This is a genomic window from Staphylococcus sp. HL28 (assembly GCF_021117155.1).
GTDB lineage: Bacteria > Bacillota > Bacilli > Staphylococcales > Staphylococcaceae > Staphylococcus > Staphylococcus warneri.
The window spans coordinates 922,744-1,384,116 of sequence record NZ_CP088218.1 but is presented as its reverse complement, the minus strand read 5'-3'; the positions used below and the strand labels follow the sequence as shown (position 1 = coordinate 1,384,116).

Genomic DNA, 461,373 nt, shown 5'->3' with positions numbered 1-461,373 from the left:
CTAAACGCTCCGTTTGTGCTTCCTCTTTCTTTTTAGCCTTATTAAAGAGACCACCTACTTTAAAGTCAGTTGCCTTACTTTCTAGATAAGAACGCAGTTGTTCGCGCATATCATGTGTCATAATATAGGCATTTTCTAATATATCTTTACGTTTTTGTTTAAGATATGCTTTTAATTTGTCTTTATCATTTAGAAGTTGTGCTTCTTCTGAGACAGCTTGTGTTTGTTGGAAATTTAAATAAGCTTGTTCAAACTCATCTTCTTCAATGTTGAGGTATTCAAGTATACTTTGCATTTCATTTTGAATGTATGAAAGTTGCGCATCTGTAATAAAAGATACCGTACGTTCAACATACGCTTCCATTTGCTCTCTATTCTTATCTAAATATAAGAGGTATTCTGACAATTCATCAATTTGGTTTTCAGGATGATCGAATTTTGAGACATAATAAATATGTTGTAAATCGATGTCCCATTCATTTATAGATTTTTCAACTCTAGATTTGAATGTATCAAATGACAGTTCATCATCATTATGTTTATCGATTTGGTTAATGATGAATACAACTGGAATGCCTACTTCATTAATTCTTTTCATAAATTGAAAATTAAGTGCAGATTGCACGTGATTATAGTCAACGGTATAAAATAAAACGTTACTCGTATACATGAATTGTTCAGTTGTTGTTTGGTGTGTTGCGACATTGGAATCGACACCAGGTGTATCCTGGAAGGTAAAACCTTTATCAAATTTATCGGATTGGAAGTTAATCTCTACAGATTCAACATCTATATTTTGACGATTCATTTGTTTAACTTCATCGTATGTTTTTAATTTTGTATATTGTTGGTTTGGTAAGTTTGCGATGATATCTTCTGTATCAGATACTGATACGATTGCTGTATTACTAGTTGTAGGAACTGGAGAGCTTGGTAAAATATCTTGCTCTAATAACAAGTTGATCAGTGTCGATTTACCAGCTGAAAAGTGCCCAACAAATGACATTGTAAATTGGTTTTTATATACCTTTTTAATTACCTGATTAATTGTATTTAGTAAAGCAGTGTTATTAGATTTTTCAACTTCTTTTTTTAATTTATATAAAATGTCTAATTGCTCTGTATGTGTCATGCGTATTAATCCCCTTTAGTTCAGTCAATAAAAAAGAAGAGATTAAGACAATGTGATTTAAAATTCTATACAAAATTTTAATGTAAGTGACGTTGTCATAACCTCTTCTAAATAAGTCAGTTATCATAGATTATGATATTACTTAAAATATTATCATATATATCGCTTAAAACCTATGAATTTTAGACAGGATTATTCAAACCATGAGGGTTTGGTAGCTTCAGTTCCTGGCTTGAATACACCGATATTCTCTTTTGAATGTAATTCTGGGTGCTTCGCAATTTGTACTGCTAAATTAGCGACACTTTTTCTTGATACTTCTGTACCCTCGAAGGCCCCTTCTTTTGTGCTAATTTCATATATATTTTCATTTTTATCTGTTAACCAACCTGGTCTAATAATTGTATAGTCTAGGTCAGATTGCTCGATTGTATCTGCTGCTTGACGGTATAAGTCTAACTTATCTCCAAATTGTTGTTTATTCCATTCATTGAAAGCTTCAGGTAACTCATCATAAATGCCTGGTGCAGCAATTAAAATTAATCTTTTAATACCTTTAGCGTCCATAGCTTTAACTATCGTTTCAGCGTGACGGTTTAATGAACCAGAGGTACCAGTAAAAACAATATCTATATTGTCTAAGGCTTGTTCTAAATCTTGTTGGTTCTTAGCATCACCTTCAAAAACTGTTACTCTGTTTGATGCGTAATCAGGGATACGATGTGCATTTCTTAAGAACAGGTTCACATTAAAGTTTGAATTCTCTAAGAAAATTTTAGTTGCCTCGATAGCCACACGTCCGTTTGCCCCAATAATTAAAACATTCTTCATATTAATTACTCCTCTCAATAATAATGATTATTATATTTATTAATTATAAAAGTAATTTAAATTAAAACACTCTTAATCCAACCTTACTACAGTTGAATTGAGAGTGCTAATGAATTGATTTGATTTTATTAATTATGATTCTTTTTAGTTTGAGGTTTTTTACCCCAATATTGATAGTACGTACATTCGATATAACCATTAAACAATTTACGACGTTTTGTCGCTTTTTTGTTAACTAAATGTTCGTATTCCTTATTACTCGTTAGAATATAAGTTGATAAATAATCGTGTTGTTTCATTAATGTACCAATATATCGGTACATTTCTTCTACTTCATCTCTATCACCAATACGTTCACCATAAGGTGGATTACCGATTAATGCTATTGGTTCATCAGTATCAATTGTTAAAGTATTGACATCTTTTACACTAAATTGAATAATATCTGCTAATCCGACTTCTTCTGCGTTTCGTTTAGCGATTTCAACCATTTCTGGGTCGATATCTGAGGCATATACTTGAATTTCTCTATCATAATTCGCGTGTTTATCAGCTTCGTCTCGCATATCATCATATATATTGGGTGGCATGATATTCCATTCTTCAGATACAAAATCTCTATTGAATCCTGGTGCGATATTTTGTGCGATAAGACATGCTTCAATCGCAATCGTACCTGAACCACAGAAAGGATCGATAAGTGGTGTATCGCCTGTCCAATTGGCTAATTTAATCAAACTAGCAGCTAATGTTTCTTTGATAGGCGCTTCCCCTTGTGCTAAACGATAGCCACGTCGATTTAATCCTGAACCAGATGTATCAATAGTAAGTAAAACCTTGTCTTTTAAAATTGATACTTCTACTGGATATTTTGCCCCTGATTCGTTGAGCCATCCTTTTTCATTATATGCATGTTTAAGACGCTCTACGATTGCTTTTTTAGTTATGGCTTGGCAATCTGGCACACTATATAAAGTAGATTTAACACTGCGACCCTGGACTGGAAAGTTCCCTTGTTGGTCGATAATTGATTCCCATGGTAATGCTTTTGTTTTTTCAAATAATTCATCGAACGTTGTTGCTTTAAATTGTCCCATGACAATCTTGACACGGTCTGCGGTACGTAACCATAAGTTACATTTGACGATGGCGTTTTCGTCACCTTCAAAAAAGATACGCCCATTTTCTACTTGTGTTTCGTAACCTAGTTCTTGAATTTCTTTGGCTACGATTGATTCAAGCCCCATTGGACATACTGCTAATAATTGAAACATGCGTTGTTCTCCTTTTGGATTGATTTCTTTATGTTTATTCTAACAGAGTTAGTTTTAAAATTTAATCATATAGTGTGATTCATTTCTACGTCAGATTAATAATTTATTTAAACAAATAGTGTTTATCGACATTAAAAAAGCTCTCCGTTGTATGGGAGAGCTAAACTAGTGGTGATATTTCTGTAAGCCATGTTCTGTTCCATTGTACTCATCACGTGCACTAGTCACACTGGTACGTTGGTGGTAACCATCTGTCTACACATAACAAATATATGCATGTGTCTCGTTTATACGTTGAATTCCGCTAAACAAGTGCTCCTACCTAATTTGGATTGCTCACTCGAGGGGTTTACCGCGTTCCACCTTTTATATTTCTATAAAAGCTACGTCACTGTGGCACTTTCAAACTATTCTAACCGTATCCTTAGACTTAGGTTATTTCATTGCCGTCAAATTAATGCCTTGATTTATTGTTTCATCAAGCACGAACACTACAGTCATCTCAGACTGTGTGAGCATGGACTTTCCTCTATATCACTATAGCGATCACCCAAAATATCACCTTTGAGAGTATAACATAAAAAAAGGTTGAGACAAAGCTTTTTAAGTATGATGTCAACACCGCTGTTAATAAAAACTACACGTGTCATTATACTTATAAATAAGTTGAACGATATAACTAAATGACTTATATCGCACGGATTGTCTCAACCGATTCATTTATTATTTCCCAAATACTGCTTTTTCTAAATTAGAAATACGTTTTAAAATATCAACATTATTTGATGATGCATTGTTAGAACCATTTGAAGAAAAGTTTTTATTCTCTTGTGGTCTAGTTGTCGCTACGCGTAATCTTAATTCTTCAAGTTCTTTTTTCAGTTTGTGGTTTTCTTCTGAAAGTTTTACAACTTCGTTATTCATGTCTGCCATTTTTTGATAATCTGTAATAATATCATCTAAAAAAGCATCTACTTCTTCTCTTCTATAGCCACGAGCCATAGTTTTTTCAAAATCTTTTTCATAAATATCTTTCGCTGATAATTTTAATGAAACATCTGACATTTTTTTCCACCTCATTCGAAACTTTGATCTTGAGACCACTGCAAGTCGTTGATGAATTCAGTGAGTTCATCAAACGTCACAATATCACAAGTATAGTTTGTTTTTTCCATAAAATCAACTAACATCGATTTGAAGAATTTGGGGCTAGCCTCTTGTTCCTCATCATATATTAATAATGTTAGATCTGTATGGTCTAACATAAATTGGTCAGCCTGTTTGAATTGGAATGGTCCTTGATACTCTGAATGAAATACACTTTCTGTGAAATCTGCATGATTAATAATATTTATGTATTTCGTTTGGTTTTGTTCATTCCATTTTGATGTATGACCTTCAAAGGGTGTAATAACACCCAGTTTGAGCTCAGGATATCTTTCTTTTAATTCAATCACAACTTCTGCTGACCATAATTCAATTCCCATCTGACCTTGAATTAATACCCATTCTAATCCTTCATCTAATAATTGTTCAATTTTATGTTTAATAAATTCTTTTAAATAGTAAACTTCAGGCGCATCATCTTTAAATATATTTAATTCATAAGATTTATACCCTGTGATATAAACAGTTTTAACCATAATTTCCCTCTTTAAACATGTTTATTTAAAATATTGTTCAAATCATATTGTACCGCTTTTATTTTTTCAGTGAAAAGTTTTCTACTTGTCCGCTTAAAATGGCATTCAACGGATAATTCTTCTATATTTTTTATTAACAAATCTAGTTTTGGTTTATTCATATAAGTGGTATCAATGAGTGATTGTTCATAGGGCTTTAATTGTTCTAATAATGAATCTATATGTTGGACATAAGGTTCAACCACTTCGTGAAAGTCATTGTCTTCGTCATATTCTCTAATTTGATCGTAAATGTCGTTCATATAATTCACTTCTTCTATTAACTGTCGAATGGTATCTAGCATCTAGTTGCCTCCTACATTATTAATTTACCATAATGCACTTAATGCGTCATACTTTGCAATATTTAATTAGAAAATGGTTTTTAGCTAATCATTAGTTAAACTATAGGGTTAGTAGATATAGATTCAAGGAATTTAAATAGACACGATTGGAGAAATGTCTCTATATATGAAGATAAATGTGATTGTTTTTATTGTTTATTTGATGAAAGCACGTTAAAATAAGGTTTGATGTATTTTTGGTTAGTTAAATATACATTAATTTTATAAAAGTTTGGTTAATCGTAAATTGTTGTGTATAATAATTGCAGTTTACTACCAAGCTTGTGTGGTGAAATATATGAATTATCCTAATGGTCAACCATACAAAGAAAATAAGTCTTTGGACGGACGCAAATCAACGTCTAACTCAAGTAACATTGAGTATGGCGGACGAGGTATGTCACTTGAAAAAGATATTGAGCATTCTAATGCTTTTTATTTAAAGCGTGGCATCGCAGTCATTCACAAGAAACCTACTCCTGTCCAGATAGTGAATGTTCATTATCCTAAACGGAGTAAAGCTGTGATAAATGAAGCTTATTTTCGTACGCCTTCAACAACTGATTATAATGGCGTATATAATGGCTATTATATTGATTTTGAAGCGAAGGAAACGAAGAATAAAACATCATTTCCTTTGAATAATATCCATGATCATCAAGTGAATCATATGAGAAACACATACCAACAACAAGGTATTGTTTTTTTAATGATCAGATTTAAATCACTTGATGAAGTATATCTATTACCTTATTCTAAATTTGAATTCTTTTGGGATAGATATCAAAAGGATATTAAAAAATCAATAACAGTTGATGAAATACGAAAAAATGGTTACCATATTCCTTATCAGTATCAACCTAGATTGAATTACCTCAAAGCAGTTGATAAGTTGATATTAGATGAAAGTGAGGACCGCGTATGACGGAAAACAAAGGGTCTTCTCAGCCTAAGAATAACGGCAATAATGGGAAGTCCGACGAAAAAAAGAATAGAAATGTGAAGAGAACGATTATTAAGATTATTGGCTTTATGTTTATTGCCTTTATTGTTCTATTGTTGCTCGGTATCTTACTATTTGCATATTATGCATGGAAAGCACCTGCTTTTACTGAATCTAATTTAGAGGATCCAATCCCTGCTAAGATTTATGATAAAAATGGTGATTTAGTTAAGACGTTAGATTATGGTCAACGTCATGAACATGTCAATATCAAAGATGTACCACAAGGTATGAAAGATGCCGTATTAGCCACTGAAGATAATCGCTTCTATGATCATGGTGCTTTAGACTATAAACGTCTATTCGGTGCAGTTGGTAAAAACTTAACTGGTGGATTTGGTGCACAAGGTGCTTCAACCTTAACACAACAAGTTGTTAAAGACTCATTCTTGTCTCAACAAAAATCTATCGGTCGTAAAGCACAAGAAGCTTACCTTTCTTACCGATTAGAGCAAGAGTATAGTAAAGATGAAATCTTCCAAGTTTACTTGAATAAGATTTACTACTCTGATGGTGTAACTGGTGTCAAAGCGGCTGCTAAGTACTACTTTAATAAAGACCTTAAAGACTTAAACTTAGCTGAAGAAGCTTACTTAGCTGGTTTACCACAAGTACCTAATAATTATAATATTTATGATCATCCTAAAGAAGCTGAGAGTCGTAAAGATACAGTGCTATACTTAATGCATATGCATCACAGAATTAGCGACAAAGAATATGCAAAAGCTAAGAAAATCGATCTTAAAGCTAATTTAGTTCAAAGAACTGATAAAGAACGTCAAAATACGACTGAAGATAAAGATCCTGAATTAGCATCTTATGTGAACTTTGTTAAATCAGAATTAATGAATAACAAACATTTCAAAGATGAAAACTTAGGTAACGTTCTTCAAAGTGGTATTAAGATCTATACTAATATGGACAAAGACGTTCAACAAACGCTTCAAGATAAGATTAATAATGGTAGCTTCTACAAAAATGATGACCAACAAGTTGGTGCAACTATCTTAGATAGTAAAACTGGTGGTTTAGTAGCTATTTCTGGTGGACGTAATTATAAAGACGTTGTTGACAGAAACCAAGCTACAGATGCTCACCCTACTGGTTCATCACTAAAACCATTCTTAGCTTATGGTCCAGCAATTGAAAATATGCATTGGGCAACAAACCATGCACTTCAAGATGAATCTTCATATCAAGTAGACGGATCAACATTCCGAAACTATGATACTAAGAGTCATGGTACAGTAAACATCTATGATGCTTTACGTCAAAGTTTCAATATTCCAGCCTTAAAAGCATGGCAACAAACAAAAGAAAGTGCCGGTAATGATGCGCCTAAGAAATTCGCATCTAAAGTTGGTTTAGATTACGATGGTAAAATCGGACCTTCTGAAGTATTAGGTGGTTCTTCATCTGAATTCTCACCTACTCAATTAGCATCAGCATTTGCTGCAATTGCTAATGGCGGTACTTATAACAATGCACATTCAATTCAAAAAGTTGTCACTCATGATGGCGATACGATTGAATATGATCATACAAGCCATAAAGCAATGAAAGATTCTACAGCATACATGTTAGCTGAAATGCTTAAAGGTACTTTCAAAGCTTACGGTTCTGCTTATGGACACGGTGTATCTGGCGTTAATATGGGTGCTAAAACAGGTACAGGTACTTATGGTGCTGAAATCTACAGTCAATATAACTTACCTGATAATGCAGCCAAAGACGTTTGGATTAACGGATTCTCACCTCAATACACTATGTCAGTGTGGATGGGCTTCAACAAAGTTAAAGAATACGGTACAAACTCATTCGTTGGACATTCGGAACAAGAATATCCACAATACCTATTCGAAGACGTTATGTCAGACATTTCTTCTAGAGATGGTAAAGACTTTGAAAAACCAAGCTCAGTTGAAGGTAGCGATCCAGAATCATTATCTGTTAGTGGTCACCCTGACAACAATACTACTAATAAGAGTACACATGGCGACAGTGATTCGTCATCATCTAACAGTAGTAACACAAACGGCTCTAATGGTTCATCAAACAGTTCAAATGGCAGTTCACAACAAGGTAGTAGCTCACAACAAAGTGGCAATGCCTTAACTCGTCTATTCAGTTTCAATGCGATATTTAATAATAAAGCATCATAATTTATAGACGAAAAGCACAAACCTTACTTCAAGGTTTGTGCTTTTTTTATGTACGAATATACAAATAAACTCGCTAATAACAGATATGTCTGATTAGCGAGTATTTTATAAACTATTTCTGATTATTTATTTTCTCTTTTTACGAATTTGATATGAGGCATTCATCTTTATGAGTTCTGATTTTAATGTTTTCATTTGTCTATATCCCATAAAATGATATTTTCGAGCTTGCATATACTGGTAACGCTCTGAGAAGTTCATTGGTACAACTGGATAGTTAGCTAATAAATCTAAGTCAATATCACTAATTTCATTAATTTGTTTAAAATAATCTATAATCATATCAAAATAATGATCAAGTAAAGGTTTAGCTTCTGATGAATTTAACTTTTTTTGGCTTGCTAATGTATCAAGTTGTTGTTCTAAATCCTCAAAATCCTGTTTTTCAATCATTTATTTCACGCTTCTTTCAAACTTGCTTTATATCGTTTCTGACCTTCTCTGCAATCATTGAATAAAGGACAAATATCGCATTTAGGCTTACGAGCTAAGCAATGATATCTTCCGAAGAAAATGAGTTGATGATGACTTTTGTTCCATCGTTCTTTAGGTATAACAGAGCAAAGTCTATCTTCAACTTGTCTCACATTATCTTTCCAACGATTAATACCTAATCGTTTAGATACACGTTCAACATGCGTATCTACAGCGAGTGAAGGCTCATTAAATGCAACACTCATTACAACATTCGCAGTTTTACGACCTACACCTGCTAGACTTTCTAATTCTTGATGTGTTTGTGGAATTTCACCATCAAACTTGTCTAATAATGATTGACATAATTTTTTAATATTTTTAGCTTTATTTCTATATAAGCCTATCGATTTAATATCGCTTTGTAATTCTTCATCACTGACATTCAAATAGTCTTCGGGTGTTTTATATTTGGTAAACAATGATTTGGTTACTTTATTGACTAAAATATCTGTACATTGTGCTGATAAAAGCACAGCAATTGTGAGTTCGAATGCATTGTCATGTCTCAGCTCGCATTCTGCATCTGGGAACATATCTGCTATGACATCAATCATTTCTAAAGCTTTTTTCTTACTTATCATCTGATTTCTCTCCATTTAGCCAATCAAATTTAGGCACCTTTTTAACTGTATGTTTCATCTTAGGTTTATTGAATTGTTTACGAATTTCTTTTGAATCATCGATAGTTTTAACATTGTTTTTCTTCCAATTTAATAATATGCGATCCATATATTTAAAGCTCAACTTGTTCTGACTATTAGCTTCATCTAGAGCTGCTTGAATAATATCAATATCGTGTTGATCAACATCGATCCATTGATTTAATGTTTCAATTTCATAAGGCGATAAAGGTCTGGCAAACGTTTGCTCAATCATTTGGAATAAAGTTTTAAACTTTTCTTTATCACTTTGTACATTGGTATCTATTGTTTCTTTTTTGAGTAATTGACTTAACTTTTCATAAAAAGGATCTAAATTCATATATTCAGTGAAGCGCCCTTCTTCATCTTTATTAACATTCAATTCTAATAGTTCACGTTGAATTAAGTTTTGAATGATAGCTGTTACTTCACGTGGTTGCATATTAGATCCTTTTTGTAATAATTCTATCGATGGTTGCTTGTTTGACGTTTCAGATGCATAGATAAGCTTGATTAATATAATTAAGTCTTGTTCATCTAATCCTAATTCACTGTAATGATCAAGCAATTCACGGCGAATAACGACAGGTCTCGTTTTTAATTGAAATTTATCCATTTTACCCCTCCCATCATTATTTGTACTAAAGAAAACTTTAAGCTATAACTAATATAAAAATCTAGCCTGCGACATGATTCTATGTCCCAGGCTTAGTAAGTGTAGTATCTATCTAAATTGAATTCATTCAATGTTATGGGTATAAACGATTTAATAAACGTGGGAATGGTGATGTTTCACGCACGTGTTCTACACCAGAGATCCATGCAACAGTTCTTTCTAAACCAAGACCAAAACCGCTATGAGGAACGCTACCATAGCGACGTAAATCTAAGTAATAACTATAAGCTTCTGGATCTAATTCGTGTTCATTAATACGTTGTTCTAATAACTCTAAATCATTAATACGTTCAGAACCACCAATAATTTCACCGTAACCTTCAGGTGCGATTAAGTCAGCACATAATACAGTATCTTCATTATCTGGATTTGGTTGCATATAGAACGGTTTAATTTTAGTTGGATAATTTGTAATAAATACAGGTAAATCATAATGGTTTGCGATCGCTGTTTCATGTGGTGCCCCGAAATCTTCGCCCCACTCAATATCATCGAAGCCTTCTTCTTTTAAGAACTTAACAGCATCATCATACGTAATTCTTGGGAATGGTGCTGCTACTTTTTCTAATTTAGATGTGTCACGATCTAACGCTTTAAGCTCTAATTGACAATTTTTTAGAACTGATTGAACAATATGTGCAACATATTGTTCTTGTACTTCTAAGCTTTCTGCGTGTTCAGTAAACGCCATTTCTGGTTCAATCATCCAGAATTCAATTAAATGACGTCTTGTTTTTGATTTTTCAGCACGGAATGTTGGTCCAAATGAAAATACACGTCCATGTGCCATTGCTGCAGCTTCCATATATAATTGACCACTTTGTGATAAGAAGGCATCTTCGTCAAAATATTTTGTATGGAATAATTCACTTGTACCTTCTGGTGCACTTGCTGTTAATATAGGTGGATCAATTTTAGTAAAACCATTTTCATTAAAGAACTCATATGTTGCTCTAATGATTTCATTTCTAATTTTCATGACTGCATGTTGTTTTTTAGAACGTAACCATAGGTGACGATGATCCATTAAGAACTCTGTACCATGGTTCTTTGGTGTGATTGGATAATCATGTGCTTCATGAATGACTTCGATTGATTTAACTTGCATTTCATAACCTAAGTCTGAACGATTATCCTCTGTAATCGTACCTGTAACATATAAAGAAGACTCTTGAGTAATCTCTTTAGATAAGTTAAAAACGTCTTCGTCTACTTCAGATTTAACTACGACACCTTGCATAAATCCAGTTCCATCACGTAATTGTAAAAACGCGATTTTACCACTAGAACGTTTGTTAGTTAACCAAGCACCGATTGTCACTTCTTGGTTAAGATGTTGTTTTGCTTGTTTAATCGTTGTTTTCATAACCAGTCTCCTATTTGTTTATCTTTTTTTCAATACCTGTTTATTTTAACAAAATATGTAGTTAACTTCTAGAACTTGAATTAAAAGTATGTGCATATACTCACGATTTAAATTTGATATGAAATTAAAGAGGTCGGTACAAAAGCGTTTAGGATTTGAGCAGAACCGAACGATGATAAAGAACGACTTCCTTATTCATAGGTTAGTAGTTCTTACAAACTCAATAGTTGAGTTTGTTCATTTGAATTGTTTTCCAAATTTTTCGAATCGTGAGAGTTTGCCCAACTTGCATTGTTTGCAGAAATTGGAATACCAATTTCTCTATGTTGGGTCCCTTCTGCCGAAAATCCTGCTTTTGGGACGCCGTTAATCGGTTTCCCAGAAGCAAAAAACTTAATGTCTCAACCACTTTTATTATTTACTTATATCTTTATCAACTGACTTTTGTATTTGTTTCAATAATTTAGTAAATTGATTCAAATCACCCTTTTTCTGTCGATAATTTTCTAATGTTTGTTCAAAGAAACTTTTATAATTACTATTAACTAAGCGGTCATCAAATGACACAATTAATCCTTTATCATTTTCATGGCGTATTAAACGGCCTAACCCTTGTCTAAATCGGGTAACGGCATCAGGTAATACATAATCTTTGAAAGTAGATTCAAACTCTGAATCCATAAGCCAATATTTTGCATTGTTTTTATTCATAAATGGCAATTTAGCAATCATGACACATTTGATACCATTCGCTTGGAAGTCAAACCCTTCAAAGAACGTAGATGTGCCTAATAAAATAGATTTATCGAAGTGATTAAATTGTTGAACGATTTTGTAATTTTGGTTTTGTTGCTGTGTTAGAATCACATAATCTTCAAATTCTGGTAATTCATTTAACATGTCTTGAACCATATGCATCATTTTATAGCTTGTAAATAATATGAGGCATTTTGATTCAGTACTATTGGTATATTCAATCACATAGTTGACAATGGAAGCGACATAATCATCAATATTTTTATAATTGTATGGGGCTACATCTGAAGGGATAAAAACATTTGTATTTTTTGTGTTTTGAACAGATGTAGTGACCTCGTAAGTATTAAATTGTACATCCTTATTGAACCAGTTTTTAAAGGAATCGAACGAATGATTAAATGTTAATGTACCTGATATAAAGGTTAAAGCATTAAATTTGTCTAAAACCTGTTGTGTTAATATATCTTTAACAGCGTAATCTTTAACAAATAAGCGTATTGTAGACTTCTGACTTAGATTTTTAATAGAAATAAAGCTAGTATGATGATTTTTTAGACTTTGTTCAATTTGTCTAAAGCACTCTTTTAGATATAGTAGCTGTTTACGCATTGTTTTAATAGTCTTATGACTCATACCATTAAAGACTTCTAATGTTTTATTGAGTTTGTTTATTAAAAGATGTAAGTCCTTCAAAATCTGGTCATTTTCAAATTCATAAACATAATGATATTTATGGATATCATCGTCATAAACATCTGAGTTCTGTACGATGTCATAGATATCGTCAAATAATCGTTCATTGAGATCATGTATATCATTAATATTAGATTTCAATCCAAAAACATCGATAGGTGCAATGTCTAGTTTTTCTAAAATACGTTGTTGTTCTAAATGATCGATGGCTTTTAAAAGTTTTTCATTTTCATTTTTACCTATCAAGCCTAACTGATATTTAATATCTGCATAGTTTAACTCATTGGTTACTTGATTAAGTGCATAATCTGGTAATCGATGTGCTTCATCTATAATACAATCATCAAACATTTGATAAATAGAATTTTCAGCATCCGAATGGATTAGATGTGCATGATTGGTGATACCTATTTGGATATTCTGTGCATTACGTTTGAGGTAATTATAGTAATGGATATCATGACGGACCGGCACATAGGTTTCAATCTTCTGATCGAAATACATTTTCTGTCCACCTTTTAAATTCAATTCTTGAATATCACCTGTGTGTGTTTCTGTTATCCATATTAATAATTGCATTTTAAGAATGCTAACCTCGTAATTATTCGTTTCTTCTTTTAAGATTTGGCTAATTAGACCTAAAGAGATATAGTCATTTTTGCTCTTAATTAATGTTGCGTTGACTTTAAAATTAAGTGCTTGATTAAGCGCTGGAATATCTTTTTCTAATAATTGACTTTGTAACAATTTGGTATTAGTTGAAATCATTACATGTCTACCAGTTTCGATATTATACATTAACGCCGCTAATAAATATGCTAATGACTTTCCGCTTCCAAGCGGTGCTTCTATCATCGCTTTTTCACTATGCATGAGTTGTTCTAATATGATTTCTGACAAATAAAGTTGTTGTGGTCGATAGGTTAAACCTAATTGTTTTGTTGCTTTTTTGTATAGTGTTTTTAGCGTTCCATTAAATTCTGTAAATGGTCCTTTTAGATCAACCTGCTTTTTATAGATGATTTGTTCGAATTGGCCATATTGGCTATCTAACGTAGCGTTATCATGTTGGCGCACCATTTCAAACAAAATGTGATATAAATCATATTTTAAGTCCTTACTTAAATAATACAATTGTTTTAAGGTATCTAATGGTAATTGTTCGAACTTTTCAAAAGCTTTTATCATCAAATGTGCTGTTGTGGTCGCATCTTCATCTGCTCTATGTGCATTGTTTAAAGGAATATCATGTGCCTCTGCTAATTCGCTAAGTTGATAGCTTTTATCTGTTGGGAATGCAATTTTAAATAACTCTAACGTATCCATCACACGTTTTGGACGGTATTTGATATTGCAATTTTTAAACGCCTTTTTAATGAAATTCAAATCAAATGCGACATTATGTGCAACAAATACACAATCTTGCAATTGTTGATAGATATCTTGGGCAATCTCTTTGAAATACGGTGCTTGTTCCAGCATTGTCTCTTCTATAGAAGTAAGCGCTTGAATAAACGGTGGTATATCCAAATCAGTTCGAATCATTGAATGATACGTGCCTATTATTTTATTTTGTCGAACGAATGTAATGCCGATTTGGATAATATCATCATAATCAAGTTGATTACCTGTTGTTTCCAAATCAACAACTGCATATGTTGCTATTCCCATAGCTATCTCTCCTAGTTAACTTTGTTATAATTCTATATCTGCACTGATTAACCTTCTAAGTTGCCCTTCATCATCTTTCACCATTAAGAATCCATCATGATCAATATCTATCGCTTCACCAATAAATTGTTTATCATTTTCAGTAAAACGTAATGGTTTATTCCACATATTTGTTGCATCAATATATTCTTCTCTGATCTCTTCAAATGGAACAGTTAAAAATTGTTGATAGCGAGTTTCAATGTTTTGAGTTAAAACATCTAAAAATTCATATCTATTAAAGTCATTTTCAGCATGAATGCGTATACTGGTTGCGCTATGTTGAATCTCTTCATCAAAATCAGATGGATCATGATTCATATTAATACCTATACCACATATAATTGCTTCAATAGCATCATAATTGGCAACCATTTCAGTTAAAAAGCCACACACCTTTTTTCCATCTATGTATATATCGTTTGGCCATTTAATTGTGACATCGTCTTTAGAAAATTGTTGTATTGCATCTCTAATACCTAATGCTATAAATAGATTGAATTTAGGAATCATCGCGTATGGTACATCAGGACGCAAAACTACGGACATCCAAAGTCCTTTTCCTTTAGTAGAACGCCAGTATCTATTAAAACGTCCACGTCCTTTCGTTTGTTCATCGCTTAAAATAATAAATGAATCCTGGTTCCCAACTAGTGCTTGCTTTGCTTTGAGTTGTGTTGAATCAACTGTACTCATAACGTCAACATAGTCAAAAATGTGACGTTGCTCAATAATTGGATTAACAATGCCACTGTACCATTGATCAGGTAATTGTTTTAGTGAATGCCCTTTTTGATTAATCGATTCAATATGACATCCATTCATTTTTAATTGATCAATAACTTTTTTAACTGCTGCTCTTGAAATATTTAATTGATCTGCAATGTATTGACCTGAAATGTATTCAGGTTGATGTTCATATAACATTCTAACGACATCTTGACTATATTTCGACATGATTATCCACCCATTTCATTATTTCATCGTGTGAGTTAATAACTTGTTTTGTTATCACTGCACATTCTATTTGTCGCAAAACATCTTTTACCCAAGGTCCACCCCGTTGATTTAAATATCGCATTAAATCACTACCATTCACTGCAAGTTGTTGTCTTTCATTGATTGGTAATTGATGATAACTTTTCATAATTGTCTGTGGATTGATTATCAATGGATTGGGTGTATCAAAATGATTTTTAGAGAGTAGTGTACTAAGCTCGATTACGGTTAATATATCATTGATATCATAGTCGTATACCATCATTATTAAATCTTTTTTAGTACTAATAGTTGGTAATTGATTAATGATTGTTGTTAGTTGTTTAATATGCGACTTTTCTTTATTACTAATTTTAAGTGGTGATAAAGGTTGTTGTTCATTAAATTTTGAATTAATTAATGCTATCCACGTATCAAAATGTATCGGTTCGTCTATGTTTAATTGATGCATATCAAAATTTTGAAAATAAGGTATATAGTTAAATGCCTTTAATTCATTGAGATGATGATAGCTCATTGCAACATTTTGACCAGAAATTAATTTTTTTAGTTCAACGATGATTCGTTCAATTGATAAATATTTAATATCTTCAATTTGATTTGCCATAGCATTATATGTTTGATGCTCAATTTTGAAATTAAGTTGTGACTGAAACCGCAATCCTCGTAATATGCGTAGTGCATCTTCTTCAAATCGTTCCGTAGGTTGACCGACCGTTCTGATAATGCCATTATTAATATCATCTTCGCCATTAAAATAATCAAATGTTTGATAATCTGTATCCATTGCAATGGCATTAATGGTAAAATCGCGTCGTTGTACATCTTCATATAAATCTCTAACAAAATGCACATCACTAGGTCGGCGATGATCAACATATTCTTCTTCTGCACGAAATGTCGTTACTTCATAATTATCATGGTTGTATACCACATTAATCGTTCCGTGCTCTTTTCCAACAGGAATCGTATGGTCAAAAATTGATTCAATTTCATCTGGCGTAGCACTCGTAGTGATATCTATATCATGGATTGGACGTTGCATTAAGTAATCTCTAACAGAACCACCAACAAAATAAGCTTGATATCCATGTTGTTGAATTTGGTTTAAAATTGGTTTAGCTCTTTCAAATAGTTCATTACTCATGCAAGTCCTCACCTTTATTTAGCATTTTACGATAATAATATTCATATTGATCAGTAATTAGTTCTGAACCAAAACGCTGCTCAATATCTAACAGCATTTGTGACTGAAATTGTTCATAAAGCTTACGATCTTGTAATAGTTTAATGGCATATTGTGTTGCTTGTTCGCTATCTCCTACATCGACAATATAACCTGTTTCACCATGTTTGATAACTTCTTTAATACCGCCGGCGTTTGATCCTATAGGTACGACACCTGTTTTCATTGCTTCTAATAGTGTTAAACCAAAACTTTCTTTTTCGCTTAATAAGAGTACTAAATCTGACAATTGATAAAATGCGCTCACATTATCTTGTTTCCCTAAAAATAGTACATGTTCTTCAACACCTAAATCTCGTGTCTTTTGGCGCATATCGATGAGTTCAGGTCCATCACCCAAAAGAACTAGTTTACTAGGTATTTTTTCATGTACTTTAGCAAATGTTTCGATAATCGTGTCGATACGTTTGACAGATCTAAAATTAGAAACATGTATGAGTACCTTTTCATTAGGCGAAATGCCATAATCTGTTTTAAAGGTTTCATCATGTCGTGTTGGAAATTCATTTTCTCGTACAAAATTATAAATTGGAACTATTTCTTTATCAGTATGAATAATTTCTTTTGTTTGTTCTGCTAAAGAATGACTCACACTTGTAACGATATCACTTTCTTCTATGCCAAATTTAATAGCACCTTTTAACGAATGATCATAGCCGAGTACAGTAATGTCTGTACCATGTAAAGTCGTCATTATTTTAATATTTTTACCTGACATTTGTTTCGCTAAAATACCACAAATTGCATGTGGTACAGCATAGTGCATATGTAGAATGTCTAAATCATATTCTTTAATGACCTCTGAAATTTTTGTACTTAATGTAATGTCATACGGTGGATATTGGAAAACGGCATATTGATTCACTTCGACTTGGTGGAAAATCATATTTGGTAATGGTTTGCGAATTCTAAATGGTATATTGGAAGTGATAAAATGGACTTCATGTCCTCTTTCTGCCATTTTTATGCCTAACTCTGTAGCAATAATGCCTGAACCACCCATGGACGGGTAACATGTAATACCTATTTTCATCAATAACCCATCCTTTCTTTTTTAATTTTAGCGATTTATTTTCTTTCGAATCGATCATGATCTCGAGTATTAAATTTGTCCATTGTTTCATTAAAACTTTCTGTCATATCGATATCTAGAGAATTGGCAATACATAATAATACAAATAAATTATCGCCTAATTCTGCTTTGATTGTATTTTCATCTTCTGTATCTTTCTTTTTCTTTTCACCGTATTGATGATTGATTTCTCTAGACAATTCTCCGACTTCCTCTGTTAGTCTAGCAAGATTAGCTAATGGAGAAAAATAACCTGCTTTAAATTGACTAATATAATCATCTACTTCTTTTTGCATTTGAGTCATTGATTTCAATTAACGTCTCTCCTTTGAATGCATTTCTAATATAGTATATATCAAAATAAAGTGATATGCATTCTTAGTGCAATCAAAGTGAGCGTTTGTTTTAAATAAAAAATGGTTGATATCATCTTCTGGACGATATCAACCATTATGTGTGTCTAAATTTAAGTCTGATAGGATTAATCACTTGATCTAGCGATTAAAATAATACGAGCTAATTCGGCTAATGCTACTGCAGTAGAAGCAACATATGTCATTGCTGCAGCTGATAATACCTTTTTAGCGTGTTTGTACTCTTTCTCATTTACGATATTCAATGCTGTGATTTGTTTCATTGCACGTGAACTGGCGTCGAATTCGACTGGTAACGTCACAATTGAGAATAAAACAGCAAGTGACATTAAACCTGCACCAATCCATAATGCAGTAGATCCGAATGCACTGCCTAATGCAGTTAACACGATACCTAACATAATAACCATATAACTTAGTGAACTACCTAAGTTTGCAACAGGTACCAATGCTGATCTGAATCTTAAGAAAACATAACCTTGTTGGTGTTGTATTGCATGTCCACATTCATGGGCTGCAATAGCTGTACCAGCAACAGAAGGTCTATCGTAGTTTGCAGGAGATAAACAAACAACTTTTTTGTTTGGGTCATAGTGGTCTGTTAAAAAGCCATCACCTTTAACTACATCGACATCGTAAATGCCGTTTGCATGTAAAATCTCTTCAGCTACTTCACGACCAGTTTTACCACTAGTGGATCTAACTTGTGAGTATTTTTCATAATTAGATTTAACTTTATGTTGTGCCCACATAGGGATGACCATTAATATTACAAAATAAATAATCATTGATATTAAAGACAATAAACTCACTCTCCTTTAATTATATTCTACTGTCAAAATGTACTTTAATCAAATGATTTAACTTTAATGATACGTTCTAAATATAAATATAAAAATAGTGAAATGATACTTAGACAAATAGATAATACTCCAATTTCTACAACATGGGAAGCAATAAACTTATAATAAGGAAATTGCATTTTTACGTAATCGATATAATCGTTCACTAACACCCAAATGAATGAGACGATAAAGCCTATTATCGTAATTTTAAAACGAGGATAAAAGTAAAAGGCTTGAAGCGCCATAATTCCATGAGATAACAAGAGCATAAGTCCATTTATAGTTATTTCACCATCAATCATAAACATGATAATGTTCATAATCACTGCCCATACACCATATTTTACGAGTGTGACAAAGGCAAGCGCTTCGATGATCGATGATGAGCGATTGAATAATAATAATCCAATCACAATTGATAAAAATAATGAAGCGGTTGGACTATCTGGCACAAATGGTAAAAAATAAGTTGGAGTGATATAGAGTTGACCGCTATACCAATCGTAGCCATAAATTGTCCCTAATACATTGCATATAAGTAAAAAAATTAAAAATGGACGATAATAGAGTGAAACTTCCCAATATTGTTTAATTGTCATGGTTATAGTCTCCGTTATCGTTTTTAATTTGTTTAGTCTTTAGAACGTTCAGAATTTGTGTTAATTGATAGAACCGTTCTTGTTCTTTCATTTGAAGACTTAAATCAATATTATCTTGCAATCGCTCGATTAATGTTGCTTGTTTACGTTCATTCATCGAAATGGCATATAAATCTTGTACATATGATGAATAATTCGGTGAATGAATTAATTGTGCAAGTATTAAATCATCTAAGCGGCTTTCACGCTGTTGTTTAGGTGAAAAATGTAATTGTATGTCAAATGAAAGGTCGTTATTAGCTATCAATTCGAAAATTGCATTCGTATTAACAAGTTGTTGATGTTCGTCATTAAATTGAATTGCAGAAGCATGTGAATCTACTTCTGCAATCTGTAAAGTTTGATGATATTTGATGCTTTCATCAACAAAATGAATATATTGTAACTTTCTAGGACTCGCCTTCAAATAATTCAATACCCAAACTGAAATGCGAGATTTAAATTCATAATGAAATAAAAGATATTCGATAAAGCTTTGTTTCATTTTAGTTAGGGAGTTATTCATTTATTAGTCACCCTTTTAAGACTGTAATCGCATAGCTTCATCGTGCCATGTTTCATTGCTTGGATCCATTTCTAATAATTGGTCTAAGATTGATTTAGCTTGATCTTTTTGACCAATTTCTAATAAATAGAAGTAGTAGTCACTTAAGAATTCAGATTGTGATTTAAGTGTAGGATAAGCCAGTTCGAAGAAATGTTGTGCTTCTTTGTCTCGTTCCTCTTGTGCATAAGCATAGGCTAAATGCCACATAAATACAGGATCTAGGTCTTCTTCATCTACATAAGTTAATAATTCAATAATAGCTTCGTAGTCCTCTTCACTTCTATATAAATCACTTAAAATAAGTAATGGTTCATGATAAGCATTGTCTACTTCTAATGCTTGTTTTAATAAAGTAACACCTTCATTAGCATCGCCATGTTCAATCTCTAAACTACCAGTTGAAACCATTAGTTCTTTATAAAATTGACTCAGTCGTAATCCCTCTTTACCAATTTCAATGGCATCAGGATAATTCTTCTCATTTTCGTACAATGATTGTAGGTAGAAGTACCCTTGTAAGAAATCAGGATCTTTAGATAATAATGACTTCATAATCTTAATAGCTTCTTGAGTTATATCATTTTTTTCATATGCAATTGCTTTTTTGAAATAATCTTCCGAATTCATCTCAGTTTCATTAATTTCATCATATAAACGAATCGCATCGCTATAGTTCCCACTTTGTAAACTACAATCTGCTTGTCGTGAGAACAGATTGATACCATTGACTTCATATTCACCTGTTTCAAGTACAGTCTCATATTCAGTAGTTGCACGCAGATATTGCCCATCAAAATAAAGTAATTCTGCTAATGCAAAATGTAAAATAGGATCGTTTGGTTCTAATTGAATGGCTGCTTGTATCTTATCGATTGCTACTTCAAGCATGTTTATTTGTTGATATAAGTCTGCTTCAAGCATTAGTTTTTCAGTAGATGCTTCAACTTGACTTAAATATTCTAACGCTTCATCAGTTTGATTCTCTGACATTAATCCTTCAATAAAGTAAATGAGTAATTCACTTTCATCTGGATATCTATGGTATAACGTTCTGAAAACTTCTAAACCTTGAGGTGTTAAGCCAAAATTATATAGCGTTTCACCTAATATGAATAATGCGTCATCGTTATTAGAACTAAGCACTTCATTCACACGTGTATCTAAATTTGTTAGTTTTTGTAAATTGATATCGTCTATTAATTTGTAGATATCTTCCATTACTATTTTCCCTCATTTTCTAAAAGCTTTAGTTTTGGTAAGAAGCCTGGAAATGAAACATTGACAGCATCAAATTGTTCAATCGTTAAAGGTTCAGAACTTAGTAAAGATGCAATAGCTAACATCATTCCGATACGGTGGTCGGTTTGACTATCTACTGTCACACTTGTTTTAAATTCTGACGGATGAATAATAAGTCCATCATTTGTAGGTTGTAATTCGAAACCTAATTGATTTAGCATGTCTGCTGTTGTATCGATACGATTGGTTTCTTTAACCTTTAACTCTTCAGCATCTTTAATAACGCTTGTACCAGATGCTTGTGTACATAATAATGCAATCACTGGTAATTCATCTATGGCTCTTGGTACTAGTTCTCCATGAATTTGTATTGGCTTTAAATTAGGTGTGTATTGAACTCTAATAGATGCTGTTGGTTCAGCCTCTTCAGTCACATTAGTTAATTCGATACGACCACCCATTTGTTGAACGATATCTATGATACCGGAACGCGTTGGGTTAATGCCAACATTATGAATTGTAACATCACTTCCAGGAGTTATTAAGGCTGCAACGATGAAAAAGGCTGCTGAAGAAATATCTCCAGGTACATGGAAGTCATGTGGTTTAATATGTTGTACTGCTAATGGCTCTGTGACAATCGTTTTACCATTTACAGTAATAGGGATATTAAAATGATTAAACATCGTTTCAGTATGGTTACGACTCACATCAATTTCAGTAATACTCGAGGATTCATTTGAAAAAATGCTTGCAAATAAAATAGCACTTTTTACTTGAGCGCTTGCTACTTCCATTGTATAAGTCATCCCTTTGATTTCGGAAGGCTTAATAATGAGTGGCGTATAGTTACCCTCTACGCCACAAATATTTGCATTCATTTGCAATAAAGGATTAAGCACTCTATCCATAGGTCTTTTACCAATAGACACATCACCAGATATTACACTTTCAATACCAATGCCGCTTAGTAGACCGGCTAATAAGCGTGTGGTAGTTCCTGAATTACCTGTATAGAGCACTTGGTGCGGTGTTTTAAAATGTTGGTAGCCAGGTGAATCAACAATTAATCTATCTTCTTCTTCGGTAATTGAAACACCTAAAAGTCTAAAAATATTCATTGTTCGTTTACAATCTTCACCAAGTAAAGGTTTGTAAATTTGTGTTTGTCCAGTGGCTAATGATGCGAGCATAATCGCTCGATGTGTCATTGATTTATCCCCTGGGACTTCTATTTCGCCTTTTAAAGGCCCATTAATTTGAATTGTTTCTGCAGTCGACATCATTTATTCACCTACTTAATTTTTGATTGAAGTTCTTTAAATGCAGCTAGATGTGTAGATTGATCAACATGTTGAACGACTGCATTACCTAAAGATTTTAACAATACCATCTGAATGCCATCTTGATTGTTCTTTTTGTCTAAAAGCATATATTGATAAATGTCATCGAATTGAAGCTCTTTAATGATTTGTATTGGATATGCTAAAGCATCTAAATAATTTAAGTAATGATCAATATCGTAGTTAGTTTTTAATACGTGATTCGCCACAATAAACTGATATACAATACCTATCATTACTGCATGTCCATGTGGAATTTTATATTTATATTCTATAGCATGTCCGAAGGTATGTCCTAAGTTTAAAAATTTACGAACACCTTGCTCTTTTTCATCATTAATTACTATATTGAGTTTCGTTTCTATCCCTTTATAAATATATGTTTCCATATCATTTAATGAGGCTAATGCGTCTTTATTTGAAAAATGCTGTTCTATCTTTCTAGTATCTGCTTCACCATTGAGCAAAGCATGTTTATATACTTCTGCATAACCACTTTGTACTTCACTATAAGGTAATGTTGGTAAAAAGTCTAAATCATATAAAACTGCACTAGGACGATAAAACGCACCTATCAGATTTTTACCATGTTGCGAATTAATACCTACTTTACCTCCAATGCTTGAATCATGAGCTAAAATAGTCGTAGGTACTTGTATAAATGCAACACCTCTTAATAGACTTGATGCAACAAATCCAGCAAAATCTCCTGTTGCACCACCACCAATAGCTACAATTGACGTATTACGTGTAATTTGATGACTGAGTATGGATTCAATGATGTCATGAAAATATGCAAAAGTCTTTGTTTGCTCACCTGGTGGTATGATTATTTTAGTAGCGTGATTAGCTTGGATCAATTGGTCTAATTTGTCTTTAAACAAACGATAAACAGTATCATCAATGATAAAAAATGATTGATCATATGATTTGTTGATATCATTTAATTGATTGATAGCGCCATGTTCTACAATGATAGGATAGTTGTTGTTTGCGTATGTTGTGTTTAACTTCATATTTAATCACCTGAATTATACGAATTAAAATTCGATATTTAATTGTCTGCGTTCTGCTATTTGTGCTTTAAGTTGGTCGATATGATTGGCTTGAAATTCTTCTAGTAGGGCTTTAGCAAGTTCGAATGCAACGACATGTTCACAAACAACACTTGCTGCTGGCACAGCACAACTATCAGATCTTTCAATAGTTGCTTTGAAATCTTCTTTAGTATTGATATCTACAGAGTTTAAAGGTTTATATAAAGTTGGTATTGGCTTCATTACTCCGTTAACAATAATTGGCATTCCATTAGACATGCCACCTTCAAAACCACCTAAATGATTTGATGCTCTATAGTATCCTTGTGTTTCGTTATACATGATTTCATCTTGAATTTCACTACCTGGTTTCTCGGCAGCTTTGAACCCTTCACCGAAACTCACACCTTTAAATGCATTGATACTTACAACACCTTGAGCAATACGGCCATCTAATTTTCTATCGTAATGAACATAACTACCTATACCTACAGGCATATTTTCAGCCATAACTTGAACGACGCCACCAATAGAGTCGCCTTCTTTTTTAGCTTGATCTATTTTATCCCTCATTTGTTGAGCAATATCATCGTTAATAACACGAACGTCGTTTTTATCTACATTTGATTTAAATGTTTCAACATCATATAAACCTTCGTCTTTGATACCACCAATTTCTACTACACGACTATAGATATGGATATCTAATTGGTCTAATAAGATTTTAGACACAGCTCCAACAGCTACTCGAGCAGCTGTTTCTCTAGCTGATGAACGTTCCAAAACATTGCGTAGATCGCGATGGTTGTACTTCATACCACCAATAAGGTCTGCATGACCTGGTCTAGGTTTAGTAATTGTACGTTTCATATTTTCTCTTTCTTCATCACTTATTGGCTCAACACCCATGATTTTTCTCCAATGTGTAAAGTCATCGTTTGTAACGACAAGTGTGATAGGACTACCTAGGGTATAACCGTTTCTTACACCAGAAACAATTTCAATTGCATCTTTTTCAATCTGCATACGACGTCCTCTACCGTAGCCACCTTGTCTCTTAAACATCTCTTTGTTAATGTCTTCAGCTTTAATCTCTAAATTAGCTGGAACACCTTCAATAATTACCGTTAGTTGTGGGCCATGTGATTCACCAGAGGTTAAATATCTCATCAAAGCACACTCCTTTCCCTTGAGTTCGTTTATAAATTATTATATTGGTTTAATCATATCATAATCAATAAATCAATATAAGTTTAGCAAGTGATCACTATTTTTATTGATTTTAAAAAAATGAATTTCTCATAACTATGATTTAGTATATAAATTTGATAATTGTAGTATTTGAGCTAAAAAATCTCAAAGAAAAAAGTGATGTGTCATGGACACATCACTCTGGATAAAATGAATAACGTTTTATGTTTGATATTATTCGTATAACCAAGCGTCTCTAGGAGATTCGTAACTATTGATTTCTTCTTCTTTGAACCATAAGTTAATTTCTCTTTCTGCTGATTCAACAGAGTCAGAACCGTGGATAATATTTCTACCAACTGTTAAACCTAAATCTCCTCTAATTGAACCAGGAGCAGCCTCAGATGGGTTTGTACTTCCAATAATGTGACGAGATACTGCAACAGCATCTTCACCTTCAACAACCATTGCAAAAACTGGTGCTGAAGTAATGAAAGAGATTAAATTATTGTAGAAAGGTTTTCCTTCATGCTCACCATAATGTTTTTCTGCTAATTCTTGTGGTACTTGCATTAACTTACCGCCTACAAGTTTTAATCCTTTGTTTTCAATTCGAGAAATAATTTCTCCAATTAAATTTCTTTGTACTGCATCTGGTTTAATCATTAAAAATGTACGTTCCACTTGCGTAGTCCCCCTGTAATTTAATGTAACAAGTTTCTAGTGTATGTATAATTTGACTTGTCCGGCTATTAATAACCTAGCTAACTATTATCATACCAATTATTTAAAGCGCTTTCAAGTTGATTTACATTCTCTACACATTTCGAGAGCCCATTTTTTTAATTAACTTTTTAAACAAGTTACGTGCTTGATTATCTTCTAATTCATCAATTAAATTTAGTGCTTTATCTAAGTACTTTTCACTGATATCTTTTGATACTTGAATATTATTTGATTGACGAATGATATTGATACACGCTTCAAATTGTTCTTTATCACTATTTGGATTTAGATCTTCAATCATTTGCTTAAATGTTGAATTATCTCTCATTTCAAGTAGTACTGGTAAAGTAATATGTCCATTCATTAGGTCACTACCTACAGGTTTACCTAGTTTCTTTTCAGTGCTTGTAAAATCGAGAATATCATCAACTATTTGGAAACTCATACCAATGTAATGTCCAATCATTTTTAACTTGCGTATTGTTTTAATATCAGAGCCAGCTGTAATTGCACCAACCTCAGTAGCAAGTTGAATTAAAAGTGCTGTTTTACGATTGATTCGTCGTAGATAGTTGGTCATCGTTTGTTGACTATTGAACTGATCCTGAAATTGAAATAGCTCTCCTCGACAGACATCCACAATAGATTCTGATAAAATTTCATGAACACGTTTGTCTTTAATTTCCGATAAATGTTGTAGTCCTAATGCTAGTAAAAAATTGCCTGTAATAATAGCTGTAGTTTGATCCCATTTTTTAGATATAGTTAAACGGCCTCTACGTTTATCACTTTTATCTATGACATCATCATGAACTAATGTTGCCATATGAATAAGTTCTAATGCGACAGCTACTTTGTAAGTATCTTCAGAAACGCCTTCTTCTTTGCCGAATTGACTACTAAGGATAACAAAAGCTGGTCTTACACGCTTTCCCCCTGAAGATAGTAAATGAAAAGCTGCCTCTTCAAGTACCTTATCTTGACTATGGATAGCTTGTTCAAGACGCTTTTCAACTTTTTTTATTTCATTGTTCATGTTTAACTTTGCCACGTTAATCACCTTTGGTCTGATCATTTTTGTTTATAGCCAAGGTGCATTGCAGCAACGCCACCTGTGAAGCTACGTACTTTAATATTACTAAATCCTGCTTGTTCAAATAGTCGTTTTAATTTTTCTTTACCTGGGAAGTCAAAGGTTGATTGTTGTAACCATTCGTATTCTTCTTTAGATTTTGCGAATAACTTACCAAATATAGGCATTACGAATTTGAAATATAAACGATAAACTTGTTTGAATACTGGTAATGTTGGTTGGCTAGTCTCTAGACAGACAATCATGCCACCTGGTTTAAGCACACGTTCCATCTCTTTTAGTGCACCTAAGTAGTCAGGTACATTTCTTAAACCAAAACCAATTGTTACATAATCAAATGACGCATCATCGAAAGGTAAATTCATTGCATCACCATGGACTAAATGTATGTTGTCCATATGAGCGGTCTTTTCTTTTCCAACTTCTAGCATGTTTTCACTAAAATCTAGTCCAGTCACCTCTCCTTGAGGTCCAACTGCTTTACTTAATGCGATTGTCCAATCGGCAGTACCACAACAAACATCTAAAGCTGTACTACCTTTCTTAACTGACATTTCTTTCATAACACGTTTTCTCCAAACTTTGTGTTGTTCGAAGCTAATGATATTATTTAATCTATCGTATTTTTTTGAAATATTTTGAAATACTGTATGAACTTGCTCTTTTTTAGCGTTATTTTCAGCCATCCTAATTACCTCTTCTTTTATCTAGCGTTTGTTTGATGTCTTTCATTATTTGATCAATACGTTCTTTGTTGTAGTTTTTTAAATATGATGGATAGTAATCATGTACATCGTCATATAAAAATTCATATATACGATTCGCATTTTCTTCATCGCAAAAATGTGACAGCGTAATATATGGGAATAATGTTTCAACTTTAAATATGGCGTTACTAGCTTCATCATCAGTTAAAACATGTTGATGAAGTGATGATTTCAACTCACTTACTTCAACAATAGCTTTACTCATTGCAAGCTGATATGTTGGATCATTGATTTCAGCTAGAATAGTATAAAAATGCGCACTAAGTAGATCACCAACTAAAATTGAATGTTTTGATAATCCACCATTAGATATATCATCTAAATGTTTCATTGAAGTGTCAATTGTGAGGCAAGCTAACTTAGCTTTTTCCGGTAAATCATATGAATCTAATAACTCCCCCAATTTCTCATTGATTTGGATAGATTCATAATCAACAATACCCTTAAGTCTTTGTTTGATATCTATATTTAATTTGCTGACAGTAGTTTCCATGTTCACACCTCACGATATTATCACTATTTATATTAACATTATATATCAAAAAATTAAATGTTAGAGTACCTTCTTCTTTCAAAGAAAGAAGTTAGGTACGCTTATGCAAAAGCAAAGTCTTTTGTAATCCGCAGAATCTCTTCTTCTTTCAAAGAAAGAAGTTAGGTACACTTATGCAAAAGCAAAGTCTTTTGTAATCCGCAGAATCCCTTCTTCTTTCAAAGAAAGAAGTTAGGTACACTTATGCAAAAGCAAAGTCTTTTGTAATCCGCAGAATCCCTTCTTCTTTCAAAGAAAGAAGTTAGGTACGCTTATGCAAAAGCAAAGTCTTTTGTAATCCGCCAAACCCCTTTTTCTTTCAAAGAAAGAAGTTAACTACTGCCTAAATATGAATGTAACTTGAAATATATATTTATGTCCCAGCTGTTTATTAATTTTAGTTATAGCATTATGATGCCGTAATATGTATAAAATTTAATCGTATGTATAGTGGTTTCAATTTAAAAAATAAATTTTAGTAGTTTTAATTAACTAGCTTATATATTCGAAATTCATTATAAAAACAAAAAAGCCCCAGAAGGGCTTTTTTAAGTAAAATTATTTTACTGCATCTTTTAATGCTTTACCAGCTTTGAATGCTGGGACTTTACTTGCAGGAATATCAATTTCTTTACCTGTTTGAGGGTTACGGCCTTTACGAGCAGCACGCTCACGTACTTCAAAATTACCGAAACCGATTAATTGTACCTTTTCACCTTTAGCAAGTGAGTTTTGGATAGATTCGAATACAGCGTCTACTGCTGAACCAGCTTCTTTTTTAGTTAAATCAGCTTGCTCTGCTACTGCATTGATTAAATCAGTTTTATTCATTATGAATTCACCTCCTGAGGTTTGATAATGATATCTTTATATCATTATGGTATGACTTTAACACACTGATTACTGTCATCGCAACGATTTATATATTAAAAACGTTGAAATAAAGCGAATAGAATTAATTTTTTTGAAAATCTCATAAATTATGTGTTAAATTACACTATTTATTCAGATTTTTTGTCTCGACCCATTAATTCTTTAATACTTTCTTTAACGGGTACATCTTCAAATAACACTTTATATAGCGCAGTTGTTATGGGCATTTCAACATTAACTTCTTGTGCTAAATAGTATACTGATTTTGTTGTATAGATACCTTCAACTACCATTTTCATTTCTTCAAGTGCTTCATCAGTTGTTTTGCCTTGGCCTAATTTATAACCTAATGTAAAGTTACGTGAATGAGTTGATGTACAAGTTACAATTAAATCGCCAATTCCACCTAATCCTAGGAATGTCATTGGATCTGCACCTAATTTTTCACCTAAACGACTAATTTCGGCTAAACCGCGTGTCATTAGTGCTGCCTTAGCATTATCACCAAAGCCCATTCCTGCTACAATACCACTGGCTACGGCAATGATATTTTTTAATGCCCCACCGAGTTCAACACCAACAAGGTCATTGTTAGTATAAACACGTAAATAGTCATTCATAAATAAATCTTGTATTAATTGACTTACTTTTTCATCTTTTGAAGAGGCAGCAACTGTTGTTGGTTGTTTGATAACCACTTCTTCTGCATGGCTTGGGCCTGATAATACACCAATACCTGCATTATGTTCCGGAGAAATAGAATCTTCTAACATTTCAGAAACGCGTTTGAAAGTACCGTTTTCAATACCTTTTGCTACATGTATAAATGTTTTTTTAGAAGTTAATAAAGCATCAATTTGTGTTGCTACTTCTCTCATCGCTTTTGTAGGTAAAGCCATCAGATAGATATCTGCAAAAGCAACGCCTTCACTTAAATCCGTTGTAGCTTTGATAGTTGGCTCAAGCTTTGCTTCTTTTAAATAGTTTTTATTCATATGATGTGTATTTAATTCATCAACATTTTCACTATTTTTACCCCACATTAATACGTCATGTCCGTTTTGTGCTAAAACATTTGCTAAAGCAGTACCAAAACTTCCCATACCAAATACTGATATTTTAGTCATATTAATATTCCCCTCCGTTTATTAGTTTCTTTTTCTTGGAATGATATGAACAGGTGTACCTTCAAATCCAAATGCATGTCTGATTTGATTTTCTAAATATCGTTTATAAGAGAAATGCATTAATTCAACATCATTTACGAATACTACGAATGTAGGTGGTTCGATAGCCACTTGTGTTGAATAAAAGACATTTAATCTTCTACCTTTATCTGTTGGTGTAGGATTCATAGAAATAGCATCAGTAATAACTTCATTTAAAGTAGAACTTTGAACACGTTTTTTGTGATTTTCACTTGCTTCTTTAATATATGGGAATAGTGTTTTAAGTCTTAATTGTTCTTTAGCTGAAACAAAAGCAATTTGTGCGTAATCTAAGAATTGAAATTCTTTTCTCACATCTTCAGTAAATTTCTTCATTGTTTTGCTATCTTTTTCGACGGTATCCCATTTATTTACTACGATTACAATCGCTTTACCTTCTTCATGTGCATATCCTGCAACACGTTTATCTTGTTCGATAATACCTTGTTCTGCATCGATAACAACTAAAACGACATTTGAACGTTCAATCGCTTTTAATGCTCTAAGTACAGAATACTTTTCAGTTGATTCATAAACTTTACCCTTTTTACGCATTCCAGCTGTGTCGATTAAAACGTAATCTTGTCCATCATATGAATATTCTGTATCTACTGCATCTCTAGTAGTACCTGCTACATTCGATACGATAACACGTTCTTCTCCTAAAATAGCATTAACCAAACTAGATTTACCAACATTTGGTCGTCCTATAATTGATAAACGAATTGTGTCGTCATCATAGGGATCTTCTTCCTCATCACCAAAGTTTTCAACGACGGCATCTAATAAATCACCTAAACCTAGGCCATGTGATCCAGAGATAGGATAAGGTTCGCCGAAACCTAATGAATAGAAATCATAAATATCATTACGCATTTCTACGTTATCAACTTTGTTTACTGCAAGGACAACAGGTTTTTTACTTTTATAAAGCATTTGAGCAACCATTTCATCACTTTGAGTCAATCCTTCTCTAACATTGACCATAAATACAATGACATCTGCTTCTTCAATTGCTATTTCTGCTTGTGCTCTTATTTGTGTTTGGAATGGTGCATCTCCAATTTCAATACCACCTGTGTCAATAATATTGAATTCATGCGTTAACCATTCACCTGATGAATAGATTCGGTCTCTGGTTACACCAGGTGTGTCTTCCACGATGGATACACGTTCGCCGACTACTCTATTAAAAATTGTAGATTTACCTACGTTAGGCTTTCCTACAATTGCAACTATAGGTTTAGTCATTTGTTAACTTCCTCTCTTTCTTAATCTCTATAATTTTATCACATGCAAGCACCGATTCAAAATACGATTATAATAAACAAGGTAATATATTGACTTTAAATTGTCATACATAAAAAACACTCCAATTAAAGTTTAACCTCTAATTGGAGTGTATCTTCATAGCATATTTAACTATTAAAATTTAAGATCTTTAAATTTATCACCGAAGACATCACCTAAAGTAGGATTATCTTCATCAGTGTCATTATTTAAATAAGATTGAGTTGTAGAAGCATCACTTTCAACAACGTCTTCATTTGGTAATGTTGCTTTAATTGATAAAGAAACACGTTCGTTTTCTTCGTCAATGCCTAAGATTTTAACACTTACTTGTTGACCAGGTTCTAATACTTCACCTGGAGTACCAATGTGTTTATGATCAATTTCAGAAATGTGAACTAATCCTTGAACGCCTGGAGCAATTTCAACAAATGCACCGAAGTTAGCTAATCTTACAACTGTACCTTCAATAACATCATTTTCATGGAATTGACCTTTAATTTGAGCAAAAGGTGTTGGTAACGTATCTTTGATTGATAATGAAATACGTTCTGTATCTTTTTCTACTGATTTAACTTTAACATTTACTTTATCTCCAACAGAAACGACTTCTTCAGGAGATTGTACGTGTTGATGTGATAATTCAGAAACGTGAACTAATCCATCTACGCCTCCAATGTCAACAAATGCACCAAAGTTTGTTAAACGTGCTACTGTACCTTCAATAACATCACCGGCATTCAGTGAGTCTAGTAATGAAGCTTTTTTAACTTCATTTTCAGCTTGTTCTACAGCTTTACGGCTTAAAATAACACGATTATTTTCTGGATCTAACTCTTCCACTTTAATTTTAATTGTTTGACCTTCGAAATCAGAGAAGTCTTCAATAAAGTCTGTAGAAATGAGTGATGCTGGAACAAATCCGCGTTGACCAACGTCTACTACTAATCCACCTTTAACAACTTCTGTGACTTTCGCTTCAATCACTTCATTGTTATCAAGTTTTTCTTGTAAATAATCATAAGATTGTTCAGTTTCAAGTTGTCTTTTTGATAAAATATAAGCGCCTGAATCATTTTCTTCATCAAATTCAATTTTCGTTACGTAGGCTTCGATTTCGTCGCCTTCTTTAACTACTTCATTAGGTTTTTCAATATGATGTGTGGATAATTGGCTAATAGGGATTATACCATTGTATTTTCCACCATTAATATGCACAACAACTTGTTTATCTTCAACTTGTTGTACCTCTCCAGTGACTTTGTCACCTTCTTTAATATCATTAATCATTGATTCGTTGAATTCTTCAGTCATCTTGTCTGCCTCCTTATACACTACATAATTATAACATCTTACAAACTGACAGAATTGTCAAGAAATTCCCCTTTTACACTTTAAGAAAAAGAATGATAATTTATTAAAGTTTCTCTTTAAGTACGTTAGGTTTCAATTTTTATTCAAAATTAAGAGGTAAAGATGCATATTTATAGTATATATGATTATTATTTCAGTTTGAAATAACTCATGTTTATTATAAATCACAATAAAAGCTATATAAACGTTTCTGCTTAAGTCGTTTATATAGCTTCTTAATTGATTATTTTATTTGATTAACCATGTCTAAAATTTCATTTGTAACTGTTTCAATTGATTTACCTGTTGTATCTAATGTGATAGCATCATCTGCTTTTCTTAGAGGTGAAATTTCTCTGTTCATATCATATTGATCACGTTTCTCAATCTCAATTTTAAGTTGCTCTAAATTAGATTCAATACCTCGAAGTTCATTTTCTTTTTGACGACGTTCTGCACGTTCTTCAACAGAGGCAATCATATAAACTTTTAGTTCAGCATTTGGAAGTACTACTGTACCAATATCTCTACCGTCCATAACAATGCCTTTTTGAGCTGCTAAATCCTTTTGTTTTTTAACTGCAAATGATCTAACTGGTTCTTTAGAGGCAACATATGAAACATTGTTTGTAACATCATTTTCTCTTAAATAATCAGTGACATCTTCGTTATCTAGTATTACGCGTTGGCCTTTTGTTTCGTCATAAGTTAATTCTAGTGTTGTATCTTTGATTAATGCTTCGAAGTCTTCAGTTTGATTTGTACGTAAATATTTATATGTGATTGCTCTATACATCGCACCAGTATCTACATAAATCATTGATAGTTGGCTAGCAACCTGTTTTGCAATTGTACTTTTACCTGCAGCTGCAGGGCCATCTAAAGCAATATTAATTAAACTCATTATCGAAATACCTACCTTGTTGTTTGATGAATAATATTTTATCATAAATATGTATTTTATTAATAGGAGGAAAACTATGAAACGTCTACTTGTTATACATACAGGTGGCACTATTAGCATGTCACAAGATAGTTCCAATCGAGTCATTACAAATAAAGAAAATCCAATTTCTCAACATCAGGATATCATCAAACAATACGCACAAGTAGATGAAATACATCCTATGAATGTCCCTTCTCCTCATATGTCTATTCAACATGTTAAAGAACTAAGGGATATTATCGTTAATGCAAATCTAAATAATGAAAATACTTATGATGGTTTTGTAATTACACATGGTACAGATACACTTGAAGAAACAGCCTATTTATTAGATTTATTATTAGATATCGAAGAACCTGTAGTGATTACTGGCGCTATGCGTTCATCAAATGAAATTGGTTCAGACGGATTGTACAATTTTATTTCTGCTATAAGAGTGGCTTCATCTAACAATTCATATCATATGGGTGTCATGGTTGTTTTTAATGATGAAATTCATACAGCGCGTAATGTAACTAAAACACATACATCTAATACGAATACTTTTCAAAGTCCGAATCATGGTCCGTTAGGTGTATTAACAAAGGATAATGTGCAATATCATCACCATCCGTTGCATCATACAAGCTATAAAATGATTAATCCAAAGTTAAATGTACCATTAGTAAAATCATACATGGATATGCAGAGTGACTTATTGCATTTTTATGCTGAGAGCGATATTGATGGTTTAATTATAGAAGCTATGGGACAAGGTAATTTGCCACCTACTTGTTTAGAAGGCTTATATGCTTGTATTGATAAACAAATTCCAATTGTCATCGTATCTCGTTCATTTAACGGTATTGTCAGTCCAGTTTATGCATATGAAGGCGGCGGTTATCAACTGGCTGAAAAAGGATTGATATTTTCAAATGGATTAAATGGTCCTAAAGCAAGACTAAAATTACTTGTAAGTTTAAGTAATGAATTGAATCGCGAACAAATCAAACGATATTTTGAAGAATAAACAAGAATTTAAAGAGGCGTAGAAGGAATGATATTTAAACCTTCTACGCCATATTTATTATGATTCAAGTGGCGTTTGCTTTTTAGTAAGAATACTTTGGGTAATCAAGCCACCATGATATTTACCATTTTCAATAAAGATTGTATTAGCATCATTACCAGCAGCAATGACACCAGCAATATAACAATTTTCTACATTTGTTTCGTATGTCTCACGATTATAAACTGGTGCAGTACCATATTCATTTGTATTAATTTCAATACCGATTGATTCTAAGAATTCATAATTTGGATGATAACCAATCATTGCAAAGACATAGTCATTCGGAATTGTAATTGTCTTACCATCTTTTTCGTATGTAACATTATCTTCAGTGATTTGAGTTACATTCGCATTAAATTCCATTGTAATTTTTTCATGATTAACTAAGGATTCAAAATTGGGTAAAATCCATGGTTTAATGGCTTTAGGATAACGATCACCACGATAAATCACTGTAACATTTGCGCCAGCTTTTTCTAATTCTAAAGCGGCATCTACTGCAGAGTTTTTACCACCTATTACGACAACGTTTTGGTCGAAGTACGGATGTGCTTCTTTGAAATAATGAAATACTTTAGATAATTCAGCACCTTCAACTTCTAATGTATTATGTTGACCATAATAACCAGTGGCAACTGTTAAAAACTTACATTCGTATACATCTTTAGTAGTCGTAATTGTAAAACGATTATTCATCTTCTTAACTGTTAAAACTTCTTCAAATGCATGGATATTTAATTGATGATGTTTAACAACTTCTCGATAATATACAAGGGCTTGATTTCGACGTGGTTTACTTTCTTCCACGATAAATGGAATATCACCAATTGATAATTTATCACTAGATGAGAAGAAAGTTTGATGTGTTGGATAATTATAGATAGATTCTACAACATTACCTTTTTCTATTACTAATGTTTCAATACCTTTTTTCTTTTGTTCAATGGCTGCACTTAAGCCACAAGGTCCTCCACCAATGATGATACTTTCTATTTTTTGCATGTAAAACGGCCTCCTTTAATCACCAAATTATTATATCAGTTATATCCTATTTTCGCGAAGTCCTTGTTTTAGAAAAGTTTAAATTATTTATGACTTTTTTGAGTATTCGTCTTGATTTGACGAAAATCTAATAAAAAAACTGTAAGTAATGCGTTAACATTACTTACAGTTAATTTGATGATTGAACAGTACCTATGGGATTACTAATGTTTGACCATTATGGATATTGTTACCATTTAATCCATTAGCTTGTCTAATTTTTTCGACATTAGCAGGTGAACCACTACCGTAATATTGAATGGCAATTCTGTATAGATTTTCTTTACCATTTACAGTATGTGTTTGTTTACCTTGTTGGTTACTATTGCTATTTTGGCTATTGCCTTGTTGGCCATTTTGTTGTGAGCTTTGCCCTTGACCATTTTGGCTATTTCCGCCATTTTGATTTTGATTATTAGTTGCTTGTGAATTAGCACCATTTGCGTTATCACTAGAACTATTTTTATCTGAATTTGAAGCGTCAGATGAATTTGAGTCGTCACTAGATGTTGCTTTATCTTTATCAGAGTCTTTTGATTTATCTTTGTCTTTTGAGCTATCTTTGCTGTCTTTATCTTTGCTAGTGTCATTGTTTTTCTTGCCATCTTTACTATCTTCATTAGCCACTTTGTTATCATCATTACCGCTATTACTATGATTATTTAAGGCCATACCTGCGAAAATAGCGATTGCACCTAAAATTAATACTGCAGCTATAATTGGTAAGATGATTTTCATAAAGCCGCCTTTTTTCTTATCATCATGATTCTTATCATCATGTTTGTTAGTTTCTTTTTTATCATGGTGATGTTTAGCACCTGCAGCACCAGCAACACCTGCAGCGCCTGCACCTACTGCAGCAGCTTTCTTACCTTTATTAGATTTGTGTTTATCTTCATTATCATGTTTGTTGTTTTCATCATGTTTGTCGTTATCTTTGATATCTTTATCACTATGATGACTTTCTTTTTTATCATGATGATTTTTCGCTAAACTAGCAGCACCTGCAGCACCAGCAACACCGGCACCAGTTGCAGCAGCTTTTTTACCTTTTCCTGAGTCGCGGTGTTCTTCATCATGATGATCTTTATTAAGTTCGTCTTGGCGATCTTTAGATGTATCTTGACGACGGTCATCTTTATTAAAGTCATCATGTCGGTCGTTATCTTTGTGATGGTCATGTTCACGTTCACGTACACGATCCTCATGACTATCATTGTCACCATGTTTATGATCACTAGTCACTTTTTTACCAACTGCAGCACCACCTACAGCTGCGCCACCTGCTAGAGCGGCATCTTTACCGCGTCCTTCTTTCTTGTCATGATGATCATCATGTTGTTCATCGTCACTTTTACGACTACGCTTTAAAGGTTCATCGTGATTTAATTCTTGTTCTGACTCACGAGTCGAACGATTTTCAGGATGATGTTCTTGCTTTTGATCTTTATTTACCTCATTGTGATTTGATGCATCATAATTTTTGTTATCTCCATTATGTAATGATGTATCATCATGTCTGTCATCTAATGAACCATCTTGACTAGTATTTGTACGTAAATCTGACTGACGGTTATTATTTGTCGCTATATCTCGACGACGCTTTCTTCTCTGTGCATTTCTCGGTGGGAATTGTTGATTTGCTTTGTCTTCAGTTCTGTCTGTTGCATTTTCTTCTTGTTCTTCATGTGAAGATGTCTGCTCGTTATGATCTTCTGGGTCTATCGCTTGACGATTTTTTTCAAAATCATCTTTGAAGTTATTATTAGACACAATCATCATCCTCTCTGTTTAATTTTATAATGATACATAAACTATACCCATTTATTAAATGATTATGTATAGTAATCAAGAATTTTTTAGGTATTAAGATTTTGTTCATAAGTTAATTATAGCTTGAATAAAGAGTTAAGCAAAATAAAATCTATAGTTCAAATAAATTTTGAAGTTTTTCACTATATGAAAGCTTGCGTTTAACTTTCTTACGATTTATTACTTTCATACTGGGTAACTCTGTATCATTGTCACAACATATATCTGGTAGTTTAGGTTGTTCGTTGAAAAATTCTAACAAGTATTTACGGCGACACTGGTCAAGTTGTGTGTAGCCTAACATTCGACTATAACCTAACTTTTTACGTTGAAATGATTGATTAAATATACGTTGCATTTGATTAATTGAATATTGATTATAAAGTATAGATAATATGGACTCTTTTTCAGGAGGGATAAATTGTCCTAATTCAAATGCATTAATATCTTCAGTTGTGATTCTATCAGCAAATAGTATCGTTTCTAAAATAAAAGCGTCGTCGGGTTGGAATAAACTAATGGCTTGGCTTGCTTCACCGTCTCTACCTGCTCTTCCAATCTCTTGTAAATAATTAGAAGGACTCGATGACAAATGAAAATGAATGACTGTTCGTATATCTTTTTTATTTATTCCCATACCAAATGCACTTGTTGCAACTATGATTGGAATATCATTGTTTAAAAATTGGTGTTGTACCGTCTGCCTTTCTTGATAACTTAAATCGCCGTGATATATCCCTGTTAAAAAACCTGAATCATAAATAAGTTGAGCCAGTGTTAAACATAATTTTTTAGAAGATACATATATAATAGTGGGACCTGTTTCATTAAGTTGTGGTAACATCCATTCAATCTTTTCTTCGTCAGATCCGAAATTGAGATGTTTCAATGAAATATTCATACGATTCATACTTGTTTTAATTGTACTGAAATTAACATTGAGCATTTCTGATAAATCGCTTTCTAAATGAGGTGGTGCTGTTGCAGTTAATGCAAGAATTGTAGCCGACTTAAATGAATTCGTTATTTTTCCAATCAAGGCATAATGTGGTCTGAAATCATATCCCCATTCAGACAAACAATGCGCTTCATCAAGAACAATTAAACCAAAATCTATATTGACGATAAGTTTAAAATTTTGAGGCTGTAATATAAATTCGGGACTTAAATAGATAAATTTACTTTGTCGAATATTACTAAGATTTTGTCGTTTTTCTGTATTGTCCATTCCTGAATGGATACAACAAACTGCGCGCTCACCATTTAATTTCATTTGCATGACTTGATCATCCATAAGAGAAATCAATGGTGAAATGACAAGTGTTGGCTTTTCTATTATATAAGTAGGTAATTGATAACAAAGGCTTTTACCACTACCCGTAGGTAATATGCCAAGCGTGTGCTTTTGTTCTAATACACTGGTAATAATTTCCTCTTGTCCAGGTTTAAAGGAATCAAACCCAAACCAATTTTTAAGTTTCTGTTGAAGCAACTAAGTCACCCCTTTCAATACCGACAATCATCAATTTAATTTGAAAATAAGTTAATGTATCAAATTGTTGTTTGTATTCTCGCAATTTGATTCCTATATGACTTTGGTAAAAGTTGATAAAAGGTTGAATTGTTGTGATGTCTAAATATCTGTCATAGTCATTGATATAGCCTTTGATAAATAACTCTATAAGATGATCCTCAATCGTATTTAATTTAACATTTTGAACAGTCGAAATGTCTTGTATCGAGTGTCCTTCTTCTAATTGATGTAAGGTTAATTTCGTTTTATTAAGTAATGTTGGTCGTATGATTGTTTGATTTAATATAGGATGCACTTGCATATCTTCAATTTCAAACATGAGATCGACCAATTGATTCATTTCGAATTCAAATAATTCTTGTTGAGACTTTGATTCTATTAAACTGACTTGTTGTCTGGTATACATCGCTTCATCATAGCCTTGTAAATAATAATGCAAATAAACGTGTTCATGCTTGCTAGCGATTTTTTCAAATAATTGTTTAATTTCAGTAATAAAATTTGATTCTAATTCGTTAACCTTTATGTGTTGATAAATATCTTTAACACGTTGTTGAATGTATGTTTGTTGAGTAATAGGAACGAATCTAAAATCGTTATGTAGACTTTGTGATACCGTTTGAATGAGAAATTGGATACAGTTGAATGTATTAATAAGACTTTCATATGTACATCTTGGATGCGTTTTGATAATTGTTTTTGGTTCCTCATCATTCAAGTCATTTAAATATCGCTCAAAAGACGGATATTTTAATCTCGGTAAACTATGATATAATGACAAAAGTTGTTGACTACTTGCGTCAAAAAATGTTTGATGGGATTTTTTTCCTGTTAAGATATTATAAATACTTTTATTTGTTTTGTAGTTGAATGCTTGCTGATAAGCATGTTTGATAATTTGATACAAGATAAACCCTCACTCTATAAAACGAATATATTGAAAATCACACTATCGATGTCTACAATAGTAGTATTGTTATTACTAGTGTAGCATTTTTTTCAAAGGAGGCGAATGAAATTGGCTAAATATACAATCGTTGATATGGATACTTGTATAGCATGCGGTGCATGTGGTGCAGCAGCTCCAGATATCTATGATTATGACGACGAAGGTATTGCTTTCGTAATCCTTGATGATAACCAAGGTACTGCAGAGGTGCCAGAAGAGTTATATGAAGATATGGAAGATGCACTAGAAGGTTGTCCAACAGATTCAATCAAAATTGAAGACGAACCATTCGATGGTGACGCACTTAAATTTGAATAATATATAGTATTAAAAGCGCCCTTGCACATCATGTGTAAGGGCATTAGTTATTTATAAGTGAATGTTATTTTTAATTCTATTGAATATAAAGTAAAAGATGATTGAAATGACAATACCTTTAATAATATTAAATGGTATGACACCTGAAACAATAATCACTTTAAGATTATGAACAATGTCACCTAAGTTAAATATCATGCCGTAAAGTGGTAACAATACAAAATAATTTAAAATACTTAATACAATGGTCATAACTACTGTACCTATTACAAGACCTGTTAATAATGACTGCTTACTAAGTTTATTTTTGTAAATGTAGTATGCAGCTAACAAGAAACTTGCAATTGCTAGGAAGTTCGCTACGGGGCCTACAGGATCGCCCATATTGAAAAAGAAATTGAGTAAATTTTTAATAAATGCCACTATAATACCTGCAATTGGTCCTAATAAAAATGTAGCAAGTAATGTAGGTACGTCACTAAAGTCTAACGTTAAGTATGGTGGTAAAAATGGCAATGGAAATTTAATAAATGTAAGTACGAAAGCGACTGCACTTAACATACTTATAAAGATTAAACGTCTATTTTGGTTTTGTTGCATATATGATTTTCTCCTTTCATTCATCTTGCTAGAAAAGGAGGAAATTTGCACAACAAAAAACCTCCATCTTCTCCCATCCAGACTATACTGTCGGCTTCAGAATTTCACTGAATCAGGTAAAATGAAACATTTTACGTCGCAGGCTTAATTTACTGCCGGTTGGGAATTGCACCCGACCCCGAAGATGAATTAACTATAATTTTAATTTAAATATATCATACATGATAACTCTGCTATGTACAATGAGTTTGCTCCGATATATTTATATAGATATAAGTTGTCATTAAAATAATCAAGTTGATGATTAATCTATAGATTTAATAATAAATAAAAAACCTGTTAAAGTATCAATTGACTCTAACAGGTTTTATTATGTTTATTTTGGTAATTTGATGATAAAGGTAGTTCCTTCGCCTACTTGACTTTCAACTTCAATTGTACCGCCATGTTCTTCTATAATCATTTTACAGATGAACAATCCTAATCCAGTACCTTGTTTGCCTCTTTTTCTTGACGCGTCTACTTTATAGAAACGATCGAATACTTGTTGTAAATGTTCAGGTGCGATGCCTGTACCCGTATCTGCTATTCTTAAAATATTATATCTATTATCTTCGTCTGTAGTTACTGAAATCGTATCTCCAGGTTGTGTATATCTTGATGCGTTATCAATTAAATTGGTTAGGACTTGATCCATTCGGTCCATATCATAGTCCCATAACTGTTGATTGTTCACTTCGAATTGCATGTTAAGTTCTAAATCAGTAGCTTGTTGACGATATTTTATTCTCATTTTGTTGAGTAAATCACAAATTGGTTGTGTCTCTTTCTCTACAGATAATCCTTCAGCATCCATACGCGCTACATTTAATAATTCATTTACTAACCGGTTTAGACGTTTAGATTCATCTAAGACAATAGCGAGTGATTCATGTATCTCATCTGGTTCTGTAACAACACCATCTACAATAGATTCTGTATAGCCTTGTAATAATGCTATTGGTGTTCGTAATTCATGAGACACATTTGCGATGAAGTCTTTTTTCATTTGATCAAGGTTATGTTCATTTGTCATATCACGTATAATAGCAACGATACCACTTCTGCCATCATTTTGGATACGGTCAATATAACTCATGATTATCACATAATAACGTGTATTTGCTTCGATTTCTTGGAATTGCGTTTCTTTAGTATTAAAAGTTTGTTCGATTTGTTTTTCTATTAATTCAACCGCTTTGTCATCTAGTGTGTGGAATACTTGGTCTGCCATTTTGTTTGATAAAATAATTTCTTTTTGTTCATTTATACCGATAACACCTTCGACCATTGAGTTAATCAAGCTATCACGTATATTTTTAGATGTTGATAATGCTTCTACGTGTTCTTGAATTTCAAAACTCATATTATTAAATGCACGTGACAGTTCTCCTATTTCATCTTTTGTTGACACTGACGTGATATGTGAATAATCACCTTGTGAAACCTTTTGAGCTTGATTTCTTAACTCTCTTAACGGTTTAGTGATTCTAGATGATAAGAAAAATGCAAAAATAGTACTCACAGCTAAAAATATAATTGCGGTAATTAAGATTATAATTGTAATTGCATTGTTAGTATCTTCGATTGATTTTAAATCTTTAAATATAAAGACACCACTATATTCTGAGTGACTTCCTGGCTCAGCTTTCATTGGATAACCCACTAATATATAGGGATGTGAATTACCCTTTTCTTTAATCGTGACATTACGTGTCATTGACTCACCATGTTTGAAAACACGGTTAAAATCATTATTATCTTTGATTTCTTTTAGCATTGCTTGTTTATCTGTTGAAATTGTTTGTTGATAAGCGGTAGATGAATTTTTCATAATAATCAATCCACCTGGATTATCAATTAATGTTTGGCTATTTTTGATGGCTATATTTTGATTTTTAGAGCTTTCTACCAATGAACTAATACGTTTGGCGTCTTCTTTAATGGAATCTTCCGCTTCTTGTGTATAGTAATATTGAATAAAAGTAATTAACGCAGCACTTAATAAAATTAAAACTGTCGTTACTATAAAAATTATAGTTAACCACAGTTTTATTACTACACTATTTAGCCGGTTCATCGTTTGTATTAACCTCGAATTTATAGCCGACGCCCCAAACAGTTTGTATCATATGAGCTGCATCACTCGATACTTTGTTGAGTTTCTCTCTTAATCTTTTCACGTGCGTATCTACTGTACGTAAATCGCCATAAAATTCATAATGCCAAACTTCTTTTAATAATTGTTCACGATCAAATACTTTATTAGGTGTTTTAGCTAAATAAATTAATAGTTCATATTCTTTTGGTGTTAAATTAACCTGCTCATTATCAGCTAGTACTCTATGTGCATCATTATCGATGACTAAGTGATTGAACTCAATCACGTCTCTTGCATGAGGTTCACTTTGTTCAGGTGTAGTTGATTGCGTTCTTCTTAATAATGCTTTGACTCTTAGGACTACTTCTCTTGGAGAGAATGGTTTAACGATATAGTCATCTGCACCCGATTCAAACCCTTCGACACGATTCGTCTCTTCACCTTTTGCAGTGAGCATGATAATAGGTGTATCTTTATGCTCTCTTAATTGAGTGGCTACTTCGATACCGTCCATCTCTGGCAACATTAAGTCTAAAAGAATGCACGCATAGTCATTTTCCATAGCAAGTTGATATGCTTCTTTACCATCACTTGCTTCATGTGTTTCAAAAGATTCTCTTTCTAGGTATAGTTTAAGTAATCTTCTGATTCTATCTTCGTCATCAACGATAAGTATTTCATTCGTCATAATACTAAATTACCTCCTACACATGCTGTTCATTTCAATAGTTATTATAGCATATGAAATAGTCATTAAGTTAGTGTTAAAGAAATCTTTGTGAAAAAAATCTCAAAGATTTAAAATATCAGTGGTATAGTTTAATCATTTCCATTTTCAGCTAAATGGCGAATTGTTTTAACTTCATGAGGTGTGAGTACTCTACCTTCACCTGCATTTAATCCTTTTAAATCAAGCGGTCCAAATTGGATACGCGTTAATTTACTCACTTGGTGTCCAAAGTGTTCGAACATACGACGCACTTGTCTGTTTCTACCTTCACTAATCGTAATTTCAACGAGAGTCGTATTTTTATCTTTGTCTTGGTTTTTCACTTTAACTTGAGCAGGTTGCGTGAAACCATCTTCAAGTTCGATACCCTTTTCTAAAGCTTTGACTTCTTCTCTCATTAAATAACCTTTTAGTTTAGCAACATATTTCTTTTTAATATGATATCGAGGGTGTGTCATTAAATTCGTGAACTCACCATCGTTCGTTAATAATAATAATCCAGATGTATCATAATCTAATCGACCTACTGGATATATACGTGTTTCGATATCTTTAAAGTAATCAGTTACTACTTTGCGGCCACGATCATCCGATACACTTGTAATTACTTGAGCGGGTTTATTAAATAAAATATAAATCTTATCTTCTTGCTCTAATTTAATGCCTTCAACTTCCACAGTATCTGAGTTTGATACTTTTGTACCTAGTTCAGTGACTACTTGTCCATTAACTTTTACTTTGCCGTCAGTAATTAAAGTTTCAGCTTTACGGCGTGATGTATAACCACTGCTTGCAATTCTTTTTTGTAATCTTTCTAATTCTTTACTCATTTGTATCTCCCTTTTGATTTACCAAGTTACTAAAGAACGCGTCCATTTCTTCTTCATCTTCTTGAGTGGTTGGTAAATCTTCTAATTTTTCTATACCGAATACATTTAAAAATAAGTCTGTCGTAATTAATTGTTGACTACGTGAATTCTGAACTTCTTTTGCTTCTACTAAACCTCTTGCAATGAGTGTTTTAACTGCACCATCAGAATTTATACCCCTAATTAGTTCAATATCACTTCGAGTTAATGGTTGATTATACGCAATAATAGATAATGTTTCCATTGCGGCCTGTGATAATTTCATTTTAGATTTTTGTTCAATTAAGGCTTCGATATAATGTGCAGCGTCCTTTTTAGTTGTTAGAACACATGTTGTTCCAAATTGTTGAATCACAAGACCGTTCGATTCGTATGAGTCGATAAGGTCAGCTAATTCAGCTTCATTGACCTCTAGAATTTCAAGCAGTTGTTTGACTTCAAGACCTTCATCTCCGGATGTGTATAGCAGTGCTTCTAATATACCATGCTTATTCAACGCCGTAATTCACTCCTCTTAATATATTAATGTCATCAAAGTTTTGATGTTGTTCAATATTAATAATCCCTGACTTTGACATTTCTAATATGGCTAAAAAGTGAGTCACCACTTGTTCTATAGGTTCTGTAAATGTAAACAGACTAAAGAAATTGAAGGATGACTTTGTTTTTAATCTGTCTGTGACTTGTGCCGTTGCTTGTTGAATGGTAAATGTTTCTTTCTTGATTTCTACAGAATGAGGTTTGTTGATTTCTACTCGGTTTTTAACACGTTGATAAGCAACAATTAATTCGGTTAAATCGATGGTGTTCGATGGATCCCAAGATTCATCAGTCTCCATATGTGATAAATCAGTTGGATGTTTAGTGTAATAGTGATCACGTTCGGCTTTCATCTCATTTAAAATTTCAGTGTACTCTTTGTAGTTCTGATATTCTATTAATCTACCGACTAAATCTTCACGTGGATCTTCTTCGAGGTCGAGATCATCTTCTGATTGTGGTAACAATAATTTACTTTTAATCATCAGTAATTCTGAAGCCATGACCAAGTATTCACTTGCTACATTGATTTCTAATTGATTCATTGCATGAACATATTGCATATATTGTTCAGTTAATGACTTCATAGGTATATCATAAATGTCTATTTCAAATTTTTGAATTAAATGTAATAACAAATCGAGTGGACCGTTAAATGCATCCAGTTTTACTTCATACATAGTATCTACCTCATGTTGCAACTTATGTGCATATTTCACTAAAATATTATAGCATGAATTTATATAACTTTTAAAATTAAGGTGAAATTCAGATGGAACAAGCATTAATTCAATTTTATTATCACTTTCATACTAGTCAGCACTATTTTTTATGTCATGACATTCTTGAGGAAGCTTGGAAGGAGAATAATAACTTTAGCAAACAAGATGCTGTCGTGAGTTTGATTTTATGTGCTACGGCTTGCTATCACTTTCGACGACGTAATTTAAAAGGTGCTGCAAAGTCTTTTGATAAAGCAAAACAGGTCATCAAAAATGCTAATAAACAAGATCAAATGCAATTACATTTGAATATTCGACGGTATATCACGTTACTGGACGAACAAATGACACGCGTAGCACAACAACAACCCTTTGAACCTATACCATTACCTATTAATGCTGACATGTTGAATCGAATTCAATTACATTATTCAGATTATCATTTTGTTTCATCACCTATTTTAAATGATGAGATTGTTCATCATCATTTATTAAGAGATAGAAGTGATGTTGTTTTAGCACGACAACTCGCATTAAAGGATAAACGGTATCAAAGACTCAAAATTGATAATAATAAAAACCAATGATACTTATTTGATGCTTTAAGTATCATTGGTTTTTAACGTTTATTAAGCTCTAGGGTGATATTGATTATACATTTTTCTAATTTGTGATTTTGAAACGTGTGTATATAATTGTGTTGTTGAAATATCAGAATGTCCTAACATTTCTTGTACTGCACGTAAATCGGCACCATTTTCAAGTAAATGTGTTGCAAATGAGTGTCTCAATGTATGTGGCGTGAGTGTTTTATTAATATTAGCTTTTAGACCATTTTGTTTAATCATTTTCCAGATACCCTGTCTTGATAAAGGTTTACCATGCATATTTAAGAATAAGACATTGGTCACAGTTTGCTTAAGTAATTGTGGCCGTACGGTCTCGATATAGGTAGTTAAATAATCTATAACCGTATCTCCTAACGGCACAATACGTTCTTTGTCTCCTTTACCAAATACGCGAACAAATCCCATCATTAAATTGACGTCTTCAACTTCAATTTGGATCACTTCGGATACACGCATGCCTGTAGCATATAATAACTCAAGCATTGTGCGATCTCGATATCCATTGTTTTTATTTAAATCTGGTGCATTGAGTAATTCAATGACTTCATCTACTTCTAATACATCAGGGAGTTTCTTTTCGTATTTTGGCGTTTCTATTAATACTGTTGGATCTTTAGCTGCATATTTTTCGCGTAACGCAAATTGATGAAAACTACGTATTGTTGAAATAAATCTAGCGATAGATTTAGATGATTGGCCTTGATCGATTAAATAACCTAAACATTCTTGAATCGTTTGACGATCTACAAAATCGATATTTGAAATCTTTTGTAGTGCTAAGTATTCTTTATATTTATTCAAATCTCGACGGTAAGCACCAATTGTATTGACACTTAATCCTTTCTCAATTTGAATAAATTTTAAATATTCTTCTATAATTGTTTCCATTATAAAGCACCTCTTTTGAAGCGGTGGCTTCTTAATATCATATATGTGTGGTGTATTAATCATGCACAAACTTTTGTACATTTATTTAGATAAATTAATTTTATTTATTTTATTTCGCTTTTTTTAGCTTGGCAATTTGAACATACACCATGGAATGTTAATCGGTGGTCTAAAATTTTAAAATTAAATTCTTTTTCGACACGATTTTCAACTTCTGGTAATAAGTCTTCTTCGATTTCTTCTACTTTACCGCATTCCATACATACTAAATGGTGATGGAAATGTTTAGCACCTTCTTTTCTTAAGTCGAAACGAGCAACACCATCACCAAAATTAATTTTATCCAATACTTTTAATTCTGCTAATAATTCTAAAGTACGATAAACGGTAGCTAATCCAATCTCTGGTGATTTGTCTTTAACTTTTAAATATACATCCTCTGCACTTAAATGGTCTTTTTCGTTTTCTATTAGAACTCTTACAGTAGCCTCACGTTGTGGAGTTAACTTATATGAAGACTGTTGTAATTGTTGCTTCACGCGATTTAATCGTTCTTCCACGGAAGCCTCACTCCTCTACTAAGAATTATAATCATTTTAATCTAAAGCATGATTCAATATATAAATTACCAGTATTCTCAATGAAACGCAAGGATATTCACTTATTATTTAGAATGATTATAATTTAATAATAGATATTGAAGTGCTATGATTGTCTTTGCGTCTTCAATTTCTGCATTTTGAAGTGCTTCTTTTACTTCTTCAATTGAGAATTTATGTACTTCTACAAATTCATCGTCATCAAGGTTCATTTCCCCTACTTCTAATTGATCAGCAAAATAAATTGTCAGTTTCTCATTTGAAAAACCTGGAGAACCATACATATGTGTAACAAATTGCAAGTTTTTGGCGATATATCCAGTTTCTTCTTCTAATTCACGTTTAGCTGCTTCTTCTCGTTCCTCATTTTTCTCTAATTTACCAGCAGGAATTTCTAATAATGGTTTTTCCGCAGGTTTTCTAAATTGCTTTACTAATAGTACTTCATTTTCAGGTGTCATAGCACACACTGCTACCGCGCCATTGTGATAAATCAGTTCGCGTTTAGATGTACGTCCATCGGGTAATTCTACATCATGAATTTCTAAATCGATTATTGTTCCATTATAAATTACTGTTCTATCTATCGTTTTTTCGTTAAATTCCATTTATAATCACGTTCCTTTTAAATATTTTAATAAATTGATAAACTGAATGCGTTAGTTAAAGTGTATCGAAAGGAGAAAATACATGCAAAAGAATATCTTGAAAAGTGGTATAGAAATTTCTGAACTAGGATTAGGTTGTATGAGTTTAGGTACAGATTACAATACTGCACAACCGATAATTGAAAGTGCAATTGAAAATGGTATTACTTATTTTGATACAGCTGATATGTATGACCAAGGTATCAATGAAGAAATCGTTGGTAAAGCATTAAAAAAATATCAAAATCGTGATGACATAGTTATAGGGACTAAAGTTGGTAACCGATTAACTGAAGATGGCAATATCACATGGGATCCATCTAAGAAACACATTAAAGAAGGTGTGAAAGGCTCACTACAACGTTTAGGTTTAGATCATATCGATTTATATCAATTACATGGTGGTACCATTGATGATCCATTAGATGAAACAATTAGTGCGTTTGATGAGTTAAGACAAGAAGGTATTATTCGCGCATATGGTATTTCATCTATACGTCCAAATGTGATTGATTATTATTTAAAACATAGTCAAATTGAAACATTAATGTCTCAATTTAACTTAATAGATAATCGCCCTGAAAGCTTATTAGATAATATACATGAAAAACAAGTAAAAGTATTAGCGCGTGGTCCAGTATTTAAAGGTCTATTAACGTCTAATAGTAACGAAGCATTAGATAAAAAATTCGCTGATGGTATATTCGATTACACGCACGATGAATTGGGTGAAACGATTGCTTCTGTTAAAGAAATTGAAAGTAATCTAACGGCGCTTTCATTTAACTATCTCACATCACATGACGCACTAGGTTCTATCATCGTAGGTGCAAGTAGTGTTGAACAACTAGAAGAAAATGTTAAAAATTACTATAAAGATGTAAGCTTAGATCAAATCAAAGCGTCTAGAGAACGCGTCAAAGATTTACAGTATACGCAACATTTAAAATCATAGATATAGCAAAAGCCATTAAATGAAGGTAATTCATTTAGTGGCTTTTTGTAATATATTTTGTTTGCTGATTTTAATGTTTATATAAGTTTAAGGCTTATTTTTGTTATTAAACAAATGAGAAAAATGTTTTTCCAAAAATCTAGGTGCTAATTGATATAATTTTAACATTTGATGCATCCATGTTGGTGCATTGATTTCTTGCTTTTCTTTAATAATACCTTCCACGATATATTGAGCAAGTTGGTTAGATTGAATCATTATTGAACGATATCGGTTGAAATACGATAAAGATGGATCTGCTTTTTGATGAAATGGAGTATCAATCGGTCCTGTATTTACTGACATGACGTGTAATTTTGGTTCCTCTAATCTCAGTGCGTTTAGAACTTGATTAAAAGCAGCTTTAGACGCACCATAGTGAGCAGCGTGCGACTGTGTCACAAATGCAGCTTGACTTGATATACCAATAATATGTGCATGTTCTACTAAATATGGTTTTATCGTTTTGTATAGTAAATTAAAACTAATTAAGTTAACATCATATGTTTCAAGCATCTCTTCTGTTGTATGCGTAGCAATAGATTTAAAATAACCTAATCCTGAACTATATATCACTCCGTTTATAGGTGATTTAATTTGAGATGTAATATTTATAATGTCTTGTCTATTTTGTAAATCGCATTCTATTACATCGACTAATGAGGATTGGCTACCGAAATTAATTTGTTGGAACTTCTTAATGTCACGTGCAAGAATGGTTACATGAGTCCCTCTTTTAATAAGTTCGTGCACAATATCTAATCCCAATCCACTTGTACCACCTGTAACAATATAGTGTTGGCCTATCATGGTATTCACTCTCTTTCTTATATAGAGATATCGCATTTCATATAAAAATGATGATAAATTGTAATCTTAATATTGAATATTTCTAATATATGTTACTATGTAGTTATATTCATAAGGTATCATTATTTTATAACTAAAATGAAGGTGATGTGAAGTATATGAAACTTGTATTTTACGGTGCAGGCAATATGGCACAAGCAATCTTTACAGGCATTATTAATTCTAATAATTTAGATCCTAATGATATTTATTTAACAAACAAATCGAATGAAGCGGCACTCAAAGATTTTGCAGAAAAATTAGGTGTGAATTATAGCTATAATGATGAAGCCTTACTTAAGGATGCTGATTACGTATTCTTAGGTACAAAACCACATGATTTCGAAGCGTTAGCTGATAGAATTAAAGATTCAATCACTGATAGTAACCGTTTCATTTCAATTATGGCTGGTTTATCCATTGATTATATAAGAGAACAATTAAATACCAATAATCCTTTAGCTCGTATTATGCCTAATACTAATGCACAAGTTGGTCATTCTGTAACAGGTATTAGCTTCTCAAATAATTTTGGTCCTAAAGCTAAAGATGAAGTCAATGAATTGATTAACGCATTTGGTTCAGCTATAGAGGTCTCTGAAGATCACTTACATCAAGTAACGGCTATTACAGGAAGCGGGCCTGCATTTTTATACCATGTATTTGAACAATATGTTAAAGCTGGTACGCAGCTAGGTTTAGAAAAAGATCAAGTTGAAGAATCTATTCGTAATTTAATTATTGGTACTAGTAAAATGATTGAACGTTCTGATTTAAGTATGGAACAATTAAGAAAAAATATTACATCTAAAGGTGGTACAACACAAGCTGGTTTAGATGCCCTTTCACAATATGATTTAGTTGCTGTATTTGAAGATTGTTTAAGCGCAGCAGTTAATCGAAGTGTTGAATTATCCAATACAGATGATTAAATAAAAAAATGAACCTGGGACATAAATACCAAAATAAAAGCACAAAGATGAAATGAAATTTCAAATCATCTTTGTGCTTTATTTATATTTAATACTATGTATTGACTGACTTCGCTATGCCCTCGTGGTGCTACATCATATCATCCAAAAATGATGTTGAAAGTTATATTATATGCCTATACATAATCGATATTCTCTGGTCGAAAAATAGAAAAACTCCTTAATGATACCGTTAGAATGATGTGGTTATCACAAAATCAAACACCCTCTTTAAAACTATTAATCGTTTTAGAGTAAACCCCCAAACAGATGCATTAATTGAATCTATATTTGTCCAATTTCATACTCAATGTCTCAAACAGTTTTTTAAATTTTAAAAGAGTCAAAATCATTAACGAAAGTAAAATCTGGTGTATCTGGTAAAACTTTGAGTTCTTGATAAATATTTTCGATTTCTTCTTTAGTATAGCGATTGCTCATATGCGTGATTAAGCTCCGTTTGACATTTGCTTGACGTATTAAATTAAATACATCATCGATATGACTATGATGATAACTATTGGCTAACGTTTTTTCGCCTTCAATATAAGTGGCTTCATGTACCATAATATCAGCTTCATTCGCTATGATGTGTTCATTAGAACATGGCTTTGTATCACCAAATATAGCGACAACTGGTCCCGACTTTGCCTCTCCTTTGAATTCATCAGATTGATAAATTTTCCCGTTAAATTCAAAGGTGTTATTAGTTTTTACTTCTTGATATTTAGGTCCAGGTTCCAGTCCAATTGCTTTTAATGCATCTACATCAATAGTGCCTGGTGTTGTAGGCGTTTCTATACGATAACCATAAGATATAATACCATGATTTAACATTTCAGCTTGTACTGTAAATCCATCATGATGATAATTTAAGGATTCGTCTATCTCTATGTATGTAATTGGATAATTGAGATGTGATTCGGATAAAGTTAATGTTGTTTCAATATATTTTTGAATACCTTTAGGTCCGATGAGTGTGAGAGGTTTGTTTTCTCCACCTTGAAAGGATCTGCTTGTTAGTAATCCCGGAAGTCCAAAAATATGATCACCATGCATATGTGTAATGAAGATATGATCGACTTTACCTAATTTAATCGAATGATGAAGAATTTGATGTTGTGTTCCTTCACCTACATCAAAAAGCCATATTGAATTAGAATAAGGCTCAAGATTTAATGCAATTGCTTGTGTGTTTCTCTCTTTGGTTGGTAGTCCAGCGCTAGTACCGAAAAATGTGACTTCCATGCTCACACCTCCTTCTCTTCGATTTATTTTATCATATATAATGACAATTTTTATAATAAGAAATAAAATGTATATATAACATGAATAATCATGAGAGTAAGTATAAACGCTTATCAGTCATTCTTTAGTTAATTTCTATAGTTGGTAGCGCTATACGTAAGTCGAATAATTTGGTAATTATAGTCAATATCGATTATCATTTAAATAAATCATAGTTACGTTTTATGACTTTTTTCAAAGCATATTATATGACCATAAGTTTTCTTTATCATATAATATAACAATCATATATCTTTTTATAGAATTGAGGTTTTAATCTTGAGTACAAAACAAAAACATATACCTTGTTTAATTACAATTTTCGGAGCAACTGGTGATTTGAGTCATCGTAAATTGTTTCCTTCCATTTTCCACCTTTTTCAACAAGATAATTTAGATGAACATATTGCTATTATTGGTATTGGTCGCCGCGATATTAGTAACGATACATTCCGTGAGCAAGTTAAAGCGTCAATCCAATCACATGTTAAAGAAACACATAAAATTGATGAATTCATGGAACATGTGTTTTACCATAATCATGATGTTAGTGATGAAGAAAGTTATCAATCATTATTAGAGTTTAGTAATCAATTAGATACTCAATTCGGTTTAAAAGGTAATCGTCTGTTTTATCTTGCTATGGCACCACAATTCTTTGGTGTTATCTCAGATTATTTAAAATCATCTGGTTTAACCAACACTTCAGGTTTTAAACGTCTTGTTATAGAGAAGCCATTTGGCAGTGACTTGAAATCAGCTGAATCATTAAACAATCAAATAAGACGTTCATTTAAAGAAGAAGAAATTTATCGTATTGACCATTATTTAGGTAAAGATATGGTTCAAAATATTGAGGTTTTACGTTTTGCTAATGCTATGTTCGAACCACTATGGAATAATAAATATATTTCTAATATCCAAGTAACATCTTCTGAGGTTTTAGGTGTAGAAGATCGTGGTGGATATTACGAATCTAGTGGTGCATTAAAGGATATGGTTCAAAACCATATGTTACAAATGGTTGCCTTATTAGCCATGGAAGCCCCTATCAGTTTAAATAGCGAAGATATCAGAGCTGAAAAAGTAAAAGTATTAAAATCTTTACGTCAATTACGTCCACAAGATGTGAGAAAGAACTTTGTTCGCGGACAATATGACCGAGGTGTCATTGAAGGTCAAGAAGTGAGATCATATCGTGAAGAAGATCGAGTTGCTGAAGATTCTATCACTCCAACGTTTGTGTCTGGTAAATTAACTATTGATAATTTTAGATGGGCAGGCGTACCATTCTATATTCGAACTGGTAAACGAATGAAATCTAAAACTATTCAAGTAGTAGTTGAATTTAAAGAAGTACCTATGAACTTATACTATCAAACAGATAAATTACTAGATTCTAATTTATTAGTCATTAATATTCAACCAAATGAAGGTGTATCACTTCATTTGAATGCTAAGAAAAATATTCAAGGCATCGATACTGAACCAGTACAATTATCTTATGCTATGGGCGCACAAGATAAAATGAATACTGTCGATGCATATGAAAATCTATTATTTGATTGTCTTAAAGGTGACGCAACAAACTTTACACACTGGGAAGAATTAAAATCAACTTGGAAATTTGTTGATGCGATTCAAGAACAATGGAATATGGTAGAACCAGACTTCCCTAACTATACGTCTGGTACAAACGGCCCGTTAGAAAGCGACCTATTATTAAGTAGAGATGGTAATCACTGGTGGGACGATATTCAATAAGAAGATGTAATACAATGTATGATTAAATCAATCAAATAGTGAATGATTATATGGTATGTGAAATGATAATTATATGAGCACCCATCAGCGTGTTCATTACAATAGCATTTAGTACCTGTAGTCGTTCACTTTTTTTAATAAATTCATTTATTGCTATGCTTTCAGGTGTATATTTAGACAAAATAATGTAGAATAAAAGTTAATGATTGAAAATAATTGGAGTGAATATTTTGGACGTTATCAAGCAAATACAACAGGCAATTGTTTATATCGAAGACCGTCTACTTGAGCCGTTTAATTTGCAAGAATTAAGTGATTACGTTGGTCTCTCTCCCTTTCACCTTGAACAGTCATTTAAAATGATTGTAGGTCTTTCACCAGAAGCGTATGCAAGAGCTAGAAAGCTAACACTAGCTGCTATTGACGTCAAACATAGTGCGAGTCGTTTGGTAGACGTTGCTAAAAAGTATCGATATGCAAATTCAAATGATTTTGCAAATGATTTTAGTGATTTTCATGGCATTTCACCAATACAAGCGTCAACTAAAAAAGATGAACTTAAAATGCAAGAGCGTATATACATTAAATTGACAACAACAGAGAGAGCACCTTATCCTTATAGACTAGAAGAAACGGATGATATTTCTTTAGTTGGGTATGCACGATATATCGATGCAAAAGATTTGTCAAACCCTTTTAATGTTCCTGACTTTTTAGAAGATTTGCTATTAGATGGTCATTTAAAAGAGTTACGACGTTATAATGATATAAGTCCATTCGAATTATTTGTTATAAGTTGTCCTTTAGATTCTGGGTTAGAAATTTTCGTAGGTGTACCGAGTGAGCGTTATCCAGCTCAGTTAGAAAGTAGATTTCTACCTGGCAGACACTATGCTAAGTTTAATTTACAAGGGGAAATTGATTATACGGTAAATGAGGCTTGGTATTATATCGAAACAAGTTTACAGTTGACGTTACCATATGAAAGAAATAGTTTATATGTAGAAGTGTATCCTTTAGAGATTTCATTTGATGATCCTTTTACTAAAATTCAATTATGGTTACCTGTTGAGCAAGAACATTATAATAATGAACACTAGACATAAAAAATCATGTCTACAGTATGACATTGAGTCATATTTGTAGACATGATTTTTATTTATTTTAAAGTTTTAATACAAAGGCTTCATAAGGTTCAATTTGATTTAAATTAATATTTTTATCGTAGTTGTGAAGTAATGTTTCCATATGTTTTACATCGATATCAATATTTAATCGACTTACTTTATCAGTTAAATTACCTACGATGAGTACCTTATCATTGTTAAGCGTTCTTGAATAAGCAAATAAATTTGGATTATCAGCATCCACTAAATCAAATTGACCATATGTGTAAATATCAGCTGATTTTTTCAATTGAATGAGAGATTTGTAAAAATTTAATACAGAATGCTCATTTTCTTGTTGATCAGCCACGTTAATCTCTTTATAGTTAGGATTTAGTGGGAACCATGGTTGTCCACCTGTAAAGCCTGCGTTTTCCTCATTATTCCACTGCATTGGTGTACGAGAATTATCTCTATTTTCCATCTTATATTTATCCAATAATTGATTAACGTCGCCACCTTGTTCTTTAACGATTTGATATTCATTTTTTACTGCTACATCATTAAATGTTTCAATACTATCAAATGGATAATTAGTCATTCCAATTTCTTGTCCTTGATAAATAAAAGGTGTACCTTGTTGAAGGAAGTACACAACTGCATGACTAGTAGCTGATTCATACCAGTAATCTGTATCATTTCCCCATGTTGACACGCGTCGTGGTTGGTCATGATTTTCAATAAATAGTGCATTCCAACCTACTCCTTCTAAGCGCTTTTGCCAACGGTTTAGTACATCTTTATATGCACTGACATCAAATTGAGAATCACCTGTACTCCAAAGTCCTAAATGTTCAAATTGAAAAATCATGTTAAATTTACCATTTTTCTCTCCAACCCATTCATCAGCATCGTCTGGAGTTACTCCGTTGGCTTCACCAACAGTCATAATATCATAGTTAGATAATGATTGCTCTTTCATTTCTTGTAACCAATCTTGGATGCCTGGTTGATTCATATCGACGTCAAACGCCGGTGCATATGTTTTACCATTTGGTACAGGTAAATCACCTGCTTCAAATGTTTTCTTAATATGTGTAATCGCATCAACTCTGAATCCATCTATCCCTTTTTCAAACCACCAATTCATCATGTCGAATACTGCTTTTCTTACTTCTTTATTATTCCAATTTAAATCTGGTTGCTTTTTGCTAAACAAATGGAAATAATATTGACCTGTATTGGCATCATATTCCCATGTTGAACCATTAAAAATACTTTCCCAATTATTGGGTTCTGAGCCATCAGGTTTTGGATCTCTCCAAATGTACCAGTCACGTTTAGGATTATCTTTACTTGATTTTGATTCAATAAACCAAGGATGTTCATCAGATGTATGATTTACAACTAAATCTAGTATTAATTTCATTCCTCGTTGATGTACACCTTCTAATAATCGATTAAAATCATCCATTGTGCCAAATTCGTCCATAATTGCCTGATAATCACTAATATCATAGCCATTGTCATCATTTGGCGATTTGTACATAGGGCTTAACCAAATTACATCTATACCTAAATCTTTTAAGTAATCTAATTTGTCTATAACACCAGGCAAATCCCCTATACCATCGTCATTGCTATCATTAAAACTTCTTGGATAAACTTGATATGCAACTGCTTCTTTCCACCAATTTTTAGTCATCATATGTACACCTCTAATATATATTGTTTATAAATGAAACCGGTTTCTTTATTAATCATTTTATCGATAATATATACGAGGGTCAAAATTTTTGATGTAAAATTAAGTAAAGTTTCTAAAAAAACGTCTTACACTTTCGTGTAAGACGTTATATATCAAATCATTGTATGATTAATCTTCAACCCATTGTGTGTGGAATACACCTTCACGGTCTTTACGTTCATAAGTATGTGCACCGAAATAGTCACGTTGTGCTTGGATAAGATTAGCAGGTAAATCTTCAGAACGATAACTATCGTAGTAGTTTACACTAGCAGAGAATCCTGGTGTTGGTACACCATTTTTAACACCTGTTGCTACAACGTCTCTTAATGCATCTTGGTAATCAGTAACAATATTTTTGAAGTATGGATCTAATAATAAGTTTTCAAGTTCAGGATTATTATCGTAAGCATCTTTAATTTTTTGTAAGAATTGTGCACGAATGATACAACCTTCACGCCAAATCATTGCAAGCTCACCTAATTTTAAGTTCCATTCGTGATCTTCGCTCGCTTTTCTCATTTGCGCAAAGCCTTGAGCGTAAGAACAAATCTTACTCATATATAATGCTTTTCTGATTTTTTCTAAGAATTCTTCTTTATTACCATCAAATGAAGCTTGTGGTCCATTTAATGATTTAGACGCATTAACACGTTCTTCTTTAATGGATGAAATGAAACGCGCAAATACTGATTCAGTGATAATTGTTAATGGAATTCCTAATTCTAATGCATTAATAGAAGTCCATTTACCTGTACCTTTTTGACCAGCAGTATCTAATATTTTTTCTACTAATGGTTCATTATTTTCATCTAATTTAGTGAAAATATCGCCAGTAATTTCTATTAAGTAACTTTCAAGTTCTCCAGCGTTCCAGTCTTTGAATGTTTGAGAAATTTCAGTATGACTCATACCTAATAAGTCTTTCATCATTGCATAACTTTCAGCAATTAATTGCATATCTGCATATTCAATACCGTTATGAACCATTTTTACATAATGACCTGCACCATTTGGCCCAATATAAGTTACGCAAGATGCGCCATCTTGCGCTTTTGCTGCAATGGCATCTAAGATATCACTGACTTTATTATAAGCAGCTTCTTGACCACCAGGCATTAATGAAGGGCCAGTTAGAGCACCTACTTCTCCACCTGATACACCCATACCAATGAAATTAACGCCACTTTCAGCTAATGCTTTATTTCGACGAATTGTATCTTGATAGTTTGTATTACCACCATCAATTAAAATATCATCATCATCTAATAAAGGTAATAAACCATCTATTGTTGCATCGGTAGCAGGACCAGCTTTAACCATTAATAAAATTTTACGGGGTTTTTCTAATGAATTTACAAATTCTTCTAAAGAATATGTTGGGTGGATACTTTTACCTTTTGATTCTTCCACCATTTCATCCGTTTTTTGTCTAGAACGATTATAAACAGATACACTATAACCACGTGATTCAATATTCCATGCAAGGTTTTTACCCATTACGGCTAAACCTACTACACCTATTTGTTGTGTCATATTACTTACCTCTCTTATTCGAATATTTCATTCATATTGTATCACAAATTGTGTACATACTTCACTAAATTGACCGTGCTAATCTGCTACGAGCTCAATAATTTTTAGGACTTGGCTAGTTAACATATTAAGGTCTTTAACGGCAATTCTTTCACTTGTAGTATGAATATTTTCATAACCTACGCCTAAAATAACGGATGGAATACCATACGTATTAATGATACTTCCATCTGAACCACCGCCAGAGATTACTGTATTGCCTTTAAGACCTAGTGCAACAGCACTTTCTCTAGCTATTTTGGTAACTAATGCATCATCATCTATCTTAAATCCAGGATAGCTTTTCTCTATATCTACATGAGCTTGGCCACCTAATTCTTTAGCAGTTTGTTCAAAGGTTTCTTTCATATGTTGTACTTGCTTTTCAATACTTTGATCATTATGTGAGCGAGCCTCTGCTTCGATAACTACTTCATCAGCTACAATATTTGTTGCTGAACCACCGTGAAATTTACCTATATTTGCGGTAGTTAATTCGTCAATTTGACCTAGGTGCATTTTGCTAATCGCTTTAGCAGCTATATTTATTGCACTAATTCCTTCATCAGGTGTACTAGCGTGTGCAGTTTTCCCATTAATAGTTGTATTAATCTTCATCTGAGTTGGTGCACCGACAACAGTAGTTCCGACATCAACACTTGCATCAATAGCATATCCAAAGTCAGCATCTAATAAAGATGTATCTAGAGCTTGAGCACCTAATAGTCCTGATTCCTCACCTACTGTAATAACAAATTGAATTTGTCCATGAGTTAAGTGTTGCTCATTAATAGTAGTGATTGCTTCAATGATAGCAGCTAAACCTGCTTTATCATCAGAACCTAAAATGGTTGTACCATCTGAGTATATGTAACCATCTTCTGCAACATGAGGCTTGATATCAAGACCGGGTACTACAGTATCCATATGACTTGTAAAATATAATTTAGGTACATCTTTATTTGAAATATTACTTGGCAACGTACAAACAAGATTATTTGCACCTAAACCATCTGTTTGACTTGCCTGGTCTTCCTCAACTTTTAAGCCGAGTGATTCAAATTTTTGTTTTAAAATTGGTTGAATTTTCTCTTCGTTACCAGTTTCTGAGTTGATTTTTACTAATTCTAAAAATGTATTTAAGAGACGTTCCTTATTCATCATTGTCATTCCCCCTTAATCATATAACTCCAGTTTAACTGAAATCTGAATATATCAAAAATAAATTGATTGCAATTCAGAATTAAATCATATAATGTTAATCTATACTTAGATTTTGTATTTTGAATCATGTCTTAAATACGTTTTATGCAATTGGAGGAACATCATATGACAAATAAAGTATTACGTGTAATCATAGTAGTGATGTTAGTAGCGGTAGTATTAGCCCTACTACTTACTAGTTTAGTCCCAATGTTGAACTAATCTCTAATATATTTAAATAGCCAGAGGCATCTATTATTGATGCCTCTGGCTTTTATATTTTTAAGCATAATTTTTAATTTCACTATGCAATTTTAATGAACCAAATTGAGATTTAATATTTAAATATTCTTCTAATTCATTTAGTAATTGAATTATATTAGCACGTGAATTTAGAGCTTGATGCGAAGTAGGTAATGGTAAATCATCTAAAGATAATCTTATTTCATACAATGAATGTAAACGTAAAGCAGTATAGTCATTGCTATTAACATTACTACCTATTTCAGAGAGTAATTGTGAAATACGATCTAAAATTGGATCTTTAGTTTGTATATTTTCAATTAAAAATTTCATTCGTTTTAATAAATCAAGTTGCTCTTCGCGCATATCGAAATAATGATAATATGAATTCTCATTTCTGACAAAGTGATTCTTTACATCTCTAAAGGCTAATGATTTCGCTTTTCTAATATTTAATGCAAGAGGTTCAAAAGTGATATTAAGCTCATGGTTATCGTTTTTACACGCATTTTCAAAAGCAATAAATACATCAGTAATTTGATGTTCTATATCATTCTTAAAGTGTTTTAAAGTTTTGTCTAAACTTGGCATGATTAAATTCATTATAAAGGCAATGCCAAGTCCAACAATTAACAACATAATTTCATTAAGAATCAGATGTCCATCGATTGTTTTAGCATTGAAAACATGTAGTAATATAACACAGCTTGTAATAACACCTTCTTGCGCATTTAATACAACTGTTAATGGAATAAATAATAATACAATTAATCCTAATACGACGGAATGTTGTCCTAGTATTGAAAATATTGCTGACCCTAAAAATAGGATCAACAAGCATGATACTAAGCGAGAAACAATCGCCGTTAGTGAATGCATTTTAGTATGTTTAATACAAAGTACAACAAGTATTGCACTTGAAGCATAGTTATCGAGGCCCAAAAGCTTACAAATTATAACACCTAATGTCATTCCTACTGCTGTCTTGAGTGTTCTAAATCCAATCTTATAAGGATTTAACTTGAGCATCTGACTATGACCTCTTATCTTTCTTCGCAATATTGATCAAACAAGTTTTGTAATTGATTAATCACATTCATTACATCATGTCCTTCAATTTGATGACGTTCAATCATCTCTGTGATTTTACCATCTTTAATCAGTGCGAATGAAGGACTTGAAGGTGCATAACCTTCAAAATAATCTCTAGCTTGTTGTGTTGCTTCTTTGTCTTGTCCTGCAAATACAGTTACTAATCGATCTGGTAATTTATCATAATGTAGTGCATGTGCAGCTGCTGGACGTGCAATACCTCCTGCACAACCACAAACAGAGTTAACCATAACAAGTGTTGTACCATCTTGTTTTAATACTTTATCAACTTCATCAGCTGATGTTAGTTGCTCATAACCAGCTTCTTCAATTTCGTTTCTTGCTTGGTCTACGATCCCGTTCATATATAAATCAAAGTTTAAATCCATAAATTAGAATCACCTTTCGTTATTAATTTAACTGTCTTTATTTTACTAATTAAACTTCGATACTTCAACATGCATGATTAATGGAATTTAAAATAGACATAAATACTTTCGTAATTGTGAAAGTACTTATGTCTACGAATAAAATAATGACTAATATATATTAGTATTTTCAACTGTATATTGTTCTACGCGTTGTTTAATATGATTCATAAATTGGCCAGTTTGTAAACCATCTAAGATACGGTGATCGATGGATATACAAAGATTAACCATACTTCTAATGGCTATCATATCATCAATGACAACAGGTTTTTTAACGACAGATTCAACTTGTAAAATAGCTGCTTGTGGATGGTTGATTATACCCATTGATGACACAGAACCAAATGAACCTGTATTATTAACAGTAAATGTGCCACCTTGCATATCCTCTTGAGTTAACTGATTGTTTCTTGCTTTTTGAGCTAGTTCATTAATCTCACGAGCGATACCCTTAATTGATTTTTCATCAGCATGTTTAATGACTGGTACATACAATTTATTTTCATGTGCGACCGCAATGGAAATATTGATATCTTTATGAATGACAATTTCATTACCATTCCAACTACTATTTAACATAGGAAAAGCTTTTAATGCTTCTGCTACTGCTTTGACAAAGAAAGCAAAGAATGTAAGGTTGTAGCCTTCATTATTTTTAAAACTATTTTTATGATAATTTCTAGTTTTAACTAAATTAGTAGCATCTGCCTCAATCATCATCCAACCATGTGGTATTTCAGTTGCGCTTGTTACCATGTTATTAGCAATCGCTTTTCTAACACCATTAACAGGTATTGTACTTTGTTCACCGTTCCATTGTTGTGAATCGTTTGCTTCTGTTGTAACTTGAGGTTGTGTGTTAACTGATGATTGTGACGTGTTAGTTAGTGTTGAATGTGAATCTGTTGAATTGATATACGTTAAGATATCTTTTTTGGTAACTCTACCTTCAAAACCAGTTCCCGTTACTTGTGATAAATCAATTTGATTTTCAGACGCTAATTTAAATACTACAGGTGAAAAGCGACCATTATTTTTAGGTTGATTTTCATCTTGATGTTGAGCTGTATGCTGTGGTTTTGTTGCTGTCTCTTCTTTTACGTTATGCGATTGAGATTGAGACGCTTTAGGTTTATCGTTATTTGAGGTTGTTTCAGAAGTATTCTCTTCAGGTGAATCAATTTTACAAATGACTGTATTGATTTCTACAGTTTCCCCTTCACTTACAGTTAATTCAGTTACCGTACCTGAAACTGTAGACGGTACTTCTGCTGTCACTTTATCAGTAATTACTTCACAAAGTGGATCGTATTCATCGACATGATCACCAACAGATACGAGCCATTGCTCAATTGTACCTTCATGAACACTCTCGCCTAATTTTGGCATTTTAATATCCATTGTAAAGCCTCCTTAAAATTCTGCGAGTTCACGCATTTTCGCCTGTATTTTCTCAGGATTCATCATTAATTCATTTTCTAAAACTGGTGAGAATGGCATTGAAGGTACATCAGCACCAGCTAGTCGCATAATAGGTGCATCTAAGTCGAATAAGCAGTTTTCAGCGATAATCGCAGATACCTCTGACATAATACTACCTTCTAAATTATCTTCAGTAACTAATAAAACTTTTCCTGTCTTTTTAGCACGATTAATAATAGTTTCTTTATCTAGTGGATAAACAGTTCTTAAGTCAACTACTTCAACGTTGATACCATCTTCTGCCAGAATATCAGCAACTTGTAGACAATAATTAACCATCAATCCATAACAAAATACTGTTATGTCATCGCCTTGACGTTTGACATCAGCTTTTCCCAATGGGACTGTGTAGTAATCTTCTGGCACTTCTTCCTTTAAGAAGCGATATGCTTTTTTATGTTCAAAGTAAAGTACTGGGTCGTTAGATTCAATTGAAGATAATAGTAATCCTTTAGCGTCATATGGTGATGATGGTATAACAATTGTTAATCCTGGTGTTGAAGCAAAGATACTTTCAATACTTTGTGAATGATATAAACCACCATGCACACCACCACCAAATGGTGCTCTGATTGTAATTGGACATTGCCAATCATTATTAGAACGATAGCGCATTTTTGCTGCTTCACTAATAATTTGATTTGTAGCCGGTAAAATAAAATCTGCAAATTGTATTTCGGCAATAGGACGTTTACCTAACATGGCTGCGCCTATTGCTGTACCAACAATATTTGATTCGGCTAATGGTGTATCAATGACGCGTTCTTTGCCATATTTACTTTGTAATCCCAAAGTAGCACCAAATACGCCACCTTTTTTACCAACATCTTCACCAAGAATAAATGTGTTTTGGTCTTTGTCCATAGCTAAGTCTTGTGCTTGGCGAATTGCATCTAAGTAAGATAGCTTAGTCATGATTGATACTCCCTTCTTCTTCATAAACATAGGCATAAGCTTCTTCAACTGAAGGATATGGTGCTTCTTCTGCAGCTTTTGTCGCATGATTAATGATATCTTTATGTTCTTGTTCTATTTCAGTTAACCAAGCATCATCAATGATTCCTAAATCTAATAAATGATTTTTAAAGCGGATATTACAATCAGCTTCTTTTAATCCATCACGTTCCTCTTGTGTTCTATATTTATCATCATCATCAGATGAATGGGCTGTCATACGAGTTGTGATTGCTTCAATTAAAGTTGCACCCTCACCATTAAGTGCTCGATCTCTTGATTCTTTCATAGCTTTATACATTGCGATTGGATCATTACCATCAACTTGTACACCTTCCATGCCATAACCAATAGCACGATCTGATAAATTTTTAGCAGCATATTGTAAGGAATCAGGTACTGAAATTGCATATTTATTATTTATAATGACACATACAAAAGGTAATTGATGTACGCCAGCAAAGTTCAAGCCTTCATGAAAGTCTCCTTGGTTAGAACTACCTTCACCAACTGTTGCAGTAGCGATATTTGGCTTCTTGTCCATTTTTAGTGCTAATGCTGCACCTACAGAATGCGGAATTTGAGTAGCTACTGGAGAACTTTGAGATAAAATACCTTTTTCTCTATGACTATAGTGAGATGGCATTTGTTTACCACCTGAGTTAATATCGTCTCTTTTGCCGAAAGAAGCTAACATTGTATCGAGTGGCGTCATACCCATGTATGTTACAAAAGCTAAATCTCTATAATATGGAGATGAAATATCGCCTTGTTCCATAGCATACGCCATACCAATTTGAGTTGCTTCTTGTCCTTGACCGCTAACGACGAAAGGAATTTTTCCAGCTCTGTTGAGTAACCAGAGTCTTTCATCTAATTTACGTCCAAGATCCATCCATTTATACATATTTTTTAGGTCTTCTTCTGTAAGGCCTGTTGACTTATAGTCAATCATGTTATTTCCTCCTATTTAAACGTGAATTGCTCGATTTTCAATTTTTAGGCCAAGTTCCATCAATACTTCAGATAGAGATGGATGGGCATGAGTTGTTAAACCTAACTCTAATGATGAGCCATTCATAAATTGTAGTAATGATACTTCATTGATTAATTCTGTTACATGCGGGCCAATCATATTTAGTCCAATTATTTCATCTTGATCTTGGTCAATAATCACTTCACAAAAGCCATTTTGTGGACCTGTAGAGTCTATCATTGCTTTACCAATTGCTTTAAATGAAACTTTGTAATTTTTAGCATTGATATTGGCTTCTTTAGCCTGTTCTAAATTTTTCCCTATTGAAGCTATTTCAGGATAAGTATAAATGCATTTAGGCATTAAATCATAGTTGATAGGTAAAGGTGAATCATCAAACATGTGTTCAACTGCAACGATTCCTTCCTTTGACCCTACATGTGCTAATTGCAATTTACCAATACAATCACCTGCAGCATATATATGCTTATCTTCGGTTTGTTGATATTGATTTGTGAGAATGTGACCTGCTTGAGTCGTTTTCACTTTTGTATTTTGTAATCCGATATCAGAAGTATTTGGTTTACGTCCAACCGATAACAAGACTTTATCTACAGAGATTTGTTGATCATTCATATGAATCGTTGCACTATTGTTATCTTTGTTAATCTCTACACTTTGTTTATCTAAGGCAACATTTTCAAAGAATTTTGCTCCGCGATTTTCTAATTCTCGTTTAATTGTTTTAGCAATTTGAGCACTTTCATTTGGTAAAATGCGTTCATTAGCTTCAATAATTGTCACATCGACACCTAAATCCGTAAGATACGATGCGAATTCTAAACCAATGACACCCCCACCAATAATTGCGATACTATCTGGCAAAATATCCATATTTAAAATATCATCACTCGATAATATTACTTGATGATCAAAGTTTAAGAATGGCAGCGATTGTGGTGAAGACCCAGTAGCTATAAGGACAAATTGATTAGGAATCATTTCATTTTCACCATCTTCAAATTCTACTGATATCGTCCCACTTTGTGGAGAAAATATAGATTCACCTAATATGCGACCAGTGCCATTAAATACATCAATGTGATTCTGTTTCATTAAATGTTGAACGCCTTGGTACATTTGGTTTACGATTTCATCTTTTCTATCTAAAATACGCTCATAATTCAAATGATACTCAGGAACATCAATACCAAATTGTTTCGCATTTTTTATAGTATCGACTACTTCTGCAGATTTTAGTAGTGATTTAGTAGGAATGCATCCTTTATGTAAGCACGTACCTCCTAATAGCGATTTTTCAACAATAGCAACCGTTTTACCTAACTGTGAAGCACGTATTGCTGCTACATAACCTGCAGTGCCACCACCTAATACAACTAAATCATATTGCTTTTCAGACATTTGCTTACTCCTAACTATATGTATAGAGAACATTAATAAAACTATGTTTATTAAAAATTCTCTGATAATTAATGGTTATCTTTCTTTTTATCTTCAAAATTAATCAATACTATAATATTCTACATCAGTTAAAACATTTTCGAAATTCTAAAAACTTCATTTTTTTGTATAAAAAGTGACTAATCAATACTACTAGATCATTTACATATTAACAATACATCAAAGATTAAGGTTACTTTTTAAATTGAAGTTTTACTTACTTAAATCAAAGACATTATTTTCTTTGATTTTGAGCAATCATTTCTTTTGCATTCTCTCTTGTTAAATCTGTAACACTAGCGCCAGAAATCATTCGAGCTACTTCATCAATTCGATCATCATTTTCAAGTTCTTTAACTTGAGTGGTTGTTCGATCTTCAGTTGTATGCTTAGAAATAAGTAAATGATGATCACTCATTGTGGCTACTTGAGGTAAGTGTGAAATACATATTACTTGAATATATTCGGCAATATCACGCATTTTCTCAGCCATTTTTTGAGCTGCTTGACCTGAAACACCAGAATCAACTTCATCGAATAATATAGCGGTTTGTCCTCTTGATTGAACAAATATACTTTTTAATGCGAGCATAATTCTAGAAAGTTCGCCGCCAGAAGCTATTTTATTTAAGCTTTTTAAAGGTTCGCCTTTATTTGGACTAATTAAAAATTCCACAAATTCAATTCCTTCTATATTCGGTTCATCGAGTGGTTTAAATGAAATTTCTAAATTGGCGTCTTTCATTTGTAAATTTTGAATTTCAGATACAATGTGGTCTCTTAATTCTCTTGCAACTTTTCGTCTTTCTGCTGATAATGAATTACCTACTTTAATCACTTGTTTGTATAAGTCGTTAATCTCTTCACGTAGTTGTGATGTGCTTTGTTCATAGTTTTCAATTTTATTGATTTCATTTTCAAGCTTACCTTGATATGCAATCAACTCGGAAACATCCTTACCATATTTGCGTTTTAAGTTATTAAGTAAATTCATACGTGATTCTAGTTCATTAAGGACTTGTTCATCAAATTCAGTATTAGTCATTTCATCATAAAGTTCATGTTTGGCATCTTCTAAGGTATAGTAAAACTGATCGACTTCTTCTTTTAATTTCACATATTTATCTGGGACGATATCATTAATCTCATTTAAGAAATTACTTAGTTCATAAAGTCGGTCAGTAATTGCATTTTCATCTGTTAAAGTCATATGGGCATTATTTAATGCCAAACTTAGTTTTTCTGAATTTTGAATTCTTTTAATATCTGTTTCTAGTTGATCGACTTCTCCTTCTTTTAAAGATGCTTCAGTCAATTCTTCTAATTGAAACTTCATTAAGTCTAATCTTTGTAATAATGCTTGGTCAGCAGATTCTAAATCCTCGAGTTCTTTGCGCTTAGATTTATATTGATTAAAGACGTCATGATATTGTGATAAAAGATCACTATACTGCTCACCAGCGTAATCATCGAGTAATTGTAAATGATATTTTTGTTTAAGCAATGATTGAGTTTCGTGTTGACCGTGAATATCTAAAAGTTCCTGCATCACTTTTCTTAAATCTTGTAACGTAATTGTTTGATTATTAATTCGGCAGATACTTTTGCCAGAACTAAAAATTTCTCTTTTAACTAATAGAAAGTCTTCGTCGATATCAATATTTAAATCTTGTAACACTTGTATCGCATCTTTGCTATTATCGATATCGAATATCCCTTCAATGATTGCTTTTTTCTCGCCATGTCTAACATAATCTGATGACGCTCGCATACCGATCAGTTGTCCAATAGCATCTATAATGATAGATTTACCTGAACCTGTTTCACCACTTAAAACAGTTAAACCATCTGAAAATTGAATTTCTAATTCATCGATGATTGCAAATTGTTTTATTGATAAGGTTTGTAACATAAATTCATCGCATCCTTATAATAAATTGAAAATTCTTGTTTTGATTTCTTCACTCGCTTCATCATTACGGCAAATAATAAGGCAAGTATCATCACCACAAATTGTACCTAGTACTTCTTCCCAATCGATTTGGTCTAATATTGCACCAATGGATTGTGCATTACCTGGTAATGTTTTTAATACTAGTAGATTACCTGTACCTTCTATATTTACAAATGAATCCATTAAATATCTTCCGAGTTTTTCAAGAGGATGATATTTACGATCATTAGGTAAACTATAAACATATTGACCTGATGCAGCTGGTACTTTTATTAGTTGTAATTCTTTAATATCACGGGAGACAGTCGCCTGTGTCACATTTAATTCATATTCATTTAAACGTTTAACTAATTCATCTTGTGTTTCAATTTGTTCATTCGATATTATTTCTCTAATTTTTATATGTCTTACCGATTTTTTTGGCAAAATTAACACCTCTAGTTACGAATATTTATACAGTTATTTTAACATATGCATTTATTAACTACTACTCATCACCCTTTTGAGTAAGGATATAAAACACGTTGGATAACTGTTAATATAGTTTTCTAAGAATAATATAATACATATAAATTAATCGTATATTATATGCATTATGATGATATTGATGAATATTTATTGTATAACCACTTAGATTTTAAGTTTTAATATAAAACGAGGTTAACAAAAATTGATTATAATTTCTGTTAACCTCTATCATATAATTAATATGGAAAAATAAATAAAATTAATGGTCGCGATTGTAGAATAAATCTACAATGTCTCTTAGATTTTTAGTATCATATTGATCACTTATTTTTTCTAAACATTTAAGTGCTTCATTACGATGATAATTTAATTTATCCTCTGCGCCGTCTTTATTCAATAATGAGACATAAGTACTTTTATCATTCTCTAAATCACTACCCACTTTTTTACCTAGCTTTTGTTCATCGCCATATATATCTAATAAATCGTCTTTGATTTGAAACATTAATCCAAGATGATCACTAAATTCATTTAACATTGCAGATGTATGTTTATCAGTGTCGGCAATGTCTACTGCACTCATTATTGCAAAAGTAAGTAGCGCACCTGTTTTTGTTCTATGAATTGATTCTAATGTTGAAATATCTATAGCTTTATCTTCGCTTTGCATATCTAGTGTCTGTCCACCAACCATACCAAGATGTCCACTAGCAAAAGCTAGTCTTTGTAAGACTTTAACTTTTTTAGCATCACTCAATGCTGCATCATATGACACGAGTTCAAAAGCTTTAGTTAAAAGTGCATCGCCGGCTAAAATGGCTTTCCATTCACCATATACTTTGTGATTAGTAAGCTTGCCTCTGCGGTAATCATCATTATCCATTGCCGGAAGATCATCATGAATAAGTGAATATGTATGAATCATTTCTAAGGCTAGAGCGCTTTGCATACCTTGATGATAATCTTCATTTAACATATCTAAAGTAAGTAACAGTAATACTGGTCTGATTCTTTTTCCACCTGCATTAAGAGAATAAAGCATACTTTCTTCTAAATTCGTATTTAGAGTAGACTCTGGTATGGAATTCTTAAGAGCGTCATTAATTTCATTAATTAAATCATTCATTTGTAGTTTCTTCATTATCTTGTTCCTCTGCTTCTTCTTGCATTAATTTATTTACCTTTTTCTCGGCATCTTTTAATGTTGAATCGCATGCTGTAGATAATTTCATTCCTCGTTGATATAAATCTAGAGATTCTTCTAATGATACAGTTTCATTATCTAATTTTTGTACAATGCTCTCAAGTTCTTGCATCATTTCTTCAAAGCTTTGTTTTTCTTTACTCATCATTACACCTTACTTTCTTAACAATGGCATCGATTTGACCATCTTTCATAGTTAAAACAATTTCATCATTTTCCGACATATCTTTGGTACTTGTGACTACGTTATCATCTTTATTTACAATTGCGTATCCACGTAACATTGTATTTGTTGGGCTTAATTGATTCAGTTGTTCAATTTTTGATTTAAGTGCATTTTTATATTGTGATATATCGTTATTTAGCTTTTGAGTTAGTCGTGATTTTAGTTGACTATTTTGTTGTTGATTTCTAATAATAGACGTTTCGAGATGTTTTGGATTAAATCGTTGTTTCAAAATATTTAATTGATGTTGTTGTTGCTCTAACTTACTAGCCAACTTTTGATTTAATTGCTTCTCAAGATCATCTCTTTTTTGAATTTGCTGATCATATAATAGAGACGGCTGTTTAAATTTGTAATACGAGGCTAGATGTTCAAGATGCTTTTTATGTTGTTCCACATATTGTTTAATATGTCTAGTTAGTGTGAATTGATATTGCTTGATTTGTTGCAATAATTCATACTGATCAGGCGTCGCCATAACTGCAGCTTGTGTTGGTGTAGCAGCTCTTACATCAGCCACAAAATCACTTAATGTAAAATCGGTTTCATGTCCAACTGCTGATATAATTGGCGTTTGACATTCAAATATAGCTTTAACAACTTCTTCTTCATTAAAATTCCATAAATCTTCAATTGATCCTCCGCCACGTCCAACAATAATGGTATCTACATCTAATTGATCTGCATACTTGATCTTTTCTATAATGTCGTCTTTGGCTTGTTGCCCTTGTACTAATGTACTAATTTGTACTTGTTCAACAAGTGGATAGCGACTATTGATTGTTGAATGTATATCCCTGATAGCGGCACCTGTACTTGCAGTAAGGACAGCAATTTTTTTGGGAAAACGCGGTATAGTTTTTTTATTACTATTATCAAAATAACCTTCTTTTGAAAGTTTTTTCTTTAGTTCTTCCAATTTTTGATAGAGATTACCAATACCGTCAAGTTGCATCTTATTTACATATATTTGATAGTTGCCTCTACGTTCATAGACAGATACACGTGCTTCTAATAGTACTTCATCACCCTCTTTAGGTTCGAAATTGAGTTTAGAAGCACTACCTTTAAACATCATTGCACTAATAACGCTTTCTTTATCTTTTACATTGAAATATAAATGCCCACTTGAATGTTTTTTAAAGTTTGAAAGCTCTCCTTTTATAAGAACAGACTGTAAATGTGGGTCTTGATCAAATTTATATTTAATATATTTTGTTAATGTCGAAACTGTTAAGTAATCAGTCATATATATCACTCAATTTTATTAGTTTATGTTACTCAATACGCCATTGATAAATTTATAATGATCATCATCACTAAATTGTTTTGCTAACTCAACGGCTTCGTTTATGACTACTTTAGCTGGTGTATCACTGTGTAATATTTCAAAAGTTGCCATGCGTAAGATAATACGATCTGTTTTTAGTAATCTTTCGAGTGACCAATCTTTAAGATAGGGTTTGATTTTTTCATCTAATACGGGTTCATGGTCTTTAACACCAGTCACTAACCAATTAATAAAATCAAAGTCTAAATCTGGATAGTCATCTTTAATAAAGTTAATTGCTTCTTTAATAGTTAAATCAGTATCTTTAATTTCTAATTGAAATAAAGTTTGAAAAGCTTGGACTCTTGATTCTTTACGACTCATAAATAACTCCTTCAAACGTATTTATAAAAGATTAGGTACTATTGAGATATATTCTTATTATGAGGATATCTCTAAACTAGTACCTAACTTAATTTAATATTTATTTTTCTACTACAATTTGTGTAATATGAACGTTAATTTGCTTAGGTTCAATTGCTGCCATTGTAGAAATTTGATTGAAAATAGCAGACTGAATTTGATTAGCTGTTTTAGAAATATTGATGCCATGTTTAAAAGCGCAATAAACATCGATATATATTCCATCTTCTCGAGCTTCTATTTTTAAATCTCTATTTAAATTTTTACGACTAATTTTTTCTAAGTTAGTATTTTTTAATTCTGCAAAATGTCCTGTAATGCCATCTACTTCTGATGTAGCAATACTAGCAATAACAGATAAAACTTCTGGAGCAATTTCGATTTTGCCTAAATTTGTATGAGAATAATCCGCAACATTGACCATTGTTTTAACCTCCTATTGGTTGTCATCAGCCATAATATTATATTTTTCTAAGAATTTAGTATTAAATTCACCACTTCTAAAGATATCATTTGTTAATAATTTTAAATGGAATGGAATCGTAGTATCAATTCCTAAAACTAAATATTCACTTAACGCTCTGATACCTGTCATGATTGCTTCATCTCTTGTCGATTCATGTACGATAAGTTTAGCAACCATCGAATCATAATATGGTGGAATTGTATAATTAGTATAACATGCAGATTCAATTCTGACTCCGAATCCACCTGGTGCTAAATATTGAGTGATTTTACCAGGAGATGGCATGAAATCTTTGTAAGGATTCTCAGCGTTAATTCTAAATTCAATCGCATGACCATTAATTTTGATATCTTTTTGTTTAAATGGTAATGCTTCACCCATCGCCACTTTTAATTGCAGTTTAACTAAGTCTACACCTGTAACCATTTCAGTAACTGGGTGTTCAACTTGAATACGGGTATTCATTTCCATGAAGTAGAACTTATCATCATTTAAGTCATATATAAATTCTATCGTTCCAGCATTTTCATAGTTAACGGCTTTAGCTGCTCTTATAGCAGCATTACCCATTTCTTGACGTGTTTCCTCTGACAAAATTGGTGAAGGTGCTTCTTCTACTAATTTTTGCATACGTCTTTGAATTGTACAGTCACGTTCCCCTAAATGAATCACATTACCATAACGATCACCAATGATTTGTATTTCGATATGACGGAAATTTTCAATGAATTTTTCTAAATATAACCCGCCATTACCAAATGCAGTTTCCGCTTCTTGTTGCGTCATGCGATAGCCTGTTTCTAATTCTTTCTCATCTCGAGCAACACGTATACCTTTACCACCACCACCAGCTGTGGCTTTAATTATGACAGGATAACCAATTTTTTTAGCGACTTTTTTCGCATCGTCAATATTATGAACTAAACCTTCGCTACCTGGAACAACAGGAACATTGGCTTTGATCATTTCAGCTTTAGCTACATCTTTAATACCCATTTTTTGAATAGATTCATGGCTAGGGCCGATAAACTTTAATTGACAAGCTTCACACAATTCAGCAAAATCACCATTTTCAGCTAAAAAGCCGTAACCTGGATGAACACCATCGCATCCTGTTGATGTAGCAATTGATAAGATATTAGGAATATTTAAATATGAATCTTTAGACAGAGTTGGACCAACGCAATATGCTTCATCAGCAATTTGAGTATGTAAAGCGTCTTTGTCTCCTTCTGAATAAATAGCAACTGTTTGAATACCTAGCTCATGGCAAGCTCTGATGATTCTAACTGCGATTTCGCCACGATTAGCGATAAGTACTTTTTTCATTATTTCACCTTAAATAACGGTTGGCCATACTCTACCATTTGTCCGTCTTCTACTAATATTTCAACAATTTCACCTGAGATTTCTGCTTGAATTTCATTAAATAGTTTCATTGCTTCTAAAATACAAACAGTTGTGTCATTTGAGACTTTATCTCCAACTTGTACGTAAGCGCCTTCTTCTGGTGATGGTGATTTATAAAATGTACCAACCATTGGTGCATTAATAGTTTCGTAATTATCTGCCACAGCTTCTTGTGATTGTGTATCTTCACTCACTTGTGGTGCAGATTGAGCAACTTGAGATTGAGCTACAGAGGGTGCTGGTTGTTGTGCCACTTGCGGTGTGATAATTTCAGTTTCTTTTTCTTTTTTTAAATTAACTACGCTACCTTTATTATCTTCAATGTTAATTTCAGTTAAATTTGATTGATCAAGAATCTCTATTAATTCTTTTATTTCTTTAAAGTTCATAATTATTACTGACTCCTTCAGTTTGTTTTCATCTACCCGTCTATTTTACTTGAGACAACCTTTCAATTCAAGCATGATAAGATATCCTATATTATGAAGTGGACTGGATAGCTTAAATTTCAAGTATCAGGAGATAATTCAAATCAAAAGAGGATGGTTAAGATTACTAATTTAAAGTATAAAAAATGTGAGGATATGATAACTAATCATAACCTCACGTTATACTTTATTTATGATTCATTAAATATTTCTTTTAATATACTTACAGCACGATTAATTTCTTGTGAACTAATGGTCAGTGGTGGTAATAATCGTATAACGTTTTGACCTGCAGTTAAAATGATTAAACCATGATGACGTGCTTTGTTTACAAGTTGAGCTAAGTCTAAATCTGTTTCAATACCTATCATTAATCCTTTGCCACGGATATCAATGATATGAGGGTTGTCAAATAAAGCTTTGTTTAATTTAGTAAATAATTCTTCTGATTTTTTTGAAACGTCATTTAAAAAATGTTCTTTACTAATGATTTCTAATGTGGCTTTGGCAGCTATCATTGCAAGTTTGTTTCCACCAAATGTAGACCCATGACTACCATAATCAAAAACATGTGATAAACTTGTCTTACCTAACATAGCGCCTACGGGTACGCCATTAGCAAGCCCTTTAGCAGTAGTAACTATATCAGGTTCAATATCGTAATGCTCAAAAGCGAAACATTTACCCGTTCGTCCGATACCAGTTTGTACCTCATCTACAATTAATAAGATATTATATTCATTACATAATTGGCATAATTGCTTAATAAAGGATGATTTAGCAACGTGAATGCCAGATTCTCCTTGTATAAGTTCTAGTATGATAGCAGCTGTATCTTTAGTGATCAGTGATTTTACGCTATTAATGTCATTAAATTTTGCATAAGAAAAATGTGGAACTACATCTCCAAAACCTGCTTTTATCTTACTTTGTCCTGTAGCAGACATTGCGCCATATGTTCTGCCATGAAATGATTGTTTAAAACTTATGATAGATTGCTTACCTGTATATTTACGAGCTAATTTAATTGCCGCTTCATTTGCTTCGGCACCGCTATTACAGAAATATACACAATAGTTATACTGACGTACTAATAATTGAGCCACATCTTCCTGTAGTGTATTTAAATATAAATTGGGTGTATGCCATATATTAGCAACTTGTTTCTGTAGTTGCTCTTTAACGTATGGATGAAATCCTAAATTTGTTACACCTATACCTGAAGAAAAATCGAGATATTTGTTACCGTTTTTATCAATTAACTCATTGCCTTCTGCTTTAACGAATTCAACACTTGCTCTTTTATAATTTTGAAATAAATAACTCATTTGTTGTTCCCTTCTATGATGGTTCCTGTTAATAAATTATCTCCAATTATGACTTCATTAACTCCCGCCTTAATTGTTGCTACTGCACTTTCAACTTTAGGTATCATGCCACCAGTAATGATATGGTTGTCTATTTTAGATTGCACATGACTAATATTTAACCTTTTTATCAAAGTTCCTTGTTCTATCACACCTTGAACGTCAGTCATTAATATTAATTTTCGTGCTTTCATTGCGATAGCAATTGCCGTAGCTAAATGATCGGCATTGATATTAATTAAATTACCATCTTGATGTGTTCCAATAGAACCAATAACAGGAATTATATTTTGGTTTAAATAATTCTGGATTGCATCTATATGTACGTGTATATTTTTCCCTACTGAACCATAGTAATGATAGTTCAAATAATCAGCTTGAATGATTGATAATTGATCTTCTCTTAACTGCTCCACATTTATGTTCACTGCTTTTAAATTACTTGCTAAACCTTTACCAACATGATTAAACAGGGCATCTTTAATAATTGGTAAATCTTCCTTAGCAGTTACTCTTAATCCATCTTTTTTAATTGTAGGGTGTTTAGCTTTTATCAATAATGATTCTATAATATTACCTCCACCATGGACGATGACTATTTGATAGTTTTGTTTAATCCAATTCTTTATCTGTATAAGAGTATCTTCAGTTAAATGTTTTATAGCTATACCACCCATTTTAATTACTATAATTTGATTCATTTTGTTACCTCTATGTAGTATATAATGCATTAATTTTTACGTAATCATAAGTTAAATCGCAACCCCATGCAGTACTTGAGGTATTACCTTGATGCATATTAATATTGATATGAATATCTTTATTTTTTAATTTATAGTGCATTGTATCAATGTCATAAGCGATGGGGGTTGAACCTTTCATGACGGGGATGTCTTCTATTAAAATATCAACATTATTGGTGTCAAAGTTGGATTGTGTATAACCTATCGCTGCGAATATGCGTCCCCAATTTGGATCTTCTCCATATATAGCTGACTTTACTAAATTGGAACCCACAACTGTCTTGGCTATCATTCTAGCCGATATTTCATCTGGCATTTCATTTACAGTAACTTCAATCAATTTTGTAGCGCCTTCTCCATCTTGGGCAATTTGTATTGCAAGTGACCGCATGACATGTTCTAACATATTGCAAAATATTGTGAATTCTTCAGTGCTAGGTAAAATTTCTTTATTTTTAGCTTTACCATTTGATAAAACTAACACTAAATCATTAGTAGATGTATCACCATCAATAGTAATTTGATTAAACGTTTTATCTATATTTGTTTTTAGTGCAAGTTGTAATGTTGCAGTAGAAATATTAGCATCACATGTAATAAAAGCTAGCATTGTAGCCATATTAGGATGTATCATGCCAGAACCTTTAGCAACACCTGCCATGGTCACAGTTGTTTGGTCAAATGATTCAGTTACGACACATGTTTTAGTTCTTAAATCAGTAGTTAAAATGGCTTTTGCAAAATGGTTAGCATTACCATCTTTATTTAGTTGTTGTATTCCCTTTTTAACTTTAGACATTGGTAACCGTTGACCAATAATTCCTGTAGAAGCAACACAAATTAAACCCTGATTGATATTTAGCATATCTGCAGCTTGCTGTTGCATTGAAATAGCGTCTTCCATTCCCTTCTTTCCTGTACATGCATTGGCTATGCCTGAATTGGCAATGATAGCTTGTATTTTTCCTGTGGATTGTATTGTTCTTTCATTTAAAATTAAAGGTGCTGCTTTGACTTTGTTAGTTGTTTGAACATAAGCGACACTTGATGGGCATTTCGACACAATCCAACCTAAATCAAGTTTTCTCTTTTTTATACCTGTATGAATTCCATCTGCTGAAAAACCTTTTGGACTCGCAATGTTCCCTAAAATTTCTTTCATTTTTAAACTCCTTACTACACTAATGGAGTTACACTGCATAGTCCTTCGGTTTCATCAAAACCATACATAAGGTTGATGTTTTGTAGTGCTTGTCCAGAAGCGCCCTTGATTAAATTATCTAGTACTACTAAAACTGTTAAAATATTTGTTTTATCATTGTATTTAAATCCAATATTCACATAATTTGTTCCGATAACTTCATTTAATTGTGGCAAAGTTCTTAGAATGCGTATAAATGGTTTATCTTTATAAATTGACTCATATGTTGGGGTAATTTGATTAGCGAATGTCGTACGCTTTAATTTACAGTAAATGGTTGCTACGATACCTCTATTAACTGGTATTAATGAGGTAGAAAACTGAATATTCTGTAAATTGTCGTCATAATGTTTTAACATTTGTATTATTTCAGGTATATGTTGATGTTCGTTTAATTTTTAAGTTAAATAATTGTTATTTATATTTACAAAGTGACTGGCTGTTGTAGGATTTTTACCTGCACCTGATAAACCACTTTTAGCATCAATGATAATTGAGTCTAACTGTATTAATTTGTTTTGCAGCAAGGGAATGAGTGCAAGTTCAACTGCAGTTGCATAACAACCAGGGTTTGAAATAAAACGATGGTTCTTAGATGTATAAAACTCTGGCAAACTATATACGAATTGCTTTTGAATATGATAATTAACTGGTTCTTTTTTATACCATAATTTGTATTCATCTGGCGGTAATCTATGATCTCCTGAAATATCTACAACTGGAAATTTCGAATTAACAAATTCTTGTGATAATTGACTAGCAATACCACTAGGAGTTGCGAATACAACTAGATCGCTATGTTTCATAATTTCATTTGCATCAAATGGTTTTACAATTAAATCGCATATACCTTTTAAATGTGGATATAATTCTGAAATTGGATTACCAATTGATTGAGTAGCATGTATAGATGATACCTCAATATGAGGGTGATGATGTATAAGACGTAATAGCTCTAGCCCTGAATATCCTGTGATTCCCACAATACTTATACGCATACTTAAACCTCTTTTCGTATTTTTATACAATTTTATAGTATAAAATATAAAAAATCAAGCGCACAATATAATTATAAGCAAAATGATCTCTGAGTTGTTTGCATAAAAAAGCACATAACCTACAACATTGTAAGTTATGTGCTTAATGTTAAAAATGTTTTCTAGATGATTAACCTCTAGAAATGTAACTTCCGTCACCTGTATTGATAACAAGAATGTCACCTTCATTAACAAATAAAGGTACATTTAATGTATATCCTGTTTCAACAGTAGCTGATTTAGTTGCACCTGTTGCAGTATCCCCTTTGATACCTGGTTCAGTTTCAGTTACTTGTAATTCTACTGTTTTTGGTAATTCTAATCCAATTACTTCACCATCATATGATTGAATTTGAACTTCCATATTAGCTTTTAAGTATTTTAATTCATCTTTTAAATAGTCGCCTGGTAATTCTGTTTGGTCAAATGTTTCGTTATCCATGAACACATGATTATCACCATCAGCGTATAAGTATTGCATACGACGATTTTCAATCATAGCTTGTTCTACTTTTTCACCAGCTCTAAATGTTTTTTCTTGGATAGCACCAGTTCTTAAGTTACGTAATTTTGAACGTACGAAAGCAGATCCTTTACCTGGTTTTACATGTTGGAAATCAATTACTTTCCAAATGCCATTATCTACAGAAATTGTTAAACCTGTTTTAAAATCATTTACTGAAATCATTCAGTTTCCTCCTCAATATACACGCTTATTTTAAAATAATAAGGTCTTTTGTGCATTTAGTAAAGACTTCACAACCATTTTCTGTCATCAAAATATCATCTTCAATTCGAACGCCACCTAAACCATCAACATATATACCTGGTTCGATAGTGACGCAGTTATTAACTTGAAGTTGACCGGATGCATTTTTAGATAGTAATGGTCCTTCGTGTATGTCTAAACCAATACCATGACCTAATGAATGGCCAAATTCCTCACCATATCCATGTGCTTCAATGAAATCTCGGGATAAAGCATCAGCTTCTTTTACAGTCATACCCGGTTTAATTTCATCGAGCGCTTTTTGTTGTGCTTTTAATACTATATCATAAATCTCTTTCATTTTAGGATCTGGTTCACCTATTGCAAAAGTTCTTGTAATATCTGAACAATAACCTTTATAGTATGCACCAAAATCTAATGTAACCATATCACCTTGCTCAATAATTTTATCACTTGCAACACCATGTGGTAAAGCGCCTCGATGGCCAGATGCAACTATTGTATCAAAAGATGGACCATCCGCACCTAAATGTAACATTTTACTTTCAAGTTCAGCTTTTACTTCGCGTTCTGTCATACCTGCTTTAACAATTGTTAAAATATAGTCGTAAGTTTCATCAACAATTTGAGCGGCTTTTTTGATTATTTCAATTTCTGTTTGTGATTTTACCTCTCTGATTTTTTCAATAGCATCAGAAATACTGATTAAAGTTATCATGCCTTTATTTAATTCTATATAAGTATCATAACTTACTTCATGACCTTCAAATCCAACGTTACTTAAGTTCTCATTTTTTAATATTGATTTTATTTCTGAAATTAAATCAGATTTTCTATTTATAATTTCAAATTCTGAAGCTTGATTTTTTGCTTGTTCGATATATCTAAAGTCTGTAACCAAGTATTGATGTTTTGGTGAAATAATTAATGCACCACTTGTACCTGTGAACTCTGATAAATATCTTCTGTTAAAATCTGATAGAATAACAACTGCATCTAGCTTTTTTTGTTCTAAAAGTTGATGTACTTGTTCTAATTTGTTCATAGAATCCCCTCCGAATCTTGTATAACGTTTGTACATTTTATATGAATACATTAAAATGATAGCATAATCAATAAATAATATAATAGTTTTTAGTTTAGGGAGATAATCATGAAGAGATATATAATCGTGATTGGCGCATCTTGTTTATTAGCTGGTTGTGGTAGTCAAAATCTTGCACCACTCGAAGATAAAACTACAAAACTAAGAGATGACAATCATCAATTAAAATTAGATATTCAACAATTAAATCAAGATATTAGTAATCAAAAGTCGACGATTGCAGGATTACAGAAAGATAAAGAGAATGGCAAACAAACAGCAGATAATAAGAAAAAAGAAAAAAATTTAAAAGCGAGTTCTACGTATTATGACAAAGTAGCAAGTGCGGTTGATAAGTATAATGACATTAAACCTGATGTAACTAAAAATAAAGGTAGTCAATCAATACAAAAGAAATTATCCACGATATCATCGGATTTAGAAGATGCGTATAATACGTATAATTCTGATATTGATGAAGATTCGATGTCTAGTAAAGATAAACAAACTAAAAAAAATATTAGCAGTTTAAATAAAGATATTACTTCTGCCTTTGATAAAATTGAAACAGGATATCAAGAAAAAGATAAAAAGAAAATAAATAAAGGGCAACAAAAATTATCTGCTATACAAACAGATGCAAATTAGAATTAGGTGAATTTCAATGAAAAATATTTGGTTTTATATTGTACTAGCTATTGCAGCATTTGGTTTAATTATGAATTTAGATGTATTTCTATTTTCAATTGTTAGGATGTTGATTAGCTTTGCAATTTTAGTTTTAGTGATATATCTTATATATTATTTCTTCTTCTTAACAGAAGAACAGCGAAAGTATAAAAGAGCTCAACGTAAGTATCGTAAACGTAAATAATGAACATATTAAAATAAAGCAGTAGTCATCGTTATCAAATAGATTCGATTGACTACTGCTTTTTGTATTGCTTCAATTTTTATTTTCTATAGGTCCAATCGTCTGAACGGAATTTTTCTTCCAATGCTTTTACTTCTTCTAACTGTGCATCAGTTAATGTTAGTGGTTTAAACTCAATCTGTAATCCCTTTTTGAAGCCATCTTCAAATGCTTTTTCCATTTCATTTAAAGTAATATGTTGTTCGGATATGTCGTTGATAGCCACTGCTTTGTCTACAAATGCTTCTTTCATTTTTGCTTTTAAACGATCATGTTTGAAAATGAACAAATCAAAAAGTTCATCGATATCTATATCTTGTAAAATAGATCCATGTTGAAGAATGACACCTTTTTGACGTGTTTGAGCACTACCTGCTATTTTTCGACCTTCTACTACTAGCTCATACCAACTTGGCGCATCAAAGCATACAGAGCTACGAGGTTGCTTTAATTTCTCTCGTTCTTCTTTAGAACGAGGAACAGCAAAATAAGTATCGAAACCTAAGTTTTTGAATCCTTCTAATAATCCTTGTGAAATTACTCTATACGCTTCTGTTATCGTCGATGGCATTTTAGGATGCGATTCAGGTACTATAACACTATAAGTTAACTCTTTATCATGCAATACGCCTCTACCACCTGTTTGACGTCTTACAAGTCCATAGCCCTTTTCTTTCACTTTTTCAATATCAATTTCTTTAGTTAATCGTTGGAAGTAGCCAATTGATAATGTGGCTGGATCCCAAGTATAGAAACGAATGACAGGATCAATTTCACCCCTAGATACGAAATTAAGTAATGCTTCATCCATTGCCATATTATAATATGGATCGTGACTACCAGTATTAATAAAGTTCCATGTTTCTGTCATGATTAAAATCCCCCATTAATGAATGCTTAGTAACAAAATTTGCTATTTTGCTTATTAATTTTGAATAAATTATTAAAACATCTGTGATATCATAAAAATATTTTGATAATTTGTTCTAACAGTCTTATAATTATAATATCGGTAAATTAGGGAGGATGCAACATGAGTATCTCTTTGTATATTGCAATTATTATATTAGTTATAATAATTGGTTATATGGTCGTTCAACAAATTCTTAATAAACGAGCTGTTAAAGAATTAGACCAAAATGATTTTCATAAAGGCTTACGTAAAGCACAAGTAGTTGATGTGAGAGAAAAAGTTGATTATGATTATGGTCATATCAATGGCGCTCGAAATATTCCAATAACTATGTTTAAACAAAGATTTCAAGGTCTAAGAAAAGACCAACCTATTTATCTTTGTGATGCAAATGGTATTGCTAGTTATCGTGCTGCTCGTATGTTAAGAAAAAACGGCTATACAGATCTTTATATGCTTAAAGGCGGCTATAAAAAATGGACTGGTAAAATCAAGTCCAAAAAATAGTTAGGTTCGTTCTAGATTATTATTTATGTATTATGAGTGAAATGTATAAGGCAAATTAAAGCCTTGTACGTATCACTCATTTTTTTATTCAAAAAAACCATTCCTCTATAGTTAAGTAGGTAAAGGAATGGTTTTGATGTATTATATATTATTTTTCAGCGTGTAAGTTTTCAAATTTAAGAATAGGTTTTCTCGCTGCAGTTGTTTCATCTAATCTATCGATAATTGTAGTATGAGGTGCTTCAAGTACTTTATCTGGATCTTCTTTCGCCTCTTTAGCAATTTGAATTAACGTATCAGCAAAATGATCTAAAGTTTCTTTAGATTCTGTTTCAGTAGGCTCAATCATCATTCCTTCCTCAACATTTAATGGGAAGTAGATTGTAGGTGGATGTACACCAAAGTCCAATAATCGTTTGGCCATATCTAAAGTTCTAACACCATATTGTTTTTGTTTAATTCCACTTAATACAAATTCATGCTTACAGTATTGTTTATATGGAATTTCAAAATAATCAGTTAATCGTGCTTTAAGGTAATTAGCATTTAATACTGCCGCTTCAGAAACTTCTTTTAATCCTTGAGCGCCCATTGTTCTAATATAAGTATATGCTCTTAAATAGATCCCAAAGTTACCGTAAAATGGTTTTACTCGTCCAATTGAGTTTTTTATATCATTATCATATTTAAAATAATCATTTTCTTTTATAACCATTGGTTTAGGTAAGTAACTAGCTAATTCTTTAACGACACCAACTGGGCCTGAACCAGGGCCGCCACCGCCATGAGGACCTGTAAATGTTTTATGGAGATTTAAATGTACAGCATCAAAGCCCATATCACCAGGACGTACTTTATCCATGATGGCATTTAGGTTGGCACCATCATAGTATAATAATCCTCCTGCTTCATGGACAATTTCTCTAATTTCCATAATATTTTTTTCAAAAATACCTAAAGTATTTGGATTTGTTAACATGATGGCTGCAGTGTTTTCATTAACAACACGTTTTAAGTCCTCAATGTCTACTTCGCCACGTTCATTTGATTTAACGGTTACTGATTTAAAACCTGCAAATGATGCTGAAGCAGGGTTAGTACCGTGAGCTGAGTCAGGTACAATAACTTCATCACGATGTCCTTCTCCGTTATTTTGATGATACGCTTTAAATATCATTAGTGCAGTCCATTCACCGTGTGCACCAGCAGCTGGTTGAAGCGTCACTTCATCCATACCTGTAATTTCTTTAAGCTCTTCTTGTAAATTATAAATAATTTCAAGAGAACCTTGAATTTGATTTTCATCTTGTAATGGATGTGCTTCACTAAAACCAGGAATTCTAGCTACTTTTTCATTTACTTTAGGATTGTATTTCATAGTACATGATCCTAAAGGATAGAATCCTGAGTCTACACCAAAGTTTTTATTAGATAATTCTGTATAGTGACGTACTAAGTCTAATTCTGCTACTTCAGGAAATTCTGCTTTTTCTTTTCTAATAAATTTATCATCTAAAATTGATTCAAATGATTTATTGTTAATATCGCTTTGCGGTAAAGAATAGGCATATCTTCCTTCTTTAGATCTTTCAAAAATAAGTGGACTTGATTTACTTACCATTAATTTCACCAGCTTCCTTAACAAATGTATCAATCTCATCTTTTGTTCTTAATTCAGTAACAGCTATTAGCATATGATTTTCAAACTTATTAGAAACAACACTTAGATCGAAGCCTCCAATAATCTCTTCTTCTGCTAATGCTTTATTAACTTCAGTGATTGATTTATTAAATTCGACAACAAATTCATTAAATGAAGTACCTTCTAAGACATTAAATCCAGCTTCTTTAAATGCTTGCTTAGCATAATTGGCATGTTCAAAGTTCTGCACAGCAATATCATAAATACCTTGTTTACCTAATGCAGACATTGCGATTGACGAAGCTAATGCATTTAATGCTTGGTTAGAACAAATATTTGATGTCGCTTTATCACGACGGATATGTTGTTCACGAGCTTGTAAAGTGAGAACGAAACCTCTATTTCCTTCGTCATCTTGTGTTTGACCCACGAGTCTACCTGGTACTTTACGCATTAATTTTTTTGTAGTTGCAAAATAACCACAATGTGGTCCACCAAATTGTGCAGGGATTCCAAATGGTTGTGTGTCACCTACAACAATATCAGCACCGAATGAACCTGGTGGTGTTAATAAACCTAATGCTAATGGATTTGCATACACGATAAATAATGCTTTTTTACCTTCAATAAAGCTTTGAATTTTTTCAAGATCTTCAATTGAACCAAAGAAATTAGGATATTGAACGGCCACTGCAGCAGTATTATCATCTACAGCTTGTTCTAATTTTTCTAAATCAGTAATCGTACCATCTAAATCAATTTCTACAACTTCGAATTCTTCACGAGTTTTAGCGTATGTGTTTAAAACTTGTAATGCTTGATAATGTAATCCTTTTGATACGACAATTTTATTTTTCTTAGTATGGCTGTAAGCTAAAATACATGCTTCTGCAAAACTAGTCATACCATCATACATTGATGAATTTGCTACATCCATATTAGTTAATTCACAAATTAATGTTTGGAATTCAAAAATAGCTTGCAATTCTCCTTGAGAAATCTCAGGTTGATATGGTGTATAAGCAGTATAAAATTCAGATCTAGAAATCATTGCATCTACAACTGATGGTGCATAATGGTCATAAACACCTGCGCCAAGGAAAGAAGTATGTGTTTCTTTAGTAATATTTTTACTTGCAACTTTGTTTAGTCGTTTAAGTAAAGTAGTTTCTGCTTCTCCACTAGCGATACCTAAATCTCTATTTAATAAAATGTCAGAAGGCACATCTCCAAATAATTCATTAATAGATTTCGCACCAATAGTGTCTAACATATCTTGCTTATCTTGATCAGTTAACGGAATATAACGATGACTCAACTTGTCCACCCCTTTGTTCTATTTTTCGATTTGATTTTTCTTAACGATTTTAGCTTTTACCTGTCTTTTTCTAACTTGTACTAATAACTCTCGACCCATTTCAAATGCATCTCTATTAATAATAGCTAATGCAATTGATTTATCAGATGAAGGAGATTTTGTTCCTGAAGTGACTTCTCCAATTTGATTACCATCTAAGTCTAATACCTCATAGCCAGTTCTAGCGATACCTTTATCTAAAAGTTCTAAACCGACTGTTCTTCTAGATGATCCATTTTCTTTTTGATCTTTTAAAACAGATTTTCCAATAAAGTCATCTTCAATTAATGGTTTAGCAGCAAATGCGATACCACCTTCATATGGTGTAATTGATTCTGTTAAATCTTGACCATGTAATGGAAGTCCTGCTTCTAATCTAAGAGTATCTCTGGCTCCTAGACCACATGGTGTTACATCATATTCAAGTAAACCTTCCCAGATTGTTACTGTATCATTGGCATCACAATATATCTCAAAGCCATCTTCACCAGTATAGCCAGATTGTGAAAGAATCACATTTTTATCGAATAATTGTACATCTTTTTTAAATTCAAACATTCCCATTTCAGAAATATCAATATCTACTAATTTTTGCATTAAGTCTCTTGCTTTAGGACCTTGAAGTGCTAATTGGCCATATTGTTCAGATACGTTTTTAACTTCAACCTCAAAAGATTTAGCATGTTTTTCAATCCATTTGAAGTCTTTATCAGTATTGGCAGCATTAACCACTAGTAAATAGTTATCATCTGCTAGTTTATATGTAACCAAGTCGTCAATAATGCCACCTTCTTCATTACATAATGCAGTATATAGTGCTTTAGAATCTGTTAGATTATTAGTGTCATTGGACAAAATATATTGTACGAAGGATTTAGCATCATTTCCTTGAATTTGAATTTCTCCCATATGACTCACATCGAAAAGTCCGATTTCATATCTAACTGCGTTGTGTTCTTCCTTGATACTTGAGAATTGAACAGGCATTGCCCATCCACCAAATTCTACTATTTTAGCACCACTGTCTACGTAATTTTGATATAATGGCGTCTTTTTTAACTCACTTGTCATTTGAAAACCCCCTATATTTATTTAAAAACAGGATAGCAAAATTTTGCTACCCTGTTTAAATATTTTTTCCAGGAACGCGTTACAGTATTATCCTTTTGCCTGAGAGTTTCGTAATAAATTTACTTGCACCTTCGGCGATAAAAAGATATCTTTTTATGCTCTCTAATACTGATCAATCGCTACTTAATAAAGTTGTTATTTCTTGATAAATTTTAGATATATTTTGATTACTATTCACTTTCATGAATGCGATTTCATTATATCTTGAAACTCTTGATAAATACAAGTTTTTTAGTTGTTGTAGGGACTTATTATTCGCATTTGGACGATGAGGATCATTTACTATTCTATTAAAGGCAATCTTTACATCACAATCTAACCAAATGACTTGTTTCTGTGATTTTAAAAGATCCAATGAAGCAGAATTTTCTATTATTCCTCCACCAGTAGATATGATATCAAATTGATTGATACATTCACTCAAATATTTAAATTCTAATTTTCTAAAGTAAGATTCTCCTTTTTCATCAAATATTTGAGGAATAGTTATATTTTCTCGTTCTTCAATATATTCATCTAAATCTACATAACTTAGATGTAATTGATTCATCAAATATTGACCGACTGTTGTTTTACCGGTTCCCATGAATCCTATTAGAATGATTGGTAATTCTAGATTTTCCAACAACATCAACCTCTATAAGCTTATTAACGATAACTTCTTTATATATTTTTTCTAAGTTATGTGTTGTCTTTAATTTTAAACTATATTGAGTTATATAAAAAGATATAACTGTTAAATATAAAGAAAAAATAATCATCAAAAATGGGCTGATAAATGCTTTTTGTTTATAAGTATAATGTTTTGTATAGTTTATAATTCGGATTACCTACCTTCAAAATTATTTTTGTGGTATTATTGTTCGTTTTTATGATTTTAACTATGGCTACAAGATTCAACATTGTAATATTGCCTTTACCATTGATTTGTTTATATATTTTATTGTTTTTGAAAATATATTCTATATTCTTTTCTTTATTGATTAAGTGTAAAGTGTGATTATCTTTAATAACCGGTTTAATTGCGCCCTTTTTTTGTTCTTTTAGAATATCACTATGAAAAAATTCATATTCTATTGAACTATTTTCTATAGCGATTTGTTTATATTGATTGATAATTTTGATAGTCAAAGGTATAGAAGATAGTATGACTATAGTGATCAATAATGAAAAAATCATTTCAATAAATGTAAAACTTGCTAGTTTATTTTTTAATACAATAGTGTTTTTTATTTTGATTGTTTGTTGCACAAACTTCCTCATTAGACAATTTAATTGTAAAATCATCTATATTAACCCCTTGTTTTATCTGTTTTAAATCAAATTTATTTATGCTTACAATTATTATCTTTTGCATCTCGATATTATCTATTTGATTTTGATAATTAATCAATAAATGAGTTATCATTTCAATAAATGTTAAGGTGATTATGCTCATGATAAAAAATGCAAATAAGCTATCCAGCATAAAACTGCCCTTTACCTTATAATTTGGTATACCTTATTCGTCCTTTCTCAATATGAAATATAACCTTATATATTGAATCTTTCATTTTTATATCTAAAGAACCAAAATGATTAATATTTCCATTTTTATCAAAAGTAAGTAATTTGATTTTCGTTATCTTTACTATTTTTCCATCCTTTATTTTTAATTGATATTTTTTACCGTGTTCTTCTTTAACATTTATATTAGAGGATTGATTATAAAACATTAAAGTGATAGATTGTTTTTCGCTAATTGCTTTTGATTTTACATAATTCAATTGAGTAATTAGTTGATTGATATTCATTTCATCATTTGACTTTGATAGTGTTAATAGATTTTTACTACTTATAGTGCACGCCAATAATATTGACATAATAAATAATACCATTAACATTTCAATGTAATTATACGCTTTAATTTGCAATCGCTTCGCCATTACTAATTGAAATAGTTTCACCTGTTTTACAACTTTTTTGATTCTCTTTAATATATCCTTCCGTAATTAAATCCTGTATCGTATTTGGGTTTCTATTATGTTTTAAAGAATAGGCTTCAATTTGACTATTAATCATTTTAACTTGTGCGTCGCAGCCTGTTGATTGTATATTAGCCGTTTGTTTGGCGACATTAGGTATAATTAAAATGAGTAATAAACTAATTATTAATAATACTAAAAGCATTTCGATTAAGGTGAAAGCTTTAGTTTTAAATGAGTGATTGGGTTTTATCATTTTATGACACCTCTAATTAATTGATTGCAACATATCAAACATTGGTAACATGATAGATAAATATAAAGTAACAATAAATATACCTAGAATTAGAAATATGACTGGTTGGATGAATTTGATATGTTTCTTTGCCAATTTTTCAAATTGATGTACTAGTATTTGACTATATAATGTTAATTCAATATCAAGTTTTCCACTCTTTTCACCTTGTTCTATGAATTTGATCAAATCACTTTCGTAGCACTTTAATTGCTTTAAAATATTAGGGAGTTTTTCACCTTGATTGGATTGTATTAAAATCATTTCTCCTAAATATTGGTGGAATTGATTACTATTAGATTGCTGAAATATTTCTACGATAAGTTGAAGATTTATCCCATTTCGATAAAAATGAGCAAGTTCATTAGATAATTGATATGTTTTTAAAATTTTATAGTAGCTTTTTATGATAGGTAGATTGCTCATTAAATGTATTTGTTTTATTGTTGGCATATTTCTATAACTAGTATGAAAGAGGATAACAGTAACTAAAATAATAAAAGTGAGTAATATAATGAAAAATGGTAGTCCAGAAATAAAGGAGGAAAGTACTAATTGGAGTGGTGATAATTCAATATTCATCGATTGGTATAGTTCTTTGAATTGGGGTATAACTGTAAAATTTAAAAGCATCAAGATAAGAAAAAATATAAACATTAATACAACAGGGTATTGAATCGTTTTAATAACACTTTGTTTAACTTGAATTTGCTTTTTTAAAAAAAGTATTGATTCATGTAAAGTAGCCTCCAGATTTCCAAATCTTTCAGCTAGGTATATTTGAGTAATGATATCATTGGAATAGTCTAAATATTGAAAGACTTCATAGCAATGAGCACCATTTTTTATTTTATCCATAAGTTCCATTTGAGTTTTGTTGCCTTTATATTTAAAATGCAAGTTCAAAAATTTAAAGGATTCGTATAATGTGAATCCATTTGTCAATAATTGAAGTAATCGTTGCATCAAATCTAACTGTTCGACTTTAGTTAAACATTTTCGTTTAGATATATTAAATATATTTATCAGCAATTGATTCACATATAATTCCTTCTTTAGTCATATCATCTAGTTTTGAAGATAATCGCTTAAATGATCTAGGCATTGTTTGGTTATGTTCAAAAAAATAATTGATTTGATTTTTGAACATAAGTTCACAAACTAATTGGCGTTGTTGGCTAGATGTGGTAATTAAACGTTGATTAGATATTAAATTTATGGCTTGTGATAGTTCTTGAATCGTAATACCCATCTCTAATAACCTTAGCAATGCTCCTTTACAATCATTAGCATGTAATGTACTTAGTACTAAATGGCCACTTAAACTCGCTTGAAACACATATTTTGCTATTTCAGCGTCTCTGATTTCCCCAATCAAAATAACATCTGGATCGCAGCGAAGTATTGCTTTAAATGAACTTGCATAAGTAATACCAGCCTTAGTATTTACTGAGATTTGAGTAATCCCTTTTAAAATTTGTTCTACGGGGTCTTCGATAGATATGACATTGAGATTCAATTCTTTTTGAGCATACATAACCATTTGGTACATGAGTGTGCTTTTTCCTGAACCAGTAGGTCCTGTAAAAAGCAGTAATCCTTGTTTCTTATTCATTAAATGTTTAAAATCGTTAAATTCATATGTCTCCTTTTTATTTTGAAAATATTGAGGCACTATACGAATTACACAACTTTCACTACCGATTGATAACGGGAGCGTTGAAATACGTAAGTAATAAACTGACCTTAATTTATATGTGTAACGGCCACTTTGAGCGATTTGCTGTGTCGACACATCCAATCCTGCTTGAAATTTCATAAAAACGAGTAATTTACGATAAATCCCTATATCTAGTGTTTCGTATGACATTAAAGTATCATTCACTCTAAATTTTATATGAACATAATGTTCCATTGGGATAAAATGTACGTCGCTTGCTTTATATGCTATGGCTTTATTAATGATTTCTTGAAATAATATCTTCAAAGAAACACCTCCTACATTTATTAACGTAGGAGGTGTTAAATTTACTTTAACCATTTAAAAATGGATTCAATTGTTCATCGTCAACTGTAGTATATGGTCCATGTCCAGGGAATAATGGTAAATCGCCATCTAATTCAAATAATTTATCTTTAATAGAATCAACTAGTGTTTCATAATCACCTTTATATAAATCAGTTCTACCAATACCGTTATTAAATAATGTATCGCCTACAACTGCAAATTCATCAAATACAAATGATAAACTTCCTGGTGAATGTCCTGGTGTATGCAATACATTAAAAGTGAAATCCCCTATTTGTGCTGGGCCTTCATCAAGTGATTCAGGTTTAGCCTGACTAATGACTTGTGGCATACCGTATTGCTTAAATTTTGATGCACCATTTTTTTCTGGATCGTTTAAGAAGTCAAACTCGTATTTATGCATATATACTGGTACACTGTATTTATTTATAATGTCGTCTAATGCTCCGATATGGTCATAATGTGCATGCGTAAGTATTATTGCTTCTAAAGGTTTGTTAATTTGATTTAACTTTTTAATAATTTTATCTGTTTCACTAGATGGATCCACCAGTAATACTTTTTTATCATTTTCAATAAAGTACGTATTTGTATCTACTAACCCCAAAGTTAAACTAGAGATTCTCATGATTTACTCCCCACCATTATCTAAATGTTTTTGTACGGATTTTAACTTATCATTCATTTTTCTTGATTTATCTCGACGATCATCAATTCTGATGTTCGTACAAACTCTATCTAAACCTTTATCAAATGGTAATTCATGAATCGCTTGTACTACTTCAAATAAATCTTTTAAATCACCTTCGATAAGTGTGTTCATAGGCGTCAATTGATAGTCAATCTTACCTTGTTCTTTATATTCTTTTAATTTTGTTTGAATCTCAGCAATGTACTTACTAACACTTGGACCTTCAGTACCTACTGGAATAACTACAACGTCTACAATTGCCATTATTTCACACCCTCTTTATCTAAAATGTATGTTTTAATTAAGCCAGCTGCGCCAGTTATACCTGCATCATTTCCTAACTCTGCTTGTACAATTTCAGTATCTTGTTGTGCAGGTGTAAATGTTAAGTTTCGATATTCAGTTTTAATATTTTCTACTAAGATTAACCCTGCTGTAGACATGCCTCCACCTAAAACAATGTATTTAGGATTGCTTGTCACACTTAAAATACTACATAAGTAAGCAATGTAATTAGCGACTTTTTCAGTAATAAAAATACAGAATTGGTCTCCTTCTTTAGCTGCATCAAATACTGCCTTAGCTGTTACTTTATTATCTTTAATGAGTTGTAGGATTGATGATTTAAATGTTAATTTTGGATAATAGAAATTAACTAAATTAACAACACCAGTAGCGGAAGCAACGGTTTCTATACAACCGGATTTACCACAATTGCACTTGAATCGTTGATCAAAGTCAGCTCTAAAGTGACCTATTTCAGCACCAGAACCATTATGGCCATGTACCAACTCACCATTAGAAATAATACCGCCGCCAAGGCCTGTTCCTAAAGTGATTGTAACAACATCATCAGCGCCTTTACCAGCACCCTTATGTTTTTCACCTAACGCTGCAACGTTCGCATCGTTATCAACATAAACTGGGCAATCTATAAAACTTTGATAAATTTCAGTAACGTTAACACTATCTTCCCAGTGTAAATTGACTGCACCGTTGACCACACCAGTTTCAAATTCTACAGGTCCAGGGACACCGATTCCCACACCGATAACATTTGACATTTCATAACCTAGTTCAGCAACTTTTTCTTCGAATGATTCATGTATATTTTTTAAAAGTAATTTTCCTGTATGATCAGTTGTATCTGTATGGATTGACCATTTTTCAATACGGTCTAGATTAGTATTAAAAATACCTAATTTACAAGTAGTCCCACCAATATCTGCAGCTAAAATAATTTTCGTCATTTATGTTCATTCCTTCTTTGGTTTATTATCATTATACATTTAAGATATTCATCTTTTGTTAATAACTCAAAATGGTATAAAGATTTGATTTCTTGTAACATCATTTCATACATATCTTGCGGATCTTTGAAATAGATGATGTATCCATATTTTTTTAATAACTGTAAAACATCATAAAAATTATTAAGTTTACGAGTCACTTTTTTCACTCAACTCTTTTTCTAAATTTTTATATTGAGAATTTTTAGGATTAGCTTTTACTGCTTTTTTTATATATTTCAAAGCTTTATCATTATCTTTTAGTGAACGATTGGCTATTGCCATTTCATAATTTAATGTAGCCGAATTGGGAAAGTATCTTAATCCGCGTTCCCAATCTGCCATAGCTTCTGCTTTAGAACTTTTAGTAGCAGTAATCAATCCACTTAAATAATATGTTTGATCATCTGCATAATCTTTTTTAATAGATTGATTAACAATTTTTTTGGCTTCATCATAATGACCCATTAACATTTGATCACGTATTAATTTGTCATAAATATTATCTTCTTTAATACTAAATATTCTAATTTGCATGGCCACAAAAAGAACAAGTAAGACAATCAATAATATCCAAAAAATATTACGGTTTACATTAAAATAATAGCCAATTAAGGTGATTAGTAGTCCACCAATAAATCCACCTAAGTGAGCCATTACATTAATATTGGACATGAATAAGGATAGACCAATTAAAATGACCAATGCAATTAATAATTGACCAATTACTCTTTTATCAAATGTTTTACTTAAATACAAAATGGCAAAAATTGAACCTATTAGGCCGAAAATAGCACCACTAGCACCAACTGAAATCGTAGTGGTGTTAAAAGATAATGATACGAAATTACCGAAAATGCCAGCAAATAAATATATTGCCAACATCTTCCAGGATCCTAACACTGATTCTACTATTTTACCAAAAATGTAAAGTGATAACATATTCATCAGAATATGTTCAAAATTAAAGTGTAGAAACATTGATGTTACTAAACGATACCACTCACCATGCACTACATTAAAATGTACTAACCCACCTACATCAAGTAATTTTATATCAGAAAAGCGGTTGAAATAAAGTATCATACATAACCATAAGATAACATTCGATATAATTAATATATATGTAACAGGTGAAAAACGTTGCATATGTTGATCTAAGATATTGTTTGATAGTACCTTATTTCTATATGAGGCCGATGTTTTTTTAGAATCATCACGCTTAAATAATTTAGTTAATAAAACATTAGGCATTACGCGTTCTAAATCTCTATCTTCTTTAATGATTTTAAATTTCAATTTTAAAGGATATGTTTCGTCTAAAGCATCTGTTGTTATAGCTTTGTCTGTAAAATAATAAAATTGAATTGATGAAGGTGTGTATCCAACAATAGACTCAATTTGGTCTTGGTTTTCAATTATTTTACTTTTATCGAAACGTATTTCTTGTGTTGTAGTCACATAACTTGAAAATATGACTATACTTTTTTTCTTTTTATTACTTAACCATATTTCTTGGTCATCTTTTTCTCTCCTTATAACATCATAATTTAAATATCTAATCCAGTAATATATGGTTTTCCAAAATTGCTTTTTTATATTCATTTTTGCCTCCATTTGTGGCTTTTATATATAATCAACTCGTCTACAGGTTGATCGTGTTTATCGGGTTTAAAATCAATTAATTGAAAATCATATAACAAGCTAATTGTTTTCGGCTTAAAATTTGAAATAAAACGATCATAAAAGCCACCCCCATAGCCTATTCTATATCCATCACATTTAAATCCGACACCAGGAACGACAACTAAATCTAATTGATTTGAGGTTTCAGTATTAGATATGGAATGATAGATACCTTTTGCATCACGTTCTATATCATTCAAATCTAATAATTGTTTAAAAGTCATCATTTTGGATTTGTAGTCTACTTCAGGAACAAATATTTTTTTATGATCTTTCAGTGATTGTTGAATAATTTTATATGTATTAACTTCATGTGGTAAGGATAGAACAATACCAATTGATGTTGCCTCTTGATATGATTGAGAATTAAAAAACTGATTGGCTAACCAATCATCAGCAATATTTTTTTCAGTATTAGAATGTTTTTTCATTGAGTTTAAAATAGACAATCTTATATCTTTTTTATTCATTTTTTCACCTGCTTTTACTATCCCATATTATAACGTTTATATAATTTTATGTCATTAAGTTGAATCGTATATTAGTGATTACAATCGATATAGTGAAACTATTGTTCAAAATTCTGTAGAATGATTGTCAAAATTATATTTTGTTAAGTATCTATAAAAAAATAAAAGACGGAATCTAAATTTAGATTTCCGCCTTTTGTATTGAATATTGTTTAGTTAAATAAATTAATTATTTAGTTTCACGGTGTAAAGTTTGTTTATTATCACGTGCACAGTATTTTTTCATTTCAATACGTTCTGGGTTTGTTCTTTTGTTTTTTGTAGAGATGTAGTTTCTTTCACCACATTCTGTACAAGCTAATGTAACGTTAACGCGCATGATTATTCCTCCTTACCTTTTCTAAATACGACCTTTACATTATACCAATTAGTTTATTAAATGCAAAGTAAATTTTAAGAATCAATAGTAATACTTTTGAAAATAATACTAAATAGAATTAAATGAATCGACTATTTTTCTGTACTATCCCCATTTTTATCTTTATCTTTAAAGTAATAATTAATGACGTCTCTTCCTAAATCTCCACCATTTAACCAAGGTGGTGGTACAGGTTGATTCGTATAAACAATTGAGAAGGACAGTTTTGGATCTTTAATTGGTGCATAACCAATGTATGTTGAATTTACTCTTGGTTCTCCATCTTGGAATACCTCTGCTGTTCCTGTCTTACCTGCTGAAGGTACTACTGTATCTTTGAAACTAGCATATCCTGTTCCATCTTTTTCGTTAAATGCCATTTTAAAGCCATCTTTCACTTCATCAATTTCTTTTTGAGAATTATTAACTTTATTTAATACATTTCCTTTAACTTTTCTTTTTACTGGTCCTAATTCATCTTTATTTGTTGCATCATGAATTGAAAGTCCAATATGTGGTTGAATTCTATATCCATTATTAGCAATAGTTGAAACATATTGTGACAGTTGTAAAGGTGTATACGTATCATACTGACCAATTGATAAATCTAAATAATTACCCGGATTGTTTGTTAATGGTTCAATTTGACCATTTGTTTCATTTGGTAAATCAATACCTGTTTTAACACCTAAACCAACTTGATTTAGGCCCTTACGAAGTTTTTGACCTGCAATTGAGATATCATTTGGTAATGGCATGCCTGAATAATATGGATCTCCAGCTAATTTCAAGGCTGTTTTAAACATATAAACGTTAGATGAATGCATTAACGCTTCTTTATCATTAATAGTTACACGTCCATCTTTATTAAAGTAAGAGCGTTTTGTTAATCCGCCTTGGAATTTTAATGGTTCATCGACCATTTGTTCTCCAACTTTAATAGCTTTATTTTGATATCCGGCAAGTAACGTACCACCTTTAACAGAAGAACCTACAGCAAATTGTGCGGTAAAGTTTCCGATATCATAATCAGTTAATTTACCGTTTTTACTAATTTGTTTGCCTGCCATAGCTAATATATCGCCATTTTTAGGGTCTTGGACAACAATCATTGCATTGTCCATGTCTTTGGCACCCTGACTACGTAGTTTAGCAATTTGTTTATCTAAAAGAGACTCTACTTTTTTCTGTAAATCAATATCAATTGTTAACTGTAAATCATGTCCTCTTGAACCGGGATTAACGACTTCAGAATTGATGACTTTACCAGATTTATCAGTTGTATACTTCATTTGTTTCTTTTTACCACGAAGTACATCTTCATATTGATATTCTAAGTAAGATTTCCCTACTCGATCATTTCGTGAATAACCTTTAGATAAATATTGCTCTGTTAGCTCTTTTGGTAAACCTTCCGTTGACGTAGATACATCACCAAAAATACCTCTTAGCGTATCTTTATAAGGATATTTTCTATCCCAATCCATAGATGTATTAACACCTGGCAGTTTAGATAATTGTTGCGATACTGCTGCATATTCTTTTTCTGTAACATCTTCATTTTTAATTGTTTGAGGGTCTAAGGTACTACCCGCATTCATTTCACGATAAATAGCTAATATTTGTAAATCTTTTTTAGATAATTCACTTAATTGCTTTTTACCGATTTTTTTACGCTGTTGTTCATCATATTGTTCTTGAGAGATGCTACCATCTTCTAACATAGACTGCTCTTTTTTCATTAAGTCTTTGGCCTTTTGGGGATGTAAAGTGACCCAAAAATCTTTTTTATCTCTATCAGTAATTTTGTCTGTGTCCATCTTAATTAATGATGATAACTTTTTAGCTGTTTCGAGCATCTCTTTTTGCGATGTTTTACGCCCTCTTGTATATGTAATAGCCATCTTTGAGGCATTGTCTACTAAGACCTTACCATTACGGTCTACAATGCGTCCTCTTGGTACAGATTCATTCACAGTTATATTTTCATCATTTTTAATTAATTGTTTATAATGTGAACCTTGTGCAATCTGTAAATAACCAAGCCTTAATACCATAATTGCAAAAATAAACACAACTAATCCAAAGATAAAATTTATTCTTCGATTCATGGTGTTTCTTACTTTTTCATCATTTGATTTTTCCTTTAATCTTTTAAGCAAAACAACCTACCTCTATTCAAAGTATCTCTTTAAAATGATATATGAAAATCAAAAATTTTTCTATCATTTTGATAAAAAAAGAGTCTGGAAAACTATTAAAGTTCCAGACTCTAGTAAATACTGTTAAATTATTTTGCAGCGTTGTATAATTCGTCAACTTTTTCCCAATTAACAACATTCCAGAAAACACTGATATAATCTGGACGTTTGTTTTGATATTTAAGGTAATAAGCATGTTCCCAAACATCTAAGCCTAGGATAGGTGTTTTACCTTCAGTTAATGGATTATCTTGGTTTGGAGTTGTTACGATTTCTAATTGACCGTTATTAACAACTAACCAAGCCCAACCTGAACCAAAGCGAGCTGCAGCTTTGTCAGCGAATTCTTTTTTAAATTCATCTAAAGAACCCCATTGTTCTTTAATTTTATCTACTACTTCACCTTTTTCTTCTGAATTAGGTGTTAATAATTCCCAGAATAATGAGTGGTTTAAGTGTCCGCCACCATTGTTTCTTACTGCAGTTTGAATATCTGAAGGCACGCTATCTAAATTAGCTACAATTTCTTCAATTGATTTAGCTTCTAAGTCAGTACCTTCTACTGCAGCGTTTAATTTTGTTACATAAGTGTTGTGGTGTTTATCATGGTGAATCTCCATAGTTTCTTTATCGATGTGTGGTTCTAATGCGTCAAATGCATATGGTAATTTTGGTAATTCAAATGCCATAAATAATCATCCTCCTAAAATGTCTATAATTTCATCATAACAAGCAGTCACATTTTCGACAATTAATGTGCTTACTTATGTGCTACTAATTATCGTTACAGTCATTATATATCTCAAAATGTCTTAATTTAAACATTAAAACATAATAAAAATACATATTAATCGATTTCATACTAATGGAGTATACATATTGAGACTATTTGTGTACTTTCACATTAAATAAAAAGAAGGAATCGGTTAGACTTATTGCAAAAGTCTAATTGTGATTCCATCTTAAGATTAATGTTTCATTTAATTATTTTGCTACCTTTTGACATTTTTCACAAATACCATATACTTCAAGTTTATGGGTATGGATATCGACATTTGGTAAATATTGTTTTACTTGATCTATTGGACAAAAATCGATAACTTTTGTATCACCACATTTTTCACAAATAAAGTGATGATGGTGATGATTTGTACAAGCAATTCTGAATTTCATTTCGCCATCTAATTCAGTACTTTCGATAATGGCTAAATCTTTAAATAGATGAAGATTTCGATATATAGTATCAAATGAAATACCTGGATAATCTTTATCCATTACTTGTTGAATATATTTAGCATTAATATATTTATCTTCCTTAACAAAAATATTAAGCATATCATTACGTTTATCTGTGTACTTCAAACCGTTATCTTTTAAAATTTTAATTGCATCACTAGTATTCATATTTTCAATCTCCCTTTTGTGACTTCGTTTTTAATTTTTGATAAGTCATCGTTATCATTAGCATAATGACTAATAGTACTACAATCACGCCACCAGGTGAAATATTGATATAGAAAGCTACAATAAGTCCTAATATAACTGAAAGTTCACCAATAATAATACTCATCACAATTAACTGTTTAAATCCTTTCGTCCAACGCATAGCAATTGCTACAGGTAATGTGATTAAAGCACTTACTAATAATATTCCAACTACTCTCATTGATGCAGAAATAACCATTGCAACCACGACAATAAATAAAAACTGAATCCATTTTGGAATACCTATCACTTTACTATATTCTTCGTCGAAAGATAATATAAACAGTTCTTTGTAAAATAATGTAATAAATAATAATACTAATATAGTAATGAAAATGATAGTTGTTAAATCACTTAAATTTACTGCGCTGATAGAACCAAATAACAAGCCAACTATTTCTTGATTAAATCCATCTGCCAATGAAATAAAAATAGCACTTAACGCTATACCCGCACTCATAATAATTGGAATTGCGATTTCTTGATAATTTGTATAAGATGTACGTAATTTTTCTATTAGTAATGCACCAATAATAGCAAATAATATACCGAACCACATTGGGTTAATTAAAGTTAATGCAGGTATGACTGTAATCACAAACATGCCAAATGATATTCCACCTAAAGTAACATGGCTCAATGCATCAGCAATAAGTGAAAGCCTTCGTACTACTATAAAAGCACCAATTAAAGGTGCAATAAAACCTATTAAGATACCACTAATTAAGGAGTATCTCATAAAATCAAAATTTAATAATGCATCTATCATGAGTTACACTCCTCAAAAATATTTCTAATAAGATATATAAACATTAATAATAATGTTAGTTACAGCATTCTCTGTTGTGTTGATGATCAACAAATTGAATAGGATGACCATATATTTTCGAAATTTCCACTTCGTCAAGAGATTTAAAATCTTCTGTTGTACCATGAAAATGTAAATGTTTATTTAAACATGCAACTTCTGTAGCTGTATCAGCAACTACACCAATATCATGTGTAACTAAAATAATAGTTATGCCTTCTTTTTTTAAGCGATCTAGAGTTTCATAAAACTCATTGACATGTTTAGCATCAATTCCATTAGTTGGTTCATCTAAAACCAAAACACTCGGGTTAGAAATTAAAGCACGGGCAATAAGAACACGTTGTTGTTGACCACCTGAAAGCTCCGCTATATTTTTATGAATTAAATTTGAGATATTCAATCGTTCTAATACATGTTCAACTTGCTTCACATCATTTTGATTAAAACGTTGGAAGAGTTTTTTCGTCTTAGTTAGTCCACTAAGAACTACTTCTTTAACACTTGCTGGGAAACCGGCAGTAAATGAAGAGGCCTTTTGTGAAACATAACTTATTTTCAACGAAGATTTATTATTTTTTATTGGATGACCATCTATAAAAATTTCTCCAGATTGTAAAGGTAATAAACCTAAAATGATTTTTAAAAGAGTTGATTTTCCAGCACCATTAGGGCCTACTATTGCTAAAAATTCCCCTTTATTAATTTTAATATTTATATTTTCGAGTACTTGTTTATGATCAAAATAATAATCAATGTTTTTGAGTTCAAATACTGGTGTTGACATTTTTTCACCTCAATTTATACTATACATCTAGATATTCATAATGTAAATAGTAATGTTTACGACTAAAATAGCGTTACAGAATAATCTGTAACGCCAGTTTACTTAATTATTGATTTAAAATTTTCTCTTTTAAATTTGGATCAAATGTTTGTGATTTCAACATTTCAATTTCAAGTTTATAAGGAGGCTTTTTATTTTTTTTATCTTCTCCAACATATGGTGTTTCTAAAATTTTAGGTATATCTTTAAATGTATCATGATGTACTACATAATTAAGTGCATCAAAGCCGATATGACCAAATCCAATATTCTCATGTCTATCTTTATGAGCACCCTGTTCGTTTTTACTATCATTGACATGAACGACTTTAATTCTATCTACACCAATAATCTTATCAAATTCGTTTAATACCCCATCAAAATCATCTTTTATGTTGTAACCAGCATCATGTGTATGGCAAGTATCAAAGCATATTGATAAACGTTCATTATGTGTTACACCATCAATAATTTGTGCAATTTCTTCGAATGTACGACCTACTTCTGATCCTTTTCCAGCCATTGTTTCTAATGCAATTCTGACATTGTTATCGTTGGTTAATACTTCATTTAATCCATCGATTATCTTTTTAATACCTACTTCTGCACCGGCTCCAACATGTGATCCTGGGTGTAAGACGATATCTTTAGCTCCAATGGCTTGAGTACGTTCAATTTCATTTTGTAAAAAGTTAACGCCTAATTCGAAAACTTCTGGTTTAGTAGTATTTGCAATGTTTATAATATAAGGCGCATGTACGACGATATTAGATAAGCCATATTTTTCCATTGCTTCATGCCCTTTTGTGATATTTAAATCTTCAATACTTTTTCGACGTGTATTTTGAGGTGCACCTGTATAAATCATAAATGTAGATTCACCGAATTTATGTGCTTCTTCTGCAGATCCCTCTAACATTTTTTTACCACTCATTGATACATGTGATCCAAGTAACATTTACTCCACCTATCCTTTTCTACTCTTTCTATTTTGACGGTTTTGACGTTTACTAAATTGTTTACGTTCTTGTCGCTTCATTCTTTCAACTTCTTGTTTAAATTTCTTTTTATAACCTGGTTTAACTTTACGTTTTGTTTTACTACGTACTTTATTTTTAACTTCATTAGTTAGATGGTCATCTTTTCGTTGTCTAGTGCGTCTAGTATTATGCGCTTTGATTGGCGTAAGTTCATCGTTTTTAATATCCACATTTTCAAAGACATAACCTCTATCTTCAATTGCAGAAATATTTTCCTCTTCATCTGGACTATATAAGGTAATTGCTACACCACGATAGTTGCCTCGTCCAGTACGTCCCACTCTATGCGTAAAGAAATCAATATCATTTGGTACATCGAAATTGATGACGTGGCTTACACCCTCAATATCAATACCTCTTGATGCTAAATCACTTGCAATCACAAATTGGAAATCTAGATTTCTAATACGTTTCATTTGTTGTTTACGTTCACGCGGTGTTAGTCCACCATGAATCATACCTACTTTAACACCAGCTTCATTGAGTGTTCGTGCTAATTCATCGGCACTGTCTCTACTATTACAGAAAATAATACATAAATAAGGGTTTAGTATATCAATTAATTTTAGTGTTTTTTCAACTTTTGCAGTTCCTTTAGTAGGAATTAAATAAAATTCAATATTCTTTTTATTTTGTGATTGGCTATCAACTTCTACAAAATCAGGTTGTTCTAAATATTTATTTAAAAATGGCTGTAATGATTTTGGGATTGTTGCACTGAATACAGCAATATTTGAATGTTCTTCTAAACGTGAAGCGATAAAGTCTACATCTTCAATCAAACCTAAATCTATCATTAAATCAGCTTCATCTATGATTAAATATGAGGCTAAATGTGTGTGTAAATGACCACTTTTAGCTAAATCATTAATTCTTGTTGGTGTACCAATGACTAGTTGTGGTTGTTGGTTACAACGTTGTCTATCTTTCTCAATATCTGTACCGCCGATAAATAGTTTAGCATTGACGCCTTCTTTAAAACTGCTTAAATGGTTAGCTGCTTGATAAAGTTGTTGTGCTAATTCTCTAGTAGGTGCAACAACGATTGCTTGAGGTTCATGAATGTCCGTATCAATTTCATTAACTAATGGTAATAAAAATGAATGGGATTTACCTGTACCTGTCTGTGATTGTCCAATGATGTTGGTACCTTTTAATATTCTCGGAATAATTCTATTTTGAATTTCAGTAGGTTTCTCAAATTTTAAATCTTTTACAGCTTCGATCATACTTGAGTTTAAACCGAAGTGTTCAAATGGATGTTTTGCCATTGTATGGCCTCCTTATAAGTTCATCTTTACTATTATAAAGTAATTGATGGTGTTTTTAAATATAATTCATCTTTGATATCGGTTATAATTATTTAATTAATGATTATCAGATGTATAACTATATTTTAAATATATGTGAATGGATCTGTGTCTATATTTGACGCTACTAATTTTATGTCATTTTCATTTTCTTCAACTAACCATTCTTCTAGTAATTGTTTTAATCCTTCTTTCATCACATATTCACTATAATGATTGATATCTAATAAGTTGACACCAGCAATTTTGGCATCAAGTGCATCATGATGTTTGATATCGCCCGTGATAAATATGTCTGCACCTAATTGTGAAGCTTCGTATTCAAACCCAATACCAGAACCACCAATCATAGCTACTTTATTAACCGTTGTATTTGAACTACCGACGTAACGGACACTAGGAATTTGTAGTCGAGATTTTACTAACGAAACAAAATCCCCTATGTTCATTGGTTCATTTAATTCTCCAATAATGCCCAAACCATACGAACCTTCTTTTGTTAATTCAATAAAATCATAAACTGGAGTTTCATATGGATGATATTGGTGAATCGCTTTTTCAGTTAATTGTCGTTGTTGATATGAAATCATAAATTCTAATTTCACTTCATCAACATATTCAATTTCCCCAATTTCACCTAAATAAGGATTGGCATCATCTACAGGTTTAAATTGACCCTTACCTTTACTTTCAAAGAAGCAATATTCATAATTACCTTCTTTAGCTAAACCAATATCATTAAGTTGTTGTTTAAATGTTTCGATATGGCTTTCGGGAATGAAAGTTTGAACTTTGAAGTATCGTTCAGGTTCTTTATTAATTAAGCTAGTATTTTTCAGACCAATCTTAGAAGCAAGCATAGCATTGACACCTCTAGGGTTGACGTCTAGATTAGTATGCATTGCTATTAAATTAATATTATTTTGTATTAGTAATCTTATTATTTCACCATAGCCTTGATTAGTAATGGATTGGATCCCTTTAAAAATTAATGGATGATGACTAATAATAGTATTGATATTTTCTTCTATTGCTTGTTCTACAATTTCTAACGTACAATCTAACGCAGTTAAAATCCCATTAACTTCTTGTGATTCATCACCTATAAGTAGTCCAACATTATCCCATGATTCTGCAGTGTTAAAAGGCACATGTTCATCTAACATAACCATTAATTCATTAATTTTCATTTGTAAGCACCTCTTTGATCATTTCTATTTCTGTCTCAATTTCTTGATATCGATGTTGATGAATGTCTGGATTAAGTTGTTGTTTTATCTTTTCTAATGCATGTAATTCTCTTTCCCACTTATTATAAAAACATTCATTTTTGTTTTCTAGTAAAACTGGGCCGAATTTCAGTTCAAATTCATTATATTTGAACATTTTGGGTTGATGCTCAGCTACTACAATTTCATATATATGTCCTTTCTCTTCCATAATTCTTTCATCAATGATTTGATATTGAATCTCTTGTAATAACGTTCTTAAATTTTGTGTTTGTATATTACTTTGGAGGATAAGTCTAGGATGTGATTGAAGTTTTTGTTGTCCTTCTTTTAATATTTTTGCTATTAAAGGACCTCCCATACCACAAATTGTGATATTGTCTAACAGTTCATTATGTTTTATTACCTCTAAACCATCGCCAAGTCGCACATCTATTTGGTTACTTAGCGCGTATTCTTGAACATTCTTTTTTGCAGCTTCGAAAGGCCCTTTTATAACTTCACCAGCAATTGCTTGAGAAATTAAATTTGTTTGAATTGCGTAAATAGGTAAATAAGCATGATCTGAACCAATATCAGCAAGTTTACCAGGTTTAATAAATTCTGATACCGTTCGTAATCTATGATTTATCGTAATCATTAAGATGGTCTCCTTTTTACATGTATTAAAATGTATATGATTGTATGTATGTTATATCACTTATAAATGAAATAAAGGCTGGGACAACCATTATGCCCCAGCCTAAATATATTAATCCATAAAGTCTTTTAGACGTTTACTTCTACTTGGATGTCTTAACTTTCTTAATGCTTTTGCTTCGATTTGACGAATACGTTCTCTAGTCACACCAAATACCTTACCAACTTCTTCTAATGTTCTAGTTCTTCCATCATCTAGACCAAATCTTAAACGAAGAACGTTCTCTTCACGGTCTGTTAATGTATCTAAAACATCTTCAAGTTGTTCTTTTAGCAATTCATAGGCAGCATTATCTGAAGGACTTTGAGCTTCTTGGTCTTCAATGAAGTCACCTAAGTGACTGTCGTCTTCTTCACCTATTGGTGTTTCTAATGACACAGGTTCTTGTGCAATTTTAAGAATTTCTCTTACTTTTTCAGGTGGTAAGTCCATTTCTTCACCAATTTCTTCAGGTGCCGGATCACGACCTAAATCTTGTAATAACTGACGCTGAACACGAATTAATTTGTTAATAGTTTCAACCATGTGTACTGGTATACGAATTGTACGTGCTTGGTCAGCAATTGCACGAGTAATTGCTTGACGTATCCACCACGTTGCGTAAGTAGAAAATTTAAAACCTTTATTGAAATCGAATTTTTCTACAGCTTTAATAAGACCCATATTACCTTCTTGAATTAAATCAAGGAATAACATACCTCTTCCGACATATCTTTTAGCGATACTTACTACCAAACGTAAATTGGCTTCTGCTAGTCTTGATTTGGCGATTTCATCACCCTGCTCAATTCTTTTAGCTAGTTCAATTTCTTCTTGTGCACTTAATAAGTCAACGCGACCAATTTCTTTTAAGTACATACGCACAGGGTCATTAATTTTAACTCCTGGAGGTGCACTTAAATCATTAGGATTTAATTTAGCATCTGTATCTGAATGGTCTTTTTCATTTACTAACGTGATATCATTATCATTTAATTGATCGAAGAAATCATCCATCATATCAGAATCCATTTCGAAGTTCTGTAATTTTTCTGCAATTTCTTCGTGACTTAAGTGACCTTCCTTTTTCCCTTTTTCAATTAATTGTTTTTTAACATCTTCCAATGTTAAAGTCGGATCAATTGTTTGCTTTTTAATTTTAACTTTATCAGACATGAAAAGGCCTCCTGGTATTAATATAAACTTTCAATTTATTCATATAATTATTTGTAATTACTTCATTTAATTTGATGATGCGTTTAATTATTGAAAACGCAATATAATATTTTTAGTAAAATAACACGTTCATCGTAACTTATTGTATGAGATGTGGCCTAATTAATTTTTAATTCAAAACCAATCAAATAAGTTTCTATTCTAAACTCCCTAATAATTTAATGGTTAGGTCATATTATGACAATATTCGATATTACATATTTACCCAATGTATGAGCGTAATAACCATTATTCAATACCTAAAGTATAACAATACCATAAATTTTTATAATATTACATTCTACTTTTGTTTTTATTTACTATTAATTGCAAGTAATATTTTTGAAGTTCAATATCCCCTATTCTCGTTGCTTCACGTAGTTTATGGTTTAAGACTTCTAATGAATCTTCATTTTTATTCTCATTTAATATATTGATATAATCTTCTAATTCATGTTCAAATGGTTCTTCATTTAAAACATATGAGTCTAAAGAAATTAACGCTTCTCTCAAATCATCAGAATCTATATATTGAATCATAGAACTGAGCTGATACGTATCGTTTTTAGAATAATAATCATGCAAAATATTAAATATACGCTTGAAATAGGCATTTGTAAAGTCATCAACCTCTATCTGTTGATGATAGTTTAGAAACGTATCTTTATCTTGCAAGAAATGTTTTAAAAGTGCTCGTTCAGCTTTTTCATGACGAGTGAGTTGGTTAAATTGAATCACTTGTTGATGTTGTGCTTCATATGGGTATGCATTATCTGGATACGAAGATACATTTCCGTGAGATTGCTGATATAATCCTACTTCATAGTCTAGAGTCTCAAAACTTACTTTAAACAATTCTGCAACGTCTTGCAATACTTTTTTCTGAAGTATAGGTGAAGTCATATTCGCAATATCTTGTGTTACTTCTTTTAGATATTTTTCATATGCTAGATCATTATTTTGAATTTCATCTTTATGTGTATTGACTTTAAACATTACAAATGATTTTTTATCTTTTTGTACAAAATCTAGAAATGGATCATTACCATACTTTCTAATATATTCATCAGGGTCCATATCTGATGGTAATTGTACAACGAACACATTTAATCCTTGTTCTAATAATGCTTGACCAGTTTTTAAGGTTGCCTCCCTACCTGCAAAGTCACCATCAAACATTAATGTAATATTAGAAGTTAACTTTTTTATAAAAGTAACATGTTCATTTGAAAGTTGTGTTCCCATACTAGCAACGACTGTTTTTAAACCTGCATGATCTGATTTTATAACATCCATAAAACCTTCAAGTAATATGATTTCATCATTTATTCTGATGCTTTTACGTGCTTTATCGAGATTATATAACAATTTTCTTTTTTGGAATATTGGTGTTTCCGGGCTGTTGAGATACTTAGGTTCTTGGTTAGTATACGTTCTTGCAGAATAACCAACAATACGACCTTGAGCATTTTTTAATGGAAACATAATTCTGTCTCTAAAACGATCGTAATAACTAAAATTCTCTTCGTTTCTAGATAAAAGCCCAGCTTCATATGCTAATTCAATATCGTATCCTTTTTTTTCTAAGAAATCATGACAGAAATGTGATGAATTAGGTGCATAACCTATACCTCTTTCTTTGATCAGCTGTTCTGGAAAATCTCTTTCTTTTAAATAGGAAAGTGCCTTTTCGCCTTCAACTGTTTTCATAAGTGCATAGTGATAATATTCTTGCATTAGCTCATGCATTTCTATCATTTGCAAATCTTCTGAAGCAATTTGAGTATTAGCATTCTGATACTCGTTATTTCCAACATCGACCGTAATATTAACACGGTCACCAAGTTCTTTTACTGCTTCTGTAAACGAAATATCTTTTATTTCTTGAGTAAATTGAAATACATTACCACCTTTTTTACATCCAAAGCAATGGCAGATTTGTTTGTCTTCAGAAACTGTGAATGAAGGTGTTTTTTCATCATGAAAAGGACACAAACCTATATAATTGCGCCCTCTCTTTTCTAACTTTACATATTCACTTACCAAATCAAGTATATCTGTCTTATCTTTAATTTCATTTATAACTGATTGTTCTATACGCAAATTAAATCACCTATGACATATTAGTCTCAATATTATACCTTTTTTATGCATTAATTGAAATTATTTTGTTTTATTGTTTTCGATAAAATAAATGATATCATTTGCTGTCTCTTCTATTGCTTTATCAGTTACATCGATAACTGGACACCCTACTTTTTCTACTAATGATTCAAAGTATTCTAATTCCTCTTTAATTCTAGTTTCTGTAGCATATCTAGCAGAGTCACCTAATCCAAGTTGTTTGAGTCTTTCTTTACGAATACGATTTAACTTTTCTTCACTAATTTTTAAAGCGATACATTTTGAAGGATCAATATCAAATAATGCATCTGGTGGTGTTACTTCCGGAACAATCGGTATATTCATCACTTTATAACTTTTATGTGCTAAGTATTGTGATAAAGGTGTTTTAGACGTTCTTGAAATACCTAATAGAACAATATCAGCTTTGGGTAAACCTTTAGGGTCTTTACCGTCATCATATTTAACAGCAAACTCTATAGCATCTATTTTTTTAAAATAAGCGTCATCTAATCTATGTACAATACCAGGTTCATAGTACGGCGTTTCTTCTATGGAACCAGATAATAAGTCCATAAGTGGTCCCATAATATCAACTGACTTTAATTGATGCTCCTTAACTTTAGCAACCATGTACTTTTTGATTTCCGGTTTGACTAAAGTATATACAATAATTGCGTCTGTATCTTCAGCAACTTGAATCACTTCATCGACATTTTCGAAGGATTCTATGTATGGGTAACGTAAAAATTCATGTTTACATTGCTTAGGATTAAATTGAGAAACACCAGCCCTCGCTACTAATTCTGCTGTTTCCCCGATTGAATCAGAAGCAACAATAATATTTATATTATCCATCTATTAACCACCTATTCTTTAAATAATGATACAAATAATTTTGTAATTGTTGTTTTAGATATTCTACCAACTACTTCAAATTTTTGGTTATCTTTAGATCTAACGATGGGGATTGCATCTATTTCCTTATCTATCATTTGATTTGCCGCATAAATAATTAGTTCACTTTCTTCAAGATATGTTAAATTTGGCATACGAGTCATATTGACGCTTATAGGCATTGTATGAATATCATTTCCAATCATTGATGCTCTTAATAGATCTTTACGAGAACAAACACCGATAAAATCATTATCGTCATTTGTGATAAATAATGTTCCGGCATCTTCTAAAAATATAGTACAAATTGCGTCATAGACTGACATATCTTCTTTTACCACAACGGGTTGAGACATATAATCTTTTACAACATATTGTCTTAATTGTTCATGTATAATTTTATTTTTCGATTTACCTGAATAGTAATAACCTACTCTTGGACGTGCTTCTAAAAAACCAGACATAGTTAAAATAGCTAAATCAGGTCGTAATGTAGCACGTGTTAAATTTAATTGATCAGCGATATGCTCACCTGTTATTGGTCCATGTTGCTTAACGATTTCAATAATTTGTTCTTGTCTTTGATTTAATTCTATAGGTCCTCACCCCTTTTATATACATTACATATTATAACTGTTATTTTTATTTGCCACAAACACATATAAACGCTTGCTATTAAATATTTAATCAATTAGAATAATTATAAAGCGAGCTAAGGGTGGTGTGAGCTTAGCATATAAATTTTGGCATAAAAAATTTAATTAATTTTAAAGTGAGTGGCTACACTAATTTGGGTGGAACCGCGGGTTAAATGATATTTTAATGTATATGATTTATACTAAATAAAAAATGATTAACTCGTCCCAAGATAATAAAGTATATTTATGATGCTTTGTTGTCTTGGGGCGTTTTTATGTGTAAGGAGAGAAAAATTATGGCAAATGATATGGAACAAATTGTACAATTAGCAAAACACAGAGGTTTTGTATTCCCAGGTAGTGACATTTATGGTGGTTTATCTAATACATGGGATTATGGTCCACTTGGTGTTGAATTAAAAAATAATGTCAAAAAAGCATGGTGGCAAAAATTTATTACGCAATCACCTTATAACGTAGGTCTAGATGCTGCGATTTTAATGAACCCAAAAACTTGGGAAGCTTCTGGACACTTAGGTAACTTTAATGATCCAATGATCGATAACAAAGATAGTAAGATTCGTTATCGTGCTGACAAATTAATTGAAGATTACATGCAACATGAAAAAGGAGACGAAAACTTCATTGCTGATGGTTTAAGCTTTGATGAAATGAAAAAAATTATTGATGATGAAGGTATTGTTTGTCCTGTAAGTGGTACTGCTAATTGGACTGATATTCGTCAATTCAATTTAATGTTCAAAACATTCCAAGGTGTAACTGAAGATTCAACAAATGAACTTTTCTTACGTCCAGAAACAGCTCAAGGTATTTTTGTAAACTACAAAAACGTTCAACGATCAATGCGTAAAAAATTACCATTTGGTATTGGACAAGTTGGTAAATCATTCCGTAATGAGATTACGCCAGGTAACTTCATCTTCAGAACACGTGAATTCGAACAAATGGAACTTGAATTTTTCTGTAAACCAGGTGAAGAAATTGAATGGCAAAACTACTGGAAGACATTTGCAAGCCAATGGTTAAAAGACTTAAATATTAGTGAAGAAAACATGCGTTTACGAGACCATGATGCTGATGAATTATCCCATTATTCAAATGCTACAACTGATATCGAATATAAATTCCCATTTGGTTGGGGCGAACTATGGGGTATCGCAAGTCGTACTGACTTTGACTTGAAAAAACATAGTGAACATTCTGGTGAAGACTTCAAATATCACGATCCTGAAACAAATGAAAAATATATCCCGTATTGTATTGAACCTTCATTAGGTGCCGATCGTGTGACATTAGCATTCTTATGTGATGCGTATTCACAAGAAGGTGTTGAAGGAAGTAAGGATGAACGTACTGTACTTAAATTCCACCCTGCTTTAGCACCATATAAAGCGGCTATCTTACCATTAAGTAAAAAATTATCAAGTGAAGCAATTAAAATCTTTGAACAATTAAGTCAAAGCTTCTCAATAGATTTTGATGAATCACAATCTATCGGTAAACGTTATCGTAGACAAGATGAAATTGGTACGCCTTATTGTATTACATTCGACTTTGATTCTTTAGAAGATAATCAAGTTACTGTACGTGACAGAGATTCAATGGAACAAGTTCGTATGCCAATATCAGAATTAGAAGCATTCTTAGCTGAAAAAGTTAAATTCTAATACATCTATGATATATAATCTATAAAAAGACCGAATCACATGTAAATGTGGTTCGGTTTTTTGTGTTAGTTAAAGTTTAGTCTTTCATTTCTAACCTCTTCAACTGGTTGATTAACTTTTGACTTTTAAAGAACATACCTGCATATTCTCTATAGAGCATAATCATCAATTCTGACATTTCGTCTAAAATATCTTGATGAATATTTAATTCATTCATTTTGTCTATGGGGAGTTTATAAAGCACATCTAATAAATACAATGTTTTATTGGATAATTGCAATGCGTGGGGATCTTGGTAAGCTACAGATTGAGAAATTGCACCATCAAATTTGAAACTATATCCAACTAATTTTGACTGATCAGTGTTCCCGCTTATGACACATTTATTAAATAAAGCGGAAAAACCGAATTTATTCATACATTTGAGTAATACAATAATAGACATTAATTGTGCGGACTGACCAGATGATATCTTGGTTAGAACAAAGTTTAATAAATCGTAATTATATTTCGATATTTCATTTTCTTCCATCGAACGATCAATCGTTTCAGCGCATAAAGTAGCAAAACTACTTTCATACAAATCTAGTTGTAATTCATAATGTTGGTCAATCACATCTACAGAATTAAGCGTACCCATACCTCGCCATTTATTATAAATAAATAAGCCATACACAAACATTTGTGTATGCGCTTGTAAACCTGATTTTATTTTCTTGGCTCTTCTAGCCATCAACGGCACTTTGCTACCAAATTCATTTAAAATTGTAATAATTTTATCTGATTCGCCGTACTCCACTGATTTAATAATGATACCTTTTTGCTTCATTAGCATACTAACTCACCATCTCTCTGAGTTAATCTTGGTCTTCGATATAACCGATTTGACGAATAAAGTTAACTTTATTTCTCCAATCCTTTTGCACTTTGACCCATAGTTCAAGATATACTTTTGAACCTAGGAGCATCTCTATATCATGTCTTGCCCTTTTACCAACTTCTTTAAGTTTCTTACCACCTTTACCAATGACGATTCCTTTTTGAGAATCACGTTCTACATATATCGTAGCTTCGATTCGAACTCTATCCTCATCTTCTTTAATCATACGGTCAACGTTAACTCCAATAGCATGAGGAATTTCTTCGCTTGTTAAGTGTAATATTTTTTCACGAATAATTTCACCAACCACAAATTGTTCAGGATGGTCCGAAATTTGATCATCTGGGTAATATTTTGGACCCTCAGGTAAGTATGACTTTAATACATCGATAAAATGGTCTACATTCAAACCTTCAAGTGCAGAAATAGGTACGATTTCAGTAAAGTTCATATATTCTTGATACTTTTCTATTTTAGGCATTAATGCATCAGGATGAACTAAATCGATTTTATTTAATACTAAAAATACTGGCGTTTTTAAATCTTTTAACATATCCATAATATATTCATCGCCACGACCTATATCTTCATTAACGTTAACCATAAACATAATCGCGTCTATTTCAGAAAGTGTATTTGTGGCTACTTTCATCATGTAGTCTCCAAGCTTATGTTTCGGTTTATGGATACCAGGTGTATCAATAAATATAATTTGAGCATCATCTCTAGTCATAACGCCTTGTATTTTATTACGCGTTGTTTGTGCTTTATCAGACATTATCGCAATTTTATGTCCGATAACTCTATTTACAAATGTAGATTTACCTACATTAGGTCTTCCTATAATTGAAACAAATCCTGATTTATGTTCTGTCATTTATTTAAATCCTTTCCAGAAAATCCATATGGTAGTAATTCTTTCACTGTTGATTCGATCATATCCCCTTTATGATTAGTCATATAGACAGGCATATCATCGTCACATAATTCTTTTAATACTTGTCGACATTCACCACATGGTGATGATGGTACTTCAGCATCTACTGTAACTGTAATAGACTCAAAATCTCCAGGCTGATATCCAGCTGATATCGCAGCTACTAAGCTTGCGCGTTCAGCACATATACTCATTGAATATGCAGCATTTTCTACATTGGTTCCATAAAATGTTCGTCCATCTTTAGCTTTCAAATAGGCGCCAACTTTAAAGTTACTATATGGTGAATATGATCTTCGTTGTGCTTCTCTAACTTCTTTAAAATAATGAGATTGATAACTCATTTATTCGCCCTCCTATATTAAATTAATTAAATGTGGTATGAAGACGATTAAGCCAATGATTAATGCTAAGATGGAAACAATCATCACACTAAAAGCAGCAATATCTTTCGCATATTTAGCGTAATCATGATACTCAGTAGTAACTAAGTCAACCACATATTCAACTGCTGTATTTATTGCTTCAAATGCTAAAACTAAACTAATTGCTAATAATATAAATATCCACTCAGAACGATTAATATGAAGTAAAAATCCAAAAACAATTGCTATGATACTAGCATAAATATGAAGTGAGAATTTTTGGTCTTTTATTAAAAGCGTTTTCAAACCATTTAGTGCATATTTAAAACGACTCATCACTAGTCTCTCGTCAATCCATATGCATTTAATATGGCATCTTGACGACCAAACATTTCTTTCTCATCTTCCTCATTCATATGATCATAGCCTAGTAAGTGAAGAAAGCCATGTAATGCTAAAAATCCAAGCTCTCTTTCAAAAGAATGACCATACGATTCTGATTGTTCTTGAGCGACATCAGTACAAATAATGATGTCTCCTAATACTCTAGGTATATCAAATTCACTCATATCAATGTCTGGCTCATCTTCTTCAAGTGCAAAAGAAATAACATCCGTAACTTTGTCTTTGTCTCTATACATCTTATTAATCTCTTGAATTTCAGATTTATCTACGAAGGTAATAGATAATTCAGCATCTTCGTTTATTTGTTCTTCCTGCTTAGCAAAATTAAGTAGCTTTTCAATTTGTTCATACCATTCGTCTTTAACTAACTCAGTATGATCACTAAAATCTATAGTAAACATTTAGTCCTCTCCCTCGTATCTATCGATAATTTTACTTACAAGTGGATGTCTCACTACATCATCTTGATCAAGTTTCATAATATTAATACCTTTAACACCATGTAACTTTTTAACTGCTTCTTTCAAACCACTTTTAACACCTTTTGGTAAGTCGATTTGTGTTTGGTCACCTGTAACTACCATCTTAGAACCAAATCCTAAACGAGTTAAAAACATTTTCATTTGAGCATGAGTTGTATTTTGTGCTTCGTCTAAAATAACAAAAGCATCGTCTAACGTACGTCCACGCATGTATGCTAATGGTGCAATTTCTATAATACCACGTTCTATAAATCGTGCGGTTTGTTCTCTACCTAGCACGGTATTTAATCCATCATATAATGGTCTTAAATACGGATCAACTTTCTCTTTTAAATCACCAGGTAAAAATCCTAATGATTCACCCGCTTCAACTGCTGGACGTGTTAATACGATACGTTTAACGTTTCCTTTACGTAATTGTTTAGCAGCATAGACCACTGCTAAAAATGTTTTACCCGTTCCTGCAGGACCTATACCAAAGACTAAATCATTTCGATACATAGCATTTACGTACATTCGCTGACCCATCGTTTTAGCGCGGATGGTTTTGCCAAAAGCATCTTTAGTAATTTCTTCATCATATAAGTCTAAAAGTTGTTGAATCGTTCCATTTTCCGCCATTTTTATAGCAGCTTCTACATCTTTTAGCGTTACATTATTTCCCAATTCAATCACTTTCAATAAATTGGTAAGCACTAATTCGGCTTTTTCTACATGCTCAATTTTCTCACCTTTAACCGCAATTTCTTGACCACGAGCATGTATTACGACATCAAAACTATCTTCTATAGCTTTTAAATGTTCATCATTGTTACCTATTAAAGCTTGGGATTGATTAATGTCGTCGATTTGAATTATACCAGGCATAAACGCGCTCCTTTTCAAAATACATATTTATAATTCACTATACCCACATATGGGTTAATATACTTATATTATACCATTGTTAAACTTACATTGATTCTATTTCGTTTTATTTTAAAAAATTCAATCAAGTCAGTTTATACGGTAGATTTTATTTGATTCAATCATTCTTAACTAAATATTACTAAATTCTTTAAAGTGACTCAAATCATAGTTTAATCAATATTACATTCGAAATTTAAAATAAAAAACCTATTGGAAAGAATCCAATAGGTTGATCATTAAAGTTGTTTAGGTTTGGCCAAAATTTCCGACCAGATGATACCATTAACGACTTCATCATTGTCGAATTGAAATGCTGATTTTGACATATTACGTTCTATGTTTTGAGAATTAAGTAATTGTTTTAATCTAACTCGTTTAGTGCGTTCAGATAAATATTTATCATTGATAATATCCTGCGCTTTTTGTTCGATAAGAGCAAGTTGCTTTTCTTTCTCTCTATCAATTTCACTTCTAACATTTTTAAGATCTTGATGAAGATTTTTTTCTAATGCTTTACGTAAGTTCTCAGAATTTTCATCTCTTGATGAAGATTGTTTAACTGGCTCACGTATGTCTTTTTCATTATGATATGGTGTCGGATCTGGTTTAGGTATTGAATCATCATAATCTGTTGGCCTTCTATGCATCTCTTCTGTTGTCTGTTCGGTTTTATCTAATTCTTGATTAATGGGTGGCAATGTATCTTCGTATTTCTTTTTCTTTTCAGTAGTTGTTGTATCTCCATTAATCTCATCATTTATTTCTTTGAATGTTTTTTCAATTTCTTCAAAGAAACCACCTGTCTTTGGTTGTGGATTATTTTTAGGTGATTGTGGTGGTTTTTGATTCTGTCTTTCTTTATGACTATTATCACGTATGGTACTAATGATTGTCGCTATCACAGATATGACAAAAATAATTACCCCAATACTCATTTAATCACCCCACAGTTATTGTTCTGGTGATTCGTCATCATTTTGATCAGTACGCTTATTAATAGCATTTCTCATACCAGTATCAGCTTCTATATTTTTTAGATTATAGTAATCTTTTACGCCAATATTTCCTGATCGTAAGGCTTCTGCCATTGCTAAAGGTACTTCTGATTCAGCTTCAACAACTTTAGCACGCATTTCTTGTACTCGTGCTTTCATTTCTTGTTCAGAAGCTACAGCCATTGCACGACGTTCTTCTGCTTTAGCCTGTGCAATATTTTTATCGGCAAGTGCTTGTTCAGTTTGTAAATCTGCACCAATATTTTTACTAATATCTACATCGGCAATATCAATTGAAAGTATTTCAAATGCAGTCCCTGAGTCTAATCCTTTACTTAACACTGTTTTAGAAATATTGTCAGGATTTTCAAGCACTTCTGTATGATGTTTACTTGAACCAATTGTAGATACGATTCCTTCACCTACACGAGCGATGATTGTTTCTTCACCAGCACCACCTACTAAACGAGCAATATTAGCACGAACAGTAATGCGGGCTTTCGCTTTAACTTCGATACCGTTCATAGCTACACCGGCAATAAATGGTGTTTCAATAACTTTAGGGTTAACTGACATTTGAACTGCTTCTAATACATCTCTACCTGCTAAATCTATTGCTGCGCCTCGTTCGAATGGTAAATCTATATCTGCACGTTGCGCAGCGATATTAGCGTCTACAACTCTATCTACATTACCTCCAGCAAGATAGTGTGATTCAAGTTGATTTGTTTTTAAATTCAATCCTGCTTTGTGTGCTTTAATTAATGGTCCAATTACTTTTCTAGGTGATACTCTTCTTAAACGCATACCTACTAATGTACCAATACCAACATGTACACCAGCAGCTAATGCAGAAATCCAAAGACCTACTGGTACAAATGAGAAAAGTATTAATAAGGCTACAATAATTACTACTGCAATTATAATAAATCCTATACTAAACATTGTATCTCTCCTTTTATTTTATTCTATTTCTCTTACAACAACTCGTGTACCTTCAACCTCTAGTATTTTGACTTGTCTATTTCTTAAAATAAACGTACCATCAGAAACTGCATCGATACGATCATCATCACAAGATATGATACCAGCTGGTCTTAAATCGGTAATAGTGCGAGCTGTTTTACCAACTAAATGAGAGCGATCATCATGTGACGTATATCCTGATTCAGCATTTGTTGAATCTTTTAAAATAACCTTTTCCAAAAATGGAATTTTTCTGTTGAATAATTTAACTAAAATCACCCATTCAATGATTGATAATATTAAGGCCACGATGACATTACCTAGCATGAGTAACAAGTTATTTCCTAACATGACTATGCTTATTGTTATTAAAATCATACCAATCATACCAATGACTGCTCCAACGACAAATAATTCAATTATGACGAAAATAACACCCACTGCAAATAATATGACTGACAAAATATTGACATCACCTTGCATTAGAAAGCCTAAAAACATGATTAATAGGGCTAATGAAGCGATAATACCAATAAAATTGATTCTTTTAGAATACAATTGATATAAAAAGCCTAAAAATATAATACATGTAAGAATAAGTGATACCAATGGATGAACAATGATATTAGCAATGTCATTGACCCAATTATTCTCTGATGAAAATTGTGTTAAGAGTAACGTATGTATTTCATTTAGATATCCCATTCTTTCACCTCGCTCTCAAAATAATTATACATGAAAACGCAGTCATATTATAGTGATTCACTAATATATAAAAAAAATAATTTGTCTAAAATAATAGTAATTACAGAAAAATTAGTTATAAACAATGAATTTAATTCACTATAACAAGCAAACAAAAAACACCTCAGATTACAACCTGAGGTGTTTCATATTTATAATTAACATTCTTGTTGAGGGAGTCAACAGAGTTATTAATTATTTGAATTTACGTTTACGTGCAGCTTCTGATTTCTTTTTACGTTTAACACTAGGTTTTTCGTAAAATTCACGTTTACGTACTTCTTGGATAGTACCACTTTTTGAAACTGAACGCTTAAATCGACGTAAAGCATCTTCAAGTGATTCATTTTTACGTACTACTGTTTTAGACATCTGTATTTCCCTCCCTCCAAATATCAACGGAAATTTATATATTCAAGTGCATAGGTAAAACTATGCTTTAATTAGTATAATATATCTCCAATATCCGGTCAATTACTAAAATTTATATTTTTAAAATAATTAAACTAGTACTTCATGTTCTGATTTATTTGTTGCATGTTCTACGATACGGATAGCTTTCCCGTAGTTTAATGGATAATCAGCTTTTTGAATTTTCACTTTAATAATTTGACCAATTAAATCTTCAGAACCTTCAAATTCTACTTTCATGTAATTATCTGCATATCCGACTAAAGTATTTGGTTTTTCGCCATTTTCTTCAGGAATAACTTCTAGTACTTCATCTTCAAATTTTGAAGCGTACTCTTTTGCAAGTTGATCACTTAATGCAATTAATTTGTGGACACGTTCATTTTTAATTTCTTCATCAATTTGGTCATCCATTCTTGCTGCTGGTGTTCCAATTCTAGATGAATATGGGAAAACGTGTAATTCAGAGAATTTATGTTTAACAATAAAGTCATATGTTTCTTGGAATTCTTCTTCAGTTTCGCCAGGGAAACCTACAATAACATCGCTTGTTATTGCAACATCTGGTAATGCTTCATGTAGTTTAGTAATTCTTTCAGAGAAATGTGCCATAGTATATTTACGTCTCATACGTTTAAGAACTGTATCTGAACCAGATTGTAAAGGCACATGTAAATGTCTTACGATTTTGTTTGAACCTTCTAAGACATCAATAACTTCATCAGTTAATTGACTTGCTTCAATAGAAGAAATACGAATACGTTCTAAACCATCCACTTGATCTAAATCTCTTAATAATTGCGCTAAGTTGTAATTCTTAAGATCTTGACCATAACCACCTGTATGGATACCAGTTAAAACAATTTCTTTATAACCCGCATTAACTAAAGTTGTAGCTTGTTCTACAACTTTTTCAGGGTCTCTTGATCTCATTAAACCACGTGCCCATGGAATAATGCAGAATGTACAAAAGTTGTTACAACCTTCTTGTATTTTTAATGATGCTCTTGTTCTATCAGTGAAGTATGGTACATCTAATTCTTCATATTTACGGTTTTTCATGATGTTACCTACACCATTAATTGGTTGACGTTCTTTTTGGAACTCATCTATATAATCTAGTAATTTATGTCTATTTTGTGTTCCTACTACGACATCTACGCCAGGAATTTCCATAATTTCTGCTGAAGATGTTTGTGCATAACAACCAGTAACACAAACGACAGCATCTGGATTTTTTCTGATTGCTCTTCTAATGATTTGTCTACTTTTTTTATCGCCTGTATTAGTTACAGTACAAGTATTGATAACAAATACATCTGCATTTGTTTCAAAATCAACTCGTTCGTAATCTGCTTCCTTAAATAATTGCCAAATTGCTTCTGTTTCATAGTGGTTAACTTTACAACCTAAAGTGTGAAACGCAACTGTGGACATATTGTTCACCCCATTAATTCTTTTTCATAACTTAATGCGCCTAATGTATATAATGGCGCTGTTTCTGCCCGTAAAATTCTTGGCCCTAAACCAACTAACTGTGAATGAGACTTTAACATTGACACTTCTTCATCAGATAGTCCACCTTCAGGTCCAAATATAAGTAATACACGATCTTGTGGCTTAAATTGCTTTAACATATGTTTAAAATGACTAATTTCACCATGTTTAGCTTCTTCTTCATAAGCAACAAGGACATAATCATACTGATTTATAATATCACAAATTGACTTTGAATTCGATAGGTAACTGATGTGAGGAATAGTTAATCGATAACTTTGTTCAGCCGCTTCTTTAATAATTTTTTGCCATCTTTCAAGCTTTTTTGACACCTTTGAATGATTTAATTTAACTATAGAACGTTGCATTTCAACAGCAATAAATTCACTAGCACCTAGTTCAGTTGCCTTTTGAATCATCCATTCATATTTATCTGCTTTAATTAACCCGCTACATATCGTAATATGTTGCGGTAACTCAGTATCAATATCTTGCTTTTCTGTTAATTCAACTTCTATTTCTTGATCTGCTATATGAATGATTTTACATATATAGACATTTTGATCATTAAATGTGATGACTATCTGTTGGCCTTCACTATGTCTCATCACGTTCTTAATATGATGTATATCTTCTTTATTTGTAATAAAAAAACGCTGACTTTCATCAGCGTTTTGATTGATAAAATATCTTTGCAACTTAGTCACTCACTTTCTGACCAACGATACAAACCCAACCGTTGTCATGTTGAACTGAAATAATTTTAAAACCTACACGTTTCATGTGTGATTCAATATCTTTGTATTTTTCTTCAATAATACCTGAAGTTATAAAATAACCATCTTCATTGACTGTATTATAAGCGTCTTCTATCATTTCATCAATAATATGAGCTAAAATATTTGCAATAACAATATCAAAATGTTCTTTTTCATCTTTTAACAAATTACCAGGAACTGCTTCAATCGCGTTTAAACAATGATTCTTTTCAAAATTCTCTTTGGCTACATTGACAGCCATTTCATCGATATCTAAAGCTTTAATTCTTTTAACACCAATCAAGTGACTTGCAATACTTAAAATACCTGAACCTGTACCTACATCGATCACGGAATGTTGAGGTTTCACAAAGTTCTCAATTGCTTTTAAACACATGCTTGTTGTGGGGTGATCTCCTGTCCCAAAAGCCATTCCAGGGTCTAATTCTATACAAAGCTCATTTGCTGATTCTTTAGTATAGGTTTCCCAACTAGGAACAATCATAAATGTTTGAGATGCCCTGAATGTATGAAAATAATTTTTCCATTCATTTTCCCAATCCGCTTCTGCAATTGTTTGATGTGAAATATTTAAAATATCTTGGTCGATATCTTGTAGCGATAAAATGTCCTTCTCTATGTTAGATAGCAAAGTATCATCAAAGGTCATTTCATTAAAGTAAGCTTTTAATCTAACACCTTCTGATGGATAATCTTCGCTATTTAATTCGTAAATTTCACCAAATTTATCTTCTGGCGGATTGATTAAGTCATTGGAATCTTCTATAACTACTCCATTTGATCCATAATTTTCTAGTATATCTGTTATCAAATATTCGACATCATGGTTTACTACGATTGATAGTTCCGTCCAATTCATTATTTTTTATTCTCCTTTAAAGAATCTTTTTGCTTTATCTTTAAAATTAGATGGTTGCTCAGTTAATTCTTCACCATTTATATCTGCAAATTCTTTCATTAATTCTTTTTGACGTTCTGTCATTTTAGTTGGTGTTAGCACCTTAATATTAACAAATAAGTCACCATGTCCATATCCGTGTACATTTTTGATACCTTTGTCTTTTAGGCGAAATTGTTTTCCAGTTTGTGTACCTGCAGGAATTGTTAATACTACATTACTGTTTAAAGTAGGGATTTTTACTTCATCACCTAATGCGGCTTGAGGGAAACTAATATTTAAATCATAATAAATATCATCGCCATCTCGTTTAAATACTTCAGAAGGTTTAACTCTGAATACAACATATAGGTCACCGCTTGGACCACCGTTAACACCTGGAGAACCTTCGCCAGCAAGACGAATTTGTTGTTCATTATCAACACCTTCAGGGATAGTTACTTCTAATTTAACTGTTTTATTTTCAGTTCCTTTACCATGACATGTTGGACATGGCTCTTCAAACTCTTGACCGCTACCTTCACATTTAGGACAAACTTGTTCTGTTCTAACTCTACCTAGAATCGTATTTTGTTCTACTGAAACTGATCCTGCTCCGTTACAATAACTACATGTTTTCTTATTAGTTCCAGGTTTTGCACCTTCACCATCACATGTATGACATGTGACATCTTTTCGAATTGAAATTTCTTTTTTACCACCAAATACTGCTTCGTCAAAAGTGATAGTCATTGTATATTGTAGGTCATCACCTTTACGTGGTGCATTAGGATCACGTTGTCTTGAGGCACCGCCGAAGAATGAACTGAAAATATCTTCGAAGCCACCTCCACTAAATCCGCCAAAGTCGCCACCACCAAAGCCTTGACTACCGAAACCGCCTTGAGCGCCAGCATGTCCGAATTGATCATAATTTGCTCTCTTATTATCATCACTTAACACTTCATATGCTTCAGATATTTCTTTAAATTTTTCATCTGCGCCTTCTTCTTTATTGATGTCGGGATGATATTTTTTCGATAATTTTCTGTAAGCTTTTTTAATTTCGTCTTTAGAAGCACCTTTACTTACTCCTAAGACCTCATAATAATCTCTTTTGGCCACAGTAACCTCTCCTTTTTATACTAACAAGATTAGTTTAACTAATTCATATTAACTATCCAAATAAAAAGCCAAAGCCAATGTGCAATTGACTTTGACTTTTTTAATAGCTTTGCAAGAAGTTAATTCAATTGAATTAGATATTATTTTTTATCTTCGTCATCTTTAACTTCTTTAAATTCTGCATCTTCTACAGTGCTATCTTGGTTTTGTTCACCAGTTGCACCTTGAGCTTGTTGTTGCGCTTGTTGCGCTTGTTGCGCTTGTTGATATACTTTAGCTGATAAATCTTGAACAACTTTTTCAAGCTCTTCTTTTTTAGCTTTAATATCGTCGATATCTTCACCTTCAAGTGCTGATTTTAATGCTTCTTTTTTGTCTTCAGCATTTTTCTTATCATCTTCACCGATATTTTCGCCTAAATCATTAATTGTTTTTTCTACTTGGAATACTAAGCTATCTGCTTCGTTTCTTAAGTCTACTTCTTCACGACGTTTTTTATCTGCTTCAGCATTTTCTTCTGCGTCTTTAACCATGCGATCGATTTCGTCGTCTGATAATGAAGAACTTGATTGGATTGTAATATTTTGTTCTTTATTAGTACCTAAGTCTTTAGCTGTTACGTTAACAATACCGTTTTTATCGATATCGAAAGTTACTTCGATTTGAGGTACACCACGTGGAGCTGGTGGAATATCAGTTAATTGGAATCTACCAAGTGTTTTATTGTCTGACGCCATTGGACGTTCACCTTGTAATACATGGATATCTACTGCTGGTTGATTATCAGCTGCTGTAGAATATACTTGTGATTTTGAAGTTGGGATCGTTGTATTACGTTCAATTAACGTATTCATACGACCACCCATGATTTCGATACCTAATGATAATGGCGTTACGTCTAATAATACTACGTCTTTAACATCGCCAGTGATTACGCCACCTTGAATTGCTGCACCCATTGCAACTACTTCGTCAGGGTTAACACCTTTGTGTGGATCTTTACCAATTTCTTTTTTAACTGCATCTTGAACTGCAGGAATACGAGTTGAACCACCAACTAAAATTACTTCGTCGATATCAGAATTTGATAATCCAGCATCTTTCATAGCTTGACGAGTTGGTTCCATTGTACGTTTAATTAATGAATCTGCTAATTCTTCAAATTTTGAACGAGTTAAGTTAATTTCTAAGTGTAATGGACCACTTTCTCCTGCTGAGATGAATGGTAATGAAATTTGTGTTTGAGATACGCCTGATAAGTCTTTTTTAGCTTTTTCTGCTGCATCTTTAAGACGTTGTAATGCCATTTTATCTTGTGATAAATCTACGCCGTTTTCTTTTTTGAATTCAGAAACTAAATAGTCGATGATAACTTGGTCAAAGTCATCCCCACCTAGTTTATTATCACCAGCAGTTGAAAGTACTTCGAATACACCGTCACCTAATTCTAGGATTGAAACGTCGAAAGTACCGCCACCTAAGTCAAATACTAAGACTTTTTGATCTTGTTCAGTTTTATCTAAACCATATGCTAATGCAGCTGCAGTAGGTTCATTAATAATACGTTCTACTTCTAATCCAGCAATTTTACCCGCATCTTTTGTTGCTTGACGTTCAGCATCATTGAAGTAAGCAGGTACTGTGATGACAGCTTTTTCAACTTTATCGCCTAAATAACTTTCCGCAGTATTTTTTAAGTTTTGTAAAATCATTGCTGAAATTTCTTGAGGGGTATATGATTTACCTTCAATATCTACTTTATAGTCTGTACCCATATGACGTTTGATTGACTGTACAGTATTTGGGTTAGTGATTGCTTGTCTTTTAGCTACTTCACCAACTTGAGTTTCACCATTTTTAAATGCAACTACTGATGGTGTTGTACGTGCACCCTCAGGGTTTTGAATTACTTTTGGTTCGTCTCCTTCTAATACTGATACACAAGAGTTTGTTGTTCCTAAGTCTATACCGATTACTTTACTCATAATAAAATTCCTCCATTTTGATTAATCATTTTGTTCAATGTTTTTTCGCCAATTTTTATTGGTTTACTTTAACCATTGATGGTCTTAATACTCTATCTTTTAATTTGTACCCTTTTTGTAATTCTTGTGTGATAACACCTGATTCATATTCAGGATTATCATCTTGAACTACAGCTTGATGTACATTGGGATCAAAAGATTGACCTTCAGATTCAATTTCTTCAAGACCATTATCTTTCAAAGCTCTCAATAGGCTTTCATGTACCATTTGAACACCTTTTTGAAGTGATTTAAATGAATCATCATCTCCTTCAATTTGAAGTGCGCGTTCAATATTATCAATTGTTGGTAAAATGTCAGTTAAGACGCCTTGAGCTTGATAAGTTTTATTGATTTTGTTTTCATTTTGAATTCGACGTTTATAATTTTCGAATTCAGCATATAATCTTAAATATTTTTCTTCATTTTCATTTGCTAATTGTTGCAAACGTTCAATTTCTTGATCTTTTGGATCTACATTTTCATCATCTTCATTTGAAGCATCCTTATTTGTCGCTTCTTCATTTGTTTCAACATCTTGCGAATTATTAGATTCAGTGTTTTCTACTGAATTAGATGTTTCTTCAGAGTTGTTTTCTGTTGTTTCTTCTGTTTGTGATTCAGCATTTTGTTTCACTGATTCGTCTTTTTCTGTCATTTTCTGCCCTCCAATACAATTCTAATTACATTACCAAATTTGGTTAAGTAATTGAATCACATTTTGATAATGCATCGCAGTTGGTCCAATAACCGCAATTTGACCTTTGAGTTTCTCATCAAAGTGATACTGAGTTGTTACGATAGATATATCGCTTAAATTTTCATCAATCTCTTTACCAATTTTTACATTGATATGAGATGTAGATATATCATCTAATAGCTCTACAATTCGATTTGATTCGATATATTGTAGGATGGGTTGGATTGAAGATACATTAGATTCATTCAATGCATCAATCAGTTTAACCTTTCCACCCATGTAAATGCTATTACTTTGATTGGAAATGTGTAAATTCATCATTTTAATTAATTGTTTAATAAAATGAGCTTCATTTTGATTTTGTGCAAATCTATCTATCTCTTCAATCTGACCTTTAACTAACTCATCATATTGTTGTGATAAGAAGTTTGATATTTTATTTAATTCATCATTGGTTAAAGGTAGTTCAGAAGTTAGATGCACATTTTCAACATGACCTGATGAAAATACGATAACCATAATCACTAAATGTGTATTAGCACGAATCAAATGAATATTATTTATAATATCTTGATTATGATTAGGACGAACAACCAACGTTGCATATTGAGACATCATTGATAATTCATTTGCGAAGTATGTCAACGCAGATGATGTATCATAATGATTCTCAACCATTAATTGATTTAAACGTTGAATTTTGTTTGAATTTTGATGAGATGTTTGTTCTAATAATTGATTAACATAATATCTAAAACCTAATTCAGATGGTGAACGTCCTGAGGATGTATGGACTTTCTCAATGAAATTCATATCCTCAAGTTGTTTCATTTCGTTACGTATCGTCGCAGGACTTACATTTAAGTTGTGACGATCGATTAGTGTTTTAGAACCAATGGGTTGTCCATAATCAACATAATCTTCAACAATTGCATTTAAAATGCTTAATTGTCTATCTGTTATCATGTTTTCACCTCATTAGCACTCTTTTCTCTCAAGTGCTAATTATAATTTATCAAATTGGTCAAAGTAAGTCAATGTTAAAGCTCTAGAATTTTAAATTTATTTTAACTATTTAATAAAAATGCTTCAAAAACCTCATTACCAATGACTTTTCCTCTTTCGGTTAGATAAATATAATCTTGAGTTTCTTCAATTAACTTTCTATTTTTCAAACTAATAATAGTTTGACCAAATATTTGGTCGATGGTTGTATTAAATTTTTCATTGAATTTATTTTTGTTAACGCCGCAATTTAACCTTAATCCTAAAAACATTTCTTCTTCCATTTGTTCGTTTGTAGTTGGACGTGTTTCTGTTAATATGGGGTCTTCTTGATTAGTAATAGCTTTTATATAATGATTGACAGGATTCACATTTGTATAGCGTACGCCATTTGTATAACCACTCGCTCCTGCTCCGAAACCATAGTATTCTTCATTTAACCAATACACCTTATTATGCTCTGATTCATGACCATCTATAGCAAAATTTGAAATTTCATATTGATGGAATCTTGAGTCCTCAATTTTATGCATTAAAGTCTGATACATTTCTGCGCCTAAATCTTCATTAGGCAATTTTAAATGTCCTTTTCTATACATGTTATAGAATTGAGTTTTGGGCTCTAGAATTAATCCATAACTTGAAATATGATCAATATCCATTTCCATAGCTAAATTCAAACTTTTTTCAAAATCCTCTAAGGTTTGTTGAGGTAGATGATACATTAAGTCCAAACTAATAGATTCAATCCCTACATCTCTAGCATTTCTTACAGCATCATATATATCTTCTGTTTTGTGTGTTCTTCCAAGAATTTCTAACAATTCAGGTTTAAATGTTTGTACTCCCATGGATATTCGATTCACACCAAATGCTTTAAGTAATTTTACTTTTTCGAATGTTAATTCATCAGGGTTCGCTTCAAAACTAAATTCACCTTCAATAGTGAAAATTCTATTAATTGCTGTTAAGAGTTTATTTAATTGCTCTATATTTAAAGCTGTTGGAGTACCTCCGCCTACATACATTGTTTTTAATTTCGTATTAGCATTTTGGGTACGTCGTTCCATTTCTAAAATTAATGCATCTAAATATTCATCAACTGGTTGCTTATCGATAAAATACTTGTTGAAGTCACAGTAAGTACATATGCGAACGCAAAAAGGTATATGAATATATGCGCTTTGTATTGACACTTTAACTCCTCCAAAATTATGGTTTAAAATTATAAAAAATTAGAGGCGGGATAGAATTAGTTTCAGAAACATCATTCTTTTCCCACCTCAGTTCAAATGCTTAGCTATTTTATACCTAACACAAATTAAATAAGTGTTTACAATTTAAAGTTTATTCTTCGTCCATTTTTAGTACTGCAAGGAATGCATCTTGTGGAATTTCTACATTACCAACAGCTTTCATTTTAGCTTTACCAGCTTTTTGTTTTTCTAATAATTTACGTTTTCGGCTAATGTCTCCGCCGTAACATTTAGAAAGTACATTTTTGCCCATAGATTTAATGTTTGTTCGTGCAACAATTTTTTGACCAATGGCTGCTTGTACTGGAACTTCAAATTGTTGTCTTGGGATTAATGTTTTTAGTTTTTCAACTAGTGCTTTTCCTCGATCGTAAGCAAATTCTTTATGCACGATAAAGCTTAATGCATCGACTTTTTCACCGTTAAGCAATATGTCCATTTTAACTAGGTCACTTTCTTTATTTTCGATGAATTCATAGTCAAACGAAGCATATCCTTTTGTATTGGATTTAAGTTGATCAAAGAAATCAAATACTACTTCAGATAATGGAATTTCATAGACAATGTTAACTCGAATGTCATCTAAATAGTCCATATTAACGAATTGTCCACGCTTACGTTGACATAGCTCCATAACTGCACCAACATAATCATTCGGCACCATCATAGTTGCACGAACGTATGGTTCGTATATCTTTTCTATTCTATCACGTTCAGGCATTTGCGCTGGGTTATCTACTGTAACTTCTGAACCATCTTTTAAGATACATTGGTAAATTACAGATGGTGCTGTCGCAATCAATTCAATTCCAAATTCTCGTTCGATTCTTTCTTGAATGATTTCCATGTGTAACATACCTAAAAATCCAGTTCTATAACCAAACCCAAGTGCTTGAGATGACTCAGGTTCGAATTCTAATGAAGCATCGTTTAATTGTAGTTTTTCAAGTGATTCACGCAAATCATTATAATTTTTATTATCGATTGGGAAGAGTCCACAATAAACCATTGGATTCATTTTCTTATACCCTTGTAATGGTTGTTCAGCAGGTCGGTTTGCAAGCGTAATTGTATCACCAACACGTGAATCATCAACATTTTTAATACTAGCAATAATATAGCCAACATCACCAACAGTTAATTCGTCGACTGGTAATTGCTTAGGTGTATTAATTCCAACCTCAGTAACTTCGAATTCTTTACCGGTAGCCATCATTTTAATTTTGTCCCCTGCTTTGACTACCCCATCTATTACACGAATAGATGAAATAACACCTCTATAAGGATCATATTCAGAGTCAAAAATCAAAGCTTTCAATGGTGCATCTGGATCACCATCTGGTGCTGGTACAACCTCAACAATCTTTTCTAAAATTTCTTCAATACCGATATTAGATTTGGCACTAGCTAAAACAACATCATCTTGATCTAAACCAATCACATCTTCTAACTCTTGTTTAACTCTGTCCGGTTCAGCTGCTGGTAAGTCAATTTTATTAACTACAGGTAATAACTCTAAATTATTATCTAAAGCTAAATAAACATTTGCTAAAGTTTGTGCTTCTATACCTTGAGCGGCATCTACAACTAAAATAGCCCCTTCACATGCTGCTAATGAACGAGATACTTCATATGTAAAATCGACGTGTCCTGGTGTATCAATTAAATGGAATGTATATGTTTCTCCATCTTTAGCTTCGTATTTTAAACGTACAGCATTTAATTTAATTGTAATTCCACGTTCTCTTTCTAAATCCATTGAATCTAACAATTGATCTTGCATATCTCTTGTTTCAACTGATTTTGTATTTTCAAGGATTCTATCTGCTAGAGTAGATTTACCGTGGTCTATATGAGCAATAATGGAGAAATTTCTAATTTTCTCTCTTCTATTAAAACGTTCTTGCTTATCCATTGTATCCTTCTCACTTTCATATTAGTAACCCGTATTTGTATATCTTTGATATGATAACGTTTTTAATTTGCAAATGCAAACTTCTAATTAAACGTTTAAATAAATCAATTACTTTGATAAACTAATACTTATATTGGTTTAAGTATTATTAATGCATACTTTATTATAAAGTGTTACGAACTTAATTCCAATACTATAATGTGATATTCGTTCATTAAGATACGCATTAAATAAATGATTGCACAAAGGTAGTACATTTGATAAAATATTTCTTGTTGTAATCAAATATAATTAAATTTGATAAGTTAGTTCACTTTTAGGAGGTGACAGTAATGCCAAACATTAAATCTGCAGTTAAACGTGTTAAAACAACTCAAACAGCTGAAGAGCGTAATATTTCTAAGAAAAATACTATGCGTACAGCAGTTAAACGTGCGAAATCAGCTATTGAGACAAATGCCGATAACAAAAATGAATTAGTAAGCTTTGCAATTAAGCAATTAGATAAAGCTGCTCAAAGCAACTTAATCCACTCAAACAAAGCTGACCGCGTAAAATCACAATTGATGAGCGCTAACAAATAATAATTAATAAAAGCTAGTTCACCTATTTGGTTGAACTAGCTTTTATTTGTATTTTAGTATTTACACTTGAAGTTATAATGATAAAATAAACAATTCTAATATAAGGTGTTTATCCATATATGATGATTTCAATTTATAATCTGTTTCAGCACAAGAATTAATGATATTCAATAAGTCTTCCAACTGATAATGACGGACTTGGCCTAAAGCCAATTTAACTCTATAAGGATGAACATTAACTGTTTTTGCGATTTGTTGTCCACTATAGCCTTTTTGACTTAAAATCTTGCATTGATAATATAATCTATAATTACTTGTAATAAGAGCAAGTAATTTTATTGGTTCTTCCTTCATGTTTATTAAATCTTTAACTAATTGAATGGCTTTGTTTTTTTGACGTTTTTGAATATACTCAGTCAACAGAAACACGTTTTGTTCTAAACTACGATTAATAATTTGATGAACATCATCTTTGTTGATTGTAGGTCTATCTCCTAGAAACAGCATGAGTTTATCTAGTTCTTGAGAAACGATATTAAAATTAACACCGGTTAATTCAATAAACATATTAAGTGCATCTTGTTTAATATCTTTAAAATTCTCGTTCAGCTTAGATTGTATCCATTTTTTAATTTCTTCTTCAGACATTTGCTCTACTTTTTTAAGTTGACCATTTTTTTTAAGTGTTTTAGTTAGTTTCTTTCGCTCATCTAATTTATTTTGGTAAACTTCAAATATTATAAGGTTATCTCCGTCATATTTTTCTAGGAATTCTATTAATTGATCAGTATTTTGACTTAATTCCTTAGTTACTTTTTCACCAGTAAATACATAAGCGTTCTTAACTAAAATAACCTTTTTGTCTGAAAAAAACGGCATAGTCAAAGTTTCTTCAATGATTGGTGTAATTTCTGTTTCGTATAAATTAAACTTAATGAAATTAAAGTCATCTTTCTCTGTCTGTAAGTATTTATTGATCATTTCAGAACTTTTTTTCTCCACTAGGTCTGGCACTTCTCCATATACCGTTACGATATTATCAGACATATATTACACCCTTTCAAATTAGTTCACATTATAAAATTATATCATGATACATTCATCAACCTCTAGTCATTTAATTACTTTGTTTTGTAGTAATAGTTAAAATCGAATTTAGCTTAACGGTTATTTCTCCATTCATTTGAGTATCATATACTTTGCTACCATTTTCGTATAGTCTTTGAATCACTTCTTGATTAGGTAATTGATATTTATTTCCTCTACCACTAGATATGAGACTGATTTCCGGCTTGATTAACTGAAGTAAATTCGATGAACTACTCGTTTTACTACCATGGTGTGCTACTTTTAAAATATCTATTTTAGGTAATTGATAACGTTGTAGAAGCAACGCCTCATTTTGAATAGTCATATCACCTGTTAACAATATATTTTTATGTTTATATGATAAAAGGATAACAATGGAATGTTCATTTTTATCATCACTATCTTTTATATACGTATCCAAAAAGCGAAGTGTTGTATCTTTTAAATTTAGTGTATGTAAATGATTAGCATCTAATAATTTGATATGATTGGCTTCGCAAATTTTCTCTACATTATACAAGTCTGATTGAGAAAAACTATCTTTTAATAAGATTATGTTCTTAATATTAATGTGTGATGCTAAATAAGGTAATTCCCCCATATGGTCGAGATGAGGATGGGAAATTATAAGATAATCTATTTTAGAAATACCTTTTGATTTTAAACTCGGCATTGTTTTGTATTTCGATATATTGAAGTTAGGTTGCTTATGATTTTCTGATCGTTTTCCTCCAGTATCAATCATAATATTTTGTTTACTCTCAGTTTGAAATAATATACTGTCTCCTTGTCCAACATCTAACATAGTTAATTGCCCTTCGGTACCACTAGAGTAATATATGATAAGAGAAATACCCATACATATAATAAATATAGCTTTAAAAAAATACTTTTTAACAAATAAAAACAAAGATAGAAATGTGAATATCATAATCAATATCAAGCTAATTGTACTGAGGTCTGGTACAAAAACTCTTAAATACTTTAACTTTAAAAATATAGAGACTAAACAATCATGTAATTTAAAAATAACGCTAATATTAGCATTTAAAATACTTAAATGAATAGTAAAATGTGAAAGAACATAGAAAAGAATAGCTAATGGAAATATAAAGAAACTATAAAAAGGTACAAAAACTAAGTTAGAAATTAAGCCAATCCATTGTATTTGATTAAAATGATAGATGCTAATGAGTAAGGCACCAAGTTGTGCAATAAATGTAACTGCAACTATCAGTTTTAATCCGGATAATTGTTTTAATAATGGTGAGGATATCATTAGAAATAATGAAATGAGGAATGAAAATTGAAATCCAATATCATAGACTATTTGTGGATTAATAAAAAACATTAAAATAAAAACGATAGACAACAATTCAAGTGGATTTATTTTTAAAGATTTAGGGAGTAAAAGTAAAATAATAGCAGCTAAAATAGCCCTAACCGCACTTGGGGCAAAATCTGTATATAAAGCATAAAGTGGTAAAAGTATAAGAAGTATTGATTTGATGATAATAATGGGCGTATTGAATCTAACAAATATCTGATATATCAAATATATTATTGCAGCTACATGTGAACCACTTACTGCAAGTAAATGATAAATACCTATTTCTTTTACATCTTCTATAAACATTGGATTTAATGAACTAGTATCTCCGGATATTAAGCCTAATATTCTATCAAAATAAATACTATGAGACTGTTGCATTTGATCATGAATATAACTTTGATACTTATTTATAAAAGAAAGACTCTTGTTGGATTGACAACTGCTTAAATCGACTTGCCTAATAAATATAAATGGTTGAGAAGTATTGTTTAGTGAGAATTCACCTTTTATCAAACACGTTTGATTTTCAATATTTATGGATTTATTTATATCTTTGGTTTTATATATATACTTATATTTGTTTCCCTTCCAACTAAGAATTCCCTTATATGATTCCAATTCTTTATTCCACTTAATAATAGACACATTATCGATTATGTTTCTATTATTAAATAGATTTTGTTCTTCTTGATACTTTTTATCATTAGAGGTGTTTAATGTGACCATACTTATAAAAATGAAAATAAATACGGCTAAAACGTATCTTTTTAATAATTTCTTGCGCATTAGTATAAATAAAAGACAACATAATATAAAAGTAGAGAGTACACGGTTAGATAACCATAGAATCCCTACTAAAAAAGATAATGCAATATAAAACAATGACTTAGCCTTGTGTTAAATATTGAGCTACATAATCAGGTGAGAATGGTATTTTTTTGTACTCTATACCAGATTGATCTAATAACTGCATAGCATATTCATGATTATGATAATCTTCAGCATAGTAAATAGTTTTAATTCCAGCTTGAATAATAGATTTAGTGCAATTCAAACAAGGGAAATGTGTAACATAAATTGTTGCACCTTCTGTAGAAACACCTTGTTTTGCACATTGTAACAATGCATTCATTTCAGCATGAATAGTGCGAATACAATGTCCATCTTCAATTAAACACCCTTCATCTATACAATGAACTTCACCAGCAACTGAACCATTGTATCCGCCAGCGATAATGCGATTATCCTTCACAATTGTGGCACCAACTGATAATCTTTGACAAGTTGATCTTAATGCTAACAAGTGGCTTTGTGCCATAAAGTATTCTTCCCATTTGATTCTCTCCATGATGTTCTAAGCCTCCATCGTACATAATTAAAATAATAATTATAGCTTAATCATTTTAAACCGATATTGCAAATGCAATTATGATTAAACAGTAAAATATTCTTTAAGTTTTTCGAATGTTTTTGGACCGAAACCTTTGATGTTTTTCAAGTCATTTATACTATTAAATGATCCATTTTGGTTTTTATATTCGATGATTTTTTTTGCTTTAGAAGGGCCAATACCTGGAACTTTCACTAATTGTTCTTCAGTGGCTAAATTTAAATTAATAGGTGTTTTTGCTCCATCTTCAATAGACTGATGAGTTTGACTTTGTACTTGTTGAGCAATTGTTTCACCTTTTTCAGGTACGTATATTAACTTTTGATCTATAAGTTTTTCTGAAAAATTGAGTTGCTTAGTATCGGCATTCTTTAATAATTGAGCTTTATTCAGAATATCAATCATTCTATCCGAACTATTCATTTTATATACATTAGGATGCTTCACTGCACCTTTTATATCTACATATATAACTTGATTATCTTTCTTTCCTTCCTCTTTATTAGTCGATTTTGCCATATTTGATTTTTTTACATTTTCATTGTCTTTATCGACATAACTGTGAGTTGTAGATTCTATATAAGCTGATTTATCTTCCAATTGAGTTGAATTCATAATATAAAGTATCAACAACAATATTATCAGTGCACCAATGATAATATACATTTTGTTGTCACCTATGTAAGTTTTAACTTGATTTAATTTAGATAACAAAAAATCACCCTTTCATACTAACTAACGCATGCCAGAGTGATTTTACTTTATTTAAATTTATTTTTCGGCTACAAAAAATAAGCGATCTGCCTGTTCATTATCAGAATTCATATCAAAATCGGTAAATGTTTTAATAATTTTGAAATTACATTGTTCCAATAATTTTAAATAGACCGATTTTTCAAATGTTCTTTGGTAGTGTTCTTCATCAAATCGCTGATATAAACCATTATCATGTTCAATAAAGAAGGACATTTGATGATATACGCTCAAAGGTTCTTCACCTCTAATTGCATCCCAACCTAAATACAAACCATCATTTTCGTCGATATAACTTTGATTATTAAATAGTGTGTTCATTTTTTCTACAGTATGAACATCAAAAATCAATAATCCTCCCTCTTTTAAATGAGAATAGACATGTATAAATGTTTTTTCTACATCTTCAATAGTAGGTAAATAGTTTAAAGAGTCGCAAAATATAGTTATGATATCAAATTGATGATCTAACTCAAAGCGTGTCATATCGCCCTCTAACCAATTTATTTGATTAGTCTTTTGAGAAGCAATTGCCAACATATCAGAACTAATATCCATACCATTAATGTTACCTAATTCATTTAACATGCATGTAAGTGTACCCGTGCCACATCCAATATCAAGTATATCGGGATGATTGTGTGCATAATATTGAACTATATCGAACCATAAATGGTAAGGTTGATCTTGAGTTAGCTGATCATATACCAAACTCATTTCTTTATATTGAGACATAATTAGTGAACAACCTGTCCATATGATTCAATTGGTGCGTCTTGATATAATTTCTCGATATTATAGTAAGGTCTTTCGTCTTTATGGAAAATATGAACAACCACATTGGCTAAGTCAATAAGTATCCATCTTGCATCTTGATAGCCTTCCATACGTTTCACATCAATATCTTGTTCATGAACTGCTTCTTTTACCGCCCTAGCAATGGATTGTACTTGACGTTCATTGTTTCCGTGACAAACTACAAAGTAATCTGTCATATCACTAATTCCTTGCATATTAAGAGAAATAATATCTTCTGCTTTTTTGTTTTCTGCTGCATCTACAGCAATATTTAACAATTTGTCTGAGTTCATTTAATCATCCTTTATTCTTTCATCACTATAATTATAATAATTTAAACAAGCAATCGTAGCGCCATAAACCGTAATATCTTTTTGAATTAAAAACAACACTGTACGCTTAGAAATTTCATAAATTGTTTTATCTAAGCTACCTTGATTGTATGCCATATCTCTTATTTCTTCAACTCCTGGGGTCTTTCTTCCAGGTTCTATATAGTCAGCTATAAACACTAATTTCTCAGTTTTAGTCATTTGTTGACGACCAGTTGTATGATATTTGATTGCTAAAAGAACTTCCTCATCTTTAACATCAAAATCATTTTCCATTATTGCAGAACAAACAGGTCCATGTAGTATTTCGCCACCATAGCTTAATAAATCAGATTCTAATTCATATTGTCTAACCACTTGATACATTGTACTTAAATCATCGTATTTACAGTAGTCATGTAAGACACCAGCTAACTCAGCCTTATCTTTATCTCCATCATAAATCTCTGCTAATTTTACTGCAGTCTCTGCTACTCTTAATGAATGTTTATATCGTTTTTCAGGTAATTTTGCTTTTACTAATTCTTTAGCATTTTCAATTTTCATATAATCCTTCCTCTCGAATATAATGTTCAACACTTTGAGGAACTAATATTTGAATAGATTGTTTAGCTTTAATACGTTCTCGTATCATAGAGGAACTAATATCCATACGCGGAATTGCAATAGATATCATATTATTCTCAACTTGTTGTACTTCTTTTTCTCTATTAACAACAATAAATGTAATCAATTGTTTTAGTTCGTCGATGTTATACCACCGATCCAATTGATTATATTGGTCGGTACCTATTATGAAATAAAAATCTGAATTGGGTTGTGAATGTGTTAGAGATAAAAGTGTATCATACGTATAACTTTGTCCTTTTCTTTCTAACTCTTCATAACTAATTTTACCAAACCCTAGTGTATCAATGGCTAGTTCAATCATTTTAATTCGTTGGGGTGCGTCCAAGAAATCTTTGTGATCTTTTAAAGGTGCCATATAACTAGGTAAAAAATAAAATTCATCCGGTTGAATTTTATGAAATACTTCACTTGCTACCATCATATGTGCAGTATGAATCGGGTTGAATTGTCCACCGTACAAAACTACTTTTTTTGGCATTATGGTAAAGTGATTTCTTTATTTTCTTGAGATTCTCTATACAAGACAATCATAGACCCGATTACTTGAACGATTTCACTATTTGTAGCTTCACTTAATGTAGTTGCAAGTTCATTTTTATCATCAAAATTATTTTGTAAAATATGGATTTTAATTAGCTCACGTTTTTCTAGTGTTTCATCAATTTGATTTATCATATTTTCATTAATACCGCCTTTACCAATTTGGAAAGTGGGATCAGTATTGTGTGCTAAACTACGTAAATATCTTTTCTGTTTTCCTGTTAACATTATTTAACTCCTTTTAGTTTGTTTAAAACTGAATTTTTCATTGTCTTTATATCTGCTTGTAATCCAGTCCAAATTTTAAAACTTTCAGCCCCTTGATATACAAACATATCTAATCCATTATATATTGGATTACCTTTGTTCTCTGCTGCTATTAAAATAGGCGTTTTATATGGTATATATACAATATCACTTACTAAAGTCTCTGGGTTTAAGTTTTTTAAATCAATAGGTATGTCTTGATTATCATCCATTCCTGCAGGTGTTGTATTGATGATAATATCAAACTCATCTAAATGTGATTCCGCTTGTGCTAGTGTAATTTGATTGACCTCTAAATCCCATGTCTCAAAGCGTTTCATCGTACGGTTAGCAACGGTTAATTTGGTATTAACAAACTTAATTAGTTCGTTGGCTATTCCCTTACTAGCACCGCCAGCACCCAATATTAAAATATAAGCATTTTCTAAATCATTATATACTTGTCTTAAGCCTGTAACATAACCTATCCCATCTGTATTATAACCAATCCATTTTCCATCACGAATTAATACAGTATTAACTGCACCAACTGAAGATGACTGCGCATCAATTTCATCTAAATAAGGTATAATTCTTTCTTTATGAGGTATAGTGATATTGAAACCATTTAAATTTTTTTCTTCAATAATTTCTTTGATATATTTAAAATTTTCAATTGGAACATTAACTGCTTCATACGTATGTTTTAAATCTAACGACTCAAAATTTTTATTATGCATTAGTGGTGATAAGGAATGAGAAATTGGATCTCCAATAACTGCAAATTTCACGTTTATCCCTCCTATAATATTGAATTTCTTAAGATGACATCTACATTTTTAGGGACTCTAACAATCACTTTTGCACCAGAATCTATCGTTATAAAACCTAAACCAGAAATCATTACATCTCTTTTCTCTTTACCTGTTTCCAAACGAACTGCTTTCATGTCACTCATATTAAATTGGCTAGGATCATGAGGGGGTGTTAATAAATCGCCAATATGATTCTTCCATAATTCATTTGCTTTTTCAGTTTTTGTTCGGTGTATGTTTAATTCATTTGAGAAGAAGCATACTAAAGGTCTTTTTCCGCCTGAGACATAATCAATTCGGGCTAAACCACCAAAGAACAGTGATTGGCCTTCGTTTAATTGATATACACGTTGTTTTATTTCTTTTTTAGGCATAATTAATTTTAATTCTTTTTCAGTTACGAAATGAGTCATTTGATGAGATTGTATTATTCCTGGCGTATCAAACATAAAGGACTTTTCATCTAAAGGTATATCAATCATATCCAAAGTTGTACCTGGGAATCTTGATGTAGTAACCACATCTTTTTCACCTACACTTAATTCGATAAGTTTATTAATTAATGTTGATTTGCCTACATTAGTCGTACCGACAATATAAACATCCTCTTGGTCACGATACTTATTGATTGAATATAATAAGTCTTCGATGCCTTGCCCTTTTTCGGCAGAAATAAGTACAACATCTTCTGCTTCAAGCCCATATTTTTTAGCAGCACGTTTCAACCATTCTTTTACGCGACGATGATTAATTTGTTTTGGAAGTAAATCCATTTTATTAGCGACTAAGATAATTTTTTTATTACCTACAATTCGCTTAATCGCATTGATAAATGAACCTTCAAAATCAAAAACGTCTACAACATTTACTATAATACCATTTTTATCAGACAATCCTGTTAGTAAATTAAGGAAATCATCGCTGTCCATGCCCACATCTTGAACTTCATTATAGTTTTTTAGACGAAAACATCTTTTACAAATAACATCTTCTCTAAATAAATTGTGTTCTGGAACATATCCAGGAGCATTCTTATCCTCTGATTGCAAAGGTGCTCCACAACCTATACATTTTAATTCTTCACTCAATCAATTTTCCTCCCACTTGATATAACCTTTTTTTCTAAAGTGATTTAATAATCTTCTTTCAATGAGTCGATTAAATTTAGTGATAAATCCATCTGTTCTTTTAACAGGTACTACCATAATTGTATATAAACCATTACGATTACCACCAAAAACGTCAGTTAGCATTTGATCGCCAATGACAACTGTTTCATTTGGTTTTATATTCATTTGACTAATTGCTTTTTTAAATGCTCTACCCATTGGTTTTCTGGCTTTACATATAAAATCCACATTTAAATCTTTTGAAAATTCGCCGACACGTTGTTCATTATTATTTGAAACGATTGTAATTTGAATCCCTTTTTCTCTTGCTTCTTTGAACCATTGCTTTATTTGTTCAGTAGGCGCCACAACATCCCAACCTACTAACGTGTTATCTAAATCTGTAATAATACCTTTTACACCTGTGTCTGCTAATTTATCTATATTTATTTCGAATACTGATTTAACATATGCATTAGGCATAAAATAATTTTTAATAATACCCATTAATCTGTCACCTTTACTCATTTATTATAATTTTTTTACTAATAATTCTACCATTTCACTTGAAGAAACTGCAGCCTTACCTAAAAATTCCTCAAACGTCATATCCGCTTCACCGTTTGCTAAATCAGATACTGCTCTTGTGATTATAAAAGGAACTTTAAATTGATAACATACTTGTGCAATTGCTGTTGCTTCCATTTCAACTGCCATAGCGTCTGTAAATCGTGATTTTATTAATTTACGTTGTTCCGCACTACCTATAAAACTGTCGCCACTCACTATCAAACCTGTTTTAGCATTTAAATGTTGTTGTTGAACCGCTTCAACAGTTTCACTTAATAATTGTTCATTAGCTTCATATTTTTCAGGCATTTGTGGAATTTGTCCTAAAGCATATCCAAATGCAGTAGCGTCAGCATCATGATAGGTCACATCATTGCTGATCAATACATCACCAATTTCTAGACTTTCATCTAATGCACCTGCAGAACCCGTGTTGATAATGTATTTAGGATTAAATTTTTCGATGAGTAATGTTGTTGAAATTGCAGCATTGACCTTACCTATACCGCTTTGAGTAATGACAACTTCTTTATGATTAAGTTCACCTGTATAAAATTTAACATGTGCAACTGTAATTTCACTTAAATTCACTAATTTATCTTTTAAAATGGCAACTTCTTCTTCCATTGCACCAATAATACCAATCATTATTGTCCCACCTTACTTATATTATACTAGCATTTGTTATTCTATCACATTTTCATAATTTCAACGATACTACTCGTATTAAAAACATTACCTATATACTACAAAAATAAAGCGCTAATACTATGAGGGAATATGACAAAGTAATTAATCGTTCGAACTGAGACAAAACATCTCTCCGAAAGTAGGATTGTTTAATAGGTTAACTATACCAAGTCAAAGTTTTAACATTTGGCTTCTTAATCATCTATAATCCTATTTACCTTTATCAGGACCTCATTGTATTAGCGCCCTTTAATAATTATGTTATTAAATTAAACCTGCTATTTAACCTTTCCATAAACTTGCTAAATCTTGTAATGAAAAGATTCCGGTTAAAATTGTAACTATAACAGCTACAATACCGAATACTAACATCCATGTAGGGTGTTTATAATCACCAACAATCGATTTCTTTCTACTTGCAATTAAAATGACAGATAGTGTGATTGGTAAGATCCAACCGTTAATCACGCCTGCAATAATAAGTAAACTTACAGGTTTACCGACGAATAAGAAAATAATTGTTGAAATAACTATAAATGTAATAACAATTAAATTATTCTTATTGAAGAATGATTTGTGCATTGTTTTTAAGAACGTAGCACTAGTATAAGCTGATCCGATTACCGAAGACATTGCTGCCGCAAAAATAACAACACCAAATATATTTTTCCCAATAGGTCCTATAGCATGTTCGAACACTGACGCTGGTGGGTTTTCAGAATTAAGAGTAACACCAGTTACAACAACACCTAATACTGCTAGGAATAATAATGTACGCATAACACCCGTAGTTAAAATACCTGCAATAGCTGAATGGTTAACAAATGGTAAAAATTCTTTACCTTTGATACCAGAGTCCAAAATTCTGTGTGCTCCAGCAAATGTAATATAACCACCAACTGTTCCACCCACTAATGTAATTATAGGTAAAATTAATTTGATTGGATGTTCAGGTGCGAAAGTATGTACCAAGGCATCTCCATAGGGTGGATTAGATACAACCATGACATAAGCTACAATTAATATCATAACGACACCTAAAATCATAGATACTACATCCATGATTTTTTGACCACTTTTACTAACAAAAATCAAAATTGAAAAGATAGCAGTAATCGCTGCACCCCATTTTACATCTAAGCCAAACATGGCGTTTAGTCCTAGACCTGCACCGGCAATATTACCAATATTAAAGGCTAATCCACCGAATGCAATTAAAACAGAGATAACCGTTCCAAGACCAGGAACAATTTTATTGGATACCTCTTGTCCTCTTAAGCCAGTAACAACAAGAACTCGCCAGATATTAATTTGTGCACCTATATCTATTAATATTGAAATTAATATCGCGAACGCGAAACTAGCATAAAATTGTGCTGTAAATACCGCTGTTTGAGTTAAAAAGGCAGGACCAATAGCTGAGGTTGCCATTAAAAAGACTGATCCTAGCAATAATCTTTTATGATTTCTAGTAAATGTTGCTTTCCCATTATTGTTTGATGATAATTTTTCTCCCATATTAGAACCCCCTATAAGGACTGAATATCAATGCCTTCTTTCGTTAATTTTTCCCTGATTTTAGTTACAAATTCTAATGCATGCGCGCCATCACCGTGAACGCATATCGTATCTGCTTGAAGTGTGATTTCTTTATTATTTTTAGATATAACTTTATTTTCTGTTACCATTTTAACGACTTGATTTAATGCTTCTTCTGAGTCGGAAATGACAGCATCTGGTTCTTTACGACTAACAAGTTGGCCATCATCTTCATATCGACGATCGGCAAAAACCTCGGATGCAGTTTTTAAGCCTATTTTTTTAGCTTCTGATATGAGTAATGTATTAGCTAAACCAACAAATATCAATGTTTTATCAAAGTCATACACTGCTTGTGCAATCGCACTTGCAATGGACTTATCTTTGGCACCCATTTGATACAGTGCTCCATGTGGCTTTACTTGATTCATTTTCGCATCATGAATTTGACAAAAGCCGTTAAGCGCCCCAAGTTGATAAACTACGATGTTATATATTTCTTCTGGTGTCATATCTAATTTACGGCGACCAAAGCCTTGCAGATCAGGTAATCCTGGATGTGCCCCAATGCCAATATTATTTTTCTTCGCTAATTGTATCGTTTCATTCATCACATTAGCGTCTCCAGCATGGAATCCACAAGCGATATTTGCAGAAGTGATTAATGGGATTATGTCTTTATCTCCACCAAAAGAATAGTTACCAAATGCTTCTCCTAAGTCACAATTTAAATCTATTTGCATTATAAAGTCACCCCTTTAATAATTTGATGTTTTTCTAGGAATTTTATATCTACATTCTTAGCATCTCCATCTGCATATGCAGGATAATTGAGTACTGCATATAAGAAATCCGCTGTCGTTGTAAAGCCGTCAATGACCATTTCATCCAACGTCACTTTTAATTTTTGGATTGCACTACTTCTATCTGCACCTTTAACAATTACTTTGGCTACTAATGAATCATAGTAAGGAGAAACCTTGTAACCTGGATAAAGAATAGAGTCTACTCTGACGTTAAAACCTTGTGGTAAATGCAAGGCGTTAACTTTACCCGGTGTCGGTTGGAATTGTTTTTCCGGATTTTCAGCATTTATTCTAGCTTCAATGACGTGACCGTTAAATCGGATATCTTCTTGTTTAAACGGTAACTTATCATGTTGTAATAAATAAAGCTGTGCGACTAATAAATCTCTATCCGCACGCATTTCAGTTACCGTATGTTCTACTTGAATTCTCGCATTCATTTCAATGAAATAATGTGCATCTTCAGTAACTAAAAATTCAATTGTTCCTGCACTTCTATATTTTGATGCTTTTGCTACTTTAACCGCATCTTCACAAATTCGTTCTCGTCTTTCTTCTGTAAGTGCAGCACATGGAGATTCTTCTATTAATTTTTGATTCTTTCTTTGTACTGAACAGTCGCGTTCACCTAAATGCACAAAGTTATCTTTACCATCACCAATAATTTGTACTTCAACATGTTTGGCAACTGGTATAAATGCTTCGACATATACACGATCATCGTTGAAATATTTTTGTCCTTCATTTTTGGCTTCTTTGAACGCCTTAGCTAATTGTTCACGCTCTTTAACAATTCGTATACCTTTACCACCGCCACCACTAGCGGCTTTTAAAACAACAGGATAACCAATATCTTTAGCAAGTTCTTCAATTTCTTCTACTGATTTTACTTCGTCGGTAGATCCAGGTATCACTGGCACGCCAGCGCCATCTACTGTTTGTCTAGCGGTGATCTTATCTCCCATCATTTCCATAGTAGTTTTAGTAGGTCCTATAAAATGAATATTATTATCTTCAACTGCTTCAGCAAATGAAGTTGATTCTGATAAAAAGCCATAACCTGGGTGTATTGCATTTGCACCACTTACCTCAGCGGCTCCAATTATTCTTGGAATATTTAAATAGCTATCAAGAGGGTTGGCTTCACCAATACAAATAGCTTGATCTGCTAACCCTACATGGAGACTATCTTCATCTCCTTTAGCATAAATTGCTACGGTTTCGATACCCATTTCTCTACAGGCACGAATAATCCTTACAGCAATTTCCCCTCTGTTTGCAATTAAACATCGATACATCATGTAAGCCTCCTTACTTCAAAGTCACTAATATTTGGTCATATTCAACATTTGTACCATGTTCTACAGCAATATTAGCTACTTCTCCAGCAATATCACTCGTCACTTCATTCATTACTTTCATAGCCTCAATAAAACCTATCACGTCACCTTTTTCAATTTTGTCTCCAACTTTAATTTGTGGTTCAGTTAATTCTTTACTATCTTGTAAAAAGAATGTTCCCACCATAGGTGATTTTATAGCATTTTCTTCAGTTTGAATATCTGTACTCTGTGTATCTTGTTGAGTATTTTGATTTGAAGTACTGCTTGGGTCTTGTGAAACGGAAGGTGCTTGAGATATAACTTGACCTTCTGTGAAATCTAACTCTATTTCATTTTCAAAATCTTTATATTTAAATTTTTTAACATCATTTGCTTTTACTAATTTAATAATCTCTTCTATTTTTTTGGTATTCATTTGTTAAAATTCTCCTTTCATCAGATTCGCTAATTTTCTAGATGTTCTTCTCATACTTTTCATGTCATATAGCGGCTGACTATTTAATTTCATTAATTCTTCATTAAAATGTGTATTAAATTGATTTGTTTCATTAATAGCATCTTCTACAGATACCCATTTAAAGCGAATCGACTCACCTGGTTGAAATTGAACTAACTGACTTAAACCTAATTGTGTTACTGTAGCAATTTTTGTATAACCACCAACAGTCTGTTTATCATTCAGTAAAATGATAGGATTACCATCATTAGGTACTTGAATACTACCTAATGCTACAGGCTCAGAAATAATATCTGCACTTTCTTTAGGTGCAATATTTTCTCCTTTAAGACGAAAACCCATGCGATCTGACATCTCTGAAATAACATATTCGTTTTCAGTTAATTTTGTTTTTGCTTCCTCAGAAAATGATTCAATTTGTGGTCCTTCAATGATGTGTATCACATTATCTTTATTATCAAGATTAATTTGAGATGCACGTCCAATGTTTTTCTTAAAAGAAGGATGATCAATCGTTTGAATAACATCATCTTTCTTTAAAGCTCGTCCTTTGTATCCACCCATCTTACTTCTTGTGTGTGTCGAATAACTGTCAGCAATTAACGGTATATCAAGTGGTTGTCCAAACGTAATATACCCTCTAGCACCTGTTATCGCATTACCAATTTCTAATATATCACCTGGTTTTACACCATATATAATTTGAGATTCGATTGCTTCACCATTGAGCGTTGCATTGAAACGACCACCTGCAATTGTAAATGAATTCTCTTTTAAAAACTGTATCGTTGGGCCAATAATTGTAAACTCCAATGCTGGACCATTATTGCCAATAAGATGAGATGCAATTTGATAATGATGCTGATCAAGGGCACCTGCTTCTGAAAACCCAACGTTCATATAACCTTTACGACCAATGTCTTGAACAGTAGTAAATAAACCTGGTTTCAAAATTTTAATACTCATTTTCGTACGTCACCCACTTATCTATTTCAAAATGTTCATCTTTAATATCTGATACAATTTGGTCGTATTCACTTTGTGTAATTGCCTTAAATTGAATGTAATCGCCAGCTTCATAAATCGTCAATGGATCTCTATTTAAATCAAAAACTTTTAATGGTGTACGTCCAATGATTTGCCAACCTCCCGGTGAATCTAGTGGATATAACCCCGTTTGGTTATTTGCAATACCTACTGAACCAGTGTCAATTTTGACTCTTGGTTCAGAACGACGTGGTGTATGAATACGCTTATCTAATCCGCCTAAATACGGAAACCCTGGCATAAAGCCTAGCATATAGATCAAATAAGCTTGTTGCGTGTGTATATCTATCACTTCTTCATTCGTCAAATTATTGTAAGACGCAACTTCATCTAAATCTGGACCAAATTCTCCACCATATACAACGGGTACGGTAATAATCTTACGTTGATTCTGATTATTTAGCTTTGTGTCCGAAATTTGACTAAGTTCTAAATTTTCAATTAATTTAGTGCCATCGATATTCATATTATCGAATGTTATTAAAATAGCTCTGTAAGATGGGACAATATCAATAATATCCTTGTGCTTTTGATTTTGAATATATTGTACTGTCTTATTTACCTTTTCATATGTATTTTCACTAATTTCATTTTCAAAATAAATCATTAGTGATTGTTCATTAATCAATCTTGTTTCCAACTTACCAATTCCTCCCCTTTATATAGGACTTAGTTGTTGTACCATTCTATTGTATCATTTTCATTGTATATATGTTTAATAAGTAATTCGAATTATTGTTAATAACCAATTTGTCCCTGTAAACAAAAATTTGCTCATATCAATAATAAAACTATTTATACTAAATTTTCTATATTCTATTTAATCATAATCTTTTGCTTTTGTCGCTATTAATTGTGTCATTTTCTATTGCTCATACTAAAATTGAAATATAGATTAATAATTTTTCCTAATAAAAAAAGCAAGCATTGTAAAATAACAATGCTTGCCATGTTTATAGCTATTTTAACTATTTAATATCAACAATTTTAACATTCATTTCTCCGCCATTTGGTAATGGTACGCGGACTTCATCATCTAATGATTTACCGATTAATGCTGATGCCATTGGAGATTCATTTGAAATTTTACCTTTGAAAGCATCTGCTTCAGCAGAACCCACAATCTGATAACTTTCTTCTTCATCACCAGGTAACTCTACAAAAGTCACAGTTTTACCAATTTGAACTGTATTATTGTCGCCAGTATCTTCGATGATTAAAGCATTTCTAATCATATGTTCAATACGTTGAATATCTTGCTCAATAAATCCTTGTTCATCTTTAGCTGCATCATATTCGGAGTTCTCAGATAAGTCACCAAATGAACGTGCAACTTTAATTTTTTCTACGACTTCTGGTCTTTTAACCGTTTTTAATTCTTCTAATTCTTGTTCTAGCTTTTCAAATCCTTCTTGTGTCATTGGATACTGTTTTTGATTTTCCATTATGTCATCTTCCTTTACTTTTAATACTATTGTTTACTAACTAAAGATTGAATCTTAGTAGTCATGATATCAATGGCTACCTTGTTACTGCCACCTTCTGGAATAATGATGTCAGCATGTTTCTTAGTTGGTTCAATAAATTGTTCGTGCATAGGGCGCACCACATTTAAGTATTGATTGATAACTGAATCCATAGATCGTCCACGCTCATGAGTGTCTCTTTTTAGGCGACGTAATATTCTTAAATCTGCATCCGTATCGACATATATTTTAACATCCATCATATCACGTAACGTCTTGTTTTCTAAAGCGAAGATACCTTCTACGATGATAACATCTTTAGGTTCAAATGCAATTGTTCGTTCACTTCTAGTATGACTAGCATAATCATAAGTTGGTACTTCAACAGCTTTACCATTTCTTAAATCTTTAAGATTTTGAATTAACAAATCGTTATCAAATGCAAATGGATGATCATAGTTTGTCTCCAAACGCTCTTCAAAAGTTAAATGTGATTGGTCTTTATAATAATAGTCTTGCGCTAATAATGCAATACTATGACCTTCTAGATTTTTCATAATTTCATTTGTAACTGTTGTTTTACCAGAACCAGAGCCTCCAGCAATACCTATAATCGTCGTTTGTGTCATTACCCGATTTCCTTTCTCATCATGTTGTTCGCAAAGATTGGACGATCGACTTTAATTTGTACAATTTGCAATGGATGACGTGCGGCATCAAGCTGATTGCCTTCTTCATCATAAATTGTATCTACAATTTGTTTAAAGCTTTCTATTTCAGGCCCAAAGAATTCAATTTCTTGTCCTGGTTTAAAATTATTTCTTTGTTGGATAGTAGCAATTTGTGTTGCTTCGTCGTAGTCTAATACTAAGCCACAAAAATCATATGGTGATTTTTTAGATTGTTGTTCTCCAAACATTTGCTCTTCATAACCTGGTGTACCTTCAAAAAAGGCCGGTGCTGTATCTCTATTGGCACATTTATCTAATTCGATTAACCATTCTGGATTAATTGTGAAATGTTCTGGGTCTTCAGCATAAGCATCAATGACCTTACGATAAACAGAGACAACAGTTGCAATATAATGAATTGATTTCATTCGTCCTTCTATTTTTAATGAATCGACACCTAAATCCATCATTTGTGGAATAGATTCGATTAGTTTTAAATCTTTAGGGCTCATTGCAAATGGAACTACTTCACCATCTTCATAAAATAGATCTAATTCTCCATCATCGTCTACTTGTAATAAATCATAGTCCCAACGGCAACTTTGACAACATCCACCTCTGTTAGAATCACGTGCAGTCATATGATTACTTAATGTACATCGTCCTGAGTACGCAATACACATAGCTCCATGAATAAAGGCTTCAATCTCAATATCTACTTTCTCTTTCATCTCTTTCATTTCCATCGCACCAGTCTCACGTGCTAAAACAACTCGGTCAAGACCTTCTTCTTTCCAAAATTCAACCGCTTTATAATTAGATAGTGATTGTTGCGTAGATAAGTGGATTTCTAATTTTGGCGCTACTTTTTTGCATGTTTCGATAATAAGTGGATCAGCAACAATAATTCCTGTAGCTCCTGTAGCTTCAAGGTTCATTAAATAGTCATCTAAGCCTTCCATATTATCATCATGTGCAATTATATTCGTAGTAACATATATTTTTGCGCCATATCGATTTGCAAATTCTACGCCTTCAGCGATTTCATCCATAGTAAAATTATCAGCATTTGATCTTAAGCCATATTCTTGTCCGCCTAAAAATACTGCATCTGCACCATAATGTACTGCAATTTTTAATTTTTCTAAGTTACCAGCTGGAGCAAGTAATTCTGGCTTCTTCATTTTAGTTTTTGAAGCACCTTTAATGTCTTCTAATGTTTTCATGATTCAGCCTCCTAATATACTGTATGCTTAAATAAGAAACCTTCATCAAATGGACGATATTCTGGTTGAATCTCTTCGATTGGGTCTACAAGCATAAATTTTTCATCTTCATATGTCTCAGGGTCTTCATAATAAAGATCAATTGCTTCACGATATTGTTGCGTAACAACGTTTATATATTCTTCAGTTTGTAAAATACCATCTATTTTAAATGCATCAATGCCTGCTTCAAAAAATGGTTCTAATTCCTCTATAAGGCATATGTCATTTGGAGACATAATATGCGTGCCATTGTAATCTTCAAATACCGGGTATTTATTTTCACGTTCTTCATCATAAAGTAATAAATCATTTTGATTATCACTGCGTTGAATTTTCATTTGTCTATCTTGGAATGTGTAATAATTACCTAATAACATTCTTTTTGATTGAAACATGCAAGTCATACCGTGCACTTGGACTTCGATTTCAACGTCGGCATGCGCTTTAATATTGAGAATTTCTTCAAGACTTAATTCTCTTGCTAAGACGGCTCTAGATGCACCCTTTTTCCCCCAATAATTACATTGGAAATAATTAGTAACTAATGTCTCAGCATCCCAATGTAATGGTATTGGATTGGACTGTTGTTTTACATACATCACAACTGCTGGATCACCAAATATAATTCTATCTACACGTATTTCATGTAAAAATTGAATATAATCTTCTAAAGCAGCTAAATGATAATTATGGAATAAACCATTAACTGCGGCATACACTTTTTTATTATTATTGTGTGCTATTGTCACAGCTTTTGTCATATTTTCACGATTAAATTCTCCTGGAAGTCGTAAACCAAATTTTTGTTCACCAATAACAAATGCATCCGCACCTATGTCTATTAGTGTTTCCATATGTGTTAGTGACTTAGGAGTAACTAGTAATTCTGGCATAGTCATTCTCCTTTTATTGAAATTGCTAATCCATCATCCATATTTAAAAAGTTTGTTGTATAGCCGTCTTGTTGCATTAACCACTCATTAAATTGTTGAACTTTTTTTACCATTTGTCGTACGTTTCTTGATCTTACAATATCTATGTCTGAAACAAAGCCATGGTAAAGTACATTATCAGTAATAACAATACCACCTTCTCTCAGTAAGGGAGTGTATAACTCAAAAAATTTCTTTGATTGCGCTTTTGCTGCATCGATAAATAACATATCAAATGTTTGATCTTTAATTTTATCGAATTGTTCTAAAGCATCTCCTTCAATAAGACGTATTCGATTAGAATAATGGTTATCTGAAATATTTGATTTAGCTTGATGAATCATTTCTGAGTTTCTTTCGATTGTAGTTACTTGAATATCGTCCGATACTGAAGCAAATTGCATAGCACTATATCCAATTGCTGTACCGATTTCAAGAATACGGGTTGTATGGTTTATACGAATGATTTGTTTAATCATTTCCAGTGTATTACGGTCGACGATAGGCACTTGATGATTAACTGCATATTCTCGTAAGGCTTCTATATGATTGTCATTTGTTTTATGTAAATTGAGAATATATGAATGATTTGTATCCATTATAAAACGACTTCCTTTGTGTAAAATAACTACAAATTTATAAGGCAATAAAATAAATCAGTCTATGTATTGATTTAATGTATAAATCAATGAATTTGACTGATTACAACAACGCACAAATATATAATCGTTGTATATTAAAACGATGCGTATAATATTTAACTCTAAATATTTTACCATAATTTCATCGTGATTATAAGTATAAATCTTAATGGTACGACTCAAAGTTAAAATTTCAGAATAAGTTTATTAATGATTAAAAAAGCCTTATGCTCTGACATGTTGATGTCTTCACATAAGGCGTATTTTTTACTTTATTACTCTAGTACTTATTCATCAATTTCAGTATTAACTACTTCTTCAATCATGTCCCATTCTTCGTCTGTTTCGATTGGAACTAATTTACCACCATCACCTGATTCATCAGGTTCATTAATCATTGGAACTAATTCAATCATATCATCTTCATCTGTTTGTGCGCCTTCTTCAGCTAACACAACATATTCTTTTTTAAATTCAGGGTGATAGAATTCTAACATCTTACGATAAAGTACTTCATTTCCTTCTTCATCATATAATGTTAAAAGTTCCTCTTCATTATTAATATTTAATTCTGTATCGTGATTATGTTCAGTCATTTTATTTCTCCTTTATGAAATAGAATCTAAATAGCCTTGCAATATAAATACTGCGGCCATTTTATCTATTACTTTTTTTCTTTTTTGCCTTGAAACATCTGCTTCAAGTAATGACTTTTCAGCAGCCATTGTACTTAATCGCTCGTCCCACATAATAATTTCTATAAATGGTAACGCTTCTTGTAGTTTCTCTTTGTATTGTAACGAAGCTTCTCCACGAAATCCAATAGAATTGTTCATGTTTTTAGGTAATCCGATAACTACTGTACCAACACCATGTTTCTTAATGATATCTACGAGTTGCTCGATACCTAATTCATTATTATTTTCATCGATACGGAGTGTGTCTAAACCTTGAGCAGTCCAACCCATTAAATCACTAATCGCAATACCTACAGTTTTGCTACCTACGTCTAATCCGAGTATTTTATGTTTTAACATATATAATTATTCTTTAGACTCAGATAAATAATTTGAAACAAGTTCTTCCATAATCACATCTCTGTCAATGTGACGTATTTGATTTCTAGCTTCATTTTGACGTGGAATATAGGCCGGATCGCCTGATAGTAGATATCCTACGATTTGATTGACGGCATTATAGCCTCTTTCTTCTAAAGTTCGGTGGACATTTTCTAATACTGATTTGACATCTTCTTCTGGAATATCTTCATATTTGAATTTCATTGTTTTATCAAAGTTTTCCATCTCGTCACTCCTTCAATTCATAAATTGATTCTATTTTATTCTACACGAAGTTCAGATTAAATTATATATTTTTAATGTAATCTTTAATAAAGCGTAATGATTCTGTGATGTTCTCTGGTTGTGTTCCGCCACCTTGAGCCATATCTGGACGGCCACCACCTTTACCACCTAAAATTGGTGCCATATTTTTAATAATGTCACCAGCTTTAATTTTGTCTGTTTGATCTTTTGGCACAGTAGCGATGATAGATACTTTGCCATCTACATTACTTGCGAGAATAATCACTGTATCTTGTAATTTAGACTTAAAGTCATCCATTGTTGAGCGAATTGCTTTAGCATTTGGCACATCTACTTCTGTGGCTAAAACTTTTAATCCATTAATAGTTTCAACTTGATCTTCGATATTGCCCATTTTAAGTGATGTGATTTCTTTATCTCTTTGCTCTAATTGCTTAATTAATGATTTTTCTTCATCTTGAATTTGTGTAATCTTATCTACAACTTGATCATCAGTTTTGACTTTAACTAATTCTTTAACTAAATTAAATTGTTCTTGAATATGTTCTAGATATAAGAATGCCGCTTTACCAGTTAAGGCTTCTATACGTCTTACACCAGCACCAGTACCAGATTCACTTACTATTTTGAATAACCCTATTTCTGCTGTATTCTCTACGTGAATACCACCACATAATTCAATAGAAAATGGAGCCATATTTACTACTCTTACAACATCACCGTATTTTTCACCGAATAAAGCCATCGCACCCATTGCTTTTGCTTCATCAATATTCATTTCTTGAATTCGAACGTCAATACCTCTCCAAATCTCTTCATTAACACGTCTTTCAACTTGGTTGATTTCATCTTGAGTCATTTGTCCAAAGTGTGAGAAGTCAAATCTCAAACGATTAGGTTCAACTAATGAGCCTGCTTGATTAACATGATCGCCTAAAACTTCTTTTAATGCTGCATGTAATAAATGTGTCGCACTATGATTTTTTTGAATAGAACGACGCTCGTCTTTATTGACACTAGCATCTACTTCAGATCCTTTAGTAACTTGCCCAAATTGTATTGTACCTTTATGTAGGTTTTGACCATTTGGTGCTTTAGTTACCTCAGTTACAGCGATTTCAAAATGATCATTGCTTACGGTACCTTTATCTGCAACTTGTCCACCACTTACTGCATAAAACGGTGTATCCTTTAGCATAAAGTAAATCGTTTCTCCACTATCTGCTTTATCAACTTCTTCTCCATTTTGAATTAAATGAATCAATTCTGTTTGATAGTCTGTTGTATCATAACCAACAAAATGACTTTCTGTGGTAATGTTCTTTAATACTTCACTTTGAACTTGCATTGATTGTGAATTTTGACGTGCTTGACGTGCTCTATCTCGTTGTTGTTGCATCTCCGATTCAAAAGTTGTCATATCAACTGTTAAACCTTCTTGAGTTGCTAATTCTTCAGTAAGTTCAATTGGGAAACCATAAGTATCATAAAGTTTAAATGCGTCTTTACCATTGATTTCTTGGTTACCTTCTTTAGCTTGGCTAATGAAGCCATTTAAAATTGATAAGCCTTCTTCAAGTGTTTCATGGAATCTTTCTTCTTCAGACTTGATTACACGCTTAATGAATTCACTTTTCTCTTTAACGTTTGGATAATACGGTTCCATAATTTCAGCAACAATATCAACTAATTTATACATAAATGGTTCATTAATACCCAATGTTTGACTGAAACGAACGGCTCTTCTTAATAATCGACGTAATACGTATCCACGACCTTCATTAGCAGGTAAAGCACCATCCGCAATCGCAAATGAAATTGTTCTTATGTGATCCGCAATAACTTTAAATGCTACATCTTGATCCGTATTTTGTAGGTATTTTTTACCAGAAACTTGTTCAACCTCATTAATAATTGGCATAAATAAATCTGTTTCATAGTTAGTACGTACATTTTGTGAGATAGACGTCATACGTTCTAATCCCATGCCAGTATCAATATTTTTATTAGGCAATGGTGTATATGAGTGGTCTTTATTATGATTAAATTCACTGAAAACTAAATTCCAAACTTCTAAGTAGCGTTCATTCTCACCGCCAGGATACATTTCTTCTTCTGGATCATCTTTACCGAAGTCTTCACCACGATCATAGAATATTTCTGTATTTGGTCCTGAAGGTCCTTCACCGATATCCCAGAAATTACCTTCTATTCTTATAATACGACTTTCTTCTAAGCCGATTTTCTCATTCCAAATTTTATAGGCTTCTATATCTTCTGGATGAATCGTTACATATAATTTTTCCGGTTCCATACCCATCCATTTTTCACTAGTTAAGAATTCCCATGCAAATTCTATCGCTTCGTTTTTAAAATAGTCACCAATTGAGAAATTACCTAACATTTCAAAGAAAGTATGGTGTCTTGCTGTAAAACCAACATTTTCGATATCATTTGTACGAATAGCTTTTTGTGAGTTAACAATTCTTGGTTTTTTTGGTGTTTCTCTACCATCAAAATATTTTTTTAAAGTAGCTACACCTGAGTTTATCCATAGTAAACTATCATCATCGATAGGTACTAATGGTGCTGATGGTTCAACCATATGCCCTTTTTCAACGAAGAAATCTAAATACTTTTGTCTAATTTCACTTGCTTTTAAGTTTTTCATCCACTTACACTCCCTGAATTTAATTTATGAGCTAATGCAATTAATGTATAACTGTTCTATTGTTTAAATGTAAACAAAAAACGTTCATCCTCAAAAAGGGACGAACGTTGTCGCGGTACCACCCTAGTTATAAGATGTTGGGTTAGTAACAATGCTGCTTTTATAGAAAATAGCAATTTGTTAATCCAGAGTACAGGATTATATTATGCTAACCGTTTCTTATCACTTTAGTCTCATGATTAAATTGACACAAAGTAGCGTTCAACAATTTTAATTGTACTTTTCACCAACCAGTACATCTCTTAATATTAAAAATTGTCTACTCATCTTTATGCGAACTTAAGTTTATTTTAATTTTATTGGTTTCAATTGTCAACGTTTAGCAAAGTCATATGGGGACATTTCTCCCATATTTATCATAGGATCAATTTGATAAATTGTGTCTTCAGATAATTCAATACTCATTGATGTATCGGATGTAGTTTGATCTTTTACGTTACTTTGCTCATCTTCAAAGTGTATAACTTGAGTATCTTGATGTTGGTCTTTAAGATTTGCATTTTCATTGTCTTCAATTTTACTTTCTTTAAAGTATTGGCTTAGTAAATCGTATAGTTGTGTTAATCTTTTTTGTCCATTTGTATTTAAACCAATATCAAACGCCTGTGGATCGCCTAATAGCACTAAAGATTGTTTCGCACGTGTTAATCCTGTATATAAAATAGGACGTTGCAACATTCTAAAATATTGTTTAACTATTGGCATAATCACAATCGGAAACTCTGAACCTTGTGATTTATGAATAGAAGTACAATATGCATGTGTCAATTCAAGTAAATCTTGGCGCGTAAATGTAATTTCATTCCCTTCAAAATCAACTACTAGGACATCTTTATTTAACGCATTTTCCTTAGCCCAAAATATACCAACAATTACACCAATATCGCCGTTAAATATATTATCATTCGGACGGTTAACTAACTGTAATACTTTATCGCCTTTTCTAAATACGACATCACCAAACTCAATTTCTCTTGTATCTTTTTCTTTTGGATTTAAAATGGTTTGTAATATTTGGTTTAATCGTTTAATACCAGCATTACCTTTATACATGGGTGCTAGTACTTGGATATCACTCATATCATAGCCTTTATTTACGGCACTATTAACTACTTTCTCAACCACTGTTGGAATTTGATCTGTACCACAATTGATAAAACTTCGATCATGAAATCGTTGTGTAATATCAATAGGTTGACCAAGTTTCATTCGATGAGCTATTTCAATAATACTAGATCCATCTTGTTGGCGATAAACTTCTGTTAAATTGACTCTTGGTATTGTTTTAGAATCGATTAAATCTTTAAACACCTGACCAGGACCTACTGAAGGTAATTGGTCTTCATCACCCACTAGAATAATTTGAGCATCTAATGGTACGGCACTAAGAAATTGGTGAAATAGCCAAGTATCTACCATAGACATCTCATCAATAATGATGAGACGTGCATTAATTTCATTATCCAGTATATCTTCTGGTTGTGTGTCTTGATTCCAACCAATCAGTCGATGTATCGTCATAGCCTCTAATCCAGTTGACTCTTGTAATCTTTTCGATGCACGACCGGTTGGTGCTGCTAAAACTACAGGATAATCGTCTTCCTGATAATCATCATAATCTAAAGAAATTCCATGAACTTCTGCATACAATTCAACTATCCCTTTGATCACAGTGGTTTTACCTGTACCAGGACCACCTGTCAATAACATTACTTTAGAATTTATAGCTGTCTGTAAAGCTTCCTTTTGTGATTCTGCATAACTTACTTCATTACTCGTTTCTATTTCACCAATATGAATTTGTAAATCAGATTGTTCTATTTCTTTCAACTTGTTAGTATGCGTTTTGATTCGGTATAAATTTTGAACACTTTTCAATTCTGAATAATATAAACTTGGTATAGATACTTTTTCATTATCAACTATGATTCTTTTCTCTTCATTTAGCTCTAATAACATTGGCTGAATGTGTTCTTGTTTTATTTGATTATCATCATGATTACTATTTTGGGTTAATACGTTGTATGTTGCTTCAATAATTTGATCATGAGGCATATATGTATGACCTTGTTTAATACATTCTTCTTCTAATGTAAATAACAAGCCTGCCTTTATTCGCTCAGGGGCATCAAATTGAATACCTATTTTTTGTGCTAGTTGGTCTGCTTTATTAAAGCCAATCCCTTTGATGTCATACACAAGTTGATAAGGATTTTTATCCAGAACATTTAATGTTTCTGCACCATAATATTGATAAATTGAACTTGCTAATTTAGGACCGAAACCTAAATCATGTAATCGAATCATTACTTTCTCTGATTCTTGATTAGAAGCGATTTGTTCAGCAATTTGTTTTTGTTTCTTCTTAGGTAAACTTGGAACTTTTTCAAGTACACTGGCATCATTCAAAATATCGTTTATCGCATTTTCTCCTAAAGTATTCACTATATTTTGCGCAGTTTTTTTACCGATACCCTTAAATAAATCACTGGATAAATAACTGATGATCGCATCTTTAGTCTGTGGTAATTCTTTTTCAAATGTTTCTGCTTTAAGTTGTTTCCCATAACGAGGATGTTCTACTGTTTGACCCTTAAACGTATAAACGTCCCCTTCGACAACATTTGGAAGAAACCCTACTACTGTTGGCATCGTATCAAATGATTCATTAGTCTCAATCGTATCCACTTTTAAAACAGTATAAAAATTATCACTATTTTGAAATAAAATAGCTTCGACAGTGCCTTTAATCATTGAATAATCAAATAGTGTAGGGTCAGTCATAGTATTACTCCTCTTCTTTAATTGCTGTAAACGTTTTTAATGCGTGTTGACTCAATAAGTGACCAGAATCAATATCAATCGCTTGGTTGAAATATTCGATTGCTTCATCTACGTCCTCATTTTTCATATATGTAGCAAGTCCTAAGTTATATATGGCGTCAACATGATTTGAATCGATAGATAGTACTATTTTTAATTGTTTAATAGCTTGATCAAACATTTCTAATTGACATAATACCAATCCGTATTGAAACTGTACTTCTGTATCTTGTTGGTGATCTTTTTCTGCAGCGGTCATTAAAAATGGTAATGCTTCTTTATGTGCATTTAATTGGTTAAAAGACATGCCTATCATGTAGTTGCAATCAACTGGTTCTATGTTGTACTTCATGGCTTGTTGATATAATTTAACCGCTTCTTTAAATCGATCTTGATTATAATAGACATTTCCTAAATTATAATAAATGGCGCCATTTTCAGGGTCAATTGTTATCGCTTTTTGGAAAAAGCGTTCAGATTTTTCAATTTCACCTGCATCAGCTAATACTATTCCAGCATTAATATAATTTTCTGTGACTGTTGGATCTTCTTCAATATTATCAAATAAAGCCTTTAACGCTTCCTCTAACTGACCCTCTTTGATAAATTGGTATATCGTTTTTTGATCAATCATACTTAATGAGACAACTCCTTATACCATTGTTGAATAACTATTGATACTTTCTTAGTTAAAATTGATGATTACCGTTCAAAATTAGTTTGAATATATTTTATCATGTTATGTATGAATTTTTAAAAGTATACTAAGTAACGTACATACTATTCTTTTAAAGATATATAATAAAAAAATTGCCGTTAATCCTAAAACCATGTCCATGAATTAACGGCAAAACTTTATACTACATAGCTTAATTGACCAGAATTTTTATAAACGTCATCAATAGTTGCGCCACCAAGACATACCTCATCATTATAAAACACAACTGCTTGACCAGGTGTAATCGCTCTAACTGGTTCATCAAATGTGACTCTGATTGCTTCATTATTCTCTCTTTGAACAAAAACTTTAGTATCTTTTTGGCGATATCTAAATTTAGCAGTACAATAGAAGCCCTTCTCTAAATCAACATCTTGTTCATTTACAAATGATACATCTGAGGCAATTAAATAATCACTATATAATGCGTCATGATGGAATCCTTGTTCAACATATAACACATTATCTTCTAAATTTTTACCTACTACAAACCATGGATCTCCATCTCCACCAATACCTAAACCATGTCTTTGGCCGATTGTGTAATACATTAAGCCACTATGCACACCCATTTTTTTACCATCAAGTGTGACCATATCACCTGATTGTGCTGGGAGATATTGTGATAAAAACGTCTTAAAGTTTCTTTCTCCAATAAAGCAAATACCTGTTGAATCTTTTTTCTTAGCTGTAGCTAAATCCTGTTCTTCAGCAATTTGACGAACACGTTTTTTGTCAATATCACCAATTGGGAACATGACTTTAGAAAGTTGCTGTTGTGAAAGTTGATTTAAAAAATACGTTTGGTCTTTATTGTTATCAATACCTCTCAACATTTCAACATGACCGTCTTCATGTCTTCTGATACGTGCATAATGTCCTGTTGCTACGTAATCAGCACCTAATTTTAAAGCATGTTCTAAAAATGCTTTAAATTTAATTTCTTTATTACACATGACGTCTGGATTTGGTGTACGACCTTTTTTATATTCGTCTAGAAAGTAAGTAAATACCTTATCCCAATATTCTTGTTCGAAGTTAACTGCGTAATATGGAATACCGATTTGGTTACAAACAGCTATAACATCATTATAATCTTCTGTAGCTGTACAAACGCCGTTTTCATCCGTATCATCCCAATTTTTCATGAAAATGCCAATCACATCATAGCCTTGCTCTTTTAATAGATGGGCTGTTACTGAACTATCGACACCACCTGACATACCTACGACTACACGCGTATCTTGATTTGTCACGACTATTCCTCCTTAAATTTATGATATATTTTATGAATTTCTGCAACTATATATTTAACTTCTTGTTCTGTAGTCATTTCATTAAAACTAAATCTCACTGAATGTTTAGCTCTTTCTTCATCTTCATACATAGCTGCTAACACATGTGAAGGTGTCGTTGACCCCGCTGTACAAGCAGAACCAGAAGATACATAGATTTGACTTAAATCGAGCAGTGTTAACATTGTTTCCACATCAATAAATGGAAAATATAAATTAATGATATGACCTGTTGTATCAACCATTGAACCATTAAGCTCAAATGGAATGGCACGTTCTTGCAAACTCACTAAAAATAATTCTTTTAAATTCATTAAATGTATATTATTTTCATCCCTATGTTGTTGAGCTAATTCAATCGCCTTAGCAAAGCCAACAATCTGGGCTAAGTTTTCTGTTCCTGCACGACGTTTTGTTTCTTGTTCACCACCAAGTTGAGTAAATTGGATTGGTGTGTTTTCTCTTACCAGTAAGGCACCAACACCCTTAGGACCGCCAAATTTATGACCAGTGACGCTCATTGTGTCAAATTTAAAATCATCAAAATCTATATCTAAATGACCAATGGCTTGCACTGCATCAACATGGAATAATGCATTCGTTGAGGTAACAATATCTTCAATATCATACATTTGTTGAACCGTTCCGACCTCATTGTTCACAAACATGATAGAAACAAGAATCGTTTTATCTGTAATAACTTCTTCTAATTGATCTAAATCAATAGCACCCGTATCATCTACATCTAGGTATGTTACATCATAACCTTCACGTTCTAATTGCTCAAACACATGCAATACAGAATGGTGTTCTATTTTAGTAGTGATTAAATGATTTCCAATATGTTCATTAGCTTTAACCAAACCTTTTATGGCAGTGTTATTAGATTCAGTAGCACCACTGGTAAAGATGACTTCTGATGGTTTAGCTCCTAAACATTTAGCCACAGTTCTACGAGATTCATCTAAATATTTACGTGCATCTCTTCCAATTGAATGGATTGAAGATGGGTTACCATAATGAGATTGATATATATCCATCATCGCCTCTACAACCTCAGCTTTAACTGGGGTTGTGGCAGCATAATCTGCATAAACTTCCATGTTTGACACTCCTCACAAAATTATCAATGTTCCTATAATAGCACCTAGAAACGTATTTTTCTACCTATCTGTTTGACAAATATAGTTAGTATAATTTTAACATTTTATTCTTATAGTTGATAATATGTATTAGTCTAAATCTTGAATTATAAACTTAACTAGCATTTTGTCATAATTTGAATAGTAGTATTGTTATGTGTAATGAGCAATTTAATATTTTATTGTGGAAATCATTGTTATACTTCATATACTATTTTTACTATGGAGGAAATTTTGCTATGAATAAACTAAAAGTATCAGCATTAAATTTAGTACCTATTAGAGAAGGACAAGATGATAGCGACGCTTTAAATGACATGATTGATTTAGCACAACATTTAGAACAAGTAGGTTATGAAAGATATTGGATTGCCGAGCACCATAATGCACCTAATTTAGTAAGTTCTGCGACTGCATTATTAATTCAACACACTCTAGAACATACAAAAACGATTAAAGTCGGTTCTGGTGGAATAATGTTGCCAAATCACGCGCCACTTATAGTAGCAGAACAATTTGGTACAATGGCTACTTTATTTCCTAACCGAGTAGATTTAGGTTTAGGTAGAGCACCAGGTACAGATATGATGACTGCAAGTGCATTGCGTAGAGACCAACACAATGGTGTTTATCAATTTCCAGATGAAGTAGATCAATTACAACAGTATTTCGGACCAGCAAACCAACAAAGTTATGTACGTGCCTATCCAGCTGTAGATAAACAAGTTCCATTATATATATTAGGTTCTTCAACTGATTCAGCACATGTGGCTGCTAGAAGAGGTTTACCATATGTTTTTGCTGGACATTTTGCACCACAACAAATGAAGGAAGCTATACAAATTTATAAAGAGTTATTTGAACCTTCAGATGTATTAAGTGAACCTTATGTTATTATAGGCTTAAATGTTATCGTTGCAGACACAGATGAAGAAGCAGAATATTTAGCTAGTTCAATGGCCCAAGTAATGGTAAGTATTACAAGAGGCAAAATGCAACCCGTACAGCCGCCAACAGATAAATTAGATCAAGTGTTAACGCCTAGGGAATTGGAGATGGCGAAGCAACGCATCAACACATCAATGATTGGTTCTGAAAGTACAGTTAAGCAAAAAATTAAAGATTTTATTGATTATTATGGAGATATCGATGAAATCATGGGTGTAAGCTATATTTATGATCAACAAAAGCAACATGAGTCATATCAAAAATTCAAACATATTATCGATACACTATAATTTATTTAATTCAATCATACTGAAACGTGATATTGGCGTTTCAGTATTTTTAATATAAAAAAGAGGTAGCGCTATTGCACTACCTCTTTACTTATAAGCAAACGATTATTTATCGTCTTTATCTTCTTTTTTATCTTTGTCACCTTTACCAGTATCAGTATACTCGTTAATTGTATCTTTAGCTTTGTTTACTTGCTCATTATCACTGTTTTTGAATTTTTCTGCTGCGTCTTTTGCTTTATCCATGAATCCCATAAATATAAGCTCCTTTCAGATTTAGAAATAATTTGTATTTGTTAAAACTTTAATTTTAACTTTATCACATCAATTACTTTGTGAATAAGATTAATTCAACAATTGTTATGATGTATATTCTATTCATACCACTTGGTTAAGGAAATAAACATATGTATCAAATAAAATTTAGAAACTTTATACTAAAAGCAATTTAGGATTTACGTATAGCACTATTCAAACGCTTGATAGCAGTGTTTGAGTAGGTAATCTAATCAATCTATTAAATTAAAAAAATATGGAAATTAATCCATACTTTTTCATAAAATATATATTCATTTTGTGTAAAACCTTATTCGAAAGGGACCTGCCCAACTTGCATTGCTTGTTGAAATTGGATTTACCAATTCCTCTTTGTTGGGGCCCTTGCCCTTCCTGCATTGCTTGCAGGTTTTCTTTTCGAAAACCTCAATGAAGGATCCCTTGCCCAACTTGCATTGCTTGTTGAAATTGGATTTACCAATTCCTCTTTGTTGGGGCCCTTGCCCTTCCTGCATTGCTTGCAGGTTTTCTTTTCGAAAACCTCAATGAAGGGTCCTTTGCCCAACTTGCATTGCTTGTTGAAATTGGATTTACCAATTCCTCTTTGTTGGGGCCCTTGCCCTTCTTGCATTGCTTGTAGGTTTTCTTTTCGAAAACCTCTATGAAGGGTCCCTATATATAAAACATGTATCCGTCTAGGTTTTGGTCTGTTTCTTTGTATTCTGCTAGGTATTGTAGTGTTGTGTTGTCGAGTACGTCTCTGACTGCGTCTCTCATTCTTAACCATAATTGTTTTTGAGCAGGTGGTTCGGACTCGATACTTTCTACGAAGGTAATGGGTCCTTCTAATAATCTGATAATATCACCAGCTGTAATTTCTTCAGCAGGTAATCTTAATTGGTACCCACCTTTTGCGCCACGAACGCTTCGAATTAATCCAGCATTTCTTAAGGGTCCAACAAGTTGTTCTAAATATAAATCACTTAAATTATTTTCTTCAGCTATTGTTTTTAATGAAACGCAACCCTGGCCTTCTCTTTTAGCAAGAGAAATCATTAAAGTTAAGCCATATCTCCCTTTTGTTGATATTTTCATTGTATAACCTCACTTAATTCGAATTATATATTCCCATTCTATCATTTTTTACGTTAAGATAATATAAGAAAGGTGTGACAAATGTGAATACTGAACCTTTAGCGTCTAGGATGAGACCAATAAATATAGATGAAATCATTTCACAACAACATTTGGTTGGTCCGACAGGTATTATTAGAAGAATGGTAGAAACTAAAAGACTTTCCTCTATGATATTTTATGGGCCACCTGGTATAGGTAAAACAAGTATTGCTAAAGCCATTGCAGGTAGTACTCAATATAAATTTAGACAACTCAATGCGGTAACGAATACTAAAAAAGATATGCAAATGGTAGTCGATGAAGCAAAAATGTCTGGACAAGTGATTTTGTTATTAGATGAAATTCACCGATTAGATAAAGCGAAACAAGACTTTTTATTACCCCATTTAGAAAATGGGAAAATTGTCTTAATTGGTGCAACAACTTCTAATCCTTATCATGCAATTAACCCAGCAATTCGCTCAAGAGCTCAAATCTTTGAGTTGTTCCCTTTAGATAATGACGATATTAGGTTAGCGCTAAATCGTGCTTTAGAAGACGAAGATCGTGGTCTTAATGCATATTCACCTAAAGTTGATGATGATGCTATGACTTATTTCTCAACTCAGAGTCAAGGTGATGTTAGAAGTGCTTTAAATGCTTTAGAACTTGCAGTTTTAAGTGCATCTGAAGAAAATGGACAACGTCACATTACATTGCAAGATGCTAAAGATTGCTTGCAAAAAGGGGCATTCGTTAGTGATAAAGATGGAGATATGCACTATGATGTCATGAGTGCTTTTCAAAAGTCTATTCGTGGCAGTGATGTCAATGCAGCACTGCATTATCTAGCTAGATTGATAGAAGCTGGTGATTTACCAACGATAGTCAGACGGTTACTCGTAATTAGTTATGAAGATGTAGGTTTAGCTTCACCAAATGCAGGACAACGTACTTTAGCTGCAATTCAATCTGCTGAAAGATTAGGTTTTCCTGAAGCAAGAATCCCATTAAGTCAAGCAGTTATTGAATTATGTTTATCACCTAAATCGAATTCAGGTATGTCAGCTATCGATAAAGCATTAAGTGACATAAGACAAGGAAAAGTAGGACAAATACCTGACTATTTAAAAGATGGTCATTATGCTGGAGCTAAAGAATTAGGTCGTGCTATTGGTTATAAATATCCACACAATTATGACAATGGTCATGTAGTTCAACAATATTTGCCTGATATACTTAAAAATCGAATTTATTATGAACCAAAAACGACGTCTAAAAGCGAACAACAATTTAAAACTATTTATGAAAATCTATTGAATAAGTCTAAATAAAAAAAAGATAGCTTGCCTATATGTAGCAATTACATTATAGACAAACTATCTTTTTTGTTTACAACTTAATTATTGACCTTTATCTTTAATACGACGAATCGGAATGTCTTTCAGAATATCGTTGATGACGTAACTTGAACAAATTAATCCAACCACACTTGGTACATATGCATTGGAAGATGGTGGCATTTGTCCTTTTCTATTAATAGCATTTTTGTCACCTACTGTTTCTTTTACATCTTCTCTAATTACAATTGGACTTTCATCTGAAAATACAACTTTAACCCCTTTTCGAATACCTACACGTTTTAATCTATTACGAATGACCTTAGCCATTGGATCAGTATGCGTTTTTGAGATATCTGCAATTTGGAATCGAGTAGGATCTATTTTGTTAGCTGCACCCATACTGGAAATCATATCGATACCACGTTCTAAGCATTCTTTCATTAAATGTACTTTATAAATAATGGTATCACTCGCATCTATAAAATAATCAATATCATAGTTATTAAATATCTCTTCGTATGTCTCTTCTGTATAAAACATATGTAAAGGCGTTACTTTACAGTCTGGATTAATTTGTTTAATTCTCTCTTCCATTAACGTCACTTTACTTTGTCCGATAGTAGAAGTTAAGGCATGTATTTGACGGTTAACATTTGTAATATCAACATCGTCTTTATCTATTAAAATGATATGACCTATATTCGTTCTAGCTAATGCTTCAGCAGCAAAAGATCCAACGCCACCGACACCTAACACAGCTACAGTTTTATTTTTTAATAAATCAAGTCCCTCTTGTCCGATTGCTAACTCATTTCTAGAAAATTGATGTTTCATTTTAATCTCCTTTAACTAAACAATCCAAATCAATATGTATTTTAAGTATAATTTTAATTTAAAAATAAAAATACGCAAGACCTAAGTCTTGCGTACCGATAGAGTCCGTAGATGCCGTAGTTATAAATAGCTTGATCATTCGGCCTGCTATATACAGGTGGGTGCCCTGTTTCATGTTTTGCAAGTCCTCCTATTGAGGCGTGTGCGCTGCATGAAAACCTATTGGGCTCCCTGATCAAAGAGTGTTAGGCCCAAATAAAAAGCAAACATACGAACATCACAGATGACTATCTTATGTCATTATAATACCATAAACTTCGAAAGAAAGGAATTAAACAACTTTGTATATTTTAATTCCTTTTTATTCAGACAATATTTAGACATAATCACAAGAAATTAGAGTTATTAGTAATTAATGTCTAATTCTTAACGATAATTCTTCTAATTGTTTTTCAGAAACTTCACCTGGCGCATCAGTTAATAAACAAGTAGCTGAAGCAGTTTTAGGGAATGCAATTGTATCTCTTAAGTTTGTACGGTTAGTTAATAACATCACTAATCTGTCTAATCCTAGTGCGATACCGCCATGTGGTGGTGCACCATATTTGAATGCATCTAATAAGAAACCAAATTGTTCTTGTGCTTGTTCTTTCGTAAATTCAAGTACTTCAAACATTTTTTCTTGTAATTCACCATTATGAATTCTGATTGAGCCCCCACCTAATTCATAACCATTTAATACGATATCATAGGCATTGGCTTGTGCATTTTCAGGCTCTGAATCTAATTTATCAATATCTTCTTTTTTAGGTGATGTGAATGGATGATGTGCAGCTACATAGCGTTTACTTTCGTCATCATATTCTAATAATGGCCAATCTGTTACCCATAAGAAGTTTAATTTAGATTCATCAATTAAGCCTAATTCTTTAGCTAGTTTAATACGTAATGCGCCTAAACTTTGTGCTACGACTTCTGGTTTATCAGCAACAAACATTACTAAATCACCAGCTGATGCCTCTGTTAATGTTTTTAATTGTTCAACATCTTTATCTTCAAAGAAGCGAGCAATTGGACCAGTTAAACCTTCATCAGTAACCTTAACCCACGCTAAACCTTTAGCTCCATATATATTTACAAATTCAGTTAACGCGTCCATGTCTTTACGTGTATATTGATCTGCTGCACCTTTAGCTATGATTGCTTTAATTTCTCCATTATTTTCAACTGTATCTTTGAATACTTTAAAGTCCATGTCATGACCTAATTGAGATACGTTTATTAATTCCATGTCAAAACGTGTATCAGGTTTGTCAGAACCATAACGACTCATTGCTTCAGCATAAGTCATTCGTGGGAATGGACCAGGTACATCAATACCTTTTACATCTTTAACAACTTTACGTAACATTTCTTCACCCATAGCCATAACATCTTCTTGGTCTACAAAGCTCATTTCAATATCGACTTGAGTAAATTCTGGTTGACGATCAGCACGTAAGTCTTCATCACGGAAACATTTAACGATTTGATAGTATTTATCAAATCCACTAATCATTAGCAATTGTTTAAATAATTGTGGTGATTGAGGCAATGCATAAAATTCACCATCATGAACACGTGAAGGTACTAAATAGTCTCTGGCCCCTTCAGGTGTTGATTTAGTTAATACTGGCGTTTCAATATCATAAAATCCATTATCATCTAAATATTGACGAATTGAACGTGTCGTTTGATGTCTCATTTTAAATGTTTGCGCCAGTTCTTGACGACGTAAATCTAAATATCTATATTTTAATCTTATATTTTCATCTACATTTGTATTTTCTTCATTTATTGAAAATGGTGGTGTTTCTGATTTATTGATAATTTCAATATTTGAAACTTGCACTTCTACTTGCCCTGTTTTAATTTTAGGATTAACCGTTTCAGCATCACGTTTAGTGACTACACCTTGAACTTCAACAATATATTCAGATCTTACAGTTTCAGCAATATTTAATGCTTCTTGTGAAAAATCTGGATTAAAAACAATTTGTACAATACCTTCTCTATCTCTTAAATCGATGAAAATTAATCCACCTAAGTCACGTCTGTTGTGTACCCAACCTTTTAACGTTACTTTTTCATTTAATAAATCTTCTGTAACTAAACCACAGTATGTCGTTCTTTTACTCATTTCAAAACTTCCTCTCTATTTGTGAAAATAATCAACTATTTGATTTAATTGAATTGATTCAGATTCACCAGTTTCCATATTTTTAATATCAATTTGATTGTTTTCTAATTCTTGATCACCAATTACGATAGTGTAGTTTGCATTTAGGCGATCTGCTTGTTTCATTTGACCTTTAATTTTTCTATTTAGATAATCTTTATCAGCTTTCACACCATTTTTACGTAATTCGTTAAGTAGTTTAACTGCATAACGATCTGCTTTTTCTCCCATAGTAACGATAAATAGGTCAAAATCATTTTTAATATCTAATTCAATACCTTCTTCTTCTAATGCTAACAATAATCTTTCGATGCTTAGTGCAAAGCCAATACCTGTTTGGCTAGGTCCATCTAACAATTCAAGTAAACCATTATAACGACCCCCACCACACAAGGTTGTTATTGCACCATCGTAATTTGGATTATCCATCATTAATTCAAATGCTGTATGTGTATAATAATCTAAACCACGAACAAGATTAGGATCTTCTACATAAGGAATTTCTAAATCATCTAAGTGTTTTTTCACCTGTTCGTAGTATGCTTTAGAATCTTCGTTTAAGAAATCTGTGATACGTGGTGCATTTTTGACAGCTTCTTTGTCTCTATCGACTTTGCAATCTAAAATTCTCATCGGATTAGTGTGTAGTCTAGATTGACAATCTTGGCAGAACTCATCAATCACTGGTTCAAAGTGTTTAACCAATGCTTCATTGTATTCTTTACGAGAATCACTATCTCCAATACTATTAATCACTAATTTTAAGTGTTTTAGCCCAAATGATTGATAGATATGCATTACCATCGCTAATACTTCAGCATCAATGCTTGGGTTTTCAGAACCAATAGCTTCAACACCAAATTGATTAAATTGACGATATCTACCTTTTTGTTTACGTTCATATCTAAACATTGGTCCATTATAATATAACTTTACTGGTTGATTTGGATTTCCTTGCATTTTATGTTCGATATATGATCGAACTACACCAGCAGTTCCTTCTGGTCTTAATGTAAGACTACGATCACCTTTATCTTTAAATGTATACATTTCCTTTTGAACTACATCTGTAGAATCACCAACACCTCTAGCAAAAAGTTCAGTACTCTCAAAAATAGGTGTTCGTATTTCTTGATAATTGTAAATTTCCATTAATTGATCTAATTTATTTTCAATGTATCGCCACTTGATTGAATCTTCTGGTAATATATCTTGCGTTCCTCTTGGAATTTTTATCATATTTTATCTCCTTTACTAATACTCAAGGCTTTTCATTTTTTATATTAAAAATGTGAATAAAAAAGCCCTTGCATAGCATTAAATGCTATACAAGGGACGAAAATCCGTGTTGCCACCCTAATTGATTTGGACATTATTAACATCACAAATCCACTCAAAACGTTTAACGTACGTTAGCCGGCTTTACTTTTGAATAAAGCACCTCTTCTTGTGTTCAAAGTAATAAACTACTCAGCGTAATCTTTCAGCCTCATGGATTACATTTCTACGTATATAAAAATATACTACCTCTTTCGTTTATTCTTTCAAGAATACAATCGGTTTACTATTTATAATTCACTTACAATGATAACGAGTTTTCATTTGATTTGCAAGTTCTATGATGAGAAATATTGTTTTAAGCCATCAACGATAGCTTCCTCCACAACTTGTCTATGTAGTTGGTCTCGTACCATCACTTCATCTGTAGGATTACTAATATAACCTAGTTCTAATAACACAGCTGGTATATTCGTTTGTCTCAAGACTTGATAATTTTGTTGTCTGGCTTCTTTATTTGTTAGGAGGGATTTCTTTTGGATGCTACTGCTTAGTGTTTGTGCTAATGCTTCTTGATTATCTTGTAACCAATACACTGTTACACCATTCGCATTTGGGGAATCTAGTGAGTCATTATGTATGCTTATAAAAGCGTCTCCTTTGATATTCCTATCATCCAAAGACACATATGTATCATGAGAACGCGTCATTTTAACATGAGCACCTTCTTTTTCAAGTAAAGTCTTTAATTCTTTTGCAGTTTTTAATGTATATACTTTTTCTAAACTCTTTGAGGACGTATTACTTGAAGCACCCTGATCACGTCCACCGTGACCAGGATCAAGTACAATTGTTTTACCTTTTAAAGGAGCGGATTTTTTAGAATTATCAGCATGGATATTTAAGTTAGTGTGCCATCCGGCAACCCAACCTTTTTCATCTCCAGCTTTATTCTTTACTTCAATCCACTTACCAGATTTATCAATCTTCTCGAAGGTATCTCCCTTTTCAATCTTATAAATAACTGGATAAGCTGCATTAGGTCCGGTTCTCAACTCAGCATTTTCAGTTATAGTGATTGTTCCATTATCTTCATCATTATAATTCAAAAACATAAATAATAAGATAAGAAATAGTACAAAACAAATAACTACGATTAATGTAAGTCGATTCATCAGACCATGTTTGGTTAACCATGTATTTATTTTATTCATATCATTTTGCCATCCTGACTCTCATAAATGATTGTTACAGGACCATCATTATGAATATCTACATTCATATGTGTACCAAATTCACCTGTTTTAACATTCAAACCATATGATCGAAGAGCTTCGTTAAAGGATTCATATAATTCATTAGCTGCCTCAGGTGGCATTGAATCAGAAAAACCAGGGCGATTACCTTTTTTCACATCAGCGTACAATGTAAATTGAGAAATTGATAGTATTTCTCCTTCAATTTGTTGAATATTATAATTCAATTTGTCATTTTCGTCTTCAAATAATCTTGCATTCGCGATTTTTTTAGCTATTGTTTGTACATCTGCTTCTGTAGAAGTTTTACCGATACCTACTAATAAACAATAGCCTTTTTGAATAGCATTATGAATGTTGTTATTTGAAACAGAAGCTTCTGAAACTCTTTGTACAACTACTCTCATTTTTCTTTGCACCTCTTAAGTTCTAGTTCCAAACTCTTGTAACAGTATATACATCACCTAACTGTTTGATTTTTTCAACCACACGGTATACATCGTTTACATTTTTTACCATGACACTAATATTAATGACAGCATTTTTATCGATATCGGATCGTCCTGATACTTTAATCAGACTTCCTGCTGTTGAATTTACAGCTTGTAGGACTTCGTTTAATAGTCCATTACGATCATATGCAGTGACTTCTAAATCTACTTGATAACGTTGTGTTGAGTCTTTAGATTTCACCCATTCAACCGATATTAAGCGTTCTGTCTCATTTTTTATATTAGGACAATCGGTTCTATGTACTTTTATACCATGACCTTTGGTGATATAACCTACAATATCATCACCGGGTATAGGATTACAACATTTTGATAGTTTAATCAGTACATTTTCTAAACCTTCTACGTATACACCACTATCAGTAATTATATCTTCTTTGATTGGAACTGATTTTGTCACTTCCTGCGCTTCATTTAAAGCTTTTTGCTTATCCAAAATTCTTTGGCGTTCAGTTAATTTATTAACGATTTGAATAGCAGTAACGCCACCGAAACCAACTGCAGCATATAAATCATCTTCGTTAGCAAAATGATATTTTTCATTAACGACATCAATATTTTTTTCAGTAAGTATATCGTCTACTCTGAAACCTTGTTCTTTAATTTCAGCTTCAACCATAAATTTACCTTTTTCAATATTTGAAGATCGATCTTGTTTTTTAAAGAAACTTTTAATTTTACTTTTCGCACTAGATGATTTAACGATTTTTAACCAATCTCTACTTGGTCCGTATGAATGTTTGCTCGTTCTTATTTCAATGATATCACCAGTTTGTAGAATATAATCAATAGGCACAATTTTACCGTTGACTTTAGCTCCTATCATCTTGTTACCAACTTCACTATGGATAGCATATGCAAAATCAATAGGTACAGCACCATATGGTAGCTCTATTACATCACTCGCTGGTGTAAATGCATATACTTTATCACTTTGTAAATCATACTTAAGTGATTCCATAAATTCTTGGGCATCTGAGGATGTATGGTCTGTTTCAGCTAAATCTTTTAACCAATTTAATTTATTTTGGAAATCTTGTGTTTTTTCGTTTACAGTTTTGCCTTCTTTATATGCCCAATGCGCAGCAACACCATGTTCTGCAATTTCATGCATTTCATACGTACGTATTTGAATTTCAAGTGGATCCCCGTTAGGGCCTACAACTGTTGTATGTAGTGATTGATACATATTTTGTTTCGGCATTGCAATATAGTCTTTAAAGCGGCCTGGCATCGGTTTCCATAATGTATGCACCAAACCTAATATCGCATAACAATCATTAATTGTATTAACGATGATTCTGATAGCAAGTAAATCAAATATTTGATCAAATTGCTTTTTCTGTTTCATCATCTTTCTATAAATACTATAGATGTGTTTTGGTCGACCATTTATTTCGCCAACAATATTCATTTTATCCATTTCTGTTTCTATCTGGCCAATAGCATTGTCAATATAAGCTTCACGTTCACTTCTTTTTTTCTTCATTAAATTGACAATACGGAAATATTGTACACTATCAATATATCTTAGTGCCGTGTCTTCTAATTCCCATTTTATAGTGTTGATACCAAGTCTATGTGCTAAAGGTGCATATATTTCTAACGTTTCTTTAGAAATACGTATTTGTTTCTCTCTAGGCATAGCTTTTAGTGTTCTCATATTATGTAATCGGTCAGCTAATTTAACTAAAATAACACGGACATCTTTAGCAATAGCAATAAATAATTTACGATGATTTTCAGCTTGTTGTTCTTCTTTCGAACGATACTTCACTTTTTTAAGTTTAGTAACACCGTCTACAATTCTTGCTACTTCTTCGTTAAACATATCTTTAACGTCATCAAATGTATATGCGGTATCTTCTATGACATCATGTAAAAAGCCTGCAACGATTGTGGGACCGTCTAAACGCATCTCAGTTAGAATGCCAGCTACTTGAATTGGATGCATAATATATGGCAAACCATTCTTCCTAAATTGTCCTTGGTGCGCTTCATATGCAATATGATAACTCTTTAAAACATATTGATATTCACTTTCACTTAAATAGGACTTTGCTTTGTAAAGCACCTCGTCAGCACTATAAGGATACTCGTTGTTCAATATATGACACCCCACTCATTGATTATACTTACATGTTTCAATTTATTTACATCTGTTATGTATTATTACCCAATATTTTAGAAGGTTTATAGACACTTTATAGTATTTTATTAGCTTATATACTCTATGCTATTTCAAAAATTTATAGATGTTTCAATGTGAAACCAATTTTAATTGTATTTAGTTTATCAAATTTTAATGACTCTGATAAGCTAGCTTTGATGAATTAAAATTAAATATTAGTTACATGATACTACAATTTTTGGAATAAATAAATGAATCACAATTAGATTGTAACTCTATCTATACTATTTTTTGTAAATAAAAACTAGTTCTCTATTTAAACTACATTAACACCATTATTGTTAATCAGTTTTGAGAACTAGCCCATATTGTCTTATTTTTTATTAGTTAAGTTTATTTGGAATACTATTCATCATAAGAAATTAAACTCATCACATCATAGTCTTTTATCTTTTCAATACCATTTAAATATTTTAATTCAATAATAAAAGCAATCCCTACAACGATACCGCCTAACTTTTCAACAAGTTTAATAGCCGCTTCAATTGTACCACCTGTCGCTAATAAATCGTCCGTGATTAATACACGTTGACCAGGTTTAATAGCATCTTTATGCATTGTTAAAACATTAGTGCCATATTCTAAATTATACTCGTATCTAATAACTTCACGAGGTAATTTACCTTCTTTACGTACAGGTGCAAACCCTATACCCATAGAATAAGCTACTGGGCAACCAATAATAAATCCTCGTGCTTCTGGTCCTACAACCACGTCGACATCTTTTTCTCTTGCATATTCAACAATTTGGTCTGTAGCATAGCCGTATGCTTCACCATTGTCCATAATTGTAGTGATATCTTTGAAGCTAACCCCTGGTTTTGGCCAGTCTTGTACCTCAGAAACGTATTGTTTTAAATCCATCTTATTATTTCCTCCTAATTACTATATCCCAATTGAGTTTTAATCCATAATTTTAAATGATTGAAATCATCATATAATAAAAGTTTTTCGACCTCTATTCTGGACAACCTAGCCTGATACAATTGACTTGTTTCAATATCTTGTTTACTTGGTTGACTCGCAATCGTTATTATACCATCATCTTCGTTAATAAATCCTAATTCTAAAAATACTTTTAGCATAAATTTTAATGAATTAGCTTTAATATTGAGAAAGTCACACAACATCATACCTTCAGTAGCTAAATTCATTTCCTTTTTATTAATTAATGCTTTATAACATTGTTTAAATAAATTGATACTTGGCATTCCTTCAAAATATATAGACATTTTATGTTGAAACACAAGATAAATTTGAGATATTTCTGTTTGTTGTAATGTACTTTTTAATTCATCAAGTGTATTCGGTAAATCTCTAAAAACAATTTTATCATATTCAGCAGGTATAACTTCTCCATAGTAGAACTCGTTTTCATTTGATTTTTGAACTTTAGAATGAATGACAAAAGCTGTTGTATGGTCATTATTTAAGAAATGTGTATTCTTACTTTTACTTCGATAATCTAATATCTGCATTGTATCCATAGCTATATCTTGAACAATGAACTGAGGTGTTTGATTGCCATTCCATTCATTTATTTGCAAGTTACCTATTAAGTTGACCGGTTGACCGTTATCTAATTGTGTTGCATATGCACCATTTTGCCAAAATAAAGCTGGTAAATTAGAATCACCTAATGTCATCTTCAAATGATTTTGTTCTTTACCTATGGCCTTTAATGAATTAATAGTCATATTTTGAATTTCGAATAATGGTGAATTAAAATCTGTGCCGAATGGTCGTAATTTATGAATATCTTTAATATTTTTAATCGTAATATCAGCTTCATTCAATAACACATCTATTTTTTTACTAGGATCAAGTGAGGTCGTTTCACTTAGTCTTGCCATCCATTCATTTAATCCATCTCGTAATGCCTCAACATTATCAATATCCATAGTCATTCCAGCTGCCATATGGTGCCCACCGAATTTACTAATTAAATCTTGATGTGCATTTAAAATTTCAAACATAGAAACTTGTTCAATTGATCTAGCAGAACCTTTAGCATGATTTTGTTCATAATCAATATTTAAAATTAATGTTGGTAAACTATATGTCTCCACGATTTTCGATGCTACAATTCCCAATACTCCTTCATGCCAATCTTCTTTGGCTAATAATAGAAATTGATGTCCTTGAGAAACATAATCCTCAGCCATTGCTAATGCTTCTTCTGTAATTTGAGCTACGATATCTTTACGCTCTTGGTTGAAATGCCCAACCTGTTCTGCTAAAAATTCAGCTTCATCTACACTATCAGACATTAATAATTCAGCAGCTAAAGATGCATCTTCTAATCGTCCAACTGCATTTAATCTAGGACCTATAATAAAACCTATTGTTTCTTCAGTAATTTCATCGTTATAACTAGCTTGATTTAGTAAAGCTTTAACGGCAACTGGACAACTGTCATTCATGACTTTTAAACCTTGTTGTACAATTGAACGATTTTCATCAGTTAAAGATACTAAGTCTGCAATCGTTCCTATAGCTGCATATGCTTTAAAATAATTTGGCACATTTTCTAATAATGCTTGCGCTAATTTATAGGCTACACCAGCACCACATAAATATTTAAAAGGATAATCAAATTCTGGATGCATGGGGTGTACAATTGCATACGCTTCAGGTAACGTTCTGCCAATTTCGTGGTGATCAGTGACAATAACATCTACACCTAAATCTTGAGCCATTTTAATTTCAGCATGCCCTTGTATACCATTATCTACAGTAATGATTAATGAAATTTCTTCATCATAAGCATTTTGAAATGCCAATTCATTCGGCCCATACCCTTCTGTAAAACGGTTCGGTATATACCATCCAACTTGAGCCCCTAATTTTTGTAAAGTATGTACTAATATTGTCGTTGATGTCACACCATCAGCATCGTAATCACCATATACTAATATACGTTCGTTTTTATCTATAGCTTGATTTATACGTTCTATCGTCTTATCAATGTCGCTAAGTAAAGAACAATCATGATTGATATCAACGCCATTTAAAATACGTTGTATGTCTTCTTCTTCAATAATATGTTTACTTTCTAATATCTTTTTGATGATAGGAGATAGTTTTAAGCGTTGAGCTATACTATCTGATATATATTCAGTTGGGTTATTTAAATTCCAATTATATTTAGATTTAATCATAAGTAACCTTCCTCATTTCCAAATGCCATTATATCGAAAATCGAAAAAAATAAAAAGGTTGAGCACTTTGTTGCAAAATCTTTTAAAGATATTACAACATCAATGCTCAACCTTATATTGATTAAACTACGATTTTTTCGTCATTTGATTTTTTCTCTTTGAATACAACTAATTTATGATTAGATGATTTTTTCAATTGACGTTTCTTCATAATTCCCCATAATGGGACGGCTATAAAGACTGAAGAGAACACGCCTGAAATTAATCCGATTAATAAAGCTAATGAGAAGTTGAAAATTGTTGGTGCACCAAATAATAGGATTGCAACAACTACGACAACAACTGTTAAAACTGTATTAATAGAACGTGTCATTGTTTGTCTAATTGATCTGTTAACGATGTCATCAATTTGTTCAGTTGATGTAATCACTTTAATCTTATGCAAGTTTTCTCGAACACGGTCAAATGTAACGATGGTATCGTTAATAGAATAACCAACAATCGTTAAGATTGCAGCGATAAATGTTAAATCAACTTCTAAACGAAGTAAACTGAACACAGCGACTATAATGAATACGTCGTGTAATAAAGCTAAGACAGAGGATAATCCCATTCTCCATTCGAAACGTAATGATACGTAGATAATAATACCTAATGCTGCATATACTAACGCAAGCATTGCGTTTTTAGCTAATTCTTGTCCAATTAATGGTGAAACTGTATTAATTTGTGGTGAGTTACCAAATTCAGATTTCATTTTATCACTTAGTTGATTATCTTTAGCTTGTGATAAATCTTGTTTAAATTGAACAGTAGCGTTTTTATTACCTGAACCATTTATTTGAATTTGATCTGGTTCTAATCCAACATCTTTCACTACTTTTTCAACTTTAGATTGAGAAAGTGCTTCTTTAGATTGTAAGTCTACTCGCGTACCAGCAGAGAAATCTATACCTAAATTCAATTTGAAAATGTAAAGAATGACTAGTCCTACTACAACAATTAAAATACTCAATGAAATTAATGGTTTAGCTAATTTAACGAAATTCCATTTTTCAAATGATGTTTTTAAGTCATGGACGTCCTTACCTTCGCTAATATCATGTCTATCTGCTTTTTTAACACCAAATAACCAATATTTTTTCTTAAATAAATTAGAATAAACTAGTAATGATAATAATAATCTAGATAAGAACACTGCAGTTACAAATATCATTAAAATACCTAATAACAACATTGTTGCGAAACCTTTTACTGAGCTTTCACCAAAGAAGAACAGTACTGCAGCAGCGATCACGGTTGTTAAGTTGGAGTCAAAGATTGTTAAGAATGAACTTTTATTGGCTTTAGAATAAGCCTGTTTAAGCGTCCTACCAATTCTCAACTCATCTTTAATCCGTTCATACATTATGATGTTGGCATCTACTGCCATACCTACACCTAATACTAAGGCAGCTAAACCAGGTAATGTAAGTACACCTGAAATAAAGTTAAAGGCTACAAGCGTTATATATATATATGTTGTTAATGCGATGATGGCTACAAGTCCTGGTAATCTGTAGAAACCTAACATAAATAGATAGATTACAGCTACACCTAGAACTGATGCAAAGATTGTTTTATCTAGTGCATCTTGACCAAATTCAGCACCAACTGAGTTTGAATAAATTTCTTTAAGATCTACCGGTAAAGAACCAGCGTTTAATAATTCAGCAATTTGTTTTGCTTTTTTAACGCCTTCTTGACCATGGAATCCACCAGAAATTTCTACACTATCTGAATTGATTGGTTGATCAACGTTTGCTGCAGAAACGAACTTAGGATCTTTTTTGTTTGCTTCTTTCTTATAGCTGTCGCCTTTTTTGAAATCTAACCAAACAACCATTACGTTATTTTGCTTTTTAGATATTTCTTCAGTTACTTTTTTAAATTTATTTTTATCTTTTACTTTAAATGTAACTGTTGGATCATTCGTATTTTGTTTAAATTCTTGCTTCGCTGATCCTTGTTTAATATCTGCACCACTTAATTTAACTTTGTCGTCCGCATCACGAATAGTTAAATTAGCTTGTGATGATAAAATCTTTCTTGCCTCTTTCTGATCTTTAACACCAGCAAGTTGAACCCTAATTCTATTTGGATCTTCAACTTGTATTTTAGGTTCAGAAACACCTAATACGTTAACACGATTTTCTAGTGTTTGCGCTGTAGATTGCAACGCATTTTTATCAATTTTATCACCTTTATGTAATGGGTCAACTTGATAAAGCACTTCGAATCCGCCCTGTAAATCAAGGCCTAAGTTAACATTCTTAATCACATTCTTATATGTAAGACCCATACCTGCGAACAGAAGGATCACCAGTAGTAAGAATGCAATCAATCTACTACTTTTCTTCACATGAACACCTCATTATTTACTTATGATACTAGAATACTCGATTAATCCTTATATTTGCAAGTCAGAGTAAAATGAATAACTCCTACGACCTATCTATATTAACATACTACACTTTATAGTGAAATTATTGAAAACTTTTTTCAATTAAATTAATGCATATCCATAACTAAAAATAGTGATATTAAGTCATCTCTAGCATCATTTATTTATATAAAACGGTCTTTATAATGATAAAGAACATAAAATTAAACTTAAAGTCAAATAGTCACGTGAATTAATCTTCATGTAAATATAAATGAAGCCTGAGACATTAATGCCCCAGGCTTCAATAACATACTATTATGAAGGATCTACTTGTTTAATAGCTGGTTTTTCAAAAGTCATTTCTGTACCGTGTCCATTAACAGTCACAACTACTGTTGTTTCATCAACGGCTTTAACTGTACCTTTAATACCACCAATTGTAGTAATTTTTTGTCCAGCTTCTACACGACTTATCATTTCACGATGCTCTTTGGCACGTTTTTGTTGTGGTCTAATTAAGAAGAAATACATTAGAACCAACAATAAGATCGGTAATATCAATGATGTAAATTGCATGTTACATTCTCCTCTTTAAAAGTTTTTAGGGTTATCTACATTTAATCCATACTGTTCGAAGAATTCAGCTTTAAAATCTAAAAGTCTATCTTCTCGAATGGCTTGTCTAATATCTTCCATTAATTTTAGCAGAAAATGTAAATTATGAATAGTAGTAAGACGGATACCAAAGGTTTCTTCTGCTTTGATCAAGTGTCTAATGTATGCTCTAGAATAATTTTTACATGTATAGCAATCACAATTTTCATCTAATGGTCTTAAATCATCAGCGAACTTGGCGTTTTTGATTACTAAACGTCCATTAGAAGTCATACATGTACCATTTCTAGCAATACGAGTAGGTAATACACAATCAAACATATCCATACCTCGGATGCTACATTCGATTAATGCATCAGGAGATCCAACACCCATTAAATATCTAGGTTTATCTTTCGGCATAAATTGTTCTGTATGTTCTACCATTTCGTACATTACCGGTTTAGGCTCTCCTACTGAAAGTCCACCAATTGCATATCCAGGAAAATCTAATTCAACAAGCTCTTTCGCACTTTGTTCACGTAAATCTTTATATTCGCCACCTTGAATAATACCAAACAACGCTTGATCTTCAGGACGGGCATGTGCTTTTAAACATCTTTCTGCCCAACGAGTTGTTCTATCAATTGAATCTTTGACATACTTATATTCAGAAGGCATAGGTGGACATTCATCAAATGCCATCATAATGTCTGAACCTAAATCATTTTGTATTTCCATTGATTTCTCTGGACTCAAAAATAATTTTGAACCATTCGTATGATGTCTAAATTCGACACCTTCTTCTGAGATTTTACGTAGATTACTTAAACTAAAAACTTGGAACCCTCCTGAATCGGTAAGAATAGGTCCGTTCCAATTCATGAATTTATGCAGTCCCCCAGCGTGTTTGATAATATCATTTCCAGGTTGTAACCACAAATGATACGTATTTCCCAAAATGATCTTAGCCTCAATCTGACGCAATTCTTCAGGACTCATTGTTTTAACTGTTGCTTTAGTTCCAACTGGCATAAACATTGGTGTTTCAAATGAACCATGTGGTGTATGTACAATTCCTAAACGTGCACCTGATTGTTTACAAGTTTTAATATGTTCATATGTTACTGCAGGCATATTTAAAATCCTCACATTCTTTTATATAATTAACATCGCATCTCCAAAACTAAAGAATCTATACTCCATTTCAACAGCTTTTTGATATGCATTTAAAATATATTCTCTACTACTAAACGCTGACACTAACATTACTAAGGTTGATTTAGGAAGATGGAAGTTAGTAATCAAACCATCGATAGCTTTATATTCAAAACCTGGATAGATAAAGATATCTGTCCATCCACTTTTCTCAACAAATTCAGAATGATCTCTGCGTATTGTTTCAAGTGTTCTAGTTGATGTCGTACCCACTGAAATAATTCGATGACCTTTTTTTCTAGTTTCATTTAATAAATCTGCAGTTTCTTGCGTCATCTGATAGTATTCACTATGCATCTCATGATCATCAATATTATCTACACTTACTGGTCTAAATGTACCAAGACCAACATGCAATGTAATAAAGGCGATATTCACACCTTTAGCTTTAATTGACTCTAGAAGTTCATCTGTAAAATGTAGTCCTGCAGTTGGTGCGGCAGCAGATCCGCTTTCTTTAGCATAAACAGTTTGATAACGATCAGGGTCATCTAGTCTTTCTTTAATATATGGTGGTAACGGCATCTCACCTAGTTCATCAAGACGTTCTTGGAGTATACCCTCATAGTGCAAGCGCATAATTCTACCGCCTTGATCTAACTCCTCAATACATTCAGCGATTATTTTTCCATCACCGAAATTCAATTGATTCCCTACTTTAATACGTTTAGCCGGCTTTAACAATACTTCCCAGTCATTGCCTTCAATTTGAGTCAACATAAGCATCTCAACTTTAGCACCAGTTTCTTCTTTTAATCCAAAAAGTCTTGCTGGCATTACTCTAGTATCGTTTAAAACTAACGTATCACCAGGATTAAAATAATTAATAACATCTTTAAAATGTAGATGTTCCATATTTCCGTTTTTTCTATTTAATACTAACAATCTACTTTGGTCTCTATTTTTTAAAGGTGTTTGAGCTATTAGAGATTCAGGTAAATCATAGTCAAAATCTTCAATATTCAACTTACTCCCTCATTTCATTAGAATTGCTAAAATGTTTATGCGCTAATGGTGTTGCTTTTCTACCTCTAGGTGTACGTTCTAAGAAACCTTTTTGAATCAAGAAGGGTTCGTAAACGTCTTCAATAGTTATACGTTCTTCACCAATAGACACCGCAATTGTATCAAGCCCAACAGGTCCACCTTTATATTGATTCAATATACAATTCATCATTTTATGATCAATATAATCTAAACCATAATCGTCAACTTGTAATAGTTTTAATGCACGTTTCGTAGTTTCAATATAGATTTGATCATCTTCATTAACTTGTTGAAAATCTCTCACTCTCTTTAATAAACGATTCGCAACACGCGGCGTTCCTCTAGAACGTTTTGCTAATTCTATAGCACTTTCTTCATCTATATCTGTTCCTAGTACTTCCGCAGTTCTTATTATAATTTCTTTTAAATCTGCTTCATTATAATATTCAAGTCGCAAGTGGACGCCAAATCGATCTCTTAAAGGGCCAGTTAAACTACCTGCACGTGTTGTAGCACCAACAAGTGTAAAAGGTGGTAAATCAATACGAATGCTTCGTGCTTCATCACCTTTACCTATAATGATATCTAAGAAAAAATCTTCCATCGCAGGATATAATACTTCTTCAACAACACTACTTAAACGATGTATTTCATCAATAAACAACACATCTCCTGGTTGTAATCCTGATAAAATGGCTGCTAAATCTCCAGGGCGCTCTAATGAAGGTCCAGATACTGTTCTAATATTAACATCCATTTCATTAGCTATAATATTAGACAAAGTTGTTTTACCTAATCCAGGGGGACCATATAAGAGAACGTGATCTAAAGGTTCTTCTCTTAATTTAGCTGCTTTAATGAATACTTCTAAATTGCTTTTAATGGAAGATTGACCAATGTACTGTTTTAATTTAGTAGGTCGTAATGATAATTCGAAGTCAGATTCTTCATTATGTGCAGATTGATCTACCATTCTTTCATCCATAATATCTCCCCCTTTCATTTTGATGTTAGGTTATTATGACACTAATGTTTGTAATCCAATTTTAACAGCTTCATCAACTGATTCCATATTGGATTGTTTTAGAACCTTTTCAACTTTAGATAACTCCCGTTTTGAATAACCTAATGCTTCTAAAGCTAACATGGCTTCCTTAATCATAGATTCATTAGCATTTGAGTCAGTCATAACATTTAAAAGTGTGTCACTATTTTCTTCCGTAATTTGAACTTTGCCTTTTAAATCCAACACTATTTGTCGTGCAGTTTTCTTACCGATACCTGGGAATTTAGTGAGATAAGTATCGTTTTCATTTTCAATGGCTTGTTTTACTTCATTTGGTGTACTTGTTGCAAGTATAGCCAATGCTGACTTTGGTCCTATTCCCGTCACTTTAATTAAACTTAAAAACATATCTTTTTCTTCTTCATTTATAAAACCATAGAGTAGTTGCGCATCTTCTCTAACAATTAATGAAGTAAATATTTGAACTTCTTTATCCAAGTACTTTTGAAAACGATATGAATTAGGTGTTTGAATTTCGTAACCAACACCATTAACATCTACCACTACGTGTGTAGGAAACAATTGTGTTAGCTGACCTTTAATATACGCGTACATTTTAGCACATCCTCATTTACATACTCATGCTTATTAACTCTACTTTAGACACATGTTCAATTTCTCTTAAGGCAATTACTATATCATCTATCATTAAATCAGAAGATGATGCATTTAACGATAAAGTAATCGTTGCCTTATCATTCATCGGTACACTTTGATGTATAGTAAGTACAGACAACTGTAATTGAGAAATTGTATTTAATACTTGAGCCAACATACCTACAATATCATTGACATATAGAATTAAAGTGAATTCACGATGGTCTAATAGTTTTTCATCTACCGGAAATATAGTTTCTCTATATTTATAAAAAGCGCTTCGTGATAAACCGTATTGTTTTACAGCATCATAGATGGACAACTCAGAATTGTTTTTTAATGCATCTTTTATTTTTAATGTTTTAATTACAGATTCAGGTAAAACATCTTCGCGTATAAGATAAAACTTCTTATATTCTTTATTGTCCATCTTTCACACTCCTATTCTATAAATTCGAATTCTCCACCAAGAATTCTTACGATATCTCCGTTGCTACAGCCTCTAGCTCTTAAGGCATCATCAATACCCATTGAACGCATTTGTCTTGCGAATCGACGTACTGCTGGATCACTATTAAAATCTGTCATCTTGAATGTTCTTTCGATTGCATTACCACTTACAACATATGCACCATCATCATCTCTTGTAATCTTGAATGTATCTTGAGATGGTGTATGTTTGTATACAACACGGTTAACACCAACATTTTCATCTTCTTCAACAGAGAAATCAATGTCTTTTACTTTTTCAAGTTGATCAGCAATTGTATATAATAATTGATCAATATTATCTCTTGACACTGCAGATAACGGAATAATAATATGGTCGTCACCGATTTCTTCCTTGAATAATTCTAAATTATCTTTAGCATCTGGCATATCCATTTTATTTGCTACTATAATTTGTGGACGATCTTCTAAACGTTGCTTATATGCCACTAATTCTTTATTAATGACGTGATAATCATCGATAGGATCACGCCCTTCTGAGCCACTCATATCAATCATATGTACAATTACTTTTGTACGTTCAACATGTCGTAAAAATTGATGTCCTAAACCTACGCCGTCTGAAGCACCTTCAATTAATCCTGGTAAGTCAGCCATAACAAAACTTCTATAATCAGGTGTAGAAACTACTCCTAAGTTTGGTTTAATTGTTGTAAAATGATAAGCTCCAATTTTAGGCTTAGCTTTAGAAACGATTGATAATAAAGTGGATTTACCTACACTAGGAAAACCTACTAAACCTACATCCGCTAACAATTTTAATTCAAGCGTTACATCAATTTCTTCACCTGGTTCACCATTTTCACTGAAGTCTGGTGCAGGGTTTCTAGGTGTCGCAAAACGTGAGTTCCCACGTCCTCCACGACCACCTTTAGCTACTACAGCACGTTGGCCATCTTCAACTAAGTCTGCAAGGACTTCTTCAGTTTCAACACTTTTAACAATTGTGCCAGGTGGTACTTTTAATACCAAGTCTTCTGCATTTCTTCCATGCATGTTACTGCTTTGACCGTTTTCGCCTTTTTTAGCTTTAAAGTGCGTTTGATATCTAAAATCTAATAATGTACGTAGACCTTCATCTACTTCAAATATCACTGATGCACCTTTACCACCATCGCCACCAGCTGGTCCACCGAATGGTACATATTTTTCTCTTCTGTATGCGGTAATACCATTACCACCATCTCCTGCTTTAAGAGATATTTTCACTTGATCGACAAACATATATCTCACCTCTTTTACTCATTTTTGTATTCATGATCTGTTTAATTATATCATTAAGTTTATTTGTAGAAAAATTTTAATTCTTAAATTTAATCTTAAGGTATCAACTTGATCTTATGTGATAACTTGTTTCCTTTAGAATAAGATTTTAAACAAAAGAAAACACCAGAAGCCTTCACTTCTGGTGTTAACTAGACAAAATTATTCAGCTACTGCATATACAGAAACTTGTTTTTTGTCGCGACCTTTGCGTTCAAATTTAACAACGCCGTCGATTTTAGCGAATAATGTATCATCGCCACCACGACCTACATTTTCACCAGGGTAAATTTTAGTACCACGTTGGCGATAAAGAATTGAACCACCTGTTACGTATTGACCGTCAGCACGTTTAGCACCTAAACGTTTAGATTCAGAGTCACGTCCGTTTTTTGTAGAACTTACCCCTTTTTTAGATGCGAAGAACTGTAAGTTTAATTTTAACATCGGGATACACCTCACTTATAATTTAATCTGATATTTTCATTATATTCTTCTTCAATCGTTTGTAAAGATACAAGCATTGCTTTCAGAATTAATTGAGCTTCATCGTTATTTGTATCAACACTTCTTATATGAAAATGACCTCCGTCATCGCTATAATCGATGTCCGGCTTTTCTGACGTCAATCCCATAATCGCATTAACACTACCAAATAATACGGCTGAGGCACCAGCACAGACTATGTCATGACCATATTCACCGTGATTAGCATGACCATCCATAACGACATCTGTTACTTTACCTTCGTCATTAACTGTAATATCAACAGTAATCATTATTACGCGTTAATTTTATCGATAGTTAATTTTGTGTATGGTTGACGATGGCCTTTTTTACGTTTTGAGTCTTTACGACGTTTGTATGTGAATACAGTGATTTTTTTACCACGACCGTTTTTATTAACAGTTGCAGTAACAGTAGCACCTTCAACTGTTGGCGCACCAACTTTAACTGAATCTCCACCTACAAATAATACTTTATCAAATGTGAAAGAATCACCTTCATTTACGTCTAATTTTTCAACGTAAATTTCTTGTCCTTCTTCTACTTTGATTTGTTTTCCACCTGTTTCAATAATAGCAAACATACTTTGCACCTCCTATATAATAAGTCACGCCATATATAGGTGACATTGTCATTATTAATAATACAATTTGTACTTTAACCTATATTTGAGCGGTTGTATGTAGCCTGAAACTACTCAACTACTGCATCTTACCATTACTTATATCCTACTGTCAATCTTGATTTGTATTTTCCTTAAAAATTTTAACATGAAAGGATATAGAATCGTTAACAGTATTAAATTGAGTATAAACGTTGGTAATAATCTAAGTAATAAGAATTCAATTAGATTAAATTGTATAAATCCAATCAATCCATAAATCAATGCTACGTATATTTCTATTAAGATCGTACTCATCAAAATAATAATATATATCATAACTTGATCTTTATAGAATATTTTAAAGAATCTATCCATAACCACTACAGCTAAGATATAACCAAACATGTATAGACCATAAATGCTTCCATAATATAAATCAGTTATTAAACCAAAAAATATTGCTAATACTAAAGCCACACCAAAACTACGATAGATGGTTAAAATTAATAAATACATTAAAGTTAAGTGTGGTACAAAAATGATATCGATTTTACCAAAGTGCATAGGAATGACTAAACCAATAATAGTATCAATATAAAAAAGTAGAATACCAATCAAGAAATAATATATTCCTCGCATTAGTTATCCCCACTTTCATCTTTTGGAAGTGAGGAAGCGTCTCGCTTAGCAACATATACATGATTTAAATCTGATAAATCTGCACCTGTTTTCACTCTTACTTCCTTAGCTAGTCCATATTGATCATTCTCTACACTTGTCACTTCACCTATGTATAAACTACTTGGCAATTGATCTGCCAAACCACTTGTTACAACTTTATCGCCTTTAGAAATACTATCTTTATTATTGATATCGCTAATAACTAATTCTTCATTTTTCGCATCATAATGATCTATTAATCCAAATACATTTTTAGATTTATGCTGTATATTAACTGATAGTTTACCTGCTCTTGTATTCGTTGAAATTAAATCCACCTGTGAAGAAAATTGATTTACTTTAGTAGTTCTTCCAATTAACCCTTCAGATGTCATGACTGCCATGTTATTTTTGATACCAGCTTTAGAACCTTTATCAATGACTATAGTATTCATCCATTGATCTGGATTTCTTGCTATAACAGTTGTAGAAATAGGATCATATTTAGATATATCTTTCATATCTAATTCCTTTTTATACTTCTTGTTTTCAGCCTCTAAACGTTGATTTTTAGCTTCTAATTGTTTGACTTTGCTTTTAGCTTCTTTCGATTCACCCATATTAAAAATATTACCAATTGCTCCAGTAACAAAATTTACAGGATAACTCATCACTCGTTGACCAAATGAAACAGAATCTCCTACATATTGCTCGGGAGGTGATTGAGATTGAGAGCGAATAGACAAACCAATTAATGCAATAAAAACAATAATTGCACATAAAACAACAATGAGTTTGTTATTTTTGAAAAATTTAAGCACCCAGAACACCTCTTATAAAACTTTAAAATTTATTCTTCCTCACTATTCTATATTACTGCTTAAATGAAATAAAGCACTAACGCTTAATAAAATCATTTTATATCATTATCACCCACTATAGAAGAAGACAACCTGCAATTTAACAATTTTAATAAGTTAATTGAGTGCTCATATTTTTAAGGAAAAGTAAAAAACTACCAACTTGCCATAAGTTAGTAGTTTTAAATGTATCACGCTATTTATTCTCTTTTTGTTGTTTTTCTTGTTTTTTTCTTTCTTTTTTCTCATCTTCGCTATAAAGCGTCTCTTCTTTTCTCCAACGTGCAAATAGATTTTGAGCTTTAGCTTGTTCGTTGGCACGCTTTTCTTTTGATTTTTCAACCATTGTCCACACCAACCTTTATCTTTTTACTCTCTATATAAAGGCTAACTTATTTGAATAAGGATTTCAAACATGTGAAACTAATTATTTTCAAATGCCTGTTCATTTTTTAATTCAATATTTTGTCCCAACTCATGTAAATCTTGCTGCATTTCAAACTCATTATTATATACTCGGATTGAATCAGAACCGAATTTATAAATAATAAATTCATCGCCTCTTTGACCGGCTAAATACTCATCATTATATCCCATTCTTCCGATTCCTGATACTGACATAAATTCTTTTTTATTGATCATATTAAATACATTTTTGATTTGACTTGTAGGTACATTCTTGATTATATCATTGTCTTCTATTGAATATCTTTTACCATGTTGCGGTTGTTTTGTATTATTATTTGGGTTATCCATATTTTGCTCAGTCTGATTTGGAGGATTACTAATTGGATTCCACTCTTGATCCCTTAGAAAAGGCGCATACTTTAACGCGATATAGATAATGATTAAAATAGCTATAACTGCTATAATATTTTTTATTATACTGAATATGAACCTCATAATATATCCTCCTTTACCATTTAAGTAATTATATTAAATTATTAGTGAAAAATATATAGGTCTAAGGAAGTATCCTAGATGTACCTATAGACGGATGTATTTAACTATCAATTTGAGTATAATATTAATATGAGTTTCGTGTCGTTAGGAGGTTTTCCATAATGAGTTTATTATCGATTATATTAATTGTATTACTTGTTATTTTATTGTTTAGAGTAGGTATATCAATCATCCGCTTTTTAATATCTGCAGGTATAATACTATTATGTATTTATCTTGCTTATCAAGGCATTATTTGGCTAATGGAAAATTATGATAAATTAATCGCATATATTCAATAATTTAAAAGCTATGAGAATCAATACAAAACAATGTATTAATTTCTCATAGCTTTTTTAAGTAAAATTACTTTTTAAATGTCGTAGATAAAAATCTAAAGAAAATATAACTTAAACCTAATAAAATACCCCAAATGCCACCTACAATAATTGAACCTAATACGACTAAACCAATCGATGAATGAGAATGAGCTACTATTGTCCCGATAACAGTAGTCACTACAATCCCTAATATTGATAATCCTATTGTGTATAAAAATAGCTTGATCGTCATTTTTTGATTTTTAGCATTTAAACGCATGATAAAAACAATTGGAATTAGTACGCCAATAATAAGAAATATAGTCAATTTAATGACCTCCTGCTGTCTCTTTTTATCTATTATACTATTCCAATTCTATTTATTCTAGATTCAAACTATTCATTATCAAAGTAACCACACTCTACTAAACTCGTAAACTGATTATCTCCAATAATAATATGGTCCAATACATTAATACCTAATATCATTCCACAATCTCTTAATCTAATTGTCGTATTAATATCTTCTTCCGAAGGCGTAACATCACCGGATGGATGATTATGAACGACTATCATTGAATTACATGATTCTTTAATTGCAACATTAAAAATTTCTCTAGGATGGATAATAGAACTATTCAATGTTCCTACAAAAACACATTTTTGTTTAATAACAATATTTTTGGAATTCAATAAAAGTACATAAAAATGTTCTTGTTGTAAATCTTTAAGCTTCGACATCATTAAATCTGCAACGTCTGCAGGACAAGTAATTTTAATTACTTCCTGTTGAGATACACTATTTATTCGCTCTCCTATTTCAAATGCAGCTTTTAAAGTTATAGCCTTATGATAACCTATACCTTTGACTTTGATTAAATCGTTAATTGAGAACTTTTTCAATTCTTTTAACGTATTTATACCACTTAATAATTCATTTGCAATTTCGATGCTAGAACACCCCTTTCTACCTGTGTTAATAAGTATTGCTAACAATTCTGAGTTGGATAGTGATGCAGCACCATTAGATACTAATCGCTCACGCGGCTTCTCAGAATTAGCCATTTCTTTGATTCTCAAAAAGGAACACCTCCAAATAATTCAATTAAAAAAGGATAAAAACTAGACACAAAAATAAAAGATAAAAAGATAAATGGAATAAGAGGGACGTATTTAATATTGTGGTTAAAAAAGGTTTTAATGATAATAGTTATCAAACCACCTATCATAAATGTGAAAAGAAAAAGGTAAAACATGAAGTTCATTGATAAGAATAAAGACAGAATGTTAAAAAGAAGGATATCTCCATAGCCGATATAACGATACATAAACATAAAGAATACGTGACTAATTATAAATGTAAGGAGAAATGTATTTAGATAGATTTGCGTTGTAAATAATAAAATTGTAGTGAAGATAATTAAAAAATATAAATTAATAGAATAATCTTCAATATCATTGATTGACATGACTAATAAAAACAAAAATGCAGTTAAATAGAGTTGAGGATTAATACTGATTAGTTGATAATAAATAAACAATATTGGTAGTAATGCAAGTAACTCACCTATCAAGTAACTATAGTTTAATGGTTGCTTACAACACCTCGACTTACCTTTTAAAATAAGGAAACTAAAAATTGGGATTAAATCAAAATATTGTAATTTACTTTGACAAAAATCACATTTGGATCTTAATTTTAAGTAATGTTTATTAAAATCATCATTAGTTGAAAGCTGATATAAGAAGCTAAATAGTACAGAGGATACATATGTGTAAATCAACATGGCTACTCCTTTCAAAAAGATTATAACATAATAATAAAACATATACATATTATCATTTTTTTATAAAAATAGTTGTATCTCACTCTAAAATTAATAAAGAAGCCAAGATTTCTAAAATATTTAGAAACCTTGGCTTTATTTTTTTGAAAATTATATTCTATCAAAATTTGTTTTAGATTTAACTTCGCTTATAAAATATAAGCTACCTGTAATAATTAGACCTTTTCCATCATAATTCTCTAAAAATTCTACGTAATCATCTATTAGCTCAATATTTTCTTTATTGATATTTTCAGCAATTTCTTCTTTTGATAATGCCTTTGGAAAATCAAAATCGGTAATATAAAATTGAGATGCAATGTCTTCTAATTTGTTTAACATATCACAAATTGGTTTTCCTTTAATTGCTGAGAATAAAATATCAATTTGATCACGACCATAGTATTGTTTAATCGTATCAATCAATGCATCTACACTTTCATTATTATGCGCACCATCAACTATCATTAATGGATGTTCTTTAACTTGTTCAATTCTACCTATCCAATTAACTGACTCAATACCATCAATCATTTTATTGAAATCAAGTTCTATGATTCCTGCTTCATTTAGTTCGATTAATGCAGTTATTGCTAATGATGCATTTTCTTTTTGATGTTCACCCAACATATTTAAAATAATTGTTTCAAGTTCGTAATCTTTATATCTATAAGTAAATTCATCATCTTGAGAAACTACAATAATTTCTCTATCTAACTCAATAGGTGTTGCATTTTGTTCTACTGCATAGTCTCTTATATATTTTAATGCATCTTCATTTTTCACAGAATAAATTACTGGTGTATTAAGTTTAATGATATCTCCCTTGTCTTTGGCTATATCTAAATAAGTGTTGCCTAAGATGTCAGTATGATCTAAACCTATACTCGTTAAAATAGACATAATTGGATTAAATACATTGGTTGAATCGTTTTTAATACCTAAACCGGCTTCAACAATAACAAAATCAACAGGGTGTATTTCACCAAAGTATAAAAACATCATTGTAGTAATAATTTCAAATTCTGTGGCATTGCCTAACTCTGTCTCTATTTCTAATGCTTCACTTATTGGTTTAACACGAGAAACTAATTCAACAATTTCATCATTTGAAATGGGATATCCATTTAAACTTATACGTTCATTAAAAGTTTCAATAAATGGAGATGTAAAAGTACCAACTTGATAGTTATTTTCAACCAATGCCGCTCTTAAATATGCTACTGTCGATCCTTTTCCATTTGTACCGCCTACGTGTATGCCTTTAATACGGTGTTGTGGGTTATTTAGTTTTTCTAGCATCCATTCCACACGTTTAACGCCTGGTTTGATGCCAAACTTAGTTCTTTCATGTATCCAATACAAGCTATCTAGGTAATTCATGATACATACTCCTATGCTTTTAATTGTTCAATTCTTGCTTTAACACCATCATATTTTTCTTGGTAATGCTTTTGCTTTTCTTTTTCTTCATTAATAATTTTTTCCGGTGCTTTATTGACAAAGTTTTCATTGGCCAATTTCTTATCGACGCGATCTAATTCACTTTGTAGTTTATCTAATTCTTTTTCTAAACGTGCAATCTCTTTATCCATATCAATTAAACCTTCTAAAGGTAAGATGACTTTACCCGCTAATACAACAGACGTCATTGCTTTCTCTGGGATATCGATATCAACATCGACTGTCAATTCACTTGGATGGCAGAATCTTTCTATATAATCAGCATTTTCTGTTAATGTAGATTGAATATTACTATCTTTAGCCTGAATCATAATTGGAATAGCTTTAGATAATGGCGTATTTACTTCTAATCGAGATTGTCTTATTGATTTGATAATTTCAACTAATTGTTGCATTGTTTGCTTACTATCATCAAACATTAGTTCCTCATTTACAGTTGGCCAAGATGCTTGAACAATTGTTTCTCCTTCATGAGGTAAACTTTGCCAAATTTTCTCTGTAACAAATGGCATAAATGGATGTAACATTCTCATAATACGATCTAATACATAACTTAATACAGAACGTGTCGTTTGTTTTTGGTCTTCGTCTTCACCATTCATAGGTATCTTGCTCATTTCAATATACCAATCGCAGAATTCATCCCAAATAAAGTTATATAAAGCTCGACCAACTTCACCAAACTCATATTTATCACTTAAATCTGTAACTGTAGCGATTGTTTCATTTAGACGTGTTAATATCCATTTGTCTGCTAAAGATAAGTCTCCTGATAAATCAATATCTTCAACTTTAAAGTCTTCACCAATATTCATTAAACTAAATCTTGCTGCATTCCATATTTTATTAATGAAATTCCATACTGATTCAACCTTTTCAGTTGAATAACGTAAATCCTGACCTGGAGCAGAACCTGTGGCAAGGAAGTATCTTAAACTATCAGCACCATATTCATCAATGACATCCATAGGATCTACACCGTTACCTAATGATTTACTCATTTTTCTACCATCTTCTGCTCTAACTAATCCGTGTAACAATACATCATTAAATGGTCTACGATCAGTGAACTCTAACCCTTGGAAAATCATACGTGCTACCCAGAAGAAAATAATATCATAACCTGTTACTAACGCATTAGTTGGGAAGTAACGTTTGAAATCTTCAGCTTCAACATCTGGCCAACCTAAAGTTGAGAATGGCCATAATGCACTAGAAAACCAAGTATCTAAAACATCTTCGTCTTGAGTCCAATTTTCAATATCTTCTGGTGCATTTTCTCCTACATAAATTTCACCAGTTTCATTATGATACCATGCAGGAATTTGATGGCCCCACCAAAGTTGTCTTGAAATTGTCCAGTCTCTGATTTCTTCCATCCAACGGTTAAATGTATTTTCAAATCTAGGTGGATAAAAATCAATACGATCATCTGTTTTTTGATTATCTAACGCACGTTGTGCTAAAGGTTTCATTTTAACAAACCATTGTGTAGATAAATATGGTTCTACTACAGCACCAGAACGTTCAGAGTGACCAACAGAGTGCATATGTTCCTCAATCTTAATGACTAAATCTTGTTCTTTTAAGTCTTCAACTAATTGTTTACGGCATTCAAAGCGCTCAAGACCTTCATATTTACCAGCATGGTGATTCATATGACCTTTTTCGTCCATTACAATAATATTTTCTAATTGATGACGTTGACCAATTTCAAAGTCATTAGGGTCATGAGCTGGTGTTACTTTCATAGCACCAGAACCAAATTCGATATCTACGTATTCGTCTGCTAATATTGGTAATTCTCTACCAACTATAGGTAATATAACTTTTTTGCCAATAACGTCTTTATATCTCTCGTCATTAGGGTTAACAACGATAGCCGTATCGCCTAACATCGTTTCTGGACGTGTTGTAGCGATTTCAATATATCCATCTCCATCAGCATATGGGTATTTGAAATGATAAAATGCACCTTGTACATCCTCATGTATCACTTCAATATCAGATAAAGCCGTACGAGCTTGAGGATCCCAGTTGATTATACGTTCGCCTCTATAAATAATGCCTTTGTTATAAAGATCAACAAACACTTTTTTAACAGCTTTACTTAAACCGTCATCCAAAGTAAAACGTTCTCTACTATAATCTAATCCTAATCCTAATTTAGCCCATTGTTTACGGATGAAGCTTGCATATTCTTCTTTCCAATCCCAAGCTTGTTCTAAGAATTTTTCACGACCAATATCATGACGTGAAATACCTTGTTCATTTAGTTTAGCTTCTACTTTAGCTTGTGTAGCAATACCAGCATGGTCCATACCAGGTAGATATAAAGTGTCATAACCTTGCATACGTTTCATACGTGTAATAATATCTTGTAATGTTGTATCCCAAGCATGACCTAAATGTAATTTTCCTGTTACATTTGGTGGTGGAATAACGATTGTATATGTTTCTTTATTAGTATCTTCTGATGGTTTGAAATAACCATTTTTTACCCATTCATCATATCTTCCCGCTTCTACTTCGCGTGGATTATATTTCGGTTTCATTTCCATAAAGTAAATCCTCCTCAAAAAATAAAAAACACCCATCCTATATAAATAGGACGGATGTTCCGTGGTACCACCTATATTCAAGAAAGTAGTTAGCTTGCAAATAAATTTTCAATCTTCTACTTTCGAGCACTCTAGAATTTGATTAACGCTCAAACACGCTTCTGCCTACTCTTTACTTCGTTCTTTCAGCAAAAGGACTAAGTGGGCTACCTTCAGTAGTAATTACTATGTATTTTCACCAACCATACACTCTCTAGAAAGTAATTAAAACATACTCTTCCCAAATATTATATTCATTTACTTAATTATAGTATAATGGAAATTCACATAAGTCAATCTATTAGGAGGAATTTTATGAACCCTTGTGCCTTTGGAACAAAAGATCCAATTTACATAGAATATCACGATCATGTTTGGGGGCAACCGATGTATGATAGTAAAGATTTATTTAAACTATTGGCTTTAGAATCTCAACATGCTGGTCTATCTTGGCTTACGATACTTAAGAAGAAATCCGCTTATGAAGAGGCATTTTGTCAATTCGATCCAAACAAGGTAGCGGCAATGACTGAGCAAGATGTCGACAACTTAATGACATTTCCGAATATTGTTCATCATAGAAAGAAATTAGAAGCTATTATTGCACAAGCAAAAGGTTATTTAGAAATTGAGAAAGAATACGGTAGTTTCAGTAAGTTTTTATGGTCTTATGTTGATGGTAAACCTATCGACATGGGTTATGTAGAGCCTGAAGATCGTATTACGGTAGATGACCGTGCTAAAGCTTTGTCCAAAGATTTAAAAAAATATGGGTTTAAATTCTTAGGACCAGTTACTGTATTTTCATTCCTAGAGGCAGCTGGATTATATGATTCACATTTAAAGAATTGTCCTCAAAAACCTAAACATGAATAAACTTAAAAGACGTATATCACAGCTTTGCAAAAAAGCTTTTGATATACGCCTTTTTATTAATTCTATTAATAATTTCATGAACGTTTTGATCTATATTTCAAGAAGTAATTGATTAATGGTGCGATTAAAAACAAGATAAAGAAGATTCTAAATATGTGATAACTAGATATCATAGCCACATCTGCACCTGTTTCAATTGCAACTAAAACTATTTGGCTCATACCTCCTGGTGCAGCACCTAAAAACAATTCATTGATTGAATCATGTGTGAAGAAATGTAAAATGCAAACCATTAGGAAAGCACTTAATATAAGCATAATATTTTGAAACGCAATCGCTATAGCTATTCTGCCTTTTAAGTCTGATAGTAAACGAGCAATCTGTAACCCTATTCGAATCATATACACCACTTGTGCTGATGCAAGTAACCAATTATCCAATGCAAACGTCACATCCGTCGTAATATTCCATACGATTAAGACCACAATAGGTGCCAATAATTGTTTTGTAGGAAAATTTATCTTAGCCATAATCCAATAAACTACAACGATTGCCAATACAATAAATATAAATTGCCATATATTTAAAACATCAGTTAAAGGTTTAGCTTTTACTATAGTTTCTCCACTACTTTGATCATTTTGAAAAAAATATGAAATTAAAGGCACTAAAATCACAACGAATATAATTCTAGATGTTTGTGTTAAACTCACAACTAAAATATTTGCATTTTTATCTTCCTCTGCCATGACTAACATTTGACTTAATGCACCTGGAATTACACTTAGAATGGCTGTTTCGGTATTTACGTCTGCAATTTTCTTAAATAATAATGCGATTAAAAGTGCTAATATGAGCAAAAGAATTGATACGAGAATAATTGTTAACCAACTTGCCTGAATATCTTTTATTACTGTTCTAGTAAATGTAGTTCCTATTTGAACACCTAAACAAATCAGACCAATTTGGCTAACCCAAAACGGCCATTTAATATCTAACTTAAATACTTTTATACATAAAATAGCCGCTATAATAGGACCAAACATAAAAGGTAATAATATATGGGATACCTTTAATAACAAACTTATCATAATGGATAATGCTAATATAATTAGGTTATTTCTATTTACTATCTTCATACGCACACTACCTTTTATAAATGTGTAAAATGGTATAAAATCCACTTATTTCAAACATACTCATTCATATTATCTCGTTTTATATAAATTAAGAGCCTGGGTATAAAGTATTATCCCAGGCTAAAAATATAATTAATTTTGTTTTTATTTTACTATACGACTTAATGAATTATCAAATGCTTGAATTGTTTTTTCAATATCTTCTTTAGTATGTGCTGTTGATAAGAAAGTCCCTTCAAATTGAGATGGTGGTAAGAATACACCTTCTTTTGCCATTTCTCTATACATCTCACTAAATAATTTCAAATCACTTTTATTGGCTTGTTCAAAGTTAGTAACAGGTCCTTCATTTAAGAAATAACCTATCATTGATCCAGCTCTGTTTACTGTTATAGGTACCTGATGCTTAGCAAAGACTTCTTTGAGTCCTTTTTCAAGTAAATCTCCTAATTCATTAAAATATTCATATGATTCAGGTGTTAATTGACTTAGTGTTTCATAACCACTTGTCATTGCTAACGGATTACCTGATAAAGTACCTGCTTGATAAATATTTCCTACTGGTGCGATGTGGTCCATGATTTCTTTTTTACCACCAAACGCTCCGACAGGTAAGCCTCCACCTATAACTTTACCTAAGCAAGTTAAATCTGGTGTCACTCCAAAGTAACCTTGCGCACAGTTGTAACCAACTCTAAAACCGGTCATAACTTCATCAAATATTAACAATGAACCATAATCATTAGTAATGTCTCTTAATCCTTGTAAAAAGCCTTCTACAGGAGGAACTACACCCATATTACCAGCGACTGGTTCAACTATCACTCCAGCGATATCATCACCATATTTTTCAAAAGCTAAACGTAATGAATCTAAATCGTTATAAGGCACAGTAATTGTATTTTTAGCAATACCTTCTGGTACACCTGGTGAATCAGGTAAGCCTAATGTTGCTACACCTGAGCCTGCTTTAATTAATAATGAGTCACTATGACCGTGATAACAACCTTCAAATTTAACAATTTTATTGCGTCCAGTATAACCACGCGCTAATCTTAATGTGTCTAATGTAGCTTCTGTACCTGAAGATACCATTCTAACTTTCTCAATTGAAGGTACTCTATCAATAACCAATTGTGCTAATTTATTTTCTTGTAGTGTAGAAGCACCAAAACTAGTGCCATTATCTACTGCTTTATGAAGATTTTCGATAACTTGTTTATTTTTATGGCCTAAAATAAGCGGTCCCCAACTTAACACATAATCAATGTATTCATTACCATCAATATCATATATTTTCGAACCTTCTGCATGATCCATAAAAATTGCAGGGGTATCTACTGATTTAAAAGCACGCACTGGACTATTTACACCGCCAGGCATTAAATCTTCAGCAATTTCCATTGCTTTTATTGATTTTTCATATCCCATAAATGTTGCCTCCTCTTTATTATTATCTTTGTTATTTATCTAGATATTGACAAATGTCTTTAGCAAAATAAGTAATAATCATATCTGCACCTGCACGTTTCATTGAAACCATTTGTTCCATAACAATCTTTTCTTCATCAATCCATCCATTTAAGGCAGCAGCTTTTGTCATACTATATTCACCACTTACATTGTATGCTACAACAGGCACATTAGTATGGTTTTTAACATCTCTAACTATATCTAAATAACTTAAAGCAGGTTTAACAATCATCATATCACATCCCTCTTTAAAGTCACTTTCAAGTTCTCTCAATGCCTCTAAACGATTGGCAGGATCCATTTGATATGTTTTACGGTCGCCAAATGAAGGTGCTGAATCAGCAGCATCTCTGAATGGTCCAAAGAAACTTGATGCATATTTAATACCATAACTCATAATCGGTATATTTTGATATCCGGCATCATCAAGTCCTTGTCTAATTTCAGCAACAAATCCATCCATCATATTACTTGGCGCAATAATATCTGCACCTGCTTCAACTTGAGAAATTGCGGTTTTAACAAGTAGTGGTAATGATTTATCATTATCTACATCATGTGTGTGGTCATCAATTACACCACAGTGCCCGTGGTCTGTATATTCACATAGACATGTATCTGCAACAATTAATAAGTCACTATACATTTTTTTAGCAATACGTGTTGCTTCTTGTACAACACCATTATGGTCGTATGCACCAGAGCCAACGTCATCTTTTTCATTTGGTACACCAAAGAACATAATTGCTCTAATACCTAAGTCATAAGCCTCTTTAATTTCTTCGTGTAATAAATTTAAGCTAATTTGATATACTCCTGGTAATGATTTAATTTCAGTTTTAATATCATCTTTTTCAACTACAAAAATTGGGTAAATTAAATCTTCTTTTCTTACATGTGTTTCACGAACCATATCTCTCATTGTTTGAGAAGAACGAAGTCTTCTATGTCTATCAAATTTCATTTTAGTCCCTACTTTCTACTACTTTATCTATCAATGACTCTAAAGTTTGTTTATTTGCGACAACAACTGGTTGGTTATATGAATGTAACGTATTCGCCGTTTGCTTGCCTATTGCAAAATAGTGATCAAACTTAGGTATTGGGTCTTCACTAAAATAATAACGTACTGAAGATGAACTTGAAAATGTTAAAGCATCAATTTTGTGGTTAAAAATTAATGATTTAACTTCTTTTATATGTTGGTAATGTGGTACCGGCTCGTACAAATCAATTTTTACAACATCATTATTAAGTCCTAATGTCTCTTTTAATAATGGTCGAGCTTGTTTACTAGAAGGTATGAGTATACTTTGGTTATAGTATTGAAATTCACTAATTAACCCTTCTTGTGAGTAATCCTGTGGAATTAAATCTACAGGAATTTTTAATTCACGACAATATTGAGCAGTTTTTTCACCAACAACTGCAATTTTTTTATAATTAACAAAATGTAAATACGGCCAAAAATATTTAACCGCATTTTTAGACGAAAAAATAAGCCAGTCATAGTTATCTTTTAACAAACGCGAATCGAATTCAAGTGGATTGATATCTATAAATGGTTTGTGAATAATCGTAACCAAATCACTTTGAATTTCACTTGTTTGTGTCATAACTACAACTGGTTTCATTTTAAAAAGTCACCTCGAAGATTATTATTCTTCATTTAATTTTCTAATAATTTCATAAGCGCCTTGTTCTTTTAGCACACGACTTACTTCTTTACCTAATTCTGTTGGAGAATCGCCAATAGCTGTATGTTCATATCGTTCTGTACCGTCTGGTGTCATAATTAGCCCTGTAAATTCTATTTGTTGTTGACTATTAATAGTTGCATATCCACCAATTGGGACTTGACAACTTCCATCCATTTCGGCTAAGAATGTTCTTTCTGCAGTAACGCATTTTTCAACATCTTTATTATGAACTTCTTGCAATAGATCTAATAATTCTTCATCATCACTTCTGCACTCAATGCCAAGCGCACCTTGGCCGATAGCTGGAAGTAAAATATCTTTATCTAAATAAGTTGTTACAATATCGTCTGACCAACCCATTCGTCTTAAACCAGCTGCTGCTAAGATAATGGCATCATAGTCTTCAGTTTCAAGCTTTTGTATTCTCGTATCAATATTACCTCGTATCCATTTGATTTCTAAATGGGGATACTTAGATAAAATTTGAGCTCCTCTTCTTAGAGAGCTAGTTCCAATAATACTGCCTTCAGGTAATTCTCTTAAAGGGATATGATTTTTGGAGATATAAGCATCAAAAGGGACCTCTCTATCAGGAATACAACCCAATGTTAGTCCTTCAGGAATCACACTGGGTACATCTTTTAATGAATGAATAGCCATATCAATTTGTTTTTCAAACAATTCGTTTTGAATTTCTTTAACAAATAAACCTTTACCACCGACTTTAGACAATTGCTTACCTACTATTCGATCCCCTTTAGTAACTATTTCTTTAATCTCAATATCCAAGTCTGGACGTACCTGCTTCAATTTATCAATAAATTGCTGGCTCTGAGTTAAAGCTAATTTACTTCTTCTTGATCCAACTACTAACTTGCGCATGTTTTGCTGCCTCCTAGAAAAACACTCGTTCTCTTTTCCACTCTATAAATAATCACTACAACCAATTTATGAAAAATGTGTAGTGAAAAATAGGTTGAACATACATAAACAGAATAAAATAATATTAAAATATATAAGGTTCTTTTGATTGATAATCTTTTTCACTCTAAATATTAAATAAATACCATACAATAGCGTAATGAAAGTAGAAAAAATAACTTTAGGATCAATAAATATTCGCTGACCTACTGAAAATACACCCCATTGTGCACCTAAAATAATACTAAAAATAAGTACAATCCATCCTGCCAAAGTGGTAAAAAAGACAATAGACTCTAAAGTAGCTACACTACCTATTCTAAAATATTTCTGATCAAAATTCTTTTCTTTTAAATTACGGTATTGAATGATATAAAGTAAACAATTTACGAATGCTAGAGCAAAAAATGCATAGCTTAAAATCGCTAAACCAATGTGGACAAGTAACAATTCATTTATAACTGCCACTTGTTGTACTTGGCTATGATAATGGTCAGGTTGAAATGTATTCATTGCCATTAGTACAAAACCAATTAAATTTAAAAAGAACACAGAAAAATTCAATGTTTTTATCACATTCAAAATAAGTGATAAAGATATAATAATCCATGTAAGTGAGAAAAACACATCAAACAGTGACGCTAATGGTACATGTTTTGTTTGTATAATAAAAACAGTTAAAGAGATTGTTTGTAAAACCCAAACAATCCCCAATGTATATATACCAAAAACTCTAATTTGATGACTTTTTCTCACAAAATCTAGAAAATAGCAAACAATACTAATTAAATAAATGATTAATATTATTTCATGAAATCGAATAAACAGGTTTTCTTGCATATCATCACCATATTAATATGCTTATTCAAAACTAAAAATTCGACGTGCTGAAATTTCCTTAGCTTTATTTTCTTTATGTTGTCTCGCCTGTTCATAAGGGTTATCAGCTTCTATGTCAAAAATGCTTTGAAAGAGCTCTAATTTTTCGTTACTTTTCTTATCACTACTTAATTCTTTAGCCTGCTTAATAGGGTCTTTTAACATTTGATTGATAATACTTTTAGTATGTTTAGAGATTATCTTTCTTTCTCTTTCTGATAAATCTGGTAATTTTCTATCTATACTATCCATTGTTTCAGATTGAATGTTCATTGCTTTTTCACGTAAAGCTCTAATAACTGGTACCACACCTAGCATATTTACCCATTCATTATGAGTATCTATTTCACTAGGTATTTGATCAGCTATTGTTTGTGCTGCTAATTGACGCTCCCTTAAGTTCGCATCAACCAATCCTTTCAAGTCATCAACGTCGTAATTAAATATATTGTTAATTGCATCAATACCAGGCTCAATATCTCTTGGAACTGCAATATCAACTAATAATAAAGCGTCCAATTTTCGTTGATCGGCAATAGATTCAATTAAATCATTAGTAATGATATACGACTCTGAACTCGTAGAACTGATTACAATATCTGCTTGTTGTAATAAATTAGGTAATGCATCTAATGAATCAAATTTAACTTGATGCTTATTAGCTAACGCTTTTGCTTTACCCACAGTTCTATTAACAATAGTTATGTTTGTAATACCTGACCCTAACAGATTTAAGAGTGATAATTCACTCATTTCCCCTGCACCAATAATGACAGCTTGTTTATATTTTAGTTTTCCGAATACCTTTTTAGCTAATTCAACTGCAGCATATGAAACACTAACTGCATTATCTGCAATATCTGTTTCACTATGTGCTCTTTTAGCAAAAGTAATTGCCTGTTTAAATAAATGATTAAAGATTGTACCAGTTGTACCTGTTTCTTGGGCTAGGAAAAATGCATCGCGCATTTGTCCTAGTATTTGTGTTTCACCAAGTACTATGGAATCTAAGCCAGAAGTGACACGCAATAGATGTTCTACAGCTTCGTCCCCCACTTTAACTTCTGACATGTCTTTAATGTCATCTACTTCAAATCCAAATTTACGTGCTAAAAATCTTTGAACGTAATAACGTCCGGTATGAATTTGATCAACAACGGCGTATACTTCGGTACGATTACATGTAGATAAGATGACGTTTTCTAAGATGGCTTTGGTTTCATATAAATCTTCATGGGCTAATCGTAAGGCATCATCTCTAAAAGCAACTTGCTCTCTTAGTGCTACATTAGCAGTTCGATGATTTATGCTTATTGCAATAAAATGCATTTATAACGCCCTCCATATACTTACAATAACCTAAGTATAACACATTTGTAATTATTATTAAGTCCATTGCTCAAATAAATTAGAAAGATTCTAATCTAACTTCATTTTTTTGTCAAATTTGTTAAATTTAATTTTATATTCGAAGATTTAGTCTAGAATCTCAAAAAATGATTATGAATAATTAAAATGATTATAAATAAGATTCAATCATATCCCATATTTGTTGTTGCTTATTATTTTTTATAGAAGAATAGCTAACTATAGTATCTCCTTCTTCTAAATCTAATTTGTTTTTGATGTTATTTAAATGTTTTTGTACTTTCCCTTTCGGAATTTTATCTTCTTTGGTACATATGATTAAAGTTGGAATATCAAAATGTTTTAAATAATTATACATAAGTACATCATCTTCAGTTGGATTATGTCTCAAATCAACCAGTTGGATGACCAATTGTAATTTTTGACGTGTTGTTAAATACTCTTCGATCATTTTGCCAAACTTTTCCCGTTGAACTTTACTTACTTTAGCATAACCATAACCTGGCACATCTACAAATACTAATTGGTCGTCAATATTAAAGAAATTCAACGTCTGTGTTTTACCCGGTTGTTGTGAAGTACGAGCCATGTTTTTTCGCCCAATCATACTATTGATAAATGATGATTTACCAACATTTGAACGTCCACTTAATGCTACTTCAGGTACATCTGTTTCTGGATATTGTGCTTCTTGTACAGCACTTATAATTAAATCTATATTATTAGGATTAATTTTCATTGGTGATCCTCACTTTTCTTATTTCTCACATTAACACTTTACCATTACTTTTATCCCTATGTCATCCTAGTTTTAAGAAATACAAATATTGAATAATTATTACATAAAAAAAGAGCCACAATAACATGTGGCTCTGTACCATAAATATAAAATTATGCAGATGTTTTACTGTTGTTGATTAAATTACCTTCTGAATCATATAATTCAGGCTCAACTTCATCATTGATTGTTTGTTCTGTAATAATCACCTTAGATACATCTTCTGATGAAGGCACATCATACATTATATCAATTAACGCTTCTTCGATAATAGAACGAAGTCCTCTAGCACCTGTCTTACGTGCAATTGCTTTTTCACTAATAGCAGACAATGCTTCTTCGCTAAATACTAATTCGACGTTATCTAGTTCTAACATTTTAGTATATTGCTTAACTAGTGCATTTTTAGGTTGCGTTAAAATATTTTTAAGTGCATCTACATCTAAAGTTTCTAAATTAGCTACGATTGGTACACGACCAATAAATTCAGGAATCAAACCGTAAGATTGTAAATCTTCTGGTCTAATTTGCTCTAATAATGCTTCTTCATCATATTTATCAGCTTCATTACTAGCGAAACCAATGACTTTTTCACCTAAACGACGTTTGATGACTTCATCAATTCCATCAAAGGCACCACCAAGAATGAATAAAATATTTGTTGTATCAATTTGTATCAATTCTTGGTTTGGATGTTTACGTCCACCTTGAGGAGGCACGCTCGCAGTAGTACCTTCTAAAATTTTAAGTAATGCTTGTTGCACACCTTCACCTGAAACATCACGTGTAATAGATGTATTTTCAGATTTTCTTGCAATCTTATCAATTTCATCTACGTAAATAATACCTTTTTCGGCTTTATCGATATCAAAATCAGCCGCTTGAATCAAACGTAATAAGATATTCTCTACGTCATCACCAACATAGCCAGCTTCTGTTAAACTTGTAGCATCTGCGATTGCAAATGGCACGTTTAATGTTTTAGCTAATGTTTGTGCTAATAATGTTTTACCACTACCTGTTGGTCCGATTAATGCAATGTTACTTTTTTGTAATTCTACATCATCTTCATTAGGACCTAATTGTTGAATACGTTTGTAATGATTATAAACAGCTACAGATAAAGCTTTTTTAGCTTTTTCTTGTCCGATCACATATTCATTCAAATGATCCATAATTTCTTTAGGAGTTGGTAATTCTGTTAATTCCTCTGAAGAATTTTGTGCTAATTCTTCTTCAACGATTTCTGAGCATAATTCAATACACTCATTACAAATATATACGCCACTTCCTGCAACTAATTTCTTAACTTGGTCTTGATCTTTACCACAGAAAGAGCATTTTAAATTTTCTTCATCTTCATTGAATTTGAACATTCTTTTTTACACCCCTATTCCATAAAGACTATACTAGATAGCATTCTATAATGCAACATAATAACATTTCAATTGATTTGCTTGAAAATAGGAAGGAGTGGGACTGAATTCAAACTATAACAGATTGAACTCATGGCCCCACCCCACAAGATAATATATCTTATTTATCCTACCTATCAATATTATTAAAACAATACAATGTTAAATTGATAATCGCTTTAATAGAACAGTCATTAGTCTTCTTTGCTTCCTTCTACTAATTTAGCATTGTCTTTTAATAAATCGATAACTTTTTGGATGCGAACATCATTTTTAACAATATCAGTATTACCTAATGTGTTTTTGATATCTTCAACTGAAATGTTGAATTGTTCACTCATTTTTTCTAGTTCTTTATCAATATCTTCGTCTGAAACTTCAATATTTTCAGCATCAGCAATTGCAGTTAATGTTAAGTTTGTTTTAACACGTTGTTCTGCATCGTCTTTCATTTGCTCTCTTAATTGAGACTCATCTTGTCCAGAGATTTGGAAATATGTTTGTAAATCTAATCCTTGTTGTTGGATTCTTTGACCAAATTCTTGAACCATACGATCTAATTCAGTGTCGATCATTGCTTGAGGAATGTCGATTGTAGCATTGTCTGTTGCTTTTTTAATTGCTTCTTCTTTTTCAGTGTTTTCAGCTTCAGTAGCTTTTTGTTCAGCAAGACGTTTACGTAAGTTTTCTTTGTATTCATCAACTGAATTAGCTTCTGCATCTAACTCATTAGCAATTTCATCATTTAATTCTGGAACATCTTTATATTTGATTTCATTTACTTTTGTTTTGAATGTAGCTTCTTTTCCAGCTAATTCTTCAGCATGATATTCTTCTGGGAATGTAACAACTACGTCTTTTTCTTCACCAGTTTTCATGCCTTCTAATTGTTCTTCGAAACCTGGGATGAATGAACCTGAACCAACTTCTAAGTCGTAACCTTCAGCTTGTCCACCTTCGAATTCTTCACCATCAACTGAACCACTGAAGTCAATATTAACTGTGTCGCCATTTTCAACAGCTCCGTCTTCTTTGACTACCATTTCAGCCATGTGACCTAGACTATGGTTAATTGATTCTTCTAATTCTTCATCTGTTAGTTCAGAATCTTGTTTTTCAATTTCTAAACCTTTGTAGTCACCTAATTTAACTTCTGGTTCAACAGTTACAGTAGCTTCAAAAATGAAATCTTTACCTTTTTCAATTTGAGTTACGTTAACTTCTGGTTGAGCAACTGGATTAATACCAGTTTCATCAATAGCTTCACCGTAAGCTTCTGGTAATAAAATGTCTACTGCATCTTGATATAATGCTTCAACACCAAAGCGTTGTTCAAAAATTGGACGAGGCACTTTACCTTTACGGAATCCAGGTACATTAATTTGTTTAACTACTTTTTTAAATGCTTGATCTAATGCTTTATCTACTTTTTCTGATGGAACAGTAACAGTTAATAATCCTTCGTTACCTTCCTTTTTTTCCCAAGTTGCTGTCATGTATAAATACCTCCATGAATAACTATTTTATTTTTTCAACTTCCCTATTATAGCATAGGTCATTTGTGTACACAAACATTGAAATTGCAACGTTTGTGAAATTATTTATTACTTATTTCAATTAAAATTTACGTTAAACGATTTATGCATTATTTGCAAGAAATAGCGTTTATCATTGTTTATCTAATTGAAAGATATATGATAGAACTTCTTGTTTCGCAACACTATCATCTATACCTAACATCGATTTAAAATAAACATCATATGCGACAATCCAATCTTCTATTGGAAATAGTGCTTCGATATTTAGTGGATATAACAATATAGAATGATTATTCATGACATGGCTCGCTTCATCAACTATATGTATGGCACCATTTTCAAGGTTCTCAATCACTTTTGGTAAGACAACTGATTTTAAAGTCGTGTGTTCTAGGCCATTCAAATCTTTAGGAATAATGTCAACTGTTGTACCATATTTGGTAATTGAGATGCTAGTTTCAGACTGTGCAAATCTTAAGTATTCTAACATCAAACTGATAATACTATTTTCAAAAGTTGAATGACTTAACAAATAATGGATTGTTTCTTTGAAATCATAATGCCCATTATCGATGAGTTGAAGTAGAACGTGCGTTTGTTCTCTTGTATTTAACTGATGGAATTGAGCTAATGAATGAGTCAATTGTTCTCGATTTGAATCTAACTTAGATTGCGCATATTCTTTTAATGGGAATAATTCCATTCTGGTCTTATGATCTCGGACTTCATCAATAATTTGATTAATCACTTCTACTGATTCATAGTATTGTTCTAAGCCGTTCAAACTTTTAACATAATATATCATTAACTCATCATACTTGTTTAAACCTTGTTTAAGTAAAATGATAGCTTCTTCTCTTAATTCCAAAAATGCACCCATTTGATAAAGTAAATCGCACTTTTTAATTGCTAGTGTTTCATCTAACTCAAACTGGCTTTCATATTGTTCAAATAATTCATACATTCTATCAAAGTCTTGTTTTAATTCTGCTTTTTTAATATCTTCTTTTAGCTTTTTCTCTGATAGTGGGAATGGGATGATATCTGACATTCAATTTGCACCTCAATTATTATAAATCTTGAAGAATTAATGCACTCCATGTCTCAAAGTCATCGTATGATTCTATTTTCCCTTTTTCAATCCATTTGATTCTAAGTGTATCTGTTTCTTTAGCTTCTACATCATTTGAATTGACTGTTATTTTAAATACAACACCCATGTGAACTTTGCCTACTTCATTGTTGTCATCATTGATAAAGCCTAGGTATTCCATATTTTGAGAATCTTCAGTAGGTAAACCTACTTCTTCTTCTAATTCTCTTTGGGCATTTACTCTTAGTACTTCATTAATTGAATCTGCCCCTACTACATCATTCATATGACCACCGACACCAATTGAAGATTGCCCATGCAATCTTTCTTCACCGCCGCCAGAAAGACGTTCATACACCAAAATTTCACCATTTTGATTTTCTAATAAACAATACGAAATAAGTTGTTTAAACGTTGGATCCTCTTCCATGTCTCCTCTACGTTTCACATCGTACTGACTTAATGAATTAAAAATATTACTACCTTTTTCATCATTTTTTGATAAAAAACCATTAAAAGCATTCTTTTCATTATCGAAAAGCGTTGCTCTTGGCACTACTATAATTTGCTCATCAAATTTAGACATATTAAACTCCTTTATGTTTTCTTTTATAATATTATTCTATCAAACTTGTTTTTGATTCGCGATTGTTATCGTATCTTCTTAATTTATATCAAAGGTTAAACAATTTTATATTTAAATAGAAAGAGATATAAATAAAAGCTGGGACATCATATAAATGTCTCAGCTTTTATGAGTTATGTTTATTTTAAAGCGTCTTTTGCTTTTGATACTAATTCACCGAATGCTTTATCGTCTGAAATAGCAATTTCAGATAACATTTTACGGTTGATATCGATGTCAGCTTTTTTCAATCCGTTCATTAAACGTGAATAGCTAATATCATGTTTACGTGCTGCTGCATTAATACGTGTAATCCATAATTTACGGAAATCACGTTTACGTTGACGACGGTCACGGAATGCGTATTGACCTGATTTCATTACTTGTTGTTTTGCTACTTTATATAATGTATGTTTTGAACCGAAGTAACCTTTAGCTAATTTAATCGTTTTTTTACGACGTGCTCTTGTTACTGTTCCACCTTTTACTCGTGGCATATTAAATTCCTCCTTAGATACTATCTACGTAATTATTCTATATTCGTTAGTCGTATTATTTTTTATAAGATAATAATTGTTTTACACGTTTCATATCGCTTTTAGAAACTAATCTACTTTTACGTAATTGACGTTTTTGTTTAGTGTTTTTATTTGCAAATAAGTGAGATGTGAAAGCTCTTGAACGTTTTAATTGACCTGAACCAGTTCTTTTAACACGTTTCGCTGCTCCACGGTGAGTTTTCATTTTAGGCATGATTCATTTCCTCCTAGAAATTATTATTAATTATTTTTCATTAATTGGTGATAACATAAGGAACATTTGACGGCCTTCCATTTTAGGCTTTTGTTCGATTGTTGCAAGGTCTTTACATTCTTCAGCAAATTTTTCTAACTGGCGTTGACCAATTTCTTTGTGAGTAATGGCACGACCTCTGAAACGAATTGAAACTTTACATTTATCGCCTTTAGAAAGGAATTTACGTCCGTTTTTCAATTTTGTTTGGAAATCATGTTCCTCAATTGTTGGACTTAAACGTATTTCTTTAACGTTAATTGTTTTTTGTTTCTTCTTCATTTCTTTTTCTTTTTTCTGTTGTTCGAATTTGAATTTACCGTAATCCATAATTCTTGCAACAGGCGGCTTAGCATTTGGTGCTACGATTACTAAATCTAAATCAACACGTTCAGCCATTTCTAATGCTTCTTGTTTTGATTTAACACCAATTTGTTCACCATCTTGACCTACTAAACGAAGTTCTTTTGCACGAATTTTCTCATTAATTTGAGTCTGATCTTTTGCTATGGTTGACACCTCCCAGAATTTTACGAAATTGTCCCAAGCAAAAAAGAAGAGCGAGTATCACTACCCGCTCTTCTTCACACATTAATTGTGTAACATGATTAACCTGCCAACTGCTTGTTGCGTCGCTACAGGTGAGAAGCGGGAGCTTCTACTTGGTTCGTTTCGTATTCAACGTTATCAATCATATCAACAATAAATGTATTCGTCAACTACTTTTTTTATTAATCGTGATGTCTTATTTCTTCCATTGACACATCTTGACGTAAATCTACTTGTTCTAATGGGATTTTCTTCGTTTTATATCTTACTTTATGATAAATAAAGAATGCTAAGAATACTGGAATACCCATATAAGTAATAATAAATCTATTTAAATCAAAGTCTCCTGTTTTAATAAAATCGACATCTTGACCTAATATTACGATAACACATAAGAACCCAGCAAATATCGGACCAAATGGGAATAATTTAGCCGTATATTTTAATTTAGATTTATCATAATTTTGCTTATCAAAGGCACGTCTGAATCTATAATGACTCACGGCTATACCGACCCAAGCAATGAAGCCTGTCATACCACTAGCAGCAACGATATATTCATATGCATCACCACTAAAATGTTGGACTGCAAAAATCACTACAACAATAATTCCAGTTACAATTAAAGAAATGTGTGGCACACCATTTTTATTCGTTTTCGAAAATGAATTAAACGCGAGTTTATCTTTACTCATTGAATATAACATTCTAGTAGATGCATACATTCCTGAATTCCCTGCAGATAATACTGATGTTAAAATAACTGCATTCATAAATGATGCTGCAAATGCAAGCCCTGCATTTTTAAATACTAAAGTAAATGGTGATGTAGAAATACTATTTTCTCCACCCATAAGCGCACTACTATCGTAAGGTATTAACATACCAATGATGAATATTGCTAATATATAAAATAATAATATTCTCCAGAATACTTGTTTAATTGCTTTTGGAACGGCTCTTTCAGGATTTTCAGATTCACCTGCTGTTATCCCTATTAATTCAGTACCTTGGAATGAGAAACCAGCAACTAGGAACACGCCCAATATTGAAAGTAAGCTACCACCTAAGTTACCACCAAGGATTGGGCCGCTTCCTTTAGTAAACGTTTCAAAACCAACGAATTTACCACCCATAATACCTACAATAGTTAATAAACCTATCACAATAAATATGATGACAGTAACAACTTTTATTAGTGCAAACCAATATTCACTCTCACCATACACTCGAACTGACAACGAGTTAAGTGCAAAGATAATTACTAAAAATATACAACTCCAGACCCAAGCTGGCACACTTTGCATTGGGGACCAATATTGTATGACTTGCGCGGCAATGGTTACATCTGCAGCTACAGTAATAACCCAGTTAAACCAATAATTCCATCCTAATGCAAATCCAAGTGATGGATCTACAAATCGTGTGGCGTAAGTACTAAATGATCCTGAAACTGGTAAATATGTGGCCATTTCGCCAAGTGATGTCATTAAGAAGAACACCATTGCTCCGATAATCGCATATGCAATCAAAGCACCTAATGCTCCAGCACTGTGAATGGCTCCACCCGAAGTCATAAATAGACCTGTACCAATACAACCACCAATGGCTATCATAGATATATGGCGGTCTTTTAAACCTCTTTGTATCCCTTCGTTTTGACTTTTGTTTTTACTCATAGAAGATTCCTTTCTTTGTATTTAGAGGCAGTTATGATTTTGTTTTATCATTTATTAAAGAAACAACACGTTAAGTTCTATATCTTCATTTATATGACTACACAATACCTCACTTAATCATGTTACTTTTATTTATAAATCTAAAACAAAAAAGTGGCTACATACCTTTAAGATATGCAACCACTTTGCTTTTATCTATATAAGGTAGCACATCACATTCTGTGACAGTACAGTTTCTTTCGACAACTGTCCCAACAAATCATAATTATGGTTATCATTTGTTTCGGCAATATTACCTTTAACTTGTTCAACATACGTCCCATAAGACTTCTGACAAGCGACTCTTTAATATTGCAACCTCTAACTCAACTTTTTTTTAACTAACTTGTAATATACATGAACTCCATTTAAATTTCAAGCTTATCTATGCTTTTTCAAACGGATTTCATCTACTAAATTCCAGATAAATTCATCTTTTTCTAATGTCTCTTGGTCTTGTGAACCATATTTACGTACATTTACTTCACTGTTTTCTACTTCTTTATCTCCTACCACTATTTGGTATGGGATTTTTTGCATTTGAGCTTCACGGATTTTATAACCCATTTTTTCATTACGATCATCGATTTCAACACGTACGCCTTGAGATTTTAATTCATCTTGTATTGATTTTGCATAATCATAATGTAAATCTAAATTAACTGGAATAATTTCAACTTGTTTTGGTGCTAACCAAGTTGGGAATGCACCTTTAGTTTCTTCAGTCAAGAATGCCACAAATCGTTCCATTGTAGATACAACTCCACGGTGTATCACTACTGGTCTATGTTGCTCACCATCTTGACCGATATACGTTAATTCAAATCGCTCTGGTAATAAGAAGTCTAATTGTGCTGTAGATAATGTTTCTTCTTTACCCATAGCTGTTTTAACTTGAACATCTAATTTAGGACCGTAAAATGCTGCTTCACCGATAGCTTCTTCGTATGATAATCCTAATTCATCTGCCGCTTCTTTAATCATGTTCTCAGCTTTATTCCACATTTCATCATCATCAAAATACTTTTCTTTATCTTCTGGATCTCTATAACTTAATCTGAAGCGATAGTCTTCGAATCCGAAATCTTTATATACATCTTGAATCATATTAACTACACGTTTGAATTCTTCTTTAATTTGATCAGGTCTAACAAAGATATGTGAGTCATTTAAAGTCATACCTCTTACACGTTGTAGTCCGGATACAGCCCCACTAGCTTCATATCTGTGCATAGTACCTAATTCGGCAATACGTATTGGTAATTCTCTATAAGAATGAGGCTTATTGTTATAAACCATCATATGGTGCGGACAGTTCATTGGACGTAATACCATTTCTTCTGTCTCATCTAATTTCATAGTCGGGAACATGTCCTCTTGATAGTGATCCCAATGACCTGATGTTTTATATAAATCAACATTCGCTAAAACTGGTGTATAAACGTGGTCATAACCCATACTTACTTCTTTATCCACAATATAACGTTCAATTTCACGACGAATAGTAGCACCATTAGGTAACCATAAAGGTAAACCAGCACCAACAAGTTGACTATTAGCAAACAACTCTAAATCTTTACCGATTTTACGGTGATCACGTTCTTTACGTTCTTCCAACATTTCTAAATGCGCTTTTAAATCTTTTTTATCAAAGAATGCAGTACCGTATATACGTTGTAACATCTTATTATTACTATCTCCACGCCAGTATGCACCAGCTGTTGATAATAATTTAAATTCTTTTATTTTGGACGTAGATGGTACATGAACACCTCTACATAAATCAGTGAATTCCCCTTGTGAATATAAAGTCACATTTTCATCTTCAGGTATTGCATCAATTAATTCTAATTTGTATGGATCATCTTTGAAGAATGCTTTAGCTTCATCCCTAGTAACTACTTTTCTTTCGATTTTATGATTCTCATCAACAATTTTTTTCATTGTTTTTTCAATTTTTTCAAAGTCATCTGATGAAATTTTCTCTTCAGCATCAAAATCATAGTAGAAGCCGCCTTCAATGACAGGACCCACACCAAATTTAACATCCCCGTATAAACGTTTTAATGCTTGAGCCATCAAATGCGCAGTTGAATGACGTAATACTTCTAATGCCTCATCACTACCTGGTGTAACGATTTCAATATCACCATCTTCTTCTAATGGTCGTGTTAGATCTACCATTTGTCCGTTAAATTTACCTGCTACGGCTTTTTTACGTAGCCCTGGACTAATTGATTGTGCTATATCTTCAGTAGTAGTGCCTTTATCAAATGCCTTTGAATTACCATCTGGAAATTGAATATTAATTTGATCCATACTATAACCTCCTAAATTATAAAAATCATATCGTTGACTTATTGAATAAAAATCAATGTAAAAGTGTAGAGAAAATAAAAAAATCCCGCCCCTAAATCAGGGACGAGATTGTCGCGGTACCACCCTAGTTAAGCGTTAAAACCTTACTCATTTATAAAAATAAGCTATTTTAACGACTTCTCTACATAAGATAACGGTCTTGAGCCGAGTATTCATTACAAATACCATGCATTAAAGTAGTAATAATTTAATTTATTAACCGTATTCTCATCAATCAACGGCTTTCTGTGTAACAGTGATTAAATTATCATGTCTTCAACAGTTTCAACGATTTAGATTTGATTCTATTATACAACATTTTATGAAAATATCAATTATTTCTAAAGTTTTCACCTTTCAAGTAATAAGGTGTGGATAATGTTTTAATACGTTCAATAATTCGAGCCGCTTTTGTTTTTTCAGCGCCTTCACGTGTCATTGATAAATGATGTTCTAATTCATCATAACTTAAATTTGAAGTAAAGAAAGTGGGTAATTCATGAACCATTCTGTAATGCAATAATGGCCCAATAACTTCATCCCTAACCCACGGTGTTACTTCTTCTGCACCAATATCATCTAACATTAATATATTGGCTTCTCGAATTCTTTGTAATTTTCTTTCATAACTACCATCTTTAAACCCACCTTTAAGTGTGCGAATATATTCGGGAAGATAAACTATTGTAGATGGCACTTTCTTAGCTTTAAGTTGATTTGCTATAGCACCTAAAATAAAGGACTTTCCAGTGCCAAAAGGTCCATGAAGATATAACCCTTTGACATTTTCACCATTAATTAACTTTTTGCATATATCATTAACTTGCATTGCAATATCCAAACGGTTTCGTCCAGTAGTATAAATATCTTTAATTTTTGCATTTAAAGTATCTCTCTGCATATGATGCGATGTAATCAATTGAGAATTAAGTCTTTCTTCATCATATTTTACTTTACACGGACACGGTAAATAGCGAATTTTAATGCGATCATTTTCAATATATAATTCTGGCACATGACCTTTAACAAAATTAGGACACTCATTAAAATTATGCCCATCATAGTGCTTTTGTTGATCTTTATATTCTTGAAGGACGTTTAAGTCTTCATCAATCATGGCATTAGTTAGTTCTGATTGGTGTTCATTTAAAAATTGTTTCACATCAGGGTCATTAATAACCTGCTGACGTATTTTGGCAATTCTCTTTTCGAAATCTTTATTTGAACCTACAATATTCTTAAAGCTTTCCATCTAATCCTCCTCCCAATCTTTATTTAATTGTTCTAAGAATGCTTGTCTATCCCTTTCAAATTGCTCGTCTTTTTCATCTTTTGAAAGGTCTGTAGCATTTGGATTATCTCTTTCTTCTAACCATTTGGGCGTTTTTTCCCTAGAAACCAATTTACTTTTACGGTTATAACCTTGATATGATTGCGATTTATGTTCATATGATGGTTTAGGTTGATTAACTTTCAAAGCATATTCATAAGCCTGCTTAGCTGTTGTTATACCTTTCTTTTTCCAATTCGAAGCAATTTCAAAAATATAAGACTTCGGTAATTTCATATCTTCTTTGAGCATAACAAATTGTAATAAAATATTAATAACCCCGAAGTTCATTTTTTCTCTATGAATTAATTCTTCAATCATATTCTTTTGAGATAAAGTTGGTTCTGACTCAGACCATGATGCTAACATATCAATCGGACTCGTCTGTTCCAACAATTGAAGCCACTGTTCCGTGTCATTTTCAGGATCAGGAATTTCATTATTCTGGGTCGAAATGTCACTTGGTTTAATGTTTTTATTCAATTCTAACTTAGGTAATTGATTTTCATGTTCTATTAAATAATAAGAACGTGCCTGTTTACGCATCTCTTCAAAAGATAATTGCTGCGCACTTGTAATTGAATTCAATATAATATGTTTCATCGCATCAGCCGTTAAACCATATAAAGTTGCGAGTTGAACAATTAGACTTTTAGCATCCTTTGTCACTATTTCATTTGAGATGAAATGGTTATGTAACATCTGTTTCAACATATCAAAATCAAAAGATTCATTAGATAAATCCAATCCTTGATAGTCACTCGCTTTAGGTATATTTTGTGTATCGATATCTAAAATTCTATTAGGTACTTTAAAGACATCTGTAAACTTTCTGGTTGTTTGTTGATATTGCGATAAGTCTCTAACAGTTTGTTCAAAATGTTTCTTTAGAACCTGATATCTTTTTTTATCAACTTCACTATATAAAAATACAGATAACATAGGATCATTGAAAAATTGGGATGGTGACGGAGGCTGAATCAATTGATATATAAAATGTGTTTGTTGTTCGTCATGTTTTACAAATGATTTCATCAAACCAATAGCTTCTAATAAATCCATTTGATTTCTAAAGTCGATTAAATTTTCTTTAAGTTCATTCATAATGACATAATGGGTTAGTGGTTGCTCAATATCATTAGAAAATTGGTGCATAAAATGATATAAACCAATTGCTTGAGTCCCAATTAAAGGTGTAAACAGTCGATTTAGTATTTCAAGATGCTGTGAATTTAAATGAAAATCTTGAATCACTTCAAAACTATCTTGTGGTCTTAAACCTAATTCAAAGGAATTTAACCCCATTTATAAATCACTCCGTTTATTATCATTCAGAATACCTTGCATTGAGGCTAACAGCTGATCAATATCTTTAAACTCTTTATATACTGAGGCAAAGCGAACATAAGAAACTTGGTCTACATGCATTAATAAGTTCATCACATGTTCTCCAATTTCTCTAGATGAGATTTCAGTATGCCCCTCATCTCTTAATTGCCACTCCACTTTATTTGTTATATCCTCTAGTTGTTGATATCTTACCGGACGTTTTTCACATGATCTAACTAGTCCATTCAAGATTTTTTCTCTTAAAAATTGTTCTCTAGTTCCATCTTTTTTCACTACTATTAATGGACTCACTTCTATATGTTCAAATGTTGTAAATCTAGTACCACAATTTTCACATTCTCTTCTTCGACGAATCGCGTTCGCATCTTCTGCATGACGTGAATCTACTACTCTTGAATGTGTTGAATTACATTTTGGGCATTTCATGATTGTCACCCTTTTCTATTTAGATTATGCTCAATTATACTATAAATTCACACGTTACAAAAGAAAGCGCCTTTTAAATTATATGTCTAAAAGTGTAAACTATTTTATATCATTAAATATAACAACCTAAATAAAAAATGTGACATTTTCAAAAATGATGCTTAAATCAAATTTTTTCTTCATTTTATTTCTATTTAAATTTGACATTTTCACTTATATTGAACAAAGAAAAACTGCCAATCTAATCTTTTACAATAAAGATTAGACTGACAGTCACTTAAAAGTTATTTTTACACAGCTTCTACTGCTTTATGAGATTCTATCAACTTGCCAATTTGTTCTGCTACTTCGACAACTCTATTTGAATATCCCCATTCATTATCATACCAAGCGATAACTTTAACTTTATTATCACCCATAACCATTGTAGATTGTGCATCAATTACCGCAGAATTAGGATTTGTATTAAAATCTACTGAAACAAGTGGTTCACTTTCTACATCCAATACACCATCTAAATTTGCATTTTTGAATGCATCATTAATTTGATCAACTGTTACATTTTGTTCTAAATCTACAACTAAGTCTACAAGTGAAACGTTTTTAGTTGGTACTCTTAGTGCCATTCCATGTAATTTACCCTCTACTTCAGGTAGCACTTCTTTTAATGCTTTAGCTGCACCTGTAGATGTCGGTATAATACTTTCGTTACATGAACGTGCTCTACGTAAATCTTTATGTGGGTTATCAATATTCTTTTGGTCATTTGTAATTGCGTGTACTGTAGTCATTAGACCGTTCACGATTCCAAATTCGTCATTTAATACTTTAGCAACTGGGCCAATACAGTTAGTTGTACATGATGCATTACTGAAAATATCGAATTCATTAACATCTAATTTATCATCATTGACACCTTTCACAATCATTTGAACATGGCCACCTTTAGATGGACCTGTTAATAATACTTTTTTTGCACCTGCGTTGATATGTGCAATAGCTTTATCACCATGATTGAATTTACCAGTTGCTTCGATGACAACATCTATATCAAGTTCTTTCCAAGGTAAGTTTTCAGGATTTCTATCAGAAACTAATTTGATATCTTGGTTTTTATAACGAATGCCATTTTCAATAGCTTCTACTTTTTCATCGTACTTACCATGAGTTGTATCATAATTAATAAGATGCGCAATTGTTTCTGGAGGGTAACTTGCATTAATTGCCTTTACATTTAAGTTTTCATTTTTCAAAGCAATTCTTAATACCATTCTACCTATTCTACCCATACCGTTAATTGCTATATTCGTTGTCATTTAAAGCACCCCTTGACCATTTATTTATATGTTATACTTTATGGCATTAGTATAACATAATAAATTACTTTTGAAAGCGTTTACCAAAACTTTACAAATACAAATTTTAATCAAACTTAATAAGTATTAGTTATTAAATAACAATGAACTAAAGATTATCGAAATTATAAATTTGAAATGGTTCTTAAGCAGTTAGGTATATATATGACAAAAAACCTGAGGCATTCAACAATGTCTCAGGTTTAATAAAAATTCTCTTTTTGAATTATTTCTCGATAAAACCTTTTTCACTAAGCAACCTTTCTAAATTTTGCTTTAGTTCTAGTTTATCACCGAGATTATCAATCACATGGTCTGCCATTCTACTTTTCTTATCAATAGATATTTGGCTATAAACTCTTGCTTTCGCTTCTTCTTGAGTTAAATCATTTCTTTCCATTAAACGATCGATTTGAATACTTTCTGATGTGTAAACAAGCCATACTTCATCAACAGTATCCTGCAATTCATTTTCAAATAAAAGTGGTATATCCATAATCACGTTATGGCCTTCATTTAAAAATTGTTGCTTCTTTTGTTCCATTATTTCTCTAACTATTGGATGGACAATTTCATTTAACTTAATACGTTCACCTGGATTATTAAATACTAATTCACCCATATATTTTCTGTCCATCTCGCCATTTTCATCTATAGCTTCATCGCCAAAAACTTCTCTTACTTTCTCTATACCTGGTGTTCCTTTAGCAACTGCATCTCTTGCAGCTGTATCAGCATCTACTACTTTAAAACCAAATGCAGTTAATAATTCAGATACAGTTGATTTACCTGATGCGATACCACCAGTAAGTCCTATTACTTTTGACATATTTTCACGCTTCCTTTATTTCTGACAAGTCGGGCAATAGTGACTATTTCTAGATGCGATGACTTGAGTTTCAATTGAATGCCCACATACCTTGCAATATTTTTGTTTATATACATTCAGATGTAACTGCATTTCACCTGTTTTGCCATCAGCATGACGATAATCGGAAATGCTCGTTCCTCCGTATTTAATACCCTCATTTAATACAGATCGAACATGATAAAATACCATTTCTTTTTCTTGATGTGATAAATCTTGTGTTAGTCGACTGGGTAAAATACCGGCTCTAAATAGCGCTTCACATGCATAAATGTTTCCACAGCCAGATATAACTTTATGATCTAAAATCACTTGTTTAATCGGTTTTTTAGCATAATTCTTTTTATTCGTACAATCTAAAAAATGTTGCAGTGCTTCTTCGTCAAAGGGTTCCGGAGCTATGCTCAAAAATGAAGGATATGAGTCAAAGCTACTCACATTTCTAATTTCCCCAAAGCGACGAATATCTGAATAAATTAATTTTTTACCATTGTCTAATTCAAAAATAACTTGCCAATGCTTACGATAATTAGGCACATTAATTTGTTCTAAATGGTCAACTACGAAGAAACCACCTGCCATACCTAGATGACTAATTAAAATACGTTGTTCTTCATCACGATTAATATAAAATACAATATATTTACTTCTTCGCTCAATTTTGGTAATTGTATAACCTTCTGTTAGGCGTTGAAAACTTTCGAGTGTCATTCCTTTGATAATCGTCTCTCGTCCATCTTCTTTACCTTTTTTTACATTTTCAGAAAAAGTTATTTTATTAATCGTAGTATTTACGGCATATGGTTCAATTCCTCTTTTAACATGTTCTACTTCTGGTAATTCCGGCATATTCAAACCTTCCTTTATTTTGCATCATACCACGTCGCACCGTAACTTGAGTCAACTTTTAGTGGCACATCTAATGCTAGTGCAGACTCCATAATTTCTTCTACAAACTTACTAAACGCTTCTACTTCATCTTTTGGAACTTCAAAGATTAATTCATCGTGAACTTGCAATAATAGTTTCGCGTGATATTCAGTATGTTGTACTTCTTCATTGAATTGCACCATAGCCAATTTGATAATATCTGCCGCACTACCTTGAATTGGCGTATTCATTGCTGTTCTTTCTGCAAAACTTCTTAAATTAAAATTACGACTTGTAATATCTGGAATATATCTACGACGATGTAATAATGTTTCTACAAAACCTTGTGCTTTAGCATCTTTCACAATATCTGACATATATTGTTTGACGCCTGGAAAACTATCTAAATAATCATCAATAAATGCTTTCGCCTTTTTACGTGTAATTCCTAAACTTTGGCTCAATCCATAATCACTTATGCCATACACAATTCCAAAGTTAACTGCTTTCGCTTGTCTACGCATTAAACTATCAACTTCGTCCGCTTCTACATCGAAAACCTTCATTGCAGTCGCTGTGTGAATATCATGCCCATTAATAAATGCTTCTTTCATACTTTCATCTTGAGTAATATGAGCTAAAACTCTTAATTCAATTTGAGAATAATCGGCACTTAAAATAACACTATCAGATGATGTCGGTTTAAATGCTTTTCTAATTTTCCTACCTTCTTCTAGACGAATAGGTATATTTTGTAAATTAGGATCAATACTTGATAAGCGACCAGTTTGCGCTAATGTTTGATTAAAACGTGTATGAATACGATGATCATCACTAATTACTTTTTGTAATCCTTCTACATAAGTAGATTGTAATTTTGATAATTGGCGATATTCTAAAATATAATCAATAATTGGGTGTTGGCCTTGTAACTGTTCCAATACATCAACAGCAGTAGAATAGCCCGTTTTTGTTTTTTTAATTACAGGTAATTCTAGTGTTTCAAACAACACTACGCCAAGTTGTTTTGGAGAATTGATGTTAAATTCTTCACCGGCAGCTTCGTGAATATTTTTAATTAAAACATCTAGCTTTTCTTGAATCTCTTTCTCCATTTGTTGTAAATCTTTAACATCAGTATAGATTCCAATTTCTTCCATCTCACTTAATATTTCAGCTAACGGTAGTTCTAAATCTGCTAATAATGATTCTTGGTTATATTCTTTCAACTGTTTTTGCATTTCAGCTTTTGATTGACTTACCGCTTCAATTATTGATGCAACATGCTTATTTAGGATCCCATCTTCTGGCACATGATGCTTTTTACCCTTACCATAAATAGCCACGTTATCTTGCACATAATGTTGTCCATATAAAGAAACAACTGAATTCACATCGTCAATCGTTCTTGATGGATCGATAATATAACTAGACAACATCACATCAAACTGGATGTTTTGAATATCGATATCAAGTCTATGTGCAACAACATAAGTTTTCTTAGCATCATAAACAGTTTTCGCTGTATCTGGGTTTTCTAACCAATAGACTAAATCTGAAAATTGCTTAATCTCATCTGTATTAATTACAACATGATGTTCGCCAGTATATAGTCCAAACTTTAAAATATTGTCTTTTAAATAATTACTATCTTCTAGTTCAAAATGAATGGTTGCCTCATCTAAATCAGAAAAATTAATGTGATTAAAATTCGACTCAATTTCAAAAGTCTTATCTTTTTGTTCTTGGGTTGCCTCTACTGAATCTATTTCTGCTAATAATTGATTAAACTCTAATTTTTTAAAGAGCTCAATTTTTTCAGTTTCATCTAAATGCTCATCCATTTTAGTATCTTCTAATTTAACTTCTATTGGACTTTCAACATTAATAGTAGCTAAATCTTTACTCATTAAAGCATCATCTTTACTATTTTCAAGCTTTTCTTTAAGTTTTTTACCTGAAACACTATCTATATTGTCATAAACGCCTTCTACAGTATTGAATTGATTTAGTAATTTAATCGCTGTTTTTTCACCTACGCCAGCTACGCCAGGTATATTATCTGATGTGTCGCCCATTAACCCTTTCATATCAATAATTTGATTTGGTGTTAATCCATTATATTTTTCTGCGATAAAGTCAGGTGTATAATGATCTACATCTGTTACACCTTTTTTAGTATAGTAAATTGTGACATGATCAGTTGCAAGTTGCGTTAAATCTCTATCACCTGTAATAATGATAGTTTCAAATCCTGCTTTGTCAGCTTCTCTACTCAAAGTACCAATAATATCATCTGCTTCATAATTTTCTAATTCATATCTTTTTATGTGATATGCATCTAATAATTGACGAATATATGGAAATTGTTCACTTAACTCTGGCGGTGTCTTTTGTCTCCCACCTTTATATTCACTATATTTAGAATGTCTGAAAGTTGTTTTACCTGCATCAAACGCCACTAAAAAGTGATTAGGTTGTTCTTCTTTAAGAATTTTCTCTAGTAACATTGCAAAGCCATATACTGCATTTGTATGTATGCCTGCCTTATTTGAAAGTAATGGCAAAGCATAGAATGCTCTAAAACTTAAACTATTACCATCAATTAATACTAATTTATTCACGTTATAAACCTCCAGCACATATTTAAATATATTTTAGCATAAACAGTGTATGCTCATTAAACATTAAGTACCATTGTCTCATAATTCATATAACTAAAATAAGAACCACATACCTATGTGAATTCAATCATTATAGGGTGTGGTTCTTAATATTTTTAATCTTCATCGATAAACGTCACTTTAAAGGTCGAACCTTCATTTAAACGACTATCTACGCTAATTCTTCCATTATGTGCTTCAACAATGTGCTTAGTAATCGATAATCCTAATCCAGTACCGCCGGAATCTCTACTTCGTGCTTTATCAACTCGATAAAATCTTTCAAAAATATGTTTCTGTTCCTCAGCACTAATTCCTATACCAAAGTCTTGAATTTCTAAGTTTACTTTTTTACCTTGGCGATACACACTTACTATGACTTTATTATCATTAGTCGAATAATTAATAGCATTGGATAATAAATTCGTAATAACTTGAGCAATTTTATCTTCATTTGCTTTGAAAATAACGTCCCGTTCAATTTTAGATTCAATTGTTATATTTTTATTCTGAGCTTGATTTTGTAAATTATCTATTGTTGTATAAGCTAATTCAGATAAATTCATATAACTTGTTGCAATTTCGTTTTGTTGTTCAATATGCGATAAATCAAGTAAGTCCATCACAAGTGATTCGATTCTGTTTGATTCTTTCAGAATAATATTTAAGAACATATTAAGTGATTCTTCATCATTTTTTGCACCTTCAATCAATGTTTCCGCGAATCCTTTAATTGATGTAATTGGTGTTTTAAGTTCATGAGATACGTTTGCTACAAATTCTCGACGTAGATTTTCTAATTTTTGCAAATTAGTAATATCATGTAGTACGACAACCATACCTTGTAGCTTTTTCTTCGATTTAGAAAGAATCGGTACACATGATACATCAAAATATTTTGTGTGAACATTATTAATATCCACTTCAATCTGTTCATAAATCACTTTCTCAGTTCTAAAACTTTCCATGATTAATTTTTCAATTTTATCATTTATAAAACCAATATAACTTTTATTTTCTACACTTTGGTCAGGACTAAATACTTCGTAATATGCCGAGTTTGCCACGACAATTTCACCATGCTTATCAATCATTAGTACTGAACTTGGTATATTTTCCAATGTCGTTTTTAATCTATTGGATTGGATTTTTTGTCTGTTATTTAATTTTTGTAAACGTCTTGCAAGCTCATTTGTCGTTACAAACAAAGCCTTAGTTTCTTTGACATTACTTTCAGGTACACGAACATGATAATACCCATCTGCCAGTAACGACGTAGCATATGTCACTTCATTTATAGGTCTAATATATGTACGATTGATACTTCTACTAGCTAGGTAAACTGTAATTAATACAATCACACCTACAATTGATAGGTACTTCCACATTTCTTTTTGCAAGTCTAATATTTCATCATTAATGCCACTTATGTATACCGTTTTATCATCAATTTGACTTTTGAACGTATACTTCAAACCAAGTTTTGTATTTTTATGAATTAATTGTGAAGGATTAGCTTCATTATCTATGCGTTTATCTATTTTTTCTTCTTTATTTGTCGTATATATCAATTTATCATTTTTCTTGATAACGATGATATTTTCTTGATTATTTGCAATATTTTTAATTTCACTTTTTTTATTATCGTTATATAAACTAACATAATTGCGTGCTTCTTTTTCGAGTTCTTTAGTTTGATTTTGTGTTAATGTTTGATAAATCATGTTGTGGACAATAGCACCTAAACCTATAAAACTAATAATCGTAATGGTACTAATTAATATTAAAAGACGATGATGAAATTTCAACATTAACTTTTAGGACGCTCCAATTTATAGCCTAATCCTCTTACAGTTTTAATCAATTTAGGTTGTTTAGGGTTTTCTTCTAATTTGTCTCTCAAATGACTAATATGGACATCAACGATACGAGAATCACCAGCGAACTCATAATTCCATACAGAATTTAACATATGTTCTCTTGTAATGACACGACCTTGTCGTTCAATAAGATAAAGTAATAATTCAAATTCTTTTGGTGTGAGTTCTAATAACTCATCATCTTTATATACTTCGAAAAATTCAGGACGAATACGAATTGAATCAATAATAATATCCTCATCATCCGTCTCATTTTGCTCAACTTCATTTACAAATTGTGAACGTCTTAATATTGCTTTTACTCTTGCCACGACTTCTCTAGGTGAGAAAGGTTTAGTCATATAGTCATCAGCACCCAGTTCCAAACCTAATACCCTATCAAATTCATCATCCTTAGCTGTTAGCATAAGAATAGGTACTAAATTTTTATCAGATCTAATTGTTTTACAAACCTCAATACCATCTTTTTTTGGTAACATGACGTCTAATACAATTAAATCTGGTTGAGACGATTCAACCTTTTGTAGTGCTTCTTCACCGTCATAGGCTACTTCTACTATGTATCCAGCTGTTTCTAAATTATATTTAAGTAACGTAACGATCGATTGTTCATCGTCAACGACTAATACTTTTTGTGACATGATGTGCCTCCCCCATTTAGATTACATGTTTATTATAACTGATGTTTAAATACAAATAACATACCTACACATCAAATTTACATAAACTTAACAATCCATTTAATATGCTACTTATATTAAGCTAACATTGGATTAATATTGTCATTTCATTAATTAAACTATCATTTTTTTATAAAAAATGATATTAAAAGACTAGGAATTTACAAAATCTTAATAAAAAAAACGGATTGGTTTCCCAATCCGTTTCATTCAATATCATCTTTTATTTTAAGTTTTTGATTAATTCGTCAGCAAATTCAGAAGTTGATACTTCAGTCGCACCATCCATTAAACGAGCGAAGTCATAAGTAACAATTTTAGAAGCGATTGTTGCTTCAATAGAGTCTGTAATTTTATCAGCAGCTTCTTGCCAACCTAAATGTTCTAACATTAATACTGAACTTAATAGTTCAGAAGATGGGTTTACTTTGTTTAAACCAGCATATTTAGGCGCTGTTCCGTGAGTAGCTTCAAAGATAGCATGACCTGTTTCATAGTTGATATTTGCGCCTGGTGCAATACCAATTCCACCAACTTGGGCAGCTAATGCATCTGAAATATAGTCACCATTTAAGTTCATTGTAGCAACAACTTCATGTTCAGATGGACGAGTTAAAATTTGTTGTAAGAAGATATCAGCGATTGAGTCTTTAACAATAATTTTACCTTCTTGCTCAGCTTTTGATTGCGCTTCATTCGCAGCATCTTTACCTTCTTTTTCTACAATTTCATCATATTGTTGCCAAGTGAATACTTGATCAGCAAATTCATTATGAGCTAAATCGTAACCCCATTGTTTAAATGAACCTTCAGTGAATTTCATAATGTTACCTTTATGAACTAAAGTTACTGCTTTACGGTTATTATCGATTGCATATTGGATAGCAGCTCTAACCAATCTTTCTGTACCTTCTTTAGAAACTGGTTTAATACCGATACCTGAAGTTTCAGGGAATCGGATATTTGTTGCTCCCATTTCATCTTGTAAGAAGTCTATCACTTTCTTAACTTCTGGTGTACCTTCTTTGAATTCAATACCTGCATAGATATCTTCAGTATTTTCACGGAAAATAACCATATCTACGTCTTGAGGGCGTTTAACTGGTGATGGTACACCTTGGAACCAACGTACAGGACGTAAGCAAGTGAATAAGTCTAATTCTTGTCTTAAAGCTACGTTTAATGAACGAATACCACCACCGATTGGTGTAGTTAATGGACCTTTAACAGCAATTAAATATTCTTTAATTGTGTCTAAAGTTTCTTGTGGTAACCATTCACCAGTATTGTCATATGCTTTTTGTCCAGCTAAAACTTCTTTCCATTCGATTCGTTTTTCACCATTATAAGCTTTTTCTACTGCAGCATCGATAACACGACTAGCTGCTTTCCAGATATCTGGTCCAATTCCGTCACCGATAATGAAAGGAATGATTGGTTCGTTTGGTACATTTAATCCATCTTTAGTTTGAGTAATTTTTTCTGCTGTCATAAAATTTGACCTCCAAGTAATTTGTTTGAATTCACCTAATACTATAGATGATTTGATTATCTTTCTTCAATAGGAACATATTTACGATTCGTTTCACCAATGTAATTTGCTCTTGGACGCATGATTCTATTATCTCTGTATTGCTCAAGAATATGTGCAATCCAACCAGATGTACGACTGACTGCAAAGATTGGTGTAAATAAATCATGTGGAATGTCCATACTATGATAAACAGTCGCACTAAAGAAATCGACGTTAGGAATTAAACCTTTTTCTTCTTTCATACGTTTTTCTATAGCTAATGACATTTCATATAATTCGCTTTGTCCTGTTTCTTCAGTAATCTTTCTACTCATTTCACGTAAGTATTTAGCACGAGGGTCGCCTTCTTTATATACACGATGACCGAAGCCCATAATTTTTTCTTTATTTGCAATTTTTTCATCTAAATAGTTATCTACATTATCTAATGAACCTACTTCAGATAACATAGCCATAACGCGTTCATTAGCGCCACCATGTAAAGGTCCTTTTAATGAACCAACAGCAGCTACAATACCTGAATACATATCAGATAAAGAAGATACTGCACAACGAGCAGTGAACGCTGATGCATTTAATTCGTGATCTGCATGTAAGATTAATGCTTTGTTAAATGCTTCTTCTTCAATATCAGTAGGTAATTCACCTTTTAACATATATAAGAAGTTTCCAGCGTAGCTTAAATCTGAATTTGGTTTTAATGGTTCTTTACCTTCACGTACACGTGAAAATGCTGTTACTAATGATGCAATTTTAGCCTGAATACGAATTGCTCTTTCATATTTCTTTTCATCAGCTTCATCTTCTGCATCTGGATCAAAATGAGCAATGTATGATACTGATGTACGTAATGCTGTCATTGGATGTACTTTATCAGTTACATACTCTTCAAAATGTTTATACACTCTAGGATTAAGTGTCATATACTCATATAATTTTGATTTAAGTTCTTGTAATTCTTCTTTAGTTGGCAATCTATAATTCCATAATAAAAAGATGATTTCTTCAAATTGGGCATTTTCTGCAAGATCGTCAATATCATATCCTGCGTATGTTAATTGACTATCGATGATTGAGCTGATTTTAGTTTCAGCTGCAATTACCCCTTCCAAACCTCTTTGTAATTCTGCCATGATAAATTTCCCCTTTACTATTTCTTTATGAAATGGCTTTCAACTAGTATTATAGCTAATTATTAAGTTTTTGTGAAACAAAATAAATTACTATATATATGTAAGTTTGGTATTGATTCATATATTACTTAAATGTTAAAAATGTTCTAAGTACCATGAAACCAACATTTTGGCCTTTTAAATTATTTTGAAAATTAAATTGAATACAAAGTTTTCATTTGGTTATCATGTTTGATTATAAATTACTAATTATCTCGGAGTGTATTTTAACACTTTTTTAATAAATAAATTGTATAAAAAGCAATTTAAGTGCATAATATAATTATCTAAAAGTAAGGGAGAGGTCTTATGGCTGATAATCTACAAAGAGAATTGAGCAATCGCCATGTGCAATTAATTGCCATTGGAGGCGCTATTGGGACAGGATTATTCCTGGGTGCTGGACAAACGATTGCCATGACGGGTCCCTCAATACTACTCACGTACATCTTTATTGGATTCATGCTATTTATGTTTATGCGTGGATTAGGCGAAATTATTATTCAAAACACAAATTTCAAATCATTTGCGGACGTAACTAATACATATATAGGTCCATTTGCAGGATTTGTTACTGGTTGGACATATTGGTTGTGTTGGATTATTACTGGTATGGCAGAAGTTACTGCAGTTGCTAAATATGTTAGTTTCTGGTTCCCACATATACCTAACTGGATTAGCGCATTATTCTGTGTACTTATTTTAATGTCATTTAACTTATTAAGTGCTAAGTTATTTGGAGAATTAGAATTTTGGTTCTCGATTGTTAAAATTGTAACCATTATAGGTTTAATTGTCGTCGGCGCTATTATGATTTTATTTGCATACAAAACACAATTTGGACATGCAAGTTTAACTAATTTATACAATCACGGTATTTTCCCTAAAGGTGCGTCAGGTTTCTTCATGTCATTCCAAATGGCAGTGTTCTCGTTCGTCGGTATTGAAATGATTGGTGTAACAGCTGGCGAAACGAAAGATCCTGAATCAACTATACCTAAAGCAATCAATAGCGTACCGATTCGTATATTAATCTTTTACGTCGGTGCCCTAGCAGTAATTATGTCTATCATTCCTTGGGATAAAGTCGACCCAGATAATAGTCCGTTTGTAAAATTATTTACACTTATTGGTATTCCATTTGCAGCTGGTTTAATCAACTTCGTTGTATTAACTGCTGCAGCATCATCATGTAATAGTGGTATTTTCTCAAACAGTAGAATGTTGTTCGGATTATCTGATAATAAACAGGCACCACCTGCATTTAGCAAGACAAACAAAAACGGTGTGCCACATGTAGCAATTATTGGATCTTCTGCATTACTATTAATTGCAGCATTATTGAATTACATTTTCCCAGATGCAACATTGGTGTTCACATATGTAACAACATTATCTACTGTATTGTTCCTAATCGTATGGGCATTAATTATCATAGCTTATATTAATTACAGTAGTAAAAATCCAGAATTACACAAGGCGTCTACATATAAATTACCTGGTGGTAAATATATGGGCTACGTCATCTTATTATTCTTTATCTTAGTATTTGGTTTACTATTTGTTAATGAAACAACTAGACGCGCAATTTATTTAACACCTTTATGGTTTGTGTTACTAGGATTTATGTATTGGAGATATAAAAAAGCAAGTACAGAATCTAAATAACCTTTAACTAAAAATAAGTAAATAATTAGCCAGTAAATGATTTATCATCAAATCATTTACTGGCTTTTATTTTTTTATCAAACTTACTTGCTATTCATATTTCTAACTTAGCCTCACAAAATATTTATCATAATACGTTAACTGAACGCACAACAAATTAGTGAAATAGCAAAATCACCACTTCCAAACAATTATATTTGGAAGTGGTGACTCTAATTTCATCATCAATCTATTTAATTAATATGTTATTGATTAAAGTACGTTAGCATATCCTTCGAATACTTTACCATTTGCTGCATCTACAGTTACTAACATATCATCTTTGATTTCTTTAGTAGCATTTTCAACACCAACAACTGTTGGAATACCTTTTTCTAAACCAACAATAGCACTTGGTGATGTAATACCATTTTCTTCAGTAATTAAACCAATAGCTTGATCTACGTAAGGTACTAATGTTTCATCTACTGAGTTAGTAACGATGATTTTATCACTTAGGTCAACGCCTTCTAAATCACTCGCAGAATGAGCGACAACAGCAGTACCTACTACTGAACCACGACCTACACCTTGACCTTTAGCAATTTCGTCCCCAACTAAGTGGATTTTCATCATATTTGTTGTACCTTTTTCACCTGTTGGTACACCTGCAGTAATGATAATTAAATCACCATTTTGAACTCTTTCAGTTTCAACTGCAGTTGCTACTGCATTATTTAATAATGCATCAGTGTTTTTACGTCCTTCTTTAACTACTGGATAAACACCCCAAACAATAGCACATTGACGTGCAGTTTTTTCACTTGGTGTTACAGCAATAATGTCTGAATGTGGACGATATTTAGAAATTGTACGTGCTGTTGAACCACTTTCTGTTGCTGCTACAATAGCTTTAACATTTAAGTTTAGAGCAGTATGTGCCACTGAGATACCAATAGCATTCACTAAAGATGTTTCAACTAATTTAGTTCTGTCAGATAATAATTTTTTATAATCTTGAGCTGCTTCAGCAGATACTGCAATATTTCTCATTGTTTTAACTGCTTCTTCAGGATATAAACCAGCAGCTGTTTCACCAGATAACATTACTGCATCTGTACCATCATAGATTGCGTTCGCCACGTCGCTCGCTTCTGCACGAGTTGCACGTGGATTACGTTGCATAGAATCAAGCATTTGTGTAGCTGTGATAACTGGTTTACCTAATTTATTACATTTTCTAATTAAGTCTTTTTGAACCATTGGCACTTTTTCTGGTGGGATTTCAACACCCATATCACCACGTGCTACCATTAAGCCATCAGATACTTCAAGAATTTCTTCGATATTATCGATACCTTCTTGGTTTTCAATTTTAGGGAAGATAGTAATATTTGCTTTTTCTTGTTCTAAGATTTCACGAATATCTAAAACGTCACTTGGACGACGAACGAAGCTTGCTGCGATGAAATCTACATCTTCTTTGATACCAAATCTAATGTCGTCTGCATCTTTGTCAGTGATACCTGGTAAGTTTACTTTTACGCCTGGTAAGTTAACACCTTTTTTATTTTTTAATTCACCACTATTTAAGATGTCACATTTAACTTCACCTTTATCATGGTCAATGTCTTTAACTTGTAATTCAACTAAACCATCATCTAATAAAATATATGAACCTACTTGAACATCGTTAATTAAGTTGTCGTAAGTTACAGAGAATTTCTCTGGAGTACCTTCAACTTCTGTCATGCTTACAATAACTTCATTACCTTTTTCTAATTCGATAATGCCATCTTTCATGTTATGTGTACGAATTTCTGGTCCTTTTGTATCTAAAAGGATCGCTACTGTTTTATTTAAACGTTTAGCAACTTTACGAATTGTATCAATTCTACCTTTATGTTCTTCATGACTTCCGTGTGAAAAGTTCAAACGTGCCACGTTCATACCAGCATTCATTAATTTTTCAAGCATTTCTTCTGATTCTGAAGCTGGTCCAATAGTACATACAATTTTAGTCTTTCTCATTTTAAAATCCTCCTGAAATTTATATAGATAACTCTTTAGCTAGTTGATAAATTTGTTGATCAAACTTATGACTTGAATGACCAAATATTTCATCGAATGGTGTCGCTGTTAACTGGTTGTGTTTAATACCAACACCTTTGGCAGTTTCACCTTTCTTTAATAATTCAACGGCATGACCACCTAATCTTGAAGCTAAAACACGGTCAGCTCCTGAAGGGCTACCTCCACGTTGAATGTGTCCTAATACTGATACTCTTGTATCAATATTAATATATTTACTTAATTCATCAGCACATTCTTGACCGCTCATACATCCTTCAGCAACCATAACGATTGAATGTTTTTTACCACGTTTGATACCTTGCTCAATTTTTTCAGCTACTTCTTTGATATCTGTATCAACTTCTGGTACGACAATCGTTTCAGCACCTACAGATAAGCCTGCCCATAGTGCTAAGTCACCACAGTCACGACCCATTACTTCAACGATAAATGTTCTTGCATGACTTGATGCTGTATCACGAATTTTATCGACTGAATCAATAATCGTATTAAGTGCTGTGTCGAATCCAATCGTAAAGTCAGTACCGTTAATATCATTATCAATTGTACCAGGGATACCTATGGTTTGTATTTCTTTACACTCTTCACTTATACGTTGAGCGCCACGGTAACTGCCATCCCCGCCAATTACTACTAATCCCTCAATTTCTCTTTTACGTAGATTGTTAATAGCAACTTTACGTACTTCTTCTTCTTTAAATTCAGGACATCTTGCTGAGAATAAGAATGTCCCACCACGTTGGATAGTATCTCCAACTGATCCTAATTCAAGTTTATGAATATCATCTTCTACTAATCCTTGATAACCGTGATATACACCATAAACTTCAATATTATTGTAAATTGCTGTACGTACAACTGCTCTAACGGCAGCATTCATCCCCGGTGAATCTCCACCGCTAGTCAAAACTGCAATTTTCTTCATGACGACATACCTTTCTATAACTAGATTTATCTTCAACTCTAAATTACCACAAATTTTTTACTACTTCCATCAAAAGAAAGGACTTATATTGATGTAAACGTTTTTAATTATGACTTTTATTTTAACGATAATAAAAATAGAGTAATAGTCTATAAAATGACTACTACTCTATACCTCTTTATTCTACAAAAGAGCCAATATTTCTAAATTTATTAAAGCGATCTTCAGCTAATTGTTCTTTATCAAGTTGTTCTAATTCATTTAAATGAGAAACAAACGCATCTTTAATTGATTGTGCTTGCACTTCCATTTCTTTATGTGCACCGCCAAGTGGCTCATTAATCACATCATCTATTACATTTAATTCATGTAAGTCGTGCGCTGTGATTTTCATTGTTTCTGCAGCAATTTTAGCTAAATTACTATCTTTCCACAATAATGCTGCTGCACCTTCTGGAGAAATAACAGAATATGTACTGTTTTCAAGCATTAATACTCTGTTAGCAATACCGATACCAAGGGCACCACCACTACCACCTTCACCAATAACGACTGCAATGACAGGCACTTTTAATGAAGCCATTTCTATTAAATTAGTAGCTATAGATTCACTTTGACCTCTTTCTTCTGCTGCTTTGCCAGGGTATGCACCTTTCGTATCAATAAATGTGAATATTGGTCGATTAAACTTTTCGGCCTGTTTCATTAGTCTTAAAGCTTTTCGGTATCCTTCTGGATGAGCCATACCAAAATTGCGATATATATTGTCTTTAGTATCTTTACCACGTTGTTGTCCAACAACAGTAACTGCTTTACCGTTTAAATAACCAATACCACCAATCATAGCTGGATCATCTCTAAAGTTACGGTCTCCATGTAATTCTATAAACGAATCAAATATCATAGGAATATAATCTAATGATGTTGGTCTTTCTGGTAATCTGGCTATTTGTACTCTATCCCACGGTTTTAAATTTGTATAAACTTTTTTTGTTTCACGTTCTAAAGAAGCTTCAAGCATATCGATTTCTTCTTGTAAATCAACATCATTCTTTTCTTGAGATTCTTTTAACGAATCAATTTTCTTTCTAATTTCAAAAAGTGGCTTTTCAAAATCAAGCATTAGCTTTTCACCTCTTGATGTAGATTTAGTATATTGGCAAGTGTTGTTCTCATATCTTTACGATGTATCACTTTATCGAGTTGACCATGTTCTAATAAAAATTCAGCAGTTTGGAAATCCTCTGGTAATTTTTCATTAATAGTTTGTTCAATGACACGTCGTCCAGCAAAACCAATTAATGCTTTGGGTTCACTTAAATTAATATCACCAACTGATGCAAAACTTGCAGACACGCCACCAGTTGTGGGATTCGTGATATATGAAATATATAATAATCCTGCGTCAGAATGTCTTTTTAATGACACACTTGTTTTACCCATTTGCATTAATGAAATAATACCTTCTTGCATACGAGCGCCACCACTAGCAGAGAATAAAATAAACGGCAAACGATGCTCAGTACAATAATCAATAATACGACAAATTTTTTCACCGACAACTGATCCCATACTACCCATTCTAAATCGTGCATCCATTACTGCTACACCGTATTCAATACCTTCTAATTTAGCAGTGCCAGTCACAACTGCTTCATTTAGATCTGTCTTTTTCTGATCCTTTTCAATCTTTTCAATGTATCCAGGAAAATCTAAAGGATTAGCAGATGTCATGCCTTTATCAAATTCATTAAATGTACCTTCATCAGAAATCGCTTCGATTCTTTTATACGCAGATAATGAAATATGATGGTCACAATTAAAGCATACATTTAGGTTCTCATCTAATTCTTTGGTATACATGATCTTTTTGCATTTAGGGCATTTAGTCATGATTCCTGCTGGTACATCGTTTTGTTTAGAATCTTGAACTGTTAGATATTTCTTTTTCTTTGTTCGATTAAAAAAATCTTTAAACATAGGGAAACCTCCAAAAACCTCTGACCTTAATAAGGATTAAATTTATACTCATGAAGCATTTATAATTATGTATAGTGATAAAGTACTATAACGACATTTGTAACCTACACGTTATAAATGTCGTTATATTTAAACTTCATCCAAATATAATATTCTATATCAATATATTTATCAATATTATTTTAAGTCTGTTAATTTCATTGTTTTATCATACACATCTTGTGGATCTACTTCAATTCGAGCTACACCTGATTCCATAGCTGCTTTAGCAACTTCACGAGCTACTGATGGTGCAACACGTTTATCAAATGGTCCAGGGATACAATAATTCGGCTCTAATTCTTTACTATCGATTAAGTCTGCAATCGCTTCTACTGCAGCTTTTTTCATTTCTTCATTAATATGGGTTGCTTCAGTATCCAATGCACCTCTAAATATACCTGGGAAAGCTAGTACATTATTAATTTGGTTTGGATAATCCGAGCGTCCAGTTCCAACAACTTTAGCACCAGCGTCTTTAGCATCGTTCGGATTGATTTCAGGATTAGGATTCGCCATTGCAAAAATAATTGGATCTTTGGCCATGCTCTCTACCATTTCTTTAGAAAGTAAGTCTGCAATAGATACACCTATAAATACGTCAGCATCTTTAATGACTTCGCTAAGCTCGCCTTCAGTTTTATTTTTGTTTGTCCATTTAGCGACATATTCTTTCGTATCATTCATGCCATAGCTTCTGCCTTCAAATATAGCACCTCTTGAATCACACATAACCATATTTCTAACACCATAAGAATATAGTAATTTCACAATAGCTATTCCTGCTGCACCTGCACCATTTAGAACAACTTTGATATCTGATAAATCTTTATCAACGATTCTAAGTGCATTGATTAATCCTGCCATTGTTACTATTGCTGTTCCATGTTGATCATCATGGAAAACCGGAATATTTGTTTCTTTTTTCAATCGTTCTTCTATTTCAAAACAACGTGGTGCTGAGATATCCTCTAAGTTTATACCGCCGTAATTTGGTTGGATTAATTTAACTGTTTTAATAATTTCCTCAGTATCTGTTGTATCAAGTGCAATAGGCACACCATTCACACCAGCAAAACTTTTGAATAATACGGCTTTACCTTCCATAACAGGAATACTAGCTTCTGGACCAATGTTCCCTAAACCTAATACTGCTGTTCCATCAGTAACTACCGCAACTGTATTACCTTTAATTGTATAGTCATATACTTTTCTTTCATCTTCATGAATTTCTTTACACGGTTCAGCAACACCTGGTGAATAGGCTAAGCTTAATTCTTCTTTGTTAGTAACTTTAACATTAGGTGTTACTTCTAATTTACCTTGGTTTTCTTTATGCATTTCTAGTGCTTCGTCTCTTAAAGACATCAAAAATCAACCCCTATTTATTTAGTTATAAGAATTAGATGATGCTAGTTTTCATTCGGTTATTATTATAATACGTTTTCACATTCAAATAATAATGAATTGCTTACCTATAGGTTGTAGAGTGAATTAAAACTAGCAATGATTTAATTATCAGTCACTACTTTTATAATTATTTTTTCTGCTGATCATTCATATTTTATCATTAATCGATGAATAAGATAATGCCATTTACAAACAAATAGAACAAAAAACAATTATAAAAATAAACTGATGATTAATATATAAATCATCAGTTTACTATATCACAATTCAATACTAGATAAAAGTTATACAAAACGGATATCACTTGGTTTAAATAACTTAACTAAATCAGATAAAAAAGATGAATTTTTCTTAATGTAACCTAATTTTGACATCTCTTTTGTTTGCTCATTGAATGATAAAACTTCAATGGATTGATTTGTATTTTCCTGATCTAAATATTGATAGAACCCTTCAACTTGATCAACTTTTCTAACAATAATTTGTTTAGTTTGGTTCAATTTCAAAGATTCAAATGCTTCTTCTGTATAAATATCATTGATAATCAACTGCGTTTTTCCATTTCGTTTATCAAATTTTCCTTGAACAACATAAATTTGTTCTTCAGATATATCAAGTTCATATTTTTTAAATTGATTTGGAAATATGACGCCATCCAGTAAATGTATACCATCATTCAAGGTTACGAATGCCATATTTTGACCATTTTTAGTTCTAATTCGTTTAATTTGATCAAACTGGACTAAGATAGGCTGATAGTTTTTAGCATTACTCAATTTGTATATCGTTAAATATTGTTTCTTGTTAAATTCTTTCTCTACGGGGTGCTTAGAGATATAAAATCCTAAGTATTCTTTTTCATATTCACTTATTAATTGGTCAGGTAATTCTTCTTTTTCTTCATAAGATTGTTTTGGTGTGAAGAAATCGAATAACATATCATCTTGTTCTATATCAGTTACTTGATCAATCACTTGGTCAATTGAATGCAATAAAGTAGCTCGATTTTTACCTAATATATCAAAGGCACCTACTAAAATTAATGATTCTAATAATTTTCGAGTTTTTACTCTTTTAGGTAAACGTCTTGCAAAATCAAAGAAATCTTTAAAGTCACCATTTTGATATCTCTCGTCTACAATTAGTTTCACACTTTGATATCCCACACCTTTAATAGCACCTAATGATAAATAGATACCATCGTTAGTTGCTTTATAGAACCAATGACTTTCGTTTATGTTTGGTGGAAGTATCGTGATGCTCTGATGTTTTGCCTCATCAATCATCGCAGCCGTTTTTTTCTCACTACCAATAACATTACTTAATATATTAGCGTAAAAATAATTAGGATAATGAACTTTTAAATAACTCATGATATAAGCGATTTTTGAATAACTAACTGCATGTGCTCTAGGAAAACCATAGTCAGCAAATTTTAATATTAAATCAAAAATTTGTTTACTCATATATTCGTCGTAACCATTTTGTTTAGCACCATCAACAAAGTGCTGTCTTTCACTTTCAAGTACAGCCCTATTCTTTTTACTCATTGCACGTCTTAATATATCTGCCTCCCCATAACTAAAGTTAGCGAATTGACTAGCGATTTGCATAATTTGCTCTTGATAAATAATAACGCCATAGGTATTTTTCAATATAGGAGCTAAGTCTTTATGTAGATATTCTACTTTAGATGGGTCATGTCTACGTGTAATATAGGTTGGAATTTCTTCCATAGGCCCAGGTCGATATAACGAAGTAACAGCAACGATGTCTTCAAAATGTTCAGGCTTTAACTTTTTCAATACACTGCGTACGCCATCTGACTCTAATTGGAAAATACCAGTCGTATCTCCTTGAGACAACAATTCAAAAACTTTTGGATCGTCAAAAGGTATACGTTCTATTTCAATGTTGATATTCAAATCCTTTTTAACTTGATTGATAATTTGATGAATGATGGATAGATTTCTTAAACCTAAAAAGTCAATTTTTAATAAACCAATGCGTTCAGCTTCAGTCATTGTCCATTGTGTTAGCAATCCTGTATCTCCTAAAGTCAAAGGTGCATATTCATATAAAGCATGATCATTAATAATAATACCCGCAGCGTGCGTTGACGTGTGTCTAGGTAGCCCTTCTAACTTTTTACATATTTCAAACCATCGTTCATGACGATAATTGCGATGGACAAATTGTTTAAAATCATCATTCTGATAAGCTTCTTCTAAAGTGATTCCTAATTTATGTGGGATTAATTTAGAAATTTCATTTAGCGTTATTTCATCAAATCCCATAATGCGTCCCACATCACGTGCAACAGCTCTTGCAAGTAAATGACCAAACGTTACAATTCCTGAAACATGTAATTGACCATATTTTTCTTGAACATATTGAATCACTTTTTCACGTCGTGTATCTTCAAAATCAATATCGATATCAGGCATTGTTACTCGTTCGGGATTTAAAAAACGTTCGAAAAGTAAATTAAATCTTATAGGATCTATTGTTGTAATGCCAAGTAGATAACTTACCAGTGATCCTGCCGAAGATCCACGTCCAGGTCCAACCATCACATCATGTGTTTTAGCATAATGAATTAAATCACTTACGATTAAGAAATAATCTTCAAATCCCATATTTGTGATAATGTCATACTCATGTTTTAATCTTTCCCAATATTCTGTTTGATTCAAATTTAAATGGTTTAACTGATCTTCAAGTTTTTGCCATAAGTATATTTTAGAAGTTTCACCATTAGGCGTTTGGAACTGAGGTAATAAGGATTGATGATAATTTAACTCTGCGGTACATATTTGTGCAATTTTGTCAGTATTAAATATTAATTCGTCACTACATTCCAAATTCCGAAGTTCACTTTTATTAAATACATGTTCATGGTAATCTTCTTGTTCAGCTACTAGATCCAATTTACTATTTTCCTTAATGGCTTGAAGTGCTGAAATCGTATCGGCATCTTCATTATTTAAGTACCGCATGGTGTTCAACCAAACAAACGCTCTTTGATTAACTGCTATACAATCCTGGTTAAGATAGACATGTTCTTTATCATTAAAAGCATCAATAAATTGTAAATGATGTTCTTCGGCACTTTTAAATATGATGACGAGATGATTTGCATAACGTTTCAACCACTCAATTGAAATGTCTTCTTTTTCTTTCATTTTAATCGCTGATGATAATTGATATAAATCTTTTAAGCCCTCATTATTTTGTGCCAATAGGACAGTCTCCAATTGATACAACCCATCAGTTAAATAGACAGTCATACCAAAAACGGGGTGTATCCCCGCTTCTAAACATGCATCATAAAATTTGGGATAGCCATACAAAACATTTGTATCTGTGATTGCAAGGTGTTCAATGCCTTCGTTCTTAGCTTTTTTAACGACATCCGATATTCTTAAACTTGAATTTAATAAATCGTATGACGTATGAATATTTAAATATGCAACCATGTTTGTATGACTCCTTTCTGTCTTTTATTTATTGAAGTTTTTGACGTAAAGCTTGTGCTAATGAATCAAATTCTTCCCAACTATATACTGAGACACCTGATGCATTAGGATGACCGCCACCACCAAAATCATTTGCTATATCATTAATGATATATTGCCCTTTAGATCGTAAACGGCAACGAATTTGATCCCCTTCGTCTACACCAAACATCCAGATTTTAAGTCCTTGAATATCTGCTACCGTATTTACAAATTGAGACGCTTCATTTGCTTTAATTTTGTATTGCTCTAATACGTCTTTAGTAATTTTGACTTGGCAGTAACCATCATTATGCAATTCGAAATTTTGTAATACATAACCTTGAAATGGCATTAATCGAGGGTCCTTTTCGGACATTTTATTGAGCTCAGCATTATGATTAAATGGGAAACCAAGTAATTTTCCTGCAATTTCCATTGTATGTTGTGTTGTATTACCGAATAAGAAGCGGCCAGTATCTCCTACAATACCTAAATATAGTACACGTGCGACATCTTCATTAATGATACTTTCATCATTGAAATGTGAAATCATATCATAAATGATCTCACTGGTAGATGAAGCATCTGTATTAACTAAATTAATGTCACCGTATTGATCTACTGCTGGGTGATGGTCAATCTTCAATACTTTCTTTCCTAAAGTGAACCTTTGGTCATCCACACGCGGCGCATTCGCAGTATCACATACAATTACAAGTGCTTCTTTATAAACATTGTCTTCAACGTGGTCAAGTGTCCCTATAAAATTAAGAGACGCTTCTTCATCCCCCACTGCATATATATGTTTATCAGGAAATTTAAGTTGTAAATAGTATTTCAATCCTAATTGTGACCCATATGCATCTGGGTCTGGTCTTACATGTCGATGAATAATTATTGTTTCATTTGATTCAATCTCTTTCATTATATCGTTCATTAGTGTTTCCATTTTATTAACTCCTCTAGTTTTTCTTTAATTAGTATCCCTCAAACATTTGACATATAACTGATGCAATCGCTACTTTTTCATTCTGACAGTACATCGTCACTTCTAATTTCGCAAAGTATCTCCCTACATCGAGCATTTCATATTTAACATCAATACCCGTTTCAATCGGCACTGTTTTCAAGTAAATGATATTTAAGCTTTCTATCATCACATTACCCTTTTTATATTTTCTCATCTCATGGCGTAAAGTTTCTTCAATGATTCCTACAAATACTGCTTTACTTAAAGTACCATAATGATTCGTTAATAATGGAGATACATCAGTTTGAATACCATCATGATTAATAGTTATATGTTTGGCAATTTGATCATTAATCGTTTCACCAATTTGTGGTTGTCTCCCTAGTAATTGCATAGATTTCAATACATCTTGTCTATTGATAACACCGACTGCTTTTTTATTATTATCGGTAACTGGTAGTAGTTCAATACCTTCCCAAATTAATAAATGTGCACAACTTGCGACAGTGTTTGACAATTTAACACTAATTGGATGTTTAGTCATAACATCTTCAATCATATCATTGTCGTTCATATTAATAATTTCTCTACTGGTTACTATACCTACTAACTTGTAATCTTTATTCACAACAGGAAAACGTGTATGACCCGTTTCATTCGCGATTTGTTTATAATCATCCAAAGTCATCGTGTTTAATAATACAGAAAGTTCGTTTATTGGTTTGACAATATCTTCTACAACTAAAATTTCTTTGCGGATTTTTTGATTGAACATGGCACGGTTAATGATATTTGCAACTAAGAACGTATCATAGCTAGATGACAATACTGGTAAGTCATGATCATCAGCATACTGAATGACTTCTTTTGTCGGTTGAAACCCACCTGTAATTAAAATGGCTGTACCACGTTTCAATACTTCGAGTTGTACATTTCTTCTATTTCCTATAATTAATAAAGTTTGTGGTCCAATATATCTTAAGATATCACTTAATTCCATAGCACCAATGGCAAAGTTTGATACTGTTTTATTGACGCCATTCTTTCCGGCAATAATTTGGCCTTCAACAATATTGGCAATTTCATTAAATGTTAAATTATCTATTTCATCTCGATTTCGTTTTTCAATCCTAACGGTTCCCACTCTATCAATGGTTGTAACTAATCCAAGCTGCCCCGCATCCTTAATTGCTCTATAAGCTGTACCTTCAGAAACAGCTAAATCTTTGGCGATTTTTCTAACTGAAATTTTTGAACCAATTGCTAATGATTCAATATGTTTTAAAATTTGTTCATGTTTAGTCATTACGTTACCTCTTCTTAGAACAATGTTATGCCTATTATAACTTTTTAATGAAAAAAAATCATTGACGCACACTCCTAAATAATGAAAAGCCTTATATTAAATTTACAACTTTTGTAAAATGATAATTTTATTAAAAAACCTTTTAATTTAAATGGAAATATCCATCTTTTTTTATTAGAATGGAAGTGAGGAGGGGTGGACTTATGTATAAAAAGATTTTACTAGGTGTAGACACTCAATTAAAAAATGAAAAAGCTTTAGAAGAAGTATCTAAACTTGCTGCAGATGACGCGGTAGTCACTATTTTAAATGCCATAAATGAACAAGATGCTCAAGCGTCTATCAAAGCTGGTGTTCATTTAGACAAAATTACCGAAGAACGTGGTAAACGTTTAGAAAAAACACGTAACATTTTAGAAAGCTATGGTATTGATTACGATCAAATTATCGTTCGCGGTAATGCTAAAGAAGAATTACTCAAACATGCGAATAGCGGTAAATACGAAATCGTAGTTTTAAGTAACCGCAAAGCTGAAGAAAAGAAAAAATTCGTTCTTGGTAGCGTAAGTCACAAAGTTGCTAAACGAGCAACTATCCCTGTGCTTATCGTAAAATAACCTCTTTCTTAACTCATTTACACTAGTTATCTATAAAGACTTACACGTCTTTAATGGATAATTAGTGTTTTTTTATTTGCTGAAAAATAAGAGCGAGACCGGAAATAACATTTAACTAAAATTTATTTCCGTCCCGCTCCAACAAGATTGACTAGAATTGAACCTCTTGTCCTGGCTCTAATATTTGAACTTCCCCTACTTTAACTGCATCTTTAAATTGCTCTGGATCTTGTTCAATTAATGGGAAAGTATTGTAATGAACTGGTACTGAAATACTAGGCTTGATGAATTCATTTATAGCATAAGCTGCATCATCTATGCCCATTGTGAAATTATCACCAATTGGGATAAAACATACATCTACAGGATGTCGTTTAGCTATTAATTCCATATCGCTAAATAAACCTGTATCTCCTGTATGATAAATTGTTTTACCTTCTGCTTCAATTACCACACCCATTGGCATACCTAAATATACAGGAATACCATTTTCATGTGTATAACTTGAACTATGGAAACCTTGTACGTATTTAACACTACCGAAATCTAATTCAGCTTTACCACCAATGTTCATACCTCTAACGTTTTCTACACCATGATAAGTGCTTAAATATCCAGCAATTTCTGCACTACCGATTACTGTAGCGTGATTTCTATTGGCTAGTTCTACTACATCGCCAAAGTGGTCCTCATGACCATGAGTTAAAATAATATAATCTACATCTAATCTTTGTTCATCTAAATCACATTTATCATTTCCTGAAATAAATGGATCTACAATGACTTTTTTACCGTTTCCTTCAAAATAAATGGTTGATTGACCATGAAATGAAAGTTTCATTATCTTAGCCCTCCTAATCGTTTATATGGATATTATACCCTAGCAACTACATTTTATAACACGGAAGTAATGGAATGATTCAAACTTTGAAATATGTTGTTTTTTAGCATAAAATTAAGTTAATCATATAAAGGAGGAAAAACTTCATGACAAAAATCAATGAAATTATTAATTATCTACAAAAAGAAAATGTTGATGCTGCTTGGATTACTACACCCTTAAACATATATTACTTTACTGGCTATCGTAGCGAACCACACGAAAGATTATTTGCATTATTAATTCAAGCTAGTGGTGAAACAGTTTTATTCTGCCCTAAAATGGAAGTTGAAGAAGTTAAAGCGTCTCCTTTTGACGGTCAAATTATAGGTTATTTAGACACTGAAAATCCTTTCGAATTATATCAACAATCATTTCGACATATGCTTATCGAAAGTGAGCATTTAACAGTTAAACGCCAACGTGAAATAACACAAGCATTTCATGTTGAACAATATGGTGATATCGACCAAACGATTAAAAACTTAAGAAATATCAAGTCAATTGATGAAATTGAAAAAATTAAACATGCTGCTCATTTAGCAGATAAATGTATTGAAATCGGTGTGAACTATTTAAAAGAAGGAATCAGTGAACGTGAAGTTGTAAATCATATTGAAAATGAAATTAAGAAATATGGTGTGAATGAAATGAGCTTTGACACTATGGTATTATTTGGAGATCACGCTGCTTCACCACATGGTGTTCCTGGTAATCGTAAATTACAAAATAATGAGCTAGTTCTCTTTGATTTAGGTGTCATCTATAACCACTATTGTAGTGACATGACTAGAACAATTCAATTTGGTACACCTAGCAAAGAAGCTTTAGATATATATAATATTGTTCTTGATGCTGAAAAATCAGCAATTGATGCTATTCGTCCAGGTGTTAAATTAAAAGAAATAGATAAAATAGCGAGAGATATTATTGATCAAGCAGGCTATGGCAACTACTTCCCTCATCGTCTTGGTCATGGTTTAGGTCTAGAAGAACATGAATACCAAGATGTTTCTAGCACAAACGATAATGTTTTAGAAGCGGGAATGGTCATTACCATTGAACCAGGCATCTACGTTCCAGGTGTTGCTGGTGTTCGTATTGAAGATGATATCTTAGTTACAGATAGTGGTTGTGAAATCTTAACGCATTATGAAAAATAATTCTATCTTTAACATTATTAACGCCCTCAAATGAGTAAGATTCATTTGAGGGCGTTATTTATATTTTGAAGATTTTGGCTTATTTTAATGCATCTTCAACAGATGTGTATTTCATATTGAATGCTTCTGCAACACCTTGATGTGTTACATGACCTTTGTACGTATTTAAACCTAAAGATAAAGCATGGTTTGATTTAAATGCCTCTCTATAGCCTTTGTTTGCTAAAATTTGAGCAAAAGGTAATGTAGCGTTATTTAATGCTAATGTAGATGTACGTGGTACTGCGCCAGGCATATTAGCAACTGCATAATGAACAACGCCATGTTTGATGTATGTTGGATCATCATGTGTTGAAATTTTATCTGTTGTTTCAAAAATGCCACCTTGGTCAATTGCGATATCTACAATCACAGAACCATTTTTCATTTGTTTAATCATATCTTCTGTTACAAGATTTGGTGCTTTAGCGCCAGGAATTAATACTGCTCCGATTACTAAATCACTATCTTTTACATACATTTCAATATTTAATGGGTTTGACATAATGGTATGCACTCTACCATTAAATAGATCATCTAACTCTTGTAAACGTTTAGGATTGACGTCTAATACAGTTACATCGGCACCTAAACCTAATGCAATTTTAGCTGCATTTGTACCTGCTTGACCGCCGCCTATAATTGTGACTTTACCTTTAGGCACACCTGGTACTCCACCAAGTAAGATACCCATTCCACCATTAAATTTTTGTAAAAATTCAGCACCGATTTGTGTTGCCATTCTACCAGCTACTTCACTCATCGGACTTAACAATGGTAATGATCGATCCGGTAATTGCACAGTTTCATATGCAATACCAATCACTTTGTTATCTACAAGTGCTTGTGTTAGTTTTTCTTCATTTGCTAAATGTAAATAAGTGAATAGAATTAAACCTTCTTTGAAATATTGATATTCTTCTTCTAATGGTTCTTTAACTTTAACAACCATATCAACATCCCAAACTTGTGATGCTTCTGAAACAATGTCTGCTCCTGCTTCTTTATAATCTATATCTTCAAAGTATGAGCCCATTCCAGCATTAGTTTCAACTAAAACAGTGTGTCCTTGTTCAACCAAGGCATGTACACCGCTTGGTGATAGACTTACTCTGTTTTCATTGTTTTTTATCTCTTTAGGAATACCTATTTTCATTCCACACACCTCCTCTATTATAGTAACGCGAAAACCTACTAAAATACAAATGAAAGCGCCTACAAAAATACACAAAAATGTTAATTTTTAGAGTAATATTTTCTGAAAAATGTGGTAATATATAAGTAAGAAAAGACGAAAGGGGTACTTACGATGATTACTTACAAAAATATTTTAATCGCAGTCGACGGTTCACACGAAGCAGAATGGGCATTTAATAAAGCAGTTGGCGTAGCAAAACGTAATGATGCCAAATTAACAATCGTGAATGTCATTGATTCAAGAACTTATTCTTCTTATGAGGTATATGATGCTCAATTTACTGAAAAATCAAAACACTTCTCTGAAGAATTATTAAACGGTTATAAAGAAGTTGCTACAAATGCTGGTGTTACAAACGTTGAAACGCGTTTAGAATTTGGTTCACCAAAAGCAATTATCCCTAAAAAAATCGCACCTGAAGTTGGTGCAGACTTAATTATGAGTGGTACTTCAGGTCTTAATGCTGTTGAGCGTTTTATCGTTGGCTCTGTTTCTGAAGCCATCGTTAGACACGCGCCATGTGACGTACTAGTAGTAAGAACAGAAGAAATGCCAAATGATTTCCAACCTCAAGTTGCTACACCACAATTACGTGAAAGATATTCAAATTAATTGATAATAAAAATAGTGATTGAATGAATCATCATTATTGCGCCAGTAAATGAACTCATTTACTGGCTTTTTTATATGCTATTTAAGTTTGCTACTATATTTCGTAATAACTAATTTAAATTAACTGTTTTTACACTATACGAAATCAGATTATCTATTCAAACTAAAAAAGGAACGACAACGTCGCTCCTTTTCCACAATACTTATTTTGATTCAACATTTTCTTCTGAAGATGTTTCTTCAGTTTCTAAACCACCATATTTAATAACATCTCTAGATATCATTACTTCTTCATCTGTAGGTACTACAAGTACTTTAACAGGTGAATGTGGATAGTTAATATCTCCTTCTTCACCATGGAGATTTTCATTTTTCTTAGGATCCCAATAAACGCCCATAAATTCTAAGCCTTCTAATACTTTACCACGAATAATATGAGAGTTTTCACCTATTCCTGCTGTAAATACAATGACATCTACACCGTGCATTCTTGCCGCATACGAACCGATGTATTTATGAATTTTAGAAGCAAATAAATCAAGTGCTACACGTGCTCTATGGCGACCATGTTTTGCTTCTTCAGTTAAATCACGTAAGTCACTTGAAGTTCCAGTAATACCTAATAAACCAGATTCTTTATTTAAGATATTAAGTACTTCATCAGCATTTTTACCAGTTTTTTCCATAATATATGGAATTAAAGCTGGATCTAAATTACCCGAACGTGTACCCATAGTAACACCTGCTAATGGAGTGAATCCCATTGATGTATCGATTGATTCTCCGCCATCAATAGCAGCGATTGAAGCACCATTACCAATATGACACGAAATAATACGTAAATCTTCAATTGGTTTGCCTAATATTTCTGCAGCACGTCGTGATACATATTTATGACTAGTACCATGGAATCCATATTTACGGATACCATAATCTTCATAATAACGATATGGTAAACTATATAAATATGCTTGTTCAGGCATAGTTTGGTGGAAAGATGTATCAAAAACAGCAACGTGTGGGATATCAGGTAATAACTTTCTAAATGCTCTAATACCCATTAAGTTGGCAGGGTTATGCAATGGTGCTAGTTCACTTAGTGCCTCAATCTGCTGTTCAACTTCATCAGTCACAACTACTGATTTAGGGAATGTTTCACCACCGTGTACTACTCGGTGACCTGTACCTTGTATCTCATTGATATCTTCGATAATATGATGTTCTTTAAATTTCTCTAACATCAAGTTAACTGCTTCTTCATGATCTTTAATATCTCTGACTTCAGTTAATTTTTCCCCTTCAACAAGAATTGTAAAAATAGAATCGTCCATACCGATTCTTTCTACTACGCCTTTTGTTACTGTTTTTTCTTCAGGCATTCTAATAAGCTGGAATTTCAAAGATGAACTACCAGCATTAATCGCCAAAATTAATTTTGACATAAGATTTTGTCCTCCATCATTTGTTTAGTTATATTTTTCACATTTTATTTTATCATTAATACAGTTTTAATTCTATACTGTTACAGATTATTTTTTTGTATGATTTGTGTCCATCCATTGATTTAATTCAGTAATAAAACCTTGAAATTGTTGTGGATTTTTAAAATCAGGTATATTCGCTAAGAATACTTCAACAGGTTTTGTTACTTCTGCTTTTTTCTTCTGTAATATAAGTATAGATTTACGTGCTTTTTCATTTTTAAATAACGTAGATGGTAAATTTAAAAATGCTTGCATTTCAGTTTCTGTAGTAATGAATTTTTCTAACTGTTTCACATGTTCTCCTGAGAATAACTCACTTGGAACTACTAAAAATGCATATCCTGCCCCTTTTAATGCATTAACAGCTTGTTCAATAAGTAAGTAGTGGGAGTAACTATGCCCCTCTTCGAAACCTAATTTCATTTCCTTACTACGTTCATCTACTGGATAATAGCCAATTGGCAAATCACCGATGACAATATCTGCTTCTTCTAATGGTAGTGGCATAATTGCATCTTGTGGATATACATCGAAAGGTATTTCCAGATAATTTGCAAGGTGGACACTCACTCTTGAAAGCACTGGATCCACTTCAATAAGATGATGCATAATTGTTGTATCAGTTAATACTTCTTTAACAGCGGCACTTAAATGGCCTGCACCACTTGCTATATCAACTACATGCAATTCATCTTTATCATGTGTAAATCGTTGTACTAAGAAACCTAAAATTAAACCGATTGAATCTGGTGTGATTTGATGATTAGCCTGTATATTTTCCTCTTGCATTAAACTTAAATATGCAAATTGGAATGCTTTTCTTCTATCTTGAAGTGTAGCTTGTTCTAACATTTCTCTTTGATTAGTATAGATATCTTCCATTGCTAGTCCTAGATTTTCTATAAAACTTTGTCCATTTTCTTGATTTAAAGTTTTCGCTTTTTCATCTAAGTGATGGAATAATCTTTCCATAATCGTATTTTCTTCTGCCATTTAAATCCCTCTCTATAAAAAGCATCCATCGCTTTCATAGTGAAATCAGTTGATGTCATATTATCACTTGTAAAAAACAATGGATGCTTATTTCTCACACTATTATCTAAATGAATCCACCTTTAGACAAATAGTAATAAATCTCAATTTATAAATTTTTATATGCTTCTAAAGCTTTTTCGAAATCTGGGAAGTTTGTACCTTCACTTACAATTTCTTTATATACCACTTTGTTATCTTGATCTAACACGAAAACGGAGCGCGCTAATAATCGCATTCCTTCCATTACTACACCAAAATTTTCACCAAATGATAAATCTCTATGATCACTTAATGTCACTACATTATCTAAGCCATTAGATGCACACCATCTTTTTTGTGCAAATGGTAGGTCAACTGAAATTGTTAATACAACACCATCTTCTTGTGATGCTTCCTCATTAAACTTACGTGTTTGTTGATCACATACACCAGTATCAATTGATGGAACAACACTAATCAATTTTTTCTTATTAGCATAGTCATCTAAAGATTTTTGATTTAAATCGTTATCTAGTACTGTGAAATTTGGAGCAACATCTCCCTCATTCACTTGTTGGCCTGATAATGTTACCGGGTTATTTTTAAATGTAATTTCAGTCATAAATTTGACCTCCTATTTATATTTTTCATCCATTAATATCATACGACAACAATATGACCAAATTCAATTTTAAACTTTTATATCTTAAAAATTTATTGTATAAATTGATCAATGTTTTTTGACTAATAACTTACGGATTGTTAATAAAAAAGCAAACCTTTTTATGAATTGATTGTTCTAGCCTCTAAGTACATCAACCTCATTAAAGATTTGCTTTTATTTTAATTATATTAATTTGTGAAAATAGCTAATAAGTAGTCATATGCATTTTTCAATATCAATACTGCAGTGACGGTTATAAATAGCAATTTAACATACCCTACACCTTTGCTTATAGCGAATTGTGCACCAACGTATGAACCAATAATCATGCTGACTGCCATAATTAGTCCATAAAAATAATCAACTTGTCCTAATATCATAAATAATATTAAAGCCCCTACATTTGATGCAAAATTAAGCACTTTAGCATTGCCTGCTGCACTTAAAAAATCAAAACCAAACATGAGTAATACAAATAACATAAATGACCCTGTACCACCGCCTATAAATCCATCATAGAAACCGATAATAAGATATGCTGTGAAAAACATCACGGCTTTCATTGGTGTAAAGGTAGTGAACGTTCGTATTGAACCCCAATCCTTTTTTACTAGCGTATAAATAAATACTAATGACAACGCTACAATAATTAATGGTTTTAAAAGGTGTGCCGGTAATATCGTTGCTAAATAAGCACCACCTGAAGATGCTATTAGGACAAATGGAAACAATTTTGACACTATTTTTAAATCAACATTACCTGATCTAATAAACTTAATGGTACTAGTCAGTGTTCCAAATGAACTTGCTAATTTATTTGTTCCTAATGCAACAGCAGGTGGGAGACCTATTGCTAGTAGTGCTGGAGTAGAAATTAATCCTCCACCACCAACGACTGAATCTATAAATGATGCTAAAAATCCAAACAAAACAATAATCAATATGACATATATATCCCAATCCATGTCATGACCCCTTTTGCAATTATTTATTAGAATAAATCTTCCATTAAAGCATCTGTTGATTTATCTTTTTCAGATTTATAATTTTTATCTACTACAATTGTTTCTATATTTTCAACTGCATCATCTACCATACTATCAAAGTTAAATACACTTTCGTATTCTACAACTTTATCGAAGTCTGGTTCTGTTACTGGGTTTTTAGGTGTGAAAATAGTACAACAATCTTCATAAGGTTGAATAGAAACTTCAAATGTACCAATTTCTTTAGCTTTCTTTACAATATCTTCCTTATCAAGTGTTAATAAAGGACGTAACACTGGTGTTGATGTAACATGATTAATCGCATACATACTATTTAGTGTTTGACTTGCTACTTGTCCAAGGTTTTCACCGTTGACGATACCTAAAGCTCCAATTTTATGAACCAATTGATCAGCGACTCTCATCATTAATCGACGAGTTGATGTCATCGTATATCTTGGATGAACTGACTTATTGATTTGTTTTTGTAAATCTGTAAAAGGCACAATGTGCAATTTAATTGGACCAACACGTTCAGACATAATACGTGTTAATTCTATTACCTTCTCTTTAGCTTTTTCACTCGTAAATGGAGGACTATGGAAATGTATCGCTTCAATCGTCACGCCGCGTTTCATTACTTCCATACCTGCAACTGGTGAATCTATACCGCCAGATAACATTAATAGGGTCTTGCCGCCTGTACCTACTGGTAGACCTCCAGATCCTTGAATGACTTCCACATATATATAGATTGCATCTAGACGCACTTCTACACGAATTTCATGTTGTGGTTGTCTCACATCTACGGTTAAGCCTTCCACATTTTTTAATACCGCTCCACCGATTTCTCGTTGTAGCTCATAAGTATCCTTAGGATAAGACTTATCTGATCGCTTAACATCGATCTTAAATGTTGAACCATTATCAAATGATTGCGCTAATTGCACAGCGACATCAGCCATGGCTTGATCATTCTTTTCTGTTTTCAATACTGGACTTATTGATTTGATACCATAGACTTTGGATAATCGATGAATGATTTCATCAATGTCCGCTTCTTCGAATAACTCAATGTACATACGATCTCTTTTACCTTTAATATGGAATCCTTCTAAAGGCTTTAAAGCTCGTGTCACATTGGTTTTTAATTGGTTCACAAATTTTTTACGGTTTGAACCTTTAAGTGTTAACTCACCATATCTAACTATTAAGTGGTCATATTTCATTACTTCAACAACTCCTTCACTTCTTCATATATCATTTCAAATTTATCTTTAAAGCTATCGATATCTTTTTGTGTAGTCATTTGACCCATTGATATTCTAATGCTTCCTTCAATTTGTCGTTCTGAAATACCCATTGCAAGTAATACTTCATTAAGTTTACCTCTTTTTGAAGAGCACGCGCTCGTAGTAGATACCATAATATCTTGTTTAGAGAATGCATTGACTAACACTTCGCCTTTGACACCAGGAAATCCTAAATTGATGATTTGTGGAGCAGCATCTTCAGGTGAGTTTATTTTAACACCAGGGTAAGATTGAACCATTTCTCTAATTTGTTGTTGATAAGACGACAACTTTTGATGCAATTCATCCGTCTGTTTCACTGCATTATTAATAGCTTTTACCATAGATACTGCCATAGGTAAATTAACTGTACCACTGCGCACACCAAATTCTTGTCCTCCACCATGTATAATGGGTTCGATATTATGCGCTGTTCTAGTGATTAAAAGTCCTTGTCCTTTTAAACCATTAAATTTATGACCACTTAAACTTAAACTATCAATACCTTCTAAATCTAATGGTATTTTACCTAAAGCTTGAACTGCATCTACGTGAAAATGCACTTTAGGGTAATCTTTTAGCACATCGACAATTTGTTGTATTGGTTGTATTTGACCCATAATATTATTGACATACATACATGTTACAAGTCCTACACGTTCATTCATGATGGACTTCAAATGTTCAATATCTATCTGACCATTTGATTTAACATTGACATATTTTAATACGAAACCTTCTTTTTCAGCTAAATATCTTACTACTTCTAATACTGAAGGATGTTCTAATACTGATGTAATGATTTCATTGGCTGTATCTTTTTTGCGATAGGCTATTCCTTTTAGCGCCATATTATTAGATTCTGTAGCACCACTTGTAAAAATAATATCATAAGCGTTTTTTAATCTAAGTGCTTGATTAATTTGTTCTTTCGCTTGTTGCAATAATCTTTCTGCTTGTAAGCCAGCTTGATGAGGACTATTAGGATTATAATAAAGTGTTTCATTTACCTTTACAAAAGAATTCAAAACACTTGGATCTACTTTAGTTGTCGCTGCATTATCTAAATAAATCACTGATAACACTTCACTTTCTACATTTTTTACTTTGCTAATTCTATATACTGTTTCCAATTATTCTTAATATCGTTTGTTTACATACTTAAGAATGCAATGAGGAATTATTTGTTCAGTTTAACTATGTTTTATCACTATTTAACTATTTAAAAGCTTTTCTAAATAAGCATACTCATGCATTATACTATTTTTTTGTAAAAATAAAAGACATGACTTCCAATAAAATGGAAACCATGTCTTGATATCAATTCAAATCGTTATGATTTAATTACTTGCTCTTCAATATGTTTCGTAATACCCGGTTCTACACTTTCAAGTGCTTGTTCTGAAATTTCAATAGAACGCTTATAACGATTGTTTTTAAATAAACGTTCTGCTTCATTTAAGCTTTTATCAACACTTTGGTGATCTTTACGGTATCTGTTACCATATTGAATTAATTTTTCAGCATAAACTGCGTTAATTAATACATCGTTCGCCTCATCTTCAAATGTATTCATTTGAATGACGATTTTAGCTACTTTATCTTTTAATTGTTTGACGTGAATTGGTCTTTGACTAAATTGTTCATCAACTTCACGGACTTCATAATCGATTTCATTCTTCATGATAATGAATCGTTCTGGGACACTTGTTAAGTTAGAAGCCAATAAGCGTCGATAAACCTCTTCTTTTTTAGATTGTACGCGCAGTAAGTTATCTTCAGCTTCTGCTTCGTCTTCACGTAATTGGATTAAATGATTTTGTAATTTATCTTGCTTTTCATTAATTACGCTTACATGATCTTCTAAATATTGTAAATTATCTTGTACTTCACTGTATCTAACAGCGGACTTAGACATTTCTTTAAGAATTTCATCATATACTGAGATAAGATTTTGAATTTCATTTTCAAACTGTCTTACGCTTTGAACATCTGATTCATTAATATAGTAATTCTCACGAACATATTCAATTTCTGTTTTTAATGTATAATTCATATCTTTGGCTTTGAATAAGTCATCAGTGATAACATCTTTAGTTTCTTCAACTTCATTCTTTGCCTTAACTTCATGTTCGATTAAGTCATACATTTCATCTAACTTATCATTGATATATTCAAGTTTATCGTTCGCTTCATTTAATTCCAATCTACTAATCATTGGTTCTACGAAACTCAATTCTGTTTTAAGGCTTTGAACAGTACCATCCACTTTAACATGATCTAAATCATAACCTTCAACTTTTAAATCTCTGCAACCATATTTTAAATCTTGGAATTGACCAGGAAGTTCTTTTTGTGCTTCACGAATTAATTCAGGTATTTCTTCCATATATTCTTTTAATTGTTGCATTTCTTCATGTAACGCTGAAATATGGTTATGTGCTTGAACATAATTACCGTCTGCTTTTAAAACTTCATATTGAGATAACTTTGGTTCAAAGTTCTCAATTTCAGATTCTAATGGACCAGCAGCTTCACCGTATTGGTGACGATTAGCTAAAATATCTCGTTTCATTTCACGATGATCTACTTTACATTTTTCATATAATGATTCGTTATCTTTATGTAATGCAACTATTTCATCAACTTGTGAAACTTGATTATTGTAACTTGCTTCATATTGATCCATTAACTCATGCGCATCATCAATTTCTGCTTGAGCACCTGAAAAGTTAAACTTATCTAAAAGTTCTTCAGCATTGTGAATTTTTTCCTCAACAGGAGCTAAGTATTGATTAGTATTTTCTAAGTTGTCTTTCTTCATTGCATCGTACTTCGTTTTAGTTTCACCTTTTAGGTTTAAACTAGATAATTTTTTAATATTTTGATCAAAAGGTAACTTTTCAATATCTAATTTACGTTCTTCAGCTTTTTCAACGAGCTGTCGTTTATTCGATCGCAAATAAAACATGATACCCACAGCAATCAATATAATAACTATTATTGCTAAAATGATATATAACACCATATATACTTCTCCTCCTATGTTATCACTCTATATTATAACGTAATTTGCCTTCTCATTAAATCAGAAAATGTATTTATTGCTAGAATATTTTAAACACCTTATACTTAAATAAAAAAATGGTTAAGGGGAGACATTATGTCAGACATCAAAAACACAAATTATGACTTACTACAAAAACAACTCATTAGCTTAATAGAGGATGAATCAAATTTAATAGCGATATTGAGTAATACATCTGCACTTATCAATGATCACTTAGACCAAGTTAATTGGGTTGGTTTTTACTTAATTGAAAATAACGAACTGATCTTAGGTCCTTTCCAAGGTCACCCCGCTTGTGTACATATCCAAATTGGAAAAGGTGTTTGTGGTACAGCAGTCTCTAATAATGAAACACAAGTTGTTAAAGATGTCCACCAATTTCCTGGACACATTGCCTGCGATGCAAATAGTAATTCTGAAATTGTCATTCCAATACATAAGGACAATGAAATTATAGGTGTTTTAGATATTGATGCGCCAATAAAAAGCAGATTTAATGAAGAAGACCGTATAGAATTAGAAAAAGTGGTTTCAATCATAGAAAACCAAATTAAATAGTTTAATTAAAAGTATTGACTCTTACGCATAAACTGTTACAATGAAGTTTGTGTGAATTAACGAAAATAGCAGTTGTATATTATTGAGCTCTATGTTGTTCCCAATGCGGACGTGCCGTGTAACTGTCGCTATAAGGTGAAGACACATAAAACAACATATCTTAATAAGCATATAACACTCTTTTTTGTTTATTCATAACAACAAAAAAGAAAAAGGAGGAGTCTTATTATGGCTCGATTCAGAGGTTCAAACTGGAAAAAATCTCGTCGCTTAGGTATTTCATTAAGCGGTACAGGTAAAGAATTAGAAAAACGTCCTTACGCACCAGGACAACATGGTCCAAACCAACGTAAAAAATTATCAGAATATGGTTTACAATTACGTGAAAAACAAAAATTACGTTACTTATATGGAATGACAGAACGTCAATTCCGTAACACATTTGACATCGCTGCTAAACAATACGGTGTACATGGTGAAAACTTCATGATCTTACTTGCTAGTCGTTTAGACGCAGTAGTTTACTCATTAGGTTTAGCACGTACTCGTCGTCAAGCACGTCAATTAGTTAACCATGGTCACATCGAAGTTGATGGCCGTCGTGTAGACATCCCATCATATTCATTAAAACCTGGTCAAGAAATCGCTGTTCGTGAAAAATCTCAAAAATTAAATATCATTACTGAATCTGTTGAAATCAACAACTTTGTTCCTGAATATTTAAACTTTGATGCAGACAGCTTAAAAGGAACTTTCGTTCGTTTCCCTGAACGTAGCGAGTTACCAGCTGAAATCAATGAACAATTAATCGTTGAGTACTACTCAAGATAATATGTTTATATTCTTCACCCTTTCTCTTTGGAGATTGGGTGTTTTTTTATTCCCATAAATAATTACAAGCTAGGACATAGATATATATACTTCAAGTTACATTTATGTTTAGACAGTAGTTGACTGTAAAGTCATTCTTTTTCTTATAGAAATTAGAATAACTTACACATGCGTATTGACTCATGTGTTCAAATTAAGCTTTAGAGGTATACATGAACTAAAATTTATGCATAAGACCGTCTAAGTAATCAATTACAAAGACGGTCTTATGTTCCAAGCTTTTTCATTTCTAGCTAAGCTTGCCAGGGGGATGGGCCCCAAACATAGAGAATTTCGAAAAGAAAATCTACAGACAATGCAAGTTGGGGATGGACAACGATAAAGAAATACTTTTTCTTCAGAAATTAGTATTTCTTATGCATGAGTTTCACTCATGTATTCCCATTTTAAAGTACACATTAGCTGTGGCTAATGCGTAAGAACCACTACATCATAAATGATTAGTGGTTCTTTATTATTTCTGTCCCTCTCCCCTCTCTGCATATTGACTTTTCCTTATAACCGATCAGGTATATCAGTAATTATGCCATCAACATGTAAATCTAAGAGTTTCTTTGCTTCTTTAGAATCATTAACAGTATATGGCATCACTTTTAAATGCTCAGCATGTGCTTTTTCCATAAAATGTTTATTAACAATGGAGTAATTAGGATTAATATAGTTAGCAATTTCTGCAATTGCTTTAAAATCAGGTGATTTATACCAATATTTTTTCTTACTAATTAAAACACCAAGTTCATACGGAACATTCATATGTGCTAATTTATTTATACTTTCAAAATCAAAAGATTGTAATATAACTTTAGACGATGGAACGTGAGCATCTTTAAGTTTATCTACAATCATTTTTTCAATTCCTGGATATTGGCTTGGCTTTTTAATTTCAATCAGCAACTTTTTAGAACTTTTAGAATGTAAATCTAATACCTCATCGAATGTCGGTATTTGTTCGTCTTCTGAATGTTTCTCATGATAAGAACCAAAATCAAAATTTTTTAATTCTTCTAATGTATAATCTTTAATTTTACCTTTTCCATTAGATGTACGATCAATCGTGTCATCATGAATGACAACTAATTGTTTATCCTTAGTATAATGCAAGTCAATTTCTAACATATCAATAGGTAATGCTAACGCGTGTTGGTACCCTATTAATGTATTCTCAGGATAGTCTTGGGGTAATCCACGATGAGCAATTAACTGATATGATTGATTTGAACGTTCATTCGACATGAAAGTCACCTTTCTTTTAATCTGTTTAATAATGTTCTAAACTTAAATTACCATAATGACACAGGAGGTCAATCTAAATGGTTCAACATGACTTTAAAGTTCAAACCACTTGGCAAGGCGGTAGAAATGAAGTAGGAGAAGTAATTGGTGATGTAATTAATGAACAAATATCTATTCCATCATCGTTAGAAGGTACTGGTATAGGTACCAATCCTGATGAACTGTTAGTTAGTGCAGCATCATCCTGCTATATTATTTCCTTAGCAGCGACACTTGAAAGAGCCGGCTATAAAGACATTTCTATTACACAGCAATCTATCGGCAATGCTATATTTGAAAATGCAAAATTCAAAATGACATCCATCACACATTATCCAGAAATCAAAGTAGCAGACAATGATAAAGACAATTTAGAAAAGCGATTACCAAAATTATTGAAAATTGCTGATAATAATTGCATGATTTCTAACTCAATAAAAAACAATGTTATCGTCACCATTGAACCCACTATAAAATAACTTTCTAGCTATCAGAAATAAGGTAATGATTTTTAAACTCTGATAGCTATTGATTTCACCTTTTAAATTTTCTGAATATTTGTTAAAATGGTTGAATATTACACTTGGAGGAATGACTTATGCATTATTATCAACCCCTTTTACTTACACCTGGACCAACCCCAGTTCCAGATGAAATTATGTCTCAAATTCAATTACCTATGGTAGGTCATCGTTCTTCAGATTTTGAAACCATTGCTGAAGATGCATACAGTGGCTTAAAACCAATATTCGGTGCTCAAAATGATGTCTTAATATTAACATCGAGTGGCACAAGTGTATTAGAAGCAAGTATGTTAAACATTGCTAACCCTGATGATCATATTGTCATTATTGTTTCAGGCGCTTTTGGTAATCGTTTCAAACAAATAGCTGAAACATATTATAAAAATGTCCATATCTATGATGTTACTTGGGGCGAATCCGTTGACACTAATTCTTTCTTAGATTTTCTTAAAAGTTTAAATGTCAAAGTCACTGCTATTTTCACACAATTTTGTGAAACTTCAACTGGTGTATTACACCCTGTTCATGAACTTGGACTGACAATTAAATCTTATGATTCAGAGATCTATTTTGTAGTCGATGGCGTGAGTTGTATTGGTGCTGTTGATGTCGACTTGGTCAAAGACCATATCGACGTTTTGGTGTCAGGTAGTCAAAAAGCAATAATGTTACCACCAGGTTTAGCTTTTGTCGCTTATAACAACAGAGCAAAATCAAGATTTAAGGAAGTGACTACACCAAGATTTTATCTTGATTTAAACAAATATGTAGATGCATCGACGAAACACTCTACGCCTTTTACACCTAATGTATCGTTATTTAGAGGGGTAAATGCTTACGTCGATTTAGTAAAACATGAAGGTTTGAACCATGTCATTCAGCGTCATTATATGATTCGTGACGCACTACGTGTTGCACTTAAAGCACTTGACCTAAAATTATTAGTTAAAGATGATGTAGCTTCCCCCACTGTTACAGCATTTATTCCAAATTCCAAAGATGAATTGGCATTGATTAAAAATCAACTTAAATCTAGATTTAATATTACTATTGCTGGTGGTCAAGGACACCTTAAAGGTGAAATACTTAGAATTGGGCATATGGGAAAAGTCTCACCATTCGATATTCTATCCGTTGTTTCTGCATTAGAACTTATTCTTACTGAATATAGAAACGTAAATTATATTGGTAAAGGTGTAACAAAATTTATGGAGGTAATTCAGCATGAGTCATAAAATTTTAGTTTCTGATCCAATTTCAGATGAAGGTATTAAAAGCTTATTAGAACATCCTGATTTTGACGTCGATATTTATACTGATTTAACTGATGAAACATTAATTAAAATAATCCCGCAATATGATGGATTAATAGTGAGAAGCCAAACGCAAGTCACAGATCAACTCATTACAGCTGCATCAAATTTAAAGGTAATTGCTAGAGCAGGTGTCGGTGTCGATAATATTAATATAGAGGCTGCAACATTAAAAGGCATTCTTGTCATCAATGCACCTGATGGCAATACTATCTCAGCAACTGAACACTCCATTGCAATGATTTTGGCTATGGCTCGTAATATACCACAAGCACATCAATCTCTTAAATCTGGAAAATGGGATAGAAAAACATTCCGTGGTACAGAATTATATAAGAAAACATTAGGTATTATAGGTGCTGGTCGTATTGGGTTAGGCGTCGCAAAACGTGCACAAAGTTTTGGAATGCAAATATTAGCCTTCGACCCCTATTTAACAGAAGATAAGGCCAAATCATTAGATATTCAACTAGCTACTGTAGAAGAGATTGCCTCAAAGTCAGATTTTGTAACCGTTCATACGCCATTAACCCCTAAAACAAAAGGTATTGTTGGCGAAAACTTCTTTAATCATGCTAAACCTAATTTACAAATTATTAATGTTGCACGTGGTGGCATTATTGATGAAGGTGCACTTATCAATGCTTTAGATCAATCTCAAATTTCAAGAGCTGCCATAGATGTATTTGAGCATGAGCCGCCTACAGATTCACCATTAATTAAACATGATAAAATTATAGTGACACCGCACTTAGGTGCATCTACTGTTGAAGCGCAAGAAAAAGTAGCTGTCTCTGTTTCAAATGAAATTATTGATATTTTAACAAAAGGTACAGTTGAACATGCGGTCAACGCCCCTAAAATGGACATGAGTGAGGTTGACCAAAACGTTAAAGACTACTTATCATTAGCCACTACAATTGGGGAATTTGGTATTCAACTCTTAGAAGGAGCGCCTAGTGAAGTAACGATTACTTACGGTGGAGATGTAGCAAAAATAGATACAAGTCTCATCTCAAGAACTATAGTAACGCATATTTTGAAAGAAGATTTTGCAGATGAAGTCAATATTATCAATGCTTTAGCTTTATTAAATCAGCAAGATGTAACCTATCATATTGAAAAAAATAAAAACGAATCAGGTTTTAGTAACTATATAGAATTGTCATTATCAAATGATAAAGACACAATTAAAATCGGTGGTACGGTTTTATCAGGTTTTGGCCCTAGAATTGTTAGAATCAATAATTTTTCATTGGATTTCAAACCTAATCAATATCAAATTGTTACTTGTCACAATGACCAACCAGGCATAGTTGGTAAAACAGGCAATTTATTAGGAGATAAAGGTATTAATATTGGTTCAATGACATTAGGTAGAACGAATGAAGGCGGCCAGGCACTAATGATATTATCTATTGACCAACCAGCCTCACAAACGCTAGTTACTGAACTTAACAATGCGATTCCATTTAATAAGATTATAAGCACTAAATTAACACTGTAACATCATGAAAGCTACAAAATATATGAGTGATATCAATCCATCATCCATCTCTTATATATTCTGTAGCTTTATTATTATAATAATATGTCTCTTATATTTCCAACATGCTTAACAATATAATCGGCATCGTTATTTTCTAATTCTGTCTTGGCATGTTCACCTTTTAATCCAGTTAATGTACCTATAAATGTAGCGCCAATTTTCTTCGCACTTAATAAATCTGCAAGTGAATCACCTACAATAAATACTTCTCCTTTTTTAACTATCTTATTTTGATCCGTTATATATTTGAAGTAATCCTCTTCCTTATTTCCATTTAACGTTGCTATATAACTGAATGGATTCGGCTTCCCTAAAGGTTTGTATTCAGGAAACATAGTTTCGGCTTTTAATACTTCACTTGCTGTTACAATATTCATTTCGTCAAAATATGATAGTAAATTCAGTGATTCAAATGGCACGACTGTTTCCGTTCTTGGTCTACCTGTAGCAATTGCAATTTGATAGCCACTATCTTTCAAATCATTTAATAGATGTTGAATTTCTTTAATAGGACGTAATAAAATTTCTTGATGAATAAAACCACTTTTATTTTCTTTGTATGGTTCAAAACCTTCAACATCTTTAAACAATGCTGAGCCTAAATACCATTCTTGGTATATAGATTGTGTTAAATGCCAAAGTGGACTTTTAACATCAAAGAATGAAACTTTATTAGTATTTAATTCCTTTCTCGCATAATCTTGTAAACGACTGAAAATATTAGACTTCCCGCTCTCCACATGTTCTAAAAATTTAAGTGGCAATTGGTAATCAATCTGGCCATCGAACTTTATCGATTGGCCTATTTGTTGCAATAGATTACCACTAACCTGTTGACGCTGAAGTATCTTTTCAACTTCGTGATATGATAATTCTTTTAATATTTGAATAAAATGTAAACTAAATACAATATATAGCATATCCCAATTTGAGTTTAAACCAAGCGACTTCAACTTTTTTAAAACTTCATCGCTGACAAATATATTCGATCTAATTCGAGCAATATCTGCATTTTCAAGTAGACTTAAATCTATATCAGGTTTTAAACCTAAATACATTTGATCCATAAGTAACTCATAGACTGTTAAAGCTGATACATCAAAGCAACGTTCTTCACTTAAAAACACACCATCCACATCAAACAATACTGATTTCATCTACAAACTCCCTTTCAGAAAATTCTGATACTATATAATATACATGTTGAAAATAAATAGAGCAAATTCATCTTTTGAATTTGCCCTACTTTATTAAAAAATATTATGATTCCATTTGTTTTTCTATTTCGTCTGCAACTTGTTGCACATGAGTACCAATGATGACTTGAGTAGAATGTTTACCACTCTTCGTCACTCCTACAGCACCTGCGTTTTTAATTTTTTGTTCATCGATGATAGCATTGTCTTCAAGCTCTAATCTGAGTCTTGTCGCACAATTTGTCAAAGTTGTAATATTTTGAGCGCCACCCAAACCATCAAGAATTTGTGCCGCTGATTTACTATATTTACTTCCACTACTTTGTTTAGTATCAGCATTTTCTTTTTCAATAGCATCCTCATCAGTTGGATCGACTAATTCATTGTCACCTCGTCCAATTGTATTTAAATTAAAGACCTGTATTACAAATCTAAAGATGACATAATATAAAATGAAGAATACAACACCCTGAACTAATAACATTAAAGGATGATTGGCTACAGGATTAATTAGAGATAGGATATAATCAATGAGTCCTGCACTAAATGAAAAGCCTGCTGTCCAGTGGAAAGTAGCAGCAATAAATAATGATAATCCAGTTAACAATGCATGAATAACATATAATATAGGTGCAACAAACATAAATGCAAATTCAATTGGTTCTGTAACGCCTACGAAGAAGGCAGCAATCGCACTTCCTAAGAACCAACCATATACTTGCTTTTGTTGAGATGTTTTAGCTGTATGATACATAGCTAGTGCTGCAGCAGGCATACCAAACATCATAATTGGGAAGAACCCTGCTTGATAACGACCAGTAATACCATGTACAGCATCTTTACCTGTTTGGAACTTACCAATATCATTGATTCCAATTGTATCAAACCAAAATACTGTGTTTAATGCATGATGTAAACCCGTTGGAATTAATAAACGGTTGGCAACACCATAAATAAATGCACCAAATGGTCCCATACCTACAATCCAAGTACCAAATGTCACAATAGCATTATAAACAACTGGCCATACAAATAATAAAATAACTGCTATAAATGTACAGAAAAATGCGGTTAGTATAGGTACTAGACGTTTACCACTAAAAAATGATAATGCTAATGGTAATTCTGTCTCACTAAATCGATTATAAGTATACGCTGCAACAAGGCCAATAATGATACCTACAAATACATTGCCGTTATCCATCTTATCAAATGCTTCACCTAATGAAGATGGCTTAACATGCAATATTGGTGCTAATTTATCTGGTGATAACACTTTGGTTACTACGAAGAATCCTAATGCTGCAGCTAATGCGACTGCGCCATCATTCTTCTTAGCCATACCTATTGCAACACCTATAGCAAATAATATACCTAGTTGCTCAAGAATAGTAGTACCTACTGCAACAAAGAATTGAGCCACTTGAGGTAAGGCATGTAAAGCATTTAGTGCGTTACCAATACCAACAATAATAGCCGCAGCTGGTAATACAGCAACTGGTAACATGAGTGAACGACCTAAATTCTGAAAAAATTTAAACATGTAACAATCCCCCTTTATTTTTGTTGAATGATTAAATAACAATTTTTAACTTCTCATCTTTATCATCCAATTGGTAAATTTATATGTATGAAAAATGATGTAAATCACTGTCATATCAACTTATATCCTTACATATTGTATCAGAATCAATAGATAATTAAAATTGCATTTTCATGCTAATTATGAACTTTTCAAGTTTTTTGTTTTTCCAAATTTGATAATTAACACATGTATTAAAACTCGAATTGAAATAAAAGTAATTATGATATTTTATACTAATCTATTTATAACAAATTAAGCAAAATATGTTATACACAACTTTTTGATTTTTTGATAAAATGAGGCCAATCAATAAGGAGGTTGAGCTATATGAAAAAGATTTTAGTATTAATTTCAATTTTAAGTGTATTATTAGTAGCATGTTCAAGTAGCCCTACTAAAAAGGCTGAAGGTAAATGGCAAAATGAGAATGGTGATATAATCACTATTAAAGGTGAATCCCTTAAAGTCACAACTGACGGCGATACTGCAGAAGGGTCAATAAAAGATGATAAGGACCATAAAGGCCTTGCAAAAATTAATTTGGGCGGTTCAACTGGTTATTTAAAAGTTGGTAAAAAGGCGATTTATGCGTTAGAAAAACCGGATGAAAAACCCGATGATAGTGAGAGAAAATTCGAGAAAATCAAACAATAAAATTAATGCCCGTAAAAATCAAATCATGATTTTTACGGGCGTTATATATAATTATTATTTTACTTTTTTTGCTTTGACAACTTCTTCATCAGAACCAGCCTTTAACTTTAATTCTAATGTATCATCTTCTAGCTTATAGTCCATTTTCATTGGATGATTTCCATAATATACAGTTATGATTTGATCATCTTTATTAATTTTACCATGCAAGACGCCTTTTTCATTTTCATTAGAAACCTCAACCTTATCGTTTTTCTTAATTTCTATCGTCCCACCGTTGTCTTTCACCTTATATTTACCATAGATTTGATTACTACAAGCTGTTAATAAAAATAGCATCGTAAGTGTAACTGCTATTAATTTCTTCATATTGTTAGCACCTTTCAGTTTACAATTCAGTGAAATTCTTTTTCTACTATAAAAATTAAATTACTCCTTTTTCAATTCAATTTTTTCATCATCTTTATCTGGATTAATTAATATGAGTTTATCCCCTTTAACTTTATAATCAAATTTCATGGTTTCACCCTGAACATCAAATGACATTGTTTTTTTATCTTTATCAATTCGCCCTTCAACATTTCCATCATTCTTTTCTACACCGAACATTCCACCGTCATTTTCTAGTGATTTTAGATGTAAAGTTGCACGATCACTATCTTTACTTGCTTTAATGCTCATCTCATCATTTTTATATGTACCATCTACTTCACTACCGCATGCTGCTAACAAAATAAGCATGCCTAAACATAATACAATTATTCTTTTCATTTAAAATGTCCCCCTAAAATTTAAAATGTTTTGTACATCATAACAATGATGGCGGACACATATTGTCTATTTACTTATACATTAAAAAACATATTAAAAAGGTTGGATATGATTCAAAATATTTCATTGAATCCCTATCCAACCTTAATGTTTAATTATAAATTTTTAGCTAATTCATTTAATTCTTTTTGCAATGCTGTTGTTTGACGTTCGATTTCTTTTGTTAAATAATCTACTTTTTCATTTCTTTTTAAGTCTTTTGGTAAATTACTTGTATCAATAGGTTCACCAAACTTTATCAAAGCTTGCCCAGTTACGAGTCCATGTAATTTTTTCGGACCTACATATGCTGCAGGTAATATAGGTGCTTTACCTAACATGGCTATTGTTGCCGCACCACGTTTTAATGGTGCACCTTCTGCAGATGTTCTATGACCAGTTGGGAATATACCAACTGTTTTGTTTTCTTTTAATAATTTAATCGGTCTTTTTAATGTACTTGGCCCTGGATTTTCTCTATCAACCGGAAATGCATTTAATGCAGTTAAAAATTTACCGCCCCATTTATTACTAAACAATTCTTTTTTAGCCATATAATGGATTTGGTTTGGATAAATAGCCATACCTAACATAATCACTTCGTTATAACTTTCATGCGTACAAGTCACAACATATTGATTGTCTTTTGGTACATTTTCTTTACCAATAACAAATAAAGATTTACCTAACTTCACTAAAATAAAATACAAGATACTACTAATCACTCTATACATAGTTACACCTACTCTTATTGTTTTCTATTTAACATTTAGATTTTATCATTTACATACTTGTTGAACAAGATAAGCATGAAATAAGTCTAAAGTCTGATTGCAGAAAACTAGCGTTTTTGTGAAAAAAATTACATAATTATATTGTGAGAATAATTAAATTGGAGGTCAAATATGTCAGATTATACACAAATGAATCAATCCATTGATTCTAACAATCAGCCATCTCGATATAATAAACCTAAGTTTCCATGGTTTAAAACTATACTCGTTGCATTAATTGCAGGTATCATAGGTGCATTACTTGTATTGGGTATTGGCAAACTACTAGATCATACTATTTTCAATCAAAATGGTGCCACTGTTAATGAAGCTTCTAATAGTAAAGGTGGTAACCAATTGGACGGTAAAAGTGATAAATATAGTTCAGTTCATGAGATGATTAAAGATGTATCACCAGCAATTGTCGGTGTTATAAATATGCAAAAGTCAACGAACCTGGATGATCTATTGAATGGTAAGACATCTAAGCCGGAAGAAGCAGGTATTGGGTCAGGTGTTATCTATCAAATAAGTGATGGTTCAGCATATATCGTTACCAATAATCACGTTATCGATGGTGCTTCTGAGATTAAGGTTCAGTTACACAATTCTAAACAAGTTAAAGCAAAATTAGTTGGTAAAGACGCAGTCACTGATATTGCTGTATTAAAAATTAATAATACTAAAGGTATCAAAGCTATAGACTTTGCTAATTCATCTAAAGTCCAGACAGGTGATAGCGTATTTGCTATGGGTAACCCTCTAGGCCTAGAATTTGCTAATTCAGTTACTTCAGGTATTATTTCAGCAAATGAACGTACTATTGATGCAAATACCACTGGTGGAAATACAAAAGTGAATGTCCTTCAAACTGATGCAGCAATTAATCCTGGTAACTCTGGTGGTGCCTTAGTAGATATCAACGGTAATCTGGTTGGGATAAACTCTATGAAAATAGCCTCTGAACAAGTTGAAGGAATTGGATTCGCTATACCAAGTAACGAGGTCAAAGTTACCATTGAACAATTAGTTAAACACGGTAAAATTGAACGTCCTTCTATAGGTATCGGCTTAATTAATTTAAGCGATATTCCAGATTCATATAAAAAAGAATTAAATACGGATAATCAATCAGGTGTTTATGTAGCCAAAGTTGATCACGATAGTGACTTGAAAAAAGGAGATATTATTACTAAGGTAGACGGAAAATCAGTAAAAGAAGACACAGATTTACGAACATACCTATATGAAAATAAGAAACCAGGTGAACATGTTAAGTTGACGATTATTCGAGATGGTAAAACTGAAACAATTGATGTAAAACTAAAGAAACAAGTTCAGTCAACTAGCCAGTCTTCTTCAGAAAAACAAGGCCAATTTGCAGAATAAATAACAGGTATGGATGAAATTAGTTTTCATCCATACCTGTTTTATTTTTACCTAAGTAATAAGTTGGAATTAAAATAAGTATAATCGCAACCATTGAAACTAGAAAACCTTCATGAAAGCCCACAATTGAATGACTCATTTCATGATGACTATGTCTCATGGATAAATTAGAAGCTACAACGGTTGCTATGATTGCAGTACCAAAACTTGCGCCGATATTTTCAATCATGTTAATTCCTACCCCAGCTTCAGATAACTGATTCTGAGAAACACCCTTATAGGCATCGGCCATTAAACCTAAATTGATGCCACCAACACTACATCCACGAATAAACAAAATGAACGACAACCATACAATAGATGATTCATTATTAACAAACATCAATGGAATTGTACCAAGAATAGCAATCACGATACTAATAGATATAACCTTTTTTGCCCCTATTCGATCAATATATGTTCCGATATATGGTCGTGTAATTAACATACCTATACCTTGAGGAATTAGCGCTAGTGCTGCACCAACAGCGGAGTAACCTTTAAATTCTTGAAAGTATAAAGGTAGAATAACCATCGGCCCCATAATACCTACATTTGCTAATAATAATCCTGTCATTGAAGCTGAATACGTTTTACTTTTAAATAAATTTAAAGGTAGTACCGTATCAAAATGGCGTTGTTTGTTATAAAAAATATAAACAACAATAGCAGCCACTCCAATTAATATGAATGTCATTACTTTACTATCTATAAATGAACCTATAGTCCCAGCTTGACTTATACCATATATTAATGTAGCACTCGTAATGCTTAATAAAAGGATTCCCCATATATCTAATTTTTTATGTTTATCAAATGGTTTGAATGATGGTACATATTTCATCATTAGCGGTACAGAAACGAGTGAAACGACTATGTTAATAAAAAACATCCAACGCCATGATGCAAAATGAATAATAAATCCACCTAATGTTGGTCCAAGTATTGGTCCAAAAATCATAGGTGTACTGACTATAGCCATAACCTTCCCTATATGATCTTGTCCAGCAGTCTTTACAAGTAAGGTAAACATAAGTGATGTAATAACACCTGCACTAAATCCTTGAAAGATTCTAAACAAAATAAATATACCCACTGACTGACTGATACCTACAAATAATGAAGTAATACCGAAAACCATCATAGCTATAATAAAAGTATATTTACTATTAAAATGATTCATTAACCACCCAGAAAAAGGAATAGCTATAGCAAGTGCTAAAATATATCCTGTAATACCCCATTGAACGATATCTATATTAGTATGAAATGTTTGATTAAGCTGTTGAATACCAATATTAATCATAGTTGAATCTAGCATAGGAGCAATGGCTCCAATCGCAATTGCCCATGCCGCATTCATTGTTTCTTTTGGTATTTGATGTTGTGTAGTTTGCTTTGACATATAACGTCTCCTTTTTGTTTCTTCGTCAACAAACTTACACCTTTTTAGTTTCCTTGTCAACAAAATTCCGATAAAAAAGAAGTGGGACAGAAATAATAAAGAACCACTAATCATTTATGATGTAGTGGTTCTTACGCATTAGCCACAGCTAATGTGAGCTATAAAATAGGAATACATGAGTGAAACTCATGCATAAGAAATACTAATTTCTAAAGAAAAAGTATTTCTTTATCGTTGTCCATCCCCAACTTGCATTGTTTGTAGATTTTCTTTTCGAAATTCTCTATGTTTGGGGACCGTCCCCCCGCAAGGTTGACTAGAAATGAATGTAACTTGAAATATATATTAATGTCCCAGTCTTTAGCCGAAATATCATACTTAATGTTGTAGTCTTTTATTTTTAATTTCTTTATCCAAATGTTGATTATACTTTTCTATAAAATGTTGAATACTTTCAAACTCTTGTTGTGTTAAACTTTCAAAAACATCTTGATCTCGCGCATCAAATTTTGCATGAAGTTGTTGATGTGTGTGATAAACTTGTTGGCCTTTAGGCGTAAGTCGAAAATAAATTTCTTTTTTATTATGCTCACTTTGATAACTTTCAATTAACTTTTTAGATTGTAATCGTTTTGTTAATTTACTAATTGCACCTCTAGTCATAAATAGCTGCTCCGTTAAACTTCTAACGTTTGGATTGTCTAATTCATGTATCGCTTCAATGCAATGCACTTCACTAGACTTATAATCCTTTAATGCCTCTTGCATTTCACTTTTATTTAGCCATGCTATTTTATTAAACACGTTACGTAATCCTGTCATGATGACTTCTTCTTTATTCACGCTTTACCTCCTAGACACAACATATTGCAACTACTATTTATAGTTAACCATGAAGTATTTCTTTTTACCTCTACGAATAATCGTAAATGCACCTTCGATTTTATCTTCATCAGTTAATGCATAATTAACATCTTGTTGACGTTCACCATTAATATAAATCGCACCATTATTAACATCTTCACGAGCTTGACGTTTAGATGATCCAATCCCTGTTTCAATCAATGCATCAATAATATTAGTTGTATCCTTAGATAATTCAACTTGAGGTACGTCTTTAAAACCTTCTTTTAATTCTTTTGCTGATAAAGATTTTAAATCACCGCTAAATAATGCTTGTGAAATTCTAATCGCATCATTTAAGGCGTCTTCACCATGGATAAAGCGTGTCACATTTTCAGCTAAAGCTTTTTGAGCTTCACGTTTGTGAGGTGCTGCTTCTTTAGACTGTTCTAACTGATCGATTTCTTCTTTACTCAAGAATGTAAAGTATTTTAAGAACTTGATGACATCTTCATCTGATTGATTAATCCAGAATTGATAAAATTCGTATGGGCTTGTTTTATCAGCATCTAGCCAAACAGCACCTGATTCTGATTTACCAAATTTCTTACCATCCGATTTTGTTACTAAAGGAATTGTTAATCCATAAGCTTCAGTTTGACCATACATACGTCTCATCAATTCGATACCGCTTGTAATGTTACCCCATTGGTCTGAACCACCGACTTGAATTTTACAATTTAATTCACGATTCAAGTGTCCGAAATCGATAGCCTGTAAAATAGTATACGTAAATTCAGTATATGAAATACCATGTTCTAAACGAGTTTGAATAGAATCTTTACCTAACATGTAATTGACACCGACATGCTTACCATAATCACGTAAAAAACTAATTAATGAAATTTGACCTAACCAGTCTTTATTATTTACTAAAACTGCTCCTTTATCGGTACCAAATTCAAATAATTTATGCATTTGATTACTAATACCTTGGACATTAGCTTCTACTTGTTCTTCTGTTTGTAACACACGTTCTTCTGATTTACCTGATGGATCTCCAATCATACCTGTACCGCCACCGATTAGAACAATTGGACGATGTCCGTGTTCTTGGAAACGTCTTAATGTTAAGAACGGAAGTAGATGACCAATATGTAAACTATCTGCTGTTGGGTCTGCACCACAATATAGCGTTACTTGCTCTTTATTTAATAATTCCTCTATTCCCGCTTCATCTGTTTGCTGATAAATCAGGCCACGCCACTTTAAATCTTCAATTAATGCATTTGTCATATTTCTCTTCCTCCTATATATCTGTATTTTTCATAAGTTTAGATGAACGTAAAACTTAGAATTAAAGACCGATTCTAAATATTTGAACAACTATTTAAGTATGATTTATAGATTTATTTAATCAACAAAAAAGCACCCTTACATCTTATTTACATGTAAGGGCGCAATTGCACGGTACCACCATACTTGAATTAAAGGTATATTTAGATTTAATCATAAAATCCATATACACTCTCTTTTCTCTTTACTAATGATACGTTCATTAATCAAACGTCAGACTGTTATATAAGGTGTATTCACTAGATAGATCATGTTAGTTCTCAGCAACCACTAACTCTCTTGAAATCTCTAAAAAGCTACTTGTCCTTCATCTGAAACTTATGTATTTGCCATTAATTATAGTTAACATTATTTTAAAAGTCAACTTTACGACTATGTTATAATAAGTCTAAATAAAGGAGGTTTGCTATGGATAATATGATGAAACAACAACAACAAGATAAAATGTTTCGATTTGAAAAGAAATATAAGCAACTCAAACATATCATCGTTTCTATTTTTTTAATTGGTTTGATGTTTACGATTATTATCCTGTTAGCAGCCGTCATATACTTTCATCAATTGACCAAAGAAGCTTCATCGATAAGTGATAACGCACTTAAACATAAGGTGATTCACTTTGCTGGAGATGACCTAATTAATTATAAAAATAATGACATTTTAGATGAATATGATCATTCTTTAAATTCATTAATAGTTGGTCCAAAACATGTTAGTCCAGAGGTCATTAAAGCATTAACCTCTTCAGAAGATACTTTATTCTTTCAACATAATGGTATTTTACCTAAGGCTATTATTCGAGCAATGTTTCAAGATATAATGCAAAATGAGCAAAGTTCAGGTGGGAGCACGATAACGCAGCAATTGATTAAAAACCAAGTACTTTCTAATGAAAAAACTTATAGTCGAAAAGCTAATGAAATTATTTTGGCGCAAAGACTTGAACGTATATTATCTAAAAAAGAAATTATTTATACGTATTTAAATATTGTACCTTTTGGTAGAGATTATAACGGTGCCAATATAACAGGTATCTCCTCTGCTTCCTATAGTTTATTTGGAATTCCACCTAAAGATTTAAATATTGCACAATCAGCTTATTTAATCGGCTTATTACAAAGCCCTTATGGTTATACACCCTATGATGAAAATGGTGATTTAAAACCAAATCATCAAATAGACTATAGTATTCAAAGACAACATTACGTACTAAAACGTATGTTAGTAGAAGAAAAAATATCTAAAAATGAATATAAAGAAGCATTAAAATATCGTATTAAATCACATTTACTTACAAAACCTAATAAAAATGCGAGTTAAATAACAAAACCCGGTAATGATCATTACATTACCGGGTTTCTTAAGTATATTTAGAATAAACCTACCGCATGTCCATCATCTGTAACATCCATATTTAATGCAGCTGGTTTTTTAGGTAAGCCAGGCATTGTCATAATTGCACCTGTTAATGCAACAATAAATCCTGCACCTGTTTTCGCTTCTAATTCACGAATTGTAATTTCAAAATCACTAGGTGCTCCTAAAGCTGTTTGATCATCACTAAATGAGTATTGCGTTTTAGCCATACAGATTGGATAATGATCCCACCCATTGTCTTTAAATTGTTTTAATTGTTTTTGAGCTTTACTTGAGAATGTTACTTTTGAACCACCGTAGATTTCTTTAACGATTGTTTCAATTTTATCTTCTAAAGGTTGATTCAATTCGTAAAGTGGTTTGAAGTTTTGAGGTTGATCAATTACTTCTAATACTTCGTTAGCAAGATCAACGCCACCTTTACCACCTTTTTCCCAAACTTCGGTCAATGCGATTCTTACGCCATTTTCTTTAGCCCATGATTTAACAAATTCAATTTCTGCATCTGTATCATGGATAAATGCATTGATAGCTACCACTGGTTCCACACCAAACTTCTTAATATTATTTACATGACGTTCTAAGTTAACGATACCTGCTTTAACAGCATCTACATTCTCTTCTTTTAAATTATCTTTCGCAACGCCACCATGCATTTTTAAAGCACGTACAGTTGCTACTACAACAACAGCTGATGGTTCGAAACCTGCTTCACGTGCTTTGATATCCATGAATTTCTCAGCACCTAAATCAGAACCAAATCCTGCTTCAGTAACTACAATATCAGCTAATTCACGTGCAGTTTCTGTCGCTAAAATAGAGTTACATCCATGTGCGATATTAGCGAATGGTCCACCGTGTACAAGTGCAGGTGTTCCCTCAATTGATTGTACTAAGTTAGGTTTAATTGCATCTTTTAAAATCATCGCTAAAGCACCTTCAACTTTTAAATCAGCAACAGTCACAGGCTTACGATCACGTGTATAACCAATTGTGATTTTACTAATTTTTTCTCTTAAGTCTTTAATGCTTCGGCTAAGACATAAAATAGCCATAATTTCAGATGCGACTGTAATATTAAAGCCGTCTTCACGTGGTACTCCATTTGTTGGACCACCTAGTCCAACATTAACATGACGTAAAGCTCGATCATTCATATCTAATACACGTTTCCATTCAATGCGACGTTGATCGATACCTAATTCATTACCTTGATGTAAGTGGTTATCAATAAATGCTGATAATGCATTATTCGCTGTAGTAATCGCATGGAAGTCACCATTAAAGTGTAAATTGATATCTTCCATTGGTAATACTTGTGCGTATCCACCACCAGTAGCGCCACCTTTGATACCAAATGTTGGTCCTAATGCTGGCTCACGTAATGCTACCATGACTTTCTTTTTTAATTCATGAAATGCATCTGATAGACCAACTGTAACTGTCGATTTACCTTCTCCAGCTGGTGTTGGACTCATTGCTGTTACTAATACAACTTTACCCTTATTATCTTTAGGTTTTATTTGGTTAATATCAATTTTAGCCTTGTAATGTCCATATTGCTCTAAGGCTTCTGATGGAATCCCTGCCTCTTTAGCTATTTCACTAATAGGTCTAATTTTTGATTGATTCGCAATTTCTAAATCTGATAAATGTGCCAACTTATTTCAACCCCTTGTAAATAATATAAATAGAAAAATAAGTGTAAGAATGTTTGATATGTAATGACTCTCATTCTCTTACAACTTTAATAATAACCGACTCAATCAATGATGTCGAATATTTGATAGCGTTTACATTACTATTATTAGAAATATTCAAAAAATATGATTGAGTCTAGAAAAACTAAACTCAATCATATTTATCTTAATCGTTAATGTATGGAAATAGTTATTTTGCTAACACTACTTAGTCAATCATCTAATCTTCCATTGTACTTAAGTCACCAGCATCTAAATCTAATTCCCAAGCTTTTAATACACGGCGCATAATTTTACCAGAGCGTGTTTTAGGTAATTTGTCTTTAAATTCAATTTCGCGAGGTGCTGAATGTGCTGATAATCCTTCTTTAACAAATTGTTTAATACTTTGTTTTAATTCATCTGATGGTTCATAACCTTCTCTTAAAGCTACAAACGCTTTAATGATTTCACCTCGTACTGGATCAGGTTTACCGATAACACCTGCTTCAGCTACTGCCTCATGTTCTACTAATTTTGATTCTACTTCGAATGGGCCGACACGTTCACCAGCAGTCATAATGACATCATCAACTCTACCTTGGAACCAGTAGTAACCATCTTCATCTTTATAAGCAGAGTCTCCTGAAACATACCAATCACCAATAAAATATGAATCATATTTTTCTGGATTTTTCCAGATTGCATGCATCATTGAAGGCCACCCTTTTTTAATGGCTAGATTACCCATACGATTTGGAGGTAACTCATTACCTTCATCATCAACAATTGCCGCTTCAATACCTGGTAATGGTTTACCCATTGATCCTAATTTAATATCCATTGCTGGATAGTTCACAATCATGTGTCCGCCTGTTTCTGTCATCCACCAAGTATCTAACACACGTTTATGGAATACATCTTTAGACCATTTAATTACTTCAGGATTTAACGGTTCACCAACAGATAAAATTGAACGTAGTGAAGATAAATCATATTTATCTACGACATCGTCACCGGCACTCATTAACATTCTTAAGGCAGTTGGCGCAGTATACCACACTGTCACTTTAAAGTCTTGAATCATTTTATACCACTGTTCAGGAGAGAAACGTCCGCCAACAATACAATTTGTCACACCATTTAACCAAGGTGCAAAAACACCATATGACGTACCAGTTACCCAACCAGGATCTGCTGTACACCAATATACATCATCATCTTGTAAGTCTAGGACGTATTTACCTGAAATGTAATGTACCAACATTGCTTTTTGGACATGTAATACACCTTTAGGTTGTCCTGTAGAACCAGATGTATAATGTAAGATGAGACCATCATCTTCATTTAACCATTCAATATCGAAATCTTCGCTTGCTTCTTTAAAAGAATGGTTAAAATCTACATAGCCTTCTTCAACATCATCATCGACAACAACAATTTTTTCTAAATGTGGTAATTTATCTTTTGGGATTCTAGGCAACAATGCTTTATTTGTAATGATTACTTTTGCTTCACTATTTTCTAAACGATCTGTAACAGCTTTTTCCATAAATGCTTCAAATAATGGTCCAACGATTGCACCAATTTTCAAAATTCCTAAGAAAGCGAAATACAATTCTGGCGTTCTTGACATAAAGATAAATACTCTATCCCCTTTTTTAACATCAGCTTCATTTTTTAATACATTTGCTGCCTTATTTGAGTATTTTTTCATATCTTCAAACGTATAAGATTCATGACGTCGCTCGTCTTTATAATTGAGCGCTATTTTGTCTCCCTTACCCTCATCAACATGTCTATCGATACATTCGTATGCCATATTGATTTTTCCTGTTTTACTCCAAGAAAAGGCTTGTTCAACATTCTTCCAATCAAAATCTTTGTATGTTTGCTCATAATCTTGCATGTTATAATTTCCAGGTTCGCTTTGATAAACTTCAACTTTCATAAGAAAATCCCCCCTTCAACTTTATGTAATCGCTTTCTTTAAAATGAATTATACATATAATTGTCACATTATTCAAAACATTTATTTATTAATCACAACATTTTTGTTATATTACAAGAAAATAAGTATAATTATAGTAAGGATTTGAGGCAATTTGATGAGGATGTGAAAAAAATGAAACACATTAAAACTTATGTTACTGATAATATTGAAATTGATAATGTCAAATACAAAATTGAAGGCCCTGTTTCACACTCTTTTTTGAAAACGCTTACTTTTGATGAAGGACTTAATGCATTTCGTTCTTCTAAAGAACAATTTGAAGCATTGTTAGAAATTACTACATTGCCAGAAGGTAGAGTATATATTATACGACTAGAGCAACATATTATCGGTTACGTCACCTATCATTATCCAGATGAACTTGAAAGATGGTCTACTGGTCATCTCCCTTATTTATTAGAACTCGGTGCAATTGAATTAAGTAAATCATATCGCCATCTACATCTAGGTGGTCGATTAATTCAACTTAGTCTTTCTGGAGATGAATTTGAAGACTTTATTGTACTTACTACTGAATATTATTGGCATTGGGATTTGAAGTATGCACAATTAGACGTATTCGAATATAAACGGTTGATGCAGAAGTTAATGCAAAAAGGTGGTCTAGAAGTATTTGCAACTGATGACCCTGAAATTACCAGTCACCCGGCTAATTGTTTAATGGCCAGAATTGGTAAACGTATCACTTTAGATCAACAACATGCATTTGATGATATTAGATTTCAAAATCGCTTCTTTTATTAGTTGTTTGAAAGGGATGATCTTATGAGCACTAAAAATAAAACAGGTTATGTTTATTCAGATGATATTTTAAAATATAGATTTAATAACGAGCATCCTTTCAATCAAATGCGTTTAAAATTAACGACTGAGTTGTTGTTAGATGCACAATTTTTAACAAAAGAAAATATATTAGAACCAAGAATTGCAACTGATGATGAAATTGGGTTGATTCATAAATATGATTATATACAAGCCATCAAACATGCATCTCATGGTATTTTAAGTGCTGAAGAAGCTAAAAAATATGGCTTTAATGAAGATACAGTACCTTTTAGACACATGCATCAACATTGTGCGCGAATTGTAGGTGGCGCGCTTAATTTAGCTGATAAAATTATGGATGGTACCTATACAAATGGTTGCCATTTAGGTGGAGGCTTACATCATGCCTTAGCGGGTCGAGCAAATGGCTTTTGTATTTATAACGATGTTGCAATTACTGCCCAATATTTAGTTAATCACTATAATCAACGCGTTATGATTATAGATACAGATGCACACCATGGAGATGGAACGCAATGGAGTTTTTATACTAGTAATGAAGTTTTAACTTACTCTATCCATGAAACAGGTAAGTTTTTATTCCCAGGATCAGGTCATTATACGGAACGTGGTGAAGATATCGGATATGGTTATACTGTGAATGTGCCTTTGGAACCCTATACGGAAGATGAATCATTTTTAGAATCTTTCAAATCAACAGTTGAACCTGTTATTGCTGCATTCAAACCCGATATTATCCTAAGTGTTAATGGTGTGGATATCCATTATAGAGACCCATTAACTCACATGAGTTGTACGTTAAGTTCACTATATCAACTACCATATATTATTAAAGATTTGGCTGAAAAGTATACAGATAATAGAATAATTATGTTTGGTGGCGGCGGCTATAATTTGTGGCGTGTTGTTCCACGTGCATGGAGCCATCTATATTTAAGTTTAATTAATGAACCGATTCAACAAGGCTACTTACCTCTTAATTGGATTAATAAATGGAAGCATTATAGCTCAGTAACACTACCTAAAAGATGGGAAGACCGTTTGAATGACTATACTTTTATTCCACGCACTGCTGAAATTTCAGAAAAAAATGCACGTATATCAAACTTAATTGCCAGTTGGTATGACCTTTCAAATTAAAACAGGCTGGGACATAAATATATATTTCAAGTTACATTCATATATAGTCAACCTTCGCGGGGGGACGGGCCCCAAACATAGAGAATTTCGAAAAGAAAATCTACAGACATTGCAAGTTGGGGATGGACAACGATAAAGAAATACTTTTTCTTTAGATATTAGTATTTCTTATGCATGAGTTTCACTCATGTATTCCTATTTTAAAGTACACATTAGCTGAGGCTAATGCGTAAGAACCACTACATCATAAATGGTTAGTGGTTCTTTATTCTTTCTGTCCCACTCTCTATAACTATAAAAAATAGCTATGATGAAATCTATCGTCATAGATTTCTTCATAGCTAATCTTAGTATGTTTATTTTAACTATTTAGTTGTTCCTCTATATTCAATTCTATGTGGTAAAATCACGTTTGGTTCATCAATTTCTTCTTCATTCATGTATTTCGTTAGTAATCTCATTCCGACAGCGCCGATGTCATATAATGGCTGAATCACACTAGATAATTGTGGTCGAACCATTTCAACTAAGCGCGTATTATTGAAACTTACAATTTGTAATTCTTCAGGTACTTTAATACCTGCATCTAATGCACCATGTAAAATACCGATAGCTTGTTCATCACTAATAGATAAAACTGCATCAGGTAAATGATCTTTAATTTTATCAAAGACTTTCATACCTTCTTTGTAGCTTTCAGCACCTGATAAATGAAGTGAATTATCTAATTGTAATTGATTTTCAGATAATACTTTATTTAAGCCTGAAAGTACATCTTCTTGTGCTTTCTTAGAATAATCCCCACCTACTAATGCAAATGACTTAGCACCTTGTTCAATAAGTTGTTGTGTTACCTCTTCAGCTGCTTTTTCAAAGTCAATATTTACAGACGCAACATGGTCATCCTTACCGTTTGTACCTGATACAACAACCGGAACTGAAGATTGATTAATAAGTTCTTTGATTTCTTCTGAAATAGTGCCACCTAAGAAAATAATACCATCAACTTGTTTGCTTAAAAGATTATTAAAAATCTCTTTTTCTTTTTCTGAATCATTATCAGAATTTGAAATTATTGAATGATATTTATACATCGTTGCAATGTCTTCTAAACCACGTGCAAGTTGAGAATAATACACATTAGAAATATCAGGGATAATTACACCTACAGTCGTTGTGCGTTTACTTGCAAGTCCACGTGCAACAGCATTAGGTCGATAGTTTAATTTTTTAATAACTTCATTTACTTTATTTCTAGTTTCTGGTTTAACATTTTGATTTCCATTAACTACACGAGAGACCGTTGCCATCGACACTCTAGCTTCTCTAGCTACATCATATATTGTTACAGTCATAGTTTCCTCCTTGAAAGCGCTTCATACGCTTTAGTATCATGTTTTCATATTATTTTCAAAGTTTACCATATTTAGAGATTCAGTGAAATAAATTTGTTTTGACGTTCACATTTCTGTCAGATTTTCAGTATCATTACTCATTTATAAAAATACTTCACTAGAAGTGATAGTAATAATGAAACCACTCAATATAGAGCCAAATTATTTTTAATAAAAACTATTATAATACCTCTTTAATGATGATATTTGTCATAATAAAGAAACCTAGAACATTTTATGTTCTAGGCTAATGTTTTATTTAAGCTTTTTATCATTATACATATCTGCTAAAGGTTTTAATTCTTTATAGAATTCATTGAATTCATTTAAATCCATTTGTTGACCTGCATCACTTAAGGCAACTGAAGGATCCGGATGAACCTCAGCCATAACACCATCAGCACCAACTGCTAATGCAGCTTTTGCTGTTGGTAACATAATATCTTTACGACCTGTACTGTGTGTTACATCAACCATTACAGGTAAGTGTGTCCCTTGTTTTAAAATAGGCACTGCAGAAATATCTAAAGTATTTCTAGTCGCTTTTTCATATGTTCTAATACCACGTTCACATAGAATGATATTTCTATTACCTTGAGAAGCAATATATTCAGCTGCATATGTGAATTCTTCTATCGTTGCTGATAATCCACGTTTTAAAAGGATTGGTTTATTAGTACGTCCTGCTTCTTTTAATAATTCAAAGTTTTGCATGTTACGTGCACCAATTTGGAAAACATCAAGATATTCGTCAGCAATTTCAAAGTCATTTGGGTTCACGATTTCACTAATAACATTTAAATTATATTTATCTTTAACATTTTTTAAAATCTTAAGTCCTTCAACACCTAAACCTTGGAAATCGTATGGAGATGTACGTGGTTTAAATGCCCCGCCACGAATGAACTTTTCACCTTTTGCTTGTAAATCTGCTGCTACAGCATCTACTTGCTCTTGTGATTCAACTGAGCATGGGCCGAATACGAAAGATTTATGTCCTTCACCGAACATGCCACCATTGTCAAAATGAACAATCGTATCTTCTGGTTTTAATTTACGAGATACGTATAAATGCTTTTCATTTTCGGATTTTTGTAAGTCTGTAGAGGCTTTAAAAATTTCTTTAAATAATTGTTTAATGACATTGTCGTTAAATGGTCCTTTATTTTTATCTAAAAGGTCATTGATCATTTCTTTTTCACGTTGTGGGTCATATACACGTGTTCCTTGCTTGATTTTTTCTTCCCCAATTTTTTGTGCTAATTCACCTCGACGGGATAGCAATTCTAAAATCTGATCGTTAAGCGAAACAATTTCTTGTCTGTACGTTTCTAATTTATTACTCATAGTTACTTCACCTCTATCATATAGTTGCACATTTATATGTATCACTTTAAAGCGATAAATTAAATGTATTTACGAATCATTCTAACAATTAACATTTTATAGTTCAAGTTCTAATTGTTAGAATTGATTAAATTTTCTAAAAATATACTCATATTCTTAATCAATATGACAACTCTTTTTTTCGAAAATAAAAAGAGCAGAACGTCATCTATCCTGTTAATGAATAAATGATGGGTTCCACTCTAAAATGATACATTTAATTTCATTGTAAAAATCAAATATTAATCAATGAGTGCTTATATTAATATCATAATATTAACTCATATTAAATACAAACTAATTAGTCATTGAATGTACGTTTTTCAATTTTACTAGTTGTTTTTTCAACCTTTTGTTGCGTTGGTTGTTGTTTACCTTGTTGCTTTTGGTTTTTATTTTGACTTGGTGTTTTTGTTGATTTTTTCGACGTTTTTGATTGAGGCTTATTTTTGTTATTTGATTTTGTTGATGGGTTATTTTGTCGTGTTACAACACCTTTGTCAAATTGTGCTTTATTCTGTTTTTTTGAAGGTTGATTTTTAGTTGTTTGACTAGTTTTACTATCTTTAATCTCATTAGATGAAGATTTAGTTACTAAGTTAGGTACTTTAGTCATTTTTGATTTTGCAATAGGTGCCTCTGCTAATAAAGCATTTGTTAATTGTGACTCTTTAGAACCTTTAGTTAACTTCGCTTGTTTATCTTTAGCTGCTGTTGCTAATCTATTAGCAAATGAGCCATCATTTGCTTTTGAAGTATTTTGATTTGTTTGACTGACTAAATTTGGCGTAGATTGTTTGTTATTTTTAGCTACATCTTGTTCTTTAGTTAATGCGTTAGTGTCTGCCAATACTTGTGAATCATTGTTCATTTTTTGTTTCTTTGTATGAGCCGCACTAGCTAATTTATCTGCATTAGATTTTTGTGATGATTGATCTTTAGTTTGGGATGGATCTGATAAAGATGATTCTTCTTTAATAGCAGATTGTGCCATTGCAATTTCTTTGTCAGATACATGCTTATTGTTATCAATATTAGATTCTGCTTGCTTATTTTTTGCATCAGCTTTTGCTTCTTGGATTTCTCTTGCTTGTGGTGATTGGTCTGCTAATGTATCATGATTAGATTCTGCTTGAATCGCATTTTGTTGTGTTGCAAGTTCTTTTGATGAAGGTGTTGCAGTTTGTTGATCATTACGCTTAGCTTCAACTTTTGCATCTTGAATTTCACGTGCTTGTGGTGATTGATCTGCTAATTGGTCATGATTTGTTTCAGATTTAATTGCATTTTGTTGTGCTGCTAATTCAGTCGCACTCGCACCAACTTCTAAATGATTATCAGCTTCTAATTTTGCTTCTTGGATTTCTCTTGCTTCTGGAGATTGGTCTGCTAAATTATGATCATTCACTTCTCTTTGAATCGCTACTTTTTGAGCTGACAATTCATCTGAAGATACACCATTATTAGATTTATTTCTAAAGTTTTCTACTCGTGTTTTAACAGTTTCAATATGTTGTTCAGCTTGTGATTTATAATTTAACGCTTTTTCACGTAATTCTTTTTCTTTTGCAATGGCTTGATCTGCTTTTTCAAAGACTTTCATCTTATAGTATAAACCTAACGCAGACCCTACAATTGCACCTGTAATAAAGCTAACTACGAAATCTTTACGTTGAGGTGTTTGATTATTTATACGAGTATGACGGCTGTATAAATCATTTCCAGTATTATTTCTTTCAAAATCATCACGATTATAGTGTTCCATGATTTATTCCTCCCTATAACAAATGCACTTAAACAAGTAACAACCTCATTTAAGTGCATTTAGTTCATTCTTATTAATTATTTATCAACACGAGTAGTGTAACTATGATCTGTATCATTTGCTACTGTGTTTGCTTTGTAATTTGCACTTCCTCGACGGTAGTGTCTATTTTGCCATTTGTCAGCAATTTCCATTGCTACATTTGACCATTGTACTACTTGAGAAATTTTATCTTCGTTTTGAGAAACATTGTGCGTAATTGAGTTAGTTACACGGTCAACTGAACCGTTTAATGTTTGAACTGAGTCACCGATACCTTTAACAGCATCTACTACAGAATTCAAACGATCAACTTTACCTTGAATGTCTTCAGTTAAACGGTTTACTTTATGAAGTAAGTCCGTAGATTCTCTTGTAATACCTTGTACTTGACCTTCAACACCATCAAGTGTTTTAGCCACGTAATCTAAATTTTTCTTAACAGAAATTAACACGACAACGATACCGATACATAAAATTAAAAACGCTATCGCAGCGATAATTCCGGCAATTGGTAAAATCCAATCCATTAAAAACGCCTCCTAAATACCTAATTATAAAATTCATTAATATTTAATACCCTTGAGAAATCATTATAAACATATTAGAAATCTTTTTTTACACCAATTTTATTTAAATACGCTTTTTGCATTTTTTGAATGTCACCAGCGCCCATAAATAAGATAACTGCATTATCAAATTTTTCTAATACATCTATACCACTTTCATCAATTAAGGCTGAACCATCAATACGGTTAATTAAATCTTGAATAGTTAATTCACCAGTATTTTCTCTTATAGAACCAAAAATTTCACATAAGAATACATGGTCAGCTGCACTTAAACTCGTTGCAAATTCTTCTAAAAATGCTTGAGTTCGTGAAAATGTATGTGGTTGGAATACTGCAATAACTTCTTTTTGTGGATATTTTTTTCGAGCTGTTTCAATTGTAGCATTAATTTCTCTTGGATGGTGAGCATAATCGTCTACTAATACTTGATTTGATACTTTTGTTTCATTAAAACGACGTTTTACACCACCAAATGTTTCTAATGCCTCTTTAATATTATCAACATTCATTTTCTCAAGATAACTAATTGTAACAACAGCTAGTGTATTTAAGATATTATGGTCTCCATATTGTGGCGAAAGGAATTGACCATAGAATTCACCATTGATGTAAACGTCAAATTGAGAACCTTGTTCTGTAATTTGAATATTTTTAGCGTATACATCATCAGTTTCATTAAATCCATAATAATAAATGGGTACATCCGCTTCTAATTTTCTAAGGTATTCATCGTCACCCCAAGCAATAATTGCTTTTTTAACATTATGCGCCATCTCTTGGAAAGCATCAAATACGTCATCAACATCTTTGAAATAGTCTGGATGGTCGAAATCAATGTTCGTCATAATTGCATAGTCAGGGTTATAGCTTAAGAAATGTCTACGGTACTCACATGCTTCAAATGCAAAATAATCACTGCCAGGTAACCCCATTCCAGTACCATCACCAATTAAAAATGATGTCTTTTTGTCGCCATTCATCACATGTGATAGTAAACCTGTTGTAGAAGTTTTACCGTGTGCACCTGTAACAGCAACAGATGTGTATTGATTAATTACATGTCCAAGAAAATCATGATATCTAATCACATCTAATTTAAGTTGATGTGCTTTAACAATTTCTTCATGACTATCAGGAAAGGCATTCCCTTGAATAATCACCATATCTTCTTTTATATTATTCGCATCGAACGGTAGAATTGTTATGCCTTTATTTCTTAGAGCAACTTCAGTGAATACATAAGTTTCTATATCTGAGCCTTGCACCTCATGTCCAAGATCATGCATAATTTGTGCTAATGAACTCATGCCGGAACCCTTAATACCGACAAAATGATAGTGTGTCATTATAAAACTCCTTACTAAATTTTAATCTTGATTTAAATCCGCCTCAGTAATATAAACATCTCTAGGTTTAGAACCGTTAGCGCCAGAGATATATCCCAATTGTTCTAACTGATCTATGATTCTCGCTGCTCTATTATACCCAATTTGGAAATGTCTTTGTACTAATGAAGTAGATATATGTCCTTCATTAATCATGAACTCACACACATCATCAAATAAATCGTCTTGTGCTTGAGTTTGTGTTTTCTTTAATAATTCTTTTTCCTCAAATAAATATTCAGGTTCACGTTGTTGTTTAATGAAATCTACAACGTCATCTATTTCTTCATCTGAGACAAATGTACCTTGAACACGGATTGGTTTATTCATTCCGCCACCTAGGTAAAGCATATCACCATAACCAAGTAGACGTTCTGCACCACCGCTATCAAGTATAGTTCTAGAATCTACACTCGATGATACCATAAATGCAATTCTAGTTGGAATATTAGCTTTTATTAATCCTGTAATGACATTAACGGATGGACGTTGAGTAGCTACTAACATGTGAATACCACATGCACGTGCTTTCTGAGCAATTCGTGCTATAGATTGTTCAACTTCTTGTGGCGCCATCATCATTAAGTCGGCTAATTCATCTATTACTATAACAATTTTAGGCATTCTTTGTTCATATGATGCTTTTTTGTTAAATGCAGTAATATTTCTCACATGATATTGTGCAAATAATTTATATCTGCGTTCCATTTCTTCAACTGCCCATTTTAAACTTTGAGTAGCAGCTTTAACATCAGTAATAACTGGTGATACGAGATGCGGTAAATCATTATATGGTGCTAATTCCACCATTTTTGGATCAATTAATAATAATCTTAGTTCTTCAGGATGATTTTTATACAGTAAAGACATCAAAATACTATTAATACATACTGATTTACCTGAACCAGTCGCACCTGCAATCAGAGCATGTGGCGTTTTAGCTATATCCATTAATAACGGTTCATTGTTAATACGATATCCCATTGCAACTGTTAATTTTGATTCCGCATTTTTAAATGGTTCTGAATCTACAATTGATCTCAAATTCACTTTAGCTGGATTTTGATTAGGTACTTCAATACCTACAAGACTAGTTCCTGGTATTGGTGCTTCAATACGAATATCTTTAGCAGCTAATGCCATCTTAATATCATCTTGTAATGCGGTAATTCTTGATACTTTTACCCCTTTTTCAACTGACAATTCAAAGCGTGTCACACTTGGGCCTTCAGTGACATTTTGTACTTCAGCTGGCACATTGAAGTAATACAATGCATCATTTAATTCCTGTTTCTTATCATCGATCCATTCTTCATTCACTTCATGTGGCTCAGGTTCTTCAAGCAAATCATAACTTGGTAATTTTATATTTGGCCCTTTTCGAATTGTAGGTTTTTGTACTTGAGGTTCTTCTGAATTACCTGACGTTTCTTGCTCATTAAGATGATTGATTCCAACTTGACTATCATCTTGATGATGATTTAACTCATTGTCATTATCATGTGATGAACTATTTTGTTTATTTACTACAGAGTGATTATCATCAACATGAATTGATTCTGTAGACGTTGTATCCACAGTTTCCGAATGAGTGCTTGGTGTTGAAAGATCCAATTGTTCATTTTCCTGAGAATGATTAGTCTCGTGAACTGAAGATGACTCTGATGTACTAGTACTAGTTGTAGATGATATAGAATTAACATTCTCGCTAGAACGCGATGCTTGTGTCTTATCTTCTGGTGTTAATTCAGGAACATTAACTTTTTTACCTTTATTCTTATCCATCATCCGCTTTTTATCTGATGGTGTCATAACGACATTAAATGGTTTACCACCAGTAACACGTTTCTTAGGTGTACTAGAATGTTGCGTTTGTTGCGAGTTTGATTGTCCATCAGAACTACTTGTATTTTCAGAATTTGATTCAAATTGTTCTTTAGTACTAGAATGTATTGATTCAGATGATGAATAGTTTGAACTATTATCTCGTTGACTCTTATCATCTTTTGATGGCATTGACTCATATTGACGTTCGGAAGTACTTACCGTATTCATTGTTTTAGCTGATGACGTACTTATATCATTATTAGATGTCTTATAATTGTTTTCAGTTGAGTCACTTTGATTTTCAATAGTGCTCTCTGATTGCGATGATGTTGCTACACTAGCTACATCGTTTTGACGTCTGCGTTTCTTAGCATATTCTATTTCGTGATCAACACTTTGCGTAACAGCATTATGCCCTCTTCTTTGTTGCGATTGCTGCTCACTAGATTTTTGTTGAAATTCGCTCGTTTTTTGTGACGTTGATATTGGCTCAGAAGTTACATGATTAGCTGAAGAGTTACTTTCATTGATTTCACGATATTCTGCATCATCAACGTTGTTAGATAATTCAGGTTCATCATGAGCCCTGTCACCATTGTCATAACTTTGCGTTTTATCCTCAGAATCTTGTTGTACGATTTCATCTTCAGTTGTGTTTTCTATTGAATGATACTCAAATTGATCCTGTACAGAATCATTATCATGATCATGATTGACTGCGTCAGATACAGTAACATCATCATCATTTACTTCGTGTCTTTGAGTGATATCATTTAAATCTATTTCTTCGTAATTATAGTGATGCCCAGATTTTTCTTGGTTATCTGCGTCTAATCCATTGGCGTCATCTAATTTATCCTCTTCTATATTACTATTGCTATTAACAACGCTATCATTAAGATCTTCTTGATCTTCAATGTCTAATGAACTATCGCCTACATATTGTTGTGCTTGTTTAGCATACATTTCATCTATTGCTTTTTGGATACTATCCTCATTAGATTCTTGATTTTGTTGTCTTTTTTCTTGTAATGCTTTTTTAAATCGACGTTTCTGAAGGACTTTACGTTCACGTTCTCTTCTAATTTCTTCGACGATTTGTGATGCATAAATATTATTAATATTTATCGTATTATCCTTTTTAGAATGATTTGGTGTAGTAGGCGTTTTTACATATTCATTGTCTGTAGATAATTCTTCATTATTAGTATTATGGTTTGATTGTTGTGAATCTTGTTGTTGCGGTTGAGCGTGTGTCTTTGAATCAGATGAAAACGCTCTTGAATTATTATTTACATAGTCTCTATCATTTCGTTTTTCTTCAGCTATGTGTGTGCTATCATTTTCACCATCTTTGGGCGGTATTACACCGTTTTCAATTGGACGTCTTTGTTTAGTGCCGAAAATGGCAGACGGCACCTCTGACGCTTTAAAATCACTTTTGTGATATGTATATTCAGATTGAGTTTTATAATTAGATTTAAAGCGTTCTGATTGTAATTTCATTCTAGGTTGCGTATTGGATGTTGTTTTATGATTTTTCGTACTCGAACTTCCAAGTGAAGTAGGAGAAATTTGACGGTGTGTTGATGTCGTTGCATAAGGATTTGGATCTTTTTTCTTTCTAGATTGATAACCTTTAGATTGATAACTAGAATCGAAACTACCATCTTCATTGTCATGATTTCTTCTACGACGATGTCTTTTATTGTCTTGAGTACGAAATTCCTCTATATCATGATTGACATTGGACTGGTGCACATCTTGAGTAGTTGTGTTTTCAGACTCCGCATTTCCTGATTCAAAACCTTCCATAGGAAAGCGAAACTTCCCTTTTGGACGATGATAGATATCATTATTTTGTGGCAGTAATGAGTCATGATGAGTATCATTCGATTGATTTGCCTGGCGTCTTTTATTTTTATTGCGCAATATATCTTCATTTGAATCATTATCTTCGCCAAATAATTTATCAAACCAGCTCATTCTTTCACTACCTTCCTTTTTTATTCAAAAAATGCTTGTCCAATTTCATAACTATCATCTAATACCATGATGCCTTTTTCTTTAGGAGCATTTGGTAAATTTAGCTCTTTCATAGAACAAATCATTCCACTAGATGCAACACCTCTAAGTTCAGCATCTTTAATGACCATACCACTTGGCATAACTGCGCCAACTTTTGCAACAACCACTTTTTGTCCTTGGTCAACATTCGGTGCACCACAAACAATTTGTAATGTGTCATTACCAACGTTTACATTAAGAACACTTAATTTGTCTGCATCTGGGTGCTTTTCTTTAGTTTCAACATATCCAACAACAAATTTAGGTGATAAATCTGCATTTAACTCATAAGTGAAACCATTATTTTTTATCATTTGCTGTAATTGTTCAACAATGTCTTCTGTTAATTTGATATGACCATTGCCCTCAATTTGAATGTGATTCGAAATGTTAAAGAAATTATATCCAACTACTTGATTATTATCTTCTTTAGTAATTTCAACAACATCATTATTTTTTCTATAATTAAATTCACCTTCTGCAGGTTCAATTTGTAAGAAAGCAACGTCTCCTACACCATTGGGATTATAAAATAAATTCATACTTTTTCTCCTTTTTATTTATTTTTTATCATTAAATTTTTTACGATTTGCTTCTAATCTCTGAATCACGTTTGGGTCTCTTTTTTGTTTATTGTTTTTACCTAAAATGAATATTGGTTCAAGATGACCTTTATCATAACCAAATGATAGTGACGTGATAGGTACAAGACCTTTAGTGAAAAATTCCATAGTTAAATGCGCCATAACATCATAGCCTGTTTTATTACGAATGTCCGCAATAACTAATACATCTTGATGTGGCACTGCTACTAACATTTCACCTTCACATTGATCTTGAATATCATTTAAAAATGATGTATTTAAAATACGACTTGCATCATAGCCATCATTAGAATTAATAAAATAAAAGATATTTCCTTTAACTTCATCTGTACTATATTGATTATTTAATTTTCTAACATTAAATAAAGACATTTCTTTAACTTGTTGTTGTGTCATATTTAACGTTTCTAACATGCTCTCGTCTATGAGTCGATAAGATTTACCTAAATCTAATGCATAGTAAATATTTGTTTCTGCGGTGTGATTTTCATAAATAAAGGCATTACCTTCTTTAGTCTTCTTATCAAAACTCGTAGCACGGATTACTGGCATAATTTGAATATCTTTAAGTTGTTCAAGTCCCTGATCTGCCATTTGTGCAATTGCTTCGTCTATATAATAAATAATTTCATCAACTATTTTTTCTTCTTTTTCTTCATATTTTGCGACAATAGCATTTAATTTTATTGTGACACCTTTATGATTGTCTTTTCTATAAATTCTTAATGTTTCGTCTTCACGATCAAATTTATAATTGACGTCTAAATGGTTTAAACGTTGTTTAATTTTATCTCTCATTTGAAAGACATTCATCTTTAACACTCCTATTTCGCACCTCTTAATAGTTTACAATAAAACAATAGATAGTAACAGAAAAAAACAGGTTTTTAAATATATTTTTCAACTATTCAATTAAATATATTGTGATAAAAATGTATCGATTTGTTCGATGGATTTTCTTTCTTTACCAATATAACTTCCTAACAACTTACCATTTTGATAAACTAAGAAACTCGGAATCCCCATAATACCATTATCAATACAAATATCTATAAATTGGTCTCGATCTACTGAGACAAATTTAAACGATGGATATTTCTCTTCTAACTGGGGTAAATCCGGTTCAATAACTTTACAATCTGGGCACCAATCAGCTGTAAATTCAAACACCGTATTGTCTTGTTTTAATTCTTCAAATTGTTGTTCTGATTCAAGTTTTATCATGATCTTCACTCCTATAAACTAATGATATTGTAACGTTTCAATTTGTATTTCGTTTAAATTTACAATTGCTTTATTTAATAATTGTCTAGCTGCATAATAATCTCTAATATCAAATACAGCATCCGTACTATGAATATAACGTGCACATACACCTATAACAGCTGTAGGAATTCCTTCATTTGCTTTATGAATCTCTCCTCCATCAGTTCCACCCGGGGACATATAATATTGATGAGGAATATCATACTGATTGACTAAATGAAGTAAGTAATCTCTGAACGAAGGTCTTAGAATCATTGTTCCATCTTTGATACGAATCAATGTCCCCTCCCCTAGCGCACCGGATAACTGATTAGGACCTTTAATATCATTTGCTGGAGAACAATCCACTACAAATGCAACATCAGGTTTAATAAGTTCAGCTGATGCTTTAGCACCTCTTAGGCCAACTTCTTCTTGCACATTTGCGCCTACATATAAATCTACATCTAACTCGATATCTTTCAATAATTCTAATATCTCTATCGCGATGAGACAACCATATCGATTATCCCATGCTTTAGCACTAAATCGATACTTCGATAATTGTGTAAATGGTGTGTCTGGAACTATTGTATCGCCTATTTCAATACCTCTTTGTCTAACCTCATTAGCCGACGTAGCACCAATATCTAACATTAAATCACTAATTTGAGGTACGCCTTCATTTCCACTTCTAAAGTGTTTAGGTATATTAGATACAATACCTGTAATTTCTTCATTATTACGACTTTTCACTTTGAGTCTTTGACCTTGCCAAATGTCATTAGCAACGCCCCCAAGGTTTGTAAATTGAATCATACCATTATCGGTAATATGTGTAATCATAAATCCAATTTCATCCATATGAGCGGTTATCATCACACGTTTTGCATTCGATTTGGCAGATTTTTTCACTCCAAAAAAGCCACCCATTCGGTTATCAATAAACTCATCCACAAAAGGCGTCATTTGTTCTTTCATATATGCTTTAACATCATCTTCAAAACCTGGCGCACCATGTAATTCAGTAAGATGTTTTATTCTATCTAGTGTTATACTTTCATTAATAGTCATTTAAAGCTTCACTCCTTATAACTTATTATATCATCTTCATTATGGTAAACTAATAATATGAATTATGAATAAGGGAGATACAATGATGAAGTGTTTAAATTGTAAAAATATATCTATCATAGGTGCTTGTATGGTTGTAATCATATCAGCTGGTGTCGTTGCATACCTAGCTAAGAAAAAATATTATAATCCCGATAAATTATTAAATGAAGTTAAAACTTATTTTATGGACGTTAAAGGTTCTTATATCGTACATCAACCACTTAACGATCCTAACATTAATGCTAATAGACCAGTTTATCTTGGAGGCATAACTGCAACTAAAAATGGACAACTTGTTGATTATGATTTTTATGCAGATGCCTATTCAGGTGAAGTATTAAATATTATAGAATTATAAATTACACATATATAAATTAAAGGTTATAGATTGTTCACTCAAAAATAATGAGATTCTTGAACAAAACTATAACCTTTTTCATTGTTTTAATATTGTCTATATTCACGTTTAACTATCTCTTTAATATTGTGCTTATCAGATTCAAATTTAAGCGCAAAGTAGTTCTCATCATGATAAAACAAGAACCAATAATCATTAAAAATATAATAAGGAATACATCTTTCTTTTTCTTGAATAGATGTCATAGGATAATCATCATATGCTGTAACCCATAATGGGTTGCGATGTGCTATGGTTGGGAAAATGTCAGCCATATGTACTGCTTTTTGCCCTTCGCTTTCGATAGTAATGATACTATGACCATAACTATGTCCACCCGTATGAATCATTTTAATACCTGGAACTGGTTCGATTTCATCCTTAAATAAAATAACTCTTTCAGCGTAGTCGCCTTGATTTTCCTTCCAATATGTCGCCTGACTACGTATATTAGGTGCTAGAAACTCATGCCATTCATCTTGCTGAATATAATGTATAGCATTTTCAAACAGAGCGTGCCCATTTTCATCTGTAAGTCCCGCAGCATGGTCAAAATGTAAATGAGTCATTAAAACTATATCTATATCATCTGGTGTAAGTCCAAAATACGCTAATTCTTCTTTAATAAAACTTTCTTGTGTAACACCACTATTTCTTTTTTGCTTGTCAGTTAACTTATTATTTCCAATGCCGGTATCTATTAAAATATTATATTCTGGGTGTCGAATAAGAATTGGATGCGTTGGCGTATGAACTTGATTCTTGTCATTTACTTTATATTTTCTTGTCCAAAGAGGTTTAGGGACCACTCCAAACATTGCACCTCCATCTATATGTGTGTTCCCGCCATTTATATCATCAATTGTTAATGCACCTAACTTCATCATATCACTTCCCAATTTTAGTCTTTATACTTTTAAACTTAATTATAATCTATAATATTTAAAGCACATTCGCAATAAATGAGTTAGCGCTATTATGGATTGACTCCATGGCTATTCAGAACATACTTTAATGACAAAAAAGACAAATCCCGGTTAAGAAACTTGTCTTTTTATTATATATTTTTATGAAATTTAGCTTCCATTCGATAAATTCTAGAACCCTTTTCAGAAAACTTCTGTTCATATTCTGTTAATATATTATCTTCGTCGTCTTCATCATGTAAATTTAAATTCATCTTTGTAAAGTACATACCAAATTGAGACATACTTTCTAAGCTGAACGCAAAAAGACCTCTATTATCTGTTTTAAAATGGATTTCGCCGTCTTCAACTAAAATTTGTTTATATAGTGCTAAATATGTATGATATGTGAGCCTTCTTTTAGCATGGCGTTTTTTAGGCCATGGATCAGAAAAATTAAGATAAATCCTAGAAACTTCACCATTTTTAAAGTACTCATTAAGTTCAATCGCATCATTACAAATCATTTTAAGATTTGATAAATTTTGCTCTTTCACTTTATCTAAGACCTTATACATGACGCTTTTTTCACGTTCCATTGAGACAAAATTAATTTCTGGATGCTGTGCGGCAAGTGTTGTAATAAATTGCCCCATTCCAGATCCAATCTCAATATAAATAGGTTGTTTTTTATCAAACCATTCATCTATATGTCCAGCATGTGAACCATCCATATCAACTAAATCTGGATGGTCTTTCAAATAATCTTCCGCCCAAGGTTTGTAGCGAACTCTCATACTCAATTTCTCCTTATATAAATAAGTTGCTATTCATCACTTCATTTAAAAATTCAAGCCAAGTATTCATATCTTTAAAACGCTTTTGTTCTTCATACCATTGAACCATACCAATAGATTGAATAACCGTATACCACTTCATACGTTTATTTAAATTCAGACTTTCTTGAACGCCATATGTTTCAAACCATTTAGACCATTTATTTTCAGGAACGTAGTTGTAAAGCAGCATACCTATATCAATTGCAGGATCCGCAATCATAGCACCTTCCCAATCTACTAAAAATAGCTCATCACGATCCGATAAAAGCCAGTTATTATGATTAACGTCTCCGTGTACTACAGTGAAAAATCTTGAATCTAAATTAGGTATATGGTCTTCTAAATACGTTAATGCTTTTCTAACAACATGGTGTGTTAAAACTTCTCTTGATAGAGATGCATTGATTTTATTTAACATAATTTCTGGTGTAATGGGTTCCATTTCCATTCTTTTTAACATTGTTAATAATGGCTTGGAATTATGAATTTTTTTCAATATTTTAGCTACTCTAGGCTGCTGCATTTCGTTCGCTGTCAATTCGCGACCGTTTTTCCAATGTTGCGCCGTTACTACTTCACCAGTTTCAATTCTTTTCGTCCAAACTAACTTAGGTACAATACCCTCTGCAGATAAAGCTGCAATAAAAGGATTAGTATTTCGTTTTAAAAACAACTTCTGTCCATCTTGTTCAGCCATATAAGCTTCACCAGAAGCACCGCCAGCTGAATCTAATGTCCACCCTAACTGATAAAACTGCTCCAACACGTTCACCTCACTTTCAATTAGAAAATGGCTCCAGAAATATGTTTTCAAGAGCCATATATTCTAATTTATAGAAACCGTATAGTCATATCTACACGCTCGTTTAAATTAATTTTACAGTTTTGTGAGTTGGCTAATTTTTATATTTTTGTCCCTAAAAATATGCTTTAAAATTGCGTCCTCATTTTTTATCACTCATAGAAGATTTTATAATTTTTATCATTATATTTCAACTAAAAATGAGAAACTAAAAGACACATTTTACTAGTCCGCTCGTTTAAAAATTATAAAACTACTTTGACTTAGATTATAACATATTTAGAGTGAGATAGTTGGAGAAATTTTGATAATTATTTAACTTATAAACTATGTGTTTTGATATATTCATTAAATCCATCTTGAAGTTGTCTCGTAATGTCTCCTACATTACCACTTCCTACATCTTCCCCATCGATCTTAACTACAGGCATGACCTCAGCTGAAGTACTAGAAATGATCACTTCATCTGCATTTTTTAAAAAATCAACAGTAAACGTTTCTTCAATAAATGGAATATTTTTATCTTCAGAAATCCATTTAATAACTTTTCTTGTAATACCATTTAAAATAAAGTTATTCACAGGATGCGTATACACTTTTCCATCTTTGATCGCATAGACATTACTTGAAGCACCTTCCGTAACTGTTTCGGCACGATGCTGAATTGCTTCGCTCGCATTATATTTCACAGCAAACTCTTTAGCTAATACGTTTCCTAGAAGATTTAAACTTTTAATGTCGCAACGTAACCAACGAATATCTTCAGTTGTTACTGCATAAATACCTTTTTCTAAATCTTCAAACGGTCTATCATAACTCTTAGTAAATGCCATCAACACAGGTTTTACAGGTGGTGTAGGGAAAGAATGTTCTCGTGGTGCTGCACCACGTGTAGCTTGAATATAAATCCCTCCATTTTTAACACCGTTAACATCCAATAATTTACGCACTAATTCAATTAATTCATCGACTGTATAATTAAGGTCTAATCCAATTTCATTAGCACTTCTTAAAAATCTCTCAAAATGTTCTTTAACTGTAAATAACTTTCCATCGTATGTACGAATATATTCATAGATACCGTCTCCAAATACGTAACCTCTATCATCATAAGAGACCTTTGCTTCTTCATGTTCTAAAAATTCACCGTTAATAAAAACTTTTGTCATAAATTATCCCTCCACACATAATGAGTATATCGCCTCGAGATAAATACTCGTTGCATTAAATAGTTGCTTTTTCGTGATGTATTCGTTTTTCTGATGCATTAAGTCTTCGGAGTCGCTAAACATTGCACCAAATGCGACACCTTTATCTAAGTTTCTAGCATAGGTACCGCCACCAATTGTATATGGTTCCATCATATCTCCAGTTTGATTTCTGTATGCAGTTACTAGTTTTTGAACAAATGGATCATTTTTATCCACATAATGTGGTTTTTGTACTTTACCCATTTCTATTCTAAATCCTAATGTTTCAATTTCTTTTGAGAAACGATCAATAGCTTCTTCAAATTCAAAGCTTTGAGGATATCTCAAGTTCACACCAAAACGTCCAGCCTTTTCATTATCATAAGTCATCACACCAATATTTGTAGTTACATCACCCATAATATCAGTATGGAATTTCATACCCATTTTTTCTCCAAAATGAGACTCGTGTAAATATTGGTTACTAAAGTTCACAAAATCTTTAGCACTTTTATTTAAATTTAACGTAGCTAAGAATTCTAAAAGATATAGGCCGGCGTTAATTCCTAATGAAGGATCCATACCATGAACAGCTTTACCTTCAACAGTTAAAATAAGAATGCCACTATCTACAGTACTTTCACCTTGTAGGTGGTGTGTTTCTAAAAAGTATTCAAAGTTTTGAATCACATCAGTCATGTGTTCTTTAACTAATACCTTAGCTTCTGCATGATCTGGCACCATGTTATAACGTTGACCAGAATTAAACGCTAGTAATTCATAGTCTGGTTCATCTACATCTTCAGCCATTTCATTTTGCACTAAGTCAAAAGTAGTAATACCTTTTTCACCATGAATCGCAGGAAATTCAGCATCTGGCGCAAATCCCAATGCAGGCATTTCTTCCGTTTGGAAATAACGATCGGTACATTTCCAATCAGATTCTTCATCAGTACCAATAATAATATGAATGCGTTTCTTCCAATCTACTTTCATATCATTCAATATCTTCACTGCATAGTAAGCCGCGATTGTAGGACCTTTATCATCTAATGTACCTCTAGCAATGATAGCATTGTCAGTCACTACGGGTTCGAATGGTTTTGAATCCCATCCATCGCCAGCTGGTACAACATCAACATGACAAAGAATACCTAATACATCGTCACCTTTACCCGCTTCAATTCTACCAGCGATATGATCAACATCATGTGTAGAAAAGCCGTCTCTTTCGGCAATTTGATACATATAATTTAATGCTTCTTTGGGACCCGGACCTACTGGCGCATCGTCGTTTGCTTTACTGTCATCTCTTACACTTTCTATTGACAATAATCCTTTCAGATCTTCAATGATTTGGTTTTCGTATTCTTGAACTTTTTCTTTCCACATTCGAATTCGACTTCCTTTTTTAATAAGTTATTTTCCATTTTACATGAAGTTACAGTGAAACTACAGTAAGATGTTAGAAAAATTACTAAATTTTCTAAATTTTTATTACAAAAAAATGCCTATACACAGTTTCAATAAGAATTGTGTATAGGCATTTAAATGAATTACAATTATTTTTTATCTTCTAAGGCATTTTTATTACTTTTTAAATCTTCTTCTGAAACGACGCGTAAATTATTATTAGCTGTAGCGCCACCTTCATCATCAAACTTGCCTTCTTCTAAATCATCAGCTTTATTTTCATCTAAGTTTGTGAATCTAGTTTTTTCTTCTTCAAAGAATGCTTTTGGATCATTTTTAATTCTTTCTACGTACCCTTTTGGATTACTTTTAACATCTTGAATTGTTTCGTTAGCTTTAGAACTAATTTGGTTTGCTAAATCTTTAGCATTTGCTTTATATGATTCTGGATTTTCTTTGTATTGATTATATTGATCTTTTAATTTATCTCTACTTTCTTTACGAGATAATAGAACTGCCGCTGCAGCACCACCTAAACCTAATACTACTCTAAATAAATTTGTACCTTTTGCCATATTCAAACACCTTCTCTTTCTTTAGTTTAAAAGTAATTTAAAATCTTCTTCAGTTAATAAACGAAATTCTCCTAATTTAAGTGATGTATCCAACTCTAAATTAGCAATTTTAATACGTTTTAATTGTAATACCTCATTTTCTATCTCATGAAACATTCTTTTAACTTGATGATATTTACCTTCGTATATCGTAACACGTGATTGTCGTTTTTCAATGATTTCTAATTGTGCTGGTTTCACTTTACCATCGGACAGTTCTATACCTTTCCTAAAACATTCAATATCACTTTCGGTTACATCATACTTTGATAATACTTCATATGTTTTAGGCACGTGTTTATTGGGACTCATCAGGTCATGATTAAATTGACCATCATTAGTGACTAGTAATAAGCCTTCCGTATCTTTATCTAACCTACCTACAGGGAAAATCCCCAAGTGTTTATACTCAGGGATTAAATCTATTACAGTTTGATGTTTATCATCTTCAGTCGCTGATACTACTCCAGATGGCTTATTTAACATGATATACACTTTATCAATATATATAATTTTTTCACCATTAACTGTAATGATATCTTCATCAGGATTAATTTGCGTTTTAGGCGACTTAATCACGTTATCGTTCACTATAACGTGGCCTTTTTTTAAACTTTGCTTTACTTCATTTCGTGTACCTACACCCATATTTGCTAAAAACTTATCTAATCTCATCTTAAGAAACCAACTTTACGTCTGATTTTTTCAGGAATATCCCCTAAAAACTCATCTGCAAATTTAGTCTTAATTGTAATACCACCATATATAGCTGCACCTACAACAACGCCTACAGCAATAATAATTAAATAACCTAATTTGCTAGGTGCTAGGAATAATTTTCCAATAAAGAATACTAATTCTACACCTAACATCATAATAAACGAATATAAAAAGATTTTACCGAAGTGAATCCAACTATAACTAAACTTGAACTGTGCATATTTCTTTAAGATGTAGAAGTTACAACCAATTGCAAAGAGTAATGCAATTGACGTACTTAGTACGGCACCCGGTGTATGCAATAACATAATAAGTGGATAGTTAAGGATTAATTTAATAGCAACAGCACCTAAAATAACATAAACGGTTAATTTTTGTTTATCGATACCTTGTAACATAGATGCAGTCACACTTAATAGTGAAATTAGAATTGCAACTGGTGCATAGATAAACAGTAATCTACTACCATCAAAGTTAGGATCATGACCTTGAACTATTGGATCATATCCATAAAAGACTGTAAATAACGGCTGTGCTAATGCCATAATACCAATACTTGCTGGGACTGTAATAAACATCAGTACACCAATTGACGTTCTGATTTGTCTATGCATTTCTTCAAAACGACCTTCTTCATACGTTTTGGTAATGTATGGAATTAAACTTACTGCAAAACCAGCACTTAACGATGTAGGAATCATAACAATTTTATTTGTCGACATATTTAACATATTAAAGAAAATGTCTTGTAATTGTGATGATACACCTACCACAGATAATGCGCCATTATGTGTAAATTGATCGACTAAATTAAATAATGGGAAATTTAAACTTACTATTACAAACGGAATACTATATTTTATGATTTCTTTATACATATTGCCGTATGAAACATTGATATCGGTATAATCTGATAATACCATTTTATCAATATTTTTCTTACGTTTTCTCCAGTAATACCATAATGTAAGGATACCTGCTATAGCGCCAATAGCTGCAGCAAATGTTGCTATACCATTCGCCATTAGTACTGTGCCATCAAATACATTTAATACTAAGTAACTGCCTACTAAGATAAAAATCACTCGCGCTATTTGCTCAGTTACTTCAGATACTGCAGTAGGTCCCATTGATTTATAACCTTGGAAGATACCTCTCCAAGTTGCTAATACAGGGATGAAGATAACTACCATACTTATAATTCTAATAATCCAAGTGATATCTGCCACAGACCATCCATTTTTATCTGACGCATTACGAGATAAAGTTAATTCTGAAATAAATGGTGCTAGGAAATATAGAATTAAAAATCCTAGTACACCAGTGATACTCATGACAATAAAACTTGATTTATAAAATTTCTGACTGACTTTATATGCACCTAATGCATTATATTTAGCTACATATTTTGAGGCTGCAAGTGGCACTCCTGCTGTAGCTACAGCTATCGCAATATTATACGGTGCATAGGCATACGTGAACGGTGCCATATTTTCTTGTCCGCCTATTAAATGGTTAAATGGAATAATAAATAGTACACCGAGAACTTTCGTAATTAGAATACTTAGTGTAATTAAAAAGGTCCCTCGAACCATTTCTTTACTTTCGCTCATTAACTATCTTCCTATCTTTAAAAAGTTTATTAAACCTAGTTGAACTCATGTTGTGTTCGCTATCATTAGCTTACATTATTATAAAATATATCACAAAAAGACTAACATGGGGATTGATTTTATAATAATTTTTAAACGATTAGATGATAAAAACGAATTAATCCTTACTTATCCTTTAAAAATGGATTATGTATATAATAATACTTCAAGTTTTCTATTATAGTTATTATTTTATGCATTGTCATCTAATTATACAACTTCTGTAGCATATATTTATTGATTCATTTACAATAGTGATGAATATTCATTGGAGGAAGTTAATATGTATCAAACAATCATCATCGGTGGTGGCCCAAGTGGTTTAATGGCTGCTGTAGCTGCTAGTTCTAATATTAGTCAAGTTCTTATATTAGAAAAGAAAAAAGGTCTTGGTAGAAAATTAAAAATTTCAGGTGGTGGTCGTTGTAATGTTACCAACCGCTTACCCTATGCAGAAATAATTAAAAACATACCAGGTAACGGTAAGTTTTTATATAGCCCTTTTTCAATATTTGATAATGAATCCATTATTGAATTCTTTGAAAATCGCGGCGTTAAATTAAAAGAAGAAGATCACGGGAGAATGTTCCCTGTTTCAAACAAGGCCCAAGATGTCGTTGACACGTTAGTAAAAACTATTAATGAACAACAAGTCACTGTTAAAGAAGAAACTGCTGTAACTCATCTATCTGTAAATGAAGATGGTATTTTCAAAGTAGAAACATCGCAACAAATATATGAAGCGAAGAGTGTGATTATAGCAACAGGTGGTACGAGTGTTCCACAAACAGGTTCGACAGGAGACGGTTATCAATTCGCTAAATCTTTGGGGCATTCCATAACTGAGTTATTCCCTACTGAAGTGCCAATTACATCACCTGAGCGCTTTATTAAAGATAAAACGTTAAAAGGATTAAGTTTGAAAGATGTAGAACTATCTGTATTAAAGAAAAATGGTAAAAAACGAATCAGTCATCAAATGGATATGATTTTCACGCATTTTGGTGTCAGTGGTCCTGCTGCATTAAGATGTAGTCAATTTGTATATAAAGAACAAAAAAATCAAAAGAAAAACGAAATTTTAATGTCTCTTGACGCTTTTCCAGAGTTAAATCAAGAAGAACTTACGCAACAAATTAAACGTAAGCTAAAAGATGAACCAGATAAATTCATTAAAAATAGTTTACATGGTCTGATTGAAGAACGCTATTTATTATTTATATTAGAACAAGCTAATATCGATAACGAAACAACATCACACCATTTATCAAATCAACAATTGAATACAATTGTTAATTTATTAAAAGGTTTTACATTTAAAGTTAATGGTACCTTACCTATTGATAAAGCTTTTGTTACTGGTGGAGGCGTTTCATTAAAAGAAATTGAACCTAAAACGATGATGTCTAAATTAGTTTCTGGTCTATTTTTATGTGGTGAAGTATTAGATATCCATGGCTATACTGGCGGTTATAATATAACAAGCGCATTAGTCACTGGTCACGTAGCGGGTTTAAATGCCGGTAAACATCATGCTATAAAGAATAATTAATAAAATCAAAAAAGCAGAGTCTAGATTTTTCTAGACTCTGTTTATATATAATCTTACTTTAATTTGTCTTTCTTTTGAACCATTCTTCTACTTACTAAGGCAGCACCTGCAGCAAATGTGATACCAGCTAATGGTAATTCATTATCTTGTTTTCCTGTTTCTGGTAATGTTTCTGATCTATCTTGTTTATCAACTTCTGAGTCTGCTTCAATAGTTTCTTCAGACTCAACTTTAGTTAATTCTCTTGTTGTTTCAGAGTCATCATTACCTTCGTCATTTCCATTTGCTTTTTTGTTAGGTACAAAGTCTACACCAGATTTTTTAGGACTTTGTTGTTCTGTTTCTGGAAGAATCGCTTCAATTTGTTCAATAGCTTCTTCTTTCACTTTCATAACTGCTTCATTTGTATCAGCAGCTTCTAGTTGATCAGCGATAAGTGAAGCAAGACGATCTAATTGGTTTAATGCTTTATCTTTTTGTCTTTGAGATACATCTGCATTATTGATTTTCTCTTTTTGGAGAGTGATATGTTTATTGATTTCTTTTTCTATGTCATCTTTGATTGACGCTTGAGCTTCGATTTGTGAAATCTGTTGTTCAGCGTCTTTGACTATTGCCTTCACTTCAGAATCAGATGGTGTTGCTTTAATAAGTTCAATAGCATTTTGTTCGATTGGATTAAGTTGTTCAATCGCTGCTTCTTTTTCTTCTTTAGTTGCTTTTGGTGTTTGATTAATTTTATCTATTTGTTTTTGAACGAGATTTGCTATTGTCGTTCTTGCTTCTGGTTTAACCACCGCAACGACATTAATTGCTTTAAGTTGTTCTAAAGCATTTTCTTTAACTTTAGCAATGTCATTGTTTGTATCTTTAGCATCAATATCAGTTAGACCTTGTTCTAAAATATCATTTAGTTGTTCTTCAGCTGCTAATTTTTCAGTTTCTGTAGCGTCATCATTTGAATCAATCATATCTTGAACCTTATCTGCTTGTTCTTTAAGTGCATTAGCAGCAATCGCTTTTTGTTCAACATTTACTACTACTGCATTTAAATCGTTCATTGCATTGGCTTTGAGTTGCGCAATATCAATATCAGAAGTTGCATTGGCAATTTCAGTTTTAGCAGATTGTACAATTTGATCGACTTGTTGATTAGCTTCATTTAATTCATCAACTGTTGCACCAGGTGTATTTGCAAATGTTTCTTTTAATTGAGTTGCTAAATTATCAATTGAATTAATTGCGTTAGGTCTAGTTACAACATCTGGATTAATATCATTTATTGCATTTTCACCAATCTCTACAGCTTCATTAACATCATATTTTGTAACACCATTATTAATATTGATTTCAGCAATTTCTAATTGTTCTTTAACATTTTGAATTGCCGCTTCTTTTTCTTGTGCTGTAGCTGTAGTATTTGCATTAATTTCATTTTCTTTAGCTGTAGCAACTTGATTAATATAAGCGATTGCTGATGGTTTTTTAGTGAATGTTACATCAAATTGATTCACATTTTCTATAGCATGTTCTTTTGCAGCAGTTAATCTAGCTACATTAATAGCTTGATTAATAGATGCTTCAGCTTGAGTTTTAATTGCTTCTAAATCAGTAATTGCAGCTTTCACTTCTTCTCGTGTTCCATCAATATCCGCTTCTATTTCACTCACTTTATCGTTATAGACATCTGTAAATTCTTCTAATGCAGCTTGTCTAAGAGTTCCAATTGGTTGGATAGCTTTAATTTCAGATACACCATTCGCCTTAGCGTTATCTACATCTTGATCGGTTTGAGATTGAGTAACTTGTTCTTTTGCTGTTGTTAATGCTTTTTGAACTGCTTGTTTTGCTTCGGCGATATCATCTTGTGTTGCATTAGGTGTTTTATCCAATTCCTCTTGTTTTAAATCAGCAGCATTATCAAGTTCTTGTGTTGCGTTTGACTTTTTAACAATAGATGGTACAAATTGATTGATTTGAGTTGTTCCTTCATTTTTAGCTTGGTTTACATCATTGCTTGTATTTGCTTGTTCAATATTACCTGTTACTTGATTTGCAATATCATCTAATTTGTTTGAAGCTAATTGCTTTTCTTCATTTGTAGCTTCAGGATTTTGATTTACAGCCTCTTTTTGTTGATTAATGCTATTTTGAATTGCTTGTTTTGCATTGTCTTTAATCGCTGTTTCTGGTTGAACAGATTGAATAGCTTGATCAGTTGACTTAACTGCACTGTTAACATCAACGATACTTTGAGCATTAGTTACCGCTGTTAAACCTTGTTGTAATGCATCATCCACTTTTGAATTTGCCGCTTGTTTTTCCTCTTCAGTAGAACCATTATTATTAGCTATTTCTTGTTTTTTGTCGTTAGCTTGATTTTGTAAATCTGCTTTAACGGCTGTTTTGATTGCTGTATCAGCATTTATTTGACCAATACTATTAATACCTTCATTCTTTTTAGTCTCAACATCTGCAGCATTTTCTGCATTTACAATAGCTTGATTAGCATTATTTTGTGTACGTGCTACTAATTGCTTAGCTGCATCTTTTTCTTCTGTTGTTGCATCTTGATTTTGATCAATAGCATTATTTTGATTTGCTGCTGCTTGATCAACTTCATTTTTAGCGTTTGTTTTAGTTTGTGTTTGAGGCGTAACATTACTAATATTAGTTTCACCATTTTGCACTGCAGTTTCAACTTGTGCATTTGTAGTTGCACCATTAATTTCATTATTAGCTGTTGTCACTGCTTGAGTTAATGCTTGTAATGCCGCTTCTTTTTCTTCTGTTGTTGCATTAGGTTCATTGTTTATAATATATGTTTGTTGGTCTTGTTTCGTTTTAATATTAGCTAATGCTGTTTCTTTTTTAGTATTCGCAGGTGTAACTTGATTGATTTCTTGAATCGTTTGCTCTTTAATTTGATTTACAGCTGCGTCAGTTTTAGCTTGATTAATTTGTTCATTTGAAGCTGCAACGATAGCGTCCACGTTGTTTGATGCTTCTTCTTTTTCTTCTGTTGTTGCATTATTATCATTAGGGAATGTAGCTTTACGTTGATCTGCAGCTTGAGTAATTTCATTTCTAGCATTTGCTTTAGTTGTTACAAATGCTTGAACTTGATTAATGGTATTTATGCCATCATTTTTATTATTATCAACACTTTGTTTGTTCGCAGCTTGATAAACGTTGGCACTACCTTGTCCTAACATACGATCTACTGAATCAATAGCATAATCATGTTCTTCTTTAGTCATATCTGGATCTTGAGTTAAATCATGTTTACGTTGATTTGCTACGTTTTCTAATTCAGCTATAGCATTATTTTTATAATCTTTAGATGGCGTAATTGCTTCAATTTTTGCAATTTGTTCATTCTTCACATTTTCAACATCAGCATTTGATTGGGCAGCATCAATAGCTTGATCTGCTTGTGTTTTTGCATTCTGTAATGCTTGTAGAGCTTCATTTTGCTCTTCTGTAGTTGTACCGCGAGTATTTTGAATAACGCCTTCTTGATCAGTGACTTTTTGAGCAATTTCTGCTTTTGCAGCCGGTTTAACTTGTGCTTCTTGTTGAATTTGATTGATATCTGTTTGATTTGTAGTCACTGCATTATCAACATCAGCATTACTTGCTGCTTGATCAATATCATTGTTAGCTTTAGTAACGGCAGCATCTACATTTGCATTAGCTACATTATGTTCTTCAATTGTAGAATTTGTATCTTGATTAATTAATTGCTTTTTATTTTCTGCATCTTGCGCAATTGTTGATTTAGCTTGTTGTTTCTTGTCAGTTGAAGGCGTTACATCATTAATTTGATTAATACCGTTAGTAACTGCATTAGAAACCTCATCATTTGTTAATGCTTGATCAATATTATTATCCGCTTCATTTTTTCTAGGAATTAATACATTGATAGCATCATTTTTTTCTTCAGTTGTTGATTGATTCGAATCATTAATTGCTTGTTTCTTTTGTTCAAAAGCTTGATTGATTTCATTTCTAGCAGCTGGTTTTTTGACAACATCTGGAGCTACATTTTGTAATTCTTGAATACCGTGATCTCTTGCTTCATTAACCTCATTTGTTGTATTTGCTGCACCTATTGCAGTATTACCTTGGTTTACAATTTGATCAACCTGGTTATTAGCTGCGTTTATCTCTTCTGTAGTTGCATCTAAGTAATTATTTGTATTATTATTTCTAATTTGTTCCGCTGATTGATTTAATTCATTTTTGGCATCATCTTTAACCGTTGTAGCAGGTGTAACTGCATTAATTTGATTAATACCTAATTCTTTGGCTTGAGTTACATCTTGATTATTTGTTGCATCGTTAATATTAGTAGTTGTATTTTTAGCTAAACCATCAACTTGTTCTTTGGCAACAGCTTTTTCTTCATTTGTTGCATTTTGATTTGCATCAATCTCATCATTATGATTAGCTGCAGTTTGATTTACTTCTGCAATTGCATTTGGTTTGCTAATGATGCAGGTACAACGTTACCAATCGTATTCACATTTTGTGTTTGAATACCGTTAATTTCATTTTCAGTATTAGCAGCATTTATATCTTTTAAAGCTTGTTGTTCTGTTTGATGTACTTGGTTTACTGCTTCTTGTTTTTCTTCATCCGTTGCATCTGGATTATTATTAATCGTTAAAATTTGATCTGCAACTTTTTGCACTACTGCATTTCTAGCTGCGTCTCTTGTACGTGCTTGTACATTTACAGCATCAATGGCTGCAATACCATTATTTTTAGCTGTTGTTAAGTCATCCGTAGTGTTTGCCTGATTGATATTATTATTAGCATTAAATTGTTGATGTGCTACATCGTTTAATGCTAGTTGTTTTTCTTCTTGCGTAGCTTCTGTTGTATTTTCTATTGCTTGATTTTTATCAGTAGCTTTTTGATTAATCTCATTTGTTGCACCTTGTTTAGCATTTTCTAATGCTTCATCTTGAGTATTAGCAGGTTGGTTTTGATTAGGTGCTACGTTATTACCATTTTGATCATCACCCACATCACGTTTATTACGTTTTTTAGGTGTTTGATTATTTTCAACTGTAGCAACTGGTTTGTTTTGTTTGTTTAATCCTTCATTAGTTTCAACTGGTGCTTCTTTATCTTGTTTTTCTTTTGGTGTTTCTTGAGCTTTCTCTTGATTAGCCTGTGGTTGAACTTGCTCTTGATTCTCTTCATTTACTGGATTATCAGTAACAGCGTTGGTTTGAGTTGCTTCATTATTAACTTCTGTTGCTTCTTGATTAGTGATTGGCGCATTATTTGTTTCAACCGCATTTTGATTATCATTTTGTTGTTGATTTTGTTCTAGAGATGCAGTATTTTGTGGTGATACTTGATCAGTTGTATGGTCAACAATTCCAGCTTGATTTTCATTTGGTGTTGGCTGATCAGTTGGCTGACCTTGATTAACGGCATTTTCAGTCATTTGACTACCGACATTGACATTATCTTGTTCATCAGCATCTGCACTATTAGGATTAACGCCTAAAAATGCTATCGTTGCTATTAATGCTGAAAAAATACCAACATTAAACTTACGAATACTAAATTTTTGTTGCTTAAATAAATTCATAATGACTATCCTCCTAGGTGTATAAATCGTGATGTTGAGTATTAGAAATTTATTTCTATAACAAATAGGTTGTACGCATAATATAAATTTGTACAACCTATTTATTTATTATCGATTTTATCATCAATATAATTTTAAATCTAGTCCATTAAATAACAAATTTATTTCAAAGTTGTTACTATTGTTTTAATAATCATAATAACTATAATCTTAACAACTCATTCATGTATTATTTATTTCACTTCGACATTTAATTATCTTTTTTTCTGCGTTTTAGACTGCTTGCAAATATTGCTATTCCAAATGTAAACATAATAGGAACTATTGGATGTTGATAATTAGTTAGACCTGTATTAGGCAACTCTTGAGTCGATGCTTCTTTCAATATACAACTATCCTTTGTTTCTTTTTCAATAACAACAGTTTTATCTCTAGTTACACAAACTAAAGCTGGTTCATTTTCTTTTTCTACAATTTTTTCTACTTGAGTTTCCTCTGTAGGTAATTGAATTGCTTTTAGTTTTTCAATTGTTTCTTTAACAATTTGTGCTACTTCAGCATTTGTTTTTGCTTCTTTGATAAACGTATTAGCTTCGTTTAAAATATCCTCTATTCTATCTAAAGCATTTTTTATTGCTATAGGATTAACATTTTTAAGTTGATTTATTTTTTCTTTGACTTCATTTGCAACAAGATTGATGTCATCTTTTGCAGTAGGTTTTACTTCTATTACTGGTTGAATATGTTCAATGAGTTGCACTTCTTTAAGTTTAACTTGCGCCACTTCTGCATTTGTTAATGCTTTCATTACTAATATTTTGGCTATTTCCAATTCTTTATGCACCTTCGCAATGGCTTCATCTTTCTCTTCTTGCGTAGCTTCAGATATACGTTCAAAATCTTGAATAACTTGTTGAGCTATTGAAGCTAAGGCTTCGTTTGCTTCTGGTTTCACTTTAATAAGTGGCTTAAAACTTTTGATTAAAGTTTCCCATTCTATTTTAGCTTTAGCGACTTCTGCATTAGTTAATGATTGGTCTACAGTATTAATGCTATTTTTTAACGCTTCTTCCAATTGATTGATAGCTTCATCTTTTTCTTCTTGAGTTGCCTCATTAGTCTCATTAATTTGAGTCTTAATTTGACTTGATAATTCTTGTAATGCGTCTATCGCAGCAGGTTTCACTTCTATATTAGGCATAATCTGTTCAATTTCTTTTAATGCTTTTGATAGTACATCTGCAACATTTTGGTTTGTTTGTGCATTAGATACTTCTTTAGTGTATTGATTTACAGCTTCTTTTAATTGCTGTAATGCTATTTCTTTTTCTTCAATTGTTGCTTCATTTGTTATATTAATCACTTGGTCTTGTTTTGTAGAAGCTTGGTTAATTGCATTTATAGCTTCGGGTTTTTTTACAATATTAAGTTTTACTTTATTTATTTCGTCAATTGATTGAGTTTCAGTTTGATCAACTTGTTGGTTAGTTTGATCTGACTGTAAAGCTTTTAATGCATTTTGAAGTATTGTCTTTAATTGTTGAATCGCTGCATCTTTTTCTTCAGTTGTTGCTTCACCATTATTATTAAACAACTGGCTTTTATTTGCTTCAGCGCTAGTGATTGATCTTCTTGCATCATTCTTTTTAACTACATTAACCTGAACATCATTAATTGCTTTAACACCTTGTTGTTCTGTTAGATTCACTTGATTCGTAGTTTTATCTTCATTAATTTGAGTCAAAGCTTGATTTAATAATTTTTCAACTAACGATTTAGCCACATTGATTTCCTCATTGGTAGCATCAGGCGTTAACGATAAATCTTTCAATTTTGCTTCTGTTGTTTGATTTAAGGATCCTCTAGCATCTGTTTTTACTTTAGTAGAAGGTAAAATTTGTTCAATATCATTAATTGCTTTATTTTTAGTATTTTCTACTTCAGTATCATCTGTTAATCGATTAATATCATTTTTAGCTTTATTAGCAATAATATTTACTTCTTTAACAGCTGTATCCTTTTCCTCAACTGTTGCATCAGCAACGCCATTAATTACCTTATCTTGATTACCTACGGTTTGATTTATCATTGTTCTTGCATTTTCTTTAACAACTATATGAGGTAATATGTTAGGAATCAACGCATCGCTTTTTGTTTGAATTTGATTTACTTGTGCATTCGTAGTTGCGTTATTAATATCTGCTAATAATTGATTTGCAGCATTTTGCAATCTATCTAATGCTTTATTTTTCTCTTCATTAGTAGCATCGTTAGCTTGATTAATTAAGTCTTGTTGATGTTCTAAAAGTTTTTGTATAGCATCTCTAGCATTTTGTTTAACAGTCGGCTTGAACACTATCTGATTAATGTTTTCTAATCCATTGTCTTTTGTAGTTGCAACTTCTTGATTGGTATTATCAGCTGTTATTTGTTTATTTAAATCATTTAATTCATTGTTTAAATTATTAATAAAAATATCTTTTTCATCTTGAGTTGCTTCTTTATTTTCAATTGCCTCTTGTTTTTTATTATTTATAGCATTAAGTAACGTTTCTCTTGCAGTTGTTTTAACAATCGTCTCTGGAACAATTTGTTGAATTTCTTGATTTCCATTTGCTTCAGCATTATTAACTTCTTGATTAGTTTGTGCTTGAGCAATATTCTTTAGCGCTTCATTTTTAGCTTGATCAACCAATTGTTTTGCAACATCTTTTTCCTCAACTGTCGATTCAATATTATTATCGATTATATTATCGCGTTGCTTAGCATCTGTTTCTATATTATTTCTAGCAGTATTTTTAATGATTGTTTCAGGTAAAGTCGCATTGATTTGGTCAATTGCTTGTTGACGTACTTCTTCTACCTTTTGATTAGTTTGTGCTTGGTTGATTGAAGCATTTGCTTGATTAAATATTTGTTCCAACTTTTGTAAAGCTTCATTTTTTTCTTCTACTGTAGCATCTTGTGTAGCATTAATGACACGTTCTTGATCAGTTTTAGCATCTATTAAGGCTTGTCTTGCGTCAGGCTTAGTTACGACATTTACTTGAATTGCATCTATATTTTGAATAGCTTGGTCTTTAGCTTGATCAACTTCTTGATTAGTTTGTGCTTGTTTGATCGCTTCCAATGCTTGTTGCTTATTTTGATCTAATTGTTGAATAGCAGTATTTTTCTCTTCAATTGTTGCGTCAGGTGTCTGATTAATTTGAGCTAATTTATTATTATATTGATGATTGACGTCATTTAGTGCTTCAGTTTTTTTTACAAAATGCACTTGTATTTGATTAATATTATTATCACCATTTTGTTGTGCTTGATCTACTTGAGCATTAGTATCAGCTTGGTTCACCTGTTCAATAGCTTGATTAAGTGCTTGATTCACTTGTGTAATGGCCGCCTCTTTTTCTTCTGTTGTCGCATCAGGTGTTTGATTTATATTTTGTTTTTTAGTTGTAGCATTATTATTTAATATGCCAATAGCTTCTTGCTTTTTCGTTACAGTTGGTTGTACATTACCGATATCATTAAGTGCTGTATTTTTTATTGCTTCTACCATTGCTGTTGTATTAACAGTATTAATATCATTCAAAGCGCGATTCAATAAATTATTAACTCTATCAACTACCTCTTGTTTTTCCTCTCTAGTAGCACCAGGTGTTGCATTAATATTAGTAATAGCTTCATTCGCTTTATTGGTAACCGCATTTCTAGCATCCGTTTTAACTTGTGTTGACGGTTGGACATTACCAATTTCTTGCAGCCCATTATTTTTAGCATCTGATACTTGTTGATTGGTATCCGCATTATTAATATTTTGTATTGCCGTGTTTAATGTTTGATCCAATATAAGTTGAGCTGCTTGTTGTTCTTCTACAGTGGCCTCATTGTTAGTAAAAATAATATTGTGTTGTTCTTGTGCTTTTTGATTTAATGCATTTTTAGCGTTTGTTTTAACGATAGTAGCAGGTGTAATCGCTTGTATTTGATTTAATGCATTATTCTTAACTACATCAACATCGTTATTAGTATTAGCTTTTAATATATTATCATTTGCTGTCGTAACTGCTTGATTCACTGACTGAATAGCTGCTTCTCGTTCCTCAAAAGTCGCTTCATGATTCGTATTTATATCTGCAATTTTTTGTTGCGCATTATTAGCGACTGCCTCTCTCGCTGCTTGTTTTACAATTGTGGCAGGTGCAATGTCTAAAATGGCATCAATACCTTTTTCTTTAGCATCATCGACGTCACTATTTGATATGCCTTTATTTATATTTTGAATCGCTTGCTCAGATGCTTGGTTAAGTTCATTAAGTGCATTGTCGCGTTCTTCTTGAGTTGCTTCATGATTTTGATTGATTTGCTCACGTTGCTTGACTACTGCTTGATTAATAGCTGCTATTGCGTTTGCACGATACGTATTGGCAGGTACATCAGAATTAATTTCGTTTATACCATTACTTTTAGCTTCGTTTACAGCATCATTTGTATGTGCCTGATTAATGTTATTCATTGCATTTGCAACATGATTATCTACTTGTGCATTAGCTGCTTCTTTTTCTTCTTTTGTTGCTATAGGGTCTTGTTGAATTCTTTGTCTTTGCTCATTTGCTTTGTCATTTATAGCTTGTCTCGCATTAGGTTTTATTACAGGAACTATATTGACTTGATCAATCTTGTTAATTCCCGCTTCTTTCTCTCTTGTTACACCATCGTCCGTAGTTTGATCATCTATATGGTTTAATACATCATTTTTTAAATTAGTAATTTGCCCTCTATAAGCATCGTTTTCATCGTCTGTTAAATCATTAACAGTATCTACTTCATCAGATCTATCATCTGCTTTTTGTCCAAGTTCACGTGCAGCGTCTACACGAGAAATAAGCGTATGTTGCATTTGATGTAATAAATCATCAATTGTAGCTTGTGAGACTTGTTGATTCAAAGGGACATTGTTACGATCTTCATTTAATATCGTTTGCGCTTGTTGTTTTAGACGATTATATTCTTGGTATGAGGCATACGTATAATCTGATGGTACTACGCCCCAATTATATTGTGCTTGTAAATCATCTTTGTTCATGACTATATTCACTTGATATGGAACACCATTCACTGTGCTTTGTGGTGGTTCTCCATTCAAATAAGTTTGTGTATAAGTCTTAGATTTAATTGCATCTGAAAAAGTCACTTGTTTTGGAGTAGCTACGTTATTAACTCTTAAATTAAATGTTACATTTAATGTCTTATTGGCTAATAAGCTTGTAGGTTCTCCTTGAGTAGGTGTCGCAGATGTAATTCCATTACTAGTAAAGGTAAGAGTTCGAGTACCTTGGTCATAGTTCTCTGTCAAAGGATTCATCACATCGTTAGGACCGTTTCCATCAGGAAAACTTGTTGTTATGGAATTAGGTACATATTCAATACCTTCAGGTAACTGCATAGAATATTCAAATGCACCTGGCAACATAGAAGCGCCAGACTTACCATTATTCGTAATTTGTGTTGTTACAGTAAAGTTTGTATTATTTTTAACACTATTTTCTTTATTTCTTCCACTTATAAATAAATGTGACCCTGAACGAATACCTACATTATCGATAAAATCATAATATCTGTATCCATCTTGGTTTTTTTCGAGTCTTCTTACATTACCCATTATATCGTTATTAGGTATTAATTGAATTTTGATGTTCGAAACGTTATCAGGCACTTTAAATAAGCGAAGCATATCTCCAGCTTGAATGTCACCATTTCCAATGACAGTGTTAGTGTTCGTGTCCTTAATTACTAAATTGGTACCACCTTTACCGTTACCGGCTGCCATAGTATTAAAATCAAAAATAATTTCTGAATTAGGATTTACAGTCACATCTTTTTCAATACCATTGAAGTCACCATGATTGTTGGGATCATTACCTTCTATTCTTCCTAATGCAAGAACCGTACCTTGCGCTTGTTTATTATTTCTATCACCGGGATGGAATACTTGTGTTCTTTCTAAAACAGCATTAAGCACCCCTACTTTGCCACCATCAATCAAATTAAATCCAGGTAAACTATTCAATACAATCACTTGTGGATTATTTCGATTCTCACTTGGTTTAACACCTACATCTTCAAATGTAAAACGATAATTTAATGTATTGTTTCCAGTATTATTTATATTTGGGTCAATCGTCGCATTATCTATAGAATATTCACCATTCGTATTTTGAGGTGTTCCATTTTGTGGACCAGTGCCACCTGCTACTGTAGGTGTATTACCTACATCACGACGATGTCTTTTCTTAGGTTTAGTTGCGGGTTCCATTACCGCATTCATATTTTGAATTTTTTCTTCAGCCTGTTGTTTAGGTTTAACCGACAAATGTTCAGCCACAGGTTTCACATGATTGTCTGTCGCACTATTATTAATAGGAGTTGTTCCTTCATTCATTGTATTTGATTCATTATTCGATGATTGAGTTTCATTGATAATTGAATTATTTGTATTTTCATTTGTATCTAATTGAGTCTGTTGATTATTTGCGTTTACAGAATCATTATTGGGATTAACTTGGTTCGACACATCCGAAACACCCGATTCAGATATTGTTTCTTGATTATTTTTAAGTTCTTCATTGTTATCCAATGGTCCATTACTAGTTGTTTCTTGTAGTTTTTGCACTTCATTAACTGGTTGTGAGTTTGTTTCATCAGCCTGCGCTAAATGGGTATGAGTTGATGACAAAAAAGCTACAGTAGCAATTAACGTAGAAAATATACCAACTTTAAATTTTCTAATACTAAAGGTTTCTTTTCTAAATAAATTCATTAATTGTTCCTCCTTGTTGCACTTCTTGTTGTTTATAATTAATGAACATTTTTAATGTTTGTATCTTAAATGAATTAAATCGCTATTTAAACCATTCGCTCAATTAATTAATAGTTATTTTGATTTTAACACCAATATTATTCTAAAGCTAGTACACAATATTATTCTAAAGCTAGTACAAAATATTAAAATAAAATAGTGTACGTTTTTATTCATAAACAACTATATTAAAAGAGATTGAACTTGAAATTATCTTTTTAAATAAAAAAGCTAGATTAAAGTGCTATTGCTACATAGCATTTAATCTAGCTCTATTGATAGATCTTACTTAAATATTATTAATTTCTAATCCTTCTGTGCCCCACTCATTCATACCGCCTTCTACATTAACAGCATGAATATTTGAGCCTTCTAAATATTGGACGACTCTTGCACTTCTAGCACCAGCAGCACAAATAATATAATAAGTTTGATTAGAATCAAATTCATTTAAATGGTCAGGAATTTCATTCATTGGAATTGTTTTCGCACCTGGAATAATTCCCATAGCTGTTTCATCATTATTTCGTACGTCTACAATATTAATTGGATTTGAGTCCAAAATTTTCTCTTTTAGTTGATCTATTGTAATTGATTCCATTTGTAAAACTCCTTTAATATTATCTATTTAGCAACGATATTAACAAGTTTTTGCGGTACAGCAATTACTTTTTTAATTTCTTTACCTTCAATACTCATCTTAACATTATCATTTGCTAATGCTAAATCTTGCATTTCTTCTTTAGATAAATCTTTTGGTATTTTAATTTTAGCTCTTAATTTACCATTAACTTGAACAACGATTTCAACTTCATCATCAACTAATAATGATTCATTATAAGTTGGCCAAGGTTGGTACGTAATGGTATCAGAATGGCCTAATCTATCCCATAATTCTTCACCAATATGAGGTGCAATTGGTGCTAACATTGTTACAAAACCTTCAATATATGGTTTATAAATCTCATCCGATTTATAGCAGTCATTAATAAATACCATCAATTGACTGATTGCTGTATTGAAACCTAATGTATCAAAATCTTCGGTTACCTTTTTAACAGTTTGGTTATATGTTTTATCTAATGATTTATTATTAGTTTCAACTATCTTATCTGATAATGAGCCATCTTCTTTTACAATTAATCGCCACACTCGGTCTAAGAAACGGCGTGATCCATCAAGCCCTTTATCACTCCATGCAATTGCTGCATCTAATGGTCCCATAAACATTTCATATAAACGAAGTGTATCAGCACCATGTGAATTTACAATATCATCTGGATTGATTACATTTCCTTTAGATTTACTCATTTTTTCATTTCCTTCACCAAGAATCATACCTTGATTGTATAATTTTTGGAAAGGTTCTTTTGTTGGCACTACACCTAAATCATACAATACTTTGTGCCAGAAACGAGCATATAAAAGGTGAAGGACAGCGTGTTCTACGCCGCCAATATATAAATCTACTGGTAACCAATGTTTTAATTTTTCTGGATCTGCAATCATTTTATCATTATCAGGATCAATGTATCTTAAATAATACCAACAACTACCTGCCCACTGTGGCATCGTATTTGTTTCGCGACGGCCTTTCATGCCCGTCTTTTCATCTGTGACATTAACAAAATCTTCAATATTAGCAAGTGGTGATTCACCCGTACCAGATGGTTTAATTTCATCTGTTTCAGGTAGTAATAATGGTAATTCTGACTCAGGTACCGTTGTCATAGATCCATCTTCCCAATGAATAATTGGAATTGGTTCTCCCCAATAACGTTGTCTACTGAATAACCAATCACGTAATTTGTAATTTACTTTTTTCTCACCAGCTTGTTTTGCTTCTAATAACTCAATTGCTTTTGAAATGGCTTCTTCATTATATAAACCGTTTAATTCACCTGAATTCACATGTGGTCCATTACCAGTGTACGCTTCTGTTTGTACATCCCCACCTTCAATAACTTCAATTATAGGAAGCTCAAATTTTTCTGCAAATTCATGATCACGTTCATCATGTCCAGGTACTGCCATAACTGCTCCTGTGCCATATGTTGAAAGCACATAATCTGCAATCCAAATTGGAAGTTGTTCACCTGAAACAGGATTGATTGCATAAGCACCTGTGAAGACACCCGTTTTACCTTTAGCTAAATCTGTTCGTTCTAAGTCAGATTTTTTAGATGCTTCTGTTTGATATGCTTTTACCTCATCTAATTTATCATCACTTGTAATTTGATTGACCAATGTATGTTCTGGACTTAATACTAAGAATGATGTACCAAAAATGGTATCAGGTCTTGTAGTAAAGACTTCTACTTTTTCATCTGTATCTTTAACATTAAATGAAACTCTAGCACCTTCTGAACGACCAATCCAATTTCGTTGCATATCTTTAATTGATTCAGGCCAATCTAAATCCTCTAAATCTTCTAATAATCGGTCTGCATATTCTGTAATTTTAAGTACCCACTGTTTCATTGGTTTTCTATATACTGGATGGCCCCCACGTTCTGAAACACCATCAACAACTTCTTCATTTGAGAGTACTGTACCAAGTGCTGGACACCAGTTTACTGCTACTTCATCTACATAAGCTAATCCTTTATTATAAAGTTGAATAAAAATCCATTGTGTCCATTTATAATAGTTAGGATCTGTTGTATTAACTTCTCTATCCCAATCATAACTAAATCCTAATTCTTGAATTTGACGTTTGAATGTTTGAATATTTTTTTGAGTAAATTCACGTGGGTCATTCCCAGTGTCTAGGGCATATTGCTCTGCAGGCAAACCGAATGCATCCCATCCCATTGGATGAAGCACATTGTAACCTTGCATACGTTTATAACGTGAAATAATATCTGTTGCAGTATAACCTTCTGGATGTCCTACATGTAGACCTGCCCCAGATGGATATGGAAACATATCTAATGCGTAAAATTTCTTTTGACCTAAATTATCTTGCGTCTTAAATGTTTTGTTGTCTTCCCAATACTTTTGCCACTTCTTCTCGATTTCGTTATGATTGTAATTCAATACGTTTCCTCCTATTCAATAAAAAGACACCCCTCACTAGTGATTAAGGGACGACCATAGCCGCGTTACCACCCTTATTCGCATTTTCTGCGCACTTCATTCATTAGTAAGAGATGTCATCATTAAATTCGTTATATGTTTGATAATGTTATTTATAGTCCTTAACACTAGTTCTCACCATACTAGTTCTCTGTAGAAAAGCGTCTAATAACATGTTATTACAAATTAATAGTATTTGATTATGCGTGTGATTGCAAGAGGTTAATATCAATTTTTCATTATTCTAATTTGTTCGATGGTCTAAATACTTTTTAGCTGCCTTACTTTTCGCAAAAAGGCTTAAAATGATAATAGCTAATCCTAATATTATAATCATGGTTAAAAACATCATTCGCATATTAAATAAATCTACAAGTAAACCACCAAACAATGGCCCTAGGGCTTTTCCAACTGTCGATGCTGAATTTACAATACCTTGGTATTGTCCAACTTTCCCTTTAGGTGCTAATTGATTGGCTATGGTTGGTACTGCTGGCCAAACAAACATTTCACCAAATGTTAATATCACCATACCGATAACAAACATTGAAAATTGATGCGCAAAGCTAGTTACTAAAAATGAGCCCATAAATATTAATATTCCTACAAACATTTGCTTTTTCAAATTCCCTTTTAAAAGGATTATAATAGGTCTTATTAAAGGTTGTGCTACTAAAATCATAATTCCATTAATCGTCCACAATACACTATACTGAGACATTGAAATATGAATAGATTGCGTAAATGAAGCGATTGTTGTCTCCCACTGAATGTAACCAATCCAACAAATAGCAAATACGACACAAACTAATAATAATGAGATAAATCTACTAATATTCTCTTGATTATTTAAATCGATATTATCTTGTCTTTTAACTTTTGCGTTAATTTCTAAATTAAATTGCGTGATTGCCACTATGGCGAAAAGTACATACATTACCAGATTCGCTATAAATATATAATTAAAACTTAACTCTGCAACAAATCCACCTAATGCTGCTCCTAAAGCAACACCAATATTTTGAGCTAAATAGATGGCATTAAATGTTTGTCTGCCCCCATTCGGCCAAACTGCTCCAGCCATAGCATAAATTGCAGGGATAATCATACCGCCACCAAATCCTAATAGTACAAGCCAAACAGCATACCATGGCCAACCGTGAAATAAATTTAGTAGTGTCGTACTAAATAAACAAGTAAATGTGCCGATAAGTATGGTTTTATAACCACCAAGTTTATCGAATAATACACCGCCAAGTAAATTGCCTACAACCATACCTAAAGAATTAATTAATAAAACAACACCAGCAATTGTTAAACTTTTATTAAGTTCTTCTTTCATGTAAATCGTATTTAATGGCCACAAAAAGCTGGCACCCGTAATATTTAAAGCCATACCTATTACAAGCCACCATACTGATTTTGGTATATTCATTTCATGAGTTCTCCTCTTTATATTTTTCTCAATCTATAATAGACACTATAACATTAAAGTATGTTAAAATCTTTATTTAGATACAAAACAGAAAGGAAAATGTCTTATGGGTAATTTCTTCCCGTATGCTTTTGAAGATAAAAGATACCACACTTGGAATTATCATTTAAAAAATAAATTTGGTCGAAAAATATTTAAAGTTGCCTTAGATGGAGGTTTCGACTGTCCAAATAGAGATGGTACTGTAGCACATGGTGGTTGTACATTTTGTTCAGCAGCTGGCAGTGGTGATTTTGCAGGAAATCGTGCTGATCCTATTGAAGTTCAATTCCAACAAATTAAAGAAAGAATGCATGAAAAATGGAGTGAAGGTCAGTATATCGCCTACTTTCAAGCCTTTACAAACACACATGCTCCTGTAGAAGTATTAAAAGAAAAATATGAACCCGTCTTGAAAGAGGAAGGTGTGGTGGGGTTATCCATTGCTACACGTCCTGACTGTTTACCTGATGATGTCGTTGAATATTTAGCAGAATTAAATCAAAGAACTTATTTATGGGTAGAGCTTGGATTACAAACTGTACACCAAACGACTTCGGATTTAATTAATCGTGCACATGATATGCAAACGTATTATGAAGGTGTCGCTAAATTACGTAAACATAATATTAACGTATGTACACATATCATTAATGGGTTACCAGGTGAAGATTATAACATGATGATGGAAACTGCACGTGAAGTTGCTCAAATGGATGTCCAAGGCATTAAGATTCATTTATTACATCTATTAAAAGGAACGCCAATGGTGAAACAATATGAAAAAGGCATGTTAGAATTCATGTCACAAGAGGATTATACAAACCTCGTATGTGATCAACTTGAAATTCTTCCACCTGAAATGATTATTCACCGTATTACAGGCGATGGTCCAATTGACTTAATGGTTGGCCCTATGTGGAGTGTAAATAAATGGGAAGTGCTAAATGAGATAGACAATGAATTAGCACGTCGAGAGTCATATCAAGGTAAAAAGTTTGAACATAAGGTGAAATCATGAAACTTGAACGGATACTCCCCTTTTCAAAGAGTCTGATTCAAAGTCATATTACTGAATCTAGTATCGTGATTGACGCTACTTGTGGTAATGGAAACGATACTTTATTCTTGGCACAACAAGTGCCTCATGGATTTGTATATGGCTTTGATATTCAACAATTGGCTATCGACAACACAAAAATGAAGGTATCTACCTATTCAAATGTAAAACTGATTAAAGATGGTCATGAAAATGTAAAACAATATATTACTAAAGACCACATTGGTAAAGTTGATGCCGCTATATTTAATCTTGGTTATTTACCTAAAGGTGATAAATCTATCGTGACTACACCTCAAACGACTATTAGCGCTATCAAAAATATTTTTGATATATTGAATGAAGAAGGTATCATTATTTTAGTGATCTACCATGGACATGATGAAGGTAAAGTTGAACGCGATGCATTAATGGATTATTTAACCCATTTAGATCAAAATCAAGCACATGTCTTACAGTATCAATTTATTAATCAAAAAAATAACGCGCCATTCATATGTGCTATCGAAAAAAGAAATTAGATTGGTTAACGCGAAAAAGAAGGGACCGAAAAAGGCCCCTTCTTTTTTGATATTAAACAGCTAAGATTGATTTTAAGCTTGCCTGCATAGGTTCTGATTTCGATGTAATTGTTTCCCCAATGAAATCAAGTAAACCATCTTTTTGTTTTGCTAATTTTTCATTAAAATGAATAATAACAGTACGTTCATCATCTTGTGGACGCTCTTTGTATATCCACTCTAAATTAACTAAATTATTGTAAGTTCTTGTTCGCTTATACGGCTTAATTTCAACAAACTCGTCCATTTCTTTTAATGTCATTGAACCTTTTTCCCATAGGTTTAATAAAATTAAAATTTCTTCTTTAGACATGTCGTATTCGTTTTGAATTGTTTCAAAAATAGAATTAACATCAGCTAACAATTTGTCTAACTGTAAAATACCGTAAACTCTTTCATTTTCATTTTGATTCATAGTTAACATCTCCCAAAATAACAAGTTAATTTTATCATTTTCTAAAATAACCGACTCCCAGATTTCTATCATCGGTTAATTGAAAAATTGTCAATATTGCTTGTTCATATTAACAGAACATTTGATAAATGAAATGCTTAGTTAAGACTTGTGTATTTTACTATAAATGTAACATGTAAAAATATAATTTTATAAAATGGTTCGATTTCAATACACGAAGTCTTATTACATATTAAAATTATATTTTTAATCCAAACAAAATATATCAATATTACATTAAAATTGCAACTATAAATTAAAAAAGATTTTACGTATTTATCTCTATTAACCTTATAAAAAAGATTTTACGTATTTATCTCTATTAACCTTATAAAAAAGATTAATAGTTTTCTACTACATTTTCATAACAAAAACCAGGTTGTTTAAACAACCTGGTTGGCATCAAACTTCTTCAATTTCATCTTCTTCAACAATAAATCCCATTGTATTCACACTATTATTAAGGAAAGTCAGTACATAACGCATTACTTGGTCTCGTTCTGGTTCATTATGAATCTCATGGTATAAACCATTCCATACTTTATAATATAATTCATTTGTTACTAGTTTATCTTTAAATGTTTCAGTTGCATTGATTTCTGAAATGATATCTTCACTACCTGTCATAATTAAAGTTGGTAATGGTTTTATATCTTTGATGTGTTCCATTGTCTCTTTCATCATTTCATTTACAAGGTTATACCAATGATAAGTCACTTTTTTCAACATTAATCCATCATTGACTGTATCTTCAATAACTTCATCATTACGTGTTAGGTCTTGAGCTGTGATACCAATTTTAAATCGAGTATCTTTCGATACTTTACCTACATTAGAGAGTAATTTATTCTTTCTATCCTTACCTGATTGTTTAAATTCTAATAAAGGCGAAATAAGCATTAAACCTTCAACGGGTAATTCAATTCGCTCTAATAAGTTAATTAATATCAAACCACCTAAACCTACACCAAGTACAAATGTTGGTATCTTATACTCATTAGCAATTTTAATCCATTCTAATATATTCTCATGATATTCATTAAAATCTTCAATTTGTCCTTTATTAGTTCTTGACGTTTGGCCTTGTCCAGGTAGATCACCCATTATGACATGATAACCATTTCTTCTTAACATCGTAATAACATAGGCATAACGCCCAGTATGTTCTAATATATTATGAGCAATGACAACAACGCCTTTTGCGTCATTTTCAGTTTCCCACTTCCACATTCTTAAATTGCCCCTTTTTCAATAATCTTCAATAGCATAATTATAGCAAAACATTACAATTGATTGCCATTTTAATCTATTAACTTATACACACTGAGTTATATTATTTTTACACTGTGTAATATTACTAAAAACATTATTAAATTCTTTATGTAAACGCTTTCTCAAAAATATGTTTCATGATACACTATTTTAAAAGTACCAATGATATTTGGTTATGGAGGTATGTACGATGGGAGTTTTCAAAAATGTATTTATAGCTTTGTCTAATAACAGTTATTTAAATAATGCTGCTAAACAAGTTGGTCCAAGACTTGGTGCCAACAAAGTAGTAGCTGGTAACACAATTCCTCAATTGATAGAAACAATTGAGTATTTAAACGAAAACAAAATTTCTGTTACCGTTGATAACTTAGGGGAATTTGTGACGACAGAGCAAGAAAGTCAACAAGCTAAGCAAGAAATACTAGATATTATGGAAGCCATAAACCAATACCATGTTGATGCACATATGTCAGTCAAATTAAGTTTATTAGGTAGTGAATTTGACTTAGAACTTGCATATCAAAATTTGAGAGAAATTTTGCTTAAAGCTAATGAATATGGCAATATGCATATCAATATAGATACTGAAAAGTATGATAGTTTACAACAAATTATTGAAGTTTTAGATAGATTAAAGGGAGAATTCAAAAATGTTGGTACAGTGATTCAAGCTTACCTTTATGATGCTGAAAAGCTGATTGATAAATATCCTGAGTTACGATTAAGACTCGTTAAAGGTGCATATAAAGAAGATGCCTCTATTGCATACCAAACTAAAGAAGAGATTGACGCAAATTATATTAAAATAATTGAAAAAAGACTTTTAAACGCGCGTAATTTCACTTCAGTTGCAACACATGATCATAATATTATTAACCATGTGAAACAATTTATGAAAGAAAATCATATCGAAAAAGATCAAATGGAGTTCCAAATGCTATATGGTTTTCGTTCAGAGTTAGCTCAATCAATTGCCAATGAGGGCTATCATTTCACAGTATATGTCCCTTATGGTGATGATTGGTTTGCTTACTTTATGAGAAGATTAGCAGAACGCCCACAAAATTTATCATTAGCAGTTAAAGAATTTACAACACCAGAGACATTGAAAAAAGTTGGCGTTTTATCAGCTATTGGTATATGTGTTGCTTCTCTTGTAGGGTTAACTACTAAGTACTTACGTAAATAAAATGATATAAAAAACTGCCCACAAAATATTAATTTTGTTGACAGTCTGTACAGGCTGAGAAATAAATATATATTTCAAGTTACATTTATATTTAGGCAGTCGTTGACTATGAAGTCATTCTTTTTCTTATAGACATTAGAATGACTTACACATGCGTATGGACTCATGTGTTCAAATTAAGCTTTAGAGGTATACATGAACTAAAATTCATACATAAAACCGTCTAAGTAATCAATTACAAAGACGGTCTAATGTATCAAGCTTTTTCATTTCTAGTCAACCTTGCCCGGTGGGACGGGCCCCAAACATAGAGAATTTCGAAAAGAAAATCTACAGGCTATGCAAGTTGGGGATGGACAACGATAAAGAAATACTTTTTCTTTAGAAATTAGTATTTCTTATGCATGAGTTTCACTCATGTATTCCTATTTTAAAGTACACATTAGCTGTGGCTAATGCGTAAGAACCACTACATCATAAATGATTAGTGGTTCTTTATTATTTCTGTCCCACTCCCTTCTTGTTTAAAATTGTTTCATTAAATTAGCCATTTCAATTGCACTTACTGCCGCTTCAGAACCTTTATTACCTGCCTTAGTTCCTGCACGTTCAACTGCTTGTTCAATACTTTCCGTAGTCAATATACCAAATATAACAGGAACATCAGTTGATTCATTAGCTTTTGACACACCTTTTGCAACTTCATTACAAACATAATCATAATGAGATGTCGCGCCTCTTATGACGCATCCTAATGTGACTACTGCATCATATTTACCTGTTTGAGCTAACTTTCTAGCAACCATAGGAATTTCAAAAGCACCTGAAACATAAGCGACATCAATATTATTTTCGTCAACATCGTGACGAATAAAAGTATCCTTAGCACCCTCTAGCAAACGTCCTGTAATAAAATTATTAAATCTACTCACTACAATAGCAACTTTTAAATCTTTACCTACTAATTTTCCTTCAAAATTCATTTTATGATCCTCCTAAATTAAATGTCCCATTTTTTCTTTTTTAGTTGTCATATAGTCATGATTATATTGTGTTTCTGGTACAATCACTTCTATACGTTGTTGAATATTAATGCCATATTCTTTTAATCCTTCAAATTTCTTTGGATTATTACTTAATAAATTTACTTTTTCTATTTCAAAATATTTAAGAATCTGTGCAGCTATATTATAATCTCGTAAATCTTCATCGAATCCTAATGCTAAATTAGCTGTAACAGTATCATAACCTTTTTCAATTAATTCATAGGCACGCAATTTATTCATAAGTCCAATGCCACGACCTTCTTGAGGTAAATAGATAATCATACCACCGTGTTGCTCAATATAATTCATCGAAGCTTCTAATTGAGCGCCACAATCACATCGCTGGCTATGGAAAATATCACCCGTAAGGCATGCAGAATGGATACGTACATTTTCATGTGATCTAATATCTCCTTTAGTTATAACGACGATTTCTTCTTCACTATAATCGGTTGTAAAACCATACATATCAAATGTCCCAAAATCGGTTGGCATTTTTACTTTCGCATTGAGTTTTACATGTGATTCATTAACTTGACGATATTCTATTAAACTTTCAATCGTAATCATAACTAATTGATGTTTCTCTTTAAATGCTTGGAGATCTTCACCCTTAGCCATAGACCCATCATCATTCATAATTTCACAAATCACACCTGCAGGTTTAGCACCTGTTAATTTAGCAAGATCTACTGCCGCCTCTGTATGCCCATTTCTTTCTAACACACCATTATCTTTAGCAATTAAAGGAAATAAATGACCCGGACGGTTAAAATCTGAAGCTTTTGCATGCTCATCGATTAGCGCTCTTGCAGTTAGTGTTCTCTCATTCGCACTGATACCTGTTGTTGTATTCTTATGATCGATACTTACAGTAAAATTAGTCCCAAACACGTCTGAGTTATTTGATTCCATCGGATGGAGATCTAAATGTTCACTAATACTTGAACTGATAGGTGTACAAATTAACCCACGACCTTCTCTAGCCATGAAATTAATTGTATCGTCTTTCATCCATTCAGTTATTGCTATTAAGTCGCCTTCATTTTCTCGATCTTCATCATCAACTACAATAATACTTTCACCTTGTTTTAAAGCTTCTAAGGCTAATTCAATACTGTCGAACTTCATGTTTATTGCCTCCCCTAAAAACCAAACGCTTTTAGTTTTTCTTCTGTTAAACTTGATTGATTATGATTTAAAATATTTTCAACATATTTGAATAACACATCTGATTCTAGATGTACGTTATCTCCCACTTTTTTACTAGATAAGATTGTGGAACGTCTTGTTTCAGGAATCAAATGAATATCAAAAGCATCCGAATGAAGATCGAAAATCGTTAAACTTGTACCATCAACTGTTATCGATCCTTGCTTAACCATTTGATTAAGTATGGATTTAGATGCTTTAATTTGGATAATCATTGAATTAGCAGATTCATTAATTTTAGAAATCGTTCCTAAATCATCGACATGACCTAACACAAAGTGACCACCAAATCTGCCGTTTCCACTCATCGCTCTTTCTAAATTAACTTTCGTATGACGTTGCACATTAGAGAGGTAGGTTTTATTTTCAGTACCTTTAATCACTTGAACTGAAAATGTTTGATCATCAAAATCAATGACAGTCAAACACGCACCGTTCACACTAATTGAATCACCAACATGCATGTCTTCTAGTATTTTTTCGGCAGTAATTACTAATGTTCGAACTGAATTTTGATTACGAACTTCCTGTACCGTTCCTATTTCTTCAATGATGCCTGTAAACATTTGTAGTCACTTCTTTCTCAAAACTAATTTAATATTTTGATGTATTAACATGGAATTAACAATTTCAAATTGAGTTGTATCTGGTAATGATATAATTTGGTCCGTTTGGAAAAATTGATACTTACCAGAACCACCTATTATTTTCGGGGCAAAATAAAGTACAAGGTGATCTAAATGATCTGATTGGAGAAATTCTGAAGTAATTTCGGGACCTGCTTCGACTAACAGTTTCCCGACACCTTTCTGATATAAATCTTTTAAAATAGATTTAATCTCGCATTGCTCCATATATATAATAGTTACATTACTATTGTCTACTGTTAAATTTTTATTTTCTGTATAAATCCAAATGGGAGAAGCGTTGTCATGGAATAGTTGTTGACCAAAGTCTAATTTGCCACTTTTACTAAGTATGACACGAATTGGATGTTTACCGTCAGCTATCCTTGTCGTGTACAAAGGATCGTCAGCTTCTATCGTTTTACGTCCAGTTAACACTGCATCGTGACTATGACGTAATTGATAAACATCTTTTTTTACATCCTTATTAGTAATCCACTTACTCTCGCCATCATCGGTAGCTTGTTTACCATCTAGACTAGCTGAAACTTTAACTGTTAATTCGGGAATACAATTCCTCTTAGCAGTGAAGAAATCTTGATAAAGTTGTGCTGCAACGGCATTATATTGAAATTCAACTTCAATGCCTGCATTTTTCAATATGTCATCACCTTTTGAAATAAGCGTAGTATCTTTAACAGCATAAATGACTTTTTGAATACCCGCTTCGATGATTTTATCTACACATGGTGGCGTTGAACCATGATGTGTGCATGGTTCTAATGATACATAAATTGTCGCACCTTTTGCTTCTGATTGTGCCATGTCTAAAGCTTGAACTTCAGCATGTTTATCACCTTTTCGTAAGTGTGCACCAATACCAACTATTCTACCGTCTTTGACGACAACTGAACCTACAGGAGGATTAACACCTGTTTGTCCATCAACCATTTGTGCAAGTTGAATAGCATAATTCATAAATTTACTCAAAATATCACCTCTAAAATTAAAAAGCCTTACACCAATGAAATGATACATTTCAAGGCATAAGGCAGAATCATATATCTTTAAACAAGCATATTTATATCTAAAAAATATAAACATACTTCTTCATACACATACTTATACAAATATATGTTAATGTCGATAAACGTTATTCTTTCTCCCATCCAGACTTTAACTGTCGGCTCTAGAATTTCACTAGATCAGCCACTAACAATTGTTAGCAGGTCGCAGGCTCATATCACTGCCGGTTGGGAATTTCACCCTGCCCCGAAAGAATTTTATATGAAATTGTTAAAGGTTAATTGAGTATTGTAGTATGATTTACTACAATTCAAATCATACTATACCTTTTTCAAAAATACAATTACTATACATTGTACTTAATTAAAGTAATACTTTTAAATTAAATCATCGGATTTTGTTTCTCTTTTTAATAAAATATGGATCTAAAAATAACCGAATATCATTAATAAACGCTAATTGCTTTCTTCATTTATATTTTCAAAGTCTTGTTGAGTGTCATATAATCTATCAACAGCATTAGCCACTTGATTAACAATCATTTTGACACCGTTTCTAAGTTTATTTACGCCATTTGTCATTTGTCCTATCGCAATGACATTGGTTAAAGTTCCAAATCTAGGACTAATAACTTGGTTCGTTTCAGGAATAATCTGTATACCACCCATGGGATGAGATTGTACAATTTGTCTATTTTCTAAATTACGAATTAATTGATCATCTTCATCTAACTCAGACAAATGATTTTTAGATCCAGTTGCATTAATAACTACATTAAAATCTTCAATGTCATTCTCATTTTCATATTGTAAATGGAATAATCCGTCCTCATGATAAACATTTTTTAAATTTTTACGGATAATCAAAGCCTCTTTTTCTAATAACTCAATAAGTAATTTCGCAGTTCTAGGAGGCATTGGATTAGAATTGAGTTGAATCATTTTCGTATATTTCTCTTGGAATTTTTGTTGATCTTCAAAACTTAAACTATTCCAAATCCAATTTAAATTTTCCTTTAAGTATTCAATGATACTTTGGAATATTCCCATTTCTTTTTCATGTTCTAAATCAAACTTTAAATCATTAATATGATTTCCAGTTCTTCTATTGATTAATTTTTCAAAATTTATACCATAGTCGCTACATTCTTTTAAAAATAAATCTACTGCTATATCTAAAGGGACATTCCCATAATTCTGTGCTTGCAAATCATTAAACTTTTGTTTTGTTAAATGTGTAAATTCTATATCTACCATTTGACCTCTTACACTCGGTAAATTGGCAGATCGACTTGTCATTAATATAGGCAATCTAGGGTGGTGTGCAGTAACATATCGAATAACATCTAGACTTGCGAGACCAGTCCCAAGAATTGCAATTCTATCATCTTCATTTACATCATCTAATGAATTGTATGTAGGATAAGGCGTGGGTTTAAAGCCTTTTATACCTTTTAAATGATATGGATCGTGATATGCAAATGTACCAAAGGTTAAGAATAAGTAATCGTATTCTCGCCATTCTTTCATATCATCTGAGGTACATACGTAATATTTAAGATTTGTTTCGTCTACTTTTGAAGTCGTAAATATTTCACTTACTTTATGATTGATAATTGTTATATTTTCATATTGCTCATCAAATTTGGATAAATATGATTTCATATAATGTCCAAATACAAAACGTGGTAAATACGTAGGATTATCGAATTCAAATTCCTGCTGTTGTTGATACCATTTCCAAAACTCTTCATCATCATCTAAATTTAAACTCATTTTTTTAGATGGCATATTAATAAGTAATTCACTGCTATCATTTTGAAAAGGAACACCCTGTCCCATATTATTGCGGTCATCATACACATCTACTTTTAGTTTTTCAAAATGGTCATGTTTGACAAGTTGACGTAAAACACTGACACCAGCTGTGCCCATTCCTATTATAGCTACTCGCATTGTTATATCATCCTTTTTCTATGATCTATTTCTGTGATGAACTTTCTTAATGAGTCTTTTCAAGTTCACGCATTATCAAAGATTAGATTTTCATATTTACTCTTATATATCCTAAACTTCAATAATTTAATCCTTTTCAATTTATGCTAAAATCTTTCTAAGAGGTGATGAAATGAAATTAATTTCTAAAATCATAGCACTCACTATTATAATATTCTTATGGATGACACGTCATAATAAAGCTAAATAATAAAGTTAACGTATACAAAAATGCCTACAACAGTTATTACCGTTGCAGGCATTTTTCAATATTAGGTTAATTATTTCTTCAAATGATCTTTATCATCTTTATAAACATATAATTTGAAATATTTACCTTCAGTTTTCATATCTTTATAAAAGTCCGCGATGATACTGGCATTACTTTCAGCCCATTTAATGTCAGTTGCATATTGATGTTCACCAGGATTCTTAGGATTCCATCTCATACTGTATAACGTGTCTTGATCTTCATGTTTTAAGAAATGATTATGAATGAAATCAGCACCACCATAAATGGCTTTTTGAGGTGTGTCCCAACCATGTTTTTTTGCATATTCAGCACCTGTCTTAACAGGATCTTTATCTAATGCCCCTACACCATAAAAGTTGTAGTATTTCTTACCATCAATTTCGACACCTTTAGATAATTCACTTTTAGCAGCACCAGTTTCTAATAACGCATGTGAAATTAAATATACTTCATTTACGTGTTTATCTTTCGCTGCTTTTGTAAAGTCATCAGTATGTTTCAATAAAGTTGGTCGATCAACTAACATACGCTTAATTCTTTTTTCATCAATACCTTGATATTTAGATAAATCTAAAAACTGATATTTTTGTACGTCACTATCGATAAATTGACTACTATCCATAGCTGATTTTATTTCAGTTGATGATGCATCTCTCCACGCATCATTGTTTTTATTCGATACTTGTTGACTCGTATAGTTATCTATTTGTTTCTTTGCAGCTTTATCTAAAGTTACATCTAATTTCTCAATCTTTTGTTCTTCTTTTACGTGTTTAAAGAAGATTTGGTCAGAAACCATTGAGAAAAAGATAATTGCGCCAACTACAAAGATAATCAGCAATCCTAAAATTGCAACAATAGATCCCTTTTTGTGCTTCGTCATATTCACACCTCTTAGGTCAATGTTGTTATACTTTTTCAATTGTATTACGATAATAAAGTTTAACATTATTAATTCTGATTCACAATTTAATATATACTTTGTTACAAATTCATAAATAAAAAGTAATAAAAATGAAACTTTTGAGATGAAAAAGATTTAGACAACAATATTGACACTATCTTAAGGAAAATGATGCACGGATTATAAACATGCAAATTACATATGATAGTGTCAATTCAATTTCTATGTCTAAACCCTTACTATTATTTATTATGATTTTTATATTCCATCATGATAAAACTTGCAGCTTGTGATCTATTTTTATAAAAATATTGATTTAAATCAATTGTGCCTTCAATTTCACCGTCTCTATATTTCATTTCATTAGTAAAATTATTAATCATCACAAAATCCGAACGATCTTTAATACGATCTAAATCATCATTGCGTGCGAAAAAATGTTCTAAATTTAAGTGTGCGTAATCCATACGTACCTCCTATCAAATTTTGCTCTATTTAAACAATAAGACAATATAATTGTAAAATTTAAACACCTAGTTATTTTCTATGCTTACTATTTAACACCTATTTTTACAATTAAGCAAATGAAAATTTTTATTAAATATTTTAAATTCATTTTATCCGGAAAAACGCTTTATGTACATAAATAGGAGTAAACTTTGGAATTCAATATTATCTATCAAGAATACAACAAAATCATACATTATTTGTTAAAAAGATATCAAATCACGTATAATTATGACGAGTTTTATCAATTACTGTTAATCCAATTATGGCACTTAACTCATAATTATCAACCCTCAAAATCTAACAAATTATCCTCTTATCTATTTATTAGGTTAAACTATTACCTTATCGATATATTTCGCAAAGAAAACCACAAATTATCTACTATAAATATCGATACAACAATCTACTCAAAAAATGAACCCATACAATTTTTAAATGAAGATGCATTACTTTTGCAAGATATTTATTATCTATTAAATAATCAAGAAAAACAATGGTTAGATTTAAAATTATTGGGTTATAAACAATACGAAATCGCAAATATAATGCATCTTTCTATATCGACTATTAAGAAAATCAAAAAAATAGCACAATCCAAAATCATGCAACATTTACAATACAACCTAGAAAAGGAATGACCACATGAATCAAATTACAACATCTCAATTATTATATATTCAAACAGAAATAGGTCCAAAAAGTGTTACTCGATGTCATTATCAACAATATGCCATTTCGCTCCCGCTTACTATCAATAATACGTTAATATATCTATTAGAGTTACATCAAAAATCATTACCACTTCAAAAGAAACTTGCTAAACGACTACTTCAAATTAATAAAAAGATACCTCTTTTCGTTAATGAGACACTCATCTTGTTCCCTCTTAAAAATCATCGATCGCCCATTCAAATATACATTAATGCATACTATATAATAGGAATTCAATCAAAAAGCGATGCCACACTCATACAGTTTTCTAATTCTAAATCTCTAGTAGTAGATGAACCTTACACTTCTATAATAAAAAAATGGCAAGAAAGCTTACTTCTTTGCCATTTGATTACACATTCGTATTCTGCTTATTAAATTTATATTCTAATAACTTTTTAGTAAAAAATGCAGTTACCTTCTTAATTAAGAACAGAGAAACAATCATCAATAGAATCGCACCTACGATAATTAATATCACTGTTACTGTTGATAAAGTGACTTGTGGATTAATAAAATAATTAACAGCTGTGAGACTTGTAATTAACCCAAAAAGAAAGCCACCTAGTAATATCACATATGTAAAAACGATTCCCATCAATAAGAGAATTAGACTGAACGAACTTATATTTTTTTGACTAAATACTTGAGTTCTTAAAAATTGATTTGAAAATTTGACAGGTTTATTTAAAACATCGGTCTCATGTTCATTCAATTGGTTCAATTCCTGATTAAGTTGTTCTTTTTCTTTATTATTTAAGAACCATAATTGCTTTTTTACTCTAGCACTAAATGTCTTTTTATCCATAGCTAGAATTGCACCTCTACTCTAATTGGTTATTTATATATCATAGATGACTCTGAACAATCATTCAATTCTAAATTAAAAATCTTAATAAGAAAAGCCAATCTAACGTACATTGTTTACTTAAAGTAAAAAGTTGAAAATATGTACGTGCGATTGGCTACTATTATGACTTAAACTTCATCTTCTATCAATTAAATGATTATTTATAAAATTGATAACCCTGAACTTTGAATATCTTTAGCAAAGCCTTTGACTGTATCAATAGATAGTTCTTCTACATCTCTACCTAAATTATTATTGACCTTCTTAACAACATCCGCAGGACATGTAATGATATCAGCACCAATTTCATCAGCTTGAATGACATTAAATAATTCACGGCAACTAGCCCATAATAATTTAACGCCTTTTTTACTATGTGTAATTTCAACAGCTTCTTTCATTAATGGTAATGGATCTACACCAGTGTCAGCGATACGACCAGCAAATACTGATACATATGTTGGTACACCTTCAGTTACAGCTTCAGTAATTTCTTTAACTTGTTCAATCGTATAAACAGCAGTTACATTCAGTCTTACTTGTTTAGCTGATAAAGCTTTAATTAATGGAATGGTAGAAGTACCATCCGTTGTAACAATAGGAATTTTAACAAATACATTGTCCCCATATTGTTTTAAGATTTCCGCTTCTTTCTCCATTGTTTCTAAATCATCTGCGAATACTTCAAATGAAATTGACGCATCCGGAATTTCTCTCACCGCTTCTTCAGCAAATGCTTTGTAATCTGTTACACCAGCTTTTGCCATTAAACTAGGATTAGTTGTAAATCCATCAACCTGTTTGTTTTTGTATGCTGCCTTCATTTCTTCGATATCTGCACCATCTGCAAATACCTCTACATTTAATTGTCTCATTATGAATTCCTCCTTGTTCGATAACATTGATTTAATGTTATTGATTACTATGGTTAAGTATGTAAACTCTTTTATTTAACATAACTTCATTAATTATTTATAAATAATTTATAACATGCTTTTGAAATGTAAGCGAATTATTTGCCTGTATTATAGGATTTCAAATTTCAACATATTTTTTACATTAATTTATACTATTCTCATATCCTAAAAAATGGTAGTATATTGTAATGATAACCATCTAGGAGGATGCGCATGTCAAAATCTAAAATCTACTTTTATATTACATTAATCTTATTAGCGATAAGCTTTTTCTTTAATACAAATAATCCTTTTTTGAATAGTGTTTTAGGTTCATTCGTTAAGCTGATCATTGCATGTAGTGTGATCAATGTCATTATATTGATTGCTTCAGTGATATTTGCAGATAAATCTATCAAACACGCACGTGAAAAGCAAGATTGGATAAGAATTGGCAGTAAATTTTTACCTATTCTTATTTTTATCGTAATTATTATTCATATTTTATCCTCACTAAATACATATGGTTTCCTTTTTTAATGTATTTTGTAGTTAGGATATATTCAAGTCAACCTTTTCTATAAGAATTGGTTGATTTAGCTTTATATATGGCATTCAACTATTCAAGATATATAATCTAATTTTTAAAAACAGACCAAATTGAAGGGACTTTTGAAAATGCAATATTTATATATTTTTATCGGTGGTGCCTTTGGTGCATTATTGAGGTATCTGTTTTCTTTCCTTAATCATGGGCATGACTTACCTATTGGCACACTTAGCGCCAATTTAATAGGTGGATTTTTCATGGGATTTTTGTCTGCTTTAACGCTTAAGCTATTTGACAACAATCCATTATTTAAAAAAGCTATCACTACAGGTTTCATGGGTGCATTGACTACATTTTCTACATTTCAATTCGAACTCGTACAGATGTTTAATCAGCAACAATGGTTGAATTTAATGATTTATGCTGTAATTAGTTACATCCTTTGCATTCTTTTATGTTTACTAGGTAAGAAATTAGGTGAGCAGTTATGATAATGACAATAATATTAGTTATGGTTGGCGGCGGTATCGGTGCGATGATCCGCGCGATAATATCAAATTATTTCAATCAATTTATTACCAAATTACCTGTTGGTACATTGATAGTTAATATTATTGGATGTATGTTAATTGGCATCATATCTGGTTTATCACTTCACATCAATTGGGTAAATCCATTTTTTGTGACAGGTGTTTTAGGCGGATTAACGACATTTTCAACGTTATCTAATGAACTTGTGGGCATGATATCACCTAAATTTAAGCCAATACCTTTTATCATTTATACACTCTTACAATTTGTAGGTGCTTTTTTAAGTTGTTATTGGGCTTATTATTTATTTCAATAGTTGATGATATATTAAAACCACGTCCCCTTTTTATTTTGAGGACGTGGTTTTGTCTTTTTTATTGGCCATTAAATTCTGATGGATCAGGTCCAATTCTTTTATTTTGATTAAGGTCATCTAATTTTTTTATTTGGTCATCATTTAATTCAAAATCTAATATATTTAGATTTTCATCTATACGGTGTGGTGTCACTGATTTAGGAATAGTTACTACTTGATGTTGATAGTTCCATCTAATAATTACTTGTGCTGGCGTTTGCCCAACTTCTTGTGCTACCTGATTTACTATTTCATCATCCAATATTTGTGCATTCATTAATGGCGACCAAGATTCCATCACGATATTTTGAACATCTAAATATTGTCTTAACTCTTTTTGGGTTAAGTATGGATGAAACTCAACTTGATTGATGACTGGTTTAATAGATACTTGAGCTAGTAATGCTTCAAAATGATCTACATTAAAGTTACTCACTCCAATGTTTTTAACTCGCTCTTGTTTATATAAATCTTCCATACCTTGCCAAGTATCTATCATTAGTGCTTCATTCGTACCAGGCCAATGCATTAAATATAAATCTAGATAATCTAAATCTAATCTTTTTAAACTATTTTCATAAGCTTGTTCAACATTTTCTCTACCAAAATCTTCTAACCATAATTTTGAAGTAATAAATAAATCCTCACGTTTTAAACCAGTGGATTCAAGTCCTTCTTTAATACCTTGGCCTACTTTTTCTTCATTACCATATACCTTTGCTGTATCGATACTTCTATATCCATTTTCAATTGCGTATTTAACAGCATTTGTACAATCATCATTATTTTCTACTCTAAATGTACCTAGACCAACTTTCGGCATTGTGTGGCCATTATAAAATTTTATATTATCCATACATTCCCACTCCTTAAATACAATTTCAATATTTCTATACCCTATGAAAGTAAATCAAACTCAGATTAAACATAAGTCATATAAAATTCAATTTCTGTGCTCAAAACTAAAAAAGCTAGTAGAGTGAAAAACCTCTACTAGCTTAGTTGATATTTAATTAAAGGATTCAATTTGTTCCATGATTTGTTGTAAATCATCGACATTATACTGAATACGTCCATGGAATACAAATTTGTTAAAGAATTCATCAAGTTGTTCTGGCCCAACTAATACTTTGACATTACTATTTTGAGCATAGTTAGAAATAGTAACATCCCCTTCATTTTTAGGGTTAAAGTAAAGAATGGATGTTGGTGTATACTTGGTATTCAATTTACTTTGTAAATCACCTGCTACATTCTGTATTTGTTGAATTTCGTCCGAATAGTTTATAAATGATAATGATTTTTGGTCATTATTTTGATCAAGTACTAATGTTTGTGGAGTTGATTGATCTAATTCCAACGTATTAAATACTTGTTCCATTGTTGGTAACTCAGAAAATTGAGCACCGCTAATACCATTGTATACATGACCTTTTAGTAATTGAGAGTCAATAATATATAAACCAGTACGAGTAAGAACGAGATGACTAATTCTTTCAATTTTATTTAATTCATTAGTTGGAAGGAAAATATTAGCCATGATATGCATATCTTCAGGACGAATACGTTTTTCATTGACTAAACGCTCACGAATACCAATTAATCGCATATCAGTTATATATTCACTATGATTTTTAGAGAATAGCTTTAATGCATCAATTTCTCTTTCTTTACTATTTACTGTAGCTTCATAATCTTCTTTTTGTTTTGTAACTGTCTTTTTATTCTCAATACGTTCTTTTTCTAAAGCTTCTTCATGAGATGCCTTTATACTTTGTTCTTTTTGTTGGTATTCTTCTTCTGTTTGTTGCTTAATCTTTTTCTTACTATTTAAAGCAATTAAAAATAGTACAAAAAAGATAAATGCAATGACTACTGCAACAATTAACCCTATACCAATAGGTGAAGATAAACTCATCACATCAACGCTCCTTTTATATGATCAATACAATTAATTATAAAACATAATGATGACATTTTCGACATCTAGTCGCAATTTATCTTATTTATATTTCAAACATCCCATAACTTATTTCGTTTAAGCTTTGTTAATCGTATCTTTTAAAACGTTGACTTTATCTAATTTTTCCCATGGTAATAATACGTCAGTACGTCCAAAATGTCCGTATGCAGCTGTTTGTTTATATATAGGTTGTTTTAAATCTAACATTTTAATAATACCAGCTGGTCTTAAATCAAAGTTTGCTCTAACCGCTTCTACTAAATCAGTCTCTGACACTTTACCTGTTCCGAACGTATCAATCGCTATAGATACTGGTTCAGCTACACCAATTGCATATGCAAGTTGGACTTCACATTGTTCAGCTAATTCTGCAGCAACAATATTCTTCGCTACATATCTAGCAGCATAAGCAGCAGAACGGTCTACTTTAGTTGGATCCTTACCACTGAAGCAACCACCACCGTGGCGTGCATAACCACCATACGTATCTACGATAATTTTACGTCCTGTTAATCCAGCATCCCCTTGTGGTCCACCAATTACAAAACGTCCTGTAGGATTAATATAGAATTTTGTCTTATCATCCATTAATGATTCCGGAACAGTTGGATAAATAACATGTTTTTTAATATCTTCTTGAATTTCTTCTAAAGATTTATCTTCAGCGTGTTGCGTTGACACAACAATAGTATCAATACGTTTAGGTTTATCATTTTCATCATATTCTACAGTGACCTGAACCTTACCATCCGGACGTAAATAGTCTATAATGTCATCTTTACGTACATCTGATAGACGTTTCGCTAATTGATGAGATAAGAAAATAGGTAACGGCATATAAGTATCTGTTTCATTTGTGGCATAACCAAACATTAATCCTTGGTCACCTGCACCAGTTGCTTCAATTTCTTCTTCTGAAATATCATCACGATATTCTAATGCTGTATCAACACCTTGAGCGATATCTGGTGATTGTTCATCAATTGCAGTTAATACCGCCATCGTTTGTGAATCGTAACCATATTTGGCACGCGTATAACCAATGTCTTTAATTGTCTCTCTTACAACTTTCGGAATATCTACATATGTTGTTGTTGAGATTTCACCTGAAATTAATGCCATTCCAGTTGTTACTGTTGTCTCACAAGCCACACGTGCATTAGGGTCGTCTTTAAGAATTTCGTCTAAGATTGCATCAGAAACCTGATCAGCAATTTTATCTGGGTGTCCTTCAGTTACTGATTCTGAAGTAAATAATCGTTTATTGTTAGTCATGTTTTGCTCCTTTTAAAATATATTACGATAATTCTCTTTTATTTGAGCTAAATAAAAGAGCCTTCTACTACTACCTAGATAGAGTGAAGGCTCTTATACGTCCATTCGCTCTTATCGTTCAGACATTATAGGTCTGCAAACGGTTTGGCACCTTTCTTTTTATATGTAAAAAGAGGTTGCTGGGTTTCATTGGGTCCATATCCCTCCACCACTCAGGATAAGAGAATCCGTTAAAATTAATACTACCTAATTAGAGAATTAATGTCAATTTATGATTTAAGTTATTTTAGTAACAATTTACGGTGGATTAATTAAATTGATATGTTATACTATTGAAATGTAAAGGCTTACATTATAACTATCTGGAGGGATTAAGTATGTCGATCGATACATACTCTGAAACGACTAAAATTAAACAATTATTAGAAAAACCATCAACAAAGTTTCAACTATCAACAACTCAACTTTACAATAAAATATTAGATAATAATGAAGGTGAACTTACTGAATTAGGTGCTATTAATGCCAGCACTGGTAAATACACTGGCCGCTCACCTAAGGATAAGTTTATCGTTACTGAACCTTCATATAGAGATAATGTAGATTGGGGAGACGTCAATCAACCTATCGATGAAGAAACATTTTTAAAGCTTTACAATAAAGTATTAGACTACTTAGGCAAGAAAGACGAACTATATGTATTTAATGGTTACGCAGGTAGTGATAAAGATTCACGTTTGAAATTAACTGTCATTAACGAATTAGCATGGCATAATTTATTTGCACATAACATGTTCATTCGTCCTGAATCTAAAGAAGAAGCAAAATCAATCAAACCTAACTTTACAATTGTATCTGCACCACACTTCAAAGCTGACCCTGAAGTTGATGGCACGAAAACTGAAACGTTTGTTATTGTGTCATTTAAACATAAAGTGATTTTAATCGGTGGTACAGAATATGCAGGAGAAATGAAAAAAGGTATCTTTTCAGTAATGAATTACCTATTACCTATGCAAGATATTATGAGTATGCATTGCTCTGCTAACGTGGGAGAAAAAGGCGATGTAGCATTATTTTTCGGTTTATCAGGTACAGGTAAAACAACATTATCCGCTGATCCTGAAAGAAAATTAATCGGTGATGATGAACATGGTTGGAATAAAAATGGCGTATTCAACATTGAAGGTGGTTGTTACGCAAAAGCAATCAATCTTTCGAAAGAAAAAGAACCACAAATTTATGATGCCATTGAATACGGTACTATCTTAGAAAACACAGTCGTTAAAGAAGACGGTACTGTGGATTTCGATGACAATAAATTCACAGAAAATACAAGAGCAGCATATCCTATTCATCATATTGATAATATTGTATTACCTTCAAAAGCTGCACATCCTAATACGATTATCTTTTTAACTGCAGATGCATTTGGAGTGATTCCTCCAATTTCAAAATTAAATAAAGATCAAGCAATGTATCATTTCTTAAGTGGTTTCACGTCTAAATTAGCAGGTACTGAACGCGGTGTAACAGAACCTGAACCATCATTCTCTACTTGTTTCGGCGCACCTTTCTTACCACTTCATCCTACAGTTTATGCAGACCTTTTAGGTGAATTAATTGATAAACATGAAGTTGATGTTTATTTAGTTAACACTGGATGGACTGGCGGAAAATATGGTGTTGGTAGAAGAATTAGTTTACACTATACGCGTCAAATGGTTAACCAAGCTATCTCAGGTAAATTAAAAGATGCAGAGTTTACAAAAGACTCAACATTTGGTTTAAATATTCCTGTTGAAATCGAAGATGTACCAAAAACAATCTTAAATCCTATCAATGCGTGGAGCGACGCTGAAAAATATAAAGCACAAGCAAATGACCTTATCCAAAGATTTGAAGATAACTTCAAAAAATTCGGCCCTGAAGTCGAACACATTTCTGATAAAGGTGCTTTCAATAAATAAAAGTAAAAGCGCGGCAGATATAAATCTGCTGCGCTATTTTTCGTTTATTTCTATTTGAATCATCCATTTATGTATGTACTTTAAAGTTTCTTGTAAAGCAAATGGTCGAGGTACATGCCCTTCTTCCATTTGATAAAGTGTATCATAATATACACCAATATCTTTCAATCGTCGTTCTAGGTAATATGCTTGATGAATACCTACTTGTTTATCTTTACCACCATGTACAATTAAAATCGGTGGACTTTGTGGTGTAATATATTGTATCGCTTCTCTAACTTCATATGCTTCATGATCTTTTTTAGGATGCCCAACCATTCTTCTCAACATCCCTCTTAAATCCACACGCTCTTCATACATTAAATGTATATCAGAAACACCACCCCAAATGATATAACTATCAACTGGTAAATCTTGAAATGTTAGCAAGCCTTGCAACCCTCCACGCGAAAAGCCAATCATATGTATAAATGCACTAGGATATTTTGAATGTAATATACGTATAAGTTCAGTGACATCATTTAAATCTCCTCGATAAAACTCGTCTTTACCTTCACTACCATTATTCCCTCTATAATAAGGACCCACAACAAGTGTGTGTTCATTAGCAAATTGCATTAATCGAGCTGCTCGCACACGACCTACTTGTCCTTTTCCACCTCTTAAATAAACTACAATTCGATTGACTTTATTATATGGTGTCATCATTAGTGCTTTCACTTTCAGATGATCAACATCATAAGTGATTTCATCAAACTGGTGCGTAGCTATTTCAATCGGCATTTTCTTCATTTTAATAAAGTCCAAGTGAAATCACCCTTTCAAAACAGTGTAAAATAGCGTCGTCTTGCAGCAAGAAACTACGTTCACTATATGGTATATCTTTAATAGAAGTAAAAAGACAGGGGCCATCTGTTTCTAAATAATCAGTTCGTTTAGCTAAAGATGATACTTGAATAAAATAAACATCTTTGACAAACCTTGATGCATCGTTAGTTTTCACAGTATATTGTGCAATGTATTGCATTGCATCTATATATGCACCAGTTTCTTCATATAATTCACGTTGTATAGCATCATTGCTTGATTCCCCATGTTCCCTTTTGCCGCCTGGAAATTCAATACCTCTGTTTTTGTGGCGAGTAAATAATAACTTCCCTTGGTATACTGGTATTGCAAGAACGTGATTACCTGTTGGATTATCTTTATTCGTTTTATAAGTTAACTGCACTTCTCTTTGGTCTTTATCTAAAAACTTCAAGTACATCACATTCCTTTATAATATGTTAAAATAACTATATTCAAAATTCTGGTTGGAGGCTTTTTTATGAAAAAAATATTCCTAGCCTTGATACATTTTTATCAACGCTATATTTCTCCATTAACACCACCTACATGTCGCTTTTATCCTACATGTTCTGAATATACACGTGAAGCGATTCAATATCATGGTGCTTTCAAAGGATTATATTTAGGCATTCGACGCATACTCAAATGCCATCCACTACATAAAGGTGGCTATGACCCAGTACCACTTGCTAAAAATAAGTCTAAACATCATCATTAAAATATTCTAATTTACTTCTATCTACTACAGGGGGAATGAATTCAATCATTCCCTCTTTTAAAATACCTTCATTTTCCACAAAGTCATTTTCAAAATAATAGCCTGCTGGCGTCACATCACCAGGATAATCACCATATTGAGATAACATTGCAGTAAAATAACGACTCAATCCGTATTCATACATACCACCTACAACAATATTAATACCCCTATTTTTTAGATAATCAATGGTTTCTATAACACGGTCAATACCACCTAATCTAAACGGCTTTAGTACAACAGTATCAATTGGATAATGCGAAACAATAAACTGAATATCATCAATTGATGTTGCCTTTTCATCAATTGCAATAGGTAATTGGGGTTCATTATCAAATTGATTTAAAGTATTAATATTAGCAAACGGTTCTTCTATATATAATATATTTTGATTCATATCTTTATTTATTTCTTGGTATTGATTGATATCGAGTGACTCATTTGCATCGATGACAATATCAAATGGAAATTCTAATGAATTTAATTTATTAATATCAGAAATTAATTGATTTGAATATTTCACTTTTATACGTTTAGGTTGCGTTTGTTTTAACGTCGCAAATTGGGCATCACTCCATCCACTGATGGTAGCACCATATTCAACCTTAAATGCTTTAAGTTTATAATACATTTGATATAACGCCATGACAACTGTACTGCGGGCTGCCGGACAATGATTTAATGTATTCAATAATGCCTGCCATTCTTCAAACGAATGTACATCCTTATTCTTAATTGATACAAACCACTGTTCAATCTGTTGTTTAACAGAAGCTATGGTTTCCTTATCGTACCATGATGTTTTAAAGGCGTTGCACTCACCAAAATACGTATCACCTGTATCAGTAATCAGTTCGATGACTAAACATTCTCTTTTGTCTAATGACACTTTAGGTGTCACAATAGGCGATTTAAATGCCTGACTATATAAGTAAAACCTCAACTCATTAATCTTCATTTTTAGATTCCTTTGACATCACTTTATTTCTTTGTAGTTTACCTGTTGAAGTATATGGTAATTCATTTACCTCATAAAAGGCTTTAGGTATTTTATATTTAGCTAAATGTGTGGAGAAATGTTGCTGTAAATCATTTTTATCAACATAGTCTTGGGCGATATAATATAGTACCGGTACTTGACCCCAAGTGTCGTCATTTTGACCGATACATACGGCGTCTTCAATTTCAGGAAAATATTTAGCTACAGATTCAATTTGGTATGGATAGATATTTTCTCCACCACTAATGATTAAGTCTTTACGACGATCATAAATCATAACGAAGCCATCATCGTCAATTTCAGCAATATCACCTGTTTTAAAAAAGCCATCTTCAAAGGTATCTGTTAAATTAGAAGGATATAAATAACCATTCATTACATTTTTCCCTTTTATGAGTAATTCACCGTGACCATTTTGATCAGCATCTTTAATTTTAACTTTGACATTATCACTCGGTTTACCAACTGTATCATATCGTTGAGCCAACATATCTGGTGTCGCAGTTAAAAATTGTGAACATGTTTCAGTCATTCCAAACGAATTATAAATAGGCAAGCAATAATCTAAAGCTTGTTGAATTAAATTAGAAGAAAGCTTTGCTCCACCCAACAGAATCTTTTCTAATTGATAAGGCTTTTCTAAACCTGTATCCATTAACCATTTTAATGTTTGTGGCACAAGTGACACATGAGTAATATCTTCATTTTTAATAATATCAAGCATATCTTCTGTATTATATTTCTCTAATAGTCTGACAGTAAATCCTTCTATCATACTACGTAATATCACACTCAAACCTGAAATATGATAAATCGGGAGTACAGATAGCCATTTAGATTGTTGACTATAACCTAAGCTTGTTTTACATCCTTCTGCACTTGCTAGATGATTCTTAAACGTTTGAGGCACAGCCTTTTGTGGACCTGTCGTACCCGATGTAAACATGATTGAAGCGATATTTTCTAATTTAAAAGTATTCATTTGATCTTCTATTAGATTTAAAAGCTGAATTCCCTCAATATTATATATATTAAAACCATCTAATTCTAAAGATGTCGTTGTGATAATTGTTTTAACATCTATCGAATTCATTTGAGCAATCATTTCATTTGTCGTTAACCGAGTATTAATCATCGCAATTTCAATATTTGCAAGCCAACATGCATGTATTAAAATCAATGACTCAATTCGATTATTAATGTGTAAACCAATTCTTGACTGAGATAATTGTTTTAAATGTTGTGAAAGTTCATGCGCTTCATCATATAAAGCTTTGAATGTAAGCGAGCGTTGTCCATCAGTCACAGCTATTTTATTTTTATTCTTGATAGATTGTTCTTTTAACCAATAGTCCACGAGTCATTCCTCCATTTATCGTTACATATTTAATTATAACGATTTTATTTGAATCTATCAGTGGTCAAATCTTAAATTTCTAAATAAAGTATGTAGAATTAAATGTATATCTACACCCTTGCATTCAAGAATGTCCTTTTAAAAGATAAAAACTACACCTTGGGAAAAACGTTTATAAAATAAGAAAAAAATCCCTAAAAAGATTAAAAAATATTTATATTAAAGATACAAATTATAGGAGGTGAATCACAATGCAATTTATCACAGATCTTATCAAAAAAGCAGTAGATTTCTTCAAAGGTTTATTTGGTAACAAATAATCTGCATCATGATCATCTTGGAACTCAAGTTCCATAATCCTATGGCCCTAAAGCATACCCTAACGTATCGCTTTAGGGTTTTTCTTATATATTTGATATGCTATATGTGGGTTTTGTTTTATTTAATTAGTGGACAAAGTTTGAATGAAAAAGATTATATCTTATAAATATTACTGTTACTAAGATACTCAGATATGCTTTCATCTATGACTTTGAAATTATAAACAGACATAAAATAATAGCAATGTTTTCAAAATCAATTGTAAAATTTCTGATAAACTAAACTCCTTCTATTTTTATAAACCCAAATCTGTTGATTACTAACAATTATTATATTGTTAAACAGTGACTCATAATCATATTGACTTATCTTATAACTTTCATTTGATTTTATCCATAAAGAAAAATAGAGATTGAAATAGTAATACTTCAATCTCTATAATATAATTTTTTGTTTAATTGTATAAATTCTCATGATGTACCTCTTTAAAATAAAAAAGCAGGATAAGTATAAAACTCAATCCTGCATAATACTATGATATTCAATTATCGCCTAGCCTCATAGTTGGCTGGCTACTGTGTTCAATGTATTTCGTTTTAATAGTCCACGCACTGTCGTTGACTTATATATATTATAACATTTTTATTTTATTTCTCAAGATATAATGCTAATGTTTTATTTCTTTTTTTAACGTTGTGTGGTTGTCTTTCTTTATGGTCTTCAATTTTTGATTGGGCAACTTTACTCACTTTTATTAGAATTTAGACTTTCATTTAAATTCTTTTATCCTCAAATTAATGCCTAATTTAAAAGAAAACAAAAATAAGCCTAGAATGGATTAAAACCATTCTAGGCGTTTTTACGGAGAGTGAGGGATTCGAACCCTCGAGACGCTTGTTGGCGCCTACACACTTTCCAGGCGTGCTCCTTCGGCCAGCTCGGACAACTCTCCATCATAATATGATAAATAAAAAAACAGAAGCGATATTTCACTTCTGTTTGTATGACTCCTACGGGACTCGAACCCGTGTTACCGCCGTGAAAGGGCGGTGTCTTAACCGCTTGACCAAGGAGCCATGGCTCCACAGGTAGGACTCGAACCTACGACCGATCGGTTAACAGCCGATAGCTCTACCACTGAGCTACTGTGGAATAATAATGGAGCGGGTGATGGGAATCGAACCCACAACATCAGCTTGGAAGGCTGAGGTTTTGCCATTAAACTACACCCGCATGTGAAATGTAATACGATTATGGGGCGGTTGAAGGGAATCGAACCCTCGAATGTCGGAACCACAATCCGATGCGTTAACCACTTCGCCACAACCGCCAAAAATGACGAATGGTTCAGGACAGAGTCGAACTGCCGACACATGGAGCTTCAATCCATTGCTCTACCAACTGAGCTACTGAACCATAATATTAATAATGGCGGTCTCGACGGGAATCGAACCCGCGATCTCCTGCGTGACAGGCAGGCGTGTTAACCGCTACACTACGAGACCTATTAAAACTATGTATTGCGGGAGGCGGATTTGAACCACCGACCTTCGGGTTATGAGCCCGACGAGCTACCGAACTGCTCCATCCCGCGATAATATTATTTTTGACTACTTAATTATTGTACCATCATTAGCTTAATAAAGTCAACACTTTTTTAAAACTAAATTTACATTGTTTGAATTAGTAAAACAATCGATACGTTCAAGTTGCTTTAATACGCCCTCGCTTAACACTTTATTAGTATATTAGGTTTGTTACTATTAGTCAATATTAATTCCAAATTAAAATGTGTAAAAATTACTACTTGATTTCATTTTATAACAAAAGTGTCTAAATGGCCTCCTATTTTATTAACTTTCATCCAATATTGTTACCTTTTCTATAAAATGATCATCTTCTATTATTCATATTTTCTGTTTTTCGACCATTACTACTACTAAAAGAACAATATTATCAAATGACTAACGCCATACTTATCTATTTCAAATAAGTATGGCGCATATTTTAAATTATATTATTAATTTTCCCTACCCTATTGCGTCATAAATCCTTGCATACGATTTTGTAGTGATGTGAATGTAGTAAAACCATCCTCTTCCATAAAATGGCCACCATCTTCAACAACTCTCATACGTCCATCTAAGGTATCCATGAGTCGCTTCGTTTCTTTATATGAAACATGTGTATCATTTTTAGAACTCAAACCATAAAAATGATCTACTTTATTTTTAACTTGTTCATAATTAATCGTTACTCCATGTAAATCAATATTTTCATCTATGTCTACTGCATCATCTTTAAAACCAGCAATACTGAATAGCCCTTCAACATTTTGTTCTAATGTTTCTATAAATTTCAAAGTCGCTATCGTTCCAAATCCATGTGTTACAAAATATGTATCTTTCTTTCTTACATTTAATTGTTGTTGCATTTGTTTAACCCACATATCAATTTTAGCAGGAGTATTAGCTTCTAAATTAAAAAGAGAGACTTTATATCCTTCTAACGTTAAATTGTGACCTAACCATTCATACCAATGATTATGTGCATTTCCTACACTTGAATGCACAATGATGACATCTGTCATTTTTATCAACCTCACTTCTAGATTAAGTAGCAGTCTTTATCATGAACTTATTTATCTTTATTCTATATCAAAAGCACTTTAAAAAGACATTATTATCCTTTTAAAGTGCTTTAATTAAATTATAAAACGTATTAACGTAATTCCTCTAGCATATCATCAACTGCATTATGACCTTGTTGGATACAATCAGGTAGGCCAACCGCTTCAAAAGGCGCACCTGTAATTTTTAATCGTGGATATGTTCGTTTAATATGTTCTTGAATTTTTCTAATTTGTTTAATGTGACCTACATGGTATTGAGGCATACTTTTCGGTAATCGATTAACTATTGTGAATTCAGGATCACCTTTAAATGTCATCATTTGTTTTAAATCGCGACGTACTATAGATACAATTTCTTCATCTGTATGATCATCCACAACAGTATCACCTGGTTTACCAACATAAGCTCTAATTAAAACTTTACCTTCTGGTGTTGTAAATGGCCATTTTTTAGATGTCCATGTACATGCCGTAATATCTGTATTACTTGTTCTAGCAATTACAAAACCAGTACCATCATAAGTATTTTCAATATCTTTTTCATCAAATGCTAGGACAACTGTTGCAACTGTTGTTGAATCCATCGTATTGAAATAATCAAATGCTGGATCGTGATTGAACCATTGCATAAATACTTGTTGAGGTGTCGTGACTAATACACCGTCATAAACTTCATTTTTGCCATCAACAACCACTTGATAGTCTCTTTGAGATACAATAATATCTTCAACTTTAGTATTATATTGAATGTCTACACCTTGGTTTTTAACAGCTTTTTCAAGTGCTTCGATAAATGAGCTTAAACCATGCTTGAACTGTTTAAATTGGCCTTTAGGTGCACCTGGATATAATTGACGTTGTTTAATACGTTGTTCTTTTTCATCTTTCATACCTTTAATTAAGCTACCAAAGGCTTCTTCTTTTTCTTTAAAGTTGGGAAATGTACTCATTAAACTTAAGTCATCTATATTTGTACCATAGATACCACCCATCAGTGGTTCAATTAAATTCTCAAGTACTTCATCACCTAAACGCTGTCTAAAGAAATCACCTACTGATATGTCATCTTCTATCTCGATAGGCTTTTTAAATAAATCTAATCCAGCTCTTAGTTTACCTAATGGTGAAATTAATTTAGTTTTGATAAAAGGTTTTATATCCGTTGGTATGCCCATAATAGACCCACCTGGTATCGGATATAATTTATTTTTAGCATAAATGTATGATTGACCTGTCGTATTGGTAATTAAATCATTACCTAATCCAATTTCATTAGCTATATCAGTCATTATCGTTTTTCTACCTAAATAAGACTCTGGTCCTAATTCGATCGTATAGCCATCTTTGCGATATGTTTGGATTTTTCCACCTGGTCGATTGGTTGCCTCATAAATGGTTACATTTAACTGAGGATTTTGTTTTTTCATATAGTAAGCACTTGTTAAACCGGTTATGCCTGCACCGATGATTGCTACATTCTTACTCAAAATCATTCACGCTTCCTTCTATTAAAATACTGATTTAATTTCATCTACTATTGCACCGATAAATAATGGATGCGTATTAGGCATTTCTGGACGATAATAATTTGCACCGATGTCGTCACAAACAACTTTACATTCATAGTCATTATCATATAAAACTTCTAAATGTTCGCATACAAATCCTACTGGTGTATAGATAAAGTTTTTATAACCATGTGCTTCAAATAAATCTCGTGTTAAATCTTGTACATCAGGCCCTAACCAAGGTGTACCAGTATTACCTTCTGATTGCCAACCTTCAGCAACATGGATAATATTTGATTTAGCTTTTAATTGTTCTGCCGTGTCATGTAGTTCATTAGGATATGGATCATTGTTTCTTTCAATTAATCCTTTAGGTAAACTATGTGCAGATACAACTAATACAGTATCGTCATGTTCTTCAGATGGAATCTGTTTTAAAGTATCATTAATTTGATTAGTCCAAAACTCTAGGAATTTCGGTTGGTGATAATAATGTTTAACATGATGTAATTGAATGCCAAATTTTTCAGCCTCTTGTTCTGCGCGTTCATCATAAGATCCTACTGAAAAGCTTGAATAATGTGGTGCTAAAACTACAGTTACAGCTTCAGTTATTCCATCGTTATTCATAGACTCAACCGCTTCTTCTATATACGGTGAAATGTGTTTTAGACCTAAATACAACTTAAATTCAACATCGTCATATGCGTCATTTAAGGCATCTTTTAATGCTTCTGCTTGTCTGTCAGTTGTACCTGCTAATGGTGACAATCCACCTATAAATTCATAGCGATTTTTTAAATCTTGTAGTTCTTCTTCTGTTGGTTTTTTACCGTGTCTGATATCAGTATAATAAGGTTCGATGTCACTTTCTTTGTAAGGTGTACCATAAGCCATTACTAATAATCCTATTGTTTTACTCATTTATAAAACCATCCTTTAATCTAATCATATTACTTACATTATTCACTTTGAATTAAGAGAACTACTGTTGAGTATAATCATGTACAAATTGACTTACTTTACGAAGTGTTTCTGGTTGAACTTCTGGGAATACACCATGACCAAGATTAAAGATATGTTTACCTCTAGACATACCTTGATCTAAAATGTCTTTTAATCTTTCTTCTATTACTTCCCATGGCGCTAATAACAATGATGGATCTAAATTGCCTTGTAATGTTTTGTTTACGCCCATTTGTTGAGCTTGATCAATAGATGTTCTCCAATCTAGACCTAGCACATCAATTGGTAAATCATTCCATTCGTTAATTAAATGACTTGCTCCAACACCAAACAATATAACTGGAACTTGATGTTGACGTTTAATACCATTTACTAATTTATCCATGCCTGGCTTAATATATTTTCTATAATCTTGAACATTTAAAGCGCCTACCCATGAATCGAAGATTTGAATCAACTCGGCACCTGCTTCTATTTGTGCATTAACGTAATCTATGGAAATAGCAACTAAATGATCCATTAAAGCAAACCAAGTAGCTTCATCACGATACATCATTGCTTTGGTTAGATTGTAATTTTTAGAAGGTCCACCCTCTATCATATATGAAGCTAAAGTGAATGGAGCACCAGTAAAACCAATTAACGGTACATTTAATTTTTCTTCAGTTAATATTTTTATCGTATCTAAAACATATGGTACATCTCGTTTTGGATCAATTTGAGAAAGTTTTTCAACATCTTGTACTGTCTTAATTGGATTTTGTATCACTGGTCCGATTCCAGATTTAATTTCAACATCTACACCAATAGGTTTTAACGGTGTCATAATATCTTTATATAAAATCGCGGCATCTGTATTGTAATTATCAACTGGTAAGTGTGTGACATATGCACATAATTCAGGTTGATGCGTAATATCGAATAATGAATATTTCTCTTTTAATTTACGGTATTCTGGTTGTGATCTCCCTGCCTGACGCATAAACCAGACTGGTGTATGGGATGTCTTTTCACCTTTTATCATTTTTAAAATCGTATCATTCTTGGTATGCACCATTTAGTCCCCCTAAATTAAAATCATTCTTATCTATAATATCATATTGTATGTTCGTTCGTATTTTATTGTGCTTAAATGTCATAAAAAAGACATAGTAAAATTATTTGGAAATATGAACTACTTACAAATTGTCATAATTTTTTATTTAGATAATGAATTTCAATATAATAACTCATCATTTTATATCAAGGATATATTATAATTTCAATTAATTTCAGTTTAATTTGTAATAAATCAATACATTCTTATACATTTATTTTAAAAACCAGACTTTTAAGGTAGAAAATAAAAAATGATAATCGTATAATTAATAAAAACAAGGGAGGTAACTGTCATGAATTTATATACATCTTATGGGACTTATGGATTTTTAAATCAAATTCAACTTAATAATCCAGACCATGATTTATTCCAATATTCAGCATCAGATACTTCAGTTATATTAGAAGAAACTGAAGGAAAATCTGTACTAAAACATCCAAGTGCATATGAAGTATTATATAGCGTGGGCGAATTTAATGAAGAACATTTTTACTGCGCTCTATTCATTCCTTCATCTGAAGATCATAAAAATCAATTAGAAAAACAATTACTTCATTTTGGTGCACCTTTTGACAATTTCGGCGGGTTCAAAAGTTATCGATTATTACGACCATTAGAAGGCAATACATATAAATTGTATTTTGGTTTTGCTAATCGTAGTGCATATGAAGACTTTAAGTCATCTGACTTATTCCAAGATCATTTTTCTAAAGCAGCATTAAATCAATTCTTTGGATATAGTGGACAACATTCAAGTTACTTTGAACGTTACTTATATCCAGTAGATCATAATTAAGAAATAAAAAAGTTGTCCTATTGCAAAGATATTGCTTTCGCTATTAGGACAACTTTTTATTTAATCTCTTAATAATGTTTCTTGATATTTTAATTTTTTAATCGTACTTCTAATCGTTAAATAACCAACTAAAAAGAATACGATTGAAAAGAAAAATAATGTTGGATTCATAATTGAAAATGTAATTGTAAATATTAAACCAATAATAATCATAAGTCTATATAAAAACTTCTCATAACCTTTGATAACAATTGTATCAGGTACAGGCCAAACTTGTGGCCATAGACCATAGGCTTGTTGAGTATAGAACTGAGACATTTGTAATAAAGTGATATACATAAATAAACTACCTATTAATATGGACACTACCGGATTTGAAAGCCATAACATTAATATCACTGCTATAAGTGTCAATCTTAATATGATACTAAAAGCATCTCTACCCCTTACAAAACTTCGTACAAATAAATATAAATACATTTGATTAGCATTAAATTTCCTACCTTTTGGTACAGGCAAGATAAAATCTAAATAACTACGTCTAACTGCAGACTCTCTCAAGTGTTTGACATCGGTAAACATATTTACAAATTTATAATAATTTGTATGGTGTCTATGTTCTACCCCAATCATTCTATCCCATGGATATAGTTGTTTGTCTGCTTTAGATTTTAAAGTAGCAATCAATACTATAACTAGTAAAGTGATAATCAATGCAAGATACGTTTGCAATCCGAGGATTAAATAATAATTCATACTTAAAATAATAAAAAAGTTTACATTCATTAACCAAGTTGATACACCTAATTGATACCCAATCCATCTTAGGCATAACACTAGATAAGGTAGTATGAGTGCGATTACTACAAAAACAATATAGTATTGCAAATGGTGATGATTCAATTTATAAAATAATGGAAATGGTACGATGAGTAATAACAATTGAGTTAATATTCTTGCAAAGTAACTATATTGTATACTTAATGACATGTAGCGTTTCATGTATTTTTCAAACGGTAATAAAAAGATTTGATCTGCTTCTTTTAATAATGTTCTTAATGGAAATAATGAAGCAATCGCCATAATGATACTAGTTATAAGTGCATAATCAATATGCTTGGGTATATGTTTTAACCACTCTCCATATCCCATGATAAAAGCACCAAATAAGATTAAAAGAAAGACTGTAAAATGACCATTAAAAATAAATTTATTGTAGTAATTTTTTTCTTTACGTATCGCCTTTTGACGCTTTCTAAATAATGTTGTTGCCTGATTATTCATTGGCATGGCCACCTTGAGTAACATGTATATAAATATCATCCAGTGTATGATCGTTTAGCCCAGTTTGTGCTCTTAATTCATCTAAATTACCAAAAGCAACAACTTCACCTTTATCTAAAATGATAAAACGATCACAATAGCGTTCAGCAGTGGCTAAAATGTGTGTACTCATCAACACTGTACGGCCTTCATTTTTCTTTTCTACCATTAAATCAAGCATGGACTGTATACCTAATGGATCTAAACCTAAAAATGGTTCGTCAATAATATACAATTCAGGATTAACAATAAACGCACATATAATCATCACTTTTTGTTTCATACCTTTTGAAAAATGACTTGGAAAAACCTTTAATTCATCTTGTAATCTAAATATTTTTAATAACGGTTCTGCCCTTTTCATTGCTTCTTCTTGTGATAGTCCATATGCCATTGCAGTCATTTCAATATGTTCTTGTAACGTTAATTCTTCATAAATAACTGGTGACTCTGGAATATATGATAATTTTCGACGGTATGTTTCAATATCGTCAGTTATATTAGTGTTAGAAATTGATAATGATCCTGATGTAGGAGTTAAAAGTCCTAACATATGTTTGATAGTCGTACTTTTACCAGCACCATTTAGACCAATTAATCCAACGATTTCGCCTTCTCTTAATTCAAAATTGATATCTTTAATTACAGGTCGTTTACCGTAACCACCTGTTAGATGTTCTACTTTTACTGTCATAAGGCACCTCCACGAGACCTATTGTATCAAAAATAATGAATTACACCTAAAATTAGCTATGATGAATGACGAATTTTTGTTAGTAATGCTATAATATATTTTAAGATTAAGAGAAGAGGAGTGTAATCAACATGTCTGAAACGATTTTCAGTAAAATTATTACTGGTGAAATTCCTAGCTTTAAAATTTATGAAAATGATTATGTCTATGCCTTTTTAGATATTTCTCAAGTAACGAAAGGTCATACACTTTTAATTCCTAAAAAAGCTTCAGCAAATATATTTGAAACAGATGAAGAAACAATGAAACATATTGGTGTTGCCCTTCCTAAAGTAGCTAATGCAATTAAAAAAGCATTTAATCCTGATGGTTTAAACATTATACAAAATAATGGTGAATTCGCGGATCAATCAGTTTTCCATTTACATTTCCATTTAATTCCAAGATATGAAAATGACATTGATGGTTTTGGTTATAAGTGGGAAACACATGAAGAAGCATTAAATGATGAAGCTAAAAAAGAAATTGCTGCTCAAATTCAAGCTCAATTTGAATAATCATGCTTAATTTGTATTAAAATGGGTATAAGATGAATAATACAATTATCCGAAATATAAAAGTGAGGAGATTTATAATGAAAGTAACACGCGTATTGTTTGGTATTGGCGTAGGTGTTGCCGCAGGTTTCGCAGTATCATTGCGTAATCGTGATGACCAAAGCGTTAAGAATAACACTATTGATGGCGGACAGCCAACTGGCGCTCAATCAGAGTTACAACGTGAACTAGAAACAATGAAACAATCATTTAATGATATATTAAATTATAGTTCACAAATTAAAAATGAAGGAACAGAGTTTGGTAGTTCAATCGGTGATGAAATTAAAACATTAATCGGTAACTTCAAGTCTGATATTAACCCTAATATTGAAAAGCTACAATCTCACATTGAGAATTTACAAAACCGTGGCGAAGAAATTAGTAATACATTTTCTAAAGAAAAATAAATTATGTATGGTATTCCCTATTCAAAAATGTAATCATTGATTGCAAATATTGGATAGGGTTTTCTAATATATTGGCGCACCTATTAAATAACATCGTTTGACTGTTTTATATAGAAAACCTATTGACTTCATCCATAATTCAATAGATAATACCATACATATATTGACTAAGAAATGAGGCATGTTGCATGTTTTTATGTACAAGACAAATTGATATTCATGAAAGATTTGGTATCCCTAGAATTGCATTCATGAGTATTGTTGGTACCATTATAATGTTTTTGTTTAGTTATGAAGTCATGTACTTTTTTAGTAACACGCCATTATCTGATAAACATTTTTTAATTGTGCTTGTACTTATATTTTTTATGTATCCATTACATAAAGGGGTTCATTTATTATTTTTCCTACCCTTTTACAAATCATTTCGAATTCATAAATTAACACGAAAGAAATGGATTCCATATTTTAATACTTATGTAAATACACCCATCCATAAAGTTTATTTTTGTATCAACTTGATATTACCTTTTATATTAATATCAACATTATTTATTTTTTTATGTATGTATTTTCCGCAATATGGACATTATTGTATGTTTCTATTAGCACTTAATTTTGGGTTTTCTGTACTTGATTTACTTTATTTAAAAATTTTAGTGTTTTCAAATTATGGAAATTATATTGAAGAACATCAATCTGGCATACACATTTTGAAGAAAGAAAAATTTATAGCTTCTTTATAGGTTTAAATATAAACTGTCAGTCAACTTATTATCTTGACTGACAGTTTTTTTATGGTAATTATTTTTAATCTCTAAATTCCCTAGTACTATAGTCCTAAAGAGAGGGTTTTGAATTGGTACCTTCCCTTATATATGTTATATTTACGTTGATTATATACATAAAGGAGCTAACAACATATGAAAGCATTTAACAAAATCATGATACCAGTAACAGCAAGTGCCCTTTTACTAGGTGCATGTGGATCAGATGCGACAGATTCAAAAGAAAATACGCTCATATCATCTAAAGCTGGAGATGTGAAAGTTGAGGATGTTATGAAGAAAATTGGTAAAGATCAAATTGCTAGTAAATCATTCAGTATCGCTCTAGATAAAATTCTCGCTGATAAATATAAAGATAAAGTAGATACTAAAGATATTGATAAAGATATTAAAAAAGAAGAAAAGCAATATGGTGGTAAGGAACAATTTGAAAGTGTCTTAAAACAACAAGGTATGTCAATGGATGATTACAAAGATCAAAAACGTTTATCCGCATATCAGAAAGAATTATTAAATGATAAGATAAAAGTTTCTGACAAAGAAATCAAAGATAACACTAAAAAAGCCTCTCATATCTTAATCAAAGTAAAATCTAAAGACAGTGATAAAGAAGGCTTATCAGATAAAAAAGCAAAACAAAAAGCTGAAGAAATTCAAAAAGAAGTTTCTAAAGATCCAAGTAAATTTGGAGAAATCGCTAAAAAAGAATCTATGGATAAATCTAGTGCTAAAAAAGATGGTTCCCTTGGTTATGTAACAAAAGGACAAATGATGGAAAGCTTCGACAAAGCCCTATTTAAACTAAAAGAAGGCGAAGTTTCTAAAGTTGTCAAAACCGATTATGGTTACCATATTATTAAAGCTGACAAAGAAACTGACTTTAACTCAGAAAAATCAAATCTGAAATCTAAAATTTTAGAACAAAAAATTCAAAAAGATCCTAAATTATTAACTGATGCTTATAAAGAAATCCTAGATGAATATAAAGTAGATTATAAAGATAGAGATATTAAAAAAGCTGTTGATGATACAATTTTAGATCCAGACAAGATTAAACAACAAGAACAACAATCATCACAAGGTGGCGCTAGCATGCAACAAGGTGCTCCAGGAATGACAGGCTCATAATTCGTAATTAGCATTGTTGCTAGTAACATTTTGCAATCTTAAATACACATGTTATAATATATGTAACAAAGATTTCAGTATGGAAACACCAATCCCCTCACTATTTGCGGTAGTGAGGGGATTTTTTAGTGTAGCTACATATGTCGCCTATTTACTTGTCGTTACGATGGCGTAGCCAATGCGCAAATAATGTAACGATACAACCACTTATAACAGTAGTTGCGATATGAACAAAGATTTCAGTCATGGAAGTAACACCCCCTCTCATCGTCTTAATGACGCCTGAGAGATAGGCGACGATATTATTATATCATCTCTACTCACTTTTGAAATACGTGGATAATAGAATAAATTAAAAGGGAGAGGTACAGAAATAATAAAGAACCACTAATCATTTATGATGTAGTGGTTCTTACGCATTAGCCACAGCTAATGTGTGCTTTAAAATAGGAATACATGAGTGAAACGCATGCATAAGAAATACTAATTTCTAAAGAAAAAGTATTTCTTTATCGTTGTCCATCCCCAACTTGCATTGTCTGTAGATTTTCTTTTCGAAATTCTATATGTTTGGGGCCCGTCCCACCGGGCAAGGATGACTAGAAATGAAAAGCTTGATACATTAGACCGTCTTTGTAATTGATTACTTAGACGGTTTTATGCATGAACTTTAGTTCATGTATACCTCTAAAGCTTAATTTGAACACATGAGTCAATACACATGTGTAAGTCATTCTAATTTCTATAAGAAAAAGAATGACTTTACAGTCAACTACAGACTAAACATGGATGTAACTTGAAATATATTTATGTCCTAACCTGTTTTTCAAATTAATCTAATTGTATAGGATTGTAGAATTGTCTATTTTCAAGACCAAAAATTCGCTCTGTAAATTGACCTTTATCCGTTTTCTTAAATGCTTTTTCAAACATGTTCATTTTAGCATCTATATTATCTATAAAAAATAGAATCTCGGCTTCTTTTAAATGTGGCATTTTTGGTGAACCAAACTCTAACTTACCGTGATGAGCTAAGATCATATGTCTTAATAACATGACCTCTTCACCATCAATGCCAAGTTCTTTTGCAGCTTCAGCCACTTCATCGCTTGCAATAGAAATATGCCCTAATAAATTACCCTCCACAGTATACGTCGTAGCCACAGGACCACTTAACTCTTTTACTTTTCCTAGATCATGTAAAATGATGGCACTATATAAGAGACTTCTATTTAATAGTGGATATATATCACAAATAGATTTAGCAACTTTTAACATCGTTAAAACATGATAGCTTAAACCACTAGCAAAGTTATGATGATGTGAACTAGCAGCTGGAAATGTAAAGAAGCTTTCTTGATACTTTTTAATTAAATGTCTTGTAATACGTTGTAAATTAGCATTCTCAATATCTAACATATAATGTGAAAGTGCTTCTTGTATTTCAGTTGGAGACATAGGTGCACCATCTACAAAATCTTGTGTATTCATATTATCTTCAGGTGTCGCTAATCGAATTTGATTCACTTTCATTTGTTTACGTCCGCGATAGTTAATGACATCACCTTTCACATGTACGATTTCTTCTGGCTTTAATGTCTGCATATCTTCCTTCGTAGCAGTCCATAATTTAGCTTCGATATCTCCACTTTTGTCTTGTAAATATAGTGTCATGTAGTCTTTACCTTGAGCTGTCACACCTTGTGTTGCTCTGTGGATTAAAAAGAAGTGATTAACTGAATCACCGGGATTTAATTTTTCTACATTTCTCATTATTTCCCGCCTTTCTCTAATTTATTTAATGTAATCATTTCTTTAGTTGGAACAATATTATCATTAGTACATGTAAAGTATAGTACTTGATGATCCGTTGATAATGTTCTTAAATAATTTAACATTCTTTCTTTACGATCCTTATCAAAGTGTACAAACGCATCATCCACAATAATTGGGAATGGATAATAAGGTTTTAATACTTTGATCAAGCTCAATCTAAGTGCAACATATAATAACTCTTTCGTAGATTGACTTAACTCTACAGGTTGGTACATTTGACCATTTTCATGTTTAACTTGAATGGCTTCTTCTGAATAATAAATATTAGTATAAGCACCATTAGTAAGATTTGTGAATATAAGAATAGCTTCATTAATCACCTGTGGTAAACGTTTATCTTTGATTTGTTTGATATGTTCATCTACTAAACTTTGTAAGTAACTTAAACTTGCCCAATCTTTAGCTATACTATTCATTCTATTTTTTAAACTATGATACTCATGACGTAATTGTGTTAATGTCGTATCTGTTTCCATGTGATTAATTTGAGCATTGAGATCACTAACTTCAGCTTGCATATCAAGATATTGTTCATTATATTGATCAACTTGCTGTGCTAATAATTGATTTTCTTCATTTAACTGTGCTGTCGTTTTATCACTCAATTGTGAACTAGCATCATATGAGTAATTTTGATTTTCAAGATATTTTGTTAAATCATTGAAACGCGTCAATTGATTTGTATATGTTTGATACTTTTCATGATGTTGATAATATTCTTCTTCAGTTGAGACGCCGATATGATTAAATAATTCGTTAATCGTTTGATTATTGTCGTCTAAGTGTCTTCGTAACTGTGATAACTCATCATTTAATAATTTACTTTGTTCAGTATTTTTATGCCATTTTTCATTACTATCCTCAGCATTCTTAAGCCATTGTTTCACATCATGGAAGAACGACATTTTGTTAAAATAAGTAAATTGTGATTGTGTCACTGCTTCTGCATGATTATAAAACGCGTCTAAATCTTTTACTATTTGATGACGTTTAGCGTTTAATTCATCAATATACTGGTCGTTTGATTTGATTTGTCCCATTGTGCCAATACTTTCAACAATAAGGCTATCTGCTATTTTAGGTGAAAGATGTAACTCTTGTTTCGCAACTTCTAAATTATGATTGATATCATTTAAACGTTGTTCTGCCTTAGATAATGCATTGTTCATGTAAATTGATTTTTCATCTAGAACGTCTTTATTTTTTAATGCATGTTGCCAATGATCACGAGTACGTTGTTGTTCGTCTAAATCAAAGTCTAAATCATATTGACTTTCTAAAACTTCTAATTGGTTTTCTAAATCGTCAATTTCTTGTGTGATTGTTTCACTATAATCTACTTCCTTAGATTTCACTAAGAATATGCCGATGACAAACACAACTGTTAATACTGCAAATATAATTCCAAAAATCATGTTTTGCGTTAAAAATGCAAAAACGGTCAACGCTGCGCCAACTATTGCTAGTAAAATAAATACCATACGCAACATTTTTTGGCGTTTGTTTTTACGCTCTTGTTCAATTTCAAATGTTTCTTTTAATTTTTCATATAGGTTTTCTTTCTCGTTTAATTCAACAATTTGTTGTTTGTGCTCTTTTTTCTTTTCAAACGTTTCTTCTGGAACAAGTAGATTTTCTAATTGATCTAATTCATTGCTATTTGCGTTTTGTTCAATTTTATTATCTTCAATGCTACGTTCTAATTGTTGAATATAAGCCACTTGTTCTTGCTTGTTTTTAATTTGATCACTAATATGACTCTTCATTGCTTCTGAACTATCAACATCATGATAAGTTTCATTCCAGCCGATATTCGATTGCATACTTTCTTTATCACGTTGTTTATCAGAAATTTCTTTTTCTATAGATCGTAATTCATACTCTTTTTGTTTAATCTCATTTTCTTGTTGATATAAACTATTAAAAGCATCGATATCAGACTGCTTAGCAGGTTCTACAGATTCATTATCTTGTTTGATGTGAGACAATTGCTGTTCTCTTAAACTGATGTCTCTGATCAATGATTGTCTTTGTGCATTTGCAGCTTCATAACGATCAATCCCTTTTTCAGGGAAATGTAATGGTTCAACATTGAGCGCATGTTCTAATTGTTTCCACTCTTGTGTTTGATCATGTAAAGCTACTTCTTTTTGTTTTTCTTCATGCATTTTAGAAAGTTGGTTCAAGTTTTGTTTAATATTATCAAGGCGTCGTGAAGATTTATCCTTTTCATCAACCAATCTATGATAAGTATCAAGTTTTGCTTCTTCCTCACGAATTTGTGCTTCTAATTGTTTTAACTGATCAACTTGTTGATTAATGATTGGATTTTTACCCGACTTTTTATACAATTCGTCCTTTTTCTGACTAATCGTATCTCTCATGCTTGTAAATTCAGTAGATCCTAAAGCGCCCGCTTCGAGCAAATAGTCTTGTAACTGTTTTTCGTCTAAATTACGATGAATATCTTGCAAGCCTAAGACGTCAAAAGAAAATATACCTTGGTATGTTTTTTTAGATATATAATTCAATTTCTTTTGTAACCATTCTTCATCTCGAACGCTGCCATCTTCTAGGTATACTTTAACATCACCTTGGGCACTACCTTTAATACGTTCAACTTCAACGACATTTCCATCGTCTAATTGAAGTGTCAATTTACCACCATATTGATTACCTAATCTTGGTTCTAAACGCGGCTCTTTAGACTTCTTAGTTGGAAATCCAAACAATATAGAATGGATGAAAGCCTGGATCGTTGATTTCCCAGCTTCATTTTCACCAAAAATTTCAGTAAATGATTGGTTAAACTCAATATTTCGTTGAACAAATTGTCCATAGCCATATATCTCAAGTGATTTAATTATCATTTTGTTCACCTCTCATGTCTGCCTTTAATAAGTCTTCAGCATGATTGACTAGATCTGTTTTATCAAATGTTGTATAGTCATCTAAATATTTAGAAGCGCGTGGATTTAAATATAAATCTGACATTGCTTTATCGAAGACTGTTCTATCATTTAATAAATCATTTGAAAATTCATTTACTAAAGGCGACTCGTCATTCGTTTTATATTGTAAATTTAAATCCTCAATAAATACAAAATCCTTTTCATTTTCTTCATAGTCAGTAATCATTTCTTCGACTTGTAATATATCTTGAGGTGACATCGTTGCTTCACTATCGATAATGACATTTAATCGGTAAAATGCTTTTCCTTCTTCTCGTACTTTATCTTTAAATGACTGAATGGCTTCATACAAGCCTTGTTTAGTCGTTTCTGAAGTTTCAATTGTCGCTTCTTCAAATTTAATAGATTGTGTCGGATAGAATTGCGTAGTTAGTTTTAAATTATCCCCTTGGATCAGTAAACAACCTTTTTCACCTTTTTCGTTAAAGTGTCGCCCTTGAATATTACCAGCATAATTAATAACAGGTAAGTCACTTAATTGTTGTCTTTCATGTATGTGACCCAAAGCCCAATAATGATACAATTTACTATTTAAATCTTCTAGTCTAAATTCAGTATATCTATCTTTAACAGATGACTTACTATAAGTACCATGTAACACACCTATATGTATACCTTGTTGCCCTTGACTAGATGGAAAGCTATCAATTTTATTCTCATAACTCGCATCATTTTGGTAACTAAATCCATGTATAAAAATGGTTTCTCCATCTTTAGTTATTGCTTGATACGTTTCTACTTGATTTGAAAATACAGAAACATTTTTAGGCCAATTTGAAGATATCTTTGTAGATAACGGATCATGATTACCATGACAAATGTATACGAAAATTTGTTCTTTTTCTAATCGTTCGAATTGCTCTTTTAAAAACACCTCAGCTCTTAACGTTCGATTTTCTTTATCGAATAAATCACCAGCAATGATGATAAAATCTACTTCTTTTTCTAATGCTAAATCAACAATATGTTGAAAACTTTCATATGCACTTTTTTGAACATCCTCAAATATGTTGGGACTCAAATGACTTTTAGATTTAAAAGGACTGTCTAAATGTAAATCCGCACAATGTATAAATTTAACCATAAGCTCTATTCTCCTTATTAAAGACACTTTATGACTGTAGACAATTAAAATGTATTTAACATAATAAAGATACATTTCTTATTCTAATTATCGAATAAAAATTCAGTCACAATATTCCTTTATATCTAATCATTTTACCATATGTGAAACATAAGAGTCGATGTTGAACATAGTTATTCATCAATAACATAAAAAAGCTACAGCACTTAAATAAGTACTGTAGCTTTGAAAAAATGACTAACTCTTAGTCAGCATAAATTTCATCTAAAGGTTTAACGATGATTTGGTTAATTTCTTGGAATACTTGGCTCATTTTTTGTTCAGCTTGCATTAATGAAGAGATGTTTTCATCTTTTTCAATTGCTTGTGCTTGTTCTTGAGCTTTTTGTAAGTCTTCCTCAGGAATTTCTTCACCTTGCATTTGTTTTTGTTGGAAATTCATTTGAGTTTCACGGAATTCATCAAATAATTTTTTTGATTCTTCGTTATCTTTTACTTTAGCATAAGCATCTTTAATAGCTTTGTATTCATCACTATCTCTTAATGCTTGCTCTAATTGATTTGCATAATCATATAAATTTACTGCCATTGTTCACTGCACTCCTTTGAGTTAATTTGTGTTTCAACACTCTTAATAAATGTAACACATATCATTTAGTTAGACAAAGATTGCGACTATACCTTGGAAAATTCCTATAATACCACCAAGTATAAAACCTAAAGACATGATTAATTTTAATTCTTTATTAGCAATATCGATAATGATTTTTTCAATATAGTCTAAATCAAAGGTATTGATTTGATCTTCAACAAGTTGTCTTAAATTAATTTTATGCATGATCATTGTTAAGTTACTAGATAATTGATGAATAATGATGTTGGTCAGTTTGTCAGATAACTCATTTTCTAAGTAATAAATAAACTTAGGTGACAATTCATTAATAGGTTTTCTAATTTGATCATGTAAATTAAATTGCGTAATCATTAATGACGTTGCAGTTGTAGCAATGTTTTCAAACTGTTCATCTGATACTAATTCACCTAGTTGCTTATTTTTGAATGTTTCAAATTCATTTTGTATGACTTGATCAATAATTGATTTGGCTTTGGGATGATTTGTTAAACGAATTAATTCTTGTTGTATTCGATCAGCAATACTCTCTCGTGTCATGAACATTTGTAATAAACCTACAATTTTCCCCTTTTCATAAAAGAATGTTTCTAACATATCATTAATGTCTTGTGTTCCTTTTGGAGAAGATAAATATACTCGTGCACGTTCACAAATCAAATCACCAACATCATTGAGTCTATCTTGAATTAGCTCAATCAATTCTTGTGGTAATACATTATTAACTGCAGATTGTTGATGCGCTCTATAATAATTCATTAAAATCGATTCTACTTCTTCATGAAGTTGGTGTTCTATAAAATAATCGATATTAACATTTACTTTTTCTGCAATATGGTGAATAGTCATATCATCTGATTTCAGTTGTTGTATCTGTTTTAAAATAATATCGTTAATCGCACCTTTAGCTTTTCCATCATTTAATTTTTGTCTCATGAGCTCTTCTGTAAGTAAATGTTCTTCTATAACTTGACCAATCTTATTTGCAATTTCATCTCTTCTTTTCGGAATTAAACCAGGTGTGAATGGAATTCTTATCTTAAAAATATAATATGGATTGAATGGGTGAAATAACATTTTGATAGCTATGACGTTAGTTACCCCACCAATAACGGCGCCAACCACCATCATAAACAAAATGATTAACAAAGCGTGCATGACATAGACTCCCTTCAAAATATAAAAATCATGATTTATTATAGCATTTAATTTCGCTAAGTTTCGTTAGTTTAAACTTATAAAACTTTTTCATATATCTTTCAACTTAAAATACCTCTTTAAATAACCCATAATAAAATAAAAGCCTAAGTCATCATTTGTAGACGGCCTAGGCTAATATGTATAGTTAATAACTAAAACATCTTCTATGTTAATAAAAATAAGTGATTAAATCATTTTACGATTCTACTATCACTTATTTGAGAAAAAATTAAATATGAACTAATTCTTCTTTCGCATTTCTATTGAAATAAGTTTCTGCTTCTCTCATTTTAGAAGTACCGAAAATAGGTTGTTTTTCAGGATTTAATACACGGTAAATATTGCTAACTTTATTACTTTGTAAAATATAACCGCTTCTAGTTTCAATTGTATTCCAATAAATATCACTAGTTGTTGAGTGATTTGGATATGCACAATGATTTCTAGAAATAGTTTGGACGATTTCTAATGGATCACAACCAAACGTGCTATTTAAAACATCTGAATCTCTAAATAATGCACAAATTGAAACACATGTTGTCCAATTTGGTAATACACGTTCTTTTTCAATTTGAACTAACGTTTTCTTTGAAAGCCCAATAGTTTGAGCCATAGTATCTTGTGTATATCCTGCTTCTATACGAACCATTTTAAATTTTGTTTGAATTAAATCTGTAAAACTCTGTCTATCCATTCTATTATCTACCTTTCTTGAAGAGAATTTATATCCGGACACAAGAAATTGCAATTATACACATTTCTTGAAACACAAATTACATCTTAATATATTTTTAATGAAAATAAAAGAGTCAATTTCGTTTTAAGCTCATTTTTATTAAAGGCAAAATTATCAAAATACTTAAATTTTTAACATTATTTGTAAATATTTAGTTATTTTACCATCATAAATTGAGCGTAATTATTACTTTAGTTAGCTTTTTTAATTATATCAGTTTATTTTCCATAGCATAAATTGCAGCTTGTGTACGATCACTCACCTGCAATTTACTGAATATATGACTCACGTGTGTTTTAATAGTTTTTTCAGATACAAATAATGTATTAGCAATTTCTTTATTAGTTTTTCCTTTGACCATTTCTTTAAGTACTTCTGTTTCTCTTTTAGATAATTTATTTGTAAAATGTGGTTTTGAACTCATAGAATCTATAACGTGTTTTGCGTCGGGATGTATAATTTTCTTCCCATCAATTACATTATGAATCGTTTCAATCAGTTTCTGTGGTTCTACGTCTTTCATTTCATAGCCATCAGCACCTTTTTCTATAGCAGAAATGACATGTTCATCATCAACATAACTTGTTAATACCAGAATTTTAATGTCAGGATAGTTATTTTTTAAATACTCCGTTATTTCAATACCATTCATATCTGGCATAACTAAATCCAATAACACGATATCTGGTTGTTCATTATCTTCAAGGTAATCTAAAAACAATTTACCTTCAGCAAACCCCTGTACAACCTCAATATCTTCTACAGTAGATAATAAAAATTCTAAGCCTTGTCTGACAATATGATGATCATCGACTAATATGATTTTCTTCATCGCTATACTCCTTTAAATAATCAGTTCAATGGTATTTCTATTTCAATACGAGTACCTTTTGATGGCTTTGAATAGATACGTAATTGTCCTTTTAATATATCAGTGCGTTGTTGTAAGTGTTTTAAACCATTCGCCGTATCGGACATTTTCTTTTCATTGTCAAATCCTTTTCCCTCGTCTTGAACAATCACATAAAGTTTTTCATTTGTTTGTTTTAAAGTTAAAGTTACTTCATTCGTTTGCGCATGCTTTCTAACATTGTTCAGACATTCTTGAACCATACGATATACATTTTCTTCTATGACATTTGTTACATCAATCAATCCATCCACATGAACGTTTAAATTTAACTGTAACAATTCACTATAATGGTTTAACGCATGTAACATACCTTGCTCTAATCCAACAGGTTTTAATTGCCATATAAGTGCACGCATTTCATTAACTGCATTTTGACTTGTTTCCTCTATAGTTTTAAAGGCCTTTTTTGACATCTCTTCGTTTGAAATACCGTAGGCAGCATGTGCAGTTAATTTTAATGAAAATAACATTTGGTTTACCGAATCATGTAAATCTCTAGCTAACCTGTTTCTTTCATTAATTCGTGCATTTTCCTTTTCTTTATCGGTTAACATGATTCGCTTGATTGCTGAACCAATTTGAAAGGCCACTGATTCTAACAATGCCAAATCTTCCTGGCTATAATGACTTTTGTTTGGTGTTGCAACATTTAATAATCCAAATTGTTCTTCACCAGATCTCAGTGGCACTGTTGCGTGATGTGTAATACCGTCTGTTTCCTCATGATGCGCTCGATTTGCCAAATTAATTCTTGAACAATTAATGATATTAGAGGCTTTCGTCAGTTTTTCATTTTGATAAGCACGTACACACCAACAAGACCCATCAGTCATATAGTGACATTGATTTTTAGATAGTGCTCCTGGTAAGTTCACACTAGAGACTAATTCGTGGTTTCCAGATTGATTGATAAAGAAAATCCAACCCGTTGTAAAGTCACTTCCTTCAATCAAATATTGAATTGCTCCTTGCATCATACTGTAAATTTCTGTTTCTTCATTCAAAAATTCTGCAATTTCTTTAAGGAGAGCGATACGTGTTGGTTTTTCCATAATTACCTCCAAAAATATTTCGAATATCTATTCTATTATACCGTTTCATGTAATATAAAAAAACCGCTCAATGCCATAATGTACAATGACGGCGATTCAAAGGCTGCTAATTATTTTAATTTTATATTGCAATAATATATTTTGTGATATGATTAAAAGTAACTATAGGAGGATTTTATGAAATTTACAATACCTGAAAATTATGATCAATATACATTGAGAGAGATTTTCCAAGATTTAAAGTTACCTAAAAAAGACTTACACTTATTAAATATGTCTAAGGATATTACTATTAATAAACAAACAAGTCGTTTATCTGATAAGGTAAATACTGGCGATGAAGTATTTATACCTACACCGGAAGAAAAAAGTAATTACTTACCAAGTTATCGTTATGCACAAGTTTATTATGAAAATGATGACTTTGCGATTGTTTTAAAACCTAAAGGTGTCAAAACACATCCAAATGATTTAAAAGAAAGTAATACGCTAATGAATCATCTTATTTACACTATTGATAGCGATTATGTAGAACCCATACATCGATTAGACCAAGAAACTGTAGGTTTATTAATTGTGGCAAAAAATCCATTAATGAAAAAGATATTAGATAGAATGCTAGAAGAAAATGATATCACCCGTATCTATAAAGCACATGTTAAAGCTTTATTACCAATCAAACCACAAACAATTGATAAACCAATTGGTAAAGATAAGTTTCATCCAAATAAAAAACGTATATCTAATACAGGTCAACGTGCGATCACACATATTCTATCGTCAAATATGATTAAAGAAAATGTATGTGAGTTAGAAATAAAATTAGATACTGGACGCACACACCAAATTCGTGTACATCTAGCAGAAATCGGACACCCTGTAATTGGTGATCCATTATATGGAGATTCAACATTAAGACAATTAGAATTGCACAGTTATAAAATCGAATTAGAACATCCATTAACTAAAGAATGGATATCAGTTAGTTTAGATGATGATATTTCATAAAAAAGCTAGGAAGATTAATACAATTTAATCTTCCTAGCTTTTAATTATTATATTGTTTCTAATGAGGATCTACCATATCTTCTGGCTTAATCCATTCTTCAAATTGTTCTTCAGTTACATAACCAGATTGAATAGCTGATTCTTTAAGAGTTAAGCCTTCTTTATGCGCCTTTTTAGCTATTTGTGCTGCTTTCTCATATCCAATATGAGGATTTAAAGCAGTAACAAGCATTAATGATTGATTTAAGTAATTATCAATATTTTCCTCAATAGGTTCAATACCTACAGCACAGTTTTTATTAAATGTTTCCATACCATCTGCTAATAAGTATATAGATTGTAATGTATTGTGTAAAATAACTGGTTTAAATACATTTAATTCAAAGTTACCTTGTGAACTTGCGATACCTACTGCAGTGTCATTACCCATCACTTGCACTGCTACCATTGTTAACATTTCACATTGTGTTGGATTAACTTTACCTGGCATAATTGAAGAACCCGGTTCATTTTCAGGAATCGAGATTTCAGCTAAACCTGCTCTTGGACCAGAAGCTAACCATCTTACATCATTAGCAATTTTCATTAAATCGCCAGCTAGTGCTTTTAATGTACCATGCAATTGAACAACTTCATCATGTGCAGTTAATGCATGGAATTTGTTTTCTGATGATACAAACGCATAACCTGTATTTTCTGAGATAAATTTAGCAACTTTGTCACCAAACTCTGGATGGGCATTGATTCCTGTACCTACTGCAGTACCACCAATCGCTAAGTTGAGAATATGCTTTTTAGACTCATTTAATAATGTTTCACATCTATCTAACATATAACGCCAACCACTAATTTCTTGGCCTAATTTAATTGGTGTAGCATCTTGTAAATGTGTACGACCAATTTTGATAATAGATTCAAATTCATCCTCTTTTTGTTTAAAAGTTTGGCGTAAATGTTTTAACGCTGGTTCTAATTTAGTTTCAACTTCGTGATATAGTGCAACGTGCATCGCTGTTGGAAATGTGTCATTAGAACTTTGAGATTTATTTACATCATCATTTGGATGGATTGACTCATCACTTTTTTGTTCTTTTAAATATTCATTTGCTACATAACTAACCACTTCATTCACGTTCATATTACTTTGTGTACCGCTTCCTGTTTGCCATACAACTAGTGGGAAATGTTCATCCAATTCACCATTTAAAATTTTATCACAAGCATATACGATAGCATCTTTTTTAGCATCGCTTAATTTTCCTAATTCGTTATTAGCTAATGCAGCACCTCTTTTAAGTTGTGCGAATCCATATACGACTTCAATAGGCATTTTCTCTTTACCTACTGGGAAGTTTCTTTTACTTCTTTCTGTTTGAGCACCCCAATATTTATCTGCAGGTACTTCAATTTCTCCAAATGTATCATGTTCAATACGTACTGACATTTTATTCTCCCCTTATTATCATTGTTTAATCCTAGTATATCACTATTCAATTTGTCATATCAATTTAGAAGTAAAACGTTTACATATATTTTTGTATAAAAAAACTCTAGTTACTAATATAAATTCAGTAGAAAACTAGAGTTTAATTATATATTATTGAAATTTATGTTTTGTTGCTTGAACAGTTGCGATTGCTGTTAAAATATATAAAATCGCACTAATTACAATCGTAAATGGACTTATTTTAATTAATATACTTAAAATACCTGTTAAGCTATTATAAAACCCATCTAATGTATACATTAAAATACCTGTTATAGCTAAACAGCAAATAACGCTGATAATAATGCCTGATTGATTACTTTTTATAAATGTTTGAGCACTGACATCATCAATTAAACCATTAGAAAGATTTAACTGTAATTGTACTATTTTAAATAAAACTGGCAAGTATAGTGCGCCTAGTGCTAATGGAAATGCCTTGATTGAAATTAAACTTACAATAACAGTTGCGATCATTAAATATTTCCAATACTTCCCTAGCATATGTAATCTCCTTTTAAACATGATTCTTCAATATCATACCATAATGCAAGAATTGATGGATTACTTCCATTAAAAAATTATTTTGCTTTCTCTATATAAAAATACTCTTGCAATAGTACTTTTACTATTACAAGAGCAAATATTTAATCTTGATCTAAATCAGAACGAACATCTGAATCATGAGATTGATTTAATTTTTCTTCATCATTTTCTTCAGAAATTTGTTCCATTTCTTTTCCTAAGTCTTTTAAATCATCTAAATCGGTTACCATTGCATTTTCTTCTTCATGGTAATTTGTTTTAGAATCTTTATTTTGAGTCATATAGATAACCTCTTTCTCACTTATTCTTTATGCAAAGCGAGCTGTGAAGTATTCTTTCACGTCTTCAGGTAATCCAGCTGCTGCTTCTTTATCTAAAATAACGTTAACCATACGGTGCGCTTTTAAGTCTGCAGGTTCAAAGTTAGATTTTCCATTTTCGTTATATAATTTTTCGACTACTTCACGTTTATTACTACCAGTAACAACTAAGAAGATTTCGCGTGCTTCTAGTAAACCTTGTCTTACACTTACATCTAAATGACCATTTTCATCAATTGAAACTACTTGTAATACTAATTTACCTTTATTTTCTTTCGTTTTAATTTTATCTGAAATAAAGTCATTAGCATCTTGGTTATATGATAATGAATAAATTTGGCTTTGTGGTACACCTAACGCTTCATAATATGATTGATTTTTATCATAATCTAAAATATTAATTTGACTGAAATCAACTGCATGTAAATCAACATTCTTTTTTAATTCATCTAATACAGGTGCATGATCTTTTGTTAAATGAACACCTGCGATAGTCATTGGGTTGTTATTAAATTGTTTTCTCAAAATGTCTGCTGTATATTCAGCTACTCTTTGTTTATCTTCAAATACTTTAAAGTTCATTGCCATTTTAAAATACACTCCTCTTAGTTTGCTTACATAGAATAGTATGGTTAATATTAATTCATTTATACCCTAATTATTTATCGTTCAAACTAACCTATGATTATAGAATACTATTTTCTTATCAATTAATATAACATGTAGCCAACTTTTTGTTCATCTACTTTGAATTTCAAACATTTTTCTTATGATAGACCTGAAAATGATTGTTGTCTTAAAGCTTCGTAAATCAATAACGCTGCAGTATTAGAAAGATTTAATGAACGAATTTTATCACTCATTGGAATTCTTAATGCAGTATCTTGATACTTATCTTTGACCCAATCTGGTAATCCAGTTGTTTCTCTACCAAAAATAAAATAATGATTATTGTTCGTATCAGAAAAATCAAAATCACTATATATTTGCTTACCAAATTTTGTTAACAAATAGTATTCGCCTTCTGTAGATTCAAAAAATGATTCTATATCTTCGTGATATGTAATATTAACATGTTCCCAGTAATCTAATCCTGCTCTTTTTAACATCTTATCATCTGTACTAAATCCAAGTGGTTTAATCAAATGTAAGTGCGTATTGGTACCAGCACAAGTTCTAGCTATATTACCAGTATTTGCAGGGATTTCAGGTTGAAATAATACAATATGGTTTGTCATTTACTTTCTCTCCTCATCTCCAAGCCTTTTAACATTTCAACTTGGACTTCTTCAATTTCATTTTCATAATGTGTATGAATAAAATCACGTGCATTCTCACCTTCAATTTGACCAATTGCCCAATATGCAGTCCCTCTTATCATAGGTCTAGGGTCATTTAATGCAACATCTTTTAAATCAGGTATAGCACTTGTTTCATTAAAATGTGCTAAAGCTAATATGGCATTACGTTGTATAGGTTTTTTACCTCTCCACGCACCTGCTAAATGACCATATGTATTTTTAAATTCTTTATTACTCATTTGTAATAATGGGACTAATCTAGGTTTCAAAATTTCAGGTTCTAAAATAATGTCATCATGTTCTGTATTGATGCCTTTATTTTTAGGACAAACTTGTTGGCAAGTGTCACAACCATATAGTCGATTGCCGATTTTATATCTGTATTCATCATCTAAATAACCTTTAGTTTGAGTTAAAAAGCTAATACATTTTTGACTATTTAATTGGCCGTTGCCAACTAAAGCACCTGTAGGACATCTATCAACGCAAATGGTACAATCTCCACAACTATCTAAAATAGGATCATCTGGTTCAAATGGTATACTAACAAGCATTTCACCTAGATAGGTCCATGTGCCTAAATCAGGATTAATAATAAAACCATTTCGTCCTGCAAAACCGAGCCCTGCACGTTCAGCTACCGCTCTATCTGATAATACTCCAGTGTCAACCATCGACTTAATTTCAACATCAGGTACTTTTGATTGGATATATGTACCCAATTGATCCAACCGTTTTCTCATAATTGTATGATAATCTTGCCCCCATGACGCACGTGCAAACATTCCACGCCTATCTCCACGTACACTTTTAGGAGCCCCTTTGAGTTTATTGGGATAGCCAACTGCTATCGCAATTATAGATCTCGCTGTCGGTAAGCTTAATTTAGGTTCCGTTCTCAATGCTATATCAGATTCTTCAAACCCTGATGCATATCCTTTTGAATGATAATCTTCTAGCTTTTGTTTCAATTCATCAAATGGATCGGCAGTTGTAAAACCAATACTGTCAATACCAATTGTATGTGCGTAATCAATGATATCTTTTTTTAACTGCTTTACATCCAAGATTCTGCCCCCACATTATAAAAATATACTCTTGTTATTTTAACATATGAATAAATAGTGATGTATGATTATTGATTAAAAGTATGTAAGACATAGACTTTACTACGTCATTTAATATTTATTCAATTTAATCAATTTATTCTTACAACGTTAACCATTAAATACAGGTAACAATTGACTGTTAGTATATCAAAAATGAAAGCCTGAGAAATTAACATCCTCAGACTTTCACAATTTAATTTTAATTTTTTATATTTATAATACTCTAGATAAGAAATTTTTAGTTCTTTCATGTTGTGGTTTTTCAAATATTTCCTGTGGTGTACCTGCTTCAACAACAACGCCATCTGCCATAAATATTACTTTATCACTGACATCTTTTGCGAATCCCATTTCATGTGTAACGACCACCATCGTCATTCCTTCTTTTGCTAAATCCTTCATAACTTTTAAAACATCCCCAACTACTTCAGGATCAAGTGCCGATGTCGGTTCATCAAATAAAATAACATCTGGGTGCATAGCTAATGCTCTTGCTATCGCAACTCTTTGCTTTTGTCCACCGGAAAGTTGATTAGGATAAACATCTGCTTTATCTTTTAATCCTACCTTATCTAGTAATTCAATCGCTTGCTCATTTAGAGTTGAATTATCATTCTTTTTTAACAATTTTGGCGCTAACATAATATTTTCCTTAACCTTTTTATGAGGAAATAAATTAAAGTTTTGAAACACCATGCCCATTTTTTGTCTTAATTGCTCTAATTGAACACCTTTTTTTGTTAGATCGTTTCCTTCAAATATGACATGACCTTTAGTGGGTGTTTCTAATAAATTCATACATCTTAATAAAGTACTTTTCCCACTACCTGATGGGCCAATGATAGCTACGACTTCACCTTTTTTAATATCTAAATTAATGTCTTTTAATACTTCATTGTTACCAAATTTTTTATTTAAATTTTGAATTTTAATCACTGGCTTTCATTCTCCCTTCTATAAAGTTCATGATGCGTGATAATGCAAAGGTTAGAATAAAGTACATTCCTGCTGCCACCAATAATGGTGTAAAAGGATCAAATGAAATACCCTGAACCACTTGTGCATTAAATATAATTTCTCCAACACCTATTGTTGATACAATTGATGATTCTTTAATCAACGTAACAAATTCATTACCTAATGCTGGTAAAATATTCTTAATAGCTTGTGGCATAATAACTGATTTCATCGTTTGGTTGTAACTCAAACCTAAACTGCGTGCAGCTTCTGTTTGTCCTTTATCGATGGAATTAATACCCGCACGAAATATCTCTGCAATATATGCTGATGAGTTTATAACTAACGCAATTGTTCCACAAATTAAAGCAGAAATATCTAGTCCAAGTGCTGCAGTAGTACCAAAAAATACTATGAAAACTTGTACTAATAATGGTGTACCTCTTAAGAATTCTATATATATTGAAGCAATCCAAGATAATGGTTTAAATTTACTTAATTTCATTAGTGCGATAAACGCGCCTAAAATAGCTCCTAATACTACACCAATAAATGAAATTAAAATTGTATTTTCTAATCCTTTTATAAAGAAACTTTTATATTTTGTGTAAAAATTGCCATCATCTTGCATATCATTCGCTGCTTTAGTCATATACTTATCAATTAAATTTTTATCATTAACTTCATTGATTGTCTGATTTAATTTTTTTAATAGAATTGGTGAATTTTTAGGTACTGCAATACAAGTTGGTTTCTTTTCTTCATTAAACTTCACATCTGAAAATGCAAGTTCAGGGTTTTGTTTTATGTATGCTTCTGCTACAGGCTTTTCAAGAATAGCTCCTATAGCTTTACCACTTTTCACAGATAAGATAGCTTCTGGTAATTTATTTAATGAAGTAATATCTGCATTTTCAATTTCTGTCTTAGCTATTTTTTCTTGATCTGTGCCTTTTTGAACTGCAATTTTTTTATCTTTAAAATCACTAATAGATTTTAAGTGATTTTTTTCATTTTTCTTTACTAACATAATATTATTAGTCATCATATACGGTTTAGTAAAGCTTACCTCTTTTTCACGTTCAGGTGTCGTTGTCATTCCAGAAATAATAATATCAATTTTTCCAGTTTTAAGCGCACCTAGTAAACTATCAAATTGCATATTAATAATTTTCAGTTTGAGATGATTATCTTTAGCTATTTTCTTAGCTAACTCTATATCGACACCAGCATATTCAGTTTTTCCATTTGCATTCTTTTCAAATTCCATCGGTGCATAATCAGCTGATAAGCCAACACGAAGTTCTCCACTCTCTTTAATTTTTTGCCAATTTGTATCATTTTCTTCAGCATTAATATTGGGTTGTTTCATTGTTAATGTTGAACCTACTATGATTAAAAATACCAAAAATACTTTAATAAAATATTTCATTAAAGCAACCCTCCTTTATAATATTCATTATTATACAAATTATTACATTAATATGCAATATTTATTTTTAAATACCATAAAAAAAGTGTAGCCGTAACGACTACACTGAGAATTTGTTTAATCTTTAGGAATTTCAAATTTATATATTTCATCATTATATGAATGTATAAACTTTTTACATAACTCATGTACTATAAATCCACTGATAAATGGAATAATAAAGTACCCTACAAATAGCATGATAATATTTGTCATTTGATCTCCAGGCATGCGATTTAAAGCGTTTATAGGTCCAACAAGTCCAGTATATCCAAAACCTGCAGATAGAGGTGTACCTTTGATACCTATGAAATAAGCAATGATACCAGTAACAATACCATTAATGATTAACGGAATGGCTATTATTAAATGTTTTAAATAAACAGGTATCATCATTTTTGCTGCACCAATAAGCAATACCAAATTGACTCCAATAGAATTAACTCTTAAAGATCCAAATAAAAATGTAACACATGCAGCAACAATACCCATATTGGCCGCACCACTACCTAATCCAGTTAAACCTATCGCAGTAGCAATGGCTACCAATGAAATTGGTGTAACCATAAGTAAAGAGAAAGTCACACTTATTAGAATTGACATCGTTAATGGATTAAGGTCAGTAAATGAATTAATCAATTTACCAATTGTATGTGTAACGACTTGAACATATGGTAAGGTCATCATACCAATAGTTCCACTAACAACTGGAATTAAAACTGGTAAAATGATCATTTCAAATGAACCGAGTTTCCCTTGGAATAATAAATATAAAAAACAGGCAACAATCACAACTAAAATAATATTGATGATATCCCCGACACCTTTAATCATAATACCTTGATTATTAAATACAATTGCGCCGGAACCTAACATTGCAGAAGTACCAACAATAGCAGCACCTGAACCATTGAATTTAAATTGATGAGCTGCTAAAACACCTACTATAAATGCCATAAAAGACTGTATAACTGTAACGAGGCGAAAAATAGTTTCTAAGAGCTCATTACCATCTTTAAAAAATTTAAGTAATTCACCTAATAAAGCATTTGGTAATAAGGCAATGACAACACCTGCACCTACTGCATTTAGAATATTACTAAAGAATACTTTACCACCCATTTTAGTACTAATTTTACTCATAATGAACCTCCAAGCATAATAAAATTATCATTTATCATATTACAAAATGATACAAACTAAATATGATAAAGATACTTTTAACTCTATAACAGAACTATATTGATATAAAAAAAGTGGTAAATGTGTTTACACAAATACCACTTTTCCTTAGACTTTATCTATTTTATACCGGCGGTCGGGATCGAACCGACACTCCAAAAAGGAACGGGATTTTGAGTCCCGCGCGTCTGCCAATTCCGCCACGCCGGCTCAATATAAAGAAAAAACTTCCACTTGGAAGTAATATTGGAGCGGAAGATAGGACTTACACCTATACCTCGTTCCGGGAAGGAACGTGTTCTAAGAGTTGAACTACTCCCGCTTAATATAAAATTGGAGCGGAAGATAGGACTTACACCTATACCTCGTTCCGGGAAGGAACGTGTTCTGAGAGTTGAACTACTCCCGCTTAATATAAAATTGGAGCGGAAGATAGGACTTGCACCTATACCTCGTTCCGGGAAGGAACGTGTTCTGAGAGTTGAACTACTCCCGCTTAATATAAAATATGGAGCGGAAGATAGGACTTGCACCTATACCTCGTTCCGGGAAGGAACGTGTTCTAAGAGTTGAACTACTCCCGCTTAATATAAACCTGGAGGCGGCAACCGGATTTGAACCGGTGATAAAGGTTTTGCAGACCTCTGCCTTACCACTTGGCTATGCCGCCAATAACTGGGCTAGCTGGATTCGAACCAGCGCGTGACGGAGTCAAAGTCCGTTGCCTTACCGCTTGGCTATAGCCCATTAATAATAAGGGCGGTTGAAGGGAATCGAACCCTCGAGTGTCGGAACCACAATCCGATGCGTTAACCACTTCGCCACAACCGCCATGGCAGGGGCAGTAGGAATCGAACCCACATCAAAGGTTTTGGAGACCTCTATTCTACCGTTGAACTATGCCCCTATTTAGATGGTGGAGGGGGGCAGATTCGAACTGCCGAACCCGAAGGAGCGGATTTACAGTCCGCCGCGTTTAGCCACTTCGCTACCCCTCCAAGAGATGGTGCCGGCCAGAGGACTTGAACCCCCAACCTACTGATTACAAGTCAGTTGCTCTACCAATTGAGCTAGGCCGGCTTGTGAAATGGTTCAGGACAGAGTCGAACTGCCGACACATGGAGCTTCAATCCATTGCTCTACCAACTGAGCTACTGAACCATAATAAAATGTAATGGCGGTCTCGACGGGAATCGAACCCGCGATCTCCTGCGTGACAGGCAGGCGTGTTAACCGCTACACTACGAGACCAAAATATGTATTGCGGGAGGCGGATTTGAACCACCGACCTTCGGGTTATGAGCCCGACGAGCTACCGAACTGCTCCATCCCGCGATAATAATAAATAATAAAAACGGAGGAAGAGGGATTCGAACCCCCGCGGCCCGTTAAGGCCCTGTCGGTTTTCAAGACCGATCCCTTCAGCCGGACTTGGGTATTCCTCCATGATTATAGGTAAATTGCTATTAAATTAAAATGGCGGTCTCGACGGGAATCGAACCCGCGATCTCCTGCGTGACAGGCAGGCGTGTTAACCGCTACACTACGAGACCAAATATAAAACGGAGGAAGAGGGATTCGAACCCCCGCGGCCCGTTAAGGCCCTGTCGGTTTTCAAGACCGATCCCTTCAGCCGGACTTGGGTATTCCTCCAAAATTATATGGACCTTGCAGGACTCGAACCTGCGACCGAACGGTTATGAGCCGTTAGCTCTAACCAACTGAGCTAAAGGTCCTAAATATAATCTTACAACTAATAGTAGTGGCGGTGGAGGGGATCGAACCCCCGACCTCACGGGTATGAACCGTACGCTCTAGCCAGCTGAGCTACACCGCCGTTATCTAGTTTGTAAATTTAATATGGTGGAGACTAGCGGGATCGAACCGCTGACCTCCTGCGTGCAAAGCAGGCGCTCTCCCAGCTGAGCTAAGCCCCCATATATATAATAATTGTTGCTATCGGGAAGACAGGATTCGAACCTACGACCCCTTGGTCCCAAACCAAGTGCTCTACCAAGCTGAGCTACTTCCCGTAGAATAAGCGCGCCCGATAGGAGTCGAACCCATAACCTCTTGATCCGTAGTCAAACGCTCTATCCAATTGAGCTACGGGCGCATATTAAAATTAGATGGTGCCGAGGACCGGAATCGAACCGGTACGGTGATCTCTCACCGCAGGATTTTAAGTCCTGTGCGTCTGCCAGTTCCGCCACCCCGGCACTAATAATGGAGCAGAAGACGGGATTCGAACCCGCGACCCCAACCTTGGCAAGGTTGTATTCTACCGCTGAACTACTTCTGCATATGCGGGTGAAGGGAGTCGAACCCCCACGCCGTAAGGCGCTAGATCCTAAGTCTAGTGCGTCTGCCAATTCCGCCACACCCGCTATTAAAATGGTGAGCCATAGAGGATTCGAACCTCTGACCCTCTGATTAAAAGTCAGATGCTCTACCAACTGAGCTAATGGCTCTAAAGATGGTGCCGGCCAGAGGACTTGAACCCCCAACCTACTGATTACAAGTCAGTTGCTCTACCAATTGAGCTAGGCCGGCTATAAATGGTGGAGAATGACGGGTTCGAACCGCCGACCCTCTGCTTGTAAGGCAGATGCTCTCCCAGCTGAGCTAATTCTCCAGTATATTTGCCTGGCAACGTCCTACTCTAGCGGAACGTTAGTCCGACTACCATCGGCGCTAAGGAGCTTAACTTCTGTGTTCGGCATGGGAACAGGTGTGACCTCCTTGCCATTGTCACCAGACAAATGGAATGTGTTATGCATTCAAAACTAGATAGTAAGTAAAATGATTTTGCGTCGCAAAACATAAATTTTGATTAAGTCTTCGATCGATTAGTATTCGTCAGCTCCACGTGTCACCACGCTTCCACCTCGAACCTATTAACCTCATCATCTTTGAGGGATCTTATAACCGAAGTTGGGAAATCTCATCTTGAGGGGGGCTTCATGCTTAGATGCTTTCAGCACTTATCCCGTCCATACATAGCTACCCAGCTATGCCGTTGGCACGACAACTGGTACACCAGAGGTATGTCCATCCCGGTCCTCTCGTACTAAGGACAGCTCCTCTCAAATTTCCTACGCCCACGACGGATAGGGACCGAACTGTCTCACGACGTTCTGAACCCAGCTCGCGTACCGCTTTAATGGGCGAACAGCCCAACCCTTGGGACCGACTACAGCCCCAGGATGCGATGAGCCGACATCGAGGTGCCAAACCTCCCCGTCGATGTGAACTCTTGGGGGAGATAAGCCTGTTATCCCCGGGGTAGCTTTTATCCGTTGAGCGATGGCCCTTCCATGCGGAACCACCGGATCACTAAGTCCGTCTTTCGACCCTGCTCGACTTGTAAGTCTCGCAGTCAAGCTCCCTTATGCCTTTACACTCTATGAATGATTTCCAACCATTCTGAGGGAACCTTTGAGCGCCTCCGTTACCTTTTAGGAGGCGACCGCCCCAGTCAAACTGCCCACCTGACACTGTCTCCCACCACGATAAGTGGTGCGGGTTAGAAAGCCAACACAGCTAGGGTAGTATCCCACCAATGCCTCCACGTAAGCTAGCGCTCACGTTTCAAAGGCTCCTACCTATCCTGTACAAGCTGTGCCGAATTTCAATATCAGGCTACAGTAAAGCTCCACGGGGTCTTTCCGTCCTGTCGCGGGTAACCTGCATCTTCACAGGTACTATGATTTCACCGAGTCTCTCGTTGAGACAGTGCCCAAATCGTTACGCCTTTCGTGCGGGTCGGAACTTACCCGACAAGGAATTTCGCTACCTTAGGACCGTTATAGTTACGGCCGCCGTTTACTGGGGCTTCGATTCGTAGCTTCGCAGAAGCTAACTACTCCTCTTAACCTTCCAGCACCGGGCAGGCGTCAGCCCCTATACATCACCTTACGGTTTAGCAGAGACCTGTGTTTTTGATAAACAGTCGCTTGGGCCTATTCACTGCGGCTCTTCTGGGCGTTAACCCTAAAGAGCACCCCTTCTCCCGAAGTTACGGGGTCATTTTGCCGAGTTCCTTAACGAGAGTTCGCTCGCTCACCTTAGAATTCTCATCTTGACTACCTGTGTCGGTTTGCGGTACGGGCACCTGTTATCTATCTAGAGGCTTTTCTTGGCAGTGTGAAATCAACGACTCGAGGAAACAATTTCCTCTCCCCATCACAGCTTGACCTTATGAGTGCCGGATTTGCCTAACACTCAGTCTTACTGCTTGGACGTGCAATCCAATAGCACGCTTCGCCTATCCTACTGCGTCCCCCCATCGATTAAAACGATACTAGGTGGTACAGGAATATCAACCTGTTATCCATCGCCTACGCCTGTCGGCCTCAGCTTAGGACCCGACTAACCCAGAGCGGACGAGCCTTCCTCTGGAAACCTTAGTCAATCGGTGGACGGGATTCTCACCCGTCTTTCGCTACTCACACCGGCATTCTCACTTCTAAGCGCTCCACATGTCCTTGCGATCATGCTTCGACGCCCTTAGAACGCTCTCCTACCATTGTCCTACGGACAATCCACAGCTTCGGTAATATGTTTAGCCCCGGTACATTTTCGGCGCAGTGTCACTCGACTAGTGAGCTATTACGCACTCTTTAAATGATGGCTGCTTCTAAGCCAACATCCTAGTTGTCTGGGCAACGCCACATCCTTTTCCACTTAACATATATTTTGGGACCTTAGCTGGTGGTCTGGGCTGTTTCCCTTTCGAACACGGACCTTATCACCCATGTTCTGACTCCCAAGTTAAATTGATTGGCATTCGGAGTTTGTCTGAATTCGGTAACCCGAGAAGGGCCCCTCGTCCAAACAGTGCTCTACCTCCAATAATCATCACTTGAGGCTAGCCCTAAAGCTATTTCGGAGAGAACCAGCTATCTCCAAGTTCGATTGGAATTTCTCCGCTACCCTCAGTTCATCCGCTCACTTTTCAACGTAAGTCGGTTCGGTCCTCCATTCAGTGTTACCTGAACTTCAACCTGACCAAGGGTAGATCACCTGGTTTCGGGTCTACGACCAAATACTAAACGCCCTATTCAGACTCGCTTTCGCTACGGCTCCACATTAGCTGCTTAACCTTGCATCAAATCGTAACTCGCCGGTTCATTCTACAAAAGGCACGCCATCACCCATTAACGGGCTCTGACTACTTGTAAGCACACGGTTTCAAGTTCTCTTTCACTCCCCTTCCGGGGTACTTTTCACCTTTCCCTCACGGTACTGGTTCACTATCGGTCACTAGAGAGTATTTAGCCTTAGGAGATGGTCCTCCCAGATTCCGACGGAATTTCACGTGCTCCGTCGTACTCAGGATCCACTCAAGAGAGTATATATTTTCGACTACAGGATTATTACCTTCTTTGATTCAACTTTCCAGATGATTCGTCTAATATATACTTTTGTAACTCCGTATAGAGTGTCCTACAACCCCAACAAGCAAGCTTGTTGGTTTGGGCTCTTCCCGTTTCGCTCGCCGCTACTCAGGGAATCGATTTTTCTTTCTCTTCCTCCGGGTACTAAGATGTTTCAGTTCTCCGGGTCTGCCTTCTGATATGCTATGTATTCACATATCGATAACATGACATAACTCATGCTGGGTTTCCCCATTCGGAAATCTCTGGATCAACGCTTACTTACAGCTCCCCAAAGCATATCGTCGTTAGTAACGTCCTTCATCGGCTTCTAGTGCCAAGGCATCCACCGTGCGCCCTTAATAACTTAATCTATGTTTCCATCCTACAGGAAACGCGTTATTAATCTTGTGAGTGTTCTTTCGAACACTAGCGATTATTTCTTATGAATTCAAGCTTTAAAACTCTAATTCACTCGGTTTTGCTTGGTAAAATCTATTTTACTTACTTATCTAGTTTTCAATGTACAATTATAATGGTGGAGACTAGCGGGATCGAACCGCTGACCTCCTGCGTGCAAAGCAGGCGCTCTCCCAGCTGAGCTAAGCCCCCATATAACTATTAATTAATGGTGGGCCTAAGTGGACTCGAACCACCGACCTCACGCTTATCAGGCGTGCGCTCTAACCAGCTGAGCTATAGGCCCATTAATTATTTGTAAAACAAACAATCAAAACTGAATACAATATGTCAATGTTATTCCTTCATCTTCTACGAAGATGTTCCGAATATATCCTTAGAAAGGAGGTGATCCAGCCGCACCTTCCGATACGGCTACCTTGTTACGACTTCACCCCAATCATTTGTCCCACCTTCGACGGCTAGCTCCATAAATGGTTACTCCACCGGCTTCGGGTGTTACAAACTCTCGTGGTGTGACGGGCGGTGTGTACAAGACCCGGGAACGTATTCACCGTAGCATGCTGATCTACGATTACTAGCGATTCCAGCTTCATGTAGTCGAGTTGCAGACTACAATCCGAACTGAGAACAACTTTATGGGATTTGCTTGACCTCACGGTTTAGCTGCCCTTTGTATTGTCCATTGTAGCACGTGTGTAGCCCAAATCATAAGGGGCATGATGATTTGACGTCATCCCCACCTTCCTCCGGTTTGTCACCGGCAGTCAACTTAGAGTGCCCAACTTAATGATGGCAACTAAGCTTAAGGGTTGCGCTCGTTGCGGGACTTAACCCAACATCTCACGACACGAGCTGACGACAACCATGCACCACCTGTCACTTTGTCCCCCGAAGGGGAAGACTCTATCTCTAGAGCGGTCAAAGGATGTCAAGATTTGGTAAGGTTCTTCGCGTTGCTTCGAATTAAACCACATGCTCCACCGCTTGTGCGGGTCCCCGTCAATTCCTTTGAGTTTCAACCTTGCGGTCGTACTCCCCAGGCGGAGTGCTTAATGCGTTAGCTGCAGCACTAAGGGGCGGAAACCCCCTAACACTTAGCACTCATCGTTTACGGCGTGGACTACCAGGGTATCTAATCCTGTTTGATCCCCACGCTTTCGCACATCAGCGTCAGTTACAGACCAGAAAGTCGCCTTCGCCACTGGTGTTCCTCCATATCTCTGCGCATTTCACCGCTACACATGGAATTCCACTTTCCTCTTCTGCACTCAAGTTTTCCAGTTTCCAATGACCCTCCACGGTTGAGCCGTGGGCTTTCACATCAGACTTAAAAAACCGCCTACGCGCGCTTTACGCCCAATAATTCCGGATAACGCTTGCCACCTACGTATTACCGCGGCTGCTGGCACGTAGTTAGCCGTGGCTTTCTGATCAGGTACCGTCAAGATGTGCACAGTTACTTACACATTTGTTCTTCCCTGATAACAGAGTTTTACGATCCGAAGACCTTCATCACTCACGCGGCGTTGCTCCGTCAGGCTTTCGCCCATTGCGGAAGATTCCCTACTGCTGCCTCCCGTAGGAGTCTGGACCGTGTCTCAGTTCCAGTGTGGCCGATCACCCTCTCAGGTCGGCTACGTATCGTTGCCTTGGTAAGCCGTTACCTTACCAACTAGCTAATACGGCGCGGATCCATCTATAAGTGACAGCAAAGCCGCCTTTCACTATTGAACCATGCGGTTCAATATGTTATCCGGTATTAGCTCCGGTTTCCCGAAGTTATCCCAGTCTTATAGGTAGGTTATCCACGTGTTACTCACCCGTCCGCCGCTAACGTCAAAGGAGCAAGCTCCTTATCTGTTCGCTCGACTTGCATGTATTAGGCACGCCGCCAGCGTTCATCCTGAGCCAGGATCAAACTCTCCATAAAAAATTATGATGTTTGATTAGCTCATAAAACTAAATTAATTGTTGCAACTTTCGTTACATTATTGGAATTAACGTTGACATATTGTCATTCAGTTTTCAATGTTCGTTTTTTCACTTACAATGTCTTATTATATCGTGTTTGTTTTATGAAGTCAACAATAAATTTAAATTCTTTTTTAAGAACTTTGTTATTAATGACTCAACAAAATCTATAATATAATGTTTGAATTGAAAGTTCAATAGTCAAAATTACACTTTATCAACATTTACTTTAAAAAGTTAATGAAATCTTTTCAAATAGTTAATATCGTTTTGACGACTTTTATATATTACCAAGTAATTATATTAACGTCAACGCATTTCAACTATTTAATTTGTAAAAATTTACTCGAAGTATACCTAATTTTTATTTAAAGTGAATTATATGTTTTTAAAGTGTAATCCTTATTGCATACTATCCGTTCTTCCGTATCTAACTTAACTTTTCTAAGAGCATTGTATATATACATGTATTCATATAAAAACAATTACTTCACTTTTCTTCTTTTTAAAGTAATAAAAACCATGTTTGACTATTATCGAATCAAACATGGTTTTATACTTATTATTTACTTTTGATTTATCTTCATGAATAAACGATGCCTATTTTTCTTTATCTTTGCATTCTTTACATATTCCATAAATTTCCATTCGATGATGTGTTACGTCAAATTCAGTAACATGTTGTGCTAGCTGTTCCACTTCGTCTAATTGTGGATAATGGAAGTCAACTATTTTACCGCATTTTTCACAAATAATATGGTAATGATTGTGAGTATTGAAATCAAAACGACTTGACGCATCACCGTATGTGAGCTCTTTTACAATGCCTATATCTTTGAATACTCTTAAATTATTATATATTGTCGCAACACTTATATTAGGAAAATCTGGTGAAAGTGCTTGATAAATTTCGTCGGCACTAGGATGTGTTTTTGAAGAAATCATGAATTTCAAAATTGCTTGTCTTTGAGGTGTTATACAAATACCAGCTTTTCTTAAAGACGCAATTGATTCTTCAAGTTCATGTTCTATTGATTCTAATTCCGCGCTCATTTTTTTCACCATCTTTCTAGTTAATAATGATTATTACTTAATACTAATATAACTGTTACAATTTACAAATGTCAATAAAACAGTTGTATTTTCATTAATATCCTTTTTCTAGATCCACTTCATTCTCAATTACGTTATTATAATTGAGAAAATGCTCCAAGTTTTTAATAAATATTTTTGTAACGTCCTCATTAATACTATAATCATTTCCAGTAATATGCGCAGTAATAGTTACGTTATCTAGATCATATAATGTGTTATCTGGTGTTAATGGCTCTTTTTCAAATACATCTAAGTAAGCATGTCTGATTTCATTATTACTTAATGCTTTAATCAATGTATCTTCCTCAACTATTGTACCTCTACCGACATTAATAAACATTGCACTTGCTTTCATTTTTTCAAAGTCTTCATATTTTAATAGATGAATCGTTTCATTTGTTTCTGGCAAACTATTGATTACTATATCGCCTTTTTCTAATAAGTCACTTAGATATTCAATTTTGTGTACTTCATCAAACCATTTTTTCTGTTCCCCTGATTTACTTACACCTATAACCTTCATATCAAAAGCTTTCGCTAACTTTGCTGTTCGTTGTGCGATTGCTCCTGTGCCTAAAAACAATATACAATCACCATTTAATCTTCTGCCTGTCATTTTCGAATCATATATTTTGTTTTGTTGATTAATATAAGATGTTCTCATTTTCTTATAATCATCTAATATAAATGCAATGATAAATTCAGATAGTTGTTTTGCTTGTACTCCCCTACTATTAGTTAACTTAATATTATGTTCCTTAATATATGTTAATGGTAAAGCATTAACACCAGTAGCATACCAAGCAATCCACTTAAGATTTGGGCAATCCTTTAAAAATGTTTCATCTAAATTTCCATCATATCCAATTAAAATATCGAGTGATTGTCTGTCTTCATTTGGTATATTTTTAGCTTTCTTAATAAATTTAAATTCTACCTGTGGAAATGTTTCTATTAATTTATCTTCTAACTCTCCTAATCTAAACAGACTAACTACTTTCATCTATATCACTCCAAAATGTTTTTTAGCGCTTCAATTTGGGTCTTAACTTTTACTTTTTCAATAACATCTTTCACTATGCCTTGCTCATCTATAACAAACGTTGTTCGAACTATACCCATACTTTCTTTACCGAATGATTTTTTTAATTGATATACACCGACTTCATTTGAAAGTTGATAATCTTGGTCAACGAGTAAATCAAAGTTAAGCTTATGTTTCTCTATAAAATTTTGATGCTTTTTCTTAGAATCACCGCTCACACCATAGATATTCACATTCAAATCATTAAACATTTCAATATTATCTCGAAAATCACAAGCTTCTGTAGTACAAGTTGGCGTATTATCTCTAGGATAGAAATATAATATTGTCACTTGGCCTTTTATCGTTTCATTAGTAATGCGTTCTCCATTTTGATTTTCTAATGAAAATTCTGGAAATTGATCTCCTTTTTTTAACATTTAATCACCTGTTTCTTCATTAAGTTAATTTTATGATACGATAATAAACGACAATATTAAATTAAAAGAGGTTGATAATATGAACTTTACTGAAAGTGAACGACTTCAGGAATTATCGAATGAATATATTTTAGGTGGCGTAAACTCTCCATCCCGTTCTTATAAAGCAGTTGGTGGTGGTGCACCAGTAGTTATGAAAGAAGGTAAAGGGGCTTATTTATATGATGTAGATGGCAACAAATTTATAGACTATTTACAAGCATATGGCCCAATCATTACTGGTCACGCCCATCCTCATATTACAAAAGCAATCCAAGAGCAAGCTGCTAAAGGTGTATTATATGGAACACCTACTGAATTAGAAATTGATTTTAGTAAGAAATTGCGAGAAGCCATTCCTTCTCTTGAAAAAATTAGATTTGTAAACTCTGGTACTGAAGCTGTCATGACTACTATAAGAGTTGCACGTGCCTATACTAAGCGAAATAAAATCATTAAATTTGCCGGTTCATATCATGGTCATTCAGATTTAGTACTAGTTGCCGCTGGTAGTGGTCCTTCACAACTTGGTTCTCCTGATTCTGCAGGGGTCCCAGAAAGCGTTGCTAAAGAAGTGATTACTGTACCATTTAACGATATTGAATCATACAAAGAAGCAATTAATCACTGGGGTGACGACGTTGCTGCCGTTTTAGTAGAGCCAATAGTAGGTAACTTTGGTATGGTAATGCCGGAACCAGGCTTTTTAGAAGAAGTTAACCGTATTACTCACGAAAACAATAGTTTAGTCATTTATGATGAAGTCATTACAGCGTTCAGATTTCATTATGGTGCTGCTCAAGACTTACTTGGTGTCATCCCTGATTTAACTGCTTTTGGTAAAATTGTAGGTGGTGGCTTACCAATCGGTGGTTATGGTGGCCGACAAGATATAATGGAACATGTAGCGCCACTTGGTCCAGCCTATCAAGCAGGTACTATGGCTGGTAACCCATTATCGATGAAAGCAGGTATTGCATTACTTGAAGTTTTAGAACAAAAAGGTGTTTACGAGAAGTTAGATAAGTTAGGCAAACGATTAGAAGACGGTCTATTACAATTAATTGAAAAACATCAAATCACTGCAACAATAAATCGTATATATGGTTCTCTCACATTGTACTTTACTGATGAAAAGATTACGCATTACGAACAAGTAGAAAATTCAGATGGTGAGGCTTTTGCTAAATTCTTTAAATTAATGCTTAACCAAGGTATTAATTTAGCTCCTTCTAAATTCGAAGCTTGGTTCTTAACTACAGAACATACTGAAGAAGACATTGATCAAACACTTAAAGCAGCTGATTATGCGTTTAGTCAAATGAAATAATTTTTGGTTATTATTCAAGAGGCTATGACAAATGGGTCTCTACCTATAATCCTGCTTTTGAGACGCCTTTTATTAATCCAAGACATAACCTTTGTCTTGGATTTTATTTATATTATTCAATATATTTTCGGTTTATCAGACTATGCCTAATTGAAAATAAATTATCTTTTGTACATATGAAATTGTACATTTATAGCATATTAAGTACTGGCTGTCTTACTTCTTATAATTTAGCTGCTTTCATTATTAAAATTAACGCCATTGTTAATGCAATTTAATTGTCATGAGTAATGCTGATATTCACTTGAAATTTATTGTCTGTCAGTGTATAACAATAATGAATACGAATTTATTATTATATTCAATAAAACTTAAAAGGAGCGCTATTTTTGAGACTTGGAGCTCGGATTTTAAAAACTGGTATAGCAATAATTTTAGCTATGTCTATCGCTTCTTTACTACCTGATAATATTGGTCTTAAATCATTAGCCGGCGTCAGTGCTGTTGTTGCTATGCAACCCAGTGTCTATAAGTCGATAAAAACAGTTTCAGACCAAGCTATAGGTAACATAATTGGTGCGTTATTGGCTGTCACTATGGTGACTATCTTTAGTGATAATTTCATTATTATGGGTGTAACAGTTATATTATTAATCGCAATATTATTTAGATTTAACTTAGCCCATGTTGCTACATTAGCAAGTGTAACTGCATTAATCATTATGGGACAACATACTGGGTCTTTCTATGTTGCCGCTTTCTTTAGATTTGTTTTAGTCATGATTGGTGTACTAAGTTCTTCGATTGTGAACTTGTTATTCTTGCCTCCTAAATTCGAAACGAAAATCTATTATAATTCTGCTAACATTTCATCTGATATATTTGTATGGTTTAAGCTCGTATTAAATGATACGTCTGAATTTCATAATATTAAACAAGATGGCGATCAGCTCAATACAAGAATCAATAAATTAGAGCAGATTTATAATTTTTATCACGAAGAAAGACCACTATTTAAAAAGCATATCCACGCACAATATCGAAAGAAAATTTTATTCAAAGAAGTAGTAAGAACGACTAGATTAGCTTATGAAGTGTTAAATAGAATGTCACGTTATCAAAATGACTTACATCAACTAAATAATCAATTATTATTACAGATTAAATTAGAATTGGATTCACTTATTGCTTTCCATGAACAAATTTTAAAAAGTTTATCTAAAAAAGCAAAATATAATGTGGCTCAATTTCAATATGAAGTTGATAACCCTCAAAAGAAAGATTTAATGGATGCCTTTCAAAATGAATTAATCCACAATCCATATCAAACGCATTATTCATATGCTAATATTATGCAAATCATCGCAGCTATTGAAGAGTATCGATATCATCTAGAACATTTAGATCGTTTACGTATAAGTTTCTTCACATATCACCGTTCTGATTCTGATATTGATATCGCTGATGAAGATTTTGATTTATAATTCACAAAGATGGTTAGCAATAAATATCCAATCCAAACAGAAAGAAGAGCTTAAAGCACTAAAATGCTTTAAGCTCTTCTTTGTCATATTTATAAATTTTGAATACTGTATAAGTGTTCGTATGCACCTTTTTTATCAATTAATTCTTGATGTGTGCCCGTTTCGACAATTTGTCCATTTTGCATCACTACAATCTTATCTGCATGTGTGATTGTTGATAATCGGTGTGCCACGATTAACGTAGTACGGTCCTTACTTAACACATCAAGCGCTTCTTGAATAATTGCTTCACTTTCTAAGTCTAATGCACTTGTTGCTTCATCTAATATAAGTATTGGTGGATTATTTAAGAAAATTCGCGCTATTGATAGTCTTTGTTTTTGACCACCTGATAATTTGACACCGCGTTCCCCTACTTCAGTGTCATATCCATCTTGTAAATTCATAATAAAATCATGAGCATTTGCCATTTTAGCCGCTTCAACAACTTCATCATCTGTCGCATCAGGTCGACCTAATAAAATATTTTCTTTCACAGTATCAGAAAATAATATATTATCTTGTTGAACTAAACCGATTTGATTTCTAAGGATACCTGTTAAGAAGTCTTTAATATTATGTTGGTCAACTAGTATTTCACCATCAGTAACGTCATAAAATCGTGGTATTAGGTTGATTAAGGTAGATTTACCGCCACCACTCATACCTACAAAAGCAACTGTTTCTCCTTTATTTATTGTAAGATTAATATCTTTTAAAACTTCTTGTTCATTTTCATTATATTTGAAACTTACATGTTTTAATTCAATTTGACCCTGTTTAATCTCAATAGGTTGTGCACCTACACCATTCTTAATGTCATAATCTTCATCAATTAATTGAAATACACGATCCATTGAAGCGAAACTTTGTGTAAGGGTAGTAAATGATGAAACTAAACGTCTTAAAGGTCCAAACAATTGTTCAAGATATCCAACAAATGCGGCTAAAGTACCTACTGTAATAGATCCACTTATGGCTAAATATGCACCTACACCAATTACTATAATTGGACCAATATCAGTTACAGTGTTAATTGCTGCAAATGAATATGCATTCCATCTTGTATGTTTGAAAGCTTTTTGTAAAAAGTTTTGATTTCGATTATCAAAATTTTGTGCTTCATTATCTTCAATAGCGAAGCTTTTGATAACAGACATACCTTGAACACGTTCATGTAAAAAGCCTTGCACTTCTGCTAATGCTTGAGATCTAACTCTAGTTAACTTTCTTAATCTTCCAAAGAAGAAATATACAGTTAAAATATAAAATGGGAATATAAATATTGCTGCAAATGTTAATTTAACATCAAGGAAGAACATTATCGTTAAAGCAATAATAATTGTAATACAATCTAACCAAATGTTCATAAGACCTGTTAAGATAAAATCTTTAGTTTGTTCCACGTCATTAATTACTCGTGATATTACTTGTCCAACTTGATTGTTGGCATAAAATCGAGCACTTAATGCTTGTAAATGATTATATAACTGTTTACGAATATCATATAAAATTTTATTACTTGTCCATTGTGCTAAATATTGTCTTATAAATTCAATTGGTGGTCTTACAATTAAAAAGATAAATAAAGCTATACCAATGGCAATTGCTAAATGTGAATATTTTTCACTAGCGCTTAGGGAGTGATTGTTAATAACACCATCAATCGCATATTTTATAAGTAATGGAATTAACATCGGTATACCGAATTTAATAATACCAACAATTATTGTAGCAATGATTCGATATTTGTATGGTTTTACAAATTCTAAATATCGTCTAATCATTTTTGGTAATCCCCCCACTTTTTATTTAATTTTGATTTATTTAAAATTGAACAGAGGTTGGATACGGTAAATACCTTTTGAATAACAATTCATCACAACTATCTCTTTTAATTAGAAAAAAGTTAATGGATGTTATTCTACGGTAATTTACATACATATCTCAACCTCTGAATGATATGATTATCAAGTTTAGCTATGTTGATAGAGATTGGTTCATATCAAATTATCTTTTTTAAATAATCCAATGCAATATTGAATAATATAAACCATCTCTATATGTTTTACACCTTATTTGCTTAATAATCTCTAATTTTCTTATATCGCTCTTTCCATACTTTAATAAAGTCTGGTGCGAACGGTCCTTTTTTCTGTTCAATCCATTGTTGTAAAATATCCACACTACGTCTCAATATAACATCTATATCATGAGGGTAGTTCATCTGATTCATATGTTGTTCATACTCATCTTCATCTAATAAATGATATTTACCATTAGGATAAACTTTAATATCAAGATCATAGTCTATATATTTTAAAGCTTCCTCATCACATACAAACGGTGAAGACAAGTTACAATAGTAGTAGACGCCGTCTTCACGGAACATACAAATGACATTAAACCAGTATTCTGAATGAAAGTATACAATCGCTGGTTCTCTAGTAATCCATGTACGTCCATCACTTTCTGTTACTAGTGTATGATCGTTACCACCGATAATAACATGATCAGTACCTTTTAAAATAGTTGTTTCAGACCATACACGATGGATATTACCATCATGCTTATAACTTTGTATCTTTATATCTTGTCCTTCTTTAGGTATGGATTCTTTTACCATACTCCACACCACCTTTATACTTTTTAACCATTTAGATTATATCATATTTATAAAGTACTTCTGAACTTTGATGCAATTAAATTTATGCTTTAAATTCATTTATTTTCTGATAGTTACCCTACAATGAATTGATAAATCTTAGCCATAGGTACTGGGAAAGTAAATTGGTCGCGTTGTTCTAAATCAAACCATATCATATTAACTGGTAAAGATGCTGCTTCAATCTCAAGTTCTTCTGGTACGCTATAAACCTTAATTTGCCATGTTAAATGTGTAAATTGATGTTTCAATTTAAAAATAGGTTCAGATATAGGCTCAATCTGGTGGTTTAATTGCTTTGATATTTGGTCAATCGCATGAGATGTTTCAAACATTGGGAATTCCCACATACCATTTAATAATCTTTCTTGTCTTTTTTCTAATAAATATTCACCACGACTATTACGAATTAGAAAAACACTTTGATCAATCGTTTTCTTTTTAACATTCTTAGTTTTAACTGGTAAATCTAATACGGTTCCTTTATCGTATGCCTCACAGTTTTCTTGTACAGGACAAAACATGCAAAGCGGATTTTTAGGTGTACAAATTAAAGCGCCTAGTTCCATCATAGATTGGTTAAACGTGCCAGCTTCTTCTTGCACATATGGTAATAATTCTTCTTCATATGCTTTACGTGTAGATGGCAGTTTTATATCTCTACTATCATTATTAAGTCTAGACCAAACTCTAAATACATTCCCATCAACTGTAGGGAGTGGATGGTCAAATGCTATACTCATAACCGCTGCTTGTGTATAGGGACCAACGCCTTTTAAAGATTTAAAATGTTCAGGATCCGATGGCACAATACCTTGATAATCATGTTGAACTTCTTTGATTGCATGATGAAAGTTACGCGCACGACTATAATATCCTAATCCTTCCCAATATTTGAGAACTTCATCTTCATGTGCCTCACTTAAATCAGCAATAGTAGGGAAGCGTTGTATAAATCTATCATAATAATCAATAACTGTTTTAACTTGAGTTTGTTGCAACATGACTTCACTTAACCATATATAATATGGATTCGTCGTTTCACGCCAAGGCATAGAGCGTTGATTTTGATTAAACCATTGCATCATATTCGTTTTAAAATTGTCTACTAAATACATATATTTCCTTTCCTACAACGTGTTTTGATGTTTTGAATTAAGCACAAAGGCTATTTTACATACATGTTATATAAATTAATGTGAGTTGATTTTGTTATTCCAACTTTTAGATTATAATATATTATAAATTAAGACGAAATGAGTGAACATATATGGATACAGCCACGCATATCGTGATTGGTGTTGGTCTTACAGCACTTGCAACACAAGATCCTGCTATGTCAGATACATTTGTGGCAACCGCTACAACATTAATCGCAGGATCACTTATACCTGATGGAGATACAGTATTAAAACTAAAAGATAATTCAACTTATATTTCACATCATAGAGGTATTACACACTCTATTCCATTTACAATCTTATGGCCTATTTTAATCACATTTTTAATTTTTGTCATATTCAACCATACTAATCCTTTACATGTATGGATGTGGGCTCAATTAGCTGTGTTCTTGCATGTATTTGTTGATATCTTTAACTCCTATGGTACACAAGCCTTAAGACCTATTACAAATAAGTGGATTCAACTTGGTGTAATTAATACTTTCGATCCAATAATATTTATTATTTTATGTATTGGCGTGGCATTATGGGCATTTGGTGTGCATCCATACTTAGCCTTTTTCCCAATTATCGGAGTACTCGTTATATACTACATTTTACGCTTTAAAATGCAATCATTCTTGAGAAAACAAGCATTAAAGCAAATAAAACATGAACATAATCCTGTTAAAGTTTTCGTTATTCCTACATTGAAATTCATGGAATGGCGTATAGCAATTCAAACAGATGAACATGATTATGTAGGTAGATCCTATGGTAGAAATATTGTTTTTAGTGATAAGGTCAAACGTCAACATTTATCTATTGATTCTTTATTATGGAAAGTTAAAAACAACAAAGACATTAGAACATTTTTAAATTTCTCATCTATTTATCGTTGGCAAACAACACCATTAGAAGATGGTACTACTGAAATTAGATTAATGGATTTGAGATATTTAAATAACGATCATTACGCTTTTGTTGCCATCGCCCATTTAACTCAACAAGATGAAATCGATCACTCATACATTGGATGGGTATTTAGCGAAGATAAACTTCAACGTAAATTATACGCCAAATAAAAATAGCCAAGGCACTTGGATGACTTCAATCTCCAAGTCCTTGGCTATTTTTCTTGTTATTTCTTTTGATTGGTTTCTACTTTTTCATTTTTACTTTTTTCATTTAAGCTTTCTTTCTCATCTATAGATTGAACTGCTTTTTGTAATTTTATATTTTGATTTCTATATTTTGCATGCGCTACATAACGTGACAATGCAAAATTAATAATGGAAATTATAGCAATAAAACATAACATGTATACGTGATAAGGAAGATTTGCTACGCTCACATTTCCAAATAACACCGATTGTGCTAATCCATTAACTACATAATATAAAGGGTTTAGCATTAATAGATGTTCAACTATAGACAAGTGTGTCTTTGGCATATAAATAATAGGTAATATAAAAAATTCTACTACACAAAAGATATAGAAATATTTATCAATTTTATAATTAAGTATTTTCAAAAGACCAAATGTCACTGACACTAAACTTACAAGCACTATAGCAACAATTAAAAAGAATATCGTAGCCATTAATGAACTTTCATAATTGATAGGTTTCAATAATGCTATGATAGTCATTAGAATAAATATAACTACACTTCCAACAATAGCGGTAATTACAGTAGGTGTTACTGGCGTAATATGAAAAGATTTCGTAATTAAATAGTCTTTAGCGTATAATCTATAACAACCATATAAAGTGAGCATGATAAAGAAAAATGCAAATAGTGTTAATAGTCTATATAACCAAATGCCATGGCTAACTTCTGTAGCATTTGTAAATTTAAAAAATAGTTCTGCTATTAAAATAAACACTAAGCCAACTATTAAACTTAAGGTAAACCACTTCCATAAACTTTTAATCCTTTTTATGGTGTATGTTAAAAGATGTGGCAAGTTTTTAAAATATAATATTATATTATCAATCATGTTTACACCTACAATTCAATATATATCCATTTATTATCTTTTAAATCAGCAATAAAATAACCATCTCCTGATTTACAAATCCAAATATCCTTTTTGATATTAAACTTATCTTTGAGCTCACTTTTATCTACAATCGGCATGACAAAACCATTTAATTGATTCTCATCATTAAATATCATTTTAATCGGTTGTGATGTAATATCAGCCACAAAACGATTATCCTCTTCAGGTACTAGTGATTTTTTCACAGAATCATGTTCTTTATGTAAATGGCTATTAAAATAATCAACATATTTACTGTAATTGGATTTAATAAATGGAGACAGTGTTTTAAAACTATGTTTTTCATATAAACCTGCTGGATTAAAGTATTCTAATTGATTCTTGGCTATAGTATAACGTTTACCACTTACAACAACACGATAATTTTTACTGTTTTCACCATCAATAGTCACGACACTGTATTTTGGCAAATTTAAATGACTTGAACCTGAAAGTTTACTACTGCCCTTTAATGCAATTCCGTAAGCCAATTTATCTTCATATGTATCTTTTGATTGTGTTTGAAGTGTAGCTTGGTTATTTTCAGGAACGTTAACTATGCCTAGATTATTAAATATAAAAATACCCATCAATGCTAAACCTAAAATAAAGCTAACCATTAATGTCCAAAATCTTACCAAGAATACCGGTGGTTTAGCATGATTATATCGTTCAATTCGTTTAAAATTATAAGTCATTTCTGGTATTCTTGTTCTACTTTTTTTCCAATCGAGGTCAAAGGATGCAAGTTCTTCTTTAGATTCAATACTTTTTCTATCTTTTTCATGTTCTTTAAAAGTAGGAATAACTTGATTAACAGAGCCCTCCATACGTATTTGACCATGAGAAACCCATGTAATATAGTTACTTACTTGTTCTATTTTATCAATGTCATCATCAATAAAGACCATTGTTTGATTATTATCTATGTACTCATAAGATAGTTCAACTGCTCTATCCATAAATGTTTCATCTAAATATTGAAGCACATGATTTAAAATGATGATATTAGATTTACTTGATCTAGCTATACTTAATAACAATTGTGCAAATTCTTGTTTTGACAATTTAGAAATAAATTGTTGCTCATCTACATGAGCGTATTGTATAACTTGATCTGCTTTATGATTTGATATTTGATAAGGAAATAGTTCAACGATATGAGTAACATAATCCTTAACAGTTTGATGAATCATACGTCTATCTTCAATATCTCCATAATAAATATGATCCAATTGGACTAATTTACCTTTGTCAGGTTCGATAGATCCTGATAATAATCTTCCAATTAGTCTTTTTGATGAGCCTGGTTCTCCAATAACCCCTAAAGATTCTCCTTGATATATATGTAGTGAGATATTATTTAAATCGATGTCATCTGCGTCGTAACCAAAAGGTAAGTACCATTTTTTAGTTTTTTTGTTTCTATAATAATGAGTGACTTTCAGTAACTTTAAAACGATTGAACTTCCCATTTTATTTCATCCTTCTACAATTTTAATAATGCAATTGGTAATCCTTCTTCGGGTTCACTACTTTTAATTCGAAATCCCCAAGCAAATATACCTTTCAGTCTTTCTACTTTAAAATATTGATCACTACCATCATTTAATTGATAGATACGGCCTAATTCAATTTGATTACGATCAACAAGGTAGCTTTCTGCTACAATGACTTTACTTTGATAAACGTCATATTCATTTAAAATACCGTTCATTTCTGCTTTTCTCATTTTTTCTTTATATGTTTGAATTTCATGTCTTAATTCTTGTTCAGACATCTCACTCAATTTCTTCTGTTCCATTTTCGATACCACTTTCTTCTAATTTAGATTTAATTTTATCATATTTATAGCCTTTTCTCATAAGTGTTTCTATCGTTTTTCTTATAACTTGTTGACCTTCATATTTTCTTTGTTGCTTGTTATAAACTTTTTCTAAATCCGTTTGTAACATATGGTCCAGTTGGTCTTCGTCTTCTGAGAAATCTAATTCATCCATAGCCTCTTTAATACTTTCCATCGTATATCCTTTTTGCATCAATGATTGCATGACTTTTTGTTTTACCTTAGACGTCGGACCTTTCTTAGTTTTAATTACTTTCTGTGCAACTTTAACTATATCCTCTAGTGGTTGTTGCTCTAAATATAATTCTGTATATTGGTCGATAATATTAGGCTCTACGCCAGCTTGGTACAACTTTTGTTTATATATTTCAGGACCTTTATCAGTTGTATTAATCATTGTATTTTTTAAACTTTCTGCATAGTCATCATGGTCTATTAATTTTTCTTGATAACAATAATCTATAACTTGTTGAATTGCCCATTCAGAAACTTCATTTTTTAGTAAATGCTGTCTAACTTCTTTTTCAGTACGCTTTCGATATGACAAAAATTGAATTGCATCATTTAAACCTCTTCGATAGTGATCATGCTTTTGTATTTGTTCCATATCTGAAGCCTCTAATATTTGATCTTTCTTTAAGTTAAATTTAACTAAAGTATCAATATCAATTCCCATTTCAAACTCGTTATCAAGATATAGATTAAATCGTTCTTTATTTTTCTTTTGAACTTCTAATTTAGTGATTTTAGGCATAATACACCTCCACTTGCGTATTGTATATTACTTATTATGACATAGTTTAATGATTATCTAAAAACCATTGCTTTACAAAAATAAATACCCTATCAGCTATACAATATTAGGACATCATTTACACATTACTGTACTTGAGTCATTTCATATTGCATATGATAGGGTACTTTTTAGTTACCTAATTGTGCCATTGCTTCTTTGTATTGTTCATCAGAAATATAATGAAGTTGTTTCATCTTTTCTAAGTTTGTTTTAACTCTATTTATAAAATTTTCAGACATATCTTCAATATTATAAACACTTGGTGCATTGACTTTACTAGCTAATATTGCACTTTGCAAAACACTAATTTGCTTTAAGTTTTGATTATTTTTATTAGTAGTTGCACCGAAATAATGATTGGCTGCACCTTCAACCGTATATTGATTATCACCAAAATATATATTGTTCAGATAAAAACTTAGTATTTGGTTTTTATCATATTGTTTCTCAACTTTGTGTGCTACAAATAATTCTTTTAATTTTCTTGTAAATGAGCGTTCATTATCATAATAATAATTTTTAACAACTTGTTGTGTAATCGTGCTACCACCTTGAACATCATGATCACTTAATGTTGAAAATAATGCACGAGATGTACCCTTAAAATCAAATCCATGGTGTTTATAAAATCGTTCATCTTCTAACGAAATAAATGCACCTCTTACATATTCAGGCATTTGATCAGCAGCAACGTAATCATTTTTATTTTCTATCGATTTTAAATCATCCACATTAGCTCTAGAAGACATAAAATACATTAATCCTAAAAATAGAACTATGATGATTGTTAATATAATTAAAATTCTCAAAAAAATACGTTTACTTTTTTTCTTTTTAGGTGGTTTTCCTACTGGTTGATAATAAGTATTATAGTGAGGTTCACGCATATCTTGTTGATACGTATCATTCGATTGTGCAAATCTGTCGCTTCTTTTCATGCATTTGCTCCTTTACTTAAACTCACTGTTATAATGTGAGTTTACCAGTAGTTACGCGGATTAGCTATAGTTTATCTTAAAAATCAGTCCCAGGGAGTACATGATTCTAACCGCAGTTATCTAAATGTTGTCAAAAATTATTGTAACTACTAATTATTAATGCTTAAATACCATATAAAAAAAGCCTGTTGAAATGAATCAACAGGCACTATATAAGTTCTTGTTAAACGCTTAAATTAGTCTTCTAATTGTTTAACAATTTCTCTATTAAAGTCATCTAAATCGTCTGGTGTACGACTAGTTACAATGTTGTTTTCTACAACTACTGATTCGTCAACAACATGAGCACCAGCATTAGATAAGTCTTTTCGTACATTTAATACTGCTGTTAATGTTCTACCATTTAAATCGTCAGTATCAATTAATACTTGAGGACCATGGCAAATTGCAAAAGCAGGTACATTATTTGTTGTGAAGTATTTAGCGAAAGTACCATATCTACCTTCTGCATCACCACGTAAATGGTCTGGTGCAAATCCTCCTGGTATTAGTAAACCATCGTAATCTTCTGGTTTAGCGTCAGCAATACTTACTTGAACTGTTGCTTTTTCACCATGTTTACCTACAACCTCTTGGTTTTCGTTATCTCCAACAATAACCGTTTCAATGCCAGCATTTTCTAATGCTTCTTTAGGGCTTGTTAATTCTATATCTTCAAATTCATCTGCTAAAATAATAGCTACTTTTTTACTCATAATATGATCACCTTTCTATTGTACGATTATATTTATTACTTTCACTCTTTTACATGATTTTAAACATCATCCAACAAATGAAAAATAATCGTCACTAAAGTGTCACTAATAATGATTACCTAATTATTATTTTGAAACTTGTTTCACTTTTTCCTCTAATTGGTCTAGTAATCCAATCCACTCATCAATGTCTTCAACACGTACTTCATCAGGGTTTACGTGATCAATATCTTCAATAAATTTGTTTAATCTTGTTTTAATTTGGTCAATCGTTTGTTGTTCACTCATATTAAATAAGCGCTCCTTTAGTTTGTTTTTTGATAATTTCATCCTAACAGAATTTGACAAAAAGAGATATAATCTTAATAATGTTTACTGTACTTTTTACAAAATTTAAAGAGACAGACTAAGTAAAAGTTAGATATACATATATTTTGTTATGAATAAATAGATACTAATGATTCTCTTCATTTCACATCTAATTTTATACTAATGTCCCCTCTTTTAGGAGTAATTATCATGTTAACAACTAATAAAAAACCTATTTCAATAAATAATGACCCTTGGGAAGCCTATAATGATGTCATTGATAATGGTCAACTTACTTTAAGTAATATAGAGTTTACAACTACTAATTTATGTAATATGAGATGTAGTCATTGTGCAGTTGGTTATACTCTCCAAACTCAAGACCCCGAACCATTACCCATGGATATTATTTACCGTAGATTAGATGAAATACCAAATTTACGTACGTTATCAATTACGGGTGGCGAACCCATGTTTTCAAAAAAATCTATCAAGAATGTTGTTAAACCATTATTAAAGTATGCACATCAACGTGGTATTTATGTTCAAATGAATTCTAATTTAACATTGCCACAAGATAGATATCTAGATATCGCTGAGTATATCGATGTAATGCATATTTCTCATAACTGGGGTACTATCCAAGAATTTACAGATGTGGGCTTTGGTGCAATGAAAAAGCAACCACCTTTGAAAGCAAAGCTCAAATTATATGAACAAATGCTTGATAACGCGAGTACTCTTTCTGACCAAGGTATGTTCGTTTCTGCAGAAACAATGTTGAATCAAAGTACTTTACCCTATTTAAATAAAATCCATCAAGAAATAGTGAATGATATGAAATGTAGTCGCCATGAAGTACATCCGATGTACCCAGCTGATTTTGCTAGTTCATTAAATGTATTGTCATTAAAAGAAATGAAAGAAGCTATACATCATTTATTAGACATTAGAGACGAAGATACATGGATGCTTTTTGGTACTTTACCTATATATCCTTGTATTAATGACGAAAATGACCAACATTTATTACAACGTTTAAGAAGTGCTAAAAATGTTACGATGCGAAATGATCCAGATGGTCGCAGTCGTTTAAATGTAAATGTATTTACAGGTAATGTCATTGTAACTGATTTTGGTGATGAAAATGGCACTATCTCTAATATTCAAAAAGATAGACTGACAGATGTTTTTAATCAATGGCTTAATTCTGATTTAGCACAATCTCTCAACTGTCATTGTGCAGAATATCAGTGCTTAGGACCAAATGTTTTAGTAAAAAATATGTACTATCCTAATACAAATTTCAGAGAAAATGAAAAAGTAATGCATGCTAAACGTATTTTCTCGTAAAGTCTTTATTACGCACTATTTTAATTTAAATGCTAATTTAATACAGATTAACATAAATTACCCCTATATCAATGATTTTTATGCATCGATATAGGGGTACGTTTATTATGAAATAAGTGACGTATTATCTTTCAATATGTTGGATTTTTGATAAATATTCGATTGTATTTTTGCTTTCGTCACGACGTTCTTTGCGACGAGCAACACGTTGTGGCGCAGTTTCATGGAACCATTTTTCAACTTTATCTTCTGGATAGACTTGAGGTACTTGAGTTGGTTTACCACTTTGATCTAATGCAACGAAAGTTAAAAAGCTCAGGGCTGCTAATTTTCGTTCACCTTCGAATACATCTTCAATAATTATTTGTACACATACCTCCATAGAACTACTACCTGTATACGAAACCATCGCTTCATATGATAAAATATCTCCATTTTTAATTGGTAATAAAAAATCAACAGAATCTGTTGATGCTGTAACAACTGAGTTGCCAGCATGTTTCATAGCAGTAATAGCTGCAATTTCATCAACATTAGCCATTAAAGTACCACCAAACATTGTATGATGATGATTTGTATCTTGTGGATAGACTTGTCTTGACTTCACACTTTTTGATTCGGACATTGCTTTTTTAGTCACTTGTTGTTTTGCCATTCATATCTTCCTATCTCTTAATTAATTTTGACTCCTTAAATTTTATAGAACATGGTGTTTAGTTTGCCCAATTACCATTTTCAAATACGAGTTCTTTTGAACCATCTTCTAATATGCCATAAATAGTTAAATCTGCACTTCCGATCATAAAGTCTTCATGCACATTTGAATCATTTAAACCACTTGCAATTTTTTCTTCGGTAGTCATTTCTGTCCCACCTTCAATATTGAACCCATATGCTGAACCTAATGCAAGATGACAAGATGCATTTTCATCAAATAACGTATTATAAAAGATTGTATTACGATTAGAAATTGGTGAATCATCTGGTACTAACGCAACCTCACCTAATCGTTTAGCACCTTCATCTGTATCCAATAAATCTCTTAACACATCTTCACCTTTATCAGCTTTAAAATCAATAACTTCACCATCTTTGAATGTTAAAGTAAAACCATCAATAATATTGCCATTAAAACTTAAAGGTAATTTATTTGTTACATATCCATTAACATTGTTTCTATCTGGTGCAGTGAAAACTTCTTCAGTAGGTATATTAGCGATAAATGCTTGTTGATTACCATTGACATAACTTGTTGCATCTTCCCAAATATGTCCTTTAGGTAAGCCAACAACTAAGTCAGTGCCTTCAGATAGATAGTGTAATGCTTTATATTGTTTTTTCTGCAATTTATCAGCATGCACACTTAAATTCTTCACATGAGATTTCCAATTTTGAATTGGATCATTACCATCAACTCGTACAATATCAAATACTTCATCAACAAAAGTTGAATACGCATCCTCTACTGATTTATTAGGGTAAACGCGTTGCGCCCAAGCTTTAGAAGGAAATGCTGCTACGACCCATGGAAATTGATTCTTTTGACTCGCTTCCATATAACCTTTATATGCTTTTGAATATTGTAATTGATAAGCTTTTAATTTACTTGCATCGATGCCACTTAATAAATCTGGATCTTCAGTTAAAATTGCAAGGTTTGCAGCTCCTCTATTTACAAAATCCATTCTAGCTTCTACATCGTAAGACTTAACGTCGTTATTTTCAAAGTGGTCTAATGATTCATGTTCGAATTTTAATCGTTTTAAACGCGGATCAGCATATTCAACTCTTACATCTGAAGCACCGGCAATGTATGCTTCTTCAACAACTAAATGAGTGAGTTCCAATGCTTCAACTGATGATCGAATAAATACAGGTTGCTTATCTTGGACATTCATTCCTACTCTAACTAATAGTTGTGCATATTGTCTTAATTTGTCTTGATAGTTACTCATTTAGGTTCCCCCTTATTGTCGTAATTGTCCTAGTGCATCTGCAATTGCAGTGACTTCGCTAGGTGAAAATGAATCTTTTGAAGTTACAAATTGGTGAATTTCTTTAATTTCATCAGAATTTGCCTCTTTAAATTTATTTGGGTCGATAAGTGCTTTATTGACGATATTTAATTTTTGTCTTATCTCAGTAATCATCTCTTCATTAGATAATGCCAAACGTCTCACCTCTTTAACTTAGTAATCATATTCTATCAAACTAACATACTTTATGGAACTTTAATAGAAATTGAAAAAATTTGCTTTCTAATTGTTTGAAGAACCATTAAAATGGGGATATAATTACATAGTTTGGAGGAATCTATATGATAGACGTTGCTTTTGTATGTCTTGGAAATATTTGCCGTTCTCCAATGGCTGAAGCTATCATGAGACAAAGACTTCAAGAAAGAGGCATTAACGATGTTCAAGTATACTCTCGTGGTACTGGAAAATGGAATTTAGGAGAACCTCCACATGAAGGTACTCAAAAGATTCTTAATGAACATCAAATTCCTTTTGATGGTATGATTAGTGAGCTATTTGAACCAACTGATGATTTTGACTATATTATCGCAATGGATCAAAGTAATATAGAAAATATCAAAGCAATTAATCCTAACATTCAAGGACAATTGTTCAAACTGTTAGAATTTAGTAATATGGAAGAAAGTGATGTACCAGATCCATACTACACAAACAATTTTGAAGGTGTATATAAAATGGTACAATCATCTTGTGATCATTTAATTGACTACATCGTAAAAGATGCAAATTTGAAAGAGGGGTAAAAAATTATGGAAAACAAATTCATTCCTGGTGTATTATTAGGCGCTGTTATCGGTGGCGCAGCAACATTAGCTGATAAATCAACTCGTAATTCATTAAAACAATCATTCTCTAATGTTAAAGAAGGCAAAAAATCTCAAAAACCTTCTAAAGTGAGCAGCATTAAAGATGAAGTAATGTACTGGAAAGATGTTATCGAAGAAATTCGTCGTAACAATCCAGAATTAGAACGTTCTATTAAAGATGCTAAAGACACATTTGTTAATAGAAAAAATGAACGTATTGGTAAGTAATGGAATACCAAATGGGCAATTTAATCGAATGTTGGCACTATAGCCAATGAGTAATTTAGCTATTTAAATTTAGTGAAATACTTCTAATATAATTGTCCCACTCCATTAATACGGGGGTGAGTTTAAGAATTCATTTCCAAATGAGTTCTTTCTCACTCCCTTTCTTTACAAATAAAAATAATAAATTGCATATAAAATTCGATGTCAAAGGACTAAAGGAGATTGTTATGTCAAAGAAAGAAAAAACAAGTTCCAAATTCCTTAACTCTGCAAAAGAATACGAAGAGCATAAGGATGACAAAAATAGTGATAATAAAATTAAAGTAGACCGTACATATATTGAACCTCAAGAATTTCAATCTAAGGAACCTAAGAAAGACAATCAAGTTTTCTTCTTATCGAGATTGAACAAACCTGCCAAATATACAAAGGATTCAAATTTCTTTTCATATTTAGTTTATAGAATTGGTAAAGATGACGCTTCAGGGTTAGCAGCACAAATGACGTATCATTTCGTTCTTGCGATGTTCCCTATGCTAATTTTCTTATTAACATTGTTACCATTCTTTAATATTGACCAAAGTCAAATTACAAGCATGTTAAGCAGTGCTCCATCTGAAACATCATCAATCATAAAAGGTGTTATTGGCGATGTAACGAAGAACTCAAGTGGTGGCTTACTATCTGTCGGGTTGATCTTAGCAATTTGGTCAGCTTCAAACGGTATGACCGCAATTATGAACTCGTTCAACGTTGCGTACGATGTTGAGGATAGTCGTAATGGCATTTTACTAAAACTTCTAAGTGTTGTATTTACAGTTGTAATGGGCGTTGTATTTGCTGTCGCAATGGCTCTACCAACATTAGGTTCTGCAATAAGTCATTACTTATTTGGACCATTAGGCTTAGATTCAGAAGTGAAATGGATATTCAATTTAATAAGAGTGGTATTACCACTTATCATCATTTTAGTTTTATTTATCGTACTCTATTCAGTAGCACCTAATGTAAAAACAAAAATTCTATCTGTATTGCCAGGTGCTATTTTTACTTCTATCATTTGGTTATTAGGATCATTTGCATTTGGTTGGTATATTTCTAACTTTGGTAATTATTCTAAAACGTATGGTAGTATCGCAGGTATCATTATTTTATTAATTTGGTTATACTTAACAAGTTTTATCATTATTATAGGCGCAGAAATTAATGCGATTATTCACCAACGTCATGTGATTAAAGGTGAAACACCAGAAGAAGCTGCATTGAAACATGATGATAATAACCAAAACCATTACAACGAAGATACAACATATGAATATAATGATCATCGTGAAATTGGTAAAGATGAAGATTATAATATTGATAAAGATGCTAAAGACAAGTATCAAGAAGATCAAAGTACGATAAAAGATAAAATCGTTAATAAAATTAAAAATAATGATTCTGAAGATAAACATTCTTAATCATTAAATTAAAGGCCAAGTGGAATTGATAAACATCATCCACCTGGCCTTTTTATAATTATTGAATTAAGTTATGTTGGAAAGCATAAATGACTGCTTGTGTTCTATCTTGAACTTCCAATTTACTTAGAATATTACTTACATGTGTTTTGACTGTTTTTATTGTGATATGAGATGCACTAGCGATCTCTTGATTGGAATAGCCTTTAGCAATTAACAATAAAATCTCCATTTCTCTTTCTGTTAGCATTTCGTATAGCTCAGCGCGTTTTTTCATTCTGTTACGCATTTTAACCAGTACCTCTGGTTCAAACACCGATTCACCATTATATGTTTTACGAACCGCTTCTGCAATATCACTAGCACTTGTAGTCTTTAATATATAACTATCTACACCAGCATCTAGAGCTCGATACACTTCTTTATCTTCAATGAAACTTGTAAGCATCACTACTTTGATGTGAGGTAAATCCTTTTTTATTTCTGTTGTCGCTTCTACCCCATCCATATCATCCATCAGTAAGTCCATTAGAATTAAATCTGGTTGTAACTCATGTGCCTTAGCAATTGCATCTTTCCCAGACTCTCCTTCTCCCACTACTTCAATGTCAGATTGAGTTGATAAGTAACTTGATATACCTATTCTAACCATCTCATGGTCATCTACAAATAATACTTTAATCGCCATACGAATCCTCCTTGTTTAATGGTGCTTTAACTTCAATACGTGTACCAGAGTCTGGTAATGATACGATATGGAATGTGGCACCAATTTCTAGTGCACGTTCACGCATATTCTTTAATCCATAGCTTTGTTCAAGTTTCTCATCTACATTAAAACCTTTACCATTATCTTGTATACGTAAAAGTAGATAATCTTGCTTATTAAATAATTCAACCGTTACTCTTGTACCATTAGAATGTCTCAAAGTATTTGAAATTGCTTCTTGTGTGATTCTGAATAAATGATCTTCTATTCCTTTTGGTACTTTAAATTCTTGGATTTCATGGACTACTTTCATTGGTACTTTCTTTTGAAGGTCAATGACTAAATCTTTAATACCTTCACCTAATGATTTATCTTTTAATCCTAGTGGTCTTAAATGAAGTAACAATGCTCTCATTTCAAGTTGTGAATCTTGAATCATTTTTTCAAGAACGGGTATTTGTTGATCTAATGGTGGTTCTAACTGTGTTTCTTTTATTGCTGATAACATCATACTTGCTGCAAATAATTGTTGGCTTACAGAATCATGCAATTCCCTAGCTAAGCGTTGTCGCTCATCTTCAATAATTTTTTTAACTTTAACATCATTCATATTATAATTTTCGTTAGTTAAATTTTGTGTTTTCATTCTTAATCGATGTAACTCTTGATTTAATGGAACGAGTGTGTGATATATTTCCAACGTCTCGCTATACAATTCAATATTTTGGTCATTAATTCCAACAGTTTCCCCTTCAATTGATCGCTCAATTTGAGTTTTAATCCAATCATTCTGTTGATTAATTTTATATGCTAAAACTGACCCTACTATAATACATAATAATATAACTATAATATTTAAAAATAAGAACACTGGAATACCGAAAATTTGTGTATAAAACATGCCTTGAAAGTAAATGATGTTGACAAAAACTTTATCAATAAATAAGAACGCCGTTAACATACTATATATCAATATCAGCATAGACCCAATAGCTCTTATATAGTGGTTCATCTATATATCACCTCTACGTCGCCAATAAATGTTGATACATAGACATTAACAGTATAATTTTCTTCTTTTGTCTTTTCTTCAACATGAATATTATTATTCTCTATCTTATATGATTTTTCATTAATATTGGCTGAACCATAAAATGCAGTAGCATGGATATTAATATTATAATTTAATGGCACAATCACTTGAACTTTACCTAATATATGTCTAACAACAATTGTATTGTTATCTTTAATATTCGCGGCTTTAGTTAAATCAATATGAATATCCCCAATTCCATGTTGTATTTGAACATCTTCCCACTTATATACGTATACGGGTGTACGTTGCTCACCAAACCATTTCTGTTTAATAAATGCTGGCGACGTAACTTCTTCTTCAGTTGCTGTTACTTTTAAAGGTTTAAATTTATAAATTAAGTACCTTACTATTAATATCAATAAAAATATAAACAATATGATAATCGTATATTTATTAGATAATAAAGTGAAGGCAATTAATAAAGTACCAATCCAAAAGGATAACAACCCTCGTACTTTATGAAAATAAATATATCCTACATAGACAAGTACGCATCCTAAAAGTAAAACGAGTAAAAAACCTATTTTTTCGAAGAATATATAATAAAAATTAGCAATAATCATTAATGCTGTAAAAACTATCAACAATTCTGTTGATATATATTTATGTGTCATGATTCGCCACCTTTCTATGCCACAGCACTCATATAATGAATTAAATGACATTCTTTTTCGATCGTCATTTTTTCTTTTGCTTGTTCACTTATTTTGGTCTCAATTTGAGCACAATATGCTTCAATTTGATTTAAATTATTTCTTAATGACGCAATTTCATTATCATGTACCTCTTCTGCACATCGAATATTATATAAATCTGCGATATCTATATATTTATTTTCTAATGCTAAAGAAATACTGTCAATTAACTTTTTAAGTTGCATTCGCTTTTCGTTTAAATAAGCTATATAATCTTCAATATCTTTCAATCTTTTGTCTAATTTCATTTTATAATCATCAATATTGTATCGTAATGATGTTTTAAATATTTTATTTAAGTAAATCTCCATGTAATTCATAGAACCACCTCACCCTTGATTAGGTTCTATTATAAAACAATTCCGAAACCATCTGTAATAGGCTCCGGAACCATATCTTGTTAGTCCTTTAGTCCTAGTCTAAGTAAAATGAATATCTTTACTATCTAAAGGATGAATATTCTTTAATCTTCAATTTTAGTTGTTAATAAAGGACCATCTTTGGTAACAATAACAGTATGTTCTATTTGCGCAACATAGCTTTTATCTCTTGTTTCAAATGCCCATTCATTTTTACCTTCAGTCACAAATGTTGCTTTAGATGAAATAAATGGTTCTACTGCAATAACAAGTCCTTCTTTTAGAAGTGTTTTATCTTTAGGATCATAGTAGTTCATGACATGATTAGGTGCTTCATGTAATGATTGACCAACCCCATGACCTGTTAGATTTTTAATAACTGTTAAATCATTTTGACGTGCTGTTGCGTGTACAGCTTTACCAATATTACTCAATTTTGTACCTGGTTTTACTTTAGCCATTGCATTTTCAAATGCCATCGTCGCAACATCACAAACTTTTTGCTTCATTGGATCACTTGCTTCTCCTACCACAAATGAAATGCCTGTATCTGCATAATAACCATTTTTCAATGCAGAAACGTCAATATTAACTAAATCACCTTCACGAATCACACGTTTTCCAGGTATGCCATGTGCTACTTCTTCATTGACACTAATACATGTCTGACCTGGAAAATTCTCATCATGAATGGGTGCTGAAATCGCATCATGTTCTTCGAATAAGACTTTAGCAATATTGTCTAACTCTTTTGTCGTAATTCCTGGTTTAGTCTCAGCTTGCATTGTGTCTCTTACTTTTGCACAAATATAGCCAATTTCTTTTAAAGCTTGTAATTCATCATCTGTTTTTACAATCATTTTTATCCCGTTCCTTTTTATTTATTATTCTATCTTATTATAGCAAAAAATTTTTGATATACTAAATATGAATGCATTGAAATGACTTTATTTTGTTTGATTAAGAAAGAGAATTTGTAAAACCGTAACTCGTTTTAAAAATTCCCTTTTCAAGGGGGACAACATTTTGAATGAAAAATGGTATAAAAATCTTATTGGTGCACGCACTATCAAGACAGGTTTAGCTACATTCTTTACGACTGTCTTTTGTATGCTATTAAATCTCACACCAATATTTGCCATATTAACTGCTATAGTAACAATAGAACCTACTGCTAAAGCCTCAATCAAAAAAGGCTATCGCCGTTTACCTGCTACAGTTATTGGTGCATTATTTGCAGTTGTATTTACATATATATTTGGCGACCAATCACCATTTGCTTATGCATTGAGTGCAACATTGACGATTTTAGCTTGTACTAAACTCAATTTGCAAGTAGGTACAACAGTGGCAGTATTAACGTCAGTTGCGATGATACCAGGTATACATGAAGCGTATGTATTTAACTTCTTTTCACGTTTATTAACTGCCTTAATTGGATTAGTTACAGCAGGTCTAGTCAATTTTATGATATTACCACCTAAATATTATAATCAGTTAGAAGATCATCTTTATGACTCTGAAGAAAAAATGTACGCCTTATTTAATCAACGGTGTCATGAATTGTTACTTGGTCGATTTCAGTCTGATAAAAGTAATAAAAAGATTATTCAAATCAGTAATTTAAACCAGAAAATCGATATGCTAACTGGCTATCAACGTGATGAGCTCACTTATCATCAGAACAAGGCTGATGATTGGAAAAAGCTAAATAAATTAACGAATAGAGCTTATACTAATCGTTTACTGATGACCCATTTAGCGAACATTATTTATTTACCTAAAGATGCACATGTATTCTTTACACCTGAAGAAAAAATGGCAATTCTAAAAATCAGTACAAGTATTAGCCAAATTCTATGTGATGGTACATTTAAACGTGAACGAAAATCCGCTTCAACACTAAAATCATCAGTGAAGCAGCTAGAAGAATTTGATCAAAATCAAATTAAAAGTCACCTTATTTATGAAATATTGTTAATCTATAAAATATTAGATCATCGTTATGCTTAAGTATTGTCAAATATAAGAAAGAAGAGGTTGCGACTCGTTATAAAAGTCGCAACCTCTTCTTTTAAATTATTTACTTTTATTTGCACGATCTATTAAAACTTGTTTGGCTGCTTCTTCTTCAGTATTATCTAATTCTTTTGGTTCAAATGGGATGCCTTTTCTTTCGCAAGCTTTCTCCAATAAATAATCAGTTACTTCATGGTTTTTAGGTAAAATTGGACCATGTAAATAAGTTCCTAGTAAATTCTTATAGTGGATCCCCTCTTTACGATCCGTATCATTATTACCATAGCCATGTGTCACTCGACCTAGGGTACCAAATTGGTGATAAGTTCTTCCCCCGTGATTTTCAAAACCAACAATTGTCCCGAACGTATCACTTTCGATAATGATATCACCAGTTAATCGGTCTTCTCTTGATTCAGTATAGAAATCTAAAATACCTAACCCATCTAACTCTGTACCATCTGGTGTAATATATTTAGTTCCTAGAAATTGATATCCGCCACAAATAGTTAATCCAGGCATTCCATCCTCGATAGCTTCTTTTAAAGGCGTTTTAATTTTACTTAATTGTTTTGTAGCAAGTGATTGTTCACGGTCACTACCACCGCCAATAAAGAAGATGTCACAATCATCAAATGTTACACCCTCTGTTTCATTAATTTCTACCACATTCACTTTAATGTTTCTTTTTTTAGCTCTTATTTTTAAGGCGATAATATTGCCAATATCACTATATAAATTTAATTTATCGGACATAAAATGATAAATCGTTAATTCGTGCTTCATTATGATTGTCCTCCTTCAAAAGAACGATTCAATTGTTCGAGCATCGGTGATAATGAAGTATAGTTTGGAATCGCTACTGTAAACCCTGTAAAGTCCATTGTTTTAGCAGTTGCTTTATATATATCTCTTTCGAGGATTACAGGTACATCCACTTCAGCTAATTTTAATCTTAGTTGTAATTCTTCAGCACGATTACCTGTAACAATAATAGCTTCAATATCTTGATTACTCAATTTTTCAAAGTCCGCATCATAGATCCATGACGTATCTCTACCATCTGCAGCATTGTCATTTAAACTAATAACATATACTTTACGTCCTTCTAATTGTTCACCTACTGATAAACTTGCATTCATCCCAGCTGGGTTTTTAGCTAAATTAATCATCGCTTCTTTTTGATTTAATGAAAAATATTGCATACGGCCATTGTCAGATGTATAAGTTTCAAATCCTTTTTGAATAGAAGCATCATTTAATCCTAATTCTCTTAATACTGTATAGGCTGCAAGTGCGTTGTATGCATTAAAATCACCAGCAATTTTCATATTAAATGTGGCATCTCCTATATTTAATTTAAGGAATGGTGATGTTTCGAAGGAAGATACTTCATATTTAGGTTGTTCACGTTTGAAGCCACATTCACAATGATAATGTCCAATTTGATTATAATGTATGTAATCATATTTAAGTAAACGGCCACAATTTGGACAATATCTACTTTCATTCATTGTACTTTGTTCAAATTCATGAGCATGTGCTTTCATGCCATAGTAAATACGAGTCTCACTTGCTATTTTAAGTCGACTTACAAACGGATCATCCGCGTTTAATAATAATTTTATACCTTTATCACTAATTGATTTAGCAATATTATTTACCATAATATCAATTTCACCAAAACGGTCCATTTGATCTCTAAAGAAGTTGGTAAATACCATCATAGATGGCGTTACTTCTTTAAGTACTCTCGGTATAGAGCCTTCGTCTATTTCAATAATGGCGATTTTAGTTTGCTTTGTTGTTTGCATAATAAAGGCAGACGTAATACCTGCTGCCATATTAGCACCTTCATTATTATGAATAATATCAATTTGATTAGCCTTTAATGTATGTCCAATTAAGTTAGATGTTGTTGTTTTCCCGTTTGTACCACTTATGAAGACAATATCATCAACTTGTTCTGATAATTTTCTTAATATATTTTGATCCACTCTACGTGCGATTTGACCTGGTAAGTCAGTTCCATTTTTACCCACGGCTCTACTTGCCTTGCGCGCTAACTTCGCTAAATGGGTTGCAGTCCATTGTCTCATTTGTTTCCTCCCTATTACTATTCACTCGCATAATTATAACATGCAGAGGGTATAACTAAAAAGATTCTCAATTAAAAAGATAAAAATGCACTCCAGATTATAATAATTATTATTTACGAATGAGAATAAATTTGTTATACTCAATTTAGTCAACAGAGAAAGAAAATGAAAATTTTCATATGAGGTGAATATTATGTTAAACAAAGAATTATTAGAAGCATTAAATGAACAAATGAATCACGAGTATTTTGCTGCTCACACATATATGGCTATGGCATCTTATTGCGATTCTCAATCTTACGAAGGATTTGCAAACTTCTACATTCAACAAGCTAAAGAAGAAAGATTCCATGGTAAAAAAATCTATGATTATATAAATGATCGTGGGGGTCATGCAAAATTCACTGCATTACCAGCACCTAAAGTAGACTTCAGTTCTATATTAGAAACATTTAAAGATGGTCTAGCTCAAGAACAAGATGTTACAAAACGTTTCTACAATTTATCAGAAATTGCACATAAAGATAAAGATTATGCGACAATTTCATTCTTAAACTGGTTCTTAGACGAACAAGTTGAGGAAGAATCAATGTTCGAAACTCATATTGATTACTTAAATCGTATTGGTGACGACTGTAACACTTTATATTTATATGAAAAAGAATTAGCTTCTCGTACATTTGACGAAGAATAATTCAAAATAACTCGTTAGATCACTGATCATCGACAGATGGACTGTCAATTAACCTAAAAAGGTAATTGATAGTCTTTTTTGTTGATTTTCAAACATATTTTTTCCATACACATTTCCAAATAAGAAAGGTTATAAGTGTTAACCCTTTCCCTTTTACTATCCATTATCGCTTTGATATATTAAAATATATTTTATGATCATAGATAGAAAGGAGCGATACAATGAGTGAGAATGCATTTGTTGCATTAGACTTTGAAACTGCTAATGGAAAACGTACTAGCATCTGTTCAGTAGGTATGGTTAAAGTCATTGATAATCAAATTACAGAATCTTTTCATACGCTAGTGAATCCAAATGATTATTTTTCTGAACAAAATATTAATGTACATGGTATACACCCAGAAGATGTAGTATCTGCTCCCAATTTTTCATATGTATATCCTTATATGATGCAGTTTATTGATCAACTTCCAGTCGTTGCGCATAATGCTGCATTTGATATGAATGTACTCCACCAAAGTATTCAAGACATTGGGCTTGAAACACCTCATCTTACTTATTTTTGTTCATATCAATTAGCTAAACGAACTGTACAATCACATCGATATGGCTTAAAACACATGATGGACTATTATCAGCTAGATTTCCATGGACATCATGACGCGTTGAATGATGCGAAAGCTTGTGCAATGATCACATATAGATTATTAAAACATTACGATGATTTACCAAGCATGCTCAATATCTATGGTAAAGATTTAAAAGATAAAGGCTAATAATGTAGTTATTATCTAACATTACTAGCCTTATATAAAATCATATATAGTCATATTGCGATAAGCTGATTGTTCTAGGTTACCTACTGTAACACCTATTAATCGTATCGGTACATCAGGATCTTTCAAATCAGTATAAAGTGAATAGGCAAGATTATAAATATCTGTTTCTGAATTAACTGGATCCCTTAAACTGGTTTGCTTTGATAATGTCTCAAATTGATAGGTTTTAATTTTAACCGTAACGGTTTTACCTGATTTTTGTAATTTATTTAATCTTTCCGCCGTTTTTCCGGATAATTCCCAAACCTTTCTTAAAATCTCATCATCATCATTAACATCTGTCGCAAAAGTACGTTCTGTTCCAACAGATTTTCGTATACGGGTCGATTTCACCTCATTATGGTCAATACCTCTTGCTTTATTGTATAAACCCCTACCTCTTTTTCCAAATAAACGTATTAATTCAAATTCATCCTTATTATATAAATCTTGGCCATTAAAAATTTGATTATCATGCATGACCTTTTCAGATGCTTTTCCAACACCTGGAAATTCACCAATATCCAAATTCATTAAAATATCATGTACATTATTATAATCTATCACTGTAAGGCCATTAGGTTTATTCATACCACTTGCCAATTTCGCTAAAAATTTATTATAAGATACTCCCGCTGACGCTGTTAATTCAGTTTGTTCTAATATATCTCTTCGTATAAAATTAGCTATTTTAGAAGCTGGTAAATCAGGTCTCACTAGATGTGTAATGTCTAAATAAGCTTCGTCTAAAGATAATGGTTCTACAATTTCAGTATAGCTGCGAAATATGTCCATAATTTTCTTAGAAGCTTCTCTATAAGCATCAAAGCGGCTCGTTACATAATAACCATTAGGACATAGTTTATGTGCTTGTGACATAGGCATGGCCGAATGTACACCATATTTTCTAGCTTCATAAGATGCTGTAGAAACGACACCCCTGTTACTTGCCTTTCCTCCAACAATAACCGGCTTCCCTTTTAGTTTCGGATTATCTCTCATTTCAACCTGCGCAAAAAAGTAATCCATGTCGATGTGAATAATTCTTCTCTCTTCCATTGTTTCACCACACTTTCATTTTTTAGTTTTATCTTACTTTTATTATGAACTACATCGTTACTAAAGTAACGAGTTTCTAGGAACACTCATGACTTGATTTACTTATTTCAAAGTAAACCAGTGGTCTAAGCTATTTGACTAAGGCTTGTCCCAAGCCTACATTTCTTATATTTTTCGCTGCGTTAATATCTCTATCATGCAAAGTATGACATGATGGGCAACGCCATTGGCGTATATCTAATGTCTTTTTACCACTATCATGACCACAATTAGAACAAAATTGTGACGTTTTATAAGGATTGACACAATGTAACTGTTTGCCGTATCGTTCACACTTATATTTTAATATTGTTTTAAATTGATGCCATGATTGTGAGGCAATACTGCGTGCTAAGTGATGATTTTTTAACAGATTAAATGTTTTCAAATCTTCAATGACAATCACATCATAAGTTTCAACTAAATCTGTTGTGATTTTATGAATATAGTCTTTCCGTGTATGAGCTATTTTTTCATGAATACGTGCTACTTGTTGGCGTGCTTTTTGATAGTTTTTTGCTTCTGACAGTGATTTACCTTCAGCTTTCGCTTTCATTCGGCGTCTAGCCACACATTTTTCCCAAACATGTAACTGTTTTTGGTATTTTAAGTGTAATTTTTGTGATCGATACTTGTGACCATCAGATGTAATCGCAAAATCAGAGACACCTAAATCAATACCAACGGTTTGATTCGTTTTAGGTAAAGTTTGATTTTCACTTGTGACTAAAACAGACATTATATATTTACCGCTCGGTTTTTGTTTAATAGTAACTGATTTGATACGTTCATTTTCAATATGAGGTACACTGATTTTACACTTGACCCAACCTAATTTAGGGAGTTTCACATAACGTTGATTGTGGTTGAATCGAATATTATTCCCTCTTATTGTACTTAAATAAGATTGTGATGTTTGTTTTCTTGATTTAAATTTAGGATAACGACAAAGCCCTTTAAAAAAACGATCAAACGTTTCAGATAATGTTTTAACTGAACATTGAATCGCTACACTGTCTACATCTTTTAACCAAGGATATTCCCGTTTTAACTGAGGGATTAAGGAAGATAGTTTTGAATAAGATAACATTTTAAGGTTAGGATTATTTTGATATCGTTCTTTTAACATACCTAACATTTGATTCCAAATGAATCGTGTATGACCAAAAGTCATTTGTATCAGTTCAGCTTGTTTTTGATTTGGATAGATTTTACATTCGATTCCTTTATACATATGTATCACCTCCATTTATACTTATATGATAACACACATATGACTTTGTTTAAAATGATGTTAAGTGTTATTATTAAAGTGTTAAAGGAGGTTACATATGATTGTAAAGACAAGAACGAATGTGTATGATTTTAATTTTCATCTTGTATGGGTGACTAAGTATCGTGCTTCAGTTTTTGATACGGATTTAAAGCGTAATGAGATGAAACGTATACTTCAAAATATATCCAATCGTTACGATATCACTATTCAAGAAATCGAAGTGATGCCAGATCATATTCATATGTTATTAAGTTTCAATCCCAAACATGCTCCAAGTTCAATTGTTAAGACGCTCAAAGGACGCTCTGCAAGAGAATGGTTTCAACAATTTCCCGAAACGAAACAACAACTATGGAATGGTCATTTATGGTCACCTAGTTTTTTCATGTCGACACTTGGCAACATGTCTAAAGATGTTGTCGCACAATACATTCAAAATCAATTGACAGAGTTTAATGCAGGTCGCCCAAGACAATGATTCATCTCGGTACTCAAGTACCGAGTTTTCTCATTTGGCGACCACTAATAAAATGTATGACGTTGATTCACGAATTTCATGCTCTTAAATTTAGGCATTAAAAGAAGCCACCTTCTCTTTTAAAGAAAGATGACTTATTATGATTGATTATTCTTGATTCATTTGACTTGGTTTATGTTGATATAGATATAATCCTTCATCATATTTTTGAATATATTTAAAATTACTAGCAAGTGCTAACGACACTAATAAAACATCAAGCACGCAATAGCCAATATGAATACTAAACATAAATATCAACGAGGAATATGCATATGTCTTAATTAGTACAAGTAAAAGTGAACTTATTAATACAAGAGGCGCTAACATGATTGTGCTAAATTGCCATCTGTTAAAGCAAGTTTCAGTAAATTGTAGTAACATTGTTCCCTTTTTATATTTCATTTTAGGCTTTTCACCTTTAGAAAATAAAATAAATAATACACGATGTATCATCTCATGTATGATTAATAAAACTAAAAAGCCAGCGAAACCATAAACTAAGTTCATAATAATATTTTGTTCTATAATATGTGTCACAGTATAAGCCCATTTATATGTAAATAATATGACAAACATAATTAAAACAATTTGCATTAATACAAAGCGACGAATATTAATTTTATGTGGAAACAAATCAATTTTATGCACAACCAACCCTCCATTTATCTCTAAAATCAACTTCAGTATACATTGTTTATGATTGATACTAAAGGTATTTTCAAGAAAGTAAGTTGCTTGTAATATAATTTTAATAATCGTCTTGTTTTAGCAATCAACTTCTTCAAATATCTCGGCAAACGATATTATTTTCTTTCAAATAATGCCACTGTTTCAATATGCGTTGTTTGCGGGAACATATCAACAGGTGTTATTTCTTTTAAATCATATTGATGATTAAGTATGTGTGCATCACGTTGTTGCGTAGACGGATTACATGATATATATACAATTCGTTTAGGATTAAGTTCTAATAATGTTTCTAAGAACGTTTCATCGCAACCCTTTCTTGGTGGATCGACCATAACAACATCTGGTCTTATTCCTTCTGCTTTCCATTTTAAAATAACTTCTTCAGCTTTCCCACAGACAAAAGTTGTATTTTCTAATTGGTTTATAGTCGCATTTCGATTTGCATCTTTAATCGCAGATGATACCACTTCGACACCATAAACGTGTTTAGCATTTCTAGCCATGTACAAACCAATTGTTCCGATACCACAGTATGTATCAAGAACAATTTCATTACCTGTTAATTGGGCATAATCTAATGCTTGTTGATATAATTTTTCTGTTTGATGTGAATTTATTTGATAGAATGATTGATCACTAATATTGAAAGTGATTTCGCTTAATTGATCTTCGATTTCTTCTTCACCATAAATCGTCATGGAGTGACGTCCCATGATCACATTTGAATGCGCATCATTAATATTTTGTTTAATACTTGTGATATTGGGATATTTTCGAACTAGTGCATCTACCATAGATTCAGCTTGTTTGAATGCCTTACCATTAGTCACTAATATAATCATTAATTGATTCGTATAATGTCCTGTTCTCACTACTAAATGACGAAGTAATCCTTTTTTAGTCTTTTCATTATAAATACTTATATTTAAATCCGATATAAGTTGTTTAACATCGTTCATCACTTGTTGATGTTGTTGATCTTGAATTAAACAACTATCCATATCAATGATGTCATGACTTCGTTGACGATAAAACCCCATTATGGGTAACTGATCCTTACTTAAACCAACTGGAATTTGGGATTTATTTCTATATCGCCAAGGGTCTTCCATGCCAACAACATCTTTGATAACTGTATTTGTAAATTTTGCTTTTCTATGGAATAAATTAACTACCTGTTCTTTTTTCATATTGAGTTGTGCTTGATAAGACATATGCTGAAGTTGGCATCCCCCGCACTTATAATAATATATACATGGCGGCTCTACTCTAGCATCACTTTCAGTAATCACTTTTATTAATTTTCCAATTGCAAAGTTTTTCTTTACTTTAATCACTTTATATTCGATCGTCTCGTCTATTAACGTATTTGGGATAAATATCGGATATCTATCAATTTTTACAACGCCATGGCCTTCATGTGTTAAATCTACAACCTGGCCTGTTAGTACATCATTTTTCTTCAATGTTTCCACTTTATTTCCCCCACATATAAAAAGGTTAGGACATATCATCTAGCCTATCCTAACCTTGTGTTATTTAAATATTTATTATACTTAGTCTTCTGAATTTTGTTGATAATCCTCAGCCTTCATCTGTGGTGTCACTGTTGGTTGATCAAGTAATTCTTCATTATGAATATCATGAGGTGTAAATACATCGATATGTCTTTCTAAATTTAAGAAATTAGCTGGTAATTTGCCGCCATATTCACCATCAACATTTAATTGCATTTCAGTATATGATGAAATATTAATAGATTTTGCTTTTTCATATATCACTTTAGGATGCTTAGTATGTTCGCCTCTTGAAGCTAATGTCATGATGTGACCTAATTCTGCTAAGTTAGCCTTTTCTACTATTATTAATGTATAGTAACCATCATCTAACTTTGCGTCAGGTACTAATTTTTCAAAACCTGCCATTGAATTAGTTAATCCTAGTAAGAATAGCAATGCCTCTCCTTGAAAGACTTTATCGTCATATTCAATTCTTAAATCTACAGCCTTCATTTGTGGCAACATTTCAAATCCTTTAATGTAATAAGCAAATGACCCGACAATTGATTTTAATTTGCTTGGTGTTTCGTATGAGACTTGTGTTAATTGACCGCCCGCTGCTAAGTTAATGAAGTAACGACTGTTCATTTTACCTATATCAACTTTAGTACTGTGTCCTTCAATAATCACATCAAGCGCACCCATTATATCGTTTGGCAAATGCAACGCTCGTCCAAAGTCATTAACTGTGCCCATAGGTATAACACCTAATTTCGGTCTGTTAGGTTGCTCAGCGATTCCATTGACTACTTCATTTAACGTACCGTCGCCACCCGCTACTATTAAAATATCATATTGTTGTTTAAGTGCTCGCTCTGCTTCTAAAGTAGCATCACCTTCGCGCTCTGTAGCATAAGCACTTGTTTCATATCCAGCTTTTTCCAGTTTAATTAAAACATCAGGTAGCATTCGTTTAAATAGCTCTTTACCAGATGTCGGGTTATAAATAATTCTTGCTCGTTTTCTCATATCATATCCCTCGACTTCATATACTCATATTTAATATTAAATGATTTACACTCGAGTTGAAAGTATTTTTTAGAACTTGTTAGTAATTTATTGGTTAGAATTGTTCATGCATTAGTACAACTAAAGCATACACATATAACCTTATTAAAGTATTTAATTTAACTTATGCATTAATAGTAATTCATACATTTTGTTTTATAACTAATTCTTTCAACCTTAGTTAAGGTCTACTTTTTTCTCCATCAAAAAAATGACATTCAAAAAACTCCTACAACGAATAGTTTACACTAAACGTTATAGGAGTGAAAATCAAACTATTTATCTTTTATCTAGCTCTTGTTTAAGTAATTGGTTTACTTTTTGAGGGTTTGCTTGTCCTTTAGAAGCTTTCATAATTTGACCAACTAAGAAGCCCATTGCTTTACCTTTACCATTTTTATAATCTTCAACTGATTGAGGATTATTATCTAATGCTTCATTTACAAATTTTAATAAAGTAGCTTCGTCTGAAATTTGAACTAAGCCTTTATCTTCCATAATTTGTTTCGCATCTCCACCATTTTCTGCTAATTCAGGGAAGACTTTTTTGGCAATCTTACTGCTCATTGTGCCGTCTTCGATTAATTTAATCATACCTGCTAAGTTTTCTGGTGTTAATTTAGTATCTTGTAATTCTACTTGATTTTTATTCAAGTATTCATTTACGCCACCCATTAACCAGTTAGAAGTTAATTTCACGTCTGCTCCATGTTCTATAGCACCTTCAAAGAAATCAGACATTTCTTTAGTAAGTGTTAAAACATGCGCATCGTATTCAGGTAATCCTAAATCATTAACATATTTCGCTTTACGTTCATCTGGTAATTCTGGAATAGTTTGACGAACACGCTCTTTCCATTCGTCATCTACATATAATGGTACGATATCTGGCTCAGGGAAATAACGATAATCGTCAGATCCTTCTTTAACACGCATTAAAATAGTTTTACCTGTTGATTCATCAAAACGACGCGTTTCTTGACCAATCTCTCCACCATTTAATAATTCTTCTTCTTGGCGTTTTTCTTCGTATTCTAATCCTTTACGAACATAGTTAAATGAGTTTAAGTTTTTCAATTCAGCTTTTGTACCGAATTCTTCTTGGCCATATGGACGTAATGAAATATTGGCATCACAACGTAATGAGCCTTCTTCCATTTTACAATCAGATACACCTGTATATTGAATGATTGAGCGTAACTTTTCTAAATAAGCATACGCTTCTTGTGGTGAACGAATATCTGGTTCAGATACGATTTCGATTAGTGGTGTACCTTGACGGTTTAAATCAACTAAAGAATATCCATCTTTATGTGTTGATTTACCAGCATCTTCTTCCATGTGTAAACGAGTAATACCAATACGTTTTGTTTTACCGTCTACTTCGATATCGATATATCCATTTTCACCGATTGGTTCATCAAATTGAGAAATTTGATAAGCTTTTGGATTATCAGGATAAAAGTAGTTTTTACGGTCAAATTTAGAATTTGTAGCGATATCCATATTTAAAGCCATTGACGCACGCATTGCCCAGTCTACTGCTCTCTTATTAACAACAGGTAGAACACCAGGATATGCAAGGTCAATTACGTTTGTATTTGAGTTAGGTTCTGCTCCAAAATGTGCAGGTGATGGAGAGAACATTTTTGAGTCTGTTTTTAGCTCAACATGAACTTCAAGTCCGATAACTGTTTCAAAATGCATTATTTCCACTCCTTATAATTTTTCATAAGCGTCATGTAGGTTGAATTGTGTTTCATATTGATATGCAACACGATATAACGTCTTTTCATCGAACGGTTTACCAATAAATTGTAATCCAATTGGGCGTCCGTTTGATTGTCCACAAGGAACAGAAATACCTGGTAAACCTGCTAAGTTAACTGGTGTAGTTAATAAATCATTGGCGTACATAGTCAATGGATCATCAATCTCGTCACCTAGATCAAATGCTGTTGTTGGTGCAGTTGGACCTACAACAACGTCATATTTTTCAAATACTTTATCAAAGTCATTTTTGATTAAAGTTCTTACTTTTTGTGATTTTTTATAATAAGCATCATAATAACCTGAACTTAAAGCGAATGTTCCTAAGAAGATACGGCGTTTAACTTCATCACCGAAGCCTTCTGATCTAGACATTTTATAAAGTTCTTCAAGTGATTGCGCTTCTTTGGAGTGGTAACCATAACGGATACCATCAAAGCGAGCTAAGTTTGCTGATGCTTCTGATGATGCAATAACATAATATGATGGAATACCATACTTCGTATTAGGAAGTGATACCTCTTCTACCTCTGCCCCTAATGATTTCAATGTTTCTACTGCATTTTTTACTGATGCTTTAACATCTTCGCTAACACCTTCGCCTAAATATTCTTTAGGAAGTGCTACTTTTAAACCTTTAATATCTTTTCCAATTTCAGAAGTAAAGTCAACATCATCAACTGGCGCACTTGTTGAATCATTAGCATCTAAACCAGAAATAGCTTCTAACACTAATGCATTATCTTTAACGTTACGAGTTAATGGTCCAATTTGGTCTAATGACGAAGCGAATGCTACTAAACCGAAACGTGACACACGTCCATATGTTGGTTTCATACCCACGATACCGCAATACGATGCAGGTTGACGGATAGAGCCACCAGTATCTGACCCTAGACTAAAAGGTACTAGACCTGCTGCTACAGCCGCAGCTGAACCACCTGAAGAACCACCTGGTACAGCAGAATGATCAAATGGATTCACTGTTTTCTTAAAGTAAGATGTTTCAGTAGAACCACCCATTGCAAATTCGTCCATGTTTAATTTACCAATTAAAACTGCATTTTCATTATGCAATTTATTCATAACAGTTGATTCGTAGATAGGTACGAAACCTTCCAACATTTTACTTGCACATGTTGTTTCTAAATCTTTTGTAATGATATTGTCTTTAATTCCCATTGGAATACCAAATAATTTACCTTCCATTTGGTCTTTGGCTTGTAATTCATCTAATTCTTGCGCTTTTTTCATCGCATTTTCTTTATCTAAAGCTAAGAAAGATTTGATTGTAGAATCAGTTTCTTCAATAGCATCATAAATATCACTTACAATTTGTGATGGTTTAATTTCTTTATTTTTAATTAAAGTTAATAAATTCTCAACAGACTCATAGCGAATACTCATCTTAAGCGTCCTCCTCATTCATGATGGCTGGAACTTTAAATTGTCCATTTTCAGTTTCTTTTGCATTTTTTAATGCTAATTCTTGAGGAATGCCCTCGATAGCTTTATCTTCACGTAAAACATTTTGTAAATCTAATACGTGATATGTTGGTTCAACACCTTCAGTGTCTGCACTATCATTTTGTTTAGCAAAATCTAAAATACTTTCTAACGTATTGGCCATTTCATCCGTTTCTTCAGGAGAAATTTGAAGTCTGGCTAAATTAGCTATATGTTCAACTTCTTCGCGTGTTACTTTAGTCATTAAATAAAAGCCTCCTTATTACTCATTCATCACTAAATTGTATCAAATATTCATTTAAAAATCTAAGTATTTATTAAGTGAGGCCAATTTAAATCACTGTCCGTACTTTTTTGAACATATTTTTAGCAATACCAATTACGAAAATCTATTATAAATAAGCCATCCCCTTGGTGTTACTTATTTATATGTTTTTATCATATAATCCTATCAAAAACTGAAATATTATATTAATTATTTATGATTATGCAATTTTTATTAGTAATAACTTGAATGACACTTTAAAATGTAAGCGCTATATCACTGTTTTATCAGTTTTTTAAAAATAAAATTTTATTTTTTCACTTTTCTAAACATTTAACTATACTGTATAATATTACATGTGACACAAATCTATAAAATTATACAAGGGAGTGGTTAATATGCTATATCTTGGGACTGCATTAAATCAACAAGTTGATGCAAATTGGCAAACTTACATCATGATTGCCATTTACTTTATTATTCTGCTTATTATAGGCTTTTATGGCTATAAACAAGCAACCGGTAATTTAAGTGAATTCATGTTGGGTGGTCGTAATATAGGTCCGTACATTACCGCACTATCCGCTGGTGCTTCCGATATGAGTGGTTGGATGATTATGGGACTACCAGGTTCTGTTTATAGTACTGGTTTATCAGCCATTTGGATAACTATCGGTCTTACACTAGGTGCTTATATTAATTACTGGGTTGTGGCGCCAAGGCTCAGAGTTTATACAGAAATTGCAGGAGATGCCATTACACTCCCTGATTTCTTTAAGAACAGATTAAATGACCAACAAAATATAATTAAAATCATTTCAGGATTAATTATTGTTATATTCTTTACTTTATATACACATTCTGGTTTTGTTTCAGGCGGTAAATTATTTGAAAGTGCCTTTGGATTAAATTATCATTTTGGATTAATTCTCGTCGCTGTTATAGTTATCTTTTATACATTTTTCGGTGGTTATTTAGCTGTATCTATTACAGACTTTTTCCAAGGCGTCATTATGCTAATCGCTATGGTTATGGTACCTATTGTAGCTATGATGCAGTTAAATGGTTTTGATACTTTTAGTAAAGTGGCAGCAATGAAACCAACAAATATGGATTTATTTAGAGGCACGACATTAATTGGTATCATTTCTCTATTTTCTTGGGGATTAGGATATTTCGGTCAACCTCATATCATTGTTAGATTTATGTCTATTAAATCTCATAAATTATTGCCAAAAGCGAGACGTTTAGGAATCAGTTGGATGACGATAGGCTTACTTGGTGCGGTTTGCGTAGGATTAACAGGTATTGCCTTTATATCTGAACGTCATATTAAAATGGAAGATCCAGAAACATTATTTATAATTATGAGTCAAATACTATTCCACCCACTTGTTGGCGGATTTTTACTTGCAGCGATTCTAGCTGCTATTATGAGCACCATTTCATCTCAACTATTGGTTACTTCAAGCTCATTGACTGAAGATTTTTATAAATTAATTCGTGGGGAAGAAAAAGCATCAACACATCAAAAAGAATTTGTTATGGTAGGACGATTATCTGTATTAATTGTAGCTATCGTAGCTATCGCGATTGCTTGGCATCCAAATGATACGATTCTTAATTTAGTTGGTAATGCTTGGGCAGGTTTTGGTGCCTCTTTTAGCCCATTAGTATTGTTCTCCTTATATTGGAAAGGTTTGACTAGAGCTGGTGCTATTAGCGGTATGATCAGTGGTGCTTTAGTCGTAATTATATGGATAGCATGGATTAAACCACTAGCTTCTATTAATGAATTATTTGGTATGTATGAAATCATTCCAGGTTTTCTAGTAAGTGTCATCGTGACATATATTGTAAGTAAATTAACGTCTTCACCTGAAGAATTTGTAAACCAAGACTTAGCTAAAGTAAAACAAATTGTTAAAGAAAAATAAAAAATACGCGTAGAAAAGGTTAATCTTTTTCTACGCGCTTTTTATTTTTGAAGATTAATTATGATAAATGTGAACCTGTGGTTCTTTATCATCTTTATTTTTACTAATTAATGCTCTTGGATTGTTACCATCTTTAATTCTAATTTCATACTCGTCAATATCATCAAAGTATTTATTAGCTTGTTCAGTCACATATTGTGTGATACCAATTGTTTCAGCCTGACCATAATAATCAATTGGTAAATCCACTGTTAATTGTTTTGCTTTTTTATCTACAAATTTCACTTTACCTACTGCTTGTGTAAAGTTAGAGAAATAAGATTGTAGGTTATCATTAAATTGTTTAAAGTTATTATTTAATGATTCGTCATATTTACCTGCTGTAGAGGAAGGTAATAAGGCAGTTGTCTCATTAATTGTTTTCCAATCATTGATTTTCGTTTGACCATCATCAGCAGTTGCTCCTGCCATAAATTCACCTGGTGTAATAGACTCTTGGCTACTTTGTTTATATATAGCAAAGTGAATTGGAATATCTTTTAAGTCACTATTTTCTCTTAATCTAGATAATATTTCACTCGCCATTGCTTTACCCTGCTTCTCTATTTCTTTGTCATCTAACTTCTTACTATACGTTTCGCCATCTTTCTCTTTCTGGTAATAATATTCACTATTCATAGCTAAACCAATGGTCATACCTTTAATATTTTTACCTTTAGTATCACTATTACCATAGAAATCCTGTTCTAAAATATTAGATAAATAGGCAGGCGATTTTTCAGCTATTTTAGTAGGATTTGTTTCGCCTTGATGAGAAGGATTAAGGCCTAAATTTTCATTAGCCTTTTTATCTTTCTTATCTTTTTCACTCATTTTTTCTATTTCTTTTTTAGTATATTTAGGGTCAAGATAAGCATTGATTGTCTTTTTATCTAAAAATTGTCCATCTTGATATAAGTATTTGTCAGTTGGAAAGACTTCTTTACTTAGTTCTAATAGACCACTTTCAAAGCCTTCGCTATTATAGCTATTTGCCATATTATCTTGTAATAGTCCGCGTGATTGACTTTCTTTAAAAGGTAAAATCGTACGATAATTATCGCCTTGTACGTTTTTATCTGTAGCCACTTGTTTGACCTGAGACGAATGACTTCCTTTAGTATGATCTGCTTCTTGGTCAGATGATTTATCTTTATCGTTACTGCATGCGGTTAAAATAAAAATTGTCGAGATAAGTAAAATTATTGTTCGCTTCATCGACGTACCTCACTCATTATTTATTTCATTTTGTTTTGTTGCAAATTCTTCTTCAGTCCATATTTCCGTTCCAAACTTTTCTGCTTTAGTTAATTTAGAACCTGCATCAGCTCCAGCAATTAATATGTCTGTACTCTTAGTGACACTGTTCGTCACTTTTGCACCTTGCATTTGTAACCACTGGGAAGCTTCATTACGTGTCATTTGCTCTAATTTACCAGTTAATACAATTGTCTTACCACTAAAATCTGGATGTCCTTCAATTTCAGTAGTTTTAACACCTTTATATGTCATATTAACATCTTTATCTTTTAATTTTTGAATTAATACACGAATGTCATCATTTTCTAAATAAGTGACTACTGATTGAGCTAATTTACCACCAATATCATGAATAGCGATTAATTCTTCTTCAGTTACTGTCAAAAGACGATCCATAGTTTCATATTTTTCCGCTAGAACACGACTTGCTTTTACACCTAAATGACGAATGCCTAAACCAAATAATAAATGTTCTAAAGATTGTGATTTAGCTTGTTGTATAGCTTCTAATAAGTTTTCAACTTTTTTACTTCCCATACGTTCAAGAGGTAATAAATCTTCTTCTTCCAAATAAAAGATATCAGCAACATCTTTGATCAAATCATTTTCATATAACTGTTGAATAATTTTGGTACCTAAACCATCAATATTCATAGCTTGACGTGAAACAAAGTGAATAAGGCCTTCGATTAACTGAGCTTGGCATTTAGGATTAATACATCGTAAAGCCACTTCGCCTTCTATTCTTACTAACTCATGACCACAACTTGGACAATGGGTCGGCATATGATAAGTTTCAGCATCTTCTGGTCGACGGTCAATAATACTTTTCACAACTTCTGGTATAATATCGCCTGCTTTTTTGACAACAACACTATCACCAATTCTGATATCTCTTTCGTGTATTAAATCCTCATTATGTAATGAAGCTCTTGATACAGTCGTACCTGCTACTCTCACTGGTTCGAGGATTGCCGTAGGTGTAACCACACCTGTACGTCCTATACTTAATTCAATGTCTAATAACTCTGTAACAACCTCTTCAGCAGGAAACTTATAAGCAATTGCCCATCGAGGTGATTTTTGAGTGAATCCCATTTCATCTTGTTGTTCCAAATCGTTAACTTTGATAACTATACCATCTATATCATAAGGTAATGTTTCTCTTTCAGCTGTCCATTTTTCAATATATTTAAGAACGTCGTCTATATCAGATACTCTCTCACGTTCGTGATTTGTCTTAAACCCTAATTGATCCAATTCATCTAATGCACCACTTTGTGTCGTAGCTTCAAAGTCAGTAAAATCGTTAATACTATATAAGAAAACACTTAACTTTCTTTTAGCCGCTAGCTTAGAGTCTAGTTGGCGTAATGACCCTGCTGCTGCATTACGAGGATTTGCAAAAGGTTGCTCGCCCGTCTTTTCCTTTTCTTCATTTAAATTCATAAATGATTTTCTAGGCATATATGCTTCTCCACGAACTTCAAAATTAAGTGGTTCTTTAATTTTTAATGGAATGGCATGAATCGTTCTTAAATTTTCGGTTATATCTTCACCTGTCGTACCATCACCACGAGTTAATCCTTGTACAAAACGGCCATTTTCATATTTTAAAGAGACAGCTAAGCCATCTATTTTAAGTTCACACATATATTCTACTTTACCAATATTTTCTCGTATACGTTGATCAAACTTTCTTAAATCTTCCTCGTTAAATGCATTACCTAAACTAAGCATAGGTGTATCATGATTCACTTTTTCAAAAGATGATTGCGCTTCACCACCTACTCGAACTGTAGGTGAATCTGGTGTCTTAAATTCAGGATGTTCTTCTTCAATATGAATGAGCTCATGTAATAATTTATCATATTCACTATCCGGCACTGATGGATTATCTTGAACATAGTATTCATAACTATATTGGTTTAATAAATCATGTAATTCATCTACACGATTTTGTAATTCACTCATCCACTAGTCCTCCTTTTTCTCAATTGGTGCAAATTGTGCAAGTAATCGTTTAGGTCCTTCTGATTTAAAAATAATGTCTAATTCAACAGAACCATTCTTTTCGTTAACGTTACTAACCATTCCTTCTCCCCATGCTTTATGTGTCACTTTGTCTCCAACCTTCCAATCTGAAGATGTGACTTGCTTTTTAGATGACGTTGTACGCTTACTAAACCCACGTTTTTGAGCTGGTTTTGCTTTAGGTTGAATCGTTTGTCGTTTACTTCCAGAATGACTTTCCATTAAATCTTCAGGTATTTCTTTTAAGAAACGTGACGGCATATTTGATTGAGAACGACCAAATAACATACGCGTTGTTGCATTAGTAATATATAACGTTTCCTCAGCTCGTGTGATTGCCACGTAACAGATACGTCGTTCTTCCTCCATTTCGTGATCATCGTCACTTTTTATTGCTCTTATATGAGGGAATAATGACTCTTCCATACCCATGATAAACACAATCGGAAACTCTAATCCCTTGGCGGAGTGCATAGTCATTAATGTAACACCCGATTCTGTATCCGCTTCGTCAATATCAGCAACCAGTGATAAATCCGTTAAAAAGTTAATTAATGATTGTTCTTCTAATGGCGTATTCTCTTCATAGTCTTTTGGAACTGACATAAATTCATCCAAGTTTTCTAAACGACTACGTGATTCTAAAGTTTGTTCTCTATCAAGCATGTCTCTATATCCAGATTTAACCAGTACTTCTTCTACGATTTCGCTAATTTCAAGAAACTCTTGCTCTTTAATAAGATTTTGAATCATTTCATAAAAAGCGATACATTCTTGAGTTACTTTTTTAGATAATCCAATAAAATCAACTTCACCTAATGCATCAAACATACTAATATTATTTTGAACTGCATAAGTTTGAATTTTTTCAACAGAAGAAGGGCCTACGCCTCGTTTAGGCACATTAATAATGCGTTGTAAACTGATATCATCGTTACTATTAGCAATGACTCTTAAGTAACTTAATAAATCTTTTATTTCTTTACGATCATAGAACTTTTGTCCGCCAATCATTGTATAAGGTATGTTCGATTTCATAAATGTTTCTTCAAGTACACGTGATTGTGCATTGGTTCTATATAATATAGCCATATCGCTATATTTCTTACCGTTACGTTGATGCTTCATAATTTCACGAACAACATATTCTGCCTCATCACGTTCAGTTGTTGCTTCATAATAATTTATTTTATCTCCGCCTGTATTAGCAGTCCATAACCCTTTAGGCTTTCTTTCAGTATTGTTTTTAATGACTTCATTAGCAGCATTTAAAATCGTTTTAGTTGAACGATAATTTTGTTCCAAGAAAATTGTTTTCGCGTCTGGGTAATCTTCTTCGAATGACAAGATGTTTTGAATATCAGCACCACGCCAACCATAGATAGATTGGTCTGAATCACCTACAACACATAAATTTTTAAACTTGTTCGCTAGTAATTTAATTAGCGTATATTGTGCTTTGTTTGTATCTTGATACTCATCCACATGAATATATTGGAATTTGTTTTGATAATATTCTAAAGCTTCTGGTACTCTTTCAAACAAATTAATCGTTGTCATAATTAAATCATCAAAGTCCAATGCTTCATTTCTTGAAAGTTGACGTTGATAGCCTTTATACACAGTAGCAACCATTTGTGAATGAAAATCATTAGCTTCTTTTTGAGCATCTTCTGGCGTTTTTAATTCATTCTTTAAATTGCTAATCGCACCAATAAACATACGTGGTTCAAAACGTTTACTATCGATATTTTCATTTTTTAAAACGTCTTTTATCACAGATTTTTGGTCAGTTGGATCAATAATTGTGAAATTACGTTCTATGCCGATACGGTCTGCATCTCGACGTAATATACGTACACACATAGAGTGGAAGGTAGACATCCATATTACTTGTGCTTCTTCGCCTACTAATTGTTCAACTCTTGCTTTCATTTCTTTAGCAGCTTTATTCGTAAATGTTATAGCTAAAATATTGTATGGTGATACATCTTTCTCGTCTAATAAATAAGCGATTCTATGTGTTAACACACGTGTTTTACCAGATCCTGCACCTGCCATAATTAATAGTGGTCCTTCTGTTGTTCTGACAGCTTCACTTTGCTCTGTATTCATATTCTTTACTAATGAATTCATTTACTAGACTCCTTTATCTTAACTGTTTTTAATGCTTTCTTTATATCTTGATATACAATATCACCAACGACGATTGTATCAGCAAACTCAGCCATTTCTTTCGCTTGTGATAACGATGTTATTCCACCACCATAAAATAATTGTGTTGTCGTTAGTGTATTTGCTACTGACTTAACTTTCTCTACATCCCCGTATTCACCACTATATTCGAGGTACAATATTGGGAAACGATATAATTCATTGGCCATTAATGCATATGAATCTATATCATCTATATCTAATTGCGTCTTTGCTTCTGTTTTTTGCGCAACTTTACTATTTTCATTCAATACTAAGTAACCTTCAAAGACAACTTCTTCAAAGTTAATTACGTGACCAAATTCCTTTAAAGCTTCTAATAGCATTCCATTATGATACTTTACATTGTTACTATTTAAAACAGTAGGTACAAAGTAAAAATCAAAACCTGGCATAACACTCTCTAGGTTAGAAATTTCAAGAACAAGTGGTAATGGATAACGTCGTACTCTACTCATTAAATGAATGACGTTATCTTCAGTTACGTTATCAGTACCCCCGATAATGATTGCATCTGTGTTTGACATACCAATCGCATCTAAATCATCGTCTGAAATAGACTTAGCAGGGTCTAATTTAAATACATGACGCCATTGTTTAATATCATACATTACGTGAAACTCCTTTTTTTAACATACCTTAAATTATATCATTTTTAACATGCTAGTTCTAAATAGATAACGTGAAATTGTATAACTTATTTTTCACTTTTGACACTAAAAAAGAAACGATCGTTAACCTATTATAGTTGTTAAACTTTAATAGTTCCGATCGTTTCGCATTATTTTTATTCTTTTGTATCGATATTGAGGCGATCTAATATCATTGTGTAAGCATCATTGCCCCATTGCAAAGAACGCTTCACTCGAGAAATTGTTGCCGTTGAGGCACCTGATTCTTGCTCAATTGTTGCATATGTGTATCCTTGTTTAATCATTTTAGCAACTTGAAGTCGTTGAGAAAGTGATTGAATTTCGTTCACTGTGCATAAATCATCGAAAAACTGATAACATTCTTCTCTATTCTCTAATGTAAGGATTGCATCAAACAATTCATTTAACGCATCCCCACGTAATTTTTCAATTTGCATCATAACAGCTCCTATATGCATATTCTTTTTACTATTTTAACTTACTAACAAGTTAAAGTGTAGTAGTTTTAGTTGAATTTGTATAGGATTTCACTTTTATTTCTAGTGTTATTCTAGGCCAGCTCTTTTAAAAATAGTGTCGACTTGGTTTAAATGATGTTTTGGATTGAAACATTCATCTAATTCTTCTTTAGATAAAACATCTGTTATCTTACTATCTTGTTCTATTAATTCTCTGAAAGGTGTTTTCGTTTCCCAAGATTTCATAGCTTTTGGTTGTACTGTATCATACGCTTCTTCACGAACCATACCTTTATTTATTAGAGACAGTAATACACGTTGAGAATAAATTAAACCAAATGTTTTATCAATATTCGCTTGCATATTATCTTCATATACTGTTAAACGATCTACGATATTTGTAAATCTATTTAATGCATAATCTAAGGCAATTGTTACATCTGGTAACATGATACGTTCTGCAGATGAATGAGAAATATCTCGTTCATGCCATAACGGTACATTTTCATATGCGGTAGTGATATAACCACGAATCACACGAGAAATACCTGTAATATTTTCAGAACCAATTGGATTACGTTTATGTGGCATTGCTGAAGATCCTTTTTGACCTTTAGCAAACGCTTCTTCAACTTCACGTGTTTCAGTCTTTTGTAAGTTTCTAATTTCAACTGCAAATTTTTCTAATGAAGTCGCAATAAGTGCTAATGTTGCGATATAGTATGCATGACGGTCACGTTGTAAAGTTTGAGTTGAAACAGGTGCTGCACCTAAGCCTAAATGTTTACAAACATAGCTTTCAATTTCTGGCGGAATATTTGCAAACGTACCTACTGCACCACTCATTTTTCCTACTTCTATTTCTTCACGTACATCTTTAAAACGTTTTAAATTACGTTTCATTTCTGTATACCATAATGCCATTTTGACACCGAACGTCGTAGGTTCAGCATGTACACCATGTGTTCTACCCATCATTAATGTATATTTATAATTTTTAGCTTTTTCTTCTAAAACTTTGATAAATCTTTCTAAGTCTTTTTCAATAATATCATTTGCTTGTTTAATGACATAACTAAGTGCTGTATCAACAACATCAGTAGAAGTTAAACCATAATGAACCCATTTTCTTTCGTCACCTAATGTTTCTGAAACCTGTCTAGTAAATGCTACGACATCATGTCTTGTTTCTAATTCTATTTCTTTAGCACGTTCCACATCAACTTTTGCATTTTGGCGAATCTTTTGAACATCTTCTTTAGGAATATATCCTAGTTCACTCCATGCTTCAGATGCTAAAATTTCTACTTCAAGCCAAGCTTCATAGCGGTTTTGGTCTGTCCAAATAGACGACATTTCTTCTCTAGAATAACGTTCAATCATTTTTCAAACTCCTATCATATGTATATTCATATTTTAAATCCCAAAATCTGTACATTAAAAGTAAAATAAACAACAAAGTTCGTCTTTGACGATTTACTTTAATTCTAACAGAATAACTATCGATTGTATAATTCTAATTACCTTACATTCCTATTCTATTTCATATTTTTGTCAAACACAATTCCAAAATCAAAACCACTCAAAACAACTTATTGAGTGGTCTCTGTCATGTGTTATTCAGTTATTTTCTTACCTATAAAAATAATGTCTTGTTTTAAAACTTCTAAACTTCCATCATTATTTTCTTTATAAATTGGTTTTTCAATGCGTCTTGTTGGCATATAACCATCGTCTTTCATTCTTTGTAGGCAATCAGCAATCGTCTCATTATCATTTACTTTATACTTCATGCTCAACAACACTTTCTATTTCTTCAGGTTCGTAAGCTTTAAGTTTACGTTTACGTACACCTTTAACCCAGAAACCACCGTGAATATTTCTTGGCTCGTAAGCAATGATGAAGGCTTTAGGATCCAAGTTTTTAATTGTATCCATTAACTTTAATTCATATTTTCTTGGTGTTAATATTTGCATTACCATTCGACTTCCATCTCGTCCAAACGCTTCATAGTGTGTAACACCATACCCTAAGTTACGGAGTTCATTAGGTAAATCTAGCTCGTATTCAGAAGATGTCACATTAACTACAGTGTAACCGAGTGCCAATTTTTCTTCTATTTTCATACCTACAATGATACCGATTGAAAAACCAAATGCATAAGCGACAATATTTTGAATTTGGTCTAAACTGGACATAACCAATCCTAGACCTACGACATAAATTAATACTTCAACAAAACTTACAATCGCAGCCACATAACGGTAACCTTTTAAAGTTAAAATGGTTCTCATTGTTAAACATGTGACGTAACACACATTGATTACAAAAATAGCAAACACCATTAACCATGGGTTTTGAGCAATCGCTGACATATTATTCCTCTTTTCTTACATGAAATTCAAATTATTTTAACAGTCATTTTAAGCTTTGTCACGTCAAATTTAACTTTAACATTATAAAATGATTAATAGCGTTAGTTATTATTAAAATGATTAAAAAAGTAAGTACTACACTTGGTTTAGTTTACTTTCTAATTTTGGGCCAACTATAACGTGTATAAGCGAGTTCACGTTTATGTGCATTTTTAACATAGTGATTTTCAATCGTTTCTTTCGCTTCACTAGAAACCTCTTTGCCTTCTAAATAGTCATCTATATCGTTATATGTTACACCTAAGGCTTCTTCATCAGGCAATTGAGGTTTGTCTTCCTCTAAATCTGCTGTAGGTGTTTTTTCATATAAATGAGCTGGCGCACCTAAATATTTAAGTAATGATCGACCTTGACGCTTGTTCAGACCAAATAGTGGCGCGATATCAGCTGCGCCATCACCATATTTAGTATAAAAACCAGTGATATTTTCTGCAGAATGATCAGTTCCCACAACAATACCTGATTGATTTGAAGCAATTGAAAATTGTACTTTCATTCGTTCTCTTGCTTTTTCATTACCTTTTTGGAAATCTGTTAATTGAATCCCTGCTTCTTGTAATGATTTTACACTTGTATCGACTGCAGGTTTAATATTAACGGTAATTGTTTGGTCAGGATTAATAAAGGTTAACGCGTCTTCTACTTCATCTGCGTCTGATTGCACGCCATAAGGCAGTTTAACTGCTATAAATTGGCATTCTCTACCTTCTTCACGTAATTCGTTAACTGCCAATTGGACAAGGCGACCAGCTAATGTTGAATCTTGCCCACCAGAAATACCTAGCACTAATGATTTGATAAATGAATGAGATTGTACGTAACTCTTAACAAACTGTTTAATCTCTTGTACTTCTTTTTCAACATCAATTTGAGGTTTTACTTTCATCTCTTTTACTACAATATCTTGTAAATTACTCATGGTCTTCCTCCATTTCTTTTACATGTTCAGCCACTTCAAAGATGCGTTTATGTTTATTTTCCCAACAAGCTGTACTTAAATCAACTGGATACTCTTGAGGATTCAAGTAACGTTTGTTTTCATCCCAAAATGTTTTAAGGCCTTCAGTTAAGTAATCTTGGGCATCATGAACACTTGGTAAATCATAAACGAGTTGACCATTTTCAAAAATAGCATGATGTAAATCAATCGCTTCAAATGATTTTATAAATTTCATTTTAAATGTATGTACAGGATGGAATAATTTTAAAGGCTTTTCTTTAGTTGGATCTTCTCCGTGTAAAGTAATATAGTCCCCTTCTGCTTTACCTGTTTTCTTATTAATGATTCGATATACATTTTTCTTACCAGGAGTCGTAACTTTTTCTGCATTATTAGATAATTTGATACGATCACTGTATTCTCCATCACTATTTTCAATAGCAACTAATTTGTATACTGCGCCTAATGCTGGTTGGTCAAATCCAGTAATAAGTTTCGTACCTACACCCCATGAATCTACTTTAGCACCTTGTGCTTTTAGACTTGTTATTGTTTCTTCATCTAAATCATTAGAGGCTATTATTTTGGCATCTTTAAATCCTGCTTCATCTAGCATACGACGTGCTTCTTTAGAAAGATATGCGATATCTCCTGAATCCAAACGTATACCAATAAAATTGATTTTATCACCTAATTCTTTAGCAACTTTAATAGCTGTAGGTACACCAGATTTTAAAGTATGGAAGGTATCTACTAAAAATACACAGTCTTTATGACGTTCGGCATATTTTTTAAATGCAATGTATTCATCACCGTAAGTTTGTACTAGTGCATGTGCATGAGTACCCGATACAGGAATGCCAAATAATTTTCCTGCTCGTACATTACTTGTTGAATTAAAACCACCAATATAAGCAGCTCTAGCGCCCCATAATGCTGCATCTAACTCTTGACCACGACGTGTTCCAAATTCCATAAGAATATCATCATTCGCTATTTGACGAATGCGACTTGCTTTCGTAGCAATGAGCGTGTGGAAGTTAATAATATTTAATAATACTGTTTCCAGTAATTGTGCCTGAATTAAAGGCGCTTCTACTCTCATCAACGGTTCGTTGCCAAAACATATTTCTCCTTCTTGCATTGAATGGATATGTCCTGTAAATTTTAAATTTTTCAGATAATCTAAAAAATCATCCTGATAACCAATTGATCTTAAATATTCAATATCTGTTTCTGAAAAACCAAAATTATCCATAAAATCTATAACACGTTTAAGTCCATTAAAAACAGCATAACCACCATTAAATGGCATACTTCTAAAATACAGATCAAATACAGCCATTCTTTCATGAATACCATCATTCCAATAACTTTCAGCCATATTAATTTGATATAAATCATTTTGTAACATCAAACTATCGTCTTCAAATTGGTACACTCGTATCTCTCCATTTCGACCATTCTTTTATCATTATTTTATCATAATTCAATTTAACTAGGTAACAACTGAATTGCTTTTACTACCTACATATAAATAAATGATATCCAAATTTACTTTCAAGCATTTTATGACTTTGACCTATATCTTTGGCCTTGCGACAAATTCGTGACAATTATCATTATTGAATGTGTAAATCAATCGTGTCGATTATAATACTTATGAGGTGTTTGAAATGTTAATAGATAAAGCAACGACATTTATCCAAACGATGTATTCTGAATTAAATTATACGCAAGATGAAATTGATAAGAGACTTAAAGACATTAATCAAGAGATTGAAAAAACTGGTACCTACACACATACATTAGAAGAATTAACTTATGGTACTAAAATGGCTTGGAGACATTCAAATCGCTGTATCGGTAGATTTTTTTGGGAGTCACTCAATGTCAAAGATGCTAGAGATGTAAATAATGAAGCACATTTTTTAGAAGCTATTGAAGACCATATTATCAAGGGAACTAACGATGGAAAGATCAAACCTTATATAACGATTTTCAGTCCTGACGAACCTCCTAAGATTTACAATAATCAATTAATACGTTATGCAGGTTATGATAATTATGGCGACCCATCTGAACGTGATGTAACACGATTAGCACAACATTTAGGATGGCAAGGAAAAGGTTGCGACTTCGACGTGTTACCCCTTATTTATCAAATCAATGATGGTCCAATTAAATATTATGAATATCCTAAATCCATCATTAAAGAAGTTTCAATCGAGCATGAACGTTATCCTAAATTGAAAGATTTAAATTTAAAATGGTATGCAGTACCTATTATTTCGAATATGGACTTACAAATTGGTGGCATTACCTATCCTACTGCCCCATTTAATGGTTGGTATATGGTTACTGAAATCGCAGTAAGGAATTTTACTGATAGTTATCGTTATGATTTATTAGAAAAGGTTGCAGAAGCGTTCGAGTTTGATACACTTAAAAATAATTCTTTTAATAAGGATAGAGCACTTATCGAACTTAATTACGCAGTTTATCATTCATTCAAATCACAGGGTGTGTCCATTGTGGATCATTTGACAGCTTCTAAACAATTTGAAATGTTTGAAAAGAACGAAGCAAAGCATCAGAGAGAAGTAACAGGTAAATGGTCATGGTTAGCACCACCTATTTCCCCGACACTAACTAATAATTATCATCATGGTTATAATAATACGATGCGTGATCCAAACTTTTTCTATAAACAATCAAGTGAGACAAAGTGCCCTTTCCATTAAAACATCATTAGAGGTGAAGGCATGCAAATATATTATTTAGGTCCAAAAGGTACATTTTCCTATTTAGCTTCTAAGAAGTTTGTTAATCAAAAGCGAATACAACATTATGACTTTGTACCAAAAGCTAATTTATATGAAGTAATCAAATATGTTTCTCAAGATAACGCATCAATAGGAATTGTACCAATTGAAAATTCAATTGAAGGAACAATTAATATCGTTGCTGATTCACTTGCACAACAAAATGTATATGCGCATGGCGAATTACATTTAGATATAGATTTTGCTTTATATGGTAAAGCCGGTAGTCAAATAAGTGATATCAAGAAAGTTTATTCGATAGCTCCAGCCATTAGTCAAACCTCAAATTATATTATGAAACATCAATTTGACTATGATTATGTTGATAGTACTGTTAAAGGATTTGATATGATTAATAACCATACTGGGGCTATCGCTCCACTAGCTAACGAGAATGATTATGATTTTGAAATTTTAGATACACATATCCAAGATTTTGCTCATAATGCGACACGATTTTTAATCATTAAAAACCATGCTAATTTCGATAGTAATACGAATACGTCAATGTTTTTAATCACACCAAAATACGATAAACCTGGCCTTTTAGCGAGTATTTTAAATACTTTCGCTTTATTTAATATCAATTTATCATGGATTGAATCACGGCCTCTTAAGACTAAGCTAGGCCAATATCACTTTTTTGTTCAAGCAGATGCACCTGTATCACAAGATATCGAAAAAGTGATGACTATCCTCAATACACTTGATTTTCAAACCAAACTTGTTGGTTCATTTTATAAATAAGATAATAAAGAACGCTTCTCCCATACTTTAAGAACTAGGGAAAAGCGTTTTTTGTATTATTTTATGTTTTCTACATTCTTTTTTTCTATAGATACTAAATGATCGTCTTGATTTAATGTTAAATCATCGATATCTTCGAGATGTATTTTTTGAGATTTATCATTAAATGTATTGCCTGCAATAAATATTTGCGTATGTTTTACATTATTATAACTTCTAATGTGTATAGCATCCTTTTCCATTTTTCCAATAAATTCGTTGCCAATCACATTAAAATTAGAACCTGCTTGTGCCCCCATGTCTTTTCCAGTATAAGGATCCGCTGCGTTTTTGCCATCTTTGACACCTAAAAAGCGTATGCCCCCTACACAATTTATAAACCTGTTTTTAGATATAAATGTATTTTGAGATTTTAGCGGCGTTAATGCATATTCTTGAATTTGATCAAACACATTGTCTCTGATATGAATATTTTCATAATAGCGATGATATCTACTTGCATGTGACCCGATTGCCCTATTCCAAGGTTTCATTTTTGGGTCATCTGAAGGTCCAAAATAACAATTTTCTATAATGGCATTTTTAGTTATTGTCCCATCGGTTGTACCAAATTTTGGAAAAGCTCCAGGCACTTGGATATCCAATTGAATCGCTTCAGAAAAGAATCTATCACCATCAATGTCTAAGAAACCTTCAAAAGAACAATTCGCTATCCTTAATCCATTTAAACCACATGCATCAATGGCATGCCCACCTACAATGTTTTTAAAAGTTACACCAATAAATTGAATGTCTTCTGCATGTCCCATACATATAGCTGTATTGTTATATGGAAAATTAGAGCCATTCATATCAAATGTGCCACCCTTAATATGTATGTGACTATTTCCTGAGTAACCATGATAGAAAATATATGGCTTCCCATTCTTTAATAGTGCATCTTTGCTGTATCTCAATAATACTGTTTCATCATCTAAAAGTAGTGTTGTAGAGCCATAAATCACTAACGCTTTGCCAATATGATAAGTCCCCTTTGGAATATACACAGTATGTTCACCATTTTTTGCTCTATTCAATGCTTTTTGAATTGCTTTAGTATCTTTTACTTTATTATGACCTTCTGCACCAAAATCCTTCACATTTATGAACATCTAATATCTCCTTCGTTTCATATTTAATTGTAGTCCTCTTGATAAATATATATACTATGATTAATCTTACAAAACATTTTTTAAGCAATTAGATGAAATTTTTAATTAACTTAATAAAATTGAATGACATGAGTAAAGACAATGATTATTTTTATTTTGGGAAGGATGTTATTAAATGGAGAAAAAAGCTTTAATTGTAGTAGATTACTCAGTAGACTTTATTGCAACTGACGGAAAGTTAACTTGCGGTGAACCTGGACAAAAATTAGAAACATTTATTACAAATCGCATTCATCACTATATTAAAAATAATGAAGATATTTTCTTTATGATGGATTTACATTATGAAAATGATAATTATCACCCAGAATCTAAACTATTTCCACCACATAATATCGAAGGTACTCCAGGACGACAACTCTATGGTGAAGTTGGAAAAATTTATGAAACGAATAAACACCAAAGTAATATTCATTCCTTGGATAAAACTCGTTATGATTCATTTTATGGTACACCTTTAGATAGTTTATTACGCGAAAGAACCATTACCACAGTAGAAATCGTTGGTGTTTGCACTGACATATGCGTATTACACACCGCTATTTCCGCATACAATTTAGGTTATAAGATTCGTATACCAAAGAATGGCGTCGCTTCCTTTAATTCATCTGGTCATGAATGGGCATTAAATCATTTTCAAAACTCATTGGGCGCAGAGGTAGAAGAATAAGCTATAGTCATGCTAAAATAACTATATAATATCAATAAAATAACTAATGAATAAGGGAGACATATATCCATGGCAAACACTTACATTTTTGGACACAAAAACCCAGATACTGACGCAATATCTTCAGCAATCATCATGGCTGACTTTGAACAATTAACAGGAAATGCAGGCGCGAAAGCTTATCGCCTAGGTGAAGTTGGAGCTGAAACTCAATATGCATTAGATCACTTCAATGTAGATGCACCAGCGTTATTAGAAGATAATTTAGACGGTCAAGATGTTATTTTAGTTGACCATAACGAATTCCAACAAAGTGCTGATACAATTGCTGATGCTACAATTAAGCACGTTGTAGATCATCACAGAATAGCAAACTTTGAAACAGCTAGCCCTCTTTATTACAGAGCCGAGCCAGTAGGTTGTACAGCCACAATTCTTTACAAAATGTACAAAGAACGTGGATTTGAAATTAAACCTGAAATTGCAGGACTTATGATTTCTGCAATTATTTCAGATAGTTTATTATTTAAATCTCCTACTTGCACTGATGAAGATGTCAATGCAGCTAAAGCTTTAAAAGATATCGCAGATGTCGACTTAGATGCATATGGTTTAGATATGCTTAAAGCAGGTGCTTCTACTACTGATAAATCTGCTGATGTATTATTAGATATGGATGCTAAATCATTTACTATGGGAGATTACGTAACACGTATTGCTCAAATTAACACAGTTGATATTGATGAAGTATTAGATCGTAAAGAAGAATTAGAAAAATCTATGCTAGAAGCAAGTGCTGAAGAAAAATATGATTTATTCGTTTTAGTTGTAACTGATATCATCAATAGCGATTCTAAAATTTTAGTTGTAGGTGCTGAAAAAGATAAAGTTGGCGAAGCATTCAACGTTAAATTAGAAGACGATATGGCATTCTTAACAGGTGTTGTATCTCGTAAAAAACAAGTTGTGCCTCAAATTACTGAAGCATTAACTAAATAATTTTTATTAGTAATATAGAAATAATTTTGACTTTACCAAACCTGGGACATTATGTGATGTCTCAGGTTAGTTTTTTATATTAGACTTAATTATTTTTGTGAGAATCGGGTATAGATATGTTAAGCATTTTTACTTGAGGATATTCTTAACTCAAATCTAACTTAAGGAGGCTCAACTTTTGAATTCAATAGATCAACTATTTGAAAATAGCAAAGCATTTTTCAAAACACACCAAACAAAAGATATTAAATTTAGAAAGCAACAATTAAAGTTGTTAAGCAAGAGTATTAAACATCACGAAAATGAGATACTTGAAGCTTTACAAAAAGATTTAGGTAAAAGTAATGTTGAAGCATATGCTACTGAAATTGGTATTTTGTTAAAAAGCATTAAATTAGCCCGTAAAGAGCTTAAAAATTGGTCTAAAACAAAACAGGTAGATACACCACTTTATCTTTTCCCTACTAAAAGTTATATCAAGAAAGATCCATATGGTACTGTACTTATTATCGGTCCCTTTAATTATCCAGTGCAATTAACATTTGAACCGTTAATCGGTGCGATTGCAGCTGGTAACACAGCGATTATTAAACCATCAGAACTAACACCTCATGTATCTTCAGTCATACGTAAAATTGTTGAAGATGTTTATAAACCTGACTATATTGCTGTGGTTGAAGGTGGTATTGAAGAAACAGATCGCCTCATCCACTTACCGTTCGATTATATGTTCTTCACTGGAAGCGACAAAGTAGGTAAAATTGTTTATCAAGCTGCAAGCGAAAATCTCGTTCCTGTGACACTTGAATTAGGCGGTAAATCTCCTGTTATTATCGATGAGACAGCTAACTTAAAAGTAGCTAGTGAGAGAATTGCTTTTGGTAAATTTACAAACGCAGGTCAAACTTGTGTTGCTCCAGATTATATTTTAGTAGACCGAAAAGTAAAAGATGATTTTATCAAAGCATTAAAACAAACCCTAAATGAATTTTATGGTAAGACCATTCAATCTAGTCCTGACTATGGAAGAATTGTAAATCATAAGCATTTTAATCGCTTGAATGATTTACTACAAGATCATAAAAGCAATATCATTTTTGGTGGTCATAGTGATGAATCCGATTTATTCATCGAACCCACTATCCTTGATAATATACAAACTTCAGATTTAGTTATGCAAGAAGAAATCTTTGGTCCATTATTACCAATCATTAGTTATGATCAATTTGATGAAGCTTTCGAGATAATCCAGTCTCGTCCTAAACCTTTAAGCCTTTATTTATTTAGTGAAGATGAAAATTCAACACATCGTGTGCTTAATGAACTTGCCTTTGGTGGCGGTGCAATTAACGATACATTGATGCACTTAGCGAACCCCAATTTACCTTTTGGCGGCGTAGGTCTCTCAGGCATCGGTAACTATCACGGCAAATACTCATTCGATACATTTTCACATGATAAATCATATACTTTTAAATCAACGCGTTTAGAGTCGAGCTTATTTTTCCCACCTTATAAAGGTAAATTTAAGTATATTAAAGCATTTTTCAAAAATTAAAAAATAAAGATCCCTAAAGCGATATCACTTTAGGGATCTATTTTTTAGAACATGACACAAACACCTTCTGGTGCCTGGGTTGATTGATCTTTTAACTTTAATGTACCTTTTTCTTTATCTCTTTCAAATACCGTTAATTTAGAATGGCCCTCTTGATGGGCGCAAACTAAGTAATCATCTGATTCTGTGATATTAAAATCTCGTGGGAATTCGTCACCACTTTTGACAATATCAACTAATTCAAGTTTAGCTCCATTTTCTAACACTTTGTAAATTGCAATGCTATCGTGACCACGGTTACTTACATATAAAAACTGTTGGTCACGAGATAAATGTACTGCTGCAAGTTTAGTTGCACCATCAAAATGTTCTGGAATTGTTAAATGACGTTCTAATTCATCGAAACGACCATCTTCATATTTAGTTACGCTTACAATATTTGATAATTCATGTACGACATATGCATATTTTCCATTGTTATGAAATGCAATATGACGCGTACCATCAGCTGCATTAAATTCTGAAACTGCGTGTTCTTTCAAACCATTTTCACTAAATGTATATGACACAAGTCGATCTGTACCTAAATCAGCTGCTACTACATAATGACCATCTGGTGTCTCGTTTAAAAAATGCACATGCGGATGTTCTTGCCTTTCATGTGGTCCAAGTGGATAGTCATGTGCTAGCTCCTGAATCAATTTCTCAATTTCACCAGTAGTCGGATTTAATTTATAAATTCGAGCTAATCCAGCACCATAAACTGCTTCAAATAGAAACTCACCATTTGTCGACACTTGAACATAACATCCTGTGCCGTTTTGAGAAGCCAAACATTTATTGATTAATGTTAATTCACCATATTCTGCTATTTTAAAACTTGCGACACCACAATTGTCCCCTTCTTTTGTAATAGCATATAGAAAATGATTATTTCTTGTTACATATGTTGATGCTTCTAGTTGGTAACCGGTCGCCACTTCAACTATTTGTCCCTTTTGTTCATCTAAATCAAATTGATAAATTCCTTGTCCATTCTTCTTTGTATACGAACCAATATAACCTTTAGTCATTTATTCAACGCCTCCTTATCACTTACCTCTATTCTATTAAATTTATATATATAAAGACAAACGTTTGAGTATGATTTTAGTCATAAAACTCTATGCTTAAATTTTTATTTATTGATAACCACAAATAATTCTATCGAAAAACCACTTGCAAAATAGAACATATGTTCGTATAATAAATGTATAAATATTGAGGTGATTGAAAGATGATTAAGGGTTTAAATAATAATCAGTTGGACTATCGAAATATTCCGCGCAATCAATTGAATAGAAATATTCCAAAAGGACGTGGCATGGTTAAATGGGCGCCATTTGCTACCTTACCTGAACAATTTGAAACGATTCATCAATATATCATCGATCAAAATAAGGTTGATCGTCCTGTACTTTCTGACGATCAATTATCTGAGTTGAATTTTCGTTTACATCAGTCCTTGCAGTTAAACCAGCCAGTAGTTGTACATTATTATGATGATGGATACTTTAAATCTATCGAACTTAATATTGAACGTATTGATGCCATAACTTTTGAAGTTGAAGGATATCCATCTCATTCTTCTGATAAATTCAAACTTTCTTTATTAGACATTGTGCGTATTTCCCCTACTTAATTCCTTTTCAAGCAAATAAAAAAGCCACTGATGACGATTTCATCAGTGACGCTTTCATTAATTTAAACTTCAAATTAATTATTATTTTCGATATCTGAAACGATTTCTTTAGTTTTTCTTTCGATATCTTCAAAGTCTTTTTTGAAAATATAAGCAAATGCAACTACACCTACACCTACAACAACTGTAGTGATAGCTACTAAACTAAATACAAATTTAAATAAACCTTTAATAAAGTTCCACATTAAAATTCACCTCTATATTTTATATGCATATCTACAATACATTATGATAGCATATTTATCGTTATCAATAAATACATACCCTTTTTACTATCTTTATAAGCTCACTTTATAAAAATTTTTATGATAAGATGTAACTATAAAAAGACGACTGATTTATTCATCAGTCGTCTTAGCAAAAATTATAATTATTTATTCCACCAAGCAGAAATCGCATGTTTTACATTTTCATATGCATTACTCATGATATCACCCCAAATAAATGATTTCTCAATGCTATCAGTAACTAATTACAATTTTATTATATATATAATTACATAAAATAACAATTAATGTAACATTAACTTTATATTACAAAGTGTAAATTTTTCTTAAGGAGTTCTTTCAAATGCAAAACGTTAAATCTGAAATTATGACCTGTAGAGGTTCACATTATGACTTAGGCGTACAAACTGCAAATTGGTTAAAACAAACTGACCTCTTAAAAAATAGAGAAAAAGAATGGAAAAAGCGAATTCCTAGATTTGATATAGATGTTAACGAAACACATACTATTTTTCAAACGTATGCTCCTAAAATTTGGGAAGAACTCATGGGTATGCAAGATGTATTAAAGTTACCAACTCGTCAAATGATTTTAAACTTCGCACATTATCGATTTACTGATTTAAAAGAAAGTGGTTGTACCGTATTTAACGGAACGGATTATTTAGTAAGAAATTATGATTACCATCCTGCTACTTATGATGGCAGATATTTATTATACCAACCTAATGATGGCGGATTAGCACAAATTGGCCCAACATCAAGAGTCACTGGACGAATGGACGGTATGAATGAAGCTGGTTTAGTAATGGCATATAATTTTATGCATCGTAAAAAGCCAGCAAATGGATTCGTTTGTTATATGGTTGGAAGATTAATATTAGAACTCTGTAATAATGTTGAAGAAGCGATTCAACTGTTAAAAGAGATACCGCACCGTAGTTCATTTAGTTATATTTTAATGGATCAATCTTTAAATCATGCCATCGTAGAAATTACACCACGAGATATCAATGTCAGATATGATACTATTTGTACAAATCATTTTGAATTACTGACGCATGAAAATAGAAATTATACTAAAGAGTCCAAAGAACGATTAGCACGTGTCATTAATCAAACCCATACACAACTTGATAAACATCAAGCATTCAAATTATTTAACGATCCGCAATATGACATATATAGTAAACTTTTCAATAGTTGGTCTGGTACTATTCATACATCGATGTACGAACCACAATCACTTACAGCATGGATGACTTTAGGTGAGAATCAAACACCTTCAAGTATAGATTTTAATGCTTGGCTTAAGGGCGAAGAGCTCACACAACGTTCATTTGAAGGCGTTATCGATACGGATTTAACTTTTGCCACACATTAAAAAAGTACAAAACGAGAACAATTAGACCTGTCTCGTTTTGTACTTTATCTTCTTTTATTTTATGACTATATCTCCATCAACAGTATAAAATTCAAGTATATTGTCACTCTTTCCTACTTTACTTTCATGAAAATATTTATTCTCAATTATAGACTTTCCTTTACCTGGTTGTAATTTCAACAAAGTATTTTCAGGTTTATCTTTATAAGTGTAATGAATATCACCTTTTTTAGTTGAAGCCTTGATATCATTTCTAGGTGACATTTTATTGAAACTAATATTACCATTTCCTAACAAGAAAATAGAATTACTAATATCACTTTTGTTCACAACAATAAAGCCTTTCTCTAAGTTAAAATTGGCATTTTTAAGAATTGAATTATTAATATTAAAATGTGTGGCATTAGACTTAACATCTGAATTTTCTACGTTAACACTATTTAAAATTATTGGATTACTAGAGTTTATCAAGTTCATATTTTTAGAATTGATATTTTTTATATAATAACTACTGTTTTGAGAATATCCTTTAAGTTCACTTAATTTTTTATTTGGCACCTCAATAACAATCTGATTGTCATCTTTTCTAAACGGATTCAAATTAATAGCATATCCTCTATCAACATTTTTCACTTCTGAAATTTTCAGTGTCTTATTCTTTTTATATAAGTTTACTTTATTATCCCCATTATATTTCACTTTAAATTTGGGTCCTCTAATCACTTTAACATTAGCATATTCCGTGTTTATTGATATATTTTTAAAATTAGATTTAGGATATGATTTATTAATTTTCGTTTCTTCATAATTCTGTTTTTCAAAGGTAAACCAGCAAACTGTAGCACCTATAAAGAAAACAAGAAAAATGATAAGACCTGAAAACATTATCTTTCTCATCTTTGAACGCTTCCTTTAACTGTTTTAATATACCATCTTAAATATTTTAGAATGAGTCTATATATCGTTTCTAATACTTTAAATGTTATAACAATCAACATTAATCCGAGACCTGTGTATGCTATTGAAAAAAGAATATTACTCACTGAATCATGTATCCCTTTATAGAAAGACGATAAGACTAAAATTAAAGGAGCACAAATTAATAGCACGGAAACAATAAACAAAATAACGAATATCAAACATATGAAGAACACTGGAATTAAAACTAAAAATACTGATAGCAAACCTAAGCTTAATGAAGCAGTAACAGCTCTTAACGTATTATGAAATGTCGGTTTATATTCAGCATATTCAATCGCGCTATGCGCTTTTACCTGTTTTGCTATATCATTAGGCTCTTTTAACTCTTTAACTATTTCCGCTTCAGATTTACCTTTCAGTTCTTCTTCATAAAAGTAATGTTCATAATCATACATTTTTTTATCTTTTTCTTTTCTAGGTAGTTCGTCTAACGAGACTTCTAGTTCATTCAAAAATGTAATTTTATCCATAGTATTGTCACTCTCTCTATCTATTTTTCTATTAGTTGCAATACTAATGTTCAACTATTTAGTTACTTACTAAAGAATTCAATACGCTTTACTATATCATCTTTATATAAAATATTTAATTTCATATGATGTTCACGATCTCGATAAGTCATTGATTGATAGTTCTTACCTATTTTATTTTTTTGATAATTACTACCTAAATTGTTAATTACTTCATCAATATGACTACCAATTCTAACACCAAAATTTGTATCTATCTCTTTATCTTTAACAAGTACGATGCCTTTAACAACGTGTTTCTTTTTATGTACTTTAACTGTTAAATCATCATGCTTTTTATGATTATAAAATGTGTACCGATCTACTTTAATATTTTTATTTACATTAAATTCCTTTTTGTGAAATTGTTCATTTAAATGTATCCCATTTATTGATGCACTTGATAAATCAACAGTTTTTATATTTTTATAAAATGAAAGACCTATCAGAAGTATAATGGCTAATATTAAGAATAGCGTACTAATTATCCATCGATTCTGTATGCGCAAAGACGTTCACCACTTTCAACTTATTATAATAAATATAGCATAAGCCGTATTTACTTTCATCTCACGGTAGGTATTTACTAAAATGAGAGAATTTTTAAAATATTTTAATTTATTTACATTATGAAAATTGGTATAATATATAAAATGATTAAAGGAGGTTTTTTCGATGACCAATTTAGAAACATATTTTAAAAACAGTCAAGACATCGGACCTTATATTGAACAGATGCAAGACAATAAAGACAATCTCGTTTCAATTTATGATTCCTTTAAGTTACCCGAAGATGATGAAAGATTAGAGAAATTAAAATCATCTAACTATTCTAAAGTATTGGTAATTACTGAAGATTGGTGTGGTGATGCCATGATGAATCTTCCTATTCTTAAACATATTTCTGAAGCCCTCGAATTAGAAGTCAAGGTGTTCCACAGAGATGATGATACACATCTTATAGACCAATATTTAACAAATGGAAAATCACGTTCAATCCCTATTTTTGTATTCTTAAATGATAATTATGAACAGGAAACAGTTTGGGGTCCACGTGCTAAAGAAGTTCAATCATTTGTTACGAATTTACGTGAAGATACTTTACCAAGTAAAGATCATCCAGATTATGACGATAAAGTTAAAGAAACACATTTAATTATTTCAAATCGATATAAAACAGATTCCACATTCTGGAAAGCAGTTTACAACTCAATTATTGATCAAATGCTTTATAAATAATTCCTATATATAACGAAGCTATTTCAGTAAGGTAGCTTCGTTTTCTTTTGGAATCTCCCGTTTAAATAACTTATTCTCTCGCAAATTAAAACATTAAAAACCGGGGCAATAAAACCCCGGTAATCACTTTTTCTAAATATCCCTTTTAGCAGCATATAATACATTAACAATAAATAGCACTACGATGGATGCTATAGAAATAAACCATTGCCAATGTGTAAATGAAACATCAGACTCAGTCATTTTTTGAGTTAAATACGTGAATGGAATGTACTTAAATGACTTATGAATGTCATCACCGATGTTTGGAATTAAACCTACAAGTGGTTGGATAAATGGCACGATTAATAATAAGAAAATGCCTAACGTAAAGATAACAGCTGGTTTTTCAACTGCTAATGTAATTAAGAATAAAAATAATCCAAAGAAAAGGAAAAAGATAAGATAGAACCAAATGTTAGTTAAAAAGTTATCTCCATCAATACTTTTACCTTTTGTTGTAGCTTCAATTACAATTATCACTATATATTGAACGAGTGTAAATAAAAATGAAATTAAAATCATCGAAATCGTTTTAGCAACAATATAACCAATTCTACTACTCATCTTATTCATATATAATTGAATCGTACCTTGTGAGTAATCTCGTGTAATTGTTTTGATAATAAATAATAAACCTGCAAATAAGAATAACCAATTGGCCATGATAAATACCATTGTATAGTCCACTTTGTGTCCAGGACTATAATTTGCCATCATTACGGCTTGAAAGACAGTTAAGCCAATGACAAGTATAAACGCGATGTATGTGAGCGGACTTTTAAAAATACTTATTAAATCATGTTTTACTAATTGTAAAGATCTCATTATTTATCACCTCTTTGATTAATATTAAAGTAAGTATCACGTAATGAACTTTTACGTGTTTCAATATATTTAGGATAAATATTGAGTTGAGCTAACGCTTTTAGCACATCTTTATAATTGTTTTGTGCTTTAATGATGATTTCTCCATTTTCTTTATTAGACTGTTGAACATGGAATTTTTCTGTCAACATTTCTAATGCATTTTGATAGTCTTCTGTATCGATTGAAATTATCGTACTATCTTTTGGTCCACCATCTTTCATATTGACATCTTGTACAAATGTACCATCTCTTAAGAATACAGCTCTATCACAAATGAGTTCAATATCCTCTAATTTATGACTAGAAATCAATATCTTCATTTCTAACTGTTTAACCAATGATTGAATCGTCTTCAATACATCAATTGAACCATCTGGATCCATACCATTTGTTGGTTCGTCTAAAATTAAGTATTTAGGTTTATTCATTAATGAAACTGCTATAGCTAATTTTTGTTTCATACCCATTGAATATTTTTTCACTTTTTTCTTGATATAAGGTCTCATACCAAATGCGTCAATAATGTGATCTGCATATTCTTTGTCGAATCCTTTACCTAATACTTGTGCAAATAATTTTAAATTATATAATCCTGTTTTATTATCATATAGTTTAGGGTGCTCGATTAAATAACCGACATTTTCATTATTTGGTAAATTAACTTTCCCCTCATAATTGATAATATTCCCATTCATTACTTTCATTAGCGTTGTTTTACCTACACCATTTTTACCGATTAATCCTACGATTTGACTGTTTCCAAAATCAAAATCTATATGATCTATAACTGTATTTTGGCCATATTTTTTTGTTATTTGTTCTAACTTCATCGTAGACCTCCTTTAAAGTGTATATTTCTTAATTTTATTTAGTTGTAAAACGTAATTAATGATTAAAACTATAATACTTAATAGAACAAATCCATAATTTAAAAAATAAGAGTAAAATTGTGGAATTTGACTATGATTTAAAAATATATAATTAATTAAAATCAAAGTGACGGATAATAGAAACGGTAATGCGAACATAATTAAAATGATATAAGCAATATATGATACTCTCTCAGTTTTATATTCTGTGCTTTTTCTAAAAGCGATTGGTATAGATAAGAAGTTCGCTACAATATAGGCATATGTAGTTGAGAAATATATTGCATTAGTTTGAATAGAATCTGATTCATAGCCATATAATGTAATCACAACTGCACCAAATAAAGTAAAAAAGATACATGTTAAATAGTTAGCGTTTAACATATCTTTCTTAGAAACTGGTAAACTTCCGAAAAATAAGTTTGCCCGATTCCCACCTAATCGTCGATGAAATCTAAACAAATGACCTGCATCGAGAATAGAAATAACCATTAAAATTAATCCAAGTGGTATTGCCATAATAGAATTCATGAGCGGATTAGGTTTCATTAAGAAACTATATATTGGATAAAATCCAATCAAAACTATATACAAAATGAGCGTCCAATATCTTAATTTAATATTTCTAATTAACAAGTGCTTCATTTCTTATCCTCACTTTCTAAAGTAAGGGGTTTCGATGATTTACTTTTATATTTTTCTAAATAAATCATTAATTCTTCAATACTAGGATTTTGAACTTCAATATCGTTTCCGAATATTTCTTTAAATGTTTGTGCATGTTGTGTTAAAGCTGTATATCCAGTTTGCCTAGTTTCTCTGTAGATTAATAATTCTTCCAGTTCTTCATCTAAATCATTATGATTACCTTTAATAATTTGAAATTTGCTCATTAACGATTCAATTGAATCATTTAATATAATTTCACCGTCGCTGATATATACTAAATAATCAGCAATCTTTTCCAAATCTGAAATAATATGTGTTGAAATGAAAATCGTCTTATCTTCATCAATTAGTTCTTGTTGAATAATTTCTAATACTTCATTTCTTACAATTGGGTCCAAACCTGAAGTAGGCTCATCCAAAATAAATAACTCAGCATGATGACTAAATGCAATAGCCAGTGACAGTTTCATTTTCATGCCAGTAGAAAATTGATTGATTTTCTGATTATATGGTAAATCAAATCTACTTAAATAATTATTAAACAAATGACTATCCCAATCTTTATAAAAAGGTGAAATGATATTTTCTAACTTTTTAATAGTCCATTTTTCGTTGAAGTATGTTTCTGAATAAACAAATCCTATTTTATTTTTTATCTTAATAGGATTCGTTAACATACTGTCACCTAAAATTGAAATGGTTCCACCATCGTATTGTAATAAATCCATTATTAATCGTATGACTGTCGTTTTCCCTGCACCATTTGCACCAATAAACCCTGTTACAAATCCTTGAGGCACATTGAATGATACGTCCTTTAATTTAAATTTCTGACTAGAATAATTAACATGGTTCAATTCAATAGCATTCATTATTCTTCCTCCTCATAAATTAAAGAAAGAATTTCTTGCAGTTCTTCTAAAGACATTCCAATTGTCTTTGCTTCTTTCGTCATTGATTTTGCTAAATTTTCAATCACAAAGAACTGTTTTTCCTTTAGAATTGAATTATCCTGTTCTTTAACAAACGTTCCCTTACCTCTAATCGTAGTAACAAAACCATCTTTTTCCAAATCTTCATATGCACGCTTGGTCGTAATTAAACTAACTTGTAAGTCCTTTGCTAGTTCACGCATAGATGGTAAATGTTCTCCTGCAGAAACGTATCCTTTCAAAATGTTCTCTTTAATTTGTTGTTTAATTTGTTCATAAATGGGATATTCACTGGTGTTCTTCAAAATAATTTTCATTGATGTCCCCCTTTTCTTCTGTATATACTAAATATACACACTATACACAAATTTGTAAAGTGTATATAACAATTCTCCTTATATATAGCAATACAATATCAAATTATGTATAAACAATATATACAGATAAAAAACAGCATGTAAACTACACACTGTTTTCCAACAATTTATTTCTAAATTGATTACTTTTTATGATTATGTTTTCGTCGATCATTATTTCTACTTATAAATGCGCATATCATGAACATAATAGCAGCAAGTAATAATTTTATTCCAGACGATTCATTTCCTGTAGCTTGCAAATAATAACCTATAATGAATAATATGATTGCTAACACTACAAATATTTTAGTCATATGCTTCATTGTATTCACCTCATTATTCCAAATTATATCAAACTATCAGTTTTTCCTAAAATCTATTCAAATGTTATATTGATTGCGATATATTTATCGCGATGTTACTATATTATTGTATCCACAAATTATACTACACAACCCCAAGTCTGGTACCAGCAGGCTTGGGGTATTTTGTGTATGGTCATCTATTTATCTTTCCAATTGATTTCTAACCAAATTCGAAAGATAACAAGTAGGCCACCTGTTAATAAAGTTATAATTCCATCTTGCCACCACGTCATTATACTACACCTCCCAAATGCAAAGTGTCATAAATGTCGATGACCTATACTTATCTTAACATAAAATAGAACGTAGGTTCGTATATTTTGCCGAATAATTATTATTAGTTAATTCTTTAATAACAATACTTTATCTTTGGACAATTTCAAGATACTATAAAGGTAATGACTTTAATTTAAAAAAGAGAGGTTATTCAATATGAACCCATTAGCCCAAAGTTTAAATGAACAACTAAAACAATCAAATCCTGAAATCTTTTCTATGCTTTCAGATTTAGGGCAAAATATGTTTTATCCAAAAGGTATACTTTCTCAATCTGCTGAAGCTAAGAGCACTAAGTATAATGCAACAATTGGTATGGCAACCAATGACAAAGGTAAAATGTATGCCAATGCTCTAAATCAAATGTTTAATGAACTTTCACCAGATGAAATCTTTCCATATGCGCCACCTCAAGGGATTGAAGAATTGCGCGATTTATGGCAGGAAAAAATGTTAAAAGATAATCCTGATTTAACCAAAGAAGTTATGACAAGACCAATTGTAACTAATGCACTTACTCATGGTCTTTCACTTGTAGCTGACCTATTCATCAATTCAGGAGATACAATTTTATTACCAGAACACAACTGGGGAAACTATAAATTAGTATTTAACACACGACACAATGCAAATATTGATACTTATCCAATATTTGATAAAAATGGTCACTATACTACAGAATCTTTAGTTAAATCTTTAGAATCTTATAAAAAAGATAAAGTTGTAATGATCCTTAATTATCCAAATAATCCTACTGGGTATACACCTAATCATGAGGAAGTACAAACAATTGTCAAAGCAATCGAATCATTAGCAGCAAAAGGAACACAAGTTGTAGCAGTTATTGACGATGCTTACTATGGATTATTTTACGAAGATGTCTACACTCAATCTCTTTTCACTGCTCTAACAAATATTGACTCTAAAAATGTACTTCCAGTGAGATTAGATGGGGCAACTAAAGAATTCTTTGCATGGGGATTCCGTGTAGGTTTTATCACATTCGGTGTTGAGGACACATCTACTAAAGATGTTTTAGAAGCAAAAACTAAAGGATTAATACGAAGTAATATTTCAAGCGGTCCACTACCATCTCAAAGTGCAGTTAAACACGTCCTAAAAAATAATGATCAATTTAATAAAGAAATTGAACAAAATATAACTACATTACGAGAACGATATGAAATAACAAAATCAGTCGTATATGCGGAACAATATCAATCTCATTGGCAAGCTTATGATTTTAATTCTGGTTATTTTATGGCAATTAAAGTTAAAGATGTAAATCCTGAAACATTACGTCAACATTTAATCGAGAAATATTCGATTGGAATCATCGCGTTAAATGAAACTGATATAAGAATCGCGTTTAGTTGTGTGGAAAAAGATGATATTCCACATGTTTTTGATTCAATTGCTAAAGCAATTGATGATTTAAGATAATATAACAAAAAGGTTAGACCAACTTAATTTGTGGTCTAACCTTTTTTCAATCTATTTATTTAATGTACTCTAGATAAAAATTAATAAAATAAATCCTATAATTGCTAATGAAAATGGTCCATAAGCTTTTAAGTTATCTTTAATTTTTAACCCTATAAAACCATCTATTAATTGAACTAAAGCCATTAAAAATGTCATAGCAAATAAAAACTGATGATTTATAAAGAATAGTGTTGTGACGCATAATAATGCTATTGAAAAACTTCTAGCAAACGCATAAAGCGCATTTACTTGTTTAGTTTTAATGCATGCATCGATTGCATAAAATAAACTTACTAACGAACTAATACTAGTAAAGATTGCGATAATAAAATACATAATAACTCCTTAAATCTCTATTTATAGTCAACATATTATTAATATATTTTATACTCTTTTATACTATAAGTCTTTTCTTTTCAATTTTAATTTACAAAGTATTAACCCAAAAAGTAATAAAACAATACTAGCGTTTCCTTTTTCCTTCGTTTGTTTCTTTCCAGTATTCGGCAATTCTATTTTGCTTGCTTTCACCTGTTTCTTAATTACAGATTGTTTTTTAATATTTTCATTTTCAAATTCATAAACTGAATTTTCTTGTTTGTTGTAATTATTTAGGTCATAAACCAAACCTTTAAATTTCGGAATTATAAAATGAATAATTTCACTTTCATCGCTATTCCCGAATGTACTACTTACTAGTAATTCTTTGAAATTTTGGGACATTTGATAATCAATTGTAACTGTACCAGTTTTACGATCTATTTGAATTCCATTCATTTTCTTATTAAGTTTCCACTGATTATCAACTTTTGTCGCAATAAGTTCTTTATCAGCATTATTAGCCGAACTTATAATTTGTATTTTCATCTTATCTATTTTCCCATTTGGTTTAATAGAAACTGATTTTTTATCTCTATCCCATGTGATTATTGGCGGCATAGGTTTACTTTGTTTCACAGGAACATTAGCAACTATTTTTTCACTTGGATCACTATTGCCATGGGTTTCACTCGCACCTACTTCACTTCTTTTTTGGACGCCTAGATAATTAACTGTTACTGCTCCACTCGCATTATCAATACTTATTCCTGTTGGTGTATCATTTAATGTCCATTGGTTGCCTACTTTAGTTGCGATAACCTCTTTTGGATCGCCGTTTGGTGAGACGTAGTGAATTATCATCTTATCCGCATCACTTTGAGGTGTAATTGTTACACTCGCACTCGCTTCATCAGATATGATCGTTGGTGCTTTTGGTGTTGCTTCTTTTAATGGTACATTTGCATGTGCTTCAGTGCTAGCGTCACTATTACCATGTGTTTCGCTTGCACTTACTTCGCTACCGTTTTGGATACCTTGATAACCTACTGTTATCGCACCGTTCGAATTGTTGATACTAATTCCTGTTGGAACTTCATTTAATGTCCATTGGTTGCCTACTTTGGTTGCGACAACTTCTTTTGGATCGCCATTTGGTGCCACATAATGTACGGTCATCTTATCCGCATCACCTTGCGGTACTACCGTTACACTCGCGTTCGTTTCATCAGATATGATCGTTGGTGCTTTTGGTGTTGCTTCTTTCACTGGTACATTCGCTCTCGCTTCTGGACTTGCATCACTGTTACCGTGGGTTTCACTCGCGCTTACTTCGCTACCATTTTGAACTCCTTGGTAATTCACTGTCACTGCGCCATTCATGTTATCGATACTAATTCCTGTTGGAACTTCATTTAATGTCCATTGATTGTCTACTTTGGTTGCCACAACTTCTTTTGGATCGCCGTTTGGCGCAATATACTGTACTGTCATCTTATCTGAATCACCTTGCGGTATTACCGTTACACTCGCATTTGCTTCGTCTTGGGTAACAACTGGCGCCATCGGCGTTGCTTCTTTCACTGGAACATTCGCTCTCGCTTCTGGACTCGCATCACTATTACCATGTGTTTCGCTTGCACTGACTTCGCTATTGTTTTGTACGCCTTGATAACCTACTGTTACTGCTCCACTTGTATTATCAATACTTATTCCAGTCGGTGTCTCATTTAATGTCCATTGGTTACCTGTTTTTGTTGCGATTACTTCCTTCGTATCTCCATTTGGCGCTACATAATGAATTGTCATTTTATCTGCATCAGCTTGTGGTGTGACTGTTACACTTGCACTCGCTTCATCTGGTGTTATCACTGGCGCCGTTGGCGTTGCTTCTTTCAATGGTACATTCGCTCTCGCTTCTGGACTTGCGTCACTATTGCCGCGGGTTTCGCTTGCACTTACTTCACTACCATTTTGGACGCCTTGGTAATTCACTGTCACTGCACCGCTCGCATTATCAATACTTATTCCAGTCGGTGTCTCATTTAATGTCCATTGATTACCTACTTTAGTTGCGATAACTTCTTTCGCATCTCCATTTGGCGTAATATAGTGCACTGTCATCTTATCTGAATCACCTTGTGGTGTAACTGTTACACTCGCATTTGCTTCATCCGGTGTTATCACTGGCGCCGTCGGCGTTGCTTCTTTTAATGGCACATTCGCTCGTGCTTCTGGACTTGCATCACTATTACCATGTGTTTCGCTTGCACTTACTTCACTACCATTTTGAATACCTTGATATCCTACTGTTACTGCACCGCTCGCATTATCGATACTGATTCCTGTTGGCGTCTCATTTAATTTCCACTGATTGCCTACTTTTGTTGCGATTACTTCTTTTGGATCGCCGTTTGGCGCAATATAGTGCACCGTCATTTTATCTGCATCACCTTGTGGTATGACTGTTACACTCGCATTCACTTCATCTTGGGTAACAACAGGCGCCGTCGGCGTTGCTTCTTTCACTGGTACATTCGCTCGTACTTCTGGACTCGCATCACTATTACCATGTGTTTCGCTTGCACTTACTTCGCTACCGTTTTGGATACCTTGATAACCTACTGTTATCGCACCGTTCGAATTGTTGATACTAATTCCTGTTGGAACTTCATTTAATGTCCATTGGTTGCCTACTTTGGTTGCGACAACTTCTTTTGGATCGCCATTTGGTGCCACATAATGTACGGTCATCTTATCCGCATCACCTTGCGGTACTACCGTTACACTCGCGTTCGTTTCATCAGATATGATCGTTGGTGCTTTTGGTGTTGCTTCTTTCACTGGTACATTTGCTCTCGCTTCTGGACTTGCGTCACTATTGCCATGACTCTCATTAGCTGTGACTTCACTTCCGTTTTGGATACCTTGATATCCTACTGTTACTGCACCGCTCGCATTATCGATACTGATTCCTGTTGGCGTCTCATTTAATATCCACTGATTGCCTACTTTTGTTGCGATTACTTCTTTTGGATCGCCGTTTGGCGCAATATAGTGCACCGTCATTTTATCTGCATCACCTTGTGGTATGACTGTTACACTCGCATTCACTTCATCTTGGGTAACAACAGGCGCCATTGGCGTTGCTTCTTTCACTGGTACATTCGCTCTCGCTTCTGGACTTGCGTCACTGTTACCATGACTCTCATTGGCTGTGACTTCACTTCCATTTTGGACGCCTTGATAGCCTACTGTTACTGCTCCGCTCGTATTATCGATACTAATTCCTGTTGGTATCTCATTTAATGTCCACTGATTGCCTACTTTAGTTGCGATAACTTCTTTCGCATCTCCATTTGGCGCAACATAGTACACTGTCATCTTATCCGCATCACCTTGCGGTACTACCGTTACACTCGCATTCGCTTCATCAGATATGATTGTTGGCGCCATTGGCGTTGCTTCTTTCACTGGTACATTCGCTCTCGCTTCTGGACTTGCGTCACTGTTACCATGACTCTCATTGGCTGTGACTTCACTTCCATTTTGGACGCCTTGATAGCCTACTGTTACTGCGCCACTTGTATTATCAATACTTATTCCAGTCGGTGTCTCATTTAATGTCCATTGATTACCTACTTTAGTTGCGATTACTTCTTTTGGATCGCCATTCGGTGCCACATAATGAATTGTCATCTTATCTGAATCAACTTGTGGTGTAACAGTTACACTCGCATTTGCTTCGTCTGGTGTAATTGTTGGCGCCGTTGGCGTTGCTTCTTTTATCGGTACATTCGCTCTCGCTTCTGGACTTGCGTCACTGTTACCGTGGATTTCGCTTGCACTCACTTCGCTACCATTTTGAACGCCTTGGTAATTCACTGTCACTGCGCCATTCGTGTTATCGATACTTATTCCAGTCGGTGTCTCATTTAACGTCCACTGATTACCTGTTTTTCTTGCGACAACCTCCTTCGCATCGCCATTCGGTGCCACATAATGGACTGTCATCTTATCCGCATCACCTTGCGGTATTACCGTTACACTCGCATTCGCTTCATCAGATATGATTGTTGGTGCTTTTGGTGTCGCTTCTTTTACTGGCACGTTCGCTCGTACTTCTGGACTCGCATCACTATTGCCATGACTCTCATTAGCTGTGACTTCACTTCCGTTTTGGATACCTT

The 461,373-nt window shown here is 32.3% G+C and carries 428 protein-coding genes, 38 tRNA genes, 3 rRNA genes, 2 other RNA genes, 3 pseudogenes, 5 riboswitches and 3 other annotated features (2 of these 482 cut by a window edge); of the genes and pseudogenes, 73 read left to right on the top strand and 401 right to left on the bottom strand.

Going from position 1 to position 461,373, the window contains the following annotated elements; genetic code table 11:
- The 7 genes from LPC11_RS06800 to LPC11_RS06770 form a co-directional block, all read right to left on the bottom strand.
- Positions 1-1,132, bottom strand: partial view of a dynamin family protein gene (locus LPC11_RS06800; RefSeq protein ID WP_023372505.1) — the 5' portion only. It extends 2,315 nt beyond the left edge of the window; only the first 1,132 of its 3,447 coding nucleotides appear in the window; its start codon is at positions 1,130-1,132; its stop codon lies off the left edge, out of view.
- 192 nt (positions 1,133-1,324) lie between these two features.
- A complete protein-coding gene (locus LPC11_RS06795; RefSeq protein WP_023372507.1) occupies positions 1,325-1,963 on the bottom strand; it encodes an SDR family oxidoreductase in 639 nt (212 codons plus the stop codon).
- A gap of 128 nt (positions 1,964-2,091) precedes the next feature.
- Complete coding sequence (locus tag LPC11_RS06790; protein WP_023372509.1) at positions 2,092-3,237, bottom strand: THUMP domain-containing class I SAM-dependent RNA methyltransferase; 1,146 nt, start codon at positions 3,235-3,237, stop codon at positions 2,092-2,094.
- A 178-nt stretch (positions 3,238-3,415) separates the two neighbouring features.
- Positions 3,416-3,795, bottom strand: an RNA gene (gene rnpB / locus LPC11_RS06785) — RNase P RNA component class B.
- A 165-nt stretch (positions 3,796-3,960) separates the two neighbouring features.
- A complete protein-coding gene (gene gpsB / locus LPC11_RS06780) occupies positions 3,961-4,302 on the bottom strand; it encodes a cell division regulator GpsB (RefSeq protein ID WP_002451159.1) in 342 nt (113 codons plus the stop codon).
- An 11-nt stretch (positions 4,303-4,313) separates the two neighbouring features.
- On the bottom strand, positions 4,314-4,880 hold the full coding sequence (locus LPC11_RS06775; RefSeq protein ID WP_023372511.1) for an SLOG family protein: 567 nt from the start codon (positions 4,878-4,880) through the stop codon (positions 4,314-4,316).
- Positions 4,881-4,891: 11 nt separating this feature from the next.
- Entirely contained in the window at positions 4,892-5,224 is a 333-nt protein-coding gene (locus LPC11_RS06770) for a DUF1798 family protein (RefSeq protein ID WP_023372513.1), read from the bottom strand.
- A gap of 337 nt (positions 5,225-5,561) precedes the next feature.
- On the opposite strand from LPC11_RS06770, the gene recU reads away from it, so the two are divergent.
- Both recU and LPC11_RS06760 read left to right on the top strand, forming a co-directional pair.
- On the top strand, positions 5,562-6,188 hold the full coding sequence (gene recU, locus LPC11_RS06765; protein WP_023372515.1) for a Holliday junction resolvase RecU: 627 nt from the start codon (positions 5,562-5,564) through the stop codon (positions 6,186-6,188).
- Positions 6,185-8,428 (top strand): transglycosylase domain-containing protein, encoded by a 2,244-nt coding sequence (locus LPC11_RS06760; RefSeq protein WP_231307189.1) that lies wholly within the window; start codon positions 6,185-6,187, stop codon positions 8,426-8,428. Before recU ends, LPC11_RS06760 begins: the two co-directional genes overlap by 4 nt.
- Positions 8,429-8,554: 126 nt before the next feature.
- Here the strand turns inward: LPC11_RS06760 and LPC11_RS06755 are convergent, their stop codons facing one another.
- The 25 genes from LPC11_RS06755 to cmk all read right to left on the bottom strand — a co-directional run bounded on the left by LPC11_RS06755 (position 8,555) and on the right by cmk (position 34,108).
- Entirely contained in the window at positions 8,555-8,881 is a 327-nt protein-coding gene (locus LPC11_RS06755) for a YpoC family protein (protein WP_023372519.1), read from the bottom strand.
- Positions 8,882-8,886: 5 nt separating this feature from the next.
- A complete protein-coding gene (gene nth / locus LPC11_RS06750) occupies positions 8,887-9,546 on the bottom strand; it encodes an endonuclease III (RefSeq protein WP_023372521.1) in 660 nt (219 codons plus the stop codon).
- Complete coding sequence (locus LPC11_RS06745) at positions 9,536-10,222, bottom strand: DnaD domain-containing protein (protein ID WP_023372523.1); 687 nt, start codon at positions 10,220-10,222, stop codon at positions 9,536-9,538. The genes nth and LPC11_RS06745 overlap by 11 nt, the downstream gene beginning before the upstream one ends.
- Before the next feature lie 133 nt (positions 10,223-10,355).
- Positions 10,356-11,648: an asparagine--tRNA ligase gene (asnS, locus tag LPC11_RS06740; protein ID WP_019235913.1), complete on the bottom strand. Its 1,293-nt coding sequence runs from the start codon at positions 11,646-11,648 to the stop codon at positions 10,356-10,358.
- 414 nt (positions 11,649-12,062) lie between these two features.
- The gene (locus LPC11_RS06735) at positions 12,063-14,771 is read right to left on the bottom strand and encodes a helicase C-terminal domain-containing protein (RefSeq protein ID WP_023372525.1); all 2,709 of its coding nucleotides are present in this window, start codon (positions 14,769-14,771) and stop codon (positions 12,063-12,065) included.
- Between the two features lie 24 nt (positions 14,772-14,795).
- Positions 14,796-15,767: a biotin--[acetyl-CoA-carboxylase] ligase gene (locus tag LPC11_RS06730; protein WP_023372527.1), complete on the bottom strand. Its 972-nt coding sequence runs from the start codon at positions 15,765-15,767 to the stop codon at positions 14,796-14,798.
- Positions 15,754-16,956 carry a CCA tRNA nucleotidyltransferase gene (locus LPC11_RS06725; protein ID WP_023372529.1) on the bottom strand — a complete coding sequence of 401 codons (1,203 nt, stop codon included), beginning with the start codon at positions 16,954-16,956 and terminating at the stop codon, positions 15,754-15,756. The genes LPC11_RS06730 and LPC11_RS06725 overlap by 14 nt, the downstream gene beginning before the upstream one ends.
- The gene (gene bshA / locus LPC11_RS06720; protein ID WP_023372531.1) at positions 16,949-18,088 is read right to left on the bottom strand and encodes an N-acetyl-alpha-D-glucosaminyl L-malate synthase BshA; all 1,140 of its coding nucleotides are present in this window, start codon (positions 18,086-18,088) and stop codon (positions 16,949-16,951) included. The genes LPC11_RS06725 and bshA overlap by 8 nt, the downstream gene beginning before the upstream one ends.
- Before the next feature lie 35 nt (positions 18,089-18,123).
- Positions 18,124-18,441: a nucleotide pyrophosphohydrolase gene (locus LPC11_RS06715; RefSeq protein ID WP_041613554.1), complete on the bottom strand. Its 318-nt coding sequence runs from the start codon at positions 18,439-18,441 to the stop codon at positions 18,124-18,126.
- A gap of 167 nt (positions 18,442-18,608) precedes the next feature.
- On the bottom strand, positions 18,609-19,304 hold the full coding sequence (locus tag LPC11_RS06710; RefSeq protein WP_002451145.1) for a zinc metallopeptidase: 696 nt from the start codon (positions 19,302-19,304) through the stop codon (positions 18,609-18,611).
- Between the two features lie 44 nt (positions 19,305-19,348).
- Positions 19,349-19,945 (bottom strand): DUF1405 domain-containing protein, encoded by a 597-nt coding sequence (locus LPC11_RS06705; RefSeq protein WP_023372537.1) that lies wholly within the window; start codon positions 19,943-19,945, stop codon positions 19,349-19,351.
- Positions 19,935-20,510: a YpiB family protein gene (locus LPC11_RS06700; RefSeq protein WP_023372539.1), complete on the bottom strand. Its 576-nt coding sequence runs from the start codon at positions 20,508-20,510 to the stop codon at positions 19,935-19,937. The genes LPC11_RS06705 and LPC11_RS06700 overlap by 11 nt, the downstream gene beginning before the upstream one ends.
- A 15-nt stretch (positions 20,511-20,525) precedes the next feature.
- Positions 20,526-21,770, bottom strand: a complete 1,245-nt coding sequence (locus tag LPC11_RS06695) for a tetratricopeptide repeat protein (protein WP_023372541.1) — start codon at positions 21,768-21,770, stop codon at positions 20,526-20,528.
- Between the two features lie 2 nt (positions 21,771-21,772).
- Complete coding sequence (gene aroA, locus LPC11_RS06690) at positions 21,773-23,074, bottom strand: 3-phosphoshikimate 1-carboxyvinyltransferase (RefSeq protein ID WP_231307188.1); 1,302 nt, start codon at positions 23,072-23,074, stop codon at positions 21,773-21,775.
- 11 nt (positions 23,075-23,085) lie between these two features.
- Positions 23,086-24,150 carry a 3-dehydroquinate synthase gene (gene aroB / locus LPC11_RS06685; protein ID WP_023372545.1) on the bottom strand — a complete coding sequence of 355 codons (1,065 nt, stop codon included), beginning with the start codon at positions 24,148-24,150 and terminating at the stop codon, positions 23,086-23,088.
- Positions 24,151-24,174: 24 nt separating this feature from the next.
- The gene (aroC, locus tag LPC11_RS06680; protein ID WP_023372547.1) at positions 24,175-25,341 is read right to left on the bottom strand and encodes a chorismate synthase; all 1,167 of its coding nucleotides are present in this window, start codon (positions 25,339-25,341) and stop codon (positions 24,175-24,177) included.
- Between the two features lie 255 nt (positions 25,342-25,596).
- Positions 25,597-26,046: a nucleoside-diphosphate kinase gene (gene ndk, locus LPC11_RS06675; protein WP_041613555.1), complete on the bottom strand. Its 450-nt coding sequence runs from the start codon at positions 26,044-26,046 to the stop codon at positions 25,597-25,599.
- Positions 26,047-26,179: 133 nt separating this feature from the next.
- Positions 26,180-27,139, bottom strand: a complete 960-nt coding sequence (locus LPC11_RS06670; protein ID WP_041614013.1) for a polyprenyl synthetase family protein — start codon at positions 27,137-27,139, stop codon at positions 26,180-26,182.
- 20 nt (positions 27,140-27,159) lie between these two features.
- Entirely contained in the window at positions 27,160-27,867 is a 708-nt protein-coding gene (locus LPC11_RS06665; RefSeq protein ID WP_002465741.1) for a demethylmenaquinone methyltransferase, read from the bottom strand.
- A gap of 1 nt (position 27,868) precedes the next feature.
- On the bottom strand, positions 27,869-28,441 hold the full coding sequence (locus tag LPC11_RS06660) for a hypothetical protein (RefSeq protein ID WP_023372555.1): 573 nt from the start codon (positions 28,439-28,441) through the stop codon (positions 27,869-27,871).
- Between the two features lie 597 nt (positions 28,442-29,038).
- Positions 29,039-29,311 carry an HU family DNA-binding protein gene (locus LPC11_RS06655; RefSeq protein ID WP_001043863.1) on the bottom strand — a complete coding sequence of 91 codons (273 nt, stop codon included), beginning with the start codon at positions 29,309-29,311 and terminating at the stop codon, positions 29,039-29,041.
- Between the two features lie 170 nt (positions 29,312-29,481).
- Positions 29,482-30,480: an NAD(P)H-dependent glycerol-3-phosphate dehydrogenase gene (locus LPC11_RS06650; RefSeq protein ID WP_114599435.1), complete on the bottom strand. Its 999-nt coding sequence runs from the start codon at positions 30,478-30,480 to the stop codon at positions 29,482-29,484.
- Between the two features lie 21 nt (positions 30,481-30,501).
- Positions 30,502-31,812: a ribosome biogenesis GTPase Der gene (gene der / locus LPC11_RS06645; RefSeq protein WP_023372559.1), complete on the bottom strand. Its 1,311-nt coding sequence runs from the start codon at positions 31,810-31,812 to the stop codon at positions 30,502-30,504.
- A gap of 174 nt (positions 31,813-31,986) precedes the next feature.
- The gene (gene rpsA, locus LPC11_RS06640) at positions 31,987-33,165 is read right to left on the bottom strand and encodes a 30S ribosomal protein S1 (RefSeq protein WP_002465798.1); all 1,179 of its coding nucleotides are present in this window, start codon (positions 33,163-33,165) and stop codon (positions 31,987-31,989) included.
- A 283-nt stretch (positions 33,166-33,448) separates the two neighbouring features.
- A complete protein-coding gene (gene cmk / locus LPC11_RS06635; RefSeq protein WP_023372561.1) occupies positions 33,449-34,108 on the bottom strand; it encodes a (d)CMP kinase in 660 nt (219 codons plus the stop codon).
- A gap of 76 nt (positions 34,109-34,184) precedes the next feature.
- Between cmk and LPC11_RS06630 the strand changes: the two genes are divergently transcribed.
- On the top strand, positions 34,185-35,159 hold the full coding sequence (locus LPC11_RS06630) for an asparaginase (protein ID WP_023372563.1): 975 nt from the start codon (positions 34,185-34,187) through the stop codon (positions 35,157-35,159).
- A gap of 57 nt (positions 35,160-35,216) precedes the next feature.
- Here LPC11_RS06630 and ypdA read toward each other — a convergent pair whose 3' ends face one another.
- The 4 genes from ypdA to LPC11_RS06610 form a co-directional block, all read right to left on the bottom strand.
- Complete coding sequence (gene ypdA, locus LPC11_RS06625) at positions 35,217-36,203, bottom strand: bacillithiol disulfide reductase YpdA (RefSeq protein ID WP_023372566.1); 987 nt, start codon at positions 36,201-36,203, stop codon at positions 35,217-35,219.
- 192 nt (positions 36,204-36,395) lie between these two features.
- Positions 36,396-38,021, bottom strand: a complete 1,626-nt coding sequence (gene ebpS, locus LPC11_RS06620; protein ID WP_023372568.1) for an elastin-binding protein EbpS — start codon at positions 38,019-38,021, stop codon at positions 36,396-36,398.
- 145 nt (positions 38,022-38,166) lie between these two features.
- Positions 38,167-39,546, bottom strand: coding sequence for a RecQ family ATP-dependent DNA helicase (locus tag LPC11_RS06615; protein WP_106913133.1), 1,380 nt, complete (start codon positions 39,544-39,546; stop codon positions 38,167-38,169).
- On the bottom strand, positions 39,527-40,495 hold the full coding sequence (locus tag LPC11_RS06610) for a helix-turn-helix domain-containing protein (protein WP_041613558.1): 969 nt from the start codon (positions 40,493-40,495) through the stop codon (positions 39,527-39,529). The genes LPC11_RS06615 and LPC11_RS06610 overlap by 20 nt, the downstream gene beginning before the upstream one ends.
- Before the next feature lie 111 nt (positions 40,496-40,606).
- On the opposite strand from LPC11_RS06610, the gene LPC11_RS06605 reads away from it, so the two are divergent.
- The gene (locus tag LPC11_RS06605) at positions 40,607-40,855 is read left to right on the top strand and encodes a ferredoxin (RefSeq protein ID WP_002433578.1); all 249 of its coding nucleotides are present in this window, start codon (positions 40,607-40,609) and stop codon (positions 40,853-40,855) included.
- 51 nt (positions 40,856-40,906) lie between these two features.
- Here the strand turns inward: LPC11_RS06605 and LPC11_RS06600 are convergent, their stop codons facing one another.
- From LPC11_RS06600 to LPC11_RS06575, 6 genes are all read right to left on the bottom strand, one after another.
- Positions 40,907-41,455 carry an ECF transporter S component gene (locus LPC11_RS06600; protein WP_023372574.1) on the bottom strand — a complete coding sequence of 183 codons (549 nt, stop codon included), beginning with the start codon at positions 41,453-41,455 and terminating at the stop codon, positions 40,907-40,909.
- 61 nt (positions 41,456-41,516) lie between these two features.
- Positions 41,517-41,645: riboswitch (FMN riboswitch) on the bottom strand.
- A 186-nt stretch (positions 41,646-41,831) separates the two neighbouring features.
- Complete coding sequence (locus LPC11_RS06595; RefSeq protein WP_023372576.1) at positions 41,832-43,574, bottom strand: ATP-binding protein; 1,743 nt, start codon at positions 43,572-43,574, stop codon at positions 41,832-41,834.
- Complete coding sequence (locus tag LPC11_RS06590) at positions 43,558-44,283, bottom strand: response regulator transcription factor (RefSeq protein WP_002465735.1); 726 nt, start codon at positions 44,281-44,283, stop codon at positions 43,558-43,560. Before LPC11_RS06590 ends, LPC11_RS06595 begins: the two co-directional genes overlap by 17 nt.
- A 131-nt stretch (positions 44,284-44,414) precedes the next feature.
- Positions 44,415-45,155: a pseudouridine synthase gene (locus LPC11_RS06585; protein WP_023372578.1), complete on the bottom strand. Its 741-nt coding sequence runs from the start codon at positions 45,153-45,155 to the stop codon at positions 44,415-44,417.
- Positions 45,148-45,690, bottom strand: coding sequence for an SMC-Scp complex subunit ScpB (gene scpB / locus LPC11_RS06580; RefSeq protein WP_107566407.1), 543 nt, complete (start codon positions 45,688-45,690; stop codon positions 45,148-45,150). The genes LPC11_RS06585 and scpB overlap by 8 nt, the downstream gene beginning before the upstream one ends.
- Entirely contained in the window at positions 45,683-46,414 is a 732-nt protein-coding gene (locus LPC11_RS06575) for a segregation and condensation protein A (protein WP_164967146.1), read from the bottom strand. The genes scpB and LPC11_RS06575 overlap by 8 nt, the downstream gene beginning before the upstream one ends.
- Before the next feature lie 92 nt (positions 46,415-46,506).
- Between LPC11_RS06575 and LPC11_RS06570 the strand changes: the two genes are divergently transcribed.
- Positions 46,507-47,043 (top strand): DUF309 domain-containing protein, encoded by a 537-nt coding sequence (locus LPC11_RS06570; protein ID WP_023372584.1) that lies wholly within the window; start codon positions 46,507-46,509, stop codon positions 47,041-47,043.
- Between the two features lie 42 nt (positions 47,044-47,085).
- On the opposite strand, the gene xerD is transcribed toward LPC11_RS06570, so the two are convergent.
- From xerD to LPC11_RS06555, 3 genes are all read right to left on the bottom strand, one after another.
- The gene (gene xerD, locus LPC11_RS06565) at positions 47,086-47,973 is read right to left on the bottom strand and encodes a site-specific tyrosine recombinase XerD (protein WP_023372586.1); all 888 of its coding nucleotides are present in this window, start codon (positions 47,971-47,973) and stop codon (positions 47,086-47,088) included.
- Between the two features lie 104 nt (positions 47,974-48,077).
- Entirely contained in the window at positions 48,078-48,533 is a 456-nt protein-coding gene (gene fur, locus LPC11_RS06560) for a ferric iron uptake transcriptional regulator (protein ID WP_023372588.1), read from the bottom strand.
- A gap of 104 nt (positions 48,534-48,637) precedes the next feature.
- A complete protein-coding gene (locus LPC11_RS06555) occupies positions 48,638-49,180 on the bottom strand; it encodes an NUDIX domain-containing protein (RefSeq protein WP_023372590.1) in 543 nt (180 codons plus the stop codon).
- A gap of 82 nt (positions 49,181-49,262) precedes the next feature.
- On the opposite strand from LPC11_RS06555, the gene LPC11_RS06550 reads away from it, so the two are divergent.
- Positions 49,263-50,174 (top strand): aldo/keto reductase, encoded by a 912-nt coding sequence (locus LPC11_RS06550; protein ID WP_023372592.1) that lies wholly within the window; start codon positions 49,263-49,265, stop codon positions 50,172-50,174.
- 87 nt (positions 50,175-50,261) lie between these two features.
- Here LPC11_RS06550 and LPC11_RS06545 read toward each other — a convergent pair whose 3' ends face one another.
- Positions 50,262-51,023, bottom strand: a complete 762-nt coding sequence (locus LPC11_RS06545; RefSeq protein ID WP_023372594.1) for an SDR family NAD(P)-dependent oxidoreductase — start codon at positions 51,021-51,023, stop codon at positions 50,262-50,264.
- A 158-nt stretch (positions 51,024-51,181) separates the two neighbouring features.
- Here LPC11_RS06545 and proC point away from each other — a divergent pair, with 158 nt between their 5' ends.
- Together proC and LPC11_RS06535 are read left to right on the top strand one after the other, a co-directional pair.
- Positions 51,182-51,994, top strand: a complete 813-nt coding sequence (gene proC / locus LPC11_RS06540) for a pyrroline-5-carboxylate reductase (protein WP_023372596.1) — start codon at positions 51,182-51,184, stop codon at positions 51,992-51,994.
- A 123-nt stretch (positions 51,995-52,117) separates the two neighbouring features.
- Positions 52,118-52,356 (top strand): annotated as a pseudogene (locus tag LPC11_RS06535) (transposase); the annotation flags it as partial.
- Positions 52,357-52,360: 4 nt separating this feature from the next.
- On the opposite strand, the gene rnz reads toward LPC11_RS06535, so the two are convergent.
- Entirely contained in the window at positions 52,361-53,281 is a 921-nt protein-coding gene (rnz, locus tag LPC11_RS06530; RefSeq protein WP_023372598.1) for a ribonuclease Z, read from the bottom strand.
- Between the two features lie 318 nt (positions 53,282-53,599).
- Here rnz and zwf point away from each other — a divergent pair, with 318 nt between their 5' ends.
- Entirely contained in the window at positions 53,600-55,084 is a 1,485-nt protein-coding gene (gene zwf, locus LPC11_RS06525) for a glucose-6-phosphate dehydrogenase (protein ID WP_041613561.1), read from the top strand.
- 230 nt (positions 55,085-55,314) lie between these two features.
- Positions 55,315-56,184, top strand: a complete 870-nt coding sequence (locus LPC11_RS06520; protein WP_041613562.1) for an AraC family transcriptional regulator — start codon at positions 55,315-55,317, stop codon at positions 56,182-56,184.
- Positions 56,185-56,248: 64 nt separating this feature from the next.
- Here the strand turns inward: LPC11_RS06520 and LPC11_RS06515 are convergent, their stop codons facing one another.
- From LPC11_RS06515 to LPC11_RS06400, 24 genes and pseudogenes are all read right to left on the bottom strand, one after another.
- Positions 56,249-57,895 (bottom strand): glycoside hydrolase family 13 protein, encoded by a 1,647-nt coding sequence (locus tag LPC11_RS06515; protein WP_231307187.1) that lies wholly within the window; start codon positions 57,893-57,895, stop codon positions 56,249-56,251.
- A 171-nt stretch (positions 57,896-58,066) separates the two neighbouring features.
- Positions 58,067-59,473: an NADP-dependent phosphogluconate dehydrogenase gene (gene gndA, locus LPC11_RS06510; protein WP_002465778.1), complete on the bottom strand. Its 1,407-nt coding sequence runs from the start codon at positions 59,471-59,473 to the stop codon at positions 58,067-58,069.
- Positions 59,474-59,551: 78 nt separating this feature from the next.
- A complete protein-coding gene (locus tag LPC11_RS06505) occupies positions 59,552-60,676 on the bottom strand; it encodes a M20/M25/M40 family metallo-hydrolase (protein WP_023372606.1) in 1,125 nt (374 codons plus the stop codon).
- Positions 60,677-60,997: 321 nt separating this feature from the next.
- Complete coding sequence (locus tag LPC11_RS06500) at positions 60,998-61,987, bottom strand: aromatic acid exporter family protein (protein WP_231307186.1); 990 nt, start codon at positions 61,985-61,987, stop codon at positions 60,998-61,000.
- 14 nt (positions 61,988-62,001) lie between these two features.
- Entirely contained in the window at positions 62,002-62,439 is a 438-nt protein-coding gene (gene brxB, locus LPC11_RS06495) for a bacilliredoxin BrxB (protein ID WP_023372610.1), read from the bottom strand.
- A 150-nt stretch (positions 62,440-62,589) separates the two neighbouring features.
- Complete coding sequence (locus LPC11_RS06490) at positions 62,590-63,882, bottom strand: dihydrolipoamide acetyltransferase family protein (RefSeq protein ID WP_023372612.1); 1,293 nt, start codon at positions 63,880-63,882, stop codon at positions 62,590-62,592.
- A gap of 12 nt (positions 63,883-63,894) precedes the next feature.
- Positions 63,895-64,878, bottom strand: coding sequence for an alpha-ketoacid dehydrogenase subunit beta (locus tag LPC11_RS06485; RefSeq protein WP_023372614.1), 984 nt, complete (start codon positions 64,876-64,878; stop codon positions 63,895-63,897).
- A complete protein-coding gene (locus LPC11_RS06480) occupies positions 64,871-65,872 on the bottom strand; it encodes a thiamine pyrophosphate-dependent dehydrogenase E1 component subunit alpha (protein WP_023372616.1) in 1,002 nt (333 codons plus the stop codon). Before LPC11_RS06480 ends, LPC11_RS06485 begins: the two co-directional genes overlap by 8 nt.
- A gap of 15 nt (positions 65,873-65,887) precedes the next feature.
- The gene (lpdA, locus tag LPC11_RS06475; protein WP_023372618.1) at positions 65,888-67,315 is read right to left on the bottom strand and encodes a dihydrolipoyl dehydrogenase; all 1,428 of its coding nucleotides are present in this window, start codon (positions 67,313-67,315) and stop codon (positions 65,888-65,890) included.
- 274 nt (positions 67,316-67,589) lie between these two features.
- Positions 67,590-69,266, bottom strand: a complete 1,677-nt coding sequence (gene recN / locus LPC11_RS06470) for a DNA repair protein RecN (protein WP_023372620.1) — start codon at positions 69,264-69,266, stop codon at positions 67,590-67,592.
- Between the two features lie 15 nt (positions 69,267-69,281).
- Entirely contained in the window at positions 69,282-69,734 is a 453-nt protein-coding gene (gene ahrC, locus LPC11_RS06465) for a transcriptional regulator AhrC/ArgR (protein WP_002451915.1), read from the bottom strand.
- 301 nt (positions 69,735-70,035) lie between these two features.
- Positions 70,036-70,917 (bottom strand): polyprenyl synthetase family protein, encoded by an 882-nt coding sequence (locus tag LPC11_RS06460; RefSeq protein ID WP_023372622.1) that lies wholly within the window; start codon positions 70,915-70,917, stop codon positions 70,036-70,038.
- Positions 70,895-71,125, bottom strand: a complete 231-nt coding sequence (locus tag LPC11_RS06455; protein ID WP_002465761.1) for an exodeoxyribonuclease VII small subunit — start codon at positions 71,123-71,125, stop codon at positions 70,895-70,897. Before LPC11_RS06455 ends, LPC11_RS06460 begins: the two co-directional genes overlap by 23 nt.
- Entirely contained in the window at positions 71,118-72,455 is a 1,338-nt protein-coding gene (gene xseA, locus LPC11_RS06450; RefSeq protein ID WP_023372624.1) for an exodeoxyribonuclease VII large subunit, read from the bottom strand. Before xseA ends, LPC11_RS06455 begins: the two co-directional genes overlap by 8 nt.
- 18 nt (positions 72,456-72,473) lie before the next feature.
- Positions 72,474-72,860: a transcription antitermination factor NusB gene (nusB, locus tag LPC11_RS06445; protein ID WP_002465725.1), complete on the bottom strand. Its 387-nt coding sequence runs from the start codon at positions 72,858-72,860 to the stop codon at positions 72,474-72,476.
- 100 nt (positions 72,861-72,960) lie between these two features.
- Positions 72,961-73,323, bottom strand: a complete 363-nt coding sequence (locus LPC11_RS06440; RefSeq protein ID WP_002465721.1) for an Asp23/Gls24 family envelope stress response protein — start codon at positions 73,321-73,323, stop codon at positions 72,961-72,963.
- 12 nt (positions 73,324-73,335) lie between these two features.
- Positions 73,336-74,694, bottom strand: coding sequence for an acetyl-CoA carboxylase biotin carboxylase subunit (gene accC, locus LPC11_RS06435; RefSeq protein WP_023372628.1), 1,359 nt, complete (start codon positions 74,692-74,694; stop codon positions 73,336-73,338).
- Positions 74,694-75,164 (bottom strand): acetyl-CoA carboxylase biotin carboxyl carrier protein, encoded by a 471-nt coding sequence (accB, locus tag LPC11_RS06430; protein WP_023372630.1) that lies wholly within the window; start codon positions 75,162-75,164, stop codon positions 74,694-74,696. The genes accC and accB overlap by 1 nt, the downstream gene beginning before the upstream one ends.
- Before the next feature lie 230 nt (positions 75,165-75,394).
- Positions 75,395-76,531: an acetylornithine transaminase gene (locus LPC11_RS06425; protein WP_023372632.1), complete on the bottom strand. Its 1,137-nt coding sequence runs from the start codon at positions 76,529-76,531 to the stop codon at positions 75,395-75,397.
- Entirely contained in the window at positions 76,528-77,271 is a 744-nt protein-coding gene (gene argB, locus LPC11_RS06420) for an acetylglutamate kinase (RefSeq protein ID WP_023372634.1), read from the bottom strand. The genes LPC11_RS06425 and argB overlap by 4 nt, the downstream gene beginning before the upstream one ends.
- Positions 77,272-77,281: 10 nt before the next feature.
- Positions 77,282-78,475, bottom strand: a complete 1,194-nt coding sequence (gene argJ / locus LPC11_RS06415; protein WP_104681459.1) for a bifunctional glutamate N-acetyltransferase/amino-acid acetyltransferase ArgJ — start codon at positions 78,473-78,475, stop codon at positions 77,282-77,284.
- Positions 78,476-78,489: 14 nt separating this feature from the next.
- A pseudogene (argC, locus tag LPC11_RS06410) lies at positions 78,490-79,512 on the bottom strand (N-acetyl-gamma-glutamyl-phosphate reductase).
- Positions 79,513-79,681: 169 nt separating this feature from the next.
- Positions 79,682-80,239 (bottom strand): elongation factor P, encoded by a 558-nt coding sequence (efp, locus tag LPC11_RS06405; RefSeq protein WP_231307185.1) that lies wholly within the window; start codon positions 80,237-80,239, stop codon positions 79,682-79,684.
- A gap of 25 nt (positions 80,240-80,264) precedes the next feature.
- Positions 80,265-81,326 (bottom strand): M24 family metallopeptidase, encoded by a 1,062-nt coding sequence (locus tag LPC11_RS06400; RefSeq protein WP_023372642.1) that lies wholly within the window; start codon positions 81,324-81,326, stop codon positions 80,265-80,267.
- Between the two features lie 108 nt (positions 81,327-81,434).
- Here LPC11_RS06400 and LPC11_RS06395 point away from each other — a divergent pair, with 108 nt between their 5' ends.
- Together LPC11_RS06395 and LPC11_RS06390 are read left to right on the top strand one after the other, a co-directional pair.
- Positions 81,435-82,013, top strand: coding sequence for a hypothetical protein (locus LPC11_RS06395; RefSeq protein WP_023372644.1), 579 nt, complete (start codon positions 81,435-81,437; stop codon positions 82,011-82,013).
- A 16-nt stretch (positions 82,014-82,029) separates the two neighbouring features.
- Positions 82,030-82,239 carry an SA1362 family protein gene (locus LPC11_RS06390; RefSeq protein ID WP_002465740.1) on the top strand — a complete coding sequence of 70 codons (210 nt, stop codon included), beginning with the start codon at positions 82,030-82,032 and terminating at the stop codon, positions 82,237-82,239.
- A gap of 79 nt (positions 82,240-82,318) precedes the next feature.
- Here LPC11_RS06390 and LPC11_RS06385 read toward each other — a convergent pair whose 3' ends face one another.
- Positions 82,319-83,149, bottom strand: a complete 831-nt coding sequence (locus tag LPC11_RS06385) for a lipoate--protein ligase family protein (protein ID WP_002451899.1) — start codon at positions 83,147-83,149, stop codon at positions 82,319-82,321.
- Between the two features lie 162 nt (positions 83,150-83,311).
- Here LPC11_RS06385 and LPC11_RS06380 point away from each other — a divergent pair, with 162 nt between their 5' ends.
- Complete coding sequence (locus LPC11_RS06380; RefSeq protein ID WP_002465797.1) at positions 83,312-83,698, top strand: rhodanese-like domain-containing protein; 387 nt, start codon at positions 83,312-83,314, stop codon at positions 83,696-83,698.
- A gap of 148 nt (positions 83,699-83,846) precedes the next feature.
- Here LPC11_RS06380 and gcvPB read toward each other — a convergent pair whose 3' ends face one another.
- The 29 genes from gcvPB to LPC11_RS06235 all read right to left on the bottom strand — a co-directional run bounded on the left by gcvPB (position 83,847) and on the right by LPC11_RS06235 (position 111,080).
- Positions 83,847-85,319: an aminomethyl-transferring glycine dehydrogenase subunit GcvPB gene (gene gcvPB / locus LPC11_RS06375; protein WP_023372646.1), complete on the bottom strand. Its 1,473-nt coding sequence runs from the start codon at positions 85,317-85,319 to the stop codon at positions 83,847-83,849.
- Positions 85,309-86,658, bottom strand: a complete 1,350-nt coding sequence (gene gcvPA / locus LPC11_RS06370; protein ID WP_041613564.1) for an aminomethyl-transferring glycine dehydrogenase subunit GcvPA — start codon at positions 86,656-86,658, stop codon at positions 85,309-85,311. The genes gcvPB and gcvPA overlap by 11 nt, the downstream gene beginning before the upstream one ends.
- Positions 86,659-86,676: 18 nt before the next feature.
- Positions 86,677-87,768, bottom strand: coding sequence for a glycine cleavage system aminomethyltransferase GcvT (gene gcvT, locus LPC11_RS06365; RefSeq protein ID WP_023372650.1), 1,092 nt, complete (start codon positions 87,766-87,768; stop codon positions 86,677-86,679).
- A 77-nt stretch (positions 87,769-87,845) separates the two neighbouring features.
- A riboswitch (glycine riboswitch) is annotated at positions 87,846-87,944 on the bottom strand.
- Positions 87,941-88,459, bottom strand: a complete 519-nt coding sequence (locus tag LPC11_RS06360; protein ID WP_023372652.1) for a shikimate kinase — start codon at positions 88,457-88,459, stop codon at positions 87,941-87,943. It overlaps the preceding riboswitch by 4 nt.
- Positions 88,460-88,617: 158 nt before the next feature.
- Positions 88,618-89,079: a hypothetical protein gene (locus LPC11_RS06355; RefSeq protein ID WP_231307184.1), complete on the bottom strand. Its 462-nt coding sequence runs from the start codon at positions 89,077-89,079 to the stop codon at positions 88,618-88,620.
- 233 nt (positions 89,080-89,312) lie between these two features.
- Positions 89,313-89,753: a competence type IV pilus minor pilin ComGD gene (gene comGD, locus LPC11_RS06350; RefSeq protein WP_041613568.1), complete on the bottom strand. Its 441-nt coding sequence runs from the start codon at positions 89,751-89,753 to the stop codon at positions 89,313-89,315.
- On the bottom strand, positions 89,731-90,048 hold the full coding sequence (gene comGC, locus LPC11_RS06345; protein WP_023372658.1) for a competence type IV pilus major pilin ComGC: 318 nt from the start codon (positions 90,046-90,048) through the stop codon (positions 89,731-89,733). Before comGC ends, comGD begins: the two co-directional genes overlap by 23 nt.
- A gap of 12 nt (positions 90,049-90,060) precedes the next feature.
- Entirely contained in the window at positions 90,061-91,128 is a 1,068-nt protein-coding gene (gene comGB / locus LPC11_RS06340) for a competence type IV pilus assembly protein ComGB (protein WP_023372659.1), read from the bottom strand.
- Complete coding sequence (comGA, locus tag LPC11_RS06335; protein ID WP_023372661.1) at positions 91,100-92,074, bottom strand: competence type IV pilus ATPase ComGA; 975 nt, start codon at positions 92,072-92,074, stop codon at positions 91,100-91,102. Before comGA ends, comGB begins: the two co-directional genes overlap by 29 nt.
- Before the next feature lie 46 nt (positions 92,075-92,120).
- Entirely contained in the window at positions 92,121-92,744 is a 624-nt protein-coding gene (locus LPC11_RS06330) for an MBL fold metallo-hydrolase (protein ID WP_023372663.1), read from the bottom strand.
- Between the two features lie 3 nt (positions 92,745-92,747).
- On the bottom strand, positions 92,748-93,071 hold the full coding sequence (locus tag LPC11_RS06325; protein WP_002451887.1) for an MTH1187 family thiamine-binding protein: 324 nt from the start codon (positions 93,069-93,071) through the stop codon (positions 92,748-92,750).
- On the bottom strand, positions 93,071-94,057 hold the full coding sequence (locus tag LPC11_RS06320; protein ID WP_023372667.1) for an ROK family glucokinase: 987 nt from the start codon (positions 94,055-94,057) through the stop codon (positions 93,071-93,073). The genes LPC11_RS06325 and LPC11_RS06320 overlap by 1 nt, the downstream gene beginning before the upstream one ends.
- Entirely contained in the window at positions 94,054-94,257 is a 204-nt protein-coding gene (locus LPC11_RS06315) for a YqgQ family protein (RefSeq protein ID WP_002451885.1), read from the bottom strand. The genes LPC11_RS06320 and LPC11_RS06315 overlap by 4 nt, the downstream gene beginning before the upstream one ends.
- Positions 94,247-95,701, bottom strand: coding sequence for a rhomboid family protein (locus LPC11_RS06310; protein ID WP_023372669.1), 1,455 nt, complete (start codon positions 95,699-95,701; stop codon positions 94,247-94,249). The genes LPC11_RS06315 and LPC11_RS06310 overlap by 11 nt, the downstream gene beginning before the upstream one ends.
- On the bottom strand, positions 95,698-96,252 hold the full coding sequence (locus tag LPC11_RS06305) for a 5-formyltetrahydrofolate cyclo-ligase (RefSeq protein ID WP_023372671.1): 555 nt from the start codon (positions 96,250-96,252) through the stop codon (positions 95,698-95,700). The genes LPC11_RS06310 and LPC11_RS06305 overlap by 4 nt, the downstream gene beginning before the upstream one ends.
- A gap of 229 nt (positions 96,253-96,481) precedes the next feature.
- A complete protein-coding gene (gene rpmG, locus LPC11_RS06300) occupies positions 96,482-96,631 on the bottom strand; it encodes a 50S ribosomal protein L33 (RefSeq protein WP_002451882.1) in 150 nt (49 codons plus the stop codon).
- Between the two features lie 131 nt (positions 96,632-96,762).
- Positions 96,763-98,832 carry a peptidoglycan D,D-transpeptidase FtsI family protein gene (locus LPC11_RS06295; RefSeq protein ID WP_041613570.1) on the bottom strand — a complete coding sequence of 690 codons (2,070 nt, stop codon included), beginning with the start codon at positions 98,830-98,832 and terminating at the stop codon, positions 96,763-96,765.
- A 128-nt stretch (positions 98,833-98,960) separates the two neighbouring features.
- On the bottom strand, positions 98,961-99,560 hold the full coding sequence (locus LPC11_RS06290; protein WP_231307183.1) for a superoxide dismutase: 600 nt from the start codon (positions 99,558-99,560) through the stop codon (positions 98,961-98,963).
- Positions 99,561-99,855: 295 nt separating this feature from the next.
- Complete coding sequence (locus tag LPC11_RS06285) at positions 99,856-100,275, bottom strand: Fur family transcriptional regulator (protein ID WP_023372675.1); 420 nt, start codon at positions 100,273-100,275, stop codon at positions 99,856-99,858.
- 4 nt (positions 100,276-100,279) lie between these two features.
- On the bottom strand, positions 100,280-101,125 hold the full coding sequence (locus tag LPC11_RS06280; RefSeq protein ID WP_023372677.1) for a metal ABC transporter permease: 846 nt from the start codon (positions 101,123-101,125) through the stop codon (positions 100,280-100,282).
- A 55-nt stretch (positions 101,126-101,180) separates the two neighbouring features.
- On the bottom strand, positions 101,181-101,951 hold the full coding sequence (locus LPC11_RS06275; RefSeq protein WP_023372679.1) for a metal ABC transporter ATP-binding protein: 771 nt from the start codon (positions 101,949-101,951) through the stop codon (positions 101,181-101,183).
- A gap of 106 nt (positions 101,952-102,057) precedes the next feature.
- The gene (locus tag LPC11_RS06270; protein WP_023372681.1) at positions 102,058-102,948 is read right to left on the bottom strand and encodes a deoxyribonuclease IV; all 891 of its coding nucleotides are present in this window, start codon (positions 102,946-102,948) and stop codon (positions 102,058-102,060) included.
- A gap of 9 nt (positions 102,949-102,957) precedes the next feature.
- Positions 102,958-104,301, bottom strand: a complete 1,344-nt coding sequence (locus tag LPC11_RS06265) for a DEAD/DEAH box helicase (protein WP_023372683.1) — start codon at positions 104,299-104,301, stop codon at positions 102,958-102,960.
- Positions 104,302-104,426: 125 nt separating this feature from the next.
- Entirely contained in the window at positions 104,427-105,530 is a 1,104-nt protein-coding gene (locus LPC11_RS06260; protein WP_023372685.1) for a Nif3-like dinuclear metal center hexameric protein, read from the bottom strand.
- Positions 105,520-106,209, bottom strand: coding sequence for a tRNA (adenine(22)-N(1))-methyltransferase (locus LPC11_RS06255; RefSeq protein ID WP_023372687.1), 690 nt, complete (start codon positions 106,207-106,209; stop codon positions 105,520-105,522). The genes LPC11_RS06260 and LPC11_RS06255 overlap by 11 nt, the downstream gene beginning before the upstream one ends.
- Before the next feature lie 111 nt (positions 106,210-106,320).
- The gene (gene rpoD / locus LPC11_RS06250; protein WP_231307182.1) at positions 106,321-107,424 is read right to left on the bottom strand and encodes an RNA polymerase sigma factor RpoD; all 1,104 of its coding nucleotides are present in this window, start codon (positions 107,422-107,424) and stop codon (positions 106,321-106,323) included.
- Between the two features lie 333 nt (positions 107,425-107,757).
- Positions 107,758-109,566 (bottom strand): DNA primase, encoded by a 1,809-nt coding sequence (gene dnaG, locus LPC11_RS06245; RefSeq protein ID WP_023372689.1) that lies wholly within the window; start codon positions 109,564-109,566, stop codon positions 107,758-107,760.
- 60 nt (positions 109,567-109,626) lie between these two features.
- On the bottom strand, positions 109,627-110,445 hold the full coding sequence (locus tag LPC11_RS06240) for a pyruvate, water dikinase regulatory protein (RefSeq protein WP_002465670.1): 819 nt from the start codon (positions 110,443-110,445) through the stop codon (positions 109,627-109,629).
- Between the two features lie 11 nt (positions 110,446-110,456).
- Entirely contained in the window at positions 110,457-111,080 is a 624-nt protein-coding gene (locus tag LPC11_RS06235; RefSeq protein WP_071561241.1) for a transcriptional regulator CcpN, read from the bottom strand.
- Between the two features lie 338 nt (positions 111,081-111,418).
- On the opposite strand from LPC11_RS06235, the gene LPC11_RS06230 reads away from it, so the two are divergent.
- Positions 111,419-112,810, top strand: a complete 1,392-nt coding sequence (locus LPC11_RS06230; protein ID WP_002465672.1) for a glycine--tRNA ligase — start codon at positions 111,419-111,421, stop codon at positions 112,808-112,810.
- A 76-nt stretch (positions 112,811-112,886) separates the two neighbouring features.
- Here the strand turns inward: LPC11_RS06230 and recO are convergent, their stop codons facing one another.
- The 19 genes from recO to lepA all read right to left on the bottom strand — a co-directional run bounded on the left by recO (position 112,887) and on the right by lepA (position 131,082).
- Positions 112,887-113,639: a DNA repair protein RecO gene (recO, locus tag LPC11_RS06225; protein WP_167321435.1), complete on the bottom strand. Its 753-nt coding sequence runs from the start codon at positions 113,637-113,639 to the stop codon at positions 112,887-112,889.
- Positions 113,640-113,667: 28 nt separating this feature from the next.
- Complete coding sequence (gene era, locus LPC11_RS06220) at positions 113,668-114,567, bottom strand: GTPase Era (protein ID WP_015364958.1); 900 nt, start codon at positions 114,565-114,567, stop codon at positions 113,668-113,670.
- Complete coding sequence (cdd, locus tag LPC11_RS06215) at positions 114,564-114,971, bottom strand: cytidine deaminase (protein WP_023372694.1); 408 nt, start codon at positions 114,969-114,971, stop codon at positions 114,564-114,566. The genes era and cdd overlap by 4 nt, the downstream gene beginning before the upstream one ends.
- Before the next feature lie 12 nt (positions 114,972-114,983).
- Positions 114,984-115,328: a diacylglycerol kinase family protein gene (locus LPC11_RS06210; protein ID WP_023372696.1), complete on the bottom strand. Its 345-nt coding sequence runs from the start codon at positions 115,326-115,328 to the stop codon at positions 114,984-114,986.
- 2 nt (positions 115,329-115,330) lie between these two features.
- Positions 115,331-115,798: an rRNA maturation RNase YbeY gene (gene ybeY, locus LPC11_RS06205; protein WP_023372698.1), complete on the bottom strand. Its 468-nt coding sequence runs from the start codon at positions 115,796-115,798 to the stop codon at positions 115,331-115,333.
- Entirely contained in the window at positions 115,799-116,746 is a 948-nt protein-coding gene (locus tag LPC11_RS06200; protein WP_023372700.1) for a PhoH family protein, read from the bottom strand.
- Positions 116,747-117,024: 278 nt separating this feature from the next.
- Positions 117,025-117,723, bottom strand: a complete 699-nt coding sequence (locus LPC11_RS06195; protein WP_023372702.1) for a hypothetical protein — start codon at positions 117,721-117,723, stop codon at positions 117,025-117,027.
- Between the two features lie 15 nt (positions 117,724-117,738).
- Entirely contained in the window at positions 117,739-118,728 is a 990-nt protein-coding gene (gene floA / locus LPC11_RS06190; RefSeq protein ID WP_002465685.1) for a flotillin-like protein FloA, read from the bottom strand.
- Positions 118,729-118,746: 18 nt separating this feature from the next.
- On the bottom strand, positions 118,747-119,454 hold the full coding sequence (locus LPC11_RS06185) for an NfeD family protein (RefSeq protein ID WP_023372704.1): 708 nt from the start codon (positions 119,452-119,454) through the stop codon (positions 118,747-118,749).
- A gap of 234 nt (positions 119,455-119,688) precedes the next feature.
- The gene (rpsU, locus tag LPC11_RS06180) at positions 119,689-119,865 is read right to left on the bottom strand and encodes a 30S ribosomal protein S21 (protein WP_000048060.1); all 177 of its coding nucleotides are present in this window, start codon (positions 119,863-119,865) and stop codon (positions 119,689-119,691) included.
- A 129-nt stretch (positions 119,866-119,994) separates the two neighbouring features.
- Positions 119,995-121,341 (bottom strand): tRNA (N(6)-L-threonylcarbamoyladenosine(37)-C(2))-methylthiotransferase MtaB, encoded by a 1,347-nt coding sequence (gene mtaB / locus LPC11_RS06175; protein ID WP_231307181.1) that lies wholly within the window; start codon positions 121,339-121,341, stop codon positions 119,995-119,997.
- A gap of 5 nt (positions 121,342-121,346) precedes the next feature.
- Positions 121,347-122,099: a 16S rRNA (uracil(1498)-N(3))-methyltransferase gene (locus LPC11_RS06170; RefSeq protein ID WP_023372708.1), complete on the bottom strand. Its 753-nt coding sequence runs from the start codon at positions 122,097-122,099 to the stop codon at positions 121,347-121,349.
- A gap of 1 nt (position 122,100) precedes the next feature.
- The gene (gene prmA / locus LPC11_RS06165) at positions 122,101-123,039 is read right to left on the bottom strand and encodes a 50S ribosomal protein L11 methyltransferase (protein WP_231307388.1); all 939 of its coding nucleotides are present in this window, start codon (positions 123,037-123,039) and stop codon (positions 122,101-122,103) included.
- A gap of 6 nt (positions 123,040-123,045) precedes the next feature.
- On the bottom strand, positions 123,046-124,182 hold the full coding sequence (dnaJ, locus tag LPC11_RS06160; RefSeq protein WP_002465686.1) for a molecular chaperone DnaJ: 1,137 nt from the start codon (positions 124,180-124,182) through the stop codon (positions 123,046-123,048).
- Positions 124,183-124,322: 140 nt separating this feature from the next.
- A complete protein-coding gene (dnaK, locus tag LPC11_RS06155; RefSeq protein WP_107566410.1) occupies positions 124,323-126,167 on the bottom strand; it encodes a molecular chaperone DnaK in 1,845 nt (614 codons plus the stop codon).
- A gap of 55 nt (positions 126,168-126,222) precedes the next feature.
- On the bottom strand, positions 126,223-126,864 hold the full coding sequence (gene grpE, locus LPC11_RS06150) for a nucleotide exchange factor GrpE (protein WP_104681461.1): 642 nt from the start codon (positions 126,862-126,864) through the stop codon (positions 126,223-126,225).
- Positions 126,865-126,894: 30 nt separating this feature from the next.
- Positions 126,895-127,872, bottom strand: a complete 978-nt coding sequence (gene hrcA, locus LPC11_RS06145; RefSeq protein WP_104681462.1) for a heat-inducible transcriptional repressor HrcA — start codon at positions 127,870-127,872, stop codon at positions 126,895-126,897.
- A gap of 101 nt (positions 127,873-127,973) precedes the next feature.
- Complete coding sequence (hemW, locus tag LPC11_RS06140; protein WP_023372718.1) at positions 127,974-129,107, bottom strand: radical SAM family heme chaperone HemW; 1,134 nt, start codon at positions 129,105-129,107, stop codon at positions 127,974-127,976.
- Positions 129,108-129,258: 151 nt separating this feature from the next.
- Positions 129,259-131,082: a translation elongation factor 4 gene (gene lepA, locus LPC11_RS06135; protein ID WP_023372719.1), complete on the bottom strand. Its 1,824-nt coding sequence runs from the start codon at positions 131,080-131,082 to the stop codon at positions 129,259-129,261.
- Between the two features lie 332 nt (positions 131,083-131,414).
- Here lepA and rpsT point away from each other — a divergent pair, with 332 nt between their 5' ends.
- Entirely contained in the window at positions 131,415-131,666 is a 252-nt protein-coding gene (rpsT, locus tag LPC11_RS06130; protein ID WP_002451849.1) for a 30S ribosomal protein S20, read from the top strand.
- Between the two features lie 72 nt (positions 131,667-131,738).
- Here rpsT and holA read toward each other — a convergent pair whose 3' ends face one another.
- From holA to LPC11_RS05970, 32 genes are all read right to left on the bottom strand, one after another.
- Entirely contained in the window at positions 131,739-132,713 is a 975-nt protein-coding gene (gene holA, locus LPC11_RS06125; protein WP_023372721.1) for a DNA polymerase III subunit delta, read from the bottom strand.
- A 70-nt stretch (positions 132,714-132,783) separates the two neighbouring features.
- Positions 132,784-134,706, bottom strand: coding sequence for a DNA internalization-related competence protein ComEC/Rec2 (locus LPC11_RS06120; RefSeq protein WP_231307387.1), 1,923 nt, complete (start codon positions 134,704-134,706; stop codon positions 132,784-132,786).
- Positions 134,707-134,974: 268 nt separating this feature from the next.
- Positions 134,975-135,436 (bottom strand): ComE operon protein 2, encoded by a 462-nt coding sequence (locus LPC11_RS06115; RefSeq protein WP_107566550.1) that lies wholly within the window; start codon positions 135,434-135,436, stop codon positions 134,975-134,977.
- An 84-nt stretch (positions 135,437-135,520) separates the two neighbouring features.
- Complete coding sequence (locus LPC11_RS06110; protein ID WP_231307386.1) at positions 135,521-136,144, bottom strand: helix-hairpin-helix domain-containing protein; 624 nt, start codon at positions 136,142-136,144, stop codon at positions 135,521-135,523.
- A gap of 105 nt (positions 136,145-136,249) precedes the next feature.
- Positions 136,250-136,966 (bottom strand): class I SAM-dependent DNA methyltransferase, encoded by a 717-nt coding sequence (locus LPC11_RS06105; RefSeq protein WP_023372729.1) that lies wholly within the window; start codon positions 136,964-136,966, stop codon positions 136,250-136,252.
- A gap of 2 nt (positions 136,967-136,968) precedes the next feature.
- Positions 136,969-137,322: a ribosome silencing factor gene (gene rsfS, locus LPC11_RS06100; RefSeq protein WP_002465663.1), complete on the bottom strand. Its 354-nt coding sequence runs from the start codon at positions 137,320-137,322 to the stop codon at positions 136,969-136,971.
- Positions 137,323-137,907 (bottom strand): bis(5'-nucleosyl)-tetraphosphatase (symmetrical) YqeK, encoded by a 585-nt coding sequence (gene yqeK / locus LPC11_RS06095; RefSeq protein ID WP_002465675.1) that lies wholly within the window; start codon positions 137,905-137,907, stop codon positions 137,323-137,325.
- Positions 137,897-138,472 carry a nicotinate-nucleotide adenylyltransferase gene (locus tag LPC11_RS06090; RefSeq protein ID WP_171485025.1) on the bottom strand — a complete coding sequence of 192 codons (576 nt, stop codon included), beginning with the start codon at positions 138,470-138,472 and terminating at the stop codon, positions 137,897-137,899. Before LPC11_RS06090 ends, yqeK begins: the two co-directional genes overlap by 11 nt.
- Positions 138,469-138,759 (bottom strand): ribosome assembly RNA-binding protein YhbY, encoded by a 291-nt coding sequence (gene yhbY / locus LPC11_RS06085; protein ID WP_023372734.1) that lies wholly within the window; start codon positions 138,757-138,759, stop codon positions 138,469-138,471. The genes LPC11_RS06090 and yhbY overlap by 4 nt, the downstream gene beginning before the upstream one ends.
- A complete protein-coding gene (gene aroE, locus LPC11_RS06080) occupies positions 138,759-139,568 on the bottom strand; it encodes a shikimate dehydrogenase (RefSeq protein ID WP_107566497.1) in 810 nt (269 codons plus the stop codon). The genes yhbY and aroE overlap by 1 nt, the downstream gene beginning before the upstream one ends.
- 11 nt (positions 139,569-139,579) lie before the next feature.
- Positions 139,580-140,680, bottom strand: a complete 1,101-nt coding sequence (gene yqeH / locus LPC11_RS06075; RefSeq protein ID WP_023372737.1) for a ribosome biogenesis GTPase YqeH — start codon at positions 140,678-140,680, stop codon at positions 139,580-139,582.
- Positions 140,681-141,208: a YqeG family HAD IIIA-type phosphatase gene (locus tag LPC11_RS06070; RefSeq protein WP_104681463.1), complete on the bottom strand. Its 528-nt coding sequence runs from the start codon at positions 141,206-141,208 to the stop codon at positions 140,681-140,683.
- A gap of 24 nt (positions 141,209-141,232) precedes the next feature.
- Positions 141,233-141,919 carry a 5'-methylthioadenosine/S-adenosylhomocysteine nucleosidase gene (gene mtnN, locus LPC11_RS06065; protein WP_023372741.1) on the bottom strand — a complete coding sequence of 229 codons (687 nt, stop codon included), beginning with the start codon at positions 141,917-141,919 and terminating at the stop codon, positions 141,233-141,235.
- A 324-nt stretch (positions 141,920-142,243) separates the two neighbouring features.
- Positions 142,244-143,479 carry an NRAMP family divalent metal transporter gene (locus tag LPC11_RS06060; protein ID WP_023372743.1) on the bottom strand — a complete coding sequence of 412 codons (1,236 nt, stop codon included), beginning with the start codon at positions 143,477-143,479 and terminating at the stop codon, positions 142,244-142,246.
- A gap of 11 nt (positions 143,480-143,490) precedes the next feature.
- Positions 143,491-144,243: a 5-oxoprolinase subunit PxpA gene (gene pxpA / locus LPC11_RS06055; RefSeq protein WP_023372745.1), complete on the bottom strand. Its 753-nt coding sequence runs from the start codon at positions 144,241-144,243 to the stop codon at positions 143,491-143,493.
- Positions 144,243-145,604, bottom strand: a complete 1,362-nt coding sequence (locus LPC11_RS06050; RefSeq protein ID WP_023372747.1) for an acetyl-CoA carboxylase biotin carboxylase subunit — start codon at positions 145,602-145,604, stop codon at positions 144,243-144,245. The genes pxpA and LPC11_RS06050 overlap by 1 nt, the downstream gene beginning before the upstream one ends.
- 13 nt (positions 145,605-145,617) lie before the next feature.
- Complete coding sequence (locus tag LPC11_RS06045) at positions 145,618-146,064, bottom strand: acetyl-CoA carboxylase biotin carboxyl carrier protein (protein WP_023372749.1); 447 nt, start codon at positions 146,062-146,064, stop codon at positions 145,618-145,620.
- A 3-nt stretch (positions 146,065-146,067) separates the two neighbouring features.
- Positions 146,068-147,072, bottom strand: coding sequence for a 5-oxoprolinase subunit C family protein (locus LPC11_RS06040; RefSeq protein WP_107566499.1), 1,005 nt, complete (start codon positions 147,070-147,072; stop codon positions 146,068-146,070).
- On the bottom strand, positions 147,062-147,793 hold the full coding sequence (gene pxpB, locus LPC11_RS06035; protein ID WP_041613576.1) for a 5-oxoprolinase subunit PxpB: 732 nt from the start codon (positions 147,791-147,793) through the stop codon (positions 147,062-147,064). The genes LPC11_RS06040 and pxpB overlap by 11 nt, the downstream gene beginning before the upstream one ends.
- Before the next feature lie 328 nt (positions 147,794-148,121).
- On the bottom strand, positions 148,122-148,598 hold the full coding sequence (greA, locus tag LPC11_RS06030; protein ID WP_002451829.1) for a transcription elongation factor GreA: 477 nt from the start codon (positions 148,596-148,598) through the stop codon (positions 148,122-148,124).
- 26 nt (positions 148,599-148,624) lie between these two features.
- A complete protein-coding gene (udk, locus tag LPC11_RS06025; RefSeq protein WP_002451828.1) occupies positions 148,625-149,248 on the bottom strand; it encodes a uridine kinase in 624 nt (207 codons plus the stop codon).
- The gene (locus LPC11_RS06020) at positions 149,248-150,516 is read right to left on the bottom strand and encodes a peptidase U32 family protein (protein ID WP_023372755.1); all 1,269 of its coding nucleotides are present in this window, start codon (positions 150,514-150,516) and stop codon (positions 149,248-149,250) included. Before LPC11_RS06020 ends, udk begins: the two co-directional genes overlap by 1 nt.
- 11 nt (positions 150,517-150,527) lie before the next feature.
- Complete coding sequence (locus LPC11_RS06015; protein ID WP_023372757.1) at positions 150,528-151,451, bottom strand: peptidase U32 family protein; 924 nt, start codon at positions 151,449-151,451, stop codon at positions 150,528-150,530.
- 2 nt (positions 151,452-151,453) lie between these two features.
- Positions 151,454-152,092, bottom strand: a complete 639-nt coding sequence (locus LPC11_RS06010) for an O-methyltransferase (RefSeq protein ID WP_374101327.1) — start codon at positions 152,090-152,092, stop codon at positions 151,454-151,456.
- A gap of 326 nt (positions 152,093-152,418) precedes the next feature.
- Positions 152,419-152,727, bottom strand: coding sequence for a DUF1292 domain-containing protein (locus LPC11_RS06005; RefSeq protein WP_002466733.1), 309 nt, complete (start codon positions 152,725-152,727; stop codon positions 152,419-152,421).
- Between the two features lie 12 nt (positions 152,728-152,739).
- The gene (gene ruvX, locus LPC11_RS06000; RefSeq protein ID WP_023372761.1) at positions 152,740-153,168 is read right to left on the bottom strand and encodes a Holliday junction resolvase RuvX; all 429 of its coding nucleotides are present in this window, start codon (positions 153,166-153,168) and stop codon (positions 152,740-152,742) included.
- Positions 153,169-153,174: 6 nt separating this feature from the next.
- The gene (locus LPC11_RS05995; protein WP_002451822.1) at positions 153,175-153,435 is read right to left on the bottom strand and encodes an IreB family regulatory phosphoprotein; all 261 of its coding nucleotides are present in this window, start codon (positions 153,433-153,435) and stop codon (positions 153,175-153,177) included.
- A 61-nt stretch (positions 153,436-153,496) separates the two neighbouring features.
- The gene (gene alaS, locus LPC11_RS05990; RefSeq protein ID WP_231307385.1) at positions 153,497-156,127 is read right to left on the bottom strand and encodes an alanine--tRNA ligase; all 2,631 of its coding nucleotides are present in this window, start codon (positions 156,125-156,127) and stop codon (positions 153,497-153,499) included.
- Between the two features lie 372 nt (positions 156,128-156,499).
- A complete protein-coding gene (gene recD2 / locus LPC11_RS05985) occupies positions 156,500-158,971 on the bottom strand; it encodes an SF1B family DNA helicase RecD2 (protein ID WP_104681464.1) in 2,472 nt (823 codons plus the stop codon).
- A 4-nt stretch (positions 158,972-158,975) separates the two neighbouring features.
- A complete protein-coding gene (locus LPC11_RS05980) occupies positions 158,976-159,644 on the bottom strand; it encodes a tetratricopeptide repeat protein (protein ID WP_023372767.1) in 669 nt (222 codons plus the stop codon).
- 221 nt (positions 159,645-159,865) lie between these two features.
- On the bottom strand, positions 159,866-160,984 hold the full coding sequence (gene mnmA, locus LPC11_RS05975) for a tRNA 2-thiouridine(34) synthase MnmA (RefSeq protein ID WP_015364942.1): 1,119 nt from the start codon (positions 160,982-160,984) through the stop codon (positions 159,866-159,868).
- A gap of 2 nt (positions 160,985-160,986) precedes the next feature.
- Positions 160,987-162,126 (bottom strand): cysteine desulfurase family protein, encoded by a 1,140-nt coding sequence (locus tag LPC11_RS05970; RefSeq protein ID WP_023372771.1) that lies wholly within the window; start codon positions 162,124-162,126, stop codon positions 160,987-160,989.
- A gap of 278 nt (positions 162,127-162,404) precedes the next feature.
- Between LPC11_RS05970 and LPC11_RS05965 the strand changes: the two genes are divergently transcribed.
- The gene (locus tag LPC11_RS05965; protein ID WP_023372773.1) at positions 162,405-163,403 is read left to right on the top strand and encodes an LLM class flavin-dependent oxidoreductase; all 999 of its coding nucleotides are present in this window, start codon (positions 162,405-162,407) and stop codon (positions 163,401-163,403) included.
- Positions 163,404-163,508: 105 nt separating this feature from the next.
- Here LPC11_RS05965 and LPC11_RS05960 read toward each other — a convergent pair whose 3' ends face one another.
- Together LPC11_RS05960 and cymR are read right to left on the bottom strand one after the other, a co-directional pair.
- Entirely contained in the window at positions 163,509-163,658 is a 150-nt protein-coding gene (locus LPC11_RS05960; protein ID WP_002451815.1) for an SAS049 family protein, read from the bottom strand.
- Positions 163,659-164,351: 693 nt separating this feature from the next.
- The gene (cymR, locus tag LPC11_RS05955; protein ID WP_002467514.1) at positions 164,352-164,774 is read right to left on the bottom strand and encodes a cysteine metabolism transcriptional regulator CymR; all 423 of its coding nucleotides are present in this window, start codon (positions 164,772-164,774) and stop codon (positions 164,352-164,354) included.
- A gap of 83 nt (positions 164,775-164,857) precedes the next feature.
- Between cymR and LPC11_RS05950 the strand changes: the two genes are divergently transcribed.
- Positions 164,858-166,129 (top strand): replication-associated recombination protein A, encoded by a 1,272-nt coding sequence (locus tag LPC11_RS05950; RefSeq protein WP_164967147.1) that lies wholly within the window; start codon positions 164,858-164,860, stop codon positions 166,127-166,129.
- Between the two features lie 69 nt (positions 166,130-166,198).
- Here the strand turns inward: LPC11_RS05950 and LPC11_RS05945 are convergent, their stop codons facing one another.
- The 24 genes from LPC11_RS05945 to LPC11_RS05830 all read right to left on the bottom strand — a co-directional run bounded on the left by LPC11_RS05945 (position 166,199) and on the right by LPC11_RS05830 (position 189,782).
- Positions 166,199-166,972 carry a tRNA threonylcarbamoyladenosine dehydratase gene (locus tag LPC11_RS05945; protein ID WP_015364938.1) on the bottom strand — a complete coding sequence of 258 codons (774 nt, stop codon included), beginning with the start codon at positions 166,970-166,972 and terminating at the stop codon, positions 166,199-166,201.
- A 98-nt stretch (positions 166,973-167,070) separates the two neighbouring features.
- Positions 167,071-167,261: non-coding RNA, 6S RNA (gene ssrS, locus LPC11_RS05940), on the bottom strand.
- A 123-nt stretch (positions 167,262-167,384) separates the two neighbouring features.
- The gene (aspS, locus tag LPC11_RS05935; protein WP_231307384.1) at positions 167,385-169,151 is read right to left on the bottom strand and encodes an aspartate--tRNA ligase; all 1,767 of its coding nucleotides are present in this window, start codon (positions 169,149-169,151) and stop codon (positions 167,385-167,387) included.
- A 15-nt stretch (positions 169,152-169,166) separates the two neighbouring features.
- The gene (gene hisS / locus LPC11_RS05930; protein WP_023372780.1) at positions 169,167-170,429 is read right to left on the bottom strand and encodes a histidine--tRNA ligase; all 1,263 of its coding nucleotides are present in this window, start codon (positions 170,427-170,429) and stop codon (positions 169,167-169,169) included.
- A gap of 377 nt (positions 170,430-170,806) precedes the next feature.
- The gene (locus tag LPC11_RS05925; protein ID WP_023372782.1) at positions 170,807-171,682 is read right to left on the bottom strand and encodes an N-acetylmuramoyl-L-alanine amidase family protein; all 876 of its coding nucleotides are present in this window, start codon (positions 171,680-171,682) and stop codon (positions 170,807-170,809) included.
- The gene (gene dtd, locus LPC11_RS05920; protein ID WP_023372784.1) at positions 171,679-172,131 is read right to left on the bottom strand and encodes a D-aminoacyl-tRNA deacylase; all 453 of its coding nucleotides are present in this window, start codon (positions 172,129-172,131) and stop codon (positions 171,679-171,681) included. Before dtd ends, LPC11_RS05925 begins: the two co-directional genes overlap by 4 nt.
- Before the next feature lie 22 nt (positions 172,132-172,153).
- Positions 172,154-174,343: a RelA/SpoT family protein gene (locus LPC11_RS05915; protein ID WP_041613578.1), complete on the bottom strand. Its 2,190-nt coding sequence runs from the start codon at positions 174,341-174,343 to the stop codon at positions 172,154-172,156.
- A gap of 429 nt (positions 174,344-174,772) precedes the next feature.
- Positions 174,773-175,291, bottom strand: coding sequence for an adenine phosphoribosyltransferase (locus tag LPC11_RS05910; protein WP_002467522.1), 519 nt, complete (start codon positions 175,289-175,291; stop codon positions 174,773-174,775).
- 14 nt (positions 175,292-175,305) lie between these two features.
- Positions 175,306-177,588 carry a single-stranded-DNA-specific exonuclease RecJ gene (recJ, locus tag LPC11_RS05905; protein ID WP_231307383.1) on the bottom strand — a complete coding sequence of 761 codons (2,283 nt, stop codon included), beginning with the start codon at positions 177,586-177,588 and terminating at the stop codon, positions 175,306-175,308.
- A gap of 121 nt (positions 177,589-177,709) precedes the next feature.
- The gene (gene secDF / locus LPC11_RS05900; protein WP_023372790.1) at positions 177,710-179,989 is read right to left on the bottom strand and encodes a protein translocase subunit SecDF; all 2,280 of its coding nucleotides are present in this window, start codon (positions 179,987-179,989) and stop codon (positions 177,710-177,712) included.
- A 339-nt stretch (positions 179,990-180,328) separates the two neighbouring features.
- On the bottom strand, positions 180,329-180,589 hold the full coding sequence (gene yajC, locus LPC11_RS05895; protein ID WP_002451803.1) for a preprotein translocase subunit YajC: 261 nt from the start codon (positions 180,587-180,589) through the stop codon (positions 180,329-180,331).
- Between the two features lie 15 nt (positions 180,590-180,604).
- Positions 180,605-181,744, bottom strand: coding sequence for a tRNA guanosine(34) transglycosylase Tgt (gene tgt, locus LPC11_RS05890; RefSeq protein ID WP_023372792.1), 1,140 nt, complete (start codon positions 181,742-181,744; stop codon positions 180,605-180,607).
- A 21-nt stretch (positions 181,745-181,765) separates the two neighbouring features.
- Complete coding sequence (gene queA / locus LPC11_RS05885) at positions 181,766-182,791, bottom strand: tRNA preQ1(34) S-adenosylmethionine ribosyltransferase-isomerase QueA (RefSeq protein ID WP_023372794.1); 1,026 nt, start codon at positions 182,789-182,791, stop codon at positions 181,766-181,768.
- A gap of 1 nt (position 182,792) precedes the next feature.
- Positions 182,793-183,797 (bottom strand): Holliday junction branch migration DNA helicase RuvB, encoded by a 1,005-nt coding sequence (gene ruvB / locus LPC11_RS05880; protein WP_023372796.1) that lies wholly within the window; start codon positions 183,795-183,797, stop codon positions 182,793-182,795.
- Between the two features lie 33 nt (positions 183,798-183,830).
- Positions 183,831-184,433, bottom strand: coding sequence for a Holliday junction branch migration protein RuvA (gene ruvA / locus LPC11_RS05875; RefSeq protein WP_107566483.1), 603 nt, complete (start codon positions 184,431-184,433; stop codon positions 183,831-183,833).
- 16 nt (positions 184,434-184,449) lie between these two features.
- Complete coding sequence (locus LPC11_RS05870) at positions 184,450-184,905, bottom strand: ACT domain-containing protein (protein ID WP_023372800.1); 456 nt, start codon at positions 184,903-184,905, stop codon at positions 184,450-184,452.
- An 11-nt stretch (positions 184,906-184,916) separates the two neighbouring features.
- Complete coding sequence (gene obgE / locus LPC11_RS05865) at positions 184,917-186,209, bottom strand: GTPase ObgE (protein ID WP_023372802.1); 1,293 nt, start codon at positions 186,207-186,209, stop codon at positions 184,917-184,919.
- Between the two features lie 201 nt (positions 186,210-186,410).
- A complete protein-coding gene (gene rpmA, locus LPC11_RS05860; RefSeq protein WP_002451796.1) occupies positions 186,411-186,695 on the bottom strand; it encodes a 50S ribosomal protein L27 in 285 nt (94 codons plus the stop codon).
- An 11-nt stretch (positions 186,696-186,706) separates the two neighbouring features.
- Positions 186,707-187,027 carry a ribosomal-processing cysteine protease Prp gene (locus LPC11_RS05855; protein WP_002466559.1) on the bottom strand — a complete coding sequence of 107 codons (321 nt, stop codon included), beginning with the start codon at positions 187,025-187,027 and terminating at the stop codon, positions 186,707-186,709.
- Positions 187,028-187,029: 2 nt separating this feature from the next.
- Positions 187,030-187,338: a 50S ribosomal protein L21 gene (rplU, locus tag LPC11_RS05850; protein WP_002451794.1), complete on the bottom strand. Its 309-nt coding sequence runs from the start codon at positions 187,336-187,338 to the stop codon at positions 187,030-187,032.
- 12 nt (positions 187,339-187,350) lie between these two features.
- Positions 187,351-187,443, bottom strand: a sequence feature (ribosomal protein L21 leader region).
- A gap of 33 nt (positions 187,444-187,476) precedes the next feature.
- Positions 187,477-187,998, bottom strand: a complete 522-nt coding sequence (gene mreD / locus LPC11_RS05845; RefSeq protein WP_023372804.1) for a rod shape-determining protein MreD — start codon at positions 187,996-187,998, stop codon at positions 187,477-187,479.
- Entirely contained in the window at positions 187,998-188,840 is an 843-nt protein-coding gene (mreC, locus tag LPC11_RS05840; RefSeq protein WP_041613580.1) for a rod shape-determining protein MreC, read from the bottom strand. The genes mreD and mreC overlap by 1 nt, the downstream gene beginning before the upstream one ends.
- A 235-nt stretch (positions 188,841-189,075) precedes the next feature.
- Positions 189,076-189,225: a hypothetical protein gene (locus LPC11_RS05835; RefSeq protein ID WP_002467422.1), complete on the bottom strand. Its 150-nt coding sequence runs from the start codon at positions 189,223-189,225 to the stop codon at positions 189,076-189,078.
- A 77-nt stretch (positions 189,226-189,302) separates the two neighbouring features.
- Positions 189,303-189,782, bottom strand: coding sequence for a DUF4930 family protein (locus LPC11_RS05830; protein WP_002467424.1), 480 nt, complete (start codon positions 189,780-189,782; stop codon positions 189,303-189,305).
- A gap of 161 nt (positions 189,783-189,943) precedes the next feature.
- Between LPC11_RS05830 and LPC11_RS05825 the strand changes: the two genes are divergently transcribed.
- The gene (locus LPC11_RS05825; protein WP_023372807.1) at positions 189,944-190,123 is read left to right on the top strand and encodes a hypothetical protein; all 180 of its coding nucleotides are present in this window, start codon (positions 189,944-189,946) and stop codon (positions 190,121-190,123) included.
- Between the two features lie 64 nt (positions 190,124-190,187).
- Here LPC11_RS05825 and LPC11_RS05820 read toward each other — a convergent pair whose 3' ends face one another.
- The 5 genes from LPC11_RS05820 to LPC11_RS05800 all read right to left on the bottom strand — a co-directional run bounded on the left by LPC11_RS05820 (position 190,188) and on the right by LPC11_RS05800 (position 195,992).
- Positions 190,188-190,469: a hypothetical protein gene (locus tag LPC11_RS05820; protein WP_023372809.1), complete on the bottom strand. Its 282-nt coding sequence runs from the start codon at positions 190,467-190,469 to the stop codon at positions 190,188-190,190.
- 68 nt (positions 190,470-190,537) lie between these two features.
- Positions 190,538-191,221 (bottom strand): RadC family protein, encoded by a 684-nt coding sequence (radC, locus tag LPC11_RS05815; protein ID WP_041613583.1) that lies wholly within the window; start codon positions 191,219-191,221, stop codon positions 190,538-190,540.
- Positions 191,218-191,928 carry a prepilin peptidase gene (locus tag LPC11_RS05810; protein ID WP_023372813.1) on the bottom strand — a complete coding sequence of 237 codons (711 nt, stop codon included), beginning with the start codon at positions 191,926-191,928 and terminating at the stop codon, positions 191,218-191,220. The genes radC and LPC11_RS05810 overlap by 4 nt, the downstream gene beginning before the upstream one ends.
- Before the next feature lie 150 nt (positions 191,929-192,078).
- Positions 192,079-193,350 (bottom strand): bifunctional folylpolyglutamate synthase/dihydrofolate synthase, encoded by a 1,272-nt coding sequence (locus LPC11_RS05805; protein WP_023372815.1) that lies wholly within the window; start codon positions 193,348-193,350, stop codon positions 192,079-192,081.
- Between the two features lie 11 nt (positions 193,351-193,361).
- Positions 193,362-195,992: a valine--tRNA ligase gene (locus LPC11_RS05800; RefSeq protein WP_023372817.1), complete on the bottom strand. Its 2,631-nt coding sequence runs from the start codon at positions 195,990-195,992 to the stop codon at positions 193,362-193,364.
- Positions 195,993-196,035: 43 nt separating this feature from the next.
- Positions 196,036-196,289 (bottom strand) — a binding site (T-box leader).
- 57 nt (positions 196,290-196,346) lie between these two features.
- Here LPC11_RS05800 and LPC11_RS05795 point away from each other — a divergent pair.
- A complete protein-coding gene (locus LPC11_RS05795; RefSeq protein WP_104681468.1) occupies positions 196,347-196,907 on the top strand; it encodes a DNA-3-methyladenine glycosylase I in 561 nt (186 codons plus the stop codon).
- 74 nt (positions 196,908-196,981) lie between these two features.
- Here the strand turns inward: LPC11_RS05795 and LPC11_RS05790 are convergent, their stop codons facing one another.
- From LPC11_RS05790 to LPC11_RS05655, 28 genes are all read right to left on the bottom strand, one after another.
- Entirely contained in the window at positions 196,982-198,046 is a 1,065-nt protein-coding gene (locus LPC11_RS05790) for an AbrB family transcriptional regulator (protein WP_023372821.1), read from the bottom strand.
- Between the two features lie 144 nt (positions 198,047-198,190).
- Entirely contained in the window at positions 198,191-199,477 is a 1,287-nt protein-coding gene (hemL, locus tag LPC11_RS05785; protein WP_023372823.1) for a glutamate-1-semialdehyde 2,1-aminomutase, read from the bottom strand.
- A gap of 31 nt (positions 199,478-199,508) precedes the next feature.
- On the bottom strand, positions 199,509-200,483 hold the full coding sequence (gene hemB / locus LPC11_RS05780; protein ID WP_023372825.1) for a porphobilinogen synthase: 975 nt from the start codon (positions 200,481-200,483) through the stop codon (positions 199,509-199,511).
- Between the two features lies 1 nt (position 200,484).
- Complete coding sequence (locus LPC11_RS05775; RefSeq protein WP_023372827.1) at positions 200,485-201,153, bottom strand: uroporphyrinogen-III synthase; 669 nt, start codon at positions 201,151-201,153, stop codon at positions 200,485-200,487.
- Between the two features lie 24 nt (positions 201,154-201,177).
- The gene (gene hemC, locus LPC11_RS05770; protein ID WP_023372829.1) at positions 201,178-202,101 is read right to left on the bottom strand and encodes a hydroxymethylbilane synthase; all 924 of its coding nucleotides are present in this window, start codon (positions 202,099-202,101) and stop codon (positions 201,178-201,180) included.
- Between the two features lie 66 nt (positions 202,102-202,167).
- Positions 202,168-202,980 (bottom strand): cytochrome C assembly family protein, encoded by an 813-nt coding sequence (locus tag LPC11_RS05765; RefSeq protein ID WP_023372831.1) that lies wholly within the window; start codon positions 202,978-202,980, stop codon positions 202,168-202,170.
- 21 nt (positions 202,981-203,001) lie between these two features.
- Positions 203,002-204,348 (bottom strand): glutamyl-tRNA reductase, encoded by a 1,347-nt coding sequence (gene hemA, locus LPC11_RS05760; protein ID WP_107566554.1) that lies wholly within the window; start codon positions 204,346-204,348, stop codon positions 203,002-203,004.
- A 190-nt stretch (positions 204,349-204,538) separates the two neighbouring features.
- A complete protein-coding gene (yihA, locus tag LPC11_RS05755; RefSeq protein ID WP_002451775.1) occupies positions 204,539-205,126 on the bottom strand; it encodes a ribosome biogenesis GTP-binding protein YihA/YsxC in 588 nt (195 codons plus the stop codon).
- 152 nt (positions 205,127-205,278) lie between these two features.
- On the bottom strand, positions 205,279-206,541 hold the full coding sequence (clpX, locus tag LPC11_RS05750) for an ATP-dependent Clp protease ATP-binding subunit ClpX (RefSeq protein WP_023372837.1): 1,263 nt from the start codon (positions 206,539-206,541) through the stop codon (positions 205,279-205,281).
- Positions 206,542-206,774: 233 nt separating this feature from the next.
- Positions 206,775-208,076: a trigger factor gene (gene tig / locus LPC11_RS05745; protein WP_023372838.1), complete on the bottom strand. Its 1,302-nt coding sequence runs from the start codon at positions 208,074-208,076 to the stop codon at positions 206,775-206,777.
- A 172-nt stretch (positions 208,077-208,248) separates the two neighbouring features.
- A complete protein-coding gene (locus LPC11_RS05740) occupies positions 208,249-209,169 on the bottom strand; it encodes a hypothetical protein (protein ID WP_023372840.1) in 921 nt (306 codons plus the stop codon).
- Positions 209,170-209,188: 19 nt separating this feature from the next.
- A complete protein-coding gene (locus LPC11_RS05735) occupies positions 209,189-209,797 on the bottom strand; it encodes an NUDIX domain-containing protein (protein ID WP_023372842.1) in 609 nt (202 codons plus the stop codon).
- A gap of 179 nt (positions 209,798-209,976) precedes the next feature.
- The gene (gene rplT, locus LPC11_RS05730; RefSeq protein WP_002451770.1) at positions 209,977-210,333 is read right to left on the bottom strand and encodes a 50S ribosomal protein L20; all 357 of its coding nucleotides are present in this window, start codon (positions 210,331-210,333) and stop codon (positions 209,977-209,979) included.
- Between the two features lie 55 nt (positions 210,334-210,388).
- The gene (gene rpmI / locus LPC11_RS05725) at positions 210,389-210,589 is read right to left on the bottom strand and encodes a 50S ribosomal protein L35 (RefSeq protein WP_002451769.1); all 201 of its coding nucleotides are present in this window, start codon (positions 210,587-210,589) and stop codon (positions 210,389-210,391) included.
- A gap of 30 nt (positions 210,590-210,619) precedes the next feature.
- Positions 210,620-211,147: a translation initiation factor IF-3 gene (infC, locus tag LPC11_RS05720; protein ID WP_002466019.1), complete on the bottom strand. Its 528-nt coding sequence runs from the start codon at positions 211,145-211,147 to the stop codon at positions 210,620-210,622.
- 27 nt (positions 211,148-211,174) lie between these two features.
- Positions 211,175-211,298 (bottom strand) — a sequence feature (ribosomal protein L20 leader region).
- A 61-nt stretch (positions 211,299-211,359) separates the two neighbouring features.
- The gene (locus LPC11_RS05715) at positions 211,360-212,856 is read right to left on the bottom strand and encodes an amino acid permease (RefSeq protein ID WP_023372844.1); all 1,497 of its coding nucleotides are present in this window, start codon (positions 212,854-212,856) and stop codon (positions 211,360-211,362) included.
- 197 nt (positions 212,857-213,053) lie between these two features.
- A riboswitch (Lysine riboswitch) is annotated at positions 213,054-213,227 on the bottom strand.
- A gap of 49 nt (positions 213,228-213,276) precedes the next feature.
- Entirely contained in the window at positions 213,277-215,214 is a 1,938-nt protein-coding gene (thrS, locus tag LPC11_RS05710; RefSeq protein ID WP_023372845.1) for a threonine--tRNA ligase, read from the bottom strand.
- A gap of 370 nt (positions 215,215-215,584) precedes the next feature.
- Positions 215,585-216,505: a primosomal protein DnaI gene (gene dnaI / locus LPC11_RS05705; RefSeq protein ID WP_023372847.1), complete on the bottom strand. Its 921-nt coding sequence runs from the start codon at positions 216,503-216,505 to the stop codon at positions 215,585-215,587.
- Positions 216,506-217,888: a replicative helicase loading/DNA remodeling protein DnaB gene (locus tag LPC11_RS05700; protein WP_231307382.1), complete on the bottom strand. Its 1,383-nt coding sequence runs from the start codon at positions 217,886-217,888 to the stop codon at positions 216,506-216,508.
- Positions 217,889-218,359, bottom strand: coding sequence for a transcriptional regulator NrdR (gene nrdR, locus LPC11_RS05695; RefSeq protein ID WP_002451763.1), 471 nt, complete (start codon positions 218,357-218,359; stop codon positions 217,889-217,891).
- A gap of 290 nt (positions 218,360-218,649) precedes the next feature.
- A complete protein-coding gene (gene gap / locus LPC11_RS05690) occupies positions 218,650-219,675 on the bottom strand; it encodes a type I glyceraldehyde-3-phosphate dehydrogenase (RefSeq protein ID WP_023372851.1) in 1,026 nt (341 codons plus the stop codon).
- 265 nt (positions 219,676-219,940) lie between these two features.
- Positions 219,941-220,543 carry a dephospho-CoA kinase gene (gene coaE / locus LPC11_RS05685; RefSeq protein WP_023372853.1) on the bottom strand — a complete coding sequence of 201 codons (603 nt, stop codon included), beginning with the start codon at positions 220,541-220,543 and terminating at the stop codon, positions 219,941-219,943.
- 15 nt (positions 220,544-220,558) lie between these two features.
- Entirely contained in the window at positions 220,559-221,431 is an 873-nt protein-coding gene (mutM, locus tag LPC11_RS05680) for a bifunctional DNA-formamidopyrimidine glycosylase/DNA-(apurinic or apyrimidinic site) lyase (protein WP_023372855.1), read from the bottom strand.
- Positions 221,432-221,445: 14 nt separating this feature from the next.
- Complete coding sequence (gene polA, locus LPC11_RS05675) at positions 221,446-224,076, bottom strand: DNA polymerase I (RefSeq protein ID WP_231307381.1); 2,631 nt, start codon at positions 224,074-224,076, stop codon at positions 221,446-221,448.
- Positions 224,077-224,231: 155 nt separating this feature from the next.
- Positions 224,232-225,926, bottom strand: coding sequence for a two-component system histidine kinase PnpS (pnpS, locus tag LPC11_RS05670; RefSeq protein ID WP_041613587.1), 1,695 nt, complete (start codon positions 225,924-225,926; stop codon positions 224,232-224,234).
- Positions 225,926-226,636: a response regulator transcription factor gene (locus LPC11_RS05665; protein WP_023372860.1), complete on the bottom strand. Its 711-nt coding sequence runs from the start codon at positions 226,634-226,636 to the stop codon at positions 225,926-225,928. Before LPC11_RS05665 ends, pnpS begins: the two co-directional genes overlap by 1 nt.
- Positions 226,637-226,898: 262 nt before the next feature.
- The gene (gene icd / locus LPC11_RS05660; protein WP_002452219.1) at positions 226,899-228,167 is read right to left on the bottom strand and encodes an NADP-dependent isocitrate dehydrogenase; all 1,269 of its coding nucleotides are present in this window, start codon (positions 228,165-228,167) and stop codon (positions 226,899-226,901) included.
- A gap of 56 nt (positions 228,168-228,223) precedes the next feature.
- Positions 228,224-229,342 carry a citrate synthase gene (locus tag LPC11_RS05655; protein ID WP_023372862.1) on the bottom strand — a complete coding sequence of 373 codons (1,119 nt, stop codon included), beginning with the start codon at positions 229,340-229,342 and terminating at the stop codon, positions 228,224-228,226.
- 348 nt (positions 229,343-229,690) lie between these two features.
- Here LPC11_RS05655 and LPC11_RS05650 point away from each other — a divergent pair, with 348 nt between their 5' ends.
- Positions 229,691-231,049 (top strand): amino acid permease, encoded by a 1,359-nt coding sequence (locus LPC11_RS05650; RefSeq protein ID WP_023372864.1) that lies wholly within the window; start codon positions 229,691-229,693, stop codon positions 231,047-231,049.
- 252 nt (positions 231,050-231,301) lie between these two features.
- Here LPC11_RS05650 and pyk read toward each other — a convergent pair whose 3' ends face one another.
- The 8 genes from pyk to LPC11_RS05610 form a co-directional block, all read right to left on the bottom strand.
- Positions 231,302-233,059 carry a pyruvate kinase gene (gene pyk, locus LPC11_RS05645; RefSeq protein WP_023372866.1) on the bottom strand — a complete coding sequence of 586 codons (1,758 nt, stop codon included), beginning with the start codon at positions 233,057-233,059 and terminating at the stop codon, positions 231,302-231,304.
- Between the two features lie 19 nt (positions 233,060-233,078).
- Positions 233,079-234,047 (bottom strand): 6-phosphofructokinase, encoded by a 969-nt coding sequence (pfkA, locus tag LPC11_RS05640; protein ID WP_002452215.1) that lies wholly within the window; start codon positions 234,045-234,047, stop codon positions 233,079-233,081.
- Between the two features lie 178 nt (positions 234,048-234,225).
- Positions 234,226-235,170, bottom strand: a complete 945-nt coding sequence (locus LPC11_RS05635) for an acetyl-CoA carboxylase carboxyltransferase subunit alpha (protein ID WP_023372870.1) — start codon at positions 235,168-235,170, stop codon at positions 234,226-234,228.
- A complete protein-coding gene (gene accD / locus LPC11_RS05630) occupies positions 235,170-236,027 on the bottom strand; it encodes an acetyl-CoA carboxylase, carboxyltransferase subunit beta (protein WP_023372872.1) in 858 nt (285 codons plus the stop codon). The genes LPC11_RS05635 and accD overlap by 1 nt, the downstream gene beginning before the upstream one ends.
- 177 nt (positions 236,028-236,204) lie before the next feature.
- The gene (locus LPC11_RS05625) at positions 236,205-237,434 is read right to left on the bottom strand and encodes an NADP-dependent malic enzyme (RefSeq protein WP_231307380.1); all 1,230 of its coding nucleotides are present in this window, start codon (positions 237,432-237,434) and stop codon (positions 236,205-236,207) included.
- Positions 237,435-237,760: 326 nt separating this feature from the next.
- Positions 237,761-240,955 (bottom strand): DNA polymerase III subunit alpha, encoded by a 3,195-nt coding sequence (locus LPC11_RS05620; protein WP_231307379.1) that lies wholly within the window; start codon positions 240,953-240,955, stop codon positions 237,761-237,763.
- A 28-nt stretch (positions 240,956-240,983) separates the two neighbouring features.
- Entirely contained in the window at positions 240,984-241,925 is a 942-nt protein-coding gene (locus LPC11_RS05615) for a DHH family phosphoesterase (RefSeq protein WP_023372878.1), read from the bottom strand.
- A gap of 28 nt (positions 241,926-241,953) precedes the next feature.
- Positions 241,954-243,252 carry a DRTGG domain-containing protein gene (locus tag LPC11_RS05610; protein WP_023372880.1) on the bottom strand — a complete coding sequence of 433 codons (1,299 nt, stop codon included), beginning with the start codon at positions 243,250-243,252 and terminating at the stop codon, positions 241,954-241,956.
- A gap of 203 nt (positions 243,253-243,455) precedes the next feature.
- Here LPC11_RS05610 and LPC11_RS05605 point away from each other — a divergent pair, with 203 nt between their 5' ends.
- On the top strand, positions 243,456-243,869 hold the full coding sequence (locus LPC11_RS05605) for a universal stress protein (RefSeq protein WP_023372882.1): 414 nt from the start codon (positions 243,456-243,458) through the stop codon (positions 243,867-243,869).
- A 151-nt stretch (positions 243,870-244,020) separates the two neighbouring features.
- On the opposite strand, the gene LPC11_RS05600 is transcribed toward LPC11_RS05605, so the two are convergent.
- Positions 244,021-244,710, bottom strand: coding sequence for a metal-dependent hydrolase (locus tag LPC11_RS05600; RefSeq protein ID WP_023372884.1), 690 nt, complete (start codon positions 244,708-244,710; stop codon positions 244,021-244,023).
- Between the two features lie 146 nt (positions 244,711-244,856).
- Between LPC11_RS05600 and LPC11_RS05595 the strand changes: the two genes are divergently transcribed.
- Positions 244,857-245,912, top strand: coding sequence for a M24 family metallopeptidase (locus tag LPC11_RS05595; protein ID WP_023372885.1), 1,056 nt, complete (start codon positions 244,857-244,859; stop codon positions 245,910-245,912).
- A gap of 79 nt (positions 245,913-245,991) precedes the next feature.
- On the opposite strand, the gene ald is transcribed toward LPC11_RS05595, so the two are convergent.
- A complete protein-coding gene (gene ald / locus LPC11_RS05590) occupies positions 245,992-247,107 on the bottom strand; it encodes an alanine dehydrogenase (protein WP_023372887.1) in 1,116 nt (371 codons plus the stop codon).
- A gap of 153 nt (positions 247,108-247,260) precedes the next feature.
- Here ald and LPC11_RS05585 point away from each other — a divergent pair, with 153 nt between their 5' ends.
- Positions 247,261-247,761 (top strand): universal stress protein, encoded by a 501-nt coding sequence (locus LPC11_RS05585; protein WP_002452204.1) that lies wholly within the window; start codon positions 247,261-247,263, stop codon positions 247,759-247,761.
- Positions 247,762-247,964: 203 nt separating this feature from the next.
- On the opposite strand, the gene LPC11_RS05580 is transcribed toward LPC11_RS05585, so the two are convergent.
- The 7 genes from LPC11_RS05580 to ezrA all read right to left on the bottom strand — a co-directional run bounded on the left by LPC11_RS05580 (position 247,965) and on the right by ezrA (position 256,229).
- On the bottom strand, positions 247,965-249,203 hold the full coding sequence (locus LPC11_RS05580) for an acetate kinase (protein WP_023372889.1): 1,239 nt from the start codon (positions 249,201-249,203) through the stop codon (positions 247,965-247,967).
- Positions 249,204-249,290: 87 nt separating this feature from the next.
- Positions 249,291-250,238, bottom strand: a complete 948-nt coding sequence (locus LPC11_RS05575; RefSeq protein ID WP_041613590.1) for a class I SAM-dependent methyltransferase — start codon at positions 250,236-250,238, stop codon at positions 249,291-249,293.
- Between the two features lie 148 nt (positions 250,239-250,386).
- Positions 250,387-250,881, bottom strand: a complete 495-nt coding sequence (gene tpx / locus LPC11_RS05570) for a thiol peroxidase (protein ID WP_002452201.1) — start codon at positions 250,879-250,881, stop codon at positions 250,387-250,389.
- Positions 250,882-251,111: 230 nt separating this feature from the next.
- Positions 251,112-251,888 (bottom strand): sulfite exporter TauE/SafE family protein, encoded by a 777-nt coding sequence (locus tag LPC11_RS05565; protein ID WP_023372893.1) that lies wholly within the window; start codon positions 251,886-251,888, stop codon positions 251,112-251,114.
- 26 nt (positions 251,889-251,914) lie between these two features.
- On the bottom strand, positions 251,915-253,138 hold the full coding sequence (thiI, locus tag LPC11_RS05560; protein WP_023372896.1) for a tRNA uracil 4-sulfurtransferase ThiI: 1,224 nt from the start codon (positions 253,136-253,138) through the stop codon (positions 251,915-251,917).
- A complete protein-coding gene (locus LPC11_RS05555; RefSeq protein WP_023372898.1) occupies positions 253,138-254,277 on the bottom strand; it encodes a cysteine desulfurase family protein in 1,140 nt (379 codons plus the stop codon). The genes thiI and LPC11_RS05555 overlap by 1 nt, the downstream gene beginning before the upstream one ends.
- 257 nt (positions 254,278-254,534) lie before the next feature.
- Positions 254,535-256,229, bottom strand: coding sequence for a septation ring formation regulator EzrA (gene ezrA, locus LPC11_RS05550; RefSeq protein WP_002467127.1), 1,695 nt, complete (start codon positions 256,227-256,229; stop codon positions 254,535-254,537).
- A 135-nt stretch (positions 256,230-256,364) separates the two neighbouring features.
- Between ezrA and LPC11_RS05545 the strand changes: the two genes are divergently transcribed.
- Both LPC11_RS05545 and rpsD read left to right on the top strand, forming a co-directional pair.
- Complete coding sequence (locus LPC11_RS05545; RefSeq protein ID WP_023372902.1) at positions 256,365-256,829, top strand: GAF domain-containing protein; 465 nt, start codon at positions 256,365-256,367, stop codon at positions 256,827-256,829.
- Positions 256,830-257,057: 228 nt separating this feature from the next.
- Complete coding sequence (gene rpsD / locus LPC11_RS05540) at positions 257,058-257,660, top strand: 30S ribosomal protein S4 (protein ID WP_002467124.1); 603 nt, start codon at positions 257,058-257,060, stop codon at positions 257,658-257,660.
- Between the two features lie 555 nt (positions 257,661-258,215).
- Here the strand turns inward: rpsD and LPC11_RS05535 are convergent.
- On the bottom strand, positions 258,216-258,953 hold the full coding sequence (locus LPC11_RS05535) for a glycerophosphodiester phosphodiesterase (RefSeq protein ID WP_023372904.1): 738 nt from the start codon (positions 258,951-258,953) through the stop codon (positions 258,216-258,218).
- A gap of 77 nt (positions 258,954-259,030) precedes the next feature.
- Here LPC11_RS05535 and LPC11_RS05530 point away from each other — a divergent pair, with 77 nt between their 5' ends.
- The 3 genes from LPC11_RS05530 to serA all read left to right on the top strand — a co-directional run bounded on the left by LPC11_RS05530 (position 259,031) and on the right by serA (position 262,336).
- Positions 259,031-259,471, top strand: a complete 441-nt coding sequence (locus LPC11_RS05530; protein WP_023372906.1) for an SACOL1771 family peroxiredoxin — start codon at positions 259,031-259,033, stop codon at positions 259,469-259,471.
- A 119-nt stretch (positions 259,472-259,590) separates the two neighbouring features.
- Complete coding sequence (locus LPC11_RS05525; protein WP_023372908.1) at positions 259,591-260,751, top strand: pyridoxal-phosphate-dependent aminotransferase family protein; 1,161 nt, start codon at positions 259,591-259,593, stop codon at positions 260,749-260,751.
- Entirely contained in the window at positions 260,741-262,336 is a 1,596-nt protein-coding gene (serA, locus tag LPC11_RS05520; RefSeq protein WP_023372910.1) for a phosphoglycerate dehydrogenase, read from the top strand. Before LPC11_RS05525 ends, serA begins: the two co-directional genes overlap by 11 nt.
- Before the next feature lie 74 nt (positions 262,337-262,410).
- Here the strand turns inward: serA and LPC11_RS05515 are convergent, their stop codons facing one another.
- Positions 262,411-263,535, bottom strand: a complete 1,125-nt coding sequence (locus tag LPC11_RS05515; RefSeq protein WP_023372912.1) for an HAD family hydrolase — start codon at positions 263,533-263,535, stop codon at positions 262,411-262,413.
- Between the two features lie 103 nt (positions 263,536-263,638).
- Positions 263,639-265,117: an N-acetylglucosamine-specific PTS transporter subunit IIBC gene (nagE, locus tag LPC11_RS05510; protein WP_104681471.1), complete on the bottom strand. Its 1,479-nt coding sequence runs from the start codon at positions 265,115-265,117 to the stop codon at positions 263,639-263,641.
- Between the two features lie 369 nt (positions 265,118-265,486).
- On the opposite strand from nagE, the gene LPC11_RS05505 reads away from it, so the two are divergent.
- Positions 265,487-265,813, top strand: coding sequence for a DUF2147 domain-containing protein (locus LPC11_RS05505; protein WP_023372915.1), 327 nt, complete (start codon positions 265,487-265,489; stop codon positions 265,811-265,813).
- A 54-nt stretch (positions 265,814-265,867) separates the two neighbouring features.
- Here the strand turns inward: LPC11_RS05505 and LPC11_RS05500 are convergent, their stop codons facing one another.
- The 3 genes from LPC11_RS05500 to LPC11_RS05490 form a co-directional block, all read right to left on the bottom strand.
- A complete protein-coding gene (locus LPC11_RS05500; protein ID WP_023372917.1) occupies positions 265,868-266,182 on the bottom strand; it encodes a putative periplasmic lipoprotein in 315 nt (104 codons plus the stop codon).
- Between the two features lie 60 nt (positions 266,183-266,242).
- Positions 266,243-266,584 carry a hypothetical protein gene (locus tag LPC11_RS05495; protein WP_023372919.1) on the bottom strand — a complete coding sequence of 114 codons (342 nt, stop codon included), beginning with the start codon at positions 266,582-266,584 and terminating at the stop codon, positions 266,243-266,245.
- A gap of 155 nt (positions 266,585-266,739) precedes the next feature.
- A complete protein-coding gene (locus tag LPC11_RS05490) occupies positions 266,740-267,357 on the bottom strand; it encodes a lysophospholipid acyltransferase family protein (protein ID WP_002452185.1) in 618 nt (205 codons plus the stop codon).
- Between the two features lie 189 nt (positions 267,358-267,546).
- On the opposite strand from LPC11_RS05490, the gene LPC11_RS05485 reads away from it, so the two are divergent.
- A complete protein-coding gene (locus tag LPC11_RS05485) occupies positions 267,547-268,785 on the top strand; it encodes a S1C family serine protease (RefSeq protein WP_374101326.1) in 1,239 nt (412 codons plus the stop codon).
- 19 nt (positions 268,786-268,804) lie between these two features.
- On the opposite strand, the gene LPC11_RS05480 is transcribed toward LPC11_RS05485, so the two are convergent.
- The 3 genes from LPC11_RS05480 to tyrS form a co-directional block, all read right to left on the bottom strand.
- On the bottom strand, positions 268,805-270,229 hold the full coding sequence (locus LPC11_RS05480) for a DHA2 family efflux MFS transporter permease subunit (protein ID WP_331275758.1): 1,425 nt from the start codon (positions 270,227-270,229) through the stop codon (positions 268,805-268,807).
- A gap of 378 nt (positions 270,230-270,607) precedes the next feature.
- Complete coding sequence (locus tag LPC11_RS05475) at positions 270,608-271,072, bottom strand: MarR family winged helix-turn-helix transcriptional regulator (RefSeq protein WP_041613592.1); 465 nt, start codon at positions 271,070-271,072, stop codon at positions 270,608-270,610.
- 33 nt (positions 271,073-271,105) lie between these two features.
- On the bottom strand, positions 271,106-272,368 hold the full coding sequence (tyrS, locus tag LPC11_RS05470; protein ID WP_023372929.1) for a tyrosine--tRNA ligase: 1,263 nt from the start codon (positions 272,366-272,368) through the stop codon (positions 271,106-271,108).
- A 468-nt stretch (positions 272,369-272,836) separates the two neighbouring features.
- Here tyrS and LPC11_RS05465 point away from each other — a divergent pair, with 468 nt between their 5' ends.
- A complete protein-coding gene (locus LPC11_RS05465; RefSeq protein ID WP_023372931.1) occupies positions 272,837-273,748 on the top strand; it encodes a transglycosylase domain-containing protein in 912 nt (303 codons plus the stop codon).
- A 50-nt stretch (positions 273,749-273,798) separates the two neighbouring features.
- On the opposite strand, the gene LPC11_RS05460 is transcribed toward LPC11_RS05465, so the two are convergent.
- Complete coding sequence (locus LPC11_RS05460; protein ID WP_023372933.1) at positions 273,799-275,466, bottom strand: formate--tetrahydrofolate ligase; 1,668 nt, start codon at positions 275,464-275,466, stop codon at positions 273,799-273,801.
- Positions 275,467-275,725: 259 nt separating this feature from the next.
- Positions 275,726-277,435, bottom strand: coding sequence for an acetate--CoA ligase (gene acsA / locus LPC11_RS05455; RefSeq protein WP_023372935.1), 1,710 nt, complete (start codon positions 277,433-277,435; stop codon positions 275,726-275,728).
- Between the two features lie 174 nt (positions 277,436-277,609).
- Here acsA and LPC11_RS05450 point away from each other — a divergent pair, with 174 nt between their 5' ends.
- Together LPC11_RS05450 and LPC11_RS05445 are read left to right on the top strand one after the other, a co-directional pair.
- Positions 277,610-278,242 carry a GNAT family N-acetyltransferase gene (locus LPC11_RS05450; protein ID WP_023372937.1) on the top strand — a complete coding sequence of 211 codons (633 nt, stop codon included), beginning with the start codon at positions 277,610-277,612 and terminating at the stop codon, positions 278,240-278,242.
- Between the two features lie 21 nt (positions 278,243-278,263).
- Complete coding sequence (locus LPC11_RS05445; protein WP_023372939.1) at positions 278,264-279,424, top strand: acetoin utilization protein AcuC; 1,161 nt, start codon at positions 278,264-278,266, stop codon at positions 279,422-279,424.
- Positions 279,425-279,789: 365 nt separating this feature from the next.
- On the opposite strand, the gene ccpA is transcribed toward LPC11_RS05445, so the two are convergent.
- From ccpA to LPC11_RS05395, 10 genes are all read right to left on the bottom strand, one after another.
- Positions 279,790-280,779, bottom strand: coding sequence for a catabolite control protein A (ccpA, locus tag LPC11_RS05440; RefSeq protein ID WP_023372941.1), 990 nt, complete (start codon positions 280,777-280,779; stop codon positions 279,790-279,792).
- A gap of 294 nt (positions 280,780-281,073) precedes the next feature.
- The gene (locus tag LPC11_RS05435; RefSeq protein WP_015364895.1) at positions 281,074-282,165 is read right to left on the bottom strand and encodes a bifunctional 3-deoxy-7-phosphoheptulonate synthase/chorismate mutase; all 1,092 of its coding nucleotides are present in this window, start codon (positions 282,163-282,165) and stop codon (positions 281,074-281,076) included.
- Positions 282,166-282,505: 340 nt separating this feature from the next.
- Entirely contained in the window at positions 282,506-283,969 is a 1,464-nt protein-coding gene (locus LPC11_RS05430) for a coiled-coil domain-containing protein (RefSeq protein ID WP_023372943.1), read from the bottom strand.
- Between the two features lie 77 nt (positions 283,970-284,046).
- Positions 284,047-284,538, bottom strand: a complete 492-nt coding sequence (locus LPC11_RS05425; RefSeq protein ID WP_023372945.1) for a DUF948 domain-containing protein — start codon at positions 284,536-284,538, stop codon at positions 284,047-284,049.
- A gap of 74 nt (positions 284,539-284,612) precedes the next feature.
- A complete protein-coding gene (gene murC, locus LPC11_RS05420; protein ID WP_023372947.1) occupies positions 284,613-285,926 on the bottom strand; it encodes a UDP-N-acetylmuramate--L-alanine ligase in 1,314 nt (437 codons plus the stop codon).
- A gap of 21 nt (positions 285,927-285,947) precedes the next feature.
- Positions 285,948-289,778 carry a DNA translocase FtsK gene (locus LPC11_RS05415; RefSeq protein ID WP_023372949.1) on the bottom strand — a complete coding sequence of 1,277 codons (3,831 nt, stop codon included), beginning with the start codon at positions 289,776-289,778 and terminating at the stop codon, positions 285,948-285,950.
- Between the two features lie 20 nt (positions 289,779-289,798).
- Positions 289,799-290,401 (bottom strand): YtpR family tRNA-binding protein, encoded by a 603-nt coding sequence (gene ytpR, locus LPC11_RS05410; protein ID WP_023372951.1) that lies wholly within the window; start codon positions 290,399-290,401, stop codon positions 289,799-289,801.
- 18 nt (positions 290,402-290,419) lie between these two features.
- Positions 290,420-291,277 (bottom strand): DUF1444 domain-containing protein, encoded by an 858-nt coding sequence (locus LPC11_RS05405; RefSeq protein WP_002467410.1) that lies wholly within the window; start codon positions 291,275-291,277, stop codon positions 290,420-290,422.
- Between the two features lie 99 nt (positions 291,278-291,376).
- A complete protein-coding gene (locus tag LPC11_RS05400) occupies positions 291,377-291,688 on the bottom strand; it encodes a thioredoxin family protein (RefSeq protein ID WP_023372953.1) in 312 nt (103 codons plus the stop codon).
- A gap of 18 nt (positions 291,689-291,706) precedes the next feature.
- A complete protein-coding gene (locus LPC11_RS05395) occupies positions 291,707-292,783 on the bottom strand; it encodes a M42 family metallopeptidase (RefSeq protein WP_023372955.1) in 1,077 nt (358 codons plus the stop codon).
- Between the two features lie 85 nt (positions 292,784-292,868).
- On the opposite strand from LPC11_RS05395, the gene LPC11_RS05390 reads away from it, so the two are divergent.
- Complete coding sequence (locus LPC11_RS05390) at positions 292,869-293,183, top strand: PepSY domain-containing protein (RefSeq protein ID WP_231307378.1); 315 nt, start codon at positions 292,869-292,871, stop codon at positions 293,181-293,183.
- Positions 293,184-293,269: 86 nt separating this feature from the next.
- Here LPC11_RS05390 and LPC11_RS05385 read toward each other — a convergent pair whose 3' ends face one another.
- The 8 genes from LPC11_RS05385 to LPC11_RS05350 form a co-directional block, all read right to left on the bottom strand.
- Entirely contained in the window at positions 293,270-294,106 is an 837-nt protein-coding gene (locus tag LPC11_RS05385; protein WP_041613593.1) for a YtnP family quorum-quenching lactonase, read from the bottom strand.
- 173 nt (positions 294,107-294,279) lie between these two features.
- Positions 294,280-294,924 carry a tRNA (guanosine(46)-N7)-methyltransferase TrmB gene (trmB, locus tag LPC11_RS05380; protein WP_023372961.1) on the bottom strand — a complete coding sequence of 215 codons (645 nt, stop codon included), beginning with the start codon at positions 294,922-294,924 and terminating at the stop codon, positions 294,280-294,282.
- 13 nt (positions 294,925-294,937) lie between these two features.
- Positions 294,938-295,729, bottom strand: a complete 792-nt coding sequence (locus tag LPC11_RS05375) for a phosphotransferase family protein (protein WP_015364891.1) — start codon at positions 295,727-295,729, stop codon at positions 294,938-294,940.
- 359 nt (positions 295,730-296,088) lie between these two features.
- Positions 296,089-296,937 carry a D-amino-acid transaminase gene (gene dat / locus LPC11_RS05370; protein WP_023372963.1) on the bottom strand — a complete coding sequence of 283 codons (849 nt, stop codon included), beginning with the start codon at positions 296,935-296,937 and terminating at the stop codon, positions 296,089-296,091.
- 3 nt (positions 296,938-296,940) lie between these two features.
- Entirely contained in the window at positions 296,941-298,350 is a 1,410-nt protein-coding gene (gene pepV, locus LPC11_RS05365; protein WP_041613595.1) for a dipeptidase PepV, read from the bottom strand.
- Positions 298,351-298,520: 170 nt separating this feature from the next.
- Entirely contained in the window at positions 298,521-298,946 is a 426-nt protein-coding gene (locus LPC11_RS05360) for a YtxH domain-containing protein (protein WP_023372966.1), read from the bottom strand.
- A 21-nt stretch (positions 298,947-298,967) separates the two neighbouring features.
- A complete protein-coding gene (locus LPC11_RS05355; RefSeq protein WP_023372968.1) occupies positions 298,968-299,660 on the bottom strand; it encodes a pseudouridine synthase in 693 nt (230 codons plus the stop codon).
- The gene (locus LPC11_RS05350; RefSeq protein ID WP_107566338.1) at positions 299,657-301,318 is read right to left on the bottom strand and encodes a putative polysaccharide biosynthesis protein; all 1,662 of its coding nucleotides are present in this window, start codon (positions 301,316-301,318) and stop codon (positions 299,657-299,659) included. The genes LPC11_RS05355 and LPC11_RS05350 overlap by 4 nt, the downstream gene beginning before the upstream one ends.
- A 322-nt stretch (positions 301,319-301,640) precedes the next feature.
- On the opposite strand from LPC11_RS05350, the gene LPC11_RS05345 reads away from it, so the two are divergent.
- On the top strand, positions 301,641-302,909 hold the full coding sequence (locus tag LPC11_RS05345; RefSeq protein ID WP_023372972.1) for a BaiN/RdsA family NAD(P)/FAD-dependent oxidoreductase: 1,269 nt from the start codon (positions 301,641-301,643) through the stop codon (positions 302,907-302,909).
- A 53-nt stretch (positions 302,910-302,962) separates the two neighbouring features.
- Here LPC11_RS05345 and LPC11_RS12590 read toward each other — a convergent pair.
- The 5 genes and pseudogenes from LPC11_RS12590 to LPC11_RS05310 all read right to left on the bottom strand — a co-directional run bounded on the left by LPC11_RS12590 (position 302,963) and on the right by LPC11_RS05310 (position 319,892).
- A pseudogene (locus LPC11_RS12590) lies at positions 302,963-308,520 on the bottom strand (DUF1542 domain-containing protein).
- A gap of 250 nt (positions 308,521-308,770) precedes the next feature.
- Positions 308,771-315,340 (bottom strand): SasC/FmtB family protein, encoded by a 6,570-nt coding sequence (locus LPC11_RS05325; protein ID WP_231307375.1) that lies wholly within the window; start codon positions 315,338-315,340, stop codon positions 308,771-308,773.
- 328 nt (positions 315,341-315,668) lie between these two features.
- Positions 315,669-315,980, bottom strand: coding sequence for a rhodanese-like domain-containing protein (locus LPC11_RS05320; RefSeq protein ID WP_023372977.1), 312 nt, complete (start codon positions 315,978-315,980; stop codon positions 315,669-315,671).
- Between the two features lie 23 nt (positions 315,981-316,003).
- Positions 316,004-318,418 (bottom strand): leucine--tRNA ligase, encoded by a 2,415-nt coding sequence (leuS, locus tag LPC11_RS05315; RefSeq protein WP_023372979.1) that lies wholly within the window; start codon positions 318,416-318,418, stop codon positions 316,004-316,006.
- 283 nt (positions 318,419-318,701) lie between these two features.
- A complete protein-coding gene (locus LPC11_RS05310; RefSeq protein WP_023372981.1) occupies positions 318,702-319,892 on the bottom strand; it encodes an MDR family MFS transporter in 1,191 nt (396 codons plus the stop codon).
- 106 nt (positions 319,893-319,998) lie between these two features.
- Here LPC11_RS05310 and LPC11_RS05305 point away from each other — a divergent pair, with 106 nt between their 5' ends.
- Together LPC11_RS05305 and LPC11_RS05300 are read left to right on the top strand one after the other, a co-directional pair.
- A complete protein-coding gene (locus LPC11_RS05305) occupies positions 319,999-320,952 on the top strand; it encodes a tRNA modification radical SAM protein MnmL/YtqA (RefSeq protein ID WP_023372983.1) in 954 nt (317 codons plus the stop codon).
- Positions 320,949-321,512: a tRNA 5-(aminomethyl)-2-thiouridylate-methyltransferase MnmM gene (locus LPC11_RS05300; protein ID WP_023372985.1), complete on the top strand. Its 564-nt coding sequence runs from the start codon at positions 320,949-320,951 to the stop codon at positions 321,510-321,512. Before LPC11_RS05305 ends, LPC11_RS05300 begins: the two co-directional genes overlap by 4 nt.
- 52 nt (positions 321,513-321,564) lie before the next feature.
- On the opposite strand, the gene LPC11_RS05295 is transcribed toward LPC11_RS05300, so the two are convergent.
- A complete protein-coding gene (locus LPC11_RS05295; protein ID WP_023372987.1) occupies positions 321,565-321,966 on the bottom strand; it encodes a transcriptional regulator, SarA/Rot family in 402 nt (133 codons plus the stop codon).
- A gap of 441 nt (positions 321,967-322,407) precedes the next feature.
- Positions 322,408-323,235, bottom strand: a complete 828-nt coding sequence (locus LPC11_RS05290; RefSeq protein WP_023372989.1) for an alpha/beta fold hydrolase — start codon at positions 323,233-323,235, stop codon at positions 322,408-322,410.
- Positions 323,236-323,467: 232 nt separating this feature from the next.
- Between LPC11_RS05290 and LPC11_RS05285 the strand changes: the two genes are divergently transcribed.
- Positions 323,468-324,469 (top strand): proline dehydrogenase family protein, encoded by a 1,002-nt coding sequence (locus tag LPC11_RS05285; RefSeq protein ID WP_023372991.1) that lies wholly within the window; start codon positions 323,468-323,470, stop codon positions 324,467-324,469.
- 524 nt (positions 324,470-324,993) lie between these two features.
- On the opposite strand, the gene ribH is transcribed toward LPC11_RS05285, so the two are convergent.
- The 7 genes from ribH to LPC11_RS05250 all read right to left on the bottom strand — a co-directional run bounded on the left by ribH (position 324,994) and on the right by LPC11_RS05250 (position 331,997).
- Positions 324,994-325,452 carry a 6,7-dimethyl-8-ribityllumazine synthase gene (gene ribH, locus LPC11_RS05280; protein WP_231307374.1) on the bottom strand — a complete coding sequence of 153 codons (459 nt, stop codon included), beginning with the start codon at positions 325,450-325,452 and terminating at the stop codon, positions 324,994-324,996.
- A 12-nt stretch (positions 325,453-325,464) separates the two neighbouring features.
- Positions 325,465-326,646 carry a bifunctional 3,4-dihydroxy-2-butanone-4-phosphate synthase/GTP cyclohydrolase II gene (locus tag LPC11_RS05275; protein WP_023372993.1) on the bottom strand — a complete coding sequence of 394 codons (1,182 nt, stop codon included), beginning with the start codon at positions 326,644-326,646 and terminating at the stop codon, positions 325,465-325,467.
- A gap of 14 nt (positions 326,647-326,660) precedes the next feature.
- Positions 326,661-327,293 (bottom strand): riboflavin synthase, encoded by a 633-nt coding sequence (gene ribE, locus LPC11_RS05270; protein WP_023372995.1) that lies wholly within the window; start codon positions 327,291-327,293, stop codon positions 326,661-326,663.
- A 6-nt stretch (positions 327,294-327,299) separates the two neighbouring features.
- The gene (gene ribD / locus LPC11_RS05265; RefSeq protein WP_231307373.1) at positions 327,300-328,343 is read right to left on the bottom strand and encodes a bifunctional diaminohydroxyphosphoribosylaminopyrimidine deaminase/5-amino-6-(5-phosphoribosylamino)uracil reductase RibD; all 1,044 of its coding nucleotides are present in this window, start codon (positions 328,341-328,343) and stop codon (positions 327,300-327,302) included.
- A gap of 163 nt (positions 328,344-328,506) precedes the next feature.
- Positions 328,507-328,637: riboswitch (FMN riboswitch) on the bottom strand.
- A gap of 197 nt (positions 328,638-328,834) precedes the next feature.
- Complete coding sequence (locus LPC11_RS05260) at positions 328,835-330,334, bottom strand: FAD/NAD(P)-binding protein (protein ID WP_023372998.1); 1,500 nt, start codon at positions 330,332-330,334, stop codon at positions 328,835-328,837.
- A 320-nt stretch (positions 330,335-330,654) separates the two neighbouring features.
- Positions 330,655-331,509: a peptidoglycan release complex glucosaminidase SagB gene (locus LPC11_RS05255; protein ID WP_023373000.1), complete on the bottom strand. Its 855-nt coding sequence runs from the start codon at positions 331,507-331,509 to the stop codon at positions 330,655-330,657.
- A gap of 263 nt (positions 331,510-331,772) precedes the next feature.
- On the bottom strand, positions 331,773-331,997 hold the full coding sequence (locus LPC11_RS05250) for a hypothetical protein (protein ID WP_023373002.1): 225 nt from the start codon (positions 331,995-331,997) through the stop codon (positions 331,773-331,775).
- A gap of 192 nt (positions 331,998-332,189) precedes the next feature.
- Here LPC11_RS05250 and LPC11_RS05245 point away from each other — a divergent pair, with 192 nt between their 5' ends.
- On the top strand, positions 332,190-332,678 hold the full coding sequence (locus LPC11_RS05245; protein WP_023373004.1) for a sigma factor: 489 nt from the start codon (positions 332,190-332,192) through the stop codon (positions 332,676-332,678).
- 4 nt (positions 332,679-332,682) lie between these two features.
- Positions 332,683-333,129 carry a competence protein ComK gene (locus LPC11_RS05240; RefSeq protein ID WP_023373006.1) on the top strand — a complete coding sequence of 149 codons (447 nt, stop codon included), beginning with the start codon at positions 332,683-332,685 and terminating at the stop codon, positions 333,127-333,129.
- Here the strand turns inward: LPC11_RS05240 and LPC11_RS05235 are convergent.
- Together LPC11_RS05235 and LPC11_RS05230 are read right to left on the bottom strand one after the other, a co-directional pair.
- Complete coding sequence (locus tag LPC11_RS05235; protein WP_023373008.1) at positions 333,104-333,559, bottom strand: hypothetical protein; 456 nt, start codon at positions 333,557-333,559, stop codon at positions 333,104-333,106. The two genes, LPC11_RS05240 and LPC11_RS05235, sit on opposite strands and share 26 nt — an antisense overlap.
- Before the next feature lie 203 nt (positions 333,560-333,762).
- On the bottom strand, positions 333,763-334,476 hold the full coding sequence (locus tag LPC11_RS05230; protein ID WP_002452135.1) for a transaldolase: 714 nt from the start codon (positions 334,474-334,476) through the stop codon (positions 333,763-333,765).
- A 255-nt stretch (positions 334,477-334,731) separates the two neighbouring features.
- Between LPC11_RS05230 and LPC11_RS05225 the strand changes: the two genes are divergently transcribed.
- The 3 genes from LPC11_RS05225 (at position 334,732) to LPC11_RS05215 (ending at position 335,894) form a co-directional block, all read left to right on the top strand.
- Positions 334,732-335,037, top strand: a complete 306-nt coding sequence (locus tag LPC11_RS05225; protein ID WP_023373010.1) for a hypothetical protein — start codon at positions 334,732-334,734, stop codon at positions 335,035-335,037.
- A gap of 138 nt (positions 335,038-335,175) precedes the next feature.
- Entirely contained in the window at positions 335,176-335,538 is a 363-nt protein-coding gene (gene crcB, locus LPC11_RS05220; RefSeq protein ID WP_023373012.1) for a fluoride efflux transporter CrcB, read from the top strand.
- Complete coding sequence (locus LPC11_RS05215; protein ID WP_226956346.1) at positions 335,538-335,894, top strand: fluoride efflux transporter FluC; 357 nt, start codon at positions 335,538-335,540, stop codon at positions 335,892-335,894. Before crcB ends, LPC11_RS05215 begins: the two co-directional genes overlap by 1 nt.
- A gap of 58 nt (positions 335,895-335,952) precedes the next feature.
- Here LPC11_RS05215 and LPC11_RS05210 read toward each other — a convergent pair whose 3' ends face one another.
- The 3 genes from LPC11_RS05210 to metK form a co-directional block, all read right to left on the bottom strand.
- The gene (locus tag LPC11_RS05210) at positions 335,953-336,789 is read right to left on the bottom strand and encodes an aldo/keto reductase (RefSeq protein WP_023373016.1); all 837 of its coding nucleotides are present in this window, start codon (positions 336,787-336,789) and stop codon (positions 335,953-335,955) included.
- 153 nt (positions 336,790-336,942) lie between these two features.
- Positions 336,943-337,851, bottom strand: coding sequence for an NERD domain-containing protein (locus LPC11_RS05205; protein ID WP_023373018.1), 909 nt, complete (start codon positions 337,849-337,851; stop codon positions 336,943-336,945).
- 120 nt (positions 337,852-337,971) lie between these two features.
- Positions 337,972-339,171, bottom strand: a complete 1,200-nt coding sequence (gene metK, locus LPC11_RS05200) for a methionine adenosyltransferase (RefSeq protein ID WP_107566447.1) — start codon at positions 339,169-339,171, stop codon at positions 337,972-337,974.
- 108 nt (positions 339,172-339,279) lie between these two features.
- Positions 339,280-339,395: riboswitch (SAM riboswitch) on the bottom strand.
- A gap of 153 nt (positions 339,396-339,548) precedes the next feature.
- On the opposite strand from metK, the gene pckA reads away from it, so the two are divergent.
- Positions 339,549-341,141 carry a phosphoenolpyruvate carboxykinase (ATP) gene (pckA, locus tag LPC11_RS05195; RefSeq protein ID WP_023373022.1) on the top strand — a complete coding sequence of 531 codons (1,593 nt, stop codon included), beginning with the start codon at positions 339,549-339,551 and terminating at the stop codon, positions 341,139-341,141.
- Between the two features lie 33 nt (positions 341,142-341,174).
- Here the strand turns inward: pckA and LPC11_RS05190 are convergent, their stop codons facing one another.
- Both LPC11_RS05190 and ytkD read right to left on the bottom strand, forming a co-directional pair.
- A complete protein-coding gene (locus tag LPC11_RS05190) occupies positions 341,175-341,924 on the bottom strand; it encodes an alpha/beta hydrolase family protein (RefSeq protein ID WP_167321436.1) in 750 nt (249 codons plus the stop codon).
- 10 nt (positions 341,925-341,934) lie between these two features.
- On the bottom strand, positions 341,935-342,408 hold the full coding sequence (gene ytkD, locus LPC11_RS05185; protein ID WP_023373026.1) for an RNA deprotection pyrophosphohydrolase: 474 nt from the start codon (positions 342,406-342,408) through the stop codon (positions 341,935-341,937).
- Between the two features lie 60 nt (positions 342,409-342,468).
- Between ytkD and yidD the strand changes: the two genes are divergently transcribed.
- Entirely contained in the window at positions 342,469-342,708 is a 240-nt protein-coding gene (gene yidD / locus LPC11_RS05180) for a membrane protein insertion efficiency factor YidD (RefSeq protein WP_002452125.1), read from the top strand.
- Here the strand turns inward: yidD and menC are convergent.
- Together menC and menE are read right to left on the bottom strand one after the other, a co-directional pair.
- Positions 342,692-343,705, bottom strand: a complete 1,014-nt coding sequence (gene menC, locus LPC11_RS05175) for an o-succinylbenzoate synthase (RefSeq protein ID WP_231307372.1) — start codon at positions 343,703-343,705, stop codon at positions 342,692-342,694. The two genes, yidD and menC, sit on opposite strands and share 17 nt — an antisense overlap.
- Entirely contained in the window at positions 343,695-345,104 is a 1,410-nt protein-coding gene (gene menE, locus LPC11_RS05170) for an o-succinylbenzoate--CoA ligase (protein WP_023373030.1), read from the bottom strand. The genes menC and menE overlap by 11 nt, the downstream gene beginning before the upstream one ends.
- Before the next feature lie 251 nt (positions 345,105-345,355).
- On the opposite strand from menE, the gene LPC11_RS12585 reads away from it, so the two are divergent.
- Positions 345,356-345,424 carry an epsilon family phenol-soluble modulin gene (locus LPC11_RS12585; protein ID WP_100066984.1) on the top strand — a complete coding sequence of 23 codons (69 nt, stop codon included), beginning with the start codon at positions 345,356-345,358 and terminating at the stop codon, positions 345,422-345,424.
- A gap of 863 nt (positions 345,425-346,287) precedes the next feature.
- Here LPC11_RS12585 and LPC11_RS05165 read toward each other — a convergent pair.
- The 12 genes from LPC11_RS05165 to hemE form a co-directional block, all read right to left on the bottom strand.
- Positions 346,288-346,377 (bottom strand) — tRNA-Ser (locus LPC11_RS05165).
- Positions 346,378-346,429: 52 nt separating this feature from the next.
- Positions 346,430-346,501: transfer RNA gene (locus tag LPC11_RS05160), tRNA-Glu, on the bottom strand.
- A 1-nt stretch (position 346,502) separates the two neighbouring features.
- Positions 346,503-346,577: transfer RNA gene (locus tag LPC11_RS05155), tRNA-Asn, on the bottom strand.
- Between the two features lie 7 nt (positions 346,578-346,584).
- Positions 346,585-346,658, bottom strand: a tRNA-Gly gene (locus LPC11_RS05150).
- 21 nt (positions 346,659-346,679) lie between these two features.
- A tRNA-His gene (locus LPC11_RS05145) sits at positions 346,680-346,755 on the bottom strand.
- Between the two features lie 13 nt (positions 346,756-346,768).
- Positions 346,769-346,841, bottom strand: a tRNA-Phe gene (locus LPC11_RS05140).
- Between the two features lie 13 nt (positions 346,842-346,854).
- Positions 346,855-346,930, bottom strand: a tRNA-Asp gene (locus LPC11_RS05135).
- Positions 346,931-346,945: 15 nt separating this feature from the next.
- Positions 346,946-347,019, bottom strand: a tRNA-Met gene (locus LPC11_RS05130).
- A gap of 441 nt (positions 347,020-347,460) precedes the next feature.
- Positions 347,461-348,015 (bottom strand): RBBP9/YdeN family alpha/beta hydrolase, encoded by a 555-nt coding sequence (locus tag LPC11_RS05125; protein WP_023373033.1) that lies wholly within the window; start codon positions 348,013-348,015, stop codon positions 347,461-347,463.
- 131 nt (positions 348,016-348,146) lie between these two features.
- Complete coding sequence (gene hemY, locus LPC11_RS05120; RefSeq protein ID WP_164967153.1) at positions 348,147-349,544, bottom strand: protoporphyrinogen oxidase; 1,398 nt, start codon at positions 349,542-349,544, stop codon at positions 348,147-348,149.
- A 21-nt stretch (positions 349,545-349,565) separates the two neighbouring features.
- On the bottom strand, positions 349,566-350,489 hold the full coding sequence (hemH, locus tag LPC11_RS05115) for a ferrochelatase (protein WP_041613602.1): 924 nt from the start codon (positions 350,487-350,489) through the stop codon (positions 349,566-349,568).
- A 61-nt stretch (positions 350,490-350,550) separates the two neighbouring features.
- Positions 350,551-351,588, bottom strand: coding sequence for a uroporphyrinogen decarboxylase (hemE, locus tag LPC11_RS05110; protein WP_023373039.1), 1,038 nt, complete (start codon positions 351,586-351,588; stop codon positions 350,551-350,553).
- A gap of 334 nt (positions 351,589-351,922) precedes the next feature.
- Between hemE and traP the strand changes: the two genes are divergently transcribed.
- Positions 351,923-352,426 carry a signal transduction protein TRAP gene (gene traP / locus LPC11_RS05100; RefSeq protein ID WP_002466817.1) on the top strand — a complete coding sequence of 168 codons (504 nt, stop codon included), beginning with the start codon at positions 351,923-351,925 and terminating at the stop codon, positions 352,424-352,426.
- Positions 352,427-352,486: 60 nt separating this feature from the next.
- Here the strand turns inward: traP and ecsB are convergent, their stop codons facing one another.
- On the bottom strand, positions 352,487-353,710 hold the full coding sequence (gene ecsB / locus LPC11_RS05095; protein WP_023373041.1) for an ABC transporter permease EcsB: 1,224 nt from the start codon (positions 353,708-353,710) through the stop codon (positions 352,487-352,489).
- Positions 353,703-354,443, bottom strand: coding sequence for an ABC transporter ATP-binding protein EcsA (ecsA, locus tag LPC11_RS05090; RefSeq protein ID WP_023373042.1), 741 nt, complete (start codon positions 354,441-354,443; stop codon positions 353,703-353,705). The genes ecsB and ecsA overlap by 8 nt, the downstream gene beginning before the upstream one ends.
- A gap of 131 nt (positions 354,444-354,574) precedes the next feature.
- On the opposite strand from ecsA, the gene LPC11_RS05085 reads away from it, so the two are divergent.
- From LPC11_RS05085 to prsA, 4 genes are all read left to right on the top strand, one after another.
- On the top strand, positions 354,575-355,000 hold the full coding sequence (locus LPC11_RS05085) for an HIT family protein (protein ID WP_023373044.1): 426 nt from the start codon (positions 354,575-354,577) through the stop codon (positions 354,998-355,000).
- A gap of 77 nt (positions 355,001-355,077) precedes the next feature.
- Complete coding sequence (locus tag LPC11_RS05080; protein WP_002452114.1) at positions 355,078-355,449, top strand: YtxH domain-containing protein; 372 nt, start codon at positions 355,078-355,080, stop codon at positions 355,447-355,449.
- Between the two features lie 188 nt (positions 355,450-355,637).
- Positions 355,638-356,195, top strand: a complete 558-nt coding sequence (locus LPC11_RS05075; protein WP_023373046.1) for a DUF3267 domain-containing protein — start codon at positions 355,638-355,640, stop codon at positions 356,193-356,195.
- A 177-nt stretch (positions 356,196-356,372) separates the two neighbouring features.
- On the top strand, positions 356,373-357,365 hold the full coding sequence (gene prsA, locus LPC11_RS05070) for a peptidylprolyl isomerase PrsA (protein WP_002466825.1): 993 nt from the start codon (positions 356,373-356,375) through the stop codon (positions 357,363-357,365).
- Between the two features lie 151 nt (positions 357,366-357,516).
- On the opposite strand, the gene LPC11_RS05065 is transcribed toward prsA, so the two are convergent.
- The 9 genes from LPC11_RS05065 to LPC11_RS05025 form a co-directional block, all read right to left on the bottom strand.
- Positions 357,517-357,612, bottom strand: coding sequence for a type I toxin-antitoxin system Fst family toxin (locus LPC11_RS05065; protein ID WP_015364873.1), 96 nt, complete (start codon positions 357,610-357,612; stop codon positions 357,517-357,519).
- Between the two features lie 584 nt (positions 357,613-358,196).
- Positions 358,197-359,138 carry a 3'-5' exoribonuclease YhaM gene (gene yhaM / locus LPC11_RS05060; protein ID WP_023373048.1) on the bottom strand — a complete coding sequence of 314 codons (942 nt, stop codon included), beginning with the start codon at positions 359,136-359,138 and terminating at the stop codon, positions 358,197-358,199.
- Positions 359,138-362,071 (bottom strand): ATP-binding protein, encoded by a 2,934-nt coding sequence (locus tag LPC11_RS05055; RefSeq protein WP_107566521.1) that lies wholly within the window; start codon positions 362,069-362,071, stop codon positions 359,138-359,140. Before LPC11_RS05055 ends, yhaM begins: the two co-directional genes overlap by 1 nt.
- Positions 362,061-363,257 carry a metallophosphoesterase family protein gene (locus LPC11_RS05050; RefSeq protein WP_023373052.1) on the bottom strand — a complete coding sequence of 399 codons (1,197 nt, stop codon included), beginning with the start codon at positions 363,255-363,257 and terminating at the stop codon, positions 362,061-362,063. The genes LPC11_RS05055 and LPC11_RS05050 overlap by 11 nt, the downstream gene beginning before the upstream one ends.
- Positions 363,258-363,501: 244 nt before the next feature.
- Entirely contained in the window at positions 363,502-363,846 is a 345-nt protein-coding gene (locus LPC11_RS05045) for a YlbF/YmcA family competence regulator (protein ID WP_002452107.1), read from the bottom strand.
- A gap of 69 nt (positions 363,847-363,915) precedes the next feature.
- Positions 363,916-365,046, bottom strand: a complete 1,131-nt coding sequence (locus tag LPC11_RS05040) for a DUF445 domain-containing protein (RefSeq protein WP_023373054.1) — start codon at positions 365,044-365,046, stop codon at positions 363,916-363,918.
- Between the two features lie 271 nt (positions 365,047-365,317).
- The gene (gene xdrA / locus LPC11_RS05035; RefSeq protein ID WP_002452105.1) at positions 365,318-365,782 is read right to left on the bottom strand and encodes an XRE family transcriptional regulator XdrA; all 465 of its coding nucleotides are present in this window, start codon (positions 365,780-365,782) and stop codon (positions 365,318-365,320) included.
- Positions 365,783-366,032: 250 nt separating this feature from the next.
- Positions 366,033-366,656 carry a response regulator gene (locus LPC11_RS05030; RefSeq protein ID WP_023373056.1) on the bottom strand — a complete coding sequence of 208 codons (624 nt, stop codon included), beginning with the start codon at positions 366,654-366,656 and terminating at the stop codon, positions 366,033-366,035.
- A 20-nt stretch (positions 366,657-366,676) separates the two neighbouring features.
- Entirely contained in the window at positions 366,677-367,789 is a 1,113-nt protein-coding gene (locus tag LPC11_RS05025; protein WP_023373058.1) for a GAF domain-containing sensor histidine kinase, read from the bottom strand.
- A 177-nt stretch (positions 367,790-367,966) separates the two neighbouring features.
- Here LPC11_RS05025 and LPC11_RS05020 point away from each other — a divergent pair, with 177 nt between their 5' ends.
- Complete coding sequence (locus tag LPC11_RS05020; RefSeq protein WP_023373060.1) at positions 367,967-368,797, top strand: RluA family pseudouridine synthase; 831 nt, start codon at positions 367,967-367,969, stop codon at positions 368,795-368,797.
- 58 nt (positions 368,798-368,855) lie between these two features.
- On the opposite strand, the gene fumC is transcribed toward LPC11_RS05020, so the two are convergent.
- The 45 genes from fumC to bcp all read right to left on the bottom strand — a co-directional run bounded on the left by fumC (position 368,856) and on the right by bcp (position 387,500).
- Positions 368,856-370,241: a class II fumarate hydratase gene (gene fumC, locus LPC11_RS05015; RefSeq protein WP_023373062.1), complete on the bottom strand. Its 1,386-nt coding sequence runs from the start codon at positions 370,239-370,241 to the stop codon at positions 368,856-368,858.
- Positions 370,242-370,394: 153 nt separating this feature from the next.
- Complete coding sequence (locus LPC11_RS05010; protein WP_023373063.1) at positions 370,395-370,787, bottom strand: hypothetical protein; 393 nt, start codon at positions 370,785-370,787, stop codon at positions 370,395-370,397.
- Positions 370,788-370,930: 143 nt separating this feature from the next.
- Positions 370,931-371,110, bottom strand: coding sequence for an SAS053 family DNA gyrase inhibitor (locus LPC11_RS05005; protein ID WP_002466824.1), 180 nt, complete (start codon positions 371,108-371,110; stop codon positions 370,931-370,933).
- A gap of 27 nt (positions 371,111-371,137) precedes the next feature.
- Positions 371,138-371,737: a 6-phosphogluconolactonase gene (locus tag LPC11_RS05000; protein ID WP_023373067.1), complete on the bottom strand. Its 600-nt coding sequence runs from the start codon at positions 371,735-371,737 to the stop codon at positions 371,138-371,140.
- Between the two features lie 179 nt (positions 371,738-371,916).
- Positions 371,917-372,387, bottom strand: coding sequence for a tRNA (uridine(34)/cytosine(34)/5-carboxymethylaminomethyluridine(34)-2'-O)-methyltransferase TrmL (trmL, locus tag LPC11_RS04995; RefSeq protein ID WP_023373069.1), 471 nt, complete (start codon positions 372,385-372,387; stop codon positions 371,917-371,919).
- Positions 372,384-373,517 (bottom strand): tRNA epoxyqueuosine(34) reductase QueG, encoded by a 1,134-nt coding sequence (gene queG / locus LPC11_RS04990; protein ID WP_023373071.1) that lies wholly within the window; start codon positions 373,515-373,517, stop codon positions 372,384-372,386. The genes trmL and queG overlap by 4 nt, the downstream gene beginning before the upstream one ends.
- A gap of 255 nt (positions 373,518-373,772) precedes the next feature.
- Positions 373,773-374,495 (bottom strand): amino acid ABC transporter ATP-binding protein, encoded by a 723-nt coding sequence (locus LPC11_RS04985; RefSeq protein ID WP_023373073.1) that lies wholly within the window; start codon positions 374,493-374,495, stop codon positions 373,773-373,775.
- On the bottom strand, positions 374,488-375,888 hold the full coding sequence (locus LPC11_RS04980; protein ID WP_374101325.1) for an ABC transporter substrate-binding protein/permease: 1,401 nt from the start codon (positions 375,886-375,888) through the stop codon (positions 374,488-374,490). The genes LPC11_RS04985 and LPC11_RS04980 overlap by 8 nt, the downstream gene beginning before the upstream one ends.
- A 177-nt stretch (positions 375,889-376,065) precedes the next feature.
- Positions 376,066-377,130 carry a PTS sugar transporter subunit IIC gene (locus LPC11_RS04975; protein WP_023373077.1) on the bottom strand — a complete coding sequence of 355 codons (1,065 nt, stop codon included), beginning with the start codon at positions 377,128-377,130 and terminating at the stop codon, positions 376,066-376,068.
- Between the two features lie 166 nt (positions 377,131-377,296).
- Positions 377,297-377,379, bottom strand: a tRNA-Leu gene (locus LPC11_RS04970).
- Positions 377,380-377,416: 37 nt separating this feature from the next.
- Positions 377,417-377,491, bottom strand: a tRNA-Gly gene (locus LPC11_RS04965).
- A 12-nt stretch (positions 377,492-377,503) separates the two neighbouring features.
- Positions 377,504-377,578: transfer RNA gene (locus LPC11_RS04960), tRNA-Gly, on the bottom strand.
- A gap of 12 nt (positions 377,579-377,590) precedes the next feature.
- Positions 377,591-377,665 (bottom strand) — tRNA-Gly (locus LPC11_RS04955).
- A gap of 13 nt (positions 377,666-377,678) precedes the next feature.
- A tRNA-Gly gene (locus tag LPC11_RS04950) sits at positions 377,679-377,753 on the bottom strand.
- 12 nt (positions 377,754-377,765) lie between these two features.
- Positions 377,766-377,839 (bottom strand) — tRNA-Cys (locus LPC11_RS04945).
- 5 nt (positions 377,840-377,844) lie between these two features.
- Positions 377,845-377,916: transfer RNA gene (locus tag LPC11_RS04940), tRNA-Gln, on the bottom strand.
- Between the two features lie 11 nt (positions 377,917-377,927).
- Positions 377,928-378,000 (bottom strand) — tRNA-His (locus LPC11_RS04935).
- A 2-nt stretch (positions 378,001-378,002) separates the two neighbouring features.
- Positions 378,003-378,076: transfer RNA gene (locus LPC11_RS04930), tRNA-Trp, on the bottom strand.
- A 7-nt stretch (positions 378,077-378,083) separates the two neighbouring features.
- Positions 378,084-378,167 (bottom strand) — tRNA-Tyr (locus LPC11_RS04925).
- Between the two features lie 6 nt (positions 378,168-378,173).
- Positions 378,174-378,249 (bottom strand) — tRNA-Thr (locus LPC11_RS04920).
- 8 nt (positions 378,250-378,257) lie between these two features.
- A tRNA-Phe gene (locus tag LPC11_RS04915) sits at positions 378,258-378,330 on the bottom strand.
- Positions 378,331-378,344: 14 nt separating this feature from the next.
- Positions 378,345-378,420, bottom strand: a tRNA-Asp gene (locus LPC11_RS04910).
- A gap of 10 nt (positions 378,421-378,430) precedes the next feature.
- Positions 378,431-378,504: transfer RNA gene (locus tag LPC11_RS04905), tRNA-Met, on the bottom strand.
- Between the two features lie 20 nt (positions 378,505-378,524).
- Positions 378,525-378,614, bottom strand: a tRNA-Ser gene (locus tag LPC11_RS04900).
- Positions 378,615-378,646: 32 nt separating this feature from the next.
- Positions 378,647-378,722, bottom strand: a tRNA-Asp gene (locus LPC11_RS04895).
- A gap of 10 nt (positions 378,723-378,732) precedes the next feature.
- A tRNA-Ser gene (locus tag LPC11_RS04890) sits at positions 378,733-378,822 on the bottom strand.
- Positions 378,823-378,831: 9 nt separating this feature from the next.
- Positions 378,832-378,905 (bottom strand) — tRNA-Ile (locus LPC11_RS04885).
- Between the two features lie 27 nt (positions 378,906-378,932).
- A tRNA-Met gene (locus tag LPC11_RS04880) sits at positions 378,933-379,006 on the bottom strand.
- A gap of 24 nt (positions 379,007-379,030) precedes the next feature.
- A tRNA-Ala gene (locus LPC11_RS04875) sits at positions 379,031-379,106 on the bottom strand.
- A 22-nt stretch (positions 379,107-379,128) separates the two neighbouring features.
- Positions 379,129-379,202 (bottom strand) — tRNA-Pro (locus tag LPC11_RS04870).
- Positions 379,203-379,211: 9 nt separating this feature from the next.
- A tRNA-Arg gene (locus LPC11_RS04865) sits at positions 379,212-379,285 on the bottom strand.
- 14 nt (positions 379,286-379,299) lie between these two features.
- Positions 379,300-379,388 (bottom strand) — tRNA-Leu (locus LPC11_RS04860).
- An 8-nt stretch (positions 379,389-379,396) separates the two neighbouring features.
- Positions 379,397-379,471: transfer RNA gene (locus tag LPC11_RS04855), tRNA-Gly, on the bottom strand.
- Positions 379,472-379,474: 3 nt separating this feature from the next.
- A tRNA-Leu gene (locus LPC11_RS04850) sits at positions 379,475-379,556 on the bottom strand.
- 8 nt (positions 379,557-379,564) lie between these two features.
- Positions 379,565-379,640 (bottom strand) — tRNA-Lys (locus tag LPC11_RS04845).
- Positions 379,641-379,646: 6 nt separating this feature from the next.
- Positions 379,647-379,722, bottom strand: a tRNA-Thr gene (locus LPC11_RS04840).
- A gap of 6 nt (positions 379,723-379,728) precedes the next feature.
- Positions 379,729-379,804, bottom strand: a tRNA-Val gene (locus LPC11_RS04835).
- A 9-nt stretch (positions 379,805-379,813) separates the two neighbouring features.
- Positions 379,814-379,928 (bottom strand): 5S ribosomal RNA (gene rrf / locus LPC11_RS04830).
- 70 nt (positions 379,929-379,998) lie between these two features.
- Positions 379,999-382,920, bottom strand: a 23S ribosomal RNA gene (locus LPC11_RS04825).
- A gap of 163 nt (positions 382,921-383,083) precedes the next feature.
- Positions 383,084-383,159: transfer RNA gene (locus LPC11_RS04820), tRNA-Ala, on the bottom strand.
- Positions 383,160-383,176: 17 nt separating this feature from the next.
- Positions 383,177-383,253, bottom strand: a tRNA-Ile gene (locus LPC11_RS04815).
- Positions 383,254-383,347: 94 nt separating this feature from the next.
- Positions 383,348-384,900 (bottom strand): 16S ribosomal RNA (locus LPC11_RS04810).
- The 16S, 23S and 5S rRNA genes sit together here with 30 tRNA genes alongside, the layout of an rRNA operon.
- A 641-nt stretch (positions 384,901-385,541) precedes the next feature.
- Entirely contained in the window at positions 385,542-385,994 is a 453-nt protein-coding gene (perR, locus tag LPC11_RS04805; RefSeq protein ID WP_231307371.1) for a peroxide-responsive transcriptional repressor PerR, read from the bottom strand.
- 94 nt (positions 385,995-386,088) lie between these two features.
- Positions 386,089-387,039, bottom strand: a complete 951-nt coding sequence (locus tag LPC11_RS04800) for a phosphoglycerate dehydrogenase (protein WP_023373081.1) — start codon at positions 387,037-387,039, stop codon at positions 386,089-386,091.
- A gap of 5 nt (positions 387,040-387,044) precedes the next feature.
- Positions 387,045-387,500 carry a thioredoxin-dependent thiol peroxidase gene (gene bcp / locus LPC11_RS04795; protein WP_023373083.1) on the bottom strand — a complete coding sequence of 152 codons (456 nt, stop codon included), beginning with the start codon at positions 387,498-387,500 and terminating at the stop codon, positions 387,045-387,047.
- Between the two features lie 79 nt (positions 387,501-387,579).
- On the opposite strand from bcp, the gene LPC11_RS04790 reads away from it, so the two are divergent.
- The gene (locus LPC11_RS04790; protein WP_023373085.1) at positions 387,580-388,869 is read left to right on the top strand and encodes a glutamate-1-semialdehyde 2,1-aminomutase; all 1,290 of its coding nucleotides are present in this window, start codon (positions 387,580-387,582) and stop codon (positions 388,867-388,869) included.
- A gap of 389 nt (positions 388,870-389,258) precedes the next feature.
- Positions 389,259-390,353 carry an FUSC family protein gene (locus LPC11_RS04785; protein ID WP_041613605.1) on the top strand — a complete coding sequence of 365 codons (1,095 nt, stop codon included), beginning with the start codon at positions 389,259-389,261 and terminating at the stop codon, positions 390,351-390,353.
- Positions 390,354-390,442: 89 nt separating this feature from the next.
- Here LPC11_RS04785 and LPC11_RS04780 read toward each other — a convergent pair whose 3' ends face one another.
- From LPC11_RS04780 to mutY, 3 genes are all read right to left on the bottom strand, one after another.
- Positions 390,443-392,179, bottom strand: coding sequence for an ABC transporter ATP-binding protein (locus LPC11_RS04780; protein ID WP_231307370.1), 1,737 nt, complete (start codon positions 392,177-392,179; stop codon positions 390,443-390,445).
- A gap of 296 nt (positions 392,180-392,475) precedes the next feature.
- Positions 392,476-393,018: a nucleoside tri-diphosphate phosphatase gene (gene ntdP / locus LPC11_RS04775; protein ID WP_002452360.1), complete on the bottom strand. Its 543-nt coding sequence runs from the start codon at positions 393,016-393,018 to the stop codon at positions 392,476-392,478.
- Positions 393,019-393,131: 113 nt separating this feature from the next.
- Complete coding sequence (gene mutY / locus LPC11_RS04770) at positions 393,132-394,175, bottom strand: A/G-specific adenine glycosylase (RefSeq protein WP_023373090.1); 1,044 nt, start codon at positions 394,173-394,175, stop codon at positions 393,132-393,134.
- 152 nt (positions 394,176-394,327) lie between these two features.
- Between mutY and LPC11_RS04765 the strand changes: the two genes are divergently transcribed.
- Complete coding sequence (locus tag LPC11_RS04765) at positions 394,328-395,305, top strand: metal-dependent hydrolase (protein ID WP_023373092.1); 978 nt, start codon at positions 394,328-394,330, stop codon at positions 395,303-395,305.
- A 56-nt stretch (positions 395,306-395,361) separates the two neighbouring features.
- Here LPC11_RS04765 and LPC11_RS04760 read toward each other — a convergent pair whose 3' ends face one another.
- The 7 genes from LPC11_RS04760 to LPC11_RS04730 all read right to left on the bottom strand — a co-directional run bounded on the left by LPC11_RS04760 (position 395,362) and on the right by LPC11_RS04730 (position 400,887).
- Positions 395,362-396,108, bottom strand: coding sequence for a hypothetical protein (locus tag LPC11_RS04760; RefSeq protein ID WP_226956362.1), 747 nt, complete (start codon positions 396,106-396,108; stop codon positions 395,362-395,364).
- 122 nt (positions 396,109-396,230) lie between these two features.
- Positions 396,231-397,739 carry an ATP-binding cassette domain-containing protein gene (locus tag LPC11_RS04755; protein ID WP_023373096.1) on the bottom strand — a complete coding sequence of 503 codons (1,509 nt, stop codon included), beginning with the start codon at positions 397,737-397,739 and terminating at the stop codon, positions 396,231-396,233.
- 14 nt (positions 397,740-397,753) lie between these two features.
- Positions 397,754-398,068, bottom strand: a complete 315-nt coding sequence (locus tag LPC11_RS04750) for a YfhH family protein (RefSeq protein WP_015364863.1) — start codon at positions 398,066-398,068, stop codon at positions 397,754-397,756.
- On the bottom strand, positions 398,046-398,864 hold the full coding sequence (gene recX, locus LPC11_RS04745) for a recombination regulator RecX (protein ID WP_023373098.1): 819 nt from the start codon (positions 398,862-398,864) through the stop codon (positions 398,046-398,048). The genes LPC11_RS04750 and recX overlap by 23 nt, the downstream gene beginning before the upstream one ends.
- Positions 398,865-399,034: 170 nt before the next feature.
- Positions 399,035-399,844 (bottom strand): monofunctional peptidoglycan glycosyltransferase SgtB, encoded by an 810-nt coding sequence (gene sgtB, locus LPC11_RS04740; RefSeq protein WP_104681699.1) that lies wholly within the window; start codon positions 399,842-399,844, stop codon positions 399,035-399,037.
- A 236-nt stretch (positions 399,845-400,080) separates the two neighbouring features.
- Entirely contained in the window at positions 400,081-400,599 is a 519-nt protein-coding gene (locus tag LPC11_RS04735) for a type 1 glutamine amidotransferase domain-containing protein (protein ID WP_231307369.1), read from the bottom strand.
- Positions 400,600-400,725: 126 nt separating this feature from the next.
- On the bottom strand, positions 400,726-400,887 hold the full coding sequence (locus tag LPC11_RS04730; protein WP_001830395.1) for an SE1561 family protein: 162 nt from the start codon (positions 400,885-400,887) through the stop codon (positions 400,726-400,728).
- Positions 400,888-401,118: 231 nt separating this feature from the next.
- Here LPC11_RS04730 and yfkAB point away from each other — a divergent pair, with 231 nt between their 5' ends.
- The gene (gene yfkAB, locus LPC11_RS04725) at positions 401,119-402,261 is read left to right on the top strand and encodes a radical SAM/CxCxxxxC motif protein YfkAB (RefSeq protein ID WP_023373104.1); all 1,143 of its coding nucleotides are present in this window, start codon (positions 401,119-401,121) and stop codon (positions 402,259-402,261) included.
- Between the two features lie 124 nt (positions 402,262-402,385).
- Here yfkAB and LPC11_RS04720 read toward each other — a convergent pair whose 3' ends face one another.
- From LPC11_RS04720 to LPC11_RS04710, 3 genes are read right to left on the bottom strand one after another with little or no spacing between them, the layout of a single operon-like run.
- The gene (locus LPC11_RS04720; protein WP_023373106.1) at positions 402,386-402,916 is read right to left on the bottom strand and encodes an acyl-CoA thioesterase; all 531 of its coding nucleotides are present in this window, start codon (positions 402,914-402,916) and stop codon (positions 402,386-402,388) included.
- 58 nt (positions 402,917-402,974) lie between these two features.
- On the bottom strand, positions 402,975-404,216 hold the full coding sequence (locus LPC11_RS04715) for an aminopeptidase (RefSeq protein ID WP_023373108.1): 1,242 nt from the start codon (positions 404,214-404,216) through the stop codon (positions 402,975-402,977).
- A 12-nt stretch (positions 404,217-404,228) separates the two neighbouring features.
- Positions 404,229-404,432, bottom strand: a complete 204-nt coding sequence (locus LPC11_RS04710; RefSeq protein ID WP_041613607.1) for a DUF1128 domain-containing protein — start codon at positions 404,430-404,432, stop codon at positions 404,229-404,231.
- A gap of 146 nt (positions 404,433-404,578) precedes the next feature.
- Between LPC11_RS04710 and LPC11_RS04705 the strand changes: the two genes are divergently transcribed.
- The 3 genes from LPC11_RS04705 (at position 404,579) to LPC11_RS04695 (ending at position 406,797) form a co-directional block, all read left to right on the top strand.
- On the top strand, positions 404,579-405,043 hold the full coding sequence (locus LPC11_RS04705; RefSeq protein WP_023373112.1) for a low molecular weight protein-tyrosine-phosphatase: 465 nt from the start codon (positions 404,579-404,581) through the stop codon (positions 405,041-405,043).
- A gap of 6 nt (positions 405,044-405,049) precedes the next feature.
- Positions 405,050-405,334, top strand: a complete 285-nt coding sequence (locus tag LPC11_RS04700) for a YtxH domain-containing protein (RefSeq protein WP_002466132.1) — start codon at positions 405,050-405,052, stop codon at positions 405,332-405,334.
- A gap of 227 nt (positions 405,335-405,561) precedes the next feature.
- Positions 405,562-406,797 carry a YihY/virulence factor BrkB family protein gene (locus tag LPC11_RS04695; protein WP_023373114.1) on the top strand — a complete coding sequence of 412 codons (1,236 nt, stop codon included), beginning with the start codon at positions 405,562-405,564 and terminating at the stop codon, positions 406,795-406,797.
- A gap of 58 nt (positions 406,798-406,855) precedes the next feature.
- Here LPC11_RS04695 and vraR read toward each other — a convergent pair whose 3' ends face one another.
- The 5 genes from vraR to map all read right to left on the bottom strand — a co-directional run bounded on the left by vraR (position 406,856) and on the right by map (position 410,516).
- Entirely contained in the window at positions 406,856-407,485 is a 630-nt protein-coding gene (gene vraR / locus LPC11_RS04690) for a response regulator transcription factor VraR (RefSeq protein ID WP_002466112.1), read from the bottom strand.
- Complete coding sequence (gene vraS / locus LPC11_RS04685; protein WP_002452288.1) at positions 407,475-408,518, bottom strand: sensor histidine kinase VraS; 1,044 nt, start codon at positions 408,516-408,518, stop codon at positions 407,475-407,477. Before vraS ends, vraR begins: the two co-directional genes overlap by 11 nt.
- A complete protein-coding gene (gene vraT, locus LPC11_RS04680) occupies positions 408,515-409,216 on the bottom strand; it encodes a cell wall-active antibiotics response protein VraT (RefSeq protein WP_023373116.1) in 702 nt (233 codons plus the stop codon). The genes vraS and vraT overlap by 4 nt, the downstream gene beginning before the upstream one ends.
- 14 nt (positions 409,217-409,230) lie before the next feature.
- Complete coding sequence (locus LPC11_RS04675; RefSeq protein WP_023373118.1) at positions 409,231-409,617, bottom strand: DUF2543 family protein; 387 nt, start codon at positions 409,615-409,617, stop codon at positions 409,231-409,233.
- Positions 409,618-409,760: 143 nt separating this feature from the next.
- Positions 409,761-410,516, bottom strand: a complete 756-nt coding sequence (gene map / locus LPC11_RS04670; RefSeq protein WP_023373120.1) for a type I methionyl aminopeptidase — start codon at positions 410,514-410,516, stop codon at positions 409,761-409,763.
- Between the two features lie 166 nt (positions 410,517-410,682).
- On the opposite strand from map, the gene LPC11_RS04665 reads away from it, so the two are divergent.
- Positions 410,683-411,669: an FUSC family protein gene (locus tag LPC11_RS04665; protein WP_023373122.1), complete on the top strand. Its 987-nt coding sequence runs from the start codon at positions 410,683-410,685 to the stop codon at positions 411,667-411,669.
- Between the two features lie 66 nt (positions 411,670-411,735).
- On the opposite strand, the gene LPC11_RS04660 is transcribed toward LPC11_RS04665, so the two are convergent.
- Positions 411,736-412,461, bottom strand: coding sequence for a lipid II isoglutaminyl synthase subunit GatD (locus tag LPC11_RS04660; RefSeq protein ID WP_023373124.1), 726 nt, complete (start codon positions 412,459-412,461; stop codon positions 411,736-411,738).
- Positions 412,461-413,774 (bottom strand): lipid II isoglutaminyl synthase subunit MurT, encoded by a 1,314-nt coding sequence (locus LPC11_RS04655; RefSeq protein ID WP_023373126.1) that lies wholly within the window; start codon positions 413,772-413,774, stop codon positions 412,461-412,463. The genes LPC11_RS04660 and LPC11_RS04655 overlap by 1 nt, the downstream gene beginning before the upstream one ends.
- Positions 413,775-413,967: 193 nt before the next feature.
- Between LPC11_RS04655 and ftnA the strand changes: the two genes are divergently transcribed.
- Together ftnA and LPC11_RS04645 are read left to right on the top strand one after the other, a co-directional pair.
- Positions 413,968-414,468 (top strand): ferritin, encoded by a 501-nt coding sequence (gene ftnA / locus LPC11_RS04650; protein WP_231307368.1) that lies wholly within the window; start codon positions 413,968-413,970, stop codon positions 414,466-414,468.
- A 221-nt stretch (positions 414,469-414,689) separates the two neighbouring features.
- Positions 414,690-415,244 (top strand): 3'-5' exonuclease, encoded by a 555-nt coding sequence (locus LPC11_RS04645; RefSeq protein ID WP_023373130.1) that lies wholly within the window; start codon positions 414,690-414,692, stop codon positions 415,242-415,244.
- A 30-nt stretch (positions 415,245-415,274) separates the two neighbouring features.
- Here the strand turns inward: LPC11_RS04645 and dinB are convergent, their stop codons facing one another.
- Both dinB and LPC11_RS04635 read right to left on the bottom strand, forming a co-directional pair.
- Positions 415,275-416,345, bottom strand: coding sequence for a DNA polymerase IV (gene dinB / locus LPC11_RS04640; RefSeq protein ID WP_104681698.1), 1,071 nt, complete (start codon positions 416,343-416,345; stop codon positions 415,275-415,277).
- Positions 416,346-416,475: 130 nt separating this feature from the next.
- Positions 416,476-417,618: an RNA-guided endonuclease TnpB family protein gene (locus tag LPC11_RS04635; protein WP_023373134.1), complete on the bottom strand. Its 1,143-nt coding sequence runs from the start codon at positions 417,616-417,618 to the stop codon at positions 416,476-416,478.
- A gap of 97 nt (positions 417,619-417,715) precedes the next feature.
- Here LPC11_RS04635 and tnpA point away from each other — a divergent pair, with 97 nt between their 5' ends.
- Positions 417,716-418,138: an IS200/IS605 family transposase gene (tnpA, locus tag LPC11_RS04630; RefSeq protein WP_023373136.1), complete on the top strand. Its 423-nt coding sequence runs from the start codon at positions 417,716-417,718 to the stop codon at positions 418,136-418,138.
- 147 nt (positions 418,139-418,285) lie between these two features.
- Here tnpA and LPC11_RS04625 read toward each other — a convergent pair whose 3' ends face one another.
- The 6 genes from LPC11_RS04625 to gatC form a co-directional block, all read right to left on the bottom strand.
- Positions 418,286-418,828 carry a DUF3267 domain-containing protein gene (locus tag LPC11_RS04625; RefSeq protein ID WP_023373138.1) on the bottom strand — a complete coding sequence of 181 codons (543 nt, stop codon included), beginning with the start codon at positions 418,826-418,828 and terminating at the stop codon, positions 418,286-418,288.
- Between the two features lie 155 nt (positions 418,829-418,983).
- Positions 418,984-420,345, bottom strand: a complete 1,362-nt coding sequence (gene rlmD, locus LPC11_RS04620) for a 23S rRNA (uracil(1939)-C(5))-methyltransferase RlmD (RefSeq protein ID WP_041613609.1) — start codon at positions 420,343-420,345, stop codon at positions 418,984-418,986.
- 81 nt (positions 420,346-420,426) lie between these two features.
- The gene (locus tag LPC11_RS04615; RefSeq protein WP_041613612.1) at positions 420,427-421,398 is read right to left on the bottom strand and encodes a diacylglycerol kinase; all 972 of its coding nucleotides are present in this window, start codon (positions 421,396-421,398) and stop codon (positions 420,427-420,429) included.
- 318 nt (positions 421,399-421,716) lie between these two features.
- Positions 421,717-423,144 carry an Asp-tRNA(Asn)/Glu-tRNA(Gln) amidotransferase subunit GatB gene (gatB, locus tag LPC11_RS04610; protein ID WP_002452275.1) on the bottom strand — a complete coding sequence of 476 codons (1,428 nt, stop codon included), beginning with the start codon at positions 423,142-423,144 and terminating at the stop codon, positions 421,717-421,719.
- A 12-nt stretch (positions 423,145-423,156) separates the two neighbouring features.
- A complete protein-coding gene (gene gatA / locus LPC11_RS04605) occupies positions 423,157-424,614 on the bottom strand; it encodes an Asp-tRNA(Asn)/Glu-tRNA(Gln) amidotransferase subunit GatA (protein ID WP_023373144.1) in 1,458 nt (485 codons plus the stop codon).
- Position 424,615: 1 nt separating this feature from the next.
- Positions 424,616-424,918, bottom strand: a complete 303-nt coding sequence (gene gatC, locus LPC11_RS04600; protein ID WP_002452273.1) for an Asp-tRNA(Asn)/Glu-tRNA(Gln) amidotransferase subunit GatC — start codon at positions 424,916-424,918, stop codon at positions 424,616-424,618.
- A 419-nt stretch (positions 424,919-425,337) separates the two neighbouring features.
- On the opposite strand from gatC, the gene putP reads away from it, so the two are divergent.
- Positions 425,338-426,876, top strand: a complete 1,539-nt coding sequence (gene putP / locus LPC11_RS04595; protein WP_023373146.1) for a sodium/proline symporter PutP — start codon at positions 425,338-425,340, stop codon at positions 426,874-426,876.
- Between the two features lie 54 nt (positions 426,877-426,930).
- Here the strand turns inward: putP and LPC11_RS04590 are convergent, their stop codons facing one another.
- From LPC11_RS04590 to LPC11_RS04545, 10 genes are all read right to left on the bottom strand, one after another.
- On the bottom strand, positions 426,931-428,133 hold the full coding sequence (locus LPC11_RS04590) for a CamS family sex pheromone protein (RefSeq protein ID WP_023373147.1): 1,203 nt from the start codon (positions 428,131-428,133) through the stop codon (positions 426,931-426,933).
- A 9-nt stretch (positions 428,134-428,142) separates the two neighbouring features.
- The gene (gene ligA, locus LPC11_RS04585) at positions 428,143-430,149 is read right to left on the bottom strand and encodes an NAD-dependent DNA ligase LigA (protein ID WP_231307367.1); all 2,007 of its coding nucleotides are present in this window, start codon (positions 430,147-430,149) and stop codon (positions 428,143-428,145) included.
- A gap of 3 nt (positions 430,150-430,152) precedes the next feature.
- Positions 430,153-432,345 (bottom strand): DNA helicase PcrA, encoded by a 2,193-nt coding sequence (pcrA, locus tag LPC11_RS04580; RefSeq protein WP_023373151.1) that lies wholly within the window; start codon positions 432,343-432,345, stop codon positions 430,153-430,155.
- Positions 432,342-433,034: a heptaprenylglyceryl phosphate synthase gene (locus LPC11_RS04575; RefSeq protein WP_023373153.1), complete on the bottom strand. Its 693-nt coding sequence runs from the start codon at positions 433,032-433,034 to the stop codon at positions 432,342-432,344. Before LPC11_RS04575 ends, pcrA begins: the two co-directional genes overlap by 4 nt.
- A 176-nt stretch (positions 433,035-433,210) precedes the next feature.
- On the bottom strand, positions 433,211-433,513 hold the full coding sequence (locus tag LPC11_RS04570; protein ID WP_002452267.1) for a YerC/YecD family TrpR-related protein: 303 nt from the start codon (positions 433,511-433,513) through the stop codon (positions 433,211-433,213).
- Between the two features lie 108 nt (positions 433,514-433,621).
- On the bottom strand, positions 433,622-434,917 hold the full coding sequence (gene purB, locus LPC11_RS04565; RefSeq protein WP_023373155.1) for an adenylosuccinate lyase: 1,296 nt from the start codon (positions 434,915-434,917) through the stop codon (positions 433,622-433,624).
- Positions 434,918-435,150: 233 nt separating this feature from the next.
- Positions 435,151-435,333: an NETI motif-containing protein gene (locus tag LPC11_RS04560; RefSeq protein WP_171484928.1), complete on the bottom strand. Its 183-nt coding sequence runs from the start codon at positions 435,331-435,333 to the stop codon at positions 435,151-435,153.
- Entirely contained in the window at positions 435,317-435,910 is a 594-nt protein-coding gene (locus LPC11_RS04555) for a DUF2179 domain-containing protein (protein ID WP_023373157.1), read from the bottom strand. The genes LPC11_RS04560 and LPC11_RS04555 overlap by 17 nt, the downstream gene beginning before the upstream one ends.
- A 151-nt stretch (positions 435,911-436,061) precedes the next feature.
- Positions 436,062-436,889 (bottom strand): ammonia-dependent NAD(+) synthetase, encoded by an 828-nt coding sequence (gene nadE / locus LPC11_RS04550; protein ID WP_023373159.1) that lies wholly within the window; start codon positions 436,887-436,889, stop codon positions 436,062-436,064.
- A complete protein-coding gene (locus tag LPC11_RS04545; RefSeq protein WP_041613614.1) occupies positions 436,882-438,351 on the bottom strand; it encodes a nicotinate phosphoribosyltransferase in 1,470 nt (489 codons plus the stop codon). Before LPC11_RS04545 ends, nadE begins: the two co-directional genes overlap by 8 nt.
- 235 nt (positions 438,352-438,586) lie before the next feature.
- Here LPC11_RS04545 and LPC11_RS04540 point away from each other — a divergent pair, with 235 nt between their 5' ends.
- On the top strand, positions 438,587-439,654 hold the full coding sequence (locus LPC11_RS04540) for a nitric oxide synthase oxygenase (RefSeq protein ID WP_023373163.1): 1,068 nt from the start codon (positions 438,587-438,589) through the stop codon (positions 439,652-439,654).
- Between the two features lie 21 nt (positions 439,655-439,675).
- Positions 439,676-440,482 (top strand): prephenate dehydratase, encoded by an 807-nt coding sequence (locus LPC11_RS04535; protein WP_023373165.1) that lies wholly within the window; start codon positions 439,676-439,678, stop codon positions 440,480-440,482.
- Positions 440,483-440,538: 56 nt separating this feature from the next.
- On the opposite strand, the gene LPC11_RS04530 is transcribed toward LPC11_RS04535, so the two are convergent.
- Positions 440,539-441,633: a glycosyl hydrolase family 28-related protein gene (locus tag LPC11_RS04530; RefSeq protein WP_023373167.1), complete on the bottom strand. Its 1,095-nt coding sequence runs from the start codon at positions 441,631-441,633 to the stop codon at positions 440,539-440,541.
- Between the two features lie 175 nt (positions 441,634-441,808).
- Between LPC11_RS04530 and LPC11_RS04525 the strand changes: the two genes are divergently transcribed.
- The 3 genes from LPC11_RS04525 to LPC11_RS04515 all read left to right on the top strand — a co-directional run bounded on the left by LPC11_RS04525 (position 441,809) and on the right by LPC11_RS04515 (position 444,920).
- Positions 441,809-442,363 (top strand): cysteine hydrolase family protein, encoded by a 555-nt coding sequence (locus LPC11_RS04525; RefSeq protein ID WP_023373169.1) that lies wholly within the window; start codon positions 441,809-441,811, stop codon positions 442,361-442,363.
- 69 nt (positions 442,364-442,432) lie between these two features.
- Positions 442,433-443,362 carry a manganese-dependent inorganic pyrophosphatase gene (locus LPC11_RS04520; RefSeq protein ID WP_023373171.1) on the top strand — a complete coding sequence of 310 codons (930 nt, stop codon included), beginning with the start codon at positions 442,433-442,435 and terminating at the stop codon, positions 443,360-443,362.
- Positions 443,363-443,540: 178 nt separating this feature from the next.
- Positions 443,541-444,920 carry an aldehyde dehydrogenase gene (locus LPC11_RS04515; protein WP_023373173.1) on the top strand — a complete coding sequence of 460 codons (1,380 nt, stop codon included), beginning with the start codon at positions 443,541-443,543 and terminating at the stop codon, positions 444,918-444,920.
- Between the two features lie 44 nt (positions 444,921-444,964).
- Here LPC11_RS04515 and pglS read toward each other — a convergent pair whose 3' ends face one another.
- The gene (pglS, locus tag LPC11_RS04510) at positions 444,965-445,993 is read right to left on the bottom strand and encodes a 6-phosphogluconolactonase (protein ID WP_023373175.1); all 1,029 of its coding nucleotides are present in this window, start codon (positions 445,991-445,993) and stop codon (positions 444,965-444,967) included.
- A gap of 203 nt (positions 445,994-446,196) precedes the next feature.
- On the opposite strand from pglS, the gene LPC11_RS04505 reads away from it, so the two are divergent.
- Positions 446,197-446,601: a YolD-like family protein gene (locus tag LPC11_RS04505; RefSeq protein ID WP_023373177.1), complete on the top strand. Its 405-nt coding sequence runs from the start codon at positions 446,197-446,199 to the stop codon at positions 446,599-446,601.
- 74 nt (positions 446,602-446,675) lie between these two features.
- Here the strand turns inward: LPC11_RS04505 and LPC11_RS04500 are convergent, their stop codons facing one another.
- Positions 446,676-446,846, bottom strand: a complete 171-nt coding sequence (locus LPC11_RS04500) for a hypothetical protein (protein ID WP_002466153.1) — start codon at positions 446,844-446,846, stop codon at positions 446,676-446,678.
- Positions 446,847-447,231: 385 nt separating this feature from the next.
- Between LPC11_RS04500 and LPC11_RS04495 the strand changes: the two genes are divergently transcribed.
- On the top strand, positions 447,232-448,272 hold the full coding sequence (locus LPC11_RS04495) for a C45 family autoproteolytic acyltransferase/hydrolase (protein ID WP_104681694.1): 1,041 nt from the start codon (positions 447,232-447,234) through the stop codon (positions 448,270-448,272).
- A 54-nt stretch (positions 448,273-448,326) separates the two neighbouring features.
- Here LPC11_RS04495 and LPC11_RS04490 read toward each other — a convergent pair whose 3' ends face one another.
- The 3 genes from LPC11_RS04490 to LPC11_RS04480 form a co-directional block, all read right to left on the bottom strand.
- Positions 448,327-449,169: a DUF4097 family beta strand repeat-containing protein gene (locus LPC11_RS04490; RefSeq protein WP_023373181.1), complete on the bottom strand. Its 843-nt coding sequence runs from the start codon at positions 449,167-449,169 to the stop codon at positions 448,327-448,329.
- A complete protein-coding gene (locus tag LPC11_RS04485) occupies positions 449,166-449,723 on the bottom strand; it encodes an HAAS signaling domain-containing protein (protein WP_023373183.1) in 558 nt (185 codons plus the stop codon). The genes LPC11_RS04490 and LPC11_RS04485 overlap by 4 nt, the downstream gene beginning before the upstream one ends.
- A 62-nt stretch (positions 449,724-449,785) precedes the next feature.
- Positions 449,786-450,271, bottom strand: coding sequence for a hypothetical protein (locus LPC11_RS04480; RefSeq protein WP_023373185.1), 486 nt, complete (start codon positions 450,269-450,271; stop codon positions 449,786-449,788).
- A gap of 166 nt (positions 450,272-450,437) precedes the next feature.
- Between LPC11_RS04480 and LPC11_RS04475 the strand changes: the two genes are divergently transcribed.
- Positions 450,438-451,001: a thioredoxin family protein gene (locus tag LPC11_RS04475; protein ID WP_023373187.1), complete on the top strand. Its 564-nt coding sequence runs from the start codon at positions 450,438-450,440 to the stop codon at positions 450,999-451,001.
- Positions 451,002-451,133: 132 nt separating this feature from the next.
- On the opposite strand, the gene pmtD is transcribed toward LPC11_RS04475, so the two are convergent.
- From pmtD to LPC11_RS04440, 7 genes are all read right to left on the bottom strand, one after another.
- Positions 451,134-451,868, bottom strand: coding sequence for a phenol-soluble modulin export ABC transporter permease subunit PmtD (pmtD, locus tag LPC11_RS04470; protein ID WP_002466127.1), 735 nt, complete (start codon positions 451,866-451,868; stop codon positions 451,134-451,136).
- Entirely contained in the window at positions 451,868-452,740 is an 873-nt protein-coding gene (pmtC, locus tag LPC11_RS04465; protein ID WP_023373189.1) for a phenol-soluble modulin export ABC transporter ATP-binding protein PmtC, read from the bottom strand. The genes pmtD and pmtC overlap by 1 nt, the downstream gene beginning before the upstream one ends.
- A 12-nt stretch (positions 452,741-452,752) precedes the next feature.
- Positions 452,753-453,424 (bottom strand): phenol-soluble modulin export ABC transporter permease subunit PmtB, encoded by a 672-nt coding sequence (pmtB, locus tag LPC11_RS04460; protein WP_023373191.1) that lies wholly within the window; start codon positions 453,422-453,424, stop codon positions 452,753-452,755.
- Positions 453,421-454,320, bottom strand: coding sequence for a phenol-soluble modulin export ABC transporter ATP-binding protein PmtA (pmtA, locus tag LPC11_RS04455; RefSeq protein ID WP_023373192.1), 900 nt, complete (start codon positions 454,318-454,320; stop codon positions 453,421-453,423). Before pmtA ends, pmtB begins: the two co-directional genes overlap by 4 nt.
- Positions 454,320-454,697: a PSM export ABC transporter transcriptional regulator PmtR gene (gene pmtR, locus LPC11_RS04450; protein WP_002466156.1), complete on the bottom strand. Its 378-nt coding sequence runs from the start codon at positions 454,695-454,697 to the stop codon at positions 454,320-454,322. The genes pmtA and pmtR overlap by 1 nt, the downstream gene beginning before the upstream one ends.
- Positions 454,698-454,879: 182 nt before the next feature.
- Positions 454,880-455,062 (bottom strand): SE1626 family protein, encoded by a 183-nt coding sequence (locus LPC11_RS04445; RefSeq protein ID WP_023373194.1) that lies wholly within the window; start codon positions 455,060-455,062, stop codon positions 454,880-454,882.
- Between the two features lie 179 nt (positions 455,063-455,241).
- Positions 455,242-455,337 (bottom strand): Trp-rich small protein, encoded by a 96-nt coding sequence (locus tag LPC11_RS04440; RefSeq protein ID WP_015364845.1) that lies wholly within the window; start codon positions 455,335-455,337, stop codon positions 455,242-455,244.
- 199 nt (positions 455,338-455,536) lie between these two features.
- On the opposite strand from LPC11_RS04440, the gene LPC11_RS04435 reads away from it, so the two are divergent.
- Positions 455,537-456,823: an aminotransferase class I/II-fold pyridoxal phosphate-dependent enzyme gene (locus tag LPC11_RS04435; RefSeq protein WP_023373196.1), complete on the top strand. Its 1,287-nt coding sequence runs from the start codon at positions 455,537-455,539 to the stop codon at positions 456,821-456,823.
- 69 nt (positions 456,824-456,892) lie between these two features.
- Here LPC11_RS04435 and LPC11_RS04430 read toward each other — a convergent pair whose 3' ends face one another.
- Positions 456,893-457,201, bottom strand: a complete 309-nt coding sequence (locus LPC11_RS04430; RefSeq protein ID WP_023373198.1) for a hypothetical protein — start codon at positions 457,199-457,201, stop codon at positions 456,893-456,895.
- Positions 457,202-457,264: 63 nt separating this feature from the next.
- Positions 457,265-461,373 carry the end of a SasC/FmtB family protein gene (locus LPC11_RS04425; protein WP_231307366.1) on the bottom strand. 5,344 nt of this gene lie beyond the right edge of the window, so the window shows 4,109 of its 9,453 coding nt (coding positions 5,345-9,453); its start codon lies off the right edge, out of view; it ends in the stop codon at positions 457,265-457,267.

Bases quoted from the DNA above. Each gene is read 5' to 3' on its own strand.
- LPC11_RS06265 (WP_023372683.1), bottom strand. From the start codon at position 104,301: ATGGCAAAACATCCATTTGAACACTTCGGTTTAAACTCAAGTATGATC.
- LPC11_RS05500 (WP_023372917.1), bottom strand. From the start codon at position 266,182: ATGAAGAAATTAATAGCAGTTACACTTACGATGCTATTTTTATTAACA.
- pyk (WP_023372866.1), bottom strand. From the start codon at position 233,059: ATGAGAAAGACTAAAATTGTATGTACTATTGGACCAGCTTCAGAATCA.
- dnaI (WP_023372847.1), bottom strand. From the start codon at position 216,505: ATGGAAAGCTTTAAGAATATTGTAGGTTCAAATAAAGATTTCGAAAAG.
- rpmI (WP_002451769.1), bottom strand. From the start codon at position 210,589: ATGCCTAAAATGAAAACTCACCGTGGAGCAGCGAAACGTGTTAAAAGA.
- LPC11_RS05250 (WP_023373002.1), bottom strand. From the start codon at position 331,997: ATGGATTACGCACACTTAAATTTAGAACATTTTTTCGCACGCAATGAT.
- ytpR (WP_023372951.1), bottom strand. From the start codon at position 290,401: ATGAATTTATTTTATAATCCCAATGGTGTAGGAGACGTTGCTTTCTTA.
- rplU (WP_002451794.1), bottom strand. From the start codon at position 187,338: ATGTTTGCTATTATTGAAACAGGTGGAAAACAAATCAAAGTAGAAGAA.
- LPC11_RS06545 (WP_023372594.1), bottom strand. From the start codon at position 51,023: ATGATAGGCCAACACTATATTGTTACAGGTGGTACAAGTGGATTGGGA.
- LPC11_RS05445 (WP_023372939.1), top strand. From the start codon at position 278,264: ATGAGCACTAAAAATAAAACAGGTTATGTTTATTCAGATGATATTTTA.
- LPC11_RS05945 (WP_015364938.1), bottom strand. From the start codon at position 166,972: ATGAAACATCAATTTTCTAGAAATGAGTTAGCAATCGGACAAGAGGGA.
- yihA (WP_002451775.1), bottom strand. From the start codon at position 205,126: ATGAAAATTAATCCTAATAATATAGATTTAATTATAAGTGCTGTACAA.
- LPC11_RS05595 (WP_023372885.1), top strand. From the start codon at position 244,857: ATGACAAAAATCAATGAAATTATTAATTATCTACAAAAAGAAAATGTT.
- LPC11_RS05565 (WP_023372893.1), bottom strand. From the start codon at position 251,888: ATGGATTGGGATATATATGTCATATTGATTATTGTTTTGTTTGGATTT.
- LPC11_RS05210 (WP_023373016.1), bottom strand. From the start codon at position 336,789: ATGGATAATATAAAATTTTATAATGGCCACACAATGCCGAAAGTTGGT.
- LPC11_RS06305 (WP_023372671.1), bottom strand. From the start codon at position 96,252: ATGAATAAAAAAGATATAAGATTGTCTATTTTAAACTCAATGAAAAAA.
- LPC11_RS05980 (WP_023372767.1), bottom strand. From the start codon at position 159,644: ATGATTGATCAAAAAACGATATACCAATTTATCAAAGAGGGTCAGTTA.
- nrdR (WP_002451763.1), bottom strand. From the start codon at position 218,359: ATGAAATGCCCAAAATGTAATTCAACACATTCAAGAGTAGTAGATTCA.
- pmtD (WP_002466127.1), bottom strand. From the start codon at position 451,868: ATGAGATCTTTACAATTAGTAAAACATGATTTAATAAGTATTTTTAAA.
- LPC11_RS06275 (WP_023372679.1), bottom strand. From the start codon at position 101,951: ATGTCAACACCAGTATTTGAACTCAAAAACATTGATTATTATTTTGAT.
- LPC11_RS05020 (WP_023373060.1), top strand. From the start codon at position 367,967: ATGAAATTTACAATACCTGAAAATTATGATCAATATACATTGAGAGAG.
- ribH (WP_231307374.1), bottom strand. From the start codon at position 325,452: ATGAATTTTGAAGGAAAATTAGTAGGTAAAGATTTAAAAGTTGCTATT.
- menC (WP_231307372.1), bottom strand. From the start codon at position 343,705: ATGAAGATTAATGAGTTGAGGTTTTACTTATATAGTCAGGCATTTAAA.
- xdrA (WP_002452105.1), bottom strand. From the start codon at position 365,782: ATGGATAGACAGAGTTTTACAGATTTAATTCAAACAAAATTTAAAATG.
- nagE (WP_104681471.1), bottom strand. From the start codon at position 265,117: ATGTTTAAATTTTTTCAGAATTTAGGTCGTTCACTCATGTTACCAGTT.
- LPC11_RS06665 (WP_002465741.1), bottom strand. From the start codon at position 27,867: ATGGCTGAAAATAACGCTAAAAAAGAGCAAGTTCATACAGTATTTCAA.
- LPC11_RS04675 (WP_023373118.1), bottom strand. From the start codon at position 409,617: ATGAATTACATGGAGATTTACTTAAATAAAATATTTAAAACATCATTA.
- LPC11_RS04645 (WP_023373130.1), top strand. From the start codon at position 414,690: ATGAGTGAGAATGCATTTGTTGCATTAGACTTTGAAACTGCTAATGGA.
- LPC11_RS06185 (WP_023372704.1), bottom strand. From the start codon at position 119,454: ATGGGATATCTAAATGAAATACATACGTTACTCTTAACACAATTTTCA.
- LPC11_RS04615 (WP_041613612.1), bottom strand. From the start codon at position 421,398: ATGAGAAAACGAGCAAGAATTATTTATAACCCGACATCTGGTAAAGAG.
- serA (WP_023372910.1), top strand. From the start codon at position 260,741: ATGAGTCATAAAATTTTAGTTTCTGATCCAATTTCAGATGAAGGTATT.
- ribE (WP_023372995.1), bottom strand. From the start codon at position 327,293: ATGTTTACAGGCATCATTGAAGAAATAGGAACGGTACAGGAAGTTCGT.
- hrcA (WP_104681462.1), bottom strand. From the start codon at position 127,872: ATGATAACAGATAGACAATTAAGCATTTTAAATGCAATTGTTGAAGAT.
- LPC11_RS06020 (WP_023372755.1), bottom strand. From the start codon at position 150,516: ATGAAAACATTAGAAGACATTAAAGGTGCTTCAAAAACTAAAATGAAG.
- bshA (WP_023372531.1), bottom strand. From the start codon at position 18,088: ATGAAAATAGGTATTACATGTTACCCGTCCATGGGTGGTTCAGGCATT.
- LPC11_RS06485 (WP_023372614.1), bottom strand. From the start codon at position 64,878: ATGACTAAGCTATCTTACTTAGATGCAATTCGCCAAGCACAAGACTTA.
- yqeK (WP_002465675.1), bottom strand. From the start codon at position 137,907: ATGAAAATTGAAAATGCTAAAGAATTAGTAAAAGCAAAATTACCTGAA.
- gcvPB (WP_023372646.1), bottom strand. From the start codon at position 85,319: ATGGTAAGTAAATCAAGTCCACTTATTTTTGAAAGATCTAAAGAAGGA.
- LPC11_RS05400 (WP_023372953.1), bottom strand. From the start codon at position 291,688: ATGATAAAACTTGAATCAGAACAACAATTTGAAGAATTAAAACAAGAC.
- LPC11_RS06505 (WP_023372606.1), bottom strand. From the start codon at position 60,676: ATGATGAATAAGGAACGTCTCTTAAATACATTTTTAGAATTAGTAAAA.
- tgt (WP_023372792.1), bottom strand. From the start codon at position 181,744: ATGCCTGCAGTAACATATGAACATATTAAAACTTGTAAACAATCAGGT.
- mreD (WP_023372804.1), bottom strand. From the start codon at position 187,998: ATGCGAGGAATATATTATTTCTTGATTGGTATTCTACTTTTTTATATT.
- LPC11_RS04530 (WP_023373167.1), bottom strand. From the start codon at position 441,633: ATGTTCATAAATGTGAAGGATTTTGGTGCAGAAGGTCATAATAAAGTA.
- coaE (WP_023372853.1), bottom strand. From the start codon at position 220,543: ATGTCAAAAGTAATAGGACTTACTGGTGGTATCGCATCAGGTAAATCA.
- hemB (WP_023372825.1), bottom strand. From the start codon at position 200,483: ATGAAATTTGATAGACATAGAAGACTTCGTTCTTCTCAAACAATGAGA.
- LPC11_RS04445 (WP_023373194.1), bottom strand. From the start codon at position 455,062: ATGAAGCATATGACTAAAATATTTGTAGTGTTAGCAATCATATTATTC.
- pglS (WP_023373175.1), bottom strand. From the start codon at position 445,993: ATGACTAAAGGTTATATTGGTTCGTATACAAAGAAGAATGGACAAGGA.
- era (WP_015364958.1), bottom strand. From the start codon at position 114,567: ATGACAGAACATAAATCAGGATTTGTTTCAATTATAGGAAGACCTAAT.
- dnaK (WP_107566410.1), bottom strand. From the start codon at position 126,167: ATGAGTAAAGTAATCGGTATAGACTTAGGAACAACAAACTCTTGTGTA.
- LPC11_RS06490 (WP_023372612.1), bottom strand. From the start codon at position 63,882: ATGGATATTAAAATGCCAAAATTAGGCGAGAGTGTTCATGAAGGTACA.
- LPC11_RS06325 (WP_002451887.1), bottom strand. From the start codon at position 93,071: ATGGCAATTGTAGACGTTGTAGTTATTCCAGTAGGTACTGAAGGTCCA.
- lpdA (WP_023372618.1), bottom strand. From the start codon at position 67,315: ATGTCTGAAAAGCAATATGATTTAGTTGTATTAGGTGGTGGCACTGCA.
- tpx (WP_002452201.1), bottom strand. From the start codon at position 250,881: ATGACTGAAATTACATTTAAAAATAACCCGGTAACATTATCAGGCCAA.
- LPC11_RS05575 (WP_041613590.1), bottom strand. From the start codon at position 250,238: ATGGCAGAAGAAAATACGATTATGGAAAGATTATTCCATCACTTAGAT.
- LPC11_RS05075 (WP_023373046.1), top strand. From the start codon at position 355,638: ATGTTTTTATGTACAAGACAAATTGATATTCATGAAAGATTTGGTATC.
- LPC11_RS05275 (WP_023372993.1), bottom strand. From the start codon at position 326,646: ATGAAGTTCGACAGTATTGAATTAGCCTTAGAAGCTTTAAAACAAGGT.
- rpsA (WP_002465798.1), bottom strand. From the start codon at position 33,165: ATGACTGAAGAATTCAACGAATCAATGATTAATGATATTAAAGAAGGT.
- LPC11_RS06455 (WP_002465761.1), bottom strand. From the start codon at position 71,125: ATGAGTAAAGAAAAACAAAGCTTTGAAGAAATGATGCAAGAACTTGAG.
- pcrA (WP_023373151.1), bottom strand. From the start codon at position 432,345: ATGAATTCATTAGTAAAGAATATGAATACAGAGCAAAGTGAAGCTGTC.
- recU (WP_023372515.1), top strand. From the start codon at position 5,562: ATGAATTATCCTAATGGTCAACCATACAAAGAAAATAAGTCTTTGGAC.
- ebpS (WP_023372568.1), bottom strand. From the start codon at position 38,021: ATGATTGTGTCTAATAATAACTTCAAAGATGATTTTGAAAAAAATCGT.
- recX (WP_023373098.1), bottom strand. From the start codon at position 398,864: ATGCCTAAAATCACTAAATTAGAAGTTCAAAAGAAAAATAAAGAACGA.
- LPC11_RS06320 (WP_023372667.1), bottom strand. From the start codon at position 94,057: ATGACGAAAATTATTTTAGCTGCAGATATTGGTGGGACTACTTGTAAA.
- pepV (WP_041613595.1), bottom strand. From the start codon at position 298,350: ATGTGGAAAGAAAAAGTTCAAGAATACGAAAACCAAATCATTGAAGAT.
- fumC (WP_023373062.1), bottom strand. From the start codon at position 370,241: ATGTCAGTACGTATTGAACATGATACATTTGGAGAAATTGAAGTACCT.
- ruvA (WP_107566483.1), bottom strand. From the start codon at position 184,433: ATGTACGCGTATATTAAAGGTCAGCTAACACAATTGTTTCCTACACAC.
- LPC11_RS05310 (WP_023372981.1), bottom strand. From the start codon at position 319,892: ATGAATATACCAAAATCAGTATGGTGGCTTGTAATAGGTATGGCTTTA.
- LPC11_RS06655 (WP_001043863.1), bottom strand. From the start codon at position 29,311: ATGAATAAAACTGATTTAATCAATGCAGTAGCAGAGCAAGCTGATTTA.
- LPC11_RS06060 (WP_023372743.1), bottom strand. From the start codon at position 143,479: ATGGGAGAAAAATTATCATCAAACAATAATGGGAAAGCAACATTTACT.
- LPC11_RS06555 (WP_023372590.1), bottom strand. From the start codon at position 49,180: ATGGAATTTAACGAAAAAACGATAGATAGAACAGTAATTTATAATGGA.
- udk (WP_002451828.1), bottom strand. From the start codon at position 149,248: ATGACACAAACGACGATTATAGGTATTGCTGGAGGCTCTGGTTCTGGT.
- LPC11_RS04715 (WP_023373108.1), bottom strand. From the start codon at position 404,216: ATGAGTAACTATCAAGACAAATTAAGACAATATGCACAACTATTAGTT.
- LPC11_RS06230 (WP_002465672.1), top strand. From the start codon at position 111,419: ATGGCAAATGATATGGAACAAATTGTACAATTAGCAAAACACAGAGGT.
- clpX (WP_023372837.1), bottom strand. From the start codon at position 206,541: ATGTTCAAATTCAATGAAGATGAAGAAAATTTAAAATGCTCTTTCTGT.
- LPC11_RS05995 (WP_002451822.1), bottom strand. From the start codon at position 153,435: ATGGAAAACTTTGATAAAACAATGAAATTCAAATATGAAGATATTCCA.
- vraR (WP_002466112.1), bottom strand. From the start codon at position 407,485: ATGGCGATTAAAGTATTATTTGTAGATGACCATGAGATGGTTAGAATA.
- LPC11_RS06260 (WP_023372685.1), bottom strand. From the start codon at position 105,530: ATGAAAATTAATGAATTAATGGTTATGTTAGATGAACATGTGCCTTTT.
- nadE (WP_023373159.1), bottom strand. From the start codon at position 436,889: ATGAGTAATTTACAAGATATTGTAGTAAAAGAGATGAAAGTAAAACCT.
- LPC11_RS05085 (WP_023373044.1), top strand. From the start codon at position 354,575: ATGTCTGAAACGATTTTCAGTAAAATTATTACTGGTGAAATTCCTAGC.
- comGC (WP_023372658.1), bottom strand. From the start codon at position 90,048: ATGATAAAACCCAATCACTCATTTAAAACTAAAGCTTTCACCTTAATC.
- hemE (WP_023373039.1), bottom strand. From the start codon at position 351,588: ATGGTGCATACCAAGAATGATACGATTTTAAAAATGATAAAAGGTGAA.
- LPC11_RS06110 (WP_231307386.1), bottom strand. From the start codon at position 136,144: ATGTATATTATCATTGGTGCACTGATAATATTGTTGTTGATACTTTAT.
- LPC11_RS05600 (WP_023372884.1), bottom strand. From the start codon at position 244,710: ATGAAACTTTCATTTCATGGTCAATCAACCATTTATTTTGAAGGAAAC.
- LPC11_RS06745 (WP_023372523.1), bottom strand. From the start codon at position 10,222: ATGGATAAATTTCAATTAAAAACGAGACCTGTCGTTATTCGCCGTGAA.
- LPC11_RS05040 (WP_023373054.1), bottom strand. From the start codon at position 365,046: ATGCACGCTTTGTTAATCATTTTGTTTATGATGGTGGTTGGCGCCGTT.
- mutY (WP_023373090.1), bottom strand. From the start codon at position 394,175: ATGTATTTAGTAGACAATTTTAAAACGAATATGATGCAATGGTTTAAT.
- LPC11_RS05235 (WP_023373008.1), bottom strand. From the start codon at position 333,559: ATGGATAAAAAGACATTTAGTGCTAGAGTAAAAAAGCAATTATGGTTC.
- LPC11_RS04655 (WP_023373126.1), bottom strand. From the start codon at position 413,774: ATGAGACAATGGACTGCAACCCATTTAGCGAAGTTAGCGCGCAAGGCA.
- LPC11_RS05855 (WP_002466559.1), bottom strand. From the start codon at position 187,027: ATGATTACTGTTGATATTACAGTTAATGACGAAGGTAAAGTAACAGAT.
- gatB (WP_002452275.1), bottom strand. From the start codon at position 423,144: ATGCATTTTGAAACAGTTATCGGACTTGAAGTTCATGTTGAGCTAAAA.
- LPC11_RS04590 (WP_023373147.1), bottom strand. From the start codon at position 428,133: ATGAAGCGAACAATAATTTTACTTATCTCGACAATTTTTATTTTAACC.
- LPC11_RS04540 (WP_023373163.1), top strand. From the start codon at position 438,587: ATGTTAATAGATAAAGCAACGACATTTATCCAAACGATGTATTCTGAA.
- LPC11_RS04735 (WP_231307369.1), bottom strand. From the start codon at position 400,599: ATGAGTAAAAAAGTAGCTATTATTTTAGCAGATGAATTTGAAGATATA.
- mtnN (WP_023372741.1), bottom strand. From the start codon at position 141,919: ATGATTGGTATTATTGGTGCAATGGAAGAAGAAGTTGCCATTTTAAAA.
- vraT (WP_023373116.1), bottom strand. From the start codon at position 409,216: ATGACACATAAATATATATCAACAGAATTGTTGATAGTTTTTACAGCA.
- LPC11_RS06330 (WP_023372663.1), bottom strand. From the start codon at position 92,744: ATGAGAATCTCTAGTTTAACTTTGGGGTTAGTAGATACAAATACGTAC.
- LPC11_RS05870 (WP_023372800.1), bottom strand. From the start codon at position 184,905: ATGGACAATAAAGAATATAAGAAGTTTTATCTTATACGCGAAGATGTT.
- recN (WP_023372620.1), bottom strand. From the start codon at position 69,266: ATGTTACAAACCTTATCAATAAAACAATTTGCAATCATCGATGAATTA.
- LPC11_RS05255 (WP_023373000.1), bottom strand. From the start codon at position 331,509: ATGACGAAGCACAAAAAGGGATCTATTGTTGCAATTTTAGGATTGCTG.
- recJ (WP_231307383.1), bottom strand. From the start codon at position 177,588: ATGATTAAATCTAAATATAATTGGAATTTAAATAACCCAACTGAATAT.
- LPC11_RS04660 (WP_023373124.1), bottom strand. From the start codon at position 412,461: ATGAAGCACGAATTAACGATTTATCATTTTATGTCCGATAAATTAAAT.
- LPC11_RS05965 (WP_023372773.1), top strand. From the start codon at position 162,405: ATGAATAAACTAAAAGTATCAGCATTAAATTTAGTACCTATTAGAGAA.
- argJ (WP_104681459.1), bottom strand. From the start codon at position 78,475: ATGAAAGAAATTTTAGGGAACATTGCGAGTCCAAAAGGTTTTTCAGCA.
- LPC11_RS06650 (WP_114599435.1), bottom strand. From the start codon at position 30,480: ATGACTAAAATATCAGTATTTGGTATGGGAAGTTTTGGTACTGCTTTA.
- dat (WP_023372963.1), bottom strand. From the start codon at position 296,937: ATGACAAAAGTTTTTATTAACGGTGAATTTTTAGAACATGAAGAAGCA.
- LPC11_RS04780 (WP_231307370.1), bottom strand. From the start codon at position 392,179: ATGATTAGACGATATTTAGAATTTGTAAAACCATACAAATATCGAATC.
- LPC11_RS06705 (WP_023372537.1), bottom strand. From the start codon at position 19,945: ATGACAATTAAACAATATTGGGAAGTTTCACTCTATTATCGTCCATTT.
- LPC11_RS04555 (WP_023373157.1), bottom strand. From the start codon at position 435,910: ATGTCAGCGATTGCTCAAAACCCATGGTTAATGGTGTTTGCTATTTTT.
- ruvB (WP_023372796.1), bottom strand. From the start codon at position 183,797: ATGGATGAAAGAATGGTAGATCAATCTGCACATAATGAAGAATCTGAC.
- LPC11_RS06105 (WP_023372729.1), bottom strand. From the start codon at position 136,966: ATGTCTCAATATAAAGAAATGAGTTTGGTATATGATCAGCTAACTCAA.
- yidD (WP_002452125.1), top strand. From the start codon at position 342,469: ATGAAAAAAATATTCCTAGCCTTGATACATTTTTATCAACGCTATATT.
- LPC11_RS06515 (WP_231307187.1), bottom strand. From the start codon at position 57,895: ATGACTAAAAATTGGTGGAAAGAAGCAGTTGCATATCAAGTTTATCCA.
- pmtC (WP_023373189.1), bottom strand. From the start codon at position 452,740: ATGAAGTTAGAACAAATAACAAAAAAATATGGCCAAAATACAGTTATA.
- LPC11_RS05325 (WP_231307375.1), bottom strand. From the start codon at position 315,340: ATGAATTTATTTAGAAAAGAAACCTTTAGTATTAGAAAATTTAAAGTT.
- LPC11_RS06255 (WP_023372687.1), bottom strand. From the start codon at position 106,209: ATGATTACGATAAATCATAGATTACGAACGGTATCAGAATTTATTAAA.
- obgE (WP_023372802.1), bottom strand. From the start codon at position 186,209: ATGTTTGTCGATCAAGTGAAAATATCTCTTAAAGCAGGAGATGGTGGT.
- thrS (WP_023372845.1), bottom strand. From the start codon at position 215,214: ATGGATCAAATTAATATTCAATTTCCAGATGGTAATTCAAAGGCATTT.
- nusB (WP_002465725.1), bottom strand. From the start codon at position 72,860: ATGAGTCGTAAAGAATCAAGAGTCCAAGCTTTTCAAACTTTATTTCAA.
- purB (WP_023373155.1), bottom strand. From the start codon at position 434,917: ATGATTGAACGTTATTCTAGAGAAGAAATGTCGTCTATTTGGACAGAC.
- aroC (WP_023372547.1), bottom strand. From the start codon at position 25,341: ATGAGATATTTAACCTCTGGTGAATCACATGGCCCACAACTAACGGTA.
- pnpS (WP_041613587.1), bottom strand. From the start codon at position 225,926: ATGTTGAAATTTCATCATCGTCTTTTAATATTAATTAGTACCATTACG.
- thiI (WP_023372896.1), bottom strand. From the start codon at position 253,138: ATGAAATATGACCACTTAATAGTTAGATATGGTGAGTTAACACTTAAA.
- rpsT (WP_002451849.1), top strand. From the start codon at position 131,415: ATGCCAAACATTAAATCTGCAGTTAAACGTGTTAAAACAACTCAAACA.
- LPC11_RS04765 (WP_023373092.1), top strand. From the start codon at position 394,328: ATGGATACAGCCACGCATATCGTGATTGGTGTTGGTCTTACAGCACTT.
- gpsB (WP_002451159.1), bottom strand. From the start codon at position 4,302: ATGTCAGATGTTTCATTAAAATTATCAGCGAAAGATATTTATGAAAAA.
- LPC11_RS06730 (WP_023372527.1), bottom strand. From the start codon at position 15,767: ATGTCGAAATATAGTCAAGATGTCGTTAGAATGTTATATGAACATCAA.
- LPC11_RS06005 (WP_002466733.1), bottom strand. From the start codon at position 152,727: ATGACTGAACATAATCACGATACAGAATTAAATATTAATAATGAAGAG.
- ccpA (WP_023372941.1), bottom strand. From the start codon at position 280,779: ATGACTGTAACAATATATGATGTAGCTAGAGAAGCTAGAGTGTCGATG.
- LPC11_RS06725 (WP_023372529.1), bottom strand. From the start codon at position 16,956: ATGAGTAATGAACTATTTGAAAGAGCTAAACCAATTTTAAACCAAATT.
- LPC11_RS05650 (WP_023372864.1), top strand. From the start codon at position 229,691: ATGGCTGATAATCTACAAAGAGAATTGAGCAATCGCCATGTGCAATTA.
- LPC11_RS04475 (WP_023373187.1), top strand. From the start codon at position 450,438: ATGACCAATTTAGAAACATATTTTAAAAACAGTCAAGACATCGGACCT.
- ftnA (WP_231307368.1), top strand. From the start codon at position 413,968: ATGTTAAACAAAGAATTATTAGAAGCATTAAATGAACAAATGAATCAC.
- LPC11_RS05285 (WP_023372991.1), top strand. From the start codon at position 323,468: ATGGGAGTTTTCAAAAATGTATTTATAGCTTTGTCTAATAACAGTTAT.
- LPC11_RS06400 (WP_023372642.1), bottom strand. From the start codon at position 81,326: ATGAACAAATTAGAACAAGTACATCAACTTTTAGAACAAAAAAAGCTA.
- rpmG (WP_002451882.1), bottom strand. From the start codon at position 96,631: ATGCGCGTTAACGTTACATTAGCTTGTACAGAATGTGGTGAAAGAAAC.
- LPC11_RS05485 (WP_374101326.1), top strand. From the start codon at position 267,547: ATGAATCAATCCATTGATTCTAACAATCAGCCATCTCGATATAATAAA.
- LPC11_RS04535 (WP_023373165.1), top strand. From the start codon at position 439,676: ATGCAAATATATTATTTAGGTCCAAAAGGTACATTTTCCTATTTAGCT.
- LPC11_RS05545 (WP_023372902.1), top strand. From the start codon at position 256,365: ATGTCAGACATCAAAAACACAAATTATGACTTACTACAAAAACAACTC.
- LPC11_RS06195 (WP_023372702.1), bottom strand. From the start codon at position 117,723: ATGAGTATTGGGGTAATTATTTTTGTCATATCTGTGATAGCGACAATC.
- LPC11_RS05000 (WP_023373067.1), bottom strand. From the start codon at position 371,737: ATGGCAATGAACTTTAAAGTATTTGAAGATAAACAAAGAGTAGCTGAA.
- greA (WP_002451829.1), bottom strand. From the start codon at position 148,598: ATGGAAAATCAAAAACAGTATCCAATGACACAAGAAGGATTTGAAAAG.
- LPC11_RS05625 (WP_231307380.1), bottom strand. From the start codon at position 237,434: ATGTCTTTAAGAGACGAAGCACTAGAAATGCATAAAGAAAACCAAGGT.
- LPC11_RS05395 (WP_023372955.1), bottom strand. From the start codon at position 292,783: ATGACTATTAATGAAAGTATAACACTAGATAGAATAAAACATCTTACT.
- LPC11_RS06790 (WP_023372509.1), bottom strand. From the start codon at position 3,237: ATGTTTCAATTATTAGCAGTATGTCCAATGGGGCTTGAATCAATCGTA.
- yajC (WP_002451803.1), bottom strand. From the start codon at position 180,589: ATGCAATTTACATCATTGATATTACCGATCTTATTGTTGGTTCTAATG.
- LPC11_RS04700 (WP_002466132.1), top strand. From the start codon at position 405,050: ATGGAAAACAAATTCATTCCTGGTGTATTATTAGGCGCTGTTATCGGT.
- LPC11_RS05960 (WP_002451815.1), bottom strand. From the start codon at position 163,658: ATGGGATTCATGGATAAAGCAAAAGACGCAGCAGAAAAATTCAAAAAC.
- LPC11_RS05360 (WP_023372966.1), bottom strand. From the start codon at position 298,946: ATGGCAAAAGGTACAAATTTATTTAGAGTAGTATTAGGTTTAGGTGGT.
- LPC11_RS05605 (WP_023372882.1), top strand. From the start codon at position 243,456: ATGTATAAAAAGATTTTACTAGGTGTAGACACTCAATTAAAAAATGAA.
- prsA (WP_002466825.1), top strand. From the start codon at position 356,373: ATGAAAGCATTTAACAAAATCATGATACCAGTAACAGCAAGTGCCCTT.
- trmB (WP_023372961.1), bottom strand. From the start codon at position 294,924: ATGAGAGTTCGCTACAAACCTTGGGCGGAAGATTATTTGAAAGACCAT.
- LPC11_RS04790 (WP_023373085.1), top strand. From the start codon at position 387,580: ATGAACTTTACTGAAAGTGAACGACTTCAGGAATTATCGAATGAATAT.
- LPC11_RS04505 (WP_023373177.1), top strand. From the start codon at position 446,197: ATGATTAAGGGTTTAAATAATAATCAGTTGGACTATCGAAATATTCCG.
- LPC11_RS06795 (WP_023372507.1), bottom strand. From the start codon at position 1,963: ATGAAGAATGTTTTAATTATTGGGGCAAACGGACGTGTGGCTATCGAG.
- proC (WP_023372596.1), top strand. From the start codon at position 51,182: ATGAAACTTGTATTTTACGGTGCAGGCAATATGGCACAAGCAATCTTT.
- ligA (WP_231307367.1), bottom strand. From the start codon at position 430,149: ATGAGTGAATTACAAAATCGTGTAGATGAATTACATGATTTATTAAAC.
- gndA (WP_002465778.1), bottom strand. From the start codon at position 59,473: ATGACACAACAAATAGGTGTAGTAGGTTTAGCCGTAATGGGTAAAAAC.
- LPC11_RS05830 (WP_002467424.1), bottom strand. From the start codon at position 189,782: ATGAGGTTCATATTCAGTATAATAAAAAATATTATAGCAGTTATAGCT.
- acsA (WP_023372935.1), bottom strand. From the start codon at position 277,435: ATGAAAGTTGAAGTTTATCAAAGCGAACCTGGAAATTATAACATGCAA.
- nth (WP_023372521.1), bottom strand. From the start codon at position 9,546: ATGATAAGTAAGAAAAAAGCTTTAGAAATGATTGATGTCATAGCAGAT.
- LPC11_RS05405 (WP_002467410.1), bottom strand. From the start codon at position 291,277: ATGAATGTCTTTCAAATGAGAGATAAAATTAAACAACGTTTAAACCAT.
- rpsU (WP_000048060.1), bottom strand. From the start codon at position 119,865: ATGTCTAAAACAGTAGTACGTAAAAATGAATCACTTGAAGATGCTTTA.
- tnpA (WP_023373136.1), top strand. From the start codon at position 417,716: ATGATTGTAAAGACAAGAACGAATGTGTATGATTTTAATTTTCATCTT.
- LPC11_RS05055 (WP_107566521.1), bottom strand. From the start codon at position 362,071: ATGATAATTAAATCACTTGAGATATATGGCTATGGACAATTTGTTCAA.
- rsfS (WP_002465663.1), bottom strand. From the start codon at position 137,322: ATGAACTCAGACAAATTGTTAAATATTGCTGTAGATGCAGCAGAAAAC.
- hemH (WP_041613602.1), bottom strand. From the start codon at position 350,489: ATGAGTAAAACAATAGGATTATTAGTAATGGCTTATGGTACACCTTAC.
- LPC11_RS05655 (WP_023372862.1), bottom strand. From the start codon at position 229,342: ATGGCAGAATTACAAAGAGGTTTGGAAGGGGTAATTGCAGCTGAAACT.
- aspS (WP_231307384.1), bottom strand. From the start codon at position 169,151: ATGAGTAAAAGAACGACATACTGTGGTTTAGTTACAGAAGATTTATTA.
- LPC11_RS06285 (WP_023372675.1), bottom strand. From the start codon at position 100,275: ATGAATACTAGTGATGCAATTAAAATTTTAAAAGATAACGGTTTGAAG.
- LPC11_RS05345 (WP_023372972.1), top strand. From the start codon at position 301,641: ATGTATCAAACAATCATCATCGGTGGTGGCCCAAGTGGTTTAATGGCT.
- LPC11_RS05910 (WP_002467522.1), bottom strand. From the start codon at position 175,291: ATGGATTTAAAACAATACGTTTCTGAGGTACAAGACTGGCCAAAACCA.
- LPC11_RS06395 (WP_023372644.1), top strand. From the start codon at position 81,435: ATGAAGAGATATATAATCGTGATTGGCGCATCTTGTTTATTAGCTGGT.
- LPC11_RS05010 (WP_023373063.1), bottom strand. From the start codon at position 370,787: ATGCTAGGGAAGTATTGGAAATATTTAATGATCGCAACTGTTATTGTA.
- LPC11_RS05805 (WP_023372815.1), bottom strand. From the start codon at position 193,350: ATGAATTACCTAGATAGCTTGTATTGGATACATGAAAGAACTAAGTTT.
- ruvX (WP_023372761.1), bottom strand. From the start codon at position 153,168: ATGTTAAAACATAAAATACTCGGATTAGACGTAGGTAGCAAAACTGTA.
- LPC11_RS06775 (WP_023372511.1), bottom strand. From the start codon at position 4,880: ATGGTTAAAACTGTTTATATCACAGGGTATAAATCTTATGAATTAAAT.
- LPC11_RS05635 (WP_023372870.1), bottom strand. From the start codon at position 235,170: ATGCTTGATTTTGAAAAGCCACTTTTTGAAATTAGAAAGAAAATTGAT.
- LPC11_RS05775 (WP_023372827.1), bottom strand. From the start codon at position 201,153: ATGAAACCAGTTGTAGTTATGACACAAACAAGTGAAATTCAAAGTGAT.
- LPC11_RS06425 (WP_023372632.1), bottom strand. From the start codon at position 76,531: ATGAGTTATTTATTTCAAAATTATAAAAGAGCAAGTGTTGAATTCGTT.
- rplT (WP_002451770.1), bottom strand. From the start codon at position 210,333: ATGCCACGAGTAAAAGGTGGAACAGTAACAAGAGCACGTCGTAAAAAA.
- perR (WP_231307371.1), bottom strand. From the start codon at position 385,994: ATGAGCGCGGAATTAGAATCAATAGAACATGAACTTGAAGAATCAATT.
- LPC11_RS05230 (WP_002452135.1), bottom strand. From the start codon at position 334,476: ATGAGACAATTAAATGTAGAGGTATTTGCAGATGGTGCAGATATCGAA.
- LPC11_RS05495 (WP_023372919.1), bottom strand. From the start codon at position 266,584: ATGAAAAGAATAATTGTATTATGTTTAGGCATGCTTATTTTGTTAGCA.
- LPC11_RS05050 (WP_023373052.1), bottom strand. From the start codon at position 363,257: ATGGTTAAATTTATACATTGTGCGGATTTACATTTAGACAGTCCTTTT.
- gatA (WP_023373144.1), bottom strand. From the start codon at position 424,614: ATGAGTATTCGCTATGAGTCTGTTGAGAATTTATTAACTTTAATTAAA.
- LPC11_RS05835 (WP_002467422.1), bottom strand. From the start codon at position 189,225: ATGGTTGAAAAATCAAAAGAAAAGCGTGCCAACGAACAAGCTAAAGCT.
- LPC11_RS06570 (WP_023372584.1), top strand. From the start codon at position 46,507: ATGGAACAAGCATTAATTCAATTTTATTATCACTTTCATACTAGTCAG.
- LPC11_RS05810 (WP_023372813.1), bottom strand. From the start codon at position 191,928: ATGTTGATTTACACATATGTATCCTCTGTACTATTTAGCTTCTTATAT.
- metK (WP_107566447.1), bottom strand. From the start codon at position 339,171: ATGACTAACAATAAACGATTATTTACTTCAGAATCAGTAACTGAAGGA.
- LPC11_RS06595 (WP_023372576.1), bottom strand. From the start codon at position 43,574: ATGAACCGGCTAAATAGTGTAGTAATAAAACTGTGGTTAACTATAATT.
- LPC11_RS04730 (WP_001830395.1), bottom strand. From the start codon at position 400,887: ATGAGTGAACAACAAACGATTGACCAAATTAAAACAAGATTAAACAAA.
- accC (WP_023372628.1), bottom strand. From the start codon at position 74,694: ATGAAAAAAGTACTTATCGCTAATCGTGGCGAAATCGCAGTTAGAATC.
- LPC11_RS05425 (WP_023372945.1), bottom strand. From the start codon at position 284,538: ATGGATTGGATTTTACCAATTGCCGGAATTATCGCTGCGATAGCGTTT.
- LPC11_RS05765 (WP_023372831.1), bottom strand. From the start codon at position 202,980: ATGCAAGAAAACCTGTTTATTCGATTTCATGAAATAATATTAATCATT.
- ybeY (WP_023372698.1), bottom strand. From the start codon at position 115,798: ATGTTTACTATAGATTTTAGTGATCATACTGAGTTAGTTAAAGACGAA.
- LPC11_RS06575 (WP_164967146.1), bottom strand. From the start codon at position 46,414: ATGTATGAAGTAAAACTGGATGCATTTAACGGTCCACTCGATTTGTTA.
- ald (WP_023372887.1), bottom strand. From the start codon at position 247,107: ATGAAAATAGGTATTCCTAAAGAGATAAAAAACAATGAAAACAGAGTA.
- LPC11_RS05295 (WP_023372987.1), bottom strand. From the start codon at position 321,966: ATGAATCAAAATGAAAATGAAAGAGTTTACGGTATTTTACAGTTAGAC.
- LPC11_RS05290 (WP_023372989.1), bottom strand. From the start codon at position 323,235: ATGTGGAAGTGGGAAACTGAAAATGACGCAAAAGGCGTTGTTGTCATT.
- LPC11_RS04755 (WP_023373096.1), bottom strand. From the start codon at position 397,739: ATGGGAAGTTCAATCGTTTTAAAGTTACTGAAAGTCACTCATTATTAT.
- recO (WP_167321435.1), bottom strand. From the start codon at position 113,639: ATGAAGCAAAAAGGTATCATTATTAAATCAGTGGAGTACGGCGAATCA.
- comGD (WP_041613568.1), bottom strand. From the start codon at position 89,753: ATGGCGAAGCGATTGCAAATTAAAGCGTATAATTACATTGAAATGTTA.
- tyrS (WP_023372929.1), bottom strand. From the start codon at position 272,368: ATGACAAATGCATTAATTGAAGATTTAAAGTGGCGTGGCCTGATTTAT.
- LPC11_RS06200 (WP_023372700.1), bottom strand. From the start codon at position 116,746: ATGCCTGGTATAATTCAAATCGACGACATTAATCAATCCCAAGCTTTA.
- LPC11_RS06760 (WP_231307189.1), top strand. From the start codon at position 6,185: ATGACGGAAAACAAAGGGTCTTCTCAGCCTAAGAATAACGGCAATAAT.
- LPC11_RS06040 (WP_107566499.1), bottom strand. From the start codon at position 147,072: ATGAGTATTAAAATTTTGAAACCAGGTTTATTTACTACTGTTCAAGAC.
- pmtB (WP_023373191.1), bottom strand. From the start codon at position 453,424: ATGAAGCACTTGTTAATTAGAAATATTAAATTAAGATATTGGACGCTC.
- pckA (WP_023373022.1), top strand. From the start codon at position 339,549: ATGTCGATCGATACATACTCTGAAACGACTAAAATTAAACAATTATTA.
- floA (WP_002465685.1), bottom strand. From the start codon at position 118,728: ATGTTTAGTATAGGATTTATTATAATTGCAGTAGTAATTATTGTAGCC.
- LPC11_RS04575 (WP_023373153.1), bottom strand. From the start codon at position 433,034: ATGTATGATATTAAACAATGGCGTCATGTATTTAAATTAGACCCTGCT.
- LPC11_RS04495 (WP_104681694.1), top strand. From the start codon at position 447,232: ATGCAAAACGTTAAATCTGAAATTATGACCTGTAGAGGTTCACATTAT.
- LPC11_RS06585 (WP_023372578.1), bottom strand. From the start codon at position 45,155: ATGAGTAAAGAATTAGAAAGATTACAAAAAAGAATTGCAAGCAGTGGT.
- LPC11_RS04430 (WP_023373198.1), bottom strand. From the start codon at position 457,201: ATGTATTTTATTATCGCAATCTTTACTAGTATTAGTTCGTTAGTAAGT.
- aroA (WP_231307188.1), bottom strand. From the start codon at position 23,074: ATGTCGACTGCAGAAACAATTCAAATTAATGGGCCTTTAAAAGGCGAA.
- LPC11_RS05385 (WP_041613593.1), bottom strand. From the start codon at position 294,106: ATGAAGTTAGGTGCATTAACAATTGATGATATAAATGGCGGGAACACA.
- LPC11_RS04435 (WP_023373196.1), top strand. From the start codon at position 455,537: ATGAACCCATTAGCCCAAAGTTTAAATGAACAACTAAAACAATCAAAT.
- mutM (WP_023372855.1), bottom strand. From the start codon at position 221,431: ATGCCGGAATTACCAGAAGTAGAACATGTTAAAAGAGGAATTGAACCA.
- vraS (WP_002452288.1), bottom strand. From the start codon at position 408,518: ATGAACCACTATATAAGAGCTATTGGGTCTATGCTGATATTGATATAT.
- LPC11_RS05025 (WP_023373058.1), bottom strand. From the start codon at position 367,789: ATGGAAAAACCAACACGTATCGCTCTCCTTAAAGAAATTGCAGAATTT.
- LPC11_RS05305 (WP_023372983.1), top strand. From the start codon at position 319,999: ATGGGTAATTTCTTCCCGTATGCTTTTGAAGATAAAAGATACCACACT.
- LPC11_RS06115 (WP_107566550.1), bottom strand. From the start codon at position 135,436: ATGGAGAGAATCAAATGGGAAGAATACTTTATGGCACAAAGCCACTTG.
- LPC11_RS04695 (WP_023373114.1), top strand. From the start codon at position 405,562: ATGTCAAAGAAAGAAAAAACAAGTTCCAAATTCCTTAACTCTGCAAAA.
- LPC11_RS06270 (WP_023372681.1), bottom strand. From the start codon at position 102,948: ATGTTACTTGGATCACATGTATCAATGAGTGGTAAAAAAATGTTAGAG.
- ezrA (WP_002467127.1), bottom strand. From the start codon at position 256,229: ATGGTGTTATATATCATTTTAGCAATAATAGTTATTATATTGATTGCT.
- LPC11_RS05790 (WP_023372821.1), bottom strand. From the start codon at position 198,046: ATGAAGATAGTAAATAGAAATAACCTAATTATATTAGCATTATCCATT.
- sgtB (WP_104681699.1), bottom strand. From the start codon at position 399,844: ATGAAAAGAAGCGACAGATTTGCACAATCGAATGATACGTATCAACAA.
- LPC11_RS04750 (WP_015364863.1), bottom strand. From the start codon at position 398,068: ATGGAACAGAAGAAATTGAGTGAGATGTCTGAACAAGAATTAAGACAT.
- mtaB (WP_231307181.1), bottom strand. From the start codon at position 121,341: ATGTCCACAGTTGCGTTTCACACTTTAGGTTGTAAAGTTAACCACTAT.
- accD (WP_023372872.1), bottom strand. From the start codon at position 236,027: ATGTTTAAAGATTTTTTTAATCGAACAAAGAAAAAGAAATATCTAACA.
- LPC11_RS05525 (WP_023372908.1), top strand. From the start codon at position 259,591: ATGCATTATTATCAACCCCTTTTACTTACACCTGGACCAACCCCAGTT.
- LPC11_RS06280 (WP_023372677.1), bottom strand. From the start codon at position 101,125: ATGATAGATGCATTATTAAATTTTGATTTTATGAGATACTCCTTAATT.
- grpE (WP_104681461.1), bottom strand. From the start codon at position 126,864: ATGACAGAAAAAGACGAATCAGTGAAACAAAATGCTGAATCACAAACA.
- gap (WP_023372851.1), bottom strand. From the start codon at position 219,675: ATGACAACGAATATAGCAATTAACGGTATGGGTAGAATAGGTAGAATG.
- hemL (WP_023372823.1), bottom strand. From the start codon at position 199,477: ATGGGATATGAAAAATCAATAAAAGCAATGGAAATTGCTGAAGATTTA.
- LPC11_RS06550 (WP_023372592.1), top strand. From the start codon at position 49,263: ATGCAAAAGAATATCTTGAAAAGTGGTATAGAAATTTCTGAACTAGGA.
- LPC11_RS06660 (WP_023372555.1), bottom strand. From the start codon at position 28,441: ATGGAAACTACTGTCAGCAAATTAAATATAGATATCAAACAAAGACTT.
- lepA (WP_023372719.1), bottom strand. From the start codon at position 131,082: ATGGATAAGCAAGAACGTTTTAATAGAAGAGAGAAAATTAGAAATTTC.
- LPC11_RS06240 (WP_002465670.1), bottom strand. From the start codon at position 110,445: ATGGATAATATAAATATTATTGTTGCTTCTGATTCAATCGGGGAAACA.
- LPC11_RS06460 (WP_023372622.1), bottom strand. From the start codon at position 70,917: ATGAAGAAACTACAAATGAATGATTTAATTAATGAAATTAATGACGCT.
- LPC11_RS05320 (WP_023372977.1), bottom strand. From the start codon at position 315,980: ATGGAATCAATTACAATAGATCAACTAAAAGAGAAAATTTTGGACTCA.
- rpoD (WP_231307182.1), bottom strand. From the start codon at position 107,424: ATGTCTGATAAAGTTAAAATTAAAAAGCAAACAATTGATCCGACTTTA.
- traP (WP_002466817.1), top strand. From the start codon at position 351,923: ATGAATTTATATACATCTTATGGGACTTATGGATTTTTAAATCAAATT.
- LPC11_RS06735 (WP_023372525.1), bottom strand. From the start codon at position 14,771: ATGGGAATAGCAACATATGCAGTTGTTGATTTGGAAACAACAGGTAAT.
- LPC11_RS05125 (WP_023373033.1), bottom strand. From the start codon at position 348,015: ATGACAGATGTCATCATTGTGCATTCAAGTGTAGGAAATGCACATAAT.
- LPC11_RS06480 (WP_023372616.1), bottom strand. From the start codon at position 65,872: ATGATTGACTATAAGTCAACAGGCCTTACAGAAGAAGACCTAAAAAAT.
- LPC11_RS06600 (WP_023372574.1), bottom strand. From the start codon at position 41,455: ATGCAACAAAACCAAAATAGACGTTTAATCTTTATAAGTATGTTAAGT.
- LPC11_RS05080 (WP_002452114.1), top strand. From the start codon at position 355,078: ATGAAAGTAACACGCGTATTGTTTGGTATTGGCGTAGGTGTTGCCGCA.
- LPC11_RS05735 (WP_023372842.1), bottom strand. From the start codon at position 209,797: ATGTCTAAATTTGATGAGCAAATTATAGTAGTGCCAAGAGCAACGCTT.
- icd (WP_002452219.1), bottom strand. From the start codon at position 228,167: ATGACAGCAGAAAAAATTACTCAAACTAAAGATGGATTAAATGTACCA.
- pmtR (WP_002466156.1), bottom strand. From the start codon at position 454,697: ATGAAAATTATTTTGAAGAACACCAGTGAATATCCCATTTATGAACAA.
- dtd (WP_023372784.1), bottom strand. From the start codon at position 172,131: ATGAGAGTAGTTGTACAAAGAGTTTCAGAAGCTTCTGTTTCAAATAAC.
- LPC11_RS04800 (WP_023373081.1), bottom strand. From the start codon at position 387,039: ATGAAAGTAGTTAGTCTGTTTAGATTAGGAGAGTTAGAAGATAAATTA.
- pmtA (WP_023373192.1), bottom strand. From the start codon at position 454,320: ATGAATGCTATTGAATTGAACCATGTTAATTATTCTAGTCAGAAATTT.
- LPC11_RS05515 (WP_023372912.1), bottom strand. From the start codon at position 263,535: ATGAAATCAGTATTGTTTGATGTGGATGGTGTGTTTTTAAGTGAAGAA.
- LPC11_RS05580 (WP_023372889.1), bottom strand. From the start codon at position 249,203: ATGTCAAAATTAATTTTGGCGATTAATGCTGGTAGTTCATCTTTGAAA.
- cdd (WP_023372694.1), bottom strand. From the start codon at position 114,971: ATGAGTTATCAATCTCATTATTTTAAAGAAGTTAGAGAAGCACAACGA.
- LPC11_RS06390 (WP_002465740.1), top strand. From the start codon at position 82,030: ATGAAAAATATTTGGTTTTATATTGTACTAGCTATTGCAGCATTTGGT.
- LPC11_RS04525 (WP_023373169.1), top strand. From the start codon at position 441,809: ATGGAGAAAAAAGCTTTAATTGTAGTAGATTACTCAGTAGACTTTATT.
- LPC11_RS05615 (WP_023372878.1), bottom strand. From the start codon at position 241,925: ATGGAAACACTAATGAACGATATAATGAAAGAGATTGAATCAAATGAA.
- trmL (WP_023373069.1), bottom strand. From the start codon at position 372,387: ATGACAAACCATATTGTATTATTTCAACCTGAAATCCCTGCAAATACT.
- LPC11_RS05490 (WP_002452185.1), bottom strand. From the start codon at position 267,357: ATGTATAGAGTGATTAGTAGTATCTTGTATTTTATTTTAGTGAAGTTA.
- LPC11_RS06590 (WP_002465735.1), bottom strand. From the start codon at position 44,283: ATGACGAATGAAATACTTATCGTTGATGACGAAGATAGAATCAGAAGA.
- LPC11_RS05665 (WP_023372860.1), bottom strand. From the start codon at position 226,636: ATGTCACAAAAAGTATTAGTCGTTGACGATGAACAATCGATCGTTACG.
- LPC11_RS06755 (WP_023372519.1), bottom strand. From the start codon at position 8,881: ATGATTGAAAAACAGGATTTTGAGGATTTAGAACAACAACTTGATACA.
- rpsD (WP_002467124.1), top strand. From the start codon at position 257,058: ATGGCTCGATTCAGAGGTTCAAACTGGAAAAAATCTCGTCGCTTAGGT.
- LPC11_RS06770 (WP_023372513.1), bottom strand. From the start codon at position 5,224: ATGCTAGATACCATTCGACAGTTAATAGAAGAAGTGAATTATATGAAC.
- LPC11_RS04490 (WP_023373181.1), bottom strand. From the start codon at position 449,169: ATGAGAAAGATAATGTTTTCAGGTCTTATCATTTTTCTTGTTTTCTTT.
- LPC11_RS06210 (WP_023372696.1), bottom strand. From the start codon at position 115,328: ATGAGTCGTTTTAAATATGCACTAAATGGTTTGAAAACGCTTTTAATA.
- LPC11_RS06290 (WP_231307183.1), bottom strand. From the start codon at position 99,560: ATGGCATTTGAATTACCAAAATTACCATATGCATTTGACGCATTAGAA.
- asnS (WP_019235913.1), bottom strand. From the start codon at position 11,648: ATGAAAACAACGATTAAACAAGCAAAACAACATCTTAACCAAGAAGTG.
- putP (WP_023373146.1), top strand. From the start codon at position 425,338: ATGCTATATCTTGGGACTGCATTAAATCAACAAGTTGATGCAAATTGG.
- rpmA (WP_002451796.1), bottom strand. From the start codon at position 186,695: ATGTTAAAATTAAACTTACAGTTCTTCGCATCTAAAAAAGGGGTAAGT.
- LPC11_RS05355 (WP_023372968.1), bottom strand. From the start codon at position 299,660: ATGAGATTAGATAAGTTTTTAGCAAATATGGGTGTAGGTACACGAAAT.
- LPC11_RS05700 (WP_231307382.1), bottom strand. From the start codon at position 217,888: ATGGGGTTAAATTCCTTTGAATTAGGTTTAAGACCACAAGATAGTTTT.
- alaS (WP_231307385.1), bottom strand. From the start codon at position 156,127: ATGAAAAACTTAAAAGCAAGTGAAATTAGACAAAAGTATTTAGATTTC.
- LPC11_RS05300 (WP_023372985.1), top strand. From the start codon at position 320,949: ATGAAACTTGAACGGATACTCCCCTTTTCAAAGAGTCTGATTCAAAGT.
- ecsA (WP_023373042.1), bottom strand. From the start codon at position 354,443: ATGACAGTAAAAGTAGAACATCTAACAGGTGGTTACGGTAAACGACCT.
- LPC11_RS05260 (WP_023372998.1), bottom strand. From the start codon at position 330,334: ATGCGAGTAGCTATAATAGGAATGGGCACAGCTGGTGTCAGTGTTTTA.
- der (WP_023372559.1), bottom strand. From the start codon at position 31,812: ATGACTAAACCTATAGTTGCAATTGTAGGAAAGCCTAACGTAGGTAAA.
- LPC11_RS06380 (WP_002465797.1), top strand. From the start codon at position 83,312: ATGAGTATCTCTTTGTATATTGCAATTATTATATTAGTTATAATAATT.
- LPC11_RS04975 (WP_023373077.1), bottom strand. From the start codon at position 377,130: ATGAGTAAAATTAGTACTAAAATGGGTGGTAAAGTATTCTTTAGTAAT.
- LPC11_RS06310 (WP_023372669.1), bottom strand. From the start codon at position 95,701: ATGAATATAAAAAAGCAATTTTGGAAAACCATATATTACTGGATTAGA.
- LPC11_RS05925 (WP_023372782.1), bottom strand. From the start codon at position 171,682: ATGAATAAAATAAATACATGGTTAACCAAACATGGTCTGATGAATCGA.
- LPC11_RS05415 (WP_023372949.1), bottom strand. From the start codon at position 289,778: ATGAGCTGGTTTGATAAATTATTTGGCGAAGATAATGATTCAAATGAA.
- yhbY (WP_023372734.1), bottom strand. From the start codon at position 138,759: ATGTTAACAGGAAAACAGAAAAGATATTTACGTAGTTTAGCACACAAT.
- bcp (WP_023373083.1), bottom strand. From the start codon at position 387,500: ATGTTAAAAAAAGGAGATCAATTTCCAGAATTTTCATTAGAAAATCAA.
- LPC11_RS05505 (WP_023372915.1), top strand. From the start codon at position 265,487: ATGAAAAAGATTTTAGTATTAATTTCAATTTTAAGTGTATTATTAGTA.
- cmk (WP_023372561.1), bottom strand. From the start codon at position 34,108: ATGAGTTTAATTAATATTGCTTTAGATGGCCCTGCAGCTGCAGGTAAA.
- prmA (WP_231307388.1), bottom strand. From the start codon at position 123,039: ATGAATTGGACGGAACTATCAATCGTAGTAAACCATGATGTCGAATAT.
- LPC11_RS05390 (WP_231307378.1), top strand. From the start codon at position 292,869: ATGAAGTGTTTAAATTGTAAAAATATATCTATCATAGGTGCTTGTATG.
- holA (WP_023372721.1), bottom strand. From the start codon at position 132,713: ATGTCTGATAATATCGTAACGGTATATGGAGAAGTGCCAGACCTAGTG.
- LPC11_RS06015 (WP_023372757.1), bottom strand. From the start codon at position 151,451: ATGCCAGAATTACTAGTTACTCCTAAGTCACTAACACATATGGAAACA.
- LPC11_RS05350 (WP_107566338.1), bottom strand. From the start codon at position 301,318: ATGAGCGAAAGTAAAGAAATGGTTCGAGGGACCTTTTTAATTACACTA.
- LPC11_RS05225 (WP_023373010.1), top strand. From the start codon at position 334,732: ATGTCAAAATCTAAAATCTACTTTTATATTACATTAATCTTATTAGCG.
- ecsB (WP_023373041.1), bottom strand. From the start codon at position 353,710: ATGAATAATCAGGCAACAACATTATTTAGAAAGCGTCAAAAGGCGATA.
- rnz (WP_023372598.1), bottom strand. From the start codon at position 53,281: ATGGAAGTCACATTTTTCGGTACTAGCGCTGGACTACCAACCAAAGAG.
- LPC11_RS04635 (WP_023373134.1), bottom strand. From the start codon at position 417,618: ATGTATAAAGGAATCGAATGTAAAATCTATCCAAATCAAAAACAAGCT.
- LPC11_RS04980 (WP_374101325.1), bottom strand. From the start codon at position 375,888: ATGAAACAACCCAATATTAATGCTGAAGAAAATGATACAAATTGGCAA.
- LPC11_RS04570 (WP_002452267.1), bottom strand. From the start codon at position 433,513: ATGCAAATTGAAAAATTACGTGGGGATGCGTTAAATGAATTGTTTGAT.
- murC (WP_023372947.1), bottom strand. From the start codon at position 285,926: ATGACACACTATCATTTTGTCGGTATTAAGGGTTCCGGCATGAGTTCA.
- LPC11_RS05715 (WP_023372844.1), bottom strand. From the start codon at position 212,856: ATGAGTAAAAACAAAAGTCAAAACGAAGGGATACAAAGAGGTTTAAAA.
- LPC11_RS06500 (WP_231307186.1), bottom strand. From the start codon at position 61,987: ATGCTCAAGTTAAATCCTTATAAGATTGGATTTAGAACACTCAAGACA.
- LPC11_RS05430 (WP_023372943.1), bottom strand. From the start codon at position 283,969: ATGGAACACTATAATCGTGATGATTTTGAAAGAAATAATACTGGAAAT.
- LPC11_RS05530 (WP_023372906.1), top strand. From the start codon at position 259,031: ATGGTTCAACATGACTTTAAAGTTCAAACCACTTGGCAAGGCGGTAGA.
- LPC11_RS06050 (WP_023372747.1), bottom strand. From the start codon at position 145,604: ATGTATCGATGTTTAATTGCAAACAGAGGGGAAATTGCTGTAAGGATT.
- LPC11_RS05740 (WP_023372840.1), bottom strand. From the start codon at position 209,169: ATGTCAGATATCATCCCATTCCCACTATCAGAGAAAAAGCTAAAAGAA.
- tig (WP_023372838.1), bottom strand. From the start codon at position 208,076: ATGACAGCAACTTGGGAAAAAAAGGAAGGTAACGAAGGATTATTAACT.
- aroB (WP_023372545.1), bottom strand. From the start codon at position 24,150: ATGAAGTTAAACACAACATACGCAAACAACAACTATCCTATCATTGTA.
- LPC11_RS05240 (WP_023373006.1), top strand. From the start codon at position 332,683: ATGAATCAAATTACAACATCTCAATTATTATATATTCAAACAGAAATA.
- LPC11_RS05535 (WP_023372904.1), bottom strand. From the start codon at position 258,953: ATGTCGAATGAACGTTCAAATCAATCATATCAGTTAATTGCTCATCGT.
- LPC11_RS06700 (WP_023372539.1), bottom strand. From the start codon at position 20,510: ATGAATAACTCCCTAACTAAAATGAAACAAAGCTTTATCGAATATCTT.
- LPC11_RS06045 (WP_023372749.1), bottom strand. From the start codon at position 146,064: ATGAATACCAAAAAAATAGAAGAGATTATTAAATTAGTAAAAGCAAAT.
- gatC (WP_002452273.1), bottom strand. From the start codon at position 424,918: ATGACTAAAGTAACACGCGAAGAAGTTGAACATATAGCTAATTTAGCC.
- LPC11_RS05435 (WP_015364895.1), bottom strand. From the start codon at position 282,165: ATGAGTAATAAATTAGAAACGTACAGACAAGAAATTGTTTCGCTTAAC.
- brxB (WP_023372610.1), bottom strand. From the start codon at position 62,439: ATGGATTTAAACTTTGATTTATATATGAACGGGATCGTAGACCAAGCA.
- ytkD (WP_023373026.1), bottom strand. From the start codon at position 342,408: ATGTACTTGAAGTTTTTAGATAAAGACCAAAGAGAAGTGCAGTTAACT.
- LPC11_RS05005 (WP_002466824.1), bottom strand. From the start codon at position 371,110: ATGACTCAAAATAAAGATTCTAAAACAAATTACCATGAAGAAGAAAAT.
- LPC11_RS04485 (WP_023373183.1), bottom strand. From the start codon at position 449,723: ATGGATAAAATTACATTTTTGAATGAACTAGAAGTCTCGTTAGACGAA.
- hemC (WP_023372829.1), bottom strand. From the start codon at position 202,101: ATGCGCAAGTTAGTAGTTGGATCAAGAAGAAGTAAATTAGCTTTAACT.
- LPC11_RS06385 (WP_002451899.1), bottom strand. From the start codon at position 83,149: ATGACAGAAACATGGAACTTTATTAATACTGGTAGTCACGATCCATAT.
- LPC11_RS05620 (WP_231307379.1), bottom strand. From the start codon at position 240,955: ATGGTTGCATATTTAAATATTCATACGTCATACGATTTATTAAATTCA.
- LPC11_RS05045 (WP_002452107.1), bottom strand. From the start codon at position 363,846: ATGGCAGTAAATTTATATGATTATGCAAATCAATTAGAGCAAGCATTA.
- LPC11_RS04705 (WP_023373112.1), top strand. From the start codon at position 404,579: ATGATAGACGTTGCTTTTGTATGTCTTGGAAATATTTGCCGTTCTCCA.
- yfkAB (WP_023373104.1), top strand. From the start codon at position 401,119: ATGTTAACAACTAATAAAAAACCTATTTCAATAAATAATGACCCTTGG.
- gcvT (WP_023372650.1), bottom strand. From the start codon at position 87,768: ATGACAAGTGAGTTAAAAAAGACGCCATTATATCAAAATTACGTAGAC.
- hemA (WP_107566554.1), bottom strand. From the start codon at position 204,348: ATGCATTTTATTGCAATAAGCATAAATCATCGAACTGCTAATGTAGCA.
- LPC11_RS05795 (WP_104681468.1), top strand. From the start codon at position 196,347: ATGAACCCTTGTGCCTTTGGAACAAAAGATCCAATTTACATAGAATAT.
- LPC11_RS05065 (WP_015364873.1), bottom strand. From the start codon at position 357,612: ATGACTGAAATCTTTGTTCATATCGCAACTACTGTTATAAGTGGTTGT.
- cymR (WP_002467514.1), bottom strand. From the start codon at position 164,774: ATGAAAATATCAACAAAAGGGAGATATGGCTTAACTTTAATGATTTCT.
- LPC11_RS06440 (WP_002465721.1), bottom strand. From the start codon at position 73,323: ATGGTCAATGTTGCGGATTATTCTCATACAAATTTAGGCAAAATCGAA.
- xerD (WP_023372586.1), bottom strand. From the start codon at position 47,973: ATGGAAACAATTATAGAAGAATATTTAAAATTTATTCAAATTGAGAAA.
- ntdP (WP_002452360.1), bottom strand. From the start codon at position 393,018: ATGGTAAAAGAATCCATACCTAAAGAAGGACAAGATATAAAGATACAA.
- LPC11_RS05450 (WP_023372937.1), top strand. From the start codon at position 277,610: ATGAAACACATTAAAACTTATGTTACTGATAATATTGAAATTGATAAT.
- dinB (WP_104681698.1), bottom strand. From the start codon at position 416,345: ATGGAAGAGAGAAGAATTATTCACATCGACATGGATTACTTTTTTGCG.
- accB (WP_023372630.1), bottom strand. From the start codon at position 75,164: ATGAACTTTAAAGAAATAAAAGAATTAATAGAGATTCTTGATCAATCA.
- LPC11_RS05825 (WP_023372807.1), top strand. From the start codon at position 189,944: ATGAGTTTATTATCGATTATATTAATTGTATTACTTGTTATTTTATTG.
- LPC11_RS05970 (WP_023372771.1), bottom strand. From the start codon at position 162,126: ATGGAAGTTTATGCAGATTATGCTGCCACAACCCCAGTTAAAGCTGAG.
- map (WP_023373120.1), bottom strand. From the start codon at position 410,516: ATGATTGTAAAAACAGATGATGAATTACAAGCTTTAAAAGAAATTGGC.
- LPC11_RS06630 (WP_023372563.1), top strand. From the start codon at position 34,185: ATGAAACGTCTACTTGTTATACATACAGGTGGCACTATTAGCATGTCA.
- LPC11_RS05800 (WP_023372817.1), bottom strand. From the start codon at position 195,992: ATGGAAATGAAACCGAAATATAATCCACGCGAAGTAGAAGCGGGAAGA.
- pfkA (WP_002452215.1), bottom strand. From the start codon at position 234,047: ATGAAGAAAATTGCAGTTTTGACTAGCGGTGGAGATTCACCGGGGATG.
- xseA (WP_023372624.1), bottom strand. From the start codon at position 72,455: ATGACTGATTACTTAACAGTTTCGACATTAACAAAATATATTAAATAT.
- LPC11_RS05465 (WP_023372931.1), top strand. From the start codon at position 272,837: ATGGATAATATGATGAAACAACAACAACAAGATAAAATGTTTCGATTT.
- LPC11_RS05190 (WP_167321436.1), bottom strand. From the start codon at position 341,924: ATGCCGATTGAAATAGCTACGCACCAGTTTGATGAAATCACTTATGAT.
- LPC11_RS04440 (WP_015364845.1), bottom strand. From the start codon at position 455,337: ATGACGTGGTGGCAAGATGGAATTATAACTTTATTAACAGGTGGCCTA.
- hisS (WP_023372780.1), bottom strand. From the start codon at position 170,429: ATGATAAAAATTCCAAGAGGAACGCAAGATATATTACCAGAAGATTCA.
- LPC11_RS04720 (WP_023373106.1), bottom strand. From the start codon at position 402,916: ATGGCAAAACAACAAGTGACTAAAAAAGCAATGTCCGAATCAAAAAGT.
- LPC11_RS06695 (WP_023372541.1), bottom strand. From the start codon at position 21,770: ATGGAAGATATCTACAAATTAATAGACGATATCAATTTACAAAAACTA.
- LPC11_RS05585 (WP_002452204.1), top strand. From the start codon at position 247,261: ATGATTACTTACAAAAATATTTTAATCGCAGTCGACGGTTCACACGAA.
- yhaM (WP_023373048.1), bottom strand. From the start codon at position 359,138: ATGAGAAATGTAGAAAAATTAAATCCCGGTGATTCAGTTAATCACTTC.
- efp (WP_231307185.1), bottom strand. From the start codon at position 80,239: ATGATTTCAGTAAATGATTTTAAAACAGGTTTAACAATTTCTGTAGAT.
- argB (WP_023372634.1), bottom strand. From the start codon at position 77,271: ATGAATCAAATTATAGTAATTAAAATGGGTGGTATAGCTATAAAACAT.
- LPC11_RS05030 (WP_023373056.1), bottom strand. From the start codon at position 366,656: ATGAAGAAAATCATATTAGTCGATGATCATCATATTGTCAGACAAGGC.
- crcB (WP_023373012.1), top strand. From the start codon at position 335,176: ATGCAATATTTATATATTTTTATCGGTGGTGCCTTTGGTGCATTATTG.
- LPC11_RS06070 (WP_104681463.1), bottom strand. From the start codon at position 141,208: ATGGGTATTATTAAAAATTATTTTATGCCTAATGCATATGTTAAATCA.
- pxpA (WP_023372745.1), bottom strand. From the start codon at position 144,243: ATGCAAATAGATTTAAATTGTGACTTAGGAGAAGCATTTGGTAACTAT.
- LPC11_RS06360 (WP_023372652.1), bottom strand. From the start codon at position 88,459: ATGTTGTTGGAAAATCTAGAATTACCAATCATTCTAATAGGATTCATG.
- LPC11_RS05205 (WP_023373018.1), bottom strand. From the start codon at position 337,851: ATGAGTTTATCTTCACCTATTGGTATAGGGTTAATTGTTGCAGTAGTC.
- LPC11_RS05480 (WP_331275758.1), bottom strand. From the start codon at position 270,229: ATGTCAAAGCAAACTACACAACATCAAATACCAAAAGAAACAATGAAT.
- LPC11_RS04520 (WP_023373171.1), top strand. From the start codon at position 442,433: ATGGCAAACACTTACATTTTTGGACACAAAAACCCAGATACTGACGCA.
- LPC11_RS05610 (WP_023372880.1), bottom strand. From the start codon at position 243,252: ATGACTAAACATGAACAAATTTTAAAACATATTGAATCATTAGCAATT.
- LPC11_RS04500 (WP_002466153.1), bottom strand. From the start codon at position 446,846: ATGTGGAACTTTATTAAAGGTTTATTTAAATTTGTATTTAGTTTAGTA.
- recD2 (WP_104681464.1), bottom strand. From the start codon at position 158,971: ATGACTGACCCTACACTATTTGATTATTCAATGATTAAAGGCACTGTC.
- ypdA (WP_023372566.1), bottom strand. From the start codon at position 36,203: ATGCAAAAAATAGAAAGTATCATCATTGGTGGAGGACCTTGTGGCTTA.